The sequence below is a fragment of the Micromonospora sp. WMMD961 genome (assembly GCF_029626145.1).
In the GTDB taxonomy this organism is placed as follows: Bacteria; Actinomycetota; Actinomycetes; order Mycobacteriales; family Micromonosporaceae; genus Micromonospora.
Map to the genome: position 1 here is coordinate 4317021 of NZ_JARUBJ010000002.1, position 461373 is coordinate 4778393.

384 protein-coding genes, 4 pseudogenes and 1 riboswitch (2 of these 389 running past the window's edge) are annotated in these 461373 nt (G+C 70.9%); of the genes and pseudogenes, 155 read left to right on the top strand and 233 right to left on the bottom strand.

What is annotated here, in order from left to right:
- The 3 genes in view from O7614_RS19645 to O7614_RS19655 are tightly spaced (at most 9 nt apart) and all read right to left on the bottom strand, a layout consistent with a single transcriptional unit that may run on beyond the window.
- A protein-coding gene (locus O7614_RS19645) for a carbohydrate ABC transporter permease (protein ID WP_278139925.1) crosses the window boundary here: on the bottom strand, window positions 1-468 show its 5' portion. It extends 441 nt beyond the left edge of the window; only the first 468 of its 909 coding nucleotides appear in the window; it begins with the start codon at window positions 466-468; its stop codon lies off the left edge, out of view.
- Window positions 465-1451, bottom strand: coding sequence for an ABC transporter permease subunit (locus O7614_RS19650; protein ID WP_278139926.1), 987 nt, complete (start codon window positions 1449-1451; stop codon window positions 465-467). The genes O7614_RS19645 and O7614_RS19650 overlap by 4 nt, the downstream gene beginning before the upstream one ends.
- Before the next feature lie 9 nt (window positions 1452-1460).
- On the bottom strand, window positions 1461-3836 hold the full coding sequence (locus O7614_RS19655) for a glycoside hydrolase family 3 N-terminal domain-containing protein (protein ID WP_278139927.1): 2376 nt from the start codon (window positions 3834-3836) through the stop codon (window positions 1461-1463).
- A gap of 311 nt (window positions 3837-4147) precedes the next feature.
- On the opposite strand from O7614_RS19655, the gene O7614_RS19660 reads away from it, so the two are divergent.
- A complete protein-coding gene (locus O7614_RS19660; RefSeq protein WP_278139928.1) occupies window positions 4148-5185 on the top strand; it encodes a LacI family DNA-binding transcriptional regulator in 1038 nt (345 codons plus the stop codon).
- 20 nt (window positions 5186-5205) lie between these two features.
- Window positions 5206-6204: an acetylxylan esterase gene (locus O7614_RS19665; RefSeq protein WP_278139929.1), complete on the top strand. Its 999-nt coding sequence runs from the start codon at window positions 5206-5208 to the stop codon at window positions 6202-6204.
- A gap of 64 nt (window positions 6205-6268) precedes the next feature.
- On the opposite strand, the gene O7614_RS19670 is transcribed toward O7614_RS19665, so the two are convergent.
- On the bottom strand, window positions 6269-10051 hold the full coding sequence (locus O7614_RS19670) for a hypothetical protein (protein WP_278139930.1): 3783 nt from the start codon (window positions 10049-10051) through the stop codon (window positions 6269-6271).
- A 535-nt stretch (window positions 10052-10586) separates the two neighbouring features.
- On the opposite strand from O7614_RS19670, the gene O7614_RS19675 reads away from it, so the two are divergent.
- The 3 genes from O7614_RS19675 to O7614_RS19685 all read left to right on the top strand — a co-directional run bounded on the left by O7614_RS19675 (window position 10587) and on the right by O7614_RS19685 (window position 14001).
- Entirely contained in the window at window positions 10587-11882 is a 1296-nt protein-coding gene (locus O7614_RS19675) for a vanadium-dependent haloperoxidase (protein ID WP_278139931.1), read from the top strand.
- A 281-nt stretch (window positions 11883-12163) separates the two neighbouring features.
- Entirely contained in the window at window positions 12164-13306 is a 1143-nt protein-coding gene (locus O7614_RS19680) for a cellulose binding domain-containing protein (protein ID WP_278139932.1), read from the top strand.
- Window positions 13307-13509: 203 nt separating this feature from the next.
- Window positions 13510-14001 (top strand): GNAT family N-acetyltransferase, encoded by a 492-nt coding sequence (locus tag O7614_RS19685; protein ID WP_278139933.1) that lies wholly within the window; start codon window positions 13510-13512, stop codon window positions 13999-14001.
- A gap of 16 nt (window positions 14002-14017) precedes the next feature.
- On the opposite strand, the gene O7614_RS19690 is transcribed toward O7614_RS19685, so the two are convergent.
- The 11 genes from O7614_RS19690 to O7614_RS19740 form a co-directional block, all read right to left on the bottom strand.
- On the bottom strand, window positions 14018-14482 hold the full coding sequence (locus tag O7614_RS19690) for a MaoC family dehydratase (RefSeq protein ID WP_278139934.1): 465 nt from the start codon (window positions 14480-14482) through the stop codon (window positions 14018-14020).
- 17 nt (window positions 14483-14499) lie between these two features.
- Complete coding sequence (locus O7614_RS19695) at window positions 14500-15648, bottom strand: acyl-CoA dehydrogenase family protein (RefSeq protein WP_278139935.1); 1149 nt, start codon at window positions 15646-15648, stop codon at window positions 14500-14502.
- A gap of 46 nt (window positions 15649-15694) precedes the next feature.
- Window positions 15695-18481: a LuxR family transcriptional regulator gene (locus O7614_RS19700; protein ID WP_278139936.1), complete on the bottom strand. Its 2787-nt coding sequence runs from the start codon at window positions 18479-18481 to the stop codon at window positions 15695-15697.
- Window positions 18482-18591: 110 nt separating this feature from the next.
- Window positions 18592-19203: a TetR/AcrR family transcriptional regulator gene (locus O7614_RS19705; protein WP_278139937.1), complete on the bottom strand. Its 612-nt coding sequence runs from the start codon at window positions 19201-19203 to the stop codon at window positions 18592-18594.
- A 94-nt stretch (window positions 19204-19297) separates the two neighbouring features.
- The gene (locus tag O7614_RS19710) at window positions 19298-20041 is read right to left on the bottom strand and encodes an SDR family oxidoreductase (RefSeq protein ID WP_278139938.1); all 744 of its coding nucleotides are present in this window, start codon (window positions 20039-20041) and stop codon (window positions 19298-19300) included.
- Window positions 20042-20198: 157 nt separating this feature from the next.
- Window positions 20199-21485, bottom strand: a complete 1287-nt coding sequence (locus O7614_RS19715) for an ABC transporter substrate-binding protein (RefSeq protein ID WP_278139939.1) — start codon at window positions 21483-21485, stop codon at window positions 20199-20201.
- 84 nt (window positions 21486-21569) lie between these two features.
- The gene (locus O7614_RS19720) at window positions 21570-22646 is read right to left on the bottom strand and encodes a branched-chain amino acid ABC transporter permease (RefSeq protein ID WP_278139940.1); all 1077 of its coding nucleotides are present in this window, start codon (window positions 22644-22646) and stop codon (window positions 21570-21572) included.
- Between the two features lie 17 nt (window positions 22647-22663).
- Window positions 22664-23542 carry a branched-chain amino acid ABC transporter permease gene (locus O7614_RS19725; RefSeq protein WP_278139941.1) on the bottom strand — a complete coding sequence of 293 codons (879 nt, stop codon included), beginning with the start codon at window positions 23540-23542 and terminating at the stop codon, window positions 22664-22666.
- 30 nt (window positions 23543-23572) lie between these two features.
- A complete protein-coding gene (locus O7614_RS19730; RefSeq protein ID WP_278142313.1) occupies window positions 23573-24280 on the bottom strand; it encodes an ABC transporter ATP-binding protein in 708 nt (235 codons plus the stop codon).
- A gap of 71 nt (window positions 24281-24351) precedes the next feature.
- Window positions 24352-25137: an ATP-binding cassette domain-containing protein gene (locus O7614_RS19735; protein ID WP_278139942.1), complete on the bottom strand. Its 786-nt coding sequence runs from the start codon at window positions 25135-25137 to the stop codon at window positions 24352-24354.
- Between the two features lie 134 nt (window positions 25138-25271).
- Window positions 25272-26171 carry an alpha/beta hydrolase gene (locus O7614_RS19740; protein ID WP_278139943.1) on the bottom strand — a complete coding sequence of 300 codons (900 nt, stop codon included), beginning with the start codon at window positions 26169-26171 and terminating at the stop codon, window positions 25272-25274.
- A gap of 183 nt (window positions 26172-26354) precedes the next feature.
- Here O7614_RS19740 and O7614_RS19745 point away from each other — a divergent pair, with 183 nt between their 5' ends.
- From O7614_RS19745 to O7614_RS19770, 6 genes are all read left to right on the top strand, one after another.
- Window positions 26355-28616: a catalase gene (locus O7614_RS19745; RefSeq protein ID WP_278139944.1), complete on the top strand. Its 2262-nt coding sequence runs from the start codon at window positions 26355-26357 to the stop codon at window positions 28614-28616.
- A 138-nt stretch (window positions 28617-28754) separates the two neighbouring features.
- A complete protein-coding gene (locus tag O7614_RS19750; RefSeq protein WP_278139946.1) occupies window positions 28755-29246 on the top strand; it encodes a hypothetical protein in 492 nt (163 codons plus the stop codon).
- A gap of 5 nt (window positions 29247-29251) precedes the next feature.
- Complete coding sequence (locus tag O7614_RS19755) at window positions 29252-31609, top strand: M48 family metalloprotease (RefSeq protein WP_278139947.1); 2358 nt, start codon at window positions 29252-29254, stop codon at window positions 31607-31609.
- 174 nt (window positions 31610-31783) lie between these two features.
- Window positions 31784-32926, top strand: coding sequence for an acyltransferase (locus tag O7614_RS19760; protein WP_278139948.1), 1143 nt, complete (start codon window positions 31784-31786; stop codon window positions 32924-32926).
- Window positions 32923-34065, top strand: a complete 1143-nt coding sequence (gene alr, locus O7614_RS19765; RefSeq protein WP_278139949.1) for an alanine racemase — start codon at window positions 32923-32925, stop codon at window positions 34063-34065. The genes O7614_RS19760 and alr overlap by 4 nt, the downstream gene beginning before the upstream one ends.
- Window positions 34062-35084, top strand: coding sequence for a D-alanine--D-alanine ligase family protein (locus O7614_RS19770; RefSeq protein WP_278139950.1), 1023 nt, complete (start codon window positions 34062-34064; stop codon window positions 35082-35084). The genes alr and O7614_RS19770 overlap by 4 nt, the downstream gene beginning before the upstream one ends.
- Window positions 35085-35102: 18 nt before the next feature.
- Here the strand turns inward: O7614_RS19770 and O7614_RS19775 are convergent, their stop codons facing one another.
- Genes O7614_RS19775 through O7614_RS19790 form a run of 4 tightly spaced genes read right to left on the bottom strand, consistent with a single transcriptional unit; the run spans window position 35103 to window position 38803 of the window.
- Window positions 35103-35660: a hypothetical protein gene (locus O7614_RS19775; protein ID WP_278139951.1), complete on the bottom strand. Its 558-nt coding sequence runs from the start codon at window positions 35658-35660 to the stop codon at window positions 35103-35105.
- Window positions 35657-37114: a HAMP domain-containing sensor histidine kinase gene (locus tag O7614_RS19780; protein WP_278139952.1), complete on the bottom strand. Its 1458-nt coding sequence runs from the start codon at window positions 37112-37114 to the stop codon at window positions 35657-35659. Before O7614_RS19780 ends, O7614_RS19775 begins: the two co-directional genes overlap by 4 nt.
- Window positions 37111-37806, bottom strand: coding sequence for a response regulator transcription factor (locus O7614_RS19785; RefSeq protein WP_278139953.1), 696 nt, complete (start codon window positions 37804-37806; stop codon window positions 37111-37113). The genes O7614_RS19780 and O7614_RS19785 overlap by 4 nt, the downstream gene beginning before the upstream one ends.
- Before the next feature lie 16 nt (window positions 37807-37822).
- Window positions 37823-38803, bottom strand: coding sequence for a phosphatase PAP2 family protein (locus O7614_RS19790; RefSeq protein ID WP_278139954.1), 981 nt, complete (start codon window positions 38801-38803; stop codon window positions 37823-37825).
- A 271-nt stretch (window positions 38804-39074) separates the two neighbouring features.
- Between O7614_RS19790 and O7614_RS19795 the strand changes: the two genes are divergently transcribed.
- Window positions 39075-39671: a winged helix-turn-helix domain-containing protein gene (locus tag O7614_RS19795; RefSeq protein WP_278139955.1), complete on the top strand. Its 597-nt coding sequence runs from the start codon at window positions 39075-39077 to the stop codon at window positions 39669-39671.
- A 69-nt stretch (window positions 39672-39740) separates the two neighbouring features.
- Here the strand turns inward: O7614_RS19795 and O7614_RS19800 are convergent, their stop codons facing one another.
- On the bottom strand, window positions 39741-44123 hold the full coding sequence (locus tag O7614_RS19800) for a S8 family serine peptidase (RefSeq protein WP_278139956.1): 4383 nt from the start codon (window positions 44121-44123) through the stop codon (window positions 39741-39743).
- Between the two features lie 281 nt (window positions 44124-44404).
- On the opposite strand from O7614_RS19800, the gene O7614_RS19805 reads away from it, so the two are divergent.
- The 3 genes from O7614_RS19805 to O7614_RS19815 all read left to right on the top strand — a co-directional run bounded on the left by O7614_RS19805 (window position 44405) and on the right by O7614_RS19815 (window position 47438).
- Window positions 44405-44935 (top strand): winged helix-turn-helix domain-containing protein, encoded by a 531-nt coding sequence (locus O7614_RS19805; protein WP_278139957.1) that lies wholly within the window; start codon window positions 44405-44407, stop codon window positions 44933-44935.
- Window positions 44936-45028: 93 nt separating this feature from the next.
- Complete coding sequence (locus O7614_RS19810; protein ID WP_278139958.1) at window positions 45029-45535, top strand: VOC family protein; 507 nt, start codon at window positions 45029-45031, stop codon at window positions 45533-45535.
- A 343-nt stretch (window positions 45536-45878) separates the two neighbouring features.
- Window positions 45879-47438, top strand: a complete 1560-nt coding sequence (locus O7614_RS19815) for an OFA family MFS transporter (RefSeq protein WP_278142314.1) — start codon at window positions 45879-45881, stop codon at window positions 47436-47438.
- 88 nt (window positions 47439-47526) lie between these two features.
- Here the strand turns inward: O7614_RS19815 and nrfD are convergent, their stop codons facing one another.
- The 5 genes from nrfD to O7614_RS19840 all read right to left on the bottom strand — a co-directional run bounded on the left by nrfD (window position 47527) and on the right by O7614_RS19840 (window position 54391).
- Window positions 47527-48492 carry an NrfD/PsrC family molybdoenzyme membrane anchor subunit gene (gene nrfD / locus O7614_RS19820; protein ID WP_278139959.1) on the bottom strand — a complete coding sequence of 322 codons (966 nt, stop codon included), beginning with the start codon at window positions 48490-48492 and terminating at the stop codon, window positions 47527-47529.
- Window positions 48489-49532: a 4Fe-4S dicluster domain-containing protein gene (locus O7614_RS19825; protein ID WP_278139960.1), complete on the bottom strand. Its 1044-nt coding sequence runs from the start codon at window positions 49530-49532 to the stop codon at window positions 48489-48491. Before O7614_RS19825 ends, nrfD begins: the two co-directional genes overlap by 4 nt.
- A gap of 3 nt (window positions 49533-49535) precedes the next feature.
- A complete protein-coding gene (gene fdh / locus O7614_RS19830) occupies window positions 49536-52811 on the bottom strand; it encodes a formate dehydrogenase (protein WP_278139961.1) in 3276 nt (1091 codons plus the stop codon).
- A gap of 145 nt (window positions 52812-52956) precedes the next feature.
- Complete coding sequence (locus O7614_RS19835) at window positions 52957-53754, bottom strand: PrsW family intramembrane metalloprotease (RefSeq protein ID WP_278139962.1); 798 nt, start codon at window positions 53752-53754, stop codon at window positions 52957-52959.
- Between the two features lie 217 nt (window positions 53755-53971).
- Window positions 53972-54391: an ASCH domain-containing protein gene (locus O7614_RS19840; RefSeq protein WP_278139963.1), complete on the bottom strand. Its 420-nt coding sequence runs from the start codon at window positions 54389-54391 to the stop codon at window positions 53972-53974.
- 803 nt (window positions 54392-55194) lie between these two features.
- Between O7614_RS19840 and O7614_RS19845 the strand changes: the two genes are divergently transcribed.
- A complete protein-coding gene (locus O7614_RS19845) occupies window positions 55195-56736 on the top strand; it encodes a TROVE domain-containing protein (RefSeq protein ID WP_278139964.1) in 1542 nt (513 codons plus the stop codon).
- Between the two features lie 6 nt (window positions 56737-56742).
- Here the strand turns inward: O7614_RS19845 and O7614_RS19850 are convergent, their stop codons facing one another.
- From O7614_RS19850 to map, 4 genes and pseudogenes are all read right to left on the bottom strand, one after another.
- Window positions 56743-57564, bottom strand: a complete 822-nt coding sequence (locus tag O7614_RS19850) for an FkbM family methyltransferase (protein ID WP_278139965.1) — start codon at window positions 57562-57564, stop codon at window positions 56743-56745.
- Between the two features lie 26 nt (window positions 57565-57590).
- Entirely contained in the window at window positions 57591-59249 is a 1659-nt protein-coding gene (locus O7614_RS19855; RefSeq protein WP_278139966.1) for a sulfatase-like hydrolase/transferase, read from the bottom strand.
- 329 nt (window positions 59250-59578) lie between these two features.
- A pseudogene (locus O7614_RS19860) lies at window positions 59579-60253 on the bottom strand (CDP-alcohol phosphatidyltransferase family protein); the annotation flags it as partial.
- 187 nt (window positions 60254-60440) lie between these two features.
- On the bottom strand, window positions 60441-61214 hold the full coding sequence (map, locus tag O7614_RS19865) for a type I methionyl aminopeptidase (protein WP_278139967.1): 774 nt from the start codon (window positions 61212-61214) through the stop codon (window positions 60441-60443).
- Between the two features lie 63 nt (window positions 61215-61277).
- Here map and O7614_RS19870 point away from each other — a divergent pair, with 63 nt between their 5' ends.
- Window positions 61278-61580: a helix-turn-helix transcriptional regulator gene (locus O7614_RS19870; protein ID WP_278139968.1), complete on the top strand. Its 303-nt coding sequence runs from the start codon at window positions 61278-61280 to the stop codon at window positions 61578-61580.
- A gap of 183 nt (window positions 61581-61763) precedes the next feature.
- Here O7614_RS19870 and O7614_RS19875 read toward each other — a convergent pair whose 3' ends face one another.
- The gene (locus O7614_RS19875; RefSeq protein WP_278139969.1) at window positions 61764-62936 is read right to left on the bottom strand and encodes a beta-propeller fold lactonase family protein; all 1173 of its coding nucleotides are present in this window, start codon (window positions 62934-62936) and stop codon (window positions 61764-61766) included.
- A gap of 176 nt (window positions 62937-63112) precedes the next feature.
- Entirely contained in the window at window positions 63113-63997 is an 885-nt protein-coding gene (locus O7614_RS19880; protein WP_278139970.1) for a LysR family transcriptional regulator, read from the bottom strand.
- A gap of 82 nt (window positions 63998-64079) precedes the next feature.
- Between O7614_RS19880 and O7614_RS19885 the strand changes: the two genes are divergently transcribed.
- From O7614_RS19885 to O7614_RS19910, 6 genes are all read left to right on the top strand, one after another.
- Entirely contained in the window at window positions 64080-64286 is a 207-nt protein-coding gene (locus tag O7614_RS19885) for a hypothetical protein (protein WP_278139971.1), read from the top strand.
- Between the two features lie 3 nt (window positions 64287-64289).
- Complete coding sequence (locus tag O7614_RS19890; protein ID WP_278139972.1) at window positions 64290-65342, top strand: MFS transporter; 1053 nt, start codon at window positions 64290-64292, stop codon at window positions 65340-65342.
- Window positions 65343-65526: 184 nt separating this feature from the next.
- Window positions 65527-66453, top strand: coding sequence for a hypothetical protein (locus O7614_RS19895; RefSeq protein ID WP_278139973.1), 927 nt, complete (start codon window positions 65527-65529; stop codon window positions 66451-66453).
- The gene (locus O7614_RS19900) at window positions 66450-66893 is read left to right on the top strand and encodes an ABA4-like family protein (protein ID WP_278139974.1); all 444 of its coding nucleotides are present in this window, start codon (window positions 66450-66452) and stop codon (window positions 66891-66893) included. Before O7614_RS19895 ends, O7614_RS19900 begins: the two co-directional genes overlap by 4 nt.
- Before the next feature lie 10 nt (window positions 66894-66903).
- Window positions 66904-68145 (top strand): histidine kinase, encoded by a 1242-nt coding sequence (locus O7614_RS19905; RefSeq protein WP_278139975.1) that lies wholly within the window; start codon window positions 66904-66906, stop codon window positions 68143-68145.
- A complete protein-coding gene (locus O7614_RS19910; RefSeq protein WP_278139976.1) occupies window positions 68142-68768 on the top strand; it encodes a response regulator transcription factor in 627 nt (208 codons plus the stop codon). Before O7614_RS19905 ends, O7614_RS19910 begins: the two co-directional genes overlap by 4 nt.
- A 3-nt stretch (window positions 68769-68771) precedes the next feature.
- Here O7614_RS19910 and O7614_RS19915 read toward each other — a convergent pair whose 3' ends face one another.
- Window positions 68772-69467, bottom strand: a complete 696-nt coding sequence (locus tag O7614_RS19915; RefSeq protein ID WP_278139977.1) for a YoaK family protein — start codon at window positions 69465-69467, stop codon at window positions 68772-68774.
- Between the two features lie 68 nt (window positions 69468-69535).
- On the opposite strand from O7614_RS19915, the gene O7614_RS19920 reads away from it, so the two are divergent.
- Window positions 69536-70237 (top strand): GntR family transcriptional regulator, encoded by a 702-nt coding sequence (locus O7614_RS19920; protein ID WP_278139978.1) that lies wholly within the window; start codon window positions 69536-69538, stop codon window positions 70235-70237.
- Here the strand turns inward: O7614_RS19920 and O7614_RS19925 are convergent.
- From O7614_RS19925 to O7614_RS19960, 8 genes are all read right to left on the bottom strand, one after another.
- Complete coding sequence (locus O7614_RS19925) at window positions 70234-72024, bottom strand: gamma-glutamyltransferase family protein (protein ID WP_278139979.1); 1791 nt, start codon at window positions 72022-72024, stop codon at window positions 70234-70236. The genes O7614_RS19920 and O7614_RS19925 overlap by 4 nt on opposite strands.
- Complete coding sequence (locus O7614_RS19930) at window positions 72021-73022, bottom strand: oligopeptide/dipeptide ABC transporter ATP-binding protein (RefSeq protein WP_278139980.1); 1002 nt, start codon at window positions 73020-73022, stop codon at window positions 72021-72023. The genes O7614_RS19925 and O7614_RS19930 overlap by 4 nt, the downstream gene beginning before the upstream one ends.
- On the bottom strand, window positions 73019-74026 hold the full coding sequence (locus O7614_RS19935; protein WP_278139981.1) for an ABC transporter ATP-binding protein: 1008 nt from the start codon (window positions 74024-74026) through the stop codon (window positions 73019-73021). Before O7614_RS19935 ends, O7614_RS19930 begins: the two co-directional genes overlap by 4 nt.
- Window positions 74023-74907 (bottom strand): ABC transporter permease, encoded by an 885-nt coding sequence (locus O7614_RS19940; protein ID WP_278139982.1) that lies wholly within the window; start codon window positions 74905-74907, stop codon window positions 74023-74025. Before O7614_RS19940 ends, O7614_RS19935 begins: the two co-directional genes overlap by 4 nt.
- Window positions 74904-75860: an ABC transporter permease gene (locus tag O7614_RS19945; RefSeq protein ID WP_278139983.1), complete on the bottom strand. Its 957-nt coding sequence runs from the start codon at window positions 75858-75860 to the stop codon at window positions 74904-74906. The genes O7614_RS19940 and O7614_RS19945 overlap by 4 nt, the downstream gene beginning before the upstream one ends.
- 6 nt (window positions 75861-75866) lie before the next feature.
- A complete protein-coding gene (locus tag O7614_RS19950; RefSeq protein WP_278139984.1) occupies window positions 75867-77531 on the bottom strand; it encodes an ABC transporter substrate-binding protein in 1665 nt (554 codons plus the stop codon).
- 240 nt (window positions 77532-77771) lie between these two features.
- Window positions 77772-81809, bottom strand: a complete 4038-nt coding sequence (locus O7614_RS19955; protein ID WP_278139985.1) for a discoidin domain-containing protein — start codon at window positions 81807-81809, stop codon at window positions 77772-77774.
- A 179-nt stretch (window positions 81810-81988) separates the two neighbouring features.
- The gene (locus O7614_RS19960) at window positions 81989-82546 is read right to left on the bottom strand and encodes a TetR family transcriptional regulator (RefSeq protein WP_278139986.1); all 558 of its coding nucleotides are present in this window, start codon (window positions 82544-82546) and stop codon (window positions 81989-81991) included.
- Between the two features lie 112 nt (window positions 82547-82658).
- Here O7614_RS19960 and O7614_RS19965 point away from each other — a divergent pair, with 112 nt between their 5' ends.
- The gene (locus tag O7614_RS19965; protein WP_278139987.1) at window positions 82659-84059 is read left to right on the top strand and encodes an MFS transporter; all 1401 of its coding nucleotides are present in this window, start codon (window positions 82659-82661) and stop codon (window positions 84057-84059) included.
- Window positions 84060-84425: 366 nt separating this feature from the next.
- On the opposite strand, the gene O7614_RS19970 is transcribed toward O7614_RS19965, so the two are convergent.
- The 4 genes from O7614_RS19970 to O7614_RS19985 are packed head-to-tail and all read right to left on the bottom strand — an operon-like array spanning window position 84426 to window position 89415.
- Window positions 84426-86357, bottom strand: a complete 1932-nt coding sequence (locus O7614_RS19970) for a Na+/H+ antiporter NhaA (RefSeq protein WP_278139988.1) — start codon at window positions 86355-86357, stop codon at window positions 84426-84428.
- 46 nt (window positions 86358-86403) lie between these two features.
- Window positions 86404-87909: a tripartite tricarboxylate transporter permease gene (locus tag O7614_RS19975; RefSeq protein WP_278139989.1), complete on the bottom strand. Its 1506-nt coding sequence runs from the start codon at window positions 87907-87909 to the stop codon at window positions 86404-86406.
- Window positions 87910-87929: 20 nt separating this feature from the next.
- Window positions 87930-88391, bottom strand: coding sequence for a tripartite tricarboxylate transporter TctB family protein (locus O7614_RS19980; protein WP_278139990.1), 462 nt, complete (start codon window positions 88389-88391; stop codon window positions 87930-87932).
- Window position 88392: 1 nt separating this feature from the next.
- A complete protein-coding gene (locus O7614_RS19985; RefSeq protein ID WP_278139991.1) occupies window positions 88393-89415 on the bottom strand; it encodes a tripartite tricarboxylate transporter substrate-binding protein in 1023 nt (340 codons plus the stop codon).
- Window positions 89416-89563: 148 nt separating this feature from the next.
- Between O7614_RS19985 and O7614_RS19990 the strand changes: the two genes are divergently transcribed.
- Both O7614_RS19990 and O7614_RS19995 read left to right on the top strand, forming a co-directional pair.
- The gene (locus O7614_RS19990) at window positions 89564-90247 is read left to right on the top strand and encodes a response regulator transcription factor (protein ID WP_278139992.1); all 684 of its coding nucleotides are present in this window, start codon (window positions 89564-89566) and stop codon (window positions 90245-90247) included.
- Between the two features lie 6 nt (window positions 90248-90253).
- Entirely contained in the window at window positions 90254-91723 is a 1470-nt protein-coding gene (locus O7614_RS19995; RefSeq protein ID WP_278139993.1) for a HAMP domain-containing sensor histidine kinase, read from the top strand.
- 21 nt (window positions 91724-91744) lie between these two features.
- Here the strand turns inward: O7614_RS19995 and O7614_RS20000 are convergent, their stop codons facing one another.
- Window positions 91745-92704: a TAXI family TRAP transporter solute-binding subunit gene (locus tag O7614_RS20000; RefSeq protein WP_278139994.1), complete on the bottom strand. Its 960-nt coding sequence runs from the start codon at window positions 92702-92704 to the stop codon at window positions 91745-91747.
- Between the two features lie 94 nt (window positions 92705-92798).
- On the opposite strand from O7614_RS20000, the gene O7614_RS20005 reads away from it, so the two are divergent.
- The gene (locus O7614_RS20005; protein WP_278139995.1) at window positions 92799-93464 is read left to right on the top strand and encodes a TetR/AcrR family transcriptional regulator; all 666 of its coding nucleotides are present in this window, start codon (window positions 92799-92801) and stop codon (window positions 93462-93464) included.
- 9 nt (window positions 93465-93473) lie between these two features.
- Here the strand turns inward: O7614_RS20005 and O7614_RS20010 are convergent, their stop codons facing one another.
- The 6 genes from O7614_RS20010 to O7614_RS20035 all read right to left on the bottom strand — a co-directional run bounded on the left by O7614_RS20010 (window position 93474) and on the right by O7614_RS20035 (window position 102908).
- On the bottom strand, window positions 93474-94709 hold the full coding sequence (locus O7614_RS20010; RefSeq protein WP_278139996.1) for a low temperature requirement protein A: 1236 nt from the start codon (window positions 94707-94709) through the stop codon (window positions 93474-93476).
- Between the two features lie 98 nt (window positions 94710-94807).
- Window positions 94808-100792: a DUF4011 domain-containing protein gene (locus O7614_RS20015; RefSeq protein WP_278139997.1), complete on the bottom strand. Its 5985-nt coding sequence runs from the start codon at window positions 100790-100792 to the stop codon at window positions 94808-94810.
- Between the two features lie 103 nt (window positions 100793-100895).
- Entirely contained in the window at window positions 100896-101405 is a 510-nt protein-coding gene (locus O7614_RS20020; protein ID WP_278139998.1) for a DUF2267 domain-containing protein, read from the bottom strand.
- Between the two features lie 318 nt (window positions 101406-101723).
- The gene (locus tag O7614_RS20025; RefSeq protein WP_278139999.1) at window positions 101724-102194 is read right to left on the bottom strand and encodes a hypothetical protein; all 471 of its coding nucleotides are present in this window, start codon (window positions 102192-102194) and stop codon (window positions 101724-101726) included.
- A gap of 163 nt (window positions 102195-102357) precedes the next feature.
- Window positions 102358-102609, bottom strand: coding sequence for a hypothetical protein (locus O7614_RS20030; RefSeq protein WP_278140000.1), 252 nt, complete (start codon window positions 102607-102609; stop codon window positions 102358-102360).
- Window positions 102606-102908, bottom strand: a complete 303-nt coding sequence (locus tag O7614_RS20035) for a DivIVA domain-containing protein (RefSeq protein WP_278140001.1) — start codon at window positions 102906-102908, stop codon at window positions 102606-102608. The genes O7614_RS20030 and O7614_RS20035 overlap by 4 nt, the downstream gene beginning before the upstream one ends.
- 232 nt (window positions 102909-103140) lie before the next feature.
- On the opposite strand from O7614_RS20035, the gene O7614_RS20040 reads away from it, so the two are divergent.
- From O7614_RS20040 to O7614_RS20085, 10 genes are all read left to right on the top strand, one after another.
- Window positions 103141-104028, top strand: coding sequence for a helix-turn-helix transcriptional regulator (locus O7614_RS20040; RefSeq protein WP_278140002.1), 888 nt, complete (start codon window positions 103141-103143; stop codon window positions 104026-104028).
- Window positions 104021-104227, top strand: coding sequence for a DUF397 domain-containing protein (locus O7614_RS20045; protein ID WP_278140003.1), 207 nt, complete (start codon window positions 104021-104023; stop codon window positions 104225-104227). The genes O7614_RS20040 and O7614_RS20045 overlap by 8 nt, the downstream gene beginning before the upstream one ends.
- A gap of 11 nt (window positions 104228-104238) precedes the next feature.
- The gene (locus tag O7614_RS20050) at window positions 104239-104574 is read left to right on the top strand and encodes a nucleotide pyrophosphohydrolase (RefSeq protein WP_278140004.1); all 336 of its coding nucleotides are present in this window, start codon (window positions 104239-104241) and stop codon (window positions 104572-104574) included.
- Between the two features lie 140 nt (window positions 104575-104714).
- Window positions 104715-106622, top strand: coding sequence for a DUF2075 domain-containing protein (locus O7614_RS20055; RefSeq protein ID WP_278140005.1), 1908 nt, complete (start codon window positions 104715-104717; stop codon window positions 106620-106622).
- Between the two features lie 49 nt (window positions 106623-106671).
- Complete coding sequence (locus tag O7614_RS20060; protein WP_278140006.1) at window positions 106672-107508, top strand: aldo/keto reductase; 837 nt, start codon at window positions 106672-106674, stop codon at window positions 107506-107508.
- Window positions 107509-107554: 46 nt separating this feature from the next.
- Entirely contained in the window at window positions 107555-108790 is a 1236-nt protein-coding gene (locus tag O7614_RS20065; protein WP_278140007.1) for a hypothetical protein, read from the top strand.
- 302 nt (window positions 108791-109092) lie between these two features.
- Window positions 109093-110961, top strand: a complete 1869-nt coding sequence (locus O7614_RS20070; RefSeq protein ID WP_278140008.1) for a LamG-like jellyroll fold domain-containing protein — start codon at window positions 109093-109095, stop codon at window positions 110959-110961.
- Between the two features lie 117 nt (window positions 110962-111078).
- The gene (locus O7614_RS20075; protein ID WP_278140009.1) at window positions 111079-112119 is read left to right on the top strand and encodes an SEC-C domain-containing protein; all 1041 of its coding nucleotides are present in this window, start codon (window positions 111079-111081) and stop codon (window positions 112117-112119) included.
- Between the two features lie 44 nt (window positions 112120-112163).
- The gene (locus O7614_RS20080; RefSeq protein WP_278140010.1) at window positions 112164-112913 is read left to right on the top strand and encodes a hypothetical protein; all 750 of its coding nucleotides are present in this window, start codon (window positions 112164-112166) and stop codon (window positions 112911-112913) included.
- Window positions 112914-113086: 173 nt separating this feature from the next.
- Entirely contained in the window at window positions 113087-113581 is a 495-nt protein-coding gene (locus O7614_RS20085; RefSeq protein WP_278140011.1) for a DUF2231 domain-containing protein, read from the top strand.
- Window positions 113582-113641: 60 nt separating this feature from the next.
- Here O7614_RS20085 and O7614_RS20090 read toward each other — a convergent pair whose 3' ends face one another.
- From O7614_RS20090 to O7614_RS20140, 11 genes are all read right to left on the bottom strand, one after another.
- On the bottom strand, window positions 113642-116977 hold the full coding sequence (locus O7614_RS20090) for a S8 family peptidase (protein WP_278140012.1): 3336 nt from the start codon (window positions 116975-116977) through the stop codon (window positions 113642-113644).
- 103 nt (window positions 116978-117080) lie between these two features.
- Window positions 117081-118073: an LLM class flavin-dependent oxidoreductase gene (locus O7614_RS20095; protein ID WP_278140013.1), complete on the bottom strand. Its 993-nt coding sequence runs from the start codon at window positions 118071-118073 to the stop codon at window positions 117081-117083.
- Window positions 118070-118396, bottom strand: coding sequence for a TIGR04076 family protein (locus O7614_RS20100; RefSeq protein ID WP_278140014.1), 327 nt, complete (start codon window positions 118394-118396; stop codon window positions 118070-118072). The genes O7614_RS20095 and O7614_RS20100 overlap by 4 nt, the downstream gene beginning before the upstream one ends.
- Window positions 118393-118767 carry a nuclear transport factor 2 family protein gene (locus O7614_RS20105; protein ID WP_278140015.1) on the bottom strand — a complete coding sequence of 125 codons (375 nt, stop codon included), beginning with the start codon at window positions 118765-118767 and terminating at the stop codon, window positions 118393-118395. Before O7614_RS20105 ends, O7614_RS20100 begins: the two co-directional genes overlap by 4 nt.
- Window positions 118757-120439 carry a DUF885 domain-containing protein gene (locus O7614_RS20110; protein WP_278140016.1) on the bottom strand — a complete coding sequence of 561 codons (1683 nt, stop codon included), beginning with the start codon at window positions 120437-120439 and terminating at the stop codon, window positions 118757-118759. The genes O7614_RS20105 and O7614_RS20110 overlap by 11 nt, the downstream gene beginning before the upstream one ends.
- Window positions 120436-121707, bottom strand: coding sequence for an amidohydrolase family protein (locus O7614_RS20115; protein WP_278140017.1), 1272 nt, complete (start codon window positions 121705-121707; stop codon window positions 120436-120438). The genes O7614_RS20110 and O7614_RS20115 overlap by 4 nt, the downstream gene beginning before the upstream one ends.
- 9 nt (window positions 121708-121716) lie before the next feature.
- On the bottom strand, window positions 121717-122694 hold the full coding sequence (locus tag O7614_RS20120) for an ABC transporter ATP-binding protein (RefSeq protein ID WP_278140018.1): 978 nt from the start codon (window positions 122692-122694) through the stop codon (window positions 121717-121719).
- Window positions 122691-123668, bottom strand: a complete 978-nt coding sequence (locus O7614_RS20125) for an ABC transporter ATP-binding protein (protein WP_278140020.1) — start codon at window positions 123666-123668, stop codon at window positions 122691-122693. Before O7614_RS20125 ends, O7614_RS20120 begins: the two co-directional genes overlap by 4 nt.
- Window position 123669: 1 nt before the next feature.
- On the bottom strand, window positions 123670-124569 hold the full coding sequence (locus O7614_RS20130; RefSeq protein WP_278140021.1) for an ABC transporter permease: 900 nt from the start codon (window positions 124567-124569) through the stop codon (window positions 123670-123672).
- A complete protein-coding gene (locus O7614_RS20135; RefSeq protein WP_278140022.1) occupies window positions 124566-125651 on the bottom strand; it encodes an ABC transporter permease in 1086 nt (361 codons plus the stop codon). Before O7614_RS20135 ends, O7614_RS20130 begins: the two co-directional genes overlap by 4 nt.
- An 11-nt stretch (window positions 125652-125662) precedes the next feature.
- Window positions 125663-127267, bottom strand: a complete 1605-nt coding sequence (locus tag O7614_RS20140; protein WP_278140023.1) for an ABC transporter substrate-binding protein — start codon at window positions 127265-127267, stop codon at window positions 125663-125665.
- Between the two features lie 286 nt (window positions 127268-127553).
- Between O7614_RS20140 and O7614_RS20145 the strand changes: the two genes are divergently transcribed.
- Entirely contained in the window at window positions 127554-128090 is a 537-nt protein-coding gene (locus O7614_RS20145) for a helix-turn-helix domain-containing protein (RefSeq protein WP_278140024.1), read from the top strand.
- A gap of 127 nt (window positions 128091-128217) precedes the next feature.
- Window positions 128218-130101, top strand: coding sequence for a Xaa-Pro dipeptidyl-peptidase (locus tag O7614_RS20150; protein WP_278140025.1), 1884 nt, complete (start codon window positions 128218-128220; stop codon window positions 130099-130101).
- Here O7614_RS20150 and O7614_RS20155 read toward each other — a convergent pair whose 3' ends face one another.
- Window positions 130102-130995 carry a helix-turn-helix transcriptional regulator gene (locus tag O7614_RS20155; RefSeq protein WP_278140026.1) on the bottom strand — a complete coding sequence of 298 codons (894 nt, stop codon included), beginning with the start codon at window positions 130993-130995 and terminating at the stop codon, window positions 130102-130104.
- Window positions 130996-131182: 187 nt separating this feature from the next.
- On the opposite strand from O7614_RS20155, the gene O7614_RS20160 reads away from it, so the two are divergent.
- From O7614_RS20160 to O7614_RS20175, 4 genes are all read left to right on the top strand, one after another.
- A complete protein-coding gene (locus O7614_RS20160) occupies window positions 131183-131944 on the top strand; it encodes an SDR family NAD(P)-dependent oxidoreductase (protein ID WP_278140027.1) in 762 nt (253 codons plus the stop codon).
- Between the two features lie 484 nt (window positions 131945-132428).
- Window positions 132429-133088 (top strand): C39 family peptidase, encoded by a 660-nt coding sequence (locus tag O7614_RS20165; protein ID WP_278140028.1) that lies wholly within the window; start codon window positions 132429-132431, stop codon window positions 133086-133088.
- Between the two features lie 243 nt (window positions 133089-133331).
- Entirely contained in the window at window positions 133332-134276 is a 945-nt protein-coding gene (locus O7614_RS20170; RefSeq protein ID WP_278140029.1) for a DUF1996 domain-containing protein, read from the top strand.
- Between the two features lie 72 nt (window positions 134277-134348).
- Window positions 134349-134984, top strand: a complete 636-nt coding sequence (locus O7614_RS20175; RefSeq protein WP_278140030.1) for a DUF305 domain-containing protein — start codon at window positions 134349-134351, stop codon at window positions 134982-134984.
- A 3-nt stretch (window positions 134985-134987) separates the two neighbouring features.
- Here O7614_RS20175 and O7614_RS20180 read toward each other — a convergent pair whose 3' ends face one another.
- The 12 genes from O7614_RS20180 to O7614_RS20235 all read right to left on the bottom strand — a co-directional run bounded on the left by O7614_RS20180 (window position 134988) and on the right by O7614_RS20235 (window position 149421).
- A complete protein-coding gene (locus O7614_RS20180; RefSeq protein WP_278140031.1) occupies window positions 134988-135809 on the bottom strand; it encodes a CoA ester lyase in 822 nt (273 codons plus the stop codon).
- Window positions 135809-136996 carry a CoA transferase gene (locus O7614_RS20185; protein WP_278140032.1) on the bottom strand — a complete coding sequence of 396 codons (1188 nt, stop codon included), beginning with the start codon at window positions 136994-136996 and terminating at the stop codon, window positions 135809-135811. The genes O7614_RS20180 and O7614_RS20185 overlap by 1 nt, the downstream gene beginning before the upstream one ends.
- A complete protein-coding gene (locus O7614_RS20190; protein WP_278140033.1) occupies window positions 136993-138951 on the bottom strand; it encodes an SUMF1/EgtB/PvdO family nonheme iron enzyme in 1959 nt (652 codons plus the stop codon). The genes O7614_RS20185 and O7614_RS20190 overlap by 4 nt, the downstream gene beginning before the upstream one ends.
- The gene (locus tag O7614_RS20195; protein ID WP_278140034.1) at window positions 138948-139886 is read right to left on the bottom strand and encodes a ribokinase; all 939 of its coding nucleotides are present in this window, start codon (window positions 139884-139886) and stop codon (window positions 138948-138950) included. Before O7614_RS20195 ends, O7614_RS20190 begins: the two co-directional genes overlap by 4 nt.
- Window positions 139883-141247: an ADP-ribosylglycohydrolase family protein gene (locus O7614_RS20200; protein WP_278140035.1), complete on the bottom strand. Its 1365-nt coding sequence runs from the start codon at window positions 141245-141247 to the stop codon at window positions 139883-139885. The genes O7614_RS20195 and O7614_RS20200 overlap by 4 nt, the downstream gene beginning before the upstream one ends.
- On the bottom strand, window positions 141244-142392 hold the full coding sequence (locus O7614_RS20205; protein ID WP_278140036.1) for an ADP-ribosylglycohydrolase family protein: 1149 nt from the start codon (window positions 142390-142392) through the stop codon (window positions 141244-141246). The genes O7614_RS20200 and O7614_RS20205 overlap by 4 nt, the downstream gene beginning before the upstream one ends.
- Before the next feature lie 4 nt (window positions 142393-142396).
- Window positions 142397-143686 (bottom strand): sugar ABC transporter substrate-binding protein, encoded by a 1290-nt coding sequence (locus tag O7614_RS20210; protein ID WP_278140037.1) that lies wholly within the window; start codon window positions 143684-143686, stop codon window positions 142397-142399.
- Between the two features lie 38 nt (window positions 143687-143724).
- Window positions 143725-144564: a carbohydrate ABC transporter permease gene (locus O7614_RS20215; protein ID WP_278140038.1), complete on the bottom strand. Its 840-nt coding sequence runs from the start codon at window positions 144562-144564 to the stop codon at window positions 143725-143727.
- Between the two features lies 1 nt (window position 144565).
- Complete coding sequence (locus tag O7614_RS20220) at window positions 144566-145501, bottom strand: sugar ABC transporter permease (protein WP_278140039.1); 936 nt, start codon at window positions 145499-145501, stop codon at window positions 144566-144568.
- A complete protein-coding gene (locus tag O7614_RS20225) occupies window positions 145498-146598 on the bottom strand; it encodes a LacI family DNA-binding transcriptional regulator (RefSeq protein ID WP_278140040.1) in 1101 nt (366 codons plus the stop codon). The genes O7614_RS20220 and O7614_RS20225 overlap by 4 nt, the downstream gene beginning before the upstream one ends.
- 179 nt (window positions 146599-146777) lie before the next feature.
- Window positions 146778-148427 carry an ABC-F family ATP-binding cassette domain-containing protein gene (locus O7614_RS20230; RefSeq protein WP_278140041.1) on the bottom strand — a complete coding sequence of 550 codons (1650 nt, stop codon included), beginning with the start codon at window positions 148425-148427 and terminating at the stop codon, window positions 146778-146780.
- Between the two features lie 253 nt (window positions 148428-148680).
- Entirely contained in the window at window positions 148681-149421 is a 741-nt protein-coding gene (locus tag O7614_RS20235) for an alpha/beta fold hydrolase (RefSeq protein WP_278140042.1), read from the bottom strand.
- A 145-nt stretch (window positions 149422-149566) separates the two neighbouring features.
- On the opposite strand from O7614_RS20235, the gene O7614_RS20240 reads away from it, so the two are divergent.
- On the top strand, window positions 149567-151159 hold the full coding sequence (locus O7614_RS20240) for a tannase/feruloyl esterase family alpha/beta hydrolase (RefSeq protein ID WP_278140043.1): 1593 nt from the start codon (window positions 149567-149569) through the stop codon (window positions 151157-151159).
- Window positions 151160-151218: 59 nt separating this feature from the next.
- On the opposite strand, the gene O7614_RS20245 is transcribed toward O7614_RS20240, so the two are convergent.
- Window positions 151219-151824, bottom strand: a complete 606-nt coding sequence (locus O7614_RS20245) for a TetR/AcrR family transcriptional regulator (RefSeq protein ID WP_278140044.1) — start codon at window positions 151822-151824, stop codon at window positions 151219-151221.
- A gap of 108 nt (window positions 151825-151932) precedes the next feature.
- On the opposite strand from O7614_RS20245, the gene O7614_RS20250 reads away from it, so the two are divergent.
- The 3 genes from O7614_RS20250 (at window position 151933) to O7614_RS20260 (ending at window position 154430) form a co-directional block, all read left to right on the top strand.
- Window positions 151933-153036 (top strand): aldo/keto reductase, encoded by a 1104-nt coding sequence (locus tag O7614_RS20250; RefSeq protein WP_278140045.1) that lies wholly within the window; start codon window positions 151933-151935, stop codon window positions 153034-153036.
- An 11-nt stretch (window positions 153037-153047) separates the two neighbouring features.
- Window positions 153048-153425, top strand: coding sequence for a nuclear transport factor 2 family protein (locus tag O7614_RS20255; protein ID WP_278140046.1), 378 nt, complete (start codon window positions 153048-153050; stop codon window positions 153423-153425).
- Between the two features lie 87 nt (window positions 153426-153512).
- Complete coding sequence (locus tag O7614_RS20260; protein WP_278140047.1) at window positions 153513-154430, top strand: NADP-dependent oxidoreductase; 918 nt, start codon at window positions 153513-153515, stop codon at window positions 154428-154430.
- A gap of 15 nt (window positions 154431-154445) precedes the next feature.
- On the opposite strand, the gene O7614_RS20265 is transcribed toward O7614_RS20260, so the two are convergent.
- Both O7614_RS20265 and O7614_RS20270 read right to left on the bottom strand, forming a co-directional pair.
- The gene (locus tag O7614_RS20265; protein WP_278140048.1) at window positions 154446-157169 is read right to left on the bottom strand and encodes a LuxR family transcriptional regulator; all 2724 of its coding nucleotides are present in this window, start codon (window positions 157167-157169) and stop codon (window positions 154446-154448) included.
- 107 nt (window positions 157170-157276) lie between these two features.
- Window positions 157277-157879, bottom strand: coding sequence for a VOC family protein (locus O7614_RS20270; RefSeq protein WP_278140049.1), 603 nt, complete (start codon window positions 157877-157879; stop codon window positions 157277-157279).
- Window positions 157880-158111: 232 nt separating this feature from the next.
- On the opposite strand from O7614_RS20270, the gene O7614_RS20275 reads away from it, so the two are divergent.
- Window positions 158112-158651, top strand: coding sequence for a DUF308 domain-containing protein (locus tag O7614_RS20275; RefSeq protein ID WP_278140050.1), 540 nt, complete (start codon window positions 158112-158114; stop codon window positions 158649-158651).
- A gap of 54 nt (window positions 158652-158705) precedes the next feature.
- Here the strand turns inward: O7614_RS20275 and O7614_RS20280 are convergent, their stop codons facing one another.
- The 4 genes from O7614_RS20280 to O7614_RS20295 form a co-directional block, all read right to left on the bottom strand.
- Window positions 158706-159686: an alpha/beta fold hydrolase gene (locus O7614_RS20280; RefSeq protein WP_278140051.1), complete on the bottom strand. Its 981-nt coding sequence runs from the start codon at window positions 159684-159686 to the stop codon at window positions 158706-158708.
- A 75-nt stretch (window positions 159687-159761) separates the two neighbouring features.
- Window positions 159762-160658, bottom strand: coding sequence for an acetyltransferase (locus O7614_RS20285; RefSeq protein ID WP_278140052.1), 897 nt, complete (start codon window positions 160656-160658; stop codon window positions 159762-159764).
- 156 nt (window positions 160659-160814) lie between these two features.
- The gene (locus tag O7614_RS20290; RefSeq protein WP_278140053.1) at window positions 160815-162020 is read right to left on the bottom strand and encodes a low temperature requirement protein A; all 1206 of its coding nucleotides are present in this window, start codon (window positions 162018-162020) and stop codon (window positions 160815-160817) included.
- Window positions 162021-162210: 190 nt separating this feature from the next.
- Entirely contained in the window at window positions 162211-163239 is a 1029-nt protein-coding gene (locus tag O7614_RS20295) for a hypothetical protein (RefSeq protein ID WP_278140054.1), read from the bottom strand.
- Window positions 163240-163559: 320 nt separating this feature from the next.
- On the opposite strand from O7614_RS20295, the gene O7614_RS20300 reads away from it, so the two are divergent.
- From O7614_RS20300 to O7614_RS20330, 7 genes are all read left to right on the top strand, one after another.
- Window positions 163560-164600 (top strand): LacI family DNA-binding transcriptional regulator, encoded by a 1041-nt coding sequence (locus O7614_RS20300; RefSeq protein ID WP_278140055.1) that lies wholly within the window; start codon window positions 163560-163562, stop codon window positions 164598-164600.
- Between the two features lie 20 nt (window positions 164601-164620).
- Window positions 164621-166246: an FAD-dependent oxidoreductase gene (locus O7614_RS20305; protein ID WP_278142315.1), complete on the top strand. Its 1626-nt coding sequence runs from the start codon at window positions 164621-164623 to the stop codon at window positions 166244-166246.
- Window positions 166247-166258: 12 nt separating this feature from the next.
- Entirely contained in the window at window positions 166259-167533 is a 1275-nt protein-coding gene (locus O7614_RS20310) for a sugar ABC transporter substrate-binding protein (RefSeq protein WP_278140056.1), read from the top strand.
- Between the two features lie 10 nt (window positions 167534-167543).
- Complete coding sequence (locus O7614_RS20315; protein ID WP_278140057.1) at window positions 167544-168509, top strand: sugar ABC transporter permease; 966 nt, start codon at window positions 167544-167546, stop codon at window positions 168507-168509.
- Window positions 168499-169341, top strand: coding sequence for a carbohydrate ABC transporter permease (locus O7614_RS20320; protein ID WP_278140058.1), 843 nt, complete (start codon window positions 168499-168501; stop codon window positions 169339-169341). The genes O7614_RS20315 and O7614_RS20320 overlap by 11 nt, the downstream gene beginning before the upstream one ends.
- Before the next feature lie 151 nt (window positions 169342-169492).
- A complete protein-coding gene (locus tag O7614_RS20325; RefSeq protein WP_278140059.1) occupies window positions 169493-170596 on the top strand; it encodes a glycoside hydrolase family protein in 1104 nt (367 codons plus the stop codon).
- A 53-nt stretch (window positions 170597-170649) separates the two neighbouring features.
- Entirely contained in the window at window positions 170650-171585 is a 936-nt protein-coding gene (locus O7614_RS20330; protein ID WP_278140060.1) for a hypothetical protein, read from the top strand.
- Window positions 171586-171622: 37 nt separating this feature from the next.
- Here O7614_RS20330 and O7614_RS20335 read toward each other — a convergent pair whose 3' ends face one another.
- The 3 genes from O7614_RS20335 to O7614_RS20345 form a co-directional block, all read right to left on the bottom strand.
- Window positions 171623-173569, bottom strand: coding sequence for a S8 family serine peptidase (locus O7614_RS20335; protein ID WP_278140061.1), 1947 nt, complete (start codon window positions 173567-173569; stop codon window positions 171623-171625).
- Between the two features lie 145 nt (window positions 173570-173714).
- On the bottom strand, window positions 173715-174629 hold the full coding sequence (locus O7614_RS20340; RefSeq protein WP_278140062.1) for an NAD(P)-dependent oxidoreductase: 915 nt from the start codon (window positions 174627-174629) through the stop codon (window positions 173715-173717).
- Window positions 174630-174749: 120 nt separating this feature from the next.
- Complete coding sequence (locus O7614_RS20345) at window positions 174750-175085, bottom strand: hypothetical protein (RefSeq protein ID WP_278140063.1); 336 nt, start codon at window positions 175083-175085, stop codon at window positions 174750-174752.
- A 717-nt stretch (window positions 175086-175802) separates the two neighbouring features.
- On the opposite strand from O7614_RS20345, the gene O7614_RS20350 reads away from it, so the two are divergent.
- The 5 genes from O7614_RS20350 (at window position 175803) to O7614_RS20370 (ending at window position 179699) form a co-directional block, all read left to right on the top strand.
- Complete coding sequence (locus O7614_RS20350; protein ID WP_278140064.1) at window positions 175803-176222, top strand: PPOX class F420-dependent oxidoreductase; 420 nt, start codon at window positions 175803-175805, stop codon at window positions 176220-176222.
- 392 nt (window positions 176223-176614) lie between these two features.
- Complete coding sequence (locus O7614_RS20355; RefSeq protein ID WP_278140065.1) at window positions 176615-176908, top strand: hypothetical protein; 294 nt, start codon at window positions 176615-176617, stop codon at window positions 176906-176908.
- A gap of 115 nt (window positions 176909-177023) precedes the next feature.
- Window positions 177024-177767: an ATP-binding cassette domain-containing protein gene (locus O7614_RS20360; protein WP_278140066.1), complete on the top strand. Its 744-nt coding sequence runs from the start codon at window positions 177024-177026 to the stop codon at window positions 177765-177767.
- Window positions 177764-179044: a hypothetical protein gene (locus O7614_RS20365; protein WP_278140067.1), complete on the top strand. Its 1281-nt coding sequence runs from the start codon at window positions 177764-177766 to the stop codon at window positions 179042-179044. Before O7614_RS20360 ends, O7614_RS20365 begins: the two co-directional genes overlap by 4 nt.
- A complete protein-coding gene (locus tag O7614_RS20370) occupies window positions 179034-179699 on the top strand; it encodes a hypothetical protein (protein ID WP_278140068.1) in 666 nt (221 codons plus the stop codon). The genes O7614_RS20365 and O7614_RS20370 overlap by 11 nt, the downstream gene beginning before the upstream one ends.
- A 71-nt stretch (window positions 179700-179770) precedes the next feature.
- On the opposite strand, the gene O7614_RS20375 is transcribed toward O7614_RS20370, so the two are convergent.
- A complete protein-coding gene (locus tag O7614_RS20375; RefSeq protein ID WP_278140069.1) occupies window positions 179771-180655 on the bottom strand; it encodes a bile acid:sodium symporter family protein in 885 nt (294 codons plus the stop codon).
- Between the two features lie 145 nt (window positions 180656-180800).
- Between O7614_RS20375 and O7614_RS20380 the strand changes: the two genes are divergently transcribed.
- Entirely contained in the window at window positions 180801-182126 is a 1326-nt protein-coding gene (locus O7614_RS20380; RefSeq protein ID WP_278140070.1) for a glycoside hydrolase family 18 protein, read from the top strand.
- A gap of 65 nt (window positions 182127-182191) precedes the next feature.
- Here O7614_RS20380 and O7614_RS20385 read toward each other — a convergent pair whose 3' ends face one another.
- The 8 genes from O7614_RS20385 to O7614_RS20420 form a co-directional block, all read right to left on the bottom strand.
- Entirely contained in the window at window positions 182192-183394 is a 1203-nt protein-coding gene (locus O7614_RS20385; protein WP_278140071.1) for a caspase family protein, read from the bottom strand.
- Complete coding sequence (locus tag O7614_RS20390; RefSeq protein ID WP_278140072.1) at window positions 183391-183807, bottom strand: hypothetical protein; 417 nt, start codon at window positions 183805-183807, stop codon at window positions 183391-183393. Before O7614_RS20390 ends, O7614_RS20385 begins: the two co-directional genes overlap by 4 nt.
- A gap of 574 nt (window positions 183808-184381) precedes the next feature.
- A complete protein-coding gene (locus tag O7614_RS20395; protein WP_278140073.1) occupies window positions 184382-185230 on the bottom strand; it encodes an SAM-dependent methyltransferase in 849 nt (282 codons plus the stop codon).
- A gap of 125 nt (window positions 185231-185355) precedes the next feature.
- A complete protein-coding gene (locus O7614_RS20400) occupies window positions 185356-187419 on the bottom strand; it encodes a cellulose binding domain-containing protein (RefSeq protein WP_278140074.1) in 2064 nt (687 codons plus the stop codon).
- A gap of 312 nt (window positions 187420-187731) precedes the next feature.
- Window positions 187732-188748 carry a LacI family DNA-binding transcriptional regulator gene (locus O7614_RS20405; RefSeq protein WP_278140075.1) on the bottom strand — a complete coding sequence of 339 codons (1017 nt, stop codon included), beginning with the start codon at window positions 188746-188748 and terminating at the stop codon, window positions 187732-187734.
- Between the two features lie 52 nt (window positions 188749-188800).
- On the bottom strand, window positions 188801-189637 hold the full coding sequence (locus tag O7614_RS20410; RefSeq protein ID WP_278140076.1) for a carbohydrate ABC transporter permease: 837 nt from the start codon (window positions 189635-189637) through the stop codon (window positions 188801-188803).
- Window positions 189634-190632 carry a sugar ABC transporter permease gene (locus O7614_RS20415; RefSeq protein WP_278140077.1) on the bottom strand — a complete coding sequence of 333 codons (999 nt, stop codon included), beginning with the start codon at window positions 190630-190632 and terminating at the stop codon, window positions 189634-189636. The genes O7614_RS20410 and O7614_RS20415 overlap by 4 nt, the downstream gene beginning before the upstream one ends.
- A 52-nt stretch (window positions 190633-190684) precedes the next feature.
- Window positions 190685-191980, bottom strand: a complete 1296-nt coding sequence (locus tag O7614_RS20420; RefSeq protein ID WP_278140078.1) for an extracellular solute-binding protein — start codon at window positions 191978-191980, stop codon at window positions 190685-190687.
- Window positions 191981-192234: 254 nt separating this feature from the next.
- Here O7614_RS20420 and O7614_RS20425 point away from each other — a divergent pair, with 254 nt between their 5' ends.
- From O7614_RS20425 to trxA, 4 genes are all read left to right on the top strand, one after another.
- A complete protein-coding gene (locus O7614_RS20425) occupies window positions 192235-193860 on the top strand; it encodes a glycoside hydrolase family 43 protein (protein WP_278140079.1) in 1626 nt (541 codons plus the stop codon).
- A gap of 241 nt (window positions 193861-194101) precedes the next feature.
- Window positions 194102-195307 carry a chitosanase gene (locus O7614_RS20430; protein WP_278140080.1) on the top strand — a complete coding sequence of 402 codons (1206 nt, stop codon included), beginning with the start codon at window positions 194102-194104 and terminating at the stop codon, window positions 195305-195307.
- A gap of 142 nt (window positions 195308-195449) precedes the next feature.
- Entirely contained in the window at window positions 195450-195842 is a 393-nt protein-coding gene (locus tag O7614_RS20435; RefSeq protein WP_278140081.1) for a MerR family transcriptional regulator, read from the top strand.
- A complete protein-coding gene (gene trxA, locus O7614_RS20440) occupies window positions 195812-196159 on the top strand; it encodes a thioredoxin (RefSeq protein WP_278140082.1) in 348 nt (115 codons plus the stop codon). Before O7614_RS20435 ends, trxA begins: the two co-directional genes overlap by 31 nt.
- A gap of 316 nt (window positions 196160-196475) precedes the next feature.
- Here trxA and O7614_RS20445 read toward each other — a convergent pair whose 3' ends face one another.
- The gene (locus O7614_RS20445) at window positions 196476-197315 is read right to left on the bottom strand and encodes an alpha/beta hydrolase (protein ID WP_278140083.1); all 840 of its coding nucleotides are present in this window, start codon (window positions 197313-197315) and stop codon (window positions 196476-196478) included.
- 146 nt (window positions 197316-197461) lie between these two features.
- Here O7614_RS20445 and O7614_RS20450 point away from each other — a divergent pair, with 146 nt between their 5' ends.
- A complete protein-coding gene (locus O7614_RS20450; RefSeq protein ID WP_278140084.1) occupies window positions 197462-199354 on the top strand; it encodes an ABC transporter ATP-binding protein in 1893 nt (630 codons plus the stop codon).
- Window positions 199355-199468: 114 nt separating this feature from the next.
- On the opposite strand, the gene O7614_RS20455 is transcribed toward O7614_RS20450, so the two are convergent.
- From O7614_RS20455 to O7614_RS20475, 5 genes are all read right to left on the bottom strand, one after another.
- A complete protein-coding gene (locus O7614_RS20455) occupies window positions 199469-200002 on the bottom strand; it encodes a PepSY domain-containing protein (protein ID WP_278140085.1) in 534 nt (177 codons plus the stop codon).
- A 158-nt stretch (window positions 200003-200160) separates the two neighbouring features.
- The gene (locus O7614_RS20460; RefSeq protein WP_278140086.1) at window positions 200161-200640 is read right to left on the bottom strand and encodes a GNAT family N-acetyltransferase; all 480 of its coding nucleotides are present in this window, start codon (window positions 200638-200640) and stop codon (window positions 200161-200163) included.
- Window positions 200641-200739: 99 nt separating this feature from the next.
- Window positions 200740-201294: a DUF5872 domain-containing protein gene (locus O7614_RS20465; RefSeq protein WP_278140087.1), complete on the bottom strand. Its 555-nt coding sequence runs from the start codon at window positions 201292-201294 to the stop codon at window positions 200740-200742.
- A 28-nt stretch (window positions 201295-201322) separates the two neighbouring features.
- Window positions 201323-202612, bottom strand: coding sequence for a HAMP domain-containing sensor histidine kinase (locus O7614_RS20470; RefSeq protein WP_278140088.1), 1290 nt, complete (start codon window positions 202610-202612; stop codon window positions 201323-201325).
- A complete protein-coding gene (locus O7614_RS20475; protein ID WP_278140089.1) occupies window positions 202609-203304 on the bottom strand; it encodes a response regulator transcription factor in 696 nt (231 codons plus the stop codon). Before O7614_RS20475 ends, O7614_RS20470 begins: the two co-directional genes overlap by 4 nt.
- A gap of 102 nt (window positions 203305-203406) precedes the next feature.
- On the opposite strand from O7614_RS20475, the gene O7614_RS20480 reads away from it, so the two are divergent.
- A complete protein-coding gene (locus O7614_RS20480) occupies window positions 203407-203889 on the top strand; it encodes a septum formation initiator (protein ID WP_278140090.1) in 483 nt (160 codons plus the stop codon).
- Window positions 203890-203926: 37 nt separating this feature from the next.
- On the opposite strand, the gene O7614_RS20485 is transcribed toward O7614_RS20480, so the two are convergent.
- The gene (locus O7614_RS20485; RefSeq protein WP_278140091.1) at window positions 203927-204367 is read right to left on the bottom strand and encodes a MarR family transcriptional regulator; all 441 of its coding nucleotides are present in this window, start codon (window positions 204365-204367) and stop codon (window positions 203927-203929) included.
- A gap of 54 nt (window positions 204368-204421) precedes the next feature.
- Between O7614_RS20485 and O7614_RS20490 the strand changes: the two genes are divergently transcribed.
- On the top strand, window positions 204422-204778 hold the full coding sequence (locus O7614_RS20490) for a hypothetical protein (protein ID WP_278140092.1): 357 nt from the start codon (window positions 204422-204424) through the stop codon (window positions 204776-204778).
- A gap of 13 nt (window positions 204779-204791) precedes the next feature.
- Here O7614_RS20490 and O7614_RS20495 read toward each other — a convergent pair whose 3' ends face one another.
- From O7614_RS20495 to rpsD, 4 genes are all read right to left on the bottom strand, one after another.
- A complete protein-coding gene (locus O7614_RS20495) occupies window positions 204792-205868 on the bottom strand; it encodes a hypothetical protein (protein ID WP_278140093.1) in 1077 nt (358 codons plus the stop codon).
- Window positions 205865-206212: a PadR family transcriptional regulator gene (locus O7614_RS20500; RefSeq protein WP_210860702.1), complete on the bottom strand. Its 348-nt coding sequence runs from the start codon at window positions 206210-206212 to the stop codon at window positions 205865-205867. The genes O7614_RS20495 and O7614_RS20500 overlap by 4 nt, the downstream gene beginning before the upstream one ends.
- 93 nt (window positions 206213-206305) lie before the next feature.
- Window positions 206306-210247, bottom strand: a complete 3942-nt coding sequence (locus tag O7614_RS20505; RefSeq protein WP_278140094.1) for a ThuA domain-containing protein — start codon at window positions 210245-210247, stop codon at window positions 206306-206308.
- A gap of 252 nt (window positions 210248-210499) precedes the next feature.
- The gene (gene rpsD, locus O7614_RS20510; RefSeq protein WP_278140095.1) at window positions 210500-211108 is read right to left on the bottom strand and encodes a 30S ribosomal protein S4; all 609 of its coding nucleotides are present in this window, start codon (window positions 211106-211108) and stop codon (window positions 210500-210502) included.
- Between the two features lie 50 nt (window positions 211109-211158).
- On the opposite strand from rpsD, the gene O7614_RS20515 reads away from it, so the two are divergent.
- Both O7614_RS20515 and O7614_RS20520 read left to right on the top strand, forming a co-directional pair.
- Window positions 211159-211881 (top strand): DUF2470 domain-containing protein, encoded by a 723-nt coding sequence (locus tag O7614_RS20515; RefSeq protein WP_278140096.1) that lies wholly within the window; start codon window positions 211159-211161, stop codon window positions 211879-211881.
- A 120-nt stretch (window positions 211882-212001) separates the two neighbouring features.
- A complete protein-coding gene (locus O7614_RS20520) occupies window positions 212002-212292 on the top strand; it encodes a DUF1540 domain-containing protein (RefSeq protein ID WP_196923703.1) in 291 nt (96 codons plus the stop codon).
- A gap of 49 nt (window positions 212293-212341) precedes the next feature.
- Here O7614_RS20520 and O7614_RS20525 read toward each other — a convergent pair whose 3' ends face one another.
- From O7614_RS20525 to O7614_RS20535, 3 genes are all read right to left on the bottom strand, one after another.
- Window positions 212342-213802 (bottom strand): GTPase, encoded by a 1461-nt coding sequence (locus tag O7614_RS20525; RefSeq protein ID WP_278140097.1) that lies wholly within the window; start codon window positions 213800-213802, stop codon window positions 212342-212344.
- The gene (locus tag O7614_RS20530; protein WP_278142316.1) at window positions 213799-215655 is read right to left on the bottom strand and encodes a dynamin family protein; all 1857 of its coding nucleotides are present in this window, start codon (window positions 215653-215655) and stop codon (window positions 213799-213801) included. Before O7614_RS20530 ends, O7614_RS20525 begins: the two co-directional genes overlap by 4 nt.
- Before the next feature lie 115 nt (window positions 215656-215770).
- Entirely contained in the window at window positions 215771-216658 is an 888-nt protein-coding gene (locus O7614_RS20535; RefSeq protein WP_278140098.1) for an IniB N-terminal domain-containing protein, read from the bottom strand.
- Window positions 216659-216953: 295 nt separating this feature from the next.
- Here O7614_RS20535 and O7614_RS20540 point away from each other — a divergent pair, with 295 nt between their 5' ends.
- From O7614_RS20540 to O7614_RS20570, 7 genes are all read left to right on the top strand, one after another.
- Window positions 216954-218219 carry an Hsp70 family protein gene (locus tag O7614_RS20540; RefSeq protein WP_278140099.1) on the top strand — a complete coding sequence of 422 codons (1266 nt, stop codon included), beginning with the start codon at window positions 216954-216956 and terminating at the stop codon, window positions 218217-218219.
- 5 nt (window positions 218220-218224) lie between these two features.
- Window positions 218225-220780 carry a LuxR family transcriptional regulator gene (locus tag O7614_RS20545; protein WP_278140100.1) on the top strand — a complete coding sequence of 852 codons (2556 nt, stop codon included), beginning with the start codon at window positions 218225-218227 and terminating at the stop codon, window positions 220778-220780.
- 36 nt (window positions 220781-220816) lie between these two features.
- Window positions 220817-222757: a nitrate- and nitrite sensing domain-containing protein gene (locus O7614_RS20550; RefSeq protein ID WP_278140101.1), complete on the top strand. Its 1941-nt coding sequence runs from the start codon at window positions 220817-220819 to the stop codon at window positions 222755-222757.
- Window positions 222754-223203 carry a roadblock/LC7 domain-containing protein gene (locus tag O7614_RS20555; RefSeq protein ID WP_278140102.1) on the top strand — a complete coding sequence of 150 codons (450 nt, stop codon included), beginning with the start codon at window positions 222754-222756 and terminating at the stop codon, window positions 223201-223203. The genes O7614_RS20550 and O7614_RS20555 overlap by 4 nt, the downstream gene beginning before the upstream one ends.
- Window positions 223181-223561: a DUF742 domain-containing protein gene (locus O7614_RS20560; protein WP_278140103.1), complete on the top strand. Its 381-nt coding sequence runs from the start codon at window positions 223181-223183 to the stop codon at window positions 223559-223561. Before O7614_RS20555 ends, O7614_RS20560 begins: the two co-directional genes overlap by 23 nt.
- Before the next feature lie 74 nt (window positions 223562-223635).
- On the top strand, window positions 223636-224376 hold the full coding sequence (locus O7614_RS20565) for a cellulose binding domain-containing protein (protein WP_278140104.1): 741 nt from the start codon (window positions 223636-223638) through the stop codon (window positions 224374-224376).
- Between the two features lie 108 nt (window positions 224377-224484).
- Complete coding sequence (locus O7614_RS20570; protein ID WP_278140105.1) at window positions 224485-226398, top strand: glycerophosphodiester phosphodiesterase family protein; 1914 nt, start codon at window positions 224485-224487, stop codon at window positions 226396-226398.
- A 246-nt stretch (window positions 226399-226644) separates the two neighbouring features.
- On the opposite strand, the gene O7614_RS20575 is transcribed toward O7614_RS20570, so the two are convergent.
- Genes O7614_RS20575 through O7614_RS20590 form a run of 4 tightly spaced genes read right to left on the bottom strand, consistent with a single transcriptional unit; the run spans window position 226645 to window position 229057 of the window.
- Window positions 226645-227250 (bottom strand): hypothetical protein, encoded by a 606-nt coding sequence (locus O7614_RS20575; protein WP_278140106.1) that lies wholly within the window; start codon window positions 227248-227250, stop codon window positions 226645-226647.
- A 5-nt stretch (window positions 227251-227255) separates the two neighbouring features.
- A complete protein-coding gene (locus O7614_RS20580) occupies window positions 227256-228017 on the bottom strand; it encodes an EndoU domain-containing protein (RefSeq protein WP_278140107.1) in 762 nt (253 codons plus the stop codon).
- A 7-nt stretch (window positions 228018-228024) separates the two neighbouring features.
- Complete coding sequence (locus tag O7614_RS20585; RefSeq protein WP_278140108.1) at window positions 228025-228726, bottom strand: hypothetical protein; 702 nt, start codon at window positions 228724-228726, stop codon at window positions 228025-228027.
- Window positions 228727-228736: 10 nt separating this feature from the next.
- Entirely contained in the window at window positions 228737-229057 is a 321-nt protein-coding gene (locus O7614_RS20590; RefSeq protein WP_278140109.1) for a type VII secretion target, read from the bottom strand.
- A gap of 195 nt (window positions 229058-229252) precedes the next feature.
- On the opposite strand from O7614_RS20590, the pseudogene O7614_RS20595 reads away from it, so the two are divergent.
- Window positions 229253-229429: pseudogene (locus tag O7614_RS20595) on the top strand (YccF domain-containing protein); the annotation flags it as partial.
- A gap of 156 nt (window positions 229430-229585) precedes the next feature.
- Here the strand turns inward: O7614_RS20595 and O7614_RS20600 are convergent.
- A complete protein-coding gene (locus tag O7614_RS20600; protein WP_278140110.1) occupies window positions 229586-230152 on the bottom strand; it encodes a sigma-70 family RNA polymerase sigma factor in 567 nt (188 codons plus the stop codon).
- 38 nt (window positions 230153-230190) lie between these two features.
- On the opposite strand from O7614_RS20600, the gene O7614_RS20605 reads away from it, so the two are divergent.
- A complete protein-coding gene (locus O7614_RS20605; protein WP_278140111.1) occupies window positions 230191-231555 on the top strand; it encodes a serine/threonine-protein kinase in 1365 nt (454 codons plus the stop codon).
- On the opposite strand, the gene O7614_RS20610 is transcribed toward O7614_RS20605, so the two are convergent.
- A complete protein-coding gene (locus O7614_RS20610; RefSeq protein ID WP_278140112.1) occupies window positions 231552-232256 on the bottom strand; it encodes a hypothetical protein in 705 nt (234 codons plus the stop codon). The genes O7614_RS20605 and O7614_RS20610 overlap by 4 nt on opposite strands.
- Window positions 232257-232655: 399 nt before the next feature.
- Here O7614_RS20610 and O7614_RS20615 point away from each other — a divergent pair, with 399 nt between their 5' ends.
- Window positions 232656-233453, top strand: a complete 798-nt coding sequence (locus O7614_RS20615; protein ID WP_278140113.1) for an SAM-dependent methyltransferase — start codon at window positions 232656-232658, stop codon at window positions 233451-233453.
- A gap of 55 nt (window positions 233454-233508) precedes the next feature.
- Here O7614_RS20615 and O7614_RS20620 read toward each other — a convergent pair whose 3' ends face one another.
- Window positions 233509-234237, bottom strand: a complete 729-nt coding sequence (locus O7614_RS20620) for a cellulose binding domain-containing protein (protein WP_278140114.1) — start codon at window positions 234235-234237, stop codon at window positions 233509-233511.
- Window positions 234238-234579: 342 nt separating this feature from the next.
- Here O7614_RS20620 and O7614_RS20625 point away from each other — a divergent pair, with 342 nt between their 5' ends.
- The gene (locus O7614_RS20625) at window positions 234580-235656 is read left to right on the top strand and encodes a hypothetical protein (RefSeq protein WP_278140115.1); all 1077 of its coding nucleotides are present in this window, start codon (window positions 234580-234582) and stop codon (window positions 235654-235656) included.
- A 37-nt stretch (window positions 235657-235693) separates the two neighbouring features.
- Here the strand turns inward: O7614_RS20625 and O7614_RS20630 are convergent, their stop codons facing one another.
- The gene (locus O7614_RS20630; RefSeq protein WP_278140116.1) at window positions 235694-236791 is read right to left on the bottom strand and encodes a winged helix DNA-binding domain-containing protein; all 1098 of its coding nucleotides are present in this window, start codon (window positions 236789-236791) and stop codon (window positions 235694-235696) included.
- 123 nt (window positions 236792-236914) lie between these two features.
- Window positions 236915-238171: a phosphodiester glycosidase family protein gene (locus O7614_RS20635; protein WP_278140117.1), complete on the bottom strand. Its 1257-nt coding sequence runs from the start codon at window positions 238169-238171 to the stop codon at window positions 236915-236917.
- 331 nt (window positions 238172-238502) lie between these two features.
- On the opposite strand from O7614_RS20635, the gene O7614_RS20640 reads away from it, so the two are divergent.
- A complete protein-coding gene (locus O7614_RS20640; protein WP_278140118.1) occupies window positions 238503-243992 on the top strand; it encodes a carboxyl transferase domain-containing protein in 5490 nt (1829 codons plus the stop codon).
- A 75-nt stretch (window positions 243993-244067) separates the two neighbouring features.
- Here O7614_RS20640 and O7614_RS20645 read toward each other — a convergent pair whose 3' ends face one another.
- From O7614_RS20645 to manD, 6 genes are all read right to left on the bottom strand, one after another.
- Window positions 244068-245126: a beta-eliminating lyase-related protein gene (locus O7614_RS20645; protein WP_278140119.1), complete on the bottom strand. Its 1059-nt coding sequence runs from the start codon at window positions 245124-245126 to the stop codon at window positions 244068-244070.
- 17 nt (window positions 245127-245143) lie between these two features.
- Window positions 245144-245722: a sigma-70 family RNA polymerase sigma factor gene (locus O7614_RS20650; protein ID WP_278140120.1), complete on the bottom strand. Its 579-nt coding sequence runs from the start codon at window positions 245720-245722 to the stop codon at window positions 245144-245146.
- 65 nt (window positions 245723-245787) lie between these two features.
- Complete coding sequence (locus O7614_RS20655; RefSeq protein WP_278140121.1) at window positions 245788-247674, bottom strand: ABC transporter ATP-binding protein; 1887 nt, start codon at window positions 247672-247674, stop codon at window positions 245788-245790.
- A complete protein-coding gene (locus tag O7614_RS20660; RefSeq protein ID WP_278140122.1) occupies window positions 247671-249377 on the bottom strand; it encodes an ABC transporter ATP-binding protein in 1707 nt (568 codons plus the stop codon). Before O7614_RS20660 ends, O7614_RS20655 begins: the two co-directional genes overlap by 4 nt.
- Window positions 249378-249531: 154 nt before the next feature.
- Window positions 249532-250089: a gluconokinase gene (locus O7614_RS20665; protein WP_278140123.1), complete on the bottom strand. Its 558-nt coding sequence runs from the start codon at window positions 250087-250089 to the stop codon at window positions 249532-249534.
- The gene (gene manD, locus O7614_RS20670) at window positions 250079-251308 is read right to left on the bottom strand and encodes a D-mannonate dehydratase ManD (protein ID WP_278140124.1); all 1230 of its coding nucleotides are present in this window, start codon (window positions 251306-251308) and stop codon (window positions 250079-250081) included. Before manD ends, O7614_RS20665 begins: the two co-directional genes overlap by 11 nt.
- A 231-nt stretch (window positions 251309-251539) precedes the next feature.
- On the opposite strand from manD, the gene O7614_RS20675 reads away from it, so the two are divergent.
- Complete coding sequence (locus tag O7614_RS20675) at window positions 251540-252328, top strand: FCD domain-containing protein (protein ID WP_278140125.1); 789 nt, start codon at window positions 251540-251542, stop codon at window positions 252326-252328.
- A gap of 124 nt (window positions 252329-252452) precedes the next feature.
- Window positions 252453-255686 (top strand): glycoside hydrolase family 97 catalytic domain-containing protein, encoded by a 3234-nt coding sequence (locus O7614_RS20680; protein WP_278140126.1) that lies wholly within the window; start codon window positions 252453-252455, stop codon window positions 255684-255686.
- 99 nt (window positions 255687-255785) lie between these two features.
- On the opposite strand, the gene O7614_RS20685 is transcribed toward O7614_RS20680, so the two are convergent.
- On the bottom strand, window positions 255786-256223 hold the full coding sequence (locus tag O7614_RS20685; RefSeq protein ID WP_278140127.1) for an ArsI/CadI family heavy metal resistance metalloenzyme: 438 nt from the start codon (window positions 256221-256223) through the stop codon (window positions 255786-255788).
- 94 nt (window positions 256224-256317) lie between these two features.
- Here O7614_RS20685 and O7614_RS20690 point away from each other — a divergent pair, with 94 nt between their 5' ends.
- Genes O7614_RS20690 through O7614_RS20700 form a run of 3 tightly spaced genes read left to right on the top strand, consistent with a single transcriptional unit; the run spans window position 256318 to window position 257815 of the window.
- The gene (locus tag O7614_RS20690; RefSeq protein ID WP_278140128.1) at window positions 256318-256671 is read left to right on the top strand and encodes a metalloregulator ArsR/SmtB family transcription factor; all 354 of its coding nucleotides are present in this window, start codon (window positions 256318-256320) and stop codon (window positions 256669-256671) included.
- On the top strand, window positions 256668-257405 hold the full coding sequence (locus O7614_RS20695; protein WP_278140129.1) for an MIP/aquaporin family protein: 738 nt from the start codon (window positions 256668-256670) through the stop codon (window positions 257403-257405). Before O7614_RS20690 ends, O7614_RS20695 begins: the two co-directional genes overlap by 4 nt.
- Window positions 257402-257815, top strand: coding sequence for an arsenate reductase ArsC (locus O7614_RS20700; RefSeq protein WP_278140130.1), 414 nt, complete (start codon window positions 257402-257404; stop codon window positions 257813-257815). The genes O7614_RS20695 and O7614_RS20700 overlap by 4 nt, the downstream gene beginning before the upstream one ends.
- Before the next feature lie 257 nt (window positions 257816-258072).
- Here the strand turns inward: O7614_RS20700 and O7614_RS20705 are convergent, their stop codons facing one another.
- Genes O7614_RS20705 through O7614_RS20715 form a run of 3 tightly spaced genes read right to left on the bottom strand, consistent with a single transcriptional unit; the run spans window position 258073 to window position 260606 of the window.
- Complete coding sequence (locus tag O7614_RS20705; protein ID WP_278140131.1) at window positions 258073-258963, bottom strand: hypothetical protein; 891 nt, start codon at window positions 258961-258963, stop codon at window positions 258073-258075.
- A 12-nt stretch (window positions 258964-258975) separates the two neighbouring features.
- Complete coding sequence (locus O7614_RS20710) at window positions 258976-259749, bottom strand: SDR family oxidoreductase (RefSeq protein WP_278140132.1); 774 nt, start codon at window positions 259747-259749, stop codon at window positions 258976-258978.
- Window positions 259750-259766: 17 nt separating this feature from the next.
- Window positions 259767-260606 (bottom strand): fumarylacetoacetate hydrolase family protein, encoded by an 840-nt coding sequence (locus tag O7614_RS20715; RefSeq protein WP_278140133.1) that lies wholly within the window; start codon window positions 260604-260606, stop codon window positions 259767-259769.
- Window positions 260607-260708: 102 nt separating this feature from the next.
- On the opposite strand from O7614_RS20715, the gene O7614_RS20720 reads away from it, so the two are divergent.
- Genes O7614_RS20720 through O7614_RS20735 form a run of 4 tightly spaced genes read left to right on the top strand, consistent with a single transcriptional unit; the run spans window position 260709 to window position 264197 of the window.
- A complete protein-coding gene (locus tag O7614_RS20720) occupies window positions 260709-261428 on the top strand; it encodes a GntR family transcriptional regulator (protein ID WP_278140134.1) in 720 nt (239 codons plus the stop codon).
- Window positions 261429-261457: 29 nt separating this feature from the next.
- Window positions 261458-262168: a (Fe-S)-binding protein gene (locus tag O7614_RS20725; RefSeq protein ID WP_278140135.1), complete on the top strand. Its 711-nt coding sequence runs from the start codon at window positions 261458-261460 to the stop codon at window positions 262166-262168.
- Complete coding sequence (locus tag O7614_RS20730) at window positions 262165-263610, top strand: LutB/LldF family L-lactate oxidation iron-sulfur protein (RefSeq protein WP_278140136.1); 1446 nt, start codon at window positions 262165-262167, stop codon at window positions 263608-263610. Before O7614_RS20725 ends, O7614_RS20730 begins: the two co-directional genes overlap by 4 nt.
- Window positions 263607-264197 carry an LUD domain-containing protein gene (locus O7614_RS20735; protein WP_278140137.1) on the top strand — a complete coding sequence of 197 codons (591 nt, stop codon included), beginning with the start codon at window positions 263607-263609 and terminating at the stop codon, window positions 264195-264197. The genes O7614_RS20730 and O7614_RS20735 overlap by 4 nt, the downstream gene beginning before the upstream one ends.
- Window positions 264198-264199: 2 nt before the next feature.
- On the opposite strand, the gene O7614_RS20740 is transcribed toward O7614_RS20735, so the two are convergent.
- From O7614_RS20740 to O7614_RS20750, 3 genes are all read right to left on the bottom strand, one after another.
- A complete protein-coding gene (locus O7614_RS20740; RefSeq protein WP_278140138.1) occupies window positions 264200-264694 on the bottom strand; it encodes a signal peptidase II in 495 nt (164 codons plus the stop codon).
- 93 nt (window positions 264695-264787) lie between these two features.
- Window positions 264788-265561 (bottom strand): sulfite exporter TauE/SafE family protein, encoded by a 774-nt coding sequence (locus O7614_RS20745; protein ID WP_278140139.1) that lies wholly within the window; start codon window positions 265559-265561, stop codon window positions 264788-264790.
- Window positions 265558-266250: a hypothetical protein gene (locus O7614_RS20750; protein WP_278140140.1), complete on the bottom strand. Its 693-nt coding sequence runs from the start codon at window positions 266248-266250 to the stop codon at window positions 265558-265560. The genes O7614_RS20745 and O7614_RS20750 overlap by 4 nt, the downstream gene beginning before the upstream one ends.
- 304 nt (window positions 266251-266554) lie before the next feature.
- Between O7614_RS20750 and O7614_RS20755 the strand changes: the two genes are divergently transcribed.
- The 6 genes from O7614_RS20755 (at window position 266555) to O7614_RS20780 (ending at window position 272663) form a co-directional block, all read left to right on the top strand.
- Window positions 266555-268153 (top strand): ABC transporter substrate-binding protein, encoded by a 1599-nt coding sequence (locus O7614_RS20755; RefSeq protein ID WP_278140141.1) that lies wholly within the window; start codon window positions 266555-266557, stop codon window positions 268151-268153.
- Window positions 268150-269142, top strand: a complete 993-nt coding sequence (locus O7614_RS20760; RefSeq protein ID WP_278140142.1) for an ABC transporter permease — start codon at window positions 268150-268152, stop codon at window positions 269140-269142. The genes O7614_RS20755 and O7614_RS20760 overlap by 4 nt, the downstream gene beginning before the upstream one ends.
- On the top strand, window positions 269135-270019 hold the full coding sequence (locus tag O7614_RS20765; protein WP_278140143.1) for an ABC transporter permease: 885 nt from the start codon (window positions 269135-269137) through the stop codon (window positions 270017-270019). The genes O7614_RS20760 and O7614_RS20765 overlap by 8 nt, the downstream gene beginning before the upstream one ends.
- Window positions 270016-271020, top strand: a complete 1005-nt coding sequence (locus O7614_RS20770; RefSeq protein WP_278140144.1) for an ABC transporter ATP-binding protein — start codon at window positions 270016-270018, stop codon at window positions 271018-271020. The genes O7614_RS20765 and O7614_RS20770 overlap by 4 nt, the downstream gene beginning before the upstream one ends.
- Window positions 271017-271697, top strand: a complete 681-nt coding sequence (locus O7614_RS20775) for an ATP-binding cassette domain-containing protein (protein WP_278140145.1) — start codon at window positions 271017-271019, stop codon at window positions 271695-271697. The genes O7614_RS20770 and O7614_RS20775 overlap by 4 nt, the downstream gene beginning before the upstream one ends.
- Window positions 271698-272084: 387 nt before the next feature.
- Complete coding sequence (locus tag O7614_RS20780; protein WP_278140146.1) at window positions 272085-272663, top strand: HD domain-containing protein; 579 nt, start codon at window positions 272085-272087, stop codon at window positions 272661-272663.
- Between the two features lie 230 nt (window positions 272664-272893).
- Here O7614_RS20780 and O7614_RS20785 read toward each other — a convergent pair whose 3' ends face one another.
- A complete protein-coding gene (locus O7614_RS20785; protein WP_278140147.1) occupies window positions 272894-273880 on the bottom strand; it encodes a zinc-dependent alcohol dehydrogenase family protein in 987 nt (328 codons plus the stop codon).
- 166 nt (window positions 273881-274046) lie between these two features.
- Complete coding sequence (locus O7614_RS20790; RefSeq protein ID WP_278140148.1) at window positions 274047-274559, bottom strand: acyl-CoA thioesterase; 513 nt, start codon at window positions 274557-274559, stop codon at window positions 274047-274049.
- A 119-nt stretch (window positions 274560-274678) separates the two neighbouring features.
- Window positions 274679-274893: riboswitch (cobalamin riboswitch) on the bottom strand.
- A gap of 128 nt (window positions 274894-275021) precedes the next feature.
- On the opposite strand from O7614_RS20790, the gene O7614_RS20795 reads away from it, so the two are divergent.
- Window positions 275022-277124 (top strand): copper resistance protein CopC, encoded by a 2103-nt coding sequence (locus tag O7614_RS20795; protein ID WP_278140149.1) that lies wholly within the window; start codon window positions 275022-275024, stop codon window positions 277122-277124.
- 21 nt (window positions 277125-277145) lie between these two features.
- Here the strand turns inward: O7614_RS20795 and O7614_RS20800 are convergent, their stop codons facing one another.
- A complete protein-coding gene (locus tag O7614_RS20800; protein WP_278140150.1) occupies window positions 277146-278156 on the bottom strand; it encodes an aldo/keto reductase in 1011 nt (336 codons plus the stop codon).
- A gap of 91 nt (window positions 278157-278247) precedes the next feature.
- Here O7614_RS20800 and O7614_RS20805 point away from each other — a divergent pair, with 91 nt between their 5' ends.
- A complete protein-coding gene (locus tag O7614_RS20805; RefSeq protein ID WP_278140151.1) occupies window positions 278248-278856 on the top strand; it encodes a TetR/AcrR family transcriptional regulator in 609 nt (202 codons plus the stop codon).
- 81 nt (window positions 278857-278937) lie between these two features.
- Here O7614_RS20805 and O7614_RS20810 read toward each other — a convergent pair whose 3' ends face one another.
- Window positions 278938-279864, bottom strand: coding sequence for a LysR family transcriptional regulator (locus O7614_RS20810; protein WP_278140152.1), 927 nt, complete (start codon window positions 279862-279864; stop codon window positions 278938-278940).
- A gap of 260 nt (window positions 279865-280124) precedes the next feature.
- Between O7614_RS20810 and O7614_RS20815 the strand changes: the two genes are divergently transcribed.
- Entirely contained in the window at window positions 280125-280874 is a 750-nt protein-coding gene (locus O7614_RS20815) for a 3-oxoacyl-ACP reductase family protein (RefSeq protein WP_278140153.1), read from the top strand.
- A gap of 173 nt (window positions 280875-281047) precedes the next feature.
- Here the strand turns inward: O7614_RS20815 and O7614_RS20820 are convergent, their stop codons facing one another.
- From O7614_RS20820 to O7614_RS20835, 4 genes are all read right to left on the bottom strand, one after another.
- On the bottom strand, window positions 281048-281665 hold the full coding sequence (locus tag O7614_RS20820) for a VOC family protein (RefSeq protein WP_278140154.1): 618 nt from the start codon (window positions 281663-281665) through the stop codon (window positions 281048-281050).
- A 30-nt stretch (window positions 281666-281695) separates the two neighbouring features.
- A complete protein-coding gene (locus O7614_RS20825; RefSeq protein ID WP_278140155.1) occupies window positions 281696-282880 on the bottom strand; it encodes an MFS transporter in 1185 nt (394 codons plus the stop codon).
- A 71-nt stretch (window positions 282881-282951) separates the two neighbouring features.
- Window positions 282952-283503: a hypothetical protein gene (locus O7614_RS20830; RefSeq protein ID WP_278140156.1), complete on the bottom strand. Its 552-nt coding sequence runs from the start codon at window positions 283501-283503 to the stop codon at window positions 282952-282954.
- A gap of 249 nt (window positions 283504-283752) precedes the next feature.
- Entirely contained in the window at window positions 283753-286050 is a 2298-nt protein-coding gene (locus O7614_RS20835; protein WP_278140157.1) for an LLM class flavin-dependent oxidoreductase, read from the bottom strand.
- Between the two features lie 143 nt (window positions 286051-286193).
- Here O7614_RS20835 and O7614_RS20840 point away from each other — a divergent pair, with 143 nt between their 5' ends.
- Both O7614_RS20840 and O7614_RS20845 read left to right on the top strand, forming a co-directional pair.
- Window positions 286194-286709, top strand: a complete 516-nt coding sequence (locus O7614_RS20840) for a MarR family winged helix-turn-helix transcriptional regulator (protein ID WP_278140158.1) — start codon at window positions 286194-286196, stop codon at window positions 286707-286709.
- A gap of 278 nt (window positions 286710-286987) precedes the next feature.
- A pseudogene (locus tag O7614_RS20845) lies at window positions 286988-287149 on the top strand (cell division protein DivIVA); the annotation flags it as partial.
- A 330-nt stretch (window positions 287150-287479) separates the two neighbouring features.
- Here O7614_RS20845 and O7614_RS20850 read toward each other — a convergent pair.
- The 3 genes from O7614_RS20850 to O7614_RS20860 all read right to left on the bottom strand — a co-directional run bounded on the left by O7614_RS20850 (window position 287480) and on the right by O7614_RS20860 (window position 290082).
- Window positions 287480-288646 (bottom strand): hypothetical protein, encoded by a 1167-nt coding sequence (locus tag O7614_RS20850; protein WP_278140159.1) that lies wholly within the window; start codon window positions 288644-288646, stop codon window positions 287480-287482.
- The gene (locus tag O7614_RS20855) at window positions 288643-289158 is read right to left on the bottom strand and encodes a SigE family RNA polymerase sigma factor (protein WP_278140160.1); all 516 of its coding nucleotides are present in this window, start codon (window positions 289156-289158) and stop codon (window positions 288643-288645) included. Before O7614_RS20855 ends, O7614_RS20850 begins: the two co-directional genes overlap by 4 nt.
- Before the next feature lie 195 nt (window positions 289159-289353).
- Window positions 289354-290082, bottom strand: a complete 729-nt coding sequence (locus O7614_RS20860; protein WP_347404360.1) for an alpha/beta hydrolase — start codon at window positions 290080-290082, stop codon at window positions 289354-289356.
- A gap of 205 nt (window positions 290083-290287) precedes the next feature.
- Between O7614_RS20860 and O7614_RS20865 the strand changes: the two genes are divergently transcribed.
- Window positions 290288-291742 (top strand): alkaline phosphatase PhoX, encoded by a 1455-nt coding sequence (locus tag O7614_RS20865; protein ID WP_278140162.1) that lies wholly within the window; start codon window positions 290288-290290, stop codon window positions 291740-291742.
- 37 nt (window positions 291743-291779) lie between these two features.
- Here O7614_RS20865 and O7614_RS20870 read toward each other — a convergent pair whose 3' ends face one another.
- Genes O7614_RS20870 through O7614_RS20880 form a run of 3 tightly spaced genes read right to left on the bottom strand, consistent with a single transcriptional unit; the run spans window position 291780 to window position 294084 of the window.
- Window positions 291780-292439, bottom strand: coding sequence for a 4-carboxy-4-hydroxy-2-oxoadipate aldolase/oxaloacetate decarboxylase (locus O7614_RS20870; RefSeq protein WP_278140163.1), 660 nt, complete (start codon window positions 292437-292439; stop codon window positions 291780-291782).
- Window positions 292436-293152: a PIG-L deacetylase family protein gene (locus O7614_RS20875; RefSeq protein ID WP_278140164.1), complete on the bottom strand. Its 717-nt coding sequence runs from the start codon at window positions 293150-293152 to the stop codon at window positions 292436-292438. The genes O7614_RS20870 and O7614_RS20875 overlap by 4 nt, the downstream gene beginning before the upstream one ends.
- A complete protein-coding gene (locus O7614_RS20880) occupies window positions 293149-294084 on the bottom strand; it encodes a DUF6282 family protein (RefSeq protein WP_278140165.1) in 936 nt (311 codons plus the stop codon). The genes O7614_RS20875 and O7614_RS20880 overlap by 4 nt, the downstream gene beginning before the upstream one ends.
- 309 nt (window positions 294085-294393) lie before the next feature.
- Here O7614_RS20880 and O7614_RS20885 point away from each other — a divergent pair, with 309 nt between their 5' ends.
- Both O7614_RS20885 and O7614_RS20890 read left to right on the top strand, forming a co-directional pair.
- The gene (locus tag O7614_RS20885; protein WP_278140166.1) at window positions 294394-295410 is read left to right on the top strand and encodes an ABC transporter substrate-binding protein; all 1017 of its coding nucleotides are present in this window, start codon (window positions 294394-294396) and stop codon (window positions 295408-295410) included.
- Window positions 295407-296186, top strand: coding sequence for an ABC transporter permease (locus O7614_RS20890; protein ID WP_278140167.1), 780 nt, complete (start codon window positions 295407-295409; stop codon window positions 296184-296186). Before O7614_RS20885 ends, O7614_RS20890 begins: the two co-directional genes overlap by 4 nt.
- 78 nt (window positions 296187-296264) lie before the next feature.
- On the opposite strand, the gene O7614_RS20895 is transcribed toward O7614_RS20890, so the two are convergent.
- The 6 genes from O7614_RS20895 to O7614_RS20920 all read right to left on the bottom strand — a co-directional run bounded on the left by O7614_RS20895 (window position 296265) and on the right by O7614_RS20920 (window position 304811).
- Window positions 296265-297992 carry an IlvD/Edd family dehydratase gene (locus O7614_RS20895; RefSeq protein ID WP_278140168.1) on the bottom strand — a complete coding sequence of 576 codons (1728 nt, stop codon included), beginning with the start codon at window positions 297990-297992 and terminating at the stop codon, window positions 296265-296267.
- Between the two features lie 90 nt (window positions 297993-298082).
- Entirely contained in the window at window positions 298083-298967 is an 885-nt protein-coding gene (locus O7614_RS20900; protein WP_278140169.1) for a carbohydrate ABC transporter permease, read from the bottom strand.
- Window positions 298968-299909, bottom strand: coding sequence for a sugar ABC transporter permease (locus tag O7614_RS20905; RefSeq protein WP_278140170.1), 942 nt, complete (start codon window positions 299907-299909; stop codon window positions 298968-298970).
- Window positions 299910-299987: 78 nt separating this feature from the next.
- Window positions 299988-301328: an extracellular solute-binding protein gene (locus O7614_RS20910; RefSeq protein ID WP_278140171.1), complete on the bottom strand. Its 1341-nt coding sequence runs from the start codon at window positions 301326-301328 to the stop codon at window positions 299988-299990.
- A 102-nt stretch (window positions 301329-301430) separates the two neighbouring features.
- Window positions 301431-303605, bottom strand: a complete 2175-nt coding sequence (locus tag O7614_RS20915) for an alpha/beta hydrolase-fold protein (protein ID WP_278140172.1) — start codon at window positions 303603-303605, stop codon at window positions 301431-301433.
- A gap of 183 nt (window positions 303606-303788) precedes the next feature.
- Complete coding sequence (locus O7614_RS20920) at window positions 303789-304811, bottom strand: LacI family DNA-binding transcriptional regulator (protein ID WP_278140173.1); 1023 nt, start codon at window positions 304809-304811, stop codon at window positions 303789-303791.
- 705 nt (window positions 304812-305516) lie between these two features.
- Here O7614_RS20920 and O7614_RS20925 point away from each other — a divergent pair.
- Window positions 305517-306992 carry an alpha-N-arabinofuranosidase gene (locus tag O7614_RS20925; RefSeq protein ID WP_278140174.1) on the top strand — a complete coding sequence of 492 codons (1476 nt, stop codon included), beginning with the start codon at window positions 305517-305519 and terminating at the stop codon, window positions 306990-306992.
- A 390-nt stretch (window positions 306993-307382) separates the two neighbouring features.
- On the opposite strand, the gene O7614_RS20930 is transcribed toward O7614_RS20925, so the two are convergent.
- The 3 genes from O7614_RS20930 to O7614_RS20940 are packed head-to-tail and all read right to left on the bottom strand — an operon-like array spanning window position 307383 to window position 310374.
- Window positions 307383-308900: an aldehyde dehydrogenase (NADP(+)) gene (locus O7614_RS20930; protein WP_278140175.1), complete on the bottom strand. Its 1518-nt coding sequence runs from the start codon at window positions 308898-308900 to the stop codon at window positions 307383-307385.
- Window positions 308897-310108, bottom strand: coding sequence for a fumarylacetoacetate hydrolase family protein (locus tag O7614_RS20935; RefSeq protein WP_278140176.1), 1212 nt, complete (start codon window positions 310106-310108; stop codon window positions 308897-308899). Before O7614_RS20935 ends, O7614_RS20930 begins: the two co-directional genes overlap by 4 nt.
- The gene (locus tag O7614_RS20940) at window positions 310105-310374 is read right to left on the bottom strand and encodes a hypothetical protein (protein WP_278140177.1); all 270 of its coding nucleotides are present in this window, start codon (window positions 310372-310374) and stop codon (window positions 310105-310107) included. The genes O7614_RS20935 and O7614_RS20940 overlap by 4 nt, the downstream gene beginning before the upstream one ends.
- Before the next feature lie 185 nt (window positions 310375-310559).
- On the opposite strand from O7614_RS20940, the gene O7614_RS20945 reads away from it, so the two are divergent.
- From O7614_RS20945 to O7614_RS20980, 8 genes are all read left to right on the top strand, one after another.
- Window positions 310560-311366 carry an IclR family transcriptional regulator gene (locus O7614_RS20945; protein WP_278140178.1) on the top strand — a complete coding sequence of 269 codons (807 nt, stop codon included), beginning with the start codon at window positions 310560-310562 and terminating at the stop codon, window positions 311364-311366.
- Between the two features lie 164 nt (window positions 311367-311530).
- Window positions 311531-312529: a hypothetical protein gene (locus O7614_RS20950; RefSeq protein WP_278140179.1), complete on the top strand. Its 999-nt coding sequence runs from the start codon at window positions 311531-311533 to the stop codon at window positions 312527-312529.
- 266 nt (window positions 312530-312795) lie between these two features.
- Window positions 312796-313638, top strand: a complete 843-nt coding sequence (locus tag O7614_RS20955; protein ID WP_278140180.1) for a hypothetical protein — start codon at window positions 312796-312798, stop codon at window positions 313636-313638.
- 442 nt (window positions 313639-314080) lie between these two features.
- Window positions 314081-314827, top strand: coding sequence for a phosphotransferase (locus O7614_RS20960; RefSeq protein WP_278140181.1), 747 nt, complete (start codon window positions 314081-314083; stop codon window positions 314825-314827).
- A 100-nt stretch (window positions 314828-314927) separates the two neighbouring features.
- Window positions 314928-316166 (top strand): MFS transporter, encoded by a 1239-nt coding sequence (locus O7614_RS20965; protein ID WP_278140182.1) that lies wholly within the window; start codon window positions 314928-314930, stop codon window positions 316164-316166.
- Between the two features lie 152 nt (window positions 316167-316318).
- A complete protein-coding gene (locus O7614_RS20970; protein WP_278140183.1) occupies window positions 316319-316675 on the top strand; it encodes a YciI family protein in 357 nt (118 codons plus the stop codon).
- Window positions 316672-317931, top strand: a complete 1260-nt coding sequence (locus O7614_RS20975) for a sigma-70 family RNA polymerase sigma factor (protein WP_278140184.1) — start codon at window positions 316672-316674, stop codon at window positions 317929-317931. The genes O7614_RS20970 and O7614_RS20975 overlap by 4 nt, the downstream gene beginning before the upstream one ends.
- Window positions 317928-318434, top strand: coding sequence for a hypothetical protein (locus tag O7614_RS20980; RefSeq protein ID WP_278140185.1), 507 nt, complete (start codon window positions 317928-317930; stop codon window positions 318432-318434). The genes O7614_RS20975 and O7614_RS20980 overlap by 4 nt, the downstream gene beginning before the upstream one ends.
- 24 nt (window positions 318435-318458) lie before the next feature.
- Here O7614_RS20980 and O7614_RS20985 read toward each other — a convergent pair whose 3' ends face one another.
- Complete coding sequence (locus tag O7614_RS20985) at window positions 318459-318674, bottom strand: DNA-binding protein (protein WP_278140186.1); 216 nt, start codon at window positions 318672-318674, stop codon at window positions 318459-318461.
- Between the two features lie 38 nt (window positions 318675-318712).
- Window positions 318713-319105 (bottom strand): nuclear transport factor 2 family protein, encoded by a 393-nt coding sequence (locus O7614_RS20990; protein WP_278140187.1) that lies wholly within the window; start codon window positions 319103-319105, stop codon window positions 318713-318715.
- A gap of 90 nt (window positions 319106-319195) precedes the next feature.
- Between O7614_RS20990 and O7614_RS20995 the strand changes: the two genes are divergently transcribed.
- The 3 genes from O7614_RS20995 (at window position 319196) to O7614_RS21005 (ending at window position 323268) form a co-directional block, all read left to right on the top strand.
- Window positions 319196-319876, top strand: coding sequence for a DNA alkylation repair protein (locus O7614_RS20995; protein ID WP_278140188.1), 681 nt, complete (start codon window positions 319196-319198; stop codon window positions 319874-319876).
- Window positions 319877-320164: 288 nt separating this feature from the next.
- Complete coding sequence (locus O7614_RS21000) at window positions 320165-321583, top strand: family 43 glycosylhydrolase (RefSeq protein ID WP_278140189.1); 1419 nt, start codon at window positions 320165-320167, stop codon at window positions 321581-321583.
- Between the two features lie 104 nt (window positions 321584-321687).
- Window positions 321688-323268 (top strand): RICIN domain-containing protein, encoded by a 1581-nt coding sequence (locus O7614_RS21005; protein WP_278142317.1) that lies wholly within the window; start codon window positions 321688-321690, stop codon window positions 323266-323268.
- Window positions 323269-323279: 11 nt separating this feature from the next.
- Here the strand turns inward: O7614_RS21005 and O7614_RS21010 are convergent, their stop codons facing one another.
- Both O7614_RS21010 and O7614_RS21015 read right to left on the bottom strand, forming a co-directional pair.
- Entirely contained in the window at window positions 323280-324575 is a 1296-nt protein-coding gene (locus O7614_RS21010; RefSeq protein WP_278140190.1) for a GAF domain-containing protein, read from the bottom strand.
- 114 nt (window positions 324576-324689) lie between these two features.
- Window positions 324690-325631 (bottom strand): diacylglycerol kinase family protein, encoded by a 942-nt coding sequence (locus tag O7614_RS21015; protein ID WP_278140191.1) that lies wholly within the window; start codon window positions 325629-325631, stop codon window positions 324690-324692.
- A gap of 179 nt (window positions 325632-325810) precedes the next feature.
- On the opposite strand from O7614_RS21015, the gene O7614_RS21020 reads away from it, so the two are divergent.
- Window positions 325811-326314, top strand: coding sequence for a hypothetical protein (locus O7614_RS21020; protein WP_278140192.1), 504 nt, complete (start codon window positions 325811-325813; stop codon window positions 326312-326314).
- A gap of 99 nt (window positions 326315-326413) precedes the next feature.
- Here O7614_RS21020 and O7614_RS21025 read toward each other — a convergent pair whose 3' ends face one another.
- The 4 genes from O7614_RS21025 to O7614_RS21040 form a co-directional block, all read right to left on the bottom strand.
- Window positions 326414-326674 (bottom strand): hypothetical protein, encoded by a 261-nt coding sequence (locus O7614_RS21025; protein ID WP_278140193.1) that lies wholly within the window; start codon window positions 326672-326674, stop codon window positions 326414-326416.
- A 54-nt stretch (window positions 326675-326728) separates the two neighbouring features.
- Window positions 326729-328762, bottom strand: a complete 2034-nt coding sequence (locus tag O7614_RS21030) for a hypothetical protein (protein ID WP_278140194.1) — start codon at window positions 328760-328762, stop codon at window positions 326729-326731.
- A gap of 129 nt (window positions 328763-328891) precedes the next feature.
- The gene (locus tag O7614_RS21035; RefSeq protein ID WP_167524818.1) at window positions 328892-329038 is read right to left on the bottom strand and encodes a hypothetical protein; all 147 of its coding nucleotides are present in this window, start codon (window positions 329036-329038) and stop codon (window positions 328892-328894) included.
- A 132-nt stretch (window positions 329039-329170) separates the two neighbouring features.
- Window positions 329171-329812: a GNAT family N-acetyltransferase gene (locus O7614_RS21040; protein ID WP_278140195.1), complete on the bottom strand. Its 642-nt coding sequence runs from the start codon at window positions 329810-329812 to the stop codon at window positions 329171-329173.
- Between the two features lie 173 nt (window positions 329813-329985).
- Here O7614_RS21040 and O7614_RS21045 point away from each other — a divergent pair, with 173 nt between their 5' ends.
- The 8 genes from O7614_RS21045 to O7614_RS21085 all read left to right on the top strand — a co-directional run bounded on the left by O7614_RS21045 (window position 329986) and on the right by O7614_RS21085 (window position 340215).
- The gene (locus tag O7614_RS21045; protein WP_278140196.1) at window positions 329986-330282 is read left to right on the top strand and encodes a YciI family protein; all 297 of its coding nucleotides are present in this window, start codon (window positions 329986-329988) and stop codon (window positions 330280-330282) included.
- Window positions 330239-330469, top strand: coding sequence for a VOC family protein (locus tag O7614_RS21050; protein ID WP_278140197.1), 231 nt, complete (start codon window positions 330239-330241; stop codon window positions 330467-330469). Before O7614_RS21045 ends, O7614_RS21050 begins: the two co-directional genes overlap by 44 nt.
- Window positions 330470-330985: 516 nt before the next feature.
- Entirely contained in the window at window positions 330986-333853 is a 2868-nt protein-coding gene (locus O7614_RS21055) for a ricin-type beta-trefoil lectin domain protein (protein ID WP_278140198.1), read from the top strand.
- 32 nt (window positions 333854-333885) lie between these two features.
- Entirely contained in the window at window positions 333886-336015 is a 2130-nt protein-coding gene (locus tag O7614_RS21060; protein ID WP_347404362.1) for a ThuA domain-containing protein, read from the top strand.
- A 326-nt stretch (window positions 336016-336341) separates the two neighbouring features.
- Window positions 336342-336887 (top strand): hypothetical protein, encoded by a 546-nt coding sequence (locus O7614_RS21070; protein ID WP_278140199.1) that lies wholly within the window; start codon window positions 336342-336344, stop codon window positions 336885-336887.
- A 52-nt stretch (window positions 336888-336939) separates the two neighbouring features.
- Window positions 336940-338187 carry an MFS transporter gene (locus tag O7614_RS21075; RefSeq protein ID WP_278140200.1) on the top strand — a complete coding sequence of 416 codons (1248 nt, stop codon included), beginning with the start codon at window positions 336940-336942 and terminating at the stop codon, window positions 338185-338187.
- 121 nt (window positions 338188-338308) lie between these two features.
- A complete protein-coding gene (locus O7614_RS21080) occupies window positions 338309-339112 on the top strand; it encodes an SGNH/GDSL hydrolase family protein (RefSeq protein WP_278140201.1) in 804 nt (267 codons plus the stop codon).
- A 191-nt stretch (window positions 339113-339303) separates the two neighbouring features.
- On the top strand, window positions 339304-340215 hold the full coding sequence (locus O7614_RS21085; protein WP_278140202.1) for a GNAT family N-acetyltransferase: 912 nt from the start codon (window positions 339304-339306) through the stop codon (window positions 340213-340215).
- A gap of 153 nt (window positions 340216-340368) precedes the next feature.
- Here the strand turns inward: O7614_RS21085 and O7614_RS21090 are convergent, their stop codons facing one another.
- Genes O7614_RS21090 through uraD form a run of 10 tightly spaced genes read right to left on the bottom strand, consistent with a single transcriptional unit; the run spans window position 340369 to window position 350232 of the window.
- Complete coding sequence (locus tag O7614_RS21090) at window positions 340369-341511, bottom strand: XdhC/CoxI family protein (protein ID WP_278140203.1); 1143 nt, start codon at window positions 341509-341511, stop codon at window positions 340369-340371.
- Window positions 341504-342094: a nucleotidyltransferase family protein gene (locus tag O7614_RS21095; RefSeq protein WP_278140204.1), complete on the bottom strand. Its 591-nt coding sequence runs from the start codon at window positions 342092-342094 to the stop codon at window positions 341504-341506. The genes O7614_RS21090 and O7614_RS21095 overlap by 8 nt, the downstream gene beginning before the upstream one ends.
- Window positions 342091-343089: an allantoicase gene (gene alc / locus O7614_RS21100; protein WP_278140205.1), complete on the bottom strand. Its 999-nt coding sequence runs from the start codon at window positions 343087-343089 to the stop codon at window positions 342091-342093. Before alc ends, O7614_RS21095 begins: the two co-directional genes overlap by 4 nt.
- Window positions 343086-344402 (bottom strand): allantoinase AllB, encoded by a 1317-nt coding sequence (gene allB, locus O7614_RS21105; RefSeq protein WP_278140206.1) that lies wholly within the window; start codon window positions 344400-344402, stop codon window positions 343086-343088. The genes alc and allB overlap by 4 nt, the downstream gene beginning before the upstream one ends.
- A complete protein-coding gene (locus O7614_RS21110; RefSeq protein ID WP_278140207.1) occupies window positions 344399-345571 on the bottom strand; it encodes an aldolase/citrate lyase family protein in 1173 nt (390 codons plus the stop codon). Before O7614_RS21110 ends, allB begins: the two co-directional genes overlap by 4 nt.
- A complete protein-coding gene (gene aceB, locus O7614_RS21115; RefSeq protein ID WP_278140208.1) occupies window positions 345571-347133 on the bottom strand; it encodes a malate synthase A in 1563 nt (520 codons plus the stop codon). The genes O7614_RS21110 and aceB overlap by 1 nt, the downstream gene beginning before the upstream one ends.
- 34 nt (window positions 347134-347167) lie before the next feature.
- On the bottom strand, window positions 347168-348538 hold the full coding sequence (locus tag O7614_RS21120; protein WP_278140209.1) for an 8-oxoguanine deaminase: 1371 nt from the start codon (window positions 348536-348538) through the stop codon (window positions 347168-347170).
- Window positions 348535-349392: a factor-independent urate hydroxylase gene (gene pucL, locus O7614_RS21125; RefSeq protein ID WP_278142319.1), complete on the bottom strand. Its 858-nt coding sequence runs from the start codon at window positions 349390-349392 to the stop codon at window positions 348535-348537. Before pucL ends, O7614_RS21120 begins: the two co-directional genes overlap by 4 nt.
- Before the next feature lie 13 nt (window positions 349393-349405).
- Window positions 349406-349732: a hydroxyisourate hydrolase gene (gene uraH, locus O7614_RS21130; RefSeq protein ID WP_278140210.1), complete on the bottom strand. Its 327-nt coding sequence runs from the start codon at window positions 349730-349732 to the stop codon at window positions 349406-349408.
- A complete protein-coding gene (gene uraD, locus O7614_RS21135; RefSeq protein WP_278140211.1) occupies window positions 349729-350232 on the bottom strand; it encodes a 2-oxo-4-hydroxy-4-carboxy-5-ureidoimidazoline decarboxylase in 504 nt (167 codons plus the stop codon). The genes uraH and uraD overlap by 4 nt, the downstream gene beginning before the upstream one ends.
- Before the next feature lie 133 nt (window positions 350233-350365).
- Between uraD and O7614_RS21140 the strand changes: the two genes are divergently transcribed.
- From O7614_RS21140 to O7614_RS21155, 4 genes are all read left to right on the top strand, one after another.
- The gene (locus O7614_RS21140; RefSeq protein ID WP_278140212.1) at window positions 350366-351976 is read left to right on the top strand and encodes a helix-turn-helix domain-containing protein; all 1611 of its coding nucleotides are present in this window, start codon (window positions 350366-350368) and stop codon (window positions 351974-351976) included.
- A 159-nt stretch (window positions 351977-352135) separates the two neighbouring features.
- Entirely contained in the window at window positions 352136-352957 is an 822-nt protein-coding gene (locus tag O7614_RS21145; protein ID WP_278140213.1) for an FAD binding domain-containing protein, read from the top strand.
- Window positions 352954-355677, top strand: coding sequence for a molybdopterin cofactor-binding domain-containing protein (locus O7614_RS21150; RefSeq protein WP_278140214.1), 2724 nt, complete (start codon window positions 352954-352956; stop codon window positions 355675-355677). The genes O7614_RS21145 and O7614_RS21150 overlap by 4 nt, the downstream gene beginning before the upstream one ends.
- A 118-nt stretch (window positions 355678-355795) precedes the next feature.
- Window positions 355796-357637: a bifunctional UDP-sugar hydrolase/5'-nucleotidase gene (locus O7614_RS21155; protein WP_278140215.1), complete on the top strand. Its 1842-nt coding sequence runs from the start codon at window positions 355796-355798 to the stop codon at window positions 357635-357637.
- 90 nt (window positions 357638-357727) lie between these two features.
- On the opposite strand, the gene O7614_RS21160 is transcribed toward O7614_RS21155, so the two are convergent.
- The 5 genes from O7614_RS21160 to O7614_RS21180 form a co-directional block, all read right to left on the bottom strand.
- Window positions 357728-359854, bottom strand: a complete 2127-nt coding sequence (locus O7614_RS21160; protein WP_278140216.1) for a radical SAM protein — start codon at window positions 359852-359854, stop codon at window positions 357728-357730.
- Window positions 359855-359864: 10 nt separating this feature from the next.
- Window positions 359865-361262: a TfuA-like protein gene (locus O7614_RS21165; RefSeq protein WP_278140217.1), complete on the bottom strand. Its 1398-nt coding sequence runs from the start codon at window positions 361260-361262 to the stop codon at window positions 359865-359867.
- Window positions 361255-362421, bottom strand: a complete 1167-nt coding sequence (locus O7614_RS21170) for a YcaO-like family protein (protein ID WP_278140218.1) — start codon at window positions 362419-362421, stop codon at window positions 361255-361257. The genes O7614_RS21165 and O7614_RS21170 overlap by 8 nt, the downstream gene beginning before the upstream one ends.
- 26 nt (window positions 362422-362447) lie before the next feature.
- The gene (locus O7614_RS21175; protein WP_278140219.1) at window positions 362448-362822 is read right to left on the bottom strand and encodes a class IIb bacteriocin, lactobin A/cerein 7B family; all 375 of its coding nucleotides are present in this window, start codon (window positions 362820-362822) and stop codon (window positions 362448-362450) included.
- Between the two features lie 149 nt (window positions 362823-362971).
- On the bottom strand, window positions 362972-363334 hold the full coding sequence (locus O7614_RS21180) for a hypothetical protein (protein ID WP_278140220.1): 363 nt from the start codon (window positions 363332-363334) through the stop codon (window positions 362972-362974).
- A 305-nt stretch (window positions 363335-363639) separates the two neighbouring features.
- Between O7614_RS21180 and O7614_RS21185 the strand changes: the two genes are divergently transcribed.
- Window positions 363640-364419, top strand: coding sequence for a MerR family transcriptional regulator (locus O7614_RS21185; RefSeq protein WP_278140221.1), 780 nt, complete (start codon window positions 363640-363642; stop codon window positions 364417-364419).
- A gap of 9 nt (window positions 364420-364428) precedes the next feature.
- Here the strand turns inward: O7614_RS21185 and O7614_RS21190 are convergent, their stop codons facing one another.
- From O7614_RS21190 to O7614_RS21230, 9 genes are all read right to left on the bottom strand, one after another.
- On the bottom strand, window positions 364429-367461 hold the full coding sequence (locus O7614_RS21190) for an ATP-binding cassette domain-containing protein (protein WP_278140222.1): 3033 nt from the start codon (window positions 367459-367461) through the stop codon (window positions 364429-364431).
- Window positions 367462-367485: 24 nt separating this feature from the next.
- Window positions 367486-369669 (bottom strand): NHLP family bacteriocin export ABC transporter peptidase/permease/ATPase subunit, encoded by a 2184-nt coding sequence (locus tag O7614_RS21195; protein WP_278140223.1) that lies wholly within the window; start codon window positions 369667-369669, stop codon window positions 367486-367488.
- Window positions 369666-370475, bottom strand: a complete 810-nt coding sequence (locus O7614_RS21200; protein WP_278140224.1) for an HlyD family efflux transporter periplasmic adaptor subunit — start codon at window positions 370473-370475, stop codon at window positions 369666-369668. Before O7614_RS21200 ends, O7614_RS21195 begins: the two co-directional genes overlap by 4 nt.
- On the bottom strand, window positions 370472-371935 hold the full coding sequence (locus O7614_RS21205) for a SagB family peptide dehydrogenase (protein WP_278140225.1): 1464 nt from the start codon (window positions 371933-371935) through the stop codon (window positions 370472-370474). Before O7614_RS21205 ends, O7614_RS21200 begins: the two co-directional genes overlap by 4 nt.
- Window positions 371936-371987: 52 nt before the next feature.
- The gene (locus O7614_RS21210; protein ID WP_278140226.1) at window positions 371988-374264 is read right to left on the bottom strand and encodes a TOMM precursor leader peptide-binding protein; all 2277 of its coding nucleotides are present in this window, start codon (window positions 374262-374264) and stop codon (window positions 371988-371990) included.
- A 151-nt stretch (window positions 374265-374415) separates the two neighbouring features.
- Window positions 374416-375441, bottom strand: a complete 1026-nt coding sequence (locus O7614_RS21215) for a hypothetical protein (RefSeq protein WP_278140227.1) — start codon at window positions 375439-375441, stop codon at window positions 374416-374418.
- A 151-nt stretch (window positions 375442-375592) separates the two neighbouring features.
- On the bottom strand, window positions 375593-378475 hold the full coding sequence (locus tag O7614_RS21220; protein WP_278140228.1) for a LuxR family transcriptional regulator: 2883 nt from the start codon (window positions 378473-378475) through the stop codon (window positions 375593-375595).
- 614 nt (window positions 378476-379089) lie between these two features.
- Window positions 379090-380106, bottom strand: coding sequence for an ATP-binding protein (locus O7614_RS21225; protein WP_278140229.1), 1017 nt, complete (start codon window positions 380104-380106; stop codon window positions 379090-379092).
- Window positions 380099-380794 carry a response regulator transcription factor gene (locus tag O7614_RS21230; RefSeq protein ID WP_278140230.1) on the bottom strand — a complete coding sequence of 232 codons (696 nt, stop codon included), beginning with the start codon at window positions 380792-380794 and terminating at the stop codon, window positions 380099-380101. The genes O7614_RS21225 and O7614_RS21230 overlap by 8 nt, the downstream gene beginning before the upstream one ends.
- Window positions 380795-380952: 158 nt before the next feature.
- Between O7614_RS21230 and O7614_RS21235 the strand changes: the two genes are divergently transcribed.
- Window positions 380953-382032, top strand: a complete 1080-nt coding sequence (locus O7614_RS21235) for an NAD-dependent epimerase/dehydratase family protein (RefSeq protein WP_278140231.1) — start codon at window positions 380953-380955, stop codon at window positions 382030-382032.
- Here O7614_RS21235 and O7614_RS21240 read toward each other — a convergent pair.
- Entirely contained in the window at window positions 382004-383395 is a 1392-nt protein-coding gene (locus tag O7614_RS21240) for a hypothetical protein (protein WP_278140232.1), read from the bottom strand. The two genes, O7614_RS21235 and O7614_RS21240, sit on opposite strands and share 29 nt — an antisense overlap.
- A 147-nt stretch (window positions 383396-383542) precedes the next feature.
- On the opposite strand from O7614_RS21240, the gene O7614_RS21245 reads away from it, so the two are divergent.
- The 7 genes from O7614_RS21245 (at window position 383543) to O7614_RS21275 (ending at window position 388673) form a co-directional block, all read left to right on the top strand.
- The gene (locus tag O7614_RS21245; RefSeq protein WP_278140233.1) at window positions 383543-384214 is read left to right on the top strand and encodes a glycosyltransferase family 2 protein; all 672 of its coding nucleotides are present in this window, start codon (window positions 383543-383545) and stop codon (window positions 384212-384214) included.
- Window positions 384211-384891 (top strand): DUF2064 domain-containing protein, encoded by a 681-nt coding sequence (locus tag O7614_RS21250; RefSeq protein ID WP_278140234.1) that lies wholly within the window; start codon window positions 384211-384213, stop codon window positions 384889-384891. The genes O7614_RS21245 and O7614_RS21250 overlap by 4 nt, the downstream gene beginning before the upstream one ends.
- On the top strand, window positions 384888-385595 hold the full coding sequence (locus O7614_RS21255) for a methyltransferase domain-containing protein (protein ID WP_278140235.1): 708 nt from the start codon (window positions 384888-384890) through the stop codon (window positions 385593-385595). The genes O7614_RS21250 and O7614_RS21255 overlap by 4 nt, the downstream gene beginning before the upstream one ends.
- Window positions 385592-386725, top strand: a complete 1134-nt coding sequence (locus O7614_RS21260; protein ID WP_278140236.1) for a molybdopterin-dependent oxidoreductase — start codon at window positions 385592-385594, stop codon at window positions 386723-386725. The genes O7614_RS21255 and O7614_RS21260 overlap by 4 nt, the downstream gene beginning before the upstream one ends.
- On the top strand, window positions 386722-387141 hold the full coding sequence (locus tag O7614_RS21265) for a hypothetical protein (RefSeq protein WP_278140237.1): 420 nt from the start codon (window positions 386722-386724) through the stop codon (window positions 387139-387141). Before O7614_RS21260 ends, O7614_RS21265 begins: the two co-directional genes overlap by 4 nt.
- Before the next feature lie 22 nt (window positions 387142-387163).
- Window positions 387164-388018: an S-methyl-5'-thioadenosine phosphorylase gene (locus O7614_RS21270; RefSeq protein WP_278140238.1), complete on the top strand. Its 855-nt coding sequence runs from the start codon at window positions 387164-387166 to the stop codon at window positions 388016-388018.
- A gap of 106 nt (window positions 388019-388124) precedes the next feature.
- Entirely contained in the window at window positions 388125-388673 is a 549-nt protein-coding gene (locus O7614_RS21275) for a DM13 domain-containing protein (protein ID WP_278142320.1), read from the top strand.
- A gap of 14 nt (window positions 388674-388687) precedes the next feature.
- On the opposite strand, the gene O7614_RS21280 is transcribed toward O7614_RS21275, so the two are convergent.
- The 4 genes from O7614_RS21280 to O7614_RS21295 form a co-directional block, all read right to left on the bottom strand.
- A complete protein-coding gene (locus O7614_RS21280) occupies window positions 388688-389806 on the bottom strand; it encodes a Gfo/Idh/MocA family oxidoreductase (RefSeq protein ID WP_278140239.1) in 1119 nt (372 codons plus the stop codon).
- The gene (locus O7614_RS21285; RefSeq protein WP_278140240.1) at window positions 389776-390486 is read right to left on the bottom strand and encodes a ThuA domain-containing protein; all 711 of its coding nucleotides are present in this window, start codon (window positions 390484-390486) and stop codon (window positions 389776-389778) included. Before O7614_RS21285 ends, O7614_RS21280 begins: the two co-directional genes overlap by 31 nt.
- Window positions 390487-390699: 213 nt before the next feature.
- On the bottom strand, window positions 390700-392166 hold the full coding sequence (locus O7614_RS21290) for an RICIN domain-containing protein (protein WP_278140241.1): 1467 nt from the start codon (window positions 392164-392166) through the stop codon (window positions 390700-390702).
- A 113-nt stretch (window positions 392167-392279) separates the two neighbouring features.
- Window positions 392280-393719: a glycoside hydrolase family 43 protein gene (locus O7614_RS21295; RefSeq protein WP_278140242.1), complete on the bottom strand. Its 1440-nt coding sequence runs from the start codon at window positions 393717-393719 to the stop codon at window positions 392280-392282.
- A gap of 618 nt (window positions 393720-394337) precedes the next feature.
- On the opposite strand from O7614_RS21295, the gene O7614_RS21300 reads away from it, so the two are divergent.
- Both O7614_RS21300 and O7614_RS21305 read left to right on the top strand, forming a co-directional pair.
- On the top strand, window positions 394338-395699 hold the full coding sequence (locus O7614_RS21300; protein ID WP_278140243.1) for a lectin: 1362 nt from the start codon (window positions 394338-394340) through the stop codon (window positions 395697-395699).
- Window positions 395700-395779: 80 nt separating this feature from the next.
- A pseudogene (locus O7614_RS21305) lies at window positions 395780-397068 on the top strand (ricin-type beta-trefoil lectin domain protein).
- A gap of 65 nt (window positions 397069-397133) precedes the next feature.
- Here the strand turns inward: O7614_RS21305 and O7614_RS21310 are convergent.
- From O7614_RS21310 to O7614_RS21340, 7 genes are all read right to left on the bottom strand, one after another.
- The gene (locus O7614_RS21310; RefSeq protein ID WP_278140244.1) at window positions 397134-398261 is read right to left on the bottom strand and encodes a glycosyl hydrolase 53 family protein; all 1128 of its coding nucleotides are present in this window, start codon (window positions 398259-398261) and stop codon (window positions 397134-397136) included.
- Window positions 398262-398425: 164 nt separating this feature from the next.
- Window positions 398426-398803 carry an oxalurate catabolism protein HpxZ gene (hpxZ, locus tag O7614_RS21315; protein WP_278140245.1) on the bottom strand — a complete coding sequence of 126 codons (378 nt, stop codon included), beginning with the start codon at window positions 398801-398803 and terminating at the stop codon, window positions 398426-398428.
- Between the two features lie 78 nt (window positions 398804-398881).
- A complete protein-coding gene (locus tag O7614_RS21320) occupies window positions 398882-400498 on the bottom strand; it encodes a regulator (RefSeq protein ID WP_278140246.1) in 1617 nt (538 codons plus the stop codon).
- 12 nt (window positions 400499-400510) lie between these two features.
- Window positions 400511-401203 carry a cysteine hydrolase gene (locus tag O7614_RS21325; protein ID WP_278140247.1) on the bottom strand — a complete coding sequence of 231 codons (693 nt, stop codon included), beginning with the start codon at window positions 401201-401203 and terminating at the stop codon, window positions 400511-400513.
- Window positions 401204-401211: 8 nt separating this feature from the next.
- A complete protein-coding gene (locus tag O7614_RS21330) occupies window positions 401212-401901 on the bottom strand; it encodes an isochorismatase family cysteine hydrolase (RefSeq protein WP_278140248.1) in 690 nt (229 codons plus the stop codon).
- 38 nt (window positions 401902-401939) lie between these two features.
- Window positions 401940-403745, bottom strand: a complete 1806-nt coding sequence (atzF, locus tag O7614_RS21335; protein ID WP_278140249.1) for an allophanate hydrolase — start codon at window positions 403743-403745, stop codon at window positions 401940-401942.
- Between the two features lie 77 nt (window positions 403746-403822).
- Window positions 403823-404488 (bottom strand): GntR family transcriptional regulator, encoded by a 666-nt coding sequence (locus O7614_RS21340; protein ID WP_278140250.1) that lies wholly within the window; start codon window positions 404486-404488, stop codon window positions 403823-403825.
- 432 nt (window positions 404489-404920) lie between these two features.
- Here O7614_RS21340 and O7614_RS21345 point away from each other — a divergent pair, with 432 nt between their 5' ends.
- Complete coding sequence (locus O7614_RS21345; RefSeq protein WP_278140251.1) at window positions 404921-405502, top strand: hypothetical protein; 582 nt, start codon at window positions 404921-404923, stop codon at window positions 405500-405502.
- A 294-nt stretch (window positions 405503-405796) separates the two neighbouring features.
- On the top strand, window positions 405797-406477 hold the full coding sequence (locus O7614_RS21350; RefSeq protein WP_278140252.1) for a lytic polysaccharide monooxygenase: 681 nt from the start codon (window positions 405797-405799) through the stop codon (window positions 406475-406477).
- A gap of 57 nt (window positions 406478-406534) precedes the next feature.
- On the opposite strand, the gene O7614_RS21355 is transcribed toward O7614_RS21350, so the two are convergent.
- The 4 genes from O7614_RS21355 to O7614_RS21370 all read right to left on the bottom strand — a co-directional run bounded on the left by O7614_RS21355 (window position 406535) and on the right by O7614_RS21370 (window position 412508).
- Window positions 406535-407278, bottom strand: a complete 744-nt coding sequence (locus O7614_RS21355) for an alanyl-tRNA editing protein (RefSeq protein WP_347404363.1) — start codon at window positions 407276-407278, stop codon at window positions 406535-406537.
- Window positions 407279-407463: 185 nt separating this feature from the next.
- Entirely contained in the window at window positions 407464-407952 is a 489-nt protein-coding gene (locus tag O7614_RS21360) for a MarR family transcriptional regulator (RefSeq protein WP_278140254.1), read from the bottom strand.
- Window positions 407953-407960: 8 nt separating this feature from the next.
- Window positions 407961-409208, bottom strand: a complete 1248-nt coding sequence (locus O7614_RS21365) for an NAD(P)/FAD-dependent oxidoreductase (RefSeq protein WP_278140255.1) — start codon at window positions 409206-409208, stop codon at window positions 407961-407963.
- Window positions 409209-409322: 114 nt separating this feature from the next.
- Complete coding sequence (locus O7614_RS21370; RefSeq protein WP_278140256.1) at window positions 409323-412508, bottom strand: penicillin acylase family protein; 3186 nt, start codon at window positions 412506-412508, stop codon at window positions 409323-409325.
- Window positions 412509-413472: 964 nt separating this feature from the next.
- Here O7614_RS21370 and O7614_RS21375 point away from each other — a divergent pair.
- The gene (locus O7614_RS21375; protein ID WP_278142322.1) at window positions 413473-415839 is read left to right on the top strand and encodes a non-reducing end alpha-L-arabinofuranosidase family hydrolase; all 2367 of its coding nucleotides are present in this window, start codon (window positions 413473-413475) and stop codon (window positions 415837-415839) included.
- An 86-nt stretch (window positions 415840-415925) separates the two neighbouring features.
- On the top strand, window positions 415926-417326 hold the full coding sequence (locus O7614_RS21380; RefSeq protein ID WP_278140257.1) for a ricin-type beta-trefoil lectin domain protein: 1401 nt from the start codon (window positions 415926-415928) through the stop codon (window positions 417324-417326).
- A gap of 209 nt (window positions 417327-417535) precedes the next feature.
- Here the strand turns inward: O7614_RS21380 and O7614_RS21385 are convergent, their stop codons facing one another.
- Complete coding sequence (locus tag O7614_RS21385; RefSeq protein ID WP_278140258.1) at window positions 417536-418537, bottom strand: PaaX family transcriptional regulator C-terminal domain-containing protein; 1002 nt, start codon at window positions 418535-418537, stop codon at window positions 417536-417538.
- Window positions 418538-418941: 404 nt separating this feature from the next.
- On the opposite strand from O7614_RS21385, the gene O7614_RS21390 reads away from it, so the two are divergent.
- Window positions 418942-420327 (top strand): PHB depolymerase family esterase, encoded by a 1386-nt coding sequence (locus O7614_RS21390; RefSeq protein WP_278140259.1) that lies wholly within the window; start codon window positions 418942-418944, stop codon window positions 420325-420327.
- Between the two features lie 252 nt (window positions 420328-420579).
- Here O7614_RS21390 and O7614_RS21395 read toward each other — a convergent pair whose 3' ends face one another.
- The 7 genes from O7614_RS21395 to O7614_RS21425 are packed head-to-tail and all read right to left on the bottom strand — an operon-like array spanning window position 420580 to window position 427709.
- Window positions 420580-421056: a hypothetical protein gene (locus O7614_RS21395; RefSeq protein ID WP_278140260.1), complete on the bottom strand. Its 477-nt coding sequence runs from the start codon at window positions 421054-421056 to the stop codon at window positions 420580-420582.
- 13 nt (window positions 421057-421069) lie between these two features.
- Window positions 421070-422260 (bottom strand): ABC transporter permease, encoded by a 1191-nt coding sequence (locus tag O7614_RS21400; RefSeq protein WP_278140261.1) that lies wholly within the window; start codon window positions 422258-422260, stop codon window positions 421070-421072.
- Window positions 422257-422952 carry an ABC transporter ATP-binding protein gene (locus O7614_RS21405; protein ID WP_278140262.1) on the bottom strand — a complete coding sequence of 232 codons (696 nt, stop codon included), beginning with the start codon at window positions 422950-422952 and terminating at the stop codon, window positions 422257-422259. The genes O7614_RS21400 and O7614_RS21405 overlap by 4 nt, the downstream gene beginning before the upstream one ends.
- Window positions 422949-424181, bottom strand: coding sequence for an HlyD family efflux transporter periplasmic adaptor subunit (locus tag O7614_RS21410; RefSeq protein ID WP_278140263.1), 1233 nt, complete (start codon window positions 424179-424181; stop codon window positions 422949-422951). Before O7614_RS21410 ends, O7614_RS21405 begins: the two co-directional genes overlap by 4 nt.
- A 41-nt stretch (window positions 424182-424222) precedes the next feature.
- Window positions 424223-425710, bottom strand: a complete 1488-nt coding sequence (locus tag O7614_RS21415; protein WP_278140264.1) for a HAMP domain-containing sensor histidine kinase — start codon at window positions 425708-425710, stop codon at window positions 424223-424225.
- 2 nt (window positions 425711-425712) lie between these two features.
- Window positions 425713-426417 (bottom strand): response regulator transcription factor, encoded by a 705-nt coding sequence (locus tag O7614_RS21420; RefSeq protein ID WP_278140265.1) that lies wholly within the window; start codon window positions 426415-426417, stop codon window positions 425713-425715.
- Window positions 426418-426446: 29 nt separating this feature from the next.
- Window positions 426447-427709, bottom strand: coding sequence for an efflux RND transporter periplasmic adaptor subunit (locus O7614_RS21425; RefSeq protein ID WP_278140266.1), 1263 nt, complete (start codon window positions 427707-427709; stop codon window positions 426447-426449).
- A gap of 242 nt (window positions 427710-427951) precedes the next feature.
- Between O7614_RS21425 and O7614_RS21430 the strand changes: the two genes are divergently transcribed.
- Window positions 427952-428569 (top strand): hypothetical protein, encoded by a 618-nt coding sequence (locus O7614_RS21430; RefSeq protein ID WP_278140267.1) that lies wholly within the window; start codon window positions 427952-427954, stop codon window positions 428567-428569.
- 190 nt (window positions 428570-428759) lie between these two features.
- Here O7614_RS21430 and O7614_RS21435 read toward each other — a convergent pair whose 3' ends face one another.
- Both O7614_RS21435 and O7614_RS21440 read right to left on the bottom strand, forming a co-directional pair.
- The gene (locus O7614_RS21435) at window positions 428760-429173 is read right to left on the bottom strand and encodes a MerR family transcriptional regulator (RefSeq protein WP_278140268.1); all 414 of its coding nucleotides are present in this window, start codon (window positions 429171-429173) and stop codon (window positions 428760-428762) included.
- Complete coding sequence (locus tag O7614_RS21440) at window positions 429173-430669, bottom strand: SulP family inorganic anion transporter (protein ID WP_278140269.1); 1497 nt, start codon at window positions 430667-430669, stop codon at window positions 429173-429175. Before O7614_RS21440 ends, O7614_RS21435 begins: the two co-directional genes overlap by 1 nt.
- A 405-nt stretch (window positions 430670-431074) precedes the next feature.
- On the opposite strand from O7614_RS21440, the gene nhaA reads away from it, so the two are divergent.
- Window positions 431075-432406: a Na+/H+ antiporter NhaA gene (nhaA, locus tag O7614_RS21445; protein ID WP_278140270.1), complete on the top strand. Its 1332-nt coding sequence runs from the start codon at window positions 431075-431077 to the stop codon at window positions 432404-432406.
- A gap of 20 nt (window positions 432407-432426) precedes the next feature.
- On the opposite strand, the gene O7614_RS21450 is transcribed toward nhaA, so the two are convergent.
- The 16 genes from O7614_RS21450 to O7614_RS21525 form a co-directional block, all read right to left on the bottom strand.
- The gene (locus O7614_RS21450) at window positions 432427-434058 is read right to left on the bottom strand and encodes a hypothetical protein (RefSeq protein ID WP_278140271.1); all 1632 of its coding nucleotides are present in this window, start codon (window positions 434056-434058) and stop codon (window positions 432427-432429) included.
- Entirely contained in the window at window positions 434055-434954 is a 900-nt protein-coding gene (locus tag O7614_RS21455) for an ABC transporter ATP-binding protein (RefSeq protein ID WP_278140272.1), read from the bottom strand. The genes O7614_RS21450 and O7614_RS21455 overlap by 4 nt, the downstream gene beginning before the upstream one ends.
- 130 nt (window positions 434955-435084) lie before the next feature.
- Complete coding sequence (locus O7614_RS21460; RefSeq protein ID WP_278140273.1) at window positions 435085-435777, bottom strand: cation transporter; 693 nt, start codon at window positions 435775-435777, stop codon at window positions 435085-435087.
- The gene (locus O7614_RS21465) at window positions 435777-436121 is read right to left on the bottom strand and encodes a metalloregulator ArsR/SmtB family transcription factor (protein WP_278142323.1); all 345 of its coding nucleotides are present in this window, start codon (window positions 436119-436121) and stop codon (window positions 435777-435779) included. The genes O7614_RS21460 and O7614_RS21465 overlap by 1 nt, the downstream gene beginning before the upstream one ends.
- A gap of 125 nt (window positions 436122-436246) precedes the next feature.
- Window positions 436247-436555, bottom strand: a complete 309-nt coding sequence (locus O7614_RS21470) for a metalloregulator ArsR/SmtB family transcription factor (RefSeq protein ID WP_278140274.1) — start codon at window positions 436553-436555, stop codon at window positions 436247-436249.
- The gene (locus tag O7614_RS21475) at window positions 436552-437391 is read right to left on the bottom strand and encodes a metal ABC transporter permease (protein ID WP_278140275.1); all 840 of its coding nucleotides are present in this window, start codon (window positions 437389-437391) and stop codon (window positions 436552-436554) included. The genes O7614_RS21470 and O7614_RS21475 overlap by 4 nt, the downstream gene beginning before the upstream one ends.
- Window positions 437375-438262: a metal ABC transporter permease gene (locus tag O7614_RS21480; RefSeq protein ID WP_278140276.1), complete on the bottom strand. Its 888-nt coding sequence runs from the start codon at window positions 438260-438262 to the stop codon at window positions 437375-437377. Before O7614_RS21480 ends, O7614_RS21475 begins: the two co-directional genes overlap by 17 nt.
- Entirely contained in the window at window positions 438259-439029 is a 771-nt protein-coding gene (locus O7614_RS21485) for a metal ABC transporter ATP-binding protein (RefSeq protein ID WP_278140277.1), read from the bottom strand. Before O7614_RS21485 ends, O7614_RS21480 begins: the two co-directional genes overlap by 4 nt.
- 1 nt (window position 439030) lies before the next feature.
- Window positions 439031-440020 carry a metal ABC transporter substrate-binding protein gene (locus O7614_RS21490; RefSeq protein ID WP_278140278.1) on the bottom strand — a complete coding sequence of 330 codons (990 nt, stop codon included), beginning with the start codon at window positions 440018-440020 and terminating at the stop codon, window positions 439031-439033.
- Window positions 440021-440140: 120 nt separating this feature from the next.
- The gene (locus O7614_RS21495; protein ID WP_278140279.1) at window positions 440141-440902 is read right to left on the bottom strand and encodes a class I SAM-dependent methyltransferase; all 762 of its coding nucleotides are present in this window, start codon (window positions 440900-440902) and stop codon (window positions 440141-440143) included.
- Window positions 440903-441011: 109 nt separating this feature from the next.
- Complete coding sequence (locus O7614_RS21500; protein WP_278140280.1) at window positions 441012-442202, bottom strand: aminotransferase class V-fold PLP-dependent enzyme; 1191 nt, start codon at window positions 442200-442202, stop codon at window positions 441012-441014.
- A gap of 1 nt (window position 442203) precedes the next feature.
- Window positions 442204-443523: a pyridoxal-phosphate dependent enzyme gene (locus O7614_RS21505; protein ID WP_278140281.1), complete on the bottom strand. Its 1320-nt coding sequence runs from the start codon at window positions 443521-443523 to the stop codon at window positions 442204-442206.
- Window positions 443520-444902 carry a Y4yA family PLP-dependent enzyme gene (locus O7614_RS21510; RefSeq protein ID WP_278140282.1) on the bottom strand — a complete coding sequence of 461 codons (1383 nt, stop codon included), beginning with the start codon at window positions 444900-444902 and terminating at the stop codon, window positions 443520-443522. The genes O7614_RS21505 and O7614_RS21510 overlap by 4 nt, the downstream gene beginning before the upstream one ends.
- A 368-nt stretch (window positions 444903-445270) precedes the next feature.
- Window positions 445271-445678, bottom strand: coding sequence for a transcriptional repressor (locus O7614_RS21515; RefSeq protein ID WP_278140283.1), 408 nt, complete (start codon window positions 445676-445678; stop codon window positions 445271-445273).
- A gap of 358 nt (window positions 445679-446036) precedes the next feature.
- Window positions 446037-446690 (bottom strand): choice-of-anchor M domain-containing protein, encoded by a 654-nt coding sequence (locus O7614_RS21520; protein WP_278140284.1) that lies wholly within the window; start codon window positions 446688-446690, stop codon window positions 446037-446039.
- Entirely contained in the window at window positions 446687-447343 is a 657-nt protein-coding gene (locus tag O7614_RS21525; protein WP_278140285.1) for a choice-of-anchor M domain-containing protein, read from the bottom strand. Before O7614_RS21525 ends, O7614_RS21520 begins: the two co-directional genes overlap by 4 nt.
- A 112-nt stretch (window positions 447344-447455) precedes the next feature.
- Between O7614_RS21525 and O7614_RS21530 the strand changes: the two genes are divergently transcribed.
- On the top strand, window positions 447456-447674 hold the full coding sequence (locus tag O7614_RS21530) for a hypothetical protein (RefSeq protein ID WP_278140286.1): 219 nt from the start codon (window positions 447456-447458) through the stop codon (window positions 447672-447674).
- Between the two features lie 30 nt (window positions 447675-447704).
- Here O7614_RS21530 and O7614_RS21535 read toward each other — a convergent pair whose 3' ends face one another.
- The 3 genes from O7614_RS21535 to O7614_RS21545 form a co-directional block, all read right to left on the bottom strand.
- Window positions 447705-448937 carry a GTP-binding protein gene (locus O7614_RS21535; RefSeq protein WP_278140287.1) on the bottom strand — a complete coding sequence of 411 codons (1233 nt, stop codon included), beginning with the start codon at window positions 448935-448937 and terminating at the stop codon, window positions 447705-447707.
- A complete protein-coding gene (gene rpmF / locus O7614_RS21540; protein ID WP_278140288.1) occupies window positions 448934-449113 on the bottom strand; it encodes a 50S ribosomal protein L32 in 180 nt (59 codons plus the stop codon). Before rpmF ends, O7614_RS21535 begins: the two co-directional genes overlap by 4 nt.
- Before the next feature lie 350 nt (window positions 449114-449463).
- Complete coding sequence (locus tag O7614_RS21545; RefSeq protein WP_278142324.1) at window positions 449464-449880, bottom strand: transcriptional repressor; 417 nt, start codon at window positions 449878-449880, stop codon at window positions 449464-449466.
- Between the two features lie 419 nt (window positions 449881-450299).
- Here O7614_RS21545 and O7614_RS21550 point away from each other — a divergent pair, with 419 nt between their 5' ends.
- From O7614_RS21550 to O7614_RS21560, 3 genes are all read left to right on the top strand, one after another.
- Window positions 450300-450662 carry a hypothetical protein gene (locus O7614_RS21550; RefSeq protein WP_278140289.1) on the top strand — a complete coding sequence of 121 codons (363 nt, stop codon included), beginning with the start codon at window positions 450300-450302 and terminating at the stop codon, window positions 450660-450662.
- 216 nt (window positions 450663-450878) lie between these two features.
- Complete coding sequence (locus O7614_RS21555; protein WP_278142325.1) at window positions 450879-451877, top strand: permease; 999 nt, start codon at window positions 450879-450881, stop codon at window positions 451875-451877.
- Window positions 451874-452677: a TIGR03943 family protein gene (locus O7614_RS21560; protein ID WP_278140290.1), complete on the top strand. Its 804-nt coding sequence runs from the start codon at window positions 451874-451876 to the stop codon at window positions 452675-452677. Before O7614_RS21555 ends, O7614_RS21560 begins: the two co-directional genes overlap by 4 nt.
- Before the next feature lie 122 nt (window positions 452678-452799).
- Here O7614_RS21560 and O7614_RS21565 read toward each other — a convergent pair whose 3' ends face one another.
- Window positions 452800-453477, bottom strand: a complete 678-nt coding sequence (locus O7614_RS21565) for a hypothetical protein (RefSeq protein ID WP_278140291.1) — start codon at window positions 453475-453477, stop codon at window positions 452800-452802.
- 115 nt (window positions 453478-453592) lie between these two features.
- On the opposite strand from O7614_RS21565, the gene O7614_RS21570 reads away from it, so the two are divergent.
- Entirely contained in the window at window positions 453593-454357 is a 765-nt protein-coding gene (locus O7614_RS21570) for a hypothetical protein (protein ID WP_278140292.1), read from the top strand.
- 283 nt (window positions 454358-454640) lie between these two features.
- The gene (locus tag O7614_RS21575; RefSeq protein WP_278140293.1) at window positions 454641-460019 is read left to right on the top strand and encodes an AAA family ATPase; all 5379 of its coding nucleotides are present in this window, start codon (window positions 454641-454643) and stop codon (window positions 460017-460019) included.
- 140 nt (window positions 460020-460159) lie between these two features.
- Here the strand turns inward: O7614_RS21575 and O7614_RS21580 are convergent, their stop codons facing one another.
- Window positions 460160-460723: a GerMN domain-containing protein gene (locus O7614_RS21580; RefSeq protein ID WP_278140294.1), complete on the bottom strand. Its 564-nt coding sequence runs from the start codon at window positions 460721-460723 to the stop codon at window positions 460160-460162.
- On the bottom strand, window positions 460720-461373 hold the end of the coding sequence (locus O7614_RS21585; protein ID WP_278140295.1) for a HAMP domain-containing sensor histidine kinase. It continues 702 nt past the right edge of the window; the window shows 654 of its 1356 coding nt (coding positions 703-1356); the start codon falls outside the window, past its right edge; it ends in the stop codon at window positions 460720-460722. The genes O7614_RS21580 and O7614_RS21585 overlap by 4 nt, the downstream gene beginning before the upstream one ends.

A 461373-nucleotide genomic window follows, 5' to 3' on the forward strand; every position in this document is an offset into this window, starting at 1 on the left:
CACGGCCCAGATGGTGTTCTTCATCCCCAGGCTGGTGACCAGCACGTAGTTGGGGATCAGACCGCCGGAGAAGAACATGGTGAACAGCGCGACACCGACCAGCAGGCCGCGCCCCTTGAGCTGGGGCTTCGACAACACGTACGCGTAGCAGGTGGTCAGCACGATGGAGATGAGCGTGGCGACGACCGTGTAGACCACCGTGTTGCGGTAGTTCGTCCAGAACAGCCCGTCGGACATCAACAGCTCGTACGCGGTCAGGTCGAACCCGCGCGGGACGATGGTCACCTTCCCGGCGAGGATGTACGCCTCTTCGCTGAGCGAGCGGGCCACGATGTTGAGGAACGGGTACAGCGTCACGAACACGACGCCCAACAGGACGATCGTGTTGACGATTCGGAAGATCCGGTAACCCCGGCTGTCGTCCGGGCCGCGCGTCTTCGGGGCGTCGCGCTTCGCGCCGAGAATCACCACAGGCTCGTCCCCAGTGTGCGACGGGAGATGACGTTCGCCGACAGGACCAGGGTCAGCCCGATCACCGCCTCGAAGAGCCCGATCGCGGCGGCGTAGCTGAAGTTGCTGGACTGGAAGCCCATCCGGAACAGGTAGGTGGAGACCACGTCCGCGGTCGGGTAGGTCAGCGGGTTGTAGAGCAGCAGGATCTTCTCGAACCCGACCGCCAGGAAGCTGCCGATGTTGAGGATCAGCAGCGTCATCATGGTGGGCCGGATGCCGGGCAGGGTGACGTGCCAGGTCTGCCGCAGCCGACTGGCGCCGTCGAGCCGGGCGGCCTCGTACAGGTCCTCGTCGATGGTGGTGAGGGCGGCGAGGTAGAGGATCGTCCCCCATCCGACGGTCTGCCAGACCTCCGACGAGACGTAGATGGTGCGGAACCACTCCGGTTTCTGCAGGAACGCCACCGATTCGCCGCCGAACAGCTCGACGATCTGGTTGGCCGTACCGCCGACCGAGGTGAACTGCGCGATCATCGCCGCCACGATCACGATCGACAGGAAGTGCGGCAGGTACGACACCGACTGCACGAACCGCTTGAAACGGCGGGCACGTACCTCGTTGAGCAGCAGCGCCAGCACGATCGGCAGTGGAAAGCAGAACAGCAGGGTCAGCGCCCCGAGCACCAGCGTGTTGGTGAACACCTCCCAGAACGTCGGGTCGCTGAGGAACATCCGGAAGTACCGGAGCCCGACCCAGTACTCACCGAAGATGCTGCCGCCCGGCTTGAAACGCCGGAAGGCGATGATGTTCCCGAGCATCGGCAGGTACCGGAAGATCAGGAAGAACAGCAGGGGCAGGACCGCCAGCGAGTAGAGCTGCCAGTCCCGGCGCAGCGCCTGCCGCCAGGTCCGGCCGCGTCGCGGCGATTGGGGTGCCGGGCTGGCGACCGCGGGCGAGCGCGGCGGCGCCGGCGGGGGTGGCCGCAACGTGGACGTCACAGCGGCCTCCTACACGGACTGCGGAACGGCCACCAGGGGCTCGATCCGCACCGACGTGAACAGTTCCCGCTGGTAGCCGACCTGGCGCTCGGGGCCGGTCAACCGCAGCGGCAGGCTCGCCGCCACGTCGCCGCTGGACCGCCCGAACCGCAGTTCGACGTCGCCCGGCTCGACGATGCGCCGGCCGGAGAGCCCGGTGAACGACGCGACGTCGGCCGGCACCCCGAACGTCACGTGCGCCGATTCCCCGGGCGCCAACGGCAGGCGGGCGTAGCCGACCAGCCGGACCACCGGACGGGTGACCTGTGCGACCGGATCGTGCAGATAGAGCTGCACCACCTCGGTGCCGGCCCGGTCACCGGTGTTGGCGACGGTGATCCGCACCCGTACCTCGCCGTCGACCGGCCAGACCGCCGGCTCGCCCCACGTCTCGTCCGCCGCCTCGACGATCCGGGCGTCGGACCATTCGAAGGTGGTGTAGCTCAACCCGTGGCCGAACGGGTAGCTCGGCGTCGGGTCGATCGAGGAGACCTTGTTGCGCCGACCGAGCGGCGGCGTCAGGTAGGTGCTCGGCATCCCACCCGCGTCGCGGGGCACACTGACCGGCAACCGCCCGGACGGGTTGACCGCGCCGGTGAGCACCTCGGCGAGCGCCTGCCCACCGAGCTGGCCGAGGAAGAACGCCTGCACCACGCCCGCGGCGGCGTCGAACTCCGGGCCGAGCGCGTAGGGGCGGCCGGTCATCAGTACCAGGACGACCGGGGTGCCGGTGGCGAGGACAGCCCGCACCAGGTCGGCCTGCACACCGGGAAGCCGCAGATCGGCGGCATCGCAGCCCTCGCCGGACGTGCCCCGCCCGAACATTCCCGCCCGGTCGCCGACGGCGAGCACGCACACGTCGGCGCCGGCCGCCGCGGCGACCGCGGCCGGGATGCCGGAGGTGTCCCCGCCGGTGATGGCGCAGCCGGGCTCGTGGGTGAGCAGCGGGACGCGTCGGGCCAACTCGTCACGCAACGAGGGGATGTCCAGGCCGAGCCCGAACTCGCTGTGGTTGACGCCCACGTGGTTGGGGAACGAGTAGCAGCCGAGCATGGCCATCGGATCGTCGGCGAGCGGACCGACCAGGGCCACCCGGCTGCCGGCGGCCAGCGGAAGGACACCGGTGTTGCGCAGCAGGACCACGGCTTCCCGGGCGAGGCGCACGGCGACGTCCTGGCTGATCTCGTCGTCGAAGCGCAGGGACGCCACGTCGTCGGGCAGTTCCTGCCAGCCCTCGTCGAGCAGACCCAGCTCGATCTTCTGGATCAGCACCCGGCGCAGCGCGCAGTCGATCAGCGCCTCGTCGACCTCGCCGCGACGCACCGCCTCCACCAGCGGCGCACCGAAGGCGTCCACAGTGGGTAACTCGACGTCGATGCCGGCTCGCAGGGCGAGCCGGGCGGCGTCGGCGGCGCCGCCTGCGACACCGTGCAGGGTCTCCAGGAAGCGAACGGAGAAGTAGTCGGCGACCACGGTGCCGGTGAAGCCCCACTCGTCGCGCAGCAGCCCGGTCAGCAGTCCGGGGTCGGCGGCGACGGGCAGACCGTCGATCTCCGCGTAGGAGTTCATCACCGAGCGGGCACCACCGTGGCGCAGCGCCATCTCGAACGGCGGCAGGATGACGTCGGCCAACTCCCGGGGGCCCATCGGCACCGGAGCGAGGTTGCGTCCGCCACGGGAGGCCGAGTAGCCGGCGAAGTGTTTGAGCGTGGCCACCACACCGGCCCGCTCCAGGCCCCGCACGTACGCGGTACCGGTCGTCCCCACCAGGTAGGGGTCCTCGCCGATCGTCTCCTCGGTGCGGCCCCAGCGGTAGTCGCGGGTGACGTCCAGGACCGGGGCGAGGCCCTGGTGCACACCGGCGGCGCGCATGGAGCGCCCGATCCGGTCGGCCATCGCCTCGACCAGTTCCGGGTCGAAGGACGCGCCCCAGCTCAGCGGCGTCGGGTAGACGGTGGCTCGCCACGCCGCGAACCCGGTGAGGCATTCCTCGTGCACCTGCGCAGGGATGCCGAACCGGCTGGCGGCGACGATCTGTGCCTGCGAGGCGGCCAGCGACCGGGCGCCCAGCACGGGATCGACCGGCGCGGTGCCGAACGGGCGGGTGAGCTGGCCCAACCCGTACCGGATGACACTGTTCCACTGCGGCGTCTCGCTGATCATGTCGGACTGGTGAGGCGCCACGCCCTCGCCGGTGGCGTCGGCGCCGACCCAGACCCCGACGAGCTGCGCGATTTTCTCCTCGAGCGACATCATCGGCACGAGCGCCTCGGCCCGCTCTGTCGGCGAGAGGCGCGAATCGCGCCACGGCGCGGCGTCGCTGTCGCCGGGCAACTGACTTCTCATGCCAAGACCCCTCAGCTCCGGCTACCTCCCCTCGCGGAGCCAGGTTCGTAGCCGACGTTTCCCACGATCCGAAACTTTCCGGAACCCCGCGCAACCTTTTCGGCAACCTAAGTGCCGCATCGATGAGTGTCAAGGGCTTGCCTGGACCCGCGGCGATCATCGCCGGCAGGCCGTGACTCATTCCGAGCGCACCGCCCGCCCACGAGCCGGAGGCGAGTTGGGTACGGTCCACACGGTGTCAGCATCGACTGGCGGGAATGGCTGATCGTGTTAGGGTCTGCCGAAACTTTCGGATGTTTCGTGAGGCTGCGATGACGGAGCACCGCCCACTCGACCCACCCGCCTCCACCACCATCGCGACCATCGCCAACGACGTCGGCGTCTCGGTCGCGACGGTGTCCAAGGTCCTCAACGGACGCGGCGATGTCGCTCCCGGCACCAGAGCCCGGGTGGAGGCGAGCCTCGACCGCCACCAGTACCAGCGCCGCGCCCGGCGGCCCTCGACCGGCAGCGGGCGCATCGAACTCGTGTTCCACGAGTTCGACACCGGATGGGCGATGGAGATCCTGCGCGGCGTGGAGGCGGCGACGACCGCGGCCGGCGTCGGGTTGTCGGTCGCCCAACTCGACGGCGCGCACCGCCCGCCGGCCCGATGGTTGGAGGCGCTGCTGGCCGACCGACCGCTGGGTGTGGTGTTCGTCCTCTCCCACCTGGCCGAGGCCCAACAGCAGCACCTGCGGCGCCAGGGCATCCCGTTCGTCGTCGTCGACACCGACAGCGCGACCTCGGCCTCCGTGCCCACCGTCGGCTCGAACAACTGGAACGGCGGCCTGCTCGCCGCCCGGCACCTCCTGGACCTCGGCCACCGGAGGATCGCCGTCATCTCCGGGCCGCCCGACGTGCTGTGCAGCCGCGCCCGGGCCGCCGGCTTCCACTCGGCCCACGAGGAGGCCGGGATGGTGGTCGACCGCGAACTGGTCCGCTACGGCGGTTTCTCCGCCGGCGCCGGGCACACCCACGGGCTCCAACTACTCGGCCGACCGGACCGACCCACGGCGATCTTCGCCGGCTCGGACATCCAAGCCATGGGGGTGCTCCGGGCCGCCCGCCAGTGCGGCCTCCGAGTGCCCGAGGACCTCTCGGTGATCGGGTACGACAATCTGCCGGTCTCCGCCTGGACCGACCCGGCGCTCACCACGATCAACCAACCGTTGCGCGACATGGCCGGCATCGCCACCCAGATGCTGCTCGACCTGACCAGAGGCAACGAGCCGGCGACCAGCCGGATCGACCTGGTGACCGAGTTGGTCGTCCGGGAGAGCACCGCACCACCTGCCGACCCGCACTGACCCCGGCCCTGCGAGGACCCGTGCCCTACTCCGCCTTCACTCTCGACGAACTCCAGCGGTACGCCCCGGACGTCGCCGAGCCCGACGACTTCGACCAGTTCTGGCGGGACACGCTCGCCGAGGTGACATCCGGACCAGTGCTCGTCGACGTCCGTCGGGAGCCGACCGACCTGCTGTTGCTCGACTCCTGGGACGTCACGTTCAGCGGCTTCGGCGGCGACCCCGTGCGGGCCTGGTACACCCGCCCGGCCGGGGTTCGGGAACCGCTGCCGGCCGTGGTCGAGTACGCCGGCTACGGTCGCGGTCGCGGCCTACCGCACGAGCGGCTGACCTGGCCGGTGGCCGGGTACGCGCACCTGTTGATGGACAACCGGGGCCAGGCCGGGCAGTACGGCGCCGGGGACACCCCCGACCCGCACGGGGCACCCGGGGGGCCCTGGCCGGTCACCTGGGGCATCCTCGATCCCCGTGACTACCACTACCGCCGCCTGATCACCGACGCGGTCCGGGCGGTGGAAGCGGTCCGCGCCCTGCCCGGGGTCGACGGTGACCGGGTCAGCGTGGTCGGCAACAGTCAGGGCGGCGGCCTCGCCCTGGCGGTGGCCGGCCTCGTCGACGGCCTCGCCGCGGTGCTGACCACCGCGCCGTTCCTCTGCGACATCCGACGCGCCGTCCAGCTCACCGACGTCGGGCCGTACGGGGACATCGCCCGCTACCTGGCCGTGCACCGGGGAGCCGAGGAGGCCGTGTGGCGCTCGTTGTCCTACGTGGACGGCGTCATCTTCGGCCGGCGGGCGACGGCGCCGGCGCATTTCGGGGTCGGGCGGCGCGACACCGTCTGCCCACCGCGAACCGCCTTCGCCGCCTACAACCACTACGGCGCCGCCAACGGACGACCGGTCCCGCCGGAGCGGGAGATGCACGTGTACCCGTTCAACGGCCACGAGGGCGGCGAAGCTGTCCACGTCCGACGTCAGCTGCGCTGGATCGACTCGGTACTCCATCCAGCCCGGCGCTGACGGGCTGACCCTGCGGCCTGCCGGCGACCCGGCACCCGATCGCCGACCACGTGAACATTCCTGCTCATGACTCCAGCAGATTCTGGACCGGAACGCATGCGCGGCAGGGCCAGACGCGTACGGTGCCGTCGTCATGCGTCGAGACGAGCCGACCGCCGTCCGGGCTGAAGTCGACGGTCTCCACGGAAGCGCCGAATCCCCCGAAAGTCACGGACTGCGCGGCCTCCGAGGCGTGCCACAGCCGTGCGGTGCCGTCCTTTCCAGAACTGAGCACCCATTGCCCATCCGGGCTGAACGACACGTGCCAGACGGGCCCCTCGTGTCCTCGCAACACCATCGGGGCGATGCCGCTCGTGACGGAGTGGATCTGCACGGTGCCGTCGAAGCCGGCGCTGACCACCCGCTGTCCGTCCGGACTGAAGGCCACCGCCCATACCAATCCCTCGTGACCGGGAAGTAGTAGTGGATCGGCCGTGCCGAGGGCGTCCCAGATCCGTAGGGTGCCCTCCGCACCAGCTGTGGCGACCTTCTTGCCGTCCGGACTGAAGGCGGCGTAACGGATCTCTTCGGCGACCCGATGGACTACTGGGGCACTCTGGCCGGTAAGGTCCCAGATTCGCAGGCTTCTGTCGTTGCTGACGCTGGCCAGGCGACGGCCATCAGGGCTGAAGTCGGCGATCCATGCCTGCTTCTCGTGGCCGCGAAGCACCACGGTTTCGTGCCTGCCGGCGAGGTCCCAAACTCGTACGCTGCCGTCGCGGCCGCCGGTGGCCACACTCGACCCGTCCGCACTCACGGTGAGACCGTAGACGTCGCCCTCGTGGCGCCCGAGCACCCGAGGCTCGGCCGGTGTGGTTAGGTTCCAGACCTGCACCGTGCCGTCCTCGCCGCCGCTGACGACCCGCTGACCGTCCGGGGTGAACGCGGCCGACCAGGTGGCCTTCTGGTGGCCCCGCAGAATCAGCCGGTCACTGCCCGGGTCCCAGATCCGCAGCGTCCCGTCATCGGCCGCGCTCACCAGCCGGGATCCATCCGGACTGAACGCCAACGCCCAGACCCGGTTGGTGTGGCCGCGCAGCACCAACGGGTCACCACCGCCGTTGGCGTTCCAGATCCGTACGGTCAGATCGTCGCTGGTGGTCGCGATCCACTGCTCGTCCGGGCTCAGCGCGAGCCCCTCCACAGTGCCCTCATGCCCGCGTAGCACCACCGGGGCTGCGGACCCGGTCAGCGGCCACACCCACGCCGTACCGTCGGCGCTGGAGCAGGCCAGGCGGGTGCCGTCCTGGCTGAACACCAACGTCCTGGTGGCCTCTCGTGGCCCGGTGAGAATCGTTCTGGTGGATCGCGCGGCCAGATCCCAGAGCCGTACCGTCGCGTCGTGGCTGCTGCTGGCCAACTGGCGCCCGTCGGGGCTGAAGGCCACACCGACTGCCACCTTCCGGTGCCCATGCAGCACCACCGGTCGGCCGCCACCGAGGGCATCCCAGACCCGAACGGTGGTGTCCTCGCCAGCACTGGCGACCGACCGTCCGTCGGGGCTGAAGGCCACTCCCCAGACCGGGCCCTCGTGCCCGCGTAGGACGATGGGCCCGGCGGTTCCATCGACCTGCCAGATCCGGACGGTGCCGTCCGAGCCGCCGGTGACCAGTCGCGTCCCGTCCGGGCTGAACATCGGGCTCCAGACCTGTCCCTCGGGGCCGTCGGTGAGGGTCACGCCCGGTCCGGAGACGCCGTGTCCGGCCCAGGTCCACACCCGAACCTCGCCGTCCGTCCCGGTGGCCGCCACTCGCCGCCCGTCCGGGCTGAACGCCACGCCCAACGCCTTCTTGCTGCTCATCGGCACAATCGCCTGCAGCCGGTCATCGACGGCAGCCTGGCGGAGCACCATCTCCGCACCGACAGTCGGACGTGTGGTCAGAGCGCGTCTGGCGAGGCGCTGCGCCTGCTGCGGATCAATCTGCAGCTGGTTGTTGGCCTCAACCGTCAGCTGCCGGGAAACAGCGAGATCTCGTTCGGCGGCCGCCCGGTTCGCCTGCACCAGCGCCACCGCCGCGAGGACGCTCACCACGACGACGGTTGCCGCGAGCCCGGTCAACGCCACCCGGGTCCGCCGCCGTCGGGCCGTACGGCGCCGGCTCTCTCGTGCCCGGCTGCTCTCCAGAAAGTCCCGTTCCAGGTCACTGAGGTCCATCACCTGGTGCGTTCCCCAGAGCGCCAACTGGACCCCCCGATAGAGGAATCCGTCTACCCGGTTGTGCCGATCCCACTCGGCGGCAGCCTCCGTCAGCCTGCGGTGGGAACGCAGCAGCTCCCGATCTTCGGTCAGCCAGCGACGCAGCCGGGGCCATTCCTGGATCAGGGCCTCGTGGGCCACCATGACGCCCTTCTCGTCCGCCGTGACCAGCCGCGCGGCCGTCAACCTGCCCAGCACCTCAGCCGCGGCCAATGGGTCTGCCCCGCCGACCAACTCAGCGAGCGGTGCCCGGCGTCGGGTGTCCTCGGTGCCGTCACCGAGAGCGGTCAGGCGCAGGAAGATGTGCCGTGCCAACCCTCGCTGCCCCTCGTCGAGCTGCGCGTACACCCCTTCGGCGGTACGGGTGATGGCGCCGTTCACTCCGCCTGATTCGCGGTAGTGGGCCAGGGTGATCCGCTTGCCCTGCCGCAGGCGCGACGTCTCCAAAAGTGCGTGGGACAGCAGCGGCAGCGCGCTCGTCTGACCGCCCACGTCTGCTACGGCCATCTCCACCAACGCCGGATCCACCAGCAAACCGGCGCGCTCGGCGGGGCCGGTGATCGTCCGACGCAGATCCTCATCGTCCATCGGGCCGATCAGCAGCTGGTGTTCATGGAGAGCGGCCACCAGGGCCGGGTAGGCGGCACACCGACCATAGAAGTCGGCCCGTACTCCCAGCACCACGCGTGCCCTGGGGACCTCCGCCGCGGCGAGCAGCGCGGCGATGAACCCCGACCGTTCCTCCTCCTCGCGACAGAGCGTGAAGAGCTCCTCGAACTGGTCCACCACGATGAGCATGTTCCCGACCGATGGGCGGGCACTGAGAATCTGCTCTATCGCTCCGCGGATGCTGGCCGGATCCTCGGCCAGGTGGCGCTGGACCGTGTCGCGAGCCAGGTCCTGTTCATTGACGAGCTGGAGCGCGAGTTCTTCGATCGGATGTTCGCCGGGCGTCATCAGCACCGTGGCCCAGGCCGGCTGACCCTTGGCGGGATTTTCGACCAGGGCCGCTATCAGACCTGCTCGTAGCAGGGATGACTTGCCCGCCCCGGACGGGGCGAAAACCGCGACGAACCGGAGGCGGGTGAGCATTTCACAGAGCTGAGCCACCAGGCGCTCGCGTCCGAAGAACCATTCTGAGTCTTCCGGCTGGAAAGCCTCCATTCCCCAGTACGGCCCGCGGCCGGCCGCCGCCGTCTCGGCGGCCGTCAGGCTGGCGATCAGGCGGTGCCACCGCTCGGTCCATTCGGTCGGATCGCCGTCACAGGCGGCGACGTACGCCAGCGTGACCTGAAGGCTCGGCACGGTCTCGCCGCTGGCCGCCTTCGCCAGGGTGGTCACCGAGAAGTGCGCACGTCTGGCCAGTTGGCGGTAGGTCGGCGAACCCGCCTTTGTCCGCAGCTGGCGTAGGTCGAGCGCGAACCGCTCCAGCTCGCCTGCCTCCGGGTCGAGCGGCCGCTCAGGTCTGCCCACGTTGTCCCCCGTCACGGAGTTGTTTGTCAGCCTGGCGACATGATTGGCAAACAATCCATCAGCGACTATACCTAGTCCCGTGTACGCCGATCGGCCGGTGTCGGACGGCAGGCAGAGCGCGGCCAGACGTGCGGCCATGTTCGACGGACCAAGACGATCGACGGCACGAAGGAGGGGCGAAAGGGACGTGTAACACGCACCAGGAACGGCATCAGCGCAATTATTGGCAGCACTGGTGACCGCCCTGGAATCGGGGGGTGTTAAGCGATCCCCGAGTAGACGAGGGGGCATTCGATACGAGTTCGCTATCGCTGCGACGTCAATCTACCGATCAGGGCGAGGAGCAGGACCAGCTCCATTCGCATCGACGGCCAGTACCGACGCCGTTCAATTTGGCGCGGCGGAACTGGTCACTGAACGGCGCTGCTGCTGGTACGGGGCGGCGACGGGACCTGTCGCCGCCCTATCCGTTCAACGGCCACGAGGGCGGCGAAGCGGTCCACGTTCGACGTCAGCTGCGCTTGCTCGACTCGGCACTCCATTCAGCTCACGCATCCGCAGCGTAATCTCCGCCCATCAAGGCTCACCAATAGCATTTCGATCGCCATCGATTGCGACGTGTGCACCGCCTGCCTTCGACAGCCGACATCGACAACCGACCGACGGGGAGATCATGACGAGCCGCAAGCAATCACGTCGCCTGATCTGGTCACGCGTCGTTCCCGCAACCATCGCGCTCGGCACGCTGGTCGTCTCCACGATGACCGGTCCGGCACCTGCGGCTGCGGTCTCCGGTACCGGCCGCGCCAATCCGGTGGTCACCTGGGACCTGAACGCCCAGACGGCAATCTGGGATATCGCGGCTCAGCAACCGAACGAGCAGGTGCGCAGTTTCGCAATGGTGAACGGGGCCGTCTACGACGCTCTGAACGCGGTCGCCGGCACCCCGTACCAGCCGTACCTCGCCGCACCGCCGTCGAGCGGGACCGAGTCGGTGGACGCTGCCGTCGCCACCGCCGCCCATGACGTACTCGCCGCTCTCTTTCCCGATCAGCGGGAGCGGCTTCGGGCGCAGTACGACGCGGCTCTCGCTCCGATTCGCGACGGGCGGTCGAAGCAGGGCGGCATCAGGGTCGGGGCACGAGCCGCGGCCGCGATGGTCACCGCACGGCAGGACGACGGCGCGTTCGGGGACCAACAGTGGAGCCACGGCACAAGGCCCGGCCAGTGGCGACCCACGCCACCGCTGTTCCTGTCCCAGGGCGCATGGACCGGCCACATGCGGCCGTTCCTCATCCCCCGTGCGTCGATGTTCCGCACGCCCGCGCCGCCGCGACTGACCAGCAGCGCCTACACCCGCGACCTCAACGAGGTGAAGGAGGTCGGCTCGGCGACGAGCACGGTGCGCACGCAGGACCAGACGGAGGCCGCGATCTGGTGGCACGACCGGCGGTCCGGCTCCTGGGAGATCAAGCGACAGCTCGCCACCACCCAACAGCTGGACGCCCTGCAGACCGCGCGCTTCTTCGCGATGACCGACCTCATCGTGGCCGACTCAGGCGTGGCGTGCTTCAGCCAGAAGGACTTCTGGAGCTACTGGCGTCCGGTCACCGCGATCCAACAGGCCGACACGGACGGTAACCCGAGGACGTCCGCCGATCCGGGCTGGCAGTCGCTGCTCATCACGCCGCCCTTCCCCGAGTACCCCTCCGGCCACGCCTGCGGCACCGGTGCGCGCATGTCGCTGTACCGACACTTCTTCGGCCGAGACGACATCGCGTTCAGCGGGTCCAGCGCCGACTCCGGCACGACACGGCACTTCACCAGCTTCTCGCAAGCGCTCGACGAGCTCATCGGTGCACGCGTCTGGGGCGGCGTCCACTTCCGCACCGCCGACGTCGAGGGCGCGAAACTGGGCGAGGAGGTCTACCGCTATGCGGTCCGGCACTACTTCCGCCCTCTGAGATAGCCAGCCACGACGTTGTCCGACGAGGTTTCAGCCGGCTCCGGCGGTGCATTGCTGCTGTTAGCGATAACACGCTATGGTGCGTCGGCGAGGTGCAGGGCACACCTCCGCCACGGCCCATCGATCCGACGCGCCTGACCGATGCGAGCCACCGCGCCACGACCACCAGTGACGATGTCCGGGCTCCTGGTCGTAACGCGACGCCCATCTCCGCGTGCCGCGTCAGGGCAGCAGCCGTCCCCTCGGCGGCCGCTGCTGTCGCGCACCCCAGCAGAGGAAGTCCCATGAGCAGTTCGATGCTCGCCACTCCCGTCCCTCCCGCACCCACCGCCCTCACTCCGGCGTCGCGGCCCCGACGCGCCCGCCTGTGGTGGGCCGCCCTGACCGCCGTCGCCGCCATACCGATCGCGACCAGTCCCGCCAGTGCGGAGTCCAACGGCGGAGTACGCGTGATGCCGCTCGGTGACTCCATCACCGACGGGTTCAACGTCCCCGGCGGTTACCGGATCGAGCTGTGGCAGCGGTTCACGGCCGGGGGTTACCGGGTCGACTTCGTCGGCTCGCAGTTCAACGGCCCAGCCAGCCTCGGTGACCACGACCACCAGGGGCATTCCGGCTGGACGATCGCCCAGATCGACGCCAACGTGGTCAACTGGTTGCGGGCCACGAACCCCCGGACGGTGCTGCTGCACATCGGCACCAACGACATGTACGGCGACACGTCCGGCGCACCGGGTCGGCTGGCAACCCTCGTCGACCGGATCACCAGCACCGCCCCGAACGCGGACGTGTTCGTCGCGACGATCATCCCGAAGGCCGGTGCGGACAATCAGGTCCGGGGATACAACAACGCCATCCCCGGGATCGTGCAGAGCCGCGCCGCCGCCGGAAAGCGTGTCCACCTGGTCGACATGTACCGTGCCCTGACGCTCAGCGACCTGGCCGACGGCGTGCACCCCAACGCCACCGGCTACCGCAAGATGGCCGCGGCCTGGTACGACGCACTCAGGACGGTGCCCGGCAGCATCGGCGGGGACACGCCGCCGACCACTCCCCCACCCACCACTCCCCCACCCACCACTCCCCCGCCGACGACGCCCCCGCCGTCGGGTGACTGCCGTGTCGCGTACACGGTCAACGCCTGGAACAGTGGTCTCACCGCCTCGATCTCGGTGACCAACACCAGCAGCACGCCGGTCAACGGTTGGGCCCTGGCGTTCACGCTGCCCGGTGGGCAGAGCATCACCAGCGGCTGGAACGCCGGCTACTCCCCGTCCAGTGGCGCGGTCACCGCCCGCAACGTCTCCTACAACGCGACGATCGCGCCGAACACCTCGGTCGACATCGGCTTCCAGGCGACCCACACCGGCAACAGTGGCCGCCCGTCCGCGTTCACCCTCAACGGCACCGCCTGCACGGTCGCCTGACGCCATCCGTCGCCCGCGTGGTCACTGTGGTTCACCGCCAGGGGACGGACGCGGCAGAGAGCGGTATACCTCAGCGTCACAGTTGTGACGCTGAGGTATACCGCTGAACAGCACATCGACCTGGCGGGCCGGCCGAGGCCGATGGCGAGCACCCTTCACCGCGCCAGAAGCCCAGTCCCTGAGGGAGGACTAGGGTCGGGATGATGGAGAAAGGACTGACGGTCCGGCCGGCGAGTCTGACGGACGTCGCCGCACTGGTCGAGTTGCGTCTGGCCAACGCCGAGGCGCACCTTGCTCTCGACGCCGCCACCTACCGCATTCCGCAGGGCGACGCCGTGGCGCGCCACTTCACGGCCGCGCTGATCGACGAGACCGGGCGGGACGGCATCCTCGTCGCTGAGACTCCCGACGGTGAGGTGGTCGGAATGGTCGAAGTGCTGCGCCATCCCGATCCGCCGGAGCACCAGATCCTGCGTCCGGAACCTGCGGCCCAGATCCACACCGTTGTGCTGCCCGACTGCAGAGGGCTCGGTGTGGGGTCAGCGTTGCTGGCGGCGGCCGAAACGTGGGCGAGGGATCGGGGGATCGCGTACCTGTCGGCTGGCATCCACCATCGCAACGTCGGTGCGGCGCGCTTCTACAGCCGGCACGGCTACACCGACGCCGGCCGGTCCCTCGGTAGGAGCGTGCGATAGCCGTCGCGACGTCGGGTCATCGATCCGTGGCGCGGTAGAGACGACTCACGGTCTCGGCGACGCAGACGGGCTTGCCACCGCCGTCGCTCTCCACGGTGACCGTCGCGACCAGCTGGACACCACCGCTCACCGGAGACACCTCGGCGATGGTGGCGGTGGCCCGCACGGCGGCGCCGACCCGGACCGGCGCGGGGAAGCGCACCCGGTTCAGCCCGTAGTTGACCCCCATCGTCACCCCGTCCACCCGGTAGAGCTGACCGGCCAGCGTCGGCAGCAGCGACAGGGTCAGGTACCCGTGGGCGATGGTGCCGCCGAACGGCCCCGCCGCGGCCCGGGCCTGGTCGAGGTGGATCCACTGGTGGTCGTCGGTGGCGTCGGCGAAGAGGTCGACGCGCTTCTGCTCGATGCGGAGCCACGGCCCGGGCCCGAAGGTCTCGCCGACCGCGGCGGCCAACTCCTCGAACGAGCTGAAGACTCTCATGCCTGCTCTCCTTGCAGCTAGAAGGCGTTGACGCCGGTGAGCGCGCGGCCGATGAGGAGTTGCTGGATCTGGCTGGTGCCCTCGTAGAGGGTGGCGACCCGGGCGTCGCGCAGGTACTTGCCGACCGGGTACTCGTCGATGTAGCCGTACCCACCGAACACCTGGACCGCGTTGTTGGCCGCGCGGACCGCGGCCTCGCTGGCGAAGAGCTTGGCCATCGACGCCTCGGTGGCGAACGGCTGGTCGCGGTCGATGAGGTCGGCGACCTGCCACACCAGAAGCCGGGCGGCGGCGGTGTCCACCGCGATCGCTGCCAGCAGTTGTTGGACGAGCTGGTGCCCGGCGATCGGCTTGCCGAACTGGGTCCGCTCCCCCGCGTAGCCGACCGCCGCGTCGAGGCAGCCCTGGGCAATGCCGACGCACCCGGCGGCCACCGACATCCGCCCCTTGGCGAGCGTGGCCAGGGCCAGGCGGAACCCACCGCCCTCGGGGCCGAGGCGGGCCGCGTCGGGCACGCGTACCTCGTCGAAGCCCAGCTCGCCGGTGGCCTGGCCGCGCAGGCCGAGCTTGCCGTGGATCTCCCGTCGGGTCAGCCCGGGGCTGTCGGTGGGCACCAGGAACGCGGTGATGCCTCGGTGCCCGGGGCCACCGGTGCGGGCGAAGACCAGCGCGACGTCGGCGGTGGTGCCGTTGGTGATGAACGTCTTCGTGCCGGTGAGCAGCCAGTCGGTGCCGTCGCGGACCGCACGGGTGCGCAGCGCGGCGGCGTCCGAGCCGCTGTCCGGCTCGGTCAACGCGAAGCAGCCGAGTGCGGTGCCGGCGCAGAGTCGGGGCAGCCAGTCGGCTCGTTGTTCCGCGCTGCCGTGCCCGGCGATCGACTTCGCGACCAGGCCGAGGGAGACCGAGACGATGCCGCGCACCGCCGAGTCGCCGCGGCCCAGCTCTTCCAGGACCAGGCAGTACGCGAGGTGGTCGCCACCGGAGCCGCCCTCGGCCTCGCTGATGGTCAACCCCAGGAACCCCAGGTCACCCAGCATGCCGACGATGGCGGGGTCGACCGACTCGCGCCGGTCCCAGGTGGCCGCGTGCGGCACCAGCTCCCGGTCGGCGAACTCGGCGGCCAGTTGGCGGACCGCCGCCTGCTCGGCGGAGAGGGTGAGCTCCATGACCAATAAACTAGCGGTGATAGTTAATGACGTCCAGACCGGAGGGTCATCGGTCGGAGGCCAGCCTGACGTGCCGCTCGGTGGCGAACGCGCGCACCAACTCGGTACGCGAGCGGATGCCCAGCCGGTGAAAGACGTTGCGCAGGTGGTGGTCCACCGTGCGGGTGGACAGGAACATCCGGGCGGCGATCTCCCGGTTGGTGGCGCCCTCCGCGACCAGCTCGGCGATCCGCAGTTGTTGCCCGGTCAGCAGTCGCGCCGCCGGCAGGTCCGGTGGTCCGACCGACTCACCGGCCGCCCGCAACTCCGTGGTGGCCTGCTCGGCCCAGCAACCGACCCCGAGCAGCGTGAACATCTCGCGGGCCTGGTGCAGGTGGGTACGCGCGTCGCGGGGGCGTCGACTGCGGCGCAGCTCCTGACCGAAGAGCAGCTCGGTGCGTGCCCGCTCGAACGTGCCGGCCTCGGTCGGGTGCAGCCGCAGCGCACGCTGGAACTCCTGCTCGGCCTCGGGGCCGCCGCGCGGCGCGAGCAGCGCGTGGCACCGGGCGGACAGGGCCCGCCGCAACGGGCTCGCGGTGCTGCTGGCCCATCTGTCGAACACGGCGAGAGCCGCCGTCGCGGTCGGCCGGCAGGGCAGGTGGGCCGCCGCCTCCACCAGGTACGGAGTGGCCATCACCTGCACCAGCACCTGACCGCGCCCGGTGCCGAGCCGGGCCAACGACGCCAACCGGTCCGCAGCCTCGGCGTGCCGGCCGTCGACCAGGTCGAGCACCGCCAGGGCCCAACCGGCGAGCGCGTGCGGACGGCTGCCCGGCATCGGCGCCTCGCCGATCTCGCGGATCCACCGCAGGCTGGTGTCCCGGTCCGCCCGCACGGCGGCGAGCACGGCGAGCATGCCGAGATGGACGTTGGCGCAGTTGACCTGACCGGTGGCCCGCGCGACCCGCAGCCCGTCGCGGGAGGTCGCCGCCGCCGCCTCGTGCCGACCCAACCAGTACTCGGCGACGGCCCGCAACTCCAGCGCCCGGGACAGCATGGACAGCTCGCCCCGCTCGCGGGCCACCCCGACGGCACGGTCGGCGAGTTGGTGTGCCGCGCCGTCCACCGCGACCACCAGGCCAGCTGCTGCGGCGCAGCTCAGCGCGGTGGGAGTCAGCGCCGGCCCGGTCAGCCGACCACCCAGCACGACGGCGCGGCGCAACGCGGGGCCGGCCCGCTCGTGGTCACCGCGCAGGGTCGCCGCCACCCCGCCGACCAGACTGCCCATCAGCTCCAGTGCGGGAGGGTCGTCCGGCCGCCGCAACGCCAACGCCCGGCGGCCCACCTCGGCATACCGGTACTGGTCACCGGCGAAGCAGACCGCCTCGCCGGCTCGAACCAGCCCGGACAGTGCCCGCGCACGATCGGTGCCGGCCACCGCCGCGGCGGCGGCGAGCAACCGGGCCGACGCACGTGCCGCCGTGCCGCACCGCAGCTCCAGCTCACCGAGCAGCAGGTCGGCGCGACCCCGGACGCCCGGGTCCGTGCACACCGGGCGGAGGCGGTCGAGGAGGAGCCGAGCCACGTCGGGCTGTCCCCCGGCCCAGGCATACTGGGCGGCGGTCAGCAGCCGGGCGGCTGTCCGGGTTGGTTCGTCGCTGAGGTCGGCGGCCCAGCGCAGCGCCGCCGACGCGGTGGCCCAGCCGCCGGCGCCACCGACTGCCGCCTGTTCCAGCTCGTCGGCGAGGGCCGGGTCCGCACCGGCCGCGGCGGCGGCGAGATGCATCGCGCGGCGCAGCCGCTGCCCGTCGGCGACCAGCACCCCGGCGAGCAGTCGGTGCGCCGTACGCCGTTGCGCGAGCGTCGCACTCGACGCGATCAGAGCGCGCACCAACGGTTGCGGGAACGTGACGCCCCGCGGCTCGACGCGCACCAGGCCGGCGACCTCCGCCGGGGCAAGCGCCTCGACCTCGGCGCCGGCGACACCCGCGGCCCGGATCAGAGTGCCCGGCTCGCCGTCCTCGTCGAGTGCCGCGAGCAGCAGCACCCGCCGGGTGTCCGGCGGTAACCGGTCCAGCCGGGCTCGGTACGCGCGGCCCAGCGCGCCGTCCGCCGGTGGCGCGGTGGGCAGCGGATCCTCTCCCCGCCACTGCCCCGGGGTGAGCACCTCGGCCAGATCCACCAGGGCCTGCGGGTTGCCGCCACCGACCACCGCGAGGGTGGCCGCGACCGGCGCGGTGGGGCACTCGGGCAGCCGGTCGGTGAGGATGGCGACGCTGTCGCGCACGTCGAGCGGCCGGAGTCGGTGTGCCGGCACTCCGTCGATCATGGTGGTGACATCGGCGGTGAGCAGGACTGCGACCGGCAGGTGCCGTAGCCTGCGCGCCACGAAGGCCAGCACCTGCGCCGTCTGGGGATCGCCCCGGTCGACGTCGTCCATCACGGCGAGCAGCGGATGGTCCCCGGCGGCGGCGGCGAGCAACCCGAGCACCGCCATCGACAGCGTCAGCTGGCGGTCGGCCGGGCAGCTCTCCCCGGCCAGCGCGCGCCGCAGCAGTTGGCGTTGCTCGTCGGCCAGTGCGGCCGTCCGGTCGAGCACCGGGTCGAGCAAACGTTGCAGGCCGGCGTACGGCAGCGAAGCCTCCTCGGCGAGCCCGTTGCCGGCGAGCACGGCGCAGGTCTGGGCGTACCGGCGGGCGTAGCCGACCAGGGCGGTGCGGCCCGATCCGGGCTCCCCCTGCAACAGCAGGGCCCCGCCGCCATCGGTCACTCCGTCGAGCAGGCTCCGGAGCGCTCGACATTCGTCGTCTCGCCCACGCAGCACGGTTAATTGCACTCTCGATGCAGTAACCATGCATGCCAGTGTCACCCATCGGAAACCGAATGGAAAGAGCTGCGCCCTGCTGCCGCGACAGGTTCCGGCGGAGAACCCGCCCGGTCGGCTCCGGCGTCGCTCCGCCGGCGTCAGTCGGCCGCGACCTCGGCCAACAGGGCACCCACCGTCCGGGTCATCACCGCGCGAGCCTGGTCCACGCCGAGCCCGAGGCCGTAGCGCAGCATCGACCAGGCCGGCCACATGCTCGCCGCCACCAGGGCGTTGAGCAGTTGTTCCCGACCGCGACCAGCCTGGGCCAGCTCGGCGGCGAAGAGCTCCTCGACCTCGTCGCGCACCCGGTCGATGTGCTTGAGGCGGTTGCGGTGCAGCTGTTCGGAGACCGGCTCCCGCATCTGTGCGGCCCGCGCCGACGGCGTGATGAGCTGGAGCAGCCGGGCCCGCTGCCGGCAGTACGCGTCGACCCGCTTCGCCAGCGGCAACCCGGTCGGCACCGACCGGAAGGCGGCGTCCTGCTGGCGGAGCACCTCCGCGCCGCTCGCCTCGAAGAGCGTCTCCATGTCCTTGAAGTTGGTCCACAGCGTCCGCAGCGAGATGCCGGCCCGTTCGGCGATGCGTTCCCCCGTCGGGCGCAGGTCACCCTCACCGATGAGCGCGAGATGCGCGTCGACGATGGCCGCACGGGTGCGCTCGGCCCGGGCGGTGCGCCCGTCGACCCGACTCGCTACCTCGACCCCGTCCATCCGCCCCCGCCTCCTCACCGCCACGGCGCCTCCTGACGCACCGCCGAGTCTAGACAGGCGGTGATCAGCGGCTCCGGGCCGACCGTCGGCACCGTCATCCGGCCCCACCGGCCAGCGAGACGCCGCCGTCACAGACGATCGTCCGCCCGGTCATCCAGGCGGCGTCGGCGGAGGCCAGGAAGGCGACCGCGCCCGCCACGTCCGGCGGCAGGCCGAGACGCCCGAGCGGGTACCGCGCCGCGACGTCGTCCTCGCGGCCCTCGTAGAGCGCGGCGGCGAAGCGGGTCTTCACCACGCCGGGCGCGACCGCGTTGACCCGCACGGCCGGCCCCAACTCCACGGCGAGGCTGGCGGTGAGGTGGTTGAGCGCGGCCTTGCTCACCCCGTAGAAGGCGATGCCGGGCGCCGGTGCGAGACCGGCGATCGACGAGATGTTGACGATGCCGCCGCCCCGCTCGGTCATGCCGGAGGCACACACCTCCTGTGTCCAGCCGAGCGTGGCGACCACGTTCACGTCGAGGATCTTGCGGGCGGCGGCCGGGTCCAGCCCGAGCAGCGGCCCGTGCACCGGGTTGATCCCGGTGTTGTTGACCAGCAGGTCCACCGGCCCGAACGCCTCACTGACCTGGCGCACCGCACGGGCGCGGTGTTCGGGGTCGTCGGACCGGCCGGGCACCGCCACTGCGTACGCCGGACCGCCCAGGGCGGTGACCGCCTCGGCGAGCGCCTCGGGGTGTCGGGCGGTCAGCCCGACCCGGGCGCCTTCGGCGACGAGGCGTTGGGCGATGGCCAGGCCGATGCCGCGGCTCGCGCCGGTGACGATGGCGACACGGTCCACAAGGCGAGCCGAATATGCATTCACAGTGCAGATAGTAGGAGGACGAATCGGTGGTGGTCAACGCCCCGGACGATCGGTCGGAAGGAGTGGGCACAGCCGTCCGACCGGGCACGGTCACACGCGACCACGCCCGGTCGGACGGCTGCTGTCCGGGTCGTCAGGAGCCGGTCGGCACCCCGTTCGCCGGCGGCGCGGCCGGCGTGGCGGTGTACTCGTTGACCGCCCCGTCCGCCTCGTCGGTCTCGTACGCCGGCCCGAAGTAGGTCTGCACTCCCCCGCTCACCCGGCTCAGCCGCTGACCGCCGTAGCCGCTGTGGTCCTTCTCGGAGAAGCGCAGCGGCACCAGCCCGGGGCCCTGGAAGCCGCCCTTCTGCACGGCGTCGATGACCTTCTCCCGGGTGAGGTCCTTGCCGGCGGCGAGCAACGTCTGCACGAAGAGGTAGCCGACCGACATGCCGTAGACGGTGTTGCCGTCGAACGGGGCGTCCCCGTTGTGCTCCTTGTTGACCTTCGTGAAGAGCTGGATCCACGGGTTGGCGGTGTCGTTCTGCATCGGCAGGTAGTTGGTGCCGACCATGCCCTCCAGCAGCGGTGCGGCCTCGCCGAGCTGCTTGGCCAGGGTCGGATGGTCGGCGCCGACGTTGGAGACCAGCCACTGCGGCTTGAAGCCCAGCCGTGCCGCGGTGCCGACGGAAAGCGCGGTGAAGCCGGGCACGGTGGCGAGCACGACGACCTGGCACCCGGCCGCCTTGAACGCGCCGATCTGCGGCGCGACGTTGGTGTTGCTGGTGACGTACGTCTGCTTCACCGCCACGGCACCCGCGCCGAGCACCTTCTCCACACCGGCCAGGCTGTCCCGGCCGAAGTCGTCGTCCTGACCGAGGAAGCACACCTTCTGCCCGGCGAGGTTCGTCTTCGCGTAGTTGGCGAGGATCTTGCCCTCGACCGTGTAGTCCGGGTTGAACCCGAACGTGCCGGGATACTTGTCCGGCTGGTCCCAGCTGCGGCTGCCGGAGGCGACGAACAGGTCGGGCACCCGGTTGCTCTTGAGGAAGTCGAGCACGCCGGTGTGTGTCGGCGTCCCGAGGCCGTTGAGGATGGCGAAGACCTTGTCCTGCAGGACGAGCTGACGGACCACCTGCTGGGTGTTCGCCGGGTTGTAGCCGTCGTCCATGATCTTGTAGGTGATCTTCCGGCCGTGCACACCGCCGTTGGCGTTCACGTAGTCGAAGTACGCCTTCGTCGCCGGGGCGATCTTCGAGTAGCCGGCCGAGGCCGGACCGGTGAGCGGCATGTGGGTGCCGACGACGACCTCGGTGTCGGTGACGCCCGGCACCGACGCTCCGCCGGGACCGGAGCCGTCGTCACCGCTACAACCAGCGGCGGCGGCCAACAGGGCGATGGTGCTGGCGATCGCGAGACCACGTTGTGCCAAACGGTGCATGGAGAACACCGACCTTTCTCGGTCCGGTTTGCGGGAACGGTGTGGGTGGTGGGGTGCCCGGCCGGGGCCGGGCTGGAGAACAGCTCAGGAACGCCGGGCCCGCAGGCGCCGACCAAGACGGGACAACAGCCCCTGCACGCCGCCGGGTGCGGCGATCATGACGACGATCAGGGTGAGACCGAAGATCGCCAGCGGGAGGTTGCCCTCCAGCCGCTGCGCCACCGCGGGCGAGAGCGTGAGCAACTCCGTCACGGAGTGGGTGAGGTCGGGCAGGGCCACCAGCAGGACGGCCCCCCACAACGCGCCGGTGAGCCGGCCCAGACCGCCGATCACCACGGCCATCAGCAGAAACAGCGACAGGGTCAGCGAGAACGCCCCCGGGGAGACGCTCTGCGCGAGGACCGCCAGCAACGCCCCGCCGAGCCCGGCGGTGGCGGCACTGACCACGAACGCGAGGACCTGGGTGCGGGCCACGTGGATGCCGGCGAGACGGGCTGCCACCTCGTCGTCCCGGACCGCCCGGAAGGTCCGCCCGTACCGGCTGCGGATGAGATTGGCCAGCAGCAACAGGGCGAGCAGGGTCGCCGCCCCGGTGAGCCAGAGCTGCCACCGCTCATAGGGGAAGTACGGGCCGAGCGCCAGCGGTGGCGGCTCCACCGGCACGGACAGCCCCTGCTCCCCGTTGAACACACCGTCGAAGGTGACCGCCAACGCCGGCACGACGATGGCCACCGCGAGGGTCACCCCGGCCAGGTAGGGGCCCCGCAGCCGGGCCGCGGCCACACCGACCACCGCGCCGACCGCGACAGTGCTGACGATCGCCGCGACCAACGAGAGCGGCAACAGCCAGCCGCCGGTCATCCCCCGGTCGGCGAACGCGTTCTGACACAGCGCCACGGTGTACGCGCCGGTGGCCATCAACGCCCCGTGCCCGAGCGACAGTTGACCGTTCAGGCCGGTGAGGACGGTCAGCCCGGCGGTCGCGCAGAGGTAGGCCGCCACGGTGGCGAGCTGGAAGTTCCGGAACGGCTCCACGGCGTAGCTGACCCCCACCAGCACCAACCCGACGGCGAGCACCACCGCGAGGTGGCGCAGCAGGGTCGAGCCACGTCGCCGGTCGACGGGTCGGCCCTTGTCGACGAGCTGCTGTTTCGGCGGCATTGCCGCCCTCGTGGCGCTCACACCCGCCTCGCCGCGACCGGGGCGAACAACCCGCCGGGCCGGACCAGCAGCACCGCCAACAGCAGGACCAGCACCGCGAGCGGAGTGAGATCACTGCCGGCGTAGCCGCTCACGTAGGAGAGCAGCAGACCCACCACCAGACCGCCGACCACCGCGCCCGGAGGGCTGTCCAACCCGCCCACCACCGCCGCCGTGAACGCCGAGACGAACACCAGGTCCATCGCGTGCGGGTGCAGGCCCAACTCGGTCGGGATGACCAGCATGGCGGCCAGTGCGCCCACCCCGGACGCCAGCGCCCACCCGAGGGTCAGCATGCCACCGACGTTGACCCCGAGCAGCCGGGACACCTCGGGCGCGAAGGCCGCCGCGCGCATCCGCAACCCCACCGGGGTACGCGCGAACATCCAGGCGAGGCCGCTGACCACCACCCCGATCGCGGCGAAGACGAACAGGTCGTACGGCGACAGCACCGCGACACCGCCCACGCTGAGGGCGGACCGGCTGAACGGCGCTTCGGCGGGACGGAACTCGTTGCCGTACACCATGCCCAGCACGGCCTGGATCAACAGCACCAGCCCGAGCGCGACGATCACCGGGTTGAGCGGTGAGGCGTGGTCGACGTGCCGCATCACCACGCGGTCCACCAGCGCACCGAGCAACAGGCCGGCGACGATCGCGACCACGAAGCCCAGCCAGTAGGAACCGGTCGCGGCGGCGACGGTGTACGCGACGTACGCGGCGGCGACGGCCATCGCCCCCTGGGCGAAGTTGACGACCCGCGCCGCCCGCCAGATGAGCACCAGGGCCAGCGCGAACGCGGCGTACACCGCGCCCCGGGACAGGCCGTCGACGGTGAGGAAGACGAAGCGGTCCAACAGTCCTCCCTCCGGGGGACGAGGTGGTGGTCAGAAACCGAGGTACGCGTGGCGCAGGTCGACGTCGTCGCGCAGTTGCACCGCCGGGGCGGCGATCACCACCCGGCCGAGGGACATGACGACGCCCTGGTCGGCGACGGCGAGCGCGCTGCGCACGTTCTGCTCGACCAGCAGGACGGTCAGGCCGGTGCGGTCACGCAGCTGACGGAGCAGCGCCATGGTCCGGGCGACCACCCGTGGCGCCAGACCCAGCGACGGCTCGTCCAGCAGCAGCAGTCGGGGTCGGCCGACCAGCGCCCGGCCGAGGGCGAGCATCTGCCGCTCACCGCCGGAGAGCTGATGGCCAAGGTGCCGGCGGCGTCGGGCCAGGGGCTCGAAGAGCTGGTAGACCTCGTCGAGGGCCCGCCCGGCGTCGGCCCGGTCGCGCCGCCACAGCCCGCCCAGGCGCAGGTTCTCGTCGACGGTCAGCTCGCTGATCACGCCCCGCCCCTCCGGCACGTGCGCCATGCCGCGTCGGACGAGCTGCTCCACCGGCGTACCCCGAAGGTCTTCCCCGGCCAGGAGGACCTGGCCGGCGGCCGGGCGAATCATGCCGGAGAGCGCGCGGAGCAGTGTCGTCTTGCCTGCGCCGTTGGCCCCGACGACTGCGGCGATCGTGCCCGCCGGCACGGTGAGGTCGACGGCCTGCAGCACGGGCGCGGCGCCGTAGCCGGCCACCAGCCCACGCACGACGAGCAGATCGGTGCCGGGCGCCGGGCCATCCTTCGTTCGCGACTGCGGGGCTCGCAAACCCGGCTCACTCCTCGCGCTCACGGGGCGACCTCCTCGACGGTGGCGCCGAGATAGGCGTCGGTGACCGCCGGGTCGTCGCGGACCTCCTGCGGGGTGCCGGCGGCGATCACCCGGCCGAAGTCGAGCACCACCAGTTCGTCGCAGACCGCCATCACCAGGTCCATGTGGTGCTCGACGAGCAGCACCGCACAGCTGTCGTCGTCGCGCTGGGGAAGCTGGCGGATCAGCTCCGCCAGCTCGGCGATGTCGTCGGCCCCGAGGCCACCGGCGGGTTCGTCGAGCAGGAGCAGCCGGGGGCGGGCGGCGAGCGCGCGGGCCAGGGCGACCCGTTGGCGTACCGCGAAGGGCAGTGTGGGCGGCGCGGCCTCGGCGTGTGCGGCGATCCCCAGGCCGTCGAGGATGTCCAGGGCGTGCTGGCGCAGCCGGCGCTCGTCGCGGTCGCTGGCCGGCAGCCCGAGCAGCGCCGGGACGAAGCCCGCCCGGGCGGTGTGCGCGGCGCCGGTCATCACGTTCTCCAGCACGGTCAGACCGGCGAAAAGCCCGGTGCCCTGCAAGGTCCGGGCGATGCCGAGCCGGGTGAGCCGGTGCGGTCGGGGGCGTAGTGGCCGACCGTCGAGGGTGAGTGAACCCGTCTCCGGCGCGACGAAGCCGCAGATCACGTTGAACAGCGTGGTCTTGCCCGCGCCGTTGGGCCCGATCACGCCCACCACCCGGTTGGGTGGCACCCGCAGCGAGACGTCGTCGAGGGCGGTGAGGCCGCCGAAACGGACGCCGATGTGGTGCAGTTCGAGGCCGCGCTCCATCACCCATCCCTCTGTCGTGGCGGGTGTTTATTTACACTCGCAGTGTACGTTTCTCGGGTATCGCGTCAAGACCTTCAATGGCCCCGACCACGCGGACGGGGCGGTCGCCGTCGGCGACCGCCCCGGGACCACGATCAGGCGCTGGGACAGGTGTTGCGGTACTCCTCGATGGCCAAGCCGCTCGGGCCCGGGCAGAGGAACTGCTCGTAGCGGGTGTCGTCGTCGACGAACCGCTTCAGCCAGGCCACCATCTGCCGCGCGGTGGGGGTGTTCGTCGTCTGCGGGAAGAAGTGGCTCGCCCCGTTCAACTCCAGGTACGCCTTCTCGGCGGAGGCCGGGATGCTGTTGTAGAACGGCACCGAGTGCGACGAGACGGGCGCGACGCTGTCGCTCTCGCCACCGATGATCAGCGTGGGCACGCGCAGCTCGGACCAGCTCTTGTCCAGGTTCCACGGCGCGAGCGGCACCGCGGCCTGCAACGACGGCCGCGACGAGGCCGCCTCCAGACTGCCCCCGCCACCCATGGAGTGACCGGCCACCGCGAGTCGGCTGCTGTCGATCCGGCTGCGCACCGAGCTGCGCTCGGTGAGGTAGTCCAGCGCGGCGAGCAACTGCCGGCCCCGGCTGGCCGGCTGGTCCAGCCGGGTGTTGGTCTCGATGCCGATCACCACGAACCCGTGCGAGGCGATGCGCGGGCCGAGCCAGCTGATGCTGGACCAGGACGCGGTGTAGCCGGGCGAGATGGCGATGGCGCCGAAGGTGCCTTCGCTGGTGCTGGTCGGGTAGTAGATGACGCCGCCGCCGAAGCCGGTGACGCCGAGCGAGGACACGCTCTGCGACGCCGTGGCGAAGGGACCGCGGCTGGCCTCCAGGATGGCGGTGGTCGGGGCGGGGCCCCGCTCGTACGGGCCGGCGGCCTGGGCGGCGCCGGTCGATCCGGCCACGACGCCGCCGGCGGCCAGGACGGCGGCCAGCGCGAACCGGGCGGCCCGGGCGGCGACGGAACGGGGACAGGTGGTGGTTGGTGAGGACACGTCGGGCACTCCCTAGGGTCGAGGGATATCGACGTGTGTCAGTTTCAATTCCTGCGCGGATCCTCGCATCGGCGAAATCACCAGTCCCGGCGACACATGCCGACATCGGTTGGGTTTCGACCCCCTGACCAGGGGTAGCAGGGCAACCGCCTGCTCGCACACGCACCATGGAGAGGTCGTCCAGTGGATTCCAGCAAGCCCGCCGAGGCGGTCAAGAACGCCGTGAAGACCGCCTCAGGAAAGATCGCCGACGCCCTGACCCCGGATGTCCCGGGTGCGCCGGGAAGCACCCCACCGTCCGTCGACGAACCGACGACGCCGCACGACCCGCTGCCGCCGAAGCCGGAACAGGGGGCACCGCAGACGCGTACGCCGACCGGTGCCGAGACCGGCGCGCCGCCCACCGCGAAGGGTCAGCAGGGCGCCTACCTCACGACCGCCAACGGCGCGCGGCTACGCGACACGGACCACTCGCTCAAGGCCGGACCGCGCGGCCCGGTGCTGCTCCAGGACCACCACCTGCGCGAGAAGATCACCCACTTCGACCACGAGCGCATCCCCGAGCGGGTGGTGCACGCCCGGGGAGCTGGCGCGCACGGTGTGTTCACCGCGTACGGCACCGCCGAGGCGGTCACCCGGGCCGGCTTCCTGAAGAAGGGGCGGGAGACCGAGGTCTTCGTACGCTTCTCCACAGTGCTCGGCTCGCGTGGTTCGGCCGACACCGTCCGCGACACCCGGGGCTTCGCGACGAAGTTCTACACCGACGAGGGCACCTTCGACCTGGTCGGCAACAACATGCCGGTGTTCTTCATCCAGGACGCCATCAAGTTCCCCGACATCATCCACGCCGGCAAGCCACACCCGGACCGGGAGATCCCGCAGGCGCAGAGCGCCCACGACACCTTCTGGGACTTCGTCTCACTGCACACCGAGGCGCAACACCACACGCTGTGGAACATGTCCGACCGGGGCATACCGCGCTCGTACCGGACGATGGAGGGCTTCGGCGTGCACACCTTCCGCCTGGTCAACGAGGCCGGGGAGACGGTGCTGGCGAAGTTCCACTGGAAGCCGAAGCTGGGCGTGCACTCCCTCACCTGGGAGGAAGCCCAGATGTTGAGCGGGATGGACCCGGACTTCCACCGTCGGGACCTCTACGACGCCATCGAGGCCGGCGCGTACCCGGAGTGGGAACTCGGCGTCCAGATCTTCCCCGACACTCCCGAGGAGACGTTCGCCGGCATCGACCTGCTCGATCCGACGAAGATCGTGCCGGAGGAGTTGGCCGAGGTGCAGCCCATCGGCAAGCTGGTCCTGAACCGGACCCCGACGAACTTCTTCGCCGAGACCGAGCAGGTCGCCTTCCACCTCGGTCACCTCCCGCCGGGCATCGACGTCACGAACGACCCGCTGCTGCAGGGCCGACTCTTCTCGTACGTCGACACGCAGCTCACCCGCCTGGGCGGGCCGAACTTCGCACAGATCCCGATCAACCGGCCGCACACGGCGGTGAACGACATGCTGCGCGACGGCTTCCACCAGCACGCCGTGCACGCGGGCGTCGCGCCGTACCGACCGAACTCCCTCGACGGCGGCAACCCGTTCCCGGCCGGGGACGCCGAGCACGCGTTCGTCGACGTGCCGGTCACCGTCGCGCAGGCGCCGAAGGTACGGGCGAACCCGGCCTCGTTCGACGACCACTACAGCCAGGCACGCCTGTTCTGGTCGAGCATGTCGCCGGTCGAGAAGGAACACATCATCCGGGCGTACACCTTCGAGCTCGGCAAGTGCTACCACCAGGCGATCAAGGAACGCCAACTGCGGAGTCTCGCCAACATCGACCCGGCGCTGTGCGAGCAGGTCGCCGCCGGTCTGGGACTGCCCGCTCCGCAGCCCAGCGTGCCGCTCGCCGACGTCACACCCAGCCCGGCGCTGTCGCAGGTCGGCCGGGAGTGGCCGAGCGACGGTCGTACCGTCGGGATCGTGGTCGACCCGAACGGGGATCTGGACGCTGTCGCCGAGGTCCGCCGGGCCGTGTTCGAGGCCGGCATGGTGCCGTTGCTGATCGCACCGCACGGCGGCGTGGTGGCGGACCTGCCGGTGCAGCGGACCTTCGCCACCGGCCGGTCGGTCGAGTTCGACGCGGTCCTGCTGGCCGGAGCGCCCGCACCCGCCCCGGATGCCCTCCCCGCCCGCGACGACAAGGCGGGCCGGCCCGGCCCGGCAGCCGTGGATCCCCGGGTGCTGCTCCTCGTCGAGGAGTGCTGGCGGCACGCCAAGGCGATCGGCGCCTGGGGTGCCGGCGTCACCGTGCTGGAGCAGGTCGGGGTGGCCGGCACGCCCGGCGTCGTCGCGGCGGGCTCCGGTGCCGAGGCACTGACGGCGGTGCAGCAGTTGCTGGCCGCACACCGGGTGTGGGAACGGTTCCCGACCTCGGTGGCCTGACTTCACCCCGACGAGGGCCGTCCTCCGCCGCACCGGGAGGACGGCCCTCGTCGCGCACCCGGCACGGCTTCCTCTCGCGAAGGGCGACCTCTACAGTGAACGGCACCCACGGGTGCGTGGGCGGTGACGGAGGGTTGCATGCGGCTGGAGTCGGACCATTCCCTGCTGGTCGACCTTGCCCGGCCGATGGTCGAGCGGTTCTCGCCGGGCGAAGGCGAGCTGTTTCCACTGCTGAGTGCGGCCTACTTCGCCGACCCCGGCGCGTACGCGGATCCTTCACAGCGCAGCGGGCCACTGGCATTCGGGCTGCCCGAGGCGCTGGTGCTGCTGACCCCGGTGGCGCTCGCCGCGATGACCGAGGCGGTGCGGTACGTCGTGGAGGTGGGCGTGCGCAAGGGACATCGGGTCACGTCGGCCACGCTGCGCCGCATGTTCCGGGCCGCTCCCCAGCAGGCGGTGGCACCGGCGGCGGAGGCCGCGGCGCCGTTGGAGTTGACCGGCCAGGAGTGGTCCGAGGTACGCCGGATCGTCGAGCGGGTGGCGGTGCGCGGCGGTGTCGAGCCTGACCGGGCCGCGCTGATCGCCGACGCCGTCGTCGGGCAGGGGCGGCTGAGCGGCGAGATCCACTGACCGTGATGGCGCACCCGGCGAGCCACCGTGCTGCCCCGGGTAAGCCGGCCGCGTACTTCGTCCTGCTCGTCGGGGCGGTCCTGGCCACCAGCGTGATCGTCTTCCTCGCACTCGGCCTGAGCCCGCCGGACCGGCTCGATGCCTACCAATCGCTCAAGACCGAGTGCGACGTGGCATTCGACGCAGGGGTGGCCAGGCTCGCGGCCGAAGGCGCGCTGGACGACGTGCTACGACGTGAGGCGTTGCAGGCCGAGTTCCGGTCCTGCGTGCGCCCGGCTCTCGCCGAGCCGTTCACCGTGGTCGCCAACGGGCTCTTCGTGCTCGCCGTGATGTCGGTCGCCTTCTATCTCGTCCACCCCTGGTGGATCGTCCGGCGGAGTAGATCCCGACGGCTCCCGCCCGACCTGGTCGGCGGCTTGGCGGACGACCTCGACGAACTGCGACGGGACATGGGGCTGACCCGAGCACCCCAGTGGTGGCTCGTTCCCACCCGTGGCACCACCAGCGGCCAGGCGTTCGGCCTGCCCGGGCGGCGGCGGATCCAGCTCGACGCCGGGCTGCTGGTGTTACGGGCCACCGACCGACCCGCGTTCCGCGCCGTGGTCGCCCACGAGTTGGCGCACCTGCGTAACCGGGACGTCGACCTGACCTATCTGACGATCGCGGTGTGGCGGGCGTTCCTGCTGGTGGTCGCAGCGCCGCTGCTGCTCCTGGTCGTGCATCCGGGCCTGGTCAGCGCACCCACCAGGTGGGCGTGGCGAGCCGACACCGTCGTGTCCGCACCGGTGGTCAGTGCCCCGTTGCTCGGCGCGCTACTGGTCCTCGGGTGTCTGGTCTACCTGCTGCGCAATTCGGTGCTGCGCGCCCGCGAAACGTACGCCGACAGGGTCGCCGCCGACGTCGGCGGCGGCTCGGCCGCCATCGTGGAACGGCTCCCGAAGCCGCGCCTCTGGCTCGACCGGTGGGGTACCCATCCGGTGCCCGGCGACCGTCTGCACGCGCTCCGGAACCCCGCCGCGGCGCTGCGCCCGACACACTGGGATCTGGTCGCCGCGGGTCTTCCGGCTGGCGTCATGACCGCGAACCTGACGTTGGTGGCTGGCCCCGCTCTCGGGGTGGATGCCTTCCTCGGTGCCGCCCTGCTCGGCTTGACGGTCGGGCCGTGGCTGGGTGCTCTGCTCGCGCTCACGGTATGGAGAGCGGAGCAGGCAGCCGCTCAGGAGGCGACAGCCGCGCGCCGGGTTCCGTTCTGGCTGACGAGCGGTCCGGTCCTGGTCGGGTCGTTCATGGTGGGGATGCTGCTGCCGCCGGGGGCGGTCAAGGGCACGCCCGGCTGGATCGACGGTGCCGGCCTGGCATCCGCGCTGGTCGCCGCTCTGGTGCTCAGCGTCGGTGCGGTGGCGCTGGCCGCGTGGGCGGACTCGACGGCGCGCGCGGCGCTGACCCGTGCGGGGGCGGTTGCTCGCGAGCCGGCGCGCTCGGCGCTTACGGCGACCTGGGGTGCCGCCGGTCTGGCCGGCGCGACAGCGCTGGCAGTCTGGCTACCGTTCTCCCTGGGCCGATTCGGTTTCGCGCTGGACTGGGGGCCGGTGCCCGCCGACGGCGACGGCTGGTACGCGGCGGTCGCCATGGTGAGCACCGCGGAGCTGGGACCGGCGGAGCGGTTCGTCCACCACCCGCTCACACTGCCGACCCTGACCGCTCTCTGGCTCGTACCGGCGCTGCTCACGCGGGACGCGGCCGGCTGGCGCGCGTTGCGGGGTGCCGCACTCGTCGGGCTCGGCGGCGGCGCGGTGGCGGCGGTGATCGGCGGCCTGCTGCCCGTGGCCGCCGGTGTGCTGCTCCCGATCGAGGCACGCCAGGCCGTTCCAGGGGCGGCCGAGATGTCGTTCGCCGCCGCGGTGGAGAACGCCACCCTCGCCGTGGCCTCGGTCATGCTGGCGCTCGCCATGGCGGTGGTGCTGGTGCGAGGCGGCCCGCGGCGGCCAGCACGGGCGCTGTTCGCCGCGATCGTCACCACGATCACCGCCACCGCGGCCATCTCGTGGGTGGCCGGGCCGGTGGCCTGCACGACCGGCAACGGGGTCTGCCGCGACAGGATGGACCTCGCACTCATGTCCAGCACCGCCCACTGGATCCTCGTGCAGGGACTCATCGTGGCGATTCCGCTGGTGGTGGCGATAGCGGTGGTCAGGCGGAACGCGGCTTCGCCGCTGACCACCGGCGATGATCCGGGGACGGCCCGCTGGGCCCGGGCGGCCACCATGCTCGGTCTCGTCGTGCTCCTCGCGGTCACCACGCTCCTGGTGTGGGGAATCGGGGCATCGGCGTACGACATGTGGCTTCGCAGCTCATTCGGCTGAACCGCGACTACGGAGGGGGCTCGGTCGGGAAGCCGCCCCGGCGGGCCTGCCAACGGCGGCCACTTCCCCCAGTCGTTGACCCGGCGCAGGACGGGGCGGGTCCGGCAGCGTCCATTACCGGTTCATGACAATTCGTGGATCACGTGCGGATATCCGGCTGGCACCTTCGGGTGCGTGATCGAACAGCTGCCTCGCACCGAGCGCCGGCCCGCCGACACGGAGTCCGAGGCGACCCGCGTCCGGTTCCGCCACCGGGCTGGGACCGCCCCCGGCGCAGGGCTGCCACAGCGGGCGCAGTGGGCCGATGCCGCGAAGGGCGTCTGCATCATCCTCGTCGTCCTGTGGCACGTCGTCGTGAAGGACTACCTGCAGATCGACTGGCACCTCGGCGTCCCGGTGCCAGGGCTGTGGGGAACGCTGGGTGAGCAGTTCCTTCCGCTGCGGATGCCGCTGTTCTTCACCATCTCAGGCGTCTTCGCGGCGAACGCCGCCCAGCGACACTGGCGGGTCGTGGCCCGCAGCCGGGTCGCCGGGTTCCTCTACCTGTACGCCCTCTGGCTGCTGATCCACACCGCGATCCTGGCCGCCGCCCCGCAGCTGCCGACCGACCGGGCCACCTCCGCCCTCGGCGTGCTGGAGCAGCTCACCGTCACGCCGTCCAACCTCTGGTACCTGTACGCCCTGGCGCTGTACTTCACGATCGCCAAGGCGACCCGTCGGGCGCCCCGGGCGCTGGTGCTCGTACCCGCCGCGGTGCTGTCCGCCGTCGCCGCCGCCGGCCTGCTCGACACACCGGGCAACCGTGGCGGCCTCTACCAGAATCTGGTGTTCTTCCTCGCCGGCCTGTACCTGCGGCCGCAGATCCAGCGGTGGGCCGCCGCCGCCAGCCGAGGACGTCTCCTGCTGACCTCGGGGGCCTACGTCCTCGCGCTCGCCGCGATGGCGGTGGCCGGCGCCCAGCAGTGGTTCGGCGTGTGGCCGGTGGTCTCCGTCGTCGCAGTGATCTTCGGCATAACCGCCGCTGCCCGGCTCGCCCGCTGGTCGGCGCTCAGCAGACCGCTGGCTAGTCTCGGCCGCATCACCCTGCCGATCTACGTCATCCACATGCCGGTCCTGGCTCTGCTGCACCGGCTGTTGCTCGTACCGGTATCCGAGCTGGGGCCGTCCGCTCAGGGCCTGGTCGTGCTCGGATATCCGGTTCTGCTGACCGGCCTGGTGCTCGGCCTGAGCCTGGCCCTGCACCGTGGCCTGCTGGCGGTCCGGGCGGGCTGGCTGTTCGCGCTGCCCGGCCCTCGCCGACCGGAGGCGACCCGATGAGCGCCCTGGCCGAGGCGCTGGTCGACCTCGACGCGATCGCCGGCAACGTGCGGACGATCGCGGCGGTCACCGGCACCGGTCTGATGGCGGTGGTGAAGGCGGACGGCTTCGGACACGGCGCGGTGCAGGTGGCCCGGGCGGCGCTCCGCGCCGGCGCGAGCTGGTTGGGGGTGACCTCGGTGACCGAGGCACTGGCCCTGCGCGACGCGGGTGTGACCGCGCCCACGTTGAGCTGGCTGCACGGGCCGAGCGACGACTTCGGTAAGTTGATCAACGCCGGTGTCGACATCGGCGTGTCGACGACGACACACCTGCACGCTGTCGCCGACGCGGTCCACCTGCTCGGCGTACCGGCGACGGTGCAGCTCAAGGCGGACACCGGGTTGTCCCGCAACGGGGCCGCCGGGGACGACTGGCCCGAGTTGGTGGGTTGGGCCCGCAAGTACGAACGGGAGGGCGCGATCCGGGTGCGCGGCGTGTGGTCCCACCTCGTGGACGCGGACCTGCCGGGCGCTCCCGAGCTGACCCGACAGGTGACGACCTTCGAGGAGGCGCTGCGGATCGCGCGGTCGGCCGGCCTCGACCCCGATCTCGTCCACCTGGCCAACTCGGCGGCCGCGTTGTCCGCGCCACGGACCCGCTTCGACCTCTGCCGGATCGGGATCGCGCTCTACGGCGTGGACCCCTTCGGCGCCACCGGCCCGGGCGAGTTCGGGCTGCACGCCGCGATGACAGTGCGCACGAGCGTGGTCAACGTCAAGCGGGTGCCGGCCGGCACCGGTGTCTCCTACGGGCCCGACCACGTGACCGGGGCACCGACCACCCTGGCGCTGCTGCCACTCGGGTACGCCGACGGCCTCCCCCGCGCCGCGGGTGGCCGCGCCTGGGTGTGGCTCGCCGGCCGGCGGTGCCCGATCGTCGGGCGGATCGCCATGGACCAGTGCGTTGTCGACGTCGGGGACCTGCCCGTGGCGATCGGCGACCCGGTCGTGGTGTTCGGCCCGACCGAGGCCGACCAGAGCCCACCGACGGTCGTCGAGTGGGCCCGCTGGGCCGACACCAACCCACACGAGATCTTGACCGGCATCGGGGCCCGGGTGGCCCGCGACCACCTCCACGGAAGGGCACGCATTTCATGACAACCCGACTGGCAGTGCTGTACGGCGGGCAGAGCGGCGAGCACGACGTGTCCTGCCGCTCGGCGGCGAGCATCCTCGCCCACCTGGACCGTGAGCGGTACCAGGTCGTCGAGGAACTCATCGACCGCGACGGCGGGTGGCATGTCGACGGACGGCCGACGCCACTTCCGGCGGCGCTGCGCGTGCTGCGCGCCCAGGACGTGGTGTTCCCGGCCCTGCACGGCCCGTACGGCGAGGACGGGACCGTGGCGTCGCTGCTGGAATGGCTCGGCGTGCCGTACGTCGGCAACGGTGTCTTCGCCAGCGCCGCCGGTATGGACAAGGGTGTCACCAAGCGGCTCCTGGCCGCGGAAGGGCTGCGGGTCAGCCCGGGGGTGACCCTGCGGCCGGGCGAGGACCTGTCGGCCGACGACCGGCGACGCCTGGACCTGCCGGTCTTCGTCAAGCCGGCTCGGGCCGGGTCCAGCCTGGGCGTCGTCAAGGTGGACGACTGGTCGGGCGTTCCCGCCGCGCTGGAGCAGGCCCGACAGGTGGACCCGAAGGTGCTGGTCGAGCAGGGGGCCCGGGGTCGGGAGATCGACGTGGCCGTGCTCCAGCACCCGGACGGCCGGGTGCAGGCCGGCCCGCCGCTGGAGATCCGGGTGACGGGTGCCGGCTTCTTCGACTACGACGCGAAGTACGACGGCGGTGCGGTCTTCCAGATCCCCGCCCCGCTCGACGCGGCGACCACCGAGGTGCTCCAGGACCGCGCGATCCGCGCCTTCCACGCCCTCGACTGCCGTGGGCTGCTCCGGGTGGACTTCTTCCTGCCCGCCGAGGGCTCGCCCGAGCCGATCGTGAACGAGGTGAACACGTTCCCCGGTTTCACCGCCGCGTCGCAGTTCCCGCAGATCTGGCAGAAGGCCGGCATCGGGTTCGCCGATCTGATCGACATCCTGATCGCCGGCGCGCTGGCCGACCAGGATCACGGCCAGCACAGCGGGTTGCCCCGGCAGGTCCGGGCGGTCGACCTGGTGTGAGCGGTGGTGGGTGCCCGGTCACCCGATCGGGCACCGCCGAGGCGGCCGGGCGCCGTCCGACCCGACGATGGTGACCGCGGCGGAACGCTCGGTGAGGCCGGTCTGCGCCGCGGCGTCGGCGACCGTGCAGACGATCTGGTCGACCGCGTTCGTCGACAACTGCCGCGCCGGACCGGTCGTCGTCACCGTGAGGCCGGATCGCTGCGCCTGCGGCGTCACCGTGCCCGGGCCGAGCCCGGTGGGCACCTCGCTGGCCAGGCCGCTGGCCCGTTCGTCCCCGCTCGGACCCGCCGCGAGCAGGGCAAGGGCCTGGGCCGGCTGGCAGGACGAGCCGACCGGGGATGCCGGTGAACAGTGCACGGCGGGCGACGCGCCGGACGGGATCGCCTTCGGCTGGCGGAGGACCAGCGCGAGTTCGCCCTGCGCGAGCAGGTAGATCCCGATGCCCTCGGCGGGGCCGCTGACTGCGGCGCGACCGGTGATGACGCCGGTGGGCCGGACTCCACAACCCGCCGTGAGCAGGGCGACAAGCAGGCTGCCGGCGATCATCGCGCGGCCCGTCCGCCGGGCGGTCACCGGGTGCCTCCGGCATCCGGCGTCTCGCGGGGCAGGCGGAGCCTGAACACGGCACCGCCACCGGGGCGGTTACCGGCGACCAGGCTCCCCCGTCGGTCACCGAGTCGGTGCAGGCGCGCGTTCTCCCAGGAGATGGCGAGGCCGAGGCCGCTTCCCTCGGACCGGGTTCGGGCGGTGTCGGCCTTGTAGAACCGGTCGAAGACCTGCGGCAGCACCTCCGGGTCCAGTCCGGGCCCCTGGTCGGCCACGTCGATGGTGACCCAGTCCTGGTCGGCGCTCAGGCGCACGGACACCGGCTCGGCACCGTGCCGGAAGGCGTTGCCGACCAGGTTGGCGACGATGACGTCCAGCCGACGGGGGTCGACTCGGGCCACGACTCCGGGCGGCAGCTCCGCGCGTACCCGGTCGGTCCAACCACGGATGCGCAGGGTCGCGGTCACCGCCGCGGCCACATCCACGTCGTCCAGAGCGAGCTGTGCCGTGCCGGAGTCGAACCTGCTGACCTCGATGAGGTCGTTGACCAGCTGGGTGAGGTTCTGCGTCTCCTGGCTGACCAGACGGGCGGCCCGGCCCGCGTCCCCGGGCAGGTGTTCCGCCTCCTCGTCGAGCACGTCGGTGACCGCCGTCATCGCCGCCAACGGCGTACGAAGTTCGTGCGAGACGTCCGCCACGAACCGGCGCGCGTCGGACTCCATCCGTCGCAGCTCGCCGACCTGCCGCTCCAGCGTCCCAGCGGTGTCGTTGAAGGTCCGCGCCACGTCGGCCAGCTCGTCGACGCCCCGGACGGTCAGCCGGGTGGTCAGGTCACCCTCGCCGAGGCGGCGCGCCGCCCGGCCCAACTCGCGTACGGGTCTCAGCACGCTGCCGGCGGCCAGCAGGGCGAGCAGGACGGCGAGGACCAGCGACAGTCCGCCGGTCAGCCACGCGCGGGTGGCGAGCTGGTCGATGCTCTGCTGCTCGGGCAGGAGGCTGCGCATCGAGTACACCTCCAGCCCGGACGGTCGGGAGGTGCCGTCGGATCGTTCGAGCCCCAGCTGCGTGCCGATGAGCAGCACGGGTTCTCCGTCGAGCGCGACCCGTTGCCAGGCGACGGAGCCGTCGCCGACCTCCTGCCGCAGTTCGGGGGTGAGCGCGTCGGGCACCCCGAAGCTCTGCGACCGTAGGTCGCGGTAGACGACCACCGTTGTCGTGTCCCGGTCGGAGAGGCGCTGGGCCAACAGGTCCAGGTCGTCCTGGGTCGGTGGGAGCTGGACTATCGGGTAGACCTTGGTGAGCTGGTCGGTCAACGACATCACCGCGGCGTCCTGCGCCTGTTGGAGGATGACCGTCCGGGCCTGGAAGTAGCTGCCGCTGGCCACGACGGCCGTGGTGGTCACGCCGAGCAGCGCGAACGCGAGGAGCAGTCGGACCCGCAGGCCCGAGACCCGGGTGCCGGCCCAGCGCCAGAGTGTCACAGCGGCCCGAAGCGGTATCCGAAACCACGCACCGTCTGGATGAAGACCGGCGCTGACGAGTCGACCTCGATCTTGGCCCGCAGCCGTTGGACGCACGCGTCCACGAGCCGCGAGTCACCGAGGTACCCGTGTTCCCACACGGCCTCCAGCAGTTGCTGGCGGCTGAGCACCTGGCCCGGTGTGTGCGAGAGTTCGAGCAGCAGACGCAGCTCGGTCGGGGCGAGGCCGACCGGCACGCCGTCCTTGCTGACCACCAGCGCGGCCCGGTCGATGGTCAGCGCGCCGTGCTGCTCCAGCCCGGGCCGCTCGCCGCCGGCCCTCCGCGACTCGCCACCGGACCGTCGGAGCACCGCGCGGATCCGCGCCTCGAGCACCCGGGCCTGCACGGGCTTGACCACGTAGTCGTCGGCGCCGGCCTCCAGCCCCGCCACCACGTCCATGTCGTCGTTGCGGGCGGTGAGCATGATGATCGGCAGGTCGCCGAGTTGCCGGATCCGGCGGCAGACCTCGAACCCGTCCATCCCGGGCAGCATCAGGTCGAGAACCACGACGTCGGAGGCGCGCGTGCGCAGCCGTTCCAACCCCTGCTCCCCGGTCTCCACGGCGTGCACCGTGTGGCCCTGTCGGGTGAGCGCCAGCTGAAGCCCGTCGCGCACCGTCTGGTGGTCTTCGATCAGCAGGACCTGGGACATGTCGTCAAGTATCCCATCATGAGATCTTCTGGAAATCGGTCGACGATCGACGCCCACCACGGCGGGCTCGCCGTGGGACCACGAAGTCCGCCGAACGCACCAGGAACACCACCGAACCCACCAGCAACATCGTCGACCCGCCGGCCACCACGATGGCGACGAGCGCCCCGCGCTGCACCGACGCCGCCAGACCGGGCACCACGACCACAACTGCCCAGACCAACGCGACCAGGCCCACCGCCACCTCGGCCAACCCGCGCCACAGGCTCCCGCCGTCCGGCCCGCGCCCCGCCTCCCGGTCACCCCGCGGGCCCGCCAACGCGGCCGCGGCCAGGCAGAACAACGCCACCCCCAGCAGTACGCCGCCCAGCACGTCACTGAACCGGTGCCAGCCCGCGATCATCGTGGCCGAGGCGATCACCGAGACACCGGCGGCGCCGGGCACCGCCCCCCAGCGCCGCGCCCACCCGGGCAGGACCAGCATGAACGCCAGCAACAGCGCCGTCGCGGCGGCGACATGGCCGCTGGGGAAGCTGTTGTGGGTGGTCGAACTTTCGAGCTGCAGATCCGGACGGGGCAGCGCCGACTTCACCGCGCCGGCCGTCAGCACCGTGCCGACCACCAGGCCCACACCGACGACCCCCGCCACCAGCCGCCGGCGGAGCACACCCACCAGCAGCACCGCGCCGAGCAGCGCGGCGAGCAGTGTCGGGTTGCCGAAGGTGGCCAACACGGTCTTGGCCGGACCGACCAGGGCGGTCTCCTGCTCGTACCCCCCACCCCGCTCGGCGCGCGGCAGGAGCAGGCCGTCCAGCCACTGACCGGGGTACGTCCGGACGAAGACGGCGGCGGTGAGCGCCAACGCGACCAGACAACACAGCGCCGCCACGAGCAGCCGGAGACCCAGTGGCACGGCCACGCGGGCGGTTGGCAGGGGTCGCGCCGGCGGCGGGCCGGGCGTCGACCGCCCCACCGGGTACGACGATCCGATGGTCATGCCGGCCATGCTCGTCCCGGCAGGTCTGTATGCCGTACTCGAATTGTCTTGGTTCTGTCACAACTGCCCCCGCTGCGCCGGGGAGGCGGATCGTCGTCGGGAGAGCCGGGGTGGGCCTCGACGGAGCAACGGGATTCACATGCTTACATGCAACTATGTTTTACCCCGCCGAGATCAGCCACCACTAGGGTCAGGACACCGATCGATGTCTTGGTCGTCGGTGCGAAGAATCCATCCGGAGTGAGCTGGGGAACCGGAAGGGGTTGGGGGAATGCAGGGAATTCCAGTCGCCAGCCTGGTCATCGGCATCGCGTCCTCGCCGGCCGAACGCCGACATCTGGCCCGGCTGCTCGGTGGCAGTGACGCCTTTCTGATCGTCTCGACAGTCGACCAGGCCCGAGAGTTCCTCGGCGTGGTCGACACGCCTCCAGCGGCGACCGTGCCGGACAGGCCCGTGCTCGCCGAGGCCCGGCAACCCGAAACCGCGCCCGCCACGGCCCCGCAGGCCGCAACCGTGCTCGCCACGGCCGCGCGGACGAGCACCGTGCGCGCCGAGGTGACACCGAGCCCGCAGTCGCCGCCACCGGACCTGGCGGTCGACTCCGACCGCCGGGTGCTGCGGTGGCGCGACCAGGAGATCGACCTGACCCGGTTGGAACACGACGTCCTGCTCTGCCTGGCGCACGCGCCCGGGCAGATCTGGACCTACGAGCGTCTGCACCTCGAGGTCTGGGGCAACCGCCACCTCGGCCGGGGCTCCGACATGCATTCGGTGGTCCGCCGGGTGCGCGGCAAGCTCGCGAGACTCAACGCCGCGACGACCATCCACTCGGTACGCGGGGTCGGCTTTCGGCTCGCTCCGGTCTGATCCCCGGACGCGATCCGGCCCGCCTGGTCGATAACCAGGCGGGCCGGACGGTGCGCTACCGCTCAGGCGTCAGCACTTGATCGGCACCAACCCGAAGTTCTCCACTGTGGGAGTCGTGGTGTTGATCTTCGTTTGGCGGGTCTGCGGCTTCCAGCCGTCCTTGGCGACGATCATCGTGAGCGGGTTGTTGCGGCGGTCCATCCAGTAGGCGTACTTACCCTCGGCGTCGGTGGCGAAGGTGTACGACGCCGCCCACGAGTCGACCTGGACGACCGCACCGGCGAGCGGCGAGGTGGCGCCCTGGCAGCTGCTGCCGATGACCGTGCCCATCAGCTTGCCCCAGCTCTTCGGGGGGTTCGCGGTCATGGTCACCTCGACCGGCGCCACCGAGTACGGCGTGTTCTCGGTGATCCCGACCGAGCCGGAGTAGGTGCCCGGCTGGTCGACGTTCGCCGTCAGGCCGACGGTGACGGTGACCTTCGCACCCGGTGCGAGGGTGGCGGCCGTCTTGTCGATGGTCATCCAGCTGACGTCCGCCGCCGACTCGGCACAACCCTCGAAGCCCGGGAGCACCTCGCTCTCGGCTGCCGCGTTGAAGCTGCCGGACGAGCCGCCGATCTTGTAGAAGCCGCATGCCGCGCCGCCCCGGTAACGGGCGGTGTTGGCGTTCGGCAGGTTGGACCACGAGTCGGTGGCCGGGTCGTAGGCGAAGCCGGCGTTGCTGATGGCCCCACCCTGCGAACCACCGACGACGAGCAGCTTGCCGCTGGCGACGGCGTACGAGCTGGCCCAGTTGTCGGCCGGCGCGTCGGCGATCGCGGTCCAGGTGTTGGCACCCGGGTCGAAGGCGTAGCCGGACTTCTGCGAGGCGGAGCCGTCGTTGCCGCCGGTGCAGTACAGGACGCCGTCGATCCCGCCGCAGGAGGCGAAGGCCACCGACTTCGGGTAGTTGGCCATCGTCTCCCAGGTGTCGGTGGCCGGGTCGTACCGGACGACGCTGTTCGACATCGGCGTGCAGCCGGCCGTGGTGCAGCCACCTACCGCGTACAGCTTGCCGTCGACGACGCCCTGACCGGCCGCGGACCGGGGTGCCGGGTTGTCGGCCAGCTCGGTCCAGGTGTTGGCGCCCGGGTCGTACGACCAGGTGGCGGAGTCCGGTCCCGCGTCGCCCCAGCCACCGCTGGCGATGATCTTCCCGTTCAGGACGCCCACGGTCAGAGCGTTGCGCGCGCCCGGCAGGTCCGCGATCGCCGTCCAGGTCTGGGCGGCCGGGTCGTAGGCGTAGTTCTTGGTGGTGGAGGCGCTACCGTTGCCGCCACCGATCGAGTACACCTTGCCGTCCAGGTTCACCACCCGGTTGTCCATGATCACGGCCGGGTAGTTGGCGATGTTGGTCCACGGCTCCGCCTGCGGGCCGACCGCCGCGGCGGCGGCCTTGGCCTCCTTGTCGGACGCCTTGGCGGCGAACGACGTCGGCACGGTGAGCCGCTGCTCCGGCGCGCCGCCGCTCCCGAGCACCTGCTGCCGGGTGACCTTGGACCCGTCCGCCCGGAGGAGTTCGAATCCGTTGTCCCGCTCGCTGAACTTGACCTCGACCGGTGCGCCGCCGGTGTTGGTCACCGTGAACGTCCTGCTCGCCTTGCCGTTGGGCATCTGGAGAGTCGCGCTGAGCTGGGTCGGCGTCACCGACAGTCGGCCGGCCGCGAGCTGGAAGTTCGCGGTGGTCGCCCAGTCGGCCTCGACGTCGACCGACTTGGTCTGGCTGACGTAGTTGCCGGCGGTCGCCGTGAAGTCGTGCTCGCCGGTCAGCGACGAGTAGATCCAGTAGAAGCCGTCGGCCAGCCCCGGGTCGTCCGGGGTCGCCACGGTGACGGCCTTCTCGGTGGGCCGGTCCTTGCTGGTGACGGTCGCGCCGTTGACGTAGCTGCCGTCGTTCTTGTCGCGGACGTTACCGACGACCAGACCTCCGTCGACCGGCACGCAGGTGACCTGGCTGCCGATGAGGACGTTGTCGACCTCCCACCACCACTCGTACGAGGCGTCGTAGTAGTGGAACCGGACCTGCACCTGCGCCTTGCCGGCGGCCTGCGGGATCGGAATCTCGGTCACCTTCGGTCCCCGGACGTCGGTCTCCTGCCGGAGCACGTTGGTCCAGGTGGCGCCACCGTCGGTGCTCAGGTCGACGTCGGCGGTGTCGTCGTTGAGTTGGTTGAAGTCCTGGTTGAACCGGATCACCGGAGCGGTGACGCTGGTCAGGTCGACCACCGGGCTGACCAGGGAGGTGTCCTGGCTGGTGCCCGCGCCGTAGTTGTCGCTGTCGATCATCGCGAAGTTGCCGCTGCCGCCGGTCAGGTTGCCCCGGTCGCCGTCGTCGGTGAACTTCCAGACCTGACCGCTGCCCGCGTTGTCCACGACGCTCCAGCCGGCCGGGGTGGTCGTGGCGTCGAACGTCTCGTACTCACCGTCGGAGCCGAACGTGTACCCGGGTGCGGTGGTGCAGGTGTCGGTGTCCACCGGCACGGCGACGTTGGCGGTGGCGTTACCCGCGCCGACCACGACCTGCTTGGTGACGGTCTGGTAGCCCGGGTACTGCGACTCGTACGTCAGGGTGTAGGTCTGCCCGGCCGGCAGCTTGATGCTGTAGCGACCGTTCGACGGGGTGGTGTAGTCGTAGACGCCGGACACACCGGTGACGGTCACCTTCGCGTACAACGGCCAGCCGTGGCCGGAGCCGTCGGTGACCGATCCGGTGACGTTGACACTGGGCACCGGCGTCAGCGCGACGTCGAGCGTGGTGGTCGTGCCCTTGGCGACGGTCGCCGGCTTCGTGGTGCTGCTGTAGCCGAAGGCCGCCACCGCGACCTGGTAGTCACCGGTGGGCAGTCGGGTCGAGTACGTGCCGTCGGCGCCGGTGGTCAGCTCCCGCGCGGCCGGGCCGGTGAGCGTCACTGTCGCGCCGGCGATCGGGGCACCGGTGGAAGCGTCGGTGACCGTGCCGGCCAGGGTGCCGATGTCGCCGGTCGGGGCCGCGTTGAGCAACGCGAGGGCGTCCAGCAAGCCTTCGCCGTAGACGTTGTTGTCGGCCGCGGTGCCGCCACACTGGTCGTCGGCCTTGTCGACCGCCGCGCCGTTGAGCAGCGCACGGGTGGCGTCGACGTCACCGATCAGCGATGGCGCCGCCGAGTACAGCAACGCGATCGTGCCCGCCAGGTGTGGTGCGGCCATCGAGGTGCCGCTGATGGTGCCGTACGCGCTGCCCGGGATGCTCGACCGGATGTTCACGCCCGGCGCCGAGATGTTGGGCTTGATCTCGCCGTTCTGTCCGACGCCCCGGGCGGAGAAGCCGGCGACGTTGTTGTTGATGTCGTACGCGCCGGTCGAGTAGTTGCTGGCGAGGCTGCCCGGCGAACCACTGGTCTGGCACGCCGGCCCGCTGTTGCCGTTGGACCAGGTGCCGAAGATGCCGGACGCGGTCCAGGCGTCCGTCACGTCCTCCATGAACGGCTCGTTGGACGGGTCCCGGGTGCCCCACGAGTTGTTGATGATGTTCGGCCGCTTGCTCGCGTCCGCGTTCTGGCCGTTGAGGTCGAGCGGCTCGAGCATCCACTGACCGGATTCGATCAGAGCGGCGTCACTGGGGCAGCAACCGTTCGCCGCGATCCACTTGACCCCGGGAGCGACACCGATCTGGTTCGCGCCGTCGGAGCCGGCCATGGTGCCCATCGTGTGCGTACCGTGGCCGTCGCCGTCACAAGGGGCGGTCGCGCAGGCGCCGGTGGCTGCGGCCGCGTTGAACCAGTTGTAGTTGTGGTCGAACGTGCCGTCGCCGTTGTTGCCACGGTAGGAGTTGACCAGCGCCGGGTGGTTGAACTGGACCCCGGTGTCGATGTTGGCGATGGTGATGCCCTCGCCCTTGACGCCGTACTGGGACCAGACGTCGTCGGCGTTGATGTTGGCGATGCCCCACTCGAGCGCGTTCACGGTCTTCTCGTCCGCGCCCTTGGTGGTCTCGGGCACCTTGTAGGCAACCGGCGCGTAGAGACCCTCGACCTCCGAGTGCCCGGCGAACTTCTGCGCCATCGCCAGCGAGCCGCTGTTCACCTTGATGGCGTTGGTGGCCCAGAAGGTCTGGTACCTGGTACCCGAGCTGTCGAGTTCGGCCCGGATCTTGCCCTGGCTCGCGGCGGCGGTCTTGCGCAGCGCGTCCGCCACCGCGGTGCCGCGCTTCGACCAGTCCTTGATCGCGCTGGCCTTGCCGAGGTCCGCCCGGTCCTTGAACCGGATCCAGAAGTCCCCTTCACTCTTGGCCTGGAGCTGCTTGGCGAGCTCGGGTCGGATCTTGTCGCCGGTCGGGGCGCCCGCCTGCATCCCGCCGCCCGGCGCGGCCTGCGCGGCCGAGCCGATGGTGGCCAAGCATGTCGCGGCGAGGATCGCCGCCGCACCGGCGCTCACCAGTGATCTGGCTGTGCGCCGCCATTGTGGACGTCTGAACATCGGTGCTGCCTCCCTCAGAACGACCCAGGGTGAAGATGGGCCATGGGTGGACTCCCCATGCACCGCGCGGGTCACGCCGGTTGCCCGAGTGGACACTATGATCGAGAAGAAAGGACGATCAAGAACTTGCCGTGAGCAACTTGTCGCTAAGAGTCGCCGCGCTGGCGACGCGCTTGCCAATCATTGTCAGGACCATGACGAGAGCCGGGCAGGGATGCCCATCGATCCCGGGCGGTGCTGTGGCCGAGGACGACGATGCGACGTCGAACAGGGAGGGTCCGGCCGACGAGCCGTTCCCGCTACTGATCGCGGTGACCTCGTCGCCGGCCGAGCGCATCCGGCTCGCGGAACGTCTCGACGGCATCGCACCGCTGCTGCTCGTGGCCGACCTCGACGAGCTACGCCGGCTGATCGCGACCCCGCAGCAGATGGCCGCCGCCGCGTCCGAGCCCGCGCCGGTCACCGCCCTGGTGATCGACTCGGCCCGATCCAGTGCCCGTTGCGGAGAACGCGAGGTCGACCTCACCCGCCTGGAACACGACCTGCTGACCTGCCTGATCACCGAGCCGGCCCGGGTCTGGAGCTACGCGGAGTTGCACCGGTCGGTCTGGGGTGACGAGGGACGCGAACGGAAGGCGGACGTGCAGTCGCTGGTGAAGCGGCTACGCCGCAAGCTGCACGACCTCGGCACCGGGGCCACCATCGACGTCGTCCGAGGCGTCGGGCTGCGGCTCACCGATCACCAGCAGGCCCGGGTCGAACGCGCCTGACGCGCCGGCGCATGAACTGATCAAGGGACGGGTACGACCTGAAGATCAGCAGCAGCCACACAGGCGCCGAAGACGCTGGTAAGGAGAAACAGAATGGCATTCCCTGACCCCTCGACCGTGTCCATCGGCCTCAAGTCGGCCGCGCACGTCGGGATCGCGGTGAGTGACCTCGACCGCTCGGTCGCGTTCTACCAGGCCCTGCTCGGCGCAGAACCGGTCGTCCGGGACGAGACCATGCACGGGGCCGGTTTCGCGCAGTCGCAGGGGCTGCCCACGACGAGACTGCGCTACGCCACGTTCAACCTCGACAACCTGGGGATCGACCTGATCCAGTTCCAGGACCCGGTAGGCGAGGTCGCCCAGGTGGCCGCGAACCGGCCCGGTTCGATGCACCTCTGCTTCCACGTGGACGACGTGCGCTCGGTCTTCGACCGGATGCGGGCCGCCGGGTTCGAGTTCCTCGGGGAGCCGTACACCTTCGCGGCCGGTGAGGTGAACCCGCCGGAGGCCCTCGGCACCGAGGTCGCGTACTTCAACGACCCGGACGGGACGAACCTCGAACTCATCGCGCCGAAGGGTGGTTTCGCCCGCAACGAGTGAGCCACACGGGCGGCGTGGGGGCCGGCAGGAGACGGTAGGTCCCCGCGCCGCCGCCTCCCGAGGGAGAGCATCAGACCAGCCCCGGCCGGGGCGATCAGGACGTATCGCGCCCGCGCGCTGGCCGCCGACCCCGCCGCCGGCGAGCTGACGCCCTCAAGCCTGCGTTTCCGGGTAATCACATGGCGTGAACCAACCGCCACGTAACGTGAAGTGAAGCCGGTATTCGGCTGACGCCAGACGTGCGCCGGGCCGCCACTGCGGCGGCGCCCCTCGGCCAACTGCCGGGTCGGACAGCTCGGCAACGTCGCGGCCTACTCAGCCGCAGGAGGTGTGGACGATGCCCATGCTGTCGGTCTTCGATCCCCGGCACACGGTCGCTCCCCCGGGATACAGCCGCTGGCTCATCCCGACCGCCGCACTGGCCGTGCACGTCTGCATCGGCCAGGTCTACGCGACAAGCGTCTACAAGAACTCCCTCATCGCACACTTCGACGCCAGCCAGACGGCGATCGGGGCGATCTTCAGTATCGCCATCGTCATGCTGGGTTCGTCCGCGGCGGTGGGTGGCCGTTGGGTGGAGCGGAACGGGCCTCGCCGGGCGATGTTCGTCTCCGCCTGCTTCTGGGCGGTCGGGTTCCTGGTCGGCGCGCTCGGCATCGCTACCCAACAACTCTGGCTGCTCTACCTCGGGTACGGCGTCATCGGCGGCATCGGGCTCGGCATCGGCTACATCTCGCCCGTCTCCACACTGATCAAGTGGTTCCCGGACCGCCCCGGCCTCGCCACCGGCCTGGCCATCATGGGGTTCGGCGGCGGCGCCCTGATCGCCGGCCCGCTCGCGCGCCAGCTGCTCTCCCTCTACGACTCCGGCTACAACCCCGGCAACCCGGCTGCCGTCGCGTCGGGACATGCCCTCGTGGCGCTCTTCGTCACGTTCGGCATCGGCTATTTCGTGATCATGATGTTCGGCCCGTTCAACGTCCGGGTTCCGGCGCCGGACTGGCGGCCCGCCGGGTTCGACCCCGCGAGCGTCGCCGCCCGACCGCTGGTGACAACGGCGAGCGTGTCCGCGTCGAACGCCGTGCGTACCCGGTCGTTCTGGTTGCTGTGGATCGTGCTGTTCTGCAACGTCACCGCGGGCATCGGCATCCTGGAGCAGGCAAGCCCGATGATCCAGGACTTCTTCCGGGACAACGGGACCGCCACCACGGTCTCGGTGTCGGCGGCGGCCGGTTTCGTGGGAGTGCTGTCGCTGTTCAACATGGCTGGGCGGTTCGTCTGGTCCACGACGTCCGACCTCATCGGCCGCAAGCCCATCTACATGGTCTACCTCGGGGTCGGCATGGTGCTGTACGTGCTGCTCGCGGTGGCCGGCCACTCCGCGACCGCGGTCTTCGTGCTGATCGCCGCCGCGATCATCTCCTTCTACGGCGGTGGTTTCGCCACCATGCCCGCCTACCTGCGTGACCTGTTCGGCACGTTCCAGGTCGGGGCCATCCACGGCCGGATCCTGACCGCCTGGTCGGCCGCGGGTGTCGCCGGCCCGCTGATCATCAACGGGATCCTCGACACGCAGGGCAAGCCCGGCACGCTCACCGCGGCGGCGTACCGGCCCGCGCTGTTCACCATGGTCGGCATCCTCGCCATCGGGTTCATCGCGAACCTGCTGGTCCGTTCGGTGCCCGAACGGTTCCACGAGCCGAACCGAGGGCCGACCTCACCCGTGGCGAAGGCGACCGTCACCGAGCCGGTCGCGCTCGGACCCGGGAGCCAGCCACCCACACCGCCGCGCGTCGGTAGTCAGACCGGACGGCTCTGGTTGTCGTGGCTGCTGATCGCGGTACTCCTCGGGTACGGCATCGTCCAGACCGTCATCACCGCCGCGAAGCTGTTCACCGGCTGACGCGTCGCGCGGCGGGCGGCGGCCCGTCGCGCACCGGACGGAACGGAAGGCGTCCCTCGACGGGGCGCCCTGCGTTGCGCCGACCCGCTCAGAGCTGGGCGGTCGACCGGTTCTCGGCGAGCCGCTCCCGTTGTGGCACGACCGTGTACTTCGGGTCGCGTGCCGACACCCTGCCCGCCTCGAAGACGCCGAACCGGGTGGCGACCGACGACGCCACCAGGGCGGCGCCGGAGATCGCCGACAGGACCCGGCTGCGTCGGCTGACCAGCGCGGTGGCGGTGCCCAGGGCGAGCAGGGCGCGTCCCGCCCTGACCAGCCGGCCGCTACGTCCCTGCGTGTAGGGCTCGCTGGTGAGGCCCTGCCGCTCCATCTGGTGCCCTCCGCCGAACTCGACGGCCGCGGCGGCCAGGGCGAGTCGCCGCAGCGGGGCGGTCTCCGCCGCCGGTGCCGCGATCAGTCCTACCCCGGACGCCGCGGCGAGCGCGCTGCCGGCGAAGACGAAGGGCAGCGACGGGTAGGCGTCGTGCCAGGACGGCACGGCCGTGTCGGCGAGCAGCACCCCGGTGTACGTCGCCAGCGCCGGCGCGGTGGCCGCGGCGGCCAGGCCGGCGACGTTGCCGATGGGCGGCGCGATCCGACGGGCGAGGCCGAGCACACCGTGCTGCGGGAGCAGTGGCGCGAGCTCGGCGACCGCGGCCACGCCGGCCAGTGGGCCGAACGCGGCAAGGATCCAGGTGCCGACCGACATCGGCGAGGTCACCTTGCCCACCCGGAGCATGTGATGGAACCGGGCTGGCCGGCCGAGGTCGTGGACCAGCAGGTACGTGCTGGCGGCGACACCGCCGAGGGCCGTCCAACGGCCGACCTTGCGCAGCCCCTGTCGTCCGGTCAGTTGGGCGCCCGCGCCGATCAGCGCACTTCCGGCGGCGAGGCCTCCGGTGAACAGGTAGCCGGCGATGTCGTACTTCCACACCGGCGGCTTCAGAACCGGCCGGCCGTAGTAGGAGGCGAAGTCGGCCGGCGGCACCGTGAGCTGCTCACCGCCGCGGGTCATGACCGCCTGCCCAGGAACGCGATCGCCGTGGCGACCGCCATCGTCATCGCCGCCAGGCCGGCGCGTTTCCACATGGCCGGTAGGTCGCGGGTGGTCACGATCGGGTCCGGTGGCAGCCCGTACACCTCCGGCTCGTCCAGCAACAGGAAGAACGCCCCGTCACCGCCGACGCCGTCGTCCGGGTCGTGCCCGTACAACCGCGCCTCGGAAACCCCCCGCCCCCGCAACGTCGCCACCCGCGCGGCGGCCCGCTCCCGCAACTCCTCCAGCGGCCCGTACTGGATCGACTCGGTCGGACACGCCTGCGCACACGCCGGCGTCATCCCTGCACCCAACCGGTCGTAGCACAACGTGCACTTCCACGCCCGACCATCGTCCTTACGCTGATCGATGACGCCGTACGGGCACGCCGAGATGCAGTACCCACACCCGTTACAGATGTCCTCCTGCACCACCACCGTCCCGAACTCCGTCCGGAACAACGACCCCGTCGGACACACGTCCAAACACGCCGCATGCGTGCAGTGCTTACACACGTCCGACATCATCAACCACCGGAAATCCGTCCGACCCTCCACACCGGAACCTCGACCCGGCGGCTGCGCCCCCGGCATCCCCAGGAACTCGGGGCCGGCCGACATCCGGGCCGCCGCCTCCGGCGAGCCGGTGGGCAGGCCCGGGTCGGTGCCGGTGTCGGCGCTGGTCAGCGCGCCGACCGCCGCCGTCACCGGGCTGACCGGCGGCCCGTCCGGGGTGTCGGCGAACGCCGGCGTCGCGAGACCGGCGCGACGGGGCTGCTCGACGAACGCCACATGCCGCCACGAGTTCGCGGTCAACGCGCCCGTGTTGTCGTACGACATACCGAGCAGATCCAGACCGCTCTCCGGCACACCGTTCCACTCCTTGCACGCCACCTCACACGCCTTGCACCCGATACAGACACTCGTATCGGTGAAGAACCCCATCCGCGGCGGCGCGTTCTCATAACCCGCGTCGGGCGCCGGATCCAGCGGGCCGTACAGGGCGTTGGCGTGGGGCATGGGTCAGACCTCCTGGTCCGGGCCGCGGTCCGCGGAGTCGGTCGTGACCATCGGTGGATAGTGCGGGTTGAGGTCACCGGATCGCCGCCGGTAGTCGACCAGCAGCGCGAGCAGCTCCGCACCTCTCGGGCGACGCCCGGACCTGATGTCGCAGGTGCCGACCTTGCTCTCCTGGATCAGGACGTTCGGGTCCAGGCTGATGCCGAACAGGTCGTTGGCCGAGTCACCGGTCACCAGACCCTCGAAACCGAAGTGGTACGGCAACCACACCTGGTGGATGATCCGGTCGTCCACCCGCAACGGGGTGAGCCGGTCGGTCACCAACACCTTCGCCTCGATGGCCGCACGGGTGGTGATCAGGTGTGCCCAGCCCAGGTGGGTGAGGCCGCGTTCGACGGCCAACTCCGGGGACACCTCGACGAACATCTCCGGCTGCAACTCCGCCAGCGGCGACACCGTCCGACTCATCCCACCGGCGGTGTGGTGCTCGGTGAGCCGGCTGACCGTGAACACGAACGGGAACACCTGGCTGTACGGCTCCGGCGGGCTCGGGTTCAGCGTGTTGATCGGGTGGGTGTAGACCTTGCGGGTCGGGTTGGCCTGCTGCCGGTAGAGCGGGTTACGAACCGGCGACTCCACCGGCTCGTAGTGGGTGGGCAGCGGCCCGTCGAGCACACCGGTGGGTGCGTACAGCCAGCCCTTGCCGTCGCCCTGGAGGATGAACGGGTCGTCGCCGGCGATGCCCGCCACGCCTGAGGAGCCGTGTTCCGGTCGGTACGACGGCGGTTTGGTCTTCTCGAAGTCCGGCACGTCGTAGCCCGTCCACTCGCCCTTCTCCGCGTCCCACCACACGTAGCGCTTGCGTTCACTCCACGGGTTGCCGTTCGGATCGGCCGACGCCCGGTTGTAGAGGATGCGCCGGTTTGCCGGCCACGCCCAACCCCACTCCGGCGCCACCAGGGACTGCTCCGCGCCGGGTTTGCGGCGGGCGGCCTGGTTGACGCCGTCCGCGTACACGCCGGTGTAGATCCAGCAGCCGCCGACGGTGGAGCCGTCGTCCTTCATCTCGGTGAACGACGACAGCGGCCGGCCGGTCGCCACGTCGTACCCGTTGATCTCGCGCAGCACCGCCTCGGCGCTCGGCTCCGCGTGCGGACCGTGCGTGGGATAGTCCCAGGCCAGGTCGAGCAGTGCCCGGTCGCGGTCCTTCGTCGAGGTCGCCAGCCGCTCCTGGATGAGGCGCCCGAGGTGGTAGAAGAACCAGAGTTCGGAGCGGGCGTCGCCGGGCGGCTCGACGGCCTTCTCCCGCCACTGCAGCAGCCGCTGCGTCTGGGTGAAGGTCCCCTCCTTCTCCACGTGCGAGGCGGCCGGCAGGAAGAACACCTCAGTGCGGCACTCCTCCGGCACGATCTCGCCGGTCTCGATCTCCGGCGCGTTCTTCCAGAAGGTCGCGCTCTCGACCTCGAACAGGTCGCGGACCACGAGCCAGTCCAGGTTGGCCATGCCCAGCCGCTGCGCCCGACCGTGCGCCGAGCCGACCGCCGGGTTCTGACCGAGCAGGAAGTACCCCTTGACCTTCCCGTCGATCATGTTGAGCACCTGCTGGTAGGTGCCGTGATCCCCGGTCATCCGCGGCATGTAGTCGTAGCAGTAGTCGTTCTCGGCGGTGGCGGCGTCTCCCCAGTACGCCTTGAGCAGGTTGACGCCGTAGGTGCGGGCGTTGCCCCAGAAACCCTTCTGCCCGGGGTGCCGGATGCTGTCCACCCACGTGTCCAGCGTCGGGTGGTTCGCGTGGTGCGGCATCGGCAGGTAGCCGGGCAGCAGGTTGAACAACGTCGGGATGTCGGTCGAGCCCTGGATGCTCGCGTGCCCGCGCAGCGCCATCACCCCGCCACCCGGGCGGCCCATGTTGCCGAGCAGCAGCTGGATGATCGCACCCGTGCGGATGTACTGCACACCCACGCTGTGCTGGGTCCACCCCACCGAGTAGACCAGCATGCCGGTGCGGTCCCGACCCGAGTTCTCCGTCCAGGCCTGGGCCAGTTCGAGGAACTTCTCCTGCGGGATGCCGCAGACCCGTTCCACCATCTCCGGGGTGTAGCGGGCGTAGTGCCGCTTCAGGATCTGGTAGACGCACCGCGGGTGCTGCAACGTCTCGTCGCGCTCGGTCTCGCCGCCGACCGGGGCGCCGTGTGACTCGTGTTCCAGCCCGGCCCCGGTCTCCCGCTGGATCTCGGTGTCCCGGGTGGTCTGGTTCTGCCCGTGGCCCTCGTAGCGCCAACTGGTCTGGTCGTACGAGGCGTTCTCCTCCTGGAAGCCGGAGAAGAGCCCGTGCAGGTCCTCGGTGTCGGCGAACTCCTCGGTCACGATGGTCGCGGCGTTGGTGTAGGAGATCACGTACTCCCGGAAGTCCAGCTCGTTGTCCAGGATGTAGCGGATCACCCCGCCGAGCAGCGCGATGTCGGTGCCCGCCCGGATCGGCAGGTACGAGTCGGCCAGCGCGCTGGTGCGGGTGAAGCGCGGGTCGACGTGGAAGACCTTCGCCCCACGGCGCTTGGCCTCCATCACCCACTGGAAACCCACCGGGTGCGCCTCGGCCATGTTCGAACCCTGGATGACGATGACGTCGGAGTTCGACAGGTCCTGCTGGAACTGGGTGGCGCCGCCACGGCCGAAGCTGGTCCCCAGACCGGGGACGGTGGCGGAGTGTCAAATACGGGCCTGGTTCTCGATCTGCAGCGCCCCCATCGCGGTGAACAACTTCTTGATGAGGTAGTTCTCCTCGTTGTCCAGCGTCGCCCCACCCAAGCTGCAGATGCCCAGCGTCCGGTGCAGCGGCCGACCCTCGGGGTCGACGTCCTCCCAGGTTTCGTCCCGGGCGGCAAGCACCCGATCGGCGATCATGTTCAGCGCCGTGTCGAGGTCCAGGTCCTCCCACTCGGTGCCGTACGGCCGGCGGTAGCGGACCTTGGTCTGCCGCAACGGGCTGGTCACCAGGCTCTTGCTGGCCGAGCCCTTCGGGCAGAGCCGACCCCGCGAGATCGGACTGTCCGGGTCGCCCTCGATCTGGGTGACCTGCCCGTCCTTCACGTACACCCGCTGGCCGCAGCCCACCGCGCAGTACGGACAGACGGATCGGGCCATCGAGTCGGCGGTGTCGGTGCGGGCGGTGAGCGCGCGGGATCCGGCGGACTTCGCCGCCGCGCCTCGGCCGAGCGGGTCGGTGCCGGTGAGCTGGCGGTAGACCGGCCAGCCCTCGATCCAGCGAGGCACCCCCATCGCGCACCTTTCCGACTAATCACACCAAATATGAACAGCCTGACATTAGTCGAGGTGCCGTCCCCGTCGCAGCGGGATCAGCAGAGACAAGCCTCCCCCGCCCTGTTCGCGAGGGCCGGGGAGGCTTGGTGCCTGCTGGGCGGGGTCAGTTCGGCTGGAGTTGGCCGACGGGGTGATCGTTGAAGGTCCGGTAGCGGTGCAGCTCCCAGAACAGCCAGCCGATGCTGACGAGCGCCACCACGACGAAGACCAGCGAACCGGTGAACGTGTCCCAGAGGGTGTGCAGGACGACGACGCCCAGGAACGTGCCGATGAACCCGAACAGCCGGCGGACGCTCGGACTGGCCAGCAACGCCCACAGCGCGCCCGCGGTGAGCCCGGTCCAGGCGGTGTGGCCGGCGGGCGCGGTCAGGCCGCGGATGAACAGCGTCTGCTCCACCGCCCCGATGTTGCCCTGCGAACTCAGCAACGCGCTGAACGCGTAACCCATCGTCTCCAGCGCGGCGAACCCCATGCCGGCGGCGACGCCGATGACCAGCCCGTCCGAGGGCACCCGGCGCCGACGCTGGGCCACCACCGTGAACAGCAGCACCACCGGCACGATCAGCTTCGCCGACTCCTCGATCAGCGCCACGAACAGCATGGGCAGCGTGCCGAGACCACGCAGGGTGTCGTATTCCAGGGTGCCGGCGACGACCGTACCGATCACACCGCCGAAGAACGCCGCCGTCACCAACACCGACGCCGGCACCTGCCACCGCCCGGTGCGGGCCTGCGCGAACGTCAGGAACGTCAACGGCACCAGCGTCGCCCCGAGCAGGATCAACGCCGGTACGAAATTCGGGTTCTTCGTGCTGACCAGGGTCCGCAGCACCGCCAAGTAAAGGATCAGCCCGATGACCAGGACTGCAACCCACGCCCACCGGCGCGAACGATCACCCATACCGCGCAGTGTGGCCCACCCACGTTACGAAGACCAGCCCCGGCGTTGAGATCCGCACAACTCCGGACCACACGGGATCAGCGTTTCTGATACATCGCCGAGCCCTCGATGTCGCCGTACCGCAAGCGCTTGATCGTTGTCAGCTGAGCAGTTCGACACGCCGGGCGCCGGGCCGCTGAGCTGCCAACGATCACCGCGTCCGACCATGGACGGCGCGTCAGGCCACGTGCACCAGCCGGAAGCGTTCGGTCACCACCAGCGTGTCGTCGTCCACCGTGAAGTCGGGGTCGCCCAACTCGGCGCGCACCTCCGCGCTGTGCCAGAACGTCTCGTGCCCCGCCCGCCACTGCGCCACCGACTCGTCGCCCTCCCCCTCGGCCAGGGCGTGGGGCAGGTCGACGTCGGCGAGCCTGACCACCCGTACCTCGGTCAGCTCGATGACCGCGACGCGCCGGCCAGCGGAGTCCACCACGGCGGAGCGTTGGCCCACCTCGGGCAGCGGCTCGTTCGCGCACTCGTACCCGACCAGCAGGCCGGTGGTCGAGGTCTTCGCGCCGGACAGGATCGCGCCCACGAGCTTGTCCCGCAGCGGCCCCGGGAACGCGAACTCGGCCAGCGGGAGATCATCGAGGTCCATCCGCGGAGGGTACGCGATCCCACGCGCCGTGCCGTTGTCGACGTGCTCACGGCGACGTGCACCGTCTCGTCATGGCCACCGACGGTGTCGCCCTCGTGCTGCTCGTCGATCCGTCGGGCGCGGTGCTGCCAAAGCACCGCGACGAGGATGCGGTCGTCTCGAAACAGCTTGTCTACACGTCAGTGTGGACCTATCGTCGGCAAGCGCCTTCCGGTGCGCAGGCAACGGCTACTTCCGCTCTCAACGGGGAGACGTGGGTTCGAATCCCACCGCCGCCTCGGGTGGCGTCGACCAGCGGCCCAGGTCACCTTGGCCCGCAAGGGCCAGTCGCCGTCGCCGCTTCGATCTCGGGAGACGCACTCACGCCGCTCGTCAGGTGCGACGGACACGGTTACTTCTTGGTGAAGGTCCCGCACGGGGCCCGCGGTTCGAGCCCGCAACACCGTGTCCGATCTGGTCTCTGTCGAGCGGCGTGACCACTCCCTTAAGATCGTAAATCCGTTGCCCCATCGTCGCCGCCGTCGATACGGTCGTTCCCGCACTTCCCGGTGCGCAGGTGACGGTTGCCTCTGAAGGGGTTCGGACCCCGATGGGTGCCATCCGTCGCCTACCCGGAACTCGGGAAGCGCCACCACACCGCACCGCCGGTGCGCAGGCCACGGTTACTTCAGGGCTTCGCAGATGGGGGTTCGAATCCTCCGGCACCTTCGGGTGAGTAGTTCAACGGACAGAACGGCGAACTAGTCCGTAGCCGATTCGATCTCGGTTGTGCGGTGCGGTGGCGTGTTTCCGAGCTGATTGACGTGGGGGACGTCATGGCCAAGTTCAACATCAAGCTGCGCAGGGGCCGCCAGCAGCCGGTGACCGCCCAGGGTGCGCCGGGCTTCGCCCGTGAGCCGCGCGTCGAGCTCTTCCTGCTCGGAGTCTCCGCCATGGTCGGCGAGGACACCTTCTACGAGGGCGCCGCGGACCGGGACGCTCGCTTCCGAGACCTGGTCGCCGCCGTCGCGGTCGCCGATCCGGACTGGTTCGCTCGCTTCGTACCGTGGCTTCGGTCCGGCGCCATGATGCGCTCGGCGGCCGTGGTGGCTGCTGTCGAGGGTGCTCGCGCCCAGGTCGCCGCACAGATTCCGGGTTCGCGGGCAGTCGTGGATGCCGCCCTGCAGCGCGCGGACGAGCCCGCCGAGGCTCTGGCGTACTGGCTGGCTCGCCATGGCCGGAAACTCCCCAAGCCGGTGAAGCGGGGCATCGCCGACGCGGTGGTCCGGCTGTACACCGAGCGGAATCTGCTCAAGTACGACTCCGTCGGCAGCCAGGTGCGCTTCGGCGACGTCATCGACCTGACCCACCCCACGGCGAAGGACGAGCGGCAGGGCGACCTGTTCCGGCACGCGCTGGACCGGCGGCACCGGCGGGACAATCCGCTGCCGGCGTCGCTCGGGATGCTGGCGGCACGGGACGCGCTCATGGCGCTGCCCGTCGAGCGGCGCAGGGAGGTGACCGATCCGGCGGTGCTGGGCGCGGCCGGCATGACGTGGGAGGCCCTGGCCGGCTGGCGACAGAGCGCGATGGACGCCTCGGCGTGGGAGTCGGTCATCCCGACCATGGGGTACCTGGCGTTGCTGCGCAATCTGCGCAACTTCGACCAGGTCGGGGTCAGCGACGCCGTGGCGGAGACGGTTGCGGCCAAGCTCTCCGATCCGGGGCAGGTGGCCACCTCTCGGGTGCTGCCGATGCGCTTCCTGTCGGCGTACAACGCGGCACCGAGTTTGCGGTGGGCGTACCCGCTGGAGAAGGCCCTGCAGCATGCCCTGGTGAACGTGCCTGCTCTGGACGGACGGACCCTCGTCCTCATCGACACGTCGGGTTCGATGCGGAGTCCGTTCAGCAAGGACGGCTCGTTGCTCTGCTGGGACGGTGCCACCGTGTTCGGCCTGGCGCTGGCCGCGCGGGCGCGGGCGGCCACCGTGGTGTCGTTCTCCAATGACAGCCGGGTGTTTCCGTCGGTGGCGGGCGAGTCGGTGCTCGCGGCGGTACGGCGGTTCAAGGACGACGGCTACTTCTTCGGCATGGGCACCGACACCGAGAAGGCGGTCCGCACGCACTACGACCGACACGACCGGGTGGTCATCCTCACCGACGAGCAGGCACAGTGGCACAACGCGGCGGACGTCGCCGCGGCGGTGCCCGCTGAGGTTCCGGTGTACACCTGGAACCTTGCCGGTTACCGGGTTGGCCACACACCGACAGTGGCGAATCGGCACACCTTCGGCGGGTTGTCCGACGCCGCGTTCGCGATGATCCCGCTCATCGAGGCCGGCAGTCACGAGCGGTGGCCCTTCTGACGCTGGCTACCGCCGCTTCGGGTCGCGAGGCGGCGGTGGCTGGCGCAGCCCGCCGCCGGTCACGCAGTACACGTCGCCGGAGTTCGCGTCGTGCGGCAGTGCGGCGAGGTGTGTCGCCATGTCGGTCGCGGAGACCCAGCGCTGGAACGTCATCGCCTTGTCGTCGCCCAGCGCGACGTCGAAGCCGTCGAAGCCGAGCGCGGTCAGGCGGTCGAGACAGCGGGAGGCGACCGGACGCGCGATCGTGGTGAACTCGAACGAGAGCGCGGGCAGCGGGCGGGTCAGCCCGGCCAGCACCTCGTCCTCGAAACCCTCCACGTCGATCTTCGCGAAGGTCGGCTCGCCGTACTCGGCGATGAGGGTGTCGACGGTGACCACCGGGACCTCGATGTCGGCGTCCCACACCTGGCCCTCCCACCCGCCCGCGCCCTCCGCCGCCCGGACGAAGTCGGGCGAGGCGGTGGACACGGTGGGATTGGCGGAGTTGACGTGGAAGCGGGTGGTGCCGGGGGCCGCCCCGCAGACCGCGCCGACGAGCGTCACCTGGACGTCGTCGGCGTAGATGGCCCGCAGGGCACGCAGACACAGCGGCTGCGGCTCCACGGCGACCACCCGGGCACCGAGGCGACGGAAGCTGGCGATGTGGTCGCCCACGTGCGAGCCGACGTCGAAGACGAGGTCCCCCTCGGCGACGAACCGGGAGTAGAAGGCGTCCATCCGCGCGTCGCGCTCGGCGTCGCCGTAGTAGACGTCCAACGATCGGTGCAGGAGGGACATCGCCGGATCGGTCCGGAGCGCGGCGATCCTGGTGTTGGTGGTGGCCGTCATGGGTGTGGGTCCAGTCCTTCTGAGGGTCACAGTCCGAAGGCGGTCAGGAACCGGTCCCGGAAGGTGTCCATCCGCCAGACCGGTGCCTGCGGCCCCGGCTTGAGCCCGTCCTGCCAGCCCCACCCGGAGATCCGGTCGAGGACGGCCCGGTCCCGGGTGATGATGGTGATCGGGACGTCGCGGCTGGCATTGTCGCCGGTGACCACGGCGGCGGGCTGGTGGTCGCCGAGGAAGATGAACACGAGGTCGTCGTCGCCGTAGGTCTGCACGTAGGAGATGAGCGCGCTCAACGTGTACTCGATGGAATGCCGGTAGTCGGCGCGGATCTGGGTGGTGTTGCGTCGCTTGTCGTCGGACTCCTCGGCGGTCCCCTTGAAGATCGCCCCGTCGCCGATGTCGGCCCAGTCGACCAGATCCGGGACGGGCGTCCAGGGCGCGTGACTCGACACGAGCGCGAGTTCCGTCATCGTCGGGCCGCCGCCGCGCTTCGCCTGCTCCAGACGCCGCCAACTGGCGAGGGTGTACTGGTCGGGCATCGTGCCGAAGCTGAACTTCGGGCCGCGGTACCCGAGGGCTCTGGCGTCGTAGAACCGCTCGTAGCCGAAGAAGGAGCCCTCCGGCCACGCCCTGCTGACGGCGGGCATCACGCCCACGGTCTGCCAGTCGGCCCGGCGGAAGGCGCCGTTGAGGGTCAGCCGGTCACTCGCCAGCAGGGTGCGGTGCCGCTGGTCGTTGTCGATCCACAGGCCGGAGAGCAACGTGTCGTGCGCGAGCCAGCTGCCGCCGCCGAACGTCGGCGACGTGAGGAAGCCGCTCTGCGCGGCGAACCCCGCCGCGTCCAGCCGGCTGGTCCCGCCGTCGAGGACCGCGCCGACCTGTGCGGCGAACTCCGGGTCCTCGACGGCGTCCCGGCCGTAGCTCTCCACGAAGGAGATGACCACGTTCTTGCCGCGCAGCGCGGTGAGCAGTTGGTCGCCGGGAGTGTGCGCGAACCGGTCGTCCTGCAGCAGCGCGGCGAACCTCTCCCGGTCGTCGAGTCGCAGGCGCACCTGGAAGCCGTGGCCGTTGGCCAGGGTGGTCGCGGACGTGTCGGCGACCGTGACGCCCTCGACCACCCGCACGCTGAACGCGGCGCAGACCACCCAGACGACCACCAGCGCCGCCACGATCCGGGTGGTCCCGGCGCGGTGCCCGATCACCAGCCGGCGCAGTCGCCGCATCGACAGCGTGACCAGGGCGGGCAGGCCCACCGCCACCACCGCCAGAGCGATCGCCACCCCGATGGCGGCGGGCCGCCCGTACGACTCGCTGAGGAAGGCGAACCCCTCGTCGAGCAACGCCCAGTCGAGCACCGGGTCGAAGGCCCGGCCGAGCGCGGCGGTGAACCCCAGGTCGAACAGCTTCAGCAGGCCGAGCAGGCCGAGGGCCACGCCGGCGAGGGTGGCGACCAACCGGCTCCCCCGAGCGGGTAGAGCCAGCAGGAGGGCGACGGCCAGCAGCGCCTCCAGGGGGATCCGCACGAACGCCCCCGGGCTGAACCGGCCGAAGTCGTACGGCAGGGTGAGCACGAACAGCACGAGCAGCGCGGCCAGGACCGTCGTCAGTCGAGCCGCGATGGAACGCTTCGGCTGACCCTCGGCTTCGCTGCCGGCGGTGGCGGTGACGTCCGGACGTTCGCCCCTCATCGCCTTCCGTCCCTGGCTCGGCATCGGACGTACGCGCGTCAAGAGCGACAACCCGGGCATCCTTCCATGATCCTTGTTGGGCGCGGCATCCGGGCGGCTCAGACGCGGGCAATCCCGCGTCGAGCCACGGCGACCGTTCGGTGTTCCGGCCAGGGCAGCCCGGCTGCCCCGCCGTGACCCAGCCCGGCCAGCCCCGCTCCCGCACTCGGGACACCGTGGCTCGGCTGACTGCCCGCGTGGCCCATCGCGCCGGGCGCATCGGGAATGCCCGGAGCGTGGTGAATGACCGGAGCATCGTGGACGAGGGCGCGGCGGAGGTGCCGGGTCGTCCACAGCCACCTGACGTCCCGCCCGAACGACTCGACCAGCAGTGCCAGTGACGCCACCAGCACGAACGTCGTCAGCGGCCCGGGCAGCGCGTCGCCCATCGCCACCGTCAGCACCACGCCCTGGATCGCGGCGACGACCTTGCGCCAGTAGCGCGGCGGCAGCGAGCCGCGCATCCAGTCCAGCACCCAGCTCGCGGCGACGAAGACGTACCGCATCGCGCCGATCGCGAGCACCCAGCCACCCGTCGACGGGGCCACGTACAGGCAGAGCACCAGGACCAGGAAGGAGTCGATCTCCATGTCGAAGCGCGCGCCCAGCTCGCTGGACGTGCCGGTGCGGCGGGCCGTGTATCCGTCCACGGCGTCGAGGGCCAGCGCCACGCTGGTGACGACGACCATCAACGTGACCGGCGCCGGCCGGTGGAACGAGTCCGCGGCCAGGGCCGTCACGCCGCCGACGAGGACCGCCCGGCTCAGGGTCACCCGGTCGGCCGGGCTCAGATCACGCGCGCCCGAGCGGGACATCCCCCGGCTGAGCAGGGCGCACAGCACCACCCCGTACGCCAGCCCGGCCAGCCAGCCGGCCGCGCCCAGACCGACTGTGCCTGCGAGCACCGCCAGCACGCCGATCTGCGCGAGCAGTCCGATGACCGGACCCGTTCGAACCGTTGACATCGCGCCTCCGTGACTCTGGTGGGTGACCCTGACCGTCATCACGGGAAACATGACCGATCGGTTCATTCTGAACGCGACTCGGCAGGGTGTCACGGAGCGACGCGCCCCGTCGGTGGCCGGTTGATCGTCCACCGTGAGTGCAGCTCGGAGCCGCTGACCGCCACCCGGTCGGTCGGACCCCGTCGGGTCACGGGTTCGGCAGGGTGAGCACCTCGGCGCCGTCGTCGGTGATGGCGATCGTGTGCTCGCTGTGGGCCGTCCGGCAACCGGTCACGCTGCGCAGGGTCCATCCGTCGGGATCGGTGACGAGCGTGGCGGTGTCCGCCATGACCCACGGCTCCAGTGCCAGCAGGAGCCCCGGGCGCAACCGGTAACCGCGGCCGGGTCGTCCCGTGTTGGAGACGTGCGGGTCCTGGTGCATCGTCGAGCCGACGCCGTGGCCGCCGAACTCGGTGTTGATGGAATATCCCGCCGTGCCGAGAACCGAGCCGATGGCGTGGGAGATGTCGCCGATGTGGACTCCGGGGCCGGCGGCGGCGATGCCGGCGCTCAGCGCGCGCTGGGTGGCGTCGATCAGCGCGATGCTCTCCGGGGGCTGCGCCTCGCCCACGATGAAACTGATCGCGGAGTCGGCGACGATTCCGCCCAGGGAGACGGCGAGGTCGAGCGACAGCAGGTCGCCGTCGGCGAGCTTGTAGTCGTGCGGCAGCCCGTGCAGCACCGCGTCGTTCACCGACGTGCAGATGTAGTGGCCGAACGGCCCACGCCCGAAGGAGGGCTCGTAGTCGACGTAGCAGGACTGCGCGCCGGCCTCGATGATCATGCTTTGCGCCCACGCGTCGATGTCCAGGAGGTTCGTGCCGACGACGCTGCGACCCTTCAACGTCTGCAGGATGCCGCCGACCAGCGCGCCGACGTCCCGGGCGCGCGGCAGGTCGGTGGGGCTCAGGATCTCGATCATGCGGCGCCTTCCTCAAAACCAATAAGTATCCCGGCCATATTATCCCGGTACTAGAATCGGGTCATGGTCAGGTTGCCACTCACCCCCGCAGAGGTCGAACGCGGCCAGCGCCTCGGCGCCCTCCTACGCCGAGCCCGAGGGGAGCGATCGATGCTCCTCACCGCGCTGGACGCGGGGGTCTCACCGGAGACGCTCCGGAAGATCGAGTCCGGTCGCATAGCCACCCCCGCCTTCCCGACCATCGCGGCGATCGCCGACGTCCTCGGCCTCTCCCTCGACACGGTGTGGTCGGAGATCAACAAGTCGGACGACGGGGTCGAGTTCGCCCGAGCAGGCACCAAGGTGGGTGAACGGCTGGCCTCGTAGGTCAGGTCGCGCGTACGCCGGTTCCACCTGACGCCGACCCACCCCCGGTCGAGCCGGCACGACGAGGACGGCCGGTTCGCCGTGCTGTCGCTGTGGGTGCTGCGGCACGTACCAGCGGCGCTGCGGGGCGACCGAAGACGCTGGTCCCGGTCGATGAGCGACCGGGACCAGCGGGTGACGTGTTCAGGAGGCGGCGATGCCCTCCATGCCGATGCCGTCGGTGAACTTGGGCAAGCCCTCCACGGTGGTGACGAGCTTCAACGAGCCGTCCTCGTGCACCTCGTAGCCCTGCACGTTGCCGGCGGTGGCGTTCTGCACGTACAGGAAGCCGTCGCTGGTGGTCATGTCGATCGACCCGCCGCCGGTGTCCGCGGCGACGGCCTTGACGAGTTCGAGCTTGCCGTCGTCGTTGACCCGGTAGGAGCTGATGGTGGAGGTGCCGGCGTTGGCGGCGTAGAAGTAGTCGCCGACGCGCTGGATCCAGCACGTCGCCTGCTGGCCGTTGGGCACCGACGGCCCGATCTGGTCGAGCGCGCCGTCGTCCTCCAGCTCGAAGAGGCTGACCGCGTTCGCCCCGGACTCGGTGACCAGCAGCGTGTCGTCGGTGTCGAACGTGAAGCCGAACGGGGTGTTGCCCGCGTCGCTGATGACGGGATTGCGGGCCAGCTCGCCGTGGCGACCGATCTCGTAGCTGAACATGACGTTCGCGGCCTTGGTCGACACCAGGACGAACTCACGGTCCGGGTCGATCTTGACTTGGGCCGGGGCGGTCCCGAACGCCGGCGGGTTGCCGTTGTGCAGGCCGAGCGACCGGTTGGCGTCCTCGATCCGCGACAGGCGCCCCTTGTTCAGCTCGAAGCCCTGCACCGACCCCTCGCCACCGGCGTTGAGGACGTAGACGAGGTCCCCACGGGCCGCGATGCTGACCGGCAGCAGACCGCCGGACCAGATGACCTGAAGCTTGTGCAGCTTGGTGCCCTCGACACCGAAGACCGTGACGGTGTTGCTGCCCGCGTTCACCGCGAAGAGGAGACCGCGGTGGTAGGTCAGGGAGCCCTGTGAGGCCAGCGCGTCGAGCGGCGCGCCGATGGTGAACCCGCCCAGCCCGCCGGTCTCGTACTCGCCGGCTTTGGTGAGACGGCCGTCCTCGTCGCGGTCGTACACCTTGATGGTGTTGCCTTCGGCCTTGTTGGTCTGCACGAAGACGGCGCCCTCGCTGCCGTGGTGGTGGTCACCTCCCTTGCGGTCGTCGTGGTAACCAGGGCCGCCGCCATCCGCGAAGGCGGTCCCGGGGATCGATCCGACGCTGGTCAGACCTGCCAGGAGGGCTGCCGCGAGCGCGATACTGCGCTTCATCACTGACTCCTTCTGCACCCGAAGGGAGGAATACGAATTTTCCTCTCCTTCGAAAGCTATCGGAGAGCGTAGGCGAGTTCGACGCACTTACCCTAAAGCGGTAATTTCGTGCCGTTCCATGGAATGACCGGACGTACGCGCAGAGGTGGCATAGTGCGAAGCGGACGTTCGGCCCGTCAGGGCAGGAACTCGGCGGTCAGGCTGATCAGCGCACGGGCGGCGGCCCCGACCGGGCGGTCCACCGGGGTGGCGAGGGACGCCGTCCAGGTCAGGTCGGCGCCGGTCACGCTCAGCAGGCGCACCGCGTGGTCGTCTGCGACGGCGAAGCCGGGCAGCAGCGCGATGCCGAGCCCGTGCCGGACGTGCTCGGCCCCGGTGGCGATGTCCGGGATCTCGATCGTGACCCGCCGGGACAGTCCGGCGCCCGCGAACGCCCGGTCGGTCACGGCCCGGTTGCCGTAGCCGACCGGGGAGTCGATGAAGTCCAGCCCGGCGATGTCGGCGAGGGTGACCGTCTCGCGGGTGGCCAGTGGATGGTCGTCCGGGACGACGAGGTCGAGGACCGAACTGGCCAGCTCGGTGAGGTGGATCTCCGCCGGGGGCGTGCCAGGCAGCGAGACGAACGCCAGGTCGAGCCGGCGTTCCCCGAGGGCGTCGATGAGTCCCTGGGAGCCGTGCGGGGCGACGCTGGTGTGCAGCAGCACTCCGGGGTGCCGGCGGTGGAACTCGCCGAGAAGGGCCGGCAGGTGCAGGAGTCTGATCGAGGTCATCGTGCCGATGCGCAGCGTGCCGCGCAGGCCGCCGTGCACCTCGGCGACCGCGTCGCGGGCGTCGCGGGCCGCGTCGAGCGCGATCCGGGCGCGCGGCAGCAGCGCGGCACCGGCGTCGGTGAGGCGTACGCGTTTGGAGTTGCGGTCCAGCAGTGACGCGCCCAGTTCGCGTTCGAGGGTCTTGACCGCGGCGGAGACGGCGGACTGGACGACGTGTAGGCGGGCGGCGGCGCGGGTGAAGTTCTGTTCCTCGGCCACGGCGACGAAGTACTCAAGTTGGCGGAGCTCCACACCACCAAGTATCACCGATCGTGATCGTCGCGAGCACCAACTTTCGTTGGACCTGATGCTTGGGCGAGGCAACAGTGGGCTCATGTCCTTGTCGACCCTGACACCCGACCCCACCACGTCCGACCGCGGCGACGGCTCGTCCCGCCGGCACGGCCGTGGCTTCTGGGCGATCGCCCTGGCGTTCCTGACCGCGATGGCGTTCTGCACCGTGCCTGCCCCGCTCTACCCGCTCTACATGGCGCGGGACGGTTTCTCCACGTTCATGGGCACGATCGTGTTCGCGGTGTAGGCGGTGGGAGTGGTGATCAGCCTGCTGCTCGCCGGCCACGTCTCGGACTGGGTCGGCCGCAAGAGGATCCTCATTCCGGCGCTGGCGTTGGAGCTGGTGGCCGCCGCACTGTTCCTGGGTGACCAGTCCCTGCCGGTGCTGCTGGTCGCCCGGCTGGTCAGCGGGCTGGGCATCGGCATGATCACCGCCACCGCCACCGCGTACCTCCAGGAGTTGCACGCGGCGCACCGGCCCGGCTCGTCCCGCCAGCGCTTCGAGATGGTCTCCACCGCCGCGAACATCGGCGGCCTGGGCGTCGGCGCGTTGGTCGCGGGCGTGCTCGCCCAGTACGTCGACGCGCCGCTCCGTACGCCGTACCTGGTGTTCGCCGTCCTGCTGGCGGCGAGCATCGTGGCGGTCGCCCTGACCCCGGAGACCGTCGAGGAGCGGCTGGTCAAGCCCACCTACCGGCCGCAGCGGATCAGCGCCGACCACGGGGACCGGGCCGGCTACCTGGCCGCGGCGGCCGCCGGGTTCGCCTCCTTCGCCGTGTTCGGCCTGTTCACCTCGGTCGCCCCGGGTTTCGTCGCGGGTGCCCTGCACCTTCCGTCGCGGGCCCTGGCCGGCACGATCGTGTTCGCCGTGTTCGGCGGTGCGGCCATGGCGCAGACCCTCACCAGCCAGCTCCCCGCCCCGGCGAAGGTGCGCCTGGGGCTGCTCGCCCAGGCCGTCGGCGTGCCCGTCCTGCTGGTGGGGATGCACACCGCCAGTCTCTCGGTGTTCCTGCTCGGCGGGGTGGTCGCCGGCATCGGCGCCGGCGTGCTCTTCAAGGCCGCCGTCGGCGCCGTCGCGGCGATGGCCGCGCCAGCCCGGCGCGGCGAGGCCCTGGCCGGGCTGTTCCTCGTCGGCTACCTGGGGATGATCCTGCCGTCCGTCGGCATCGGCGTCGCCACCCGGACCGTCACCGCCGGCACGGCGATGAACTGGTTCACCGGGTTGCTCCTGGTCATGCTCGCCGGCGTGGCGGCGCTGTTCCGCCACAGCGCCGCGAGCGCCCGGTCCGCCGGCCGGCGGTGATGGCGCCTCGGTTCCTCGAGAACGACAGCAGGCTGCGGCCCTGACGGATTCGGCCGACAACCACATCGCCGACGGTGCGCGCGGTCGTCTCCTACCCAGGGAGGAGGCCGGCTCCGACCACCGGCCGCAAGCGGGGCTCGCGGTCGGACGCGACCGGCAGGCCCGGCCGCGAGCATCTACAGGCATGACTATCGACCTGCGCCGGGCGGCACACTGGCACCGCCCACTGATGATCTTCGTTTCCGTGATGGCGGTGCTCGCCGTCGTCTGCGCGGTCGGCATCGCGGTCGACTCGCGCGTCCTGGTCGGCGCGCCGATCTGGCTCAAGCCGTTCAAGTTCGCGGTGTCCTTCGTGCTGTACGGCGCGACTCTCGCCTGGATGCTCACCCTGTTGCCACAGCGCAGCCGAGCCGCCGAGTGGGCCGCGACAGTCATCGTCGCGATGGCGGTGGTCGAGATGGTGGTGATCGTCGGCCAGGTGGTACGCGGGCAGCCCAGCCATTTCAACGGCACCTCCGCGCTGAACAGCGCCCTGTTCTCGGTGATGGGCGCGGCGATCATGGTGCTGTTCCTCGCACATCTCCTGGTCGGCATCGTGGTGCTGATCCGACGGATCCCGGACCGGGCCGCCGCGACGGCCGTCGGGTGGGGGCTCGGCCTGTCGCTGCTGGGCATGCTCGCGGCGGTGCCCATGGTGCTGCCCATGCAGGAGCCGGGAATCGACGGCATCTCCGGGGCGCACAGCGTCGGTGTGGTCGACGGTGGGGCCGGTCTGCCGGTGGTCGGCTGGAGCACCACCGGCGGTGACCTGCGGATCGGGCACTTCGTGGGGCTGCACGCCCTGCAGGCGCTGCCGATCCTGGCGATCCTGCTGAGCCGGTTCGCCGGGCGGCTGGACGAGCGCACCCGCGCCCGGCTGCTGGTCGTCGCGGGCGCCGCGTACGGCGTACTCACTGTGATGTTGACCTGGCAGGCGCTGCGCGGGCAGCCGCTGCTGCGGCCGGACGGCCTCACCCTCGTCGCCGTCGGCGCCCTGGTGGTCGCGACCGCGACCGCCGCCGGGCTCGTGCTGGCGCGCCGTCGCCGACCGGAACTGGCGCTGGCGGCATGACGGCGGCGCTGTTCTCCCTGACCTTCGCGGTGGCCGCGCCGTTCTGGGCGCTGATGATCCTGCTGCCGCGGTGGTCGTGGACGGCCCGGATCATCGCCTCTCCGCTGATCGTGCTGCCGGTCGTGGTGATCTACGCGCTGCTGGTGCTGCCGGCCTTCGGCGACGTGCTGCCGGCGGTGGCGTCGCCGACCCTGGAAGGTGTGCGTGACCTGCTCGGCACCTCCAACGGGGCCGCGGCGGGTTGGGCGCACATGATCGCGTTCGATCTGTTCGTCGGGCGGTGGGCGTGGTTGGACAGCCGGGAACGGGGGGTGCCGGCGCTGGCCATGGCCCCGGTACTGCTGCTGACCATCCTGCTCGGACCACTCGGCTTGGCCGCCTACCTCGCGGTTCGAACCCGGTCGCGGCGCCGTCGACCACCGCCGGCCCGCAGCGCCTAGGCTGACCGTCGTGAGCTGGCTGGCGCGACTGTTCGACCTGCGGGACACGCTCGTGCGGATGGTGCTGCTCGACCTCACCGGGTTGTGCTACCTGCTCGTGGTCCCGCACTCCACCAGCACGCCCACGACGACACAGTGGGTCCTCGCGGTGCCGGCGTTCGCAGTGGCGCTGGCAGCGCACCGCCGACCGGTGGTCAACATGGTGGCGCAGGCCGCCCTGCTGGCGGTCGCCATCAGCCTGATCGACGACTTCACCATCAACCAGGTCGGCGCCAGTTGGGCGTTGTTCGAGATGACCATGCGGGCGCGCGGCCCCCGGGCCATCTGGCTGGCCACGGCGCTGCTGGTGGTGGTCGACCTGACCGACTCGATCGGCGACCCGCCACGCCGGTTCGCCTCGGGGGTCGTCGGGCTCGCCGCGGAGGTCGGCTTGCCGGTGCTGCTCGGCCTCGTCATCCGCGCCAACCGGGAGCTGAGTCGGCAGGCGCTGGAGCGGGCCCTGGCCGAGCAACGCCAGCACGAGTCGGAGAGCCGCGCGGCCCGCGCCGACGAACGCAGCGCCATCGCCCGCGAGCTGCACGACGTCGTCGCGCACCATGTGGCGTCGATGGTCCTGCGGGTCGGCGTGGCCCGGCACGTGCTCAACGACCCGGACCCCCGGGTGGGCGAGGTCTTCGACGACGTGCACGGCACCGGTACCGCGGCCCTGGCGGAGCTGCGCCGGCTGGTCGCGGTGCTGCGCAACCCCGATGGAGTACGCGGCGACGCGGCGCTGACCGCGATCGAACCGTCCGCGCTGCCGGCGGCGATCGGCGCGTCCATCGACCGGGCCCGGCAGGCGGGTGTGACTGTGGAGGCCGATCTCGACTCGGCGATCGGTTCACTCGACGCGGTGCGCGGCATGGCGGTGCTGCGACTGACCCAGGAGGCGCTGACCAACGTGGCCAAACACGCGGGGACGTCCGCGCTCGCGCACCTCGTGATCGCCGTCCGGGACGGGTCCGTGCACTGGGAGGTCACCGACAACGGACGGGGTGGGGTGCCGGCGGGGGTGCCGGCCGGTGGCGGGCACGGCATCACCGGCATGCGCGAGCGCGTCGAGGTCCTCGGCGGCCGGCTGGAGGCCGGCCCGACGGGGACGGGGTGGCGGGTGCGTACCGTGCTCCCGGCCACCGCCGCCGATCCGTCCGCCCGGTCGTTGCCCCGCAACCGCCCGGCTCCCGCCGGAACGCCCGCGTCGGAGCCGGCGTGATCCGGGTGCTGCTGGTCGACGACCAGCACCTCATCCGTGCCGGGCTGCGGATGCTCTGCGACGCCCAGCCCGACGTGGAGGTCGTCGGGGAGGCCGACAACGGCCGCGAGGCGATCACGCTCGCCGCGCGACTCCTCCCCGACGTCGTCGTCATGGACCTGCGCATGCCCGGCGTCGACGGGATCACCGCGACCAGCCGGATCCTCGCCGAACGCCCCACGACCCGCATCCTGGTGTTGACCACGTTCGGCGACGACGACCACCTCTATCCCGCCCTGACCGCCGGCGCCTGTGGGTTCCTGCTCAAGGACGCACCCCCGACCGAGTTGCTGGACGGCATCCGCCGGGCCGCCGTCGGCGACAGCCCGTTCAGCGCGGAGGTGCTGCGCCGACTCGTGCAACGGGCGGTACACGCGCGCCCCGAGACGCCCCGAGCGGTACAGGGGTTGACCGCCCGCGAACAGGACGTGCTGAACCTGGTCGCCGAGGGCCTGTCCAACACCGAGATCGGCGACCGCCTCCACATCGGCGTCACCACGGTCAAGACCCACATCACCAGTCTGATGACCAAGACCGACAGCCCCAACCGGGTACGCCTGGCCCTGTTCGCGCGCGGCGTCTGAGGCTCAGGCCCGCATCCGCGCGGACACGGCGATGACGAGCACCAGCGGCACGATCAGCAACGCCGGAGCGATGACCGGCAGGTGCAGGGCGACCAGCGCGCCGACCGCCGCGCCGACCATGAGGGCCAGCAGGACCTGGGCCTTGGGGCGCAGGCCGCCCCACGGGCTGCGTGCGGCGACGCCGGCGATCAGGCTGGTGAGCGTGCCGGTCAGGTACGTGGAGGACAGGCCGGGCACGCCGAATCGTTGGATCGCGCTGCTCTGGACGCCCAGTGCGACGGCGGACAGCATGAGCAGCGCGAGGTGGACGCGCGCGTCGGGGGCGCGGAGGGTGACCTCCCAGACGACGAGGAACACGACGAACACCACCAGTTCCAGGACCAGCGCCCAGGTGACCTGTCGTGGCCAGACCGGGTCGTCCGGTCGCGGCGAGCCGACGACGCGGGCACCCGCGAGAACTCCGACGATGAAGCTGACGATCGCGCAGCCCGACGTCAGAGCCAGTTCGGCATCGCCCCGGCCCGCCGAGAGCCCGAGCAGGACCATGTTGCCGGTCATCACGCTGGCGAAGGCGCCGCCGAGGGAGAGGAACCCGAGGGCGTCTGCGCTGCCGGTCAGGAAGGTGAGCACGACGACGAGCGCGTGCCGTCGGCGCAGGAGACGCGGGTCCTGCGCAGCCGCGCGGTCGGGCCGGATCACGCGGGGGACTGTGCTCGACACTGTCGCCACCCTCAAGAAATTGTTCTTCGTATACACTCTGTCCGGACATGTTCACGAGAGGCGACCAGGTGGCTGAAGATCTGCGGGACAAGCTCGGCGCGCAACACCTGCCGCTACGCGACCAGGTCCTCGCCGCACTGCGCACCGCGATCATCGACGGCAACTACCTACCCGGTGAACGGCTCACCGAGGACCGGCTGGCAGAGGACTTCGGCGTCTCCCGCAACCCCGTCCGGGAGGCTCTCCGCGTCGCCGAGGCCGAAGGCTTCGTCCTGATCCTCCCCCGCCGGGGAGCGGTCGTCGCCTCACCGAGCAGCGGAACCATCGCCGACATGTTCGCCGTCCGCGAGCGCCTGGAGACGCTGGCCGCCCGGCTGGCCGCCGAACGGGCCACCGCCGCCGACGTGGCCGCCCTACGGGCCCTGCTCGACCAGGGCCGCGAGGCGACCCAACGGCAGGACCTGGCCCGGGTCGCCGAACTGAACAGCATGCTGCACCTGCGCATCCTCCAGATCAGCGGAAACCCCTGGCTGTCGTCGATAGCCAAGTCGCTCTACCTCCATGTCCAGTGGGTCTTCCGGCTCGGGGCGGCGGAACGCGCACCACACTCGTGGGCCGAGCACATCCAGCTCGTCGACGCCATCGAGTCAGGCGACGGGGACCGCGCCGAGCAGGCGGCGCTCGCCCACCTCGACGCGGCATCCGCCGCAGCCCACGAGAACGCCGAAGGCGGTTACGGCCGGCCCTAACGGCCGCACGCGTAGCCCTGCATCCCGCGGGGGTTCGCACCCGCGCCGAGCACGCCCGTGGCCGGGTCACGGGTCACCGCACAGAGCCGACCGAGGCTCCACCCGTCGACGACCCGCACCTCGTGCCCGTACGCCCGCAGGGCCGCCAGGACGCTGTCGTCGTACCGGTCCTCCACCACCAGCACGCCGGGTTCCATGTCGCGTGGATAGAACGACCCCGGCAGGCTGAGCGTGTGCCAGGCCGGCGCGTCGATGGCCTCCTGAAGGGACTGACCGCCGACGAGGTGCCGCAGCAGGAACGGCAACTGCCACTGGTCCTGCTGGTCGCCACCGGGCGTCCCGCAGGCCAGCACCGGTTCCCCGTCGCGGTGCACCATCGTCGGGCTCAACGTCGTACGCGGCCGGCGACCCGGCGCCAACGACGAGGCGAGACCTTCCTCCAGCCAGAACATCTGCAACCTGCTGCCCAGCGGAAAGCCGAGTTCCGGGATGGTGGGCGAGCTCTGCAACCAGCCGCCGCTCGGGGTGGCGGAGATCATGTTGCCCCACCGGTCGACCACGTCGACGTGGCAGGTGTCGCCCCGGGTCACCCCGTCCGGCTGCACCGTCGGCTCCCCCGTCGCCGCATCCGTCGGGTCGGCCCGCTGCCCGGCCCCGGGCCGGACGTGGGCCGGCAGGCGTGGCTGCGCACCATCGGGGCGGCCCGGCCGCAACTGAGCCGCCGCACGGTCACCGACCAGGGCCGCCCGCTCCCGCGCGTAGTCCCGGGAGAGCAGCGCCTTGGCGGGCACGTCGACGTCGTCGCCGTACCAGGCCTCCCGGTCGGCGAAGGCGAGCTTGAGCGCCTCGACCTGGGCGTGCACACCGGTCGCGGTGCCCGGGTCGTACGCGGCCGGGTCGTCGAGCGCGTCGAGGGTGGCCAGCGCCTCCAGCAGCACCGGGCCCTGGCCCCAGAAACCGGTCTTCGCCACCGAGTAGCCGCGCCAGTCGAGGGTGGCGGGCTGCTCCCAGGTCGCCGAGTACGCGGCCAGGTCGTCCCCGCTGACCAGACCGGCATGCGGTCGGCCGCTGGAGTCGTGGAACGGTCGTCGGCTGAACGCGTCGATCGCCTCGGCGACGAAACCGGTGCCCCAGGCCCGTCGCGCCGCCTCGATCTGTGCCTCCCGGTCGGCACCCGCCGACTGCCCCGCCTCGACGAGTCGGCGCAGGGTGTCCGCGTACGCCGGGTTGGTGACCATCTCCCCCGCACGCGGTGGACGGCCGCCGCGCAGCCAGAGCGCGGCGGACGTGGGCCAGTGTTCCTCGAACAACGACCGCACGGCCGCCACTGTGTCACCGACCCGGCCCACCAGCGGGTGTCCGGCGCCGGCGTAGCCGATCGCCGGCTCCAGCACCTCGGCGAGGGTGAGCGTGCCGTGTTCGCGCAGCAGCAGGAGCCAGGCGTCCACCGCACCGGGTACGGCCGCCGCGAGCGGCCCGGCCCCCGGGACGAGGTCCATCCCCAGGGAACGGAAGTGCGCGATGGTGGCCCCGGCCGGTGCCGGCCCCTGGCCGCACAGCACCTTCGGCCTCGGGTCCTGCGCGGTGGCCACGATGGCCGGGACCTCGCCACCCGGCCCGTTCAGGTGCGGCTCGACCACGTGCAGGACGAACCCGGCGGTGACCGCGGCGTCGAAGGCGTTGCCCCCGCGTTCGAGGATGCCCATCGCCGCCTGGCTGGCGAGCCAGTGCGTCGAGGACACCATGCCGAAGGTGCCCTGCAACGTGGGTCGGGTGGTGAACGTCATGACAACACCTCACTGGGATCTGCGGTGCGAACGTCGGGACCGGTGCCGTCCGGCCGGACCAGGTGACACGCGGCCATGCCGTCGCCGATCGCCGTCTGCGCCGGCACCTCCGTCGCACACCTGTCGAACGCGAGCGGGCACCGGGTCCGGAACCGGCAGCCCGACGGCGGGTCCAGTGCGGAGGGCAGGTCGTCGCCGAGCAGCACCGGCTGCCGCTGCCGTTGGCGCACCGGGTCGGCCACCGGCGCGGCGGACAGCAGTGCCTGCGTGTACGGGTGGGCGGGCCGGGCGAAGATCCGCTCGCGGCTGCCCTGCTCGACGAGCTGCCCCAGGTACATGACGGCGATGTCGTCGGCCAGGTACTCGACAGCGGACAGGTCGTGGGTGATGAAGAGGCAGGCGAACCCGATGTCGCGTTGCAGGTCGGCGAGGAGGTTGAGCACCGACGCCTGCACCGACACGTCGAGTGCGCTCGTAGGTTCGTCGGCGATGAGCAGCATGGGCTCGGAGATCAGTGCCCGGGCGATGCTGACCCGTTGGCGTTGCCCACCGGACAGCTCGTGGGGATAGCGACGTGCCACCTCGGGGCGCAGGCCCACCCGTTCGAGCTGCGGGGCGACGCGGGTGTCCCGGTCGCGTCGGGAGAGCCGCCTGCCGGCCAGCCGCAGCGGCTCGGCGACGATTTCGCCCACCAGCATGCGCGGGTCCAGCGACCCGGCCGGGTCCTGGAAGACGATCGACACCGCGCTCCGGTGCGGGCGAAGCCGCCGACGGGACAGGTGGGTGACGTCGGTGCCGGCGATCCGCACCGTCCCCCCGGTGGGCTCGACCAGCCGCACCACGCAGCGACCCACCGTCGACTTGCCGGAGCCGCTCTCCCCCACCAGCGCGGTGACCCGACCCCTCGGGATGGTCAGCGACACCCCGTCCACGGCGCGGACCGGGCCGAAGTGCATCACCAGGTCCTCGATCTCCAGGGCGTTCGGCTGCGGCGTCATCGGGTCACCTCCTGGGTCACCGTCGAGCAAGGATGCCAGCAGGCCGCCACGTGGTCCGTGCCACCGATGCCCTCCAGTGGCGGGGCGGCGTCGCGGCATGTCGTGTCGGCGGCCGCGCAGCGGTCCGCGAAGGTGCACGCGTCGGGTGGGGTCGACAGCACCGGCACCAGTCCGGGGATCTCGGTCAACCGGTCCGTGCCGGCGTGCCGCCCCGGCTGTGGTGACGCCGACAGCAGCCCCGCGGTGTACCGGTGCCGAGGGTGTGCGAACAGGTCGTCCACCGGTGCCCGCTCCACCACCCGCCCCGCGTACATGACGACGACGCGGTCCGCGATGTCGGCGATCACGCCGAGGTCGTGCGTGATGACGAGGACGCTCGTGCCGAGCCGGTCGCGCAGGTCCCGCAGCACCTGCAGGATGCCGGCCTGGACGGTGACGTCCAGCGCGGTGGTCGGCTCGTCGGCCACCAGCACCTTCGGGCCGCAGGACACCGCCATCGCGATCATGACGCGTTGACGCATGCCGCCGGAGAGCTGGTGCGGATACGTGTCGACCCGACGTGCGGCGGACGGGATCCCGACGAGCGTCAGCAGCTCGACGGCGCGCGCCCGCGCAGCCCGTCGGGACATCCGCTCGTGGACCTGGAGCACCTCCCCGATCTGCCGCCCGACCGTGAGCACCGGGTTCAACGACGTCATCGGCTCCTGGAAGATGTAGGCGATCTCCTGGCCGCGTACCCGGCGCAGCGCCGACTCGCGCGCGCCGACCAGCTCGGCGCCGTCGAGGCGTACGGAGCCGCTGACCCGGGCGCTGCCGGGAAGTAGGCCGGCGATGCTCATCGCGGTGACGCTCTTGCCGCACCCCGACTCGCCGACCATCCCGACGATCTCCCCGGCGGCGAGGTCCAGGCTGACGCCGTCCACCGCCGAGACGGTGCCGGTCTCGGTCCGGAACGACACCGAGAGGTCGCGGATCTCCAGCACGGGCGCTGTCGCCGTGGTCATCGGCGGTCTCCCTTCGGGTCGAGGGCGTCGCGCAGGGCGTCACCGAAGACGTTGAACGCCAGCGCCAGGCCCATGATCACCACGCCGGGGAAGACCGCCGCCCACGGTGCCCGGGCGGCGAACTGCTGGGCGGTCGCCAGCATGGTGCCCAGGCTGGGTGCCGGTGGCTGGATGCCGAGGCCGAGGAAGGACAGCACCGCCTCACCGAGGATCGCGGCCGGGATGGCGACCGTGGCCTGCACCAGGATCACCGACGTCGCGTTCGGCAGGATGTGCCGGGCCAGCACCCACAGGTCACTCGCCCCGTCCACCACTGCCGCCGCGACGAAGTCCAACGACTTGAGGCGCAGCGTGTCCGAGCGGACGACCCGGATCACCCCGGGAATCTGGGCGATGCCGATGGCCACCGCGGCGTTGCCGAGGCTGGCTCCCCGGATGGCCGCCAACCCCACCGCCATGATCAGGAACGGGAAGGCGAGCAGCAGGTCGGTGAAGCGTGAGATGACCGCGTCCCAAGCCCGGAAGTAACCGGCCGCCAGCCCGAGTGGCACCCCGATGAGCAGGGAGGTGGCCACCGCCAGCAGCCCCACCTGCAACGACGCCCGGGCGCCGAGCATGATGCGGGAGAGGACGTCCCGACCGAGGTCGTCGGTGCCGAGCACGTGCCCGGCGGTGCCGGGTGGTGCGAGAGTACGGGCGAAGTCGGTCTGGTCGACGGAGTAGGGCGCGATCCACGGAGAGAGCAGCGCGATGACGCCGGCCAGCGCGAGGACGACGAAGCTCACCACGGCGAGAGGGTTGCGACGCAACCGGCGCAGCACCCGCGTACGCCGGGTGACGCCGGCGGCGGTCTCGGCCATCGGTACGGCGAGGACGGTCATGCCGGATCTCCCGTCACCCGGATGCGGGGGTCGATGACCGAGTAGAGCAGGTCCACGAAGAAGTTGATCACGATGTAGGCCGTCGCGGTGAGCAGGACGACGGCCTGGATCACGGGATAGTCCCGTTGGAACACCGCATCGATGGTCATCTTGCCGAAGCCCGGCAGCCCGAAGATCTGCTCGGTGACGACCGCGCCGGAGATCAGCCCGCCGAGTTGGAGACCCACGACGGTCACCACCACGATGAGGCTGTTGCGCAGTGCGTGTCGGGTGATGACGGCACGCGGCCGTAGGCCCTTCGCCTTCGCCGTTCGCACGTAGTCCGACGAGAGCGAGTCCAGCATCGCCGAGCGGGTCTGCCGCATGATGATGGCGGCGAGACCGGTCCCGAGGATCACCGCGGGCAGGATGATGTGGTGCAGGTTGTCCACCGGATCCTCCAGGACCGGCACGAAGCCGGAGGCGGGGAACAGCCCGGACGCCACGGACAGGTAGAGGATCGCGAGCAGCCCGAGCCAGAAGTGCGGCACCGACAGGCCCACCAGGGCCATGCCGTTGGCGAGCCACTCCGCCGGTCGCCCACGACGCACCGCCGCCAGCACGCCGGCCCCGACCCCGAGCGCCGAGGCGATGAGGATCGCCAGGACGGACAACTCGATGGTCACCGGCAGGGCGGTCGTGAGCATCGACGAGACCGGCGTGCCGGTGCGGATCGACTCCCCGAAGTCGCCCTGCGCCATGCGCTCCACGTACTGCGCGAACTGGACCGGCAGCGGCTGGTCCAGCCCGTAGTGCCGGCGGATCGCCTCCAACGCCTCCGGCGAGCGGTCCTCGCCGGCGAGCGCGAGGGCCGGGTCACCGGGGAGCGCCCGCACGCCGACGAAGACCACGATCGTCGACAGCAGCAGGGTCAGCGCCGACTGCCAGGCGCGGGTGAGCAGATATCGGGCCACGGTGACCTACTTGGCGAAGCCGGCGAAGCCCGCGCGGAGCACACCGTCCGGGAAGACCTGGAGGCCCTGGATCTGCTTGCTGACGGCGGTCAGGTTCCGCTGACGGTAGAGGTAGATGAGCGCGTCGTCCTGCTGGAGCACGGTGACCGCCTGCCCGTACAGCTTCTTGCGCTCCTCGACGTCGCCGGACTGGCGGGCCTGGGTGAGCAGGGCGTCGAGCTGCGGGTTGCCGTAGCCGGCGACGTTCTGGCTGGCCCCGGTGCCGACGAAGTTCGTGATGTTGGCGTCCGGGTCGATCCGCCCGCTCCAGCCGAGCTGCAACAACTCGAAGTTGCCGCGGTCCTGCTCGTCGAGGAGCGACGAGTACTCGACCGGGTTGATCTTCAGGTCGAACCCGCCGTCCTTGACCATGGACTGCAACGCCTGCGCGAGCCGCAGCGTGTCGGGGGTGTTGGAGGCGAGCATCGTCACCGGGTACGGCGTCGGCACGCCCGCCTCGGTGAGCAGCTGCTTGGACTTCGTGGGGTCGTGCGCCGGGCAGGTCTGCGCCTCGGGTGAGGAGAACGGGCTCGCGGGTGAGATCGGGGAGCAGGCGACGGTGTGCATGCCGTTGAAGACCGCGTCGACCAGCGCCTTGCGGTCGATGGCGTGCTCGAACGCCTGGCGGACCTTGGCGTTCTGCGCGAGCGGACGGTTGATGGGCTTGGGCGCGGTGCCGACGCCGTCGACGTTTCCGACGTTGATGGTCAGGCCCTGGTATCCGAGGGACTGCGACTGCAGGACGGAGACCGCGGCGTCCTGCCGCAGTGCGGCGAAGTCCTGGGTGGACACGCTGTCGGCGACCTGCACGTCGCCGGAGCGCAGGTTGGCGGCGCGGATGCTCGCGTCGGTGAGGATCCGCCACGAGATGGCGTCGAGGTGCACCTTGCTGGCGTCGTAGTAGTTCGGGTCCTTCACGACGTCGATCGAGTTCTGCGGCACCCGCTTGGCGAACTTGAAGGGGCCGACGCAGACCGGTGCGGAGGCGAAGTCGTCACCCAGACCCTGCAGCGCCTTGGGGCTCATGATCATGCCGGCCCGGTCGGCGAGGGCGCCGAGCAGCGGCGCGAACGGCTGCTTCAACCGCAGGACGACGGTCTGCGCGTCCGGGGTGTCGACGCCGTCGATGGGACCGAGTTCGCTCTTGCGCGCCGACCGGGAGTTGGTGAGGTGGCGTTGCACTGTGGCCTTCACGGCGGCGGAGTCGAACGGTGTCCCGTCCGCGAAGCGCACGCCGGGGCGCAGCGGGATGGTCACCGTCCGGCCGTCGCCGCTGGTGGTGGGCAGCGCGGTCGCGAGCTGCGGTACGACCTGCGCCTTCTCGTCGACGTCGTAGAGCTTCTGGCACATCGCCTGGAAGACGTAGCGGGAGTAGAGGCTTCTCGACAGCGTCGGGTCCAACGCGTCGGGCTCGGCGGAGAGGGCGATGACCAGTTTGCCGCCCTGCTTCACGGCGGCGGGGTCCGCGGGCGTACCGAAGGAGTCCTGGCCTGCCGACTGGTTGTCGCCGGACGGGTCGCCGTCGCCGCTGTTCGACACCGGTGAACAGGCGACGACCGCGCAGACGACGGTGGCCGCCGCGACCGCGGCCCGGAGTAGACGGCTCGTTTCGCTGACGGTGAGGTTCGTCATGGAGAGCTCCTCGAATGGGCGATTCGGGGAGCGTATGTTGTATACGATGAGCCCCGCAAGACCCCCGTGCGTGGCTCTACGTCCCTGGCGGTGACCGTCAGTCAGCTCGCTGGAGGCGGATGTGACAGTGAGCGCTATGCCTCGAAGTCATATCCATGACTTCGAGGCATAGCGCTCAACAGCACATCGCGAAGCATCCTGATCGCCGACGACCACCGACCAGACGTCGGACCTACTCGTCTAGGAGTTGTACGCCTGGGCCGTCACCCTGGCCTGACGGGTGAGGCCCGGCCGCACGGGCCAGGAGACCCGCACCTCGCGGGTCTCCCCCGGCAGAAGCCAGAAGTAGTTGTCGTCGTAGCGGGCCGGCAGAACCCGGTCGCCGCGCTGGTCGCGCACGGAGAGCCGCACCAGAGCGGCGACCGTACGACCCTGATTACGGACCGTCGCGGTGACGGTGTTCCGCCCGTCCACCACCCGTACCGTGCTCGACGACGTCGACAGGCGGGTGCTCGGCACGTCGTTGAGCGCCCGCATCTGCTCGGCCGTGTCGTAGCGCCAGTAGGTGTTCTCGGTGAGCAGCCGGTCGCGGCTGTCGCGCAGTTCCAGGCGGACCAGGTGCAGCCCACCACCGTCCGGCGCGGCGAGCGGGAAGACCGCCGTCGTCGCCGAGCGGGGCACGTCCACCCGCTGCCGCTGCGGGGTACCCAACGACCGGCCGCTCAGGTCGTACCGCCGGGCGGTGACCGTCACGCCGGTGACCGCCGCCGCGGTGTGGTTGACCACCCGGACCTGCCAGGTGCCCGGGTCGGCCTGCACGTGCAGCGGCTCGCACCCCTTGCGGGCCCCGTAGTAGGCGCCGTTCACGTCGAGGTCGTAGTCGTAGGTCTGCCAGACCGTGCTGTGCCACGCCGGGTGCGACATCCACAGCAGCAGACCGGTGGCGTCCTTCCACAGGTTGGCGTTCCACGCCTCGAACATGGCGCGGTGACTCTCGTAGTTGACGAACTGCGCCCGGGTGGCGAACTCGTCGAGTGAGTCGGACTCGCCGAGCCGGGCGTCGATGGCCGCCTGGTACGTGCCGACGCGCTGGTTACCGATGGTCGACCAGTCGTGGTAGTTCCACACCTCGCTGATCGGCCACTCCTTCGCGTCGCCGACGAGGTTGCGCATGCTCTCCACCACCGACACGACCGGCATGCCGATCTCGGTGTGGAAGCCGAAGGAGTCGGCCTCGTACATCGTCACGTCGGTGTAGGTCGTCGGGTCGACCCAGTGGTACGGCCCGCGCCCGCTCACGATGCCGCTCGCGGAGTTGGGAATGTAGAGGATCTCCGGGTGCTCGGTGCTGACGGCCTGCTTGAGGCCGGCGTCGACGATCGGCGGCGGGTCACCCTCGTTGGCGCCACACCACACCACGATGCTCGGGTGGTGCCGGAACCGCCGGATCGTGTCGGCGGCGATGTCCACGTAGCCCGGCGGGTTGGGCAGGAACCCGCCGGCCTGCCAGAAGTCGTTCCAGACCAGGATGCCCTGCTCGTCGCAGGCCTGGTACAGCTCCTCGCGGTTGCTGCTGCCGAGCCAGTTGCGGATCATCGTGAAGTTCATGTCGCGGTGCATCTCGACGGTGTCGGCCAGCCGGTCGGGCAGCACCCGGCGCAGCAGCTCGTCCCAGCCCCAGTTGCCGCCCCGGGCGAACACCGGCACACCGTTGACACTGATCTTCAGCTCGGTGATCTTGTTGCTGACCGACTTCACGTCGACCCACGACTGCCCGTCGTCGGAGACCTGGATGACGAAGTCGCGGGCGTACGCCTGCTCCCAGACGATGGCGACCTGGTCGAAGGTGACCGGTGCGCCCAGGTCGACCTGGATCCACTGGTCGTCCTCGAACGTCGACGACCAGCGGGTCCGGGGGTTGCCGTCGACGGCCCGGTCGGGGCCGTTGGAGTCGCCGTCCGACGACGACGCGCTGGCGGCCCGGCCCAGGGCCAGGTCCACGTCCGGCTCGGCCTGCCGCCGCACCGAGAGCGTCCACATGGACACCCCCCACGAGGTCGCCCGAGCACCGGTCTGGACGCGCACGTGCCGGGCGGTCTGGCTGGCGAACGTCTCGACCTGCTCGGCGCGGCTGCCCAGCGGGGTGTCGTTGCTGACCGACTTCACGTCGGTCCACGACTGCCCGTCGGCGGAGACCTGGACGCGGTAGTCCAGGGCGTACGCCTGCTCCCAGACGACGGTGACCCGGTCGAAGTCGACCGCCGCGCCGAGGTCGACCTGGATCCACTGGTCGTCCTCGGCCTTCGAGGCCCAGCGCGTCGCCGCGTCGCCGTCGACGGCCTTGGCGGCCACGTTGGTGTCGTTCTCCGCCGACGAGGCGGTCGCGTCGCGGTGCAGGGCGAGGTCCGGGCCGGTGCCGTCGGCCACCGACAGCGCGAACATCGAGATGCCCCAGCCGGTCGCGCGCTGACCGGCCTGGATGCGCACGTGCCGGGCGTGCTGCCGGTCGAACGTGACGGTCTGCGTCGCCGCCCCGTCGACGAAGTCCAGCGCGGGCTTGCCGGGCGGCGAGATCTGGATCGGCTGGTGCCAGTCGTAGGCGAACTGCCGGACACCGAAGCGCAGCTCACGCCGGTCGCTGAGCTTGCGCTTGACGGTGGCGGTGAGCGTGAGGTCGTACAGGTGGGGGTCGCCGTAGCCGTTGGGCCACCACAGCCGGGGCTTGCGCAGACGCAGTGCGGGGAAGCGCTCCGGTGCGAAGGTGACGGTGGTGCTTGCGCCGGCGGGGACGGTGACGGTGGACTCGACGCGTACCTTGTCGAACTCCGCGCGGACGGTGACGGTGGTGGCGGTGGCCGTCGCGTTGCGGACCGGCACCCGGATGGTGACCTCGGCGGCGCTGGTGTCCGGCAGGTCCGGCAGCGTGGTCTGCACGTGCGGGTCGCCGACGACCACGGCACCGGTGCTGCGCAGCCGGACGTGGTCCCAGAGGCCGGTGACCCGGTCCCGGACGGCCGGCATCCAGTCCCACCCGGACACCGCGAGGTAGGTCGGCGCGTCGAGGTAGTGGTGGGCCGACTGGAGGAAGGTACGGCCGTCGGAGCCCTTGTCGCCGGGGGTGCCCTGGTGCGGCATCGGGGTGACCCGGACGGCGAGAACGTGCTCACCGCGGTGACCGGCGAGGGCGTCGGTGATGTCGAACGCCGCCCGCGCGAACGGGTGCTTGACGCTGCCGACCTGCACGCCGTTGACCCAGGCGGTCGCCTCGTGGTTGATGCCGTCGAACTCGAGCCAGATCCGCCGACCGGCCGAGGTGTCCAGCTCGCGCGGCAACCGCAGGGCACGCCGGTACCACCACGTGTGCCGGGACAACGCCTCCGGGATGCGCATGTTGTTGAAGCCGGCCACCGGATCGGGCAGGTGGCCCTGCTCGACCAGGGTGCCCAGCACGGTGCCGGGCACCGTCGCCGGCAGCCAGGACCGGACGTCGACGCCCGCACGGGAGAGTTCGGCGCCGTCGGCGGTGCCCGCGAAGTCGTCCATCGTCAACGACCAGCCCGACTCCAGCGGCACCGTCCCGTCGGCGGCGACCGTGAGCGCGGGAGCCGGACCGGTGTTGCCGTCCTCCCAGCTGGTCCAGCCCTCGGCCTTCGGCCGGCCGGCCAGGGGTACGCCGTAGACCTGGAAGCCGTTGAGGCCCACCGGGTTGCTGTTCGAACGCTTCGTGGCCGTCATGCGGATCCAGCGGGCGGTGACCGGCTCGGGCAGCTTGATGGCCTGCACGCCGCCCTGGCCCTCGGTCGTCTCGTACACCGACCGCCAGGTGCGGCCGTCGGTGGAGACCTCGATGCGGTACGCCGTGGCCGCGCTGGAGAGGATCTCGTCGCCATCGGTGTCGGTGTAGTTGCCGTCGAACGGCCCGTCGGCGAGCGTGGCCTCGAAGACCAGGGTGACGGCCTCGACCCGGCAGAGCGCCTGCAGGTCCACCGATATCCACTGTGGATCGGCGTTGCCGGCCGCCCGCCAACCACTCCCCCGGACGCCGACCTGCGGAAGGCCGTCCACGGCGAAGGTCGCGGGCGTCGGCGCGTAGTCGGTCGAGGAGACCGCGACCGGACGGTACCGGGCCAGGTCGGTGGCCTGCGGGGTGGCAGGCGGCGTCGCCGGAGCGGCGGCCGCGACGGCGTCCGGTAGGACCGCGGCCACCCCGACCGACGCCAGCAGCGTGGCTCCGGCGGAGAGGAAGGTACGCCGCGACAGCGGAGATTGCTCGGACATTGTGCCTCCAGGTATGACAACGTTGTCAGGTGGCGGGGGGCTGTGACAACGTTGTCAGATGGTGGACCGATGTTTCCCGAGAGTCAAGGGCCCGAGTCCACCGTGATTCCCCGAACACGTTCCGCAGCTGTTCCACTTCGGACATCGACGCGTGGGCGAAACGGCCGAGGTCGCTCCGACTACGTGCTCAGCCCGTCCAGGGCGACCGCGAGCACGTGATCGCGCTGGTCGGGGTGGGGGAAGTGCCCGGAGGCGATGGCGCTGGCCAATCGCATGACGTCGTCGATCGTCACGTCGACGCGTACCTCGCGCGCCCGCTGGGCCCGTTCCAGCAGTGGCCCACCGGCGGCGTAGAGCGCCCGCCGACACTCCAGGTAGGCGGTGGACTCCCGGTTCAGACCGGCAGCGAGGGGCTGCTTCGCCCCGATGTACTCCACGAAGCGCCGCAGCCACGCGTACAGGCCGTCGCGGGGGGCGAGGCGTTCAGCCTCCCCGGCCGTCTCGCACACCGCCTCGACCTCGGTGATGTAGACGTTCTCGACCAGCACCTCCCGGGTCGGGAAGTTGCGGTAGAGCGTGGCGATGCCGACCCCGGCGCGGCGGGCGATCTCCTCCAGCGGGGCCTCCGCGCCCTGCTCGGCGAAGGCGGCCCGGGCCGCCGCCAGGACGGCGTCGTAGTTACGGGCGGCGTCGGCCCGGTGCGGGCGGGCCACGCGCAGGTGGGTGAGGGCCGTCACGATGCCGATGTCTCCCAGCACTAGCAACCGGAGGTCGCCTATCACTATTGTGATAGTCGGCCTCCACTTATCCGGAGGTCTCCTATCAGTCTAGCCCGAAAGAAGGCGGACCATGTCCCCGACTCCCGCTACCCGTCGCGGGATCGCCCTGGCGCTCATCCTCGGCTCGCAGCTGATGATGACGCTGGACACCTCGATCATCACGACCGCGCTGCCGCACGTGCAGCGGCAGTTCGACTTCTCCCAGTCCGGGCTCTCCTGGGTGCAGAACGCCTATGTGCTGGCGTTCGGGGGCCTGCTCCTGCTCGGCGCCCGAGCCGGTGACCTGCTCGGCCGCCGCCGTGTCTTCATCGCCGGGATCGCCCTGTTCACCGCGGCGTCCCTCGCCGCCGGTCTCGCCCAGAGCGGCAGCTGGCTGATCATCGCCCGCGTCGTGCAGGGCCTCGCCGCCGCGCTCGCGGTGCCCTCGACGCTCGCGCTGCTGGTCGCCGACCACCCCCAACCGGGGGCCCGAGCCAGGGTGATCGCCCTCTACAGCGCGGTCATCGGCGCTGGCGGCAGCGTCGGCATCGTCATCGGCGGCGTCTTCACCGACCTGCTCTCCTGGCGCTGGGGAATGCTCGTCAACGTTCCGATCGGCATCGCCATCGCACTGCTCGCACCACGGTTCCTGGTCGAGACCGAACGCCGCGCCGGCACGTTCGACCTGGGCGGTGCGCTGACCTCCACCGGCGGCATGACCGCCCTGGTGTACGGCTTCATCCAGGCCGCCGCAGCCGGCTGGAGCGCACCGGGCACCGTGGTCTCGTTGGGCCTCGGCGCCGTCCTGCTGATCACCTTCGTGCTGATCGAACACCGCGCACCGCAGCCCATCACCCCACTGCGACTCTTCGGCAGCCTGGAACGCTCCGGGGCGTACGCCGGGCGGATCCTCATCGTCGGCGCGACCTTCTCCACCTTCTACTTCCTCAGTCAGTACCTCCAGGAGGTGCTGCACCTCAGCGCCCTGCAGACCGGCTTCGCGTACGTGCCCATCACCGGCATGTTCTTCGCCATGGTGTACGTCATCCGGCCCCTGCAGAACCGGCTCGGCCGTCCCCTCCTGCTGGTGGCGTCCCTCGTCATCGCGCTGGTCGGCATGGCGTGGCTGTCGCGGATCTCGGCCGACTCCAGCTACTTCCCGGACGTGCTGCTGCCGCTGCTGGTGATCGGAATCGGCCAGGGCATCGCGATCATCCTGATGACCCAGGGCGGCGTCGCCGGAGTCGAACCGCAGGACGCCGGCGCCGCGTCCGGTCTCGTCAACGTCGCCCACCAACTCGGTGGCTCGCTCGGCATCGCGATCCTCACCATCGCGTACACCCGTGCCAGCTCCGCCACCGACCCGACGGCGGGCTTCCACGCGGCCTTCACCGGCGCGGACGTCTTCTTTCTGATCGCCCTGGCCCTGGCCGTCGTCGTGGCCGTCGCGGGCCGCCGCGCCACCCGGCTCGCCGCTCTCCCCACCACCTGAACGCCCCTCGCGGCGCCTGGAGCCGGGAGGCGCTGCGGGCCCTGCACTGCGGGGCTCCCGGCCCTGCACTGCGGGGCTCCCGGCCCTGCACTGCGGGGCGCTCCCGGCCCTGCACTGCGGGGCTTATCGGATGGCGCGCTGCCTTTGGAGCTGATGCCGCAAACGAATCAGACCGAATGCCTGCCGCTTGCGGTGCCTGCCGCTTGCGGTGCCTGCCGCTTGCGGTGCCTCCCGCTTCCGCCTCCCGGCTGGAAGCCCTCGGTCGGCCGCGACGCCTCGTCGGTGATGTCGCTAACGATTCAGCTCCAAAGGCGCCGACCCACCCATCCCCATCCCGCTACGCCGAAGCGGATCGCAGGTCGGCGGTCAGCTCGCCGGGCCGGCCTCGCGGGGCCCGGGATCCCGAGGGCGGTACTCGGGGCGGAGCTTCGCGCTCGCGAACGCCGACTTCACCGCCGCCGAGAGCGCGGCGACGTCGTAAGCGCCGTGGTGTCGCCGCCCGTTGACGAAGAAGGTCGGGGTGCCGGTGACGCCGCTGAGGTCGGCGGAGTCGACGTCCTCGGCGATCCGGTCCACTCCCATCCGCTTCACCATGTGCTCCCGGAACGCGTCCAGGTTCAGGCCTAGTTGTTCGGCGTAGCCGAGCACGTCGGCGGGGTTGAGAGCGTCCTGGTGAGCGAGCAGCAGGTCGTGCATCTCCCAGAAGGCGCCCTGCTCCCCCGCCGCCTCGGCCGCCTCGGCGGCGAGTTGGGCGTGCGGGTGGACATCGGTGAGTGGCAGGTGCCGCCACACGTACCGGACGTTGGCGAAGTCCGCCAACAACTCTCGGACCACCGGCTCGGCCTGCCCGCAGTACGGGCACTCGAAGTCCCCGTACTCCACCACCGTCACCGGTGCCTCAAGCGAGCCGCGCATGTGGTCGCGGTCCGGATCGACCGGCAGCATCAGGTCGACGATCCCCTCGGCGACGCCCAGCAGCGCGCGTGCCCGCCGCGCCGGCGAAAGCCGCCCGACCGAGCGGAACACCAGCCAGGTGACGAGGGACGCGCCGAACGTCGACACGATGATGCCGAACTTCGCCTCGTCCAGGGCCGGCCCGCTCAGTGCGTGGGTGGCGATCAGGAGCGCGACGGTGAAACCGATGCCGGATACCGTGCCGACCCCCAGGACGGCGAGCCAGCCGACGGGCGGTCGGAATCGGTTGCCGCTCAACCGGGTCGCCAGCCAGGCGGTGAGCACGATCCCCGCCGGCTTGCCGACGACGTACGCGAGGACGACGCCGATCGTGACCGGCGAGGTCACGGCCCTGGCCAGCAGGTCACCGTCGATCACGATGCCGACGTTGGCCAGCGCGAACAGTGGCACGATCACGTAGCTCGCCCAGGGGTGGTAAAGCGTCTGCAGCCGCTCGTTCGGCGACAGCGCCGAGGTGAGTCCGGCCTGCGCCATCCGGGCGAGTTGCGGGGTGGGCTGTTCCCGGAAGAGGCGGAACTGGTCGCTGGCCCGCTGCAGGTCGCTGCGGCCGGGAGCGTAGGCGTAGGTCAGCAGTCCCATCAGCAGACCCACCGCGACCGGATCGACGCCGGACATCGAGACGGCGAGCCAGGCCGCCACCCCCAGCAGCGCGTAGACCGGCCCGAACCGCACACCCCAGGCCCGGACGAGCAGGACGACGCCGAAGATCGCCGCCGCGACGATCAGCGCCGTCAGCGAGGGGTGGTGCGGGTACGCGACGGCCAGCACTGCGATCGCCACCACATCGTCGACGACGGCGACGGTCAGCAGGAAACCCCGCAGCCGTTCCGAGAACCGCGGCCCGAAGACGGCCAGCGCGCCGAGCGCGAGCGCCGTGTCGGTGGCCATCACGGCACCCCAGCCCGCCGCGCTGGTATGCCCGGCGTTGATGGCGAGGTAGATCGCGATCGGCACGAGCATGCCGCCGACCCCGGCCAGCATCGGCAACGCCAGGCGACGCCGCTCCCGCAGCTCACCGATGTCGAACTCGCGTCGCAACTCCAGCCCCGCGACCAGGAAGAAGAACGTCATGAGGCCGCTGTTGACCCAGAAACGCACATCGTGTGTCACGTGCCAGTCGGCGAGCTGGACTGAAAAGGTCGTGTTCCAGACCGACTCGTACGACGAGGCGCTGAGGTTCGCCCAGAGGAGAGCCGTCACCGCGGCGATCAGCACCACCCGCGCGCCGCCGGTCTCGGTGCGCAGGAACGAGCGCAGCGGAGCGTTGAACCGCCCCTCCCAGGCTGTTCGGCTGGTCCAACCCCGGTGCGTGTTGTCGCTCATCACGGGGACAATCTTCGCCGACCTGACGGTCAGGTGGTCCGGATTGCTACTCCTCTTCGGCGAAGACCACCGCGCGGCGCTGGCGAATCGTCGGGAGGACGGCGACGACGAGGGCGGCGACGGCCAGGGTCAGGAGCACCGCGGAGATCGGGCGGGTCACGAAGACCGACGGGTCGCCACGGGAGATGATGAGCGCGCGCCGCAGGTTCTCCTCCAGCAGCGGGCCGAGGACGAAGCCGAGCAGCAGCGGCGCCGGCTCGCAACCGCACTTGATCAGCAGGTATCCCAGGATCCCGAAGAACGCGATCGCGTAGACGTCGTACGCGTTGAAGCTCAGCGAGTACGTGCCGATCGCGGCGAACAGGATGATCATCGGGAACAGCACCTGGTACGGGATGCGCAGCAGACGCACCCAGAGGCCGATCAACGGGAGGTTCAGCAGCAGCAGGATCACGTTCCCGATCCACATCGACGCGATCAGGCCCCAGAACAGCGCCGGTTCGTCGTTGATGACGTTCGGGCCGGGAGTGATGCCTTGCACGATGAACGCGCCGATCATCAGTGCCATGACCGGGTGGGCGGGCAGCCCCAGGGTGAGAAGTGGGATGAACGACGTCTGCGCGGCGGCGTTGTTCGCCGACTCGGGACCGGCGACACCCTCGATCGCGCCGTGCCCGAACTCCTTCGGCCGCTTCGAGATCCGCTTTTCGACGGCGTACGAGGTGAACGAGGCGAGCACGTGCCCGCCGCCGGGTAGGACGCCGAGCGCGGCGCCGAGACCGGTGCCCCGCAGGATCGGGGCGACGATCCGACGCCGGTCCTCGCGGGTCGGCCAGAGGTTGGTCACCCTGTTGACGACGGCCGTACGGGTCTGCTCGTTCTCCAGGTTGCGCAGGATCTCGGCCACCCCGAACAGGCCGACGGCGACCGACACGAAGTCGATGCCCCCGTACAGCTCCCGCTGCTCGAACACGAACCGGGGCGTCCCGGTGTAGATGTCCTGGCCGACCGTGCCGAGCAGCACGCCGAGCGCGATCATCGCCAGGGCCTTGAGCGCCGTGCCTCGGGCCAGCGCGATCGACACGATCAGGCCGAACAGCACGAGCGAGAAGTAGTCGGCCGCGCCGAATCTCAGCGCGACGCTGGCCAGTGGCGGGGCGGCGGCGGCCAGAGCCACGGTGGCGACCGTACCCGCGACGAAGGACCCGATCGCCGCGGCCGCGAGGGCCGGTCCGGCCCGGCCCTGGCGGGCCATTTCGTGCCCGTCCAGCGCGGTGACCGCCGCGGACGACTCACCGGGCAGGTTGATCAGAATGGCGGTCGTCGAACCGCCGTACTGTGCGCCGTAGTAGATGCCGGCCAGCATGATCAGCGCCGTCACCGGCTCGAAGCTGAACGTGATCGGCAGCAGCATCGCCACCGTCGCCGTCGGCCCGATGCCGGGCAGTACGCCCACCGCGGTTCCGAGCAACACTCCCACGAAGCAGTAGAGGACGTTCTGGACCAGGAGGGCCGTCGAGAAACCCAGCGCGAGATTGTCGAGAAGGTCCATTCCTCAACCCAGACGGCCCGTCAGAATCCCAGCCACGGGCCCCACAGCGGGATCCGCAGCTGGAGTCCGACGACGAAGATGAGCGTGCTGGCCACGGTCAACCCAGCGGCCACCGCCACCGCCGTGAGCAGCCGCACGCGGGTGCTGGCCAACGTGGTGACCAGGGCGGTCACCGCCGTCGTCGGGACGAACCCGAGGCGGCGGATGGTGAATCCGAAGAACAGGACCGCGAGCACGATGACGGCGACCGCCCGCCACGGGATCGGTCCAAACGAGATCACCTCACCGGCGACGAGGCCCTTGCCGACGATCGCCAGGCCCAGGGCGACCACGGCCGCGCCCACCAGCAGCGGGAAGGCACCCGGGCCCATCCGCGTCGGGGTGCCCAGCTCGTAGCCGAGCGCCCCCACCGCGAATGCGCCACCGATCAGGACGAACATGCCCCCGGCGAGGACGTCCGGGAACGACCGATGGCGCTCCACCTCAGGAGACCTTGACCCCGGAATCGGCGATGATCTTCGCCCAGGTGCCGATCTGCTCGTCGAGCTTCGCCCGGTGCGCCTCCGGTGTCGCGTCCTGGGCCGGGACCGGCGCAGTGCCGAGCTTGGCCATCTGGTCGATGACGCCCTGGTCGGCCAGTGCGACCTTGAGCGCCTCGGACAGCTTCTGGACGATCTCCTGCGGCGTGTCCGCCGGAACGTACAGCCCGTGCCACACGCTGACCGTGAGCTGGGGCAACCCGGCCTCGGCGGTGGTGGGCAGGTCGGGAAGGCTCTTCACCCGCTCGGGCGTGGTGACCGCGTACGCCTTCACCTTTCCCGCCGCGATCTGGCCGCTGGTGTTGGTCGTCTGGTCGCACATGAAGTCGACCTGGCCGCCGACGAGGTCGGTCAACGCGGGACCGGTGCCCTGGTACGGGACCTCCTGGAGCTTCACGCCGGTGATGGTCTGGAACAGCAGGCCACACAGGTGGGAGGCGGCGCCGATGCCCGCGTTGGCCAGCGTGACCTTGCCGGCGTTCGCCTTCACGTGGCTGACCAGGTCCGGAAGCGTCGCGGGCGCGAAGTCCTTGCGGGCGACGATCGTCATCGGCACCTCGGTGACGAGCCCGACCGACTCGAAGTCGTCGAGTGGCTTGTAACCCAGGCTCTTGTACAGCGCGGGCGCCGTCGACATGCCGATGTGGTGCATGAGCACGGTGTAGCCGTCCGGCCTGGCCCGCGCGACGTCGCCGGCGCCGACCGTGCCGCCGGCACCCTCGACATTCTGGACGACGATCTTGCCGCCGAGCTTCGTGGCCATCGGCTCGGCGATCATGCGGGTGACCGTGTCCGTCGGCCCGCCGGCGCTGAACGGCACGACGATGGTGATGTTCCGGTCCGGATAACCGGCGGCGTCGCCCCCGCCATTGGCGCCCCCGTTACCGGAACAGGCCGCGACGAGCGAGACGGCGCCGACCGCGGCGATCATCCGTCCGGCGGCGCGGCGCCTGCTGGTCGTTCGCATACGGCAGCCCTCCTCATCAACGCATGGACATTCCTGATCGGGCATGTGGCTCCCAGTCTCGGCTGGTCGGAGCGCGGATGGTGTCAGAGAAATCCCAAGAACTCGCGGGCCGGCACGAGCACCGGTCCGGGCCGTACAATCCGCTGGTATGCGGATAACCGTCATCGAGGATGACGACCGCGTGGCGCGGGGTCTGGTGACCGTTCTGACCCAGGCGGGCTTCGAGGTCGACCGGGTCGCCACCGCTGCGGAGGCGGTGCGCGCCGCGCCGTCCGACGTGGTCCTCGTCGACCTGGGTCTCCCCGACGGCGACGGACTGGACGTCATTCGCAGCCTGCGTGATCATCCGCAGACCGCCGTCATCGCGGTGACCGCACGATCCGAGGAACACGAGCGGGTCCGTGGCCTGCGCGCCGGCGCCGACGACTACATCGTCAAGCCGTTCGGCATACCAGAACTGCTAGCCCGGATCGATGCCGTCCTGCGGCGTACCCGGGCCGCCCGCTCCCTCGCCCCGGCGGACGCGCCGCTCGTCCTCGGCCCGGTGCGGATCTGCGTCGGCACCCGCGAGGTCACCGTCGACGGCACGCTCGTGCCGTTGACCCGCAAGGAGTTCGCGTTGCTGCTGCTCCTGGCGCGGCGAGCACCCAACGTGGTCAGTCGCGACGTCATCCTCGACCAGATCTGGGGTGCGACCTGGGAGTCGTCGAGCCGCACCCTGGACACCCACATAGCGGCGCTTCGGCACAAGCTCGGGCCGGGAGTGGTCATCCGCACCGTCCACGGCGTCGGCTATCGGCTCCTGGCCGACCAGCCGGAGCTGATCGGCTGACGCGCCGTGCGCCGCCGCCTGCTCGTCGTCCTGGTCCCTCTCGCGGTGCTTCTCGTCGCGGCACTCGGGGTGCCGCTCAGCGTCACCGTGGCCGAACGGGAGATGCAGGAGACGTACGTCAACCGGCTGGGCGACGTCGGCCGGTTCGCCTCGCTGGCCGAGACCGCGCTGTCCACCGGGCGGACCGAGGCGTTGCAGCAGGAGCTGACCCGGTACCACGATCTCTACGACATCCCGGTCGCGCTGATCGACACGTCGGGCACGGTGCTGCTCGGGCCGGCCGACGCCTACGCGGAGGCGGCGCGCGCCGAGCCGGCGTTGCCCCGGACCGTGACCGCGGCACTGGCCGGCGCCCGGTCCGAGCCGTCCTGGGAATGGGCTCCCTGGGCCGATTCCGCCCTCGTCGTGGCGGAGCCGGTGGGCCGGGACAGCGAGGTCGTCGGCGCCGTCGTGACGATCTCCGACCTGTCCAAGACGCGCGAACTCATCCTCGTACGCTGGGCCCGGCTGGCCGGGCTCGGGCTGCTGCCGTTGATCGCGCTGGCCGCCGTCGCCTGGCCGGTGTCGGCATGGGTGCTCCGGCCGGTGCGGAAACTGGACGCGGCGACCTCGCGGATCTCCGAAGGCGACCTGACGATCCGCGCCGACGCCGAGGCCGGCCCGGTCGAACTGCGGCGGCTCGCGCGATCGTTCAACACCATGATGGACGCCGTCGAGAACGCCGTGCAGCGGCAGCGCGCGTTCGTGTCCGACGCGTCGCACCAGTTGCGCAACCCGTTGACGAGCCTTCGGCTCGCGGTGGAGAGCCTCGCGCCGCACCTGCGACCGGACGGTGACGGCCAGCAGATGTACGACGTCGCCGTCGACGAACTGAAGGCGATGCAGCGGATGCTGAACTCGTTGCAGGCCAGCGCGCGAATGGAGAGCATGCGGACCGCGTCGCCGGTGGACCTCGACGAGGTTCTGGCGACCCGGGTCGACCGGTGGCGGGCACTGACGGCCACGGCCGGACAGACCCTGACGGTCCACGTACCACCGGGGTTGCGGGTGTTGGAGCCGCCCGGCGGCCTGGGCAGCATCCTGGACGAGCTGATCAGCAACGCGCTGCGGCTGTCCGACGCACAGGTCGTGGAGGTGTCCGCACAGGTTGTCCCCGGTGGTGCGGGCGTCGAGGGCCGCGACGGAGCCGTGGTAGCGGTCGCCGTTCGCGACGACGGCCAGGGCATCGACGCCGCCGAGCGGGCCCAGGCGCTACGACGGTTCTGGCGGTCGCCACGACACCAGAACGTGTCCGGTACCGGCCTGGGGCTGGCGATCTGCGCCGACCTGATCGGGGCGGCCGGGGGCGAGCTGCGCCTGGCGGACGGCCTGCCCCGTCCGGACGGGTCCGGGCACGGCTTCGCCGCGGTGGTGGTGTTGCCGGCCGTACCGCAGGTGGTGTCTCCGTCCGACGCTGAAGCGTCGGTGCCGACCTGATCATCCGGTCGCTGTCCCGGGTCACCGCTTCCGGTCGCGGAACCAGGCCGCCGCGCCCGGGTGGAGCGGAACCGACGCCGTCGCTATCCCGGTACGCACGTTGATCTGCCAGGCCTCGGGGAGGGTTTCGGCGTCGTCGCGGCCGGCGGAGGTGATCGCGCCGGTGTGCGTGAAGACCGTGTCGGTGATGGCGTAGGCCAGGCCCTCGGGCAGGTCGTCGCGCGCGAGCAGCACGTTCGGTACGGCGACCGTGCGAATGGCCGGGACGCCGGCGTAGGCAGTCGCGTGGATCATCGCCGGGGCGTAGGGACCCGGGTACTCCGTGAAGAGCCCGCCCGCCTGCGCGTCCAGCGGGATAAGCCGGATGGGGTGCCGTTGCGCCAGCTCGGTGATGGCGGGTGTCGGGACGCCGGTCAGGGAGAACATCGCGTCGATCGTGCCGTCGCGCAGCGCCGTCGCTGATTCGGCCTGGCTGAGATGCCTGCGGTCGGCGTTCACCGTGCCGAGCCGCAGCACCCGCAGCGCTGTGAACTCCGTGCCCGAGTCGTGTGCACCGAGGGACAGGCGCTTGCCCTCGAGATCCTGGAACTCGTCGATCGCCGAATCGGCCATCACCACGAGGTGCAGGTGGCTGTCGTAGAGCCGGCAGATCGCCGACAGCCCCGGGGGCGCGCTGCCGTCGGCCCTGATCAACGCATCCAGGCTCGTCAGCCCGAGGTGCACCTCGCCGGCCCGCAGCATCCGGATGTTGTCGGTGGACGCCCCGCTCGGCACGGTGGTCACCGTCACCGCCGGCACCTGCTCGGAGATGTGCTCGGCCAACGCGCCGCCGATGCGCCGGTACACCGCTCCCGCCGGCCCGGTCGCCAGTCGCAGGTGGACCTCGCTCGCCTCGGGCTGCCGCGAGCAACCGACGAGCAGCCCTGCGGCGGTCAGAAGCACCGCCCGCCGACTGAACCGCAGCTCCGGGCTCAGCACCATCCCGAAATGATACGGACCGGGATCGTGTGCCGAACGGGAGCTCCGGCGACGGCGCCCAGTTCGTCGTCGACGACCGGGGCCCAGCGTTCGCCCCGTGCTCCACGAGCCGCAACCTGCCGGACCGACCGTTCTATCCGCTATGATGGTGGGTATGGCGCGCACCGAAACCGACACCCGGCCCTCCGCGGCGCGACTCCGGCTGCTCAACACGGCGACCAGGCTCTTCTACGCCGAGGGGATCCATTCCGTCGGCGTCGACCGGATCATCGCCGAGGCAGGGGTGACCCGGGCCACGTTCTACCGGCACTTCCCCAGCAAGGACGACCTCATCCTGGCCTACCTGCGGGAAGTCCACGTCATGGAGCGTGGACTGGTCGAAGCGGCGATCGCCGCCAATCCCGCGCCGGTCGACTCACTCCTCGGCATCGCCGGCGCCATCGCCCAGAACGTCCAGTCTCCCGCGTTCCGCGGATGCGCCTTCCTGAACGCCGCGGCGGAGTATCCCGAAACCGGTCATGCCGTGCACCAGGAGATCATCGCCCACCGGCAGTGGTTCCTGGACACACTCACCACGCTGATGGCGCAGGTCCACGAGGAGACGGCCGATCCCGCCGCGCGCCACTTCGTCATGCTCCGCGACGGCGCCATGGCCGCCGGATGCCTGTTCAACCCCGCCCTGGTGTCCGAGACCTTCCTGCGCGGGGTGGAAGGGCTCCTCCGGGTCAACACCGCGCGCCAATCGGCCGAAACCGACCGCTGAGCCGCCTGGTCACGCCTCGGAGTCGTCCCGGTCGAACGGCTCCCGCCCGACCGGTGGGGCCGGCACCTCCGGCGAACGGCCCCGACTTCGCAGCGCGTCGAGCAGCGCCACCAGCGCCAACACTCCGGCCACCACGGACAGCGAGACCATCGACGTCCAGCGGAACAGCGCCGGTGTGAGCACCAGCAGAGTCACCAGGCCGATCACCAGGGCCCGCGAGGCCCGACCGAAGATCTCGTACTCCAGCCGCATCCGGGCGAGGAGGAAGAGCGCCGGACCACCCACCACGAACAGCAGCCAACTCGGCCGCGGCGACCCGTACGGATGGTCGATCACCAGCTCGTAACCGACAGCGGTGACGAGCACGCTGAGCACGATCAGCAGATGCGTGCGCTCCGACGCCGTGCCCAGTCGGCCGGGCATACCCGCGCGACTCAACGCATCGGTCAGCAGCAGACCGGCACGGTAGAAGTAGATCCGCCAGAGCAACGAGCTGGTGACGAACGCGACGACGAAGGCCGCCGCCCGCTCGGCGGAGTAGTCAGCGCCGCCGAAGACGATGCCGATGAGCAGAATCGACTCACCGAGGGCGATGAGGATCACCTGCTGGTAGCGGTCGGCCAGATGCACCCCGGCGATCCGCCACCGGCTCACCGCCGAGGCCCCGAGCCTCGGCAGCGGCCAGCCCAGAATCCAGGCGAGGTAGTCGATGCCGAGGGCGACAGCCCACAACGCCGGGAGAAGTCGGTCCGGGCCCAGGGCCCCGGCCAGCCAGAGCGGTGCGCTCGCCGCAGCCCAGATGGCGAGCCGGAAGGGCACCAGCCGTCGCGGATGCCCACGCAACGCGGCGGCGATCACCAGCGGCCGCACCACCATCACCGACAGGTACGCGACCGCGAACGGCAGCGCCCGCTCCTCCATCCCACGGGGCAGCGTCACCGCCATCACCAGGCCGGCGAACATGGTGCCGACCACGACGGCCTGGATGATCGACCGCTCCGGCTCGTAACGGCTGGTGATCCAGGCGGTGTGCGACCAGATCAGCCAGAGCGCCAAGAAGAGCAGCAGGGTACGGCCGAACCCGCTCGCGAGGGCCCAGCCTGTTCCGTCGCCCAACTCGGCGAACCGACGCGAGACCTGGGTGAGCGCCACCACGAAGGCCAGGTCGAAGAACAGCTCCAGGAACGTGGCTCGGCCCGAACTCGTCGGCGGGCGCAGCAGCTTGGCACCAGGTCCCGCCGTCATCGTCCTCCTCAGTCCGCCCCTCGTCGCACCAACGAATCGACCGGCGAGGGGTTGCGTCAGCCCGGCAGGAAGTGCCGCGACGACATCGAGATCGAACGTCAGCCGCAGATGAGGAGGCCCTCCGAGTCGAAGCGGAGGCGGCCGCTGCTCACGGCGACGTGCAGCCCGTACCGCAGCAGTTTGTCGATCTTCTCGGTGCGTCGGCGGTAGCCGAGCCGCTCCAGGCCGGCGCGCAGCAGCCGCTCCTCGTCCATGCTCGACGCGCCCTGCAGCACGTGGACGAAGGCGTTGGCCACCTCCTCGGGTGGCACCTCCTCGAACGCCCGGTCGTTGCTCGCCCGGGTGACCCGGTACGCCCGGTACGTCTGCGGGTCGACGCCATCGGGCCACGCGTACCGGCCCAGCGTCGGGTGTGTGTGCAGGCGGCGGGAGTCCACGAGCGCGAGCACGGCGGTACGCCGGTCCTCACGGGTGCGGAGGAAGCCGAACCGGGCGAGGGCGAGGCGGGCGAGCCGGTGCTGTTCCACAGGTCCCTCGACCTCGATGATCTCGCGGAGCGCGTTTCGCATCAGGCTACGTATCCGCTGGTCGGTTGCCAGCAGGTCGAGGTCGGCCTGATCTCCGAGCGAGGTCGGGACGTACGGAACGAACGGGGTTGCCGTGACGATGTCCGCTGCTGCCGTGGCCGGCGCTGGCGGCGCGGTGGTCGCGGCGACGAGTGCGGTGACGGGGGCCGACGACGCGCCGGGGAAGGGTTCTTCCTCCTCCGTGCGGCGCGGCTGTGGCACCTCGGCGGCCGGTGTCGGGAGCTGCGGCTCCCCGCCTGTCGCGGGACGGGGCTGAGGCAGCTCGATGCCGGGTGTGACCGCCGACGACTCGGGCTCCCGTTCGACGGTCGCGAGGGCCTCGGCTCGGATGACCGCTTCGTCGACCCGGTCGAGCATGGCCGACCGGTCGTGGATCCACGCCGGCAGCCAGAACCGCACGACCTCCGACCAACCCATGATCGAGCGGAGCAGCGTCGGTGCGGAGTCCCGGTCGGCCACCGTCGGGCGTGCGCTCCAGTCCGGGCCGTCGAGCATGACGGCCACCTGCCAGCGTGGTGAGCCTGGCCTACGCACGGCGATGTCCACAGTGAAGTCGGACAGGCCGTGCGAGGTGCGGACCTCGTGGCCGCGGTCGCGCAGCGCCGCGGCCACCTCGTCGCGGATCCGGCTGCGCCGTTCGGTGCGGTCGGTGGCCAGGTCACCGAGACGGTCCGCGCCTGCGGCGGCCATCTCGCAGTACGCCCGCAGGTGCTGCGTGCCCAGCGCGGAGGTGCGGGCGAGGTCGATGTCGATCGGGTCGAACGACGAGTAGAGGACGACCTGGCGGCGGGCGCGGGTGATGGCCACGTTGAGCCGCCGCTCCCCGCCGGCCTGGCTGAGCGGGCCGAAATTCAGCGGAAGCTGACCGGTCTCCAGGTTGGTGGAGAAGGCCAGCGAGAACAGGACGACGTCCCGCTCGTCGCCCTGCACGTTCTCCAGGTTCTTCACGAAGATCGGCTCGGCGACCGCTCCGGAGAGGTGCTCACGGATGATCGGATCGGTGCTCTCCTCCAGCAGGTTGAGGATGAGGTCCCGCTGCTGGATGTTGAAGGTGACCACGCCGACGGACTGGGTGGCGGTCGCCGGGTCGTGCAACCGCCGGGTGATGTCGGCGAGGATCGCCCGTGCCTCGACCTCGTTGGTGCGGGACCCACCCCGGTCGTACTGACCGTCGACACGTCGCCAGCTGACGCCCGCCGAGCTGGCGGCACCGGGCGACGGAAGGCTGGAGAGCTTGTTGTCGTAGTAGTAGCGGTTGGAGAAGGCGATCAGGGACTCGTCGTGACTGCGGTAGTGCCAGGACAGCCAGCGTTGCGGCAACCCCGACTCGACGGCCTCGCTGAGGATGCTCTCCAGGTCCTCCGGCACCGGGCCGTCGCCGTCGTCGACCTCGTCGAGCGTGTGGCTGGCCTGCATGATGCTGCTCGGCGGCATCTGCCGGGAGTCGCCGACTACCACCACGGCGCTGCCCCGACCCATCGCGCCGATCGCCTCCGCCACCCGGATCTGGGAAGCCTCGTCGAAGATGACCAGGTCGAAGCGTTGGCTCCCCGGCGCCAGGAAGTTCGCCGCCGACGCCGGGCTGACCAGGACGCACGGGGTCAACGCCAGCACCGCGTCCGGGTACTGCTCGAACAACTCCCGGAAGGATCGCCCGCCCCGCTTGCGGCGAAGCTCCGCCGCGAAGTCGGCGAAGCGGCCACGCCGGTCGGTCGGGCTGAAGGGGCGGCGACGCACCAGCACCGACGGCAGCTGCGTCGGCAGCGCGGACCGTAGCTCAGCCGCGGCGGCCTCGAACTGGCTGATCTCGTCGTCGTGCAGCTCGCTGTCGAAATACTGCAGGCCGCCGGCGCGTACCCGCTCGTTGAGCGACGCGGTCGCGACTCCCCGGCGGTAGACCTCCTCGGCGACCTGCGCGGACACCTCTGCGCGCAGCAGCTGGTCCTGGTAGCCGGTGAGGCCGGCAGAGGCCAGGACGTCGGCATGGGTGAGGACGGTCGCCCATCGGCGCAGTGGGAACAGCTCCTCGGCCCGCAGCTCCTGCAGCCAGACCGCGCCGTCGCGCTGCCAGGCGTCGACCCAGTGCGACCCGGCGGCCCACCGGGTCAGCTCCGGCCCGCCGGAGCGCAACACCCCGCGCCAGGCCCGCCACCGCGAGGCACACCGGTCGAGCACTGCCGCGCCGACATCGGTGAACCCGCTCTGGAACAGCTCCCAGGCCTGCGGGTGCTGGCTCAGCAGCGCCCGACCGACCCGGGTCGCCTCGATCGCCTCCGTCAGACGCTCCTGCGCGTTCGGGTCCGTGGGCAGCCACTGCGACAGCCGCAGCCCACCAAGCCCCAACAGGTGTCGGTGCAGCGCGGCGGCCTGCGCCTGGGCGGCGACCAGCCGGCCGGTGAGCACCTCCATCTGCTCCACGTCGAGCGTGGCGCCCGCGACCACGTGCACGGCCAACCGGTCCGCGATGGCCTGGCGGCGCTTGCGCTTGCCGAACAACCGCTTCGCCACCTCCTGGGCCTCGGCGTGCCAGGCGGTCAGCTCCGGTCGGGCGAACACGTCCGGCCGGAAGGTCGCCAGCTCACCGGCGAAGCCCTGCCGGAAGGCCGCCAGGTCCGTCTGGAGCCGGGCCACCGCCTCGTCCCAGCGTGGATCGCTCGCGTGCACTGTGGTCGCCCGGTCCGGCAGCAGTCCGCGTACGGCGAGCCAGGCGCCCGCCTGCAACTCACTGACGGTCTCCGGTGCGGGCAGCGTCCGCAGCACCTCGACCAGCCGCGGGTACGCGCCGAGGTCGGCACGAAGATGCTCCAGCTCACCGGCGATCTCGGTGACCGCAGTGGCGTGCAGCCCGTCCAGGGTGCGGCAGCCGCTGAGCGCCCACGGGTGTGCGGCCCGCAGGCGGGCCGACCGGGCGGCTGCCGGGAACTCCCGCAGTGTCGTCTCGACCTGCGCGCGTGCCTCGGCCGGGGCGTGCAGATAGCTCACCGGGATCGGGGCGACCGGGCCCTCGGAGTACGCCAGGGTCTGCTCGTAGGCCGACCAGAGCGACATCCCGACGGGGTTGGCGGTGTGCACCTGCGCCGGGTACTCGGTCAGCGGGGCGAGCCGCGTCCGGTAGGCCGTCTCGACAGCCGTCCAACTGCCGTCGCCGCCCTGGTCGTACTGGTCGAGGGCGTCGCGCAGCTGCTGGCGGATCGCGTTGAGGGACTGCTTACGCCCGTGCAGGTCCAGAGCGAACGGTCCGAGGCCGACCTGCCTGAGGCGGCGCTTCACCACCTCCAGTGCGGCCTGCTTCTCGGCGACGAAGAGCACCGACCGACCGGTGCTGACCGCGCGGGCGATCATGTTGGTGATGGTCTGCGACTTGCCGGTGCCGGGCGGGCCCTCCAGGACGAACGAGTGACCGCGCTCGGCGCGCACGATGGCCTGCATCTGCGAGCCGTCGGCGGGAATCGGCAGGTGCAGGTCCGCCTCGTCGACCATGACCTCGGCGTCGTCGGGACGGGCCGGGTCGTCGAAGGTGGCCCCGGAGGACTCGACCAGGTGCCGCACGACCGGGTTCTCCATGAACCGGGGCCAGTGGTCGGTGAGGTCCCGCCACATCTGGAAGGTGGAGAACTGCAGCAGTCGAAGGCTGGCGGTCTCGTCGATGCGGTAGTTGAGCCGGTTGTCGAGCAACCCGGTGTTGATCGCCGCCAGGGTCTTCGCGATGTCGATGCCGTGCTCGTCGAGGACCGGCTGCTCCAACTCCGGGATCCGCACGCCGTGCTTGACCCGCAACCACTCGATCAGGCAGTGGTTGGGACTGGCGACCTCGGTGCCGTCGATGACCATCGCGTACGGGCGACGGCCGCTGCCACCCTCGACGCGTACCGGCAGGAGGAACAGCGGCGCGTACGCCTCTCCCCCGGTCGTCTTGGTGTGCACCAGCGTGCCGATGGTCAGGTAGAGGTAGTTGCTGCCGGTCTCCTGCTCCATCGTGCGCGCCTCACGCTGCAACGCCCGCATCGCCGTCTTGTAACGCGCGTCGGTGACCGCGCCGTAGACCCGGCGGTCGGTACGCAGCTCCCGGGTGAGGATCTCCGCGTCGAGGTCCTGCGCCCGACGCGCCCCGGCCAGCTCGTGCACGTGGCTGATGTCGTCCTGCGGGATGACCTGCACCTGACGGCCGTCATGGATGAGATCGTCCAGCAGGGCCAGCGCACCCGCCGGCACGTGCAGGTCCAGACCACGGCCCCGCTTGGGCAGGTTGAGCAGCGGATTACGCAGGCTCAGATCGAGCAGCGACTTCTTCCACTGCTGGACCCGCGCCGGTGACCCGTCGGACTGCTGCGCCACCTCGTCACCGTCGTCGGCGAGCTGACGCAGTTTCGCGGCGGCGACGCCGGGCGGGAGGTCGAGGGATGCTGTTATCTCCGCCGTCGCCTCGGCGTCGACCGCGGCGGGCGCGATCAGTTCGTCGGGCGACGGCAGCGGCTGGATGCCGGAACGGTGCGCCAGGTGCACGTCGACGACGCCCTGCATGCGCTCGCCGTCGCCGCGGAAGTGCCCGAGCCCGACCCGTACCGCCTCGGTGAAGGTCGCCGACTGCGCGCCCGGCCCGACGCGGGTCAGCTCGACCGGCACGGCCCGGCCGGAGTCCACCATCGAGATCAGCAGGTTGGTCTCGGTCACCGCGGCCGAGCCCAGCCGCTCCTCCTCCAGCAGGAAGCCGCCGAAGGCATGCCCCGCGCTGACGAAGATGAGCGGGTGCAGCCCCGCCGCCTCCAGACAGGCGGCGTACGTGACGGACAGGTCGAGGCAGTTGCCGAGCCGACCATCGAGGACGGCTGCTGTGGTGCGTACCTTCTGGCCGGTGTTCTCGAACGACGCCGGCAGGGTCTGGTAGGTGATCTCCAGTTGCCGCAGCGCCTCGTACACGGCCCCGGCGACCAGCGCCGCCCGCTCCGAACCCTCCTGATAACCCTGCAACGAGCCGGAGCCGGTCCGCGCCAGCAGGAGCTGGGCGGCAGCGCGCAGCACCGCCTCCACCGCCCGGGTGTTCGGCTGCACGAAGGCGGCCAGGCTGTCGTACAGGGCGGGGCTGTTGAACCACTCGTTGTGCGCCAACACCCGTGATGGGGCGACCAGCGTCAAGTCGTTGTCGGCTGTCTCGACGGTGAGGTGGTAGTCGACCGGGAACGCCTCGTCGGTGCGGTACAGCAGCTTGCGGTCGGGCGTGAAGTCGCGGAAGTCGTCCCAGCTGGTGCTCGCGCCGGGCCGCAACGGCGCGGTCAGGGTACGCGTCCACGGCTCGGTCAGCGCGCCGTCCGGGCCGCGCAGCTCCAGCGTCAGCGTGACGGCGGTCAGCGGCACCGCTCCCCTGTTCACGAGGGTGAGGTGACGGACCAGCGGCACCCGGTTGTGCACCAGGGCGGCGTTGATCGCCGGCTGCACGAGCAACCCGACTTCGAGCTGGTCGTCGTCGGCGGTGAACTGCGCGAAGACGCTGTCGGACATGGGCGTTTCTCCAGGTGGGGAGACCGTGGGGGGCCAGCCTAGCGGTCAACCCACCGGCGGAGAGGGCCCGGCCGTACGACGGCCGCGCTGCCGCCTGAGCGTGCTACCCGGGGCGCCGCCGGGTATCGGCACCCACCGGTTCGATCACCTGCCGGAATTCCTTCCCAAGCTGGGCCACCGCGTCGTCGAACTCGTCACGGGAAACGGCCTCCCGCAACGTGGTGAGCACCGCGCGGACGCCGGTACCGGCGAGCGCACGGTCGATGGCCGGGTGGTCCGCCACCCGCCGCACGAACTCGTCGAGCCCGAACGGTTGGGCCTGCTCCTGCCTACGATGCGGTGGCGCTTTGCGCAGGTGGTCGTCGAGCCCGTCGGGAAGCTGGTAGGCAAGGTCCTCGGCCTGGCCGGCGCTGATCCGGTCCGCCAATGTCTCCAGAGTCGCGCGGCTGAGTGTCGCCGCCTGATCGGTCGACACCTTCGCCCGCGTGGCCACTGCGTTGATGAAATCGTCGTATTCCACCTGATTCTCCTCTCCGGCCCGATCGCCGTCGAACCGCCGGTTAGGAAGGCCCGCGTCGACGCTGTTCGGGTCGATGTCGCCTGCTGGCGTCACGACGTGATCGAACTGGCTGGCCCCTGGGTTCCCGGTGGCGGAGGAAGGATTCCCTGGCGATCCCGCTCCTTGAGCTCGCCCGTGATCCCCAGCTGGTTGTCGCGCAGCGCCCTGGTACCTCGACAGCCTGTCGGATCCGGGGGTGAGCGTGCCTCATCCCGATCGGGCGAATCAGGAGTGGGGGTTCACGACCAACGCAGTTGGGCCCCCGAGGGCACCGGCGACCGATTCTGTCTGGCCGGCCCGAGTCGGCCCACGTCGACCGGCTGCAGGACTCGACCGCGTACAGCAGAGATGTGATCACACACGTCCGGTCGGTCACCAGTCGCGGGCCCAGTCCGGTGGCGGTACGACGGCGATGTGCGGTTCACCGCTGATGGGTTCGAGGGCGTGCACCACCCGCAGGTCCCCATCGGCTGCGGCGTAATCGTCGGTGACGACACGACCACTGCTGCCGTCGGTGCTCACCAGCAGCCACCGGTCGGGATGAATGCTGCCGTCGTCGACCAGCGCCCGCACCCCGAAGGTTCGGGCGAGAGTGGCCGCCAGCTCACGCTCCCCCTGCCCGGTGGCATCGACGAGTTCGGTGTCGCCGGTCAGGATCCAGCCGAATCCCTCGTCCTCGTCGGGGGGATTGAACATGACGACCGGCCGCGGGTCGTCGACCGCTCGGTCTTCGATTCGACCGATGTAGACCGCATCAGGTGAGATGCCGTAATCCTCGTTGAGGAACCGCCGAAGAGCAGCTGCGGACAGTTCCTTCTCGAAGTGGATCTGATAGCGCAACACTTACCCCCGGTAGCTCTTGTGGTGGCGGAAAGACATCCATCGCCCGCACCTGCGCGGCCTCGGTCAGGAACGGATTGCGGGTCGTCGCGGCTCTCGCCTTCTCGATGTCGCAGCCAGCGGCAATGCGCTCCTTCAGCGCGCCGTACTCGGCTCTTCGCACCTGTCATCGACGTAAGCGGCGGGAGCAGTCGCCGTCGTGGCCGTCGCGTAGGAGGCAGCGCCGGCCGCCGGGCAGCCGTAGGTCGCAGAAGACCCGATGGCAGAGGAACTGCTGGTCCTCCTCGGAGACGGTGGTCTCCCCCGGGTCCACCATCGGCAGCACCAGCATCCACCGGCCGATGACCCGGGCCAGGCGTTGCGCGGCGAGCAGGTCGGTGGCCACGACGGGCAGGTGGATGACGTACCGCTGGCTCATTGGACCTGGCCCCGCTCGTTGCGGGCGCGGGCCTGCTCGGCTTGCCAGCGACGTAGCGCGCCCTTGATCCGGGCGGTCTCGCGGCGGCTCTCGGCGAGAGCGGCGTAGACAGCGGCCATGTCGACGGCGACCCGGTCGAGGAAGGCGTACACGTCGTCGGGATTCAGACCGCGACGTCCGAGCCCGGTCGGCGCGAAGCGGCGCTCACGCACCTGCCACGGCAGCAGACTGGTGTACGCGGCCGAGCGGTACGTCGCACCGCCGCTCGCTGCCCCTGGTCGCTGGTTGTTGGCGTTCATGTCTGCCTGCCTTCCTGACGCAGAGGAGCGAGGGGTGTTCGGGGAAGCGCGGCGGCCGTTCGGGGGGACCGGACGGCCGCCGTGCTGTGATCAGCCTGCGACAGTCCGGAGTGGAAACGCAACGTTCTAAACCGCGATTTCGCTGCTGTGCATTGACTTTCTTTGCTGAAACCCGTAGGAGTTGCAGGAGCAGGTCACGCAGTGTTGCGCGACGGAACCAGGGAGTGTGCGGATGCCCGACGACATCGGATCGACAGTGCCGCGCCGGCAACTCGGCCGGCTGCTACGGCAGTTCCGCAACGAGGCCGGCGTGACGCTCGACGCCGCCGCCGAAGCCCTCGAATACAGCCGGCAGAAGATCTGGCGGCTCGAATGCGGCCAGGGCTCGGTTCGGGTGCTCGACGTCAAGGCGATGTGCGAGCTGTACGGGGTGTCGCCCGAGATGACCGAGGCGATGCGCGGCCTGGCCGTGGAGACGAAGTCGAAGGGCTGGTGGCACGCGTACGGCGACGCGGTGCCGAACTGGTTCGAGCTCTACGTCGGCCTGGAATCCGCCGCCGCCCACCTCCGCGAATACGGCGAGAACCTGATCCCTGGACTGCTCCAGACCCGCTCCTACGCACTCGGTCTCTTCCGACCCACAAGCCGGTTGAGCATCGAGGAGCGCGAGCGGGCTGTCGAGGTGCGGCTGAAGCGTCAGAGTCTGCTCACTCGTCGGCTTCCACAGCCGCCACACCTGGACGCCATCCTCTCCGAAGCGGTGCTGCGCCGTGTTGTGGGCGGCCCTACGGTGATGACTGGGCAGCTTGCTCGCCTACTCGAAGCATCGGAGCTGCCGAACGTCTCGGTTCGCATTGCGCCACTCGCGGCAGGGCCACATCCCGGTGCGGTCGCAGGCTCCTTTGTTCTCCTGGACTTCCCGGCCACGAAGGGCGGCCGGGCCGTCCCGGAACCGTCGGTCGTCTACAGCGAGTCGCTGACCGGGGCGCTCTACCTCGACAAGCCGGACGAGCTTCGGGCCTATGAAGACGTCTGGAAGGGTCTGGATGCCCTCGCCCTCGATCAGGCAGACTCAAGAGACATGATCAAACGAATCGCCGGGGAGATGCGGCATGACTGACCTGACCGGCGCCGTCTGGCGCAAGAGCACCCGCAGCGGCGACAACGGTGGCAACTGCGTCGAGGTCGCCACCAACGTCGCCAAGCTAGTTGCCGTACGCGATTCCAAGCACATTGACGGACCCGTTCTTCGCTTCGAGCGCCACGTCTGGGTCACGTTCATTGCCGCCGTGAGCTCTGTCGACTTCTCCGACAGGTAAGAGCAGCGCACATGGATGACCTGACCGGCCGCGTACGGGCGTTTGCCGAAGAGCGGGACTGGCAGCAGTTCCACACGCCCAAGAACCTGGCCATGGCTCTCGCCGGTGAGGTCGGTGAGCTGGTCGCCGAATTCCAGTGGCTCACACCCGAGCAGGCCACGACCGTCATGTCCGACCGAGAGGCTGGCGACCGGGTCAAGGCCGAGATCGGCGACGTGATGATCTATCTAACCCGGCTCGCCGATGTCCTCGGCATCGACCTGGTCGAGGCGGCTTCGACCAAACTCGAGGAGGTCGCTCGTCGCTACCCGGTCGACGAGGCTCGCGGCTCGGCGGCGAAGCGATAGCTGCCGGCAGCGTCAACATGGCGCTGAGTTGATCTCTTCGCTACAGTCCATCACGTAGAAGCGCGTCACGACGGGCTTCCGGTGGCCACCGGACACGCCCCCCATGCGCACGATCACTTCGTGCTGCCCGGGGGCAAGTGTTGTCAGCGTTCCGTACGTCCGCAACTGGTCTACTGCGTCTGGTCGACAATGGCACGCTCGCCGACCGGATCGTGGAACAGATCGGCCGCAACGTGAGCCCGGCGGAGCGCCGGGCCTGGTCGCGCAGCCTTGAGGTGCTGGGTCAGGATCTCGCCGACGCGGGCCTCGGCCAGGTCGAGATGCTTGTCGAGTACCAACTCCCGCTGACCAACAAAAGGGTCGACGTGGTGCTGGCCGGCGTGGACCCGCGAACCTCCCACGACTCCTACGTGGTCGTGGAGCTGAAGCAGTGGTCCTACGTCGAGTCCTACGAAGCCTCCGACACCCTGGTGGCCGTGGAGCATGTGCGCGGCCCGCGACTGCACCCCGGTGTGCAGGTCGAGCAGTACTGCGAGTACCTGACCGACTTCCTCGGCGTTCTCGCCGGGCACCACAATCCGGTACGCGGGGTGGCCTACCTGCACAACGCGGCCGACCGCGACATCAGCGACCTGTTCGACCGCCAGGCGACCGAGCAGAGCCGGATCTTCACCAAGCAACGGCGGGGCACGTTCCTGGACTACCTACGCACCCACCTGGGACCTGCGTCGGGCGCAGGAGCCGCCGACCGTTTCCTCAGCAGCGCTGTCCGACCCAGCCGTCATCTGCTGAGGTACGCCGCGTTGGAGCTGAAGGATCGTTCGCACTTCACGCTTCTCGACGAGCAGCGTGTGGCGTACGAGCTGGTGTTGCACGCCGTCGAGAAGGCGCGGTCCGCAGACCGTAAGTCGGTCGTGATCGTCTCGGGCGGTCCGGGCAGCGGCAAGAGCGTGATCGCGCTGTCGGTGCTCGGTGAGTTGGCACGCCAGCACCGCGCCGTCATGCACGCCACGGGCTCGCGGTCGTTCACCCAGACGTTGCGTCGGTACGCCGGCAAGGGGTCGACCCGACTGAAGAGTCTCTTCGGCTACTTCAACAGCTTCATGTCCGCCGATCGCAATGGACTGGACGTCTTGATCTGCGACGAGGCGCACCGTATTCGGGAGACCTCCGTCAACCGGTTCACGACGAAGGCCAAGCGGGACACGGCACGACCGCAGATCGACGAACTTATCGCCGCAGCCCGGGTGCCGGTATTCCTCCTCGACGAACACCAGGTGGTGAAGCCGGGCGAGTTGGGCAACGTCGATGTCATCTCGTCGCACGCGAAGAAACTCAACCTTGATGTCGAGGTCGTATCGCTGCATGGCCAGTTCCGTTGCGGCGGCAGCGAGACGTACGAGGAGTGGGTCGTCGACCTGCTCGGCCTCGACGGCGGCGAGCCATCGGTGTGGGCCGGCGATGGGAAGGTCGATCTGCGTCTCGCCGACTCACCAGAGGAGATGGAAGCCTTCCTCGCCACGAAGCAGAGGTCCGGTGTGACAGCCAGGATGTCCGCCGGGTACTGCTGGCCGTGGAGCGATCCGCGCCCGGACGGCACCCTGGTGCCGGACGTCCACGTCGGCGTTTGGTCGCGGCCATGGAACGTCAAGAGCGACCGCAGTGTCGGCGAGGCACCAGGCAGCGCGTTCTGGGCGACCGACCCGAACGGGTTCGGCCAAGTGGGTTGCGTCTACACGGCGCAGGGCTTCGAGTACGGCTGGTCAGGCGTCATTCTGGGACCGGACCTGGTGGCCCGGGATGGTCGTCTGGTGACGCGACGCGAGGAGTCGAAGGATCCGGCGTTCCGTAATAAGAAGATGGTCAGCGATGCCGAAGCTGATCTGCTGATCCGCAACACCTACAAGGTCCTGTTGACCCGAGGGATGCGCGGGACGATCGTCTACTCCACCGATGCCGAGACACGGGAGTACCTCGCCTCCCTGGTCAAGGTGATCCGGCCGGTCGAAACCGTCTACGAGGCGACCGGCAACGACGACCTCGGTTGATCGACCGGTTGGATCAGGCAGCTCAGCCCTTGCGGGTAGGGTCCAGATCATGACGATTCCCCATCTGACGGCTGCCGACGGGACCACCCTGCCGGCGATCGGGCTCGGCACGTACAAGCTGAACGGTTCGGCGGGTGTCGACGCGATCGGGCAGGCGATCCGGACGGGTTACCGGTTGCTGGACTCGGCGGTGAACTACGAGAACGAGGGGGCCGTCGGTCGGGCCGCCCGTTCAGCGGGAGACGTGCGGGACGAGTTGATCGTCACGTCGAAGCTGCCGGGCCGGCACCACCGGTACGACGAGGCGCTGACCACCATCGAGGAGAGTGTCTTCCGCACCGGCCTCGATTATGTCGACCTGTACCTGATCCACTGGCCGAACCCCAAGGAAGACCTGTACGTGCAGGCGTGGCGGGCGCTGATCGAGGCGCGCGAGCGCGGTCTGGTGCGGCACATCGGGCTGTCGAACTTCCTGTCGGAGCACATCGAGCGGCTGGTGGCCGAGACCGGGGTGGCCCCGGTGGTCAACCAGATCGAGGTGCACCCGTACTTCCCGCAGCAGGAGGCGCTCGACTACCACCGGGAGCAGGGGATCCTGGTGCAGGGCTGGAGCCCGCTCGGCCACGGCAACGACCTGCAGCAGCACCCCGTCATCGTGGAGATCGCGAACGCCCACGGCGTCAGCCCGGCGCAGACCATCCTGGCCTGGCACGTGGCCCGCCAGGTGATCCCGCTGCCCAAGGCCGCGTCGCCGCAGCGGCAGGCCGAGAACCTCGACGTCTTCGGCATCACGCTCACCGACGCGGAGGTCGAGGCCATCACCGCGCTGGGCCGCCCGGACGGTCGGCTCTCCGATCAGGACCCAGCGGTGTACGAGGAGTTCTGACCGACCCACCGCGCAGAATGGTCAGGGGGTCGGGAGAGCATGGGGCGTGCTCGACGGACTCGACGACATCGACTGGGCGCGGCTGGGCCACGCCTACGGGGCGGCCGACGACGTGCCCGGCCAACTGCGTGCCCTGCTCTCCCCCGATCCGGCCAGCCGGGACGAGGCCCTGGGTGACCTCTACACCAACGTCTTCCACCAGGGCAGCCGGTTCGAGGCGAGCGCGTACGCGGTGCCGTTCCTGCTGGAGATGCTCGGCGATCCGGCCACCCCGGACCCGGCGGCGGTGCTCGGGCTGCTGAGTGCCCTGGCCGTCGGGTACGACGAGGGTGTCCTGCCGGAGGGCTTCCCGGTGGCCGCATACCGCCGGGCCGCCGAGGGTGGTCGGGAGCTGCTCGCGGCGAAGCCGCCGCCGTGGACCGGCGAGGACGAGTCGGAGAAGGAGTACGTCGAGTACGCCTACGTCGAGTCGTTGTCCCAGTCGGATCAGGGTCGGCTGTGGGCGTACGTCGAGGTGGCGACCTACGATGCGGTGCGCGCCGGGGTCCCCGTGTTCCGCACCCTGCTGGAGCACTCCGATCCGGGGGTGCGCGCTGTCGCGGCGTACACCCTCGCCTGGTTTTCGGAGGAGGCCGACGGCAGTGTGGCCGCGCTGGGGCGCGCGATCGACGCCGCTGGGGCCTCGGGCGCCGCGTCGACGCCCGGTGAGGTGGCGACCATGCTGGTGGCCTCGGGGCTGCTCGGCGCCGCGCCGGACGTGCGGTGGTTGACCGATCCGCGTCCGCTGGTCCGCTGGGCCGCGGCGATCGGTCGGGTCCGGGTCCTCGGCGCGGCGGCCGACCCGGCGACCGTGCAGGAATTGTTGAGGTGGGCGTCGGCGCCGTCCGACGACGCCGAGCCGGCCGAGGGTGAGTGGGTGCCGTTCCTCGGCGGCGATCTGGGCGGCTACGCGGCGCTCGCAGTGCGGCAGCTCGGTCCGCAGCACGCCGACAGTGCCTTCGACGCGCTGCTCGACCGGCTGCCCACCGTCAGCGGTGAGCGGTCGTTGACGGTGCTGGGTGCGGCTCTGCGCCTCGCGTTCCCGGGCGGTCCGGCGGCGGCCGGGACGCCGGCGGCAGCGCTGGTGCCCCGGCAGCGGCGGCTCGCCGAGGTGCTGGCCCGGTCGACCGAGCCGTGGTTGATCGACGGGCAGGAGTTCGGCAACGTGTCCATGCTCGTCGCAGAGCACGGCCTGCCACGCAGCCGCGAGGCGATGCGGGCGTACCTCGCGGAGGTTCCGTAACCAGCCGGTATCGCGTTACCCGTTGTCCAGCTCCGGCGGCGCGGCCGCTACGAAGCGTGATGCCCGGGCGAGCGGGCCTACCGCGACGAGAGCATGTCGAGGTGGGCCCGGACGGTGAAGCTGCGCGGGGCGTCCGCGCTGCCGGCCTCTCGACGACTGACAGCCAGCCTGCTGAACAGCACGATTCACCGGAAACGATCTTCGGTTGCGTGCCAGGTGCCGTTCAGCCGCGCGTCGGGGGGCGCTCACCCCTGCTGGGGAGAGTGCTCCACGTTCAGGCGCCTCACCAATCGGGAGACCAGATGGCCGCCACCGGCGATCAACGAAACGTGGAGCGGCGGACCCTGCTCCAGGCGATGCTGGCCGCACCGGCGGCGGGCGCCGCCGTGGCCGTGCTCGGCGGCACCGCCACCGAGGCCGCAGCGGCGACAGCGACAGCGGCGTTCGACGCGCACAGCCCGCGCTTCGCGCTCGCGGTGCTGCCCGACACGCAGTACCTCTTCGACGAGGACAGCTCCGACCCGGAACCCTTGAAGGCGACCTTCCGCTACCTCAACCAGGAGCGCAAGGACGCGAACATCGTGTTCATGACCCACCTCGGCGACGTGACCGAGCACGGCAGCGAGCATGAGGTCGCGCTGGCCGGCGAGACGTTCCGTACCCTCGACGGCAAGTTGCCGTACAGCGTCCTGGCCGGCAACCACGACGTCCGCGGCGGCGACGACCAGCGCGGCGACAGCGTCTACCTGCGCACGTTCGGCCCGCAGCGGTTCGCCTCGATGCCCACCTTCGGCGGCGCCTCGCCGGACGGCTACAACAGCTACCACGTGCTGCGCGCCGCGGGACGCGACTGGTTGGTGCTCGCGCTGGACTGGCGCATCTCGGACAAGGGGCTGGCCTGGGCACAGGGCGTGATCGACGAGCACCGCACCAAGCCGATCATCCTCACCACGCACGACCTGGCCTGGGCCGATGATGCGGGCGCGGCGAAGCTCTCGGACAACGGCCAGCGCCTCTGGGACCGTCTGATCCGCAACAACGACCAGATCTTCCTCACCCTCAACGGCCACTACTGGCCGCCCGGCCGCACCACGCTCACCAACGCCGCCGGCAACGACGTGCAGGTGCACATCACCAACTACCAGGACCGCTACTACGGCGGCGCGGCGATGATCCGGCTCTACCACTTCGACCTGGCCCGTAACGTCATCGACGTCGAGACGTTCTCGCCCTGGTTCCTCGCTCGGGACCCGGAGAAGCGCACACCCCTGGAGGCCGAGACGATCGAGCTGACCGGCCCGGTCGACCGTTTCAGCATGGAGATCGACTTCGCCGCCCGGTTCCACGGGTTCGCGCCGGTGCCGCCGCCCGCTCCCCGTCCCCCGGTCGCGGTGCTGCCGCGTGCCACCGTCGGCTACTGGCGGTTCGACTCGTACGGGTTGTCGTCGGGCACCGACGGTAAGCCGGTCGCGGACGGAACTGTCGTCCGGGATCTGAGCGGCAACGGCAACAACCTCACCGTCCAGCGCATCGGCGCCGGTGCAGCCGAGGCGTTGACCTACTCGACCGAGCACCACCCCGGTCAGCCGGCACACGCCAGCCTCCGCTTCGGCGGCGGCAAGGGCCCGGATCGTGGCGCCATCCTCCGGGCCGGCGCCGACGCCCCGATCAACAGCATGAAGTTCACCAGCGGATACACCATCGAGGCGTTCATCAAGCTCCCCGACCCGTTCGAGGGCGACCACGCCTGGATGGGCATCCTGAGCTGGGAAGGGCGCAGCGGCGACGCCGGCAAGACGACCGGCTGGTCTCCGCTGGAGTCCACCTGCAGCCTGAACATCTCCCCGGAGCGGTTCCTGCAGTACGTCGTCTACGCCGACAAGCAGGACGCCGACCCGACCTCGTGGAGCCACGCCCTGCCGACCGGTCGCTGGACCCACCTCGCGGTGGTCAACGACGGCCAGCAGACCGGGGTCTACATCGACGGTTCGAAGATCGCCCGCAACCCCACCCAGCCGTCGACCGGCATCGCCACCCTCGGGCTTCCGTTCGTGATCGGGGCGACGTCGTTCGACCTTTCCTACGGGCAGGGCTTCTACGGGTGGATCGGAGATGTCCGGGTTACCGGCAGGGCGCTGCGTCCGAAGGACTTCTTGACGCCGTACGCCTGACCGGCCCGACGGCGGCTACCACCCGCACCGGTAGCCGCCGTCGGCCAGGCCGATCAGTGAGCAGCGTTACCGGTGATCTGCCGGTAGGCCGGGCACCGGCCGACGTACCGTGAGATCGTGCCGACGAAAGACGTACTCACCAAGGCTGACCTCGCTGAACTGCGCCGCTCGGCGCTCGGGACGGCCAACCCGCTCGGTGTCGCCGCCGACCTCGCGGAGGCGGCCGAGCAGGGCCGGCTGGAGGATCCGGACGACGCCGGGGACGCCCTGACCCTGGCCGCCGAGATCGCCGAGATCCGGGCGCGGCCCGAGGCGGCCCTGCGGTACGCGGAGCAGGCCGTGGCGGCATACCCGTCCGGGGACGACCCCCGGTCCGGGTTCGCCCGCGCGCTGCGGGCCCGCGCCCTGTTCCGGGCCGGCGGTCGCGACGACGAGGCGCTGGCGGAGTTGACCGCGCTGCGCCCGTTACTGCGCACGCAGCCCGACGCCCCCGCCTACGTCAGTGCCGCGCTGGACGCCGGTGGGCGCTCGGCGACCGCCGAGACGTGGCTGAGCGAGGCGGTCGACACAGTGCTCAACGAACGCGCGACCGCCGCGTCCGGGCCGGCCAGCACGGCGATCGACCCGGTGGTCGATCTCGGTCCGCCGGACGCGCCGGGTGTGGCCTTCTTCCTGTTGCAACAGCGGCATCGGGTACGCCGCAATCTGAACCTGCCGCACGACCGGCAGGACGACCTGGCGGACCGGTTGGAGACCCAGCTCGTGCGCCGGGCCGGGGAGCGCAGGGACGCCGAGTCGGATCTGCTCTTCTGGCCGAGGGCCGAGTTCGATCGCCTGCTCGCCGAGCATCCCGCGCTCGCCGAGGTGTACGGGCCGGACTGGGACGCGCACCGGGGGCGGCTGGAGACGGAGCTGGTCCGGTTGCGAAGCGCCGGTCAAAGCGGGTTGGGCGTGTTCGGCGCGACGGTTGCCGGGCTGAACGGGTTCGCCGGTCGACGGGACGGCGACCCGACCGACGCGGCGGTGCGGGCGGGGTACGCGGCCGAGGTCCAGGCGCGACCCAGCTCGCGTATTCCCTGGCCGCCGGAGCGTAACGACGCCTGCTGGTGTGGCTCCGGCCTGAAGTACAAGAAGGACTGTCTGCCCCGGTCGCGGTAGTCGAGGGGCATCGGCGGCGTCCCGGCTGCGACATAATCCGGTCCGTGGCGATCAGAAGACGGCGAGTGCTTGTCGGCGGAAGTCTGCTGCTGGCAGTGGCGCTGGTGGGTGGCGCTCTGTGGCACTACGTCGACCGCCCGGACGACCCGATCCACGACACGGCCGTGGCCGACGCCGCGGAGAAGGTCGACCGGGTTCTCTTCCGGTTCGAGTACGACCACCTCTACCAGGCCGACAAGTACGTTCATTCGGCCAGCCAGGACCCCGACGTCGCGGTCCTCGCGGTCACCGGCGAGACGCACTGGCAGACCGGCGTGACGTTGGTGTTGCGGGTGATGGGGCACGGGGTGGAGATCGGCGCGGACGGCTCGGTGATCGACGAACGGGACGAACCGATCTGCTTCCGTCTTCAGCTCGGCCCGAAGGACGACAGCCGCGACGACGACATCGAGTGCCCGGCCGACGATCCCCTGCAGGTCGCCCAGGATCCGTCGCTCGACGGGGTCGACGAACGTCTGAAGAGCGCCCTGGGGTCCACCGGCCCGGACGAGGCCGCCGTCCGCGCGGCGATCGACGGCCTGAAACTGGACCCTGCCATCGCGCAGGAGGTGACCGCGCAGGACGGCAGGGTCGGCGTGGCCCTGCGGGCCGCACAGTACGACTGCATCCTGGTCCGGGTCACCGCGCAGGGCACCGAGCTCTGGCGGCCGTCGCACACACAGTTGGCGCCGGGCGAGTTGCCGTGTGCTGCGCGGATCGCTCTGAGCAGCACGTTTGGCAGGTACCCGCACTGAACGCTGCCACCGTCGACGACGCAGGACTGTCGTGCCGGGCGCGGCCCGGCGCAGCAGCCGGGCCGGCCGGGACGGGCACTGGTGGCAATCTTGGGGGCTGACACGCCCGGCTTCTACCGATAGCGTCCTTTCCTGGACGATCGACGTCCGACCGATGCCCGGAGGAGACGCCGATGTTCGAGGAGTTCATGGGCATCCCCGCCCACCCGCTGGTGCTGCACGCCGCTGTCGTGTTCGTGCCGCTGCTGGCGCTCCTGACGATCGGCTACGCGCTCGTCCCGCTGATCCGACCGCACACCCGTTGGGTGCTGGGGCTGCTCGCGGTGGGTGCGCCGATCGCAGCCCTGCTGGCGAAGCTCACCGGCGACGCCTTCCTCGAGCGCATGCGTGCCGCCAACCGGGTGACCCCCGAGTTCCTGCCGACGCTGGAGACGCACCAGGAGTTCGGCGACATCACGCTCTGGGCCACGATCCTGTTGGGGATCGTGGCGCTGGCACTGGTCTGGTTCGTCGCGCCGAGGGCCGCCGAGGCGACCGCCGACGGACGGCCCTCTCGACCGCTGACTCTCGCGTTGCAGGTGCTGTCGGTGGTCGCCGCCGGCATCGCCGTGTACTACGTGATCCGCACCGGCGACTCCGGCGCGAAGGCGGTCTGGGAAGGCCAGTGACGGGCCCGGAAGAGCTGTGGTGCGGCCCGGCCGGAGCCGGGCCGCACAACCGTATGACCGTCAGCCGGCGTGGTACGCCCGGATGATGGTCTGGTCGATCCCGCTACCGCCGTTGGCGGTGGCCTTCACCCGTAGCGAGATGGCCTGCCCGGCGGTGGCCTTCGGCAGCGCGACCCGGTAGCTGTCCCCGCTTCCGGTGACCCGGGCGGTCTTCCAGGTGGCACCGTCGTCGGTCGAGGTCCAGACCTGGAACGACGTCACCTTCTGGGCCCGCACACCGTGCGCCTGACGGACGGCCAGCTCGGCCGTTCCGTCGACCGGGTGGTTGTCGTGGTCCATCGGCAGGGCGTAGTCGACAGCGAGCAGCGGCAGCGGCACGCTCCCGGTCCCGTCGGGGCCGGCGGACCGGAACGTCCACGAGGTGTTCACAGTGGTCGAGATCGGCAGGATCAGACTCGTGTCGACGTCGAGCGTCACCCGGTAGTCGGCCATCGACTGCCCGACGGTGAAGTCCCCGAATGGGCCGGACCGCTCGTCGACGAGCTTGCCGTTGCGGTACAGCGACAGCTTGCGCTTCACGCCGATCGCCTCGCCCTGCAGGCAGTCGGCCCGCTGGTGCTGGTCGGTCAGCGTCACCATGTCCAGGTGCAGGTTGCCCCGGGTCCGCGACGGCGGGGTGGCACAACTCCAGTCGGCGCCGGCCGGGTCGTCGTACCAGTCGGAGTGCAGCGGCTGCCGCGCCCAGACCTTGGACTGCCGACTGCCTGGCAGGTACCGACGCGGCGCCTCCACGGCCGCCAGCCCGCCGTAGACGCCCTCGTCGGCCCAGACGATCTCCGGCGAGAGGTACGACGTCCGGCTCGGCGGCATGACGCCCTCGAAGGTCTGGGTCACCGGCACCCCGTCGGGAGTCTCACCGAAGCGGACAAACGTGGTGTACATCTCCGGTGAGTCGGTCTGGTGGAACAACTCGTCGATGCGGGCCAGCCGGGCCTGCTCCGCCCTGGTCACCCGGAACGACGGGTCGGCCGGCACGCCGTCGGCGTACTCGTGCACGATGTTGTAGCGGTACGGCTTCGCGGTGCCGGCCGGCGAGTCCATGTTGACGGCCGCCCAGGTGCGCCGCGATCCGATGGTGGGCTTCGGGATCGCCACGCTGCGGACCGCCGTGGCCGTCCCGAATCCGCTGATCTGGTGCCACCACGGCAGGCCGTTCACCGCGGTCTGGAAGGTGGTGACGTCGGTCCGGGTGGTCTTGGTGGGCATCCCGTCGACGGTCGCCGTGACCGGCCGGGCCTGCGCCGGGTCGAGAGTCACGCTCCGGTCGGCGTGTACGTCCAGGTCACCCGCCGCGGTGAGGGTGCTCTCCTGCACGTCGCTGTCGACGTAGTAGGCGATCGACGCGCCGAGCACCGAGTACCGGCCTGCCGGCACCCGCAGGGTGAAGGTCTCCCCGGGCATGCCGCCGCTCCCGCCGTAGAACAGCAGGGGGTCGGTGAGGTTGGCGACCATGAGGTTGATCCAGGTGTCAGCGCCGTCCCGCAGGCCGGGCATCGGCTTGGTGTGGATCGTCAGGTCGTAGCTGGGCGGCTCGACGTAGAAGCTCACCGGCGTGGTCGAGACCAGCTTGCGGCCGGCACGGGCGGTGACGGTGGCCAGGTAGAAACCGGGTCGGGCGGCCAGCGCCGCGCGGTTGATCCGCACCGTCGCACCGGCGGTCGCGCCGCGCTTGAGGGTGACCCGGCTCGTCGTCAGCGTCGCCGCGCCGCGCGGCACCGGCTGGCCGTCGTGGTTGACCACCGCCACGTCGAGGTCGAGGACGGCCGCCGACTCAGCGGTCCAGCTCAGCTTCGCCTCGCTGGTGCCGGCCTGCGGGTAGGCGAACGTGCCGAGGTTGACCAGCGGCTGGTTGCTGGTCGGGCCGCCGAGGGCCCGGGCCGCGTTGAGCCGGCCAGCTCCGACGGCGTACGCGTCGACTCCGGTCAGCGGGTCGGCGGCGCCGACGAGTGCGGCCTTGAGCTGCTCGCCGGTCCAGTCCGGGTGGCGCTGGGCGAGCAGCGCGGCGGCGCCCGCCACGTGCGGGCTGGCCATCGAGGTGCCGCTGATCGCCTCGTAGTGCTTGTCGATCGGGTCCTGCAGGTTGGTGCCGGCGGCCCGTGCGGCGACGATGTCGACACCGGGCGCGACCAGCTCCGGCTTGGCGACGTGGCTGCTGACCAGCGGGCCACGGCTGGAGAAGTCGGCGAGCTTGTCGTTGCGGTCGACGGCGCCGACGGTCAGCGCGCTGGCGGCGGAGCCGGGCGACGAGATGGCCGCGCCGCTGTTGCCGGCGGCGATGACGAACAGCGTGCCGGTGGACTTGCTCAGACCGTCGACGGCGAGCGAGAGCGGGTCGGTGCCGTCGTCGGCCTCGCTACCGCCGAGGCTCATGTTGATGACGTCGGCCCGGGTGGCGGCCCACTCCATGCCGGCGATGATGCCGGAGTCGGCACCGGAGCCGTAATCGTCGAGCACCTTGCCGATCACCAGCTTGGCGTCCGGCGCCACACCGCGACGCTGGCCGTGTGCGGCGGCCCCGGTGCCGGCGATGGTCGAGGCGACGTGCGTACCGTGGCCGTTGTGGTCGACGGCGTCACCGCCCTCGGCGGTGAAGTCGGCCCGGTCGGCGACCCGTCCGATGAGGTCCGGGTGGGTGAAGTCGGCGCCGGTGTCGAGCACCGCGACGGTGGTCCCCTTGCCGGTGTAGCCGGCTTTCCAGGCGTCCGGTGCGGCGATCTGGGCCAGGTTGCGGTCCAGGTCGGCGTGCGGTCCGCCGCCGGTCAGCGCGGTCGCGCGGACCTTGCGGTCGAGCCAGACCTTCTTCGCTCCGGCGAGCAGCGAGTTGGTCGCCAGCTTCGCGGTGGCCGGGCTCTTCTTGGGTACGCGGCCGGCGACCGCGCCGATGCTGGGTAGCGGCAGCACGTCGCCGAGCGCGGCGACCCGGGCGGACGCGGTGGCGGGCTGCACGATGAGCGGCAGCTCGGCGGAGTTGTCGTCGTCGTATCCGTCGGCGATGAGCGTGCTGACGTCGAACAGGTCGGGGTCGAGGACCGAGCCGACCTGGGACGCCACCCGGGCGGGGACGACGTGCAGGTGACCGTCGGGGCCGCAGCTCTGGTTGATCACCGCGTTCTCGTCGACCGGGCGGATCGTGGCCTGCGGGCAGCCCGAGCCGGTGCTCCGGACGGTCACCACGTCGCCGGTCAGCAGGGTGACGGTGTGCGCCTTGCCGTCGGCCGAGACGGCGGGTGCGCCGGGCCGGTCGATGTTGCCGGCTGTGGCCGAGCCGCCCGGTAGGGCGGCCAGCGTCGTGGCCGTGACGGCAACCGCCATCAGCCACCGCGTTCTCCTGAGCATGCTGCTCCTCGTCTAATGTGGACGAAAGTGCCTCTTCGGGCGACTCCTTTCAAGATCATAAGCACGAGTACTCGATCTTTTTAAGGCCCACGACGAGGGGTTTTCACCGCCGTAACAAAGGAAGCACCCGCCGGCCGAGCAGGTCGATCCCGCCGTGCGGCGTCAACCCGTGCGGGGTGCCGAACTCCACCCGGCTCGCCCCCGCGTCGAACACCGCCGCCGCCTGCGCGGCGACGTGCTCGGGTGTGCCGGAGAAGGCGAACAGGTCCAGCAGGTCGTCGCCGATCAGCGCCCCGGCGAGGTCGTCCTCCCGGCGGGCGACATGCTGCTGGATCCGCGCCAGCAACTCCGGGTCCACCTCGATCGTCGGGTCGTGGGCGGCGACCACCGCCAGGTACATGGCCACCTCTCGGCGGGCCACCCGCCGGGCCACGGCACCGTCCTCGTCGACCACTGTCACCGCCCCGAGCACCACACCCGCGCGGTCGCGGTCCGGGGCGGCCGCCTCGTCCAACCAGGCCCGCATCAGCCGGGCCATCGCCGGGTTCGCCGACCCGCCGACCTTGACCTCGCCGGCGAAACCGGCCGCCGCCCGCGCGGTCTGCCGTCCCCAGGTGCCGACCAGGACCGGTACGTCGGCACGGGCCGTGGTGTACCGCAACGACGTGCCGGGCGCCACGGTGAACTCGCTGCCCTGGAAACCGCTGTCGTCACCGCCGAGCAGCAGCCGGACGACGGCGACCGTCTCGACGATGCGCCGGATCGGCCGGACCTGCGGCACGCCGATCTCGTCGAGCCAGGTGCCCCGGGCCAACCCGAGGTAGGCCCGGCCGTGCGAGGCGAGATCCAGTGCGGCCACCTGACCGGCCACCTCGACCGGGTGCATGGTGAACGGGTTGAGGCACGCCACGCCCAGCCGGATGCGCCGGGTGTGCCGGGCCGCCACCAGCAGCGGGAAGATCGGCGGTTGGTACATCAGGTCACCGAAGACCGACAGCACGTCGAAACCGTGCCGCTCGGTCAACTCGGCCAACTCGGCGTACTCGTCGGCGGACTTGTCGGACTGTAGGCCGATGCCGACCAGCCCGTCGCTCACGTCAGCTCCCCGGTGGGGATCTGCCGGCGGCCGGTCCGCTCGATCCGCATGATGAGCCGCTCCTCCGGGTCCGGGCAGGCGACGTGGCTGTCCTGGGCCAGCCAGTCCCCCTCGGCCAGTTCCCGTTGCTTGGCGGGGATCAGGGGCAGACACGCGGCCAGGGCGTACAGGCAGAAGTGCCCTCCGGCCGGGATGGTCAGCCGGTTCGACTCGGTCACGTCGAAGTGGTCGCCCGGCCTGAGGCCGCACACCGAGCGGCCCTCGATCCGCTCCACCACGACGCGCAGGTCGTACAGGTCGGTGGTGGGTTCCTCGGCGCTCATCGCACGGCCTCCGCGTGGTGGTGCACGATCCGCCAGGTGCCGGCCTCGCGGCGCAGCACGTCGGTCACCCGGAAACACTCGTCCGGCCGGGTGTCGGCGAAGCGGGCCCGCAGCACGTAGCGCACCAGGCCGGTGTCGCCCCACGCGTCGGCGTGCAGGTGCTCCGGCGCGACCGAGAGCGGCGGTGAACCGGCGGCCCGGGTGGCACGTCGGTCCCGCAGCTCGTCCAGCGCGCCCAGGCCGGACAGCAGGCCGTCGGCGTCGGACTCCCAGAACGTCAGGTCGGGGTGCAGGTGCGCGTCGAACGCCTGCCGGTCGCCGAGGGACCGGTACAGGTCGGTGATGGTGGTGGTGAGCTGGTCAGCGCTCATCGGCGGTCACTTCCGATCCGGGGGTACGACAGGTCAGGTTGGCCAGCCGGGCGCGCAGCGGGTCCAGTCCCATGGGCCCGAGCGCCAACGCGGTGTGGTGGAAGCGTTTCCGGTCGAACGCGGCCCCGTCGCGCTGTTCGGCCTCCCGGCGGGCCTGCTGCCACAACCGCGCCCCGACCTTGAAGGCGAGGGCCTGCGCCGGCCAGCCGAGGTACCGGTCCACCTCGAAGCGCGCCGTCTCGGCGTCCAGGCCGGCGACACGGGTCAGCACGTCGACAGCGAGCGACGGCGTCCACCGCCGCTCCTCGGTGAACCCGTTGCCGGCCGGGATCGGCAGCCCGAGATGCAGGCCCAGGTCGACGACCACGCGAGCGGCCCGCCACATCTGGCCGTCGAGCATGCCGAGCCGTTCGGCCGGGTCGGCGTACAGCCCGATCTCGTCCGCGAGCCGCTCGGCGTAGTGCGCCCACCCTTCGGCGTACCCGTGCACCTGGCACAGGTGGCGCTGCCACGGGTGCAGGTCGGCGGTGGTGAGGGTCAGCGCGTGCTGGAGGTGGTGGCCGGGCAGCCCCTCGTGGCAGAGCGTCCCGACGTGCCGCCACACCGGCACCGTCGACTCGCCGGAGGGCACCGACCACCAGATCCCGCCGGGCCGGGTCAACGCCGGGTCGGGCGGCGTGTAGTACATGACCCCGGAGGTGGCGGGACTGATCCGGCACACCACCGGCCGGGTGGCGGCCGGGATGTCGAAGTGGGGCCCGTCGAGCGCGTCGGTCAGCTGCTCGGTGCGCTGCCGCAACCACTCCTCCAGGGCGGGCCCGGCCGGCACTCGGCGGGTCGGGTCGGCGTCCAACGCCGCCCGCGCGGCCGCCACCCCCGGGTGACCCAGCTCGCCCGCCACGGTCCGCAGTTCGGCGGCGGTGCGGTCCAACTCCGCCCAGCCGTACGCGTACACCTCGTCGAGGTCGATCGTCGCGCCGAGGAAACTGCGGGCGGTGACCCGGTAGAGGTCGGCACCCACACCGTCCACGTCGGAGGCAACGGGTGCCAGGTCGGCCCGGAGGAACGCGGCGAAGCCGGAGGTGGCGGCGGTGGCCAGCCGTGCGCCCAGGTGCAGCTGCGCGGCGAGCGGGCCGCCGGGGTAGCCCTCCACCAGCCGCCCGTAGAAGTCGGCGAGGGTCCAGGCCGTGCACTGGTTGGCGACCACGAGCACCTGCCGGCGGGCGACCAGCTGTCCACGCTGCGCCGACCGGCGCAGTGTGGCGGCGTACCGGGCGAGGGCCTCGGGCACCTGGCGCAGGTGCGCGGCGACCACCGCCCAGTCGTCAGCGGTGTCCCGGGGCAGGTTGTCGAAGACCTGCCGGAGCAGGTGCACCGGGGTGGCCAGCGGGGCCAGCAGCCGGGTGGTGAAGCCCGCGTCGTACAGGTCGACCTCGCTGGCCAGCCGGTCACGCAGGGCGTCGGCCAGGGCCGGCTCGCCGGGGCGGTGCGCGCTGGCCGAGGCGGCGGCCGTCGCGGTGCGTCGGGCCAGCTCCGCGCGGGCGTCGAAGCCGTCCGGCGAGAGGTCCGGGATCTGCGATCCGGGTGTACGCCCCGCGGCCTCGGCCGCCTGCGGGTCCAGCTCGGCGAGCGCGTCGAGGTACCCGTCGGCGACGTCGGTGATGCTGCTCATCGCGGTACGCCGAGCCGGCCGTTGTCGTCGCGGTACGCGACGCCGAACCGGCCATTGTCGTCGCGGTACGCGACGCCGCCCTTCACCACGGCGTGCAGGGTGCGCAGCGCCGACACCGAGCGGGTCGGGTCGTCGCGCAGCACCAACAGGTCGGCGTGCCGGCCGACAGCGATGCTGCCCAGCGTGTCGGTGCGACCCAGCCACTCGGCGGGGCGGACGGTGGCGGCCTTGAGCGCGTCCGCGACCGGCATTCCCGCGTCCACCATGAACTCCAGTTCACGAACGGTCGCGGTGGTCTCGTCGTAGCCGGCGTGCGGCGGCATGTCGCTGCCCAGCGCGATCGGCACACCGTTGCGGATGGCGTGCTGCAGGCTCTCCCAGTGTCGGGGGCCGGCGGCGAGGGCCCGGTCCATCAGCCAGCCGGGCACCCCGGAGTCGCGGAAGAACTGCTCGCAGCGACTCACCACGATCGTCGGCACGTACCAGACGCCCCGCTCGGCCATCAGCCGGGTGACGTCGTCGGTCAGCTCGTACCCGTGCTCGACGCAGTCGAGGCCCAGTTCGACGGCCCGGCGGACCGAGTCGGCCGGGCCGGCGTGCGCGGTGACCTTGCGCCCCCAGTCGTGGGCGACCCGGATGACGGCGGCCATCTCGTCGTCGAGCAGCTGCGGCGTGTCGATCGCCTCGTGCTGTCCGGCGATCCCACCGGAGATGCACACCTTGATCAGGTCTGCGCCGGCGCGGAGCTGCTCGCGGGTGGCCCGCCGGAACCCGTCCGCGCCGTCGGCTTCGAGGGCGTCGGCCTCCCAGCCGTGCCCGCCGGTGCAGCAGAGCGCGTGGCCGGCGGTGAAGATGCGCGGCCCGTCGACAGCGCCGGCCTCGATGCCCCGGCGCAGGGCGAAGTCCGCGTACCGGCTCTCGCCGACGAGGCGGGCGGTGGTGACACCGGAGTGCAGGGTGCGCCGGGCCGAGTCGGCCATCAGCAGCACCAGCTCGGCCAGGTTGGAGTTGTGCACCGAGTCGGCGAGGTGGCCCGGCAGCCCCAGCGAGAGGTGTACGTGCATGTTGGTCAGACCGGGCATGACGTGGTCGCCGCCCAGGTCGACCACCCGGGCGTCGCCGGCCTCGGCGAGGACGTCGTCGACCGGGCCGACGGCACGGATCATCCCGTCCGCGCCGATCCAGATGCCTCGGTCCGGCTGGAGGGTGTCCTGGACACCGTCGTAGAGGGCGAGGTTGACCAGGACCTGTTCGGTGGGCATACGCATGGGGCGTCCTCAGAGTGAGCGCGCGGCGGTCGGCGCCGCCACGGGGTCGGTGAGCCAGCAGGCGACGCTGCGGCCGCCCAGGTCGACGGTGGGCGGCTGCTCCCCGCAGGGCGCGAACGCGTGCGGGCAACGCGGCCGGAACCGGCACCCGGTGGGGGCGTTGGCCGGGTCGGGCACCTCCCCGGCAAGAGTGGCGGGCAGCCGCGGAGTGGGCCCGATCTGCGGCACCGCGTCGATCAGCGCCCGGGTGTACGGGTGTCGCGGCGCGCGCCACAGCTCACGGGTCGGTGCGGCCTCGACGATCCGACCCAGGTACATCACGGCGGTCACGTCGGCGATCTCGTGCACCAGCGACAGGTCGTGCGAGATGAACAGCATGCCCATGTCGAGGTCCCGGACCAGCCCGACGAGCAGGTTCACCACCTGCGCCTGGGACGAGGCGTCCAGAGCCGTGACCGGCTCGTCGGCGATGATCATCCGGGGTTCCGGTGCGAGCGCCCGGGCGATCGCCAGGCGCTGCCGCTGACCGCCGGAGAACTGGTGCGGATAACGGTCGGCGGCGCTGGCCGGCATGGCCACCCGGTCGAGTAGTTCGTGCACCCGGGCCCGGCGGGCCGCCCCGGTGACCGTCGCCGGTACGCCGTCGAGGAGTTGCGAGCCGATGGTGCGTCGGGGGTTCAGCGAGGCGTACGGGTTCTGGAAGACCATCTGCAGGCCGACCTCGGCGTCCGACCGGGGTCGCCAGCCCAGCGGGGTGACCGGCCGGTCGGCGTACTCGACGGTGCCGGCGCTCGGCGCGCTCAGCCCGACCGCCACGCGGGCCAGCGTGGACTTGCCGCACCCGGACTCGCCGACCAGGCCGACGATCTGGCCGGGCAGCACCTCCAGGCTGACGCCGGCGACGGCCCGTACCCGTCCTCGCCCTCGGGACCGGTACTCGACCTCGACGTCGGTGAAGGACAGTCGCGCGGACGCGGGGGTCGTCATGCGGCCACCTCCAGGTTCGGGCGGACCACGCAGGCCACCGACCGGTCGGCGGCGGCGGGGGTGAGTGGGGGCGGGGCCGTTGCGCAGGACGGTTCGGCGTACCCGCAGCGGGGTTCGAACGGACATCCCGGCGGTGCCTCACCGGGTGCCGGCGGCGCGCCCGGGATGGGCCGCAGCGTCCCGCCGGTCTGGGTGCCGTGTGGGCGGGCACCGAGCAGCGCGGCCGTGTACGGGTGCGTGGGCGCGGTGAGCAGCGCACCGGTCGGGCCGATCTCGACGACCCGCCCGGCGTAGAAGATGTAGCCGCGGGTGGTGAGGGCGCTGAGCACCCCGAGGTCGTGGGTGATGAACGCGACGGCCAGCCCGGTCTCGGCGCGCAGCCGGTCCAGCAGAGCCAGGATGCCGGCCTGCACGGTGACGTCCAGGGCCGTCGTCGGTTCGTCGGCGATCAGCAGTCGGGGGCGGGCGGCCAGGGCGATGGCGATGGCCACCCGCTGCCGCATCCCGCCGGAGAACTGGTGCGGGTAGGCGCGCAGGGCCCGTTCCGGGTCCGGGATGCGGACCTGGTCGAGCAGCTCGACCGCACGGCGGGCGGCGGCCCGCCGGTCCATCCGCAGGTGCACCCGCATGTGTTCGGTGAGCTGCCGGCCGACGGTGAGCATCGGGTGCAGGGCCGCGCTCGGGTCCTGGAACACCATGGCGATGCCGGCCCCGCGCACCCGCTGCCAGCCCTTGTTGTCCAGGCCCAGCAGTTCGGTGCCGGCGTAGCGGGCCGAGCCGCTGACGGCCGCCCCCGGGGGCAGCAACCCGAGCAGGGTCTGCGCGGTGAGGCTCTTGCCGCAGCCGCTCTCCCCCGCGATGCCGACCAACTCCCCCTCGTCGACGGTCAACGACACGTCGTGCAGGATCGGCAGCGGGCCGCGCGGCGAGGGCAGGGTGACGGCCAGGGAGTCGACGTCGAGCAGCGGTGCCACCTCAGCGTCCCTTCGTGTAGCGGGGGTCGAGCCGGTCCCGCAGCGCGTCGCCGAGCACGTTGAACGCCATCACGACGGTCAGGATGGCGAGACCGGGAAACACGCTGACCCACCACATCGACAGGTCCTGCGCGCCGAGGGCCACCATCGAGCCCCACTCGGCGGCCGGCGGGCGGGGGCCGAGGCCGAGGAACGACAACGCGGCGAGCAGCAGCACCGCGTTGCCCAGCTCCAGCGTGGCCAGCACGATCGCCGGGCCGACGCTGTTGGGCAGCACGTCGCGGCGCAGCGCGCGGATCGGCCCGACGCCGAGCAGCCGGGCGGCGTTGAGGTAGTCGTCGCCGCGCATGCCCAGCACGGCGCTGCGGATGACCCGGGCGTAGACCGGCCACGACACGATGACCAGGGCCAGCACGGCGTTGCGGGTGTTCGGGCCGAACGCCGCCGTCACCGCCATGGCCAGGATGATCTGCGGGAACGCGAACACCAGGTCGGTCAGGCGCATCAGCGCCTCGTCGACGAACCGACCGACGTAACCGGCGACCAGCCCGAGCAGCCCGCCGACCAGCAGGGCCAACGACACGATGGCCAGGGCCAGCGGGATGGACAGGCGGGCGCCGTGGATGACCCGGCTGAGGATGTCCCGGCCCAGCGAGTCGGTGCCGAACCAGTGCGCCCCGGAGGGCGGCGCGTACGCGTCGGGGCTCTGCGCCAGCGGGCCGTACGGGGCGAGGACGTCAGCGAGCAGTGCCAGCAGCAACCATCCACCGAGGATGGCCAGGGCCACCATCGTGATCGGCTGGCGCCAGACCGGCCGGTTGGTCGGGCCGCCGCGCAGTCGGCCGAGCCAGCGACGCCGGCCCAGGGCCCGCGCAGCCTTCGGGTCCGCGAGTGTCGTCATGAGAGTCGGATCCTCGGGTCGATGAGGCCGTAGAGCAGGTCGACGGTCAGGTTGACCACCGTGTAGACCAGCGCCACGAACAGGCTGACGCCGAGGATCGAGGGCAGGTCCAGTGCCGTGGCGCTGCGATAGGCGTACTGGCCGACGCCGGGCCAGCCGAAGATGCTCTCGACCAGCACCGTCCCGGACAGCAGTGAGGCGAAGGCCAGCCCGGAGACGGTGACCACCGGGACGAGGCCGGCGCGCAGCAGGTGCCGGCGCAGCACCACCCGGGTCGGCAGACCCTTGGCGTACGCGGCGCGGATGTAGTCCTGCTGGAGCACCTCCAGCATCGCCGAGCGGACGAACCGGACCAGCATCGCCACGGTCAGCGAGGTCAGCACCAGCACCGGCAGGGACAGGTGCTGGGCGGCGTCCCAGGCGACGTCCCACTGCCCGGCGAGCGCCGCGTCGACGGTGTACATGCCGGTGACGGTGGGCGGCGGGCTGAAGTCGGTGGAGAGTCGCCCGCCGCTGGGGGCCAGGCCGAGCTGGTAGAAGAAGACGTAGAGCACCACGAGGGACAGCCAGAACGGCGGGGTGGACAGCCCGAGCAGGGCGCCGATCCGGACGAGCTGGTCGGTGAGCCGACCGTTGCGGACCGCCGCGAGCATGCCGATCCCGGTACCGATGAGCAGTGCCAGCACCATGCTCGGGATGGCCAGTTCCAGGGTTGCCGGCACGTAGTGCAGCAGGTCGTCCAGGACGGCCCGGCCGGTCTGCTGGGACAGGCCCAGGTCGCCGTGCAGCAGGTTGCCGAGGTAGTGCAGGTACTGGGCCCAGAGTGGTTGGTCCAGGCCCCACTTCTGCCGGAAGGCGGCCACCGCGGCGGGGTCGTTGAGGGCCTGGTCGGAGAGGTTGGCGGTGACCGGGTCACCGGGGACCACGTTGACCAGTCCGAACGTCACCACCGTGACGCCCAGCAGCAGGCCGGCGGTGATCCCCACCCGCTTGGCCAGGAAGGTCAGCAGCGGGTGGGCACCCCGGGGCCGGGACGCGGTCGTGGCGACCGCGCCCGGCTCACCGTCGTGGACTGTCGTCATGTCGTCGCCGACTACTTGCGGCCGACCGCGGCGACGTCCACCTGCCAACCGGCGGCGGTGTAGTCCGCGCCGGTCAGGTCCTTGGTCGCCACGACGATGGAGGAGTTGCTGGCCAGCACCAGGTACGGCGAGGACGCGTTCATCAGCCGCTGCCACTCCTGCATGGCGGCGGCCCGGCCGGCCAGGTCGAGGGTCTCGGTGACCTTCTTACCGGCGGCCACGATGGCCGGGTCGGCCCGCTCGACCGTCCAGCCGGAGCGCAGCGCGGTCGCCTGCCCGGGTGCCATGTTGTTGATGAGCGAGTCGGCGACCGGGTAGTTCAGGCTCTGCGGGGTGAACCCGAGCGGGGACTTCCCGCCGCGCATCTCGTCGAGGAAGGTGGTCAGCGGCTGCGGGTTCAGCTCCAGCTTGATGCCCGCCTCGGCGGCGTCGCCCTGCACCTTGGTGGCCACCGTGCCGAGGTCCACGCCCTTGTAGGTGATGGCCGGGTAGGTGAACTTCACCGAGGGGTTGGTCAGGCCGCCCTCGGCCAGCAGCGCCTTGGCCTTCGCCACGTCACGCTTGGACTCCTCGCCGGCCGGCAGCGCGCCCGGGAAGGCGGGCGCGACCAGCCCGGCGCCGGGCGCGGCGCCCTTGCCGTACAGGGCCGCGATGCCCTGGTAGTCGATGGCGGCACGCAGGGCCTGGTTGAACTTCGGGTTGGAGGTGATCGGCGAGACACCCGGGTCGGCGTTGAGGAAGAGGAAGTAGACGGTGTCCTGCACGCCGGAGGTCTGCAGGCTGCCCGGCAGGCCGTCGAGGAGCTTGCCGGAGATGTCCAGGGAGATCTCGGCGGCCTCGGCCCGCTGCATGGTCAGCTTCTGGGTCTGCACGTCCATGTTGCGCAGCACCACCCGGGAGAACTGCGGCTTGGTGCCCCAGTACTTCGGGTTGGCCTCCAGCACCACCTGCGCCGACGGGTCGTACGACTTCAGCACGTACGGGCCGCTGCCGAGGGAGTTGGTGTCCAGGTACTGCTGTGCGGTGTCACCCTGCGCGGCGTCGGCGCCGTCGCGGGCACCGTGCTCCTTGGCGGCCTTGGAGTTGAGCACCGCTGTCGACGGCATCGACAGCACGACCGGGATGTTCGGGTCAGGGGTCGCCGAGGCGACCACGACGGTGCTGTCGTCGGTCTTGGTCACGGTCAGGCCGCTGACGGTGACCGCCGGGCTGGCCTTGATGTTCTTCAGGCGGTTGAGCGAGAAGACGACGTCGTCGGCGGTGAGCGGGCTGCCGTCGGCGAACGTCACACCCTGCCGCAGCTTGAAGGTGAACGTCTTCGCGTCCGGTGACGCCTGGTACGACTCGGCCAGTGCGGGAACGGGCTTGCTCACGTCCGAGCCCTCGAAGGTGAGCAGGGTGTCGTAGAGGGCGTGCACGGCGGTCAGGCCGGTCGCCTCGTAGACCCGGCCAGGATCGAGGGTCTTGAGCACGAACGAGGTGTTCACGGTGAGCGTCTTGGCCGCACCGCTCGCGTTTCCACCGCTGCCGCCGGCGCTACAGGCGCTGACGGAGAGGACGGCCAGCGTCGCCAGAGCGGACGCTCCGGCGAGGAGCCGGCGGGGGGACACCGACATGCTGTTCCTACCTTCTATCGCGCGGCCCGCCGGGCGGGAACCGCGGGGCGTCGACGCCTCGGGGCGACGCCGACCACCGGCCGAAGCGGCGAGGGGCGTCGCGGGGTTCTCGGGAAGCGTCGTCTCGGGTTGGATGTAGGCCGGACTGGGGACGTGGTCCGGTTCGTCTCGACGCGGCCTTGTCTAGTGGTGTCGAACGTTGCCGCCTGTTGTTCAGCGATACTAAACAGACGCGTATAGTCGGGTCAATCAAGATTCAGTCACACTGTTTTTGGAACGAGGACACATGCTCGGTGACCGACTCCGCGACCTGCGTCAGCAGCACTCCCTCACGCTGCGCCAGCTCGCCACAGCCGCCGACGTGTCCCCCGCGCTGCTCAGCCAGATCGAGAACGGCGCGACCGACCCGAGCCTGTCCACCCTGCGCAAGCTCGCCCAGGTCTTCGACACCTCGATCGCGGAGCTGTTCTCCGAGCCCGAGGCGCCGCCGGTGCACATCAGCCGGGTCGGCGCCCGGACCCGGCTGGCCGCGCCACCCGGCCAGATCACCTACGAACGACTCACCCCCGGCCGGGGCGACCTGGAGGTGCTCCAGGCCCACCTCGCGCCCGGCGACGCCAGCTCGGCGGAACCCTGGGCACACCCGTCCACCGAGTGCGCGATCGTCGTCACCGGCGAGGTCGTCGCACAGATCGGTGCCGAGTCGTACACCCTCACCGCCGGTGAATCGATCACCTTCGACTCGCGCCTGGCGCACCTCTATCGCAACGCCAGCGACGAACGCGCCCACCTGATCATCGCGGTGACGCCACCGACCCCCTGACCGGCCACCGTGGACAGCGGAAGGGATCGACGGGACGCTGCCCGCGGACCTAGCATGTCGACGAATGGATCTTCGAGATTGGTCAGTGCCGACCCCCGGCAACCAGCCCAACCGAAGGGAGACGCGCGTGCGTCGACCCCGTCATCTGGCACTACTGAGCGTCGGAGTGTCCGGCGCCCTGGTGCTCAGCGCAGCCCCCACCGCAACGGCTGCTCCGCCCGCCGCCACCACGCCCACCGGCATCGTGGTCAGCGACGGCATGACCCTACCGGTGTTCTCGCTCGCCGACGCGATCGAGGAGCGGGTGTTCGTCCAGACGCCGGTGGACACCGACCACGACGGCCGGCTCGACCGGGTCGCTATCGACATCTCCCGACCCCGGGAAACCGCCACCACCGGCTTCAAGGTTCCGGTCATCTTCGAGCACAGCCCGTACCGCAAGGGCACCTGGGGTGACGTGCCGTACCCGAGCGTCCTCGTCGACGACCTGCCGCAGAACGGTCTGACCGACCGCTCCGGACGCCGGGCGCTCGACGCGGGCGTACAGCGGGCCCAGGCGAAGGCCAACCTGCCCGGCTCGCTGGACGACTACTACGTGCCACGCGGGTACGCGGTGGTGCTCGGTCAGAGCGTCGGCACCGGCGACTCGGACGGCTGCCCGACCAGCGGCGACCAGGCCGAGACGCTCGGCACCAAGGCGGTCATCGACTGGCTCAACGGCCGGGCCAAGGGGTACGACGCCAGCGGCACCCCGGTCACCGCAGGCTGGACCACCGGCGCGGTCGGCATGACCGGCGTCTCCTACAACGGCACCCTGCCCAACCAGGTGGCCACCACCGGGGTCAAGGGACTCAAGACCATCGTCCCGGTCTCCGCGATCAGCAGCTGGTACGACTACTACCGGGCCAACGGTCTGGTCGTCGCGCCCGGGACGTACCAGGGCGAGGACCTCGACATCCTGGCCCAGTACACCGCCGGGCAGGCGCGGGCCGAGGGGCCCTGCGCCGACGAGATCGCGGAGATCACCGAGGAGCAGGACCGGATCACCGGCGACTACTCGACGTTCTGGCAGGACCGCGACTACCTCGACGCCCGCAACGTCAAGGCCAGCGTCTTCGTCGTGCACGGCCTCAACGACTGGAACGTGAAGACCGAGCACTTCGCCGGCTGGTGGGACCAGCTCGCCAAGCGCGACGTACCCCGCAAGATCTGGCTGCACCAGGGCGGGCACGGCGGGCCGGGCAGCAGCGCGTCGGTCACCCTGCCGAGCGGCCAGACGTGGACGTACAAGCAGACCGAGAACCGCTGGTTCGACTTCTGGCTGTGGAACGTCCGCAACGGCATCATGGACGAGCCGACAGCGGTGCTGCAGCGCGAGGACCGGGCCTACACCACGTACGCCAACTGGCCCGACCCGGCGGCACGTGAGGTGGGCCTGCGCTTCGCCGCCACCGACGCCGCCGCCCCGGGCGCGCTCACCACCGGCAAGCCGCCCAAGGCCAAGATCGAGCAGAGCTTCGTCGACGAGGGCCGGACCATCCACCCGGACACCCTGGTGTCCAACCCGGACACGGCGAGCGCGAACCGGCTCGCGTACCGCTCCCCCGAGCTGACGCAGAGCGTACGCATCTCCGGGCGGCCCGAGATGCGACTGCGGATGGCGATCGACAACAAGCCGGACGCGAACCTCACCGCGTACCTGGTCGACTACGGCCCGGCCGGGTCGACCGCCGCGCCCACCGTGGTGACCCGGGGCTGGATGGACCCGCAGAACCGCAAGAGCGCCGCACGCACCGCGCCGGTCAAGCAGGGCAAGCTGTACGACTACCGGTGGACCATGGAGCCGAAGGACTACGTCTTCCCGGCGGGCCACCGGATCGGCGTGGTCGTCTTCTCCAGCGATCAGGAGTACACCCTGCTGCCGTTGGGCGGCACCGAGCTGCGGGTCGCGCCGAACGACAGCGAGCTGCGACTGCCGGTGGTCGGCGGGCGGGCCGTCCTCGGCTTCTGATCAGCTCTTCGAACTGGCGGGGCGGTCCGACGACGCGTCGGGCTGCCCCACCCGTTCGTGCTCGGCGGCGGCCTCGGTGTGTGCGAGTGCGGCAAGCAGCCGCAGTTTCTCGTCGCTGTCGCTGCCCTTGTCGGGGTAGTAGACGACGAGGATGACGTCACCGATGGGGAGTTTGTCGCGGTGCAGGCGTAGTTCACCGACGACGGGGTGGTTCACCGTGGTCGTGCCTCCGTCGAGGCTGCGGACGTCGTGCCGGGCCCACAGGGCACGGAAGCGCTGACTGGACAGAGCGAGTTCGCCGACCAGCTCGACGAAGCGAGGGTTGTCGATGTCGTCGCCGATGCTGGTGCGGAGGGCGGCGATGAAGTCGGCGGTGGCCCTCGTCCAGTCCTGGTGGAAGGCCTGTTCCTCGGGATCGAGGAGGAGCGAACGAAGCCGGTTCTGGCCGGGCCGCAGGCGCGGCGAGAGCGCCACGGCCATGGGGTTGGAGGCCAGGACGTCGAACGCGCGTCCTTCGACGAACGCGGGGATCTGCAGGTGGGCGAGCAGCTCGTACACCCGCGCCGGTACGTGCTCGGACCGCTTGCGGCGCGGCGCCCGGGGGCGCGCTGCCGCGAGGTCGAGCAGGTACGTCCGCTCGACGTCGTCGAGTTGCAGCACGCGCGCGAGTGATTCGAGGACCTGCGGTGAGGGGTTCCTGTCGCGGCCCCGTTCCAGGCGCAGGTAGTAGTCGGGGCTGATTCCGGCGAGCAGGGCGACCTCCTCACGTCGCAGGCCGGGCACGCGACGCCTACCGCCGCTCGGAAGGCCCACCTGCGCCGGTGAGACCAGCTCTCGCCGGGCACGAAGGTAGCTACCCAGCCGGTGGCTGTCGCCCGCTTCCTCATCCCTCATGGTCACACCGTAATCCGGTGCCTGTGCCGCAGAGGGGGCCCTGGTGGGACCTGGGAAAACGGGGGCCCTGCCACATCCGGCGGCCTCCGTCAAGACTGGGGTTGCCCTGTTCTGAGAAGGACAGCGAGCTTCACTGTTCGCGCCGCGGTTCACGCGTCGGCGCCCTCTGGATCGAAGGGAAGATCTCGTGGATCTCTCCAACCGCACAGTTCTCATCGTCGGCGGAACCTCGGGTATCGGGCGGGAGCTGGCCCGGCGGTTCGCGGCAGCCGGCAGCACCGTGGCCGTTGGCGGTCGCAGCCCCGAAGCCCTCTCGGAGCTCGCCGGGGAAGGTTTCGGCACGTTCAGCATCGACGTCACGGATGGCGCCTCTGTCGCCTCCGCTCGGGACGCCGTGCTGGCCCGTTACCCCGAGCTGGACACGGTGGTGACGATGTCGGGTGTCATGCTCCTGGAGGACCTTCGCGACCCTGCGCACTTCCAGGCGGCAGAGGCGACGATCGACACCAACCTGGTCGGCACCATCCGGGTCATCGACGCCTTCACCCCGCACCTGGTCGGTCGGGGCGCCGGCACCGTCATCACCGTCACCTCCGGCATCGCCTTCCTGCCGTTCCCGCCCATGCCCAGCTACGCCGCCTCGAAGGCCGCGGTGCACGCCTACTCCGAGGCGCTGCGGGCGCAGCTCGACGGCACCGGGGTCGACGTCGTCGAGCTCGTTCCTCCGGCCGTCGCCACGGCGGGCCAGGAGAAGGTCAACCCGCACGCACTGCCACTCGACGACTTCGCCGCCGAGGTCATGCACCTGCTCTCCGCGAATCCCACGCCGCCGGAAATCCTCGTGAAGGGCGTTCTCATGCACCGTTGGGCGGAGCGTGACGGCACCTACAGCAACCTTGTCGCGCAGCGCGCGAAGGCCCTGGCGATGCTCCCGGGTCGCCAAGGCTGACCGTGGACCCGGCCGGTCAGGACGCCTGTGGTCCGGCCGGGTCGGGGTGGCGCGGACGGCGCAGGCCGGCGTGATCCACTCGGGTTTCCCGAAGTCGCGGTATCCGCGCCACCTGGGCTGCGCGGTTTCCGCACACCCGAGTCGTTCACGCCGTTCGTCCGTCGTGTCGGGGTCGCCGGGCGCGTGGGTGTGTCCGGTTTGAGGGGGGGTGTCGGGTGGCCGGCGTCACCCCGACGGTGGAATCGCCGCCCGGGCCAGGTCGTTATACCTGGCACGCCACCGTGACCGTCGAGTCGTGGGGCGCGGACACCGCAGGGATTCACCGGGGCCCGGGAACACCCCGGCCGCCGCCCCGGTTACATCCCCCGCAACGCCCCGAGCAGGTCCCCCCGGATCGCCAGCGTTGCCGCGAACTTCCCCGCACGGCCACGCACCCCCCGTTGAGTGCCGTGCGGACACCCCCGATGCAGAGGAGCACGCCATCATGCGTACCGATCTGATCCGTAAGACCGCCCTGACCGCCGCCGGCCTCGCCTTCACCGGAGGCGCCATCGCCGGCCCCGTCACCACCGCCTACGCCGCCTCCGACGCCAAGCCCACCACCCAGACCCAGACCGACCGCAAGGGTCACGGTGAGCGGGAGCTCGGCGTGCGCTACGAAGCGCAGCCGAACTTCTACTACTGCGGCCCCGCCGCCACCCGCAACGCCCTGTCCGTCCAGGGCAAGAACATCAACGTCGACGACATGGCCAAGGAGATGGGCACCACCGAGGCCGGCACCAACAGCATCAACGACATCACCCCCGTCCTGAACAAGGAAACCGGTAAGGCCGACGCCTACCACTCGGTGGAGATCAGCAGCCCCGACGCCGACGCCAAGCAGACCGACAGCCTGCGCGCCGACATCGTCCGCACCGTCGACGACGGCCGGGCCGTGGTCGCCAACATCGCCGGCACCAGCACCGACACCGACGGCAGCACCCACTCCTACGAGGGCGGGCACTACATCAGCGTCGTCGGCTACCGCGACAACGGCGACACGGTGAAGATCGCCGACTCCGCCGACCCGAACACCGCCTCCTACTGGATCAGCGTCGAGCACCTCGCGGACTGGATCGCCACCCGCGGCTACGCCACCAGCTGACCCACACACCAGCAACACACCGAAAGGGCCGGACCCCAGCACGGGGTCCGGCCCTTCGTCGTCTTTCCACCATCTGCGGCACGTATTGACAATTGTCGACTTCAGGGTGAGGCTGGGGGCAGTGAGAGCGCTCTCTCGCACTGGCCCAACCGGCCACCACCCAGTCTGGCCAGGCACAACTCCGATGCCTTCGGCGGCGGCGCCGGAGCTGTCCTGACCCGTCCCCCCGACAGGAGTCACGAGATGGACAGGGCCGCACCCCTCTCCGACGCCCACCGCCGACTGCGCATCGTCACGGCGATCGGTGCTCTGCTGGTGCTACTCGGCACGTACCTGGTGTCCGCCACCAACCGGGCCGACGCCGCCCCGACCAGAGCCGACCGGGCCGACGCCGCCCCCGGCCAAGCCGGCGCCGACTACGGAGTCAACGTCATCCGGGTCGCCGAGTTCCCCGCCGACTGCACCTACAGCCACCGGCTGCCGGACGACCCGATCGTCTTCCCCGGGCTGCCCGGGGCGTCGCACATGCACAGCTTCTTCGGCAGCACGGTGACCAACGCCAACACCACCCTGCCGGACCTGGTCACCTCGCCCACCACCTGCAACCCGCGAGTGGACGTCTCGTCGTACTGGGTGCCGACCCTGTACCGGGACAACGTGCCGGTGGAGCCGGCGATCGCCACCTTCTACTACCTGGGCGAGGGCGTACGCTCCGACGTCGTCGCGAACACCCAGCCGTTCCCGCTGGGGCTGCGCCTGGTCGCGGGCAACGCGAAGGCCACCGGGCCGAACGACAGCATCGCCCGTTGGTCGTGCCTGCACGCCGGGCACGTGCCGCCGTCGAAGGACTTCGTCAACTGCCCGTCCGGCACGATGCTGGAGTCGTACCTGGACTTCCCGCAGTGCTGGAACGGCCGGGACCTGGACTCGCCGGACCACAAGAGCCACCTGGCGTACCCGGTGAACCAGGCCTGCCCGAGCACCCACCCGGTGCACGTGCCGAAGTTGCGGCAGGTACTGCGGTACCCGGTCACCGGCGACCCGTCACGGTTCCGGCTGGCCTCCGGGCCGGGCTACACCATGCACGGCGACTTCTTCAACGCCTGGCCGGTGGCCGAGATGGCCCGCCGGGTCCAGGACTGCATCCGTCCCGTCATCAAGTGCGGTCACGACGGCCGACCGATCTGAGCGACAGGTCCGCACCACGGCGGCGGGCCCGGTCACCCCGGGCCCGCCGCCCTGGTCGGGAAGGGAGATCGGATGCGTCGGTCCACGCCGTCCACCCTGCTCGTCGCCGTGCTGCTCGTCGCCGGCTGCGGCGCCGGGCCACCCGACCCGACCGGCACCACCGCACCACCCCCGAGCGAGCCACCGGCGACGGTCGCGCCGGCACCGGCGAGCACGGCGGGGCCATTCAGCCCCACCGATGTCGCCTGGCTGCAGTTGACGGTGGCGATGGCCGAGCGTCTGCTGCCCGTACTCGAACTCGTGCCGGCGCGGACCACGGACCCGGCCTGGCGACGTCTGGCCGCGCAGGTCGAGGCCACCGAGCGCGCCGACCTGGAGCGGGCCCGCCGGCTGTTGGCCGACTCCGGTGCTCCGGCCACGAACCCGCACGAGGGTCACGACATGCCGGGCATGGTCACCGCCGAGGAGGTGACCGTGCTGCGGGCGGCCACCGGGTCGCCGTTCCACCGACTGCTCGCCGGACACCTACGCGCGCACCTGGCACAGGCGACCCGGGTCGCCGTCGCGGAGCAACGCGCCGGATCCCACCCGGCGACCACGGCGATGGCCGGGGCGGTGGTCCGGGATGGTGACGCCCACCTCACGCGGCTCGACCGACTCGACCGGCCGACGTCGACCGCACCACCGACGACCGCGGCCGCTCGGTGACACTCAGGTGGCGTAGCGCGCCGCCAGGTCCACGACGCGCCGAGCGGCGGCCACCATCGCCCGGTCGGCGAACCGGCCGTCGGGCAGGACCACGGTCCCCGAGTCCCGCAGCTCCGCGTCCGCCACGGCGGCCAGCAGCTCTGCCGCGCGGGTCACCTCCTGCTCGGCCGGACGGAACGCCTCGACGATCACCGGGAGTTGGCGCGGGTGGATCGCCGTGCGGCCGAGGAACCCGAGCCGCCGACCGACCGCGCACGAGGCGGCCAGGCCGGCGAGGTCCACGACGTCGGCGTACACCGACATCGCCGGTGGGGTCAGTCCGGCCGCGCGGGCCGCGACCACCACCCGGCCGCGCGCCCAGAGCAGGCCGTCGTCGTCACTCACCCCGAGGTCGGAGCGCAGGTCGGCCTCACCGAGGCCGATCGAGGCCACCGCGGGGTGGGCCGCGGCGATGGGGTACGCGGCCTCCAGCCCGACGGCCGACTCGATCAGCGGGTGCAGCGGTACGTCGACCCGCTCGGCGAGAGCCGCCACCGTCGCGGCCGACTCGACCTTCGGCAGCCGTAGCCCGCTCAACCCGGGCCGGCCGGCCACCGCCGTCAGGTCGGCGTCGACGTCCGGGCCGGTCAGCTCGTTGACCCGGACCTGCACCGGCACCGGGTGCGTCTCGGCGAGGAACTCGGCGACCGCGTCACGGGCGTACGCCTTGCGCCCGGCGACCACTGCGTCCTCCAGGTCGAGGATGACCGCGTCGGCGCCCGAGGCGACCGCCTTGGCGAACCGGTCCGGGCGGTCACCGGGCACGTAGAGCCAGCTCAGCAGCATCAGAGCACGCCCCGTTCGCGTAGCGCGGCCAACTCCTCGTCGGTCAGGCCGAGCGCCCCGAACACCGCGTCGGTGTCCTGACCGTGCCGCCGTCCGGCGTGCCGGATCTCGCCCGGCGTCTCGGTGAGCCGGAACGGCACGTTCTGCATCCGTACCTCGCCCAACTCCTCGTCCGGCACTGTGCGCACGGTGCCGAGTGCCGCGTACTGCGGGTCGGCGAGGATGTCCCGTACGTCGTAGACCGGCGCGACCGCCGCCTGTGCCTCCTCGAACGCGGCCACCACCTCGTCGCGGTCCCGCTCGGCGACCCAGGTGCCCACCGCGGCGTCCAACTCGTCGGCGTGCGCGGCCCGGCCGCTGCCGGTGGCGAACCACGGCTCGTCGACCAGCTCCGGTCTGCCCACCAGCCGCAGCACCCGTTCGGCGATGCTCTGCGCGCTGGTGGAGACCGCCACCCAGCGCCCGTCCGCGCACCGGTAGGTGTTGCGCGGGGCGTTGTTGTTGGACCGGTTGCCCAGCCGGGGCTGGACGTAGCCGAGCTGGTCGTACCAGGTGATCTGCGGCCCGAGCATCGCCATGATCGGCTCGATGATGGCGAGGTCCACCACCTGCCCGGTTCCGTTGACGTCCCGGGCCCGCAGGGCCAGCATCACCGCGTACGCGGCGGCCAGCGCAGTCACCGAGTCGGCCAGCCCGAACGGCGGCAGGGTGGGTGGGCCGTCCGGTTCCCCGGTGGCGGCCGCGAATCCGCTCATCGCCTCGGCGAGCGTGCCGAACCCCGGCCGGCGCGAGTACGGGCCGACCTGCCCGAACCCGCTGATCCGGGCGATCACCAGCCGTGGGTTGACGGCGTGCAGCTCGGCCGGGCCGAGCCCCCACCGTTCCAGGGTGCCGGGGCGGAAGTTCTCCACCAGCACGTCGGCGTCGGCGAGCAGCCGGCGCAGCAACGCCGCACCGTCCGGATCGGACAGGTTGAGGGTGACGGTGCGCTTGTTGCGGCCGAGGACCTTCCACCAGAGCCCCACGCCGTCCCGGGCCGGGCCGTGCCCCCGGGACGGGTCCGGCTTGACCGGATGCTCCACCTTGATCACGTCGGCGCCGAAGTCACCGAGGAACGCGGCCGCGAGTGGCCCGGCGAAGAGGGTGGCCAGGTCGACGACCTTGACCCCGTCCAGCGGCGCGGTCACCGGGTCACCTCCGTCGCCTCCGGCAGGTCGGCCGCGCACCGGAATCCGACCTGGTCGGAGCGGGTGAGACCGGCACCGGTGAGCAGCACCTTCACCGAGACGTCCGCCGGTTGGGGGCCGCCGTCGAGATACCAGTCGGAACCCTCCGCCCGGTAGGCGGCACCGCCCTTGAGGATGGCAAACCGGGTACGGCCGTCGGAGTGCTCGCTGTCGGTCAGGTTCCACACCAACGGCTCACGTCGCACCAGCAGCCCCGCCTCGGCGGCGACCTGCCACTCGTCCTCGGTGGGCAGGCGCAGCCCGGCCCACTCGGCGTACGCGCGCGCGTCGGACAGCTCGACCCCGGTCACCGCGGCGTCGGCCGGTCCGCGCCCCGCCGTGAACCGCTCGGGACGCACCGGGCGGTAGCCGCTGGCGCGCAGGAACTCGGCGTACTCGGCGTGGGTGACCTCGCGGACGGCGATGGCGAACCGGCCGAGCTTCACGCTGCGCCGCATCGTGCCGGGGTGGTGCAGCCGGGGCGGCAACGGCTTCCACTCGTCGACGTAGGGCGCCTCGCCGTACAGCCCGGTCTCCCGCACCCGGTGCCGGACGACGAGGTCCCGTCGGCCGCCGTCCACGGCGACCATGCCCGGCGGCACCTGCGAGCGGGGCGCCCACGGCGTACGGACGCGGACCGCCTCGCGGGCCGGGAAGGCCGGGTCGCCGGTCGGCGGCTCGTGCCGGTACGCGGCGGCGGCACCGGGCGCGACGGCCGCGATCGCGCCGGCCGGGAGCGGACCGCCCACCGCCAACCGACCGTCGGCGGTCTCGGTGACGGTCAGCTCGACACCGGTGACCAGGTCGACGAAGCGTCGCCCGGCACCCGGGTCGGTGACCAGCCACGGGCCGTCGTGGTCCGCGCCCCGGTTCACCACCGTCCACAGGGGCTGGTCGTCGTGCGTCCAGCGGGACGCGTACACCTGGCCCTGGCCGGGGTGGTCGGCGAGCGGCACCCAGTCCTCGGCGCGCAACCACGCGGCGTGGCTGTTCTGCACCCGGCGCATCGCCCGCAGCACCGCCCGGTCCCGCTCGTTCCAGCCGACCCAGACGCCGAAGACGCTCTCCCAGACCAGTACGCCGACGCCGTTGAGCCAGGCGGAGTGCAGCTCGTCGAGGTGGTCGCGGTGCCAGCGCCGGGTGTGGTGCAGCACGTGCCGCCGTTCGAACCACTTGGCCCGCAGCACGCCGGGCACCTCGGAGTCGGCGAACCACTGCGCCCAGGACATGGCGTGGTCGGCGATGCGGGCCAACGGAACCCGACTCTCACCCTCCAGGACCATCCCGGGGCGGACCGCGTCCAGCGCGGCGCGCAGCTCCCCGGCGCCCTCCTTGAGGGTGTCCAGGAAGACGCCGTCGACGCCGAGCTTGCCGGCCAGCGCGGCGACCTCCTCGGCGTCGGTGCCCGCCTCACGCCGGGTGCCGGTGTCCCACGGGTTGTAGTCGACGAAGACCCGCACCCCGCGTTCCTGGAACGCGCGCACCACGGCGGGCAGCTCCGGCACGTCCCGGTACCAGTCGAACTGGTTGCGGTCGTCCAGGCCGATCACCGGGTACGCGTGCCACAGCACCACCCCGTCGAAGCCGCCGAAGTCCCGCCCGGCCGCGTCGAGGAACGCGTCGACGGTGAAGACGCCGCGCTCGTGGTCGTAGAGCGCCTCGTCCCAGAGCCAGGCCAGGCAGACGCTGAAGCAGTCGCCGGCGATCTCGTCGTAGTGCGCGCCGACGTAGCCGATCCGGTCCCGGGCGTCGGCCCGCCAGCGGGCGAGCTGCTCCCGCCAGGCCGGCCAGTCCGCCGGGTCGTCCGGCGCGGCGAAGATCTTCGCCTCGTCCAGGGTGCTCAGGTCGGCGTGCCCGCCCAACGGCACCTGGGTGGGCCGGTCGATCGGGCGCGGGACGTACGGGTTGAAACTCACTGTGCACCTCGGTAGGTCGCGTCGTAGAGGGCGTCGATGGCCGGCCGGTCGGGCAGGGCGGTGGACGCCCCGGGCCGCTGGGCGCAGGCCGCGCCGGCGGCACACGCCCAGCGAAGGCTCGCCGTGACGGTGTCCTCGCTGACGGCGCCGCCCCGCTCGGCCCAGCCCACGGCGAGCGCGCCGGTGAACGCGTCCCCGGAGGCGGTGGTGTCGACCGCGTCGATCCGCGGCGCGGGCACCGCGAGGCGCAGACCACGCCGGTCGGCGTACGCGGCGCCGCGTGCGCCGAGGGTGAGCACCACCCGGGGCACCAGCTCCAGCAGCGCGTCGAGCAGCACCGGCGGGTCGTCGGAGGAGATCCCGGCCACGACGGCGGCCTCGTGTTCGTTGACCACCAGCACGTCGACGAGGTCGAGCAGTTCGGTGGGCAGCGCCGCCGCCGGAGCGGCGTTCAGCACCACTGTGGTGCCGTCGGCCCGGCCCCAGTCGGCCGCCTGGATCACGGCGGTCAGCGGCACCTCCAGTTGGAGCAGCAGCACGTCCGCCGCCGCGATCGTGGCCCGGTCGTCGGCGTCCAGCTCGGTCAACGTGCCGTTGGCACCGGGCGCGACCACGATGAAGTTCTCCGCCTCCCGGTCCACGCCGATCAGCGCGACGCCGGAGGGACCGGCGACGGTCCGCAGACCACGAACGTCCACGCCCGCGCCGACGAGGCTCGTCCGCATCTGCGTACCGAACTCGTCGTCGCCGACCGCGCCCACGAAGTCGCAGGCCGCACCGGCCCGTGCCGCGGCGACCGCCTGGTTGGCGCCCTTACCGCCGGGCACGGTCCGGAAGTTCTCGCCGAGCACCGTCTCGCCGGGGCGGGGCAGCCGCGACGCCGTGACCACCAGGTCGAGGTTGCTGCTGCCCACCACCGCCACGTGTGCGCTCATGCCACGTTCCCTTCCGTCCCGCACCGCTTCGCCAGCGTGAGGGTCCGCTCGGCCAGCTCGTCGAAGCCGATCCCGTCGAAGCCGCCGATGCTGCTGGCCAGCCGGTTGCGCAGCGGCGCGACCCAGCGGGCCGGCAGCCCGGACGCGCCGGTGAGCGCGCCGGTCACCGCGCCGACCGTCGCGCCGGTCGAGTCGGTGTCCCAGCCTCCGCTGACCACCGCGGTGATCGACCGCTCCAGCTCACCCCGGCCGTACGCGAGCGCGGCGGCCACCAGCGCGGCGTTGTTGCGCACGTGCACCCAGTGCAGGTGGCCGTGTCGGGCGTACAGCTCGTCGACCACCGCCTCCCAGTCGTCGGTCCCCGCGCCGAGGGCGCGGGCCTCGCGGACCGTGGCCGCGAACCGGCTGCGCGGCGGCAGGACCGCCTCGCCGGCGTCCAGCACCTCGTCCACTGTGTCCGCCACCGGAGCGGCCGCAGCCAGGGCGGCGGCCCAGATCGCACCGTGTACCCCGCCCCGGACGTGACTGACGGCCGCGTCGCGCACCGCCAGCTCGGCGGCGCGGTCCGGACGGCCGGGGTTGACCCAGCCGTACACGTCGGTGCGGATCTGCGCGCCGATCCACTCCCGGAACGGGTTGTGCCGGCGGGCGCTCTGCGGCGGCGCGTATCCGAGGAGCAGGTTGCGGTAGGCCACCCGCTCGGCGGTGAAGACCCGCCCGCCGGGCAGCCAGTCCAACCACGCCTGCGCCACGTCGGCGCTGGTGAAGCCCCGACCGTGGGTCTCCAGCACCCGCAGGGCCAGCAGCGCGTAGTTCAGGTCGTCGTCCTCGGGCATGCCGTCGATGTTCTCGGCGAGGCTGGTCGGCGCGCTGCGCCGGTTCCACGGCCAGCGCGCGGCGACCTCGGCCGGGAGCCCTTCCGCGGTGAACCAGTCGCGCAGCGGCCACCGGCCGGTCGCGGTGAGGATCTCCCGGATGCCCTCGCGGGGAATCTTCTCCACCGGCTTGCCGAGCAGGCAGCCGGTCGCCCGGCCGAGCCAGGCACCGTGCAGCCGGTCGTAGCTCACCTCGGTCGGCAGCGACCAGCCAGCCGGCCAGCCGGAGCGCAGGGTGCCCAGGTCGTCCGGCTCGTCCGCGGCGTTGCCGGTCGGCAGCGCGTCGGCGGCGTCCAACAACTCCACAGCGAGCGCCCGCAGCCCCGGTGCCGCCGGAGTCGGCGACGCCCCGCTGACCGGCGGGGTCAGGTCCCCGCCGGCCGCCGTCCAGCGCGCGGCGAGCGCGGCGACGTCGCGTCCCTCGTCCCGGCTGGCCGCCAGCTCGTGCGGCAGCAGGTCCTCCGGCTGCACCCAGGTGATCCTCACCGGGCCGACTCCCGCGCCAGCGTGGCGAAGCGGTCGGCCCGCCGGGCGAACCGGGCCTGGTCGCGCTCGAAGACCTCGCCGGCCACCGCCGCGAGGACCCGGGCCGGCTCCACCAGGTCGGTCTTCGACGCGGTGGCGACCACCTCGGACCACTCCGCCGGCACCGCGTCCGCGCCGCCGAGCGCCCCGGCGATGGCGGCGGCCATGGTGGCGGTGGAGTCGGCGTCGCGGCCGTAGTTGACCGACCCGAGCACCGCGGCCCGGAAATCACCGCCGGCCACCACCAGCATGCCGAGGGCCACCGGCAGCTCCTCGATGGCGTGCAGGCGACTGGGCCGCCGCGCGCCCAGCCCGGGACTGCGGTACTCCTCCCCCACCGTGTCGTAGGGGGCGACCGCCGCACGCAGCGCCGGGATGGCCTGTTTCCAGTCGTGGTGGCCGCGGGCCTCCTTGACCACCGCGTCGATGGCCGCGCGGGTGCCGTCGCGGGCCAGGTCGAGGGCTGCGGCGACGACGTCCTCGACGCCCGCGCCGGGAGTCGCCGCCGCCGCGACCGAGGCCGCGAACACGGCGGCGGCCTCCCGCCCGTAGCTGTGCTGGTGCGCGCCGGCGATCTCCACCGCCTCGGCGTACGCCCCGGCCGGGTCGCCCGCGTTGACGATGCCGACCGGGGCCATGTACATGGCCGCACCGCAGTTCACGATGTTGCCCACCCCGGCCTCACGCGGATCCGCGTGGGCGTGGTGCAGCCGGGTGACCAGCCACCGCTCGGCGGCGGCGAGCCGGTGGAAGGTCACCCCGTCGCGCTCCAGGTCGGGGATGTACACCACCCGCTCGATCAGGTCGGGAACCAACAGGTCCACCACGTCGTACGCGTCGAGGTGGTCCCGTTTGGCCGCGTACGCGCGGACCAGGGCGTGGGTCATCAACGTGTCGTCGGTGAGGTGCCCGTCGCCCTTGTGGTACGGCGCGAGCGGTCGCGCGGTGGCCCAGTCGGCGTGGTACGGGGGCACGATGCCCTCGACCCAGCCGCCGAAGCGCGCGCGGATCTGCTCGGGCAACGCCGTCTCGGTGGCGCCACCCAGGGCGTCTCCGACCGCGGCGCCGACCAGACAACCGACCGATGTGTCGAGCAAGAGTGACATGTCGTTACCTCGAGACCTGCTTGCCACCGTCGACCAACTGCGTACCGAGCTGATCGATGGTGATCTTGTTGGCGAAGTACTGCTGGAGGGCCGGGGTGGCGTACTTGGTCTTCCACTCCGGGTAGCCGTCGGCCTGCTGGAACGGGGCGACGGTGAGGTCCTTGGCGCTGGCCGCCGCGACGTCCCAGCCCTGCTTGCCGGCGGTGAGCTTGACCAGTTCCTCGTTGGCCTGCTTGCCGGTCGGCACCAGCCAGTCACCCTTGGCCAGCGCGGCCATGTTGGTCGGGTTCAGGAAGTACTCGAGGAACTGCGCGGCCTGCTTCTTGTGCTTGCTGTCCGCGGCGACGGACAGCGTCTGCGGGTTGGCGGCCTGCTTGGCGGAGAGCCCCTTCAGCGGCGGCAGCGTGACCCACTCGAAGCCGGCCGGCGCCTGCTCGACCATCTGCTGACGCAGCGACACCGAGCCGGGCAGCATCGCGTACTTGCCGCCGAAGAACCCGGGCAGGGTGTCCGCGCCGCTCATGCCGAGCGCCTCCGGGGAGGCCGACTTGGCGGTGTAGATCATGTCGTGGATCCGCTTCGGGATCTCCTTCTCCGCGTCACCGACCTTGACCTCGGCGCTCCGGCCGTCGCCGTAGAAGAACATGCCGTCGTAGTTGAGCGCCAGGTTGAGCACCCGGTTGGTCGGCGACTTCAGCGCCCACGCCGCGCCGTACTGGCCGGGCTTGGTGAGCTTCTGCGCGTTGGTCTGGAACTCGTCCCAGGTCCAGCCGGCGTCGGCCGGCGGCACCGCGACACCCGCGGCGTCGAGCAGCTTCTTGTTGGCGATGACGACCTGCGACTCCAGCAGGAACGGCACGCCGGTGACCTTGCCGTCGACGGTGGCGGTGTCCCAGATGCCCTTGTCGATCTGCCCCTTCAGGTCGTCGGAGACCAGGTCGGACAGATCGGCCAGGTAGCCCTGCTTGCTGAACTCACCGATCGAGGACGCCTCGTAGTGCACGATGTCCGGCGCGTCGCCCCCCTCGAACGACGTGAGGAGCTGGTCGTGCACCGAGTTCCAGTCACCCTGGACGTACTCGACCTGGATGTCCGGGTGGTCGGCGTTCCACTTGGCGACCAGGTCCTTGTTGACCTGCAGCGACTCCTTCTGCCAGGCGAGGCTGAGGAAGCGCAGCTTGACCGGGCCGGACGTGGCCTCGTCGCCGCCGTCACCGCACGCGGTGAGCGCGCCGAGGCCGACGACCGCGACCGCGGCGGCCGCGGCGAGCCGACGGAATCGGGTACCGAGCATGGGGGGGTTACCTCCTTGGTGGTGGTTGGGGGGACGCCTCAGCCCTTGACCGCGCCCGCGAGCGACCCGGACGAGAGCCGGCGCTGCATGAACGCGAAGAAGATCAGGCTGGGCAGTGTGGCGAGCAGTGAACCGGCGGCCAGTGGTCCCAGCCGGGCGGTGCCCTCGATGCCGACGAACCGGGCCAACGCCACCGGCAGGGTGGCCAACTCCGGGGTCTTGATCAGCACGAGCGCGAAGAAGAACTCGTTCCAGGCGGAGATGAAGGAGAACAGCGCGGTCGCGACCAGGCCCGGGGCGAGCAGCGGGAAGACCACCCGCCGCAGGACCTGCACCCGGCTCGCCCCGTCGACCGACGCGGCCTCCTCCAGCTCCCGGGGAATGTTGCGGACGAAGCCCTGCAGCATCCACAGCGCGAACGGCAACGCCCAGACCACGTAGATCAGCACCAGTCCGGCGTGCGTGTTGGCCAGGCCGACCTGCCGCAGCACCAGGAAGATCGGGATGATCAGCAGTACGAACGGGAAGAGCTGGGACAGCAGCACCCAGCCCAGCGCGGCGGTGCCGAGCTTGGAGCGGAACCGGGCCAGCGCGTACGACGCCGGCATGGCGACCAGCACGGTCAGCACCGCCGAGGCGAGCGAGACCTGGAGGCTGTTGAGCGCCGCCCGACCCAGCTCCTGCTCGGTGAAGGCCTGCACGAAGTTCTGCACCGTCGGGTTGTCCGGGATCAACGTCGGGTGCAGCCGGACCAGCTCACGTGGCGGCTTGAACGCCGTGGAGAGCAACCAGACCAGCGGGAACCCGAGGAAGATCAGGTAGCCGGCGAGGGCGAGGTACTGCAACGTCCGGCTGGTGCGGCTCGGTTTTCCGAACATGTCAGTTCGCCTCCCTGAGCCGACGACGGAGATAGACGGCCAGCAGCGCGATGATGAGGACGACCATCACGTTGCCGAGCGCGGCGGCGTAGCCGTAGTTGCCGTAGCGGAACGCCTCCTCGTAGGCGAAGAGCATCGGCAGCATCGTCTTGCCGCCGGGCCCGCCGGCGGTCAGCACGTAGACCAGACCGAACGAGTTGAAGTTCCAGATGAAGTCCAGCGAGGTGATCGCCACGATCACCGGTGCCAGGGCGGGCAGCGTGACGTGCCGGAACCGGTGCCAGGTGCTGGCCCCGTCCACAGCTGCCGCCTCGTGCAGCTCACGACCCACCCCCTGCAGACCGGCGAGCAGGACGACGGTGGTCTGCGGCATGCCCGCCCAGACCCCGACGATGATCACCGCGGGCAGTGCGGTGCTGAAGTCGCCGAGCCAGTTGGTGCGCAGCCCGTCGGCGCCGACGCGGTGGAAGAACTCGTTGATCAGGCCGGCGTCGGGGTGGTAGACGAGCTTCCAGAGGATGCCGACCACGACCGGCGGCATCGCCCACGGCACGACGGCCAGGACCCTGGCCACCCCGCGGAACCGCAACTGCTGGTTGAGCAGCAGGGCCAACCCGAGGGCGAGCAGGAACTGCAGGACTGTCACCCCGACCGCCCAGAGCAGGCCGATCTTGAACGAGTTCCAGAACAGCTCGTCGCCGAGCAGTTCGCGGTAGTTGGCGAGGCCGGTGAAGCTGACCTCGACGTTGCGCCCGGCCCGGGCGTCGGTGAAGCCGAGATAGATGCCGCGCAGCAGTGGAAACACCGACAGCACCAGGATCGGCAGCAGTGACGGCAGGAGCAGCAGGTAGATGGTGGTGCGATCGGACCGGAACCGGTTCGGCCGGCGGGCCGGCTCGGCCCGCTCGACGTCCGGCCGTTCGGTCAGGGTGGTCATGCGGTCACCCCTTCGCTGGACGGGTGGGTGGTCGGTGGGGCGCCCGGCGCGGCGGAGCGTGGTGCCGGCAGCGTCGCGGCGCTGGACGCCCGGACGGTGAGGCTCGGCGGCACCTGCTCGCGACGGGGCGGCAGGGTCGCGTCGGCCATGCGCTGCAAAAGCAGTTCGGCGGCGCGGCGACCTCGCTCGGCCGAACCGAGCGAGACGCTGGAGAGCTGGGGGAACATCATCCGGGCCAGTTCGGTGTCGTCCATGCCGACCACGGCCACGTCCTGCGGTACGCGGCGACCGGCAGCCAGCAGCGCGTGCAGCGCACCGACCGCGATCAGGTCGTTGGCGCAGACCAGGGCGTCCGGGTCGGTGCGGGCGAGAAGGCGTTCGGTGGCCGCCCGGCCGGCCGCGTACTGGAAGTCGCCGACCTCGACCAGCTCCTCGTCGAGCGCGATGCCGTGTCGGGCCACCGCGGCCCGGAATCCGGCGTCGCGCGCGGCACCCGGGACGGTGTCGAGCGGACCGTTGACGAAGCCGATGCGACGTCGGCCGGTGGCGACGAGATGCTCCACGGCCAGCGCCACGCCCTGCCGAGAGTCGGTACGCACGTTGTCGATCGGAGCGTCCGCGCCGAGCTGTCCGACGACCACCACCGGCACCGGGCTGTCCACCAGCGCGGTCAGGTGGTCGTCGGTGACGCGGATCGGCGAGACGATCATCCCGTCCACGTAGCGGTTGGCCAGCCGCCGCAGCAGGGCGGTCTCGTTGTCGATCCGCCCGCCGGTGGCGTGCACCAGCAGTTGCCGCCCGGACGACGCGACCACGGCCTCGATGGCGCGCATCATCTCGACGTACACCGGGTTGCCGATGTCCTCGACGGCGAGCGCGATCAGGCCGGTGCGCTGCGACTGCAGCGAACGGGCGATCGCGTTGGGCACGTAGCCCACCTCGGCCGCCGCCTCGCGGACCTTGCGGACCGTCTCGGGGCTGCCGCCGACGCCGTTGAGCACCCGCGAGGCGGACGCGATGGACACGCCGGCGCGGGCGGCGACGGTGTGCACCGTGGGCCGGCCGTCAGCCGGTTCCTGTAAACGTTTACGACCCACGTCCGGCACCTCCACCCGATAGCTGTAAACGTTTCCGGGAGTCTGCTCCGCGAATGCCGGAGAGGTCAACCCCCCGTTACGAAAACGTTTCCAACCCCACCCGCCGCCCTGCCCGCGGATACCGGTGATCAAGAGGTTTGCGTCCCGACACACCGGACGGGATGACGCAAACCTCTTGATCACCGAGGCGAGGGCGAGGTGGGCGGGGGCGGGTTGGGAGGCAGGGCCAGCTCCCGGCCGGGCCAGCGGGAGCGGAGTCTGCGGTCGTGGCTGGCGACGACAATGGCGCCTGGGCCGACGCCCAGGGCCTCCTCCAACTCGTCGCAGAGGGTCGGCGAGAGGTGGTTGGTGGGCTCATCGAGCAGGAGCAGCTCCGGCGGGTCGGCGACGAGCACCGCGAGAGCGAGCCGACGGCGCTGCCCGACCGACAGATCGGCCACCGGGCGGCCGAGGTCCGCCGGGGCGAGCAGTCCGAGGGACGACAGCGGTACGACCTCGGCCCGCTCCGCGCCGACGGCCGCGTCGAAGACCTGCCGGGCCGTCCGCCGCGCATCCGCGAAGACGCTGTCCTGGGCGAGCAGGCCGACCCGCAGACCCGGTCGTCGCCAGAGCGCTCCGGCACCGGTCAGATGGCCGACGAGCACGGCGAGCAGAGTGGACTTGCCCGCGCCGTTGGGGCCGGTCACCAGAAGCCGGTCGCGGGCCTTGATCTCCAGGTGTGCCACCCGCAGTCGGCCGGGAACCTCCAGCCGGTCCGCCGTGACGATGACCTCGCCGCCGTCACCGGTGGCGAGCATGGGCGCGTGGAAGCGCAACGGCTCCGACGGCACGGGTACGGGGTCGCGCTCGATCGTCTCCAGTCGGCGGGCGGCGTCGCGGACACGACGGGAGATCTGGTTCTGGACGCGCCCGGCGGTGTGCCCGTACCCCATCTTCTCGCTGTCGCGTGGGCCACGGCCGTGGGCGACCTGATGCCCGGTCACGGCCGCGGCCTCGCGCAGGTCGACAAGGAGCGCCTGCTCGTCCTCGTAGCGCCGACGCCACCGTTGCGCCTCGGCGCGCTTCGCCGTCAGGTACGCGGTGTAGCCGCCGCCGAAGCGGACCGGCCCGTCGACCGCCGGATCCAGGTCGATGAGATCCGTGCAGACCGCGTCCAGGAAGGCCCGGTCGTGACTGGCCACCACGACCACCCCGGGCATGGCACGGAGTTGTGCCTCGCAGAACGCCGCCGCCGCGTCGTCGAGGTGGTTGGTGGGCTCGTCGAGCAGCAGCGCGCTCGGCCGGCGGATCAGCATCGCCGCGAGCGCGAGCCGGCCACGTTGACCGCCGGAGAGGACGCCCAGCGTCCGGTCGTGGGGCAGGCCGCCGAGGCCGAGCCCGTCGAGGACCGTCCGGGCGCGCCGGTCGGCGTCCCAGGCGTCACGGTCCTGCGCCCGCTCCAGAACCTCGCCGTACGCGGCCAGCAGCCGGTCGTGCTGCTCGGTGCCCTGGGGCGAATCGGCGAGCGCGGTGCCGATCCGGTCCAGCTCGGCGAGGTCGGCACGGGCCTCGTGCAGCGCGTCCTCGAGGACCGCGGCGATGGTCGTGGATGGACGGAAGGGCAGCTCCTGGTGCAGGAAGCCGACGTCCGGTGGGCGCGTGACGCCGCCGGAATCGGGTACGTCGACGCCGGCCAGGACCCGCAGCAGGGTCGTCTTGCCGGTGCCGTTCTCACCGATCAGGCCGATCCGGTGGCCGGGCGCGGCGGTCAGCGAGACGCCGTCGAGCACCCGACGGTCGCCGTGGACCCGTACGAGGTCATGGGCGATCAGAGCAGGTCGAACAGACATGGGGAACCTCGGAGAACGATGATCCGGGGCCGCGCACGGGCACCCGGCGGGAGCAGGGCATGACGACGAGGGCCGCGGCGACGGCGGCGTGATCACACGCCTGTCGGCGGCCGGTCCGGGTGCTCACCCGGAGATGTCGTCGTCACCTGCCACGCCTGCTCCGATCTCCGGCAACTCGGGCGCAAGAATAACTCGCCGGCCGGGGGCAGCCTCCGCTGCCGTCGTTCCCGCCGACGTGCTCGACCGACCGCTCTCAGCCGGTCGCCACCAGCCGGGCGATCGTCGCCGGCTCGGCCAGGTGCGGGAAGTGGCTGCCGGGCAGCAGGGTCACCTCAACCTCCGGCAGGGCCCCGGTCAGCCAGGCCAGGTAGCGGGCCGGCGGCTCGGACGAGGTCACCCAGCGGTAGGGGATCGCCCGCTCGCCGATGGATCGCAGATCGCGGTGCCGCGCGGCGGCGATCTCCTCGTCAGATCCTCGCAGGATCTCGCCCCAGTAACCGAGCAACAGATCCGGCCGGGGATCGGTGGCGGTCGTCACGATCTCACGCGCCTCGGCCGGCAACGACTCGATGCCCATCCCGGCCAGCATGCCGTCCCACACCCGCCGCCAGTCCGGGCCACGCAGTGTCGGCTCGGACTGGCGTACGGCAGCACCGAATGGGCCGGGCAGCAGGATCTGGTCCAGGTTCACCACGCCACGGACCGGGTAGCGGGCCGCGTACGTGGTGGCGACCACCGCGCCCACCGAGTGCCCCACCACGACCGGCTCGGCGAGACCCGCCTCGGTCACCTGGTCGTGCACGACCTCGGCGACCTCGGCCATCCGGTACGAGGCTCTCCTCGGTGAATCGCCGTGACCGGGCAGGTCGAGAGCGAGCACCTGCCGGGCCGGATCGATCACCGCAAGCGCACGCCGGACCGGATCCCACTGTCGCCGGTCGAACGTGAGGCCGTGCAGCAGCACCAACGGTGGGCGGTGCTCGTCGTCATTCATCTCCGCGCCTTTCCTGCGTCCCGGTCTCGCGGTACCGCCCGAAGGTGAGGTGGCGGCGAAAGGAAGAGCGGCTCCATACGGCCAGGGTTCACCCCAGGGAGTCTCCCTGGGGTGAGAATCGTCGGCCCGGGCGAGGGTGACAGGCATGAGAAGACGACTGATCATGTTGATGGCGGCTGCCGTACCGCTGTCGGCCGTACTGCTGCCGATGGCCGCCGACGCGGGCGACAGCGGCACGGTTTCCGCGACGAGGTGTGCGGCCGTGCCGGTCGCCCCGCCCGCTGGCGCCAAGGTCGAGTCGGTCACGGCGGTCGCGCACGCAGGCGGAACCGTCACGTTCCCCGCCGTACCCCCGCTCGACGCACCGCCGCCGATCACCGATGTGCCTGCCTGGTGCGACATCACTGTCACCCTGGCCCACCCCGGTGCCGACGACCACGTCCAGGTCAAGATCTCGCTACCGCAGGATGCGCGACGGTGGACCGGTCGGTTCCAGGCCACCGGGGGCAGCGCCTACCTCGCCGGTGACTTCGGCGCCCCGCTGGTGAGCGCGGTGAAGAACGGCTATGTCGCCGCCGCCACCGACGCCGGTATCGGCCAGAATCCGGCCGACGTCAGCGGCTGGGCGCTCACCCCGGCCGGCACTGTCAACAAACCTCTGCTGAAGAACTTCGCCTCCCGCTCGCTGCACGACATGGCCGTCGTCGGCAAGGACGTCGCCAAGAGGTTCTACGGCACCCCGGTGCGCTACGCGTACTGGAACGGTTGCTCGACCGGCGGCCGCCAGGGCTACCTGGAGGCCCAGGACCACCCCAACGACTTCCAGGGCATCCTGGCCGACGCGCCGGCGGTCAACTGGGACCGGTTCGCGGTCGCGACGCTGTGGCCGCAGGTCGTCTTCAACGAGGAAAAGGTCCAGCCCACCCAGTGTGAGCTTGAGGCGTTCAACACCGCGGCGACCAAGGCCTGCGACACTCTCGACGGGGTCGCCGACGGCATCATCGACAACCCGCAGGACTGCCACTGGGACGCCCGGCGGCTGATCGGCACCACTGTCGTCTGCGAGGGCAAGGAGATCACGATCTCCGCCGCCACCGCCGACGCGGTCCGCAAGATCTGGGCCGGACCGGTCTCCCCCACCGGTGAGAAGCTCTGGTACGGCCCGAACAAGGGCGCGACCTTCGACTGGTTGGCGAAAGCGGGCGAGCCGTTCACCGTCGCCGACACCTGGGTCAAGTACTTCGTGCAGCGGGATCCCTCGTTCGACACCACGAAGCTGACCTACCAGCGGTTCGCGCAGATTTTCCGGGAGTCCCAGCAGCGCTACAACGACGTCATCGGCACCGACGATCCCGACCTGTCCGCGTTCGCCCGGGCCGGCGGGAAGCTGCTCAGCTGGCACGGCCAGGCCGATCAACTGGTGCCCACCCAGGGCACCGTCGACTACCGCGAGCGGGTCAACCGGGTGTCCGGCGGCAACCGCCGGGTCGACGACTTCTACCGGCTGTTCCTGCTGCCCGGCGTGGCCCACTGCGGCGGCGGCCCCGGCCCCCAGCCGACCGGTGAGCTGGACGCACTGGTCAACTGGGTGGAGAAGGGCCAGGCTCCGGCCACCCTCGCCACGTCGAGCGCCGACGGCAGCGTCACCCGCAACGCCTGTCGGTACCCGCAGGTGGCCCGCTTCACGGGTCACGGCGACCCGAAGGCGGCGGCGAACTACCGCTGCGTCACCGCCTGAGCACAGCTGAGGTCGGCGGCCCGGAGCGATCGCGCTCCGGGCCGCCGCCGACCGGGCCGTCAGGCGGTGCGGGCGCTCGCTTGCAGGCGTTCGATGGTGAGGTCGAGGGCGGCCTCGAGGTGATCGATCTTCCCGGTGGAGAGCAGCAGCAGTACGCCCCCCTGGATGCCGGCCAGCAGCGCCGCCGAGGCGCGCTCGGCGTCCACGTCCGGGGCGATGTCCCCGGTCGCCTGCATCTGTCGGATGCCCTCGGTGATCGCCGCCTGCCAGCGCCACATGAGCCCGGTCACGATCGCCTGCGCGCCGGGCGCCCGCCGGCCGGTCTGACCGAGCAGACCGTTGAGCGGGCACTTCACCCCCTGCGCGAGGTAACGCTCGATGAGCCGGTCGCGCCACGCCAGCCAGGCCGGCCAGGACGTCAGGTTGCTCAGCATCGGCTCCTGGTCGGTGAGCACCTGGTCGGCCTCGTGCTGGGCCACCGCGAGCAGCAATTCCTCCTTGCCGTCGGGGAAGTAGTGGAAGAGCTGGCCCTTGCTGGTGCCGGTCTGAGCCATCACGTCCTCAAGGCGCACGTCGTCGACGCCGCGCTCGCGGATCTCGGCGGCCGCGCCAGCCACGATCCGCGCGCGGGTCGCTGCGCCCTTGCGGGTCAACAGGCGTGTCATGGCACCACCTTAGCCCAAGCTTTGGACTTGCGGGTCCATTTTTGTCGAGCAAAAGTCGGCAACGCGCGGCCCGCTGCGGGCCGACACCACGATCGGGAGGGCACCACGATGAACCACTACTACCTGCTCGGGCGGTCCGGTCTGCGGGTGAGCCGGCTGGCGTTGGGCACGATGAACTTCGGCGTCGACGGTTTCCACGCCGCGTACGGCAAGACCGAGGAGGAGGCCGAGCCGATCTTCCGCCGGTATCTGGAGGCGGGCGGGAACTTCATCGACACGGCGGACTTCTACACCGCCGGGGAGAGCGAGAAGATCCTGGGCCGCCTGATCGACCAGGCCGGCGTCCGCGAGCGGCTCGTGCTCACCACCAAGGCCACCAACACCGTCGACCCGAGCGACCCGAACGCCAGCGGCAACGGACGCAAGCACGTCATGCGGGCCGTCGAGGCGTCGCTGCGCCGGCTCGGCACCGACTACATCGACCTGTACCTGCTGCACACCTGGGACCGGATCACGCCGGTCGAGGAGGTCGTGCACACCCTCGACGACCTGGTGCGCTCCGGCAAGATCCGGTACGCCGGGCTCTCCGACGTGCCGGCCTGGTACGCGGCCCGGGCGCAGAGCTACGCCGAGGCGCACGGTCTGGCCCCGATGATCAATCTGCAGCTGCCGTACTCCCTGGTCATGCGGGACATCGAGGCGGAGTACGTGGCGATGGCCCAGACCCTGGGCTTGGGCATCACGGCGTTCAGCCCGATCGGCGGCGGCCTGCTCAGCGGCAAGTACCGACGCACCAGCGAGGGCCTGAGCGGGACCGGACGGTTGACCACCCCCAACGCCGCGGGTCGGGAGATCAGCCCCAACGACTGGAAGGTCATCGAGGCGCTGGAGGACGTGGCCGCCGACCTGGGTCGCAGCATGGCGCAGGTCGCGATCAACTGGGTGGTCACCCAGCCCGCCGTCGGCTCGGTGATCATCGGGGCGAGCAGCGCCGAGCAGGTCGGCGGCAACTTCGAGGCGCTCGACTTCGAGATCCCGGCCGACGCCCGTCGCCGGCTCGACGAGGCCAGCGCCCCGAACCTCGGGCTGCCGTACGGCATGTTCACCCCGCAGTACCAGTCCTGGGTGGTGAGCCCCGGCCTCGGCATCGGTGACAAGCCGGCCGGCTACGCCCCGCCGGTGCTCAACGCCGCCACCCAGCCCACCAAGTGAAGGGACCCGACATGGCACAGGGCAACGACACCCTGGTTCGTGAGTTCGTCGAGGCGTTCAACACCAAGGACGCGGACCGCCTCGTTCCCTACCTGCACCCCGAGGTCGTGTTCCACGCGTACGGCGACCAGCCGGTGCACGGTCGGGACGCGGTCGTGGAGGTGTGGCGTGGCGTCTTCGGGACGTTCGCGGAGATCCGTTTCGCGACCGTGCACCAGGCGGTCGACGGCGACGTCGTGATCGCCGAACAGGTCCACGGTCTCGGCCTGCCGGGCCGACCGGTCGCCCCGGTGATGAACATGGCGATCTACGAGATCCGGGACGGCAAGATCGCCGCCTGGCGTGACTACACCAACCCGGAGTACGCCCAGAAGCTCGTCACCGGCTGACCCGCCCGCGGGCCCGCGGCCACGAACCCGTAGCCGGGGTCGTGGCCGCGGGCCGTCCTTCTGCCGCAAACCCCCATGGAGGAAGACATGCACGCCATCCGAATGCACGAGTACGGCGGACCGGAGGTGCTCCGCTACGAGGAGGCACCGGTGCCCGTCCCCGGACCTGGCGAGGTCCTGATCAAGGTCGCCGGTACGTCGTTCAACCCGGCGGACGCCGTCATCCGAGCCGGAGTCCTGCACCACTCCCATCCCGTCCGGATGCCGCACATCCCTGGCACCGACGTCGCCGGCACGATCGTCGAACTCGGCCCGGGTGTCACCAGCCACGCGGTCGGCGACCGGGTCATCGCGGCCCTGCCGCGACCGGCGGACGGCGCCACCGGGGAGTTCACCCTCGCTCCGGCGGCGACTGTGGTTCCCGCGCCGACGCGCATCCCGCTCGCCGACGCCGCCGCCCTTCCGATCGCCGGGCTCACCGCCTGGCAGGGCATCCACGACCACCTGCGGGTCCGGCCCGGCCAGCGCATCCTGGTCAACGGCGCGGGCGGTGGCGTCGGTCGGTTGGCCGTGCAGTTCGCCAAGCTGGCTGGGGCCACCGTCGTGGGCGTGGCAGGTCCGGCCAGCATCACGGCAGCCCAGTCGGCCGGTCCCGACCAGATCCTGGACTACACGGTCGACCGGCTGACCGAGCCGGTCGACGCGGTGTTCAACACGGCACCCGTCGACGGGTCCGGCTTGAGTCGGCTCGTCGCCCTCGTTCAGCCGGGGGGCCGTCTGGTCTCGATCACCTCGTCCCCGGCGACGGACCGCCGCCACGCGGTGCGCGCGATGGTCATGACCGTCCGCTGGGATCCCGCCCACCTCAACGAGATCGCCCGCCGGGTGGATGCCGACGGGATCTCACCGGGCGTCAGCGAGCGCCTCCCGATGACCGAGATCGTCGAGGTGCACCGCCGCCACGCCGCCGGCCGCCTGTCGGGCAAGGTCGTGCTCAGTCACTAGGTGAGCGGCCTGCGGTCAGCGGTCGCGCAGGGCCGCCGCCAGCTCACGGCGCGACCCGATGCCGAGCTTGGTGAACACTTTGCGCAGGTGCCACTCGACGGTACGCGGGCTGAGGAACAGCGCGGCACCGATCTCCGGGTTGGTCTGCCCCGCTACCGCGAGTCGGGCGATCTGCGCCTCCTGCGGGGTGAGCTCGACCGGCTCGCCGAGGGTCCGCCTGCGGACGGTCTCGCCGGTGGCGAGCAGTTCCCGGCTCGCCCGCTCGGCGAAGCCCTCCGCCCCCATGGTGGCGAATGCCTCGTGCGCGGCACGCAGCTGGACCCGGGCGTCGGTGCGGCGGTTCTCCCGGCGCAGCCACTCGCCGTACAGCAGGCGGGCCCTGGCCAGTTGCACACCGAGCTGGCCGCCGGTCAACCGCTCGACCGCCTCCCGGTACCGGTCCTCGGCCCTCCCCGACGTTGCGGTCAGGGCGTCGGCGAGGGACTGCACGCCGAGCGCCCAGCTCGTGCCGGCCGCGCCGGTACGCTCCGCGAGGCGCTCCCGTGCCTCGGCGGCCACCTCGGTCTCTCCGGCGCGTACGGCGGCCTCGATCAGCTCACCCAGTGTCCAGTTGAACACGGCAAGGTCCACGTACTCGGTCGCCTGACGCGCGGCGTCCAGCGCGGCCGGGTACTGCCCGAGCCCGTTCGCCAGCACCGCTCTGGCGTAGCCGGCCAGGCCGAGCAGGCGACCCTCGCCACGCGCGTCGGCGTCCTTGACGGTGGCGTCGATCAGCTCCATCGCGGGCAGCTCCCGGCCGCGGTGGGCGGCCAGGGTGAGCGAGGCGGACGGATGCATGGCCATCCCGGTGCCCTGACCGAGGGCATCGGCCTCGTCGAGCAGACCGGCCGCGTCGACGAACCGACCCGCGAACACCAGTGCGCCGGAGCGGAACGCCAACGCTGTGGGCAGCAGCGACAGCGCACCGGTGGCCCGGGCGAAGCCGACCGCCCGCTCGGTGAGCCGGAACCAGGCGGCGTCGTCCCACACCTCGTGCGCGACCGGCCCGGCCAGCCAGAGCAGGTGCAGGTTCTCGTCCACCGTCATCGTTTCGAGAGCCCGGCGGAGATACGGCACGGCGTGCGCGTACCCGTCGAGGGTCCATGCCGTGAGGCCGGTCAGGAACAGGCCGGCCGGCTCGTCGCCGGCCGGCACGCCGCGGGCCGCCTCGGCCGCCCGGCGCAGGTCGCCGCCGGCGAGCCGGCCCGCGTGTACGGCGGCACCCACCGCCGAGAGGTACGTGGTGCGCGCCGAGGCGCGATCCAGCTCCCGGAGACGGCCGGCGGCAGCGAGCAGCGGCGGGCCGGCGGCTCGTCCGGGATTGAGCGCGAACGCGACCTGGGCCCGCAGACGCTCCACCCCGGCCCGCTGCAACGGTTCGAGTGGACCCAACTCGGCGGCCGCCAGCAGGTCCGGAACCTGATTCAGCTCTCCCGCGTCGAATCGAGCCCGTGCGGCGCCCAGGGCGCGTACGGCACGCGACGTCGGGTCCGGGGTGAGCTCGACGGCGCGCTCGAGGAAGGACGCGGCGGCGGACCGACCGCCCCGGGCGAGCGCCCGACCGGCCGAACACTCCAGTTCACCGGCCACCTCCTCGTCCGGGCCGACGGCGGCGTGGGCCCGGTGCCAGGCCCGGCGGTCGGGATCCTGATCCGGATCGGTCGCCTCGGCGAGCACACGGTGCACCTCACGCAGCTCGTCGGCCTCGGCCAACCGCCAGGCAGCCGAACGCACCAGCGGGTGCCGGAACCGCACCCTCGCCCCGAACTCGACCAGTCCGGCGGCCTCGGCCGGCGCGGCGGCGTCAGGCCCGACCCCCAACCGCGCCACCGCGCGCCACAGCAGCGTCACGTCGCCGACCGGCTCGACCGCCGCGGCGAGCAGGAGTTGGCGGGTGTCCGCCGGAAGCGCGGTGATGCGCCGCCGGAAGCCCTCCTCCATCCGGCTCGCCAGGGGTGCTGCGGCCTGTCCGCCGAACCCGAACGCCAGCTCCGCCGGTGTCAGGCCGCGTGGCAACTCGAGCAGGGCGAGCGGGTTGCCGCGCGTCTCGGCGACGATCCGGTCGCGGACCCGGTCGTCGACCGGCCCGGGTAGCACCGAATCCAGCAGTGCCCGCGCCTCCGCGGCCGGCAACCCGTCGACCCGCAGCTCCGGCAGGCTGCCGAGGATCTGCTCGTCCCCCGGGCTGCGGGAGGCGAAGACCAGCGCGATCGACTCCTCGTCCAGTCGGCGGGCGACAAAGGTGAGGATGACCTCCGACATGCGGTCCATCCACTGCACGTCGTCCACGATGCAGACCAGTGGCTGTTCCGCCGCGGCCTCGGCGAGCAGCCCGAGGACGGCGAGACCGATGAGCAGCCCTTCCGGCGGCTCGCCGGGGCTCAGCCCGAAAGCGGTGGCGAGGGCGAGCCGTTGTGGCTCCGGCAACCTGTCGAGGTGACCGAGGAGCGGCGCGCAGAGTTGCTGGAGCGCCGAGTACGCGATCTCGGACTCCGGCTCCACCCCGGCGGCCCGGGTCACCCGACCGGCCGACGCCTGCTCGCTGAGGTAGTCCAGGAGTGCGCTCTTACCGGCACCGGCCTCGCCGCGGAGCACCAGCACCCGGCTGTGCCCGGCGCGGACGTCGCGCAGGAGTCGGTCGAGCGTGTCCCGCTCGCGTCGGCGTCCCCGCAGCGCGGAACCCTCGGTGTAACTCGGCACGTCATCCTCCCCGGCGGAGGGTACACCGAGTGAGATCACCGATCCCGGGTCCGGCCAGTTCAAGGGCGGTCCCCCGCGCGTCTCGTGCGCGAGGGACCGCCTGGAGATCAGGCGCCCAGACCGGCGGTCCGGGCCATGTAGTCGGCGTACCAGATCGGCCAGTCCGCGTCCTCGTGACCGAGTTCCGCCTCGTGCCGGCCGTGCGCCGCAGCGGCGTCGCGCAGGGCCTGCTCCACCTCGGGCACCGAGCCGTAGACGACGTGGGCGATCCGACCTGGTTGCCGCACGGTGACCTCCTGGAGGACGAAGCCGTTGCCGTCCGGGTCGCTGAACGACGCGAACGAGCTGTACGACAGTCGCTCCGGCTGCGGGCCGGTCACCCGGTCGCGCGTGCCGGCGTGGTGGAACACGCCCCCGGAGTCGTGGAAGACCTCGCTCACCTCGATCCCACGGGCGACCAGTTCCGCGCGGGCGGCGACCACGTCGTCCACGACCAGGTGGATGCCCTGCACCGATCCCGGCGCGGCGTCGGACACCCCGTCACCGATGATGATCGAAGACGCCGAGCCGGGCGGGGTGAAGTGCACGACGCGGTAGCCGTCCGGTGCGACGTAGTCGACGTCCTGCCGGAAGCCGACCTTCTGGTAGAAGTCCCGGGCCCGGTCCACGTCCGAGACCGGCAGGACGACGACCTCGAGCTTGAAATCCACGATCTTCACTCCTCGGTTGCGGCGGACGCCGTTCGCGCCCGGTGTTCACCGTCGCGCGTCGAACCGACCGGTCGCCCCAGGGAGAACCCCTGGCCTGCGCCCTGGCCGCCGGCGGAGCCAGGTCGGTCGGAGGCCAGTGCCTCGGCCAGGGTGTCTCCCTGGGGCGGCCGAGCGGCACGGCCGGAACAGTTGTCCGGGTCATCGACTCGACCGGCAGAAAGCTGACACTCGGATGTCTCCCCTCTTTCGCATCTACCTCGTCCGTGGCCTCGTGGCGATCGCCTGGGCCGCCGGATTCTCGACCGTCAGCGACTCGCTCACCGCCATCACCGTGGTCCTCCTGATCGCGTATCCACTCATCGACGTGGTGGCCTCGCTGCTCGACGCGCGCGAGGACCCGGGCACCCCGGCCCGCACGCTGCAGATCTTCAACACCACGCTCAGCGCGCTGGCGGCACTCGCCCTGGGGCTGGCGGCGAGCAGCGGGATCGGCGCCGTGCTCTTCACCTTCGGCGTCTGGGCGATCGTCTCCGGCGTGGCCCAGTTCACCGTCGCCATCCGCCGCAACAGCCCCGAACTCGGCCGCCAGTGGCCGATGCTGATCGCCGGCGCGCTCTCGGTCATCGCCGGCGCGACCTACCTGCCCGCCGCCCTCGGCGCCGAGCCGAGCCTCAGCATGCTGGTCGTCTACACCGCGGCCGGCGGTGTCTTCTTCGTTCTGCAAGCCGCGAGCCTCGCCTGGCGGCAGCGCCGACAGACCGTCCGGGTCTGACCGACCGACGCCGTGGGGGCGGGGTTTCACCTGCCGCCACGGCGTCGTCGACGGTCACTGGCCGGCGCTGGTCCTGCCGGCGAGTCCGGATGTCGGCGCAGTTTCACCCTCGTACAGCGCGACGTACCGCCGCCGCCACTCGTCGCCGTCGGTGCCGAGGTTGAGGGTGTTGTGTTCGACGCCCAGCGCTTCGGGCAGGGTGCAGACCCGCAGCGGTATCGCGTTCGCGTCGGCGATGCGGCGTGGCACGTCGACTGCCGCTTCGAGGTCCACCACGCCGTCGAGCGGGCTGACCACCACCGCCACGCTTCGCAGGCCGGTGCGTCGAGGCGGGCGCGGCAGGGTGCGGGCGATCGACAGGTACTGGGTGACGGCGGCGAGGGAGTACCCGCGCGACGTGACCCGGTCCCGGAGGACGCGACGCCCGTACAGCAGGATGAGGGGTCTGACCGCGTAGGCCGGCGCCTGTCGCGGATTCGGACCGAAGAACGGCGACAGCACCAGCAGGCGGCGTACGGCGGCGCCGGGCACCTGGGCCAGCCAGGTGGCGAGCACGGCACCGCCGGAGATCCCCACGACGCCCACCTCGTCGCCCAGGGCCGCCGCGATCGCCCAGGCCTGCGCGGCGTACGTCGTCAGCTCCTCGGCCTCGACCCGGTGGTGGGCCTGCCGGTCGACGGTCCCGTGCTGCGGGGCCCGTGGCACCCAGACGTTGTAGCCACTGTCGAAGAACTCCTGGGCCAGTTCGTCGTACTGCTCCGGCGCGAGGGTGTATCCGTGCAGCAGCAGGACGGCCCGGTCGGTACGGGAGCCGTGGCTGAGCAGGCGGCTTCGCGACTCCGGCCGGACCTCCGGGTCCGTGGTCTCGTTCGCGACGTGGGCCTCGGCGGCACGGACGGCGGTGTCGAAGTCGAGTGGTTGCGCGGGCGCGAGGCGGCGGCCAGGACGACGCACCGGCCAGAGCCAGAGCCCGGCGACGGCCGCCACGACCAGCGCCGATCCGCCGACGACGACGAACGCGATGATCTCCGGCATGGGCAGATGGTGGCACTGACGGCGGCCGACGCCGGCCGAGGGGTGCGCCCCGGTGACAGGGCGCACCCCGCTCGGCTATTCCGGGGAGTTCGGCGGTGCGAAGGTCACCCGGGTACGCAACTGCCGGAATCCGGTCCGTTCCAGCTCCGCCAGGACCGCCACCCGGTGCGCCTCGACGTCGGCGATGACCTCCCGGGCACCTCCGGCGACAAGCACCCGGACCGCCTCGGCCAGCAGGTCGGGCCGGGCCGCCTCGTCGAGCAGGCCGAGATAGGCGAGCAGCGGGTAGCAGGCGTCTCCGGCGGTGCCGAGCAGGCCCACCGGCCGGCCGGCCTCCAGCGCGACCCGCCACCCCTGCACCGCATCCCCCAACCAACCGAGGGGGTCGGTCGCCAGGTCGACGCCGCCGACCGCTCGTGCGGTCTCGACGCCGGTCAGCACGTCGGGCTCGGCGATCCGGGCGACCATGGCGTTGATCTCCGCCGCGTCGACCGGCGCTCGGAAGGCGTACCGCCCGGAGGACGCCGGCAGGGGTGTGCCCGTCCAGGAGCACCGGATCCGTTCCCCCCGCTCGACCAGCCCGGCGAGCTGGGCGGCGGCCATCGGTGCCCGCACCACGGCCAGCACCTCGGGTCGACGCCGCCAGTGCGCCGGCAGGGCGGCGTAGTACAGACCGGGACCGCCGAGTGCCTCGTGGGCGGCGCGCAGCAGCGCGGCGCCCACCTCCGGCTCGGCGTCCAGGTCGAACCGGTCCAGCCAGGGGGCGCCGATCGCGCCCGGCGGGAGCAGCCAGGCGGCCCGGCCGACCACCCGGTCGGCGCGCAGTGCGACCCAGGTGGTCTCGGGACGGTAGCCGCCGCCGGCGACTCCGTCGGCGTAGGGGACCTGGCGGAGTTGGGGCAGCGGATCGGGCATGGAGTCGAACAGGTTTTCCTCGCCCGCGACGAGCGGACGGATGACGAGATCGGTCATGGCTGGGCCTCCGGGAAGCGAGCGCCCCGGGTCAGATCCGCGCGGACGCCGGAGCGCGGAGGGGGCGCAGAACATCGGACATTGTTCTGACCTCCTTCCAGCTCGACGGCGTGCCGACGACCATACGCGGGACGGTCGACGGCCCGCAATGGTTCGTCACAGCGTCGGGTTGGTCTCCGGCCCACGCCCGCGCTGGTGGGCTCGCTGGTCGAAGACGGTGATGCCCGCCAGGATCACCGCCGCGACGGCAGCCACGGCGACTGGCGGGACCAGCACCATCGGCGGGGCCGCCACGACCAGCACCGTCGCGCCGAAGAACAGCGCCCGGCAGCGCGGTGCGTTGCGGCTCTCCCGTTCCAGGAAGCTCCGCCCGATCAGGAACAGCACCGGGCCGCCGAAGACGATGGCCACCAGGGCCCAGTCGATCGGCGGATGCGGATCTTCGATGATCTGCCCGAAGCCGACGGCGGTGCAGATGATGCCACCGACGATCAACAGCAGGCTGTAGCTCGCCCACCGGGACAGCTGGACCCCCTGCCCGCTCGCGGTCGGGGCACGACCGGACCCGACGTGGTAGAAGTAGATCCGCCAGAACGCCACGACCGTCACGAACGCGGCGACGAGGGTGATGGTCCCCCCGGTGGTGAAGCCCGGAAAGCTGACCGCCGCGCCAGCTTCGAGCACCACCTCGGCGAGAGCAATCATGAAGAACTGGTTGTACCGCTCGGCGAGATGCTCCTGGGAGACGGTCACCCCGATGCGGCCGAGCCCTCTGCTGCGAAGCCAGGGCAGGGGCCAGTCGGTGGCCGCGCCGACCAACTCGATGGCGAGGGCGAGGGTCCAGAAGATGCCCCGACCGAGGCCACCGCTGATGCCGCCACTGATCCAGAGCACGCCGGACGCCGTGTGCCAGGTCAGCACCCGCAGCGCGAACGCGTGACCCGGGTGGCCCCGCAGGGCGAACACCAGGAAGATCGGTCGGCCGACCTGGATGACGACGTAGGTGCAGGCGAAAATTACGCCGCGTTGGCCGAATGCCTGTGGCAACGTGACAGCCAGCACCAGCGTGCCGAACATCGTCGCCAGCAGGACGGCCTGCAGATCGGGACGCCGCGGGTCGTAGGTGCTCGACAGCAGGGCGTTGAGCGACCAGATCATCCACATCGCGGTGAAGAACAGGACGGTCTGGCCCGCCTCGGACAGCAGCGTGTGTCGGACGATGGTCAGGTCGTCCGCGACCCGCCCGGCGAGGCGGGCGAGCGCGAAGACGTAGACGATGTCGAACAGCAGTTCCAGGACGGTTGCCGAACTCGTGCTCCGGCTGTCCCCGAGCCCACGAGGGAACCCGGCGCGCGTCAGCACGGACGGCGGGTCAGGTCAGCCGGCCAGGGCCGCCGGCACGGGCACACCACTGTGGCGACCCTGTTCCGTTGCCATCGTCCCCGAGCCTCCTCGCCGACCAGTCCCGCTCGATCCGCTATCCGCGTATTTTATCCATATTTAGCGGGCCTGCGTCGTCGATGGCGGATACCCGGTGGTGGGTGACGAGCGGTCAGACCGCCCGGGCGACGCAGATCCTGGCACCCAGGCGCGGACCCGCCTCGTAGATCATGTAGCTCACCCCGCCGTCGGTGCCGAAGCTGGGCGACGCGACCCGACCGTTGTCGGACGCGATCGGGCTGTGGAACACCCCGAGGTGCACCTCCCGGTCGAAGGCGTTGCCGACCTCGGTGAGGTGCATCCGCCCGTCGCCGCCGTGGTAGACGACGTACGCGGTGCCGTTGCGGGTGAGCAGATGCGGCGCGGAGATGTCGCTGAGCCCGTCACCGGCCGGTGAGATCAGCGGCTCCGGGGCGAACTGCCACTGGTCCCAGCCGTTCGGCGACCAGCCCCAGAAGATCTTCCGGGTGCCGGGCTGGACAGTGTGGAAGCCCATGAAGAGCATCACGTACTTGTTGTTCAGCCCGGTCACCCGGTGCTCGAACACCCGGGCGTACGACGTCTCGGTGGTGTTCGGCACGAGCCGGGTGCTCAGGATCGGCGTCTCGTCGGTGAAGCTGATGCCGTCTCGGGAGCGGGCCACCCGGGTGGTGGTGTTCTCACCGTGGAAGTAGAGGAAGAACTCCCTGCTGGAGGCGTTCCAGACGACGTGCGGCGACGAGACGTGGCTAACCGTCGTGGTCGGTAGCACCCGGTCGACGACGGGGTTGCCGGGGTGCTCGGTGTAGGGGCCCTCCAGCCGGTCGGCGTAGGCGAGGCAGATCCCGCCGGGTGCGTCGTGTGGGGCGTAGTAGAGGTAGTAGCGGCCCTTGGCGCCGCTGATCTTGTCGTAGACCCCGCGTACGCAGGGAAAGATCGTCTCTCCGGTGGGGTTGTAGGCCAGCGGGCGGTCGAACGCGTCGCGAACGTACCGGTAGCTGGGAAAACCGGCCGGCCCGGCCAGGGCTGGCGCACCCGGCAGCAGGGCACCGACACCACCGGCGGCGGAGGCGGCGCCGAGCAGCGCCGCACCGCGCAACAGCCCGCGCCGGCTGAGCTCCGTGGGTCGACCGAAGGGCGGATCCGGGTACGCGTGTGCCATCTGGTTCTCCGATCGTGAGAGGACGCTCGTCGACCGCGGAGCGTGGTGGGTGGCGATGCGGCGGCGGCTCGGGAGACACGGACGAGGGCGCGCCCAGCTTCACTGTCAGTGATCTGGCTGCCAGACCGGAAACCCGGGTCGTCATCGACGAGTCTGGCGGCGTCCGCAGGCGAGCGTCAAGGTGCTAATACGAATTATCGAGCGGCATTCGATAACCGAACTTCTTCGCCTCAGGGTCTTGACGGCAACCTCGGGTGGGCGCACCATTTCACCTCACCGACGCTAATGCGTATTACCCCGGTAACGATTGGACACGGAACGTGACTGGTTCGCGCAGGCGAGTCACCCAGCACGACATCGCCCGTATGACCGGCGTCAGCCAGGCGACCGTCTCGCTGGTGCTCAACGGCCGCGACGACGGCAACGTCAGGATCGCCCCGGAGACACGGGAGCGGGTCCTGCACGCCATCCGCACCACCGGTTACGTCGCCGACCCGGTCGCCCGCCGGCTCGCCGCCCGGCACAACCGCATCCTCGGCGTGTTCACCTACGAACCGGTCTTCCCGACCGGCACCGGCGACTTCTACCATCCGTTCCTGGTCGGCATCGAGGAGTGCGCCGAGCGGCTCGGCTGTGACCTGCTGCTGCTCACCAGCGCCCCGGTGTCGGGCGGCCGACGGCGGATCTTCCACGACGACAACCGGCTCCGGCTGGCCGACGGCTGCGTCCTGCTCGGACGATCGCTGGACCGCGACGAGTTGACCAGGCTGGTCACCGAGGGCCAGCCGTTCGTCTCGGTCGGCCGCCGCGACGACGCGGGCGGGCCGGTGCCGTACGTCGGCGCCGACTACCCGACCGCCACCGCCACCGTGGTACGCCGCGCGCTGGCCGCGGGCCACACCGCGCTGGCGTACCTGGGCCAGGGCGCCGGCCCCGAGTCGCACGCCGACCGGATGCGCGGCTTCCGGACCGCGCTCGACGAGGCCGGACACCCGCCCCGGCACCTGCCGACCACCGACCGCTCCCCCGCCGAACTGCTCGACGCCCTGCTCGCGGCAGGCGTCACCGCGGCGGTGGTGGAGGAGTACGCCGACGGCGTCGCCATCGCCCAACTCGCCCGCGAACGTGGGCTGGACATCCCGGGTGACCTGTCCATCCTTGCGCTCGGTGACCCCACCCGACCGGCCAGCACGGACATCGACTTCACCGGCTTCCGCATCCCCCGCCGGGAGATGGGGTGGCAGTCCGTCGAGGTGCTGACCGGGCTGCTGGAGGCGGACCCGGACACGGTGCCGCAGCGGTTGGTGCCCTGCCAACCGGTCGACGGCGCCACCCTCGCACCCCCAAAGGTGACCCCGTGAAAGGACAGCTCTTGCCAGACATGCAGGCCGACGTACTGATCGTCGGCGGTGGACTCGGTGGCGTCGCGGCAGCCCTCGCCGCGCTGCGCGCCGGCCGTTCGGTGGTGCTCACCGAGGAGTTCGACTGGCTCGGCGGCCAGCTCACCAGTCAGGCCGTACCGCCCGACGAGCACTCCTGGGTCGAACAGTTCGGTGTCACCGCCAGCTACCGGAGGCTGCGTGACGGCATCCGGGACTACTACCGCGCCTACTACCCGCTGACCGACCGGGCGCGACAGGCCACCACGCTCAACCCGGGGGCCGGACACGTCAGCCGGCTCTGTCACGAGCCACGGGTCGCGGTCGCGGTGCTGGAGGCGATGCTCGCGCCGTACCGGGGCGCCGGTCGGCTGCGGCTGCTCCAGCCGTACCTGCCGGTGGCCGCCGACACCGACGGCGACCGGGTGACCGGGGTGACTCTGGCGCACCGGGACACCGGCGAACAGGTGCACGTCGTCGCACCGTACGTGTTGGACGCCACCGAGACCGGCGAACTGCTGCCGTTGACCGGCACCGAGTACGTCACCGGCTTCGAGTCACGTGGCGAGACCGGCGAGCCGAGCGCGCCGGACGAGGCGCAGCCGACGAACATGCAGGCGTTCTCGGTCTGCTTCGCGGTCGACCACGTCGACGGTGACCACACCATCGACCGGCCGGCCCGGTACGACTTCTGGCGGGCGTACCAGCCGCCGTTCTGGGGGGACCGGATGCTCTCCTTCCGATCCCCCAATCCGCGCACGCTGGAGATCTCCGAGCGCAGCTTCACCCCCAACCCCGACGACGACCCGTGGTTGGTGATGGCCGACCAACGGCTGAGCCCGGGCGACGGCAACCTGTGGACGTTCCGCCGGATCGCGGCGCGGCGCAACTTCCTCCCGGGCAGCTACGACAGCGACATCTGCCTGGTCAACTGGCCGATGATCGACTATTTCGAGCATCCGCTGATCGACGCGCCCGACCCCGCCCACCACATCGCGGCGGCCCGCGAGCTCTCCCTGTCGGTGCTCTACTGGCTGCAGACCGAAGCACCGCGCGCCGACGGCGGGACCGGCTTCCCCGGGCTGCGTCTGCGTGGTGACGTCACCGGCACCGGCGGCATCAGCACCGGTGGCGACGTCACGCACAGCGGTCTGGCCCAGGCCCCGTACATCCGTGAGGCGCGGCGCATCCGCGCCGAGTACACGGTCGTCGAGCAGGACCTCTCCCTGGCCGTACGCGGCGACAAGGGCGCGGTCAGCTACCCGGACGCGGTGGGCGTCGGCATGTACCGCATCGACCTGCACCCGTCCACGGGTGGGGACAACTACGTCGACGTGGCCTCGTGTCCCTTCGAGATCCCGCTCGGCGCCCTGATCCCCCGGCGGGTGGAGAACCTGCTGCCCGCCGGGAAGAACATCGGCACCACCCACATCACCAACGGTTCGTACCGCCTGCACCCCGTGGAGTGGAACGTCGGCGAGGTCGCCGGCCTGCTCGCGGACTTCTGCCTGGCCCGCCGGGTCACTCCCCGCGCGGTGCGCTACACCCCCGGCCTGCTGGCCGACTTCCAGAACCGCCTCGCCGACGAGGGCGTCGAGCTGCGCTGGCCCGACATCGCCGGCTACTGAGGGAGAACCCTGATGAGGAAACGGTTGACGGCCGTCGTCGCGCTCGCCGCGATGCTCGGCCTGAGCGCGTGCGGTGGCGGCGACAGTGCCGGCTCCGACGGCCCGGTCTCGCTGCGGATGACCACCTGGTCGGCGAACGAGGCACACCTGAAGCTGTTCAACGAGATCGCCGCGGAGTACAAGAGCAGCCACCCCAACGTCGCGGAGATCACGTTCGACCCGATCCCGTTCGAGAGCTACACCACGACGTTGACCACCCAGATCGCCGGCGGCAACCCGCCCGACCTGGCCTGGGTCCTGGAGAACGCGGCACCGGACTTCGTCTCCTCCGGCGCGCTGCTGCCGCTTGACGAGACCCTGCGCAAGACCGACGGCTACGCCTACGACGAGTTGGCGCCGGCCGCGACAAAGTTGTGGCAGTCCGACGGGAAGCTCTACGGCTATCCCTTCTCCACCTCTCCGTTCGGCATCTTCGTCAACACCGACCTGGTCAAGGCCGCCGGTGCGAAGAGCCCAGCCGAACTGATCGCCGCCAACTCCTGGACCTGGGAGAACGCTGTGACCACGGCCTCGGCGGTGGCGACCAGGACCGGCAAGGCGGGCCTGGTGGTACGGGACTTCGACTACAAGGGCTGGGACAACCTCTCCACGATCTGGACCGGTTGGGGTGCCCAGGCGTGGAGCGCGGACGGGAAGACCTGCGGCTTCAACGCCAGCGAGATGGTCGACGCGATGACCTTCCTGCACAAGGCGATCTTCACGGCCAAGGCGCTGCCCGGCCCGGGTACCTCGGCCGACTTCTTCGCCGGCGAGGCCGGCATGACGATCACCCAGATCTCCCGGGCCTCGCTGTTGGAGAAGCAGAAGTTCGGCTGGGATCTGGTGCCGCTGCCGGCCGGCCCGAAGGGTGGCTACTCGGTGATCGGCCAGGGTGGCATGGGTGTGTTGAAGAAGGGCAAGCACGCCGACGTCGCCGCCGACTTCCTGGCCTTCCTCACCAACCCCGCCAACTCCGCCAAGCTGGCGCAGTTCTTCCCGCCGCCGCGTACCCCGCTGCTGACCGCCGCGACGCTGGCCAAGACCAATCCCCTGCTCAAGCCGGAGCAGTTGCAGAGCGTGGTCATCGACGGGATCGCCAACGGGGTGGTGAAGCCCAACCACACCGGGCAGGCCGAGCTGAGCCAGGCCGTACGGTCGGCGCTGGACCCGATGTGGAAGCCCGACGCGGACGTGCGGGCCGTCCTGGACGGGGTCTGCTCGGCGATCAACCCGCTGTTGGCGAAGTAGAGGATCAGCGATGCCGGTCCTCGTGGACGACGGGGCGGGCCGGGCCGAATCCCGGCCCGCCCCGGGCGGCGCAGCGGCGCCCCGACGACGCGGATGGTGGACGAGTCGCCGGCGTGACCAGTTGGCTGGCCTGCTCTTCGTGACACCGCAACTGGTGGGCACGGCCCTGTTCGTGCTGCTGCCGCTCGGCCTGGTGGTCTGGTACAGCCTGCACGAGTGGAACGTGCTCGCGGACACCTTCGACTTCGTCGGCACGGACAACTACCGCGAGTTGGTCGACGACCCGAAGCTGCCGGGCGTACTCCGGACCACGCTGTTCTTCTCCGTCGGCCTGGTCGTCTTCAACCTCGCTCTGGCCCTGCTGCTCGCCGTGCTGCTCAACCAACGGCTACGCGGCACTGTGGTGTTCCGGACGTTGTTCTTCTCCCCCGTGGTGGTCTCGCTCGTCGCCTGGACGATCGTCTGGGGTTTCCTGCTCCAGGACAACGGCGGCGTCAACGGGGTGGCCGGCGCCGTCGGCCTGGACGGCCCCAACTGGCTGCGCGGCGAGTGGACCGCCCTGCTGTCGGTGATCGTCGTCCAGGTGGTCAAGAACGTCGGCCTCAACATGGTGCTGTTCCTGGCCGCGTTGCAGGGCGTCCCGGCCGAGTTGTACGAGGCGGCCCGGGTCGAGGGAGCGAGCCGGTGGACCCAGTTCCGCCGGATCACCGTGCCGCTGATCAGCCCGACCATCCTGCTGACCTCGATCATCACCGTGGTCGGCGCACTGCAGGTCTTCGCCCAGATCGCCGTGCTCACCCAGGGCGGACCGGGCACCTCGACCACCGTGCTCGTCTACTACCTCTACCAGCAGGCGTTCCAGTTCCACCAGTTCGGCTACGGCTCGACGCTGTCGGTGCTGCTGTTTCTGATCGTGCTGACGCTGACCGTCGTGCAGTGGCGGATGCGCAGGAAGTGGGTCTTCCATGAACAATAGGCTGCCGTTGCGGGCCCGGGTGGCGATCTACGGGCTGATCTGCCTGCTGGCCGTGCCGTTCGTCTTCCCGACCTGGTGGATGGTCACCTCGTCGTTCAAACCGGTCGGTGACATCTTCGCGTTCCCCCCGTCGCTGATCCCCACCGACCTGAGCTTCTCGGCGTACCGGCGGGTGTTCGAACTGCAACCGTTCGCCCAGCAGTACGCCAACAGCGCGTACATCGCCGTGGTGGTCACCATCGGCACCCTCGCCGTCTCGTCGCTGGCCGGCTACGCGTTCGCTCGGATCCGGTTCCGGGGGCAGCACGCGCTCTTCCTGGTGGTGCTGGTGGGCCTGCTGATCCCGAGCGAGGTGACCATCGTGCCGCTGTTCCAGATGTTCAACTCGGTCGGCCTGATCGACACCCACTGGCCGTTGATCCTGGTGCCGATGCTCGGCGCGCCCAGTGTGCTGGCCACCTTCATCATGCGGCAGTTCTTCGTCACCCTTCCCGGGGAGTTGGAGGAGGCGGCACGGGTGGACGGCCTGGGACGGCTGGCGACCTTCTGGCGGATCGCGCTGCCGCTGGCCCGCCCGGCCCTCGGCGCGGTGGCGATCTTCACCTTCCTGCACAGTTGGAACCTGTACCTGGAACCGATCGTCTTCCTGTCCACCCCGGAGAAGTTCACGCTGCCGCAGGCGCTGACCCAGTTCGTCGACGCGTACGGCGGCCCGATGTGGGACGTGCAACTCTCGGCGGCGTCGATGACCGCGCTCCCGGTCCTGGTCGTGTTCGTCATCGCGCAGCGGCAGTTCATCGAGGGCCTCGCTCACACCGGCCTGAAGGGATGACCGACCTGGGGCGTCCACGCGGCACTGCGGCGGATTCCGCGAAACTGTTATCCGGGTACGGCTGGCGAGTCTCCTGAGGTGGGGCGTTGGCGGGATCCCCCCACCGACGCGGCATCGAGCAGCGATGCGAGCACACGAAGGAGTCGAGACGATGCGCGCAACCGGCCAGGGTGAAGCGGACGCCGCGAGGGGCGGTCGGGGCGTCCACGCGGAACCCCGACGCGGGATGCTCGGCCGCCTTCCGCTCGGTGCGAGGCGTCTGCTGTGGCCGCTCGTCGTGGCCGCGGTGGTCGCCGTACTGGTCAGTGGGGTGGTCGTCGTGCTGCAGCCGACCGGGCCGACGCCCGCCCCGGCCGCGACGCAGGCGGTCGACGCGCCGCCGCCCACCGGCCCGGAGCTCGGCACACCCGCCGCTACCCCACCGACCGCCACGGCGAGCCCGACTGCGGTGACGTCCTCGGCGACACCGACGGCGAAGCCGACAACGAGGCGTCCGGTCGCCCCGGCGGCCCCGGCGGTGACCTCGAAGCGCAAGGGTGTCGGGGTGTGGACCTTCGACGGGGTCAGCCAGGCGCTGGCGAACTCCGGTGCCAGTTGGTACTACACCTGGGACGTGAAGCACCAGGGCGTCACCAGCCCGTCGGGCACCGAGTTCGTCCCGATGATCTGGGGGGCGAAGAGCGTCACCGCGAGCAATCTGCAACAGGCCAAGCAGAACGGCAAGTACCTGCTCGGCTTCAACGAGCCGGACCTCAAGGGCCAGGCGGAGATGACCGTGGAGCAGGCGCTGGACCTGTGGCCGCAGTTGCAGGCCACCGGCCTTCCGCTGGGCAGCCCGGCGGTGGCCTGGGGTGGTGACCGGCCGGGCGAGTGGCTCGACCGGTTCATGGCGGGCGCGAAGCAGCGCGGCTACCGCGTGGACTTCATCGCCCTGCACTGGTACGGCGGCGATTTCACCACCGCCAACGCGGTCAACCAGCTCAAGTCGTACCTCCAGGCCGTGCACGACCGGTACGGGCTGCCGATCTGGCTCACCGAGTTCGCCCTGATCGACTTCTCCAACGGCGTCCGCTTCCCGACCCAGGCACAGCAGGCCGCGTTCCTCACGGCGGCGACGAAGATGCTCGGCGGCCTGTCCTGGCTACAGCGGTACGCGTGGTTCGGCCTGCCCGCGACGGACAAGGACCAGACCGGGCTGTTCCGCACCGGCAGCGAGGCGACCGCCGTCGGTCGCGCGTACCAGGCGGCGCGGTAAGCACACCCGACACCGCTGGCGCGGCGGCGACGACGTGACCATACTCAGCGGACATGGAGAAGGCCCGTACCGAGTTGGGTCGGGACCTGGCGCACGCGCTGCGTACCGGTCCGTTCTCGGCGGCTCTCCACCTCGCCATCGAGGACCGCGGCATGCGGTTGGAGGAGATCCAGGACAAGTTGTCGGCGGGGGGTGTCAGCGTCAGCTTGACCACCCTGAGTTACTGGCGGCGCGGTCGCAGCCGCCCCGAGCGCCCAGAGTCGATCAAGGCGGTCCGGCTCCTCGAAGCGATCCTGTCGTTGCCGGCCGAGTCGTTGATCGTCCAACTCGGCCCGCGCCGACCCCGGGGCCGGTGGCTGAGCCAGCCACCGGGAACGATCGAGATCGACCGCCTCTTCGATGACGGCACCAGCGTCGCCAAGATGGTCGCCGAGGTGGACCGATGGCTCTATCACGAGCTGACCCGGCTCAGTCTGCACGACCTCTACGTCGTCGGCGACGAACGGCAGGAGATCAGCCTGACCTGCCGGCAGGTGCTGCGGGCCAACACCGACCGGGTGTCACGGACGGTAGGCATCTTTCGCACCGATGACCTGACCGCCTCGACACGAATCAACGCGGTCCGCAACTGCCGGGTCGGCCGGGTCCGTCACGAGAACGGCTCGGGCCTGCTCGTCGCTGAGATCATCTTTGACCGAATGCTCGCGCAGGGCGACACAGTGGTGATCGAGTACGAGTTCCTCAGCACCTCGCAACTGCCCACCGACAACTACTACCGGGGCTTCTCCACCCCGGTCAGCGAGTACGTGCTCCAGGTGCAGTTCGACCATGACGCCGTACCGGCGCGCTGTCACCGCTTCGAACGACGTGGCCTGCACGCGCCCGACCAGGGTGTGTGGGAGGCGTGGATCGGGTCCACCCACGGCGCCCACCTGATCGCCTCGGACGTCCCGCCGGGGATCGTGGGCATGCGCTGGGAGTGGGAGTGAGCGGCCGTCCGCCACTCACTCCCACCCGGGCCGCCGATCAGCTCGCGCTGATCGTCACGTCGTCGATGACGAAGCTGGTCTGATAGGACCAGTCCTCCACACCGTTGAACCTCAGCGTGGCGGTCTGCCCGGCGAACTGGCCGACGTTGACGACCTTCTCGACGTACCCGGTGGTCCTGTCCAGGTTCGAGTAGCTGCCCACTGTGGTGCCGCCGAGCGTGACGGTCAGCTTGTCGTAGGCCAGGTTCTCGTACTCCGCCGTGGTGATCCGGATCCAGAACCGCAGCGTCGCGTTGGTGCATCCGGCCGGGATCGTCACCGACTGCGAGACGGTGTCGGTCTGCACCGCGCCACCGCCGTTGAGCCAGGCGTTGCGGCTGCCGGAGCGCGCCGGGTACTGCGACCAGGTGCCGATCACGTTCGCCGTCGCGGTCCACGGCGAGGTGCCGCTCTCGAAGCCCGGGTTGCCGACGACCTGCGCCGGCGTGCAGCCACCGCCGCCACTGGTCACCGTCCAGGTGAAGGTCGCCATCGCGCTCCGGCTCGCCGCGTCGGTGAGGGTCACCGTGACGTTCGAGGTGCCCGCCGTGGTGGCGCTGCCGGTGATCCGCCCGGTGGACGCGCCGATGGTGAGGCCGGCCGGCAACCCCGAGGCGCTCCAGGTGTACGGGGTGGTACCGCCGCTGCCCTGCACCTGCACGTCGACGGCCTGGCCGACGGCCGAGGTGCGGTTACCCGGGTTGGTCACCGACGGGCTGCCGGGGCCGGGGTCGGTGCCACCGATGAACCCGGTGTAGAGCAGCACGTTCGGTGAGCCGCTGCCCGGGCTGGTGATCTTGCCGGTGGTGCCGTTGTCCACCAACGCGGCCCGGACCTGGGCGGGAGTCGCCGTCGGGTTCGCCCCCAGATACAGCGCGGCGGCACCAGCCGTGTGCGGCGAGGCCATCGAGGTGCCGGTCATCGTGGCGCTGCCGTTGTTGCTGCTGTACGACGCCGACACGATGCTCGTGCCCGGGGCGAAGATGTCCAGGCAGGAGCCGTAGTTGCTGCTGCTGTTGCGCCCGTCGGAGTTGGTGCTGTTGCCGACCGTGATGGCGGCGCTGACCGCCTGCGGGCTGTAGTAGCAGGCGTCGTCCGAGGAGTTTCCGGCCGCCTGCACGAACTGGACGCCTGAGTTGATCAGGCTGGTGACGGCACTGTCCATCGCCTGGCTGGTGCACCGGCTGCCGCAGCCGATGCTGTAGTTGACCACCGCCGGCTTCTGCGCGTTGGCGCGTACCCAGTTGATGCCCGCGATCAGGTCGTCGTTCGTGCCGCTGCCCTGGCAGTTGAGCACCCGTACGGCGACCACGCCGGCCTTCTTCGCGATGCCGTACGTGGTACCCACGGCGGTGCCGGCGACGTGCGTGCCGTGCCCGTGGCAGTCCTGCGGGGTGCTGTCGTTGTCCACCATGTCAGTGCCCTGCAGCACCCGGCCGGTGAACTCGTTGTGGTTGGCGTTGATGCCGGTGTCGAGGACGTAGACGGTGACCCCCTGGCCCGGGTTGGCCGGGTAGGTGAAGGTCTGGTTCAACGGCAGGTTGCGCTGGTCGATCCGGTCGTCACCCCAGTTCGGCGGGTTGGTCTGGGTGTCCAGTACGCCGATCCGCTGCACCTGCTCGACCGACGCGACGGACGGGTCGGCGGCCAGCCGTTGCGCCTGTTTCGCGGACATGGCCGCCGAGAAGCCGGGCAGGGCCGACGCGTACACGTGCCGGGTCTGGCCGCCGAAACGGCCGGTCAACTCGCGGGCCTTGGTGTCGACGGCGGTGCCCGCCAACGACGTGGACCTCAGCGTGACGATGTAGCGGTCGGGCACCGCGTTCGGGCTGTCCGCGTACCTGATGGTGCCGGTCGGCTCGGCCTGGGCCGGGCCACCGACGGCGAGGGCTCCGGCCAGCGCCAGAACGAGCGTGAGGCCGGCGGCTGGGAGTCGGTGCAACACGGGCGATCTCCTCCAAGGGTGCCGTCTCCGCGATTGGCGTCCGGGTGACGCCAGATGCGGAGGGCTGCGCCGAAAGGTAGGAGGAGACGCGGCTGAGAGGACAGCCCGGTTAACAGCTATCGATGTTTCGTAACGTCAAAACTGTTTATGAACTCCCGTCCCCGACCGACGCCTGGTCGACGTGGTCTCGCCAGGAGTGCTGCGGCTCGTAACCGAGCACCCGTCGCGCCTTGTCGATGCTGAGCAGGGTCTCGTGCTCGCCGAGGTCCTTCCGGATCTCGACACCCGGGTAGACCTCGGCCATCAGGCTGGCGCTGGACCTGCTCATCACGGTGTCGGCGTTGGCGATGACGAAAACGTCGGCGCCGGGCTGGTCGTGGGCGAGTGCCCTCTCGACCGCCTGCGCGCCGTCGCGGGCGTCGATGTAGCCCCACAGGTTCCACCGGCGCAGCTGAGGGTCGGCGTCGAACGAGGGGAACGGGGCGTAGTCCTCGACGTCCATCACGTTGGAGAAGCGCAGCCCCACCATGACCAGCTCCGGGTCCCAGCGGCAGAAGTGCCGGGCCATCTCCTCTTCCAGTGCCTTGTTCAGGGAGTACGTCGACTCGGGGCGCGGCGCGTACTCCTCGTCGACCGGCGCGTACGGCGGCGGGGTGTCGAACGGCAGCCCGAGCACCGTCTCGCTGGACGCCCAGACGACCCGTTTGATCCCGGCCGCCCGGGCGGCGGCGAACACGTTGTACGTGGCGGCCGAGTTGTTGGCGAACGTGGTCGCGTTCGACATCAGCCCGGGGGCCGGGACCGCCGCCAGGTGCACGATCGCGTCGACCCCACCCGCGTGTTCGTCGGCGCCCCCGGTGAACGCCTCCACCACCTGCCCGTAGTCGGTCAGGTCGACCAGCAGGAACTCGCCGTCCACGTCGCGGGGGTCGCGGCCACCGGCGCGGTCCACCGCCAGCACGTCGACGCCGACCGCGCGTAGGTGGGTGACGACGGCGCGACCGAGCTTGCCGGTGGCGCCGGTGACGACGACACGCCTGGGCAGTGCGGGGGTGCTCATGACCACATCCTCTCCGGCGTCGAGCTGCGCCCTGAAGGCGGTACCGCCTCCTTCGCGACGATCCGTTCGAAACGCCCACGCGGCGTCCACGTCACCGAGCACGGGAGCGCCACAAACGGATCAGCTTCCTTCAGCGCGGTACCGCCTCTGGTTCCTCGTCGCCCGGTACGCCTCGACCGCCTTGCGGGAACTTCGCCAAATGCCGTCCGATCCTTGCACCGCGTCGAGACGCCCGCGCTGCGAAGCTTGTCGGAGCGCGGCAAGGCTGAACTCCGCTGTCACCAAGGCCGCGAGCGGCACGAGGCGCGCTGGACCGGCGACGTTCGGCACGATGAAGCGGTTCAGGTTGTCGTACATCGCACGAGCAACCAACTCTCCCAGCGCACCGTAATCTCCGGCGTCCGCCTTCTGCAGCGCGGCAAGGTAGGCGTCACGCTGGCGCTTGAAGATGATCACGGGCGGGTAGCCGAGGCGGACGAGGACCAGGTTGAGTAACAGCCGCCCGGCACGCCCGTTTCCGTCGATGAACGTCCCAGACGGGAGTCATGGCGGTGCGATGAACTTGGCGGACTTCTGTGACGCTGACCAGACGACCATCGTGCCATCCGTCGGGCTCAATTGCCTGACTGTAGACCCACCGAGCAGCGTCAGCGTAGCCACGGACCTCGTTGTACTCCTTCAACGGCTTCGAACCGACGGCGCGTCCTTGCTCCAGTAGCGCCTGCACCTCACGCAGCACCAGCGTGTTGCCCTCCAGAGCGGTGGAATGGTGGGCCTCCTGGTGCCAGATGTCCTCCCAGATCGTCTGAGCTTCCTTTGGGCTGGGGAGACCACCGAGGCGCTGGTTCAACTCGCCCAACGCCTGATCGAGACGCAGGTAGACGGTGGCACGACTTGGCCGACCTCTTCCGACCACGCCGCCTCCTCTGACGATTTCCGGTATTGACGAGCGAAACTTGTCACAGGCTGTCGCTAGCGAATTGAACTTATCAAGTTGTACGTTCGGGCGGCCGGAGGCGCGCGGTGAGGGTGCGTTCCGTCCACCCGCACTACCGCCAGGTCCACAGCCCCGGACGCCCCAGCCGTCACCGCCACACGGGTACGAACTGGAAGCGAGCGGGTAAACAGCTGCGTAACGTGCAGGGGTACACGTTCACGCCAGAAGGAGACTTCATGTCCAAGCCACCGCTTCCCGAGGCCGCGGTCGAGATGCTGCGCAAGCCGAACCCGGCCGTCATGACCACGCTTCGCAACGGTGGTCAGCCGGTGTCCGCCGCCACCTGGTACCTGTGGGAAGACGGCCGGATCCTGGTGAACATGGACGAGAGCCGTCGTCGGTTGGAGCACGTCCGCAACGACCCGCGGGTGTCGCTCACCGTCCTGGACGAGGCCGGCTGGTACACCCACGTGAGCATCATCGGGCACGTCGCCGAGCTGCGCGCCGACGAGGACTTCACGGACATCGACCGGTTGGCCAAGCACTACACCGGCAACGCGTACCCCCGGCGTGATCGTGGCCGGGTCAGTGCCCTGATCGAGATCGACCGCTGGCACGGCTGGGGCTCACTGAAGGACAACAGCCAGGTCGGCTGACGCCGTCAGGTTGTCCGGGCGGGGCCCCACGTGCCGGTCAGATCGATGCCCCGGGGCTCGCGTCGTTCGTGGTCAGGGCACCAGCAGCACATGCCGACGAGCGCCTCCACATCCACGCCGGACATTAACGGGCATTCAGTCCACAGTGGCACGCTGGACTAGGTGGCGCTCCATCAGCAGGGCCGTGCCCTGCGGATGAGGGACAGCGCACACATCAATGATCGTGATAGCGTCCACCCAGCGCCAGGGCCGCTGAGTTCGTTATGCGACATTCACGGCGACGGGGGACGCCCCGATACAGGTGACAGGCGCTGTCGGTAGTATCACCCCACGGGAGGATTCTTTTGTCTAATCGAAAGCTGACACTGCGTGGAATTGCGCAGGCCGGATTAGTGCTCGGCCTGGCCGGCGCTGCGGGGTTCGTACTGGTGAGCCCCGCTTCCGGTGCGAGCACCGGCAACAAGGTGCACAACTGCTACGGGATCTACTTCACCCGGGACTGGAACCAGGAATGCAACAGCAGTGGTGCCGCGTACGAGGGTAATTACAAGACGACTGCGGACTGCACCGCACCGCAGATCCCTGACAAGTCGTTGACGAAGTACCGCTTCAAGGGCGACAAGACGAGCCACGACGGTTCCGACTGCCAGTACGGGATCCACAGCGCCAACACCGTTTACTGGTAAATCGTTGACGTAGGCTCCACTGATTGAACGCATTGACCGGGGCCGCCCCTTTGGGGCGGCTCCGGCCAACCCGAACCACGGCCTCGCGGTCAGCCGCAAGCACGAAGGGTACGCCTTGCTCCTCGGCAAACAGCTCAGCCAAGGCTACGGACGCCATACGGTGTTCCGGGGCCTCGACATCGAAGTCCGTCCCGGGGTTACCGCCCTGCTGGGGCCCAACGGCGCGGGCAAGACCACCCTTCTGCGGACACTCGCGACGGTACAACCACCCATCGATGGCAGCCTAGTGATCGGTGGACGCGAGGTGCGCTCGGAGGCCGATGCGAGGAGGGCCAGGCGTCAGATCGGCTTCCTGCCCCAGCGATTCGGGTTCGAGCCGGGTGTACGAGTCCGGGATTTCGTGCGGTACGGCGCGTGGCTTCGTGGTCTTTCCCCGGCCGATTGGGAACCGGCCTCGGCGGCCGCGCTCGCACACGTCGGGCTCACCGCCGAGGCCGGGCAGAAGATGGGCCGACTGTCGGGCGGGATGCGCCAGCGGGCGGCCATCGCCTGGGCCATCGTGGGTCAGCCCTCGACTGTGCTGCTGGACGAGCCCACTGTGGGCCTCGACCCTCAGCAGCGGCTGCGGTTCCGGGACATCATCGCCGGCCTGACCGGCACCACTGTGCTCCTCAGCACCCATCTCATCGACGATGTCGACGCGGTCTGCGACCGAGTGGTGATCATGCACGGCGGCGAGATCCGCTTCGACGGCGCGACAGATGAGCTGAAGGCGTTGGATGACGCGGCCATGCCGGGTCACACTCCCCTCGAGCGCGCCTACATGAGTCTCCTTCCGACCGAGGAGCGCAGCCGGTGAGCCCGCTCTGGCTGCACGTGAAGTCCAGCGTCGCCCGCTGGGGTGTCGTTCCACTCGGCCTGCTCGGTGTGGCCATCCTCTTCGGGCGCAGCCGTTACTGGATCGGGATCTGGCCCGAGGCAGGCGCGGCCGCCCAGCTGAGCGCCTTCTTCCTGAGCATCTTCGCCGCTGGCGTCACCGCCTGGGTCGCCGCCACCATCGACGTACGAGGGATGTACGAGCAGGCGGCCTCGGCTGCGATCCGTCCTCTGACCATCGAGCTGACCCGATTCACCGCGGCGCTGCTGTGGCTGCTGGTGCCGTACCTGGCCGTGGCGACGGCGGCGTTCGTGGCGACCGCCGCCGGATCGTTCCCACCCGGCCTCGGATCGTTCTTCCTCTACATCCTGCTCGGCGTGGTCACCATCGTGTTCGCGGCGGCGTGGGGCTGGCTCGTCGGCAGGCTGCTGGCGCCGTTGATCGCCGCGGTGTGCGCCGCGCTCAGCTGGTTCATCGCGGTGTCGCTGCTCGGTGACAGCACCGACGCGACGGTGATGTCGGGGCCGCCGTGGTTCGAGGTCTCCCTCGGCCCGATCGGCGTGCGACTGGCTGCCGTGCTGCTCCTGGCTGTGGCGGTCTGCGCGTTGCCGTGGCGTGCCGGTCGCCCGGCCCGGTTCCGGCAGCGGGCTCTGCTGGCCCTGGTGGCGTTGGCCGGCGTCGTGGCGGTGCACGTGAGCACCACGGTGCTCGTCCATCGCTCCCCGGTCGCGAAACCGGTGTGCGTACAGGGCGAGATCGAATACTGCCTGTGGCCGGAGCACGAGAAGTACGTACCCATGGTCGAAGCCGTGGACCGCCGGGTGACGGCGCTTCCCGTCCGGTTGCCGCTGCCTGATCGAGTGGTGGACTACTCGCTGTCCGGCTCGCAAAAGTGGACGGACCTCTACTCGTCCGTCCAACTGCCGGGGACGTTCGCGCCGGAGTTCGACATCTCCGAGGGCAGCGAGTGGGCACTGGCGCGGGGCGTGGCATCGGCGATCGTGAGCGCGGTCTTCGCCGAGTGCGATCCCGACGCGAAGCAGGATCCCGAGTACCGCTCGGACCAGCTGCATGCCTGGCTGGAATGGCGACTGGTCGGCGGCGGCACACCGGATTACCGGACGGACGCACCGGACTACCTGCGTAAGGCCTGGTCGGCCGGTCGCCAGCAGGCGGCCGAGGAGTCCGATCAGGACCAGGGCAGGTGGGCGACGACGCTGATCGCCGAAACGAAGGAACGCTACTGCCGTGCGGCATGACCGCGAGGAGTATCTGCGCGTGGTGGCGACCTACCTTCTGGTCCGCAAGTCACGCTGGCTGCTTCCCGCCATGGCATTGATCGGAGTCGTCGTCGGGGTCTGGGGATCGATCGAGGCGCCGACTCCGACCGCCACGGACACCGGGGGCGCCTCGGTCGAGTTCTGGCGGCTACTTGCCGTGGGGTCCGCCTCGTTGCCGGTCCTCACCCTGTCCAGCCCTCTGGAGGCACTCGAAGCAACGGGCGGCTCGTCCTTCCACCGCCTGCGCAGCCTCGTACTGTGCGGTGTGTTCGCGATCTCCAGCGGCTGCATCCTCACGGCCGCGGCGGTGGGCGTCGATGCGGCGGTGACACCCCTGATCGCTCGCGCGCTGCTGGCCTGGTTCGGCCTGGCACTCATCTCGGGTCGGGTGCTCGGTTGGACCTACTCATGGATCCTGCCCTGGGCGACCCTGTGCGTGCTGCTCTACTGGGGCCACAGCAGCAGCTCGGGGGACTTCCACTGGTGGGAGTTCACCGCCCAACCGATCGGACATCTGCCGAGCACACTGCTCGCCGTCGGGCTGTTCACGGCAGGCGTGGCGGCGTACAACCTGTCGCCCTGGCGGATCCACCGTTTCCGACGCGCTCGTACGTCCCAGGCTGGGGCTCACTGACGGGCAGCAGCCAGATCGGCTGAGCGGCCGGCCGGTTCACCGCGGGCCGAACCGGGCCAGCACCACGCCCGTCAGGGCGTCGACGTCGCGGCGGACCGGGTGCGCACGCGGGTCACCAGGTAGCCGAAGGCCGCCGCGGTGAAGAACATGACGATGCCGTAGACGGCTCCGGGGATCGCCATCTGGGTGCTGTCGAGCAGCGCCGGGCTGAGCGCGATGGTGATGGCCAGCGTGCTGTTGTGGATGCCGATCTCGAATCCGGCGGCCGTCGCGGCGCTCCGGTCGACTCCGGCGAGTCGCGGCACCCCGTACCCGATGGCGAGGCTCAGCAGGTTGAACGCGAGCACCGCCAGGCCCACCGCGACGAAGTAGTCGGCGATGTTCTCCCGTTCGCCGAGCACCGCCCCGGCGATGACGGCGACGAGCACCACGACGGAGAGGATCCGGACCGGGCGGTTCAGGCGCTCGGCGACGTGTGGCGCCCGGGCGCGGATCAGCATGCCGATCGCGACCGGGACGAGCACGATGGCGAAGACCTGCACCACCTTGTCGAACTGCAACCCGAGGCTCCGGCCGTCGGGCAGGAAGTACGCCGCCGACAGGTTGACCAGGATCGGCAGTGTGAACACGGCGAGCACCGAGTTGATGGCGGTGAGGGTGATGTTCAGGGCCACGTGCCCACCGAACAGGTGGCTGTAGAGGTTGGCTGTGGTGCCGCCGGGCGAGGCGGCCAGCAGCATCATGCCGACGGCCAACTCCGGCGCCAGGTCGAACGCGAGGACGAGGCAGAAGCAGATCGCCGGCAGCACCAGCACCTGACACACCAGGGCGATGACGGCGGCTCGCGGGTGCTGGGCCACCCGGCGGAAATCCGCGATGGTCAGTCCGAGACCCAGACCGAGCATGATGACGCCGAGGGCGATGGGCAGTCCGATCAGAGTCAAGGCGGAGTCCATGGCACAACATCGTTACCACCGGGTAACGCCGTCACAATCCCCCATGTGGCTGGACGGCTCTTGACCGTGGACGGTGATCGGCTTAACTTCATCAATCAGATAAGTCTCTTTACTATTCTGCTTGACACCTCGTAGGAGTGTGCCGATGCGACCATTCCGCCACCGCCGTCTCACCGCCGTCGTCGCCCTGGCGGCCCTGCTGATCACGGCAGCCCCGCCCACCGCCGCGAGCGCGGGCGACAACAAGCAGCACCGCGCCGGCTACCACCGGGTCGGCTACTTCACCCAGTGGGGCATCTACGGCCGGGCGTTCCCGGTGAAGAAGCTCGACACCTCCGGGGCGGCGAGCCGCCTCACCCACCTCAACTACGCCTTCGGCAACGTCAGCGAGGACGGCCGCTGCTACGTGGACGGTGGGCCCGGAGAGGGCGACGCCTGGGCCGACTACCAGCGCCCCGTTCCGGCCGAGGAGAGCGTGGACGGCGTCGCGGACGCCCCGGGCCAGGCGCTCAACGGCAACTTCAACCAGCTCGCCAAGTTGAAGGCCAAGCACCGCGATCTCCAGGTGCTGATCTCGCTCGGCGGCTGGAGCTGGTCGACGTACTTCTCGAACGCCGCCCGCACCGACGCCTCCCGCAAGGCGTTCGTCGCGTCCTGCATCGACCTGTACCTGAAGGGCAATCTCCCTGGCAGCCCCGGTGCCGGGGCCGGTGTCTTCGACGGCATCGACCTCGACTGGGAGTGGCCCGGCTCGGAGGGCGAGCCCGGCAACGTCATCCGCCCGGAGGACCGGGAGAACTTCACCAAACTGCTCGCCGAGTTCCGCCGGCAACTCGACGCGTACGGACGCACGACCCGTGCCCACCACCCGCTGACCGCGTTCCTGCCGGCCAGCCCCGCCACCATGGACGCCGGCTACGAGGGTCGCAAGATCTTCAAGTACCTGGACTTCGCCACCGTGCAGGGGTACGACTTCCACGGCGGCTGGGACGCGCGGGCCAACCAGCAGTCGGCGCTCCGTGTCCCCGCGGGTGCCCCGGACAACCCGGACTTCTCCGTCGAGGTGGCCATCGACGGGTGGATCGACCGTGGCGCGCCCCGCAACAAGCTGGTGCTCGGCATCCCCTACTACGGTCGCGGCTGGACCGGCATCACCGGCGGCGGCAACGGCCTGTTCCAGCCGGCCACCGGGCCCGCGCCGGCCACCTTCGAGGCCGGGTACGAGGACTACAAGTTGCTCAAGACCCTGGCCGCTAACGGCTACACAGTGCACCGCGACCTGCGCGCCGGGCACGCCTGGCTGTTCGACGGTACGACGTTGTGGACGTACGACGACCCGGCTGTCCTGTTGCAGAAGACGCTCTACATCCGACGGGCCGGTCTGGCCGGTGCGATGATCTGGTCGCTCGACGGCGACGACGACAACGCCACGCTGACCAGGACGATCGACCTCGGCCTGACCACCTGGTAGCCGTACTCCCCTCGACCCGGCCCGTCGTCGACCGATCGTTCGGTCGACGACGGGCCGGCTTCACGTCACTGGGTGCTCCAACGATCGCTGTACCGCGGGGCCGGCCTTCCGTCCGGTCGCGTGGGTAGCCGATCCTCGTCCGGGCCGGGCGGGGTGACCCCGTGCAGCGTGGCCCCCGCGAAGTGCGAGAGGGCGTGCAGGATCTCCGCCCGGCTGTCGAGAATTGTGAGCAGCGGCCCCGCGCCTTGCCACCCGCCCTGGCTCGACGTCACCTCGGGAACAACGAGCCGTGCCAACAGGAGCACTGCGTAGAGGGCAGCGATTCCGACGGATGCCACGAGCCGTCGCCGTTGCACCCGTAGGAGTTCCCGGTGCAGTGGGTGGAACAGCCTCTGCGGTCGGCGAAGTGTGTCGAGCACCGGCCTGGTCGCGGTCGGTGCGGCCAGATTGGCGGCCGGCGCAACGCCGGGCGTCTCACCCGAGGACTGGTCCTCGGCTGCCGGTGGGGTGCCAGGCCCGGGACGTAACACCAGATCGGCCGCGAGGTCGGTGTTGCGTTGACGCGGACGGGGCAGGCCCTGGCTGGGCAGGGTCACCGCCAGGTGCCGGTACACGGCGCTCAAGGTGAGGTCGTCCCCGTCGGGATGGCCGTCGCGCACCGGTGGCCCGTGCCGAAGCAGGCTCAACAGCTCGCCGGTGAACGCCGTGTGCTCCGCGCCGACCGGGGCGATGGCGGCGACGTTGTCGGAGGTGGCGGTCAGGGTGAACGTCCCCTGGATCTCGCTACGGTCGGCCAGCCCGTTCTCCACGTCGGCGGCGGACATGGTGTTGAGCGCGCGGCCCGCGAAGCAGCAGTCGAGGATCAAGACCCTGGTACGCGCGGGGCTGTCCCGCATCGCGTCCCGGATCCAGTTGAACGGGATCGCCGTGTACTTCAGCCAGTCCGGTCGGGGGTTCGTGCCCGACAGCGCGAGAAACAGCTCCCCGTTGTCGTCCAGCAGCCCATGGCCGGCGTAGTAGACCAACAACAGGTCCTCAGCCTCGCCGCAGCGTTCGGCGATGGTCACGCCTGCCTCGCCCGGATGCGAAAGGTCGAGGAGCTGCGTGCAGCGTTCGCCGGCGACCAGGTCGACCGGCCCGGTGGTGACCAGCCGGGCCAGCTCGGTCACGTTCGCCCGCACGGCCGGCAGATCCTCCAGCGCCTGTTGGCTGTGCGTGGCGGTGCCGATCAGCAGCGCGGTCGACCTGGTCGGGTCTGGACGACTCACCTGTCGTTCGTCTCGACCGGCGGTTCGTGCTCGGCCAGAGCGCGGACGGCAGCCTCGATGAGCGCGGTGACCTGGTCCATGTCGCGAGCCCGGCGGACATCCAACTCGGCCGACGACCCGCCAGGAAGGGTCAGCTTCACCGTCACGTCCTCGCGACGGTGGGTCAGCCAGCCGGCGATCGACTGAACCAGCACCATCACCGCGCCGCCACTGCCGACCGCCACCAACAGCACGTCGGTGGCCCCGGCCGACATCTCGTCGGGCCGAGGCGTCGAACCGGGCGCGGGCGCGGCGGTCACGTGCCCGCGGAGCCGGTCCTCGGCACGCAGCCAGGACGCGAGGGATCGCCGGGCATCGGCAGAGGGCAGATCCGGGTCGACCGAGAGCGTGATCGTCTCCTGAGAAGCGGGCACCGTCTTCTCCTTCCGGCGAAGGCAAACCCCACTTCCTCATCCTGCCAGCCGGTGTCGCCTTCGGGCAGCCCCACAGGATGGGCTCGTACACGTACCCGCTGGACTCGTCCGCCGCCGGGTTCACCTTCACCCTGCTCGGCAGACCCGCTAGGTGCTCGGCAAGCGGTGGAGGCTGGACTTGATCCGCTCTTCCGGGCGTACAACGAAAATGGTCTGCACCTGGTGTGCCAACGCGTTGGAGGACCCGAGACCCGGCGGACGCGTACGTAGCGGGTCGCCCCTCTCAGCGAGCACTCTGCACCGCCTGGACCCCCGCCAGCTTGCCCCGGGGCCGGCGGCGGAGGCAAAGTTCGGACCCTTTGGAGTTGATGTCGTTGACGAATCAGGCGGCAGGGCCATCGGTGATTCGTTTGCGACATCAGCTCCGAAGCGACTCAGCGAGTGGTTCGGGGAGCGTGTTCGGGACAGACATCGACGCTGACGTTCCTTCACCCACGTCTATGCGCTGACAACTGGCCGCCGAATTCGTCCTGGAAGGGCACCAGATACAACGGTGGTGGTGCCGGGACTTCGATCATCTGGGACCCAGAGCGTGAACGCTGACGGCCGACCCCGTCGCCGCCCTACGGCTTGCGGCCGACGCCGCTGTAGCCGGTGCGGGCGACCTCGGGTCATCGGTGGCCGGCGGCTCGGTGTACGGCCACATGTTGACCAGTCCGGGCGGTTCGAGGATGAAGTCGCCGAAGAACTCGGAGATGTCGGCGTGGCCACGCGGCACGAAGGGGCTGTTCGCCCGCGCGTAGATCGCAGAGATCCGGGCCATCAGGTCCGGGTGCGTGTCGGTGCTGGCGTGCGAGAACGCCAGGTAGCTGCCGGGGACGAGCGCGTCGCGGTAGGTGGCCACGATCCGCTGCGGATCCTGCTCGTCGGGCACCAGGTGCAGCACGAACATCATCAGCACCGCGACCGGGCTTTCGAGGTCGATCGCGGCGCTGATCTCCGGGTGGCCGAGAACCTGCTCGGGGTCGCGCAGGTCGGCCTGCACCACCGACACCGCCTTCGAGTCGGCGAGCAGGGCGCGGCCGTGCGCGCAGACCACCGGATCGTTGTCGACGTAGACGACCCGCACGTCGGGGTCGATGCGGTGCGCGATCTCGTGGACGTTGTCGCGGGTCGGCAGCCCGGACCCGAGGTCGAGGATCTGCCGAACGCCCCGCTCCTGCACGAGATGCCGGACCGTCCGGGCGATCAGCTCACGGCCCTGCCGGGCGGCCTCGGGCATCCACGGCGCCACCTGCAACACCATCTCGGCGGCGGCCCGGTCGGCGGCGAAGTTGTCCTTGCCTCCGAGGTAGTAGTCGAACATCCGCGCCGCGTTCGGCCTGTCCGGTTGCCAGCCGGTCTCGGGTTGTGACTGCGTCATGAGCGAACACCTCTCCCCCGTCCGGTCCCGCAGCATAACGTCCACCATGAACAGTCACCGGCCCGGCGGGCCCGGTGCACCGGCTGACGCGGTCAACGCGCCAGCCGGTGCGCCCGACGGTCGCGTCAGTCGGCGGCGCAGACCGTGCCGTTGAGCGTGAACGCCGTGGGCAGCACGTTCGGCCCGCCGTACGCGCCGACGAAGCCGGCGCTCACGCTGCCGCCGGCGGCGATCTGCCGGTTGTCGTCGGTGGGCGTGACCCGCACGGCGGTACCGACCTGTTCCCAGGTGGCGCTCCACCCACTGCTCACCTGTTGCCAACCGGTGGGCCAGGTCCAGGTGAGCGTCCAGCCGTCGATCGGGCTGGTCCGGTTGTTGACGATCTCGACGCCACCGATGTAACCGTTGCCCCAGTCGTTGTTGGTGGTGAAGCGGACGGTGCACGCGCTGACGGTCGGGCTGCCGGTGGCGAAGGTGAGCGGCGGCGAGGCCCAGGACACCCGGCCGGCGGTGTCGCGGGCCAGCACGTTGACGGTGTACCTGCTGCCTGGCACCAGGTTGCCGACGGTGAACGAGGTGGACGCGGTCTCGCCGAGCTGCTCGCTGACGCCGCCGGTCTGCCGGTACACCTCGTACTTGGCGATCGGGCTGGCGCCCGGGGTGGCCGCCGGCCAGGAGATCGTCGCGGCACGGTCGGTGACGCCGCCAACGGTCGGCCGGCCCGGGGCCGAGGGCCGCCCGGCGGTCGCGCCGGCCGGTCGCAACACGAGCGTGGTCAACGAGTACGCCGGCAGCGTACGGCTGGTCGCGGAGCCGTTCTGGGTGGTGGCGATGCCGGTGGCACCGTTGGTGAGGGTGGACACCGTCGGCGCGGCGGCGGACGGGGTGAACCCGGCGTAGTCGACGGTGACCGGGTGGGCGTTGTCCGGGTCCTTGTTGAGCAGCAGCAGCGCGAGGTCGCCGTTGCCCCGCCGGACGGCGTGGGCCGTGACCAGCGGCTCGTCGGTGCCGGCGCGGACGAACTGGTCACCGGTCTTCGCGAAGAGCTTCATCATGGTCAGCCCGTGGTACGGCGCGAACGGTGTGTTCAGTGGCGGCTCGCAGACCGAGCCGTCCTCGGTGCAGGTGCCGCTGGAGAGCATCCCGAAGTCGTTGTAGTCGGTCTGCCCGGCCACCTGCGACACCGCGCCGATCCCGTTGTGCACGTTCCACCAGTGTGCGGTGAAGACGCCGTTCGCCAGGAGCGCGCTGTACGCGTCGGCCAGGAAGAGCGCGGCCGGCTGCGTGTTCCGTCCGGCGTCGACGTTCAACTCGGTGAAGCTGATGCCGATGCGGTCGGCGTTCGGGCCCGCGTACCGGGTGAGTTGCTGCCGCAGCAGGTAGGTCGCGTCGGGCAGGTGGTCGGTGCGGGCCAGCGAATCGGCGGCGGAGCCACCCGGGTACCAGTGCACGTCCACGAAGTCGATCTTCGGACCGGCGATGGAGAGCACTGTCTGGTTCCACGGGCCCGGGTCACTGCCGGCGGTGATGCCGTCCGGCCAGTTTCCCGGCATGGTCAGCACCGCGCCGACCTTGATGCTCGGGTCGACCGCCTTCATCGCGTCGGCGTACTCGACGACAAGCCTCGCGTACTGTGTCGCGCTCTTGTCCGGGTGGTCGTCGGCCTCCCACGCGGACCCGTAGTGGCCGTTGCCGTAGTTCTCGTTGCCGATCGTCCAGTACCGCGCGCCGTAGCGCTTGGTGACGTTCGCGTAGCGCACCCAGTCGGCAGCCTCCGCAGCCGTGCCGGTGCCGTAGTTCGCGATGATCATCGGCTGCGCGCCGACCCGCCGGACCGCCGCCATGAAGGTGTCGAAGTCGGTCCCCGGTGCGACGTAACCGCCGGGCGCGGTGTGGTCCTTCCAGTGGTAGATGTCGGCGTACGAACCGCCGGGGTAGCGCATCATCTGCACACCGGCGTCGCGGAGCAGGTCAGACGTCTCGGCGGTGCCGAGGTTCTGGTCCCAGATGGCGTGGTTGACGCCCAACGCGGTGGCGGGCACGGTGGCCATGCCCGCGCGGGCGTCGACGGTGACGGCGACCGGGTCGGCCGCCGCGCTGGCAGTCGGGGCGTCGATGCCGGACAGCGCGGTCGCGGCGAGCAGCAAACTCGCCAGGAGGGACGCGCGCCTCTTCTGTTGGATGCGCATGGGCTGGGTTCCTTCGCGGGTATGAGGGGACGACGGACCTCGGCGGCCCACCGCTCGTGTCACCCGTCCCCCCGGATCCGTACCGGATCCCGGTTGCCCATCGGACGGACATCAGCCCCGCGCGCACAGCTTGTCATCGACGCACAAGAATGTCATGGGCGTATCGCGGACCTCAAGGGCGATGCCGGTGAACGACCTCGACGCACGGTCCGAATAGGCTTTCCGGATGCGGGGACGTTTCGGTGTGGCGCGGTGGTACGAGGAGCACCGGCGGTTCGTCCGCCGTACTCTGCGACGAGCCGCGCGGCGCGGTCAGCGGGGTGGCGCGGCGCTGTCGCGGACGATCAACTCGGTGGCGAGTTCCACCCGAGGGCTTTCGGTCTTCTCGCCGCCGGCGAGGCGCAGGACGGTCCGCGCGGCCAGCATGCCCATCTCGGCGAGGGGTTGGCGGACGGTGGTCAGCGGCGGCGAGCACCACCGAACCTCCGGCAGATCGTCGAAGCCGACCACGCTGATGTCGTCGGGCACCCGTAGGCCGCGTTTGCGGACCGCCTCGTAGACGCCGAGTGCCATCTGGTCGCTGGAGGCGAAGATGGCGGTGGGTGGGTCGGGCAGGGACAGCAACTGCAGACCCGCGCTGAACCCGGACTCGTGGTAGAAGTTGCCCGGCCGGATGAGGGCGTCGTCGACGGGGATGTCGGCGGCGCCGAGGGCGGCCCGGTAGCCGTCCATCCGGGCCCGGCTGCACATCAGGTGCGGTGGGCCGGCGATGAAACCGATCCGGCGGTGCCCCAGGCTGATCAGGTACTGGTTGGCGCTCAGACTGCCCGCCCAGTTGGTGGCGCCGATGGTGGGTGACTCCTGAGGGTCCACGCCGGCGGGGTCGATGATGACGACCGGCAGGTGCAGCCGGCGCAGCTCGGCCTGCAGCGGCGGGTTCACCATCGAGGTCACGAAGATGACGCCCTCGGTGGAGCGCGTGCGCATGTTGTCGAGCCACTGCTTGGCCGAGGAGATGCGCCAGTGGATGGCCGACACGACGGTGCCGACGCCGCTGCTCTGACCGACGTCCTCCACCCCGCGGATGATTTCCACGGCCCACGGGCTGTCCAGGTCGTTGAAGACCAGGTCGATGAGGGCCGCGTCGGTACGCCGGGCCGGTGACCGGCGACGGTACCCGTGCCGGTTGAGCAGCGCCTCGACGCGTTCCCGGGTGTCGGGAGCGACGTCGGAGCGGCCGTTGATGACCCGGGAGACCGTGGGCACGGAGACACCCGCCAACCGCGCGATCATGGCGATGGTGACGTTTCGGCCGTTCTCCGCGCCCACGATCCCCCCTCGTCGTACCGGAAGCTTCAGGTCTGCTCGCGGTGCTGCAATGTCATCCCTTGACGCTGCCGGTCAGGCCGCCGATGAGTTGGCGTTCGGCCACCGCGTAGAAGCCCAGGGCCGGAAGCATGGACAGCACGACGTACGCGAGCACCCGGGCGGTGTCGTCGGCGTACTGGCCCTGGAACGCCTGGACCCCGACCGGGAGGGTCCACCAACTCTGGTCGCTGAAGACGACCAGCGGGAGCATGAAGTTGTTCCAGCTGGTCACGATCGCCAGGACCGAGACGGTGGCCAGGGCGGGACGGGCCATTGGCAGCAGGACCTTCCAGAAGAACCCGAAGGGGCCGCAGCCGTCGAGGACGGCGGCCTCCTCGACCTCGGCCGGGATGGTCCGGAAGAACTGGCGCAGGATGATGATGGTGATCGGCAGCCCGAAGGCGGCCTGGGGCAGGATGACACCGAGCGGGTTGTCCAGCAGGCCGACGCTGCGCAACAGCACGAACAGCGGCAGGATGGCCACGGCGAACGGGAACATCAGGCCGATCGCGAACAGCGTCACCAGGAACTCGCGGCCCCGGAAGGCGTAGCGGGCGAAGACGAACGCGGCCATCGCCGCCGCGCCGACGACGATGAAGGTGCTGCTCACGGCGATGAGGAGACTGTTACCGAGCTGCCGCCAGAACACCCCGTTGCCCAGGATTTCGAAGTAGTTCGGCACCCACGGGTCGGGCCAGCCCAGCGGGTTGGTGGACAACTGGCCGTTGTCCTTGAAGCCGCCGAGCACGCCGAAATACACCGGCACGACGATGAGTACGCCGACGGCGATGCAGACGAGGTGCAGCACGACGCTGCGGGTCCGCTGGGCGCTGCTCGCCGTGGCGGTCATCGCTGGCCTCCCTGGGTGGTGATCGCGCCCGCCGTGTCACGACGCAGGACGATGCGTTGGTAGAACAGGGCGAAGACGAGGCTCAGCAGGAACATCACGATGCTGATGGCACTCGCGTAGCCGACCTCGAAGCGACGGAAGCCGAACTGGTACATCGTGACGGCCAGCGTCTCCGAGGAGTGGATCGGCCCACCGCCGGTGAGCACCCAGACCATGTCGAACAGTTGGATGGTGCCGATGACCGACAGGAAGATGCTGATGCGGATCGTCGGGCCGAGCAGGGGCAGGGTGACGTGTCGGAACGCCTGCCAGGCGGTCGCGCCGTCGGTGACCGCGGCCTCGTGCAGCTCCTTCGGGATGCCCTGCCGGGCCGCCAGGAAGAGCATCATGTAGAGGCCGAAGTACTTCCAGGACACCACCAGGAAGACGGCGTACAGCACCGTGTCCGGGTCGGCGAAGACGGTGCCCGCGTCGGCGCCCAGCCACCGGGCGACCCCCTCCCCCAGCCCTCGGTTCGGGGAGAACACCAGGGTGAACAGGACGGCCGTGGTGACCTCGGAGAGCACGTACGGGGCGAAGAAGATCAGCCGGTAGACGGCCCGCCCGCGAAGGGGCTGGTTGAGCAGCATGGCCAGGGCCAGCGCGACAGGCAGCTGCACGACCAGGGACAGCACCACCAGCACCAGGCCACGCCACAGGTCGCCGCGGAACGTCGAGTCGCCGAAGGCACGGGTGTAGTTGTCCAACCCGATGAAGTTCTCCGGCAGGCCGAAGCCGTTCCACTTGAAGAAACTGGCGTAGGCGGCCACCACGATGGGGGCGAGGACCAGCAGTACGAACAGCGCCAGGGCAGGCGCCAGGAACACGGCGAGGACGCCACCCCGGCCCGGCCGGGGCTGGCGGCCACGCTTGCGCGCGGTGCCCGGCCCCGGTGCCGGCGGATCGGTCGCCGTGTCGCCGCGCCTCAGGTCGGACACGGTCGATGGCCTGGTCATTCCTGCTCCACTCGGGTTCTACGGCCGGCTACGGACGGGTGAGAGGTCACGATCAGACGGTCTTTGCCACCTGCGTGATGTCCTTGACGATCGCCGCCGGCGACTTCGTGCCGGCGATGATCTCCGCGACGCTGTCGTTGATCTGCTGCCCGAGTGCGGGCGCGTACGCCTGGTCGAGGTAGAGCTGGAAGCCGGTGTTCTTGGCCAGCGCCTCCGCGACGGCCTTGTTGTTGGGGTCGCTGATGGCGGAGGTGGCCTCCTTCACCGTGGGCAGCACCGCGCCGGTCTGCGCGGACCGCTTCTGGTTCTCGACGTTGAGCAGGAACTTCAGGAAGTCGATGGTGGCGGCCGGCGCGTCCTTGCCGACGGCGAAACCGTTGCCACCACCGAAGACCTCGGTCGCGGCGCCCTTGCCGCCGTCCACCGAGGGGAACGGGAAGAAGCCGAGCTTGTCGCCCAGGCCCTTCTTGCTGGTGGAGCTGGACGCCTGCACCGCAGGCGCCCACTGCCCCATCAACTCCATGCCGGCGTTGCCGTTGCCCATGGTGGCGGCCTGACCGTCCGGCGAACCGAACTCCGCGCCGAGGAAGCCCTTCTGGAACGGTTGCAGGTCGACGAGTTCCTTGAGCCGCTCACCGGCGGCGACGAGGTCGGGGGTGTCGAAGTTCTTGCTGTCGACTGCCTTCTGCAGCGCGTCGACACCACCGATGCGCATCGCGAGGTAGGACCAGTAGAAGTGGGCCGGCCACTTGTCCTTGCCGGCCAGCGCGACCGGGGTGACGCCGGCGGCCTTGAGCTTGCGGACCGCGTCGAGCACGCCGTTCCAGGTGGTGGGGGTCTCGGTGATGCCCGCCCGGGTGAAGAGCTCCTTGTTGTACCAGAACCCGACCATGCCGATGTCGAACGGAATGCCGTAGATCTTGCCGTCGATCGTGTACGGCTCCATGGCGGCGGGCAGGATGCCGGCGACCAGGTCCTTCACGTCGTCGGTGAGGTCCTTGACCAGGCCCGCGTCGACCTGCTGCTTGAGCACGCCGCCACCCCAGGACTGGAACAGGTCCGGCGGGTCGCCGGCCTGGGTGGCGGTGGTGAGCTTGGCCTTGAACGCCTCGTTCTCCAGCGGCTGGATGGTGAACGTGACGTTGCTGTGCGCGGCCTTGTACTCGTTGGCCATCGCCGCCCACACCGGGAGCATCGGATCGGTGTTCTGGATGTGCCACCAGTTGATGGTCTGCGGGGCGTTCGGGTCGCCGGACTCGTCGTCGCCGCTACAGGCGCTCAGCAGGTATGCGCCAGCGCCGGCACCGGCGAGGCCGAGCAGCGTTCGGCGGGAAAGGTGCGGGGTCATGATCCATCCCTTCGGGAACTCACGGGGTGCTCGGTTGCCGGCCGGGCCGGCGTGGTGGGAACCTATGGATCTCCGGAACTTTCAAAAAGCTACGCCGGTATTACCGGTCGATGGCCGGCACGCTACGAGCTGTTTCCACAACGGTCAAGCCCTCTGTCCTATTGCGAAAACACCGGCTAGCGTAGGCAGGACTTCCAGCGATCCGGGACCGCAAGTTTCCGGAAGTTCCAGACAGCCCGTCCAGAGGAGCCCTCGTGTCGACCGACATCGCTAACGTGGCGACCGCTACCCGGTCGATCCGCAATCCCGTCCTCGCCGGGTTCCACCCGGATCCGTCGATCCTGCGGGTCGGCGACGACTACTACCTGGCCACCTCGACCTTCGAGTGGTATCCGGGCGTGCGTGTGCACCACTCGCGTGACCTCGTGAACTGGCGCACCCTGAGCGGGGTCATCACCGACCGCCGCCTGCTCGACCTGCGCGGCTGCGGTGACTCCAACGGCGTGTGGGCACCCGACCTGACGTACCACGACGGCCAGTTCCACCTCGTCTACAGCGACGTGGCGAGCTTCGCCAGCGGTTACTGGGATCCACAGAACTTCCTGGTCACCGCCGAGGACATCGCCGGCCCCTGGTCGGACCCGGTGAAACTGCACGGGCGCGGTTTCGACGCCGCGCTGTTCCACGACGACGACGGCACCAGTTGGCTGCTGAGCATGAGCGCGGACTGGCGACCCGGCCGGGACCGCTTCGGCGGCATCGAGATCCAGCAGTACGACCGGGCCGCGCGTCGGCTGGTCGGCCGCCCGCGGATGCTGTTCACCGGCACTGCGGTCGGGGTCACCGAGGGTCCGCACCTCTACCGCCACGACGGCTGGTACTGGCTGATCACGGCCGAGGGTGGCACCAGTTGGGAGCACCAGGTCACCGTGGCACGGTCCCGGGAGCTGTTCGGGCCGTACGAGGTGGACCCGGACGGCCCGCTGCTCACCTCCGTCGGTCGCCCCGACCTGCGGTTGCAGAAGGCGGGTCACGGCAGCCTGGTTCGCACCCAGGCCGGCGAGTGGTACCTGGCCCACCTGGTGGGCCGCCCCTACTCCCCGCTGGGCAGCTGTGTGCTCGGCCGGGAGACCGCGATCCAACGGGTCGAGTGGCCGTCGGGTGAGTGGCCGAAGGTTGCCGGAGGGGTTCCGGCAGAGGAGGTCGTCGCACCCGACCTGCCCTCGCACCCGTGGCCGGCAGAGCCCGACACCGACCACTTCGACGCCCCCGAGCTTGGCCTGTGCTGGTCGACCCTGCGCCGGCCGGCCACCACGGACTGGGTCGACCTGCACGCCCGCCCGTCGCACCTGCGGATCCACGGCGGGCAGTCGCCGGTCGGCCGGCAGACCCCCAGCCTGGTCGGGCGACGCGTCGGCGCGATGCACTGCTCGCTGGAGACCGTGGTGGAGTTCGACCCGGTCGACCACCGGCAGCTCGCCGGGGTCACCACCTACTACAACACCCTGAACTGGCACCACCTCTACCTGACCCGGGACGACGACGGGCGCACGGTGCTGCAGTTGCTCAGCTCCGACAACGGGCGGCGCACCCCGTACCCCGACCTGACCGTCGACGCCAGCGGCGTCACCCGCGTCGGTCTGCGGGCCGTGTTCGACGGGCCGGTGGTGCGCTTCGACTACGACCTCGGTGCCGGTTGGCAGCCGGTCGGGGTCGACCTGGACGCGACCATCCTGTCCGACGAGCACGCCGCGTTGATCATCGACGGTGAGCCGGCGGCGTGGGGTTTCACCGGCGCGTTCCTCGGCCTCTGGGTGCAGGATCTCGGCGGTGACGGCGGATACGCCGACTTCGACCTTGCCACCTACCGGGAGCAGTGAGCACGCGGACGGCACCCGACGGGTGCCGTCCGCGTTCCGGCGCGTACGGACGTCCCGTTCGCCGCGCGCCGCACCTCGTCGACCGAAACCGGCCGCCTCGACCTCACGTCGATTGACGACGCACCGACGCACTGATATCTGTTAATACAGTTTCCTGATGCTCGCGGTGCCCGCCGGGGCCGAACCGCCGCGCCGGGCACCGACCGGCCGGCGGCATGCCGCCCCTTCCCCGAGGAACCCCATGGTTCACAGAAGAACAGCCGCCTACGTCGTGGGCACCCTGCTGATCGGCGTCGCCGCCGTCGGTTACGGCCTGCCGTCGGCCAGCGCCGCGACCGCCGGCCGGATCACCGGTCTGGCCGGCAAGTGCGTCGACGTGGCCGGCGCCAACCCGGCCAACGGCACGGCCGTCCAGCTCTACGACTGCAACGGCAGCGCGGCCCAGACGTGGACCGTCGGCAACACCGACACCTCGATCCGGGCACTCGGCAAGTGCCTCGACGTGACGGCCGCGTCGACCGCCAACGGCGCCAAGATCCAGTTGTACGACTGCAACGGCACCGGCGCGCAGCAGTGGACCGCCAGCAACGGTGCGCTCGTCAACTCCGGCTCCGGCAAGTGCCTCGACGTCACCGACCGGAGCACCGCGAACGGCGCTCGGTTGCAGATCTGGACCTGCGGTGGCACCTCCAACCAGCAGTGGACCCTGCCCGGTGGCGGCAGCACCCCTCCGCCCACCACCCCGGCCGGCACCAACCTCGACGACCCGGCGAAGAAGGACGTCGCGATGCAGCTCGTCTCGGCCGCGGAGAACTCCTCGCTCGACTGGCGTGCCCAGTTCTCCTACATCGAGGACATCGGCGACGGACGCGGTTACACCGCCGGCATCATCGGCTTCTGCTCCGGCACGGGAGACATGCTCGAACTGGTGCAGGCGTACACGAACACCAAGCCGGGCAACGTGCTGGCCGGCTACCTGCCGGCGCTGCGCGCCGTCAACGGCACCCCCTCGCACTCGGGCCTCGACCCGAACTTCCCCCGCGACTGGCGGACGGCGGCCAACGACTCGGTCTTCCGGGCCGCCCAGGAGGCCGAGCGGGACCGGGTCTACTTCAACCCGTCGGTACGCGACGGAAAGAACGACCAGGTTCGGGCACTCGGCCAGTTCGCCTACTACGACGCGGCGGTCATGCACGGGTACGAGGGCATGCGTCAGATCCGCAACCGCGCCCTCGCCCGGGCGAAGCCCCCGGCGCAGGGCGGTGACGAGCGGACCTGGCTCAACGCGTTCCTCGACGAGCGGGTCATCGAGATGAAGAAGGAGGAAGCCCACTCGGACACCTCCCGGGTGGACACCGCCCAGCGGGTCTTCCTCAACAACGGCAACTTCAACCTGAACACCCCGCTGGTCTTCGCCGTCTACGGCGACCAGTTCCGGATCGGCTAGCGCGCACACGCTCAGGGCGCCGGCGAGCCGGCGCCCTGAGCCGTGTTCGGGGCCGGGGCCGTGCTCGGGCCCGGGAGCAGCCTTGCCTTGACGCTGACGACAAGGTTTAGCCTGGTCGCGACCGGCTGGGCGAGGAGGTCTGATGCTGATCGGCGAGCTGGCGGAACGGGCCGGCACGAGCACCCGAACGCTGCGCTACTACGAGGCACACGGGTTGGTACAACCGCAGCGCTCGGCGAACGGCTACCGCGTCTACGACGAGGCGGAGCTGCGGGTCGTGCGGGAGATCCGGGCGTTGCTCGACGTCGGCTTCGGCCTCGACGACGTCCGTCCGTTCGTCGCCTGCCTGCGAGCGGGCAACGCGTCCGGCGGCGTCTGCCCGGATTCCGTGCTGGTGCTGCGGCGCAAGCTCGCCGAGGTCGACGACTACCTCGATCGGCTCGGAGCGGTCCGTCAGCAGTTGCACACCCAGCTCACCCACGCCATCGCGCACCGGGAGGAAGCATGCCCCAAGAGACGAGCGTCAGCTCCCTGATCACCGTCACCGACGACACGTTCGCCGAGGTGGTGCTGGCCAGCGACCGGCCCGTCGTGGTCGACTTCTGGGCGGAGTGGTGCCCGCCGTGCAAGATGATCGAGAATAGCCTCGTCGAGCTGGCACAGGAGTTCCGCGACCGGATGGTCATCGCCAAGCTCAACTCCGACGACAACCCGTCGGCCACGCGGCGTTACAAGGTCATGTCGCTGCCGACGCTGCTGGTGTTCCGTGGGGGCGAGGTCGTCGGTTCGGTCGTCGGGTCCAGGCCGAAACTCCACCTGCGGCAGAGCCTGACCATGCACGCCGGCCTGTGACCGTGGACGGCGGCGTCGTGGTCGACGGGTGAACCGACCCCTGCCGCCACTGGACATCGACGGCTACGCCCAGCGACGACCTGTGGCATGGATCGACGACCTCCATCCCCGTCTCGGGTTGGCGAGCCAGCCCAGGCGGCCTCAGGACTCCCGCCGCGCTGGGCGATCCGGAGGGCCACTGTCAACCCCGGCTGCGTCCTGGTGTCCCTACTGCTTCCGGCGGGCCGCCTCGGTGAGGCCCTGGAGCTGGCCGTCGGTGACGAGCGCTCCCGGCTGCTTCAAGAAGTGCCGCTGCCCCGCCCCTTGTCTGAGAAAATCAGTCACCCTGCTTGAGGAAGTCATTCACCGCTCGACGGAAGTCGTGTGGTCTCTCGACCCACGGCAGGTGGCCGGCTCCGGCGAGGTTCACCCGTCGGCTGTCGGCCAACGCGCCGTGCAGCGAGTCGACGGCCCAGCCGGGGCGGATGTCCTCGGTACCGCAGATGATCAGCACGGGCAGGTCCAGCGCCCGGCACTGCCCGGCCAGGTCGGAATTGCCGAGCTCCCGCTTGACCTCCGCGTTGAGGGCCTGGTTGCACTCGTGGTTGATGCCCAGCCATGGCGTGGCCATCCTCTCCGCGTGCTCCAGTGCGGCGCCCTGCTCGGCGAAGTCGGCCGACCACTGCAGTATGGCCCGCTCACGGTCTTCGTCAGGGGTGCGGGCGCGGGCGCTGAGAGCCTCCCACCGGTCCAGCCGAGGCCCGAGCCGCAGCCTCAGGTTCCGCTTGTAGTGCCGGTGCCAGCCGCGATCAGTGTCGATGCCGGTCCCGGAGACGTAGATCAGATGGCTGACCCGCTCGGGGTGCTCGATGGCGTACCGCAACGCGAGGTGTGCACCCCACGAGTGGCCCAACAAAGCCGTTCGCGCTCCAGCCACCTGCTCTCGTACCGCATCGAGGTCGGCCATGAAGCGGCCGACGCGGTACGGTCCGCGCCGCTGCGAGCGTCCGCAGCCGCGCTGGTCCCAGCGAATCGTACGGGCGTGCCCGTCGAGCAGCCGGGCCACCGGGCCGAGATAGTCCCACAGGCCCGGACCGCCGTGACAGAGCACCAGCGGTGGCCCCACGCCGGCCTGTTCGACCCACAGGCGGCAGCCGTCGTCCCCGTGCACGTCCATCGCCAACAGTATGGCCGTCCGGGTGTGGCCCGCTTGTTCCAGCGCAGCGGTCGGGTCGGTTGGTGGTTCGCTCGCGCCCCGGCCCGGCGCGGTGACTTGACCTAAAGCTCGGGTGAGGTCCTAGCCTTCGACATCGGAGGTAGTGCATGAGCATGGAAGTTACCGCGTGGATGTCCCTGCACCACGCGATGAACGCACAGGACGAGCGCCCGCTGTCCCGCGCCACGTTGACGCGCATCGCGCGGTTCGCGCGACCGCATCGCTCGCTGATCGTCAGGTTCCTGTTGTTGAGCGTGGTGACGGCCGTCCTCACGGTCGCGGCACCGGTTCTCGCCGGGCGAGTGGTCGACGCGATCGTGGACGGCGCCGACAGCGGCGTCGTGATCCGGCTGGCGGTGCTGATCGCCCTGATCGCCCTCGCCGAGGCCGGCCTGGGTCTGGTGACGCGGTTCCTGTCCGCGAGCATCGGTGAGGGGCTGATCGTCCAGCTCCGGACGGCGGTCTTCGACCACGTCCAGCGCATGCCGGTCGCGTTCTTCACCCGGACCCGCACGGGCGCGCTGGTCAGCCGGTTGAACAACGACGTGATCGGCGCGCAGCGGGCGTTCAGTGACACGCTGTCGGGTGTGGTCGGCAACACCGTCACGCTGATCCTGACGTTGGCCGTGATGCTCACCTTCTCGTGGCAGATCACGCTGCTGGCGCTCGTCCTGCTGCCCATCTTCGTGCTGCCGGCCCGGCGGATGGGGTCGACGCTCGCCCGGTTGCAGCGGGAGGCGGCCGAGCACAACGCCGCCATGAGCACCCGGATGACGGAACGCTTCTCCGCACCCGGTGCCACACTGGTCAAGCTGTACGGGCGGCCGGCCGAGGAGTCGTCCGAGTTCGCGGCACGGGCGCGACGGGTCCGCGACATCGGCATCCGTACCGCAATGCTCCAGTGGGTCTTCATCACCGCGCTCACCGTCGTCGGGTCGCTGGCACTGGCCCTGGTCTACGGCCTGGGCGGCCTCTACGCCCTCCGGGGCAGCCTCGACGCCGGGACCGTGGTCGCCCTCGCGCTGCTGCTGTCGCGCCTGTACGCGCCGTTGACGTCGCTGGCCAGCGCCCGGGTCGAGGTGATGAGCGCGCTGGTGAGCTTCGAGCGGGTGTTCGAGGTCCTCGACCTCAAGCCGCTGATTCTCGACAGGACCGACGCCCGTCCGTTGCCCGACGGGCCGGTCGCCGTGGAGTTCGACGGCGTACGGTTCGGCTACCCCTCGGCGGACAAGGTGTCGCTCGCGTCCCTGGAGGACGTGGCGAAGCTCGACACGCGCGGCGGCGAGGAGGTGCTGCACGGTGTGTCGTTCCGCGCCGAGGCGGGGCAGATGGTCGCGCTCGTCGGTTCCTCCGGGGCGGGCAAGTCGACGATCGCGCAACTCGTGCCACGCCTGTACGACGTGGACGACGGCGTGGTGAAGCTCGCCGACGTCGACGTACGCGACCTGTCGGCCGAGTCGATCCGGGCTGCGTTGGGCGTGGTGACCCAGGACGGGCACCTCTTCCACGAGAGCATCCGCGCCAACTTGGCGTTCGCCCGTCCGGACGCGACGGAGGACGAGATGTGGGACGTGCTGCGGCGGGCCCGGCTCGACGACCTGATCCGCTCGCTCCCGGACGGGCTCGACACCGTCGTCGGCGAGCGCGGTTACCGACTGTCGGGCGGGGAGCGGCAACGGCTCACCATCGCGCGGCTGCTGTTGGCTCGCCCGCGCGTGGTCATCCTGGACGAGGCGACCGCGCATCTCGACTCCACCTCGGAGGCGGCGGTCCAGGACGCCCTCGCCGAAGCCCTGACGGGCCGGACGAGCGTGGTCATCGCACACCGGCTCTCCACCATCCGGGCCGCAGACCAGATCCTCGTCGTCGAGGACGGGCGCATCGTCGAACGCGGGCGGCACAGCGACCTGCTCGCCGCCGGTGGTCGGTACCAGGAGCTGTACCGCACCCAGTTCGCCGAGAACCAGCCGGCCGTCCAGGAGCAACGCATCGCCGTCTGAGTCAGCCCGACCGAAGCCCCGCCGACGCCCACCCCGAGCGAGCACCAGGGCGGACGGCGAAAGACCAGTCGCCCGCCCTGAGTGGGCCCCAGGGCGGGCGACGGCATCAGACGATCAGTCGTCGTCGTCCTTGTCGTCCGCGTCGTCGTCCTTGTCGTCAGCGTCGTCATCGTCGTCGTCGTCGACCGGCTCCTGCTCGGCCGTGACCACCGAGCCGTTGTCCCGGTCGACGTCCACCTCGTGTTCGGTGTCGCCAGCGACGATCTCGACGCTCCACACCGGCCGGCCGTTCTCCTGCTCGGCCTCGACCTCGACGATCTGACCGCCACCGGCCTTGGCGAGCGCGATCTCACCGGCGCGCTTCTCGTCGACCGCGCTACCCGCCGGAGCACCACCGGCCGGCGCACCGCTCGACGGGGCGCCGCTCGACGGCGTACCCGATGGGGTGTCGGCCGACGGCGAACCGCTGGCCGACGGCGAACCGCTGGCACCGGACGCGTCTGTGGGCGTCGGGGCCACGGTCGCCGCGGCGAGGGTCGCGCCGCCCGACCGCGAGTCGTTCGCGGCGTTGACGCCCAGCGCGACCCCGGCCACCGCCAGCACCGCCGAACCGCCGACCGACGCCAGAAGCAGATTGGTGCGCTTCATCGTGGTGTCCACCTTTCCTCGGTTGTCGACTTCGAGGATCGGCTGAACCGGGATAGCGGCGCGCTGTCCGAACGCTAAGGCCGGGTTAAGCCGGGTGGCGACCCAGGACAACCAACGGCGTCGGCTTCGCGCCGAGCCTTCCGGGCGGCCCGAACGGGTCAGAGCGCCATCTTCATGAAGACGTCGGCGCGGGCGTACGGCGGCAGCGGGACCTGCTCCGGACCGACGTGCTGGAAGCCGGCAGTTTCGTAGAGGTGCACGGCGTTCGGAAGCTTGGTGCTGCTGCCCAGGAACAGGGTGGCCGCGCCAAGCTGGCGGGCGCGCTCGATCGCCGCCTCGATGAGCTGGCGGCCGAGGCCCTGGCCACGCAGCGCCGGGGTCAGCGCCATCTTCGACAGTTCGAAGACGTCGTCCGAGCTGCGGACCAGGGCGACGCAGCCAATGATCTTCGTACCGTCGCGGACGATCAGCACGTCACCGCCCGGTTCGACGATGGCGGCGAACGGGTCGTCGAGCGTCTTGCGGTCCGACTCCTCGATGGTGAAGAAGTGGGAGATCCATTCCTCGTTCAACGTCCGGAAGGCCTCCGCCTCCTCGGCGGTCGTCATGGACGTCACGGTCAGTGTGCTCGGGTTCATGGCCCGATTCTCCGGTGGCCGCTATTCGAACGTCCAATGCTCGAAGTCGCGGGTCGAGCTCCCTCACCTGCTCGGTGTAGAACCGGCCCGACGGCACGGCTAGCCGCGCCGGTTGAGCTCCGCCTCCAACCGCTGGACGAGGGTCTTGCGGTCCTTGCTGGCGCGCTCGTTCCGCAGGGCGGTCTTGAGCTGTCGCGTGTCCAGGCCGCGGACCAGCTTGACCGCCTCGGTGACAGACATCTCCGTCATCCGGCCGGCCGTCGTGGCGTCTCGCCGCGCCCGTTTGGCCGGCCCGGTGTTGGCGACGTACTGCTTGCCGGTTCGCGAGGCTTCGCGCTTCTTGGTGTCGGTTGCGCGCTTCTGGCTCTCCGACATCTCGTCCCAGGCCTTCTTGGGCAGGTAACGGCTCGTCGTGCCTCCCTTGCGCGCCCGGGTGTCACCCTCTTTCGTCTGCCACTTCTCGTTGCCCCAGCGCTGCAGGGCCTTCTGCCGCTCGTCCTTTTGGCCCAGGAATCCCCCGCCGCGCTTCTTGTACTCCTGCGTGACCAGTTGCGACTTGCGCGCCGACCACTGTCCCGGCCTGCCGCCCTTGTCGGATGCCTTGATCTCTTCTTTGATCTGCTCTCTGAGCTCGGGTTTCGTGTACCGCGCCATGGCTGGCAGCTACCCGGCACCGCAGCGCCTATGCCTCCGGCAGCGACGTCGGCGGCCGGAGCCGGAGCAGCACCTGCGCCCCGCCACCCGGACCGGCCCGCAGATCCAGGCGACCGCCGGCGGCCTTTGCGGCGCGCCGGGCGATGTCCAGGCCGAGACCGGTCGAACCGGCCGCACTAGCGCCTCGTCGGACCGCGCCGGCCGGCATGCCCGGACCCTCGTCGGCGACGCTGAGGACCACCTCCCCGGCCTCGCGGGCGAGGCGGACGGCGAACGGTGTGCCGTCCGGGGTGTGCGCGAAGACGTTGCCGAGCAGTGCGTCCACGGCCGCAGTCAGGTGGTCGGCGGCCACCCCGACCGGGAGAGGCCCAGGTGCCAGGTCGACTGTGACGGCACGGCCGGTGTCCTCGGCCAGCACCGACCAGAACGCGACCCGGTCGGCGACGATCGCCGCCGCGTCCGAGGCGGCCGGTTGCGCCGCCGGCGAGTGACGCCACCGGGCCTGCCGGATCAGCCCGGTGACCGCCCGTTCGAGGCCGTCGGCGGCGGCGGTGATCCGGGCGGCGTCGTCCGGGTCACGCAACGACTCCGCCTCCAACCGCAACGCCGTCAGCGGGGTACGCAACTGGTGCGACAGGTCGGCGACCTGTTCGCGCTCCTGGACCAGGAGCACCTGGATCCGGGTGGCGAGATGGTTGAGCGCACCGGCCACCTCGCGCAGCTCGGCCGGGCCGGCGGGGGTGACCCGGGCGTCCAACTCGGCGTTGGCCAGCCGGTGCGAGACGGCCGAGAGGTCGCTGATCGGCCGGACCAGGGTGCGCGCCAGCCGGTCGGCGACCAGCAACCCGATCAGCACGAGGATCACGCCGAGCAGCGCCAGTACCAGCCACGCCCGGGTGACCCCGGCGGTCAGCTCGTGCTGCGGCACCGCGATCCGGATCACGCCGGTGCCGTCCGCCCGGCCCTGCACGGCGATGACCACCTCCCGACCGGCCGCCGACTCCCCGGTGAGGCTCTGTCCGCGCGCGGCGAGGGCCACCGCCGGCGTACGAGGTGTCTGGGCGCCGAGCACCGTCCCGTCCGGCAGGAAGACGCTCACCTGTCGTCCGGACTCCGCCGCGAGTTGCTCGACGGTGAGCCGGATGGTCGCCGTGTCGGCGGTGCCGACCACCGGCACCAGACTCTGCGCGTCGGCGGTGGCCCGGACGGTGGCCCGGTCCTCCGCGACGGTACGGACCAGCAACGCCAGCGGCACCAGGAACGCGACGAGGGTGAGCACGCTGACCGCGGCGACCAGCAGAGCGAGCCGCGCCCTCACGGCTGTGCCGCCGGCGCTTCCAGACGGACACCGACTCCACGCACGGTGTGCAGGTAGCGAGGCTGCTGCGCGTTCTCCCCTAACTTGCGACGCAACCAGGACAGGTGCACGTCGACCGTCTTGTCGGCGCCCCCGTACGGGATCTGCCACACCTCGGTGAGCAGCTCACGTTTGGTGACCACCTGGCCGGGTCGGCCGGCGAGGTGGTGCAGCAGGTCGAACTCGCGGGGGGTCAGCTCGACCGTCACCCCGTCCAGGGTGACCTGCCGGGCCCGGGGGTCGACGCGCAGCCCACCGACGACGAGTGCCGGCTCCTGCGCGTCGGCACCGGAGGGACCCCGCCGCAGCACCGCGCGGGCGCGGGCGTCGAGCTGCGCCGCGGTGAACGGCTTGACCACGTAGTCGTCGGCACCCGCGTCGAGCACCCGCACGATCTCGGTTTCGTCGTCGCGCGCGGTGGCCACGATGACCGGTACCGAGCTGACCGCGCGCAGCATCCGCAGCAGTTCACGCCCGTCCAGGTCGGGCAGGCCCAGGTCGAGCACGACGAGATCGGGCCGGTCCTCCAGCGCGTCGCGGAGCCCGGCCATCGCGGTCGAGGCCGCGGCCACCGCATGGCCGCGTTCCCGGAGGGCACGGATCAGCGGGGTACGGATGGTCAGGTCGTCCTCGATGAGCAGCAGGCGGGCCACAGGTGGCAGGCTAACCGCTGCCGCCGCCGGCGAGGCGCACGTTAACAGTGCCTTAGCCTCCGGATATGCCGGTGACAACGATGGATCGGGGATAGTCGGAGCATGGCCCGTCGTTCCATTCTCGTCGCCGCCGGGTGGGTGGCCACCGCCGCCGTGGCGACCCTGATCGGGTTGGGTGCGATCCGGTTGGTGGGCGAGAGCCTCACCGGCACACCGGGTGGGGTGCGTAGCGAGGCCGAGATCGAACGGGCGCTCGCCGCACCGGAACCGGTGCCCACCGGCACGACGGGTGCCGCCTCCACCGCAGCGGGCACGAGCGCATCACCGGGCGGAACGAGCGCCGCGCCGAGCGCCAGCTCCGGGGTCCGTCGGGGGTTCGCCACCGACGGCGGCACGGCCGTGGCCGAGTGCGGCCCCGGCGGCGTACGCCTCGTCTCCTGGGCGCCCGCCCAGGGTTACCGGGTCCGCGACGTGGACCGGGGCCCGGACGACGACGTCGAGGTCACGTTCCAGGGGGCGGCACGGGAGTACGAGTTGAAGGTGCGCTGCATCGGCGCGGAGCCGGTGGCTGTCGCCGACGACTGACGACCGGCGAGCAGTCGTGGTGCGGGGCGCGGCGGGCTCACCGGCGTTGCAGGGCGTCCACCAACCGTCGGAGGGTCGCGCGAGCGTCTTCGAGATCACTGAGGCTGAGGCCGGCCCGGTCCACGACCTCCCGGCGGTCAGCGTCCGAGCGTTCCAGCAGGTCGGTGAGTGTGTCCCGGCCCGCTTCCGTGAGTGTCACGAGTGGCGCTCGACGGTGATCCGGGTTGTCGCGCAACTCCACCATTGCGGCGCGGGCCAGGTCGTCGACCACCCGCTGCACGCTCTGTCGGGCCAGGCCGAGTCTGCGCGCCGCGCTCGCGACGGTGCGGGAGCCGTCGGAGAGCACGCTCATCACGTGCCATCGCGCGGCAGTCTGCCCCTCTGCTCGGGCGAGTTCCTCGCTTGAGCGTCGAGACTCGCCCGCCAGTTCGTACACGTCCGCCATCAGCAGCCGGTACGCGTCGACCCGATCCGTCACGGACAGCATGGTACCAATGTTGACAGCCTACTACTCAAATGACAGCATGCTGTCATGATTCTTAGACTGTGGAGCGGGTGGACCGAGCCCGCTCATGCCGACGCCTACGAGCGGTTGTTGACACAGGACATCGCGCCCGCGATCCTCGCCCGGGGCGTGGACGGGCTCCGGGAGCTTCGGGTTCTGCGTCGCTCGCCGCAGGAACTGGACCCCGCCACGGGCAGCGAGTTCCTCACCGCCATGACGTTCACCGACTTCGCCGCGGTGTCAGCCTTCACCGGTGGCGATCCGTCAACCTCCGTCGTCCCGCCAGCCGCCCGCGACCTGCTCGGGCGCTTCGAGCGGCGGTCCCGGCACTATCTGAGTCGTGCGGTGTTCCGCGACGGTGACGGGAGCACCACGCTCGGATGAGCCGTCCGTCGCCTCACTGACCCGTCGGCTGCTCGCGGTCGGCGTCTCGGCCGAGGGCGACCATGCGCAGGGTCTCCTCTCGACGACGTACGAGCAGCACCCCGGCCAGGAAGGTCACCGGCCCGACCAGCACCAGCATCGCCCACTGCGCCGGCACCAGGGGAATGGGGTGTCCCATGTGCATCGTCGAAGTGACCCAACCGGCGAGGGTGCTGTCAATCGCCAGGGCGAGGGCCGCCACCGGCAGGAGCATGACGACGATCCGCCGGCGCACCCCCGGGGTGAGCGTGGCCACCGCGACCACCATGGCCGACGCGGCGACCGCCAGACCCGCGACGTAGAGCCAGAGCACCAGCTCACTGCTCGACTCGAGGTCGTAGAAGACCTGGTAGGACACCCCGCCGACGACGCTGAACGCGGGACTGGTCACCCGGTTCGTCACCAACAGGGCGACCACCGCGACTGGCGCGAGCAGCAGCGCCAGCAGTCGGCGTACGCCCAGCACCTCGATCGCCCGGCGACGCGGCACCGGGACGGTGAGCGCTGCGGCAGCCACCACGGCGAGGGCGAACTGGGGCAGCGTGTCCACCACGTACGTCGGGTTGTCAGCCGTCTGCGGGGCGACGAGCGCGCCCCAGCTGAACACGCCGGCCCAGGCCAGACCGGCGGCGACCCAGCGCCACCCGATCAGCACCGCCGCGCAGACGCCCGCCCAGCCGGCGACGCGCAGCCAGTCGACGAGATCCGGGCGTGCCGACCCGAACCCGGGCGGCAGGCTCCGGGTGAGGACGAGTTGGTCGAGCAGCGCCTTTCCGGCGACGGTCAGCAGCACGACCCCGACCAGCAGGCCGGTCACCGTCGCCGCGTCCGCCCAGCTCGGCTCGGTGAACCCCCGTGCGCCTACCCGCAGCCGCGCCCGCAACCCCGCCCCGACCAGATTCCGCACGTCGACGGCGGCGGGTAGCCGCTGGCCCGGCCGCGCACCGGCGAGGAGCACGGCCAGCATCTCGTCCTCGTACACCCGGCGGTGTTCCCACGGGTAGACGGCCAGCAGCCGCCGGTAGCGGCGCTCCAGATCGTCGCCGCTCACGCCGCACCCCCGTCGGTGAGCAGGCCGCCGCGGCGCAGCCGCACCCGGGCGGCGTCCGCGTTGTGTCGCAGCCGGGACGCCTCTTCGCTGAGCCGCCGCGCGCCCAGCGCGGTGAGGCGGTAGTAGCGGCGAAGCCGTGACTGGACCACCTCTTCTCGTTCGACCTCGATGAGACCGTCGGCGCGAAGCCGGTCGAGGACGGCGTAGAGGGTGCCGGCGCGCAGCCGCACCCGGCCGTCGGAGATGCGCAGCACGTCCTCGATGACGGCGTACCCGTGCAGGGGCGCCTCGGCGAGCGCGGTGAGCACCAGGAACGTCGGTTCCCGCAGTGGAGCCTCGGCCATGCCAGGCGCATATACAGATTGCCGGTATATACAAGAGGGAGACGGTACGTGGCCGGCACGGATGCCCGTGCCGGCCACGTCACCGCTGGCGGTTCAGCTGGTGTACGCCTCCACCTCCCAGAGTGAGTGGCCGTATCCGGTGCCCCGGGCGGTGCCGTTGATCCGCAGGTATCGGCCGTTGGCGTTGAGCGCGGTGTGCTCGTCGACGCCGCCGTCGCCGCCGGTCACCGCTTTCACGGTGGTCCAGGTGGTGCCGTCGTTCGAGGTCTGGATCTGGTACGCGCTGCTGTACGCCGCCTCCCAGCTCAGCTTGACCCGACCGATCGCGGTCGGGCTGCCGAGGTCGACGCGGATCCACTGCGGGTCGGAGAAGGTGCTCGACCAGCGGGTGGTGAGGCTGCCGTCGACCGCCTGGGCGCCGGTCACGTCGGCTCCCTCGTTGCTGGACGTCGTCGTCGGCTTGTTCAACAGCAGGTTGCCGCCGGTCGGGCCGCCGGTGCCGCCGTACACCTCGAACTCGAACAGTGAGTAGCCCCAGGCGGTGCCCCGGGTGGTGCCGAGGAGTCGGACGTACCGGCCGGAGCCGGTGAGCCCGGTCAGGTCGTCCACCCCGCCGTCGCCGCCGGTCACCGTGCGGATCGTCGTAAAGTTCACGCCGTCGGGCGACGTCTGGATCTGGTACCCGCTGCCGTACGCCGCCTCCCAGGTCAGCTTGACCCGGTTGATGGCGTAGCTGGCACCGAGGTCAACGTCGATCCACTGCGGGTCACTGAACGCGCTGCCCCACCGGGTGCCGGCCACCCCGTCGAACGCGTTGGCCGCGACGTACGCACCCTCGAAGCTGGACGCCCGCGCCGGCTTGCCCTGGGCCAGGTTGCCACCCGGCTCGGGATCCGGGTCGGGGTCCGGGTCCGGCCCGGGGCCGCCGGGGCTGGTGGAGAGGGTGAACTCGTCGATGTCGAAGTACGGGCCGGTGCCCTTGAAGACCAGGAACAGGGTCCGGGTGCCGGCGAGGGCGGTGATCCCTCCGGTGACCGTGGCGAAGTTGGCGTACCCGCCGGTGGGTGTGACGGTGGCCGAACCGACCAGCGGGCCGGTGGGCGAGTCGACCCGCAGTTCCAGCGTGCCACCGCCGCCGGCCGGGGCGCCGACCCGGGCGCTGAACGACTGGACGCCGGTCAGGTTGTACGGGCGGAACGAGATCCAGTCGTTGTTGTCGACGTAGCCGACAGCCGCGCCACCGTTCCCGGCCGCACCCGCCACGATCTGGACGCCGGACGAGTCACCGAAGTGCTCGGCCTGACGTACCCGAGGTTGCAGGACGGCCTGGGTGTGCGTGGTCAGCGCGGGCTGACCACCGCCGCCCAGGTCGGTGTACTCGGCGTCGATGATGCCGAAGATGTTCGCCGCGGTGTCGTGCTCGCCGTCGGCCGAGGTCTGGATGACCCCGGAGCAGCCCTGCACACTGCCGAGCTGGTGGCCGTGCGAGTCGTGACCGAGGACGTAGTTCACCTTGACCCGGGCGCAGTTGATCGCACCGTCCTGGGCGTCGGTGACGGTGACGGTGAACGGCACCGCGTCCCCGAAGCTGAAGGTCTGCCCGTTCAACGGGGTGTTCACGGTGACCACCGGGGCGCTGTTGCCGACCGTGACCACCACGCTCGCGGTCCCCGTCTTGCCGGTGCTGTCCCGGACCGTCAACGTCGGGCTGCGGGTCCCGTTGGTGGTGTACGTGAAGCTCGGGTTCGCCGCGGTCGAGTCGGTGGTGCCGTTGTTGTCGAAGTCCCAGGCGTAGGTGAACGGGTCCCCGTCCGGGTCGAGGGTGCCGGCGGAGGAGAAGGCCACGGTCAGCGGCGCGGTGCCACTGGTCGGGGTGGCGGACACCTTCGCCACGGGTGCCCGGCCCTCGCGGGCGTACTCGATGCGGTACAGCGCCGAGTTCGCGTCGCCGTTGAACCAGCCGGTGCCGTAGTCGAGGACGTAGAGCGCGCCGTCGGGGCCGAACTCCATGTCCATGACCTGGGTGCCGGTCCACGGGAACGGGTTGATCTTCAGTGGCTGGCCGGTCGAGTCGAGCTTGATGTTCTTGATCCAGCGGCGACCGAACTCACCGGCGAAGTACGTCCCGTCGTAGTACTCGGGGAACGCCACCGCTGAGGTGCTGTTCCGGTCGTACCGGTAGACCGGTCCGCCCATCGGCGACAGGCCGCCGCCGGTGAACTCCGGCGGCGAACCGGAGCCGCCGTACGGCAGCCAGGCCGGGATGGCCGGCGGGAGCTGGGTGATGCCGGTGTTGTTCGGCGAGTTGTTCACCGGCCCACCCGCGCAGTCGAACTTCGCCCCGGACGGGCCGGACGGGAAGGTGTAGTCGTTGTACGCGTCGTTGCGGGCGGTGCAGTAGGGCCAGCCGTAGAAGCCGGGCCGGTCGATCCGGGCGAACTCGACGTTGCCCGCCGGGCCGCGGTTCGGGTCGGCGGTGCCCGCGTCCGGGCCGTAGTCGCCGAGGTAGACGATGCCGGTGGCCTTGTCCACGCTCATCCGGAACGGGTTGCGGAAGCCCATCGCGTAGATCTCCGGGCGGGTCCGCGCGGTGCCCGGGGCGAACATGTTGCCGGTCGGGATGGTGTAGCCGCCGGCCGCGCTCGGCTTGATCCGGAGCACCTTGCCGCGCAGGTCGTTGCTGTTCGCCGAGGTGCGCTGGGCGTCGAAGGCCGGGTTGCGCCCGGCCCGCTCGTCGATCGGGGTGAAGCCGGCCGAGTCGAACGGGTTGGTGTCGTCGCCGGTGGACAGGTAGAGGTTACCCGCCGCGTCGAAGTCCATGTCGCCGCCGACGTGGCAGCACATGCCCCGGCTGGTCGGCACGTTGAGGATCAGCGTCTCGCTGGCCAGGTTGATGGTGTTGTCCGCGTTGACGGTGAACCGGGCCAGCCGGTTGACGCCGTCCCAGACGGCGAAGTCGGCCGGGGTGCCGGTGGCCGGTGCGCCGCCACCGGGTGTGCTCAGTGGTGGGGCGTAGAACGCGTACACCCAGCGGTTGGTGGCGAAGTTGGGGTCGGCCTTGATGCCCTGCAGGCCCTCCTCGTCGCCGGTGTAGACCGGCAGGGTGGCGGCGATCTTGGTGTTGCCGTTGGCGTCGGTGTGCCGGATCACGCCGTTGCGGGAGGTGTGCAGCACGCCCCGGTCCGGCAGGACGGTGAGGCTCATCGGCTCACCGGTCTCGGCCGCGCCCTTGGCCAGCTCCACCTGTTGGAAGCTGCTGTTGACGGTGCCCCCGCAATCGGCGTCGACCTCGCCCGCCGCGGTCCTGATGCCGCCGAGCAGGTGCTGACGGAAGCTCGCCTCGCTGTACGACGCGTCGGTGTGGCCCAGGCCGGTGTACCAGGCTCGGCCGCCGGAGTAGTTCTGGCACCAGGAGATCGGGTGGTCGGCACCCATGCTGCCGCCGGTGTAGGTGGTCTCGTCCAGCGTGGCCAGCACGTGCACGTTGCCCCGGGGGTTGGTCCGGTAGTTGTACAGCTCGTCGAACCGGTTCCACCGCTGCGGCAGCCCCGCGGTGGACGGGTGCACCTGGTCGGCGACCTTGACGGTGACGTTCTGCTCGGCGGGGTGCGAGGCGAAGTACGCCCCGACCAGGCCGCCGTACCAGGGCCAGTCGTACTCGGTGTCCGAGGCGGAGTGCACGCCGACGTAGCCGCCACCGCCGGTGATGTAGCGCTCGAAGGCCGCCTGCTGGGCGGCGTTGAGCACGTCGCCGGTGGTGGACAGCCAGATCACGGCGGCGAACCGGTCGAGGTTGGCGTCGGTGAACTGGGCGGCGTCCTCGGTGGCCTCGACGGTGAAGCCGTTGGCCGCGCCGAGCTGTTGGATGGCGGCGATGCCGGGCGTGATGGATCCGTGCCGGAATCCGACGGTCTTGCTGAAGACCAGCACGGTGAACGGTGCGGCGCTGGCTGTGGGTGGCGCGGCGACGATGCCGCCCGCCACGAGGATCGTGCTCAGCGCGATGCCGAGCCACGATCTCAGGGATCTGCGCACAGTGGGTCCTTTCGCGGTGCGGGGACGGCGTGCGCCGATCACGCCAGGCGGTGGTGGGACGAGATATGTGAATGCATCGTTGCGTCCCGGTCACGGGCGCGTCAAGCACTTCCCCACCATCCGTGAGAGCGTTATCTCCGCAGGTCAAGGACGACTGCGCAACACAAGATCGAATAACGGTTTTCGGGCCTCGAACCGCGCGTGGAGGGCCCGGAACGATCGGGGCCCCTCCACACGGTCACCCCTTCGCGCTCAGCGCGAGTAGTACTCGACGACGAGTTGTTCGTCGCAGACGACCGGCACCTCCGACCGCAGCGGGAGCCGGACCAGACGAGCGGTCAGGTCGGACAGGGTGACGTCGAGATAGGGAGCGGGGCGCTCCGGAGCGTGCGCCCCGGCCGCCGCGACGACGAACGGAGCCTTGCCCCGGCTGCGTTCCGCCACGGCGATGACGTCACCGGGTTGCAGCCGCGCGGACGGCCGGTCCACGCGGCGACCGTTCACCGTGACGTGCTGGTGCGTGACGACCTGACGCGCCTGGTAGATGGTGCGGGCGAGACCGGCGCGCAACACCAGGGCGTCCAACCGGCTCTCCAGCTCGACGATCAACTCTTCGCCGGTCTTCCCCGGCCGGCGCACGGCTCTGTCGAACGCGCGCCGCAACTGCCCCTCGTGCAGGTCGTACTGCGCCTTGAGCCGCTGCTTCTCCAACAGTCGGACCTTGTAGTCGCTGGTGGTGCGCCGAGCCCGGCCGTGCTGCCCCGGCGGGAAGGGGCGGCGCTCGAAGTAGCGCACACATTTCGGGGTCAGCGCGATGCCCAGGGCACGGGAGCGCTTGACCTTGGGGCGGGTCTGATTCATCCTTCACCTCTCAAGTAAGGTAAGCCTAACCTTATTAGGAGCTGATCGCCTTGAGCAAGCCCCCGACCAGCACCACGGACTCCACCGACCACGCGGCTGAGCGGCTCCGATCGATGCTCGTCGCCGCCGACTCCCTCACCCTGCGCGTTCCGGGCATCAAGGCGTACGTCGCCGGACGGCACGTCGTGACCAGCGACGGACGGCTGCGGGTGGAACTACCGACCAGGAGTCACCTGACCGACCACCTCGCCCAACAGCGGGAGACCGTGGCGATGGTCGAGGTGACCGACCTGGCCCCGACCCCGGTTCGCGACCGGGTTCGCGGGCGTGGCACGCTCACCGGCTGGTTGACGACCGGGACCGATCCGACCGGAGGGGATCAGGAACCGGTCGTGGCCCTCGACCTCGTCACCGCCGAGTTGACCGTCGATGGCCGCACCACAGCCGTCGACCCGGAAGCGTTCGCCACCGCCCGCCCCGACCCGCTGGCCGCCGCCGAAGCCGATCTGCTGTGCCACCTCGACCACCACCACCCGCAGACCGTCGAGCGGCTGTGCCGACTGATACCCGCCCGGCACCTGCAGGGCGTCCGCCAGGTCCGACCGGTGCGACTGGACCGCCACGGCGTCGTACTCCGCCTGGAGTTGACCGGGGGCGACCGGAACGTCCGACTGAGCTTCCGCACCCCACTGCTCCACCCGGACCACCTCGGTCACGAGATCGAGGCACTGCTCCGGGAAGCTCACGGCTGCCGATCCCGACGCGTCGGCTGACGACCGGCAGCCTGGTTAGGCAAGGCTGCCCTATGCAAATTATCCCGAGAAGGTATGAATTGTCCCGTCGGCGCCGGGTACTGGAATGGCCCTGCACCACCGACGGAAGCGAGAACGCCGATGACTGACATGCTGGAGATGCCGCGGGTACACGAGTGCACCGTCACCGACTGCGGCTACAACCACGATGGCTGCCACGCCTTCGCCATCACCATCGGGCAGCAGAACGCCAGCTGCGCCACCTTCATCGACACCTCGGCTAAGGGCGGCCTGGACCGCGTCATCGCCCAGGTCGGGGCCTGCAAGCGCAGCGACTGCCAGCACAACGCCGAGCTGGAGTGCCACGCACCGTCCATCCGCGTCGGCCCGGGCCAGGACATCGCCGACTGCCAGACGTACCAACCGCGTTGAGCGAACAGACCGGGGCGGCCGCTACGGCCGCCCCGGGTCGTGGCTGAGCTCAGCGACCGCCCGCGACCAGCTCGGCGATCATTCCCTCGCAGCTCCGGACGACGACCTGCGCCCCGCGCCGCTGCGCCAGCGGAAGCAGAGGGTCCTCGGCCCGGTCCCGCCACCGCCACTGCGCGTCGGCGGCGACCTCCCACAGCCGCTGCGCGGTCGCCTCGTGCTCGACACCGAGTCGGGCCGCGAGGCCCACCCCGTTGCCCCCGACCAACCGCTGCGCCTCGTCGGCCAGCTCCACGTCGAACCCGAGCCGGGTGTTGCGCAACGCCACCAGCAGGCGCAACTCCCGGAACTCGTGCGCACCGGCGAGGATCTGCTCGACCGCGCCGACCAGTTCGTCAGCACCCCGGGCCGGCTCGGCCCGCAGCAACGCCTCCACCGCCGCCAGCGCGGATCGGGCCTTCAGCGCGTCGCGACGGTCGATGAAGCAGCGGGTCACCGACTCGCGCAGCTCAGTGAGACCACTGCGCCGGATCAGCTCGGCGGAGAGCTTCACCCGGCTGTCGAAGCCACTTCTCACCAGGGTCGCCGCCAGCCGGACACCGAAGATCCCGAACCGGTCCAGCAGCGCGGCGCGGACCTCGGTGTCCAGCCGAACCGGCAACTCGCCCCGGAGGAAGCGATCGGCCGAGATCAGGTGGGTGTCCAGCTCCGCCCGGGGCACGCGGGCCAGGGCCGCGAGCGCCGCGAAGTCCGACTCGCCGAGCATCCTGCCGGCCAGTCCGAGCATCCCACTGCAGGCCACCACGTTCACACTGAGCGCGCTCACGCGCGGATCGCGATACTGCCGCCGAGCGAGTTGGCGGGCGGCGAGCAGACCGTCGATCCGCCCTCCCGCGGTCTCGTCCGCCCGGGACAACACCATGATCACGTTGACCGGGGCGGCCTGCCCGACGGCGCCGTCGCGGGCCGCCTCCAGCACCCGCAGATCACTGTCGCGCCCGTCCCGGGTCAGGTACAACACCGCGTCCGAGTCCCGCAGCACCCGCTCCAACAGGGACGCCCGGCCCTGCTCGACGTCACCGTTGACCGCCGGAGTGTCGATGAGCGTGATCTGCCGCAGCGCCCGCGTCGGCCACTGCACGACGATGTCGCGCACGTCGCCGGTGTCCCAGCCGAGATCCACCCTCAGCCCGGTCGCCGACTTCACCACCGCCAACTCCTGTGGGGGCTGACCGGACGGGTACGCGGTGGCGCGCGGCACCGGGCCGTCCTCGTACCAGGTGAAGACGCCGTCGGCCCGCTCGACCGGTGCGACCTCCTCGCCCATCAACGCGTTGAGCACAGTCGACTTGCCGGATCGCCACGGGCCCGCGACCGCGATGCGCAGTGGTTGCTCCAACCGGGCAACCTGATGCCGCAGCTGCCCCACGACGCGCGGATTGTCCTGGTAGAGGCCGATGGCCTGGTGCAGCAACCCCCACGCCGCCTCGTCCAGTCGCAGCCCCACCGTCATGCCTGCGGCTCCAACAGCAGCGGGGCGGACCGAGCGCCGGTCAACTGCTGCGCCTGCTCGTAGAGCGCGGCCAGTCGGGTCATCTTCAGCCGGATCTCGCGCTGTCGTTGCTCACGCAGCGAGGCATCGGTGTCGGCCTCCTGCTTCGCACTGCGGAACGACTGGACGATGGCCTCCTGCAACTCCTCGGTCAACGCCGTGAAGTGGTCGCGCAGCATCCGCTGCACCTGGCGGACGGCGTCCCGGCAGTCGCGGCTGATCCGGACGAAGACGTCGTCGACGTGGCGCTGGATGGTGGTCTTGACGGTCGCCTGCCGGCGGCGGAGCAACTGCTTGCCCTCGTCGCGGATGCTCTTGCCACCGAAGAGCGCACCGATGCCGACCGAGACCGGGTTGATCATCGGCATTCCGGCCAGGGTGGTCGCCAGGCCGAACATCAGCATGCCGCCGTACGAGCCCTTCATGCCGGTGAACAACTTCTGGCCGGTGGTGAACCTGTCGATCGTCGGCCGTTGCAGCTCCGGCATCCGCTCACCGATGTCGTCCGGCATCGACATCGACCAGGCCGGCAGCACGTCGTAGCCGTACCTGTTGAAGTTGACGGCCACCCGGCGGGCGATCCAGTCGCAACGCTGGATCAGCCACTCGCGGTTCGCCTCGGCCGCCTCGACCAGGCTCCTCTCCAACCAGTCCTGAAAGGTGTCCCAGGCGACCAGCGGATCGGCGGTGTCGAACGCCTCGTCCACTGTGCGCAGGATCTCCCGCGTCCGATCACGAAGGTCGTACTCGATGTCGGAGAGCAGGTCGGCGATCTCGTCGTTGAGCGTGTTCTGCCAACGGGTGGAACACCTGCGCAGCTCGTCGACCTCGCGCTGCGCCGCGTGCAGCCGTGAGATCGGCCCGGACTGCTCCTCGGTCTCCTGGGTCGCCAACTCGGCGCGCAGCGGAGCGGCCAACTGCTCCACGACCGCCCGGGCCACCGTCTGCACCGATGCCCGGGCGAGGTGGTTGGCCTTGCCGGCCAGATCGCGTTGCAGTCGGGCGATCAGCTCGGGAAAGCCGGACTCGGCGTTGAGTTGACGGTCGTCAGCCGCGGCGGCGCGCAGTCGCAGCGTCGCCGAGACCGGGATCAGCGTCGCCGGGACGCCGGCCTCCGCCAGGTGTTGCCGGTTGCGTTCGGCGACCGCACGCCAGTCGGCCACCAGGTCGGTCTTGCTCTGCACCACGACCACGTTCGGGTGTGAACGCATGACGTGCAGCACCATGTTCAGCTCGGCGACCGACAGCTCACGGGTGGAATCGGAGACCAGCAGCACGATGTCCGCGCGGGCGGGAGCAGCGATCGACACGGCACCGCCGACCCCGGCGACCTCGTCGGTGCCGGGAGTGTCCACCAGCACCATTCCGGCACCGAGCAGAGCGCGCGGCACCCCGATCTCGACGTACGCCGGACCGCCGCCGGCGCGACGACCGACCATTCCGGCCACGCCCGCCGCGACCTGGTTGAGGGCCACCGGCGTCCGCTCGACGGTCGCCGCCTCGGCAGTGCCGGCGGGACGGCCCGAAGCCGGTGGCGGAGCCTGCGCCACCGCCGCGGACGGGGTGTCGGCGTGCCGCACGACGGTCGGCAGGACGGTCGTACGGCCGTCGCCGACCGGGCAGGCCGGAGCGTTGATGATCGCGTTGATCAGCTGACTCTTGCCCTGGTTCGGTTCGCCGATGACCAGGACGCGCAGCGTCGGGTCCAGCAGCTGGGCGCGCTTCTGCCGCACCGTCTGGAGGAGGTCACCACGACCGTGTGCACTGCACGTGCGGGCGATCTCGTCCAGCACGTCCAACCAGATCCCGGCCATCACCGCACCAAGTGTGCGGATTTCGGCTCAATTATCAAGAGGGACTGGATGGGGAACCGGAGAGGACCGGACCGCCCGAGGCGATCCGGTCCCCCGCTCCGACCGGAGATCCGGGTCAGAGCAGACCGCCGGTGATACCCAGCAGCCCGTGATCGGACGAGGCGTGCGAGTCGCCGCCGAGCACACCATCGGTGACCCCACCGGTCACGTCACCGACCGTGCCGGTGACACCGGGGAGGATGCTGTCCACCTGGTGCGTCACGCCGCCCACCGTCGACGGCACGTCGAGCGGTGGGACCACACCGCCGACGACACCGTCGCCGTGCCCGAGGCCCAGCCCACCCAGGGTGTCGTTGACACCGAGGGAGTCCACGACCCCGCCGAGCTGACCGTGGGTGCCGGGCAGGACACCGTTGGTCAGGTCGCCGCCGATCAGGTTCGAGTCGGTGACACCGAGCAGACCGCTCGGGTCGCCGACGGTGCCGGTGACGTCGCCGAGGACCGGGTCCGCGATCGCGTCCACCGGCTGCACGACGTCGGCGTCGAGGGTGTACGCCACGTCACCGACACCGGCGAGGTCGGTGTCGAGCCCGCTCGGCCCGACGCCCAGGCCCACCCCCGGCAGCACGGTGATCCCGGCGGCGGCGGCCGACGGGTCGACAGCGATGGCGCCGAGCACACCGGCCTTGACGTCCACGCCGGTGGGCGAACTCGTGACGCTGATCTGCTGCGCCACGCTCTGCAACTGGCCCACCACGTCGGTGGTGTCGGTGAACAGCGGGTCCAGGCCGAGCTGCCCGACGGCCGGTGCCAGTGGTCCGAGGCCCTGCCCCGGCGCGTAGTCGACGACCAGTGGCACCACGTCCTGCACGTCCGCCGCGGTGATGTCGGTGAGCCCCGCGCCGCGCAGCGCACCCTCGGGGTCGAGGTCGAAGGCCGACCGCGCGTCGGGGTTCGTCAGCAGGTCGAGCACGAAGTCGTGGAGGGTCTGGTGCGAGTCCATGTGCTGGTTTCTCCTCGGATCTGGCGTCGGCGACGTGTCGTACGTCGACAGTGACGCTATGGGCGGGGCCCCTCCCCGGGCATCGGGGTTGAACCCGAATCCGGGCCGGTTGAACTAGGGGCTTCGCCGCCTCGTACGTTAGGGGGACAGGGGGAAACCGTCCCGGCGAGATTAGGGTCCCGACCAGGGACTGATCTCTGGTACGAACGTAGGAGCCCGCGGGTTTCGCCGGGGGTGGGTCGTCGGCAGCACCGACGCCATCGCCACCGGCCACCTCACGGGGGGAGAAGACACGATGCCGTACGTCCTGGGAATAGACATCGGGAGCACCAACACCGCCGCCGCGATCGCACGCCTGCACGGCACCACCTGGACCCGCCCCGAGGCCGTTCCGCTGCACGTCGACTCCACCCTCGTACCGTCGGTGCTGTGCCTGTCGGAGGACGGGTCGCTGCACGTCGGCGAGCCGGCGACCGACGACGGCAGCCGCACCACGCGCGACTTCGTCCACCGCGTCGGTGACGACGTGCCCCTGCTGCTCGGCGGCGAGGCCTGCGCGCCGCAGACGCTCACCGCGGAGCTGGCGGCCTGGGTGGTGGAACGGGTCCACGCCCAGGAGGGCGGCCCGGCCGAGGCGATCGTGCTCAGCCACCCGGCGGGGTGGCGCCCCTACCGGCGGGAGGTCCTGCACCGGGCCCTGTCGGGCTTCGGCCTGCGCAACGTGACGTTGCTGCCCCGCACGGTCACGGTTGCCGAGAGCCACGCGGCCCGCGGGTTCGCGGGCAGCACGGCCGTCGTCTACGCCCTGGGCGGCAACAGCTTCGAGGCGGCGTTGGTGCGCCGCACCCCGCGTGGCACCTACGAGACGTTCGGCACTCCCCAGGGGCTCGACTCGCTCGGCGGCGCCGACTTCGACGAGGCGTTGGCCGAGCACACCCGTACCGCGCTGGCCCGGGAGTTGGCCGCCGGCGCACGCCGCGGCACCCAGGCCGCGTTGCGCGGGCTGCGCGCGGAGTGCGACCGGGTCAAGCGGGTGCTGACCGTCGACCTGACGGCCGACGTGGTGCTGGCCCTACCGGGCGGCCCGGCCCGGATTCCGGTGACCCGGGCCCAGTTCGAGGAGATGATCCGCCCCACGGTGCAGGTCACCGTCGACCTTCTCCTGCGGGCCGTGCGCAGTGCCAACCTGACCCCGGAGCAGCTCGACGGTGTCCTGCTGGCCGGCGGCTCGACCCGGGTTCCGCTCGTCACCGAGCTGATCAGCACCGCCCTTCCGGTCCCCGTCGAGGTCGAGCCGGACTCTCAGTTGACCGCCGCCACCGGGGCGGCGATGGCCGCCTGCCAGGTGGTGTCGCCGCGCACCCGCCGACAGACACCGGTCCGCGACGCGGCCCCGGTCAGCGGCGCCGGACGGGCCACCCTCCCGGCACCCCGCCGCCCGCACCACGACACCACCGTCCCGGGCGATCCGCCACCGCGGCCCCCGGTCCGGGTCCTCCCACTGGACCTGCCGAAACCGTCCCGCCTGGCGTTGGCCCGCAGCCGGGGACGCGAAGGATGACCCCAATGATCATGAATGACATCGCCGAATCCGGGTTGACGCTGGACCGGGGGCCGCAGGTCCTGCTGGACACGGTCGGGCAGGACCCGGCCGGGCCGCTCAGCGTGGGCATCGCCGGCCCGGGCGGTCACGGAAAGACCGCGCTACTGGCGGAATTGGCGCGGGTCCACCAGCGCGCCGGCATCGCCGTACGCGCCCTCGCCCCCCAACCGGGCGAAGCGGTCGACCCCGACACGCTGGTGCTGGTCGACGACGCGCACCTGCTCGACGACGCACGCGTCGAGGTGCTGCTGCGCCTGGTCGCCGCCCGCCGGCACCGGCTGGTGGTCGCCCACCGCCCGTGGCCCCGGTCGGCGGCGCTCAGCGAACTGGTCGACGCGCTGCGCCGCGACGGGCAGGCCGTGCTCCTCACGCCGTTCACCCGGGAGCAGACCGCCGCCTACCTCGCCCGCATGCCGGAGTTGGGCGGGCGTGACGACCTGGCCGACTTCGTCCACACACAAACCGGCGGCGTGCCCCGGGACGTCGAACGGCTGGCCCGTGGCCTGGCCGGCGCGGACACGGTGACCGGCACGATGGTCCACCCGCCCCGGTCGGTGGTCGCCGAGTTCGGACCGGACCTGGACGTCCAGCCCACCGCCGTCCGACGGCTGCTGCTCGCCGTCGCGGCGAGCGGGACGCTGCCGGTGAGCATGCTGGGCGCGCTTGTCGACAGGGAACCGGTGGCGGTGGACGCTCTGATCGCCACGACCAGGGCGGCCGGGCTGCTCGGTGCCGACGGCCGGCTGGCACCGATCGTGCGGCGGGCCGTCACCACGCTCAGTCCCACCACCGAACGGACGGCCGTGTGGCGTCGGCTCACCGAGTTGCAGCTGGCCCGGGGTGGTGCGGTGCTGCCGCTGGTCCGGTCCCTGCTCGCGGTCGGGGCGCTCGGCGACTGCCCCGTCCCGACCCTGACCGCCGCGGCGAACGAGGCCCTGGCCGACGAGCCGGGGTTCGCCGCCGAACTGTTCGCTGCCGCCACGGCGGCCGGGCGGCCGGCCGCTGCCGAGCAGGCGCTCGCCGCCGCACTCGCCGGCAACCTCGACGACGCCCTCCGGCTGGCGGACCGACTGCTGGCCACGGCCGCACCACCCGACCGTCGCGAGGCGGCCGTGGTGGCCGCGACCGCGCTGGCGCACCGCGGTCACGTCGGGCGCAGTGTGGAGCTGTACCGGTGGGCGGGCACCCCGTCCGCGGCAGCCTTCGCCACCGTCGGTGGGCTCGCCACCGGTGACCTGGGCGTCGCGGCCGAGCCACCGGCGGGTGACCCCACCGGCGAACCTCCGACCATGCACACCAGCGCCGCCCGCCTGATGGCCACCGGCGTACGCGACAGCGTGTCCGGCCCGCCGACGGCCGCGCTCTCCGCCCTCGTCCAGGCCGCCGCGCTGCTGGAACCGGACGGGCGGGCGGCACTCCTCCCGGACAGCCCGGCCGCGCTCGCCGCGTTGACGGCGGTGCACTGCGGGGAGCTGGAGATCGCCGAGCGGGTGCTGCACCGGGCCCTGGCCGCCGGTGTCGGTGGCCCGCTGATGGCGCGCCGTCACCGGCTGTTGCAGGCCTGGATCCTGATGGTCCGGGGCGAGACGCACGCCGCGACCGAACGCCTCGCCACGGTCACGCTCGATGGGCGTCAACTGGAGTCCCGCGACCTGCTCTTCGCCGCCGCGATCCGGATGGGCGTCAGCCGGCGCAACAGTGACCTCGGCGCGCTCAAGCGGGGCTGGGGGCAGGCGCTGGAGGCGGTGGTCCGGCACCCCGTCGACCTGTTCACCCTGTTGCCGTTGGGTGAGCTGGCCATCGCGGGCGCGCGACTCGGTGACCTCGCCCGGTTGGAGCCGTACCTGCTGCAGGCGCGCGCGTTGCTGGGCCGGCTCGGCGATCCGCCACTGTGGAGCGTTCCGCTGCGCTGGAGTGGGCTGCACGCCGCGATCCTGACCGCCGAGCCGGCGGTCGCCGACGAACACGTCGCCGCGCTGCTCGCCGCCGCCGACCACAGCCGGTACGCCGCGGTGGTGGCCGCCGCCGCCGAGAGCTGGGTGGAGGTGCTGCGGGGCGACGTCGACCCGGTCCGGGTCGAGGCCGCCGCCCGAGGGCTGCACGACACCGGGTTGTGCTGGGACGGCGCGCGTCTCGCCGGTCAGGCCGCCATCCGCACCGCTGACCGGCGGGCGATGACCAGCCTGCTGGAGTGCGCCCGCGCGCTGCAGGGACGACCGTCCGGCGGGCCGACACCGCCGACCGGCGCGAGCACGACACGGGTCGCCGCCCCCACCCAGCAGGGGCTCAGCGACCGCGAGTACGAGGTCGCCGAGCTGGTGCTGACCGGGTTGACCTATCGGGAGATCGGCGACCGGCTCTTCATCTCGGCGAAGACTGTCGAACACCACGTGGCACGTATGCGCAACCGGCTGAACTGCGCCAACCGCACCGAGTTGCTGGCCCTGCTGCGCACCATGGTCGCCGACCGGGCCAGCGACACGGCCGGACAGCCGTGGCCACAGCGGGCCGTCCGATGAGGCGCCCGTGTGCCTTTGCACCGAGCAGGGCGGAACGTGACGCGTAACGAGCTGCGACTGATCCGGGTCAGGCTGGCCGTACTGGCCGCCGTGCTGGTCTCCCTCTGGTCGTACACGGCCTACGTGGTCAGCCAGGACGCGGTGGACCTGCTGCGGGTGCGGGCCCTCGCGGACACCCTGGGCCAGCCCGTCGACCGCCTGATCCTGGGCCTGCAGACCGAACGTCGACTGACCGCCGAGACGGTCACGAGGGCCGCGCCGGCAGCGGCCCCGCTCGTCGGAGCGCGCGAGGGCACCGACCGGGCCACCGCCGAGGTCCGCGAGTTCGCCAAGGGCCGCGACCTTCGGCTGCTCAGCGCCGGCGACGTCCGCGACCGGGCCGACGAACTCGTCCGGCGACTCGACGGTCTGAGCACGATCCGCTCCCAGGTGGACTCCGGACGTCTCGACCCGGCCGAGGCGGTCGACGGGTACGACCAGGTCATCGACGTCGCCTTCCGGGTGTACGGCCCGGAGTGGGGCGCGTACGAGAGCGCGCTGGCCGCCGACACCCGCGCGGTCATCGCGCTGGCCCGCGCCCGGGAGTTGCTCGCCCGGGAGGACACCCTGGTCAGCGCGGCCCTGACCACCGGGCGGCTCGCTGCCGACGGGCGTCGCCAACTGACCGAAGTCGTCAGCAGCCAGCGGTACGCGCGCACCGAGGCGGCGGCCGGATTGCCCGCCGACCACCGGGGCGAGTATCAGCGCCTGGTGGGTGGCCCCGACTTCGCGAGCCTGCTCGCTCTGGAGGAGTCGCTGCTTCGGGGTGACGCCGGCACCGCCCTGAGCGGGGTCACCGTGCAGACCTGGCGGGCCGCCGTGGATGCCGCGCTCGGCGCGTTGCAGACACTGGTGACGACCGCCGCCCGCAGCAGTGCAGAGCGGGCGGCGCCGGGGGCGGCCGTGGTGATCGCGCGTACCGGCGGGGTGGTCGGGCTCGGCCTCATCGTCGTGCTCGTGCTCCTGCTGGGCTGGGTGAACACCGTCCGCCGCCTGACCGACGCACCGGCCCGGCCGGACGACGACGCCCCGGTCCCGGTCCCGGTGCCGTCCGCCGCTGGCGGGACGACGCCGGGCGGCGTCGACCACGACCTGTTCCTGCGGCTCACCCGGCGCAACCAGGCCCTGCTGCGCGACCAGCTCAGCCTGCTCGACGGGATGCAACGCCGGGAGCGGTCCACAGAGGAGACCGGTGAGCTGTTCCAGCTCGACCATCTCGCCACCCGCGTCCGACGCAACGTGGAGAAGCTGATCGCCCTCGCCGGGGCGACGCCCGCCCGCCGCTGGCGGAGGCCGGTGCCACTGCTCGACGTGGCGCGCGGCGCGGTCGCCGAGGTGCCGGACTACCACCGGGTGCTCATCGCACCGCACTGGCCGTGGTCACTCGCCGGCCCCGCCGTCACCGATGTCGTCCACCTGCTGTCGGAGCTGATCGAGAACGCCCTCGCCCACTCCGCGGCGGACACCACGGTCCGGGTCGCCGGCGAGCACCGGCCGCAGGGCTGCGCGGTCCTGGTCGTCGACGACGGGCCCGGCCTGGACGCGTCCTCGTTGGCCGAGGCGAACCGTCTGCTCGGCGGCCCACCGTCGGACGGCCCTCCCCCGGGTTTCGCTGGCCTGTACGCGGCGGCCGTGCTGGCCGGCCGATGCGGCGCTCACGTCTCGCTGCGTCGCAGCCAGCGCGGTGGGACGGCCGCGATCGTGCTCCTCCCGACCGGGCTGGTCACGCCGCGCGAGAGCGGCCGTGGACCGGCCACCGCCGCACCCGACATCTCCTACCCACACACCCGCGACGACGTCGACCCGCCCGCCCCGAACGGCGACGGTGAACTGCCGACACGGGTTCGCCACACCGGGCCGCCCGGCCCCGAAAACGGCAGGACCAGCCTCGACACGGTCGAGATGCCGGTCGCTAGAGCAGCAAGGAGACACCCATGACGTCCGCAGTGGTCACCGACGACAGCCTGGCCGGCGCCCTCGACCGCCTGGTCGACCGAGTGCACGGCGCGGAGTTCGCCGTGGTGCTCTCCCCCGACGGTCTGCCCCTCGGCGGCTCCCGGCAGGTGGGAGCGGAACTGGTCGAGCAGATCTCCGGTGTGGTCGCCGGTCTGATCGGGCTGGGGCTGGCCGCCACCCGGGTCTGCGACGGGGGTGGTCTGCGTCAGGTCGTGGTGCAGATGTCGCGGGCGTTCCTTTTCATCGCCACCATTCCGAACGGGACCATCCTGACCGTGCGGATCGCCGGCGACGACGTCGAGGTCGGTGACATGGCCTACGAGGTGGCGTTGTTCGTGGGGCAGGCCGAGCGGCACCTGCCCATCCGGCTGGGGCCCGCCTCCTCGGCGACGATCGGGGACACAGGTGCGCAGCACCGGCACCGCTGACGAGGCGTGGTACGACGACGACGCGGGACCGGTAGCCCGGCCCTACACGATGACCGGCGGGCGTACCGCGCCCACCGGCGGCCAGTTCGACCTGATCGCACTGGTCGTCGCCCGCCGGGGGGTCACGCCGCCCGCGCCGCTCTTCCCTGAACAGGCGCGGCTCGTCGAGCTGTGCCACCATCCAGTGTCGGTGGCCGAGGTCGGTGCCGAGCTGGACCTCCCGTTGGGGACCGTCCGAGTGCTGCTCGGCGACCTGCTCACGGCCGGGCTGATCGAGACGCACGACCCGCCGATGCTGTCGGAGCTGCCGACCGAGGATCTACTCGAGGCGATCCTCGTCGGGCTTCGCGGTCTGTGACAGGGCCGAAGCCGTCCGCGACCCGTACGGATCGCGGGCGCGCATCCGGCGACGAACCGAAGGGGAGACAGGCAGTGCCGGCAACACCACCCCAACCACGCCGTACCGTGGCGATCATCCTGCTGGACCGGGTCGTGGCTCTCGCCACGGCCACACGGCGGGTGCTCACCGGTCGGGACGACGTCTCGCGGGCCACCTGGGTGGCCGCGATCGCGGCGGTCGGGGTGCTGGTCCTGACGGCCGTTGCCGTCATCGGGCTGCTGCGTACGCCGGAGAAGCTGACGCCGGTGACACTCGACGCGCCGCCGTCCCTCGACCAGGTGGGCACGCCGCCGCCGGGCACCCCCCGGGCACAGGCGCAGCCGGCGGCGAGCAGCCCGGCGGTCCCCGCTCCACCACCGTCGGCCTCGGCCACCGCGGCCCCACCGACAGTCGGGACATCGACGCGGCCCACCCCGACCGGTGCGAGCGCCTCGCCCACGCCGGCCGCCCTGAACGCCGACTTCTCCATCGCGGACAACGCGTTGCTCAGTTACGGCGCCGCGGTGACGATCTCCAACCCCGGGACGGTGTCGGTACCGCAGTGGACGCTGACCGTCACCCTGCCCCGGGAGACGTTGCGCGTCAGCGCGGTCGAGGGCGCCCGGGCCAGCCGCGACGGCGCGGTGTGGACGTTCGTGCCGGACGGAAGCGCCGGTCAGGTGCCGGGCAGCGCGTCGGTCCGGGTGACGTTCCGGGTCAACGGCTCGTCGACGGGTGCGGCCCCCGAGGCGTGCGCCATCGACGGGACCGCCTGCACCGGCCTGACGCACTGACCCGCTCGGGCCGGACCCGGCGCGGATCGAGAGCGGTACACCGAGCGTTCCGTCGACAGCCATGCCTGATTGATCATCAGTTCGGAGCCGCTTCGTACCGTTCCGACCATGACTGTCCAACCCGCACCATCGTCGCTCGACCGCACCGGGTCGAGGTTCGGCGCCCTGCGTACCCGGGTCGCCGCCACCGTCGCCGCGCTCGCCGTCGCCGGCGGCGTCGCGGTCACCGTCGCGACCTCGTCGCCCGCCACCGCCGGCCCGGGCAGCGTCGTCGTCTCGGAGAGTTTCTCGTCCGGGTCGCTGCCCGCCGGTTGGAACGCGGTCGACGGCACCTGGAAGGTCGAGAATGGCCGACTGTACGGGACCTCCGCCAGCTCCAGCGACAACAACAAGATCACCTTCGGTCGGCACCTGAACGACTTCCGCCTCGAGGCGACCATGCGCTTCGAGACGGTCTCTTCAGCGACCCGCTGGGCCTCGCTGGGCATCGACGTCCCCGCCGACGGCGCGACCCCGTGGTGGATCGCCACCATGCGCAGCGGCACCACCGCCGCCAACGGCCTCGAGTTCGCCCAGCGCACCACGGGCAACGCCTGGGTCGTGACGAACACCGCCTCCGCCCCGTACGCCGCCGGCACCGGTCGGGACGTCCGGGTGGCCGTCGAGGTGCACGGCAACCAGGCCCGCTGGATCTTCGACGGGCGGGAGGCGATGCGGACGAACAGTCTCCAGCGCTCCACCGACGGCGTGCAGGGGCTCTTCGTCAACGGCGCGACCGTGTCGTACGACGACGTCACCGTCACCGAGCTGGCCGCGAACGGTTACCTGCGGCCCGAGGGCAGCCCGTTCACGGTGATCGCCCACCGGGGCGCGTCCGCCGCCGCACCGGAGAACACCCTCGTCGCGCAGGAGATCGCGCGTCGCGGCGGCGCGGACTGGATCGAGAACGACGTCCAGCCGAGCAAGGACGGCATCCCGTTCATCCTGCACGACACCACCGTCGACCGGACCACGGACGGCACCGGCACCATCCGGGAGCTGACCGCCGCGCAGATCAAGGCTCTCGACGCCGGCTCCTGGTTCGGCCCGCAGTACGTCGGCGAGCGGGTGCCCACCCTCGCCGAGCAGTTGGCGGACCTGCGGACCCGGGGCGGCAACCTGCTCTTGGAGATCAAGGGCAAGCACACCCGCGACGAGGTCGCCACCATCGTCCAGGTGATCCGCGACGAGCAGATGATGGGCCGGGTCTTCGTCCAGAGCTTCGAGGTCGACGCGCTGCGCTACACCTACGAGATCGCCCCCGAGCTGCCGTTGGGCCTGCTCCGCAGCACCCTCGACGCCGACCCGGCGGCACTCGCCAGGGAGCTGCACCTGACCGCGTACAACCCGGACGGCAACGCGCTGCTGGCCAAGCCGGAGGTCGTCGCCCCGCTGCACGCCGCCGGGGTCGCCGTGATGGCCTGGACGATGGACTCCGCCGGGCTGTGGCAGCGGTTGGAGCGGATCGGCGCCGACGCGATCATCACCAACCGGGCGGCCGAACTGGTCGGCTGGAACTCGGCGTTCCTCCAGCGGGCCTCGACCGACCCGACCGTGCAGATCACCTCGCCGGCAGACGGGGCTCGGCTCGACCGCGCGCAGTCCCCGGTGATCGCGGTCGCCGCTACCAACGCGGACACCGTCACGGTCACGCTCGACGGCAAGAAGTCAGCCGCCGGGCGCAAGCTCGACCTCACCAGGCTGACCGCGGGTCGCCACACCATCTCCACCCAGGCGACCGGGCCCGAGGGCACTGCCACCGCGACGAGCACCTTCACCGTGACGGTGAGCCAGGCCGGCCTCGGCTACCTGATCCTCACGTCCGGGGCCGACCCGGCCGCCGTCACGGCGATGACCACCAAGCTGGTCCGCGCCCAGTACGCCGAATTGGCCACCTACGCCGACCGGCAGGCCGGCAAACTGGTGCCGGCCGAGGTCGCCGCCGTCATCGCCGGTGACGCCCGCACCCTCGCCCTCAAGTAGCACGCCGTCGGTCCCCGCCGTCGAGGTCGACGGCGGGGACCGCTGTCGTCTCAGCGGACGGCCGCCGGCGTACCGTCCCGTTCGGCCTGCTGCCGCAGCATCGGCAGCGCCGGCGCCAACGCCGCCAGCATGCCGGCGAGGGCGACCAGGTGCCCGGCCTGCCGGTCGAACCCCGGGCCGTGGGCCCCGTCGGACCTACCCAGAGACGGACCAGGCTGTAGGCGGCGACACCGACCGGGCCGGCGATCAGGAGGAGCGCAGCGCGCGCCAGACGGCTCGGGAGCCGGCCAACGCGGCCTCCTGGTAGGGCGTCCGCGGGGAACCTCCGGCGATGACCTCCACCGGCCACTTCTGCCCCAGCGACACCCACAGGGTCGACATCACGCCGGAGTACGTGGACAGCTCGTCGGTGCCCTCGGCCACCTGCAACACGTACGTCCACCCCGTCGCGTCGGGTGCGCCGTCCAGCGGTGCACGCCAGGCGCGGTGCAGGGCGAGGCCGTGCCGCAGCGGGGCGTCGGCGGAGAGCAGCGCGTCGGCCGGGGCCGGGTCCGGGGCGGTCGCGGGGCCGTCGGGGCTGAACCGGTACGACAGCGGCGGCACCTGCGCCACGACCGGCACGTCCGCCAGGTCGGGACCGTCGGGGTCGCCGAGGAAGGTGCGCATCAGGTCACGTTCCTCGGCGGTGACGCCGACGCCCTGGTACGCCAGGCTGAGCAGCAGGGTGGCGTCGGCCAGGTCCAGCTCACCCGCTGCGTACTGCTCCCGGACGGTGCCCAGGACGTCGTCGGAGAGTCGGCCCGCCAGCCGTCGGCACACCTCGGCGACCGCCGCGTACGTCTTCGTGTCCATGCTGTTCATTTCTTCTTGTAGTCGCCGAGTTCGGTCCGGGTGACGTTGCCCTGGTCGTCCTGGACCACTCTGATGATCTTGTTGCCCTTCGGGCCTTCCCAGGTCCAACTGCCGTCGCCGCCGACGTCGGGATTACTGTATCGGGGCGGGTTGCCCATCGGGATTCCCTGCGGAGCGGGGTTCGGCGCCGGCGGGTTGCTGATCACGCCCGGGTTGGTCCTGTCCGGCGGATAGGCGGTGCGGATCTCGCCGTCGGCGAGCACCGTCGTCTTCACCTGCACCCCGTCGACGACGCCGACGTAGTCGTAGGCCCACGCCGGGTTGCCGTCCGCGTCCTTGGTCGGGTACGGCCCTTTGGCCGGCGGCCCCTGCTGCGTCACCCGGTGCGCGGCGTCGAGGATCTTCGCCTCGTCCCAGCTCTTCGGGAACTCCGTCTTGTTGGAGAAGCCGGTGCCCGCGAGGTGCCCGCCCTGCCGACCACCGTCGCCCTCGATGATGTGTTGCCGCGACGCGTCGCTGTGGTGGATGCCGCCGGCCGTCGGCGGTGTGGTGGGTGCGGGAGGCCGGGTCGGCCTCGGCGGTGTGGTGGTGGACCCCGGACCGAGACCTGGTGGATGCCCCTGCTGCCGCGCCTGGCCGGTGGCCTGCTGGGCGCTGGAGATGCCGTTCGCGGCGTTGATGCCGCCGTAGCTCCTCGGGGGTCTGCCCCCACCACCGCCGCCCGTGCCGCCACCGCTGCCGCCGCCGGGTCTTCCGGGCCTCGCCATGGACGCCCTATCCGTTCACGATGCGGGTGAGGTTGGTCAGGCTGGTGATCAGCGCGCCCACGTACATCAGGATGCGTCCGGCCCACTTGACGACGGCGGCCGTGATCTGCGCGGCGATGACCGGGATCGTGACGACGAAGATGGCCTCGACGGCCCAGACGACGACGCGCGCCACCAGGTCGGCGATGAGGTCGCGGACGATGTCGCGGGTGAAGGCCACCAGGTTGCCCGCCCCCTCGGTGGCCGCCGCCAGCGCCGCGGAGACCGCGCCGAGCCCGCCGAGGGCCTCGACGTTGTGGTCCATCAGATTGTGGTACGCCACCGCGGCCTGCCCGTACCACTCGGGCAGGTCGCCATCCAGGTGCGATCGCAGGTCGTTGGCCATGCTGTGCAGCTCGGCGGCCATGTTGTTCCAGGTGGCGGCATGCGAGGCGACCACGTCGGGCATGCCGGTGAGCTTGTCGAGCATGTCCCGCAGCGGCTCGAAGTATTCCATCGCCCAGCCCAGACCGTTGGCCAGCAACGCGCTGAACGGGTCCAGCACGGTCACCGCCGCGTCCAGGCCGAACGCGGCACCCGCGAGCAGGTCGTCGACCCAGCCCTCACTCCTGATCGCGTCGACCAGACCCTCGACACTGTCGGCCAGGGAGGCGCCCGTCCAGACCTCCCGGGTGGACGAGACGTCGGCGACCAGCGACATGTCGGTCATCGCGTCGCCCTCACGGGGTCAACTGGTTTCCGACGTTGGTGATCAGGCTGGCGTTGTCCCCGTCGACCGCGTCGTAGTCGTCGGCGGTGCGGCGCAGCCCGGTGGCGGCCAGCGTCAGGTTCTCCTCGACACCGGCGAACAGCTCGTCCTGCCGGACGTGCTTGCTCTCCAGGACCCCGGCGATCCAGCCGCACAGCAACCCGTACGCCGAGTCGTCCTGGGCGATGTGTGCGCTGGCCGCCTTCACCGCCGCGAACCGCCCCGCCAGCGCGTCGATGTTGCGCGCGTGGGCTCGGATCTCCTCCGCGTCGACCGCGAAGCCGTCCTCCATCGAAATCACCGCCAGCTTCGGTGGTCGTCGTCGCGCCCGCGCACCATGATCATCAGTGCTGGAGTCTAACAATCACCGTCCCTCCAGGTGACCCCCACGTCCCGCCCCTCGACCGGACCAGCCCGGTGGCACCCGCTGAGCCGGGGCGCCCGGGTGCCGCGCGCTCGGGTGGCGGGCACCGCCCATGCTGGAGTGGTGATTCGCTTCGTCCTGAACGTGTTATGGCTCGTCTTCGGCGGCGGCATCGTGCTCGCGGTCGGGTACGGCATCGCCGCCCTCATCTGCTTCGTCCTGGTCGTCACCATCCCGTTCGGCATCGCCAACTTCAAGCTCGTTCCGGCCGCCTTCTGGCCCCTCGGGCGTGAGGTCGTCGACCTTCCCTGAGCCGCTGTGGGCCGGTCCAGACCGGCCCGCACCGCTCGGCGGTGGGATCGTCCCAGGCACGGCCTTACCGCTGTGTGACAGCGACGGGGAGGCGTCGGCATTGCTGTCGACCCACCACGAACAACAGATCAACGCACGCTCCACTCAGCCGCCCTGCAACGACTCCCGCACGTGCCGGCGAGCGTGGTGGGTCCGGGACTTCAGCGTGCCGACCGGGATGCCCAGCTGCCCGGCGATCTCCTGGTAGTCGAGCTGACACATGTCGCGGAGCACGAGTGCCGTGACCAGCTCCGGCCGGTGCGCCTCCAGTCTTTCCAGCGCGTCGAGAAGGTCGAGGCGGGATCCGGCGATGACGCTCGTCGTGCGGGGGTCGATCACGTCGACGGGCAGCAACGCGCTCGGCACCTCGGCGGCGCGTCGCCGCAACGACCGGTAGGTCTGGCGGGCGCAGTTGGCGACCACGGTGTGCAACCAGGTCGAGAACAACGAGCGTCCTTCGAACCGCTCGATGTGCCGGGCCACCTGCACCAACGCGTCCTGCGCCGCCTCCTCCGCATCCTGACGGCAGGGCAGGAAGCGTCCGCACTGCTCAAGAACCCGCGGACCGATCGCGGCCAGCAGCTCGTCGAGCGCCGCGCGGTCACCGGCCGCCGCCCGGCGGGCCAGTTCCTCGGTGTCGGATCCGATCACCACCCGCGCTCCCCCGCTCATGGGCGTCACCGGTCTCCCGGTGGTCGGATAATACGGTCGTGTCCATCCCGCCACAGGTCGGCCGCTACCGCATCGCACGCTCCGTCGGTGCCGGCGCGTTCGCGACCGTCTGGTTGGCGTACGACGACGAGCTGCAGTCCCCGGTGGCCGTGAAGGTGCTCGCCGACAACTGGTCGCAGCGGGCCGACATCCGGGGGCGCTTCCGCCAGGAGGCCCGGTTCATGCGGCAGGTCGACTCCGACCACCTGGTCCGGGTGCTGGACGTCGGTGAACTGCCCGACGGCCGGCCCTACCTGGTGATGACCTACGCCGCGGGCGGCACTCTCGCCGACCGGCTGGACGATGGGCCGATGCCGGTACGCGACGCGCTGCGCGTCGCCGCCGACATCGCCCGGGCGGTGGCCGTCCTGCACGACAACGGTGTGCTGCACCGCGACCTCAAGCCCTCCAACGTCCTGTTCGACACCGCTGCGGCCGGGGAGCGGGTGCTGGTCGCCGACCTGGGGCTGGCCAAGACACTCGCGCACGCGTCCGGGTTCACCGTGGTCGCCGGCACGCCCGCCTACATGGCGCCCGAGCAACTCGCTCCCGGTGGCGGGATCGACGTGCGCGCCGACGTGTACGCGATCGGCGCCCTGACGTACCACATGCTGAAAGGGTCGCCGCCGGGTCAGCCGGTGGCTGCAACACCCCGCGCCTCCGCCGCCGTCGAGCGAGCCGTCCGCCGGGCGTTGCACCGCGACCCGGACCGCCGCTGGCCGAGCGCAGCCGCGTACGCCGCCGCGCTGGAGGGTCTGCTCGCCACCCGGCAGGTCGCTGCCAGCCCGCCCGCACACCTCATCCGCCGGTCCCTCGCCGCCGTCGGCACCGTGGCCGCCGCGCTGGTCATGGCCGGGTCCTCCACCGCCTCCACCGCGCCACACGGGTGGACGCGGGTGGGCGACGTGACCGGCACCGTCTCGGTAGCCGTGCCGGACGGCTGGGCGAGGCAGCTGCGTGACAGGGGTTGGGACCCGGCCGTGCTCGGTCTCACCGAGGCGCGTCACCCGGGCCTGCTCATCGGGGCGGATCTCACCGAATGGTCCGACGTCGACAGCCCGACACCGGGGGTCTTCGTCGGTGTGAGCCGTGCGCTGCCGGCCACGGACCGGCCGGCGCTGCCCGATCACAGTGGATGCACTGATGCCTCCGGGCGAGCGGTCACCGTCGGCGCGCTCAGCGGAACCGTGCGGCACTGGGCTCGCTGCGGAGGTACCGAGCGGTCCTTCAGCGAGGTCACCCTGGCCGGGGTGGAAGGCTCGTACGGCGTGTACGTCCAGGTCAAACAGACCGACGGCGCCGATCGCACCGACGAGATCCTCGGCACGTTGCGGGTGGACGATTCGCTGCTCACGCAAGGCTAGAACCGTTCCCAGTTGCCGGCGTAGTCCATCATGCGCCACCGGCGGGTCTCGGTGCCGCCGTCGAGCTTGCGGACGGTGGCCTCCACGTGGAAATCCACGATCCGGTACGAGACGAACGTCATGACCCGGTCGCCGGACGGGCTCGGGTCGTCCCCTTTGATGACCGGCCGCGCGAACCGCTCCTTGCCGTCGTAGGCGAGCTGGACGGGCACGAGCGCCTGCCGCCGTGCCGCGCCGGGGTTGCCCAGTTCGACGAGGACGAGGGCGTCCTCGGTCGCCGGCGCGTTCGCCGGCTCTTCGCCGATGAAGTCGGCGTACGCCGGGCGTGCGCCTCCGGGCAGGATCCGGCAGGGCACGTCGAAGCCGTTCGACCCGTCGCGGAACCTCACGAACTCGTCGGACTCACCGCAGAAGTCCAGGCCGCGGATCACCGCGTTGGGCCAGTCGGTCCGCCTCATCTCGCTCACCGGAGTGGCCGGCCCGGAGGTGCGGGTGGCCGGGGTGCCCGGGGCGGAGGTGCGGGTGGCCGGGGCGCTCGGTGTGGAGCTGGGGGTCGCCGGGGCGCTCGACGCCGACGGGCTCGCGCTGGCGGACGGTGAGCCGGCGGGTGCCGCGTCGCCGCCGACCCGTTCGACAGGCGAGGTGCACCCGGCGACGACCGTGAGGGTGAGCAGCACACCGGGTAGCAGCTTGGCGCGCATGGCTGGTCCTTTCCTCTGCGGGGTCTGTCACAGGGTTGGATGCCCCGGCACGGGCAGTGGTTCACGCGAATGGGCACACTGTCCTCCTCCTCAGGTCGTAGACACATTGCCGTCCTACGTCAGACGGGGGAGCAGAACTACGAGCCGGGCGAAGATCGGCGCGTGGGACCGGTTGCAGACCGTGGTGCGGGCGTACCAGAACGGGGTGGTCCGACGGTGACGGCCGCGCCGCGGTGCGGCAGGCGTGGCCACCACCGTCGGAGGTCAAGCCCCCCCGGTCCGGTGAGGCATCAGACGGCCGTCCACCCGCCGTCGACAGTGGACGGCGGCGCCGGAGTACGATCCCGCTCACACCCCAGTGGTGACCTCCAGCTCTCGACCCCTCGATAGGAGCCTGGCATGGCCGGTCCGGACGCCGAACTCGCCGCGAAGCTTCAGCCCGACGTGCCACACGCGGCGCGGATCTGGAACTACTGGATGGGCGGGAAGGACAACTTCCAGTCCGACCGGGCGGCCGGCGACGCCGTGGCCGAGGTCTACCCGGAGATCGTCGTCATGGCGCAGCAGTCCCGCGTGTTCCTGGTGCGGGCCGTCCGTTACCTCGCCGCCGAGGCGGGCATCCGGCAGTTCCTGGACATCGGCACCGGCCTGCCCACCATGCAGAACACCCACGCGGTCGCCCAGGAGATCGCGCCGGACTCGCGGATCGTCTACGTCGACAACGACCCGATGGTGCTGGTGCACGCGCGGGCGCTGCTGGCCAACACGACCACAGAGGGTGTCACCACCTACGTGCCCGCCGACTACCACGACCCGGAGAAGATCGTCGCCGAGGCGGCGCAGACGCTCGACTTCGACCAGCCCATCGCGGTGATGTTCATGGGCGTCATGGGCTACGAACCGGACCTCGACGTGGTGCGCTCGATCGTCGGACGGACGATGGCCGCAATGCCCTCCGGCAGCTACCTCGTGCTCTGGGACGGCACCGACACCAGCCCGGAGGTGGTCTCCGGTGCCGAACGGCTGGCGCAGAGCGGCGGCGTGCCGTACATCCTGCGCAGCCCGGAGGACCTCGACACCTGCTTCGCCGGGCTGACCAAGGTGGAGCCGGGCCTGGTGCCGATCCCGCTCTGGCGGCCAGAGGAGGCCGACGCCACCGGCATCGACGCCTACGGCGCCGTGGCCCGCAAGCCCTGACCCGCAGGACGCCGCCCCGCTCCCGCCGTGACGGCAGGGGCGGGGCGGACGTCGTTCAGCGGGCGCAGCCCATCGTCAACCCGTCCGGCACCGAGCTGGTCGTCACGAGCACACCGAACGTCGTCACACCGTCCATCGCCAGCGCACCGTTGTACGAGGCGTTGCGGACGGTGACGTCGACACCGACCGTCTCGGCCACGCCACCCCAGACCGACTGGACACGCTCGTCACCGGACCACCGCCAGGACACCCGCCACCGATCCAGTGGCTGCGTCCCGGTGTTGCGGACCGTGACCGTGGCGACGAAGCCGTTGCCCCAGCGGGCGTCGATCGTGGCCGTCGCGCGGCACTCCGTCAGCGGTGCGGTCCGCGCCGACGCGATCACGTACGGGTCACGCCGACCCTCGACGTCGGTGAACCGGTACCAGTACTCCGTGTCGGGTGTCAGCCGGTCGATGGTGACCGAGCCGTTGCGCTCCGCCCCGGAGACGGCAACGGCAACCGGTGCCCGCCACTGCTGGGCGTCCTCGCGGCTGGCGAAGAGGCTGACGGTCATCGGCGGGTCGTAGCCGCAGGGCGGTCGGAAGAAGATCGAGTACGAGATGGTCACGCTCGTGGTGGTGACCCCGGCGACCATGGCCGTGATCGGCAACGCCGGCGGGCAGGCGATCGTCGGCGAGGGCGTTGGCGTGGCCGAGGCCGTGGGCGTCGACTCGGTGGGGCCGCTCGCCCCGCCCCAGACGGCGAGCGCCGCTGTCGTCGCGGCGAGAAACATGCGAAGCATCGGTACCTCCGGTGGTTACCGGGCACCGCCGACCGAGGGGGTAGCCGGTGCCGTGCTCGGGTTTCCGGTCACCGACGAGGACTGCCCGGCACGGGTGGCATCGCCACCTCGTGCGCCCCGTGGACCGGAGAAGATGTGGTGCGCGCCGGCTCCCGAGCACGACCGGACCACAGCATGGCAGTCGACAAACGTCGATGCAAGCGCGTGCTCCGCCCCGGGAGAGGGGCCGCGCACAGTCCGGTCGGACATCGTCCGCCTTCTCTTCGCCGGGCGGACACGCGCCGGGCGCCCGCACCGACAATGATCCATCATTGTCTATCACTTCGGACGTGGGAGCACACCATGCTCGACAGAAGCAGCACGCCCCGGCGACCCCGGGCAGCGAGGGCGCTGATCGCGGCAGCCGCCGCCGCAGTGCTGGCCGCCGCCCTCCTCCTCACCGCGCCGACGCCGGCCGCAGCCGCCGTCAGCCGGGCCGAACTCGCCCTCCGCTGGGCACCCATCCACTACCAGGACGTGGATGCCACCGGGAGCCACGCGCTCAGTGGCCAGTCGGACTACATCAGCAAGGTCGACTTTGACGGTGACCTCAACGGCCGCAACAACTGGGACCGGGCCGGCCAGGCGGGGACCTCACTCGCCGCTCACGCCTACTACTCGGTCGTGGAGACCAGCACCCACTGGTACATCACGTACTTCTTCTTCCACCCCCGCGACTGGGCCGACCACCCGTTCTTCGAGACCGAGCACGAGAACGACGGTGAGGGCGCCCTGTTCGCCATCGAGCGCGACGGCTCCACGTACGGCGTCCTGCGCTCGGCCGTCACCGTCGCGCACAGCGACTTCTACTCGTACACGCCGGCCGGCAGCACCTGGACCAGTGGCCGGGAGAGCGTGGACGGCACCCTGCAGTTCCAGGCGTCACCGCACGACACCTTCCAACACCCGGTGACGGCCCAGGAGGCGCAGGGCCACGGCCTGAAGGCCTACCCGCAGTACGCCATCAACGGCGACGGCCTGGTCTACTACCCGTCGACAGTCGCCGAGACGCCGAGCAGTGGCAACGACCGGGACGTCCGGTATCAGCTCATCGACATCTTCGCCGCCGGCGGACTGTGGGCCCAGCGGTCCAACCCGAGCCTGTTCGCCAGCCTCGGCACGTTCGCCGGTGACACGTCCGGCGACTGCGGCGTCGGCACCTGGAGTTGTTCGACCAACTCGGCGAACGCGCCCTGGGGCTGGGACGACGGCAACGACGTACCCGGACGCGGGGAGATCGCCAGCGATCCGGCGAAACTGTCGGCCGAGTACTTCACGGTGCCGGCCGGCCTGGCCCGCAGCTACAGCTACAACCCGTACGCCACGGCGGCGGCGGCGCTCGCCGAGGCGGCGCGGACGGCACTGCCGACCGTCGACTGACACCTTCGTCTGCCCGGTGACAGGTCCGGAAGACCCGTCACCGGGGAGACGGGGCCACCCGCACGCGGTCGCTCTCGTTGTCGGAGAGGAACAGCGCCAAGGCGTGCCCCCCCTCTGCCACCGCGGCGCGGTCCGCCCGACTGAGGTAGGTCAGTGGCTCGACGGTCACGGTGCCCGCCTCGACCGTCCAGGTCGCGGCGACCCGGCCGCCGACGAGCACCACGCGTTCGCCGGCCACCGAGAGGAGACGGTGGGCGTCGTCGATGATCCGGCTGCGGTCGTCGTAGCCGAGGATCGCGTTGTCGAACGCCGGCAGGAACCGCACCGGGGCGGGTGTCTCCGGATCGGGGCGCGGCGCGTCGGGCAGGTCGACCAGTTTCCGGCCGCGCTCGTCGCGAAAGGTCACCAACTCCTCGCGCATCTCGGCCACCGTGGCGGGCAGACCGGCGAGGCCGCACCAGGCGCGCAGGTCGGCGGTGGCGGCCGGCCCGAACGCGGCCAGATAGCGGCGTACGAGAACCTGCCCGACCGGATCGGAGCCATCCGGGGTTGGCGGATCGACCTGCCGGCCCACCCACGCGGAGAGCAGGACATGACGCACGCCCCCCTTGGCGCGCCACACCCCGCGCGGCGGCAGTTGGACCAACGGGAGGAGCGCGACACCCATCTCGCCCAACGCCCGTGGCCCCGAGGCCGGCCAGCGTTCGGCGAGCGCCCGCCCGATCTCCGGCATCGAGCGCGGCTCACCGTCGGCCAGCACCTCCCGGGCCGCCGCGGCGAGGTCGTCGAGGTCGACGCCGTTCAACTCGCCGCGGTAGACCCCGAGCACCCGTTGGCGCAGCATGGCGTCGTGACGGGAGCGCCAGGCCACGGCGTCGTCGGCGACGAGCAGGTGGACGGTGCGACGCATCAGGTGGGTGCGCACCACGTGTCGCTGGGTCAGCAGGTGCGAGAGGACCGCCGGGTCGAAGTCACGCAGCCGCGACCAGAGCCCGACGAACGGTTCCTGCGGCTCCTGCGCCTGGAGACCGCCGAGGTGCGCGACGGCGTCGGGGACCGGCATCTCGGCGCGATCGAGGAGCAACTGCCGGGCGAGCGTCGCGCGGTTGAGCGCCCGCGAGTCGAGAACGGTCACGTGCTGATTCTCCGTCCCGGGCTGACAGTTTCCGTCGAGGCGGCCGGGGACGACAGGTGCCGGATAAGGATTCGCCCCGGCCGGTGAGCACCGGGCGGGGCGAATCCGTACGGATACAACAGTTCAGTGCCGGCCCACGAAGATCCCGATACCGTTGGCGACCGCGCGCTCCGTACCGTCGGACGGGTTGTTGCGGGCGGTTGCCGCGGCCTGGCCCGGCTCGCGGACGGCGACCGTGCTCGATCCGCCGCCGTCCAGGTTCACGGCGTCGTGCGCGCCGAGCGAGCGCATCAGCTCGGCCAGTTCGGCGATCGTGAAGCCGGCGCTGGCCGGGGCGCGGCCGGCGAGGGCGACCAGGTAGACGGTCCTGCCGTCCGGGCTGACGCCGGCCGAGCTGCGTACCGCGGCGGTCCTGGTGTCGAGGCCGGCCAGCGGCGCGCCGTCGCGCAGGATCGGCGCTCCGCCGACCGCGAACGTCAGCTTCGGCCTACCGGCGGAGTCGAGCTTCTCGCGCACCTGCACCCGGTCGCCGACGGCGAGGTCGTCGAGCGCGTCCGCGCCGCGATCCCGGCCGACCAGCACCTGAGTGTCGGCGGGGATCGCGCCCGCACCGGGCAGCTGACCCACCGCGGTCACCACACCGTCTCGCACGGTCACCTCGTAGGTGTGGGTGCTGCACGGGTCACTGCGGCTGGTGTCGGAGCCGCAGGTCGACCGGACCCGCGAGGCGGCACCCCAGTCGGAGGTGAACAGGCCGACGCCGTCGACCGGGAGCGCGTACTGGTTGAGGCCGCTGAGGGCGATCGTGCCCTTCCCGCTGCGGACCTCGCCGTCCAGGCTCAGGGTGTCGACGCGCGCCTTGCCGTTCACGCCCACGCCGAACACGTCCCTGGTCGAGGTGCCGGGGGCGAGGCCGGGGCCGAAGCGCTGCGCGGTGGGCACCGCGAACTTCAACTCCTCGCCGTCGGCGATCTCCGGACCCGAGGAGGAGTAGGTCGGGGCGACGCCGACGTGGGTCTCGCTGTTGTTGAAGAAGTCGCCGTTCACGCCGGCGACGGCACCCTGGTCGTTCGTCATGGCCGAGACGACCTTGCGCTGCGCGACCGCGTCGGGGTGCAGCAGGTCCAGGGAGACCTTGTTCTTCTTCAGGTCGGCCGTGAGCAGGTAGCCGACGGTGGCGCCGCGAGGCGTGGCCACCTGGAACGAGCCGTACGTGACGCCCGGCGCGAGCTGCTCGGTGGAGGTGAAGGTGATCGGAGTGCCCGCCTCGGTTACCGTGGCGGTCGCGGCGTGGGCTGCGCCGACCGGCGCCGCGAGTGTGCTCAGCCCCGCGGCGATCAGCAGCGCCAGACTCGGGCGTACGAGGTTGGACGACCTCATTGCCGCTCCTTTCGTGATGCGATTCCTGGCCTGCGCCGGGGCTGGTCGAACCGGCTGGCGGTCCGGCCGGGCCGGCGATGATCTTCCCGACCAGCCGACCAGGCGGGGGTGAACGCGGGAGGCGGTCGACGTGAACCACCCGGGCCGTCTTGATCAACTGCTGGAGCCGGCGCGGGGGTGCCAAAAACTTTTGTGGACTTCCTACAACTGAGCGACTGTTGGTTCGGTGGTTGCGCCATAGCGCTGGCCGCCGCCAGCCGGAAAGGTGATCACTGCTGGGAGCCGTCGTTCCGCGGCACGCAGTTCAAGGTCTAGCTAAGGGGTCAGTCGGGTGTTCAACCGTGTCGCCATCGTCAACCGTGGTGAAGCCGCCATGCGGCTCATCCACGCGGTCCGCGAGTTGGCCGCGGAGACCGGCATCCCGCTCGAAACCGTCGCGCTCTACACCGACGTCGACCGCACCGCCACATTCGTCCGTGAAGCGGACATCGCCTACGATCTCGGCCCGGCTTCCGCCCGCCCGTACCTCAACCACCAGGTGCTGGAACGCGCCCTGACCGAGACCGGGGCCGACGCCGCCTGGGTCGGCTGGGGCTTCGTCGCCGAGGATCCGGCATTCGCGGAACTGTGCGAGAAGATCGGCGTCACGTTCGTCGGGCCGAGCGCGGACGCCATGCGCCAACTCGGTGACAAGATCGGCTCGAAGCTGATCGCCGAGGAGGTCGGCGTTCCGGTCGCGCCGTGGAGCCGGGGTGCGGTCGAGACCCTGGCCGCCGCCCGGACGGCGGCGGCCGAGATCGGCTACCCGCTGATGCTCAAGGCGACCGCCGGCGGCGGCGGGCGCGGCATCCGTGTGATCCGCAACGAAGCCGAACTGGACGACGCCTACGAGCGGACCAGCCAGGAGGCAGCGCGGGCGTTCGGCAGCGGCATCGTGTTCCTGGAACGCCTGGTCACCGGGGCCCGGCACGTCGAGGTCCAGGTGATCGCCGACGGGCAGGGCACCGCCTGGGCGCTCGGCGTCCGCGACTGCTCGGTGCAGCGCCGCAACCAGAAGGTCATCGAGGAGTCGGCGTCGCCGGTGCTCGACGCGGCGCAGGCCGCCGAGCTCAAGACGTCGGCCGAGCGGCTGGCCGTGGCGGTCGGCTACCGCGGCGCGGCGACAGTGGAGTTCCTGTACCACCCCGGCGACCGGCTGTTCGCGTTCCTGGAGGTCAACACCCGCCTCCAGGTGGAGCACCCGATCACCGAGCTGACGACCGGTTTCGACCTGGTCAAGGCGCAGTTGCACGTCGCCTCGGGCGGCCGGCTCGAGGGCCAGCCGCCGGTGGAGCGCGGGCACGCCATCGAGGCCCGGCTGAACGCCGAGGACCCCGACCGTGACTTCGCGCCGTCGCCGGGGCGGATCGCGCGACTCGACCTGCCCAGCGGGCCCGGCATCCGGGTGGACACCGGCGTCAGCGAGGGCGACACCATCCCCGCCGACTTCGACTCGATGATCGCGAAGATCATCGCGTACGGCCGTGATCGCGACGAGGCGCTCGGCAGGCTGCGGCGGGCCATGGCGAACACCACGGTGATCATCGAGGGCGGCGCGACGAACAAGAGCTTCGTGCTCGACCTGCTCGACCAGCCCGAGGTGATCGACGCCAGCGCGGACACCGGCTGGATCGACCGCGTTCGCGGCGAGGGCCGACTCGTCACGCACCGCCACAGCGGGGTCGCGCTGGCAGCCGCCGCCATCGAGGCGTACGAGGAGGAGGAGCGCGTCGAGCGGCAGCGGCTGCTGTCGACGGCAGCCGGCGGACGCCCGCAGGTGCAGCACTCCAGTGGTCGACCGCTCGACCTCAAGCTGCGCGGCGTCGGCTACCGCACCCGCGTGGCCCGGGTCGGGCCACACCGGTTCCGCGTCGGCATCGAGGGGGGCGCCGTCGTCCGCACCGCCGACGTCGAACTCGACCGGTTCGACCGGCACACCGGCCAGATCGTCGTCAACGGCATCCGGTACCGCCTGCTCACCGGCACGTACGGCCCGACCCACCTGGTCGAGGTGGACGGTGTGACGCACCGGGTCAGCCGCGACGAGGGTGGCGTCCTGCGCTCCCCGATGCCGGCGCTCGTCGTCGCCACGCCGCTGGAGATCGGCGCCGAGGTCGAGGCGGGCGCACCGGTGCTGGTGCTCGAAGCGATGAAGATGGAGACGGTGCTGCGGGCGCCGTTCAAGGCCCGGCTCAAGGAGTGCGCCGTCTCGGTGGGCAGCCAGGTGGAGGCGGGTGCGCCGCTGCTGCGCCTGGAGCCGCTGGCGGACGACACCGAGGAGGCCACGGACGACCCGACCGCCGAGACCGTCGAGCTGGACCTGCCGACCGCCGCCGAGGACGTCCCGGCGGACGAGCGCAGCCGGCGCGGTCAGGAGGACCTACGCGGGCTGCTGCTCGGCTTCGACGTCGACCCGCACGACGACCGGCGGGTGCTCGACGGCTACCTCAGCGCGCGGCGGCAGGCCACCGAAGCAGGTCAGCGGCCAGGGGCCGGGGCCGTCGGTCAGCGGCCACTGGCCGCCGAGCTCGATCTCATCGAGGTGTTCGCCGATCTCGCCGAGCTGAGCCGCAACCGGCCGACCGGTGAGGACGGCGGCGGCGCCCACGTGCACAGCGCACGGGAGTACTTCCACACCTACCTGCAGAGCCTCGACGTCGAGCGGGCCGGTCTGCCGGACGCCTTCCAGACCAGGCTCGCCAAGGCACTCGGCCGGTACGGCGTCACCGACCTGGAGCGCTCCCCCGCCCTCGAATCGGCCGTGTTCCGGATCTTCCTCGCCCAGCAACGGGCGTCCGCCGACGCCACTGTCGTCGCGGCCCTGCTGCGCGCCTGGCTGCGGGAGACCCCGCCGGACGAGTCGTTGCGCGAGCCCGCCGGCCTGGCGCTGGAACGGCTGATCGCCGCGACGCAGGTGCGCTTCCCCGTGGTCGCCGACCTCGCCCGTGGCGTGGTGTTCGCCTGGTTCGCCCAGCCCCTGCTGCGGCGCAACCGGGCCCGGGTCTACGCCACGGTCCGTGGGCACCTGCGGCACCTGGACGCGCAGCCGGACGCGCCGGACCGTGCCGAGCGCATCGCCGAGATGGTCCGCAGCACCGAGCCACTGGTCCGACTGCTCGGGCAGCGGCTCGTCCGCGACCACCTCGACAACGCGGTGATGCTGGAGGTGCTGACCCGGCGGTACTACGGCAACCGGGCGCTCACCAGCGTCCGTACCCAGGCGGTCGCGGGCTGCACGTTCGTGGTCGCCGAGCGGGCCGACTCGAGCGTCGTCTCCGCCGCGGTGAGCTTCGACGCGCTGGGCAGCGCGTTGCGCGGGCTGGCCGAGTTGGCCGGCGACGAGGACTCCGTCGACGCCGACATCTACCTCGGTTGGGAGAACCAGCCGGAGGACTTCGACGCGATGGCGGCGGCGCTGGCCGAGGTCGTCGCCGCGCACCCGCTGCCGCCTCAGGTCCGCCGGGTCACCACCACCGTCGCGGGTCGCGGCGGAGCGGTGATGCACCACCACTTCACCTTCCGCCCGTCGGACACCGAGCTGACCGAGGACCGGCTGATCCGTGGCCTGCACCCGTACATCGCGCAGCGGATGCAGTTGGAGCGGCTGCACAAGTTCGACCTGACCCGCCTGCCGTCGTCGGACGAGGAGGTCTACCTCTTCCAGTGTGTGGCGCGGGAGAACCGGGCCGACGAGCGTCTCGTCGCGTTCGCGCAGGTGCGTGACCTGACCGAGCTTCGCGAGCAGGACGGACGTCTGGTCGCGCTGCCGACCACCGAGGACGCCATCGCCGCCTGTCTCGACTCGATCCGCCGCGCCCAGTCGCTGCGACCGTCGAAGACGCGCTTCAACACCAACCGCATTGTGGTCTACGTGTGGCCGCCGAGCGAGCTCACCCGCGAGGAGATGGAGATGATCGCCGGGCGCGTGCGCCCGACGACAGCGGGCGCCGGGCTGGAGGAGATCCTGTTCATCGCGCGGCAGCGCGACCGCCGGACCGGCGAACTGACCAAGATCGCCGTACGGATCTCGTTCGACGCCGCCGGCGGGGCGGAGCTGGCCGTCGGCGAGCCCCCGGTCGAGCCGATCGAGCCGCTCGACGAGTACCGGCTCAAGGTGCTGCGCGCGAGCAGCCGCAACACCGTGTACCCGTACGAGCTGACCGGCCGGCTCGGTGACTTCGTCGAGCACGACCTCGACGACGCCCACGTGCTGGTGCCGGTGGACCGGCCGAAGGGGCGCAACAGCGCCGCGATCGTCGCCGGGGTGGTCACGACGCCGACCGAGCGGCACCCGCAGGGTGTCACCCGGGTCGTGCTGCTCGGCGACCCGACGAAGTCGCTGGGCGCCCTGTCGGAGCCCGAGTGCCGGCGCGTGATCGCCGCCCTGGACCTGGCCGAGCGGATGCAGGTGCCGCTGGAGTGGTGGGCGCTGTCCGCCGGCGCTCGGATCTCGATGACCTCGGGCACCGAGAACATGGACTGGGTGGCCGCCGCGCTCAAGCGGATCGTCGAGTTCACCCAGGCCGGCGGTGAGATCAACATCGTGGTGGCCGGCATCAACGTGGGCGCGCAGCCGTACTGGAACGCCGAGGCGACGATGCTCATGCACACCAGGGGCATCCTGGTGATGACCCCGGACTCGGCGATGGTGCTCACCGGCAAGCAGTCGCTCGACTTCTCCGGTGGGGTGTCCGCCGAGGACAACTTCGGCATCGGTGGCTACGACCGGGTGATGGGCCCGAACGGGCAGGCGCAGTACTGGGCGCCGAACCTCACGGCCGCCCGGGACGTGGTGATGGCGCACTACGACCACGCGTACGTCGCTCCCGGCGAGGACGCTCCCCGGCGGGCGGTCACCTCCGACCCCACCGACCGCGACATCTCCGACTTCCCGCACGACGTGGCGGGCAGCGCCTTCCGCACCGTCGGGGAGATCTTCTCCGTCGAGGCGAACCCGGACCGCAAGAAGCCCTTCGACATCCGCACGGTGATGCGGGCCCTCTCCGACCAGGACCACCCGGTCCTGGAGCGTTGGGCGGGCATGGCGGACGCGGACACCGCGGTCGTGCAGGACATCCACCTCGGTGGCATTCCGGTCTGCCTGCTCGGCATCGAGTCCCGGTCGGTGCCGCGGCACGGCTTCCCGCCCACCGACGGCCCGGACACCTACACGGCGGGCACGCTGTTCCCCCGTTCCTCGAAGAAGGCGGCGCGGGCGATCAACGCGGCCAGCGGCAACCGGCCGCTCGTCGTGCTGGCGAACCTGTCGGGCTTCGACGGCTCACCGGAGTCGATGCGCAAGCTGCAGCTGGAGTACGGGGCCGAGATCGGTCGGGCGATCGTGAACTTCGACGGGCCGATCGTGTTCTGCGTGATCTCGCGCTACCACGGCGGTGCGTTCGTGGTGTTCTCGAAGGCGCTGAACCCGAACATGACGGTGCTCGCGTTGGAGGGCTCGTTCGCCTCGGTGCTCGGCGGGGCACCCGCCGCCGCTGTGGTGTTCTCCGCCGACGTCAACGCCCGGACGGCGGCCGACCCGCGTGTGCGGGACCTGGAGGCCCGCGTCGCGGCTGCCGCCGGCACCGAGCGCGCCGCGCTGACCGCGGAGCTCGACGAGCTGCGTTCGTCGGTGCGGGCGGAGAAGCTCGGCGAGGTCGCCGCGGAGTTCGACCGGGTGCACAACATCCACCGTGCGGTCGAGGTCGGCTCGGTGGACGCCGTCGTCCGCGCCGCCGAGCTGCGTCCGCGCATCATCGAGGCCATCGAGGCCCGCCTGGGCTAGCAGCCGCCGCGTGGTCGGCGCCGCCGGTCGTCGACCGGCGGCGCCGACCCGTCGGTGCGGGTGACGTGTCGCCGGTCAGGTGGCGTGTCGTAGCAGCTCGTGGATGTGGGTGACCACCTCGTCAGGGCTGAGTTCCATGGCGTTCTCACCCACGCTGACCTCGAACGAGCACCGGTCCGGCGCCGGCGCGGACCGCACCCGGCCGAACAACTCCATCCCGGTGGCGGCGCGCAGGGCATCGGCTGCCCGCATCGCGGCGTCCGGGCCGACCGGGAGGTGGACGTGGAACAGAGGTGTCTGCGGTGGGTCCGGGAACGCGTGGGCCACGCCGTCGGCGTTGATGGCCGCCGCGATCGCCACGGCGTGCTCCCGGTGGGCCGGTAGCCGGGGAAGCACCGTGTCCAGGCCGTGCAGGGCGGCCAGCGCCAGCGGCCACACGTCGTAGACATCCCCACCGAGTCGGCGACGCCACACCCGGGCCTCGGCGACGACGTCGGCGGGGGCGGCGAGCACGGCACCACCGGCGCCCTGTAGCCCCTTGTAGAGCGAGACGTACACGCTGTCGAACAGGGCGGCGATCTCGGCGAAGGGCCTGCGATAGTAGGTCTGGGCCTCCCAGAGGCGCGCCCCGTCGAGATGGCTGGCGGCACCGCGAGACCGCATCGCCGTCGTCTGCGCGACGAGGTCGTCCCACTCCGGCAACAGGCCACCGATGTCACGTTGGGGTAGTTCCCAGACCACCGCCGCGAGCGGCTCTGCCACAGTCGACAGGTCGGCCAGGGTCATCAGGCGGTGCCGGTCGCCGACGGGACTGCAGCGCAACCCGTGCACGACGCTGTATCCCCGGTGCTCCCAGACCTCCAGATGGCTCTGCGGATGCGCGGCGAAGACCCGGCGGCCCCGTCGGTCGGCGTGGATACGTAGTGCCACCTGCTGTGTCATCGTCCCGGACGGGAAGAACACCGCTTCGTCCGTGCCGAGCAGGGACGCCATCCGCCGTTCCAGGACGGCCACCGGTCCGTCCGGCCCGTGCGGTGGGGTGTCGGGGTCGACCTGGGCCAGCATCGACCGCAACATGTCGTGCGGGCGACGGCGCAGATCCGAGTGCAGAAAGAGAGAACGCCGCACAGTCATTGCGGCAGTATTCACCCTCAGCCTGTCCGCCGGTCGTCGCCCGGAGCGCTGTCGAGCTGCCAGGCCGTGGCGAGATCCTCGCGCGCCCGGGCCACCCGGGAGCGGATCGTGCCGACCGGGCACTGGCAGATCTCCGCCGCCTCGGCGTACGACAGGCCGAGCACCTGGGTGGCGACGAACGCCTCGCGGCGCTCCCGGGTCAGGCCGGCGATCAGCTGGTGCAGGGTCACGCTCTCGTCGGCGCCGGCGGTGATCGCCCCGGCGGCCTCGGCCGCCGCCTGCCAGTCCGGCACGGACGCCACCTTGGGCCGGGCAACCGCCGCGCGCACGTGGTCGACGGCGACCCGCCGGGCGATCGTGAACACCCACGTCCGGGCGGACGAGCGGCCGGCGAAGCCGGGCAGGTTGCGGAACGCCCGCAGGAACGTCTCCTGGGTCAGGTCGTCGGCCTCCCCCGGCCCCGCGAGGTGCGACAGAAACCGCCAGACCTGGTCCTGGAGGGCCCGGATGAACGCGGTGGCGGCCTGCCGGTCGCCCTGGCCCGCCTCCTGCGCCCACCGGGTCACCTGGGCGTCGTCAACGCCGACGGTCCGCACCGACCACCGTCCTGTGTGCCACGGGCGCTCCTTCCGGCCGTTGGCCGTCGTCGGGACGCCGCCGGTCAGCCGCGCACTCTGGTTGTCGCGGGCCGGTCCGGAAAAGTTCCCGGGGCTCCCACCTTCGGGTGACGCCCGGTGCGGGCCGACGGCGGCACCGGGTCCGGCGTACGCCAGGAACGCCACAGGTGGCTGTAGCCGCCACCGGCCGCGAGCAGCTCGGCGTGCGTACCGTGCTCGGCGACGCGACCCTGGTCCAGGACGACGATGCGGTCCGCGGTGGCCGCCTGGCTGAGCCGGTGGGCGACGATCAACGTGGTACGGCCCTCGGTGGCCGCCACGGCAGCCCGGTCGAGGTCGCGCGCGCCCGCGCTGCCCGCCTCCGCGGTGGCCTCGTCGAGGACCGCGACGGCGGGGTCGGCGAGGACGAGGCGGGCCAACGCGAGTTGCTGGGCCTGCGCCGCGGTCAGCTGGCGCCCGCCCTCGCCCACCGCGGTCGCCAGACCATCCGGCAGGGTGCGCAACCACTGGGTGGCGCCGACGAGGTCGAGGGCGCGGGTCAGCTCGGCGTCGGTGGCGGCCGGGTCGGCCAGCCGCAGGTCCTCGGCGAGCGGCCCGGCGAACACGTGCACCTCCTGGCTGACGAGGGCGATCTCGCGCCGGAGGCGGTGTTCGCCGAGCTGGGCCAGCGGCACGCCGCGCAGGCTCACCGAACCCTGGCTGGGCTCGATGATGCCGGCGATGATGCCGGCGAGCGTGCTCTTGCCCGCGCCGCTCGCACCCACGAGGGCGACGCGCTCTCCGGGTGCGAGACGGAGGGCGATGTCCCGCAGCACGACCGGTCCGTCGTCGTAGCGGTGCTGCGCGACGGTCACCTCCAGCGCCGCCGGCTCGGGCCGCTCCGGACGGGCGGGCCGAGGGCTGTCGGACGATGCGGTGTCCGGCAACGTGGTCACCCCGACGAGCCGGGCGAGACTCGCCCCGGCCTGGAGCACCGAGTCCGACTCGAACAGCAGCAGGCCGATGGGGTTGAAGAGGCGGTGGAAGTACAGGGCGGCGGTGGTCGCCGCACCGACGGTGGACAGGTCCTCGCGGACCAGCAGGAAGCCGGCGAGCAGCACGGCGGCCAGACCCACGAACTCGGACCTGTTGATGCGCAGCCCGAACCGGGTGAACAGGCCGAAGATCTCCAGCGACAGGTCGCGGGCCACAGCGGAGCGATCCGCGATCCGCGCGACGTGGGCGTCCTCCATCCGGTAGGCGCGTACCGTCGCCGAGCCGCGCAACGCTTCGGCCGTCGCCTGCGTACGCTCGCCCGTCGCCACCCGCTCGCGGGCGTAGTACGGCACCGAACGCTTGAGGTACCAGCGCAGCGCCAGCGCGTACGCGGGTGCGGCGGCCAGCCCGGCGAGGCCGAGCCGCCAGTCGAGGGCGAAGAGCCCGAGCGCGGTCAACACGACGGACAGCGTCGCGCCGAGGAAGGCGGGGCCGCTGGTGGCGACCACGTTCGTCACCACTGCCACGTCGTCACCGGCCCGGGCCACCAGGTCCCCGGTCCCGGCGCGTTCCAGGGTGGCCGACGGCAGGTGCAGGGCACGATCGAGGACCCGCTCCCGGAGCCGGGCCAGCACGGTCTCACCGAGGCGTGCGGCGACCGCGGCTCCGGCCGCGGTGAGGAGCCCCGCGAGCACCGCGGCACCCGCGATGACGCCCGCCCAGGCCACGACCTGCGGTGTGGCGGTTCCGGCGATGACGTCGTCGACGAGGCGACCGAGCACCCAGGGGGCGACGAGCCCGGTCGCGGACGCGGCGACCAGCAACGTGCCGGCGACGGCGCTGAGCAGTGGCAGGCGGGCCAGTTCGGTGCGGAGGGCGGCCCAGGTCTGTCGGCCGGTGGCCGTGGGTAGCAGGTGCCGGGGCTCGACGCCGCTCGCGGTCGACGGGTCGGTCATCGCAGGATCTCCTCCCGGTAGCGGGTGTCGCTGGCGAGCAACCGCTCGTGCGGACCCTCGGCGACGACCCGACCCTGGTCGATCACGGCGACCCGGTGGGTGAGGTGCAGCAGGGCCGGGCTGGTGGTGATCAGCACCGTGCCGCGGTTGCCCGCGGCGCGGACCGCGGCCAACCCTTCGGCGAGCAGTGCCTCGGTCACCGCGTCGACCGCCGTGGTGGGGTTGTGCAGCACCAGCACCGGCGGGTCGGCGACGAGCGCTCGGGCGAGCCCGATCCGCTGCCGCTGCCCGCCGGACAGGTTCGCCCCGCGTTCGGTGAGCCGGCGGTCGAAGCCGTGCGGGTGTGCGGCGAGCACGTCGTCGGCGGCGGCAGCCCGCACGGCGGCCCGCAGGACCGTGTCGTCGACGTGGGCACCGGCGCTGAGATTGGCGCGCAGGGTGCCCTCGAACAGCGCCACGTCATGCTGCTCCACCAGGACCACGGCGCGCACGGCGTCGATGTGCAGGTCCTCGACGGGTACGCCGTCGACGTACAGCGTCCCCCGGTAGTCCGCGCGGGGCACCCGGCCGGCCAGCAGCGCGACCAGCGCCTCGGCCTCGCTCGGGTCGTAGGCGAGCACGCCCAGGATCTCACCGGCGCTGACGTGCAGGCTGACGTTGTCGAGGCCCGCGTGCGAGACCGCGTCGAGGGCGAGCCGGGACGGGCCCGGCTCGGGCGGCCCGGCGTCGCCCGTCGCGAGGACCGGCGTCGCGCCGAGAACCCGGGCGACCCGCGCCGCCGAGGCCCGGGCCATGGCGAACAGTTGTACGCAGTATCCGAGCGTCTGCACCGGCTCGGCGATGAACTGGGCCAATCCGACGACGGCGACGAGTTCGCCGATGGTCAGCCGACCCTGGAGTGCGAGCCAGCCCGCGACGCCGGCCACCGACGCGAGGAAGAGGCCGTTGACCATGGTGGTGAGACCGAGGTGCAGGCCCTTGGTGGTGGCGGCGCGCAGCGTCACGTCGAGGGCGTGCCGGCTGGCACCCGCGTACCGTCGGGCCGCGTGGTCCTGTGCGCCGATGCCACGCAGTACGCGCAGGCCGGTGACGAGGTCGACGGCGAGCGCGGTCGTGGCCGCCAGGGCCTCCTGCTGCGACGTGCTGCGCCGGGTGAGCAGGGGCGCCATCCGCTGGAGGGCGAAGATCAGCAGCGGTACGCCGACGAGCACCCCGAGCCCGAGGGGGACGTCGACGACGAGCAGCGCGACGGCCGCGACCACGATCGCGGTGAGCGCTGCGGCGGTGAGCCCGGCGACGCGTACCACCAACGCGGACAACTCGGCGTCGGAGGCCGTGACGGACAGCAGCTCTCCGTCGCGCAGGCCCGAGCGGTGTCCGCGCGGGTCGAGGGCGCTTCGGGCGATCTCGACGCGGGTCGTGTGCGCCTCGTGTTCGACGGCGGCGTAGGCCAGCCGCGCACCGGTCCGGTAGGCGAAGGCGAGGGCGGTGAACAGGGCGGCGAGGCCGGCGAGGGAGAGCAGCAGCGCGCGGACGTCGCCGGTGGCCACCGCCCGGTCGATGATCACGCCGATGGCGACCGGTACGAGGGCTTCGGTGGCCTGGTGGGCGCAGAGCAGCACGATGCCGAGCACCACCCGGCGGCGCTGTCGGCGCAGGGCGCGGCGCAGCACCACGCTCCCGCTGATCGAGGCGACTGTCATGCTCGGATCGATGGGGGCATGGCGACGGACTCCAGTTAGTGAGGGCAGGCTAACCTAACACGCCCTCGGGGAGCCGGAACGAGCGGAGTCTGCCGACGCCGGCCGCCACCCTCGACGGCCGCGGCCGGCGTCGGCAGTCCCGCGGCGGCCCCGGCTACCGCTCCCCCGTCGGTATCGAGGCGGGCAGGCCGAGGCCCTCGACGGCCGCCGCGACCAGGGCTTGCGGGGCGAGCGATACGTCGAGCACGAGCACCGACTCGTCCGGTTCGGCCGGTTGCAGCGTCGCGAACTGTGATTCGAGCAGGCTCGCCGGCATGTAGTGCCCCGCACGTCGGGCCATCCGCGCTCGGATGACCTCCGCCGGCCCGTGCAGGTGCACGAAGTCCAGGTGCGGCGCGCCCTGGCGGAGCACGTCCCGGTACGACCGCTTCAACGCCGAGCAGGCCAGCACCGTCGACCGGCCCTCCGCGCCGCGATCGGCGATCCACCCGGCGATGTCGGACAGCCAGGGCCAGCGGGCGGTGTCGTCCAGGGGTACGCCGGAGCGCATCCGGGCCACGTTCTCCGGGGAGTGGAACTCGTCCGCCTCGGCGAACGTCAGCCCGGTCGCCGCGCTGATCCCGCGCGCCACAGTGGTCTTGCCGGCCCCGGAGACGCCCATCACCACGACGTGCCGGGTGCGCCGGGCGTCGCCGCGTCGCTCACCAGTCATGGACCGTGCCGTCCTTGAGCCGGTTGAACGGCAGGTAGGCGGGCTCGTACGGGAATCGGGCCGCCACCTCCTCGTCCAACTCCACCCCGAGCCCCGGCTGGTCGCCCGGGTGCAGGTAGCCGTCGGTGAACGTGAACGACTGCCGGAACACCTCGTTGGCCAGCGCGGTGTGCTTCATGTACTCCTGGATCCCGAAGTTGTGGATGGCCAGGTCCAGGTGCAACGCCGCGGCCATGCCCACCGGGGAGATGTCGGTCGGGCCGTGGATGCCCGACTTGATCTGGTACTGGGCGGCGAAGTCGAGCAGCTTGCGCATGGCGGTGATGCCGCCGGTGTGGGTGACCGCGGACCGGACGTAGTCGATGAGCTGCTCGCGGATCAGGGTCTGGTAGTCCCAGACGGTGTTGAAGACCTCGCCGATGGCCAGCGGGGTGGTGGTGTGCTGGCGGACCAGCCGCAGCGCCTCCTGGTTCTCGGCCGGGGTGCAGTCCTCCAGCCAGAAGAGGTCGTACGGTTCGAGGGACTTGCCGAGCTTGGCGGCCTGGATCGGGGTCATCCGGTGGTGACCGTCGTGCAGCAGCGGCAGCTCCGGGCCGAACTCGGCGCGGACCGCCTCGAAGACCGTGGGCAGGTGGCGCAGGTACGCGCGGGTGTCCCAGTCCTCCTCGGCGGGCAGCGGGGTGCGCTGCGCGGGTTCGTAGTCGTAGCGCTGACCGGTGGCGCTGGGCTGCGCGGCCACCCCGTACACGGCGTTGATCCCCGGCACCGACGTCTGCACCCGGATCGACCGGAAGCCCTCGTCGAGGTGGCGGCGGATCGAGTCGAACAGCTCGGGGATGTCCCGCCCCGACGCGTGCCCGTACGCCATGATGCCGGTGCGGGACGCGCCGCCCAGCAGCTGGTAGAGCGGCATGCCGGCGGCCTTGGCCTTGATGTCCCACAGCGCGACGTCGACGGCGGCGACGGCGGCCATGGTGACCGGCCCACGCCGCCAGTACGCCGAGCGGTAGAGGAACTGCCAGGTGTCCTCGATCCGGTGCGCGTCGCGCCCCATCAGCAGCGGGGCGACGTGGTCGCGCAGGTACGAGGCGACGGACAGCTCCCGGCCGTTGAGCGTGGCGTCGCCCAGACCGGTGATGCCGTCGTCGGTGGTGATCTTCAGGGTGACGAAGTTGCGGTCGGGGCTGGACACGATGACGTCTGCGGCGACGATCTTCACGGGGGTGCCTTTCCGTTAGTGCCGGTCTGAGGGGTGGTCTCACCACTGCGCGAAGGAGCCGTCGGCGTGCCGCCGATCACCCATCGACGTCGCACGCTTGTCTCGCCTCCTGCCGTGGTCACCGCCCACGGAGGGAGCCGCCACCTCGGCGATACATCCGCTTAATATCGGGATGCTAGGCGGAATAAGCTGATTACTTCAAGAGATAAATCCAACTGATACGATCTTTGGGTGGAACCGTCCTCACCAGAGGTTGCAGCCGCTCGAACCCTCCCTGCCGAGTCGGGGCTGCACGCCCGCGTCCTCGAACGCCTCGGCACCGCGATCTGCGGTGGTGAGCTGGCACCCGGGGCGGTCCTCAACATCGACGAACTGGTCGACAGGTACGCCGTCTCCCGCTCGGTCGTCCGCGAGGTGCTGCGGGTCCTGGCCTCGATGGGTCTCATCGAGGCGCGCCGCCGCGTCGGGGTGGTGATCCGGCCGGCGAGCACGTGGAACGTCTTCGACCCGCAGGTGATCCGGTGGCGCCTCGCCTCGGCCGGCCGGATGGCCCAGCTCCGGTCGATCACCGAGCTACGCACCGCCGTCGAGCCGCACGCGGCCTTCCTGGCCGCGACGCGGATCGGCCACGACGAGGCGAGCGATCTCGTCGGGCTGGCGGCGAAGATGTGGGCGGCCGGCGAGGCCGGTGACGAGGAACGCTTCCTGCACCTCGACATCGAGTTCCACCGGCGCGTCCTGCTCGCCTCCGGCAACGAGATGTTCGTGCGGCTCCAGGACCTGGTCGCGGAGGTGCTGACCGGCCGGCACAAGCACCACCTCATGCCACACCACCCGCACCACGAGGCTCTGCAGATGCACGCGGACGTCGCCCAGGCGATCCAGCGGCGTGACGGCGAGCGCGCCCGACAGGCGATGGTGCTTCTCATGGAGCAGGCGTTCGGCGAGATGAGGTCACTGTGGGAGCAGACCGCCCGGCCCGACCGGAGCGCGGATGGCGGCGCGCCGACCACCCGATGACCGCAGCATGATCATTCGGATCTAGGGTCCCAGGTGTTGCGGCCGGATCACGGCCTCGGGCAAGGATGGGGACTGACGGATGCACAGAGCTGGTCGAGGATCGACACGGAGATTGGGCCTGCTGGTGACAGCGGCGCTCGCGGTCTCAACCGGGCTTCTCGGCGCACCCGCGCGCGCCGCCGAGCCGGTGGCCGCCACACTGAACGCCGGGCAGACCGTCCGCTCCCCCGACGGGACGGTGGGCGTCGCCGTCAGCGATGACGGTGGACGGCTCTCGTACAGCGTGACCAACCGTGGGAAGGTCGTCGTCGGCGCCTCCGGTCTCGGCCTCGACCTCGCCGGACGTCCCAGCCTCACCGAGGCGATGAGCGTCGTCTCCGTGCGACGTCGCACCATCGACGAGACGTGGAAACCGCTCTGGGGCACGGACGGCACCGTCCGCAACCACGCTCGTGAGCTCACGGTCCACGCCGTGCAGGCAGGTACGGGCTTCCGTCTGGACGTCGTCGTGCGGGTCTTCGACAACGGTGTCGGCATCCGTTACCACATCCCGGCCCAGCCAGGGGTGGACGACTACACGGTGACCGCCGAGCACACCGAGTTCACATTGGACCCGGCCGCGCGAAGCTGGTCGATCGCCGCCGGCAAGGACTGGAACGCCGACGAGCAGCACTACCGCGACCAGCCCCTGTCGGCGGTGCCCACGGCGCAGACCCCCATCACGGTGGCCGCCGGAAAGACGTACCTGGTGGTGCACGAGGCCGACCTCACCGACTACCCGAGCATGACGCTGAAGGCGGTGCCAGGTCAGCCGGGACGGTTCTCCAGCGACCTGATCAGCCTCCCGGACGGCACGAAGGCAAAGCTGCGCGGCGACTTCTCCACCCCGTGGCGCACCCTGACCATCGGGGAGCGCCCGGGTGACCTGGCCGAGTCCCACCTGATCGAGAACCTCAACGACCCGTGCGCGATCTGCGCCGACGACACGTCGTGGATCAAGCCGGCCAGCTACGTCGGCGTGTGGTGGGAGTTGCAGCGCCGCCAGACCACCTGGACGTACGGGCCGACCCACGGCGCGACCACCGCCCGACTCCGGCAGTACGTCGACCTGGCCAAGCAGGCCGGCGCCAAGTTCGTGCTGGCCGAGGGGTGGAACACGAACGCCGGTGGTAACTGGGCGAACCAGGACTTCCTCACCCCGCAGCCGGACTTCGACCTGCCCGCGGTGCTCGACTACGCCGAGCAGAACGGCGTCGAGTTCATCGCGCACAACGAGACCCGGGGCGACGTCGACTACTACGACCAGCACCTTGAGGAGATCTTCTCCCGCTACGAGGAACTCGGCATCCACGCCATCAAGACCGGCTACGCCACCAAGTTCCTGCTGGGCGGGGTGAACCGCAGTCACTTCGACCAGGAGGCGGTACGCCACTACCAGCGGGTGATCGACACCGCGGCCCGACACCGCATCACGATCAACGCCCACGAGTCGATCAAGCCGACCGGCCTGGCCCGCACCTACCCCAACATGATGAGCGGCGAGGGCGTCGCGGGGATGGAGCAGCAGAACTACAAGGGCGCGAACGGGAACCCGCCGGCGCAGGCCACCATCCTGCCGTTCACCCGGTTCATGGGCGGACCGGCCGACTACACCCCCGGCGTGCTCAACGTGACCTGGGATCCGGCCAAGCTCGGCACCCGTGTCCAGACCACCTCCACCGCCCAGCTGGCGCTGTCCACGATCTTCTACAGCCCGTTGCAGATGCTCGCGGACACCCCCGAGAACTACGCCGCGCACCCCGGCTTCGCGTACCTGAAGGACCTACCGACCTCCTGGGACGAGAGCCGGGTGCTCGACAGCGCCATCGGTGACTACACCACGACGGCCCGCCGGCACGGCGACACCTGGTACGTCGGTGCGATCACCGACGAGAACGACCGGACTCTCCCGGTGCCGCTGTCGTTCCTGTCTCGTGGTTCGTACGTGGCGGAGATCTACGCCGACGCCGCCGAGACGACCTGGCGCACGAACCCGCTGCCCGTCGAGATCAGCCGGGTTCTCGTCCGCCCGTCGACGGAACTCAGCATGTCCCTGGTCGCCGGAGGTGGCCAGGCCATCCGGATCCGGCCCGCCTCCGAGGAGGATCTGCGTGACCTCGACTGGTACGCCGCACCCCGGGCACGGTTCGGCGTCGCCGAGGCCACGTTGGACGCGGCCACGCAGCGGCTGACCGTGACCGCGCCGCTCACCAACGCCGGCAGCACCGTGTCGGCCCTTCCCGCCCAGGTGTTCGTCGACGGTCGCGCCGTCGGCGACACCCGGACCGTTCGCGTCGCCGGTACGGCGAGCACCACTGTCGAGCTGACCCTGCCGGCAACCCAGGTCCCCGACCAGGACTTCAGGGTTGCCGTCGGCGCGCCCACCGGTGCGCACGGCAAGCAGGTCCGGGTGCCGCAGACCCGGTCCGTGCAGAAGCTCCTCCAACAACTGCACCGGTCCGGCGACGTGACCCAGTCGGCGCTCGGCACGCTCCAACAGCGGGCGACCCAGGCCGAGTCCGAGCTGAGCAGCGGCGACGTGACCGGTCGGCTGCGCGCGCTGCAGAACCTCCGCCTGGACCTCTACCGCCAGCCGGTGGCCGAGGTGACCGTCACGGCGCGTACCGCGATCGACGACCTGCTCACCGTCCGACTCGGGCCTCCGCGCGGCCTCCTCGCCATCGCACGCAACGTGCGGCTGGCCGCAGACGACCAGACGATCGCCCCGGCGCTGGCCCGGCAACTCGTGGCCGAGATCGCGAGCGCGGCCCGATCGGCTTCGGCGAACGACACCGCCGCCGTGCGGACGGCTCTCGACCAGTTCGAGGCCCTCGTCACGGCCGCTGCGGCCACACAGATCGACCCGGAGGTCGCGGCGACGCTGCTCGCCTCCACCGCCGCGCTCACCGCCGGGCCGAGCACCCTCCAGGCCGAGGCCGCGCAACTGCTCGGTGAGGCCTGCCTGCGTACCAATCACGCCGGGTACACCGGCACCGGCTTCGTGGCCTGCCTGAAAACCCAGAACAGCGGCGTACGGTTCACCGCCGCGGTCACCGGCGACGGCGACTACCTGGTGCGGGTCCGGTACGGCAACGCGATGGGTGCCACCCAGACCATGACGCTTCGCAGCGGGACGGCATCGACGCAGATCGCGATGCCGACCCTGCCGACCTGGCCGACCTGGTCCGAGCAGACCGTGAAGCTGCCGATTGCGCGGGGCGACTCGGTCGACCTCGTGTTCGGCCCCACCGACAACGGCAACGTCAACGTCGACGCGATCACTCTCGAACCCGACCTCGGAGTCGTCAGGACGTCGTGAACCGGCACCGCCGATGATCCACTCGGCTTCGAGGATGTCGCGGTAACGGGTCGTTCCGAACACTCCGACATCGGCGAAGCCGAGTGGGTCAGGCCGATCTCAGGCCACGTCCGGCGCGCGTGTCGGCCCGCCGCACCTACACGCCTCTGCGCTCGACTTCGTGAGGACGTCGGCGTCGGCCTTGACGGTGTAGACCTCCCAGGGCTCACCGCCGGGGCCACGTACCCACACCTTGTCCTGAAGGGCGTAGCAACATTCGGTGTCGTTCTCCTCCAGCGTGATGAGGCCGGACCCGGCGAGACGCCTGGTGGCCGCGTTGACGTCGTCGGTGGAGAACACCTCCACACCCAGGTGGTCCATGACCGTGGGCTGCCCTTGCTCACCCTCGATGAGGACGAGCTTCAGGGGCGGGTTCTCCACGGCGAAGTTGGCGTAGCCGGGTCGACGCTTGGCCGGCTCGACGCCGAACAGGTTCGAGTAGAAGACGACCGAACCTTCGAGGTCGGAGACGCGAAGGGCGAGTTGGACGCGGGACATGGGACACCTCCTGCTGGGGCTACCTTGCTGTCTAGATGGATTTCGAAGCAGGCCCACTGTTGCACTCTGTTTTGATATCTGTCAAGGTAGAGGAATGTCAAAACAAGCTGTGCCGGTCGCCTGCTGCGCTCCGCTGGCGGTCCGCCCGATGGAGGCCGATCAGGCGGCGGTGGTCGCGCCGATGTTCAAGGCCCTCGGCGATCCGGTCCGGCTGCGGCTGATGTCGATGATCGCGTCGGTGCCGGAGATGTGCGTGTGCGATCTGACCCCGGCATTCGACCTGTCCGGGCCGACGATCTCCCATCACCTCAAGGTGCTGCGGGAGGCCGGCCTGGTCGACTCGGAGCGTCGCGGCACCTGGGTCTGGTACAGGGTCAGGCCCGAGGCGTTCCGTCAGCTCGGCGCGCTGCTCGACCTACCCACCACGACCGCGCCGGTCGACGCGTGAGGCTCACCCTCGCCCGGCGCGCCTCGGCCGAGTTCGCCGGCACGGCACTGCTGGTCGCCGCCGTGGTCGGCTCCGGCATCGCCGCGGCTCGGATGTCGCCCGGTGACGTCGGCCTCCAGCTTCTGGAGAACGCGATCGCCACGGCGTTCGCGCTGGGAGCGCTGATCCTGATGTTCGGGCCGGTCTCGGGCGCGCACCTCAACCCCGTCGTGTCCGCCGTCGACTGGTGGCTCGGCCGACGTACCGGAACAGGTTTGGCCGGCTCGGACCTTGCCGCCTACGCCGCCGCGCAGACGACCGGCGCGATCGGCGGATGCGTGCTGGCGAACCTCATGTTCGATCTGCCGGCCGTCGCCTGGTCGCAGACCGACCGCAGGGGCGGGAACCTGTGGCTGGCCGAGGTCGTCGCCACCGCTGGTCTCGTCGTCCTGGTCTTCGCCCTCGCCCGTACCGGACGGACCTCGGCCGCGCCTGCTGCCGTTGGCGCCTACATCGGGGCGGCCTACTGGTTCACCTCGTCCACGTCCTTCGCCAATCCCGCCGTCACCATTGGCCGGACCTTCACCGACACCTTCGCCGGCATCACCCCTGCCTCGGTGCCCGGTTTCGTGACCGCCCAACTCGTCGGCGGGCTGCTCGCCGTCGCCGCCCTGGCCGCCTGGTATCCCGGTGCCGGGCACGCTGCCGACGCCGTCCTCATGCCCCGACTAGCACAGGATTCCGATACGCGATGAGCGACAAGCCTTCCGTTCTGTTCGTCTGTGTCCACAACGCCGGCCGCTCCCAGATGGCCGCCGGCTGGCTTCGACACCTCGCCGGCGACACCATCGAGGTCCGCTCCGCCGGCAGCGAACCCGCCGACCAACTCAACCCCGTCGCCGTCCAGGCCATGCGCGAGGTCGGCATCGACATCACCGGCCGAATCCCGGTACGGCTCACCTGGGACACCGCCGAGACCAGCGACGTCATCGTCACCATGGGCTGCGGCGACACCTGCCCCGTCTTCCCCGGCAAACGCTACGAGGACTGGAAGCTCACCGACCCGGCCGGGCAACCCCTGGACGTCGTCCGCGAGATCCGCGACGACATCCGGGCCCGGGTCGCGGCTCTCGTCGCCGAACTGGACGGACACCGAGCCGCGTAGGCGTCGCCGACAGCCGGGAGTCGTGAAGGTCCTGACTCGTTTACGGCATCAGGTCGATAGCACCCTCGTGTGACACCCGCCGCCACCCGCTCAATCCGACGGCAACCGGCGGGCGTCAACGCCCGCCAGACCACGACGCCGATGCTGACGAACGGTCCGACGACCGGCACGCTGCGGTCGACAGGGTCGAGGATCGTCGTGATCCGATCCGGGCTCGGCCCGACAAGAAGACGCGCCGGCGACGGGCCGGCCCGGCGTTAACGACCCGGGCCGGCGGCGGAGGGGCGGTGACCGATGCGGGGGGCACGCACGGCTGACGCGGTGCCCGAGCCCGGCCGGAAGTCCCGGGCGGCAGCGGCCACCATCTCGTCGGGATCGCGGGTGAGTGCCTCCCGGACGTGCGGCGGGACGACCTCGGAGGTTGCCATCGCCAGTCGGACCTGCACCGAGCGGTCGTCGACCAGGCGTTCCAGGTCAGCCTCGTCCAACTCGACAGCGCGGACCAGCGCGGCACGGACGTCGACCACCGGGTCCGCGGCGAGCGCGCTGCGTTGCGCGGAGGTCGTCCGCGGGTTGCGGGCAAGCCCCTTGCGTACGCGGGCGGTGCGATCGGCGAGCAGGGCGGTGATCACGTCGGGGTCGTGGGTGTGGGTGGCGAGTCGTTCGCGTACCTCGGGTGAGGCGTCGTCGATCAGCCGGGCGGCCAACTCGGGCTCCAGCTCGCGACTCTCGGCGAGGAGTCCGCGCAGCTCCTTGTCCGAGGCCTCCGACATCACCCGCCGGATCGACTCGTCACAGGCCGGGTTGCTGGCGACCGCCCAGCGCACCCAACGGTCGGCGTCCTTGACGAGGCGCATGAGGTTGCCGACCGAGGAGGACGGGTTCCTCGCCACCGCCTCACGGACCTGACGATCGTGGTCCCTGGTCAGCGGTCGCAGGGCCTGCGCGGGGGCGTCGGGCCGAGCGGCGACCGTCTTGCGGACCACTGCCGACGGGTCGGACGCCAGGTCGATCAGGGTCATCTGCGGCGTGGTGGGGTCCTGCGCGAGGGCGAGCCGAGCGTCAGCGTCGCCACCGATCGGACGGTGGTCGGTGCTGCCGGGCCCGCGGTGCCGGTCGGCTGCGCCGACGTCCTGCTGTTTCCCCATCGCGCAATCATGTCACGCACCCGATGTGACGCTGGCGGGCGCGGGTAGTCGCAGGCCGGACATGCCTCCGTCCACCGCCAGCGACGTGCCGGTCACCGACCCGGTCGCGGGCGAGGCGAGGTAGACGACTGCGGCGGCGACCTCGTCGGCGGTCACCAGGCGGCCGGTCGGCTGGCGGGCGGCCAGTTGCCGCCTCTCCGCCGTCGGATCGGCCGCCCCGGCGAGGAGGCGGGCCACCCACGGGGTGTCGACGGTGCCGGGGGCGACACAGTTGACCCGGACCCCCTCGGTCACCAGGTCGGCGGCCATGGCGAGGGTGAGGGCGTGCACGGCGCCCTTCGACGCCGAATACAACGCGCGTCGGGGCAGGCCGACGGTCGCCGCGATCGAGGAGACGTTGACGATCGCGGCGGACGACGACCGGCGCAGGTACGGCAGGGCGACGGCGCTCGTGCGGGCCACGCCGGAGACGTTGACGTCGAGCACCCTGCTCCATTGCTCGTCGTCGTCCTCCTCCACGGTGCCCACCGCTGAGACAGCGGCGTTGTTCACCAGAATGTCGACGCCGCCGAACACCTCCGCCACCGAGGCGAGGGCCGCGCTGACCGAGGACCGGTCGGCCACGTCCGTCGCGACCGCGTGCACCCGAGGGTCCTCGGACAGGCCCGAGATGTCCAGGTCCAGCACGCCGACCCGGGCGCCGGCGTCCAGGAACGCCCGTACGCAGGCGTTTCCGATGCCCGATCCTCCGCCGGTCACCACCGCCACCAGGCCGTCACACCGCATGCTTCTCTCCCTTGCCATCAGGCGTTCGCGAGCGGGCTGCGCTGACGCCCGAGGCCGTCGATCTCGACCTCCATCACGTCACCGGCGGTCAGGTACGGGAACCGGCCGGAGAGCGCCACCCCCTCCGGGGTGCCGGTGTTGATGACGTCGCCCGGGTCCAGGACGGTGTACTGGGACAGGTGCCAGACCAGGTGCGCCACGTCGAAGATCATGTCTTTGGTGCTGGAATCCTGCCGGGGCTCGCCGTTGACCCAGGAGCGCAGCCGAAGCGCCTGCGGGTCGTCGATCTCGTCGGCGGTGACCAGCCACGGCCCCAGCGGTTGGAACGTCTCGCAGGACTTGCCCTTCGACCACTGGCCGCCGGAGACGGCGAGTTGGAAGTCGCGCTCGGAGACGTCGTTGGAGAGCGCGTACCCGGCGATGTGGTCGAGGGCGTCGGCCGGTGAGGCGAGGTAGCGGGCCCGGCGGCCGATGACCACCGCCAACTCCACCTCCCAGTCGGCCTTCGTGGCGCCGCGCGGGATCAGGACCTCGTCGTACGGGCCGACGACCGTGTTGGGTGCCTTGTAGAAGATGATCGGCGCGGTCGGTGGTTCGGCACCCGACTCGGCGGCGTGCGCGGCGTAGTTCTGCCCGACGCAGAGCACCACCCCGGGGCGGGCGAGCGGCGCGCCGACCCGCTGGCCGGTGATGTCGACCTCGGGCAGGTCGGTGGCCTCGCGGATCCGCTGGACGCCGTCGCCGGCGAGGAACTCCCCGTCGATGTCGGCGGTGACCGACGAGAGGTCGAAGTGCCTCCCGTCGGCGAACAGCACTGGGCGTTCCCGCCCCACGGGCCCGACGCGCATGAGCTTCACGAACCAACCTCCAGTGCGGTGAGCCTATTTCCTATAGGATGCTGCCCTGTGCTGGTGTACCCGCTCACCTCAGCACAGTCAAGGGGTTGTTGAGGAGACGAGATGCCCCAGCAGGAAGCTCACGAGGGCCGACTCCGTCCCGCCCGTCGACTCACCCTCGCCGAGGACGTCTACGAGTCGATCAAGACCCTGGTCATGGACCACCTCCTGACCCCCGGCGAGCGGGTCAACATCGACGCTCTCGCCCGGGAGCTGGACGTCTCCCCCACCCCGGTACGTGAGGCGCTCGCCCGGTTGGAAGCCGACGGCCTGGTCCGCAAACGCCCGCTGTCCGGCTACAGCACCACGCCGTTGCTGACCCGCGCCGAGTTCGACGACCTGTTCGAGGTCCGGCTGCTGTTGGAGGGCGCCACCGCCGGCCGGGCCGCCGCTCACGCCTCCACCGATCAGCGGCGGCGGATCAGCGCCGAGGCGGCAGCGAGCATCGACATGGAGGCTGGCGACGGATACCGCCGACACGCCGCGTTCACCGCGCTGGACGCCACGTTCCACGACCTGATCGCCGAGGGCGCCGGCAGCCCGCTGCTGCGGGACAGCATCACCCGGCTGCACTCCCACCTGCACCTGCACCGGTTGTACTTCCCGGTCACCGGCGCACCGGACACCAACACCGAGCACCAACGCATCGCCACCGCCATCGCGGCCGGTGACTCCGACGCCGCCACCGAGGCGATGCGGGCGCACCTGATCGCCGCCCGGGAGCGCCACCTGCCCGCCTTCGACCAGCTTCCCGCCCCCGGAACACCGCGCGACCCGGTGTGACCCACCCCCGACCCGTCCGAGGAGCCGCCGTGCGCATAGCCCTCTTCATCACCTGCGTCAACGACCTCGCGTACCCGTCCACCGGCATCGCGGTCACCCGCATCCTGCGGCGGCTCGGCCACACCGTCGAGTTCCCCGACCGGCAGACCTGTTGCGGGCAGATGCACGCCAACACCGGCTACCGGGCCGAGGCGATGCCGATGGTGCGCAACTACGTCGACGTCTTCGACGGCTACGACGCGGTCGTCGCGCCGTCCGGATCGTGCACCGCGATGATCCGCGACCAGTACCCGCGCCTGCACCAGCCAGCCGCGTCGGTGGCCGCCCGCACCTACGAGCTGTCCGAACTGCTCGTCGACGTCCTCGGCGTCACCGACGTCGGCGCGGAGTTCCCGGAGACGGTCACCTACCACCCCACCTGCCACGGTCTGCGAATGCTGCGGTTGGGCGACCGGCCGCTGACCCTGCTGCGCCAGGTACGCGGGATCGACCTCGTGGAGTTGGGCGACGCCGAGGAGTGCTGCGGCTTCGGCGGCACCTTCGCGCTGAAGAACCCGGACGTCTCCACCGCGATGCTCACCGACAAGTGCGCCCGGGTCGGTGAGACCGGGGCGCGGGTGCTCGCCGCCGCCGACAACTCCTGCCTGGCCCACATCTCAGGCGGCCTGGACCGCCACCGGTCCGGCGTACGCGCCGTGCACTACGCGGAGATCCTCGCCTCGACGGGGGCCACCTCGTGAACCCTCCGATCGCACCGCCCACCGGCAGCGGACGCATCCGCACGCCACTACCGTTCCCCACCGCCGCCAGACCGGCCGTCGCCGACACTCAACTCCGGGCCAACCTGCACCGGGCCACCCGCACCATCCGCGCCAAGCGAGCCCTGGTCGTCGACGAGGCACCCGACTGGGAGGCTCTGCGCGACACCGGCTCCGCGATCAAGGCGGACGTCCAACGCCGGTTGCCGGAGCTGCTGGAGCAGTTCGAGGCGTCCGCCACCGCCGCCGGCGCCACCGTGCACTGGGCCCGGGACGCGGCCGAGGCATGCCGGATCGTGGTCGCGCTGACCCGGGCCGCCGAGGCCGACGAGGTCGTGAAGGTCAAGTCGATGGCCACCCAGGAGATCGAGCTGAACGAGGCCCTGGAGGCGGCTGGGATCGCCGCGTACGAGACCGACCTCGCGGAGCTGATCGTGCAGCTCGGCGACGACACCCCCTCGCACATCCTGGTGCCGGCGATCCACTACAACCGGGCACAGATCCGGGAGATCTTCCTGCGTCGGATGCCGGACGCGCCGGCCGACCTCAGTGACGAGCCTGCCGCGTTGGCCGAGGCGGCCCGCGCCCACCTGCGACGACGTTTCCTGTCGGCCCGGGTCGCCGTGTCCGGCGCCAACTTCGCCATCGCCGACACCGGCACGCTCGTCGTGGTGGAGTCCGAGGGTAACGGGCGGATGTGCCTCACCCTGCCGGAGACGCTGATCAGCGTCGTCGGTGTCGAGAAGCTGCTGCCGACCTTCAGCGACCTGGAGGTCTTCCTGCAACTGCTGCCGCGATCCTCGACCGGCGAGCGGATGAACCCGTACACCTCGATGTGGACCGGTGTCACCCCGGGTGACGGCCCGCAGTCGGTGCACATCGTGCTGGTCGACAATGGCCGGTCCGCGGTGCTGGCCGACCCGGTCGGGCGGCCGGCGTTGTCCTGCATCCGTTGCTCCGCGTGCCTCAACGTGTGCCCGGTGTACGAGCGGGCCGGCGGGCACGCCTACGGGTCGGTGTACCCGGGGCCGATCGGCGCGATCCTCTCGCCGCAACTGGCCGGCGTGGCGGACAACGCCTCCCTGCCGTACGCGTCGACCCTCTGCGGCGCCTGCTACGACGTGTGCCCCGTAAAGATCAACATTCCGGAGATCCTGGTCCACCTCCGGCAGGAGGCACCGCACCCGCCGGCGGAACGGGCCGCCATGCGCGTCCTGTCCTGGGTGATGCGCAGCCCTCGGCGCTGGGCCGTCGCCCTGCGCCTGGCCCGGGCCGGCGCGGGGCCGCTCGGCGCCTACCGCGAGCGGCGCACCGGTGCCCGTACGCTGCGTAAACTGCCCTGGCCCGGCTCGGCCTGGACCCGCTCGCGGGATGTGCCGCTGCCCGCGCCGCAGACCTTCCGTGAATGGTGGAACCAGCAGTGACCGCACGTGACGAGATCCTGGCGCGGCTCCGCACGGCCCTGTCCGACGACCCGCCGCCGATGCCGGTGCCCCGCCGGTACCGCCGCGTCGACGACCGCTCCGACCTGGTCGCGGTGCTCGTCGACCGGTTGGAGGACTACCGGGCGGTCGTCCACCACGGCATCGACGCCCTGCCCGGGCTACTGGCGCAGGTGGACCGACTCGCCGTCCCCACCGACGTCCCCGCCCACTGGCTGGCCGACTATGCCGGGCAGGTGTGCCGCGACGCTCCTCCGCTGTCACCGGCCGAGCTGGACGCGACGGACGCGGTCCTGACCGGCTGTGCCGTGGCGATCGCCGAGACCGGCACCATCGTCCTCGACGCCGGCCCGGCGCAGGGCCGGCGGGCACTCACCCTGGTGCCCGACCGGCACATCTGCGTCGTCCGCGCCGACCAGGTCGTCGGGCTACTGCCGGAGGCGTTGACCCGGCTGGACGCGCGGTCGCCGCTGACCTGGATCTCCGGCCCGTCCGCGACCAGCGACATCGAACTCGACCGGGTCGAGGGCGTGCACGGCCCACGCCGGCTGGACGTCGTCCTGGTCTGACCTCAGGAGGATGACACCTGCTCGCCCGACGGGGCCGTCTCCCGCAGCGGGACGCCCCGCAGGTTGAGCAGCATCACGATGCCCACACCGACCACCAACGCGATGTCCGCGACGTTGCCGACGAAGAACCCGGCGTAGTCGATGAAGTCCACCACGTGCCCGCGAGCGAACCCCGGCTCGCGGAAGAGGCGGTCCAGCAGGTGCGTCGTCGCACCGCCGAGCACCAGCCCCAAGGCCACCGCCCACGGACGCGACGTGACCCGCCGTGCCACCACCGTCACCGCGACCACGGCCGCCGCCGCGAAGACCGCGAAGATCCAGGTGTACGCCGACCCGATCGAGAAGGCCGCGCCCGGGTTGTAGACGAGCCGCAGTTGCAGCAGGTCGCCGACGAGGGAGATGGTCTGCCCGTCGGACAGCGCGGACTCGGCCCAGTACTTCGTGGCCTGATCCGAGGCGAGCACCACAGCAGCGATCAACACGACGGCGCGAAACACAGCGGAACCCTAGCCGGTCCTTCCCGGCCCTCACCACCGGCGGCGAGCCGTCTTCTCTCGACGGGCAACCCGGCGAAGGCTGGCAGACGGTGATCAGGTCAGGGTGACGAGGTGGATCGCGGCGACGGTGACGAGACCCGCGCCGAACAGCGTGATACCGCCGGCCGCGAGGACGGGCGCCACCCGGGTGGCCACGCCGAGAATGGCGCGAGACTGTGCACCGCGGGTGACCAGTGAGCTACCGGCGACCGCGAGGACCCCGACGCCGAAGAGCACGACGGCCATGCCGAGGCCGAACGTCAGGACCAGCAGCAGGGCGAAGCCGGCCCGACCGATGAACAGCCCGGTCGCCAGCACGAGGAACGCGGCCGGGGACGGGGTCAGCCCGCCGGAGATGCCCAGCAGGAACAGACCGGGACGCTTGCCGTGCTCGTGGGTGTGGGTGTGGGTGTGGCCGTGGGTGTGGCCGTGGTCGTGACTGTGGCCGGCGACGTGCAGGTGCCGGCGCACCATCCACAGACCGGTGGCCAGGACGATCAGACCGGCGCCGAGTTGCAGCCAGCTCGTGAGTTCCTGCATCCGGATCACCTCGGACAGGGACAGGAAGGTCCATGCCACGCCGATCACCAGGACCGACATCGTGTGCATGACCGCCACCGAACCACCCAGCCAGGCGGCGTCCCGGATCCGCCCGCGCGAGCCGGCGAGGTAGGCGGCGGCCAGGCTCTTGCCGTGCCCGGGAGCCACCGCGTGCCCCGCACCGGCGGCGAAGGCCAGCACGAACGCGAGCGGGGGTACGCCCGGCGAGTTGACGATGTCCTGCAACCGGTCCGCGAGGGACGCGGAGAGGACTGTGGTCGCGGTCATGCCACGGCTCGCCGTCGCCGCATCCGCCGGGACACGAGCAGCGCCCCGACCGCGACCAGCAGCCCGCCACCGACGACGGCGGCGATCTGGACGGCGGCGCTGCGGCCGGTGCTGGTGCTGGGACTGGTGCTGCCGACAGTCGGCCTGCCACCGGCGATGGTCCAGTCGTGGGAGTCCTCGCCGGAGCCGTACACCGCGCGTTGCCCGCCGGGGCCGGTGGCCATCGCCCGGTAGGCGGGGTTGAGGTCGGTGAGCATCCGCACCGCGACGGTGACCGTGCCGACCGGGCCCGGGCAGGTGTAGTCGACAGTCGCACCGGTACGCGCCAGTGCCTTCAGCGGCGCGACCACGCCGACGCACTGCCGCGCCCCGTCGGCCACGGTGATCTGCCTGAGCAGGTACGCGGGGAACTGCTCGGACGACGCGATCACCGCCGGATCGGTCGTCCGGTAGTCGACCGCACCGTCGAGCAGGACGCGGTCGGCCGGCAACAGGCCGAGCGAGACGCCGAGCAGTGTGAGGTCGTCGGGACCGCCGACCCGCCACCGCACCCGCACCACGTCGGGCCGCTGCTCGTCGGGCGTGATGGACACGGTCTGCGGGTCACCGAACGGGTGCGCCGCCGCCGGGGACGGCAGCGCCAGGACGGCCGCGGCGACGGCGAGGGCCGCCAGCGGGATCACCGGCACCGCGCTTCGTCGTCGCCGAGGTCGATGCACTGACAAGGAGGGCTCCAGGATTGCGACTACACGATTCGCGGCCACGATGCAGGCCGTCGGCAAACGTGCAGGCCCGGGCCGGTGTGTGGGACGAAACGGCGACGTGAACAGTTAGTTGATCAACTCTTCGGCCGACGTGGGCGGGCGGACCCTCGTGTTCATGATGCAGACAACTGGTAATTGCCAAAGAGTGGCAATTGTGCCACCGTGATCATCAACTGTGGCTGCTGCACCGCACGCCCACGACCCGTTTCCCACAGCACAGGAGCGCTCCGTGACCCGGATCCGTCCGACCTTCCGGCGCCTCGTGGCGTCGACCGCAGCGGCCGGGATGCTCGTCCTCGCCGGCTGCTCGGCCCCGACCACTCCGGACCGCCCAGCCGGGGGCACGACCCTGGTCGTGGCCACCTCCGGCGAGCCCGACGCACTCAACCCGGTGCTCAATTTCGGCGTCGACGGCGCCGCGCTGATCTTCGACGGGCTCGTCGCCCGCGACGGCGACAACCGCCTCGTCCCCGGTCTCGCCGCGGCCCTGCCGACGGTGTCTCCCGACGGGCGCACCGTGACCGCCAAGCTCCGCGACGGCGTGCTGTTCCACGACGGCAGCACGCTGAGCGCACCGGACGTCGTCTTCACCTACCAGGCCGTGCTGGACCCGAAGGTCGACTCCACGCTCCGCTCCGACCTCGACATGCTGGAGTCGGTGACCGCGCCCGACGCGTCCACCGTCGTGTTCACGCTGCGCTACCCGTACGCGCCGTTCCTGCAGCGACTCACCCTCGGCATCGTGCCGTCGAAGCTGCTCAACGGGCAGGACATCAACACGACCGGGTTCAACCGCAAGCCGGTCGGGACCGGGCCGTACCAGGTCGAGTCCTGGACGCCCGGCGACCGGCTGGTGCTCACCGCGAACGAGCGCTACTTCGGCGGACGTCCGGCGAACAACCGGGTAGTGGTGGCGTTCGTCGCCGACGACAACGTCCGCGCCCAGCGGATGCGGGCCGGCGAGTTCGACGCCGCCGAGCTGCCGCCGAAGCTCGCCGCCGGGTTCGACTCCGATGCCGCGTACCGGGTGCAGCGGGTGCCGAGCGCCGACTACCGCGGCGTGATGCTGCCGATGGGCAACCCGGTCCTCGCCGACCCGGCGGTCCGCCGTGCGCTCACCGTCGCCGTCGACCGTGCCGCGATGGTGTCCGGCATCCTCGGCGGCGCGGGCGAGCCAGCGTTCGGGCCGGTCCCCCCGACCTCCGAGTTCGCCGAGCCATCGATCGTCGGCGCGCCGACCGCCGACCCGGCGGCGGCGGGCGCGCTACTCGACGCGGCCGGCTGGAAGCCCGGCGCGGGCGGGGTACGCGTCAAGGACGGCCGCCCGGCCCGGTTCACGCTGATGTACCCGGCTACCGACACCCTGCGCAAGGACCTGGCCCTGGCGGTCACCGCCGACGCGAAGAAGATCGGCATCGAGGTCACCCCGGCCGGGCTCACCTGGGACGCCATCGACCCCCGGATGAAGTCCGACGCCCTGCTGATGGGCTACGGCACGCCGTACGACCCGGACTTCGTCTCGTACAAGCTGTTCGGCTCCCGGTTCGCCGGGCAGGGCTACTTCAACCCCGGTTCGTACCGCTCGGAGACGGTGGACCGCGCCCTGCAGGAGGGGCGCGACCAGATCGACCCGACCCGCCGCAAGGCCGCGTACGCGCAGTTCCAGAAGCAGCTCGCCGCCGACGTGCCGTGGCTGTTCCTCACCTACCTGCGGCACACCTACGTGCTGAAGTCCTCGGTGCGGGGCGTGACCCCCCGGGTCGAGGCGCACGAACACGGGGTGGAGAACAGCATCTGGTGGAACATCAACACCTGGACCCGCTCGTGACCCGCTCCACTCGGCTGGCCGGGGCGGGGGCGGTGGTCCGGCGCCGGCTCCTGGTCGCCGTACCGGTGCTCGCCGCGACCAGCATCGGGATGTTCGCCCTCGGCGCCGCGTCCCCGGTGGACCCCGCCAAGCAGTACGCGGGCGCGGCGGCCTTCACCGCGACTGAGGAGAACCTGGCGCAGATCCGCGCCAACTGGGGTGTCGACGACCCGCTGCCGGTGCAGTACCTGCGCTGGATCGGCAACCTGGTCCGGGGCGACCTGGGCTGGTCGACAAGTCGACACGAGCCGGTCGCCTCGGTGCTCTCCGCCCGGGCCGGCTGGACGCTGTTGCTGATCGGCGTGACCCTCGCCCTGGTGCTGGTCGCGAGTCTGCTGCTGGGCGCGCTGGCCGCGTATCGCCGGGGTGGGGTGTTCGACCGCGCGTTACGGACGGCGGCCTATGCGGTCGAGTCGATGCCGGTGTTCTGGCTGGGCCTGGCCGCGATCGCCGTGTTCGCGCTGGCACTGGGGTGGTTGCCGGCTGGCGGGCTCACCGACGTCACCGCGACCAGCACGTCCTGGGCCGACGTGGCGCACCACCTGATCCTGCCGGTCGGGGTGCTGGCCGTGTCCCAGGCGCCGTGGTTCGTGCTGTTCGTCCGGGACGCGGTCGCGGAGAGCATGCGCGACGACCACGTGCTCGCGGCGCGGGCCCGCGGGTTGCCCGGACGGACAGTGCTGTTCGGGCACGCGCTGCGGACCGCGCTGCTGCCGTTCCTCACCCTGGTCGGCACCCACCTGCCGGAGCTGGTCGGCGGGGCGGTGCTGGTCGAGACGGTCTTCTCGCTGCCGGGCCTCGGGGCCGTCACGGTCGCCGCCGCCCTGGGCAGCGACTTCCCGCTGCTGGCCTCGATCACGCTGGTCACCACCGCGGTGGTACTGGCCGCGAACCTCGCGACCGACCTCGCCTACGCCGCCGCCGACCCGAGGGTGCGACTCGATGACTGACCTTGCCACCCGACCGCCGCTGCTCCGGGTGGTCCGGTCCCGGCTTCGGCTGCGGCCCGGCCAGACCGGTGTCGTCATCGCCGGTCTGGTCCTCGTCATCGCCGTCGTCGGGTCGCTGCTGGCCCCACTCCTCTGGCCGCTCGACCAGAGCGCGGTCGCCCTGGACCAGACCCGGTTGGCACCGTCCTGGACCCACCTCGCCGGCACCGACGACCTCGGCCGGGACGTGGCGCACCGCGCCGTCTACGGGCTGCGGGTGTCGCTGCTCGTCGGCGCGGTCGCCGCGCTCGTCGCCACCGTCCTCGGCGGCGTGGTCGGCGGAATCGCCGGTACGCTCGGCGGCCGGGTCGACCGCGTCCTGATGCGGATCGTGGACACCATCGCCGCGATGCCGCACCTGCTGTTGGGCATCTTCATCGTCGCCATGCTGCGGCCCAGCCTCGGCGCGGTGATCGCCTCCGTCGGGCTCACCCACTGGCTCTCCACCGCGCGCATCGTCCGGTCCGAGTTGCTCAGCCTTCGTACCCGGCCGTTCGTCGACGCCGCCATCAGCGGCGGAGCCGGTCGGGGCCGGGTCCTGACGCGACACCTGCTGCCCCATGTGCTGCCCCGGCTGGCGCTGGCCACCACCCTGATGATTCCGCACGCGGTGTGGCACGAGACGGCGCTGTCCTTCCTCGGCCTCGGCCTGCCGCCGCACCTCGCCTCGCTGGGCAACATGATCAACGACGGTCAGGGGTCGCTGCTGACCGGTGCGTGGTGGGCCAGCCTGGCGCCGGGTGCGGTCATCGTCGTCGTCACCCTCGCCATCGCGGTCCTCGCCGCCCGCTGGCGCGACCGCCTCGATCCCCGGGTCCGAGCGGAGCTGCACCTGTGACCACCACCGAACACGTCTCCGCCCCGGCGCCCGGCCGCACCACCGAAACCGGCCCGCTGCTGGCAGTGGACGGCCTCGGCGTCGAGTTCCGGCTGCGCGACACGACAGTGCGCGCCGTCACCGACCTCAACCTCACCGTACGGGCCGGTGAACTGCTGGCCGTCGTCGGCGAGTCCGGCTGCGGCAAGTCCGTCCTGGCCCACGCGCTGCTCGGCCTGTTGCCGGGCAACGCCACGATCACCGGCCACGCCGTCCTGCACCACCCCGGCACCGACCCGGTCGACCTGGTCACCTGCGGTCAGCGTCACCTGGCCCGGCGGGTACGCGGCCGTCGGGTCGGGCTGGTCCCGCAGAGCCCGGCCACCGCGCTGAACCCGGTCCGCACCGGACGGCGACTCCTCACCGAGACGCTGCGCGCGCACGGTCGGGACCGCGCCGACGCCGACCGGCTCGCCCTCGACGTCGGGCTCGACCCGGCCGACCTGGACCGCTACCCGCACGAACTCTCCGGCGGCATGGCGCAGCGGCTGGTCACCGCCCTCGCACTGGCACCGGACCCGTCGCTGCTCATCGCCGACGAGCCCACCACCGGCCTCGACCGGCCGCTGGTGGACCACACCCTCGACCTGCTGCGCCGCCGCTGCGACAACGGATCGGCCGTCGTCCTCATCACGCACGACCTGGCCGCCGCGCAACGGGTCGCCGACACCGTCGCCGTCATGTACGCCAGCCGCGTCGTGGAACACCGGGATGCGGAACCGCTCTTCACCGCGCCAGCCCACCCGTACGCGGCGGCGCTGCTCGACGCCCTGCCGGACCGCGCCTTCCGGCCGGTGCCCGGCGACCCGCCGATGCTCACCGCGCTGCCTCCGGGCTGCGCCTTCGCGCCCCGCTGCCCGCACCGCACCGACACCTGCGCGATCCAACCACCGCCGACACCGGTCGCCGGTGACGGCACTGTCGTCTGCCACCACCCGATCCACACCGGAGCCGTCGCGTGACCAGCCAGCAGCACCTACTCGCCGACGAGGTCACCGTCGGATACGGCCGTCAGGTCGTGCTCGACGGCGTCACGGTGCGGGTCGATCGGGCCGAGACGGTCGGACTTCGCGGCCCGTCCGGCTGCGGCAAGTCGACACTGGTCCGGGTCCTGGCCCTGCTGCACCGCCCGGACCACGGCCAGGTCAGCATCGACGGCACGCCGGTCCACGGAGTGCGCTACGCCGTGCCGGTCGACCTGCGGACCCGCGTCGCCGTCCTCTTCCAGAGCCCGCGCGCCGCCGCCGATCCCCGGCTGAGCCTCGACGACCTGATGGCCGAACCGCTCCGCGCCGTCCGAACGCCCGAGTCGACGGTCCGGGAGCGGGTGGCCGAACTCGCCGACCTCGTCGGCCTCACCGCCGACCTGCGCGGCCGACGCCCACACGCGGTGTCCGACGGGCAACTACAACGGGCCTGCCTCGCCCGCGCCCTCGTACACCGGCCGGACTACCTGCTCTGTGACGAGGCCACGGCGATGCTGGACGCCTCGACCCAGGCGCACGTCGCCGCCGTCATCCGCGACTACCAGCGCACCCAGCGGGCCGGCGTCCTGGTCATCAGCCACGACCAGACGCTGATGGACCGCTGGTGCGACCGGATCGTCGACCTCGCTGGTGCAGCGAGGGCACACGCCTGACCCTCGGTGCGGTGCGGTACGTTGCGAATGCCGGGGCAGCGGGCGATCGGCGTCAGCTGTCATCGCGGCCGCTCAGGCGCGACAGTTCAACCGACGTCGGCGGAAACCCGCCGAGCGCGGGAGTCTGGACGGCCAGCGAGGATGCCGGCGAGGATCTCCGCGCCGTCGACGACCCTCGGGCCGGGGCGGTCGAAGTAGGCGGCCGACAGGTGTCCATGCTTGTGTTGGCGGACCTGTTCGTCCCAGACCTCCTGGTCGTAGTCCGGGTCCGGTGGGATCCACTTATGGGAGCCGTCGCTGTAGTGGAACTTCTCGTCGCCGGGCCGCAGGAACCTCTATCGTCTACAGCCTGCGGGCGGACGGACTCACCGGCACAGGGACGGGCAGATGACCGACGACCACGACGCCGCCGGAGCGATGAACTTCATCTTCGAAGCCGGCGTCCTCAAACGCGCCGCCCGCACCGGCTGGTGGTTCGCTGGCGTCAAGCAACCCGAGTCCATCGCCGAGCACTCCTTCCGAACGGCGCTCATCGGAATGATGCTCGCCGCCATGGAGGGCGCCGACCCAGCCCGAGTGTCGATGCTCTGCGTCCTGCACGACACCCAGGAAACCCGAATCACCGACATCCCACACATCGCCAAGCGCTATCTCACCGCCGTACCCAACACCGCCGTCACCGCCGACCAGGTCGCCGCCTGCCCACCGGCCGTCGCCGACGTCATCACCGCCGCAGTCGTCGAATACGAAGCCGGCGAGACACTAGAAGCTGTCGTCGCTCGTGACGCTGACAAGCTGGAATGCCTCGTCCAAGCCGTCGAGTACCGCCACCAAGGCGTCGACAACGTGCAGCGCTGGATCGACAGCTCACGAGCCGCCCTGAAGACCGCCAGCGCCCACCGCCTTGCCGACGCCGCCCTCAGCGGACAACCCCTGGCCTGGCTCACTCCCACGGCACAGGAGTAAGTGTTCAAGACGTGGCGTTGTATTGATCTCGGTGGGCGGCGAAGGCGATCAAAGCGGGCATCACACCTCTCAACCTGGGACGCAGGCAGTCAACGTTGGTCAACCTCTGTCGCTGCCGATCCACCTTCGACGGCCTGACGACGGCATGATCTTGGTGGCCCAGCACAACTAGCTCCGTCGATCGGCTCCTCGCAGAGCTAGACTCCTTCGTCCCGAACGAACAGCTCTGCTCAACCGGCGACGTCCACGACGACCTTGCCCTCGGCGGTGCCGTCGGCGACCAGCCGGTGGGCGTCCATGACCGTGTCGAGCGTGAACGTGCGTGGATCCAGTCGCGGGCGCAGGGCACCGGCGTCGGCCAGCGTCGCGATCTCGCGCAGGATGTCGCCGTGGTGTTCGCGGCCCCGTCCGGTGAGCATCGGCAGCAAAGTGAACACGCCGGAGTAGGTCGCGCCACGAAACGACAGCGGGGCGAGCGAGTGCGACCCCCAACCCAACGCGCTGACGACGTGCCCGTGATAGGTGCGTACCGCCGCGAACGACGCGTCGAGCGTCGCGCCACCGACGTTGTCGACGACGACGTCGAACCCCTCGCCGCCGGTGTGCCTCTCGACGTACTCCTCCACCGTGGTCGAGGTGTAGTCGATCGGCACGGCGCCCAGGCTCTCGATCACCCGCATGCTCGCCGGCCCGCCCGTGGCGTACGCCTCGGCGCCGCGCGCCTGGGCAAGCTGCACGCCCACGTATCCGACCCCGCCGGCACCGCCGTGCACCAGCACCTTCTGCCCGGCGCGGACCCCCGCCCGGTCGACCAGCCCCTCCCAGGAGGTAACCGCCGCCAGTGGCAACGCGGCGGCCTCCCGCATCGACAGACTGCTCGGTTTGCGGGCCAGCAGCCGGGCGTCCACGGCGGCGTACTCGGCCAGCGAGCCCTGCAAGTCGCCCACTCCCCCGCACAGCCCGTACACCTCGTCTCCCGGCGCGAACCCGGCCACCTCCGCGCCGACCGCAGCGACGACGCCGGCCAGGTCCAGTCCGAGCACCGCGGGCGGCTGGACCCGCGCGTGCGCGGCCTTTCCTGCCTGGATCTTCGTGTCGAGTGGGTTGACCCCGCTGGCGATGATCCGCACCAGCACCTGCCCCGCCCCGGGAGCGGGCTGATCGACGTCCTCCACCGTCAGTGGACTGTCGAACTCCCGCAGCACCGCAGCGCGCATGACGGTTCACACCCTCCGTGATCGATACATCACCTGGACGCTATCCAATTGGGTTGCCGGCCGGGCGACATCCGAGTTGTCCTGCGTCCGCATCCGGCGTGCCCGGCCGGACGACGATCGCGGCGAGCTACCCGAGGAAGGTCGCAACGGGCGGTCCGAGAACCTCTCAGCCGTCCTCGGCGCCGTCGAGCAGCGCCCGCCGCAAGGCCAACCGGTGCTCCCGACGGATCTCCGCCTCGCGGTAGCGCCTCCGGTCCCCGTCGGTCTCGGGTAGCAGCGGCGGCACCGTCCTCGGCTGGCCGTCGTCGTCGATGGCGACCATGACCAGGTGGGCGGTGGCCACGTCGGTGGGCGGCACGGCCCGGTCCCAGCGGTCGGCGGTGACCTTGACCGCGACCTCCATCGAGCTGCGTCCGGCCCAGGTGATGCGGGCGTCGACGTGCACGACGTCACCGACCCGCACCGCGCGCAGGAACGCGGTCTCGTCGATCGCGGCGGTGACCGCCGGCCCGTCGGAGTGCCGGGCGGCGACCACCCCGGCCACCGAGTCGATGAGGTTGAGGATCCGGCCGCCGTGCACCGTACCCATCAGGTTGGTGTGGTGCTGGTCCATGATCTGCGACAGGGTCAGGTGCGACGCCGACGGCGCTCGGCCGGCGATCGTGGCGGTGTCGTGCACAGCGGTAGTCCGTCCCTCGGGAAACCACACCACCGGAACGCGGAAACACTGACGAGCACGCGCCGACGGACGGCACGTCACCCGCTGAGCCCACCCGCGAGGCCGACGGCGGCGCACACGGTCGTGTACGCAGCGCAGGCAGGTCTTCGGACTCGCGGGCCTGACCGGTCGCGCCGGTCTCCTACCGGCCGTCGCTTCCCAGGCCGACGGCCCAGTGCTGATGACGGCGTTCGTTCCCACTCACCGCTGCGGGGCAGTCCCGGACTTCCACCGGGTTCCCTCTTACGACGCCCCGCCGGTCACGACGGGACGAACCAGCGCCGCCCGCAGCATAGCTGGCCAGGGAAGTCGTGGCACCGGGGGCACAGCGCGGGGATACCAGCGCGGCGTCGTCAGCTTTTGCCATGTGAGGAAAAGATCGCCAGCTCTTGAAAAAAGCCTCACTCGGGTCAGGATATTCAGATGCGTCGTCTCCCTCAGACTCCGGGGCGGGTGCTCTCGGGTGTCCTCGCGCTCCTCCTCGCCTCGGCGGTCGCTCTCCTCGCGTCCGCCCAACCCGCCGCGGCTCACGGGACTCTCGCCATGTCCACGCCGGCGGGTGGGGCCACGGTGAGCGAGCCGTTGACGGCGGTGCAGCTCTTCTTCACGGAGAAGACCGCGCCCAACGCGTTCTTCACCGTCACCGCCCCGGGCGGCATCCGGGTCGACAACAGCTGGTCGTACGGGGAGCCGAAGCCGCTGGACAAGCCGGTACGGGAGTACTTCCTGGTCAACGGGCAGTTCGAGCCACGTGAGTACACGACCGGGTTCCCGTCGACGGTGGCCGTCAGCCACCTGCCGGCCAAGGGCCAGTACTCGGTGAGCTACCTGTCGGTCGCCTCGGACGGCGACACCGTGCGGGGCACGCTGACCTTCCGCTACAACGGGCCGGTGACGGCGGCGCCCAAGGGGTGGAGCCCGCCGACGACCCAGCCGGACCCGGCGCTGGTGGCCGCCACCGAGCAGCACGGGTCGTCCGGGCAGGCGTCGGCGGTGCCGACAACCTCGGCGCAGCCGGTGACCCAGCCGTCCGGGGCTGCGGTGGCCCCGCCGACCGGGCCGGCCGAGGAGCGCGATTCGGGAGCACTGGCCTGGGCCGGCTGGGCGGCGGCGATCGCGGCGCTCGTGGCGGCGGCCGGATTCGTCGTCTGGCGTCGCCGGACGGCGTCCACCGGCAAACCCACCGGCCGGGGCCGTACCGCACCGGGGACCTCAGGTCGACGCGGCGGCGGTGCGCGTACCACGAACAGGCCCGCCGGCAAGACCGGCGGGGGCAGGACCATCGCCGCGAAGACGGCCGCTGCCAAGACCTCCGCGGGCAAGGCCGGCGCGGCGAGCGGCGTCGGTGCGCAGCCCACGGGCGGTAAGCGGCGACCGGCCGCCGTGCCGGCGGCGCGTACCGGCAACGCGGTCGTCACGGCCCGCACGGGCGTCGCGGTCGACCCGACGCCCACCGACCAGGAACCGAAGGCCCTGGCCACCGCCGACCAGGAGACGAAGGCCCTCACCGCCACCGACGACGGGTCGACTGTCGACCGCGGGGCACGGCCCGACACGGACCTCGCCGCCGTGACACCCGGGTCCCGGCTGAGCAACGGCCACCTGGCGCTGCTCGTCGGCGGCCTGGTGGTAGCCCTGCTGGCCGGGTTCGGGCTGGCTCGCATCGGCACCGGCGACCAGAGCCCGGCGAACACCGCCCGCCAGCCGGCGGGCGCTCCGCCCGCCTCCGGGCAGGGCGTGTCCGCGACCGACGGGCACCAGCACCCGGCGGGCACCGGCCCGCACACGCACCGAGGTGACGGCGCGGCGGGCGAGACGCTGGCGACCGGAACGACGGTCAGCGCCGGCGGGTACACCCTGCAACCGCTGGAGCGGTCCCAACCCGCCGGGGTACGCGCCGACTACCGCTTCCGGATCGTCGGGACCGACCGGCAGCCGGCGACCCGCTTCACGGTCGTCCACGACAAGCCGTTGCACATGATCGTGGTCGGCCGCGACCTGAGCGGCTACCAGCACCTGCACCCGACGATGGCCCCCGATGGCACCTGGAGCGTCCCCCTGACGCTGGCCCAACCCGGCGGCTACCGCGTCTACGCCGACTTCTCCGTCACCGCGACCAACGGTGCGCAACTGCCTCTCGTGCTGGGCGTCGACCACACCGTGCCCGGGGCGCACACCCCCGCCGCTCTGCCGCCCACGCAGGCACAGGCGACCGCAGGGGCGTACGCGGTGTCGATGAACGGCACCCCGTCGGTGGGGGTGACGGTGCCGATGCAGTTCCAGGTCCAGCGCGCCGACTCAGCGACGCCCCCGCAGTTGGAGCGCTACCTGGGCGCGTACGGGCACCTGGTCGTGGTCCGCGAGGGCGACCTCGGCTACGTGCACGTCCACCCCGAGCAGGAGCTGGTCGACGGAACTGTCCAGTTCTGGCTGACCGCGCCCAGCTCGGGCCGGTACCGGGCCTTCTTCGACTTCCAGGTGGACGGGAAGGTGCACACCGCCGAGTACACGATCAACGTGCCCTGAGCCCGGAGCTTTCTCCCTGCTTCACTTCTCGCTGTCGAGGAGGGACATCATCGCGGTCCCGTACCGCTGACCGGAGGCCGCGCCGGCCGGTACGGCGCGCTCGATCTCGTCCAACGCGTCCCGGTCCAGCACCAGGTCGACCGCGGCCAGCGACTCGGCAAGCCGGTCGCGCCGCCGCGCCCCGACCAACGGAACGATCTGCTCGCCCTGCGCCGCCACCCAGGCGATCGCGACCTGACTGGTGGTCGCCCCCAACCGCTGCGCGACCTGGCCGAGCGCGTCCACGAGTCGCAGGTTCGCGGCCAGGTGCTCGCCCTGGAACCGGGGGCTGTTCGCCCGGAAGTCCGTGCCGGTCAGCTCACGCTCGGCCGACCAGTGCCCGCTCAGCAGGCCTCGGGACAGCACCCCGTAGGCGGTCAACCCGATGCCCAGCTCGTGCAGCGTCGGCAGGATCGTGGCCTCGGGGCCCCGGGACAGCAGCGAGTACTCGATCTGCACGTCACTGATCGGCGCCACCGCCGCCGCTCGGCGGATGCTGTCCGCACCCACCTCGGACAGCCCGATGTGCCGGATGTAGCCGGCGTCGCGCATCTCGAGCAGCGCGCCCACGGTCTCCTCGATCGGCACCTGCGGGTTGATCCGTGAGGGCCGGTAGATGTCGATGTAGTCGGTGCCCAACCGGCGCAGCGAGTACGCGAGCCGGTCCTTCACCGCCGCCGCCGACACGTCGTACGGTGCTGCCTGGAACCCGCCCTGCGGCGTCTTGCGCGCGCCGAACTTCACGCTGAGCACCACGTCCTCCCGGCGCCGTTCCCGCAGCACCCGGCCGATCAGCATCTCGTTGTGGCCCGACCCGTAGAAGTCCCCGGTGTCGATGAGGTTCACACCGGCGTCGATCGCCGCGTGCAGTGTCGCGGTGCTCTCCGCCTCGTCGGCCGGCCCGTACAGGTCCGACATGCCCATCGCGCCGAGTCCGATGATCGACACCTCCGGACCGGAGGCACCCAACCGTCGCCGTCGTAGACCCGCCATGTCGCTCGTCTCCTTCGGTTGTCGCCGCACTGTGTACGCTGTGTCCATATAACCAGCACGAAGACACCATGTCCATATAATCGGAGGACCAGTGACCCAGCTCACCCCGGACCCCAGCACGCAACCCCGCCGGGGTCGTGGCCGCCGCAACGCGGACCAGGTGCGGGCCGAGATCCTCACGGCCGCAGGTGGACTCCTGCTGGCCGAGGGCATGGCCGGCTTCACCATCGAGAAGGTCGCGGCCATCGCCGGGGCCAGCCGGATGACGATCTACAAGTGGTGGCCGTCCAGGGGGGCGCTCGCGCTGGACGGCTATTTCACCGTCGTCGCACCCACCTTGGCGTTCCCGGACACCGGCGACATCGTCGCCGACCTGACCAACCAGCTCGTCGCCTTCGTCCACCTCGTGCGGGACACCTCCGCCGGACGGGTCATCAGTCAACTCATCGGGCAGGCACAGACCGACCCGGAGTTGGCCGCCGCCTACCGGGAGCGTTACTCCGGCCCCCGGCGGGCCCTCGCCGTCGAAACCCTCACCCGGGCCGTGGCCCGCGGGCAGCTACGGGCCGACATCGATCCCGAATCCGTCGTCGACCAGCTCTGGGGCGCCTGCTACCACCGCCTTCTCATCCCCGACCTGCCGCTCACCGACGACTTCGCCCGCACCCTGGTCGACAACCTCATCCGCGGACTGCGCTGACCGGCCAGCGGTCACGACCCGGGGCCACGCCACGGATCGACCGGACCGCACAAGCTCCTGCCCGGGAACCCCGCGGTGGGGTCAGTCCCCTTGACTCCCCGCGGGCCCCTCCCCCGGGTCGGGCGGGCACCGACGCTCGAGCAGCTCGACGAAGCGGCGCGTGGCGGGGCTGATCGCCTCCCCGGTGGGGAACACGAAGTCCAGGCGGCGCTCCATCCGCACGTCGGCGAGCGGGATCAGCCGGATGCCGAGCTGACGTCGATAGTGCCCGAAGTCCAGGCCGGCGGGGACCAGGGAGACGCCGACGCCAGCGTTGACCAGGTCGAGCACGCTCGTCCACTCGTTGACCTCACAGACGATCCGCCGCGAGAGGTTCGCGGCCTGGAACGCCTCGTCGACCAGCACCCGGACCGCCCAGTTGACGGGCGTGTCCACGAAACGTTCGCCGTCCAGGTCGGCCAGCCGGACCGCACTGTTACCCGCCAGCGGATGATCATCGGAGCAGGCCAGCACCACCGGGTCGGAGATCAGCTGAACGGCGGACAATCCGCTGGTCTGCGCGGCCGAGAGCAGCGCGCAGTCCAACTCACCGCTTCGCACCATCTCCAGCATCCGTAGCGTCGCATCCTGTCTGACGACGATGGTGACTCCTGGGTAGGTGTGGGCGAATTCGGCCAACCAGGCGTTGAAGGGCAGGGTGTGCCCGACACTGTTGATGGTTCCGATTCGCAGCCGCCCCGAGAGTGTGCCTTCGACGTCCTGGACGACCTGCCGGGCTGCGGCCGCCGCCTCCAGTGCGTGCCGAGCCGCTCCGACGAGTGCGTCACCCGCTGCGGTCAGCCGCACCGGCCGCGTCCCCCGTACGAACAGCGGCGCCCCGACATCCCTCTCCAGCGCCCGGATCGACGTGGACAGCCCGGACTGCACGATCAGCTCTCGGGCGGCCGCGCGGGTAAAGCTCCGCTCCTCGGCGAGGGCGACGAAGTGCCGCAGGTTCCGCAGTTCCACGGGGACATTATCTCCTGCAGAGATGCGCACCATCTCAACCATGTCTGCCGGGCCTGAATAGGTTCTGACCAGCTCTCCTGTTGTCGATGGCATGACCGTCATCGCTCCGCCACGACATCGGATCGCAGTGGTCGTCATCGCAGTGGTGGTCGCCCTGAACCGACGCGACCACCCCACGCACTGACCTCGCAGAGGTCTCAGATACGTGCCCCGAGACGGGGCATCGGAACACAAGAAGTCGAAGACAAAGGAGTCGTACCGTGTCTGTTTTCGCCACGCACGAAGGCCGGGTGGCTGTCGTCACCGGTGCAGGCCGGGGTATCGGTCAGGCCATCGCGAAGCGTCTCGCCGATGCCGGCGCGACGGTCGTTGCGGTCGACCTGAAAAACCCGGAGGAGACGGTGGCCCTGCTCACCAGCAGTGGCCACACGGCGATTGGTCTCACGGCCGATGTCTCCGATCCGGAGCAGACCGCGGCGGTCGGCGCCGAGGTCATCCGCCGATTTGGGCGGGTGGACATCCTGGTGAACAACGCTGGCATCTTCCCGTTCTGGGACATCGAGGAGCTCGACTACGACAAGTGGCGGCGGGTGCTCGCGGTCAACCTCGACTCGCAGTTCCTGATGGTCAAGGCCGTTCTGGCGGGGATGAAGAAGGGTGGTTGGGGTCGGATCGTGAACCTGACCTCGAACTCGATCGTCACCGCGGCTCCCGGTCTGTCGCACTACATGGCGAGCAAGATGGGCAACATCGGGTTCAGCCGGGGTCTGGCCAACGACCTCGCCCCGTTCGGTATCACCGTCAACGCGGTCGGCCCGACCCTGACCCTCACCCCGGGCGTGCGGGAGGTCCACCCGCCGGAGACCCTCGAGGCGGTCGCCCAGGCCCAGGCGATCAAGCGCAGCGGCCAGCCGGACGACCTGGTCGGGACGATCGCGTTCCTCACCAGCGACGACGCGGCCTTCGTCACCGGTCAGACGATCATGGCCGACGGCGGCCTCGCCCGCTGACCTGCGAGCACGGCCACCTGCGAGCGCCACCGGCATCCGCCGGTGGCGCTCGCGCCGTACGACGGCCCCCGTCGCGCATGGGCGTCGAGCCGGACCACCAACCTGCAGCAGCGGCCACCAGCGCCGGTTACGGGCCGACGGCAGCGCAGCTGACCGGCGCGCGCCGTCGAGACTCACTCGGGCAGTTCGGCCCCCGACTGCTCGCTCACCATGTACGTCGCGTACCAGTCGGGCCAGTTCTCGTCCCGCTCGCCGGTGCGCTCCTCGTGCTCGCCGTGAGCGGCGGCCGCGCGGCGGAGGGCGCCCGCCAGGTCACTGGCCGATCCGAACGACGTCAGCCCACCCTCGATACGCCCGGGCAGTCTGGTCGTGATCTCCTGCATCAGCCAGGTGTTGCCGTCCGGATCCCGGAACGTGGCGCGCGAGACGTAGCTGCGCCGCTCCGGGTCCAGCCCGTCGACCGGGCCGTCCGGGCTGACGTGGAAGAGCCCGCCCACCTCGACGCCGGCCGCGACCAGGGCGTTACGGGCCGCCTCCAGGTCGGACACCACCAGGTACGCCATGGCCGAACCGGGCGCCGCCGGAGTGAGACCCGGGCCGAACTGTACGGAGCATCCGGATCCGTGCGGCGTCAACTGGACGATGCCGGGCGGTGTCTGGTCGAGCCGCCACCCCAGGCTCACGTAGAACGCCTTTGCGCGGTCGACATCCGACACCGGAATGACTATCACCTCGAGTCTGACGTCCACGTTCTCGATGCTCGCGTCGCCCTGGGCGCTCTTCGGACTCATCTCGTTCCCTCCCGGTCGCTGTGCTGCTGGCTAGGTGCTCCTCGTGGCTCTGCGCACTCCGAAAAGGGCAACCAGGGCGAGGAGGATGACGGCGACGGCGTACTCGTCGGCGGTCTGTGGCAGGCCGCCCGCGTAGACCACGAGGAAGCCGGCGATCACCGTCGGGAGGCCGAACCCGACGTAGCAGACGATGTAGAGCAGCGACAGCACGCTGCCGCGCTCGTGCGCCCCCACCAGCGGTGTGATCGTCTTGAGGCTGCCCTGGAAGCCGCCGCCGAAGCCGATGCCGCCCAGCGCGAGACCGACGAAGAATCCCGGGACGGACTCCGCCATGACCGACACCAAGGTGACGATCATGCCCAGCACGAGGGCGACGATCCCGGTGACGATCACCGTTCGGGCGGCGGCGTTGCGCATCAACAGGACGGCGATCGACCCGAAGAGGGCGAAGACGAAGAGGACCAGGCCGCCGACCACGATCGACGTGTTCATGAGGCTGCGCACCAGCGCTGGTCCGAGCGCCCCGAAGAACCCGGCCAGCGCCCAGACCGCGAACAGCACCGGAACGACGACCAGCAACGGTTCACGTACGGCGCGTGGCAGGGTGATCTCGGGCCGCAGGCTTCGCAGCGCTCCCCCCATCGGCGTGGCCGTCTCCGGCATCAGCGCGATCCCGACGATCTGGATCAGGAGGATCACGAGGAGGACGACGTACACCAGCCGCGTCGGCGCGGGCAGGAAGTCGATGAGCAGCGCCGAGAGCAGTGCGCCACTTCCGGTGCCGATGCCCGGGGCGATCGAGTTCGCGAGCGTGCCGCGGGCCCGGTCGATGTCGAGCATCCCGGCTCCGACGGCGCCGGTGGCGGCACCGGCGGCGAGCCCCTGGAGCAGGCGGGCGGCCAGCAGTGTGGGTACGCCGTTGGCGAAGATGAAGACGACAAGCGACAGCATCTGCACCACGATCGCCACGGCCAGGACCGGTCGGCGACCCACATGGTCCGACAACTTGCCGAACGTGAGCAGCGACGCCAGCACCGCGAGCGCGTAGACGGCGAACACCACGGTGGTCGTGACCGGTGAGAAGTGCCAGCGCTCCTGGTAGATGCCGTAGAGCGGGGTCGGGGCGGCCGACGCGGCCAGGAACGACACGAGGATCGACGCCAGCAGGACCAGGGAGACGCTCGGCGAGAGTCGGGCCCTCCCTGCGATCGGCATGTCGGTGCTCCTCGGCTGCGCTGACGACGTGGAACCCGGAGGTCCCGCGGCCGCGTACCCGCTCTGCGCCGTCACATGCGGGGAGCGAGGCCCTTACGCCGCCCCTCGTACGGCAGCGGACCGACGTCCGACTGGCGACCCGGGCGCAGCGCCGCGTGCCGCTGCCCGGGACCGGCGCCGTCGCGAGCGGCGAGCGTGTCCGCCACCGCTCCGGTAGCGAACGCGTAGACGGACTTGTGCACCATGTCGATGGCGAGTTCCAGGCGTGGCCAGGTCTGCGGGGGCGCCCCCACGCCGGTGGCGTTCTCCAGGATCTGGTCGTTGGCCAGTCGCAGCGCCGTGAACACGCTGGAGGCCCAGACGCCACGCAGTCCGGCCTGGGCCATGACACCGCGCAGCACGCCCACCAGCGCGCCCTGACCGTAGTGCATCGCCAGGTTCTGCCAGCGGGGCTGCTGCCCGGAGGAGGATTCCGGGAGGCCAGCCAGCCGGACCAGGACACGGGCCGGCACGTACGAGTCGGGCCGGCCGGTCACCCGCTGTTCCACCTTCTCCGCGGCCGTCATCACCACCGCCCCGACCAAACCCGCTGCCAGCCCCTGCCACACCGCTCGTTTCAGCATGACGACGCCGTACCCGCCGGACCGGCACCCATTCCCCGGCCCGTCACCCGACGACCTGGTTTGTGGGATTCTGCGGCGGGGTCCTACCCAGCCCCGGCCGTCGACACCCCGGGGTGTGCCAGCCTCCGTCGTGCGGCGCGAGGTGGGCGACCGTGACCGGGCGGCGGAGGAGGAGTTCCTGCTCCGCCGCCACCGCGTCATGCCGGGTCATGCTGCGATCGAGGCGTTCGAACCGCGGCGACGTCGGGACTACCTGTCCGGCGCGCTCTCGACGGCTGGCTCGGCGGGCGGGATCGGGAAGTTCCGGTTGAAGACGTTCTCCGGGTCGTAGCTGGCCTTGATGGCACGCAGTCGACTCAGGGTGGGCTCGGGCCAGGCATCCAGCAGTCGCGCCGGACTCGTGTCCGACTCGAAGCTGAGATACATCCCGTCGAGGTGCGGGTACAGCTCGGCCCACAGCTTGTCGAGTTGGGGCCTCCGGTCCGGGACCGTGGCGGCGAGCACCGAGAAGTTCTGGTCCCGGTGTGGGTAGGCCGTCGCGTCGCGGGGCACGTCGTTGACCGCCGCGCCGACGGACCGAACCTGCATGATCATCACGTCGCCCGAGTTGATCATTTGTGCCATCAGGTCGGCCGCCTGCGGGGTGATGTGGTGCGCCAGGCCGCTTCGGGTGTCCCGCAGCCCCTGACCTCGATGCTGGTTGCCGGGCGGAACGACGATCGCCGGGTACGGCGCGAGCTGCGCCTGCTGATCGAGGATCGGGCCGATCTCGAGGAACGGGCTCAGGGCAGACTGCGCCGCTTCGACGTCGTCACCGGCGTGGACCAGGGTGACCTGGGCCATCGGCGGGTTGCCCCGCCGGCCCGGGAAGAGGGACAGGAAACTCGTCAGCTCCCGTGGCGCGTCCTCGACGAGTTGACCCCACCGGTGGAGCAGCTGCGCGGAGTCGGTCGCGTCCACGACGAGTTGGGCGTAGACGACCTTGTCGACCTCGTACGCCTCCAACTCCAGGGCGGTGACGACGCCGAAGTTACCGCCGGCGCCACGGATGGCCCAGAACAGATCGGGGTGATGCTCGTCGTCCACGCGGAGCAGGCGACCGTCGGCGGTGACGATCTCGGCGGCGACGACATGGTCGATTGTCAGACCGTGCTTGCGCACCAGATAGCCGACGCCGGCGGTGGTGGCGAGACCACCGACACCCACGTCGCCATAGTCACCCGAGCTCATCGCCAGGCCGTACGGGGCGAGCGCCTGGGCCACCTGCCCCCACCGGGCACCCGGCTCCAGCCGGATCCGACGAGTCGCCCGGTCGAGCACCTCGATCCTGTTCATCCTCGACATGTCGATGACGATTCCGCCGTCGTTCGTCGACCGGCCGCTGATGCCGTGCCCGCCGCTGCGCACGGACAACGGGACGTCCTGGGTCCGCGCGTACGACACGGCCTCGGCGACCTCGGCGGACGTCTCCGGGCGGATCACCAGGGCTGGCGTTCCCGGCCAGCTGTAGCTGTGCCGCACACCCTCGTACTCCCGGTCGCCGGGCTGCACGGCACGGGCGGCCAGCGATGCCGGCAGCGCCTCGCGGTCCGGGCCCGGGCGACGTTCGGCCCGGGCGGCGACCGCGCCGGCCGGTCCGCTGCCCGGTCCGCTCGTCGCACGCTCCTTGGCGACCGCCTCCCGCAGCGCCGGGGCGATCTCCTGCCCGAGCGTCTGGATCAGTCGCGGGTCGTCGCGGCCGACCAGGAAGGTGCTGAAACCCTCCTCGACGACCAGCGGGAGGAGTTGTTCGACCCACTGCTCCGGTGGCCCCTGGAGAAAGCCACGACTGCGCGACGAGACGTCGACGGTGAACAGGTTGAGCAGCCGCCGGATCTCCCGTGGGTCGCGTCCTGCCGCGACGGCCGCCTCGTCGATGAGCCGGTTGGCCGTCACCCGGTCCGGGGATCGCAGGTACTCCAGCGTCGGCAGCCAGCCGTTCGCCTTCTGGCCGGTCAACGCCAGCATCTTCGGCTGGTACGCGCCGAGCCAGATGTCGATGTCGTGTGCCGGCGCGGGGCCGCGCTGCATGCCGGGGACCGGGTAGTACTTCCCGTCGTGGCGCAGCGGCCCGGGTGCGGCGTCGTCCCAGACCCCGCGCAGGACGTCGATCGCTTCGCGCAGCGCCTCGACGCCCTGCCCCGCCGTCAGCCGGCGGGTGCCCATGCCTTCGATGCCGTCCCAGAACGCTCCCGCGCCGAGGCCCAGCTCGAACCGGCCGTGGGACAACCGGTCCAGGCTCGCCGCCGCCCGAGCCAGGACGGCCGGTGGGCGCAGCGGGAGGCTGAGGACGTTTCCCGAGATCCGCAACCGTTCGGTACGGGCGGCGACCCAACTCAGCAGGGTCCAGGTGTCGAGGTAGTCGGCGTTGTACGGGTGGTCCTGGAAGCTGGTGAGGTCGAGGCCGGCAGCCTCGGTCAGCTCGGCGAGCGCCACCACGCGATCCGGGTCCTGAGCGCTGGGCGTCAGGAACGTCCCGAACTGGATTTCGTGACCGTAATCAGCCATTTCGTCAGCATCTCCGTGATCGTGGTGCCATCATATGATCTGTTGGGCAGATCGTATGTCCCACAACGCAGTTGCTCACCCACGCATTCCAGCCGGCTCAGAACGTCGTTTCGATCGACACCTCGCCTGTTAGCGTCCGGTGCATGGCCGCCACCGACCCGTGTGAACTGCCGGCTGACCGCAAGCGCGGATCGACCTTCGGCTGGTCCCTGGGCGTGGTGCTGCGCCGCTGGCACGAGTACGTCGAGGAGATGCTGAACGACCTTCCGCACGGCAGCCGGGGCTACCACATCCTGGCCGTCGTCGTCCACGAGGACGTGCCCACGCAGGGCGCCCTGGCGACCCGCCTGGCCATCGACCGCAGCGTCCTGACGTACGTCATCGACGACCTGGAGAACGCCGGTCTCATCGAACGGAAGCTCGACCCCCAGGACCGGCGCGCCCGCCGGGTGGTGGCCACCGACCAAGGGCGTACGGCGCTCGCCGACGCCGAGCGGCGGGTCGCCCACGCCGAGGAGCACGTGCTGGGCGGGCTACCCGAGGATCAGCGCGACGCCTTTCGCGACTTCGCCGCCCGCGCCGCCGAGGCGATCCACGCCGCCGCGCCCGCGACGGACCCCTGCGTCGCGGTGCGCAGCGTCCTTCCGCCCGAGCAGTAGTCGGCCACGGGTTGACTGGCTCAGCATGCTGGAAAAGGAAGCCCTTCCTCCCGTAGCGCAGAGGATGAGCCATGCGAAAGCCAGTCAAGACTGCGGCCGTCCTCTTCGGCCTGGGCGTCGGTGCGACCGTCGGGCCGTCTCTCGGGCCCGCCGCCCTGTGGTCCGGAGTCGCGGTCGCCGCGCTCGGCATCGGCCTCTCCCTGCTCGGCACGACCGAGGTCGATCTGGTGGGAGACGGCCCGGTCGACGATGACGGCACCACCGCGACCGCCGACACCTCGGCCGCGTCGCGGAGACAGTGGCACGAACGACCCACGCTCACTGGCCTGGGCACCCGGGTGGAGCAGATCCTCAGCCTCGCCGAGAAGCAGGCCGACGACCACCGCGCCGCAGCGACGCGCGAATGCGAGGAGATCGTGGCTGCTGCCCGGCAGGAGGCGGAGACCATCCTGAGTCGGGCCCACGACCGGGCCGCCGGGATCACCGGTAACGAACGGGATCGGGATTCGGGGCAGTCCCTCCCGTGAGGGAGCACCCTCCCCTGCCGGCGGGAGCCGACCCCGCCCCGGTTGCCGCGACGATCAGAGGCATGACGACATCGACACCGATCGTCAGCCGGGCCGGCCACGGCCGGACGTACGCAGTGTTCGGCTGAGCCGTGGCACACGGGGGCGCGCGTCCGGCGGCGTCGGGTGCCCGCCGACCCTCTGGTCGGCGGGCACCGCCCCTTCCCGTGTCAGACCCGGATCACCAGCCGGCGGTCGCACCCGCTAGCGGCGGCAGCGCCACACGAGGGGCCGGTACGCCTCGTTCTCGTAGACGGCACCGACCACGGTCATGGCGTCGTCGCTGATCCCATGGGCCGAGTACGTGCCCGCCTCGGTCGCCCGGACCCCAACTCGGCCCGGCAACCGGCGGGACGTGCCGTCCGGGGCGACGAGCAGCGGCGCGCCGTCGTCAACCAGCACCTCACCGCTGCCGGCGACCCCGGTGATGCTCGGGAACGGCATCAGGCTCACCACCCCGGTGGTGAGATTCCACCGCACCGGGAGCATCTGCACGGCACCGCCCTGCCGATCACCGGGAGCCATGCCGACCGCCCACTCGCCGCGCGCCGCCTCCACCGAGGCGTACGGGACGCCCTCGGGCACCGCCAGCGCGATCCCGGTGCCCTCCGGCGTCCAGCGGTAGGGAAGGGAACCCATCGCGCCGACGACGGAACCGTCCTCGGTGATCGCCGTCGCGGCGGATCCCGGCCGCCCGACCAGCCGGTACTCCTGCGGTCGCTCCGCCGACCACAGCACCGCCTGCCGAGAATCGCGGGCTCCGCGGGCGGTGCCGACGATGTCACCCCGGCCGTTGACCGCGTGCACGAGAACGGCCTGGTAGCCGGGCGGAGTGGTCAGGAAGCGCAGCTTCCCGGCGTGGTAGACCCAGCCGATGCCGTCGCCACCGGTGCCGACCACGTCGCCCCGCGCGTTGACCGCCGCCGCGTGTCGCGCGCCGGCCGGCAGGACTGCCGCCTTGCCGTCGGTCCAGAGCACGATCCTGCCGTCCTCCTTCCCGGTGCCGATGTCGCCCACGATGTACCGCCCGGTCGGGTCCACGCCGTCCGCCACCGCGACCGGACCCCCGATCGGCTGCGGTAACCACGACGCCTCGCAGGTGACCGGCGGGACCGCCGCGGTCGACGCGACGGCGGTCGGTGCCGCCACCACGGACGGTGTGTCCGGGGCCGGCGGCCGGGCGGCCCCACCGAGCCCGACGGCACCCACGGCGCCGAGCCCGGCCAGCACGGTCACCGCGGCGACGACGCCGGTGCGACGGCGTCGTCGGCGACGCCTACCGTCACGGATCGCGCGCGCCACGTCGACCCGTGGCTCGGGAACCGGCGTCGAATGCAGCAGCGTGGCGATCCGCTGCTCGTCCACCGTCATCTCGCACTCCTTCCGGACATCTCGGTGAGGTCGAGCACCTGGCGGACCGCCGCCAGCGCCCGAGCCGTCTGCGACTTCACGTTGCCTTCGGAACAGCCCATCGCCGCTGCCGTCTCGACCAGCGACAGGTCGCAGAGGAACCGCAGGACCAGTACGGTGCGCTGGCCGCGAGGAAGATGGGCGAGCGCGGTGACCAGGCTGTCCCGCTCGGCCACCTCGTCGTGCGGTGTGACAGGCACGCGCGTTGGTTCCGGCACCGACCCGAAGAGTCGGACCTTCGCCCAGCTCCGCCGCTTCTCGTCGACGAGTTTGTGGACCAGCATCCGGTGCACGTACGCGTCGACGTTGTCGACCCGGCTGACCCGACGCCAGTTCACGTACAACGCGGTTATCGTCTGCTGCACCACGTCGTCGGCCAGATGGGCGTCACCGCACATCAGGAACGCGGTCCGATGCAGGCTCGGTAGTCGCGCGGAGACGTACTCCACGAACTCACCTTCGGCATCCGCCATCGAGGCTCCCTCCTCCGCACCCTCGACGGGTCAGGATGACCGTCAGGTTGCGTCGTGCCGGAGGAAGGTTCTGTCAACGACCGACGACGAACGGCCCCGCCGCGCCGGGAACCGGCGGCTGGGGCCGTACGTCGAGATCGTCGGTGGGTTCGCGCGCCCACCCTGCCCGCTGTGCGCGAACCGGTCACACCGGCGCTATCCAGCCCCGACGCCCCGTACCGCCTCGATGATGGACTCGGCGACCTCGCCGGGCTGGGACATCGTCATCGCGTGGGAGGCGCCGGCGACCTCGCGGGCGCCCCGGGCACCGGCGCGTTCGGCCATGAAGCGGTGCGCGGCGACCGGGATGTTGCGGTCCGCGTCGCCGAAGACGAACCAACTGGGCAACGACTTCCACGGCGGCTCGGACGTCGAGAGCGTGTCGCCGAGCGCCTGCTCGGTGATCGGCCGCTGGGTCCGCGCCATCAACGCCGCAGTGTCCTCGGAGACGTCCGCGACGAACTGTTCGTGGAAGGCGTCCTGCCCGATGGCCACCTCGTTTCCGCCGCTCGCCACCGGGTAGGAGACCAACGTGTCGGCGAGCGTGCTGCCGGGAAACTTGCCGGACAGCGCTATCGCCGACTCACCCGTCTCCGGGGCGAACGCGTTGACGTAGACCAGGCCGCGCACCATCGGTTCGTCCGCTGCCGCCTCGGTGATGACCATGCCGCCGTACGAGTGGCCGGCGAGCACGACCGGTCCGCCGACCCCCCGCACCACGTCCCGGACGTAGGTGGCGTCTCCGGCGAGGCTGCGGAGCGGGTTGGCGGCGGCCACCACGGAGTAGCCAGCGCCCAGCCGCTCGATCACACCGTTCCAACTCGCCGATTCGGCGAACGCGCCGTGAACGAGGACAACGGTGATGTTCTGATCTGACACGGCCATCGGCTCCTTCGCGTGAGGGGTGTGCACCCCCGGACTGGGTGGGCGCGGCTGATTACCCACCGTGCGCACGGGAAACGTCGGGTCGCGGGCGGCCCTGTTTCTTCACCCCGATGTCACCGGCCGATCCCGTCGACGACGTGTTGCTGTTCGTCCGCACGAGTTGGCTCCGACTCGTCGCACTTGTCCTGACCAGGAGCTGATCCACGTGCCTTCCTCTCGTCGTACCTTCCTCGCTGGTGGCGCCGCCGCCGGTGTGGGCCTTGCCGTCGCCGGCGGTCTGCCGTCCCTGGCGCAGGCCAGCCCGGGCCGGCCGCACCCGCCGGTCACGTCCGGCCACGTGCCGTTCCCGCCGCTCGTGGACGACCCCAAGGGCGTCCTCGCCCTGCCCAAGGGCTTCAGCTACACGGTGGTCACCCGGACCGGCGTCACCCGGCTGGACCGCGGTCAGGGCATGACCCCGGCCGACCACGACGGCATGGCCGTCTTCGACGCCGGCCACGGCCGGTACACCCTGATCCAGAACCACGAGATCGACCCGGGTGCCGAGTTCGGGGTACCGCACGTCAAGGGGACGGTCTACGACCCGGGCGCCGTCGACGCCGGCGGCTGCACCGTGATCAAGACCGACCGTGCGGGCCGGAACCTGGGCGAGTTCGTCGCCCTCTCCGGCACCATCTCCAACTGCGCGGGCGGCCCGACCCCCTGGGGGACCTGGCTGACCTGCGAGGAGACCGAGGACCGCGCCGGCGACGAGTGGGAAGAGGGCGGCCGGACCGGCACCTACCAGAAGGACCACGGCTACGTCTTCGAGGTCTGGGCCGACGGCAGCGCGGACCCGCGGCCGATCAAGTGCCTGGGCCGCTACTCCCACGAGGCCCTGGCGATCGACAAGGACCGCACCCACATCTACCTGTCCGAGGACGCCGACGAGCCCAACGGCCTCTTCTACCGCTGGTCGGCACCGCGCGGCGTCAAGGTCGGCCCGGGCGTGCTGACCCGCCTCGCGCCGAACGCGGGCGTCCTCGCCGCCATGCAGATCATCATGGACGACGGTTCGGTGCTGCCGGACGTCGCCTACCTGACCTCCGCCCAGCTGGGCCGCCCCTTCCCCGTGCGGTGGATCGAGGTGCCGGACCGCGACGCGCGGCACACGTCCGTGCGCGAGCAGTTCACCGACGGCCAGGTCACCCGCGGACGCAAGTTCGAGGGCGTGTGGAGCACCGACGAGGGCGTGTACGTGGTCAACTCCTTCGCCTGGGACGAGGGTGACCTGCCGTCCGACGCGGCGCCGCACGACGGCATGGTCTGGTTCTACAACTTCAAGGACCAGACCATCCAGCTGGTGACGTACTTCCCGCACCAGACCGCCGCCGAGGAGGGGACGCCGGTCAAGTACACCGACATCACCTTCGACGGCCCGGACAACGTGACCGTCACCCCGTGGGGAAGCCTGGTCCTCGCCGAGGACGGCAAGGGCGCCTCCCACGTGCTCAGCACGATCCCAGGCGGCCCGACGTACGCGATCGCCCGCAACATGCTCAACGACTCGGAGTTCTGCGGGCCGACCTTCAGCGCCGACGGCCAGGTGCTCTTCGTCAACATGCAGGACCCGGGCCTGACCCTGGCCATCACCGGCCCGTGGGAGAAGTACCTGGGCTGAACAGGCCGGGCGGTGGGGTCGGCCGGTCCGGCCGGTCCTACCGCCCGCCGGGCTCGTCCTCGGTCCGCATCCCGTGCAGGTCGTAACTGAACTCGCCGGCTTCCAGCCGGGCCCGCAGTCCGGTCTCCCTGGCCATCCGGTTCCTCGTCGCGGCGGCCACGGCGTCCGCGCTCGTCCGCCGCACCACCACGGCCCCGTCGGCGTCGAGCACCATGATGTCCCCCGGCTCGACTGTCGCACCGCCCACCGGCACCGGCACGTCGAGCGAACCACGTTCGCGTTTGGTGGCTCCACGCACCCGGCACCAGCGGGCCCAGACCGGCAGTCCGAGCGTGCGGAGCTCGTCGACGTCCCGTACCGCGGCGTCGACCAGCACGCCGGCCGCCCCGGCGACCTTGGCCTGCGTGGCCAGTAGCTCGCCGATCAGCGCGACGGGGGCCGGCTCGGGCATGGTGAGCACGAGCACCTCGCCGGGACGGACGAGCGTCATGGCCTCGTGCACCGCCCGATTGTCACCCTGGCCGCAGACGACGGTCCGGGCGACGCCGGCGACCCGGGAACCCGGCACCACCTGCACGAGGTGCACGTCGATCAGGCCACGTCGACCGGCGGCCTCGTAGACGGTTGCCACCCCGGCAGCGGTCAGTGTCTCGATCACCGTCGGGTCGACGTCCGCCGCGTCGTGGACGGCATTCACAGCGCCACCACGACGTTCGGGATCAACCGTTGGAACGCCTCCGCCTGCCGGATGGCCGCGTCACCGGTCACCCGGCGGGCGTGGTTGCCACGATGGTCGGCGCGCTGGGTGTAGTACTCGCGCAGGTAGCCCTGAGCCCCCATCGCCGCCATCGCCTCCCGCTTGGCGGGCATCGCCTCGGTGATGTCGACGAACACGCTGGGGACGAACCCGCAGAGTTCAGGCTGGTGGGGTTCGAAGGCCAGGAACTCCGAGGGCGGGACGGTCCGGAAGCCGCTGGCCACGCCGGCGCCCGCGGTGAGCTGCCGGGCGGTCGCCACCGCGGCGTGCGCGGTCGGGTGGTCCGGGTTGAAGGGGTCGCGCTCGGGGTGGGTGAGCACCACGTGCGGCGCGAACTCGCGCATCAGCGTGGCCAGCCGGTCGATGTCCTCGTCCCGGATCCGAAGCGGGTAGTCGCCCAGGTCGAAGGCCTCGAACCGGGCGCCGACCGCGGCGGCGGACCGTTCCGCCTCGGCGTGCCGCAGCCGTTTGACGTTCTCCACCGTCTGCTGCGGGTCCTTCCACAGCTCGCCGGACTCGCCCCGCTCGCCGTACGAGAGCGCCAACACGACGGCCTCGCCGCCGGCCCGCGTGTGCGTGGCGACGGCTCCGGCGGCCCGCCAGACGAAGTCGGCCGAGTGAGCGCCGATGACCAGCATCCGTCGCCCGCTCATGCCGGCGTCGTCCCGGCCGGCGTCACCACGCGGCGCGAGTTGACCACCGCCATGACGTGGACCTCCTCTTCGGTGAAGCCGGCGGCGAACAGTCGGTCGGCGAAGAGCGCCAGACCGTCCTCCACCGGCGGGTTGAACGGTTGCCCCAGGTCGCTGGAGAGGACGGAGTGCGCCACACCTACCGACCGGATGGTGGCGAACAGGTCCGCCCAGTCGACCTTGCCCGAGTGCGGGGTCGTGAAGCAGCGCTCCAACAGGGCACCCGCCTCGGCCAGCTCGCGCTGCCGCGCGGGCGTCAGTCGCTGCGAGGTGAACTCGGGATGGGTGACCACGATCCGGCGTACCCCCTCCTGCGCCGCGGCCCGGACCACGGCGGCGATCTCGGCGCCGCTCAGGTGGCCGGTGGCGAGCGTGATGTCGTGTCGGGCGATCACCCGCAGCACCTGGCGTACGCGGTCAAGGACCCGCCCCTCGGCATCGACGACCTCGACCGGGTCCGGCACGATGCCCTGGCTGTGCAGGTCGGATTGGAAGGCGCCCCACATCGCCGGTGTGGCACCCGGCAGATCGGTGGCGGTGCTGCGCCGCTGGTTTCCGGAGTCCACCGTCGGCATCCACACGATCCGGGCACCCTGTCGCGCGGCGACCTCGACCGCGACCGGGTTGATGCCGCCCATCGCGCCGTTGAGGGTGATGGCACCGAGGACGTCGACGTCGGGCACCACCTTGCGGACCACCGCTGCCCGCTCGGCAGTCGCCACGTAGTGGGACTTGAGGACGAAACCGGCGAGCCCGACCTCGGCGCAGCGGTGCGCCAGGTCGACGTCGTCGATGCGTCGGGCCATCACGTCGGGGGCCACGTGCACGTGCGTGTCGTAGGCGCCGCGGACCACGGCGCGGGCCCGGGCGGAGGGAACCAGAGGGTCAGCCATCGCGCTCCTCGGTGAGCCCCGAGAGCGGGGTCGTACGGGTGCACTCGGTCGAGCGCGCGGCGGTCACGAGCCGGGAGCCGCCGAGCGCAAGCATATCGGTGATCATGCCTATTTCAAGGTGCCGTCAGGCTGTGTCTCCATTGTGGACGCACAAGAGCCGTTGCCCGCCCACCTCATCACCGACTCGGGACAGACGAACACCGCTCACCTGATCTAAAATCGTCTATCGATGCCGACCTCGCGTCGTCCGGCCGATCCCCTCGACAGGGTTTGGCCACGCGTCGCGAGCCCGGAGGCTGGAGGCACCGCATGGGTAAGCGCTTCTCCACGCTCGTCGCGGCCTGGCTGGCCGTGGCTCTCGCGGCCGGTGGCTGCGGCGACACCGACGACAGCGGCGGCGACCCGCCCGGCGGTGAGATCGACAAGGTCGCCTACATCACCGCGTTCGGCGCGGTGGGCCGGGACGCCTTCGCGTGGGTGGCCAAGGAGAAAGGCTACTTCGCCGAGGTCGGCATCGAGGTCGACATCAAGGAGGGCGCCGGCAACCAGCAGAACCTGACGGCGCTCAAGTCGGGGCAGGTCCAGTTCGGCGCTCTCGACTTCACCGGTGCCGTCATCCAGGCGGGCAAGGGCGAGTTCACCGACTGGCGGGCGATCGCCGCCGTGCACCAGCAGACGCTGATCTCGGTGATGACCACCACGGACACCAACATCACCACCCCGAAGGACCTCCAGGGCAAGACGATCGCCACCGGCAGCGGCTCCGTGACGGAGTTGCTCTTCCCGGCGTACGCGCGGCTGGCCGGGCTCGATCCGGCGACGGTGAAGATCGAGGGCGTGCAACCCACCGCCCTCAACGGGCTCATGGCGAGCCGGCGGGTCGACGCACTGGGCACGTTCCTGCTCAGCCGCGGCGCCCTGCAGACGGCCGCCCGGAAGGACGTCGTCGTCCTGCCCTACAGCGACTACCTACCGGACCTGTTCGGCAACGCGATCATCACCACCCCGTCGCTCATCAGCGAGGACCCCGACCTCGTGCAGCGGTTCACCAAGGCCGCACTCAAGGGCCTGGCGTACAGCGTCGAGCACCCGGACGAGGCGGCGACGATCCTCAACAAGGCCAAGCCCACCTACACGGTGGCGGCGGGCAAGGGCGAGATCGAGGCGATGACCCCGCACGTCCGTCCCGCCGACGGCGCCCCGATCGGGTTCATGGACGCGTCGCGGGTGGCCCAGACCATCGCCGTCCTCGAACGCGCCAACCTGATTCCGACGGGCCTGACGCCGGCCGCCGTCGTGGACCCGACCTTCGTCAAGAAGTCGTGACCGGCGACGCCCAGGCACAACGACGCTGGCACACCCTCGGGCTGCCGGCCCTGGGCGCGGCGCTCGCGACCGGGCTCTGGTGGCTGTCCACCTGGGTCTTCGACATCGAGCCCTTCTTCCTGCCGGCGCCCCCGGACGTGGTCGACGCGTTCCTGCGACTCCCCGGTCACCTGGCCCGGCAGACCTGGATCACCTTCCTGGAGACGATCATCGGGTTCGGGATCGCGGCGGTGGGCGGGCTCCTGCTGGCCGTCCTGCTCGCGGCATCCCGCACCGTCGAGCGGATGGTCCTACCGATGGTCGCCGGCATCAACGCCGTGCCGAAGGTGGCGCTCGCGCCGCTGCTCCTGGTCTGGATCGGCTTCGGCTACGAGACCAAGATCGTGATGGTGGTGCTGCTCTGCTTCTTCCCGATCCTGATCTCGACCATGGCGGGCCTGACCTCGACACCGAACGACCTCGGCGAGCTGGCCCGCTCCCTCTCCGCCTCGTGGTGGCAGACCTTCCTCAAGGTCCGACTTCCGTGGGCCCTGCCGCAGATCTTCGTCGGTCTGAAGGTGGCGACCTCACTCGCCATCATCGGCGCGATCATCGGCGAAGTGATCAACCCGCAGGCCGGGCTCGGCGCGGTGATCGCCAGTTCCGGTCAGTCCGCGGACACCCCGCTCGCGTTCGCGGCGCTGATCCTGCTCGCGCTCATGGGCGCACTGCTCTTCTACCTGATGGCCGGTCTCGAACGCCTCCTCGTGCCGTGGGCGCGGGCGATCTCCTCCTGATCGGCTGCTGAGCCCGCCGCGCGCTTTCCCCCGGCGGGCCACCCCTCCCCCGCGGCGACCGGTGGTTGCTGTCTCGTGTCAGTGCGAGTGCCGGGGCACGTCGCTGCCGCTGCCGCCGACGAGGAAGTCCAGGTCCGCGCCCTGGTCGGCCTGCAGGACGTGCTCGCTGTACAGCCGTACCCATCCCCGGTCGGCGACCGGCGGTGGCGGCTGCCAGGCGGCGCGGCGTTGAGCGAGTTCCGCGTCGTCGACCAGCAGGTCCAGCGATCGCGTCGCCACGTCGACGCGGACCAGGTCGCCGGTACGCACCAACGCGAGCGGGCCACCCACCGACGCCTCCGGGGCCACGTGCAGGACACACGTGCCGTACCCGGTGCCACTCATCCGGGCGTCGGAGATCCGCACCATGTCCGTGATGCCGTCGGCGAGCAGCCGTCGTGGCATGGGCACGTTGCCCACCTCCGGGAAACCGGGGTAGCCGCGCGGCCCGGCGTTGCGTACCACGATCACCGTGTCGGGGGTGACGTCGAGGTCCGGATCGTCGGCGGCCACGACGTACTCCTCGATCCGGTCGAAGACCAGCGCCGGCCCGGTGTGCGTGAGAAGGTGCGCGGAGGCCGCGGAGACCTTCAGCACGGCCCCGGACGGCGCGAGCGACCCGCGCAGCACCACGGTGCCCGAGCCGGCGGGCTGGAACGGCTCCGCCATGGTGGCGATGACGTCCCGGTTCCAGCACTTCACGCCGGCGACGTTGTCCGCCACGCTCTTGCCGCTGACGGTGACATGGTCCATGTGCAGCAGCGGGGCGATCTCCGCCATCACGGCCGGGACGCCGCCCGCGTAGGCGAAGTCCTCCATCAGGTACGCCCCGGACGGCATGAGGTTGACCAGCATGGGTACGTCGGCGGTGAGGGCGTCGAAGTCCTCCAGCGTCAGCGGGACACCGAGGCGGCCGGCAACCGCGAGCAGGTGTACGACGGCGTTCGTCGACCCGCCGATCGCGGCGTTGACCCGGACCGCGTTCTCGAATGCCTGCCTGGTGAGCACCGTGGACAACCGTTGGTCCTGCTCGACCATGGCGACGATCCGGCGGCCGGCGGCGTGCGCGAGCGCGTACCGCCGGGAGTCGACAGCGGGCACGGCGGCGGCCCCCGGGAGCTGCACGCCCAGCGCCTCGGTCACGCAGGCCATCGTGGAGGCGGTCCCCATGGTCATGCAGTGCCCCCGGCTGCGGGACATGCCGACCTCCGCCTCCGCGCAGTCGGCCGCGCTCATCCGGCCCGCCCGCATCTCCTCGGTGAAGCGCCAGACGACGGTGCCCGAGCCGATGTCCTGGCCCCGGAACTTGCCGTTCAACATCGGGCCACCGGTCAGCATCAGGGTCGGCAGATCGACGCTCGCCGCTCCCATCAGCAGGCCGGGGGTGGTCTTGTCACAGCCGGAGAGCAGGACCACCCCGTCGAGCGGGTTGGCCCGGACCGACTCCTCCAACTCCATCGCCAGCAGGTTGCGGTAGAGCATGGTCGTGGGACGCATGAGGGGCTCGCCCAGGCTCATCGCCGGGAACTCCAGGGGCAGGCCACCGCTCTCCCACACGCCCCGCTTCACCGACTCGGCCAGATCCCGCAAATGGGCGTTGCAGGGGGTCAGCTCCGACCAGGTGGTGGCGATGCCGATCACCGGACGGCCGTCGAAGACGTCGTCCGCGAACCCCTGGTTGCGCATCCAGGACCGGTGGATGAAACCGTTGCGGCCCTCCGCACCGAACCACTGGCCGCTACGCAGCTGTCGATTCGTCGTCGACATCAGCAGACTCCTCTGTCATCCGTCCGCGCCGCGGGGGTTCGCGGCGATCCTTGAGGGGGGTGGTGCACTGGCTGGTGGCACGGGCGCGGCCTACCGGAGGCCTCCGACGGACAGCCCGCCGCGCCAGTGCCGTTGCAGGCTGAAGAACGCGATGATCAGCGGAATCACGGACACGAGCGAGCCCAGGATGATGAGGCTCCACAGCGAGGTGCCTCCGGCGTTGTTCGCCGACGCGATCCCCTGCCAGAGGCCGAGACCGACGGTGACGGGAAAGAGCCGGTTGTCGGAGAGCATCGCCAGCGGCAGGAAGTAGTTGTTCCAGGACGCCACCGCGGACAGCAGCAGCACGGTGACCACCGCGGGACGCATCATCGGAAGGGCGATCTGGAGAAACGTGCGCACCTCTCCCGCGCCGTCGACCCGCGCCGCGTCCAGCAGTTCGTCGGGCACCGCGTCGCGCGCGTACACGTGCATCAGGTAGACGCCGAACGGGTTGAGCAGCGACGGCAGGATCACCGCCCACACCGTGTTGGTCAGGCCGAGCCGGGAGAACATGATGAAGGTCGGGATGACCAGGGCGGTGGCGGGGACCATCAACGCGCCGAGCACGACGGCGAAGCTGAAACGCCGCGCGGCGAAACGGTACTTGGCGAACCCGTAGCCGGCCATCACCGCCAGGACCGTGGCGCCCACGCCACCGGCGATGGCGTACAGCGTCGAGTTGAGGATCCACCGCAGGTAGATGCCCCCGTCGTAGGTGAAGAGCTGCCGAAGGTTGCCGAGGTAGTCGACCTGGTCGGCGAACCACAGCGTGTTGTCGCCGCCGAAAAGGCCCGGCGCGTCCTTGGAGCTGTTGACGACGACCCACCAGAACGGTACGAGGAAATAGATCACCAGGAAGCCGAGGAGGATCTGCAGCGGGAGATAGCGCTGCGGCCGACGGGAGCCGGCGCGGACGCTCGTGGGGGCGGTCATCTACAGGAAGCTCCTCCGCTTGCGGGTGAAGAACAGGAAGGCGTACACGCAGATGAAGACGATGCCGCCGAGGGCGAACGAGATCGCCGACCCGTAGTTGAAGTTGGCCAGCGCGAACGCCTGCTGGTACGCGTACATGTTGGGGGTGAAGTCCGTCCCGATCGTGCCCGCGGCGAGGTATCGCAGGATCTGCGGTTCGTTGAAGAACTGCAGGGTGCCGATGAGCGAGAAGACCAGGATCAGGATCAGCGCGGGTGCGATCAGCGGGATCTTGATCCGCGTCGCGATCTGCCACCGCCCGGCGCCGTCCATCCGGGCGGCCTCGTAGAGCGTCGGATCGACGCCCTGCAACGCCGCGTACAGGATGATCATGTAATAGCCGGCCCACTGCCAGGTGACGACGTTGAGCAGGCCGTAGAAGATCAGATCACTGCTCAGGAAATCCGGTGCGGTGGCGCCGAACAGCCCGAAGATGTCGGTGAGCGGGCCGAAGCCCTTGCTGTAGAGAAACCCCCACATCACGGCGCCGATGACCGTCGGGATCGCGTACGGCAGGAAGATCATCAGGCGGGAGAAGCGAGCGAACAGCGTGGTCACCGCGTCCAGGATGAGGGCCATCGCGAGCGCGAGGACGATCTGGATCGGGATGGAGACGAGCGAGAAGCGGATGACGAACCACGCCCCGGACAGGAAACTCGGGTCGGTGAACGCCTTCACGTAGTTGTCGAAGAGGACGAAGCTGGTGCCGCCGATCAGCTTCTTCTGAAAGAGGCTGAGATACAGCGCGTACGCCAGCGGAGCGATGAGGAACGCCAGGAAGACGATCCCGAATGGCCCGACGAAGAGCCACCCCATCAGGTGCTCGCGGAGGTGTACCTTGCCACGGATCGTGCGCGTCCCGTTGCGGGCGCGCGGTGCGCTCTTCTCGGTCAGGAGTGTCATTGTGGTCTCTCCGGGACGTGGACGCCGAGGGTCGAGGGTGGGCCGCCCGCCCGCTGACGGCGCGGCCCACCCGTGAGGTCACTGAACGGTGAAGCCTTGTTCCTTGGCGTACTTCGCCACGTCCTCCTGGATCCGGTCGGCCGCCTGGGAACCGGTGATGGACCCCTTGATGACCTCGCTGACCTGCTTCGTCATGGCGTCGAGGTAGTACTGGCCGAAGGGGGCGTACGCGACGCCCTGGTAGGCGTCGGCGGCGGGGACGTAGACCTCCTTGTTCGCCTGCTGGCCGTCGAAGAACGGCACCTTCAGGTCGATGAACGCGGGGTCCTTCAGCGCCGTGAGGTTCAGCGGGAAGATGATCTGGTTGGTCCAGCCGTCGGTGAGTGACTCCTTGTCGGCGTACAGCCCGTAGGCGGCCTTCGCCGCCAACTCCGGCTTCTTGGACTGCTTGGTCACCGAGAACGCCGACCCGCCCCAGTTCACCTGCACCGGGTTGGCCTCGTCCCACTGCGGCAGCGGCGCCACCGCGAACTTGCCGGTGTCCTCGCCCTTGCCGACGCCCGCGCCGGTGAGGTAGCCGGGCGCCCACGCCGCCGAGATGTACGTCGCGTAGTTGCCGTTGATCACGCCGGAGATGTACTCCGGGGTGAACTGGTCCTGCGTCCCGACCAGGCCCTTCTTGGCCAGGCCACCCCAGTAGTCCAGCACGTCCTTGGACGCCTGGTCGTTGAGCTTCACACCGATCGACTTCGGCTGCGCCGGGTCGAAGGTGAAGGGCGTGGCGCCCTTCTGGATCTGGAGCGCCATCAGGACCGCCGGGACGTTCGCGCCGAGGTCCCCGAACAGCGGTCCACCGGCATCCTTGACCTTCTGCGCGGCCTGTTCGTACTCGGCCCAGGTCTTCGGTGGGGTGATCTTGTACTTGTCGAAGATGTCCTTGCGGTAGATCATGCCCATCGGGCCACCGTCGACCGGGACGCCGTAGACCGCGTCACCGACCGACACGTCCTTCCAGGCACCCTCGCTGTAGTCGGCCTTGACCGCGTCGTAGCCGTACTTCTTGATGTCGACGAGCGCGCCCTGGATCTGGAAGGTCGGGATCCGGTCCGCCTCGACCATGATCACGTCAGGCGCGCCGGTGCCCGCCGAGATCGCCGTCTGGAACTTGTCGTACTCGTCGCCGCCCTGCCCGACGTTGGTCCAGCAGACCTGCACCTCGTTGTTCAGCTTGTTGAAGTTGTCGACGACGAGTTGGGTGTTGGGGTACCAGCCCCACATCGTCACGACCGGCAGGTCCTTCTTCGTGATGGTGTTCGTGCAGTTGCTCGCGTCGTTTCCGCCCTCGTCGGAGGAGCAGGCGACGAGGCCGGTACCGACGGCGAGCATGGCAACCGTGGCGAGAATCCGTCTTCTCTTCATTGAGGTGGTTCCCTTCGGGGTGGCGGTGCGGAGGCATCCGTGCGCTGGCGGGCGCCACCAGGGCAGGAAGCCTGCTCCCGGTGGCGTCGCCTGGAACGGCTCCTAGCGCTTGAACAGACGCGGCGCCAGGTCGATGAGGTTCTTCTGCCACACGTCCCAGCCGTGCGGCCCGGGGGTCACCCCGTCGAACTCGTAGCGGATACCGAGGTTGTCCAGCGTGGTCAGGGACGCCATGAAGCTCGGGTACACGAAGTCGGTCTGGTCACCGACGTACAGGCGCAGCATCTTCGTCCCGCTGTTGATCGCCTCCACGTCGACGCCGGTGCCGCTGCCGAACCCGGCCGAGAACGCGGCGACGTAGGCGAATTCGCCGGGGTACGCCCGCAGCACCCCGAACGCCTGCCCGCCGCCCATCGACAGGCCGGCGAGGGCCTGCTGCGACGACTCGCCGGAGACGTGGTAGCGGGCCCGGGCCGTGGGGACGATGTTCTCCAGCAGCTCCCGGTTGAAGTTGGACGAGTTGCCGTTGCCCATCACGACCACCATGGGCACCAGGTCACCGTCGAGGAACTGGTGGTCGAGGATCTGCTTGGCACGTCCCATCTCGACCCAGTCCGTGTAGTTCTGACCCCCGCCGTGCTGGAGGTAGAGGACCGGGTACGGCTCGGCACGGCCCGGGTCGTACCCGGGTGGGGTCCACACCAGAGCCGTGCGGTCCTGGCCTGCCACGGTGCTGGCATAGGTCATGGTCTCGACCTTCCCGCCCAGGCCGGCGGGGACGTCCGACAGCAGGCGGGCACCCGGCCCCGAGATGAGGAAGGTGCTCCACGTCGGTTCGGTGGTCACCTTCGTCGGGTTCGAGGTGTCCTTGAACGGGACACGGTCGACGATCAGCCGGTAGTAGTAGAACCAGGGGTCGAGGGGCCCCACCGTCGCTCGCCACCGGTCACCGTCGCGAGCCAGTGGCACGCGCAACCAGCTACCTCCCGGCGCGACGTTCGCCCACACCGTGACGTGCTGGGCGTCCGCGAAGTCGGTGGTGGTCTCGAAGGTGACGAACCCGTCCTCGCTGACGAAGGGCGTCGGGGTGGTGCCCGCCGGCGGCGGGTTGAACTCCCCCGTCAGCTGCCCGTGACCAGGGCTCGGCCCGTGGTCCGACACGTGCCGGAACAGCCGTGGCACGAAGTCGACCAGATTCTCCTGCCAGGTGTCCCAGTTCGGGCCGCCGTCCGGGTTGACCCCGTCGGACTCGAACCTGACGTCGGCCCGACCCAACGCCTTCGCCAGCCGGTAGGTGGCGTTGTGCGCCGGATCGGTCACGTTGCCCGTGTAGAGACGCAACAGCCTGACGGTGCGGTTGACCGTCTTGGCGTCCCTCCGGTCGACGTCCGGGACCGACCGACCCGAGAACCAGCCGACGTAGCCGAACTGACCCGGCTTGGCCAGCGCTGCCCGCACCGCCACCGTCGCGCCGTCGGACACTCCGGCAATCGCCTGGTGTGCCGGATCGCGGAGGACCCGGTAGTTGTCGGCGACCGCTCTGCGTAGATCCTTCAGCTCCTTGTCACCCGAGCCGTCGGCGATCACGACCACCATCGGCCGGATGGTGCCCGCGGCCGAGAGGTTGTCGAGGATCTGCCTGGTCCGCCCGAGATCGAGCCAGTCGGTGGCCGCCATGCCGTCACCCGACTGCAGGTATAGCGCCGGATAGCCCTTCGGGCCCCTGGCCGCGTACCCCGGTGGTGTCCAGACCAGGGCGGACCGTTGCCCGGCCTTGGTCCGGTAGGTCAGCGTCCCGACCTCACCGCCGGTGCCGGGTGGCGCGTCGACCAACCACCGTGCCGAGTCACCCGCGACGAAGAAGGTGCTCAGCAGCGGGTCGGACGCCACACTCGTGTCGTTCGTCGGGTCCTTGATGCTCTTGGTGTCGTCGGCGGTGATCTGGTAGTGGTACAGCCCGGGTTCGAGTGCGCCCAGAACGCCGGACCACACGTCACCACGGCGGGTCAACCCGAACTCCGCCGTGGCCGAGGACGGGCCGAAGTTGCCCTCCACCACGACCTGCGACACCGTGCCCAGTTGCTCCTGCACGTAGGCGGCCGGGACGGTGAACGACGCGTAGCGATCCGGGGAGACGGTCAGCCACGGGGTGTCGGCCGCCGCCGGTTGCGGTACGAGCAGGACCGCTGCGACGGCGATGACTCCCGCGGTGAGGGCCGCCGAGAGCCGACGCCCGCCCAGCCGGCGTAAGCGCCCATGGTACGGTTCGGTTGTCACGCTCCACTCCTCTCTGCGCCGGCAGCGGATGCGACCCGACTGACCGGCTCGATGCACTGGTGGATCTGGCCGTGGTTCTGCGTTGACACCTCCTCCCGCGTCATGCCAAGGGCACGCCGGACGTGATCGCTCGGTGCGGCACGGCCTCCGACACGGCCGGGCAGTCTCGTCGGCGGATGCACATCACGGTGATCCTGTGCTCTTCGGTGGCGCGGTCGAGCTGCGGACCACGAGGCTGGTCGGAAGCACTATCCGGCGCGGCCCCGTCCAATCGCCGGTCACCAGTGACTTCAGCATCCGCGCGGCTTCGTATCCCAGGTGGTACATCGACTGGTCCACGGTGGTCAGGCCCGGCCCGGTCGACGCCGACTCCGGAATGTTGTCGAACCCGACGACGGACAGGTCTGCGGGGACGTCGATTCTCAGCTCCCTGGCGACTTCCAGGACCTTGAGGGCCATCCCGTCGCTGGCCGCGAAGATCGCCGTCGGACGGTCGACCCGTTGCAGCAGCTCGCGCGCCAACGGCACCGCCGAGTCGGGGTTGAAGTCACCTCGGCCGATCAACGTCGGGTCGACCGGGACGCCGGCATCAGTCAGCGCAGTGCGGTAGCCCTCCTCGCGGGACCAGGCCGCCTCCAGGCTGGAACGACCCGCGATGAACCCGATGCGCCGATGGCCCAGGGCGAGCAGGTGCTCGACGGCGGTGGTGGCGCCCGCGAGGTTGTCGGCCATCACGGAGGGCCCGGTCGAGCCCCTCGCCGGGTCGATGGCCACCACTGGCGTGCGGCTCTGCACCTCACCCCAGGGGGTCACCACGATGCAGCCATCGGTCAGGGTGCCCGACAGGCGGGTCAGATGCCGCCGCTCCCAGCCCTCCGAGTACGACCCGTAGAGGTCGCTGTTGGCGTAGATGATCAGATCGAAGCCCGAGCGGCTCAGCGCCTTCATCGCTCCCTTGAGCACCTCCGCCGTGTACGACTGGAAGCTGTGGGTCACCAGGCCGAGGACGTTGGTGCGGCTGCGCCGGAGGCTCGTGGCGACCAGGCTCGACTCGTAGCCGAGTTGCTCGATGGTCGAACGGACGTGGGCCACGGTGTTGGCGCTGACGCCGTAATGCCCGTTGACCACCCGCGAAACGGTCGCGGTGGAAACGCCGGCAACCCGAGCGACATCGCTCATTGTCACGGGCGCATTGACCTCGGTCATGCCGCTCCCTCTGGACTGCAATCGTTATCGGTTACGTTTCCAGGGTGTTGCCAACGTAACGGACAAGTATTACGAACACAAGACCTCTTCACCCTCGCGCCAACCGCCCTACCAGGACGGTCAAACGGTCATGGCCCATCCTTTGCCGGGACCGTGGGCACGCTAACAACGATTGCCTTCGGTGACGGACGGCAGCGCGACGGACGAACGGCAGCGTGACGAAATGCGACGGCCCGAGCACTCGTCGGTCCACCCCACCGCCGGGGACGCACCGGGAGCCCATCCGCCGCACTCTCCCGCGCCGCCAACCCAGTCGGGCAGCCGCGACCGCCGGCCGCCGCCGGGAAGACCTTCGACGATGGCGGTCGCCCTGCGCGGGGACACGAGACACTCGACCCACACCGGGGCAACCTCGGGGTCGGGCTGCCGCGAACCTTGATCATGGGCATCGGATTCCCTTACGTAAACGTGATCGGTAACGTTTACATAGATCAAGAACGTAATCGGCCATCCCTATGTTGTCCAGAGCTCGCATCGACCCACCACCCCCGGGCCCCGTCGCGACGTCCACGTCGGCGGCGGGACCTCGCACGAAGGGAGCCAGCCCTGAACACCCAGCTCGACGGAACGCCGGAGCAGCCGGCCGGCACGAACAGTCCACTCCCCTACCGCCTGGGCCTCGACCCGCGAAGGCGTGTCGCGCCGGTGCCGCGCCGGCTCTTCGGCTCGTTCGTGGAGCACCTGGGTCGGTGTGTCTACACCGGCCTCTACGAGCCGGGACATCCGACAGCCGACCCGGACGGCTTCCGACGTGACGTTCTCGCGCTCGTCCGGGAGTTGGGCGTCACCACTGTCCGCTATCCGGGCGGCAACTTCGTCTCCTCCTACCGGTGGGAGGACGGCGTCGGCCCGGTCGAGCAACGACCCGCCAGGTTGGACCTCGCCTGGCACAGCCTGGAAACCAACGAATTCGGGCTGGACGAGTTCATGCGCTGGGTCGACAAGGCGGACGTCGACCCGATCATGGCGGTCAACCTCGGCACCCGTGGCACCGCCGAGGCCGTCGACCTGCTCGAGTACGCCAACCACCGCGGCGGCAGTCACCTCGCCGACCAGCGCCGCGACAACGGCGCGGCCGAGCCGTACGGGATCAGGCTGTGGTGCCTCGGCAACGAGATGGACGGCCCGTGGCAGGTCGGCCAGCGGAGCGCGACCGAGTACGGGCGCCTCGCGTCGCAGACCGCGAAGGCCATGCGCCGCTTCGATCCCGACCTCGAACTCGTCGCCTGCGGCTCGTCGCACCTCGGAATGCCGACGTTCGGCAGCTGGGAACGGGACGTGCTCACCGAGGCGTACGACGACGTCGACCTGATCTCGTTGCACGCCTACTACCAACCGGTCGACGACGACCTGCCCAGCTTCCTCGCCTCTGCCGAGGACATGGACCGGTACATCGACGCGGTCACCGCCATCGCCGACTCCGTCGGGGCGATCCGCAGATCGACCAAGAAGATCATGATCGCCTTCGACGAGTGGAACGTCTGGTACCAGTCCGCGACTCCGTCCACCCCGCCGAGCGGCGAGGATTGGCCGGTCGCCCCGCCCCTGCTGGAGGACAACTACAGCGTGGCCGACGCGGTCGTCGTCGGGGGTCTGCTGATCAGCCTGCTTCGACACAGCGACCGGGTGACCGCGGCCTGCCAGGCCCAACTGGTCAACGTGATCGCGCCGATCATGACCGAGCCGGGCGGACCGGCCTGGCGGCAGACCATCTTCCACCCCTTCGCCCGGACCGCCCGGCACGCCCGCGGAGCCGTGCTCGACGTGCTCCGCGCCGGCAGCACGACGGCCACCGACCGCTTCGGCGAGATCGACGCGGTCGACGCGGTCTCCACCTGGGACGACAGCACCGGGGAGATGACCGTCTTCCTCGTCAACCGCGTCGTCACCACCCCGGCCGAGGTGACCGTCGACGTCAGCGGCGCTCGGCTGGCCGGCATCATCGAGTGCGTCACCGTCGGCGGCGCCGACCTGCACGCCAAGAACACCGCCGCCGGTCCAGACCACGCCGAGCCGCGCCCCAACGGCACGGCACGTAGTGCCGACACCAGCGTCCAGCTGACCCTCCCGCCGGCGTCCTGGACCATGCTGCGGCTTCGGGCCACCGACGCGACCCCGTGATCGGCTGACGAACCACCCCGGCCGCGCACACCCTGCCCTGAGCAGGGGTACGCGGCCGGGGCTTCCCCACCACAGGGAGTTCGGCGTCGAGCCCAGGACCATCGGGCGTCGACCGGGGCACTCCGGGATTCGTGGAACAGGTTGTCGCCCTGGCACCGGGCGACCAGTTCACCGTGCGAGCGCTAATATCGCGCCCGGTCCAGGCCAAAACCACGAAATGCGATCCCGGTCATCGACGCTTCTTGCCGGGCGCAACGACGACAATCGAGAGCAGATTCCGGCAGCGCCAGGACGACGGCGCGCGAATCAATTCAGGATCAGTTCGCAGAACCGCGCGCCGACCAGGCCGGCGTCACCAGAAGAACCATTCGGTAGCGACCTACGTCGCGACTATTCCGTCTTCGATTCCAGCCTCCCGTCCACCCGACGGGGAATGGCGGCGTACTCGTCTCGAAGCTCCTCGGGCAGGATCCACTCCGGGGCGTCCTGCCACGCCAGCGGGCGCAGGAACCGCCGGATCGCCGTGGCGCCCACCGAGGTGTGTACGGCGTTCGTCGACGGCCAGGGTCCACCGTGGTGCTGGGCCCAGGACACCCGGACACCGGTGGGGTAACCGTCGAAGACGATGCGACCGGCGCGGGCCGCGAGCACGTCGACCAACCGGCGTACCACAGCGGTCTGGTCCGCCGCCCCGTGGTGGACGGCACCGGTCAGCGACGGTGGGACGGTCGCCAGAGCGGCGTCGAGTTCGGTGACGTCGCGATACCGGACCACGATCAGCAGCGGGCCGAAGCACTCGTCGGCGATCTCGGCCGTCAGACCCGGCAGACCGACCTCCAGCAGTGTCGGCGCGACCGTGAAGCCTTCGCCGGCCTCGACCTGGGGTCGCGCCGACACCCGAGCGCCGGCTCGTTCGAACGCCGCCGCCTGGTTCTCGTAGGCGTCCCGGATGCGCTCGTTCAGCAGGACCGCGCCCCCCGCGCAGGCGACCCGTTCCCGCAGCGCGTCGACCAGCTGATCGCCAGCCGGGTCGGACGGGACGAACGCCAGGCCGGGCTTGGTGCACAGCTGGCCGCCCGAGGCCGTGAAGGAGGTGAACAGCCCTCCGGCGATCCGGTCGCCGCGGTCCGCGGCCGCGCCGGGCAGGACGACGATCGGGTTCACGCTGCTCAGCTCGGCGTACAGCGGGATCGGGTCGGGCCGTTCGTCGATGGCCGCCTGGATGGCACGGGCGGCCCCGACGGAACCGGTCAGGGCCGCCGCGCGGATCGCGGGGTGACGCACCAGCGACCGCCCGGCCTGTTCGCCGTACACGGTGCCGATCACACCGTCGGGCCCACCCTGGTCGCGGATCGCCGACTCGATCGCGGCGGCGCAGGCGTGCGACGTGAGCGGGTGCGACGGGTGGGCCTTCAGGACCGTGGGACAACCCGCCGCGAGCGCGGAGGCGGTGTCGCCCCCGGCGACCGAGAAGGCGAACGGGAAGTTGCTGGCCCCGAAGACCGCGACCGGTCCGAGGGGTACGAGCATCCGTCGCAGGTCCGGACCGGGCCCGAGGGGTGTGTCGGCGGCGTGGTCGATGGCCGCCTCGACGTACCCCCCGTCGCGCAACACGTCGGCGAACATCCGGAACTGCCACGCCGCCCGGGTGAGTTCCCCGTCGAGCCGCGCGGTGCTCAGCCCGGTCTCCGCCTCCGCGGCGGCGACCAGGTCCGCGCGCCGCGACTCCAGAACGTCGGCGATGCGGTCGAGCGTCTCCGCCCTGCCGAGTCTGCCCAGTCCGGACAGCCACTGCGCCGCTTGGGACGCCCGGCCGGCGATGGCCTCCAGCTGAGGTTCGTCGGTCTCGCCGAGATCCGTCGTACGCCGCCGGCCGTCGCGTGGATCGACAGTGATGACCACGTTCACAGCAGTCCTCTCCTCACCAGATTGCCCATCAGATCGCGGACGCCGAATTGCCAGGGCTCGCACTCCTCCGCGTGCCACACCCGGTTGACCAGGGTGCCGAGCGCCGGGCAGCCGATCCGCACCACGTCGTCGACCTTGTGGGTGAAGCCCTCACCGGGGCGGTCGCGGTCCTGGATCGGTGCGAACATGGTGCCGAGCATCAGGGCGGCACCGTCCGGATAGTGGTGGTGTGGGCCGATCAGCTGCCGCACCAGTTCCTCCGGGTCGCGCGCCATCCGCGTCATCTCCGAGACCGCCTCCAGCAGGAAGCCGTCCACGCCGCGGACCTCCAGGCTGACCTCGAGCCGACGCACCTGGTCCATTCCGAACCGATCGTCGAAGAGCCGGATCAGCGGACCAAGGGCGCACGAGGCGTTGTTGTCCTTCGCCAGCGGAAGCAGCAGCGCCGAGCGACCCTCCACGTCGCGCAGGTTCACGTCGTTGCCGAGGGTGGCGCCGACGATCCGCCCGGTGGACGCGACGATGAGCGTGACCTCGGGTTCCGGATTGTTCCAGGTCGACGCGGCGAGCACTCCGACCGGAACGGCGGTGCCGACGGCGGAGAGGACCTGCCCCTTGGTGAAGATCTCGGCGTCCGGGCCGATCCCCACCTCCAGGTACTGACTCCACATGCCCTCGGCGACCAACAGGCTCTTGAGCCGGTCCGCCTCCGCCGAGCCCGGCACCAGGCTGTGCAGATCGACGCCCACGTCGATGAGCATCCGGCGACGAATGTCCGCCGCGAGCGCCAGGTCTCCCCGTGCCCGCTCCTCGATGACGCGTTCGATCATCGAGATGGGGAAGGTCACCCCGGCGGCCTTGAGCACCTGGAGGTCGACCGGAGCCAGCAACCACGGCCGGGTACGGTCCCGGGTCGCGGCCTCGGTGTTGGCCAGGATCTCCCCGAAGTCGCCGACCGGCGGCCCGGCGAGGCGGGCGACCACCGCGGCCGGATCGGGCAGTTCGCAGATGTCCCGGACGGTGGGGAATCGACGGCTGACGTCGATGACCACACCGTCGCGGACGACCACCGGCGTCGGGCCGTCAACGGACGGATCCCAGATGCGACCGATGAGGACGCTGGCGTCGACATCGTCCGGCAGCGCCTCTGCGGCAGTGCCGGACCACCCTGCGCCCGAGGCCGCCGCCCGGGGCCGTGGCATCGTCATGAGCCGCTCTCCAGCGTGGCGAGGGAGCGCTCGTCTCGGGGTCGGATGTCGTAGACGACGTCCTCGACCATCCGCAGCGGGTGCGGTGTGGACGGATGCCGCTCGATCGCGGTGACGTCCAGCTCGATGCCCGGCGCCGCTCCGATTTGCGGCGTCGCCCGCACCCGATCCGCGCTCACGCCGCCGAGGAGCCGGGAGACCGGAACGCCGAGGTCGCGCGCCGAGATATCCCGCAGGGCCGTCTCCAGCGAGCTCAACGCGGTCATGGAGCGAGCGCGCTGATAACCCATAGTCACTCCACTGTTGCGAGGCAGCGTCATGCGGATGAATTTGCAACGATCGTAGCGCCATATGCAACGGTGTCAAGTAGCAATTGCGTATGGCGTCAACTATATTGCGTAATACGCAATGGCGACGGCACCAGACCGACGCAGCGAGGGGAGACAGTGCCTTGGCGCAATCGATTCGCCGCGCGATCGACCTCATCCGTCGATCCGCGGAGCACCCGCTGTCGCTCACCGAGGCGGCGGACGTGCTCGGCGTCCACAAGTCCACGGCCCTGCGCATCTTGCAGACGCTGGAGTCCGCACGCTTCGTACGCCGCACCGGCGCGGGCACCTATGTGCTCGGTAGCGGTGTCATCGAGCTGTCCGAACTCGCGCTCGGTTCGATGGACCTGCGCCAGTTCGCCGCCGCACACCTGCGGGCGCTGCAACGGGAGACCAGCCACACCGTGCACCTGGCGCAACTGACCGGTGACGAGATCATCTATATCGACAAGGTGGACAGCCCGGCGTTCGACGCCGTCAAGCTGCCGTCGCGGGTGGGGCGCGCGGTGTCGATCTACGCGAGCGCCGTCGGTAAGACGATCCTGGCCTACCTACCCTCGGCGGAGCGCGACCGTCTCCTCTCCCATGTCGTCTTCGAGAGGTTCACCGACACCACGTTCGCCGACCAGGAATCCCTGGAGGGCGAACTCGCCCGCATCCGCGAGCAGGGCTGGGCCATCGACAACGGTGAGCACGACGCCTACGTCATGTGTGTCGCCGCACCCATCCGGGACTCCCGGGGGCAGGTCATCGCCGCCGCCTCGATGACCGCGATCGAGGTCATCGCGAGCCTCGACAGGTTGAAGCAAGCCCTTCCGCTGCTGCTGGAGACCGCGAACCAGATCTCGTCCGAGCTGGGATACACGCCTCCGCCATCCCCGACCGTGAACGATTCAGACGACGACCGGCTGCTGGGCACACCCCACTGACCGGGAGCAGTGCCGGTCGGGCTCGTCGCGCCCGGCGAGCCTGACCCGATGCGAAGCGCCGGTCCTGTCCGGGCTCTTCGTGCCTACCCCGCGTCACGTCCCGCAATCTGGTTGTTCTGAGTGGGTGCACGGGTGACCATGGTCGGCATGGCGGGAACCCGGGTGTGAGATCACCACTTCAGGGCGGGATGCCGCTCAGGGAAGCGCTGGTTGGCGCGGTCGTGGAGATCGCCTGCGACGAGTCCGGATTTTCCGGCACCAACCTGCTGCGCTCGACCGCCCCGGTGATCACACACGCGAGTGTCGACCTGACCGTCGACGAGGCCGTCGCGCTCATCACCACGCTGCGGTCGGGCTTCCGGTTCTCCCCGCACGAGCTCAAGTCCGGGCGGTTCCTACGGGGCTCTGGCGCGGACGAGGCCCTGGGGTGGCTCCGGACGGCGCTGGCCGGCCGTGCGCACGTCCACCTGATCGACAAGGAGTTCTTCCTCGTCACCCGGATCGTCGATCTCCTGCTGGTCGAGCCGTCGTACGCGGCCGGCACCCGCCTGGCGAGTGCGCACCGTCCGGCCGCTGTCGCCCTGTACGACGCCAGGCACTCGGCCGGAACCGACTGGGACGCCTTCCTCACCGCGTTCGTCGATTGTGTGCGGATGAAGCGACGGCTCCCCGTCCACCAGACGGTGCGCCGGTTCTTCGAGGCCCGCGACGCGCTACTGCGACGCCAACTCGACGCGGCCGCCGACGATGTCCTCGGCGGGCTCAGCCCGGGCCACGTGCGGGCTGTCCTGGCCCGACTCGACAACGACGACAGGTCGATCCCCCCACCGCTGGAACCGCTGCTGCCGGCACTGGCCGAGACGGTCCTGTCCTGGAGCGGTGGCCGGCGGCAGGTGCTGGTGACCCACGACGAGCAGAGTGCCCTGACAGCCGATCGGTTGACCCGCCTTCAGCGGATGTTGGCCGACGGCACCAGCGCGCGGGCGGCGGGCGTCGGCGCATTGCCGGACGGAGTGTCACCCCTGGCGGGGCTGGCGATGGTCGACTCCCGCGACGATCCGCGCGTGCAGGTCGCGGACCTCCTCGCCGGGGTGGCCCGGCGAATGCCGGGGATCATCGACGACGCGCTCCAGCAGCCGGCCCCAGCACGCACCAGGCATTGACGCAGCGGTTGTACGCGTACCTCGCGCCGAGTCGAAGGTGATCTGGACCTGCTCGACCGTCGCTCTCGACCCGCGACAGCGGAGCCCCGTCTCTGTCGTGGCCGGGCGACATATCGATGGGAGGTGTAGTCCGCGTTTTCCGGGGGCAAGAATCCGCGCATGGAACGAACGGCGGGAGGCGAGGAGCGACTGCTCGGCCAGCGGCACCGGCCCGGAAGATCGGGCCGGGCAGAGGTGGCGCCACGACGTCCCGCAGCCGTCGCGCGATGCGCCTGACGCACGGTCTGCCCGCAGTGGCGCTCGGCGCGGTGGCGCTCGGCGCCACCCTCGGTGCTGACCCCGCCGACGCGCACGCGCCGTCGCCGTTACCGTCGCCAGCCGGTTCCCGTCCGGCGCACACCGCTGGCTCGCCGACCATCGCCGAGGCACTGTCCATCGCCGAGGCACTGTCGCCCCGCGCGGTCGAGTCACCCCTGGCCATCGCCCTCCCGCTGCCGTCGTCCCACCCGCTGCCGTTGCCGTCCGACAGCACTCTGCCGCTGCCCACCGCCGTCCCCCTGCCGCTGCCGTCGTCCATCCCGCTGCCGGCGGTCCCACTGCCCTCGACGCCGGTGAAACCTCCCACCGCCATCCCCGACCTGCCTCGTACACCGCGCACGTCCCCGTCACCCACCGCCCGCGTCGCGTCCCCCTCCGCCGCCCCGGCTGCCCGCCCTGGCCCGTCGCCGTCGCCGTCGCCGACATCGACCCCCGCGACGGTGACGGTGTCCCGTGGTGCGTTCGGCGGCACCGACGGGAGCCGGACCCGGTCGGCGGACCAGTCGCAGACGGTGACAGCCGCTGCCGCAGCCCCGACTCCGGGCTCGCCCGCCCGCCCCGAACCAGGGCCACCGGCGTTCCTGGTGGCGCGGGCCTCCGCAGCCAGCGGGTCCGGTGCCAGCGGTGTCGACGCGCCGACGTCGGCCGCCGAGTATCCGCCGCAGATCTCGCCCCTGTCCCGAGGGCTCACCGTGGCTCCCGTCGACATGCGCGCCACCAGCCAGCCGGTGGAGCGGGGCCCTCCACCGCCACAGCAACTCCTGATCACTCAGCCGCGTCCACGACGTTGATCAGGAGAGATCATGGAGATAGCCGTCATCTGGATCCCCGCCGACATCGAACCGTCGGAGCCTGCCGTCGCAGTGTGTCTTTCGCACCTTCGGCACCACGACTACCGGTTGAAGGGAATCGTCCGGGCACCGTGGGAGACCGTCGAGCAGAGAATGATCGATGGTGAGGTGGATGTGGTCGTGATCGCCGACCTCGCCCACCTTCCGCCGGACCGGTCACCCCGGATCGAGGTAGCCGGCGCCCCGACGTCGACGGACGGCGGGAACCGATCGGTTTCCGACACACAGTCCGACTGACACGACGAAGCGCCCCGTCCGCAGTGGACGGGGCGCTTGGTGCCCACTGGACGCCCGCACCCGCCACACCAGCCGGAACCGGCACCCCTCCGCCACCCACGAAATCCGACGACATCGGCGGCCATCCCCGCCAGGATGGCTCGGTATGGAGGAGGTCGAAGTCGTCGTCGCCCACCGGCAGCGCGCGACGCTCCGCGTCGGCGACGTGTTCCTCAAGGTCGACGGAAACCCGGCGCACGCCGACGTCGAGGTACGGGCCATGGCGATTGCCCCGATACCGACCCCGGCGATCCTCTGGCACGAGCCGCCCGTGCTCGCGATCGCCGCCGTGCCCGGCAGGGCACTCGGCCTCCTCGGCGAACCATCGGCCGCGTCACCGCAGGCGTGGGCTGCGGCGGGTGCCGCCATCCGCAGGCTGCACGATGCGCCGCTGCCGCCGTGGCCGGGACGCAGGCTCGACGACGTGGCAGCGGAACTCGACAGCGAGTGCGCGTGGCTGCTCGCCAACGCCGTCCTGCCCGCCGAGGTGATCCGACGCAACCGCCAGATCGCCGAAGCCGCGCTCCGGCCGTGGAAACCGGTGTTCATCCACGGCGACCTGCAGATCACCCACGTGTTCGTCGACGGCGACGAGGTCACCGGCGTCATCGACTGGTCCGAGGCCGCTCCCGGCGACGCCATGTTCGACCTCGCCACCTTGACGCTCGGGCACGAGGAACGCCTGGACGACCTGCTCGCCGGCTACGGCGCCGGCGCTGATCGGGACGTGATCCGCGCCTGGTGGTCGCTGCGCAGTCTGGTGGCGTCGCACTGGCTGATCGAGCACGGCTTCGACCCGGACGCGCCGGGCTGCGAATTCGACGTGCTCAGATCCCGGATGCGGGAACCGTAGCCGACCTGGCCGACGTGCCGAGTGCGGTCACCGCCCGCCCACGGCGCGGTCGTCGGCGGGGTCGCCTCGACGCGGATCAGCCACTATGGTCAGTTCCATTATGAGACTTACTGCTTTCTGGCGTTGGTGGGGTGCCGGCACGACGAGTCACCTCGGCTCGGCGGTCGGCGGGGTGGCGCTGCCGTTGACCGCACTGACGGTTCTGGACGCGTCGGCCTTCGAGATGGGTCTGATCACGGCGGCCGGCTACCTCGCGTACCTGCTGATCAGCCTGCCGGCCGGGGTGGTCGTGCAGCGCGTGCCGCTGCGCGGCATGCAGGTCACCCTGGACCTGGTCCGGGCCGTGGCCGTCGCGTCCGTCCCCCTGGCCTGGTGGTTCGACGCCCTGACGGTGGCCCAACTGGTCGGGGTCGCCCTGGTGGTGAGCTTCGCCAACGTGCTGTTCGACGTGGCCAACCAGACCTTCCTGCCGGAGATCGTGCCCGCCACCCAGTTGCAGGCACGCAACAGTCTCAACTCCGGCACCCACGCCGCCACCCAGCTCGGTGGGCCCTCCCTGGGCGGCCTCGCGGTGCAACTGCTGGGTGCGGTGCCGACACTGTTCGTGGACGCCGTCAGCTACCTGATCTCGGCCGTGCTGCTGCGCACCCTCCCGGCCCGGCGGGTGCAGCGACCGGACGACCGGCCGCCGATGGTCACCATGATCCGGGAGGGCTGGCACTTCGTGCTCCGCCACCCGATCATCGGGCCGGCCATGTGGGACGCCACCGCGACGAACTTCGTCAGCGGCGCGATGCTCGCTCTCTTCCCGTTCTACCTGGTACGCGAGCTGCACGCGCCGCCGGTCATGGTCGGCCTGCTGCTCGCCGCCGACGGCCTCGGCGCCCTCATCGGGGCCGCGCTCACCACCCGCTTCACCCATCGGTTCGGCACCGCACGCGGCCTGATCATCGCGGCCTTCGCCAGCGTGCCCGGCGCGCTCGTCATTCCGCTCGGCACCGGTGCCGCCGGCTACCTCGCCTTCGCCGCCGGCAACGTCATCCTCGCCGTCTCCTCGGTGGTGCTGAGCGTGACCACCCGCACCTACCGGATGCTCGCCAGCCCGCCGGAGCTCCTGTCGCGGGTGATCGCCACCGTCAAGTTCGTCTCCTGGGGCGCCATCCCGCTCGGCGGTCTGCTGGCCGGCGTCCTGGCCGGGCCGCTCGGCGCGCGTACCACACTGCTGCTGTTCGGGGCGCTCACCGCACTGTCCCCGATCATCTACCTGTCGACGCCGATCCGCCGGATGCGCGACCTGCCGCTCGACGCGGTCGGGAAACCTGTCGAGGCCCGGGTGTGAACCGCCCGACGGCGCGCGGACACCGCGCTGCGGTATCCGGCCCGCCGTGCACGAGACACACATCGGTCCCCTCGTCTGTCGATCGGCGATCGGGTTGACTCGTCGGTGAGGTAGACGGGCCCGGCCGGGCTCCACACGACGGGATGCGCGACATGGCGAAGTACCTGATCCTCATCCACGGCGACGAGCGGCAGTGGGCCGCGATGTCACCGCAGGAGATGCAGGAGCGCGACGAGGCTCACGGCGCCTTCCGCGCCGCAGCCGGTTCGGCCGTTCTCGACGGCCAGCAGCTGGAGCCGGCGGGAGTCGCGACCACACTGCGTACCGACCCGCACGGTCGGCTGGCCATCACCGACGGGCCGTTCCTGGAGACCAAGGAGGCGGTGGGCGGCTACTACCTGGTCGAAGCCCCTGACCTCGACCAGGTGATCAAGCTGGCCTCGCGACTGTACGAGGTCTCCGCCGGGCACAGCGGGGTGGAGATCCGACCGGTGGTCGATCACGGATGAGCGCCGAGGTCGCCGCGGCGGTCGCACAGGCGCACCGCCGCGACTGGGCCCAGTTGCTGGCCGCGACGGCACGCCTCACCCGGGACCTCGATCTCGCCGAGGAGTGCGCCCAGGACGCCTACGCCCAGGCGCTGCGGATCTGGCCGCAGATCGGCATCCCGGATCGCCCCGGTGCGTGGCTGACGACCACCGCCCGCAACCGGGCGCTGGACGTGCTGCGCCGCGAGTCGGTGCTGCGTCGGGCCCTACCGCTGCTGGTGACCGACCCGTCGGTGCCCGGCCCGGAGGACGGGCTCGACGACGACCGGCTCCGTCTGGTCTTCACCTGCTGTCATCCGGCCCTGTCCCGCGACGCTCAGGTCGCGTTGACGCTGCGGCTGGTGTGCGGCCTGTCCACGGCGGAAGTGGCCCGCGCGTTCCTGGTGCCGGAACCCACCATGGCCGCACGGATCACGCGGGCCAAGAAGAAGATCACCAAGGCCCGTATCCCGTACCGGGTGCCGTCGCCCGACCAGCTCGCCGGACGCGTCAGCGCCGTCCTCGACGTCCTCCATCTGATCTTCACCACCGGCCACACGGCGCCGAGCGGCGCGCACCTCGTCCGCCGTGACCTGGTCGACAGCGCGATCAACCTCGCCCGCATGCTGCACCTGCTCATGCCGACCGACACGGAGATCAGCGGCCTGCTCGCGCTGCTGCTGCTCATCCACGCCCGTGACGACAGCCGGCTGTCCGCCACCGGGCGGCTGCAACTGCTCTCGGAACAGGACCGCGGGCGGTGGAACACCCGGCTCATCAGCGAGGGTGTCGCCCTGGTCACCGACGCGCTGGGCCGCAGGCCGCCGACACGGTACGCCGTCGAGGCCGCGATCGCCGCCGTGCACGCCGAGGCGCCGACCTGGCCGGACACTGACTGGGCGGAGATCGTCGGGTTGTACGACGTCCTGCTCCACCTCTGGCCCTCTCCGGTGGTCGAGCTCAACCGTGCGGTGGCCGTGGGTCTGCGCGACGGCCCGCAGGCCGGTCTCGACGCGCTGGCACCACTGCTCGCCGAACCGGTCCTGGCCACCTACGGCTACCTCAGCGCCGCCCGTGCCGACTTCCTGCGCCAACTCCACCGGTGGGCACCGGCGGCGGACGCCTACCGGGAGGCACTGGCCCACACCCACAACACGGTCGAGCGGGCCTTCCTGACCGACCGGCTCGACAGCGCCCAACGGCGCGCGTCGATCGTTCTGGAGGAGGCGTACCGGTGACAAGTGGTCAGGTAGAACCCGTCGCGGTGTCCCGACGGATCGCCGCACCGGCGGCCGACATCTTCCGGATCCTCGCGGACCCTCGGCGACACACCGATCTCGACGGCTCCGGGATGCTGCGGGGTGCCGTCTCGGACGCGGTGGTCGCCGCCGTCGGCGAGGTCTTCGTGACGAGGATGCACTACTCGCGGTACGGCGATTACGAGATGAACAACCACGTCGTCGAGTACGAGGTGAACCGGCGCATCGGCTGGACGCCGGAGCCGGGTCGAGGCCACCCGGACACCGCACCCGGTGCCACACCGGGAAGGCGATGGGGACACCGGTGGACCTACGAGCTGATCCCCGACGGCCCGGACGCGACCATCGTGACCGAAATCTATGACTGTTCCGAGCTACCGGCCGACGAGCAGGCGGCGATGGACGGCGGGCGCAGCTGGGTCACGAGCATGACCGCGACGCTGCAGCGGCTGGAGGCGATCTGCGTCGACGTGCGCGACTGAGGCAGCGCTGCCGCCGCGGCCCTCCTACGAAGCCGCGAAGGCCAGCCCGTGCTCGGCCAGCGCGGCGGCCAGGATGTCGACCGCCTTCGGCCCCACCCCGTGCATGGCCAGCAGATCGCGGCGGCTGTGGGTGGCCACCTGGGCGAGCGTGGTGATGCCGGCTTCGAGTAGGGCGCTGTTGGCTGGTCGCCCGATCGGCGGCAGGTCACCGACCTGCGCGGGCACGTGGCGGTTACTCACGCAAGCACGATAGTCCGCCCCCGCCGCGAGCCCTCCGGTCACGAGCCGTCCGGAGGGTTGGCCGGCTGCTGGCCCGGCCAGAACGGCCATTCCTCGAACGACCGGCACCGTCCGTCGTCGGCGAACCGCATGACCCACAGGTCGCGGTACTCCTGTTCGACAGGATCGCCGTAGCGGACCTCCTGACGCGACACCGCGGTGTCACCCTCGACCGCGACGATCTCGCTGGTCATCCGGAACACCTCGTCGGGGCCTTTGCGCTGTTTCTCCCACATCTGCGCGATGGCCGGCAGCCCGACCACGGGCGTCCAGTACGGTCCCTGCTGGTAGCTCGCATCCTCGGTGAAGAGGGAGACCAGGGCGTCCGTGCCCGGCGTCCGCCACACCCGCTCGTAGGCGGCGAGCCAGTCGTTGACCTGCTTCCTGTCCATGGCCAACACTGTGCCATTCGGTGGGCGGCGGGCAGCAGGAACCGACAAGCCGCAGGTCACCACCGGACGACTCCGTCGTAAGGTGTGCTGATGACCGCCACGACGCCGACCGACACGGTGGCCGAGGTGCTGGCCGAACTGGCCGCGCTGGAGGACCCCCGGACGCGCGAGGTGAACGCGAAACACGGTGACGATCACGGTGTGCACCTCGGCACGCTTCGTACGCTCGCGAAGCGGCTGAAGACCCAGCAGGAACTCGCGTGTCAGCTCTGGAAGACCGACGACACCGCGGCGCGACTGCTGGCGATCCTGATCTGCCGCCCCAGGGCGTTCGGGCGGGACGAGCTGGACGTCATGCTGCGCGAGGCACGCGCGCCCAAGGTGCACGACTGGCTCGTGAACTACGTGGTGAAGAAGAACCCGCACTCCGAGGAACTGCGCCTGACCTGGTGTGCCGACCAGGATCCGGTGGTCGCCAGCGCCGGCTGGGCGCTGACCACCGAGCGTGTGAGCAAGAAGCCGGAGGGCCTCGACCTGGCCGGCCTGCTCGACGTCATCGAGCGCGAGATGAAGGACGCACCGGATCGCCTCCAGTGGGCGATGAACCACTGCCTGGCCCAGATCGGGATCGAACACGCCGCGCACCGCGCCCGCGCTATCGACATCGGCGAACGCCTGGCGGTGCTCAAGGACTATCCGACCTCCCCGGGCTGCACCTCCCCGTACGCGCCCGTCTGGATCGAGGAGATGGTGCGGCGAGCGCACGCCTGACCTGCCGGCGTCGACCCCCGCAACCCGCAGAGCTTGACACACATCGATGTTAACGCGAACATTGTTTGGCCACCTCGACGTAACGCCACCGTCATGTCTCCCGGCCCAACCACGCTCCGTTCCGGCGGGATTCCCCAGGTCGACCGTCCCCGGGTGGCGTCGCCCGGACGCTCGCCACCGCACGGAGGACAGATGTCGCCGCCACTCCCCCACACCGGTCCGGTCATCCGCCCAGCGGTCGATCCCGCACCGGCCGGCCGCCGTGGCCCACGACGCCTACGGTCGGCAGTGGCAGCGGTGGTGGTGCTGGTCGCCGTGTCGGCCGGGCTGCCGGTGGCCGGGTCGGCGCAGGCCGCACCAGCCGTGAACCACACCAACCCGCTGGTGAACCAGCGGGCCGATCCGCACATCGTCCGGCACACCGACGGCTACTACTACATGACCGCGACCGTGCCGCAGTACGACCGGATCGTGCTGCGACGGGCGACCACCCTGCAGGGGCTCGCGACGGCGGTGGAGACGACGATCTGGAGCCGGCACACCAGCGGAGAGATGGGCGCCCACATCTGGGCACCGGAAATCCACTTCATCAACAACCGGTGGTACGTCTACTTCGCCGCGGGCCGGGCCGATGACGTGTGGCGGATCCGGATGTACGTGCTGGAGAACGCCAACGCGAATCCTCTGAACGGTTCGTGGACCGAACGCGGCCGGATCACGACACCCTGGGACACGTTCAGCCTCGACGCCTCGACCTTCGTCGTCAACGGGGTGCGCTACCTGACCTGGGCACAGCAGGAGCCGGGCATCTCCACCAACTCCAACGTCTACCTTGCCCGGATGGGCACCAACCCGTGGCAGATCACGGGCACGGTGACGCGGCTCGTCGTCCCGACGTACGACTGGGAGACCCGCGGCTACCGGGTCGCCGAGGGACCGGCCGTGATACAACGCAACGGCCGGATCTTCCTGACCTACTCGGCCAGCGCCACCGACGCCAACTACTGCCTCGGGATGCTGAGCGCCTCCGCCACCGCGAACCTGCTCGACGCCGCCTCGTGGAGCAAGAGCCCCAACCCGGTGTTCGCCAGCAACGCGGCCACCGGCCAGTACGGCCCCGGTCACAACTCGTTCACCGTCTCGGAGGACGGGCAGAGCGACATCCTCGTCTACCACGACCGCAACTATCGCGACATCAGCGGCGACCCGCTCAACGACCCGAACCGGCGGACCAGACTCCAGAAGCTGTACTGGAACGCGGACGGCACCCCGAACTTCGGCATCCCGGTGCCCGACGGAGCCACCCCGGTCCGGCTGCGGGCGCATGACCTGAGCGGCAGCTACGTACGGCACTACGACTACCGGGCCCGGGTCGAGCCGAACGTGGCCAACCTGGCCGACTCGCAGTTCCGCATCGTCAACGGCCTCGCCGGCGGCGGCTCGGTGTCGTTGGAGTCGACCAACTTCCCCGGTTACTACCTGCGGCACCGTGGCTATGCGCTGTACGTCGAGAGGAACGACGGGTCATCCCTCTTCGGCAACGACGCGAGCTTCCAACGCCGGGCCGGGCTGGCCGAGAGCGCCGGGCTCTCCCTGGAGTCGCAGAACTTCCCCGGACGGTACGTGCGTCACCGCGACGGGCTGCTCTACATCGAGGCGGTGAGTTCGACCGCCGAGCGCGGCTCCGCCACCTTCCACAGCGAATAGCCGCCGCCCACCACCAGACAGGAGGACCCATGCCTTTCACCACCAGAAGGCCGTCCAACGCCGAGCCGGTCCGCCGTGCGGGGCGTACCGGTCTGGTGCTGGCCATGATCACCGCGTTGGTCGGCGCGGCCGGTGCCGTACTGGTCGGCGCACCGCCGGCAGCTGCGGCGAGCATCGACACCAACGCCTCCTACGTCCTGGTCAACCGGCACAGCGGCAAGGTCCTCGACGTCCGGGACACCTCGACGGCAGACGGCGCGGTGATCCAGCAGTGGTCCCGTAACGACGGCGCGTGGCAACAGTTCCAGTTCGTCTCCTCCGGGAGTGGCTACTACCGCCTGAAGGCTCGGCACAGCGGCAAGGTCGTCGACCTCTGGGAGTGGAACACTGCCGACGGCGCCGAGTACCGCCAGTGGTCCGATCTCAACGGCGCCAACCAGCAGTTCCAGGTCCTGGACTCGGACAGCGGCTACGTCCGGCTCATCAACCGCCACTCCGCGAAGGCACTTGAGGTCTGGGAGCGGTCCACTGCCGACGGCGGCCGGGTCAGTCAGTACGCCGACCTCAACGGCCCGAACCAGCAGTGGCAGCTGGTCGCGGTGGGCGGCGGCAGCACGCCACCGACCACCGGCTGCGGCAGCGGGTCGACCAACGCCGAGGCCGTCCTGAGCGGAAGCACCTGGACGGCCCGCAACGGCTCCTCGACTGTCTACTCGGGCGGCGACATGTTGTCGGCGATGCAGGCGGCGGTCAACTCACTGTCGGCCGGTCGGACGTCCAAGCAGCGCGTGGTGGTGCGCGGCTCCGGGTCGATGAGCGCGGGTTCGCGGTTGTCGTTGCCGTCGTACACGACGCTGGCGGTGTGCGGCACGATCAACGTGACCGGTTCGGGTTCGGGTGACCAGGCGCCGGTGTACTCACGCGGCACCACTGACGTCGAGGTGCAGAACCTGACGCTGACTGGGTCGCCGCTGTACGGGATCTTCATGCGCAACGTGAACAACCTGACCCTCGGGCAGATCGACATGCGGCTCTCCGCCGGCCTGGGCATTCGCATCGACAACCACGGTGGGGATCGGGCGGTCAAGGTGCGCAACATCCGCATCGACACCGTGTACGTGTCGGGGACCGGTACGCACGGGGTGGAGACGTACGGCGTGGACGGTCTGACGATCGGCACGGTCACGGCACGGAACACCAGGGACTCCGGGCTGCTGCTCAACGACACGATCAACGCCACGGTGGGCACTGTCGACGCGCAGAACGCCGGCGCCGGGACCGGGTACGCGGCGTTCCGGATGGCCAACCGCAACGGCCGGGTGGGCAGCTCGTACCCGACCAACATCCGGGTCGGGAACGTGATCGCGTCCGGGGGTGGCCGGGGGATCTTCTGCGTGTCCGAGTCCGGTGGCGCGGTCATCGACCGGGTGACGATCTCGAACACGGGAAACAACTCGATCCTGGTGGAGAACTGCTACAACGTCGTCATCGCCGGGGTGTCCGGGACGGTGACGGGCGGCGGCGAGATAAGGATCGCGGCGCGGACGGAGTTCCCGATCTCCTCCGGCATCCGGTTCCAGAACCTGACCGTCAGCGGCACCAACATCACCCAGAGCCCGTGCGGTGGGGCCAACAACACCATCAGCAACGTCACGCGCATCAACTCGACGCTGACCTGGTGTTGACGGGTGTCGGATCAGCGGTTGAGGTAGGCGGCCAGGCCACCGAGTTCCTCGTTGGCAATGAACACCGAGCGCACGTTGAGGATGGCCTCCTCGACGTGCGCGGCACAGCCCCACGCCGAGTCACCCCACGAGTCGGCGATCTTGATCTCGGCGGGTGCCGTGCATCCGGGGGCATCACCGAGCTGGCAGTGCTCGGGATGGGGCTGGGCGGCCTGTGCGGCCGCGGCCGCACGCATCCGCGCCGCGAGTTCGGCGGAGGCGGCTGCGCGTCGCTCGGCCTCGGCGCGCAGCTCGCGCTCCACGCGTACCACAGCGGCCAGTTCGTCGTGTGCGGACCTGGCGCGTGCCTCGGCGGTCGCCTTCGCCTCCTCGATGTGGTGACGCTCGATGGCGAGCGCCGCGGTGCCGGCGAAGACCCGGATGAGAGCAAGGTCGGTGTCCTGCGGCACGCGGGGGGTGCGGTGGTACATGGCGAAGGTGCCCAACAGACCGCCGTCGCGGGCCAGGATCGGCGTCGACCAGCAGGCCGCCAGACCAGCTTGGTCGGCGAGCTGCCGGAAGTCGGCCCAGAACGGGTCGGCGGCGATGTCGGTGACGATGACCGGTTCCCGTCGGTGGGCGGCGGTGCCGCAGGAACCGACACCCTCGCCGGTGGCTATCCCGTCAATGGCCTCGTTGTAGAAGTCGGGCAGGCTGGGGGCTGCGCCGTGGCGCAGGTGTCGGGCGTCGGCGTCGGCGAGCAGCACGGAGACGAGCACCTCCTCCGGTGCCAGATTCTCGATGCAGCGGGCCATCCCGTCGAGCACCTCGGTCAGGGGCGCCTGACGGGCGATCTGCTCCAGCAAAGCACGGTGTTCGGTCATCAACCGTTGGGCGTGCTTGACCTGGGTGGTCTCGACGCCGAGCACCCGGATCCCGGTCACCTCACCGGTGGCGTCCCGACGCGGTTCGTAGGAGACGTCGAAGAACGACTCGCGCGCGTGCGGACCGGCGCCCACCATGACCCGGACGTCACGGCCGACGTACGGCTCACCCGTGCGGTACACCTGGTCGAGCAGCGCGATGAAGCCCTGACCAGCCAGTTCGGGCATCAAATCCCCGAGGGGCACGCCGGTGTGGGCCCGTTCCTGGCCGACGGTGTCGAAGAACGCCCGGTTCGCCGACTCCACCAGGTGTGCCGGCCCGGCCAGTAGGGCGAAGACGGCGCTGGACTGCCCGAACAGTGCCCGCAGGTCCTCCTCCGCCGCTGTGTGCCCGGCAACCGCCGGATCCGCGGCAGGCGGTCGATGGCCCGAAACCGCCGTCATGTAGTGGTCCCCTTCTCCTCGAATACGGTGGACAGTCGACGACCTACGGGACGGCGGCCATCGGAGACGTCCGTCAATCGCGTGCTCCCGCACGACGAACTTACGGGACGGCCCTCAGGCGCTGACAGGACCGGTCTCGGGACAGCAGACGGTGAGCGCGCCGGGCACCGAACGCACGTTGAGCTTCTGCGCCCTGGTGCGTGCCCCGCCGTCGAGCTCGTACCTGCGCGGCGCGTCGAACCGGACCTTCACCCGCCGCCCACGGATGATCCGGACGAACGGCGAGTCCGTCGACCGACCGGCGGCCATCCGGCCGAGGGTACGGGCCCAGTCGATCGCTCCACGCGCGGTGGACACTCCCACCTCCAGACAACCATCGTCGGGGCGGGCGTCGTCGAAGGCGGGAATGCCACCGGTGATCGTGCCGACGTTGCCGAAGAGCACACAGCTGGCCTCGCCGTCGAACCAGGTCACCCCGTCCACCCGGATCCGGGTGCGCACCAACTCGCCCCGGACGTGCCGCAGCCCTGCCCACACGTACGCCAGCCGACCGAACCGGCCCTTGAGGTCCCGGTCCGCGTCACGGATCAGGTCGCCGTCGAAACCAGCGCCGGCCATCACCGCGAAGTGCTCGCCGTTGAGTCGACCCAGGTCCAGCCTCCGCCGCCGGCCGTGCAGGCCGATCCGCACCGCCTCGGCCAGGTCCTCCGGGATGCCCAGGTTGGCGGCGAAGAGATTCGCGGTGCCGGCGGGCAGGATCGCCATCGGCATGTCCGAGCCGGCCAGCGTGTCCGCGCACCGTTGCACCATGCCGTCCCCGCCCCACACGAAAAGCAGCCCGGCCCGCTTCTTCAGGGCCTTACGAACCTTCTTGGGCGCCTTGCGGCTCTTCGACACCTCGTACCAGAGCAGGTTGCCGACTCCGGCGTCGGCGAGAGCCTCGCGCAGCTCGTCAAGGCCGCCACCCAGGCTCTTGCGACGGTGGGCGACCACCGCGACCCTGCCCAGCTGTGCCACCGCCCCGGTCGGAGTAACTGTCGCGGTGTTCGTCGTCATGGCTACCCGTGGTACCCGGCCGGCCGATTCGGTACGCCTCGACGAGAGGGCTCGCAGGTCGGTGTCGACGACGGCGGCATGCGTGGAGTGGGGCGCCGCTCCCTTCAGCGATTGACCCCGCTTACTAGCGTGCGCAATAGACGGGGATCCACATCACGCTCGTACGGGAGGAGAGCACAGTGGACGAATTCTCGACAATTGTCACCGCCCCACGCGCGATCAACGGAATCGTGGCGATCGCCTCCGACGACACCTTCGCACACGCCTACCCGGACGTGCGGCAGATGATCGCGGACGGGCTGGGTGACACCGACACCCGCCGGGGCGCTCTGGAGTTCTTCGATCCGGCGGGCGCACGACTGGTGCCCGTGTTCGGACCGGCTTGGCAACTGGTCGACCTGCAGGACAGTGGCGACGATCCCGACGCCGACCGCGTACGCCAGCGTCTCACCGCCGTGGTGGACCACGTGGCGGCGTACCTCCGGAAACACCCCGATGTCGTCGAGGCGGCCGGCCTGACGCTCGACGAGGCCATCTCCCAACTGCCTCGACCAGCCGAACAGAATCTCGCCAAGGTCCTGACCCTGTTCCCGCACCGCATCGACGACGGAGGAACCATCCAACCGTTCAGTCGAGGAGGTTATTTCCACAACTCTCTCCACGCCGCGGGCTGGACGCACTGAGCGGGACCGCCCTTGGTCGACGGGTGTCGGCGAGACGTGTCGACCACGAGCGCGCCACCCGCCCTGGAACTGCGGCGGGTGGCGCGCTGGCGTGTGACCTCAGGAGAGAGCCACGTCGCGGTAGTAGTAGCGCAGGACGGCCTGGTAGGTCCTGCCCTCGTTGGCGAGATCGCGGGAGCCGTACTGGGACAGCCAGTCCCCGTCCACCCAACCACCGCAGGCGGTGGTCGTCGCGCAGTAGTGCGCCCGCAGGATGTCGCCGCTCCGGGTCAGCCGGGTCGACCAGGTGCGGTCCACCGCGCAGGACGTCGAGGCCTGCGCCGACGACGGCCGGTAGACCTGGTCCCCCGGTGTCGTCACGGACGTCGTAGCACTGCCCGCCGGGGGTCTTGCGGGCCGTGCTCGGTCACCGCCTCACGGGCAGGGCCGGCCCGCGCAGACGTCGACGACAGTGCCGGTGAGCAGGAAGATCGCCTTCTGTTTCTGGGCGCCGGCCTGGGCGCGCGGGAACTCGTGCGAGTCGTCGCCGTACTCCGGCCCGGCCGGTGCGAGGTTGGTCGGCGGCGGCGCGTAGGCCGCCCCGCTGTTCCAGACGACCATCGCCGACCCGGTGTACGGGTACCTGCGGATCGGTGCGATCCCCCAGTACGGGCGCACGTCCGAGGACCAGCCGTCGGCGAGTGCGGGAGTGTGCAGGCGGGCGCCGATGGTGCGCGCCTGGACCTCCGCCGCGGCGGGCGACACCTGCTGGTCGCCGAAGGCCACGTGCATCAGCACCTGGTGTGCCGGGGTGCGCGGCAGCGGCCGGTCGGTCATGTGTTGGGCGTACCCGTTTGCCTCGGATCGGTCCCACAACATCTGCAGCAGCGCGAGGATCAGCTGTTGGTCGGCCTTGTCCGGGTAGTAGCCGTCCATCACCGTCTGGAACGGGGCGAAGTCCACGCTGCGTTGCAGGAGCGTGGAGTAGTTCATCGCCGGTACGCCGAGCACGGAGCGGGTCCAGTCCTGCGCGATGGCGGTGAGTGCCCCGCCGTTGATGCCGCCCTGGCTGTTGCCGTCGTAGTGCAGCCCGCCCGCCAGGTTGATCAGCGGCCGTGCGGTGGCGTCCCGGAACGCCGGGTGGGCGGCGAACCCGCCTGGGTGGATCATCGCGCGGCCCAGGAAGAGGAAGTTCAGGAAACTCTGCTGCAACCGGTCCGCCACCGCCGGGAAGGCGCTGAGGTCGGTGAAGGCGCCGGCCACGTAGGGAACGTCGCCGGCAGCCATGCCGATCCAACTGGTCGCGCAGAAGGTGAAGTGGTGGGTGTTCGACATCGTCCTGACGTTGGCGGCGTTGACCTCGGTCGGTCTGCCGAGCAGTCCGTGGCCGTAGAGCGACAGGTGGGCCGGCTTGGCGGCGGTGGCGCTGCGCGGGATGGTGCAGACGAAGTCGGCCGCCAGCGTCGTGCCGGACGGAGTGGGCAGGGCGTTCGGCGTCTGCGGTGTCCCGGGGCCGCCGGCGGGCCCGTAGTGCAGCCGGGAGCCGGGCCCGCCGTCACCGGTCAGATATGACGGTACGCCGACGGTGCCGGTCACCTGCCGGGCGATCAGCGGCTCCTGCTCCGGGGCGTAGTCGGTGACCTGCGTGACGGTGAACGACGGCGCGTCACGACGGAGGGCGGCGAACGCGCTGTCCCGCATCGCCAGCATCCGCCCGGTCAGGCCCTGCCGACTGGCGACGGTGAAGTCCCAGGCCAGGTAGAGGCTGTGCCGCTTGACGCCGGCCCTGTTCAGGTCGGCGACGATCCGTTTCATCTGCGGGCCGCGACTGTCCCGATGGCCGAGGCCGGCAACTGTCACGTACGACGTGAACGCCTTCGGCGCCGGGATCGTCGCCCCCGTGCCGTCGCGCATGCCACGCAGGCCGACGACGTAGCGGGTGCCCTCGGTCAGGGCCACCGCCGGCCGGATGATCAGCACCTGCCGATCGGGCTGGCCGACCGCGTGCGCGTCCAGCTCGGCCCAGTACGGAGTGCGCTTCCCGGTTCGCGCGTCGAGCAGGACGATCGGCGCGTCCGGTGCCAGCGAACGGCCGATGTCGGTGACCGGCGCGATCCCGGTCGCCGCCACGTCGAGGCCGGGAACCCGAACCAGGATGGGTGAGCCGGGGCTGAACCCGTCCTGCCGATTCCACTCCGTCGGGTCGATCGGGGTTCCCTGCACGTTGGCCGGCATGGCCGAGGCGGCGATCCGCACCCGCTTGCCAGTGGGGCTGGCCCGATCGGGCACCGTGAAGTAGTCGTTCGGGAACGGCAGCAGGCAGGCGGTCGGGTCGATCGGGTCGCAGGACGGACGTCCGGCCGGTCCGGGAGTCGTTGGCGGTGCCGCGGGCGCTGCCGTGCCGAGCAGGACGGCGCCGGCGGTCACCAGCACGGACACGGCGAGACGGAGCCCTCTGGAAGTGGTCACAGGCATCTCCTTCGACGCAGGGCGGCGGATCGATGAAGGGCCGACGGTGGTGTTCTTCCTACGCTTGTGACAGAAGCTCAGCAAGCGTCGATCCGTCGGCCCCACGTCGAAGGAGGAGGACAGCCCCGGTCAGGCGGTGATCACCGGCCAGGCGTACGCGAGCAGGGCGCAGGCGGCACCGAGGAGCGCGAGCGAGATACCCCGGGTGGGCAGGGGCAGGGCCGCGAGCACGATCAGGATGACGGCGACGATGTAGAGAAAGGCCTGGGCGGACATATCGGTCTCCTCGTTCAAGGGAGTGACTGGCGAGTGAATCTCACCGCCGAGATGCCCCCGGCCGTGATCGCGGAAACGTCCCGCTCGATCACGAATACGTCCACACTGTCGTGCGCGACGCGTGACCAGCGCCTACGCCGCGAGGAGCAGCGCTTCGGCTCCCACCGGTCGAAACCCGGCCGCCTGGAAGGCGCGCACGCTGCGCGCGTTGCCGACGGCCTGCTGGGACCAGACCGGTCGACCGTCCGGCACCAGATGCCGGGCGGCTGTCGCCAGCGCTCTTCCCAGGCCCCGGTGGCGGTGCTCGTCGTCGACCTCGATCGCCACCTCCCAGCGCCCGGCGACCCCACGGCCGAGAACGATCACCCCACCCTCGGCGGCCCAGACGCGCACGTCGTCACGACGCCGACGCGCCCTGACCTCGCGTGGATGATCGGCCCCGGTCAGCTCGGTCAGCTCCAAAGGCGGAGCCCCGGTGAGGCAGCTCGCCACGGTCAGCAGGTCGATCGTGTCTGTGGACCGCCGGGTGCGGTCGAGCAGAGCACCCAGGAAGCGCGGATTCATCGTGGCCGCCAAGGGGTCGCACTCGACAGCGGCCAACGTCCGTCGTACCCATTGGGGGTCCTCGTCGGTGAACACCACCGAGTGGCCGGTGAAGGCGATGACCCCGGCGTCGCGGCGGTTCGGCTGCGCGACCACTGTGGTCCCGCCGTCCGGCGGCGGGAAGTTCCCGTGCGTCGCCGCCTCCAGGATGTCGGCCAACGTGCGCTCCATGGTGGTCTTCTCCTCGGTCCCCGACGCGGTGTGCCGGCTCGGCCGCCTCCGAAGGGGGTCGATGATATGTGGCGCACCGAAGGTTCTCTCCGGCCGGTGTCGATTCGCGGGCCGCTCGTTCGACAAGTGCGTGCGAGGGTCGTGAGGCGACCCTGCCGGACGAGGAGAACGCGATGTCGAAGTACATGTTGATCATGTGGGGCGCCGACGGGACGAACGCGGCCCTGATGGCGTCGATCGACGAGGCGATGGCCGCGACCGGCCTGTTCGTCGAGGAGGTGATGAAGGCCGGTGTCCTCCTCGCCGCCGAAGGGCTGGACGATCCGGGCCGGGGTGCCGTGGTCGACTTCAGCAGCGAGCCGCCGGTCGTCACGGACGGACCCTACGGCGAGACGAGGGAGCTGTTCGGGGGTTACTCCCTGCTCGATGTCGCCACGAAGGAGGAGGCGATCGCAGCTCGTCTCCGCTGACGAGTCCGCACCCGAGGACTCGGTCATCAGCGTGCAGGTGGACGACGTGGACGACGCCTATGCGGAAGCACAGCGGCTCGGCTACGAGATCGTGCACCCGCTGACCACCGAGCCGTGGGGCGTGCGCCGGTTCTTCGTCCGCGCGCCGGACGGCAACGTCATCAACGTGGTGGCGCACCACTCCTGACGTAACCCCGGCCATCCGGAGGGATTGACCTTCACCGACGTCCACTGTTAACTGCAGATCAACGATGCGGATCGATGTTCATCCGGACGCCGTAGACCGGCACGGTGGCAGCGCTCCGCGTCGTCTCGACATCGCCCTCGTTTCGGCGGACGCGGGCAGACCGGGGCGTCTCCCGGGGTGCGAGAGCTCCATCCGCGCGACGATCCCGAGGAGATCGTGTCGATGACGATGACGCCGCAGCTACGCATCGCGCCCGCCGCCAGCCCAGCCATCGCGGCACCCACCCACGCCGGGCCGCGGCACTGACCGCGAACCGAGACGCGATGGCTCGCGGGAGAAGCGCGGCCTGATCGCCCACTGAACACGTCGAGTCCGGCGGGTCCACAGCCGCCCGCCGGCCGGCAACGTCTCATCGAGCCCGGCGTCGGCGGCCCGGCTTCCCCACCCCTGGCGTACGCGCACCCACCGGTACGCGTACGCCCGGCCGTCCCGCCCACCCCAACCCGGGAGTACGCCATGCGCACACCACGTCCGCGCCTCACCGCGGCCGTCGTCCTGGCCATCCTCGCCAGCCTCCTGCCGACCCTGCTCGGGATCACCGCCGCGGCACCACCCGCGGCGGCGGCACCACCCGCGGCCACCCAGTTCGAGAAGGTCAAGCTCGACGGCGGGCTCTCCATGGGAGAGCCGATCGAGCTGTCCGTCCTCCCCGACGGCAAGGTGCTCTACATCAACCGGGGCACCAGTTCCGGCGGCGGCCAGGTCCGCCTCTACAACCCGGCCACCCGCAGCACGACTGTCGCGCTGACCCTGCAACTGGACGCCCGGTTCGAGGACGGTCTGATCGGCATCACCGCGCATCCGAGGTTCGCCACCAACCGCTGGGTGTACCTGTTCTACTCGCCGGCCGGGACGCCGCTGGTCAACCGCATCTCCCGGTTCACCTTCAATTCCGGCACGCTGGTGCTCGATCCGGCGAGCGAGGCCCGGCTCATCGAGTGGCCGACCGAACGTCGGCTCTGCTGCCACTCGGCCGGGTCGATGACCTGGGACAGCAACGAGAACCTCTACTTCGCCGTCGGCGACAACACCAACTCCGGCGGAGACTCGGCGGGCATGGCGCCGATCGACGAACGGACGAGCCGCGACGCACAGTACGACGCGCAGCGGACCTCGGGTAACACCAATGACCTGCGCGGGAAGATCAACCGTGTCCACCCGGAGGACAACGGCACCTACACCGTCCCGGCCGGAAACCTCTTCGCCGCCGGCACCAGCGGCACCCGTCCCGAAATCTACGTGATGGGGGTGCGCAACCCGTACCGGGTGTGGGTGGACCGGAAGAACAGCAACACCCTCTACTGGGGCGAGGTCGGGCCGGACGCGGGCGCGACGATCGCCAACCGGGGGCCGGCGGCGTACGACGAGTGGAACCGGGCCACCGCTGCGGGCAACTACGGCTGGCCGTACTGCGGAGGGCCCAACGTCGCCTACAACGACTGGGACTTCGCCACCAACTCGCCGCGCGGCTGGTTCCCCTGCGGTGGTGGCACCGGCCCGGTGAACAACTCGCCGCGCAACACCGGCCTGCAGCAACTGCCGGCCACCCGGGGTGCGCTGGTCTGGGAGCAGCACGGCGGCAGCCGGGAGTGGCCCGCCCTGGACAGCCCGGGCGGTTGTGGCTCGCCCAACCACGCCGAGGTCTACCACTACGACCCCAACCTGGCCTCGGACGTGAAGTGGCCGCCGTACTACGACAACAAGCTGCTGATCACCGAGTACTGCCGCAACTGGATCAAGGAGGTCCAGTTCGACAACGGCAACGCGCGTACCGGCAATCCGAGCGTCATCGAGCCGGTGCTGGCGGGGATGTCGTTCGTCCATCCGATCGACATGGAGTTCGGGCCGGACGGTTCGCTCTACCTGCTGGAGTACGGCAACGGCTACTTCTCCGGCGACGCCGCCGCCGGGCTGTACAAAATCAACTATGTGGCCGGTGGTCGGTCCCCGACCGCCGTCGCGTCCGCCACGCCCGACAACGGCCTCAACCCGCTGACCGTCAGCTTCTCCAGCGCCGGCAGCACCGACCCGGACGGCGACCCGCTGACCTACGCGTGGGACTTCGACAGCAACGGCAGCGTCGACTCCACCGCCGTGAACCCCACCCACACCTACGCCAGCAACGGCGACAAGCGCGCCCGGCTCACGGTGTCCGACGGGACCGGTCGCTCCGGCACCACCCAGGTCGCCGTCGTGGTCGGCAACAACCGGCCCACCGTCTCGCTCAACGGCATTCCCGACGGTGGGCTGTTCTCCTGGGACGAGAACCTGACCGCCACGGCCACCGCCGCCGACGCCCAGGACGGCACGATCGCGTGCACGAACGTGACGATCCGGGCGGCCCTCGGCCACCAGGAACACGCGCACGAGGAGGGGCAGGGCACCGGATGTGGCTTCACCGTCAACACCGGGCCGGTGCACGCCGGACCCGACTCGGTGCTCTTCTTCCTGCTGCGCGCTGGTTACACCGACCGGGGTGCCGCCGGGGCCGTGCCGCTCACCGCGGAGAAGGACATCACCCTCTGGCCCAAGCAGTGGCAGGCCGAGCACTACGTCTCGCTGCACGGCCCGCAGGTCATCACCGCGGGCGGCGCCGAGGGCGGGCGGCGGCTCGGTGACATCCAGAACGGCGAGTACGTCCGGCACCACGGGCTGAGCCTGAAGGGCATCACCGGAATCCGGGCCCGGGTCTCCTCGGACAAGGCCGGCAACGTCGCGTCCTTCCGGTTCGACTCCCCCACCGGCCCGGAGGTCGCCCGGGTGACAGTGCCCAACACCGGAGGTTGGGACAGCTACACCGAGATCAGCGCTCCGGTCACCAAGCCCGACGACAACACCCACGACCTGTACGTCGTGTTCACCGGCGGCAGCGGAGGCGCCCTGCTCGACCTGGACAGCTACACGTTCACCGGAGCGGGGGTGAGCACCCCGACGGGCGGCCCCCGCACCGGCACGATCCGGGGCATGAGCAAGTGCGTCGACGTCAACGCTGGCGGGACCGCCGACGGCACCCGCGTCCAGATGTGGGACTGCATCGCCGGCGAGACCAACCAGCAGTGGACGCTGCCCGGCGACGGCACCATCCGCAACCGGGGCAAGTGCCTGGACGTCCAGTCCAGCGGCACCACCAACGGCACGCCGATCCACCTGTGGACGTGCAACAACACCGGAGCCCAGCAGTGGGTGGCCGGGCCCAACGGCAGCCTGCGCAACCCGCAGGCCAACCGCTGCCTCGACATCCCCGCATCCACACCGACCAACGGACGGCAGTTGCAGATCTACGAGTGCAACGGCACCGCGGCGCAGAACTGGACCCTGCCGTGACCCGCCCGTCCCCTCTCCGACAGGGAGTTCCCATGCGCAGACGCGCCATCACCGCGGTCACCGCCGCCGTGCTCGCCGGAGTCACCGTCGCCGCCGGTGCGGCCACGGTGGCCCCGGCCCCGGCCGAGGCCGCACCCCTGACCAAGGTCCTCGTCTTCTCCAAGACCGCCGGATTCCGGCACTCGTCCATCCCGAACGGCATCGCCGCGATCCAGCAGCTCGGCACCGCGAACGGCTTCACCGTCACCGCCACCGAGGACGCGGCCACCTTCACCACCGCCAACCTCGCCCAGTACCAGGCGGTGGTCTTCCTCAGCACCACCGGCGACGTGCTCAACGCCGGCCAACAGGACGCGTTCGAGGCGTACGTGGCGGCCGGTGGCGGGTTCGTCGGGGTGCACGCCGCCGCCGACACCGAGTACGACTGGCAGTGGTACGGCGGCCTGGTCGGGGCGTACTTCGCCTCCCACCCGGCGATCCAGCAGGCGACCGTCCGGGCCGAGGACCGGACCAATGCCTCCACGGCGCACCTGCCGTCGACCTGGACCCGCACCGACGAGTGGTACAACTACCGCGCCAATCCGCGTTCGGCGGTCAAGGTGCTGGCCAGCCTCGACGAGTCGTCGTACAGCGGCGGGTCGATGGGTGGCGACCATCCGATCACGTGGTGCCACAGCTACGGAGGCGGGCGCTCCTGGTACACCGGTCTCGGCCACACCGAGCAGAGCTACAGCGACCCGACCTTCGTCCGGATGCTGCTCGGCGGCATCCAGGTCGCGGCCGGCGCCGTGGCCGCCGACTGCCGGCCGGAATCCGGGTACACCCCATTGTTCGACGGCACCCAGGCCAGCCTCGCGCAGTGGCGGCAGGCCGGGCCAGGCGGCTTCACGCTGGCCGACGGCACCCTCACCTCGTACGGCGGCATGGGGTTGCTCTGGTACCCGGTGCGCACCTTCGGCAACTACTCGCTCAAGGTCGACTGGATGATGCCGGGCGACGACAACGGGGGCGTCTTCATCGGGTTCCCCGACCCGCAGGGCGACCCGTGGGGCCCGGTCGACGCCGGTCACGAGATCCAGATCGACGCCACCGACGGCGACCCGACACGCACCACCGGCAGCGTCTACAGCCTCCAGGCACCGAACCAGGCCGCCCGGGCGGCGGCGCTGAACCCGCCCGGCTCCTGGAACACCTACGAGATCGGCGTGCACGGTCAGCGGGTGGAGATCTGGCTCAACGGCGTCAAGATCAACGACTACGTCAGCAGCCGGGCCATCGCCAACGGCTACATCGGGTTGCAGAACGACGGCGCCGGGATGGACATCAACTACCGCAACGTGCGGATCAGGACGGACGGCCCGAGCGAGCCGCCCGCCACCGACCTGGCCCGGGGCCGCCCGGTCAGCGCGTCCAGCGTCGAGCCGGGCAGCGCGCACGTCGCGGCCAACGCCGTGGACGGCAACGCGGCCACCCGCTGGGGCAGCGCGTACGCCGACCCGCAGTCGATCACCGTCGACCTCGGGGCGACCTACGCGGTCGACCGCGTCCGGCTGGCCTGGGAGACGGCCCACGCACGGGCGTACCAGGTCCAGGTGTCCCCGGACAATGTCACCTGGTCGACGGTCCACACCACGACCACGGGAGACGGCGGCGTCGACGACCTCACGGTCACCGGCACCGGGCGCTACCTGCGGGTGTACGGCACCCAGCGGGCGACCCAGTGGGGCTACTCGCTGTGGGACCTGAACGTCTACGGCAGCGCCACCGGTGGCACAGTGCTCTCCCGGGGCCGCCCGGTCACCGCGTCCAGCGTCGAGCCGGGCAGCGCGCACGTCGCGGCCAACGCCGTGGACGGCAACGCGGCCACCCGCTGGGGCAGCGCGTACGCCGACCCGCAGTGGATTTCGGTGGACCTCGGCGCGTCCCGCACCCTGGACCGGGTCCGGCTGACCTGGGAGGCGGCGTACGCACGGGCGTACCAGATCCAGGTCTCCCCGGACAACGTCACCTGGTCGACGGTCCACACGACGACCACGGGTGACGGTGGTGTGGACGACATCGCCGTCGAGGCCACCGGTCGCTACCTGCGCGTCCAGGGCACCCAACGGGCCCTGCCCGCGTACGGCTACTCGCTGTGGGAGCTGGAGGTCCACGGCAGCTGAGCCAGCGTTACCAGCCCCTGCCTCGCCCACCGAGGCACCGATCCCCCCCTCCGGTCCGCCGTCGAACCGTCCCCCTCCGGTGACGGCGGGCCACCACCGGGCAGCCGGTGCGGCCGGCGTCCCCCGGCCGCACCGGCTGCCGCCCGGACCGCGCCGGCCGCACGCGGTCGGCACCGGCCGCGGCGACGACCGGGAGACTCCGCGTACGTCGCCCAAGATCGCCTCCGTGTCCGACGGCCGCTGAGTACACCAGGGTCGGCACTCCCGCGAGGCGAGGCCGGCTCGCCGGGTTTCGGCGTCGGTCACTTCGGGGTAGCGGACGGGACATGAATCGCGATCTCGTGAAGGGTCTGCAGGCTGCCTGGGAGTTGCCGGAGTTCCGCAGCGGGATACGCGAACTCGTCGACCTCGACGAGGTGGCTCTGCTGCTGGCCGCCCTGTCCGACCCGGACCATGACCGTGAGGTCGAGCAGAGCCTGTTGAGCCTGTTGCGATCCGGCCTCGACACCACCGAGATCCGGGAGGCGGTGTTGCTGCTGCTCGAACAGGACGACGTGCGCCGGCCACTCGTCGCGGCGATGGCCGAACCGCTCGCGGACCGACCGGGCCAGGCTGCCGCCATCGCGTCGGCCGCCGAGGATCCGGCGGTACGGCGCGAGCTGCGGGCGGTGCTGGACAGCGCGGGAGCGCGCCAGCTGATCTGGCAGGCTGTCGACAACCAGGTGAACGACAACCGCGTCGGCGTGATCCACCGGGCGGCGGTGTTGTTCGTGCGGCACCGCAGCGTCCGGCGCCTCGTGTGGGCTCTGCGCCGGCACGGTGTGTTGCGCGAACTACGCCGCCGGGCGGACGATCCCTCTCCGACCGACTGAGCCAGGGCGCGGGTGGACCCTCGATCACGGTGACCAGGAACGGGGGGTGTCCATGACGCCGCAGGTGTCGGCCCGCCGGGCCAGAGCCGTGCTCGTCGCGCTCTCGCTCGGCGCGTTCGCGTTCATCACCACCGAGCTACTGCCCGTCGGCCTGTTGACGCGCATCGCCCCCGATCTCGACCGGTCCCGCTCGCAGGTGGGTCTCCTGGTCAGCGGGTACGCCATCGTGGTCGTGCTGGCCTCGATACCGTTGGCCCGGCTGACCCAGCGGATCCCCCGGCGTCACCTGCTCGGCGTCACCATGCTCCTGTTCGCCGCCGGGAACGCCACCGCCGCTCTCGCGCCGACGTACGCCGTGCTCGCCGGCTCCCGACTCGTGACCGCCCTCGCGCAGGCGCTGTTCTGGTCCGTCGCCACGGCGACGGTGACCGGGCACTTTCCCGTCGCGGTGCGCGGCCGGGTGGTGGCGCTGTTCGCCGCCGGGGCGACGCTCGCCCCGGTGCTCGGCGTACCCCTCGGGACCTGGCTCGGGCAGCAGGCCGGGTGGCGGGTGGCGTTCGCGGCGCTGGCCGGGGTGGGGCTGGCGACCGCCGTCGCGGTGGTCGTCCTCCTGCCCTCCTATCCCCCGGCGGCCGGCGGCGCCGCGCGGGGCACGGCACCGGACGGGCGACGCTTCATCCTGTTGCTGGTCGCGACCGCGCTCGGCATCGGCGGCTTCATGACCCTGCAGACGTACGTCACACCGTTCCTGCTCGACGTGAGTCGCTTCGCCGACGCGATGCTGGCGCCGCTGCTGTTCGTCTCCGGTGCCGCCGGCGTCGTCGGCACCCTGGCTGCGGCGCGAACTCTGGACCGCTGGCCGATCGTCTCCCTGCTGACGCCGCTGAGCATCGGCACCGCCTCGCTGTTCGGCCTGTACGCAATCGGCGGGCTCCGACCCGGCGCGGTCGCCCTCCTCGCCGGAGTCGGGCTCGGTTACGCGGCGTTCGGCTCCGGGGTGCAGAACCGGATGCTGCACCTGGCTCCCGGTAGCACCGACATCGCGTCGGCCGGCGTCAGCACCGCGTTCAACGCCGGCATCTGCGGCGGTTCCCTGCTCGGGGGTGCGCTCCTGTCCCCCTCGGGGGCACGCCCACTGGCGCTCGTCGGCGGGTTGTTGACGCTCGTCGCCCTCACGCTGCTCGCCGTCGACGCGCGGCGAGCCAGGGGCTCGGGCCCGTCCCGACCGGGGCCCGCCGGGCCTGCGCCGACCAAGGCCGGGCTGCCCACCAGCCCCACGGCCGCCGGGCAACCGGCCTGACCGTTCGGCTGAATCCGCCACGTCGCGCCGCGGTTGAGGGGTCCTGACTAGGGGTTATTCGCCGGCGATATCTAGTGTTATCTATTCCACACCGAACCTCCTACCCCCATCGGAGCGCGACGTGCGGAAATCCCGTCTGGCAACCCTCGCCCTGAGCCTGGCCACGGCCCTGGCCACCACCCTCACCCTGGCAGCGCCCGCCGAGGCTGCCCCCGCCGACCACTACGTCGCCCTCGGCGACTCCTACTCCTCCGGGGTCGGAGCCGGCAGCTATACCGCCGAAAGCGGTTCCTGCCAGCGCAGCACCAATGCCTACCCGGCGCTGTACAACACCAACATCCGACCCGCGTCGTACCGCTCGGTTGCCTGCTCGGGGGCCACCACCACGAGCGTGGTCAACACCCAACTCAGCGCGCTCAGCGCCACCACGACCCTGGTCAGCGTCACGGTCGGCGGCAACGACGTCGGGTTCGCCACCATCATGACCACCTGCGTGCTCTACGGGACCACCGAGTGCGTGAACGCCGTCCAGGCCGCCGAGAACAAGGCCCGCGCCGACCTCGCCAATCTGTTGAACACCGTCTACAACGGAATCCGCACCCGGGCCCCATCGGCCCGGGTGGTCGTCGTCGGGTATCCCGTTTTCTACCAACTGGGCACGACGTGCCTCGGGCTCAGCGCCACCTCCCGCGCGAAGATCAACGAGGGCATCAACCTGGTGGACGACATCATCCGGAGCACCGCGCAGGCCGCCGGCTTCACCTTCGCCGACGTCCGCTCCCAGTTCGTCGGACACCAACTGTGCAGCTACGGCGAGAAGTGGCTGCACGCTTTGAACATCACCAACATCGGTGTCTCCTACCACCCGACCGCGGCCGGTCAGACCAGCGGTTACTACCCCGTCTTCCGATCCGTCGCCGGCTGACGTCCGGGGCACCACGGCACTGACCGTCGGCGTGGAGCGTCGTCCCTCGGCGCCCCACGCCGTCGTACGCCGCGTGCGGCTCAGTGGCCACGGAACGCGTCCTTCCTGAATCCACCATGGACCGCCGAACGCACGCCGCGATCCTGCGATTTGCGGTGTCGAGGTGGCACCGGGCTGGCTACCGTACGCGGATGAGCACTCTCCCGATGGCCGGGCTGCGACTGCGGTTCTGCAGCGATCCCGGCGAGTTCCTGGCCGCAGCGGATGACTACCTGCGCGCCGATCCGGTCGGCTGCACGGTCGTCACCACCATCGCGCACCGGCTGTCGTCGCAGCAGGCGGAGGGGATCTCGCAGCCCGACCGCAACTGGTGGTTGGTGGTCGTCGACGATTCCGGCGCCGTGGTCGGCGCCGGAATGCGCACGGCGCCCTACGCCCCCTATCCCCCTTTTCTGCTGCCCATGCCCGACGAGGCGGCCGTCGCGCTGGCCCACGCGCTGCACGAGCGCGGGGAGGAGGTGGGCGCCGTCAACGGGGCACTGCCCGCCGTTGGCCTGTTCGCCGCCGAGCTGACCCGCCTCGGCGGCGGTCGGGTCGAGGTCACCCAGCACACCCGGCTGCACGAGCTTGGCGAGCTGACCTGCCCACCACCCGCGCCGGGTCACTTGGTGGTCGCTACCGAGGACGACCTGGAGCTGGTCACACAGTGGTTCACCGCGTTTATGGGCGACGCCGACGAACAGGCGGGTCGACCGCGCGGCACCAGCGCGCACGAGGTGCCCGAGCCTGTGGAGATGCTGCGCCGGCTCCGGGCCGGACGGATGTGGTTCTGGGTCGACGAGACCGGGCAGCCGGTGCACCTCACCGGCGCCAACCCACCGTCGTTCGGGGTGGCACGCGTGGGCCCGGTGTACACACCGCCGAGCCAGCGCGGGCGTGGTTGGGCCAGCAACGCGGTCGCCGAGGTCTCCCGGCGAATCCTGGCCGAGGGCGCGCGGGTCTGCCTGTACACCGACCAGGCCAACCCGACGTCGAACAAGATCTACGCTGCCCTCGGCTACCGATCCGTCGTCGACATGGCCAACCTCGCCATCGTGCGCTGACAGCGCCGGCCATGCCGTCCCACCGTCACCAGCGGCAGCGGCAGCGGCAGCGGTAGCGGTAGCGACGCACCTCGGCGACTCCCGACCGGAACGCCGCGAGCGCCGGCCGTCACCTGTCACCGTCGACACCGCTCGCACGGACCTACGTCCGGTTCACCCCTGCGGCACCGCGACGCTGTGGTGGATCGGGCCGCGCAGCGTGTGCAGCGGCCGACAGGTGCCGCCCGAGCGTAGCGCCACCAGCTCGGCGGCGATGCTGACCGCTGTCTCCTGCGGTGTGCGGGCGCCCAGGTCCAGTCCGGTCGGCGCGGTCAGCCGGCCGAGTTCGGCACCGGTGACCCCGGCGGCGGAGAGCCGTGCGACCCGTTCCTCGTGGGTACGCCGGGAGCCCAGCGCGCCGACGTAGGCGACCGGCAGGCGCAGCGCCAGTTCCAGCAGCGGGACGTCGAAGCGGGGGTCGTGGGTGAGGACGCAGAGGACGGTCCGTTCGTCGACCCGTCCGGCGTCGACCTCCGCACCGAGGTAGCGGTGCGGCCAGTCGACGACGACCTCGTCCGCGTCCGGAAAGCGCCGCCTGGTCGCGAAGACGCCACGGGCGTCCACGATGGTCGTCCGGTAGCCGAGGAACGAGCCCATCCGGGCCAGCGCCTTCCCGAAGTCGGTCGCCCCGAAGATGATCATGCGGGGAGGTGGCACCACGCTGGCGACCAGGAAGGTCAGCTCGCCCTGGTGGCGCTGGCCGTCGCGGCCCACGCGTACGGTGGCCGTGCGGCCGGCCCGGAGCAGGTCCCGCGCGTCGTCGGCGACGACCGCCGTCAGGTCCACCCCGCCCAGCGTGCCGATGGTCCGGTCCGGCAGGAGGACGAGCCGTCGGCCGAGTCGGGCCACCGGGGCGTCGCCTGCGACGTCCACGCAGGTCGCCAACCCCACCGGCGTGCCGGAGCGGATCGCCTCGGCCACCTCGGGCAGGGCCGGGAAGGTGTCCGGGTCGACCCGCTCGACGTACACGTCGATGGTGCCGCCACAGGTCAGACCGACCGCGAACGCCTCCTCGCCACTGACCCCGTACCGGTGCAGGGCGGGCCGGCCGGTGTCGATGACCTCGCGGGCCAGCTCGTACACCGCGCTGTCGACGCAGCCGCCGGAGACGTTGCCGGTCACCGTGCCGTCGGGCGCGACGAGCATCGTGGTGCCGGGTGCCAGCGGCGCGGAGTGCCACGTGGCGACGACGGTGGCCAGCCCGGTCGGCTGCCCGGCCCGCCACCACCGCTCGGCCTCGTCCAGCACGTCACGCATCGGGGCCGCCCGAGGGGCCGGCGGGCCGGTCCACGTCGACGCCGTCGCCCAGGTCGTCGCAGGGCACGGCGAGCAGCGTCCGCGCGCGGGACACGAGGTACGGGCGGGCGCCGGTGTCACCCGCCGCCATCCTGGTCACGCCCGGCCAGTGGGCCCGGCCGAGCAGCACCGGGTGGCCCTGCCTGCCCTGGTAGGTGGCGGTGGCGATGGTCCGCTCGCCGGCGTGGGCCGCCAGGCGGGCGACGGCCGCCGCGGTGACGCCGGGGGTGTCGACAAGCTGGATCACGGCGGCGTCGACGCCTGTCGGCCGGAGCGTGTGCAGCCCGACCCGCAGGGACGACCCCATCCCGGTCGGCCAGTCCCGGTTGACCACCACTGTCGCGCCGCCGAGGTCGGCGAGGATACGAATCCGGTCGGCCGCGGCACCCAGGACGACCACGATCGGATCACAACCGCCGTCGGTCAGCGCGGCGAGGGCGATCTCCAGGAAGAGCCGGCCGTGCGTGACCGCGAGCGCCTTGGGCAGCCCGTAGCGCCGACCGGCACCGGCAGCCAGCAGGACTCCCCCGACGCCGGCGGTCACGTGGACCACCGCCGGTACAGGATGTCCAGGCCCGCCGGGGTGATCTCACCGAGCAGGCGCAGCCGGGCCATCCCACCGTCCGGGTACGCGTCGAGCCGCACCCAGGTCGCCGGGCGTGCCTCCGCGACCAGGAACCGGTGCCGGGTGTCGGGTTGCAGCCGGGTCACCGGCAGCAGATCGAACCAGCCGTCCGGGTCGTCGGGATCGGTCGCGCAGCCGCGCAGCGCGGCCGCCCCGGGCGCGTTGCCCTTGAAATGGCTGGTGTCCAGCTCGACGAGGTGGACGACACCGGGGGCGGCCAGCCGGAGCAGCACCCAGTCGTTGCCGTCGTCGCGGCGGCGGGCGGTCTCCCAACCCTCCCCCATCGTGCGCGCCCGGCCCGGGGCGATCAGGTTGTTCGGGGTGCCGTAGAACATGTTGCTGCAGCCCACGACGAGGCCGCCGTGCTCCAGGGCCGCGAGGTCGACCAGGCCGCCGCTGAGGAACCGCGGGTCGGGGATGGCCTCGCCGTGCACCCGCAGCCGCGCCACACCGCCGTCCGGAAAGATCGACAGTCGGACGTGGGTGAGGCGGTGGCCCGGCTCGACGGGAAAGACGTTTCGGCTGTCGCCGGCGAGCGCCGACCGGGGCACCAGCGGTGTCCAGGTCGCCTCGGCCACCTCCCCCGGCGACGGGTGCCCGTCCAGCCGGCAGCCGTCCACCGCCGCGTACGGCGGATAGTTGCCGGTGAAGTGGCTCGTGTCGACGACCACCGTGTGGACTATCCCGGGGACGCCGAGTCGCACGATGGCGTGGTCGTGCCCGGGGGTTCGCCGCCGCCGGGTCTCCCAACCCTCGTAGACCTGCCCCTTCGCACCGAAGGTGTGCGGGGTGAACGTCGGCGGGTTCGGGTCGACCAGGTGGTCACTCGGCGCGAAGAACTCGTCGCTCGCGTGCACGACCGCGCCGGACAGCGCCCGGGAGGCGAGATCGGGCAGCGGGCTCGGGGTGGTCATCGGCCGCTCCGGGAGATCAGACGCCCGTGTGGTGGGTCGTCCGGCGACACGTGTCGGCCGCGCAGCCAGACGGATCGCACCACGCCGTGCAGGGTCCGGCCGGCGTACGGGGTGACGGGATGGCGGTGTCGCAGCGCGCTCGGCTCGACCGCGAACGGCTCGTCCGGCGCGAAGGCGACCAGGTCGGCGTCGAAGCCGACGGCGATGCGTCCCTTGGCGACCAGCCCGGCGATCTCGGCGGGCCGCTGCGCCATCCACCGGGCGACGTCCGCGAGCCGGTACCCGCGCCGCCGCGCGTCGGTCCAGACCGCCGGTAGGCCGATCTGCAGCGAGGCGATGCCTCCCCAGGCGGCCGCGAAGTCACCGCTGGGCGGTCTCTTCAGCGCCGACGTGCTGGGTGAGTGGTCGGAGACGACGCAGTCGACGACCCCGGCGGCGAGGCCCGCCCAGAGCCGGTCCTGATTCGCCCGGTCCCGGATCGGTGGGCAGCACTTGTACTCGGTGGCGCCGTCCGGCACCTCCTCAGCGGTCAGGCAGAGGTAGTGCGGGCAGGTCTCGGCGGTGACCGTGACGCCCGCCGACCTCGCGGCGGCGATCAGCGGCAGGGAGTCCGCGGACGACAGGTGCAGGATGTGGACCCGTGCCCCGACGCGCCGGGCGGTGTCCAGCACCTGGGCGATGGCCGCCGTCTCGGCGTCCGGTGGCCGGGACGCCACGAAGTCGGCGTACCGGCGCGACGGTGGCGCGGCGCTGATCCGGTCGGGACTCTCGGCGTGCACGACGAACAGGGCGTCGACCGCGCCGAGGGCGTTGTCGAACGCCGTCGGTTCCAGTGGCGGGAACTCCGGCACACCGGAGTCGACGAGGAAGCACTTGAAGCCGAGGACACCGGCCTGGTGCAGCGCCGGAAGGTCGGCGGCGTTGCCGGGTACGGCACCACCCCAGAACCCGACGTCGGCGTGGACCGCGCCGTCGGCGGCGCGACGTTTCGCCTCCAGCGCCGGCACCGACACCGTCGGCGGGATCGAGTTGAGCGGCATGTCGACGATGGTCGTCACGCCTCCGGCGATGGCGGCGCGGGTGGCGGAGGAGAACCCCTCCCATTCGGTACGTCCCGGCTCGTTCACGTGCACGTGCGTGTCGACGATGCCGGGCAACAGGGGCAGGTCGCCGAGGTCGGTGAGCGGGCCGTCGGGCACCGCGTCGTGGTCGGTCACCGCCTCGATGCGACCGCCGGCGATGCAGACCGTCGCCGGCCGTTCCCCCTGCGGGGTGACCACGCGCGACGAGCGCAGGACCAGGTCGTAGTTCACAGCTCCTCCAGGGTGGTGCGGTCGACGCTCACCTCGTCCGGGTCGAGCGCGCCGCAGTCCAGGCCACGCCGGAGGAACAGCGCGAGCGCGTGGGCGGTCGCCGGTTCCTCGAGCACTCCCCCGGCGCGGCGGGCCAGGTAGGCGCGGAGTCGGTCCACGGTGCCGGTCAGACCCTCGCGGAAGAACGCGTAGGTGGCCGCGAACCGGGTGGGCAACTGCGCGGGGTGCAGGTCCCAGCCCTGGTAGAAGCCGCGGTCGAGGGAGCGCCGGACCAGCCTCGTGTGCAGCCGCCACGCCGCGTGCACGGCGACCGGGTCGCCGACCGGCAGCACGTTCGTCGAGCCGTCGCAGAGGCGTACGCCGGTGCCGGCCGCCGCCACCTGCATCACGGCCTTGGCGTGGTCGGCGACGGGATGGTCGAGCGACTGCTGGGCGGCAGCGATGCCGCACGCGGCGCTGTAGTCGTAGGTGCCGTAGTGCAGCCCGACACAGCGCCCCTCGGCAGCGGTGATCATGCGGGCAACGGTGGCCGTGCCGTCGGCGCCCAGCACCGCCTCGGGAGTCTCGATCTGCAGCTCGAAGCGCAGGCTCACGGCCGGCAGCGTGTACGCGGCCTCCAACTCCTCGCACAGCAGGACCATGGCCGCGACCTGCTCCACGGCCCGGACCTTCGGCAGGGTGACGACGAAGCCGGGTGGGGGTGGACCGAGCGCGTCGAGGAACACGTCGAGGGTACGAACGGCCCGGTCCCGGGTGTCCCGGTCCAGGCTCTTGCAACGCAGCCCGACGAACGCGGGGACCGGCCCGTTCCGCAGCCCCGTCGCGGCGGCGCGCGCCGTCTCGTCCTCCTCCTCGTCATCGCGTACGCCGTAGCCGTCCTCGAAGTCCAGCCGGAGGTCCTCGACGGGCTCGCGGGACAGCTTCACCACCACCCGGTCGCGCAGCTCCGCGGCGAACGGCGGGGGCGGATAGGTGTCGAGCGCGGCGAGCGCCTCGTCGCCCCACCGTCGGCACAGGTCCGGGGTGAACCGGTCCGCCGGCACGTACACGGTGTGCACCGGTTGCCGGCCGGGGACCGCGCCCGGGTAGTGCCGGCGCAACGCGTCGTCGACGGGCGCGAGCCGGCGATCCAGCTCGGCGATGGTCCGGGTGTCCAGTCGGCGGCCCATCAGTCGATCAATTCGTAGGCGGGTACGGTGAGGAAATCGACGAAGTCGTCGTCGAGTGCGCCCCGCTCGAAGAGGGCTCGGGCGTCCGGCCACCGTCCGTCCGCGTAGGCGTCCGCGCCGGCGGTGTGCCGGATCGCGGTCAACTCGTCGTCCACGACGCGTCGGACCAACTCCGGGGAGACCGGCTCACCGGTGTCGACGAGCGCGACCTTCTGGTGCACCCACTGCCAGACCTGGGCACGCGAGATCTCGGCGGTGGCCGCGTCCTCCATCAGGTTGTTGATGGCGACGGCGCCGACGCCGCGCAGCCACGCCTCCAGGTACCGCAGCGCGACCGAGACGTTGGTCCGCAAACCGGTCGAGGTGACCCCGCCGCCGTGGACAGTGAAGTCGAGCAGCTGGTCGGCGTGCACGCGCACGTCGTCGCGCGTGCGATCCAGCTGGTTGTCCCGCTCACCGAGAACACCGTCGAAGACCTCCTGACAGACCCCCACCAGCTTGGGGTGGGCCACCCACGAGCCGTCGAAGCCGTCGTTCGCCTCGCGTTCCTTGTCCGCGCGTACCCGCGCCAGGGCGAGCTCGTTCTGCGCGGGGTCGCCACCGGGTATGAACGCCGACATGCCGCCGATCGCCACGGCGCCACGGCGGTGACAGGTGGCGACGAGCAGATCGGTGTACGCCCGCAGGAACGGCGCGGTCATCGTGATCGCCGCGCGGTCGGGCAGGACGGCCCGCTCGCGGAAGTTCTTGATGATCGAGAACAGGTAGTCCCATCGACCCGCGTTGAGGCCGGCCGCGTGCGGTCCCAACGCGTGCAGGATCTCGTCCATCTCGAACGCCGCCGTGATGGTCTCGATCAGCACTGTCGCGCGGATCGCGCCGCGCGGGATGTCGAGCACGTCCTCGGCGTACGCGAAGACGTCGTGCCAGAGCCGCGCCTCCTGGTGGCTCTCCAGCTTCGGCAGGTAGTAGTACGGGCCGACGCCGCGCGCGAGCAACTCGCGGGCGTTGTGGAAGACGTGCAGTCCGAAGTCGACCAGGCCGCCGGCGGCTGGTGCCCCGTCGACCGGCAGGTGGCGCTCGTCGAGGTGCCAGCCCCGGGGGCGGACGACGACGGTGGCGAGCGGCCGGTCGGTGCGCAGCGCGTAGCGCCGCCCGTCCGGTGCGTCGTAGCGGAGCGAGCCACGGGTGGCGTCGTACAGGTTGACCTGGCCGGTCACCACGTTCGCCCAGTGCGGCGTGTTGGCGTCCTCCAGGTCGGCGAGCCAGACCTTCGCCGTGGAATTGAGGGCGTTGATGGCCATCTTGCGGTCGGTGGGTCCGGTGATCTCCACCCGCCGGTCGGCGAGGCCGGGCGGTGGTGGGGGCACCGTCCACGCGGACTCGCGGATGTGCGTCGTCTCGGGGAGGAAGCCGAGCCGGCCGGTGCGGGCGATCTCCGCGCGCCGCCACCCCCGACGGGCGAGCAGTTCCAGCCGGCGGGCGCCGAAGCGCCGTTGCAGGTCGCTGACGAACTCCCACGCCTCGGGGCAGAGAATTTCCCGCTCGGTAGTCGTCTGCACATCCACTCCTGTCCTCGCTGTCGCCGTCCGGGGTTCAGGTCCGCAACAGGTCCGCTGCGCGCCGGGCCCGCACCAGCAGGCTCCGCTCGTCCACTGTGGCCAGCCGACCCTGCTCGACGACCGTTCTCCCGCCGACGAGGAGCAGCTCCACCGGCGGCGGTGCGCCGAAGACCAGGGCGGCGACCGGGTCGGCGATGTCGGCGTGGCCGAGCCCGTCGACGCGCCACAACGCGATGTCGGCGAGCTTGCCCTTCTCGATGGAACCCAGGTCGTTCTCGCGGCCGAGGCAGCGGGCGCCTCCACGGGTGGCGAGGGTGAGCGCCTCGCGTGCGGTCAGCGCGGTCGGACCACCCCGCAACCGGGCCACCAACAGGGCCTGGCGCAGCTCCGCGACGAGTTGCCCGGCCTCCTGGGAGGCTGCGCCGTCGACACCGAGACCGACTGGCACGCCGGCGTCGAGCAGGTTCCGCACGGGGGCGATTCCGGCGCCCAGGCGGGCGTTGGAACTGGGACAGTGCGCGAGACCGGTGCCGGTTTCGGCCATCCGCTTGATGGCGTCGGCATCCAGGTGGACGCCGTGGGCGAGCCAGACGTCGTCACCGAGCCAGCCGAGCCGCTCGGCGTACTCAGCGGGAGCGCAGCCGTGCGCGGCCCGGCAGTAGGCCTCCTCGTCGACCGTCTCGGCCAGGTGGGTGTGCAGCCGCACCCCGGTGGTCCGCGCCAGCGCCGCGGCCTCGCGCATCAGCTGCTCACTCGCGGAGAACGGGGAGCAGGGACCCACGGCGACCCGGACCATCGCGTCCGGTGACGGGTCCGAGAAGCGGTCGATCGCCTCGGCGGTCGCGGCGAGCGCGGCGTCGGTGTCCTCCACGAGGTGGTCCGGAGGGAGGCCGCCGGCGGACGCGCCGAGGTCCATCGAGCCGCGGACGGGATGGAAGCGCAGGCCGACCCGGCCCGCCTCGGCCACCTCGGCGGCGAACAGGTCACCGGTGCCGGGCGGGAACACGTAGTGGTGGTCGGTGGTCGTGGTGCAGCCGGAGAGCGCGAGCCAGGCCAGCCCGGCGCCGACGGCCGCCGAGACGTGCTCCTCGTCGATCCGCGCCCACCTCGGGTACAACTCGGTGAGCCAACCGAACAGGTCGGCCTGCTGCGCGAGGCCGCGGGTCACCCACTGGTAGAGGTGATGGTGGGTGTTGACCAGACCTGGCGTGGCGAGGCAGCCGGTGGCGTCGACCCGACGGACCGGCCCGGCGTCGTCCAGCGGGGCCGCCGAGCCGGCGCCGACGGCGGCGATCCGGCCGTCGGCGATCAGGATGTGGCCCTGCTCGTACTCGCAGCCGTCGGCGTCGACAGTCGCGATCGCGCAGCCCTCCAGCAGGATGCGCTCCGCCGGCGGGGTGGTCACGAGTCCCACCACGACTCGGCCCACGGTGGCGCGTCGTCGCGGCGCACCGCGCCCTCGATCAGCCCGTACGGGCGGTCGGGGGCGTGGAAGACCTGGTTGGGATTGTCGAGTCCGAACGGTGCGAGGTCGACGAGGAAGTGGTGCTTGTTGGGTAGCGACATCCGCACCTCGGTGATCTCCGGGCGGTGTTCGAGGACCCGTCGGCCCATCGCGAACAGGGTCTGTTGCAGCGACAGGCTGTACGTGCCGACGAAGGCTTCGACGAGGTGACGGCGCGCCTCGGCGAACGAAGCCGCCCAGTCGTCGCTTGCGCCCGTCGCGTGTCGCCAGCGGGCGTCCACCGCCGTGGCCAGGATCCGGTCGTGCGCGTCCGGGAGGGTCGTGTACTCGTCCCGGACGAAACCCAAGAACTCCGAGGCCGTCGTGTTCATCAGCACCATTCCGGTCAGCCCGGAGACGACGATGGCGTCCGACCCGTCGACCGTGACCGCCGCCGTCCGCGTCTCCGCACCGGAGCGGGCGAACGAGTGCACACCCAGGCGGCCCCAGGAGTGCTGGTCGATGGTGACGGTCGCCCTGGTGATGGCGGGTTGGGACTCGACGAAGTGCCGGGCGAGGCGCAGCCCGAACTCCTCGATCTCGCCGACGCCGTGGCGGCGGGCGAACGCGTACACCGTGTTCTTCTGGCTGTCGGTCGGCAGGACCCGGGTGTTGTCGCCGGTCTGGTGGGTGTCGGCCAGATCGCCGGCGAGCGCGACGCCGACGGTGAGGTCGGTCAGGTGATGCCGTTCGCCGTGTCGGACGACGTGCACCAACCGCACCTCGGCCTTTCCGTACTGGTGGGAACCGAGCACAACCTCCAACGGGTCAACTCCCTCGATAGGTCGAATAGCCGTACGGGCTGAGCAGCAGGGGTACGTGCAGGTGACGCCAGGCGTCGGTGACCACGAACACCACCGACACCTCGGGGAAGAACGCCCCGAGACCGAGATAGCCGGCGGTGTCGAAGCAGAGCCGGTACGTCCCCCTGGCCCAACACCGCGTCGGCACCCAGTCGCGCAGCCTCCCGTCGGTGTCGGTACGCCCCGTGGCCACGTCGATCCACCTGTCGCCGGCCCAGCGGTGCAGGCGGACCAGCACTCCGTGGGCCGGTTCACCACGGGCGGTGTCGAGGACGTGCGTGGAGAGGCTCACTCGGTCAGCAGCCTGGTCAGTCGCAGTACCGTGATCCGGGTCAGCTCCGCCCGGACCACCTCCCGTTCGGTCGCGCTGTCATTGCCGAGCCGGGACCTGGCGGCGGCGAGGATCTCCTCGGACGACCGCCCGTTCGCGAAGATCAGGAAAAGGTGCCCGAACCGGTCCTCGTAGGCGTGGTTGACCTCGCGCAGGGCGCTCCGGACCGCCTCGTCGCTGTCGACGACGCGTGCCTGCTCACGCCGGGACCAGACCGCGTCGCGTTCGGCACCGTCGGCCCGCTGCCCGATCCGGGGATGCGCCGCCAGTGCCTGGGCGACATCGGGCCAGGGCAACCCGGCGAGCTGGTCCGAAGCGGTGCGCAGAAGCGCCTGTTGGTCGGCGTAGGGACGGAAGGCGGCAACGGCCCGCGCCCAGGACGGCGACGCGCAGCAGGCCGACAGTGCCCGCTCGGCGTCGGTCGCCGGCAGTGCGTTGAACCATGTCAGCCGCTGATCCACCGGACCTCCCTCCACCCTGGGGTGGCGGTAGTCAAGCAGCGCCCTGGGCCGGCGAGCATTGGGCGGGCGAACCGAACTTGAAACATTACCGCCCTACGGTCTCTGGAGCTTCCTCCAAGGCAAGGAGTTGTCGATGCGTCTCAACGACCTCCTTGGCCAGGCCGATCTCAAGCTGACGATGCTCAGCGGACACAGCCAGGGTGGGCGCGTCATCCAGCAGTTCTTCACCACCGACCTGCTCGATCCGAGCCGCTACCTCTCCGGCGGCGAGGTGGTGCTCACCGGTCTCATGTGGCGTCGTACCCCGAAGGATTCCGAGGTGTTCGCGACGGCCGTCGCGCGGGCGGGCGTGAGCGCGGTGGGAGCCGGCGCGGCCGCGTTCGGAGGCGTTCCGGTCGATGTCGTCGAGGCGTGCTCCCGTCACGACGTCCCCGTGTTCGAGGTGCCCGTCGAAGTGTCCTTCACCGCCATCAGCGATGCCATCGGCGCGGCCCTGCGGGCCGAGAAGGCCAACGGTCTGGCGGCGATCGTCCACCGGCACCGCGGCCTGATCGCCGCCCTGACCGAGGACGCGCACCTCGCTGACCTGCTGCCGTCGGCCGCCGCCGACATCTCGTGCTGGGTCCTGTCGCCGACCGGTCGGCTTGTCGCGGGCACCTCCCCGATCGCCGACGACCTGCGCGCCCGCCTGGCGCGTACGTTCCTGACCGCGCCCCAGTTGCCACACGTCCTCGGGGTGGCGCGCAACCGGCGGTACACGCTCTTCGCCGCCGGCGCCCATCCCGGTCGGCGTCTCGGCGCCTGGTTGTTCGCGTGTTCGGGCGACGCGACGACCTGGAACTCCGACCGCCGGCAGGCCGTCGACGGTCTGCTCACCCTGCTCACCCTCGAACGTGCGCACCTCGACCGGCAGCTCCGGGTGGAGCGGCGCCTCGCCGCGCTCCTGCTGGAGCCGCTCGTCAGCGGTACCGCACCCGCGGAGATCGCGGCCCGTCTCAAGGCGTGCCGCCTCGACCCGGACGCCACCTTCGTCGTCCTCACCGCCGGGACCACCGCCGGTCCGCCCGACGAGCTGGCGCTCACCGTCGTCGAGGAGCTCGTCCGCCCGCTGGCGCCGGCGGCCGCCATCGCGGCCGTCGGTGCCGAGGTGCACGCGGTGATCCCCGTCGACCCCCGGCCCGACGGCGACGCCGCGACCCACGAAGCCGGCCCGGCCGACGGCGACACCGCTACCACCGGAGTCGGTCCACCCGACATCGTCGAGCGGATCCGCCAATCGACGCGGGCGCTGACTCCCGGGCTGCGGGGCGAACGGTTCGTCACCGGGCTCAGTGCCCCGGCGCACCAGGTCGCGGCGTTGGGCAGAGCCGTCGAGGAGGCACGCCACGCCTACTGGTACGCCCTGACCGGGGACGATCAGGTCGAGGTGGTCTCCAGCGGGGAGTTGTCCTCCCACGCGCTGCTGCTGGCCAGCGTGCCGGTCGAGGCCCGGCGGGCCTTCCACCGGAGACTGCTGCACCCCCTCACCGAGTACGACCGGTCGCACGACGCCCGCCTCGTGCACACCCTCGACATGTTCCTGCACTGCGACGGGTCGTGGACCCGCACGGCGAAGGCGCTGCACGTCCACGTCAACACGTTGCGGTACCGCATCCAACGCATCGAACAGCTCACCGGCCGCAAGCTGCACCGCTTCGACGACCGCGTCGACCTGTACCTCGCCCTGGAACTGCAGCGCCACTGATTCCGGAACCGGGTCACCGGCGAGGCTGTGCGAACCCCCAACATCCGGCTTCGCCGGAACGCCGGCGTTCGTGTCCTGAGCCAATGGGCCGGAACGTCGCGCACTGCTGGGATGGCTGGCAGGTGAACCGACCCGGGTTCGCAGGACGGGGTGTGGGCGGTGGATCTGAACACGGTGCGGGCGGTGGTGCCGGCCGCGACCGCGGGTCCGTGGCAGCCGGGGGACGCATGGCTGGCCGGTGGCACGTACCTGTTCTCGCAACCGCACCGGCACCTGCGTCGGCTCCGCGACCTGGCGGGCGCGGGCTGGCCCGCGCTGACCCGCACACCGCGCGGTCTGGACATCGCCGCGACCTGCACGATCGCCGAGTTGGCGCGCTGCGCGGCGTCGCCCCGGACCGCACAGCGGGAGCTGATCCGAGGATGCTGCGAGGCGTTCCTGGCCTCCTTCAAGATCTGGAACACGGCAACCGTGGGTGGGAACGTCTGTACGGCCCTGCCGGCCGGTCCGATGATCTCGCTCGGTGCGGCACTGGACGGAACCTGCCTGGTCATCGCAGCCGGTGGCGGCCGGCGCGAGCTTCCGGTCGCCGAGTTCGTCACGGGCGTGGGCACGACCGCTCTCGTACCCGGTGAGTTTCTGCGGTCGATGACCCTGCCCGCCGCCACGCTGCGCTGCCGGACCGCGTTCCGCAAGGGATCGTTGTCTCCCCTGGGTCGCTCGGCCGCGCTGCTGGTCGGCCGCACCGATCCGGCCGACGGGTCGTTCGTGCTGACCGTGACCGCGTCGACGGTACGGCCGGTGCAGCTGCGCTTCGACGCCGTGCCGTCGGCCGGGACGCTACGGGAGTCCGTCACGGACGGTATCCCCGACGACCTGTACGTCGACGACGTGCACGGCCTGCCGGTCTGGCGACGACAGCTCACCCTGCTGTTCGCCGAGCAGATCCGCACCGAACTCGCCGGAGGGAGCACGCGATGACCGGACCCATCGTGGTCGACGGGGAGGCCTGCCCGACAGCGCCGCGGCCCGGTCAGTGCCTGCGCACGTACCTGCGCGAGCGAGGCCGGTTCGGGGTGAAGAAGGGCTGCGACGCGGGCGACTGCGGTGCCTGCACGGTACACGTCGACGGGCAGCCCGTACACAGTTGCGTGTTCCCGGCGGTCCGGGCGTCGGGACGTCGGGTGACCACGATCGGTGGTCTCGCCAGCCGGGCGGGACTGCATCCGGTGCAGCAGCGTTTCCTGGACGCGCAGGGCTTCCAGTGCGGCTTCTGCACCGCCGGGTTCATCATGACGGCCGTGGCGTTGGACGAGGACCAGCGTCACTCGTTGCCACAGGCCCTGAAGGGCAACCTCTGCCGCTGCACCGGCTACCGCGCCGTCGAGGACGCGATCCAGGGCGTCCGCCACGTCGAAGCGGCCGGCTCGGGCGCGACGCTGGGGGTGAACGTCCCGGCACCGGCCGGACCGGACGTGGTCACCGGCACCGCCCGGTACACCTTCGACGTGGACGTGCCCGGCCTGCTGCACCTGAAGGTGCTGCGCTCACCCCATCCGCACGCACGGATCCTGTCCATCGACGCCAGCGCCGCCCTCGCCCTGCCGGGCGTGCACGCGGTGCTCACCCACGCGGACGTCCCCGACCGGCTCTACTCCACCGCCCAGCACGAGCAGACCGGCGACGACCCGGCCGACACGCGCCTCCTCGACGACGTGGTGCGCCACGTGGGCCAACGGGTCGCGGCCGTCGTCGCCGACACGGAGGCCGCCGCAGAGGAGGGTTGTCAGCGCGTCGTGGTCCGCTACCAGGTGCTGCCGACGGTCACCGAACCGGAGGAGGCCATGTCGCCGGGTGCGCCGGCCCTGCACGCCGACAAGGGTCCCGAGGCCGGCATCGCCCGCTCGGGCGACAACGTGGTGGCCGAAATCCACGCCGAGGTCGGCGATGTCGCCGCCGGACTGGCCGGGGCCGACGTCGTCTACGAGCAGACGTTCCGCACCCAGCGGGTGCAGCACGCCAGTCTGGAGACGCACGGAGCGCTGGCCTACGTCGACGACGACGGGCGCGTTGTCGTCCGCTCCAGCACCCAGACCCCGTTCCTGACCCGCCGCGCGCTGTGTCGACTGTTCGACCTGCCCGCCAACCGGGTACGGGTGATCGCCGGTCGCGTCGGTGGTGGCTTCGGCGGCAAGCAGGAGATGCTCGTGGAGGATCTCGTCGTCCTCGCCACACTGCGGACCGGCCGACCGGTGAAGCTCGAACACACCCGTGCGGAGCAGTTCACCGCCACCACCACCCGCCACCCTTTCACCGTCCGGGTGACGGCGGGCGCGCGCCGCGACGGCACCCTCACCGGCCTCCGGTTGCGGGTCGTCTCCAACACCGGCGCGTACGGCAACCACGGGCCCGGTGTGCTGTTCCACGGCTGCCACGAGTCACTGTCGGTGTACCGGTGCCCGAACAAGCGGGTGGACGGTTACGCGGTCTACACCAACACGGTCCCCGCCGGCGCGTTCCGCGGCTACGGCCTCGGTCAGGTCAGCTTCGCCGTCGAATCGGCCCTCGACGAACTGGCCCGCCGCCTCGACCTCGACCCGGTCAGCTTCCGCGCCCGCAACGTCGTACGGCCCGGCGAGGCACTGGTGGCTCCGGCCGGCCCCGACGAGGACCTGACCATCGGCAGCTACGGGCTGGACCAGTGCCTGGACGTCGTCGCCGCGGCGCAGCGGGAGCCGGGGCCGCCCGCCCCGCCGGGCTGGCTCACCGGACACGGCATGGCGGTGTCGATGATCGCCACGGCACCGCCCGGCGGGCACCACGCGGACGCCCGCGTCACCCTGCTCCCGGACGGACGCTACGAGGTGGCCGTCGGCAGCGCGGAGTTCGGCAACGGCAGCACCACCGTGCATCAGCAGCTCGCCGCCGCGACGCTCGGCACCACACCCGAGCGGGTCGGCATCCGCCAGTCCGACACCGACCTGGTCGGCCACGACACCGGGGCGTTCGCCTCCACCGGCACGATCGTCGCGGGCACTGCTGTACGGCGGGCCAGCGCGGCGCTCGGCGAACGGTTGCGCACCCTCGCGTCCGCGCACAGCGGCGTACCCGTCGCGCGGTGCCGGCTCGGCCCCGACGCGGTCGACTGCGCCGGTGTGCGGCTGCCCCTACGGGAGCTGTGGGAACTCGCCCGAGCGGCCAACCAGCCAGTGGTCGCCGACGGTCGGTGCGCGGGCACGCCACGGTCGGTGGCGTTCAACACGCACTGGTTCCGCGTCGCGGTCGACCCGGAGACAGGCGAGGTCCGCATCATGCGCAGCGTGCACGCCGCCGACGCCGGCACGGTCGTCAACCCGATGCAGTGCCGGGGCCAGGTCGAGGGCGGCGTCGCGCAGGCGATCGGTGCCGCCCTGCACGAGGAGGTACGCGTCGACGCCAGCGGAGCGGTCACCACCGCCGCGTTTCGCGACTACCACCTGCCGACCTTCGCCGACATCCCGCGTACCGAGATCCACTTCGCGCGGACCAGCGACACCGTCGGGCCGCTCGGCGCGAAGTCGATGAGCGAGAGCCCCTTCAACCCCGTCGCCCCCGCGCTGGCGAACGCGCTGCGGGACGCCACCGGCATCCGCTTCACCGATCTGCCCCTCACCGCCGACCGGGTCTGGCTCGCACTCGACGAGCAGCGCCGGAGTATCTGAGCACGGCGAAACCAGGTACGTTACTCGCCATTCACGGCGACTGATTTGATCTAGGGCGCTCGCTCGTGAGGAGTACCGGAGCAGCGCATCCGCCAACAGTTCGAATGAGGAGTGTCAGTTGCGTTCCCTACCTGTCCGCGCGGTCCTGGCCACGGCCGCCGCCACACTTGTCGTACTCGGCGTCGCGCCGAGTCCGGCGCACGCCGCGGAGACCGAGGTGCAGATCCTCGGATTCAACGACTTCCACGGCCGCCTGGAGGCCCCCACCGCGGGGGTCGGTGGCGCGGCCCAGATGGCCGGCATGATCAAGCAGTTGCGCGCGGCCAACGCCAACACTCTGCTTCTGTCCGCTGGCGACAGCATCGGCGCGTCCCCGTTCATCTCGCTGGTGCAGAAGGACGAGCCCACGATCGACTTCCTCAAGACGATCGGCGTCGACGCGTCGAGCATCGGCAACCACGAACTCGACCGCGGCTTCGACGACCTCAACGACCGGGTCATCCCCCGCGCCGGCTTCCCGCACCTCGCGGCCAACGTCTACCGGGGTGCCGAGCCGGCTCCCGGCCGGCTGGAGGAATCCGCGGTGCTGACCGTCGGCGGCGTCCGGATCGGCGTCGTCGGGGCGGTTACCGTCGAGACGCCGTCCCTGGTCTCACCGGCCGGAATCCGGGGGTTGGAGTTCAAGGATCCGACCACGGAGGCGAACCGCGTCGCGGCGAAGCTGAAGGCCGACGCTGATGTGGACGCCATCGTGCTCCTGGTGCACGAGGGGTCCGAGGCGAGCGGCACGGACGCCACCGCGTGCGCCAGCGTGGCGGACCCGAAGACCCCGTTCGGCAAGATCGTGACCGGCGCCAGCGCCGACATCAACGTGATCATCTCGGGGCACACCCATGTCCCGTACAACTGCGCGTACGACGTCCCCAAGCTGGGGCACAAGCGGCCGGTGCTGCAGACCGGCCGGTATGGTGACGCCCTGGACCAGATCAAGCTGACCATCACCGACGGCACGGTGACCGCCGCCGAGGGGGCCATCCTGCCGATCAAGGGCTATCCGGCGGACCCGGAGGTCGCGCAGCTCGTGGCCGAAGCCAAGGCCGAGGCCGACGTCCAGGGCAAGGTCAAGATCGGCGAGATCACCGCCGACATCACGCGCGCCGTCACCGCCGAAGGGGAAGAGGACCGCGGCAACGAGTCGACCCTCGGCAACTTCATCGCGGACGTCCAGTTGGAGGCCACCAAGGCCGCCAACCGGGGCGGGGCGCAGATCGCCCTGATGAACCCGGGTGGCCTGCGCGCCGACTTCGTCAAGGGCCCGGACGGCACCGTCACCTTCGCCGACGCCGCCACCGTCCAGCCGTTCGCCAACGACGTGATCACCAAGTCGTACACCGGCAAGGAGATCAAGGCGGCGCTGGAGCAGCAGTGGCAACCAGCGGGCGCGTCGCGTCCCTTCCTGCACCTGGGCGTCTCGAAGGGCTTCAGCTACGTCTACGACCCGAACGGATCCACCGGTAACCGGGTCATCGCCGACCGCATCTTCCTCAACGGCACGGTCATCGACCCGAACGGCACCTACCGGGTGACGGTCAACTCGTTCCTCGCCGCCGGTGGGGACAACTTCGCTGCCCTCGCCGACGGCGACGACCAGTTCGCCACCGGCGACAACGACCTCACCGTGCTGGTCGACTACTTCGGGGCGAAGTCGCCGGTCACCGCCGACACCGTGGAACGGGCGTACACCGTCGGTCAGCCGGGTGCCCCGGTCGCCGGTGGCGGCCCGACCGGCAGCCCGAGCGCCAGCCCCGGCAACGGCGGCGGGGCCGGCGGCGGCCCCGGCCTGCCGATCACCGGCGCGAACGTACTCACGATCGTGGGCGCCGGCATCGTCCTGCTGCTGGCGGGCGTCGTGGCGCTTCTCGTGGCCCGGCGTCGACGGATCCGCCTCAGCGCCGAGTGATGGGGAGCTGATCACCTGTCTTCTCCGGGAGCCGCGGAAGGCTCCCGGAGAAGACGATCGGCGAGATCAGTGGACCGCCCGGCGGCAGGGTCACCGCGTCGCCTCGCTCGGGAGCTGGTGGCGGCGGATCAACCGCTGACCGATGAAGGTCCGCCAGACCCGGTCGGCGACAGTCGGTTCGACGATCCAGAGTCGCCGCTGCGCGTCGGCGAGGGTGAGCGGCGCGGTGAAGAGATCCAGGAACAGTCGGCTGCTGCGGTTGAGCGCGAACACCAGGCCGTCGGCCCGGCGGAACAGGTGCCGGTCCGCCGGCAGCTCGCCGGGCGAGCCGTCCTGCTCGTCGGAACGGATCCGCCGGTACGCCTCCCAGACCTGCTCGTCGTCGCGGTCCACGAAAGTGCCGTTGGCGAGGAACTGGGTCTGGTCGTCGGTGTCGTGCCGGACCCGGTCATGGGCGAGCACGCCGCGCACCGCCGTGCCGTAGCGGTCGTGGTAGAAGAACGTGTGCGGGGTGTCGGTGCTGCCCAGCCACGGGCGGTGGAAGTGCCCGGGGTTGAGGTCGGCCTTGGCCTGGGCGATCTCGGCCTGCGCCGCCTCGGTCACCGGCTCGTCGTACTGCAGCATCCGGACGATGTCCGAGCCCTCCACCGGTCGCACGTTGGTGATGCCGAACCGCTCCGGCTCCTTGGCGACGATCGCGCCCGGGGTCAGCATGAAGTCGCCGAGCCCGCCGAGGGTCCACAGATCCGGGTTGTCGCGCAGGAACGTGATGCTGTCCAGCGCCTCCTCGCGGGTCTCGGTGGGAAAACCGGTGAAGCCCATCATCTGTACGCCGATGTTGGCCTTGGTCATCGCGGTCATGGTGCGGCGTACCTGCTCCGGCTTGGTGCCCTTGTCGATCAGGTCGAGGATGCGCTGGTTCCCGGACTCGAAGCCGACCGAGATGGCCACGCAGCCGCTGCGGCGCAACAGCTCGCACCGCTCGTCGGACCAGTACTTCTCCAACCGGATCTCGGCGCCCCAGCGGAAGTCCAGACCCTGCTCGACGGCCCGCTCGGCGAAGCGCAGGATGGTCGCGGGAGCGAGCACGTCCACCGAGAAGTAGATGAACTTGGCGAACTTCGACAGTTCGGTGACGTCCGCGATCATCGTGTCCACGGTGTCCTGCCGCCACGGGCTGGTGGGTCCGTCGGTGTTCAGGCCGTAGTCGCAGAACGTGCACTTGTTCCAGTAGCAACCCCGGGTCGGCGAGTAGTAGACGAACCTCTCCGGGCTGAGGTAGAGATCCCAGGGCAGGCCGGAGAAGTCCGGGACCGGCACCTGCGCCAGGCGTTCGTAGCGCAGGGGCAGCTGACGCTGGCGGCCGTACTTCGGGTGCAGGCGGACGTTGGGGTGCCCGGCCGGCAGGGTGCCGGTCGCCACCGCGTCCAGGATCTCCGTGTACGCGCTCTCCCCCTCGCCGACCACTATCGCGTCGAAGTCCGCCAGCACCTGGAAGACGTACTCCGGTTTGCTGGCGCACTTCCAGACGTCGGAGATCTCGGTGCCGCCGGCGATGAGGAAGACGTCCGGGCACGCTCTGCGGACGAGTCGGGCGATCCAGAGCGCGAACGGCAGTTGCCACTGGTAGGTGGCACTGATCCCGATCACCTGGTTACCGCCGGCGGCGAGTCGCGGAATCAGCACGTCCTCGTAGTACGGCTGGAAGGGCCGGTTGAGCCGCCCGAGCAGCGTCTCGTCGGTCAGCGCGGCCACCGAGCCGATCGAGATCATCGGCGGCGGGTGCAGCCGGAAGCCGGCGTGGAACTGCCCGGGGAAACCGACCGCGCCGAGCGTGTCCATCCAGGAGATGACGCCCTCTACGGCGTCCTGGTAGTGCCGGTAGTCGTAGAACAGGGTGGGATCCTGCAACACCCCGATCGACCGGCGCAACCGTTCCGGATCGGGTTCGGGCAGGTTGAGCAGGTTCGCCCGGGCCATCAGCGCGTCCGGGCCGCTGAGGTCGTCGACCGAGAGCCGGGACAACTCCCGCTGCAGCCACTCGTACGCGGCCGGCGTGTACGAGTGGTGGAACGCCTCGATGTTGGCGTCGATGATCTCCGCCGGTCGGTGCCCCTGCGCCCGGGCGTACGAGTCGAGGTAGTTCAGGGAGTGGTATCCCGAGGTGGGATCGGTCAACGGAGGGTAGATCAGTGCCGCCTTGACGGTGCCGCTCATCGATTCCTCCTCAGCCGACCCGGGCCGCTGAACCGGCCAGGGTGTCCTCCGGCGCGGGCTGCGCCACGTCCGGCAGCCGCCCAGCGCCGAACGCCTTGACGTACGCGACCAGTGGTTCGGCGGCGTACCGGAACGCCATCAGGTCGACGAAACCCCGGTCCCATGCCGCCGCTTCGAGCCCGTCGGTGTCGCAGCCCCACAGCGCGGCGAAGCACGCGTCGACGACCTCGGTCCGGAAGTGCAGCCGACCACCCGGGCGACGGTGCCCGGTCGTACGCGGGACGAGGGTTTCGTTCAGCGACGCGGCGGTGGCCGCCACCTGCCGTGCCGCGGCGAGCAGCGCCGGGGTGCGCAGCGGCGCCGCGACCATCCACAGCGCCAGGCTGCGGTGCGGCGTGGTGCCGAACGCCCGCACCAACACCCGCAGCACCGCCTCGCGGTCGTCGAGGCTCCGCTCCCGGTCGGTGAGCCAGTCGTGCCCGCTCGGCAGTACGCTGCCCAGTCCTCGGCCGCGGGCCACCTCGTAGGCGCGCTCCTCGGCGGCCGGGTCGGCGATGTCGACACCGGCCAGCCCGGCCAGTACCCCCCGTCGGTGCCAGGCCGGCTCCTCGGGGTGCAGCAGCATCAGCACCGCGGCGGCCTCCCGGTCGCTGACCCAGTGCCCACCGGTCGACTCCCCCGCGAACCGGGACCGCCAACTGTCGAGAAAGCGGGTGTGCAGGTTGTCGATCGATTGATCACCGGGGTGCGCGGGACACAGCTCGGGGGCGTCGTCCGCCGCCATCGACAGCAGCAGGCGCGCGTCGGCGCTCTTGGCGTCCCAGGGGTCGCGCCGGTGCCAGGTCACGAACCGGTCCACCACGGCAGCCAGCTCGGGTGGCACGGTGCGCTCCAACGCCCGGTAGGACCGCCGCCGGAAGGGCAGGTCCCGAGCGGCGTCCAGCAGCAGCACGGCCTCGGCGTCGCTCAGCACTCCGCCGGCGACGGCGCGGCGCAGCTGGACCCGGATGTTCACCAGCGGCTCACTCAACGTGCGGTGCCCCTCCTCGGCGGGTCCGTGCACCACCGCCACCTCGTCGTCGCCGGTCACGACGCCGTCGCGGTAGAGCTGGAAGACCTCACCCACGCCCCGCATCCCGAACGGCCACAACTCCGCGGCGCGCAACGCGCCCATGCTGGCGGCACCGGCCACGGTCACCCCACGGTCGAGCAGGTCGAGGATCTCCCGGTGGCGAACCGGCGGGTGTTGCAGGAAGAACCCGTCGACGACGAGGACCCGGTCGCCGGCGACGACGTCCAGGCGGAGCAGGTCACCGTGCGCGATGGGCGGCAGCACCACCGCGTCGGGCAGCAACCGGCCGACCTCGTCGATCGGCAGGCTCGGACCGATGAAGACGACGTCAGTCACGGGGCACTCCCGGTCGGGTACTCAGGGCCCGCTCGTCGAACATCCGCAGGCCGGGGGCGAACACCTTGCTCACCGCGATGCCGATGTCGTCGTGCGTCAGGTCGACGCTGAACGGCTCGACGCCGGTGATCCGCTGCACGCGGGACGCCAGCTCACGCAGCACCTCGGTCACGTCTCCGGCGGGCGGGAGGTCCCGGCGGACCGGTCGGACGGGCCGGTCGACGGTCGGGGGCGGCACCGGCGGCGCGCCGACGTCGTGGTACGCGGTGGCGTCGATGTCGTCGCGGGCTCCGGAGACCATGACCAGCCGTGACTGGGCGGCCTCCGACATGGCCCGACCGACGGCGATCTGCGGGTCCACGTGGCAGCCGAAGCCGCCGAAGGTGACCGGCAGGTCCGGAGACCAGATCGAGGCGGCGTAGCAGGGCACGCCGATCGCGTTGGTGATGTCGCAGACCTCCACCCAGCAGCCGGCCTGCAGCAGCGCGTCGTACACCGTCCGGGTCATCGCGTTGGTGGCGGTGCCCGGGTCGGCGTAGGTGCGCTCGGCCAACGGGGAGGTGCAGTACGGGGCGATGCAGTCGCGTTCGACGACCTCCAACAGGGCGTGCAGGCTGGCCTCGGCGAAGGTGTTGCCGGTGGCCAGCCCGTTGCTGCTCGGGGTGAACAGCGCGCGGTCCCAGCCCCTGCGGATGGTGAAGTCGAGTTCGATGGTGGCACGCGGCACCAGGCACTGCGCACCGGTCACCAGCCCACGACCGGCCACCCAGTCGAGGTCGACGGCAGGGGTCAGGGGCGACCGCTCGGCCAGGTGCAGCCACCGCACGTCGTACGGCAGGTCGAGCGCCGCGGCCGGGGACCGGACGACGGTCCCCGGCCGGAGGTTCTCGGCGTGCCAGGACTCGATGCTCTCCATCACCGCGCTGACCCGGGACTGCGTCGCCGTGGCACCGGTGCCGACGCTCACCGCCATGGTGGCGCCGACCGGCCGGTAGGCGACGTGCACCGGAAGGCCGATCTCGTCGAGGCGGGTGATGTCGGCGACCCGGGTGATCCGGAACCGGTCGAGCATCCCACCGACCCGTTCCCAGGTCTGCTCCACGCTGGCCGTCCGGTAGGTGCCGGATCGGAAGGCGATGGTCTCGGTCGTGTCAGTCATCGAGGCTCCCGGCGGTGGTGGGGAACTCAGAGGATGAGGACAGCGATGATGTTGACGTTGTTGTCGGCGATCGGGGCCACGCCGCCGGCGACCGTCTCCAACTCGGCCTCGGTCAGCTCGTTGAGGTCGACCAGCGGCACCTCGGGCACGTGCAGGATGTGCAGGCCGGGCGTGCCGGCCCAGTCGGCGACGATCTGCTCCTTGGTGTAGAGCGTGGCGGGCTGGGCGCGGTCGACCTCGACGCGGGCACCGGGCTCGACCGGCAGGCCGGCCGCCGTGGCGTACGCGGTCGGGTCGGCGAGGAGGCGTTGCAGTTCCTCGTCGCTGCGCCACACCGCGGTAACCAGCTCCGAATACTTGGTCACGAACCTCGCGCCGAATTCCTGTCCGTCGTTGCTCATCGTTTGGTCCTCTCCTGGGGAACGCTGCGGGGGTCGGGCGGTGATTTCTGTGTGGAGAACGCTAAGAAGATCGAGGTTCGGCAATCAAGCATTTCGTGTTACTGCCATCAGAATCTGCCGCATGGACCAACGGGCGGCAGACATCGGTGTCAGGTGCAGCAGCACGGGCAGCAGCAGGCGCAGCTGGAGTCCAGGCCGGCGACGACGCTGTCCAGCTCGTCCTCCGCCAGCTCCGCCTGGGCCACCGGCAGCAGCGACGGCACGAAGAGCACGAAGGTGCCGGTGGCGGCTGCCGACTCCCACGACTCGACCTGCACCTCCAGGTCGGGGTCGGCGTCGGCGACGTCCCGGACCACCCGGACCTGCACGTCCTCGGGCAGCTCAAGTCCGTAGCCGGCGAGGAACCCACGCGGGTCCCGGTCGAGTGCCTGCTCCTTGACCGGGTCGGCCCAGACCTCGGCGACCAACCGGCTGTACGCGGCCACGAAGACCGCTCGATCGACAGGTGTCACGCCCCTGCTCCCTTCGATGATCGGCCGCCGGCGCGGGGTTTCCGGGCCGCCGGTTTCGCTTCATCGTGGGCCACCGGCAGATCCGGTCTGCGCCGCGAGCGGGGATTTCATCGAATGTGGCCGCGAATAGGCCGCCCTGCGGCGAAAGCCGGGTAATTGGGAATCAGTGGCGTACGGCGGATTGCGATTCTAGAGACTGTCATCACTGTGAACAAGTAGTAATTCCTCGCCTGTTACCGATCCGGTGGCACACCTAGGCTGCGATCAACGGATCGCCCGTCCTGTCGGCGGTCCGACGGGGTGCCATGTTCCGCCACCGATTGCTGCCGGAGGCCACCGTGACCATCGACGAGGTGACGACGACGCCCGGCGGCCCGGCCGGGTACAGCGTGGAGGAACTCGCCCGCAAGGTCGGGATGTCGCCTCGCAACATCCGCGCCCACCAGGCCCGGCGGCTACTGCCTCCACCGGTGCGGCACGGCCGGGCCGCCCTCTACGACGACTCCCACGTCCGTCGGCTGGACGCGATCCTCGCCCTGCAACGGCAGGGCTTCAACCTGGTCTCCATCGAGGCGATGCTCGGGGTCCGGGCGAGCGACGAGGCACCCGACGGACTGACCGCGATGCTGCAACGACTCACCGCCGACCGTCCTGCGCTGGCCCACGCGCTGACCCGGCACGGAGTGATCGGACGGACCACCGACGGCTCCGTCCGCACCGTCCGGCCACGCCCGTTGCGCGCCGCGCTGGACCTGCATCGGGTACGGGTGGGCACGGTGCCGGCACTGCAGACCCTCAGCGAGGTGCTGGACAGCCTCCGGCCGGTCGCCGACGAGTTGGTCGCCGCCGTCACCGCCCGACTGCTGGCCCTCGCGCCGGAGCTGGTCCGCAGTGGCGCCGGCGCGTCCTGGGCCGACCTCGACCGCGAGACCCTGTTACTGAGCCAGGGTGTGGTCAACGTGCTCACCGAGGCGTTCCGGCTCGCTGCCGAGAACCAGGCGGAGACGCACGTGGCGGAGTTGCTGGAGAACCACCTCGACACGGACGTGCACCTGGAGGACGGTTCGGTCATCGACAACGGCTGACCGAGCCCCTCAGCTCGTCGCGGGCTGCCCGTCCGGCTGCCGGTTCTCCGCCACGGCGCCGGACCGGTCCGGCTCGGTCAACAGTTGTCGTCGCGCCAGCCGGCGGAACAGCCCTTCGGGTTGGTCGATCAACTCGTCGTAGCTGCCCCGCTGCACGATCCGCCCGCCGTCGAGGACGACGATGGTGTCCGCCGCGCGGACCGTGGACAGCCGGTGCGCGATGACCACCCGGGTCGCGGCCAGGGTGGCGGTGCTGCGGGTGACGACCTCCTGGGTCCGGTTGTCCAGGGCGCTGGTCGCCTCGTCGAGGAAGATGATCCGGGGCCGAGGAGCCAGCGCGCGGGCGATCAGCACCCGCTGGCGCTGCCCGACGGAGAGCGTCCCGCCACCGAAGGGCACCATCGTGCTCATCCCCATCGGTAGGGCCTCCAGATCGTCGGCGAGGCCGGCCATCCGCGCCGCCTCCCAGACCTGGTCCAGCGGGAAACTGCCCGCGCCACAGATGTTGTCCCGCACCGAGCCGGCGAAGAGCTGGCCGTCCTGCAGAACCACCCCGCACTGCCGGCGGACCGCGTGCACGTCGAGTTCGGAGAGGTCCTGGCCGTCGTAGAGGACGGCGCCCTGCTGCTGGCGTTCGAAACCGAGCAGCAGCCGCAGCAGTGTGGATTTCCCGCAGCCGCTCGGCCCGACGATGGCGACGAACTCCCCCGGACGGACGTGCAGGTCGATGTCGACGAGCACCGGCGGCTCGTCCGGCTGGTAGGCGAAGGTGACCCGGTGCAGCGCGATCTCGCCACGCAGCTCGCCCGGGTCCACCTTGTCCGGCCGCGCCTCGGGGTCGGCGCGCAGGATGTCGTTCAGGCTGCGCAGCCGGGGCACTGCCGCGATCACCTCGACCCCGGCCGACACCAGCACCAGCAGTGCGCCGAGCAGCATCGCGAAGCCGACGTTGAGGATGAAGAAGTCGGCCGGCGGGATCCGGCCGGCCAGCGGCCCCATCAGCACGGCGAACAGGACCAGTTGACCCGCGATCGGCAGCACGGTGGCGAAGGCGACCAGACCCGCCTGGCTCTGCCGGACCCGTTGCAGCGCCGCCCGGGCCGCCGCGGCCACCTCCGACCAGCGGGCGTGGGCGCGGGCCTCGGCAGCCGCTAGCTTGATCTTGACGATGCCACCGAGCAACTGGTTGGTCATCGCCGCCGCGCGGTGCTCCGCCGGCAGCGCGGACCGTTGCTGGCGCACGATCAACACGGCGAACCCGCCGAAGGTGAGCAGGGTGACGGCGACGATCCCCGCCCCCCACAGCCCGAGCACGGGTTCGACCACGAGGAGCATGCCGAGGGTCACCGCGACGGTCGCCGCCGCCGAGACGAGCTGTGGCAGCAACGCGCTCAGCGCCTCACCGACGAACGAGATTCCCAACATCGAATTGGCGATCTCACCGCTGCTGCGGCCGGTGAAGAACCGAGCCGGGAGGCGTAGGAGCCGATCCCAGATCGCCAACTGCGCGCCGGACTGCAACCGGCCGTCCAACCGCAGCAGCCGTAGGTTCTGCACCACACCGACCAGCCCGGCGACCACCGCGGCGCTGAGCATCAGGGCGACGAAACCGACCAGGCCGTCCACCTCACCCTGCCGGGCCAACTGGCCGAGCACCTCGCCGGTGGTCAGCGGCACCCCCAGGCCGAGCAGCGCCACGCAGGCGGCGGCGAACAGCAGGCCCCGCACGTCGCGGCCCGCGCCGACGAGACCGGCCCGCAGCAGGTGACGCATCCGAGCGGTCTGCGGTAACGGCGCCTGCACCTGGGTCGCCTCGACGGCGAACGTCGCGGCCACGGTCGCGTTGATCGGACTGTACGCCCGGGTGTCCGGGTCGACCTGGTGGTAGCGACGTCGACGAAACACCAGCGGTGCCGCGACGGCATGCTCCGGGTCGTCGTCGGCCCGCCACCCCACCAGGGGCCCAAGGTCCCGCCGCCACCACAGGTCCGGTAGTCGCACCTCACGCAGGAACAGGCTGGACGCTCGGGCCACCGCGTGCACCGCGGCCCGGTCGCCCAGCACCGCGCGGCTGCGGTCGGCCGGCTCGTTGACCGGGCTGCCCATCCCCTCGGTGACCACCCGGACCACCGAGGCGGCCCGCCCGTACCGGTCGAAGCCGGCCTCGGTGTCCGGCATCGGAACCACGCCGCCCGCGCCGATCACCCCGATCGACCGGCGGGCCGCCGCGGCGAGCACCGCGGCGTCGACCTGCCGCCGCCGCTCCACGGCCCTCAGCAGGGCAGCGTCAGCCTCCTCGATCCGGCTCTCCACCATGCGCAGGAGCCGGGCCACGTGCTGGTCGACCGCCGACCGGAGCTGACCGGCGACCAGCAGGTCCCAGCTGCCGTGGCTCTCCACCGCGCAGGCCGACTCGGCCACCACCCAGTCACGCTCGGCGATCAGCAGCAGTTCGTGTTCCCCCGACATCTCCACCGGGCCGCCGTCGTTGCGTCGTAGCTGTCCACCGGCGCTACGCAGCCACCAGGCACCGCCGGTGGAGGTGAGGGCACTCCCCTGCGCCAACGAGACGATCTCGCGCCCGCGCAGGGTGGACGCCTCCCGGGGCGCCTGCCCGTGGCGCAACGCGTCGGCGATGGTGACCAGCACCAGGTCCATCGCCGCGACCATCTCCGTCGCGGCGGCCCGCGCCCGCGGCGACGGTCCCTCGTCCGCCGGCCGGCCGAGCCGAACGTGCCGCTGCAGCAGGGACAGGTGTCGCTGGGACAGCCCCCGCAACTCCCCGCCGGGCAACGGCACCAGGATCAACTGCCACGCACCGAGCGCGGTGGATGTCGGCACCAGGCCACCCGCCGGCAGACGGGCCACATGGTGGCGGCGTGACGGGCTCATCCCGGCGCGGCGCACCGCGAACAGGTCGGCCTCGCCGCCGGTCACCAGCCAGCCGGCCACCGGGCCGTTCAGGCGGCAGACCTGGCGTACGCCCTCGGCGCAGTAGCCGATCAGGCCGCCGGCCGGGTCCTCCTGCACCGCGCCGCTCATCAGCGTCTCCTCGGATCGTCGTGGTCACTGGTCCCGGACCAGCCGCGCGTACGCCCCGTCCCGGGCGACCAGTTGCTCGTGGGTGCCGCGCTCCACCTCCCGACCGCCGTCCAACACGACGATCAGGTCACAGTCGCGGACCGTGGACAGGCGGTGGGCCACGATGAGGCAGGTCGCCCCCCGCCGGCGCAGATGCATGTCGATCCGGCGTTCGGTCTCGGCGTCCAGCGCGCTGGTGGCCTCGTCGAGGACCAGCACCCGGGGGTTGCGGACGAGCGCGCGGGCGATCTCGAGTCGCTGCCGCTGGCCACCGGAGAAGTTGCGGGCGTTCTCCCGTACCGGACTTGCCAGGCCGCCCGGGCGGGCCGCGACATCGTCGTAGAGGCACGCGTCGGTCAGCGCGGTGACGACGTCCTCGTCGGCGACGGTGAGGTCCCACATGGTGACGTTGTCCCGGACCGTCCCCTCGAAGAGCCGCTGGTCCTGGTCCACCATGGCGACCGTGGCCGCCCAGAGGCCGTCGTCCGTGCCCGGCCGGTCGAGGCCGTCCACGGTGACCCGGCCGTTCCACGGACGGTAGAGCCCGGCGACCAACCGGCCCACCGTCGACTTGCCACTGCCCGACCGCCCGACGAGCGCCACCCGGGCGCCCGGCGGCAGGTCCAGGCTGAAGTCCTCCAGCAGTGGGCGACCCAGCGGGTTGTAGCCGAAGGTGACCTTCTCGATGCGCAGATGCCCCTCCATCGGCGCCAACGGTCGGGCGGGTCGTTCCTCGGCGGACGGCAGAGGGTATCGCTCCACGTCACGCAGCCGGTTGAGGTCGGCGCTCATGTCCTGCAGCCGCGAGCCCAGCGCGGTGAGGTTGCCCAACGGTCGGTTCATCGCGACGGCCAGGCTCTGCATGGCGACCAGCACGCCGACCGTCATCGCCTCCGCCACGACCTGCCGGCTGCCCAACCCGAGCAGCACCGCGGTGGTCCCCGAGGCGAGGAACGCGGGCAGGACGGAGAGCACCGCGGTGGGCACCCCCAGCCGCTGCTGGCGGGAGGCGACGGTGGCGTGCCGCGCCGCGAACCGGGCCACCGCCCGCTCCTCCTCGCCGCCGGCCTTCACCGTCTCGATCAGCTGGACCGTGGTGTACACGGTGGTCACCAGCTTGCTGCGGTCCGCCTGGAGTCCGGCGACGGCGGTCGACCGGGTCGAGGCGACGTACCGCAGCACGCTGACGTTCAACCCGGCGAGGACCACCGCGCACAGTCCGAGCAGCAGGTCGTACTGACAGAGCAGCGCCCCGTACGCCAACACCAGGCCGGTGTCCACCACTGTGGTGGCCGCGCGGCGGGTGAGCACCTCGGCGACCACGTCGTTGCCGCGGACCCGCTGGCCGAGGTCGGCGGCCTGCCGCTGGTCGAAGAACGACGGCGGCAGCCGCAGCAGATGTCGGAAGAACCGGGCGGCGCTGGCGAGCGCGAGCGCCGTCTCCGCGCGTACGGTCAGGCGTTGCTGGAGCAGGCTGGCCAGGAAGGTCAGCACGGTGGCCACCGCCACCGCCGCCACCAGGCCGGCGAACGCGGCCCGGTCCTCCTGCAGCAGCACCCGGTCGACGAAGACCTGGGCCAGCACCGGGATGGTCAGGCCGACCACGGCGATCAGCAGTCCGAGCAGCAGCATCTGCGCGATCGCCGTCCCCGGGCCGCGCCACCGCTGGGCCAGCGCCCGGACCAGTCGGTAGCGGGTGCCGCCCGCACGGAACTCCGGCCCGGGTTGCATGGTGAGCACGATGCCGGTGAAGGCGCCGTCGAACTCCTCCCAGCTCACCGCACGGGGGCCGGTGGCCGGGTCGTTGATGAAGACCTTGCGACCGAGCCCCTCCAACACCACGAAGTGCTCGAACCGCCAGAACAGCACCGCCGGCAGTGCCACCGTGGCCAGGCCGGCGAGGTCCATCTGGAAGCCCTTGGCCACCATCCCGTACCGGCGGGCGCCCTTGAGTACGGTGGCCGCGGTGGAGCCGTCCCGGCTCACGCCGCACACCCGGCGCAACTCCTCCAGCGGCACGTGCCGGCCGTGGTGGGCGAGCAGGATTCCCAGCGCGGCGGCGCCGCACTCCACCGCCTCCATCTGGATCAGGGTGGGCGTGCGGACCCGTCGACGCCGGATCCGGGGCAGCTCCGGTGCGTTGGGGACCGCTGTCGACGGCGCGCTCATCGCCGCAGCAACCAGTCGATCGGGTGTTCCCGGTCCACTGTGAACCAGGCGGTGACCTCGCTGGCCGAGTTGAGCTGGAACGGCGGCGGAGTCTTCGTCCAGCGCAGACCGCCCGGGGCGGCCGGGTCCGGCTCCAGGGCGACGGTCACCCGGATCACGCTGCCGTGCGCCAGCAGCCGCCGCACGTCCGGCCCGGTGCCCAGGAAGGCGCGCAGCGACGCCTCGGTCTCCGGGAACGCGCCGACGGTGGCCACCTGACCGGCCAGGGTGCCGAACACGTTGCGCGGTGCCGCCGCGGCGGCCACCTCGACAGGTACTCCGGGTTGCAGCAGCGGGGCGGCGACGGCGGGCGCGTACACGACGGCCTGCAACGCGTCCCCCGCGGTGTCGAGCCGTTCCAGGTCGGCCAGGTGCGTACCGGGGGTGACGATCTCCCCCTCCGACACCAGCCAGGCCACGACGTACGCGTCACCCGGCGCGTTCTCCACCACCACCTTGCCGTCCATCGTGCGCAGGCTGTAGAGCGGAGTGCCCTTGGTGACCCGCTGGTGTGGGGATGCCCAGACCTTGGTGACCTGACCACTGTCGAGCGCGTCGAGGGCGGAGATCCCGTTGGAGTGGATCAGCACTCCGGCGGCCTCGACGGTGCGGGGGACCACGGTGCGTACCGACCAGACGCCCGCGGCGACCACGACGATGACCAGTGCGGCGGTGGCCAGCCAGTGCGGCACGGTGGTCAGCCGGACCGCCCGGTCCAACTGCTCGGGGGCCTCCAACTGGCGCAGCGCCTGCCGGCGGAACTTCATGGCCGACCCCCCGTCGCGGGCGGGCCGGCGGCGCGGCGCGAGCCGAGCAGGAAGTCGGCCACGCTCGGCTCGACCAGCGGATCGAGCCCGGACAACTCGGCGAAGGCCTGGGAGTCCCCGGCACCGAGGGCGCACGGCGCCAACTCCATGGCGGTGGCGACGAGGTACATCTGCTGGGTCAGCACACCCGCGTCCTTGAGAATCATGGCGTAGCTCATCCCTTCGTACTTCCACATCAGCCGCTGGACCCGGGCGGTGACCACCAGGACCGTCTGCGGTGGCCGGGGCATGGCGCCGGCCGCGCGGGCGTACGCCAGCAACCGGTCGGCGGCCGCCCCCCAGCCGGCGACCGGCTCCAACCGGTGCCCCACCGCGTCGTAGTGGTAGAGCCCGGGGTCGAGCCCGGCGCACCGCGCGACCAGCGGGTAGATCTCCAGCTCGTAGACCCCGCCGCCGCCCGGGTAGGGCCGATGACCGACCTCCTGCCCGCCGGCCTCGCCGACGGCGCTGGTGTGCTGCGACCGGTACAGGAACTCCGCCAGCCGCTCCAGCGGCAGCGGTGCCCCGTCGTCGTGTTCGCGCACGCTGCGCCGCTCCGCCACGACCTGACTGAAGGCGGGCTCCACCTTGGCGATCGTCGCCAGATCCGGCAGCGGCAGCTCGACCGCGCGGCCTCCGTCGTAGGGGCGGCGCAATGGTTGCGGTGCGAAGCGTTCCCGCATCCGGTAGGTACCCCCCACCGGCAGCGCGTGTCGGCCCGCCCGGGAGCGGTGGTGCAGCCGCAGTTCCTCGGGCGACCAGTAGGCCAGCGGCGCGTCGTCGCACTCCGCCTCGAACTCGGCTTCGGTGACCAGGATCCGGGCGGTGGCCAACTCGTCGAGCACCCGGCCGGCGGCCGCCGGTCGCACACCGAGCATGCGGGCTACCGTGTCGGGTCCGACGCCCGGTACGGCGGCGACCAGCACCGCGCCGAGGGCGACGTCGGCGCAGCCGACGGCCAGGGTGCTCAGCGGTGAGGCGGCAACCAACCTGCCCTGTTCGTGCTGGAGGGTGGCGAAGCGGGAGAGCCGGTGGCGGACCCCGGGAGTGTGCGGACGGCTCTCCGGCAGGCTGCCCCGACCCAGTCCGGTGGGCACCAGGTCGAGCAACGCCCGGTCGTCGACCTGGAGGCGGCGCTCCAGCCAGGAGTGGGCGAGCAGCCGGCGCAGCAGCAACTGCGCGGCCAGCACCCGGCTCTCCCCCTCCAGGCCGCTGATCAGCCGGCCGACCTCGACGTCGCTGACCCAGTCGGCGGCGAGTTGCAGAAGCAGTGCCCGCCGGCCCATGCCCGGTCGCTCCAGGGTGAGCTGGAAGCGGGTCTGCCGCAGGGTCAGCGAGCCGTCCTCGCCGAGCCCCAGTTCCGCGTCGCGGCGCAGCCGGTACGACTCCTGGATCGGCGGACCGCCGACGGAGCCGCTCACGGCGACCGCCGACCGACCGGTTCCACCACGGTGGTCATCTGCGCACCCCTCGCTAGAAGAAGACGTTCAGCGGATTGGCCGACGCCTCGTCGGCGGCCAGCGGACCTCGGCCGAGGTGGGCCGGCACGTCCCACAGCCGGCCGGGACCGAGCCGCCGCCAGAAATGCCGTAGGCCCGGCACCACGACCTTCACCACCGCCAGGTCGACGTCCGGACGGGACTGGTCGACGACGATCACCTCCAGACCGGCCAGCTCCGCCCGGCGTACGCAGTGCCGCACGTCGTCCCCGACGTCCCCGGTGGTCAGCGGCGGATGGTCCGCGGCGGTGCGGTGCGCTCGGGTGGGGTCCGGGGACAGCCAGGGCTGGTCGGCCACCCGCACGGTGCCGAACCAACGGGCGGTGTCCGGATCGTCGACGCCGTACCGGTTGCGCGCCGAGGTGGGCCCGGGAACTGCGGGCAGGAACTGGTTGACCTCGGTGAGCGCCCGGGTCAGCGCGACCCGCGCGTCCAGGTGCGCGCCGAAGCCGACCAGGACGTCCTCCGGCCCACCGTCGGCCCTCCGGGACACCGCGGCGAACGCGGGCACGCCGAGGTCGGCGGTCAGGTCGAGGGCCCACAGCTCACGGCCCAGGACGGTGGCGTGATGGTCGACGCAGGCGGCGGTCCACGGGTCGGCGAACGAGGCGAGGTCCACCCCGGGCATCCGGGAGCGGTGGTACCACCACAGTGCCACGCTGTCCCGCTCCACGAGTTCGCAGAAACCCTGCAGGATCGCCTCGGACAGGTTGCCGCCGGCGGCGCACCCGTTGGAGTCCGCCGAGCACACCCCGAGCCCGGTCAGCTCCGGATGCCCGTACCAGCAGTACGCGGCGGGCAGCTCGCGTGGTGTCCGCCGGGTCAGCGACCAGCCCGTGGTCCAGTCCAGCTCCACCTCGTCACCCAGCGGGCGGGGAACGCGGTGCAGGTGGCCCAGGTCGCGGTTGAGCCGGTCCCGGTCGGCGTACTGGCGTTGCGAGAACAGCAGCAGTTCCCGCAGGTGCACCGCGCGGTCCGGACCGAGCTGCCGGTAGGTCGCCCGGTGCACCGGGCGGTCGCCGCGCCACACCCCGCAGTAGCGTTCCACCGCCTCCCCGATCGCGCTCATCCGGGCCTGCAGGTCGGTCCGGCCCTTACCACCGCTCTGCCCGCGCAGGTTGCGGCGCAACCCGGCGAGTTGGCGGGGCTGGGCGAAGTTGTGCCCGGCCGAGTAGGTGTGGGTGACGCCGTTGTCGGTCGGCTCCAGCGGGGTCAGCCGACTCACCACGCCCAGGTACCGGCTGACGTGGTGGGCGAGAGCGGCGTACACCTCCGCCGGTTCCCGGGTGCGGGAGTCCCGGTCGCGGCTGGGTTGTGCACCACTCGGCGGCAGGTCGATCCGTGGCTCGGCCTTGCCGACGAGGTCCGGGTCGCCGCAGGCGGGGCACTGCGGCTGGCGTACGAGCTGGTGGCTCTCGGTGCTCAGGTCGCGGGTGTCCAGCGCGACCATTCGTCCGGTGAGGCGGGGCGACGAGCCCCGGACGGCGAGCACGGCGAGTTCGGTGGCGAGCAGCCCGGCGGCCATGGTGGCCAGTCCGGGCAGGACCGCGCGGCCGGGCTGCGGCGGCGGATCGCCCAGGTCCTGCCCGTCGAGGAAGGCGTTCACCTGTTCGTTCTCCTGCCACCGTTGCCGCAGGCAGGCCCAGCAGCCGGTGCGACCCGGCACCAGGTGCGGACCGAGGAAGACGACGTTGCCGTGCGGCCGGGCAAGGGTCCACGCGCGACCGGCGGCCAGGTGACGGTCGTTGATCAGGGCCAGCCGGGCGTCGAGCATCGACGACGGCAGCACCAGCACCTGTGCGGTGGCCGGCACGTCGTGCGTCGCGTCCGGTCCGACCACAGTGACGGCCAGACCGAGGGCGCGCAGCGCGTCGGCGGTCTCCGCCACCCGGGGCGCTCCGAGGTCGACGACGGTGACGGCTCCCTCGGCCATCCACCGGTGCCCGGCCTCGGGTGGGACACCGCGGGCGTCCCATCCGGCGGCCTCCGCCGGTGAGGTGCCCGCCGGACCGGACACCAGCAGCCCGTGGTCGCGTAGCCGGGCGAGGGCGGCGGCGACGGCGGTGACCGGGTGCCGGGTGGCCAGCCGGGTCACGATGTCGGCCAGCGGCTCGACGCCGTCGAGCTGGTCGGCCAGGTCCGCGGCGACCGGGTCGTCGATGATCAGGCTGCGGGTCTCCCCCAGCACCACCAGTGGGCCGTCGGGCAGCCGTACCTGCGCGTAGTCCGATCGGAAGCGCGGACGCCACATGGTTCCTCCCGAGCCTGGTGGCCGGACCGTGGCACCGCCGGCGCGCTGCCGGCGATCACGGCTGCTGCCATCGTCGCGGTCCAGGGGTGCCCGGTCCGAGTGATGCCACCGGTTTCTGCCGTCGGCGGCGACCGGGACGGTCGCGGCCGGGTCAGCCGGCGTTGACGGTCAGCGCGGTGTCGTTGAGCCCCAGCACCGATGTGCCGGTGGTCTGTGCCGGGACGAGCAGCAGGAAGGTCTCCACCCGGGTCACCCGGATCGACTTTCCGCTGATCGCCGTGCGCTGACCGGTGGCGATCAGATCCGGGCTCTGCGGCACCATCTGGACGGTGGCCGGTCCGCCGGGCGCCGGGCGCAGCGTGTCGGTGGCGTGGATCGTGAGGAAGACCAGCGTCCCGGCCGGCACCGCGACCGCGCAGTCGGACCATTCGGCCCGGTCCATCGTCCGCTGCACCGCCGCTCCGACACCGGCGAGCTGCTGCCCGTAGACCTCCCACCCGCCGGCGAACTGGCCGTCGAGCAGCGGACTCGACGCGACGAGGGACCGGTTGCCCGTCGTGGAGCCGATGCTGCGGGCGAAGACCTCGGCGGCGAGGGCCCGACGGCTGGTCTCGTCCAGGGCCGTCCCGCCCTCCGTGGCGGGCCGGCCGTCGATGCTCCGGGCGACCACCAGCGAGGGTTGGGTGACCTGGACGTTGTGGCTGAGCTTCCACTGGCCGTCGTCGCCGAGCACGAACTGGCTGACGTCGGTGGGTGCCAGTTCCGAGCCGGTCAGCTTGAGGGTGGCCGTGACCAGGAAGCACGCCGGGTCTCCGGGCGGCACCGCGAAAGCCGGGTTGATGTGCTGGAACGCCGGTTGCGGCCGCTGGTTGTAGGCGGCTCGGCGGACCGCGGCGATGCTGAGGTCCAGCGAGGGTGAAATCTCCTGGGTCCGCAGCGTCTCGACGTCACCGGCCACCGAGGCGGCCGAGTCGGCCTGGTCGAAGGCGGTGAGCACCAGCGCGGCCCGTTCGCGACCGAAGGTGGCCGAGCCGTCGGGCGCCGGGGTGGCGGCGTCCACCGGCTCGCCACCACAGCCGGTCAGCACGAGCAGCGCCATCGCGGCGGCGGCGAGCGGCATCACCGGCACCGGCGCGGCGGGAGTACGCGGGCTCCTGACGGATCTTCTGCCCAGCATCTCGTCCTCCATCCACCACCGGTCGACGGGAATCGCGCCCGATGCAGTCGAGTATGTGAGCGGCTGTCGGGTCACGCCGGGGGCGGCGCGGCCTCGTGCTGCCCGGCCCGTCGGCGTTGCACCGAACGACGTCATCCGGCGAGGATCACGGTCACCGATCGGTGTCACTGAGCCGGGCGACCCAGGCGACCAGACCGGATCGGGAGGCAACGCCCGCCTTGCGGTAGATCCGGGTCAGGTGCGCCTCCACGGTGCGGGGGCTGATGTTCAGTTGCCGCCCGATCAGTCGGCTGGTGGCCCCGGTCGCCGCCAGGCGTGCGATGTGCCATTCCCGGTCGGTCAGGGCGGCCACCTCGACCGGACCGACCGGGCGGGCCAGTCGAAGGCCAACCCGTTCCGTCCCACACCACCCCGCCAGTTCCAGAGCCCGACGGCGGGCCCGCGCCGCCCGGCCGGCCTGGTCGGCCGCTTCGGCCGCCCGGGCCAGGGAGGCCAGCGCAAGACTGCGCCGCAACGCCATCCCGCCGGCGCGGAACAGGTCGACCGCCGTTTCCAGGTGCCGCAACGCCGCCGGCACCTCGCCGCGGGCGAGCAGCACCTCGCCGTACGCCGACTCGGCGAAGCCCCGCTGGCCGGCGAGACCGATCTGATCCGCCTCGGCCATCGCCTGTCGCGCCTGCCGCTCGGCCTCGGTCACGTCGCCGGCGGCGAGCGCCGCCGCGCAGAGCAGCTCGAACCACATCGGCCGGAGGGTGGTCTGGAGGCGGCTCAGCCGGCTGTCGCCGCCGGCGGAGTGCACCAGCTCGGCACAGGTCGCCGGATCACCGGACAGCAGTGCCGCAGTCGCCAGCGCCAGTACGGCGGTACGACCACACCAGGTGGCGAGGTCGGTGGCGATGCCGACGGCACTGCGGGCCAGCGCCACCGCCCGGTCGTCGTCGCGAGGGCCACCACGCCAGGCCGTCGCCTCCGCTTCGAACGCCAGGGCGAAGCTCAGCAGGTGGTGGCTGCCGATGCGCCGGGCGACGATGCCCGCCTCGGTGGCCAGTCCGATGGCTGTGGTCAGCTGACCGCCGTGGTAGGCGACCTGACTGCGACCGAGTAGCAGCTGGCACAGCCCGTCGTCGCGGTGCGAGGCGCGGACGAGTGTCAGCCCTCGGTCGAGGTGCCGCGCCGCATCGGTCTGCCGTTCGAGGTACAACTCGGTCAGGCCGAGCGCGGTGAGGCAGTCGGGGTGGTCTCGCACGTCCCGGTCCGGCAACGCGTCGACGATCCGGACGCCCGCGTCGAGCAGGCCCCGGGCGTCGTCGAGTGCGCCGTCGTGCGCGGCAGCCAGGCTGCGGACGGCCAGCAGGCCGGCCCGGTCGGCGGGGCAGCCACCGAGGTCTCCACTGAGCGCGTCAGGCAGACCGGCGACGGGACGGCGGCCGGCCAGGATGCCGGCCACGCCGATCTCGGTGGCGAGTCGGTAGCCGACGCCGGGTGTGGTGCCGGCCGGCAGGGCCGCCAACTCGCGTCGGCTGATCGCCGCCGCTTCCGGGTAGTTGCCCAGCAGACGTTCCACGCGCGCCCAGAGAGCAACCGCCCGCGCCCGTCGTCCCTGCGGGTCGGCGGGGAACAGCGGCACGATCTCCTGGAGCAGCGCCCTGCTCTCGGCCAGGTTCCCGGCCTCGCCGGTGATCTGCGCGAGCGCGAGTGCCACGTCTCGGCGACGTTGCGTCGAGGCAGCCGTCGGCCGCAGCGCCCGCAGTGCCAGCCGCAGCCAGCGGATGGCCAGGTCTGGCGTCTCGCGGCGGATCTCCTGGGCGGCCTGGCAGAGCACGTCGACGCAGCGTTCGCCCCAGCGACCGTTCGGCAGGGCGAGCAGACGCTCCGCGTAGCGGGCCTGCTCGGCGGGTGGCGCGCCCAGCTCGACCATGGCGGTGAGCGCGCGCGCAGAAGCCTCCGCCCGCCACGCCGGGTCGGTGTCCTGCGCGACGGCCATCCGCAGCACCGGGTGCCGGAAGGCGAACCGTCCGGTGCCGGGTACGCGGCGGATCAGGTCGAGCCGGGCCAACCGCCAGCCGGCGTCGACCGCGAGCGACGTCGGCACCTGCGCGATCGCGGCGAGCAGGTCAGCGGCGAAGGGCGCGTCGACGACCGAGCCGGCCCGCAGGCAGGTCAGCTCGACGGACGGCAGGGCCGCCCACTCGCGACGCAGCACGGCCACCACGGCGTCGGACAACCAGGCATCCTGCGCTTCCCGGGGCGGGCCGGCGTGCTCCGGTGCGGGGCCGCCCGGCAGCGCCGCCAGGTAACCGGGGTTGCCGCCGGTGACGTCGTACCGAGCCCGCAGCTCCGCCTGGTCGACGTGGGGGTGCAGAGGCGCGACCTCGGTGAGGCTGAGCGGGTCGAGCTCGATCCGCTCGTGTGCCGTCGGCTCCGCATCGGCCTCGTCCCGGGAATCCGGGGGACCGAACGGCATCGGGGTCGCCATCTGCCGCGGGCGGTAGACGAGCACGAGCAGCAGGGGTGCGGGCACCGGATAGCGCAGCAGGTGGGCGATCAGGCCGGCGGAGGAGGCATCCGCCCAGTGCAGGTCGTCGAGGACCAGGGTCAGACCGTCCCGGGCGGCCAGGCCGACCAGCCGACGGGCCAGTTGATAGGTACGGAACCGCTGGGCGTCCGACGCCCGTGCCGGACCCGGTGGCGCCGCAGCCGTGGACTCCGACCAGGTCTGCTCGGTGAACCGCCCCAGGCGCAGCCCGCGTCGGAGTGGCTCCCCCTCCGTGAAGGCGTGTCGGAACACGTGGAAGGGAACACCTCGCTCGTCCGGCGCGCAGGTCCCGATGGCCCAGGGAACGGCGGGAACGCACCGGGTCAGGGCCTCGCGGACGAACCGGGTCTTGCCGATGCCCGGCTCCCCGACCACCTCGCAAACCATCTGCTGGCCGCGGCTCAGCGCCGCGGCCTGGGCTCTCGCGATACGCGCCAACTGTGGTCGCCGCCCGACGAAGCGCAGCCCTGTTGACGCATTCTCCAGCCCAGATGTCATCACTCAGATCAGACACTTTCCGGAACACTCAAAGGGGGAATGGTCGCACTATACCCGAGCGCCATCGAGTATCGAAGATGTCAGGTCTTATTCCATCAGCCGACGGAGATGCAGGTTCTTTCCGGGCTTGCACCACACCCCGCAAAAAGGGACCGGTCAACTAAAGGGCGGAACGATATCCCTGAAACCCAATAAATCACCCCTCGCCGACCGGGCCGGGACACACGCGACGAGTCGGGACCGAGACAGGAATCCCATGTGGCCAACTATTGGGAGGTCACGCCTGGCCAGATTTCACCAGAATCATGAGCGCCTATGCAAAACACCCGAAGCGGCCACTGCTCCGCTGAGCGGTCGTCCGGCCGCCGCAGCCCTTACGGAGATCCTCCGGCAAGGCTTTGTCAACCGCCGAATGACTGGAACCAGGTCACCTTCTGCGCGATTCGACAAAGGTCACCGCACCATCCCCGGGAGACCGGCGGCCGAGCGACAAAGACGGAAAGGCGCAGCGCCGGCCGCCTCAAGAAAGCCCCGGAGTGCCGTCTCGGGAAACCGGTGCTCGGTCGGTGACCGGAGTCTCGCGACGACGCTCGCGGGCCTGCGAACCCGTTCCGTCAGGCGGTGGCCAGCCGGACCATGAACTGGCAGCCGTCGGGGGTGTTGCGCACCTCGACCCGACCTCCGTGCGCCTCCACCAGGCCGTGGACGATGGCCAGGCCGAGCCCTCCGGAGGCTCCACCGTCGCCGGGGCCGGGGGTGCGGGCCGGCTCACCGCGGAAGGCGATGTCGAACAGTCGGGGAAGGTCGTCCGGAGGGATGCCGCCACAGGTGTCGGCGACCGACAGCCAGGCGTGGTCCTCCTCGCGGCCGGCCTCGATGCGTACCGTGCCGTCCTCCGGGGTGTAGCGGACCGCGTTGAGCAGCAGGTTGGCCACGACACGCGCCAGCTCCGGTTCGCTCGCCGCAACCGTCGGCCACCCCGACTCGCTGGCGACCAGCTTGATCCGGCGAGCATCGGCCAACGGGAAGGTGGTGGCCAACGCGTCCGACACCACCTCTCCGAGTGGCACCGCCGTCAACGACAACCGCAGCGCCCCCGCGTTGATCCGGGACAGCTCGAACAGGTCGTCGACGAGTCGGGTCATCCGGTCGGTCTCCAGCCGGATCCGTCGGTGGTAGTCGTCGACCGTGTCCGGGTCACGGACCACCCGGTCCTCCAGCGCCTCGGCCATGGCCCGCAATCCGGCGAGCGGCGTACGCAGGTCGTGGGAGACCCAGGCAACCAGGTCACGCCGGCCCTTCTCCAGTTGCCGTTCCCGCTCGCGAGCCTGGTCGCGCCAGACCGCGGCGCGTGCCAGCCGGTGGCCGAAGTGCCCGCCGACGGCGAGGCTGACCACCGCTGCCGCCGCGACGGTGATCAGGACGACCTCGAGATCGTGTGGGGAGAGGAACATCGCCTCCGCGACCGCCATCACCCCGACGGCGACGGCGACCACAGTGGTGGTGAGCAGCACGCTGAGGTGCACGGTGATCGACCTTCGCCGAAGCGCACGGAGCAGCAACGCACCGGCGAGCCCGATGCCCAGCGCCGCGCCCAGGGCGATCGCAAAGATCAGCAGTAGGTCACGCATGGGCCGGCTCGTAGCGGTAGCCGACGCCCCAGACGGTCACGATCCGCTCCGGATCGGCCGGGTTGGCCTCGATCTTCTCGCGCAGTCTGCGGACGTGCACGGTCACGGTCGAGTGGTCCCCGAAGTTCCATCCCCAGACCTGCTCCAGGAGTTCGGCCCGGCCGAACACCGTGGACGGATGCCGCATGAGGTGGACGAGCAGGTCGAATTCACGCAGCGTCAGAGCCAGCTCTCGGCCGGCGAGGTGGGCGGTTCGGGAGGTGGTGTGCACCACCAGGCCGCCATCGGTGAGCGCCTCCGGCCGCTCGGGCGGCGACCCGCCGGCGGCGCGACGGAGCACCGAACGGACCCGCAGCACCAGTTCTCGGGGAGAGAAGGGCTTGGTCAGGTAGTCGTCCGCGCCGAGCTGCAACCCGAGGATCCGGTCGGACTCGTCTCCGCGCGCGGTCAGCATGACGATCGGTACGCCGTCCGGCCGTACCCGCAGTTCCCGGCACACCTGCAGGCCGCTGATCCGGGGCAGCATCAGGTCGAGCACGACCAGGTGGGGCGCCTCCCGCTCCACCGCCGCCAGCGCCTCCGCACCATCCGCCGCCAGGCTCACCTGGAAGCCGTCGTTCTCCAGGTAACGACGAATGACGTCACTCACGGTCTGATCGTCGTCGACCACCAGCACCCGCTGTGTCACGAACCTCCCCCGTTCCCGCCCGTCAGCTTCCCCCGCAGGTCCATCGGCCCAGCGTAGCCACGCACCGAGGTGCGCCCCCACCACGCAAACCTTGCGAGGTTCTTACGACCGCCCGCGTACCGCCACGTGGGTGTACGCGAGGTCATACGGTGACCGGAATGCGGATACTCGTCACTGGTGCGGCCGGCTTCATCGGCTCGCACATCGCCGACCTGCTCACCGATCACGGGCACGAGGTGGTGGTCGTCGACGCGCTCCTGCCGGAGGCGCACGGCGCGACAGCACCGCCCTGGACCGATCGACACGACCTCGTGGTCGGCGACGTCCGTGACACCGACCTGCTGACCCGGCTACTGGCGGGGGTCGACGCGGTCTGCCATCAGGCGGCCATGGTCGGCCACGGCATCGACCCGGCCGACGCCCCCCGGTACGCCGCGCACAACGACCTCGGCACGGCCACCCTCCTCGCGGCGATGCACGCCACCGGGGTGCGCCACCTCGTCCTGGCCAGTTCGATGGTGGTCTACGGCGAGGGCCGGTACCACTGCCCGACCCACGGAATCGTCCGGCCTGCCGGGCGTCGGGCGGCCGACCTGGCCGAGGGCCGGTACGAGCCGACCTGCCCCCGCTGCGCCCGGACGCTCACCCCGGGTCTCGTTCCGGAGGACGCGCCGTTGGAGCCGCACAGCACGTATGCCGTCACCAAGCTGGCCCAGGAACATCTCGCCGGGGCCTGGGCCCGGCAGACCGGCGGATCGGTCTGGGCACTGCGCTACCACAATGTCTACGGAGCGCGAATGCCCCGCGACACTCCGTACGCCGGAGTGGCGTCGATCTTCAGGTCGGCCCTGGCCTCCGGGCGAGCGCCCCGGGTCCTGGAGGACGGCCGGCAACGGCGCGACTTCGTGCACGTGACGGACGTCGCCGAGGCCAACCTGCTGGCCCTGACGACACCCGCACCGGATGCCATCGTCCCGATCAACGTCTGCTCGGGTGAGCCGCACACCGTCGGCGAGTTGGCCCAGGAGTTGGCGGCGGCGATGGACGGGCCCCTGCCCGTCACGGTCGGGGGCGGGCGGGCGGCGGACGTACGACACGTGGTGGCCGATCCGGCCCGCGCCAGCCGGCTGCTCGGTTTCACCGCCCGGGTCGGCTTCGCCGCCGGCATCGCCGACTTCACCACCGCGGTGATGCGGAATCCGGCAACGGTCAGGACACCGTCCACAGTAGGTGGTTGACGGCGAGAGCGGTGGCTGCCTGCCCCGCCAACCACCACCGTCGGTGTCCTCTGGGCAGGTGCGCGGTCGCGACGAGCAGCCAGACGGCGAAGGGCAGCCAGATCCGCTCCACCTCCGCCTTGCTGAGCGCGGACAGATCCGCCGCCAGCACGGCCACCGCCGCCGCGATGGGCAACCACACCGTCGGTCCGGCCGTGGTGATCCGCTGGCGGAGGGCCGCCGCCAGCGGAGGGTGCGGTGGCCGGACCGACCGCACGGCCACCGCCGCCCGGATCGACACGGCCTCGACCGCCCGCCGCAGTGCCGGCCCGGCCACCGGGCCGACCGAGAGCAGCAGAGCGGCGATATTCGCCCAGACCCAGTAGCCGTACGGGCGATCCGCCGCCCAACCCTGGTAGTAGCGACGTGTCACCAGGTGGTAGCCGTCCAGCCACCAGAATCCGGACACTGTGAACGCGACGACGACGGCCGCCCCCGCCGCCGCCGCGACCAGGAGGACGGCGAGGCGATCCCGTGTCCGGAGCAGCACCACGGTCAACGCGAGCAGCCCGACCAGGACGAACCCGTATGACAGGTACAGCGCGAAGCCGAGCAGCAGCCCGCCGAGCACAGCCCCGCCTCGGCCGCCCACCGCCAGCAGTGCCAGCCCGGCCGCGACGACTGCCGCGAAGATCCCGTCCGCGGACACGCCCACCCAGACCGCGCCCGGGAAGAGAACCAGGAACGGCCAGACGGCCCGAGCCGCATCCTCTGCGCCGAGCGCCCGCAACGTCACCGGAACCGATACCGACACGGTGGCCCCGAGCAGCACACAGGCGAGCCCGGCGGCAGCCCCACCGCCCAGGCCGATCCGGTCCAGGCCGACGAAGAACAGCAGTGCCCCGGGCGGGTGGGCGGCGGTGTGGGTGGACCACGAATTCGGTTGGAAGTCGAGGATGCGGTCGGCGAAGCCGGACAGCATCATGCCGACGTCCGCCACCCGGGGTACCTCGTGCAGGTACTCGGCCTGCACGGTGAGCCGCTCGGCCAACCCGGCGGACCAGCCGTCCACCAGGGCCAGGGACAACGTCCAGAGCACCGAGGTGAGATAGCCGACGACCAGCAGCCGCGGCCAGCGCGTGTCGGCTCCCCAGCGCGTACCGCGCCAGACGAACAGCGCCCCGACGAGAAGCGCGACGGGGGTGCCGACGCCCAGATGGGGCTGCCAGGTGGCGTAGAGCGGAGCGGCGTCGGCATAGAGTCGCACGCCCCGGTGATTGAGCAGCGCGCCGATGCCGACGGCAGCGGCGAGCAGGGCCACCTCGGCGCCGAGGACGATCAGGTCGGCGTTCCGGGATCGTCCCGGCCGGGTCATCATGGTCATGGTGACGGCCGACGATACGACCCGCGACCAGGGATTCGACAGCCGAACGGCGGGACGTCAGGGATCTGTAAGATCCGCTGCCGCGTAAGCGATTCGTAAGGCGGCACGACGGTCCGGACGGGCCGCCGCGGGCCTAGCGTCGCCGGTATGCGCACAACGATCGACGTGGTGCTGCCGTGTCTGGACGAGGCGGCCGCACTGCCTGCCGTACTGAGCGGGCTGCCGCCCGGCTACCGCGCCATCGTGGTCGACAACGGCTCCACGGACGGCTCGCCGGGGATCGCGGCCGAGTACGGGGCCCGGGTCGTCCACGAGGAACGACGCGGGTACGGGGCGGCCGTGCACACCGGCCTGCTGGCGGCGGACGCCGAGTTCGTCTGTGTACTCGACGCGGACGGCTCGTTCGACCCGGCCGAGTTGCCCAGGCTCGTCGCGACGGTGCTCGACGGTCGCGCGGATCTCGCTGTCGGGCGTCGTCGACCGGTCTCGGCGGACGCCTGGCCGTGGCACGCCCGTACCGGAAACGCCCTCGTTGCCGCGCTGCTGCGCCGCCGTGGCGTACCGGTGTACGACATCAGCCCGATCCGGGTGGCCCGCCGGGCGGCGCTGCTGGGACTCGGTGTCGACGACCGCGCGTTCGGCTACCCGTTGGAACTGCTGCTCCGTGCGTCCCAGGCAGGCTGGCGGATTCTCGAGCTGGACGTCGCGTACGCCCCCCGGGCTGCGGGCACCAGGTCGAAGGTCTCCGGGTCGGTCCGGGGCACGTTGCGGGCGACCCGGGACTTCGCCGGAGTGCTGCGCGCCGGCGGTGGCCGGTGAACGTCCTGCTCCTGGTCGCGAAGGCACCGGTTGCGGGCCTGGCCAAGACGCGGCTCTGCCCGCCGGCGAATCCCACGCAGGCGGCCCGGATCGCCGCGGCGGCGTTGTTGGACACCCTCGCGGCGGTACGCGCCACCCCGTCGACCATCCCCGTGCTGGCCTACACCGGCCGGTTCGCCGACGCCGAGTACGGCGAGGAGCTGAACGCCGCGCTGGCGGGTTGGCGTCTCCTTCCACAACGCGGCCGCACGTTCGCCGACCGCCTCGCGAACGCGCACGTCGACACTGCCGCTGCCTTCCCGGGCCGACCGGTGCTGCAGATCGGCATGGACACGCCACAGATCCGGCCGGCCCTGCTCACCACCGCGCTGCAGCGGCTCACCGACCACGAGGCGGTGTTCGGGCCGGCGCTCGACGGCGGCTGGTGGGCACTCGGGCTCCGTGATCCGGTGTGCGCGGGGGTCTTACGCGACGTGCCCATGTCGACCGACGACACCGGTCGACGCACTCTCGCCGCGCTTCGTGGCCACGGCACACGCCCGGCGATCCTTCCCGTTCAACGGGACGTCGACGACTGGCCCACCGCGCTGGCGGTCGCGGCCGACCTGCCCGGCACCCGGTTCGCGGAGGCCGTCGAGTCGGTCGGTGTCCACCTGTCGAACGGACGCCGCAGGTGACCTCGACGATCACCCTCGATGGTTTCGATCTCGTCTGGGCCAGACTCGACGCCCGGTCCACCGACCAGGATGCCCGCGCCACGCCGGTCGCGCCGCCACCCCACACCGACCACTGGCTCGTGCACGCCGACGGACGACGTGACCCGTTGCCGGTGCGACGCTGGCACGGCCCGCCCGAGCCGGCCATCACGTCCATCGCCGCACGCTGCTCCGGCCCCACGATCGATCTCGGTTGCGGTCCCGGACGACTGACCAGGGCACTCGCCCAGCAGGGGCTCGTCGCGCTGGGGGTGGACATCTCCGCCGAGGCGGTACGACTGACCCAGGGCCGAGGCGTGGTCGCCCTGCGGCGCGACATCTTCGAACCACTTCCCGGTGAGGGCCGGTGGGTACACGCCCTGCTCGTCGACGGCAACATCGGCATCGGCGGCGACCCGATCCGACTGCTGCGCCGGTGCGGCGCGCTGATCGCGGCAGACGGAACGCTGGTGGTCGAGGTCGAACCTCCGGGCGCCGGGCTGTGGCAGGGGCAGGCGTACGTCCTGTCCGGAACCTCCGCCGAAGGGGCACGACAGGGGCCGACGTTCCGATGGGCGCGAGTCGGGGCGGAGGCGGTGGCCGGTGTCGCCGCCACCGCCGGCCTGCGGGTCGCGCACACGTTCCGACTCGGTTCACGCTGGTTCGCCGAGTTGGTGACCGCGTGACCCGCCGGCCACGCATCCCCGCCTCCGAGGACTTCACGGCCCCGTCGCACTCGCCGCTGGTCGCCGCCCGGCTCGGTCTCTGGCTCGGGGTGGCGTTCGGGCTGTGTTTCGTCACCGGTCTCCTCAGCCACTACATCCAGCACCCGCCAGGCTGGTTCACCTGGCCGAGCCGACCGGTCAACCTCTACCGGATCACCCAGGGCGTCCACGTGCTCTCCGGCGTCGCCGCGGTCCCGCTGCTGCTGGCCAAGCTGTGGAGCGTCTACCCCCGACTGTTCGTCCGTCCGCCCCTGCGTCACCCGATCCGACTGTCCGCGCACGCCCTGGAGCGGGTCAGCGTCCTGGTCCTGGTCTGCGCCGCGTTCTTCGAACTGGTCACCGGCCTGTTCAACGTCGCCCAGTCGTACCCGTGGGGATTCTTCTTCCCGGCGGCGCACTACGCGGTCGCCTGGCTGCTGGTGGGAGGGGTGCTGCTGCACATCGCGGTGAAGCTCCCGATCGCCCGTGCGGCGCTGAGCACACCACCGCGACGCGACGACCGTGACTCGTCCGGACGGCGTGCGTTCCTGCGGAGCGCGGCGGGCGTCGCCGGCGTGGCCGTGCTGGCCACCGCCGGGGTCACCGTGCCGTGGTTGCGTCGGGTGTCCCCGCTGGCGTGGCGCTCCGCAGCCGGGCCGCAGGGCATCCCGATCAACCGTACGGCCGCAGCCGCACGCATCGCCGTTCCCCCCGACTGGCAACTGGAGATCGTCTGGCCGGGTGGCAGGGATGTCTTCTCCCGTGCCGAACTCGCAGCCCTGCCCCAACGCACGGCGAACCTGCCGATCGCCTGCGTCGAGGGCTGGAGCGCCTCCGCCGACTGGACGGGTGTGCCCGTCGCCGACCTGCTCCGGCTGGTCGGCGCGCCGACCGACCGGGCGGTTCGGGTCTCCTCGCTGGAAACCGACGGCCTGTACGCCACCAGCACACTTCCGGCGACCCACGTCGGTGACCCGCTCACCCTGCTCGCGCTGAGGATCAACGGCGAGGAACTGTCCCCCGACCACGGTTACCCCTGCCGCCTGATCGCTCCGAGCCGGCCGGGCGTGCTCCAGACCAAGTGGCTGGCGCGGCTGGAGGTGCTGCGGTGAGAGCGGTCCGACTGCTCCTGCTCGTGCTCGGCGTCGCGGCGGCGGCGTATGGCGGTTGGCTGCTCCGTCCGCAACTCGGCAGCACCCTGCCGTGGCTGATCGGCGGGCCGGTGCTGCACGACCTCCTGGTGGCACCACTGGTCGGGCTGGTCGGTCTGACGCTGGGCCGACTGGTGACGAACCGGCGGCGGCGGGCCTGGATCACCGCAGGTCTGCTGGCGAGTGCCACAATGCTGCTGATCGCGGTGCCACTGCTGTGGCGACCGCCTTCGGCGCCGCCGAACCCGGGTTTACCGGACCGCGACTATCCGCTGGGGCTCGCCACCGGGCTGGCCGTCCTCTGGGCCGTCATCGTGATCGTGTTGGTCGTCGACGCCATCGTCCGTCGCCGCGACCGGCGACCCGAGCATCCCTGAGGCCACGTGAAGGAGAAGTCCCATGTCTGAGGGAACACACCACACGACCGGTCGTCCGCCGATCGGCGTGATCGGCGGGTCCGGCTTCTACGAGTTCCTCGACAACATCACCGAGGTCACGATCGACACTCCGTACGGACCGCCGAGCGACTCGCTCTCCATCGGGAATCTGGCCGGGCGGACGGTGGCGTTCCTGCCTCGCCACGGCCGCCGGCACACCCTTCCCCCGCACCTCATCAACTACCGGGCCAACCTGTGGGCGCTGCGGACAGTCGGCGTCCGCCAGGTCCTCGCACCGGGTGCCGTGGGCGGCCTGCAACCGGAGTTGGGCCCCGGCACCCTCGTCGTACCGGATCAACTCGTCGACCGGACCAACGGCCGCGAGCAGACCTACTACGACGGAAAGGTACGCGCGGACGGGCAGCTCCCCCGGGTCGTCCACGTTCCGTTCGCGGACCCGTACTGCCCGGTCGGACGGGCCACCGTCATCGACGCCGCCCGGGCCAGCGGCTGGCAGCCGGTCGACGGCGGCACCATGGTCGTCATCGAAGGGCCCCGGTTCTCCACCCGCGCCGAATCAGTGTGGTACGGCCGGGCGGGCTGGTCGACCGTCGGCATGACCGGCCACCCCGAGGCGGTGCTGGCCCGCGAACTGGCCCTGTGCTACACCGCGCTGTCCCTGGTGACCGACCACGACTCGGGCGTCGAGGTCGGTCACGGCGTGACCCAGCACGAGGTCTTCACCGTCTTCGCCCAGAACCTCGATCGCCTGCGCGTCCTGCTCGGCGACGCGGTGCAGATGTTGCCACCGGAGCAGGGCGGCTGCTCGTGCGGACAGGCGCTGGCGGGTACGGAGATCGGCCTCACGCTGCCGTGACGTCGGCCGGTCCACGCCGTAAGGGTTCTGAAAGGGTTCGCGACCGGTTCGGTGGCGGTGGTGGTCATACGCTGTGGACGTGGGAAAATGGATCCTCCGGTCGCCGCTGGCGCGGGCCGGTATCGCCGCCGCTGTCGTCGTGGCCATCGTGGCCCTCTACTGGTTCCAGCCGTGGAAGTTGTTCACCGACACGTACGTCGACGACGCGCTTCCCCCCGCCGGGGCGACATCGGTCGCCTCCGCTCCCGCGTCCACCCCGGCGTCCGCGACCCCGACCCCGGCGGCAACCGCACCAGCGGCGGACCAGGTCCTGGCCGCCGGCGAGTTCGTCACCCACGAGCACGACACCACCGGCAGCGCCGAGATTCGTCGGCTCGCCGACGGGCGTCACCAGCTCGTCATCCGCGACCTGGACACGTCGAACGGTCCGGACCTGAGGGTGTGGCTGACCGATCAACCGGTCATCCGCGGCACGGCCGGCTGGAAGGTGTTCGACGACGGTAAGTGGGTCGAGCTGGCACGACTCAAGGGCAACAAGGGCAACCAGGTGTACGACCTGCCGGCGTCGGCTGATCCGGCCGACTTCCGCAGCGTCTCCATCTGGTGCAAGCGGTTCTCGGTCTCCTTCGGCGCGGCCGATCTCACGACGACCTGACCGGGGGCCTCCGGTCAGTGTCCGTACGCGTGCTGGGCCTGCCACTCCTCGGCCGGGGTGAGGGGGACCGGCGCGGGCTGCTCCGCCGTCGTCGTCAGCTCGATCCGCCGGCCTTCAGCCGCCGAGCGGAGCAGGGTGGTCATCGTTTCGAGCACGTGCAGCGCGACGCCGCCACCGGCGCGCGGTGGACGCTGACCGTCGGCGCTGACCAGGTCGACCAGGCCGATGCCCCGCGAGCTTTCGGCGTAACCGGCCTGCGGTTCGAGGACGCGCCATTCGCTGCCGCCGAGCGTGGAGAGCCGTACCTCCCCGTCGAAGTAGTTCGGGTCGGGCACCGCGAGAGTGCCGGTCTCCCCGTGGACCTCGATCGGCGCGGCCGTCGTCGCGACGCCGTCGAAGCTCGTGGTGATGGTGGAGAGAGCCCCGTTGACGTGTTCGAGCACGCCCGTCACGTGGGTGTCCACCTCGACCGGGATCCGCTGGCCGGCGCGCGGACCCGAACCGATGACACGCTCGGCGCGTAGCCGGCTGGCGGCTCCGGTCACCGCGCGGACCGGCCCGAGCAGGTGGACGAGCGCCGAGATGTAGTACGGCCCCATGTCCAGCAACGGGCCGCCGCCCGGGGCGTAGTAGAAGTCGGGGTGGGGATGCCAGCGCTCGTGCCCCGCGGTGACCATGACGGCCGACGCGGACATCGGCCGCCCGACGAGGCCGCGGTCGATCGCTGCCCGTGCCGTCTGCGTACCGGTGCCCAGGACGGTGTCCGGCGCGCACCCGACGAGGACGCCGGCCGATGCGGCCCGTTCGACGATCGAGCGACCGTCCTCGAGCGTCACCGCGAGCGGCTTCTCCACGTACACGTTCTTGCCCGCGTCGATCGCGCGGAGCGAGATGTCGGCGTGGGCCGCGGGGATCGTGAGGTTGAGTACCGTCTGCACGTCCGGGCGGGCGAGCAGGCTCTCGACGCTCACCGACTCGGCGCCGGAGATCTTGGCTGCGGCCTCGGCCGACCGGGAGGCGTCGAGATCGGCCAGCGCGACGATGCTCACCGCGGGATGGGTCGCGAGAGTGTCCAGGTACGCGCGGGAGATGACCCCGAGACCTATGACGCCGACGCGGTGCGGGTCGCCCACACCATCCCCCTCTCGATCACGGTCCGGACGCTCGGGTGCTCCAGCACGTCGAGGCTGTGCCCGGGGGTCGTCACGACGATCCGCCCGGCACCCCACAGTCGGGTCCAGATCGCCGGTGAGGTGACCGGCCGGTGCCACGGGTGCCACTCCTGCGTGGGGTGGGTGGTGACGGCCAGTACGTCGATCAGGTCGTCGTGCAGCACCCAGTACTGCTCGGTGACCAGGTCGAAGTCGTCGATGCCGGTGGTGACCGGATGCTCCCGGCCGAGGTCCGTGAGGTGCACGGTGTGCGGCAGGAAGTTGTCCTCCGCCTCACCGTGGCGCTCGCACGGCTCCTTACCAGGGTGGGTGGCGAACTGGCCACCCACCAGGTGCAGGTACTCGGACGACGCGCGGAACGAGTCCACGATGCCGCCGTGCCAGCCGGTGAAACCCGTGCCGGCGATGACCGCCGCGCTCAGGCCGGCCGCCTCGGCTGCGGTGATCTGTGACATCGTCACGCACTGCACGACGAGGTCGGTGTCGGCCATCTCGGCCGCGTCGGCGTAGACCTCGGTCGACTCCTCGACCCGCACGGCGTAGCCGCTGCCTTCGAGGAACGGGATGAACAGTTCCGTCGCCTTGACCGGCTGGTGTCCCTCCCAGCCGCCCCGAACCACCAATGCCCTTGGCTGTGTCACCCGCGCTCCCTCCCTCGATCCGTCGCCAACGGAGCGCCGGCTCCCGCCCCGGCGGGGTGCCGCCGACACCCGTGCTTGTCGATCACCGAAACCGTACTCGGTCGTCGCCGAAGTCCGCATCGGTCGCGTTGCGAGGTGCACGGTGTGTCCACTCGGGAGGACGGACGCCGAAGTGGCCGTCCGTTCTCCCTCTCCGCCGGTGGGTGTCGTCCGTCAGACGGCGGTACGCGACCACTGCTGGTTGGCTCCGGCATTGCACGTGTACTGCTTGATGATCACGCCGTCGGCGGTCGATGCGGCCGGGACGTCCACGCACTTGTTGCTGTGTCGGGCGCGCAGCTGGAAGTAGCTGCCGTTGGTGGCCATCTGGAACTGCTGGTTGGTGCCGGTGCCGCAGGTGTACTGGATGAGCTCGGCACCGTCGGCGGTCGAGGCGTTCACCACGTCGAGGCACTTGCCGCTGTGTCGGCTGATGATGCGCCAGTAGCCGCTGCCGGCGTCCTGGAACTGCCACTGCTGCCACGCGTTGCCGCCGTACGTGTACTGGCCGACGCGCGCGCCGTTGTCGGTGTTCGGCATCTGGACGTCCATGGCCTTGCCGCTGTGCCGCGCGGTGATCCGGTGGAACGTCCCCGTCGACGGCGGAGGCGTCGTCGGGTCGCCGCCGACGGTGTCGCCCCACGCGTACCGGATCCGGTCCGCACCGGAGGTGTTGCGGACGGTCAGGTTGAGGTCGGTGCCGCCGCCGGTGAGGGCGAACATCGAGTACCAGTCGTAGCCGATGCTGCCGGGCTTGCCACCGAGGGCGGGCCAGTAGGTACCGCCCATCTGGTTGTCCCGCATGACCTGGGCCATGGCACGGATGTAGCGCACGAAGTTGTCGGTGCTGCCCGCGTCGGCGTAGTTGCGACCGTCGTTCATGGGGGCGCCGAACTCGGTCGCGACCGCGCGGGAGGCGCAGTTGCCGAGGCGGGCCTGGATGTGGCTGCGGAAGGCGTCGTAGGTCATCGCGCCGTAGAAGAAGGCGTAGTAGTGGAAGGACAGCAGTGTCGCGTTGAAGCGGCTGTCGTTGCAGATGTCGCGGAGGTCCTGGCTGAAGCCGGTGCCACCGATCAACACCCGGCTGGGCACCGCCGAGTAGTGGTAGCTGAGCCAGTTCGCGGCGACGGTGCGCCACTCCGCCGAGCTGTAACCATGCGGCTCGTTCATCGGCTCGAAGTAGACGTTGCTGTTCGCGCCGTAGGTGTTGGTCACGGTGGACCACATCGCGTTCCACGCGGCGAGATTCGTGATTCGACCGCCGGAGGCGGCGCCATCCTCCCAGTAGGCGAGGATGACCTTGAAGCCGCGGGCGGTGGCGGCGTCGATGGCACCTCGGTATGCCTCCCACCACGCCGTCCCCACCGTGTGGGTGTTGATGGGCAGCCGGATGGTGTTGACCCCCATGGTGGACGCCATGTCGTCGTAGAGGGCATTGGCCTTGGCCCGCACCGTCGCGTTGCTGTCCGACGAGCTCAGGCCCTGCACGACGAGCGGGCCGGTGCTGAAGTTGTCACCCAGCACCGCCCAGTTCATCCCTCGGAACTGGTTCGTGGCGGCGGTGGCCGGCGACGACGCGACGACGATGACGCCGGCCATCGCGGTCAGGGCGGTCACCAGGACGATCAGTAGCCGGCGCATCGACCGGGCGCTCGGTGCTGGTCCTGATCCGTGACCGTCAGTCGAGGTGCGTCGTGTCATGAGATGTCCAATCGAGCTGGTGCCGTTGTCGGGGTTCGCCTGTCGGGTCGGGTTCAGCTGGTCACCCGGAACGTCGCGTCGGCCCGGCTCTGCGCGTCGGCGACCGGATCGAGCCGGAGCAGATAGCTGTAGTGCCGGAGGTAGCGGTCCGGGTGGCTGTAGGACTGGAACGACGTCCAGGCGGAGTTGGCCAGGCCGGCGACCTGCCGGAAGGTGGCGTCGGCCGCGAAGGTGGTGGTGCCGTCGTTGGCTTCCAACCGGAAGTCGAACCCGTAGTGACGCAGGTAGTAGCCCGGGTAGTTGACCGACTGGATCGAGACCGTGCCGGAGCCGGCCAGACCTGGCACGAGACGCCACTGGCCGTCCTGGGCCGGGCTGACGTTCGGGTCGATCCGGGCGTCGTAATTTGCGTGCCGCACGTAGCGGTCCTGGAAGTTGTACGACTGGATCCGGCTGACCGCGGCGTTGGGCCAGCGGGCGAGCACCCGGCTCTGCTCGGCCGCCGTCAGGTTGAGGACCGAACCGTGCCGTTTCTTTGTGCCACCCAGGCTGTACGAGCCTGACGCCGGCAGCCGGAAGTCGCCCGGGTTCGACGGGTTGGTGGTCAGCACGGGCAGGTAGCCGCGCCCGCTGGAATACTGGTCGAGGTAGAGCACCCACTCGTTGCGGGCGTTGATCCTCATCCACATCGGGCCTTCCACCTGGGCTCCCGTGAGCCCGATGCCGGACAGGTTTCCGAGGGTGGTCCAGGTGCCGAGGATGGAATTGCTGCCTTCGAGGGTGATCTGGCCGTCCCGGGACGCCCGCACGTAGCGGTAACCGCCGACCCCGGCCGGCACCTCGACGATCTGAGTGTCGATGATCTCCTGGCTGCCAGGTCGATCGATGTACGCCTGTGGCGTGGTGATGCTGCGGAAGTTCGACGTACGCGCGGAGTAGATGCGGTGCTTGGCGGCCCCGTTGAGTGGGACGTTCGTCGCCCAGTAGAGGACGTAGTCGCCGGTTGCCGGGTTCCAGATCGCCTCCGGCGCCCAGGCGTTGCGTCCGTCCGGGATCGCGCCGGCGACGTTCAGCAGCCACGGCGCCGACCAGTTGACCAGGTCGGTGGACTCCCACACGACGAGGTTGCGGCTGCCGTTGTTGATCGCGGTCGACCAGTCCTGACCGCAGGCGATGCACAGGTCCGTGGCGACGATCCAGTACCGGTCGCCGGCGGGCGACCGGACCAGCACGGGGTCGCGGACTCCACGGGTGCCGACGGTGGAACGCAGGACGACTCCGCCGTTGTTGAGGTCCGTCCAGCGCAGGCCGTCGGTGCTGTGGGCGAGGTAGATCTGTTGGTCGGTGGAGGACTCGCCGGTGAAGTGCGCCATCAGGTACCCGACGGTCGGGTCGAGCGCGGCCGCCGGCTTCGGCGTCGCCGCCGACCACGTGGTGAACAGCAGGCACCCGGCGACCGCAACCGCACAGAGCCGGGAGAGGACTCTCGACATGGGTCTTTCTCCTTCGCTAGCGGATGGTGCCGCTGCCGGCGGCTACGGCGAACCGGTGGTAGGTGAGGTGCCAGGTGTCATACCGCCACCTTCAGGAAGATCATCGATGTTAGCGCTAACAAGATCAATCGGTGCGTCGCGCGAGCTTCGTCGACCACGGAGGGCGGTGATGCGCTGAGCCGTGCAGCCCGGCAAGCCACGCGCCGGCTGCGATGCAGATGTTTTCTGTTCGTTAACGTCGCGTTGCGGACAGTGTTAGCGATAGCATCGATGAGTGTCAAGGAACGGGCGTCCACACCCCTGCCGCCCGGAGAGCCCTGCCCGCCCCCACCCCTGGGCGCCGGCCCGCAACATGCCGGACACGGCATTGACATACTTCACTGCCTGACCTAGCCTCGGGCGAATCGATTCGACGACCGACCGACTGGTCCGCCTCGGGCGGCGGAACCAGTGGCGGATCGCGCGCCGATCAGCCCGGCCGGGCGTCCTGGCGCATCGCGTCTCCCCGAGGCTTCGCCGGCGGCGAACGTGGTCGGGGGTCACAGGGTTCGGCGCGCATCGATTGCCGCGCGTCCCTTCTACCTGCATCAATTCGTGCCGAGCGGCGGGAGCCCCATCATGACGAGACGTAGACCCATCCTTGCTTCTCTGGCGACGGCGGCAGCCGTCGTCGTGACAGTGGCCGCGGCGGCGCTGGCCGGCGGCATGAACACCACAGCGTCGGCCGCAGACGTGGTGCCGGCCGCAGCGACCGCCGGGTGCGGCAAGGCCCCCACGTTGACCAGCGGCCAACGGTCCATCCAGAGCAGCGGCCAGAACCGCAGTTTCATCCTGCGGATCCCGGACAACTACGACCGCAACCACCCCTACCGGTTGATCTTCGGATTCCACTGGAACGGCGGCACCGCCAACGACGTCGACGGCGGCGGATCGGACGGCGCGGCCTGGTCCTACTACGGGCTGCGGCAGCAGGCGAACAACAGCACCATCTTCGTCGCCCCCCAGGGCAACGGGAACGGCTGGGCCAATCCCGGCGGCCAGGACGTCACCTTCGTCGACGACATGATCAGGGTGATCGAGACAGATCTCTGTGTCGAGACGACGCAGCGCTTCGCCCTCGGCTTCAGTTACGGCGGAGGCATGAGCTATTCGCTGGCCTGTTCCCGGGCCGGCGTCTTCCGCGCCGTCGCGGTCTACGCCGGCGGACAGCTCAGCGGCTGCAGCGGCGGCACCGAGCCGATCGCGTACATGGGCATCCACGGCATCGGGGACCCGGTGCTCAACATCTCCGCCGGACGGTCCCTGCGGGACAGGTTCGTCCGGAACAACGGCTGCACCGCACAGAATCCTCCCGAGCCGAGGTCCGGCAGCCTGACGCACATCACCACCACCTACTCCGGCTGCCGGTCCGGCTATCCGGTGGTGTGGGCCGCCTTCGACGGCGGGCACACCCCCGGCCCGGTGGACGGCGGCGGCGACAGCGGCGCCAGGACCTGGACCAAGGGCGAGGTGTGGAAGTTCTTCACCCAGTTCGGCGACACCGACCCGACCACCCCACCGACGACCCCGCCGCCGACCACCCCGCCGCCGGGAAGCACGTCGCCCCTGCGCAACGCGTCCTCCGGACGGTGCCTGGACGTCAACGGGGCCTCGCAGTCCAACGGCGCGACGGCGATCATCTGGGACTGCCACGGGCAGAGCAACCAGAGCTGGACGTCGACCTCGGCCCAGGAACTGCGCGTCTTCGGTGGCAAGTGTCTCGACGTGAACGGCGCCGGCACCGCGAACGGCAGCTCGGTGATCATTTGGGACTGCAACGGCCAGTCCAACCAGAAGTGGCGGCTCAACGCCGACGGCTCGATCACCGGGGTCGGCTCGGGCCGGTGCCTGGACGTGGTCGGCAACGGCACGGCGAACGGCACCCGCGTCCAGATCTGGGACTGCAACGGCGCTGCCAACCAGCGGTGGAGCCGGAGTTGAGGGCGACGGTGGAAGAAGGAGTCTCAGCTGTGCGATCTCGCAGACCTTCCACCCCCTGGCTGGGGGCAGCCATCGCGGTCATGGTGCTGGCAGTCGTCGGCGCGTACGTCGTCACGACCGTCGGATCGGCGGCCGCGGCCACCACCGCCGGCTGCGGCAAAGCGCCTGGACTGACCAGCGGCACCCACACCATCCAGAGCGGCGGCAAGAGCCGCAGCTTCATCCTTCGGCTCCCCGACACGTACAACAACACCTACGCCCACCGGCTGGCCTTCGGGTTCCACTGGTTGGGTGGCACCGCCAGTCAGGTCGCGTCGGGCGGCACCGACGGAGCCGCGTGGGCCTACTACGGCATGCTCTCGCAGGCGAACAACACCACGATCTTCGTCGCCCCGCAGGGCCTCAACAACGGCTGGGGCAACTCGAACGGTGAGGACGTGACCTTCACCGACGACATGATCCGTACCATCGAGAACGCTCTCTGTGTCGACACGACGCAACGTTTCTCGGTCGGGTTCAGCTACGGCGGGGCGATGAGCTACTCGTTGGCCTGCTCCCGGCCGACGGTGTTCCGGGCGGTCGCGGCAATCGCCGCCCCCGGGGCGATCAGCGGATGCAGCGGCGGCACCCAGCCGGTCGCGTACCTGGGGATTCACGGCATCAACGACAACATCCCCAGCGGGCGGTCCCTGCGCGACAGGTTCGTCCGGAACAACGGTTGCGCCGCGCAGAACCCGCCCGAACCGGCGGCGGGTAGCCGGACCCACATCACCACCGCGTACTCGTGCCAGCCCGGATATCCGGTGCTCTGGGCCGCGTTCGACGGCGGCCACCAGCAGGGTCCGGTGGACGGGTGCGCCGGCTGTGAGAGCGGCGCACGAAGCTGGGTCAAGCCGGAGGTGTGGCGGTTCTTCAGCCAGTTCGGATCCACCGTGCCGCCGACCACTCCCCCGCCGTCGACCCCGCCGCCCGGCCAGCAGAACGTGCTGATCGCCGGGAGCCAGTCCGCCCGCTGCGTCGACATCCCCAACTCCAGCACCAGCAACGGCGCACGCCCGCAACTGTGGGACTGTCACGGTGGCACCAACCAACGCTGGACCCATACCACCAACCGCGCCCTGACCGTGTACGGCAACAAGTGCCTGGACGCCAGCGGAGGCGGCAGCAGCAACGGCACCGCCGTCATCATCTGGGACTGCAACGGCCAATCCAACCAACAGTGGAACCTGAACTCCAACGGCACACCATCACCGGAGCCCAGTCCGGGCTCTGCCTGGACGCCGTCGGCTCCGGCACCGCCAACGGGACGCAGCTGCACCTCTGGGCCTGCCACGGTGGCGCCAACCAACAGTGGGGCACACGCACCTAGGCTTGCCTGCGCCGATCCAGGAAACGCGCCGCTCGGGACCTGTCCCGGGCGGCGCGTCACTCGGGTCAGGGTGTCCAGCGCACGTTCGGGTTCACCCGCCCGGACCAGTCGAAGACAGCCATGTTGTCCCACTGGTTTCCGGTGCCGTTGATGTTGGCCGGGTCCCAGCCGTTGCCGCGGACGGCGTACCAGGTCGGTTCCCAGTAGAAGACACCGATGGCCCCGGCGTTGCGGGCGGTGTTCTGGACCCAGTCGAACTCCTGGGCCTGGCCGGACCAGGTCGCGCTGATGCCGTCACAGGTCGCGTCGCCAATGGCGTTCGGCTCGCTGTCCGCGTTGTCGCGGGTGAAGGGGTACGCGGTCTCCGCGATCACCACCGGCTTACCGTAGCGGCCGCGCAGGTCCACGATGTTGTTGTAGAGGTTCGCCAGGGTGCCGTGCCACATGCAGTAGTACGACAGGGCCGTGATGTCCCACTGCACGCCCTGCGCGCGGATGCCGTCGTAGAACCAGCGGGCGTTGGCGTTGCTGTCGGCGTTGGCGGTGTGGATCATCACCGGGATGCCGCTGCCGCAGTCCTTGGTCGCCCGGTAGCCCTGCTTCAGCAGGCCGGCCAGCGGGGCGAAGTCGTTGTCGACGACCTTTCCCTCGTTCCACAGCATCCCGACGTTGATCTCGTTGCCGATCTGCACACTGTCCGGCGGGGTGCCCTGTGCCCGCGGGCTGGAGCAGACGTCGTAGGTGAAGGTGTACACGTCGGCACGCAACTGGCTCAGGCTGTGGCCGATCCAGGCCGCCGGCTTGTACTGCTTGCCGGGGTCGGCCCAGGTGTCGGAGTAGTGGAAGTCGATGAGCACCTTGAGCCCCTTCGCCCTGGCCACCCTCGCCTGGGCCAACACCCTGCTCTTGTTGTTGTAGCCGCTGACCGGGTTGTTCCGCACCCGCAGGCGGACGTAGTTGACGCCGACGGACTTCAGGATGTCCAGTGGGTCGCGAGCGACACCGCCGGCGTCGTAGTACCTGGCACCCACATCCAGGCTGCGCTGCAACGAGGAGACGTCGGCGCCCCGCATGCTGAGCGTGTTCGCGGCGGAGACGGGCGCGGGCGTGGTGGGGACGGCGAGGATGCCGGCCAGGGCAGCCCCGAGCAGTGCCGTGGCGCGGCGACGGGGTGTGGGCGAGTGGGTGCTCACGAGACTCCTTCCGGAGCGGGACGGGCGGCGCTCAGCCCACGGCGCAGGGAGCGCCGTTCAGCGAGAAGGCGGTCCTGTCATACCTCGACGATGCCGCCATGACATCGATGATTGCCAACCTGTCTCACCACCCGGTCAGCGCGGCACGTCCACGAATGCCTCGTCTAGCAGTCCGGGACGGAGACGTGGGCGGTGACGATCCGCCAGCCGACGGGCAGGCGTACCCAGGTCTGGGTCTGCCGCCCGGTGGCGGGGGTGCCGGCGTACCCGAATCGGGTCGTCACGACCGCCAGGTCCCGGCCGAAGGTGGTGATGACGGGGTCCACCAGCCGGCGACCGGCCGGCAGTGGTGGCTGCGCGGCCCGCCACTTGCGCTGCTCGTCCAGCCCGTACTGATGGTCGGCGAGGCCGAACCGCACGGTCCGCTCGGAATCCCAGAAGTAGCCGCAGATCCGGTCGGCATCGCCGTCGGCCAGAGCCCGCTCGTAGTCGGCGAAGGCCGCCGTCACCTCGGCGACCACGTCGGTCCGGTCGATGTCCATGCGGTTCGTTCCTCCGATCCGTCGGGTCCGGAACTGGTGGGCCGGGTCGGAGCTGGCGCCCCGACCCGGACCGTTGGCTCAGCCGCTCAACGCCGACGTCCGCTGCTCACCGTCGGACCCGTCAGCGGCCGGGTCAGCCCGATCCTCGTCGTCCTCGCCAGGGTCGGGTTCACGGGGAGCGGGACGACCGAGCGCGAAGACCGCGCAGATCGCCGCGACGAAGAGGTAGCCGAGCGCCACCTGGCCGTTGGCGTTCCACTCGATCCGCTCGCCGTGGATGAGCCCGATGAACGACAGCAGCGCGCCGGAGCCGGCGAAGATCGCGGCCCGGACGAACCGTTTGTCGATGATGAAGACCACCACCGCGCCGAGCACCAGGCCGGCGAGGATCGCGCCCTGGCCGAGCACCAGCAGCCCGTCGTAGACGACGCCGGCGCCGTTGAGCGCCTCGTCGCCGACCGCGGCGGCGGTCGTACCGGCCGCCGCCAAAGCGTTGTCGATCTGCCCTGTCGCCCAGGCCGCGATGTTCGGGATCAGTGCGGCGACCACGGCGGCGGCGTGCGCCCGGGGCGTTGCCTGGAACGCCTGCGCCCCGATCAGCAGTCCGATGTACAGCAGGATCGGCACGATGGCCGCCGTCGGGAAGATCGCGCCGAGCAGGCCGAACATGCCCAGGAAGCAGAGCACCGCGATCACCACGCCGGTCGCCATCGAGTACCCGCTGCGCCCGCCCGCGGCCTTCCAGCCCGGGTGCCCGACGTAGACCGCCGGTGGGAACGGCGAGCCGAGAGCCGCGCCGACCACCGCGCCCGCGCCGTCGGCGAGCAACACGCTGCGCAGGTTGTAGTTGTCCCCCGCGGTGGCGGCGCTCTCCACGTTGGTCATGCCCTCGGTGAAGTTGTACACACCGAGCGGGATCGCCGTCGCCAACAGGGGCGCCATGTCGGCCAGCCCAGCGAGGAGCAGGTCGATCTTGAACGAGGGTACGGCGACGGCGATGTCCCGGGCCGCCGCCGTGACGTCCGGCACCGACATCGCTCCGCCGGCCCAGCCGATCGCGGTGCCGAGCAGCAACGCGGCGAGCCCGATCGGGAAGTTGAACGGCAGTTTCACGTCGGTGAGCAGGCCGATCAGCAGCAAGGCGAAGACGGGTAGGGCCACCCAGGCCAGCCGCCACATCTGCCCGGCCGGGTTCATCGAGATGAACGTGATCGAGATACCCGCGAGGGTGCCGAGCAGCGCGGCCCGGGGCGCGTACCGGCGGATGTAGGGCCCCACGAACGCGCCGATCAACACGATCACGCCGATGATGAAGGCCCACGCCAGCCCGGCCTCCCAGGCCCGCACGGGGTCCTGGGTACGCAGGTAGATCGGGAGCATGATGACGAAGATGACGATGAACATGTGCGGCACGCTCGGCCCGTACGGCAGGGCCGTCACGTCGCTGCGGTTCTCCCGTCGGGCCAGCCGGCGGGCCAGATAGGTGTAGTAGATGTTCCCGGCGACCAGGGCGATGCCGAGCGCCGGCAGGATGGTGCCGAACACCTCCCCCTCGGGAAGGTTCACCACGGCGAGGCAGAGCCCGGTCAGGGTGAGCACGTTGACCAGGACGTTGACGCCGAAGCCGAAGAACGCGTTGGTGTCACCGCGTACCCAGTACGGCAGGGGGGCGACGGAGGGTCTGATGGAGGCCATGACTGCTCCCGGTCAGGAGGAGGGCTGCAACACGGGGGTGGTGGGCAGCGCGGCGCGTACCTGCGCCGAGTCGGCTACCCAGCCGAAGATGCCGCCCTGGGCGGCGATCATGTCGAGCCCGACCCGCTGGAACTCGGGGAAGTAGGACCCGACGCAGTCGGCGAGCACGAGACACTCGTACCCGCGGTCGTTGGCCTCCCGGACGGTCGTGTGCACGCACACTTCGGTGGTGACCCCGGTGACCAGGAGACTGCGCACGCCCCGCTCGGCGAGCAGGACGTCCAAGTTGGTGGCGTGGAAGGCTCCCTTGCCCGGCTTGTCGACGACCGGCTCGTCGGGCAGCGGTGTCAGCTCGTCGACGATGTCGTGGCCGTACTCGCCGCGGATCAGGATCCGGCCGTTCGGCCCGGGGTCACCGATCCGTTTGCTGGGCGTACCGCGACTGAGCTTGGCCGGCGGGCAGTCGGACAGGTCGGGCAGGTGCCCCTCGCGGGTGTGCACGACAGTCAGGCCGGCGACGCGGGCGGCAGCCAGCAGCGCCGCGAGCGGAGCGATGGTACGGCGAAGCTGACCGACGTCGTTGCCCAGGCTCTCCCCGAACCCGCCGGGTTCCAGGAAATCGCGCTGCATGTCAATGACGAGCAACGCCGTGGTCGAGACGTCGAAGGTGTACGGGGTGGGCCGCGCGGCGGCGATGGTCAACATGGGGCACCTCACGTGGTCGTGGCGGCGATGACGTCGTCGGAGGTGGTGACGCAGCCGAAGACACCGCCCTGCATGGTGACCATGTGCAGTGCCGCGTCGTGGTTGGCCTTGTCGGTGGCGCCGGTGCAGTCGGAGAGGATCAGGCACTCGTACCCCCGGTCGTTCGCCTCGCGCATCGTGGTGTGCACGCAGACGTCGGTGGTGATGCCGGTGAGGATCAGGTGGGTGATGCCCCGGGTACGAAGCACCAGGTCGAGGTTGGTGGCGTAGAACGCGCCCTTGCCCGGTTTGTCGATGACCACCTCGCCGGGCACCGGGGCGACCTCGGGCACGATCTCCCAACCCGGCTCGCCCCGGATCAGGATCCGGCCGGCCGGGCCCGCGGAGCCGATCTCGGCGCCGATGCGCGCCGAGCGCCACCGCTTGTTCGCCGGCAGGTCGGACAACTCCGGGTCGTGCCCCTCGCGGGTGTGTACGACCAGCATCCCGAGCGATCGGGCGTGCTCCAACAGTCGGGCGGTGGCCGGCAGGCCGGCCCGGGTGAGGCCGATGTCGTAGCCCATCGCGTCGACGTAGCCGCCCGGTCCGCAGAAGTCGGTCTGCCAGTCGATGCAGAGCAGTGCGGTGTGCGCGGTGTCCACCGTGCCGTCGTACGGCCACGGGTAGGGGTTGGCCGGTACCGGCCCGATGCTGCCCATCTTCTCGCCTCCTGTCGTTCTCGCTGGTGTCTGCCGCCCTACCTGCCGGCGGCGGCCTGACGGTAGGCCCGCCACCCACCGGCGGCGCTGATGTCAACAGCCGGTGGGCCGGCGGCGTACGCCTCGCACAGGAAGCCGAGCACGTCCCGCCCGTCGTGCAGCCGGATCCAGCCGAGTGACAGCGGTGCCGGCACTCCGGCCAGCAACTCCCCGACGGCGGACGACGGCAGACGCCAGAGCTCGACGTCGATCGGCTGACCCTGCGGGTCGTCCGGGGCCACCCGGACGAGGCCGGGCAACCCCTCACCGTCCGGGGTCTCCATCCGGTAGAGCCGATACAGCGGCGCGGTCCGCGCCGCGCCGACGAGAGTGGCCCCGCGCCCGGTCAGCTCACCGTTGCGGGACTCACCGCTCAGATGCCGACCGACGACGGCGATCAGCGCCTGCGCCGCCGCCGGTGGCGCGTCGCCCGCCGCCACAGCCGGTGGCGGTTCACCGCCACCGCCGACGAGGGCGGCGGCGAGCCGGGCCAGAGTGAGGTCGCTGAACGCCGGGCCCAGCAGGGTCAGGCTCGCCGGTCGGCCGCCGTCGGTGAAACCGTTGGGTACGGTCACCGCAGCCAGGTCGAGCAGGTTGGCGAACTGGGTGTAGCGGCCGAGCATGGCGTTGCGACCGATCGGATCCTCGGCGATCTCGTCGAGAGTGAACGTGGTGCCGACGGTGGGCACCACCAGCACGTCGATCTCGCGCCAGAGCCGGTCGACCCGGGCGCGCAGTTCGCGGAGCCGGTGCTGACCCCGGAAGGCGTCGATCGCGTCGTAGCGCCGCCCGGTCTCCAGCACGGTCCGGGTGACCGGGAGCACCGAGTCGGGGTGCGTCAGCAGGAAGTCGCCCAGCCCGACGAGCCGCTCGGCCACCCAGGGCCCCTGGTAGAGCAGATCTCCCGCCGCGAAGAAGTCGTCGAGCGGCACCGGCCGGGCGGTGGCGACCACAGTGCGCAGTCGTCGTACGCCGGCGTCGAACCTCTCGCCCTGTCCCACGTCGCCGAAGAACTCCAGATCCGCGGCGCGAGGCACCCCGAGGCGCAGCGTTCCCGGTACGCCGCCGCTCGCTCCTTCGGCCGGCAGCGCGCGCCCCCACGGGTCGGCTTCCGACGTGCCCCGGGCGGCGTGCAGCACGTCGACGGCATCGCCGACGTCGGTGGCGAACACCGACACGCAGTCCAGCGAGCGGCAGGCCGGGACCACACCGGCGGTGCTGAGTAGTCCCCGGGTGGGCTTGAGGCCGACGATCCCGTTCAGCGCCGCCGGGACTCGACCGGAGCCGGCGGTGTCCGTACCCAGAGCGAAGCTGACCTGGCCCGAGGCCACCGCCACCGCCGAGCCGGAGCTGGACCCACCGGAGACGAGACCGCCGCCGAAGACGCTCTCGCAGCTGCCGTACGGCGAACGGGCGCCGGTCAGGCCGGTGGCGAACTGGTCGAGGTTGGTCTTGCCGACGAGCAGGGCACCGGCGTCGAGCAGTCGGCGTACCACCGGAGCGTCCTCGGCGGCGCGGTACGCGAAGTCGGGGCAGCCGGCCGTGGTGATCATGCCGCCGACGTCGATGTTGTCCTTGACCGCGAAGGGGATCCCGTACAGCGGTAGGTCCGCGGGGTCGCTGTCGCGGGCCAGTGCGATGGCGCGGGCTCGGAGGTCGTCGGCCGCGACGGTGCTGATCCAGACCGGCCCGCCGTCCTGGCCGGCGAGCCCGGCCAGCACATGTTCGGCCTGGTCGACGGGGGTCGTCGCGCCGCTGAGATACGCCGACCGCAGCGCCGAGACGGAACCAACGGGCTCTGACATACTGTCGATTGTCGACAGTTCTGTTACGAACGACGGCGCGATTCGTAACGAGCCCATGTCGAGCCCGCCCGTGGCGGCTACCCGAGGTACGAGCGCGCGCCGTGCGCGGAGAGCACGGCCAGCACCTCCTCCGGGTCTCCCCCGGCGACGGCCTCGAACAGCCGCTGGTGCCGGTGGACGCCGTCCAGCGGCTGCGCCAACTCCGCCTCCCGGCGCAGGTTGATCGCCATGTAGAGCTGCAACTTCACCAGGATCGAGTCGTACACCGCGGACAGTTGCCGGTTGTCGGCGAGCGCCACCAGGGCGACGTGGAACGCGCGGTGCGATTCGGCCACCGTCATCCGATCGCCGAGCCCGACCGCCTCTCCCATCCGGTCCAGGGCCGCCCGCAGGCCGACCAGGTCGCTCTCCCGGCCGACCGGGATGCCCGCGCGCACCGCGAATCGCTCCAGCACGTCCCGCAGCTCGTACAGCTCCCGCACGTCCCGCTCGGAGAGCGTGGCGACGCGGACTCCCCGCCGTGGCACGTGCTCGACCAGCCCTCGCTGGGCCAGCAGCCGCAGCGCCTCGCGCAACGGCGCCCGGCTGATCCCCAACCGCCGGGTCAGCTGCTCCTCCACCAGGCGTTCACCCGGGTCACTCCTCCCACTGAGGATCTCCCGGGTGAGCCGGGTGACGGCGAGGTCCACCAGACTGACACTCTCCAGCTCACCATCCATCGGCGATGCGGCCACGTCGTTCACCCCGCCGAGTCTGCCACCTGTCGCACGAGGCCTGGCGCGGGCGCGTCCCCTCGGCGGCGCCGGCGCGGCCGGTGTGGATGCCGAACGGCGGGGCGCTCCGACCGGACCAACACTGACGCTGGTCGATGTTGCCAGAACACCTTCAGACGTGCTGGAATGGCTCATATCGCCGCAGCGCGGGGGCAACCGCGCTGGGAACGGCACGCACGGGAGCATCGCAGTGCCGGCAGCGCGCCGTCTGGGCAGGCGCTCGCCACCCGCACCGCCGGGCCATCTCCACGACGACGGGCGTCCTACTGGCAGGCGACCCCGCCCGTCGTCAGCACCCCCGGTACGTGCCCCGGCGGCCGACGCGCTCGATGTCCGACCCGCCGACTGCGTCCGATTCGGCCTGCCAGCGCATCAGAACCGGCGACGAGGTGAGAAGCAGTCATGATTTCCCGACAGAGTTTCGCGGGGTGGTACCGACACCGTCTGGTGTGGGTGGCGGTGATCCTGTTGGCGACGTCGGCCGGCGCGGCCGTACTGGTCAACCGCTCCGACTCGAAGCCGGAGCCGGCCGATCTGCAGGCGCAGATCGTGGCCCGGATGCGTACGACGCTCGAACGGGTGGACCCGGGGCAGCACAACCACGCCGGGCACGACACCCAGCAGGTGGCCGCCGGGGAGGAGAAGCCGCCGGTGATCTGCGGCGTCCGCGTCTACGGCTACGAGCCGGCCGAGGTGACCACGCTCGCCGATGTGCAGACGGTCTACGGCTTCCACCTCTGCGGGATCGCCGAGCGGAAGCGCCCCTGGGACGTGGCCGTCAAGCTGGCCGGCCCGGTGATCATGGACATGTCCTCCGACCCTCCGGGCATCCAGGTGGTCGAGGCGACCGAGGACGTCAGGTTCATCGACCGGCTGCGGCAGATGTTCCCGGCCAAGTACGCGACGGTGGCGCAGGAGGAGGCGCTGACGGCCGCGGAGATGGCCGACCAGCGTCGCCGGTACGACGCGGCAGCCGGGCTCTGACCACGCCGCGCAGGGCGTCGCCCCCGCACACGACCGGCCGCCGGGTGTGAGGCCGCCAGGCCGCGAGCTGGCTCTCCGGGCGCTGCGGTGGATGCCGTCGCGGGCGACCCGTTAGGCGATACCGCAACCGCGGAGCGTCGTGCACAGACCCGTCACTGCTCCGACGATTACGGACAGCTCGATCCACATCCGCCTATAGGTAGATCATGATTGATATTTACATCTATTGATGCAACAGTGGCTTTGGGAGCGTTCCCACCCTGATCCCCAGCACCAACGAACGGAGGATGAACAGTGCGTTCACACCAGTTAGGTCAACCCGGCGGACCGTCCCGGTCGACAATCCGTCGGTCGCTCCAGGCGCTCGTCCTGCTGTTCGCGATGGTGGTCGGCACGCTGCCGTTCACCGGAGCCGCCCAGGCTCACGGCACCATCATCAACCCGGCGAGTCGGGCCTATCAGTGCTGGAAGACCTGGGGCAACCAGCACATGAACCCGGCCATGCAGCAGCAGGACCCGATGTGTTACCAGGCCTTCCAGTCCAACCCCGACACCATGTGGAACTGGATGAGCCAGCTGCGCGACGGCCTCGCCGGCCAGTTCCAGGCCCGCACCCCGGACGGGCAGCTCTGCAGCAACGGCCTCTCCCGGAACAACTCCCTCAACCAGCTGGGAGCCTGGAAGGCGACGACCGTCAGCAGCAACTTCACGGTCCAGCTGTACGACCAGGCCAGCCACGGAGCTGACTACTTCCGGGTGTACGTCACCAAGCAGGGCTTCAACCCGGCCACGCAGCAGCTCGGCTGGGGCAACCTCGACCTGGTCGCTACCACCGGGCGGTACGCGCCGGCGCAGAACATCTCGTTCAACGTCTCGGCGTCCGGACGCAGCGGGAACCACATCCTGTTCGTGATCTGGAAGGCGTCCCACATGGACCAGACCTACATGTGGTGCAGCGACATCAGAATCGCCTGATCAGCGACACGGCACCACTCCGGCCCAGGGCGTCGTCGTCCTGGGCCGGATCCTCTGTCAGGAACCGAGCTTGATCCGGACCCGGCGATTCTGCCGGCCCTTGCTCTCGACCTTGGTGACGGTCACCCGACCGATCTGGCCGGTCGAGGCCACGTGGGTGCCCCCGTCGGCCTGCACGTCGAGCCCGACGATGTCCACCACCCGCACCTGGGGCAGATCCGGTGGTGCCGTGAACTGCGTCCGCACCAGATCGGGGGTGGCGTTCGCCTCGTCCCGGGAGAGCATCCGAACGACGATCTTGCGGTCCGCGGCGATCTCGGCGTTCACCGCGTCCTCCAGGGTCTGCTTGAAACCCGGCGGGACCTCCGGCAGGTTGAAGTCCATCCGGGCCTCGCCGGGCTCCATGTTGCCACCGGTCACCAGCACGTTGAAGTCGCGGAAGACGGTGCCACAGAGCACGTGCAGGCCCGAGTGGGTACGCATGAGCGAGGTACGACGATCGTCGTCGATCGCCCCGGTCACTGTGGTGCCGACCGCGGGCACCGGATCCCCGGGCGCAGGCAACAGGTAGAGGTCGTCGCCCTTGCGGGTGCCGACGATCCGCGTCTGCACACCCTGCCAGATCAGCACGCCGTGGTCCGGCGGCTGGCCGCCGCCGCCCGGGTAGAACGCGGATCGGTCCAGCACGATGCCCTGCTCCGGATCAGTGGGATCCGACCACACGACGGTGCAGTCCCATGTCCGGAGTGTCACATCTTCCCAGTCCAGCCGTTGGGTCCGGCCGTGATGATCAATACCCATAGGTTGATGGGAGGGCGGCCGTCGGCGGCGCCACTCCGTCCCCCTTCAGCGCTCGCGTGGTCTTCTCGACCACGATTATTCGTGCGTCGTACACCGAGGACAAACACCCGGTGACGCTCAATGATCGGGCGCCCTCCACCTGGAGACCCCGCCTGTCACTCCCCCGGCCCGGGCCCGACGCTGCCTCAGGCCGACCGCTGGGCGGTGTCTCCGCTGCGCAGGCGGTCCAACTCGGCGAGGTACATCGCCTGCATGCGGTCGTAGTGCCGGACCAGCAGCGTGACCTCCTCGTCGCGGTAGCCCTCGATGAGCCGCTCGGCCCGCTCGGCGAACCGCTCGTACGGTCGCGTCACCTCGGGGATCCGCTCCGGACGTAGGGTGACGATCACCCGCCGCCGGTCCGCCGGATCGCGCTCGGCCGTCACGTAGCCCGCCTGCTGGAGCCGGCGCAGCATGCTGGTCACCGCCCCGGTGGTGAGGTTGGTCCGCTCGGCGACCTGCCCCGCGGTGGCGGATCCGACGTCTGCCAGGTAGTCCAGGCACTCCAGGTCGCTCACGGTCAGGCCCAGCCGCTCCGCGATGGCGTTTCGGAACACCATGGACAGCCGCGACATCTCCCGCCCGGCGCGCATGAGGTCGGCGATCGCGGACGCACGGGCCGGCTCGTCGGACATGCCCGCAATCATGCCTCCGGCACGGTGACCCGGTGCAGCCGAGGTAACACGCGGGTCAGCACCCAGTGGGGTGCGACCGCGCCCCCGGTGAGGCGGCGCATCAGCCCGGCGGCGGTGTCGACGGCACGGAAGGCGTAGGGCACCATCTCCTCCTGGTAGCTGGCGATGGCCTCCTCCACCGGCGTGCCGCCCGCCCGGGCCTCGACCAGCCGGCGGCCGAGCAGCGCGGCGTCGCGCAGCGCCGTGTTGCCACCGTGGGCGCCGAACGGCGGCATGACGTGCACGGCGTCGCCCATCATCGTCGCCCGGGGCACCGCCCACCGGCGCGGGCGGCGGCCGGTTGCGAAGAGGTTGAGCACCGTGGCGTCCAGCTCGGCCGTGCCGACCAGCCGCCGGATGACCGGGTGGAAGTCCGCACTCATCCGGGAGGCCAGTCGCCACAGCGCCAGCAGGTCCCCGCGGACGCCGGTGGGCACCTCCTCCTGCCGCAGCAGCAGTCCCCACATGACGTAGTCGTAGCCGGTGGGCGCATAGGTGCCCGGGGCCAGGCGCGCGAACGCCTCCTGCGGGCTCTCACCGAACCGCATGGAGGTGAAGAAGAAGGCGCGGCCCGGTCGGTCGGCGATGGCCAGGACCCCGCTGGTACGCAGCGCGTCCGGGATGACGGTCTCGCCGTTGCGCCGCAGGGGCGACCGTCCGTAGATGCCTGCCATCGGGGTGTTCGCCGGGTCCGCGTCCGGCATGAGCTGCGCGCGCAGCGCCGAGCCGACGCCGTCGGCGCCCACGACGACGGTTGCCGCGGCGGCCCCGCCGTCGGAGAACCGCAGCCGCAGCCCGGTCGGGCCGCCGTTGTCCGCCGCGACGGCTTCCTTGCCGTAGTGGATGCGCCCGTCCAGCCCGGACTGCAGGATCGACCGCAGGGTCAGCCGGTCGACCTGGCGGGTCGCATGCGGCTCGTCCTTGAAGGTGATGGTGAACGCGTCCCGCAGCCGGCTGTCGGTGAAGCGTAGCTGCCCGCCGGGCTCGTCGCCGGTGGTCAGCGCCAGGTTGTACAGCTGGCGGGGCAGGCTCTCGCGCAGCGCCTGCAGCCCGTACCGGTCGAGGATGATCCGGTAGCCCTGCCGCCGGACGAAGGGGCCCGGGTCCCGCTCGTAGACGTGCACGTCGATGCCGGCGCGCGTCAGGTACTGGGCGAGGCAGAGGCCGGAGAGGCCCGCGCCGGCGATCGCTACCGAGAAGTCTGTCGATATGCCCATGCAATTATCTTAACGACTAAGATGATTTGGGCAAGGTGGCCCGGCTGCCGCCGAGGAGCCGCGCACGCCCCGGAGGGGACGGCGAGTGGTCCCCGCCGTCCCCTCCGGGCTAGGTCATCGTGCGTACAGCTCGAATTCGTAGAGCGAGAACCCGTACGAGGTCGCCCGCTTGACCCCGTACACCCGCACGTAGCGGGCGGCGACCGGGGCGAAGGTGGCGTTGTCGACGCCGCCGTTGCCGGCGGTGGTGGTGAACACCGGCGTCCAGGAGCTGCCATCGCCGGAGACCTCGATCCGGTACGAGGTGGCGTAGGCGGACTCCCAGCGCAGCACCGCCCGGCTGACGGTGCGGGCCGCCCCGAGGTCGACCCGGATCCACTGGTTGTCGTTGTAGCTGCTGGCCCAGCGGCTGCTCAGGCTGCCGTCGACTGCCTTGGCCGGGGTGTGGCTGGTCAGGAACTGGGTGCTCGACGCGGTGGTCGGGCGACCCTGGGCCAGGTTGGTGACGTCCTCGCCCCGGCGTGCCGGGAACGAGACGACCTGCTGGTAGGTGGGGCGGTTCTGCCAGGCGATCAGCGGGTGGGTGATGCCGCCGAGCCCGGACTGGGCGATCGAGTCGGCGCACCACTGATCGCCAGCCCCGCAGGACTTGTCGCCCGGGTAGACAGTGGTGCCCGGCACCGCGGCGGCCTGGCCGAGCGTGTCCAGCATGGCCTGCCGGCACGCGCCGAGGCTGCCGTCGCCGCAGTACGCGCGGCCCAGCCCACCGGCGACGGGGTCGCCGAGCACGGTACGCAGGTCCTTGTCGACGTAGCCCCACCAGCCGTGCTGGAACGACGAGCCCTTGTGTGCCTGCCCCTGCAACGCCCAGCTCACGGTGCCGTCGCGCGCACCGTTCTGGCCGCCCGACGGCGCCTCGTTCACCTCGATGGCGTCGACCAGCGCGGCGTACACATCCGGCCCGAGTCCGGGGCGGAACTGCGCCGAGGCCAGCAGCGGCCACCAGGCGTCGAAGATCCGGATCGCGTCCGCGTGCTGGTAGACCTTGGAGCCGGGGGACGTCTCCACCCGCCGGGCACCGGCCTGCTGCCAGGCCCGCAGCTTGCCGACGGCGTCGGCCAGCGCCGGGTCGGTGACCGGTGCGCTGTCCAGCACCCGCAGCAGGTCGGGAAGGACCTGCTGGCCGCGCAGGTCGGTCACCGCCGCGTCCGCCACGATCTTCACGACGTCGGCGCGGCCGAGCTTGCGCTGGGCGATCGCGGCGCGCACCGGGCCGTCGAGCAGCTGACCCCGGTGTACGGAGCCGAAGCTGAAGTTGCCGTCCGCCGCCCCGAAGTCCTTCGCCTGCTTGTTGTTCCAACTGACGTAGTAGTCCTGGTTGACCGACTGCGGATGCGCCGACGACGGGGTGTAGCTGGCGTCGTTGGTGTCCGGGTTCCAGCCGACCCACTCGTACGCCGGCTCGGCCTTGGTGGGCAGGTTCGGGTCGGCGGTGGCGGGCCGCACCGGGTTGGAGCCGGAGTTGTAGTACGCGGCCTCGGTCGAGTTGACGTAGAACCAGTTGAACGCGTACCCGACGCTGGCCGCGGACGCCTGGAAGGCCGCCGCGCTGCCCATCGCCGACGGGTCGTTGTAGGCCTGGAAGCCGATCGCCGAGTCGGCCTCGTGCCGGTAGGTGGAGCGCAGCTTGGTGAACGCCGTCGGCTGCCCGTTCACCAGGCCCCGGTAGGCCACCAGCCCGTACTTGGTGCGCAGCGCGCGCAGGGTGTACGAGCCGGCCGGAGTGGAGTCGGCGAGCGTCGGGGACCAGGAGTTGCGCTGCTCCAGCGCCTCCATGGCGAGACACTGCCCGTGGTAGAGGTAGCGGTTGGACCGCAGCGTCGGTGCGCTGCCGTCGGTGGTGCACAGCGGCACCGCGTACGTGTCGGTCAGGTCCTGGGAGGCCGACGTGGCGCTCCACGCGTAGTCCTGGCCCCGGCCGAGCAGCACGTACAGGTTGAGCCCGGCGAACGCCGCGCCACGCGCGCTGATCCCGGGCCCCTGCAACTCCTGGAGCATCAGCAGTTGCGGGGCGAAGTAGCCGGTCTGCGGGCCGAACACGGCCACCGGGTTGCCGGTGGTGGTGTGCTGTCCGGAGACCACGACCGCGTTGGACATGCCGTGCGCGCGCAGGTTGGCCAGGCCGCCGAGCAGGTCCTTGGTGGCGGTGCTGGCGCCGGTGCGGGACGCGGCCCCGCCGGTGGCGTCGTAGGCGAGGGGCTCGGCGACCACCGTCCCGGCGTCGGGCAGCACCGCGCTGGTCGCGCCCGGCGACGTCGCCCCGTACGGGAAGCTCTGCCCGTCGTGCAGGGTGAGCACGGTCTCCGGGTCGTTCTGCGACCGGAACGCCGCCCACACCTTGTCGCCCTCGGTGGCGCCGTACTTGGCCCGGGCGGCGACCCGTACCAGCGCGGACTGGATCTCGCTGCCACCGCCACCGCCGAACAGGCCGCCGATCACGCCGGCGGTGGCGATCAGGTCGGTCATGGTGAAGTGCTTCGGCTTGCCGGCGCCGGCGAGCACGTATTCGCCCGGGTAGTTGTCCTCGGCGATCGACTTGTCGATGTAGGCGTTGATGCCGGCGATGTAGTCGACCACGTCGGTGTAGAGCTGCTGGCCTCGGGCGCCCTTGGTGCGCAGTGCGTCCACCTGGGCCTGGAGGTCCGCCTCGGTGTACGGCGAGTTGGCCCAGACGCTCTGCTCCAGCTCCCGGTTGCCCGGCGCGCCGCCGGCGAACGAGGTGACGTTGCCGCGGCCGACATGCCGGAGCAGGTCCATCACCCAGAGCCGGTCCTGGGCTCCGGCGTACCCGGCGCCGAACATGGTGCCGGCGCGGGTGGTGCCGGTGATGTGCGGGACGCCGGTGGCCCTGTCCCGCACGATGGTGACATCGGCGCGTGGCGAGACGGTGCTCTCCACCTGCGCGGCCGGGACGCCGAACGAGGCGTCGTTGTAGAAGTGGGCAATCTGCTCGTCGGTCAGCCCGGCGTAGTTGTAGACCAGGTTCGCGTACTCGTCGAGCTGGTCGCTGGAGTGCGCCGGGCGGGTGCCGAGCGCCTGGTGCGCCAGGATGGCGACCAGTGTGGCGTTGCCGTTCTGCCCGGGGGGCAGGATGTCGGCGCACTGGCCGAGGCAGTAGTCGTTGGCGGCGAACGTGCCGGCGGCCAGCGCCGGTGACGGCGGGGTCACCGTCAGGACGCTCGCGGTCAGGACGGCGGCGGTGCACGCGGCGAGCCGGTTACGGAGAGCGGTACGGGGCATGGCGATCCTCCGGGGACGCGGAGTCGGGCCGTTCGGTCACGCCCGGCTGCCGGTCCCGACGTCTCGCCCTCCGCGCCCGGGCGTTCCACCCGGAGGTGAGAATGACTCATATCGATCTTCGGGCAATGATCGGCGCAGCACCGCCGTCCGGGATACCCGTCGTTCACCACGCGCCAATGTCGACCTTTCGCCGCCTTTGGGCGCGGCCGCCGACCAGGCGGGTCAGGGCCGCGCCGGCCAGGGTGAGGGAGAGCGTTGGTGCCCGACGGCAGCCTCGCCGCCCGTGGACCGCCTCGGCGGTCAGCGCGAGTCGAGTGAAGCGTGGAAGCGTGCCCTTCGCTTCTGCGGCCGACGGTAGCTGTTACCGCTAACACCTGGCAAGCCATCGAACTTGGCAACTCGACCGGCGTGCTGCCGGCTTTCGCGAGCCCTACCGCGCAGTCAGTTGATCTCGATTGGCCGAAGGCGCGACCCCGGCAATTCTGATCCGTAACAGCCCCGAAACTACCGGTTGAGAATCCTGGAACTTTCTGTCAACCTGGGAGCCATCGATCGCTGTGAACGTTAACAAGATCACTTCAAGACGGGAGGCGCCTCACGCGACCGTCGGGCCCAACCACCTGCCGGTCGACCACGTCCACCACCGACGAGCCCAACACCCGCGACCACTCCCCGACTGGCGACCGGACCCACTCCTCGCACCACTTCGCCCGCTGGTCAGGCGGCCCGAACCGGCTCGCGTCCGGAGCGTACGCCTGACGTCGGTCCCGGCCTGCTCGAGCGGACCGACCATCATGGCCACCGCCATTCGAGCGGAGCCTCCCACTGGAACAGCGACAGGAACTTCCTATCCCACCACTGGAGGATCAGCATGGCTTCCCGGACCCGTCCCGTCGGGCGCAGCCGACTACGAACACTCACATTTTCCGGAACGGCCGCGATAATTCTGGCCCTCGTCGTGTCACTGCTGCCCAATCTCGCCCAGGCCGCCGAGACCACCCTCGGCGCCGCCGCAGCCCAATCTGGCCGGTACTTCGGTGCTGCCGTCGCCGCCAACAAGCTCGGCGACAGCGCCTACACGACGATCCTGAACCGCGAGTTCAACAGCGTCACTCCCGAGAACGAAATGAAGATCGACGCGACCGAGCCGCAGCAGAACAACTTCACCTTCGGCAACGCCGACCGGATCGTGAATCACGCCATCTCCCGGGGTTGGAAGGTCCGGGGCCACACCTTGGCCTGGTACTCGCAGCAGCCGGGCTGGATGCAGAGCATGGAGGGCACCACGCTGCGCAACGCGATGCTGAACCACGTCACCCGGGTGGCCAGCTACTACCGCGGCAAGATCGACTCATGGGACGTGGTGAACGAGGCGTTCGAGGACGGCAACAGCGGGGCCCGTCGCAACTCGAACCTCCAGCGCACCGGTAACGACTGGATCGAGGCCGCGTTCCGCGCCGCCGACGCGGCGGACCCGAACGCGAAGCTCTGCTACAACGACTACAACACCGACAACTGGACCTGGGCCAAGACGCAGGCCGTTTACAACATGGTGCGCGACTTCAAGTCTCGTGGCGTGCCGATCGACTGCGTCGGGTTCCAGTCGCACTTCAACGCCAACTCGCCGTACAACAGCAACTACCGCACCACGCTGTCCAGCTTCGCCGCCCTCGGGGTGGACGTGCAGATCACCGAGTTGGACATCGAGGGATCCGGCACGACGCAGGCCAACACCTACCGCAACGTGGTCAACGACTGCCTTGCCGTGGCCCGCTGCAACGGGGTCACCGTGTGGGGGGTGCGCGACTGCGACTCGTGGCGCTCCGGTGGCACTCCGCTGCTCTTCGAGTGCAACGGCAACAAGAAGGCCGCGTACACGGCCACCCTGGAGGCGCTGAACAGCGCCGGCCCCGGCCCCACTCCCACTCCCACGCCCACCACGCCGGGTCCCACCCCCACCGTCCCACCGGGGGGCTCCGCCAGCGAGATCGTCGGCACGCAATCCGGCCGGTGCATCGACGTGCCCAATGCCGCTACCACCAACGGCACCCGGGTGCAGCTCTACGACTGCAACAAGCAGACCAACCAGGCCTGGACCTACACCTCAGGCAAACAACTCCAGGTGTACGGCACCATGTGCCTCGACGCGGCAGGCTCCGGCAACGGCGCGGCAGTCCAGATCTACAGCTGCCACAGCCAGACCAACCAACAGTGGAACGTCAACTCCAACGGCACCATCAGCGGCGTGCAGTCCGGACGATGCCTGGACGTCTGGAGCACCGCCAACGGTGCCCAGATCCAGCTCTACGACTGCCACGGACAAACCAACCAGCAATTCCGGCTCGCCTCCCTCGGCGGTCCCACCCAGACACCCACGCCGACGCCGACGACGCCGCCGCCGACGACGCCGCCGCCCGGCGGTACCTGTGATCTGCCGTCGTCGTACCGCTGGTCGTCGACGGGCGCGCTGGCGCAGCCGAGGTCGGGATGGGTGTCGCTGAAGGACTTCACGCATGCGCCGTACAACGGCCAGCAGTTGGTCTACGCGACAACGCACGACACGGGAACGACGTGGGGCTCGATGAACTTCGGTCTCTTCTCGAACTGGAACCAGATGGGGTCGGCGTCGCAGAATCAGATGCCGTTCGCGGCGGTGGCGCCGTCGTTGTTCTACTTCGCGCCGCGCAACGTCTGGGTCCTGGCCTATCAGTGGGGTGGGCCGGCGTTCTCCTACCGCACGTCCACCGACCCGACCAACGTGAACAGTTGGTCGGCGGCGCAGACGCTGTTCACCGGGAGCATCTCCAACTCCAACACCGGCCCGATCGACCAGGCGCTCATCGGCGACGACCAGAACATGTACCTGTTCTTCGCCGGGGACAACGGCAGGATCTACCGGGCCAGCATGCCCATCGGCAACTTCCCGGGCAGCTTCGGCTCGAACTACACGACGATCATGACCGACTCGACGAACAACCTGTTCGAAGGAGTGCAGGTCTACAAGCTCCAGGGGCAGAACCGTTACCTCATGCTCGTCGAGGCGATCGGTGCGAACGGGCGCTACTTCCGGTCGTTCACGGCCACCAGCCTGGGTGGTACGTGGACGCCGCAGGCCACGTCCGAGAGCAACCCGTTCGCCGGCAAGGCCAACAGTGGTGCCACCTGGACCAACGACATCAGTCACGGCGAGCTGATCCGCAGCAACGCCGATCAGACCATGACCGTCGACGCCTGCAACCTGCAACTGCTCTACCAGGGGCGTTCTCCCAGCTCCGGCGGTGACTACGGCCTCCTGCCGTACCGGCCGGGTCTGCTGACGTTGCAACGCTGACGATCGGACAACGCCGGGGGCGGGCAGGTTCGGCACACCACCGAACCCGCCCGCCCCCGCTCCACCACCACCAGGAGGTACCGACAGTGCGAGAAGACGCCAACCACCCCCCGCCCGCGGGAACCACCCATGCTGACCGGGTGCCACCCGGCTTCCGAGGACGACTGTTGAAGATCGCCGCAGCCGCGATGGCAGCCGCAGTCGGACTGCTCACCATCACCCTGACGACCGGGTCGGCGTCGGCCGCCGACAACCCGTACCAGCGGGGACCGGACCCCACGCAGAGCAGCGTCACCGCCGTGAACGGCCCCTTCGCCAACACGTCGGTCAGCGTCCCGACCGGGTACGGGTTCAACGGCGGCAGGATCTACTACCCGACCGACACCAGCCAGGGCACCTTCGGTGCCATCGCGATCTCGCCCGGTTACACCGCGTTGTTCTCCGCCGAACTGGCCTGGATGGGGCCGTGGCTGGCCTCCCACGGCTTCGTCGTGATCGGCATCGAGACCAACAGCCGCAACGACTTCGACACGGCCCGGGGCACCCAGTTGCTCGCCGCGCTGGACTACCTCACCCAGCAGAGCCCGGTACGCGACCGGGTCGACCCCACCCGGCTGGCGGTCGCCGGTCACTCCATGGGCGGCGGCGGCGCGCTGAGCGCAGCCACCCGGCGCTCGTCGTTGAAGGCAGTGGTCGGCATCGCGCCGTACTCGCCGTCGTCGAACCTGGCCAACGACCGGGTACCGACGATGATCTTCTCTGGGCAGGCGGACACGGTGGTCACCCCGTCCTACGCCACCGGTCTGTACAACAGCCTCCCGGCCACGACGGAGAGCGTATACCTGGAGGTCGCCGGTGCCGATCATGGTTTCATGGTCGGGCGCTCGAACCCCGTGATGGTCCGGACCATGCTGCCGTTCGTCAAGATGTTCGTCGACAACGACGCCCGGTACAGCCAGTTCCTCTGCCCACTGCTGGACTCCAGTGGCGTGGTCACCTACCGCAGCACCTGCCCGTTGCTGCCGTCGACACCGCCCACCTCGACGCCGACCCCCACCGACCCGCCCACCCCCACCCCGACGCCCACCGTCCCACCCGGCTCCGCCAGCGAAATCATCGGCACCCAATCCGGCCGCTGCATCGACGTACCCAACGCCTCACGTAACAACGGCACCCGCGTCCAGCTCTACGACTGCAACAAACAAACCAACCAGGCCTGGACCTACACCTCAGGCAAACAACTCCAGGTCTACGGCACCATGTGCCTCGACGCGGCAGGCACCAGCAACGGCACGGCAGTCCAGATCTACAACTGCCACAACCAAACCAACCAACAATGGAACATCAACACCAACGGCACCATCACCAACGTCCAATCCGGACGATGCCTAGACGTCTGGAGCACCACCAACGGCGCCCAAATCCAGCTCTACGACTGCCACGGACAAACCAACCAACAATTCCGGCTCGCCGCCCTCACCCGCTGACCACCACCCCCTCCACACACCACCACACGAGCCAAAACGACCACCTGAACAAAACCGGACGGAAAAGGGCGGGCTCGGCATCACGCCGAGCCCACCCGCGTCACCCAGACACCGCACCGCACGGTCGGCATCGGGCAGCTTCCGACCTCGTCGGAGCGGTCGATTTCATACTGGCCTCGCCGTCGGCCGATCCGCGCGAGCCGGTCACCCTATTGATTCATCTCCTCCAACGCCGCAGCAAGGTGCGGGGTGCCGCGATCGGCGCGGAGATCGCCAAGCTGGTCGACGCGGTGTGCCCGGATGTCGGGTTGCGGTCCGGTGGCGTACCGGTGAGCTACGGCACGCACGTGCTCCTCCGCAGGCTCGGCGAGACCGTCGTACACCGCGACGAACACCGCCCGCGCGTCCCTCCTGGGCCATCCCGCAGGCATCATCTTGATCGGCAGCAGCGGATCCACGATGGGGAAACGCCGATAGGCATCCATCACCTCGGTGCGCGCCCGTACCGCCGCCGCTGCCGTGACGTCTCCTGACCGGACACCCGGCAACATGGCCTCCCAGCGCTTGACGAAGGAGTCGTACTGACGAACGACCGCGGCGGTGTCCCAGGCGTCGATCGGTACCCGATTGGTCACCGCCTCGATCTCCACGTGCCGTGCGCGGAACACCGTCGTGGCGCCGAGCGCGATCGCGGGAAGCTTCGCTCTGGGCGTGCGGCCGAGATTGTGCGGTGATACCCACAGTCCGTCGTACAGGGGCGCGTACCCGAGCCATCGAAGCTGTCCGCGGAGAGCCCGTCGTTCGGCGCTCGCCTCCTGCGGTAGGGAGAAGGCGACCAACGTCCACCAGCCGTCCCACGACTCGGCCTGTCCGACGAAGGCCGCGATCCGACGTGCACCCCTGGCGAGGTTGTCGGCGGCGGGCTGGGTCAAGCGGTAGAAGCTGTGACGTCCCTGTCTGCTGATCTCAAGCACTCCCCGGCGAGCCAACCGGCTGATGGCCGTCCGTGCCCCGGCCGTGTTGACGCCCGACTCGGCGAGCAACGCCACGAGAGCGGCGGAGGGTAGCCAGGTCCGGCCCTGAATGGTGTAGTCGGCCAGCAGCGTCACGGCCAAGCCCTGGGGCGAGCTGCCTGACTGTCTACGGGGCAGTTGGGTGGAGCCGTCTGCGCTGTCCGGGAAAATCTCGTCGATGTTGAAGGGGCTGACCACACGACGCTCCGGCGCAGATCGAGGAAGACCGCTTGGTAGATCCGATTGTGGCAGGTGGCCGGCCAGGTTCGTCCGCCCCCCGTCATACGGAGCTGACGTCCGCTCACCTCGTCGCAGCCATAGCGAATCATCGATTGACAGTTTTACCGACCAGGGAGACAATTTTTGTAATGCGTCTGGCCTTGCGGGAGCTAGCCAAGCCAGCGGGCAGCTGATCGACCTCCCCGGGCGGAGGTCACCTGGCGAGCCGACCGGCATGAACCAGCCTCGGCCGACTTCACCAAGGACAGGTTGACGGTGAGGCGGGCCCGGCGCGTCGCGTCCACACACGGTGATGTACCGCCGCCGGTGACTCCGCTGGCACGACTCACCGCGTCCAATCAAGCGTCAAGGGAGTGAAGAGCGTGAAACTCTATCGACGGCTGCTGGTCGGATTCGCCGTGTTCCTCGCGGCGGCTGGCCTGGCACTGGTGATACCCAGTCTGACGAGACCGGCCGCTGCGGCCTCGTTGACCGAGGTGACCAACTTCGGCAGCAACCCGGGTGGAATGCGGATGCACATCTATGTGCCGGACGTCCGTCCGGCCAACCCGGCGATCGTGGTCGCCATGCATGGCTGCGGCGGCTCCGGCCCGGGCTTCTACTCGGGCAGCGAGTTCGCCTCGCTGGCGAACCAGTACGGCTTCATCGTCATCTACCCGAGCGCCATGCAGGAGGCCGGGTTCGGCAAGTGCTTCGACACCTGGTCGGACGCGTCCAAGCGCCGTGGCGGCGGCAGCGACCCGGTCTCCATCGAGTCGATGGTGAACTACGCCCGGCAGCAGTACGCCGGTGACATCAACCGGGTGTACGCCACCGGCAGTTCGTCCGGCGGGATGATGACCCAGCACATGCTGGCGGTCTACCCCGACCTATTCAAAGCGGGCGCGTCGTTCATGGGCGTGCCCTTCAACTGCTTCGCGAACGCCGCCGCCTACCCACCTGGCGGGTCGTGCACCAACGGCAGCATGAACCGGACCCCGCAGCAATGGGGCGACCTGGTGCGAGCGGCGTATCCCGGCTACACCGGCCCGCGCCCGCCGATCCAGCTCTGGCACGGCACCAACGACACCCTCGTGCCCTACTCGCTACTACAGGAGTCGGTGGAGCAGTGGACCAACGTACACGGGCTGAGCCAGAGTCCGACGTCAACCGACACCCCGCAGCCCAACTGGAACCGCCGCCGCTTCGGCACCCAGGTCGAGGCGTACGCCATCCAGGGCGCCGGGCACAGCCTGCCGTCCAGCGGCATGGCGCGCGTCGCCATCCAGTTCTTCGGCCTGGACCGCACGGCGCCGCCCACCTCGACGCCGACCCCCACCGACCCGCCCACCCCCACCCCGACGCCCACCGTCCCACCCGGCTCCGCCAGCGAAATCATCGGCACCCAATCCGGCCGCTGCATCGACGTACCCAACGCCTCACGCAACAACGGCACCCGCGTCCAGCTCTACGACTGCAACAAACAACCCAACCAGGCCTGGACCTACACCTCAGGCAAACAACTCCAGGTCTACGGCACCATGTGCCTCGACGCGGCAGGCACCAGCAACGGCACAGCAGTCCAAATCTACAACTGCCACAACCAAACCAACCAACAATGGAACATCAACACCAACGGCACCATCACCAACGTCCAATCCGGACGATGCCTAGACGTCTGGAGCACCACCAACGGCGCCCAAATCCAGCTCTACGACTGCCACGGACAAACCAACCAACAATTCCGGCTCGCCGCCCTCACCCGCTGACCACCACCCGCTCCACACACCACCACACGAGCCAAAACCACCACACGAGCCAAAACCACCACCCGAACAAAACCGGACGGAAAAGGGCGGGCTCGGCATCACGCCGAGCCCACCCGCTCGGCTCAACCACCCCTGTCATCGGCAGGAAAGCGTGGCGTACACCATGCTCTGAGCTGCCCGAACGGTGCCGCCGTGGACCACCGCGGACGCTGCCACGGCCTGCTTGTCCGGCGCTGACCTGACGCCGTCGCCTCAGTCGGTCTTCGTGACCGACGACGCGGTTACCGAACCGTTCGCGTCGGTGTCGCCGGCCACGCTGACCTTGTCGCCGGCCTTGAAGCTCTTCAACTGGCCGGGGACCTGTACGGACGTGTCGCCGTTCGTGCGGATCGTGACCACCTCCCCGGACTCCGTCTGGAGATAGACAGTGGCGCCGTCGACGAGCTTCACAGTGCCGGTGGTGGTGTTGGCGCGCTGTGGTCTGCCCTGGGTGCCGCCGCCGATCGAGCCACCACCAGGCAGGGCCGTCGGTGGGGTGAGGCCGCCCTGGCCCCGGAACCCGCCCGGCCCTGCGGCGGCGGGCTGTGCGCCGAACTTCCTCTGCACCTCGATTCCCGCCACGAAGCCGCCGGCGAGGAGGAGCGCCACAGCGAGGACGATCGTCGTCCTGTTCCACCAGCGGCGGTCAGCCGCGGCGGCCAAGTCCGCGTCCAGTGTGGATGCCGTCATAACGATCTCCCGGTTACTCGTAGCGGAGGGCGTCGATGGGGCGCAGGCCGGCTGCCCGGTGGGCGGGCACGCTGCCGAAGAAGAGCCCGATCGCGACCGACACGCACAGGGCGAGGGCGACCGAACTGGGCACGATGACCGGCCGTACGCCGACGATGGTGAAGTTGCCGCCGATGAACGCGGTCGCGACGCCGAGTCCGCCGCCCAGCAGGCTCAACATCGTGGCCTCGGCCAGGAACTGCGTGAGGATCACCCGGCGCGGTGCGCCGAGAGCCTTACGGATACCGATCTCCCGAGTGCGTTCGGTGACCGTGACGAGCATGATGTTGGTGATGCCGATACCACCCACCAGCAGGCTGATACCGGCGACCGCACCGAGGAGTGTGGTGAACGTGTCGGCTGTCTCGCTCTGCGTCTGCAGAAGCTGCGAGGCGTTCTGGATGCGGTAGGGCTGGGGATTCGAGGCGGCAGGCGGCTGGATTCGTTGGGACAGGATCAGGGAGACCTGTGACTGCGCGTCGGTCACCTTTTCCGGGGTCCGGGCCTCGACCACGATCGAGGTGAGCGGCCCGTATCCGGTGAGTGCCTGCTGGACCGCGGTGAGTGGTGCGATCGCGACGTCGTTGGCGTCCATGAAGCCGGAGGCGCTGCTCTTCTCGCCCAGCACACCGATGACGGTGAACAGCGCGCCGTTGACGGTGATCTCTTTTCCGACGGCCTCGACGCCGGGAAACAACTCGTCGGCGACGGTCCGCCCGATCACCAGGACCGGACGCCCCTGCGCGACGTCGTCGGCGGTGAACGCCGCGCCGGCGCCGACCGGCGAGTTCGAAGCGGTGAAGTAGCTCGGGGAACTGCCGACGAGTTGTTGCACCGAGTGGTCGGCGCCCTGGTAGGTCAGGGTCGCCTGGGTGCTGGCGACGGGCGACACCGACGCGACGTCGGGGGCGAGAACCGGGTCGTTCAGCGCCTCGGCCAGCGCCGGGGTGAGGACCCCGCTGCCGCCGACGCCCTGCACGGTCAGGGTCTTGGTGCCCAGTGCCTCGATCCGCTCGGCGACCTGTCGGGCGGAGCCGTTGCCCACGGCGACCAGCAGGATCACGGCCGCGACGCCGATCAGGATGCCGAGCATGGTGAGGCTGGAGCGGAGCTTGTTGGCACCGATCCCGCGTACGGCGAAACGCAACACCTCGAAGGCGCTCATGCCGGCACCCGCTGCTGCCGTACGTCGGTGACGATCTGGCCGTCGACAAGCCGGATCAGGCGGCTCGCGCGGGCGGCGACGTCCTCCTCGTGGGTGATCAGCAGGATGGTGCGGCCAGCGGCATGGAGGTCGTCGAAGATACCGAGGATGTCTTCGGTCGACCGGCTGTCGAGGTTGCCGGTCGGTTCGTCGGCCAGCACCAGCGCGGGCTCGGTGACCAGCGCCCGGGCCACCGCTACGCGCTGCTGCTGGCCACCGGAGAGCTGGTTGGGCTCGTGGTCGCCGCGCTGACCGAGGCCGACCATGTCCAGCGCGTACCGTGCCCGTCGACGACGCTCGGCCGCCTTGACGCCGGCGTACGCCAGTGGAAGTTCGACGTTGGCCACTGCGGACGTCCGGGGGATCAGGTTGAACGACTGGAAGACGAAGCCGATCCGGCGGTTGCGCACCAGAGCGAGTTGGCGGTCGTTGAGTCGGCTGACGTCGACGCCGTCGAGCAGGTACTGACCTGCGCTCGGGATGTCCAGGCAGCCCAGGATGTTCATCAGGGTGGACTTGCCGGAGCCGGACGAACCCATGATCGCCAGGTACTCGCCCCGCGCGACGGTCAACGACACTCCGCGCAGCGCATGGACGGTGGCGGCGTCCTGGCCGTACACCTTGGTGACGGCGCGTACGTCGAGGACGGTCATCGGCCACCTCCGGGCCGGCCGCCGCCGGGGAACCCGCCACCGCCGGGGCCTGCCCCTCCGCCGGGGAAACCGCCTCCGGGCCGCGTCCCCTGGTTGGAGTCGCTCGGCATGGTGATCAGCACCTGCTCTCCGACAGCGAGCCCAGACTTGATCTCGGTCGTGTTGTCGCCCTTGAGGCCGACCTCCACCGCGCGGACGACACGTTGGCCGTTGTCCAGCACGGTGACGGTGTGGCGGTTGCCCGCGCTGGTGACGGCCGCCGAGTTGACGTAGACGACCTCGTCCACCTTGCCGACAGTCACCGACACGTTGACGCTCTGGCCGGCGCGTACTCCCTCGGGCAGGTCGTCGAGCGTGAACGTGACCCCGTAGGTCACGACGTTGTTCTCCGTCGTCGCGTTGGGGTCGATGGCGGCGAGCTTGGCCGCCGACCGCGCGCCGGCTAGTGCGTTCCAGGTGACGGTGCCGGTCTGGCCGGCCTTGAGCTTCGTGGCATCCGCCTCGGCAACCGAGGCGGAAACCTCCAGCCGGCTCAGGTCCGCGATCTCGATGAAGCTCGCCGACGACGATCCGCTCCCGGTGTCGCCGCCGTTGGAGGCGCCGCCCGGCGCGTTGCCGCCGCCGCTCGAAGCGTTGCCACCGCTGCTGGCGGACCCGGAGGCCGACCCGCCGACCGTGCCGTTGACGGCGGTCACCGTTCCGGCCATCGGTGCCTTGAGGGTCGTGCCGGCAACGGCGTCCTCGGCCTCGTCGACGTCGAGCTCGGCCTGGTCCACCTGGGCCTCCGCCTCGGAGGTGTCGCCGCCGGCGTCCTGTGCTCGGCCAAGTGCGGCCTCGGCGGCGTCGAGGTTGCTCCGGGCGGCGGTGAGCTGCCGCCGCGCGGCCTTGTCGTCGACTGTCGCCAGGACCTGCCCCTTGGTCACCTTGTCGCCGACCTGCACCCGGATCGCGGTGACGGCGCCGGAGGTGCCGAACGTGGCGCTCGCCGTCGAGGAGCTGCGCACGGTGCCCGAAGAGGAGACCGTCGCGGTGACCGTGCCCTGGGCTGCGGCGATGGTGCGGCTGCCACCGGAGCCCGGCTCGGCGGCCGCCGCGGTGCTCAATGACGTGTACGCCCAGGTGGCCGCGCCGGCCACCGCCAGGGCGAGGACGAGGTTGACGAGCAGGGCTGGCGATGTTCGCAGTCGCGAGAACGACGGCCTACCCGGTCTCGGGAGGGTGTGGCGCATGCGCGACAGCTTGCCGGAGGCGGCTCGGAGCAAGCCCCGCGCTAGCTCAAAGCTGACTGGGAACCGGTCGGCAGCAGCACCCGGAAAGCAGCTCCCTGGTCCGGGCTCGTCTTCAGTTCGACTCGGCCGCCGTGGCCGCCCACGATCGCCGCGACGATCGACAGGCCGAGCCCGGAGCCGCCATGGCTGCGCGCTCGGCTCGGATCGGCCCGGTAGAGCCGCTCGAAGACGCGCCCGGCGTGCTGCGCGGGTAGGCCCGGGCCATCGTCGGCGACCTCGAGAACCGCGATCGGCGTACGGCGTGGCGGCTCGTCGCCGACCACGGCGGCGAGGTGCCGGCGGGGCCGGTACGTCGCCAGCCGACCGACCCGGACGGTGATCGTGGCGTTCGGCGGCGTGTGCTGCAACGCGTTGGCGACCAGGTTCGTCGCGACCTGGCGGAGCCCGTGCTCGTCCCCGAGCACCGTCACCGGGTCGAAGGCGCACTGGTCGCCGCCGAAGGTGGCCAGCTGGACCGGGCGGTCGGGGCGGCGGGCGTGCGCGTCGCGGATCGTGTCGGCGGCGATCGCCAGCAGGTCGACCGGGCGTCGCTGCGGCTCCCGCTGGCGGTCCAGCCGGGCCAGCAGCAGCAGGTCTTCGACCAACAGCCCCATCCGGGCGGCCTCCGCCTCGATGCGGGACATCGTCTCGTCCAGCAGCCGCCCGGGCGGGGCGCCGCCGCGCCGATACAGCTCGGCGAAGCCGCGGATCGATGTGAGCGGAGTGCGCAGTTCGTGCGAGGCGTCCGCGACGAACTGCCGGAGCCGCTGCTCGGATGCGGTCCTGGCGGCGACCTCCGATTCGATCCGGTCGAGCATCGAGTTGAGCGCGATGCCCAGTCGGCCCGACTCGGTGTGCGGGTCGGCGTCGTCCACCCGGTGGGTCAGGTCGCCCGCGGTGATCGCGGTGGAGGTGCTCTCCATCCTGATCAGCGGGCGCAGGCCGATCCGGACCACCGCTGCGGCGACCAGCGCGAGCAGGAACAACACGACGATCATCACGACCACGTCGATGGCGAGCAGCAGGTCGGCCGTGGCCTCGACCTGGCGAAGCGAGATGGCGGCGACGGCCAGACCGCCGTCGGGCTGGGTGAGCACGCTGACCCGCCAGCGGTCCCCACCATCGACCGATTCCACTGTGTACGGCCCGTCGCCGGCCCTGTCACGCAGTGCGGCGATCGACCCCACCCGGGGTGGTGAGATCTCATCAGGTGACGGGGACGGCAACTGGCGGCCGTCGGGGTCGAAGAACAGAACGGTGCGGTACAGGTCGAAGCGGCCGCGGGGGAACCGATTGTCTGCCTGGTCGGGCGGCAACGGGCGGGCCGCGATGTGGCGCATCCCGGCGAGCTGGTTGTCGATCTGGTCGGTGAGGTACTGACGCAGCAGCACGATGCCGGCCGCGTTGGACACGACCAGGGCGACCGCGCTCAGCGTGGCCACGGCGACGACGAGGCGGGACCGCAGCGTCCAGTGCCGCCACCTGGGCATTCTCATTCGTCCGGGGGCCGACGCAGCGCGTAACCCACTCCACGGACCGTGTGGATCAACGGCGGCTCCCAGCAGTCGATCTTTTTCCGGAGGTAGTAGACGTACGACTCGACGATCCGACCGTCGCCGCCGAAGTCGTAGTTCCAGACCCGGTCCAGGATCTGCGCCTTGCTCACCACTCGGCCCGCATTGACCAGCAGATAGCGCAGCAGGTTGAACTCGGTTGGCGACAGGTCGACCAGTCGGCCACCGCGACGTACCTCATGCGCCTCCTCGTCGAGTTCGACGTCGGCGTAGCGCAGGATGGTGGTGGTGTCGTCTGGATCGATGCGGCTGCGCCGCAGGATCGCCCGGATGCGGAGGACGACCTCCTCCAGACTGAACGGCTTGGTGACGTAGTCGTCGGCGCCGACGGTCAGGCCGGAGATGCGGTCTTCGACCGCGTCGCGCGCGGTCAGGAACAGCACCGGCACGTGCGGCCCCGGCCCGGACCGCAGGCGCTGTGCCACCTGCAAGCCGTCAAGGTCGGGCATCATCACGTCGAGCACCACGAGATCGGGTTCGAACTCGACCGCGGCTGCCAACGCCTCGTGCCCGCCGCTGGCGACACGCACGTCGAACTCGATGAGCCGCAGCGTCGCCGACAGCAGGGCACAGATATTGGGTTCGTCGTCGACGACGAGCACTCGGGTCAACCGTCCAGCCACGTCATTCTTCTATCGGAGCTACCTCGGAGTCAGCTAGGACCAGCCTTTGCGCCGGCTGTGACGATCTCGTCGCCTTCGATGAGTCCGCTGGTGATCTCCGTGTACTGGTCGCCGCGTAGCCCGACGCCGACGGCGCGGGCCTGGTCACCAGTGGTCGTCCTGACCACGACGGTGCCATCGGCACGCACCGCCGCCGACGGTGCCCGCAGCACGTCGGCGACCTCACCGGTCCGCACCCGGACGTTTGCGCTCTGGCCCACCAGGAGTTCCGCCGGGACCTCCTCGAAGGCGAGTACTATGCCGTACCGCACCAGGTTCCCGTCGACGGCACCGACCGGGTCGACCCGCACGACGCGGGCGGCGAACTCCTCGTTCGGCCGATTGGCGAGCGTGACCGTAGCGTTCTGGCCCATCTCCAGGCGACCCGCGTAGGCCTCCGGCACATCAGCCGCCACCTGCATGCCCGCCACGTCGGCCAGGGTGACGAACGCGCCGCCGGTGCGGACGTCGGCACCCACCGCGCCGGCCACCGTGAGCACCTTTCCGCCGATCGGCGCCTTGATCGTGGTGCCGGCAAGGTGATCCTCGGCGTCAGCCAACGCGACCTCGGCACTGGTCACCCGCTGCTGCGCGACGAGCACAGGATCTGCAGCCCGCTGACCGGAGCACCCGGCCACCCGACCGCCGCCGGGCGCCTGACCACCGGGCGCCTGACCACCGGGCGCCTGACCACCGCCCGGTTTCTGGCCGCTGCCGGAGCCCGGCGGCTGGCTCGCGGTCGGCTGGACCGATCGGGTCGGCGAGGGCGACGGTTGGCCGCTCGGTGCCACCGACGGCGTCACCGAAGGCGACGGGGTCGTGGGAGGCGACGGCGTCGCGCCGCCACCCGCGAGTAGTGCAACCGGGACGATCTGCCCGACGCGGGCGGCGGCGACGGGGCAGGTGGCCGGCCCCGCGTCGCTCGTCTTCCCGGCCTCGTCGAGCGCCTCCTCCGCGTCCTCCAGCGCCTGCCGCGCGTCGGCCACCCGCTCCTTGGCGTCGGTGGCGTCGATCTCGGCGAGCACCTGACCGGTCTTCACCAGGTCACCGGCGCGTACGTTGACCGCCGTCACCGTGCCGTTGGTGGCAAAGCCGAGCGTGCGGGTCTGCGCCGGCTCAAGCGATCCGGTCGTCGCGACCGCCGTGATGACCTCGCCCCGGTCGACGCGCGCGGTGCTGGTGTCGCCGGAGCGTGCCGGCCCTCCCCGGTGCGACGTCCACACCACCGCCGCGACGCCGAGCACGACCAGCACGGCGAGGCCGCACACAGTGAGCCTGGCGTAGCCACGCCATCTTCTTCGGAGGAAGCCCATAAGCGGCGAGTATCGGTGGCTCACCTCGCAGATCGCTGAGCCGTACCTCGGAGTTCCCTCAGAGTCGATTCGAAGGGTTCTTTGAGCTTCACCTGACCTGACGCGGAGGTGGTGGCGGTTGCATGGGCCGGTGTGCCGCGGCACGTTCACCGACCCGGCGGCACGACGAGGATGGAGGATCTGTGTCTCTGCGCACGCGACAGTCTCCCCGCAGGCGATGGACCCTGGCGTTCGCCGCCGGATCGGCGACGCTGCTCATGGTGGCCGGTTGCGGCTCGGGTGGTGAGGGTGGGTCCAGCGATCCCGGGCAGACCTCCTCCGGCGCGCCGGAGGGGATGTCGGCATACCTCGACTGCCTACGCGGCCAGGGCATCGACATCCCGACCGCCGTGCCCTCGGGCCGGCCGACCGCGTTCCCCTCCGGCCGGCCGACCGCGTTCCCCTCCGGCCGGCCGACCGCGTTCCCCTCCGGCCGGCCGACCGCGTTCCCCTCCGGGCGGCCGACCGCGTTTCCACCTGGTGGGCCGGGCGGTGGGCGGATGGATGGCTTCCGCCCGCAAGGGGTCGACGACGCGACCTGGCAGAAGGCACAGGGGGCATGTGCGTCACAGCGGCCCTCCGGTGGCCCGGGAGGCAACGGACCCCGGGGCGGCAACCGCGAGGCCGATGCCGCCTACCGCAACTGCCTTGCCGACCGCGGTGTCGACCTGCGGGCCAACCCGGCTACGGCCGATCCCAAGGTCGCCGAGGCCATGCAGGCGTGCAAGGTGCTCCGCCCCACCGCCACCGCCACGCACTAGGCGAGCACATCCTCACGCTGGCTCGGGCCGGGGGCGCGGCGCGGCCGGCGGTGACCGGCGGTCACCTTCGTGAGGGTCGGATGCGACCGGGAGGCCAGCGCCCGTCGCTGCGCCCGCAACCCCGACTCGAGGCGGGACCTGCTCGTCCAGACGAACAGGTTGTGAACCACGTGCAGTGACGTGGTCGAAGTCAGCCGTGTTGGCGGATGTGGTCCTGGATCTGCTGGGCGAAGCCTTCGGCGGTGACAAGCTGCTCGCGCAGGGCTTCGACGCGGTTCTGCGCAGCACCATGGAACATCGCGAGACGGTCCTGCAGGGCGGCGCGGTCCTCTCCCTCGGCGGCGCCAAGTGCGTCGAGGATGGTCAGCAGGTCGCGCATCTCTTCGAGGGTGAACCCGAGCGGCTTCATCCGCTTGACGACGCGGAGACGATCGAGGTCCGGTTCGGTGTAGAGCCGAAACCCTCCCTCACTGCGCGCCGACGGGACGACGAGGCCGGCGTCCTCGTAGTGACGGATGGTGCGGATGCTCAGCCCGACCCGTTCGGCGGCTTCGCCGATCTGCATGCGCCCTGCGGTCATCGCCTCAGTGTGCCCGGCGTCCATCAGTGGCCGACCTTGAGCTTGCCGGCGAGGTTCTCGTGGAACTGCGCGCTGGCGGCGTTCAGCCCGACGATGTCCACCCGCTTGCCACGGGTCTCGTATTTGGTGGTGATGGCGTCCAGGGCGGCGACCGACGACGCGTCCCAGATGTGCGCGGCACTCATGTCGATCACCACGTGGTCTGGGTCGTGCGCGTAGTCGAACTGGTAGACCAGGTCGTTACTGGAGGCGAAGAAGAGTTCGCCGTGCACGCGGTAGATCCGGGTGGTCCCTTCGGGGTCCAGGACGCTGGTGACCTGCGCGAAGTGCGCGACCCTGCGGGCAAACACGACCATCGCGGTGAGGACGCCGAGCACGACACCGACAGCAAGGTTGTGCGTGGCCAAGGTGGCGGCGACGGTGACCACCATGACGATGATCTCGCCGGGCGGCATCCGCTTGAGGGTGGCGGGGGCGATGCTGTGCCAGTCGAAGGTTCCCACCGACACGATGACCATGACGGCGACCAACGCGGCCATCGGGATCAGTGCGACCACGTCGCCCAGGGCCACGATGAGGATGAGCAGGAACACCCCGGCCAGGAAGGTGGACAACCGGGTACGGGCGTTGGACGCCTTCACGTTGATCATTGTCTGGCCGATCATGGCGCAGCCACCCATCCCGCCGAAGAAGCCGGTGACGATGTTGGCCACGCCCTGTCCCCAGGACTCGCGGGTCTTGTCGGAGCGGGTGTCGGTGATGTCGTCGACGAGCTTGGCGGTCATCAGCGATTCCATCAACCCGACCAGGGCGATGGCCAGGGCGTAGGGGGCGATGGTGCGCAGCGTGTCGAGTGTGAACGGCACGTCTGGCAGGCCGAGGATCGGCAGGCTGTCGGGCAGGGTGCCTTCATCGCCCACGTTGGGCACGTTCAGGTGTACGACGACAACGAGCGCGGTCAGCAGGACGATGGCGATCAGCGGAGCCGGCACAGCGGTGGTGACCCTGGGCAGGAACACCATGATGGCCAGCGCCATCGCCACCAGGGGGTACACCAGCCAGGGCACGCCGAGCAGGTGTGGCACCTGGGCGGTGAAGATGAGGATGGCCAGGGCGTTGACGAAGCCCACCATCACGCTGCGCGGGATGAACCGCATCAGCTTCGCCACCCCGACCAGCGCCAGGACAACCTGGAAGACCCCACCGAGGATGACTGCGGCGACCAGGAAGCCCAGCCCGTGTTCGCGCACCAGAGGCGCCACGACCAGCGCGATGGCCCCGGTTGCGGCAGAGATCATGGCGGGTCGGCCGCCGGTGAAGGCGATGGTGACCGCCATCGTGAAGGAGGCGAACAGGCCCACCTTCGGGTCCACCCCAGCGAGGATCGAGAACGAGATCGCCTCGGGGATCAGCGCCAGCGCGACGACGAGTCCGGCCAGAACCTCGGTGCGCAACACGCGGGGCGAGGCCAACCACTGCGGGCGCGACCATCGGGGCGCCCGTACCAACTGCGATGACATAACTCTCATTTCGACTCGACGTGCACGCGCTGAGGCGTACACCGGCAACGCCGGCTGGGCGCGCTGCTGTGCTACCGGCCGGATGCGGCAGTAGCCGTCGCCTGGCGCTGAAGCGCCTTCTCTGACGAAGGTTGTCGTCGCCGAGGGGCGGACGACGCCACATCTCGGCAACGCACCCGACCCTACTCTTCGGTGAGAGGAGAGTTGACCCGACCTGGCGACCACGTGTCGCTCATCACCGCCGCCGCCTGCGGGCCACGTCGGCACCGCGGCCTCTCACGTGGCCGACGGCCCACTGCGGCTGCTCGGCAAGGTGGACGATCCCACCTCGCAGTAAGATCACTGTGGGTGTGCCGGGAAGTCTGGTCGGCAACGTCCGACCCGACCCCGAAAGATGGAGCGTTTGTGACGCCAGCACCTACCCGCAGCCCGCACGTGTTCAGTCGTGGCTCATGGCCTGAAGCCCGCCGTGTCGCTGACATCCTCCGCAAGGAGACCATCGGCGGAGCCCTGCTGCTTGCCGGCGCCGTCGTGGCTCTGATCTGGGCCAACTCGCCGTGGGCCGACAGCTACGAGTCGGTGCGTTCGTTCACGTTCGGCCCCGAGGCGCTGCACCTGAACCTGTCGGCAGGGACGTGGGCAGCCGACGGGCTGCTGGCGATCTTCTTCTTCGTCGCCGGCTTGGAGCTCAAGCGGGAGTTCGTCGCTGGCGACCTACGGGATCCTCGCCGCGCCGCCGTACCGATCGCCGCCGCCGTCGGGGGTGTGATCGTCCCCGCTGTGCTGTATCTGGTGATCAACCTCTCTGCGGGTGAGGGCGACGGCAAGGGTTGGGCGATCCCGACCGCCACCGACATCGCGTTCGCCCTGGCCGTGCTCGCGGTGATCGGCCGAAGCCTGCCGCACGCCATGCGCACGTTCCTCCTCACCCTCGCCGTCGTCGACGACCTGCTCGCCATCGTCATCATCGCCGTCTTCTACACCGCGAACCTGTCGCTCCTGCCCCTGCTGGGCGCCCTGCTCCCGCTGGCCGCGTTCACCGTGTTGGTGCAGCGCCGGGTCCGTTCATGGTGGCTGCTGCTGCCGCTGGCGTTCGCCGCCTGGACGTTGATGCACGCCTCCGGTGTGCACGCGACAGTCGCGGGGGTGTTGCTGGGCTTCGCGGTCCCGGTGCTGCGCAGCCGCAAGGCGGGCGGCCCGCAGGCGGGCCCTGGTCTGGCTGAGCACTTCGAGCACCGCTTCCGGCCGATCTCCGCCGGCATCGCCGTGCCGGTCTTCGCGTTCATGTCCGCCGGTGTCGCCGTCGGCGGGCTCGGTGGGCTCGGCTCCGCGCTGACCGATCCGGTCGCCGTCGGCATCGTCGTCGGGTTGGTCGCCGGCAAGCCGATCGGGATCACCGTCGCGACCTGGCTGGTCACCCGTTTCACCCGGGCCAAGATGGACACCGGCTTCGCCTGGATCGACGTGTTCGGCCTGGCCGTGCTCGCCGGTATCGGCTTCACCGTGTCGCTGCTGATCGGGGAGTTGGCATTCGGGATCGGCAGTGAACGCGACGAGCACGTCAAGGTCGCCGTACTGGCCGGTTCTCTGGCCGCCGCGCTGCTGGCAACGGTCATCCTGCGGCTTCGCAACCGCACCTACCGGCGGATCCACGACGCCGAGACCACCGACGCCAACCGTGACGACATCCCGGACGTCTACCAACAGGACGCTCCCCTGCCCACCGCAGGCACCTGAACGGGAGACCGCGTCCCTCGTCAGCCCTGAAGATCGCGCCGCCGATAGCCCATGACACCGGCCACACCCAGGGCAACGCCCAACGTGGTCATGATCAGCGTGCTGGTCCAGTCGACAGCGGTCAGCGGGACCGGTGCCAGGTGGGCGAACGGCGAGAGTCCGCGTACCCAGCCGGGTGCGCCGACGCTGTCGGCCATCACCAGGAGCAAGAACCCGCCGATCGCGGGCAACGATCCAGCGAAGGCCGTCACCCGCGGCACCCAGCCGACGGCGAGAGTGGCCGCGCCGAGACTGAGCAGCACGATCGGCAGCGTGTTGCCGGCCCCACCCAACGCCGCAAGCAAGCTCAGATCACCTCCGGTCGCGGTGATGCCCACCCAGACAGCGAACCCGGCAACACCTACCAGGGCCACCGCGCCTGCGGCCGTCGCGCCGATCTCTGCGCCGAGCAGACGGATCCGGGTGACCGGCTGAGCAGTCAGCAGCGTGAGATTGCGGCTGTTCTCGGCCGCGACGAGAGCGGACACGCGGACCGCCACGAAACCCCCGACCGGCAACGCCAGTAGCGAGAACAAGGTCGCGACGAACCCCTCGACCGCACCGAGCGCACCGAACCCGGCTCGCGCCGCCTCCTCGGCGAGCGCCGGATTGTCGGTCAGGAACTCGGTGACCGACACCGTGGTGAAACCGATGAGCAGGTAGTAGGCGCCAATGCCCAGAGCCCAGCCGGCCAGGGGCCGCAGCATGCGCCGAAGCGCGAACGCACCCACGCCGGACAGCAGCACCAGCCGCGGGCGGCGGCCGCCGGCGACCGCGATCAGACCGCCACGCACATCACGGCGGCCAGCAGCGGCAACCGCGGCACCGGCCAGCAGCACCGCCGCAGCCAGCAGAATCAGCAGCGGCACGATCCGGTTCCGCGCGTACGGCTCGCTGAGAGCGAGCAGCCCGAACGGTGACAGCCAACGCAACCACCCAAGTCCGCTGAGGCCGTCGCCGACCATGCGCATCAGCAGACCCGTACCGAGCACCGCCACGGCGGTTCCGGTCGCGGCCGCCCGGGTCGGAAACACCTGCGCGGCCAGCCCGGCGACGGCGACGAAGAACAACCCGAGCACACCGATACCAGCACCGTGCACGGCAGCGCCGGCCGAGTCCGTACCGGCCAACAGCAACACCACGGCCACGGCGGCGCCCGCGGCGACCGGGACGACCATCACGGCGACCAGGTGACGGGCCACCACCTCTCGCAGCGGCGCCCGCCCCGCCAGCAGTACGTCCCACCGGCCGGCGTCCTCCTCACCCCGGGTGATGCGGGTGGTTGCCAGGATCGCCCAGGCGGCGAGAAGGACAGCGAGAAAGGTGCCGACCCGCCACACCGTGAATCCGCCAACCTGGTCGAGGGCGATCGGCTCGCCGAACAGGGTTCGGATGGCAGGGTTGGCGGCGAGCGTGGCAATGCTGCCCGCCGCGGCGGGGTCCGCCATGACGCTGGCGTACGTGCTCACGACGAGCGTCGGCAGGGCAGCGACGAGCACCAGCACGATCAGGCCGCTGCGGCGCAGCTGGCGCGCGGCCAGCCTGGTGACGGCTCTCCCGGGTGCGACCGGCACGCGCAGTCCGATGGCGGACGGGACCGCCCTGGTGATCATCGGGCGTTCTCCGTGGCGCCGTAGTAGTCGAGGAAGATCTCCTCGAGGTTCGGTTCGCGGATTGCCAACGCGGTGACCTCGGCGGCGGCGAGCGCCCGCAACGCCGGTGCCGGCGGCCCGATGAGCGAGAACCGTAGTCGTCCGGGACTGACCTGCTCGACCGCGTCGACGCCAGGGACCAGATCAAGACCTGGCGGCGGTACGCCGATGTACGACACGGTCACCTCGGCGCGGTGCAGACCCCGCAGCTGTCCGATGGTGGCGATCTCGACGAGCCGACCGGCCCGCAGGATCGCGACCCGGTCGCAGACCGCCTCGACCTCGGCCAGCTGGTGCGAGCTGAGAAACACGGTCTGCCCACGGTCACGGGCTTCGGCGACAGCGACACGGAACTCGCGTTCCATCAACGGATCGAGGCCGCTGGTCGGCTCGTCCAGCACCAACAGCGGCGCTCGGGTCGCAAACGCCGCGACCAGGGCCACCTTCTGCCGATTCCCCGTCGAATAGGCACGGGCCGGCTTGCTGATGTCCAGCGCGAACCGTTGCACCAACTCGTCGCGGTACGCCAGATCGACGGCCGGCCCGGTACATGCCTGCAGGTGCAGGATCTCCGCGCCGGTCAGCTGCGGCCACAACGCCACATCGGCCGGTACGTACGCCAGCGACCGGTGCGCTCGGGCGACGTCCGCCGCGTCGTTGTCGAACACCCAGGCACGCCCCGCCGTGGGACGGGTCTGTCCCAGCAGCAGGCGGATGGTAGTGGACTTGCCTGCGCCGTTGGGGCCGAGAAACCCGAAGACCTCACCAGCCGGTACGTCGAGGCACAGGTCGTCGAGCGCCGTGAAACGGCCGTACCGTTTGGTCAGGTTGACGGCACGCAGCGCGAGGTCGTTCATGGCGGAAATCCTCAGCAGTCGACACGGACAGGACCGCCGACCAGACTTCCCGGCACACCAGAGCTCACCGTACTCCCGCACGCAACCCGGCAGGAAGCCGTCGTGCGGGTCGTGGTCGCCGTCGTCTACGTCAGGTGCAGCAGCCGTCGACGCAGCCGGGTGCAGTGGCATCGCGTACCACAGTGGTGGGGGTGCAGCAGGTGTCACCGCGCCAGGCTTCGCGGCCTTCCTTGACGGCGACGGCGGCGATGGTCAGAGCGGCGGCCGGGTCGGCCCACCACCAACCCAACAGCGAGTTGAGGGCCAAGCCGACGAGCAGGACGGCGGACAGGTAGGTGCACAGCAGGGTCTGTTTCGAGTCGGCGACAGCGGAGGCGGAGCCGAGTTCCCGGCCGGCGCGGCGCTGCGCGGCGGACAGGATCGGCATGACCGCCAGCGACACGGCCGCGAGCAGCAGGCCGATCGTGGAGTGCTCGGGGCGGTCGGTGCCGAGCAGTGCGCGCATGGACTCCACGCCGACATAGCCGGCGAGGGCGAAGAACGAGATCGCGATGACGCGCAGGGCGGTGCGTTCACGGCGTTCGTGGTTCGGGCCGGAGAACTGCCACGCCACCGCGGCGGCCGAGGCCACCTCGATGACCGAGTCGAGGCCGAAGCCGATCAGTGCGGTCGACGACGCGATCGTCCCGGCGCCGATCGCCACCACCGCTTCGATGAGGTTGTAGGTGATGGTCGCGGCCACGAACAGCCGCACCCGGCGGATCAGCGTCGCCCGTCGCACCGGCGACGGTGCGACGGTCAGCGAGATGCGCGGCAGACTCATCAGCAGCAGCCCTCGGTGTCGGTGCTCGGGCAGGCGGCAGGGTCGACCGCGAGGACGAGACCGAGGAGATCCCCCAGGGCATGCGCGAGGCGCGCGTCGGCGAGTTCGTAGCGCGATCGGCGGCCTTCGGGCACGGCGACGACCAGGCCGCAGCCGCGCAGACACGCCAGATGGTTGGAGAGGTTCTGCCTGCTCGCGCCCAGCAGGTCGGCGAGGTCTGCCGGATAGCCGGGGCCTTCGCGCAGCGCGAGCAGGAGTCGGGCCCGGACCGGGTCGGACAGGGCGTGACCGAAGCGGGCCAGGACCTGCCCGTGCGTGAGCGTCTCCACCACCCGACGATACATCATCGGCTGAATTAACGCGGCGCTGTACTACTGGTGGACTCCGCGCGCCAGCCGGTCCAGTTCAGGTTGGGCGGCCCTGAGCGGCGCGCGGCGGGACGGCTGACCCAAGACCTCCCGTGCCACGTTCAGGGCGATTGCCGGGCGTGGTGGAGCACTTCCGTGATGAGTCGCCTGATGGCCTCCCCCTGCAGCGTGTAGGTGACCTCTCGGCCGCGACGCTTACGCCGGATCAACCGGGCCTCCTTGAGATACCGCAGGTGGCGCGCGATGATCGTCGAGTCCGTGGACATGGCCGCCGCCAGGGAGGCCGGCGTCTGCTCGCCGTCCTGCAACAGCACGAGGATGTGTATCCGGTGCTCGTACGCCATGGCGCGCAGCACGACGACCGCGCGGTCCAGTGCGCGCCTCGTCTCGTCGAGGGGTGCGGTGCTCATGCCGGGAACGCCCGCAGGCGGGTGGTCGCCGTGGGTCTGGATCTGACCAGTCGGGACAGCACCGTCGACAGCGCCAGGATCGCGGTGGCGGTCAGGGTGATGCTCGCGCCGGCGGCGACGTCCCAGCGGCTCGACGCGTACAGGCCGCCGACCCCGCTGAGCGCGCCGAACGTGACGGCCAGGGCGGTGATGACGCTCAGCCGGTGGGACCACTGGCGTGCCGCCGCTGCCGGGGCGACGATGAGGGCGAGCGCGAGGATCGTGCCGATGGCGGGGACGATCGTGACGACCGCAACCTGGATGACGAGCAGCAGCACGACGTCCCAGACACCGGTGGCGAAGCCGGCCGCCTGCGCGCCGGCCCGGTCGAAGCCGGTGTAGCGCAGTGGACGGGAGCAGGCCAGCAGGACGGCCGCGACCACGACGAGCACGACCGCGGTGGTCGCGAGATCCTGCGGGCTGACCGTGAGGATCGACCCGACGAGGAACGAGGTCAGGTCCCGGCTGAACCCGTTCTGGGTGGCGACGAGCCCGGCTCCCAGCGCGAAGCCACCGGAGAGCATGACGCCGGTCGCCGCGGCGGTGTTCTGGCTGCGGTGGCGGCTGAGCGCGGCGACGCCCAGCGCGACGACAGCGCCCGCCACCACGCCGCCGACGACGATGTTGACGCCGATGATGGAGGCGGCCACCACCCCGGGGAACGTGGCGTGGGTCAGGGCCATGGTGAAGAAGGACAGCCGGCGGAGCACGACGTGAACGCCGACGAGTCCGGCGAGCGCGCCGGCGAGCAGCACCTCGGCCGTGGCCCGGTGCAGCGCGTCATCCCACCAGTTCATGCGGCGAGCTCCTTACGGCGGAGACGATCCGCCCGTGGTTGCGCCTCGACCTCAGCGCTCCCAGGGGAAGCAGCAGCAGGTAGGCGAGCACGAGCAGCAGGACGACGGCGGAGGCCGAGGTCAGGGAGATGCCGTAGTCGACCGACGCGGTCCAGCTGGCCAGCAGACCGCCGTACGCGGCGACGAGGATGAGGCCGGTGCCGATCACCGCCATCAGTGACAGGCGGGTGGTGAGCATGCGGGCGGCCGCGGCCGGCACGATCAGCAGCGCGACCACCAGGATGGTGCCGACGGCGCGGACCGCGGCGACGACGACCAGCGCGACGATGATGTTGAGCAGCAGATCGAGCCAGGCGATCCGGAAGCCGGCGGCGGCGGCTCCGGCCGGGTCGAAGGTTCGGAAGATCAGGGCGCGGGCGCTGATCAGCAGCAGCCCGAGGATGACGACTGCCAGCACTGCGGTCTCCGCGATCTGGCGCGGCGTCACCGTCAGGATGCGTCCGAAGAGAAACGAGGTCAGATCGGAGGTGTACGAGGAGCGCCGCGACACCAGCACCACGCCGATCGAGAACATGGCGGTGAGCACGACAGCGGTGGAGGCATCGTCGGAGAGCGACCCGCCCCGGCTGAGCAACGTCAGCACCACCGCGGTCACGACGCCGGCGACCAGTGCCCCGACGACGATGCCCTCGATGCCACCGGCCAGGAACCCGATGACCACGCCGGGGAACACGGTGTGGGTCAGCGCGTCGGAGACGAACGACAGGCGGCGGGCGAAGACGAACACACTGACCGGTCCGCAGATGAGGGCGAGCAGCGCGAGTTCGGCCAGGGCACGCCCCATGAACGGCACGGTGAAAGGCTCGGTCACGGCTCCACCAGCACTGTCCGGCCGTCTCTCAACTCGACCGCGTGTCCGCCGTACGCGCGGCGCAGCATGTCGGCGGTCAACGTCTCATCGGGCGGGCCGACCGCCCACTGCCGGCCATTGAGCACGCAGACCGTGTCGGCGATCTCGTGCGCGACCGTGAGGTCGTGGGTGCTCAGCACCAGAGTGGTCCCGGCCGCGCTGAGGTCGCGCAGGACGGACAGGATGGCTTGCTGGCTCACCGCGTCGACGCCGTTGAACGGCTCGTCGAGGAGTAGCAGCCGTGGCTCGGCCGCGATGGCGCGGGCGAGCAGCACCCGCTGACGCTGGCCACCGGAGAGCACGCCGAAGTGCGTCCGCGCGCGATCGGCGAGGCCGAGGCGGTCGAGTGCCTCGTGGACCGCCCGACGGTCGGCGCCGCGAGCGGGGCGCCACCAGCCGATGCGCCGGTAGCGGCCCATCATGACGACCTGGGCGGCGGTCACCGGGAAGTCGGCGTCGAGGGAGTCGGTCTGGGGAACGTATCCGGTGCCGGTCCGGGCCTGGGCCGGTGTATGACCGAGCACGGTGCATGTGCCGGCGAGGACCGGTACCAGGCCGAGGATAGACTTGATCAGCGTGGACTTGCCGGCGCCGTTCGGCCCGACCAGCGCCAGGCGCTGTCCGGGAGCCAGTTCGAGGTTGACGTCGGTGAGCACCGGGGTGCCGTGGTAGCCGACGCTCACCTCGGTGTAGCGAAGGGCGGCGTCGGCCACCGCGACATCGCCCATGTCAGCCGGCCAGAGCCGTGACGATGACCTGGGTGTTGTGCCGTTCCGCACCGAGATAGGTGCCCTCGGGGGTACCTTCGGTGCCGAGGCTGTCGCCGTAGAGGGCGTCCTCACCGCCGATGACCTTGACGCCGGCCTGGTTCGCGATCGCCTCCGCGCTCTTGGGCGGCAGGGAACTCTCGGTGAAGATGGCCTTCGTCCCCGTCGCCTTGATCTTCGCGACAAGCTCGTTCAGCTGCTTCGCGCTCAGCTCTGCGGAGGTGTCGAGGCTGGGGATGACCGAGCCGACGAACTGCAGCTTGTACCGGTCGACGTAGTAGCCGAAGGCGTCGTGGTTGGTCACGAGCTTGCGCTGATCGGCGGGGATCCTGGCGAAGGCCGCCTCGTTGTCGGCGTCGAGCTTGTCGAGTTCCGCCGAGTAGTTCTTCAGGTTGTCGGCGAAGGCCGTGGCGTGGGTGGGGTCGGCCGCGGCGAGGCCCTTCTCGATGTTGGTGACCATGGTCTTGGCGTTCAGCGGGTTGTGCCAGATGTGCGGGTCGTGCTCCTCGCCCTCGTGCTCGCCCTCGCCCTCCTCGTGGCCTTCCTCGCCCTCCTCGTGGCCGCCCTCGCGCAGGGTGACGCCTTGGCTTGAGTCGACGACGGTGCCCTTGAAGCCGGCCGACTCGATGGTCTGGTCGAGCCACTCCTCAAGGCCGACACCGTTCTTGACGACGATGGCTGCCTTACCGATCGCCTGGATGTCGGCGGGCGTGGGCTCGTACTCGTGCGGGTCCACGTTCGGCTTGATGATCTGTGTGACAGTGACGTCCCTGCCACCGATGGTGCGGACGAAGTCGGCCACCTCGGGGGTCGTGGCGACCACGGCGAGCCCGCTGCCGGCCGAGGCGTTGCCACCGCCCTTGGCGGCGTCGTCACCTGAGCCGCAGCCGCCAAGAAGAACAAGCGCGGCGGCGGTGGCCGCGGCGATGATCGTGCGTTGTCCATGCTTCACGAAAACACTCCATTCCTGAGGCACGGAACGATAATCGTTTTCACTAGGTATCATGTAATAGTGACATGACCACGCGTGCATATGTCGCCCCGCAGCGCGCGGGGACCGGGCGGCCGACCCTCAGGCCACGGCCGCCAACGCCGCGTGCCTGCCACAGCGCCAGAAGATCCCGGCCTCGCAGAATCCGGCCTCCTGAGCGGCGCTGGCATGCCATGACGCCGCAGCGGTGAACTCGGCCGGCAGCCGTTCGCCGAAGATCGCCGCCCGCTGCGCGAGTAGCGGGCGCAGCACCTCCAGGTCCGCGATGTCGTTCCACCACTGCGCCCAGGCCAGCTCCGCAGCGGCTTCGTTCGGGGCGGGGCACAAGGCGTTCATCAGGGACGGGAGTCCCTCGTCGGGCATGAGGTCCGCGACGATGAGCAGCCCCCCGGGCGCCAGGCAGCGGCGAGCGTCAGCGTAGAACGCACGTACCTGGGCTGGCGCCAGGTAGTGCAGGGTCATGACTACCGTAACCAGGTCATAGCCGACACCTGCGCGGTCCACCCAGCGCGGCGTCGACAGGTCTCCCTCCAGTGCCCGGGCCTTGCCCGTCAGGGCACTGCGCGCCAGCGCGAGCAGCACGGGGTCGATGTCCATGAGGGTGATCGCGGCACCGGCCCACTTCCGAGTCATCCGCTCGGCGAGCAGCCCCGGTCCGCCGCCCAGGTCGAGCACCCGATCCGGCGATCGGCCACGAACAGCCTCGGCGACACGGCACAGCGTCTCCTCAAGGCTGGCGAGGTGCGGCACGAATTCCCCCATGACCCGTGCCCAGCTCTCACGCCTCCGGGAGACCTGCGCGCGATCGAGTACGACATCGGGGGCGCGGGCGGTGGTTGCCATGGGTGCACTCCGGGGCGGCGCGGACAGGACAGCCAAACGATAACGGAAGCCATTTCCGACAGCGTAGGCGAGTCGCGACGGAGAACCGGTATATTACGGTGCGTGTCGGTCAGTCGTGGTCGAGTTCCGCCAGGACCGACAGGAGCCGGTCCACCTCCTCGGCGGTGTTGTAGACGTGCAGGCTCACGCGTACGGATGCCGTCTTCTCACCCTGGTCGCCCTGGCAGTGACCGTCCGCGCGGACCAGGAGGCCGTGCGCGGCCAGGATGAACCCGAGGTCGTTCGAGCCGATCAGACGGTGGCGGAAGGCCACGATGCCCTGGCGCTGCTGCACCGGGGCGTCGGCGGCCAGGCTGCTCTGACAGCCCAGCACCTCGAAGCTGGGCAGCGTGCGCAACCCGTCGGTGAGCCGGGCGCCGAGCGCGGTGTTCCACCGGGCCACTCGATCCAGGCCCGCGGCGTCGAGCCAGTCCAGCGCGGCGACCAGACTGATGATGCCACTGGTGTTGGGTGAGCCGTTCCAGCCGGCCGGCGCGTAGGCCGGGCCGCGCTGATTACGCGCCCAGATCGCGCCGGTGCCGGGCAGCGCCATCGCCTTGTGCCCGGAGAACACCACGAAGTCGACGTCGGTCGCCGTGGTGGACAGCGGCAGGTGCCCCACGCCCTGCGCGGCGTCGAGGCAGATCGGGACGCCCGGCCCGGCGGCCGCGCGCAGTCTGTGCACGTTCATGTCGTTGCCGTAGACGTGGTGCACGTGGGTCGCGGCGATCAGGCGGGTCCGGTCGTTGATCATCGCCGCGAGCCGGTCGGTGTCGTAGTCGTGGGCGGCGTCGTAGGGCATGGCCCGAACGCCGACCGACATGCCCTGGTGGCGCAGCAGCTCCGCGATCTCCAGCCAGGGTGCGTTGTTGGCGGCGTGATCGGCGAACGGCACGATGATCTCGTCACCGTCGCGCAACTGCGGGGCCAGCCAGTCGCGGGCGATGCAGCGCAACCCCTCGGTGGTGCCGCCGACGAAATGCACTCCGGAACGCTCCGGTGCCGGGTCGTCGAGGAATCGGCGCAGCCGGTCGCGGGCCTGCTCGATGCGGGCGGTGGTCCGGTTCGCCCACGGGTACGTACCCCGGGCGGCGTTGGCGTTGCCCGTCGTCAGATAGGTCAGGACGGCGTCGAGGACCGCCTGCGGCTTCTGCGAGGTGGCGGCGCTGTCCAGGTATGCCACGTCGGGGTTGGCGGTGATCAGCGGGAACTGCCGCCGCAACGTCTCCTGCCACGGGGACAGCTCGTCGAGAACGTCCATCTCAGTCGCGCACGAGCTCGGCGCCGGCGTCACGCCAGGCGATGATCCCGCCGCCGAGCGAGCGCACGTCTGGATGACCCATCCGGGTCAGCAGAGCGGCGTAGCGGGCGGACTTCTCCCCCACCGGGCAGACCAGCAGCACCGGCTGGCGGCGACCGAACGGCAGCCCACCGTGCAGCATCTCGGCGAAGAGTTCGTCGACGATGTTGATCGAGCCATCGATGTGCAGCGCCTGGTACGCGAACGGGCTGCGCAGGTCGACCACCAGCCCTCGGCGTTCGGCGATCCACCGCTGGGCTTCCGCGACATCCACGGTCGCCGCCTGCCGCATCTGCGCGTCGGTCACCGTGCGGACGGAGTTGCGCTGTGGTGGCCGACCGAACAGCTCGGGGCGCCGCTCGCGCAGATAACTCATGTAGCTCTCGACGCGGTCACAGACGATGAAGACAGCCGTACGGCGTTCGGTGAGCTGCGCGTCGACGGCGCGCAGATGGCGTACGGCGCCCTGGTAGGCGCCGCCACCGGTCGGCCCGGCCAGCGTGCCGCACCGGCGCACGAGAGTCAGCAGGCCATCGATGGCGTCGTCGGCGGTGATCGTCTCCACCGTGTCGTAGACGTCGGGGTCGAACAGTCCCACCTCGTGCACCTCGTCGATGGTGCGGATGCCCGGGATGAAGTCGGACTTGTGCGCCACCAGCCCGACGACGCGCACGTCGGGGTTGTGTTGGCGCAGCGCGGCCGCCACGCCGGTGGAGGAGCCGGCCGTGCCGACGCAGGCGATGAAGTAGTCCGGGGCTCGGCCGTCGAGGTCCTTCACGATCTCCGGGCCGGTGCCGTTGAAGTGCGCGTCGACGTTGAGTTCGTTGAAGTACTGGTCGGTGTGCAGGTAGCCGCCGCCTGATCCGGCGAGCCGGTGGTACATCCTGGTCAGCGGGTCGTCGGTGTCGGTGGGGTCGAGGCACTCGGCCTGCCCGGGAAGCTCGTCGATCTCCGCGCCGAGCAACAGCAGCAGGTCCTTGATCTCGGCGACCTTCATGCGGTTGGTGACGCTCTTGAAGCTGAGCCCGTGCATCCCGGCGATGACGGCGAGGGCCTTGGCCGTGTTGCCGCTGGACAACTCGACGACGGTGTCGCCGCGCTCGACGGCCTGGGCGAGCAGGGGTCGGGCCATGTTCCAGGCGGCGCGGTCCTTCAGCGAGCCGAACGGGTTGAGCAGCTCCATCTTGGCGTACAGGTCGATGTTGCGCAGGCCATGCACGGCGGGATCGATGCGCACCAGCGGGGTGTTGCCGATGGCCTCGGTCATGCTCTCGAATCTCATGGTGCCTCCGCCGGATGGTGAACGGGCCAGTACTGCTCGTCGAGGCACCACCGCCACGCGCCGTCGTCGCGGTACAGCGCGACCTTGCGACCCATGGGCTGGCGCAGCGCGTGCGTGGCGCTGAAGTCCATCAGGTAGCCGGCGGTGTTGACGAAGGCCAACAGGTCGCCGGGGCGGGGCCGGGACGGCAGGAAGACCTTGCGCCGGGTGATGAGATCCGCTTCCAGACACAGGTTGCCGAACAGGTACACCCCCGCGGGGCCTGAACCGGCCGGGGTCGTCCGATGTACGACGACCGGGTCCATCAGGACCCCGTGTTCCTCCAGGCTGACGTCGCGTGCGTTGCAGTCCAGGCGCACGATCGTGTCGCCGTTGGCCTCGTCACGTACCTCCAGGACACTGGCCAGGACCAGGCCACACTGGTCGAGCAGGGCCCGACCCGGCTCGACGTGCAGGTCGTACATGTTGTCCAACAGCAGTGTCCCGAGTGGGCGGCGCTGCTCCGGCGCGCTGGTTCGCAGTAGCCGATCGAGGTATGCGGGCCCGGAGACGGGTCGGTGAGCGGGGTACAGGTTCAGCGAGCCGCGAACGTGGCCGCCCTCGGCGCGCAACCCGTACCCGTGCCCGTTCCAGGTCAGTGGTGTCCGCCGGCCGAGCACCGCCTCGGTCAACGCGGAGGTGTACTGCTCCCACTGCGCGCCGTCGGCGAGGTAGTTCACGCCGAACCCACCGCCGATGTCCACCGACCAGGGTCGCAGACCGCGCCGGCGGCACTCCTCCAGCGCGCCGAGGCAGCCCTCCAGCGCCACGGCCTTCTCCGGCAGCCCGATCGTGTCGAGGTGAAATGCCACTCCGACCAGATCCAGGGCGTCGGCGTGTTTCTCGATCACGTCGAGAACCTCGCTCGCCGCGGCGGCCGACACCCCGAAGCGGCTGCGGCGACTGCCGAGCTGCGCGCCTGTTGAGGTGAAGCCGGACAGGCGTGCCATCACCCGTACGCGCGGCAACGACCAATCCGTGACCAGTGCGGCGAGCACCGCCAACTCGCCGACGGAATCGGCGCTGACGGTGACCCCGGTGCGGGCGCACAGCCAGAGGAACTCCTCGTTCTTCGGCCCGGTCGCCATGATCCGCTGCGGCACGAAGCCGGCACCGAGCGCGTGCTGCAGCTCGGCGAGCGACGCCACGTCGATGCCCGCGTCGGTGGCGGCGAGTTCGCGAACCAAGGCGCTGGATCGGTTGGCCTTGTGCGCGTAATAGATCTGACCGGAGAGGCGATGGTGGGAGATCACCGAGCGGAATGCCGCGACGTTCTCCGCCAACTGCTGTGGCAGAACCACTCCGAGCGGAGAGCCCAACGCGTCGGACAATTGTGCCATCAAGACGGTTTCGTCAAGTGCCGACTGCAGTGTCGGATGGATTAGCGGAGACAGGTGAAGGGGCAATTCGACTCCCGAGGTGAGTCGTGGTGCCATGGGCGCCGCCATTGCCCTCGCCGAAAACCCTTCGTAACGGCGGCCTGCTTCAACGTAACCGATGTTCCCACGCCCGCCAAGGGGTGCGGATGCGCGACTGGACGGACGTCCTCACATAGTCAAATGTGCATGTAGACAGTTGTCGACGCAACGCTGTCGGCGACTGTTGGGGCATGACCGACCATGGTGGAATTTCCATTTCCGCCGGTCCGCGCTGGACGCGGCGCAACCCGATCGGGTGCCGTCGACCGACAACAGCCGCGAGCGTCAGCTCAGCCCGCGGCACAGGCCGCGCACACGCCGAAGATCTCCATGGTGTGGTTGACGTCGGTGAAGCCGTGGCGGGCGGCCATTCGGCAAGCCCATTCGTCGACGCTTGGGCCAGTGACCTCGACAGTTCGGGCGCAGAGGCGGCACACCAGGTGGTGGTGACGGGTGTGGGTACTACACCGGCGGAACAGCTGCTCACCGTTGGGCAGCCGCATACTGTCGATCTCACCGCTGTCGACCAGCGCCTGCAGGGTTCGGTAGACGGTGGTCAGCCCCACCGCCACATCGCGGGCACGCAGGTCCGCATGCAGCCGCTGCGCGCTGCGGAACTGGTCGGATTCCTCCAGCAGCGCCCTCACCTCGGCGCGCTGCCGGGTGTTGCGGCTGCCGCCGGGCGGTACGCCACTCATGACCACGTCCCTCGGTTCCGCGTCACGTCTTCTGGCGGCGCGGCGGCCTCGTCGCCGAGACCACCACGCCTCCCCTGATCCGCCCACCGGAGGTACCACACTCCTTGGCGGATCCACGAAATGATAACCAGTTCACATTGATGTGGCGTTCACCGCCCCGCCGCCACCGCTGGCCGAAGGTCTCGCCGGCGACGTCGATCCTCGTACGCCCCGGCGTAGGCCGGAGCCGGTGGCACTGGCCGGCGCGCGGCGCCTACCGCTGGTAGGCGCCGCGCCGATCACGATCCGCCCCGGCACACGCCTACCACCGAGGCGGACATCGACAGCGAGTCGGCAGATCAGGTGCGGTGGCTCGGGGTCAGGAAAGAACGTCGAAGGTAAAGGTCTTGGCGCCTGAGCTGACGGTGGCGCCGGTGGAGGCGAGCTTGCCGGTGACCTCGAAGGTGACGGCATAGGTGCCGGCGGCGTCGAAGCCCCAGTTGGCGTGGGCGTGGGTGTTGTATTTGACGTTGAGGCTGTCGGGCAGGCCGTTCCCGCTGTCGAAGAGCACGGTGGGGGTGCCACCCGAGACGGTGTAGATACTGAAGCCCGCGGGGCCGGAGACGCCGGTGAGCTTGAAGGTGACCCGGTTGTTCTGGAAGATGCCACTGGGCACCTCGGTGGTGTTCCACCCGGCCCAGAGAAGTCCGGCGGTGCTGGACTGCGGCAGGACCCACGCCTGACCGCCGGTGCCGAGGAAGGACCAGGCCGAGCCACCGGGCACGGTGATCTTGCCGGTGTTCGGCACCCGGAAGAGCACGTCGGCGGGGTTGCGTTCGACGCTGCCGGTGCCGGTGCCGTCCAGGACGTTGACGGTGAGCGCACCGGCGGCGTAGTCGACGTCGATCACGTCGACATGACCACTGGAGAGCACCACGGGTGCCGCGGCGGCGGGCGCGCCGGTGCCGACGAGCAGTGCGCCGGCCAGGAGGAGACCGGCGAAGAGCCGGTTGCGGGTACGCATCACGTTCACGCCCTGACCACGAAGCGGAACGTGGCGGGGTCGGAGGTGACCTGCTGACCGGTGGCGGCCAGGGTGCCGGTGGCGCGCACCGTCACGTAGTAGGTGCCCGCCTTGTCGAACGCCCAGTTGGCGTGCGAGTGGTCACCGGCGGTCACCGTGATGGCGTCCGGGAGGCCGTCGCCGCTGTCCGCCAGGATGGTTGGCTGACCCACGGCGTTCTCGGTGTAGATCGCGAGCTGGCCGGGGCCGCTCACCGACTGCACGGACAGCGTCAGTGCGTCGCTGGCGAAGACTCCGGCTTCGATCTCCTCGGCGGCGATGCCCGGCCAGATCAGGTTGGAGTTCTGGATCTGCGGCAGGATCCACACCTTGGACACGCCCGGGGTGCCGAGGAAGGCGAAAGCGGGGTCGGCAGGGACGGTGACCTTGGCTTGGCGCTTCACGATCAGCTTGACCTCGTCGGCGCCGTACTCGATGTCGTTGTCCTCGTCATGGACGCCGACCTCCAGCGCGCCGGCCTCGTAGGCCACGTCGACGAGGTCGAGATGACCGCTGTCGAACACCACGGCAGGCGAGGTGGCGGCATGGGCGGGCAGGGCCGTGGCGACCAGAGCCACGCCCAGGACACCCGACGCCAGCAGATGACGGATGGTGCTACGCACGAAGAGACTCCTCTCCCCGCGAAGGTCCCGAGTGGACCAACGCTTAATGGAAATGATAGTCGTTTTCGTTCGTCGCCGATAGGGCTGGGTGAAGGCTCGGCCGGGTGCCGTCATGGCCACGGTGCCGGCCTCGAAGTACCTGCTCGGGATCGGGCAGCAGGAAGACGACCAGCCCGGCGAGGACGCGTCGAAGCTGTCCGGGCAAGGCGGGCCGCTGGGCTTCGCCGGGCCGGATGCCGACGCGGCGCACCAGTTGAACGCCGAACGGACCGACGAAGGACACGCCCGTCCGGTCGGCATCCTGGCTCTGGATCGCGCCGCTACCGGATGACCTCATCCGGGGTCGAAGCGACTGCCATGGTCAGACCTGAACCGGGTCGACACGGTCGTGTTCGTGCAGGTCGCTCAGGTCCCACTCGGGGAACGGGTCGGGCAGCGACCGCCAGGCATCCTCGCCGGCGGCGACCTCGGCGTCGGTGAGCAGGCAGGCGCCCAGGGCGGCCCGCAGTCCCTGACCGTCCAGGTGGATACCGATGAGGACGAGTTCCTGCTGCCGATCCCCGAAGACCGGATGCCAGCGAGACTCCAGCTCGATCCGCTCGTCGGGATCCTCGGGCCACTCCCCGGACACCACCACCGGCACGCCGACCGGATCGCACCGGCCCACAGGACCGGCCTGCGACCACAGTGCCTGCACGTCCGGGCGGCTGGCCAGCCACAGGAAGCCCTTCGACCGCACCACACCGAACACATCCAGCCCGCCGGCCAGCAGATCCCACAGTCGCTGCGGGTGCAGAGGCCGGTGGTCGCGGAAAACGATGCTCGAGATTCCGTACTCCTCGGTCTCCGGCACGTGCCCGCCATTGAGCTCGGCGACCCAACCGGGCGCCGTCTCCGCGCGCTCCAGGTCGAAGCGGCCCGTGTGCAGGATCTCCGCCGGGGCTACCCGGCCGTGCACAGCCCGGACCTGTCGGGCGGCCGGATTCAGGCGGGTCAGCAGCGCCTCCACCACCGCCAGATCCTCCGACGCGACCAGGTCGGTCTTGTTGACCACCAGCACGTCAGAGAACTCGATCTGGTCGACCAGCAGGTCGGAGATGTTCCGGTCGTCTCCCTCGTAGGCGGCCAACCCACGCGCCTCGAGGGTCTCCCCCGCCTCGATGCGGGCCAGCAGGCCCGCGGCGTCGACGACCGTCACCGTGGTGTCCAACCGGGCCAGGTCACCGAGGACCTGCCCGTCCTCCACGCCGAAGGCGAAGGTCGCGGCCACCGGCATCGGCTCGGAGATGCCACTGGACTCGATCAGCAGATAATCGAAGCGACCCAGCCGAGCCAACCGGGCCACCTCGTCGAGCAGGTCATCGCGCAACGTGCAGCAGATACAGCCGTTTGTCAGCTCGACCAGCCGCTCCTCCGTCCGCGACAACGCCCCGCCGTCACGCACCAACGCGGCGTCAATATTGACCTCGCTCATGTCATTGACGATCACCGCCACGCGCAACCCATCGCGGTTGGCCAGCACATGATTGAGCAGGCTCGTCTTGCCCGCGCCCAGGAACCCGGACAGCACCGTCACCGGCAACGGGCCCGTCACGGCTGATCCACCACCTGACGCCCCTTGTACAGGCCGCAGTGCGCACAGGCGCGATGCGGCACCACCATCTCCTTACGCGGACACGGGCAGGGCGCCAACTTCGGCACACTCGCCTTCCACTGCGCCCGACGGTGGCGGGTGTTGGATCGGGACATCTTGCGCTTGGGCACGGCCATGAAGGATCTCCTCAACGGGGGGTTCAGCTAAATGCTAATGGTTCCCGTTTTCGGTTAGACGCTCGGGTGCCTCTGGGCTCACCCGCATGACCTGTTGACTGGACACCCCGGCCGCGGCGACCCCGGCAGGCTGACCAGCGGCGGCGGCGAGGTCGGACCCGACGTGAAAGGCCAATCGGCGGGGTGCGGAGCACACCCAGGCCCGCTTCCGCAACGACTCTCGCCGGTCAGGCGATTGCTGGCCGACGCGGTGCCGGGACAGGACACCACGCCGGCCGGACCCGCCGTACCAAAAGCCCGGATCCTTCCGGACTTCCCGACCCGACCTCAGGAAACGATCCGTCGATCGGTCAGCGCACGCACTCGGCACACGTGCCGAAGATCTCCAAGGTGTGGCCGACATCGACGAACCCGTGCTGGGCGGCAACCTGGTCGGCCCACCGCTCCACCGCCGGCCCGGCCACCTCGACCGTGCGTCCGCAGTCCCGACAGACCAGGTGGTGGTGGTGTTTGCTCTGGCTGCACCGGCGAAAAAGTTGTTCGCCGCCCGGCAGCCGGGTCGAGTCGATCTCACCGGCATCCACCAGCAGCTGCAGCGTCCGATAGACGGTGGTCAGGCCAACGCCCGCCTTACGCACCAGCAGCATCTGGTGCAGTTGCTGCGCCGAGTGGAAGCCCTCCACCTCGCGCAACAGCGCCAACACCTCTGCCCGCTGTCGAGTGTTCCGGGTCACATTCGGCATCGCCTGGTTCACCGTGGCCGCCATCCTCCCGTGATCTCGGCCGCCGCCGGCCTGCCGCTTCCGGCATTTCGTCTCGCTGCCGGTCGGACCATTATGCGTCGTCGGGCATTGCCGCCGCCGCACCCTCTCCTGACCTGCCAACTCCCCTTGACAGGACAGTGCAGGTCGGCCCGTAGCGAGAAGCGCTGAGCGCCTGGGTGCCCGATAACGAAAACCCGGTAGGGCAACAAGAGCGACAGGCAGTCGCCGGGCGGCCGACGACGGCCAGCGAACAGCGCCCTGACCGCACGGACAGCGACGACGGCAGGTTTGACCAGGAACCGGCCGGGATGTCACGGACAGATTACAACGCCCTGCCATCCATCGACAACGACCAGCAACACCACGAAGGATTCGCTCACGGGTGCCCTGTCATCTCAGGGCCCTGCTCTGGAGGAGAAAACGTGCGTGGACCGGGCAACCTGAGCAGGCGCACCTTGGCCGCGCTCTCCGCGTCGGTCCTGGCGACCGACACCCGAGTCCTCACCGGGGCGGGCGGCTTCCGCGAGCGCCCTTCCTCCACCTCCGACACTCCTGCGGCCACCCCCGTCGAGGCGTGGGGCTCACACGAGGCCGAACTGCTCGCGCAGGCCGAGGCCACGCACGTGCCGACAGTCACCCTGATCCTCGCCCCCCACGACGGCCCACCTTCCGGGTCCGGGATCGATGGCGAGATCCAGGCAGGCGGCGATCGCGCTACTCGAGAGCATCAGACACAGACGATCCGCCTGTGCGATTTCGTGACGCACACACACCGTGCTCGATAAACTCCCATCGGTGTACGTGGCTGCGAGCGAGCCAAAGGTCGGGGCACCCACCTTGCTCTTCGTCAACAGCAGTACGGGTAGGACACCGGGTTGACGCCACCTCCACAAACCCAGAGCAGAGAAGGGGGCGGCGTGGCCGCATCCGATTCCACCACCTCGTCGAGCACAAGCACAGCCCCCGACGCGCCTGGCGACGTACACGACGCACCACCGAGCATCGACACTGCTCAACACCACCACGCTTCCCGGCCCCCGCTGCCCTTTGCCGGCCGGATCGGTTCGGTCGAGATCCTCGCCGCGGTGCTGTTGCTGCTCATCTTCCTGCGCGACCCCCTGGCGAGACTGCTGTCCGCGCCGTCGCTGGCAACCTGGACGACGGTATTCGTCTCGGTAATGGTGCAGGCCGTACCCTTCCTCGTCTTCGGGGTGCTGCTCTCCGCGGTGATCGCGGTCTTCGTACCCCGCTCGTTCTGGTCTCGGGCCCTGCCCAAGCACCCCGCCCTCGCCGTGCCGGTCGCCAGCGCCGCGGGGGTGGTCCTCCCCGGCTGCGAGTGCGGTGCCGTGCCGATCGCGGGCTCCCTGATCCGCCGTGGCGTCACACCAGCGGCGGCACTGGCATTCCTTCTCGCCGCGCCGGCGATCAACCCAATCGTCCTCGTCGCCACGGCCGTGGCCTTCCCCAACAACCCCGAGATGGTCCTCGCCCGCGCGGTCGCCAGCCTCATCGTCGCCATGATCATGGGCTGGCTCTGGCTGCGCCTGGGCCGCGCCGACTGGATCCGACTCCCGCGTCGACCCGACCTGGACGGGCTCCGACGCGGGGAAGCGTTCTGGTCCGCCGTACGGCACGATGTGGCCCACGCCGGCGGGTTCCTCGTCATCGGTGCGATGGCCGCGGCCACCATCAACGTGGTCGTCCCGGAACAGTGGCTGCAGACCCTCGCCGAGCAGCCGGTGCTGTCCGTGCTGGTCCTGGCCGCGCTGGCGGTGCTGCTGTCGATCTGCTCCGAGGCGGACGCGTTCGTCGCCGCCTCACTGTCGCAGTTCTCCCTCACCGCCCGGCTGGCCTTCCTGGTGGTCGGTCCGATGGTCGATCTGAAACTCATCTCCATGCAGGCCGGCATCTTCGGCCGTCGCTTCGCTGCCCGATTCGCGCCAGCCACCTTCACGGTCGCCGTCGCGGTCGCCGTCGTCACCGGGATGGTGCTGCTGTGAACCGGATGGCCCAAGCCTGCGTCATGATCTTCTTTGCCGGCGCGGTGCTGCGCGCGACCGTCACCGATCTCTACCTGCGCTATGTCAAGGCAGAGCTGCGACCGTTCCTCATCGCCGCCAGCCTGCTGCTGATCGCCGCCGCGGTGATGACGCTCTGGTACGAACTACGCCCCTACGCCGACACGTCCGAGGACCGCAACGACCCCGAGGATTCTGCGAACGGGAATCGGCGGCAGAATGCCGAGCAGAGCACGAGCGGGTCGACGGCGGCAGGCCTTGATGAGGAACACGCTCACCACGAACCACGAGTCGCCTGGCTGCTCCTCCTCCCCGCTCTTGGGTTGCTACTCCTCGCTCCACCCGCCCTCGGCTCGTACGCCGCCGGCCAATCAGGCACCGCACTCACCGCTCAACAGGACTACGACTACGAGTACCCTCCCCTGCCCGCAGGCGATCCGGCGACGACCACCGTCTTCGACTACGCCGCCCGCGCCCTGTTCGACAAGGGTGAGTCCATCGGCAACCGCCGGGTTCAACTCACCGGCTTCATCACCCCGGGACCCGACGGGCAACCGATCCTGGCCCGCATGATCCTGTCCTGCTGCGCTGCCGACGGCCGACCCGTCAAACTCGGCATGGCCGGCGACGCGCCCACCGGTCTGGCCAACGACACCTGGATCCAGGTCACCGGCCGCTACACCGACCGCGTCACCCGCGACCCCATCAACGACGAAGAGATCCCCTATATCGACGTCGAATCCTGGCGACAGGTGACCGCGCCCAAGGACCCGTACGAGTAGTCCTCCGCACCGTCGGGCACGGTCCAGGCGAGTGGGCCGCCGGAGCGCCGCGGAGGCTGGCGCTCCGGCGAGGAGAGCAGACGAAAACGCGAAAACCGGTCTTGGTCCCTACCGGCGATCGGTCACCGGCCAGAGCCTTCGGCCGCGCCGTCAGGAGTGAAGGCGCCGCCGCCGGGGCCGGTATCCAGGTAGACATGCTGATGGCCTTGGCCGGCATCAATGTTGACCTGATCGAGCTGCGTGGCGGCGACGGACCAGGCAGCCACCGCTTGGACCGCCTGCCGCTTCGCCAGTGCCGTCAGATCGGCCCGTTGAGTGGACGGCCCGGTGACGGCGAGGAGATACGACTCGACGGCCAGGGACGCCTGCTCCACCGCGCCACGCAGCCCGCCGCGCGCCACGTTGGTGGCGGTGGTGCCCGACGGAGGATTGGCGAACGGCTCCGCCGCCCGCAGCATGGTCTGTCGCCACTGGCGGGCCTGTTCGGGGCCGGGTTGCTCGCCGGTCGGCGTGTCGGCGCGCAGGGCGGTGAGAATCGGAGAGATCTCCTCACGAAGGCGGCGGGCCGTTGCCGTCAGCTCGACTATCTGCTGACTGTCGCGCTTCGCCTCGGCCTCGCGTATCTCCGCGACAGCCGCCTCGACGCCGTCCGGTCGACTGGCCGTGTAACCGGCGGCTCCTGCCACCAGAACAGCCGCGAGCCCAATCGTCGCGGCGACGACGGCGACACGTGCCATCCGGCGGCGGCTCGTGTCAGGAGCCGACAGCTGATAGGAGGGCTTACCGGTACGGCGCGACACGACATCCCCTTGCGTCGATGGAGACCTGGACGCAGCCTAGCCGTTCCGTCCGATGCCAGTCGATGCCCAGCAGCGCTCGTATCCGCCTGTGGCGGTTGGCTGGCACGATGGCCCGATGGCGACAGAGCCCGATGGACCACCTACGGAATTCGCCAGCTATGGTGCGACTCCCCCGAATCCCTACGGTGCCTACCAGGCTGCTGACGGGTTGGGTGGGATAGCGGCACCCCTGCTGGCGGCGGCGGCGGTCACGCTGCTCGGCCTGGTACTACAGATCGAGACCGTCCTGAGATGGCCGAGCCTGTCTCTGCTGCTGTTCGGCGCGGCGATCATCCTGCTGCTGCGGGCGGTTCAGTCGCATGCCCGCGCTCGTGGCTATTCGGTGACACCGAGCGAAGCTCTCGCTTGGTATCCGGACGCCGCGGACATGCAGCGGCGTCGCGTCGTCCAGTGGGAGTTACGACGTCACCAGGCCGCGTGGCGGTTCTGGATCGGCCGTGCCCGCCGCCACTACAACCTGGGCGTCCTGTTCTTGCTGATCGGCGCGGCAGTTCTCCTGGTGCCGGCCGATCCGCAGAAGCTGACCGCGACACGGTGGGCCGCGATCGCCGTGCTCGTGTGGGGATGCGTGGCGGAGACCATGGCGATCCTGATCGCCTGGCGTCGCCCTGATTGGTGGGCACGGTGGTGGGCTGCAGACCCGGATCGCCGCCGCCCGCTGCGCTGGCTCAACCGGTTGGTCCGCTGGGTCGCCCCGCCGGATCCCCCGGTCTCTCCGCCGGATCCGGACCTCACCGAGCATCCGCATCCCGGGCCGGCGGATCCACCCGGCGGCGGTCAGGCCGCTGACGGAGATCCGACACCACGGTCGGCTGGCTGACCCCACCGGCGATATCCCCTGGATCACCGTCGCTCGCGGCGCGGAGTCACGGGCAGGTCGTCCGGGTGCCGCCGCGCTACCTACGCCGGTCGGTTCTCTCCTGCCAGATACCGGTGAACCGGCAGCTGTCGAGGTGTCTGGCCTCGGGCGGGACCTGACAGATGGGACACCGATCGGGCTGTTGTGGTGGCCAGTCGCGGCTGGGTTCCTCTTCGGTCACCGTGCCAGTGTGGAGGCGCACCGTTCACTCGACAACCACCCTTTCAGCGATGGGGAGAGTGCCATGGTTGACACCGCCCAGCAGAGGTCGGTACGACGGTTGGACCTGTGCGCTGTCGACGTGATCGATCCGCTGCACTGGCGATGGGCGCTGGTCGATCCGGGCACCGGTCGGCAACTCGCCGAACACGTCGTCACGCTCGACCGGCGGCGCTGGGAGGTTGCTGCCTTCACCGACCTGCACGCCTACCTGGGCTGGCGCGCGGAGCCGGACCGGCGGGTGGCGAGTGCGGCCGAGGTTGTGGCGCGGCTCGGCGAGTTCATCGCACTGGAGGTTCTCGGCCCGGCGGTCATGGCGGAGCTCGACGGACAGACCCCGGTGCGCCTGCGGATTCGGGTGGCTGAGGCGACGTTCCTGACCGCGCTCCCCTTGGAACTGGCCCACCTGGACGGCGTCCCACTGGCCCGGAACGAAAGGGTGCAGGTGTCGTTCGCGGTCACCGCCGACAGCGCCTGCACGAAGATGCCATCGGCTACCGGTGTACGGCTACTGGCGGTATTCAGCCTGCCGACCGGGACGACCGCGTTGCGGTTGCGCTCGGAGCGGCAGCAACTGACTCAGCTGATCCGCCAGCTGGACCGCCCGGTCGAGGTGGAGATCGTCCAGTGGGGTGTGACCCGCGAGGTGCTGGCCGCCCGGATGGCACGCGACGGTGGCCCCGACGTGCTGCACCTGTCCGGTCATGGCCGGCAGAGCAGGTTGCTGCTGGAGGGTCCGGACGGTGCGCCGGACGAGATCGACGCACCGTCCCTGGTGGAGCTGCTCCGTCCGGGTCGGGACCGGCTACGGCTGGTCTTCGTCTCGGCGTGCGAGTCGGCGGCTGCGCCACCACGTTGGGTGGACCTCGACGAGCCCGGAACTCAGGTAACGGATCCCGCCGCCGCGCCGGCCAGTCTGGGGGTGCGGCTGGCACGTGAGCTGGATTGCACGGTCCTGGCCATGCGCTACCCGGTGACCGACGACGTCGCCGGCGACGTGGCCATCGCCTTCTACACCGGTCTGATCGACCGCGGCTTGGATGTTGGCGCGGCGGCGGCGCAGGCGGTCCGGAAGGTCGCCGCGGCGGGTGTGTCGGCGGCCCGACCGGCGCTGTCGCTGGCGGCGCCGGTGCTGATCGGTCGGGATGACGTCACAGTGGTGGGAGCGGACCCGCTGACCGCCCCGGCGAGTGCTCAGCCGGTCGCCGCCGACCCGCTGACGGGGTCCACCTCACCGCCGAGGCCACCGTCGGCTGGCTCCACGCCTGCGGCGCCGGACCGGTTCGTCGGCCGGGAGCAGGTGATGACTGTCGCGGGGGCCGCGCTGGGAGCGGACAGCGGCACCCCGGTCATCGTCCTGACCGGGATGGCGGCAGTGGGCAAGACGGCCTGCGCGGTGGAACTAACGCACCGGCATCGGGCCGAGTTCGACCGGGTGGTGTTCTGGTCCGCTCCCGAGCGGGACGTCGACCAGCAGGACACGGCCGGCGCCTTCCTCGACGCCATCGACAGTGGTGTCGGTGACGCCGTGGGCTCCCCGCTCGTCGCGGCCGACGATCGGCGGGGGTGGGCGACGGTGGCCGCCGAACTGCTCGACCGGTGCGACCGGCACCGGACCCTGCTCGTGCTGGACAATGCCGATTCACTCTTGACGGCGGACGGACGGTGGCGCGATCGACGGTGGTCGGACCTACTCACCGTGCTCGCTGCCCGCTCGGGACCGACCCGGCTGCTGGTTACCAGCCGGATCCCGCCGACCGCGCCCGCCGGTGCCGGGGTACGCCAGATAAGCGTCGAACCGTTGTCCGACACCGAGGCGGGGGCCCTGGTCCGGCAACTGCCCAACCTTCGGCGGCTGCTACACATCGATGATCCTGCCAGCTCACCCGGTCCAGCCGGCTCGGTGCCGGCGGACGAATCGACGTACCGGCTGGACCGGGCGCTGGTGACAGCCGTGTTGGCCGCCGCGCACGGTCATCCGAAACTGCTGGAACTGGCCGACGCCGCGGCGGTCGAGCCGGCGGAGCTGGCCCGCCTGCTCCAGGTGACCGGCCGGTCGGCCACCGACGAGCAGTGGCTCGGCGAGACGCTGACGAGCTGGACCCGGGAAACGACACGGCGGCTCGACCCGGCTGCACTGCTGGTGCTGCAGATGCTCGCGGCGGTCGAGCCGGCACACCGTTTCCCCGGCACCCTCCGCGTGGTCTGGGCCGACCTCTGGGCGGCGGTGGGTCGGCCGGGGACGGCCCCACCAAGCGATGCGCTTCTGTCGGTGCTCGTGGCTGCCGCGTTGACGCAGCGGCGGACCCTCGCGGGCACGTCGGTGCCGAAAGGTGCCGACATGGCACCGGGCACCGACGTGATCCGGTACGAGCTGCACCCGACCGTCGCTGCGACGGTACGGGCCGACACGCCGACGCACGTCACCAGCGCGGTGGACCTCGTTCTTGCCGACGCCTGGCAGCAGGTCGCCCGGGCGCAGGAAGACCGCGGCGACCGGGAAAGCACCTCGGTGGTGGTCGGCGCGTTTCTCGCGGCGGTGCCGTACCTGCTCCGGCAGTCGAGCTTCGCCCGCGCGGCCGGATGCCTCGGCGCGGCGCTGGTCCGCGACACGAGTCCACGGACCGCGCGGACCGCCCTGTCCTACGCCGCCGCTCTGGACCCTGCCACACCCGGACGGGACCTGGTCGTCGCGATGGCGCTGCAACCCCTGGACCCGGTCGAGGCGGAACGGCTGCTGCGGCAGGCGTTGTCCGCAGCTGACGAGGAGGTCGCCGCAGTCGCCGCCGGCGCCTTGGCCAACCAGTTGCACCAACAGGGACGGCTCGCCGAGGCGTTGGAGCTGGCCGAGCGACATGAGCAGTTGGTTCAGCGCGCCGGTCCGTGGAGACGAGCCGGAGCCCGGGTGACGCGGCTGCAGGTGATGCACGAGAGCGGCCAGGCCGGGCATGCACTGACCGAGGTGACCAAACTCCTCGACGAACTGCGTACCCTGTCGACGAAGCCGACCACCCCCGACGGGCCGCCGGAGAGCGACCTGGCGTGGCGCGTTCGGCAGACGGCCCTCAGCCTCGCGGTGAGTGCCGCTCTGACCCTGCAACTGTGGCAGGTCGCGCTCGACCACAACCAGGTTCTGCTGGACAGCGTCCAGCGGCGGGGCGCGGCCGAGGCGGAGGTCGCGTTCTTCTGGTTCAACGACGCCCACGCACTGATTCAGCTTGGCCGCTTCGACGAGGCGCGGAAGGTGCTGACGTACTGCCAGCGGGTCTTCGACCAGCACGGCGCCGAGTTGAGCCTGTCCCGGGCGATCGGCGCCCGGGCCCTGCTCGCCGCGAAGCAGGGCAACCTGACCGAGGCGGCGGCCCTGGAACAGACCGCGCTGCGGCTGGGCTACCGGCATCCGCTCGCCGCTGACCTGGCCGCTGGACACCAGATGCTCGGCAACCATCTCGGGAAGCTCGGCACCGATCCGGCCGGACAGCTCGGCCACCACCTGGCCGCCGCGCTGCTGACCCGGGTCACCGGTTCGGCCCTGCTGACCGCGTTCCTGCACCCGGTCGCCGCCGATCTGCACACCTACGGGCAGGGCTGGCTGCCGGCGGACCTCGCGGCGCTGGCGGCCCGGGTGGAGCGCGTCGACGGCGTGCGCTTTCTCGGGGTGGTCCACGCGCTGCTCGCCGCCGATCCGGCGGAACAGGACCGCATCTTTCGGGGGGCCGAGGCGTCGGAGCAGTGTCGCAGCCGCGCCGAGGAACAGTTCCATGGACTTCTCCAGGACGTCCGGCGTGCCGCCGGAGAGCAGGGCTTCGACCTCACCGGGAATCTGCTGCGCTGGGAGAGTCTGATGTCGATGATCGCCATGGCGGCGGAGGGTGACGTGCAGGCGAATCGGCAGCTCACCGCGATCCTGCAGCCGATGAGGCCGGGAACCGACGCAGGTGGGACAGCCGCGGCGATCCGTCGGGTGGTTGGCGGCGAGCGCGACGATGCCGCCCTGATCGCCGAGCTGCATCCCGCCGACGCCGCCGTCATCCGCCGAGTGCTGGAGACGATTCGATGGCGGGAGACAGTGCGAAGCCGCCCGCAGGACGATCGGTTTGCCCTCACCGAGGCGGACTACCGCGCCGCGGTGGACGCTGGCGATCAGGTTCGGGCGGGACTGCGGGCGGCGGAGCTCAGCGGCATGCTGCGCGTCCGCAAGCAGTTCAGCACGGCGCTGCCGTACGCGGATCAGGCCATCGCGCATCGGCGGCGAGCGGGGTTCGGGCTGTGGAGCCAGCGATTCGATCTCGGGCGGCGGCTGCAACTCCTCAACGACCTGCGCCGCTGGGGGGAGGTCCTCGCGGAGCTGGCACCGCTGCGCAACGAGTTGCGGGGCGAGCCGGGCCTGCCCAGCCGCACCGACCCGGTGAACCCGTCCACGGTACGAGACCAACTGCTGACCCTTGGACTGCTGGCCGCGGTTGCCCTGCGCGACTGGGAGTTGGCCCTCGAATTCCACGACGATCTCGCGGCGAACATGCGCTCGCGCGGCGCGGGTCGCGTCGAGCTCGCCCTGCACAAGCTGGACCGGGTCACGCTGCTGAGTCCACTTCGACGCATCGCCGAGATCGGAGAAATGTACGACGAGGTGCGAGCGGTGCTCTCGGACAACCTGGACCGGGAGACTCGGGCGGAGTTCAGCGTGGCGCTGGATCGGGCCGCGAGATCGCTGGCACCAGAGGCGCCGTGGCGTCGGCAGGCGCTGGCCGACGCGTACGACGGGATGGACAGCCAGGACGTCAGCCTTCCACTGATCGCGCTGGAGCACTACTACTTCGCGATCGGTGACGGGCCGGCCAGAACGCCGATCGCCAAGGCGTCGCACCTGCTCGCTTCGGCGGTCGTCTGCACCCTGGACGGTCAACACGCCTCCGCCGACCTGACAGTCCGGAACCTGGCGGCCCACCTGTACCAGCCGGACGGTACCCGGGCCATTCCCACCCTGGACAGCATCGTCGCCGTCGTGGAGGAGGTGCCCGGCGTACGGTTCAGGGAACTTGTCACCCAGGTGATCGGCACCCCGCCCCGGGCGGAGGTGGCGGTCGCCGACGCGGTGCAAGCCGCCTACCGAATCCCGGTGGCCGAGTTGTTCGGCCTGGACCAGGTGGTCGCGGATCACGAGACGGCGATCGCCGCGGTGGCGGCCGCTCACACCGGCGGGCTGCGGGAGCGAACGGCCTGCGAACCGCTCCTGGCCGAATTGGCGACGAAGCCGGACGGGGTACCACTCGCCGCGGCACTGCGCCGGGCGGCGGCCGGGAACCTTTTGTCGGTGGACGAGCAGGAGGCGATGCACCCGGTCCATGCGGCGATCGTCGGGGCGCTGCGCAGCAGGATCGACAGCATCGGCCGTCAGCGGTGACCCATCGGCCGGCCGCGCTCGCCGCCCTCGGTCGCCGAACCACCGATGGACCGTGAAACCGCCGGTCGACCATCGACCGGCCGGATGCTGTGGGTCGGGCCCCGAGGCGAACGCGGGTCCGGCCGCGGTGGAGACGAAGATCAACGAGGGGTGATCAGTGGTGCGAAATCGGCGCGAGTGAGGGGCTGGTCGGACAGTGAACCGTCCGCACGAGGCACCCTGAGGGGCCGGCCATCACGGGAAAACGTGACGGTGGTGACCTCGTCGCGGCTGGTGAGGGTGCAAACGATCTGCGCGAAAGCAAGGACCTCGTCGCTGCGGCCGGCGTCATCGCCGGGTTTGTCGACCACGACGCGGGCCTGGGTACCGGTCGCGGTGACACCGGCGGCGTTGACCGCTCCCGGCAGCGCGCTGGTCAGGTCGGTGTCGCGTTCGGCTGCGGTGGGTCCGGCCAGCAGATGCCGAAGTTGGTCCTCGATCGTCGGTGGCCGGTCGACGCGCCGGACGAACGAGATGATGCGGTTGTCGCGGACAAAGCAGAGCGTCTCGGCGGCAGGGCCGACTGGTGCGCTGGTGTCGGCGGGCGCAGAGCTTTGGAATGGTCCTAGCGGCACCTGTACCACCCTGGGGGCATCATCGGTGGGAATGCTGCAGCCGGTCAGCAGCGCGGCAGTCGCCAGAACGACGAGATGACGATGGTTCATGGCAGGCTCTCCGGCAGGGTGACGAGGAAGCAGGCGCCTCCGCCGGGCCGGTCACCGACGGTGACGTGTCCGGCGTGTGCTGTGGCGTGCTGTGCGACCAGCGCGAGTCCGAGCCCGGTGCCGTCGCCCGTGCCGCGGGTGTGCGCCGCTCGTCCGCGGACGAAACGGTCGAAGATCACGTCGCGGTCCTCGACGGGCACACCGGGTCCGTCGTCCTCGACTTCGATGGTGCCGGCACTACCGTCGCGGCCCAACTGGACGCCTGCCGGACCGCCGCCGTAGGTCACCGCGTTGTCGAGCAGGTTCGCCAGGATCTGTGCGACACGACGCCGCTCGACCAGCCACGTCGCCGGCACGTCGGGTGCCAGGTGGACGAGCGCCGTGGGCAGGCCGAGGGCGCGGCAGGCATCGCGGGCCAGCGCGACGACGTCCACGGGGGCCCGGTGGGCGGGCTGGTCACTGCGGGCCAGGTCGATCAGGTCGTTGACGAGCCGCTGAAAACGGTCGATCTCGTCGGCGACGAGCCCGGCGGCGATCGCGGTTCGTTCGTCCTGGTGTTCCCGACGGCGGGCCAGGACGCTGGCCGCCGCGGCGAGAGTCTGCAACGGGGAACGCAGCTCGTGGCTGACGTCGGCGGCGAAGCGGCGGTC

Coding starts and splice junctions, on each gene's coding strand:
- O7614_RS19655 (WP_278139927.1), bottom strand. CDS start 3,836: ATGAGAAGTCAGTTGCCCGGCGACAGCGACGCCGCGCCGTGGCGCGAT.
- O7614_RS19660 (WP_278139928.1), top strand. CDS start 4,148: ATGACGGAGCACCGCCCACTCGACCCACCCGCCTCCACCACCATCGCG.
- O7614_RS19670 (WP_278139930.1), bottom strand. CDS start 10,051: ATGGCCGCACGTCTGGCCGCGCTCTGCCTGCCGTCCGACACCGGCCGA.
- O7614_RS19675 (WP_278139931.1), top strand. CDS start 10,587: ATGACGAGCCGCAAGCAATCACGTCGCCTGATCTGGTCACGCGTCGTT.
- O7614_RS19680 (WP_278139932.1), top strand. CDS start 12,164: ATGAGCAGTTCGATGCTCGCCACTCCCGTCCCTCCCGCACCCACCGCC.
- O7614_RS19685 (WP_278139933.1), top strand. CDS start 13,510: ATGGAGAAAGGACTGACGGTCCGGCCGGCGAGTCTGACGGACGTCGCC.
- O7614_RS19690 (WP_278139934.1), bottom strand. CDS start 14,482: ATGAGAGTCTTCAGCTCGTTCGAGGAGTTGGCCGCCGCGGTCGGCGAG.
- O7614_RS19695 (WP_278139935.1), bottom strand. CDS start 15,648: ATGGAGCTCACCCTCTCCGCCGAGCAGGCGGCGGTCCGCCAACTGGCC.
- O7614_RS19700 (WP_278139936.1), bottom strand. CDS start 18,481: ATGGTTACTGCATCGAGAGTGCAATTAACCGTGCTGCGTGGGCGAGAC.
- O7614_RS19705 (WP_278139937.1), bottom strand. CDS start 19,203: ATGGACGGGGTCGAGGTAGCGAGTCGGGTCGACGGGCGCACCGCCCGG.
- O7614_RS19715 (WP_278139939.1), bottom strand. CDS start 21,485: ATGCACCGTTTGGCACAACGTGGTCTCGCGATCGCCAGCACCATCGCC.
- O7614_RS19720 (WP_278139940.1), bottom strand. CDS start 22,646: ATGCCGCCGAAACAGCAGCTCGTCGACAAGGGCCGACCCGTCGACCGG.
- O7614_RS19735 (WP_278139942.1), bottom strand. CDS start 25,137: ATGGAGCGCGGCCTCGAACTGCACCACATCGGCGTCCGTTTCGGCGGC.
- O7614_RS19750 (WP_278139946.1), top strand. CDS start 28,755: ATGCGGCTGGAGTCGGACCATTCCCTGCTGGTCGACCTTGCCCGGCCG.
- O7614_RS19755 (WP_278139947.1), top strand. CDS start 29,252: ATGGCGCACCCGGCGAGCCACCGTGCTGCCCCGGGTAAGCCGGCCGCG.
- alr (WP_278139949.1), top strand. CDS start 32,923: ATGAGCGCCCTGGCCGAGGCGCTGGTCGACCTCGACGCGATCGCCGGC.
- O7614_RS19770 (WP_278139950.1), top strand. CDS start 34,062: ATGACAACCCGACTGGCAGTGCTGTACGGCGGGCAGAGCGGCGAGCAC.
- O7614_RS19785 (WP_278139953.1), bottom strand. CDS start 37,806: ATGTCCCAGGTCCTGCTGATCGAAGACCACCAGACGGTGCGCGACGGG.
- O7614_RS19790 (WP_278139954.1), bottom strand. CDS start 38,803: ATGACCATCGGATCGTCGTACCCGGTGGGGCGGTCGACGCCCGGCCCG.
- O7614_RS19795 (WP_278139955.1), top strand. CDS start 39,075: ATGCAGGGAATTCCAGTCGCCAGCCTGGTCATCGGCATCGCGTCCTCG.
- O7614_RS19810 (WP_278139958.1), top strand. CDS start 45,029: ATGGCATTCCCTGACCCCTCGACCGTGTCCATCGGCCTCAAGTCGGCC.
- O7614_RS19815 (WP_278142314.1), top strand. CDS start 45,879: ATGCTGTCGGTCTTCGATCCCCGGCACACGGTCGCTCCCCCGGGATAC.
- nrfD (WP_278139959.1), bottom strand. CDS start 48,492: ATGACCCGCGGCGGTGAGCAGCTCACGGTGCCGCCGGCCGACTTCGCC.
- O7614_RS19825 (WP_278139960.1), bottom strand. CDS start 49,532: ATGCCCCACGCCAACGCCCTGTACGGCCCGCTGGATCCGGCGCCCGAC.
- O7614_RS19835 (WP_278139962.1), bottom strand. CDS start 53,754: ATGGGTGATCGTTCGCGCCGGTGGGCGTGGGTTGCAGTCCTGGTCATC.
- O7614_RS19840 (WP_278139963.1), bottom strand. CDS start 54,391: ATGGACCTCGATGATCTCCCGCTGGCCGAGTTCGCGTTCCCGGGGCCG.
- O7614_RS19850 (WP_278139965.1), bottom strand. CDS start 57,564: ATGACGGCCACCACCAACACCAGGATCGCCGCGCTCCGGACCGATCCG.
- O7614_RS19855 (WP_278139966.1), bottom strand. CDS start 59,249: ATGAGGGGCGAACGTCCGGACGTCACCGCCACCGCCGGCAGCGAAGCC.
- map (WP_278139967.1), bottom strand. CDS start 61,214: ATGATCGAGATCCTGAGCCCCACCGACCTGCCGCGCGCCCGGGACGTC.
- O7614_RS19870 (WP_278139968.1), top strand. CDS start 61,278: ATGGTCAGGTTGCCACTCACCCCCGCAGAGGTCGAACGCGGCCAGCGC.
- O7614_RS19875 (WP_278139969.1), bottom strand. CDS start 62,936: ATGAAGCGCAGTATCGCGCTCGCGGCAGCCCTCCTGGCAGGTCTGACC.
- O7614_RS19885 (WP_278139971.1), top strand. CDS start 64,080: ATGTCCTTGTCGACCCTGACACCCGACCCCACCACGTCCGACCGCGGC.
- O7614_RS19895 (WP_278139973.1), top strand. CDS start 65,527: ATGACTATCGACCTGCGCCGGGCGGCACACTGGCACCGCCCACTGATG.
- O7614_RS19900 (WP_278139974.1), top strand. CDS start 66,450: ATGACGGCGGCGCTGTTCTCCCTGACCTTCGCGGTGGCCGCGCCGTTC.
- O7614_RS19920 (WP_278139978.1), top strand. CDS start 69,536: ATGTTCACGAGAGGCGACCAGGTGGCTGAAGATCTGCGGGACAAGCTC.
- O7614_RS19925 (WP_278139979.1), bottom strand. CDS start 72,024: ATGACGTTCACCACCCGACCCACGTTGCAGGGCACCTTCGGCATGGTG.
- O7614_RS19930 (WP_278139980.1), bottom strand. CDS start 73,022: ATGACGCCGCAGCCGAACGCCCTGGAGATCGAGGACCTGGTGATGCAC.
- O7614_RS19935 (WP_278139981.1), bottom strand. CDS start 74,026: ATGACCACGGCGACAGCGCCCGTGCTGGAGATCCGCGACCTCTCGGTG.
- O7614_RS19940 (WP_278139982.1), bottom strand. CDS start 74,907: ATGACCGTCCTCGCCGTACCGATGGCCGAGACCGCCGCCGGCGTCACC.
- O7614_RS19950 (WP_278139984.1), bottom strand. CDS start 77,531: ATGACGAACCTCACCGTCAGCGAAACGAGCCGTCTACTCCGGGCCGCG.
- O7614_RS19955 (WP_278139985.1), bottom strand. CDS start 81,809: ATGTCCGAGCAATCTCCGCTGTCGCGGCGTACCTTCCTCTCCGCCGGA.
- O7614_RS19965 (WP_278139987.1), top strand. CDS start 82,659: ATGTCCCCGACTCCCGCTACCCGTCGCGGGATCGCCCTGGCGCTCATC.
- O7614_RS19970 (WP_278139988.1), bottom strand. CDS start 86,357: ATGAGCGACAACACGCACCGGGGTTGGACCAGCCGAACAGCCTGGGAG.
- O7614_RS19975 (WP_278139989.1), bottom strand. CDS start 87,909: ATGGACCTTCTCGACAATCTCGCGCTGGGTTTCTCGACGGCCCTCCTG.
- O7614_RS19985 (WP_278139991.1), bottom strand. CDS start 89,415: ATGCGAACGACCAGCAGGCGCCGCGCCGCCGGACGGATGATCGCCGCG.
- O7614_RS19990 (WP_278139992.1), top strand. CDS start 89,564: ATGCGGATAACCGTCATCGAGGATGACGACCGCGTGGCGCGGGGTCTG.
- O7614_RS20000 (WP_278139994.1), bottom strand. CDS start 92,704: ATGGTGCTGAGCCCGGAGCTGCGGTTCAGTCGGCGGGCGGTGCTTCTG.
- O7614_RS20010 (WP_278139996.1), bottom strand. CDS start 94,709: ATGACGGCGGGACCTGGTGCCAAGCTGCTGCGCCCGCCGACGAGTTCG.
- O7614_RS20015 (WP_278139997.1), bottom strand. CDS start 100,792: ATGTCCGACAGCGTCTTCGCGCAGTTCACCGCCGACGACGACCAGCTC.
- O7614_RS20030 (WP_278140000.1), bottom strand. CDS start 102,609: ATGAGCCAGCGGTACGTCATCCACCTGCCCGTCGTGGCCACCGACCTG.
- O7614_RS20035 (WP_278140001.1), bottom strand. CDS start 102,908: ATGAACGCCAACAACCAGCGACCAGGGGCAGCGAGCGGCGGTGCGACG.
- O7614_RS20040 (WP_278140002.1), top strand. CDS start 103,141: ATGCCCGACGACATCGGATCGACAGTGCCGCGCCGGCAACTCGGCCGG.
- O7614_RS20045 (WP_278140003.1), top strand. CDS start 104,021: ATGACTGACCTGACCGGCGCCGTCTGGCGCAAGAGCACCCGCAGCGGC.
- O7614_RS20050 (WP_278140004.1), top strand. CDS start 104,239: ATGGATGACCTGACCGGCCGCGTACGGGCGTTTGCCGAAGAGCGGGAC.
- O7614_RS20060 (WP_278140006.1), top strand. CDS start 106,672: ATGACGATTCCCCATCTGACGGCTGCCGACGGGACCACCCTGCCGGCG.
- O7614_RS20070 (WP_278140008.1), top strand. CDS start 109,093: ATGGCCGCCACCGGCGATCAACGAAACGTGGAGCGGCGGACCCTGCTC.
- O7614_RS20085 (WP_278140011.1), top strand. CDS start 113,087: ATGTTCGAGGAGTTCATGGGCATCCCCGCCCACCCGCTGGTGCTGCAC.
- O7614_RS20090 (WP_278140012.1), bottom strand. CDS start 116,977: ATGCTCAGGAGAACGCGGTGGCTGATGGCGGTTGCCGTCACGGCCACG.
- O7614_RS20100 (WP_278140014.1), bottom strand. CDS start 118,396: ATGAGCGCCGAGGAACCCACCACCGACCTGTACGACCTGCGCGTCGTG.
- O7614_RS20105 (WP_278140015.1), bottom strand. CDS start 118,767: ATGAGCGCTGACCAGCTCACCACCACCATCACCGACCTGTACCGGTCC.
- O7614_RS20110 (WP_278140016.1), bottom strand. CDS start 120,439: ATGAGCAGCATCACCGACGTCGCCGACGGGTACCTCGACGCGCTCGCC.
- O7614_RS20115 (WP_278140017.1), bottom strand. CDS start 121,707: ATGCGTATGCCCACCGAACAGGTCCTGGTCAACCTCGCCCTCTACGAC.
- O7614_RS20120 (WP_278140018.1), bottom strand. CDS start 122,694: ATGACGACCCCCGCGTCCGCGCGACTGTCCTTCACCGACGTCGAGGTC.
- O7614_RS20130 (WP_278140021.1), bottom strand. CDS start 124,569: ATGACGACACTCGCGGACCCGAAGGCTGCGCGGGCCCTGGGCCGGCGT.
- O7614_RS20135 (WP_278140022.1), bottom strand. CDS start 125,651: ATGACGACAGTCCACGACGGTGAGCCGGGCGCGGTCGCCACGACCGCG.
- O7614_RS20140 (WP_278140023.1), bottom strand. CDS start 127,267: ATGTCGGTGTCCCCCCGCCGGCTCCTCGCCGGAGCGTCCGCTCTGGCG.
- O7614_RS20145 (WP_278140024.1), top strand. CDS start 127,554: ATGCTCGGTGACCGACTCCGCGACCTGCGTCAGCAGCACTCCCTCACG.
- O7614_RS20155 (WP_278140026.1), bottom strand. CDS start 130,995: ATGAGGGATGAGGAAGCGGGCGACAGCCACCGGCTGGGTAGCTACCTT.
- O7614_RS20165 (WP_278140028.1), top strand. CDS start 132,429: ATGCGTACCGATCTGATCCGTAAGACCGCCCTGACCGCCGCCGGCCTC.
- O7614_RS20170 (WP_278140029.1), top strand. CDS start 133,332: ATGGACAGGGCCGCACCCCTCTCCGACGCCCACCGCCGACTGCGCATC.
- O7614_RS20175 (WP_278140030.1), top strand. CDS start 134,349: ATGCGTCGGTCCACGCCGTCCACCCTGCTCGTCGCCGTGCTGCTCGTC.
- O7614_RS20180 (WP_278140031.1), bottom strand. CDS start 135,809: ATGCTGCTGAGCTGGCTCTACGTGCCCGGTGACCGCCCGGACCGGTTC.
- O7614_RS20195 (WP_278140034.1), bottom strand. CDS start 139,886: ATGAGCGCACACGTGGCGGTGGTGGGCAGCAGCAACCTCGACCTGGTG.
- O7614_RS20205 (WP_278140036.1), bottom strand. CDS start 142,392: ATGTCACTCTTGCTCGACACATCGGTCGGTTGTCTGGTCGGCGCCGCG.
- O7614_RS20210 (WP_278140037.1), bottom strand. CDS start 143,686: ATGCTCGGTACCCGATTCCGTCGGCTCGCCGCGGCCGCCGCGGTCGCG.
- O7614_RS20215 (WP_278140038.1), bottom strand. CDS start 144,564: ATGTTCGGAAAACCGAGCCGCACCAGCCGGACGTTGCAGTACCTCGCC.
- O7614_RS20220 (WP_278140039.1), bottom strand. CDS start 145,501: ATGACCACCCTGACCGAACGGCCGGACGTCGAGCGGGCCGAGCCGGCC.
- O7614_RS20230 (WP_278140041.1), bottom strand. CDS start 148,427: ATGTCTGTTCGACCTGCTCTGATCGCCCATGACCTCGTACGGGTCCAC.
- O7614_RS20235 (WP_278140042.1), bottom strand. CDS start 149,421: ATGAATGACGACGAGCACCGCCCACCGTTGGTGCTGCTGCACGGCCTC.
- O7614_RS20240 (WP_278140043.1), top strand. CDS start 149,567: ATGAGAAGACGACTGATCATGTTGATGGCGGCTGCCGTACCGCTGTCG.
- O7614_RS20245 (WP_278140044.1), bottom strand. CDS start 151,824: ATGACACGCCTGTTGACCCGCAAGGGCGCAGCGACCCGCGCGCGGATC.
- O7614_RS20250 (WP_278140045.1), top strand. CDS start 151,933: ATGAACCACTACTACCTGCTCGGGCGGTCCGGTCTGCGGGTGAGCCGG.
- O7614_RS20255 (WP_278140046.1), top strand. CDS start 153,048: ATGGCACAGGGCAACGACACCCTGGTTCGTGAGTTCGTCGAGGCGTTC.
- O7614_RS20260 (WP_278140047.1), top strand. CDS start 153,513: ATGCACGCCATCCGAATGCACGAGTACGGCGGACCGGAGGTGCTCCGC.
- O7614_RS20275 (WP_278140050.1), top strand. CDS start 158,112: ATGTCTCCCCTCTTTCGCATCTACCTCGTCCGTGGCCTCGTGGCGATC.
- O7614_RS20280 (WP_278140051.1), bottom strand. CDS start 159,686: ATGCCGGAGATCATCGCGTTCGTCGTCGTCGGCGGATCGGCGCTGGTC.
- O7614_RS20285 (WP_278140052.1), bottom strand. CDS start 160,658: ATGACCGATCTCGTCATCCGTCCGCTCGTCGCGGGCGAGGAAAACCTG.
- O7614_RS20295 (WP_278140054.1), bottom strand. CDS start 163,239: ATGGCACACGCGTACCCGGATCCGCCCTTCGGTCGACCCACGGAGCTC.
- O7614_RS20305 (WP_278142315.1), top strand. CDS start 164,621: ATGCAGGCCGACGTACTGATCGTCGGCGGTGGACTCGGTGGCGTCGCG.
- O7614_RS20310 (WP_278140056.1), top strand. CDS start 166,259: ATGAGGAAACGGTTGACGGCCGTCGTCGCGCTCGCCGCGATGCTCGGC.
- O7614_RS20315 (WP_278140057.1), top strand. CDS start 167,544: ATGCCGGTCCTCGTGGACGACGGGGCGGGCCGGGCCGAATCCCGGCCC.
- O7614_RS20320 (WP_278140058.1), top strand. CDS start 168,499: ATGAACAATAGGCTGCCGTTGCGGGCCCGGGTGGCGATCTACGGGCTG.
- O7614_RS20325 (WP_278140059.1), top strand. CDS start 169,493: ATGCGCGCAACCGGCCAGGGTGAAGCGGACGCCGCGAGGGGCGGTCGG.
- O7614_RS20330 (WP_278140060.1), top strand. CDS start 170,650: ATGGAGAAGGCCCGTACCGAGTTGGGTCGGGACCTGGCGCACGCGCTG.
- O7614_RS20340 (WP_278140062.1), bottom strand. CDS start 174,629: ATGAGCACCCCCGCACTGCCCAGGCGTGTCGTCGTCACCGGCGCCACC.
- O7614_RS20350 (WP_278140064.1), top strand. CDS start 175,803: ATGTCCAAGCCACCGCTTCCCGAGGCCGCGGTCGAGATGCTGCGCAAG.
- O7614_RS20375 (WP_278140069.1), bottom strand. CDS start 180,655: ATGGACTCCGCCTTGACTCTGATCGGACTGCCCATCGCCCTCGGCGTC.
- O7614_RS20380 (WP_278140070.1), top strand. CDS start 180,801: ATGCGACCATTCCGCCACCGCCGTCTCACCGCCGTCGTCGCCCTGGCG.
- O7614_RS20395 (WP_278140073.1), bottom strand. CDS start 185,230: ATGACGCAGTCACAACCCGAGACCGGCTGGCAACCGGACAGGCCGAAC.
- O7614_RS20400 (WP_278140074.1), bottom strand. CDS start 187,419: ATGCGCATCCAACAGAAGAGGCGCGCGTCCCTCCTGGCGAGTTTGCTG.
- O7614_RS20410 (WP_278140076.1), bottom strand. CDS start 189,637: ATGACCGCCACGGCGAGCAGCGCCCAGCGGACCCGCAGCGTCGTGCTG.
- O7614_RS20415 (WP_278140077.1), bottom strand. CDS start 190,632: ATGACCAGGCCATCGACCGTGTCCGACCTGAGGCGCGGCGACACGGCG.
- O7614_RS20420 (WP_278140078.1), bottom strand. CDS start 191,980: ATGACCCCGCACCTTTCCCGCCGAACGCTGCTCGGCCTCGCCGGTGCC.
- O7614_RS20430 (WP_278140080.1), top strand. CDS start 194,102: ATGGTTCACAGAAGAACAGCCGCCTACGTCGTGGGCACCCTGCTGATC.
- O7614_RS20435 (WP_278140081.1), top strand. CDS start 195,450: ATGCTGATCGGCGAGCTGGCGGAACGGGCCGGCACGAGCACCCGAACG.
- trxA (WP_278140082.1), top strand. CDS start 195,812: ATGCCCCAAGAGACGAGCGTCAGCTCCCTGATCACCGTCACCGACGAC.
- O7614_RS20445 (WP_278140083.1), bottom strand. CDS start 197,315: ATGGACGTGCACGGGGACGACGGCTGCCGCCTGTGGGTCGAACAGGCC.
- O7614_RS20450 (WP_278140084.1), top strand. CDS start 197,462: ATGAGCATGGAAGTTACCGCGTGGATGTCCCTGCACCACGCGATGAAC.
- O7614_RS20455 (WP_278140085.1), bottom strand. CDS start 200,002: ATGAAGCGCACCAATCTGCTTCTGGCGTCGGTCGGCGGTTCGGCGGTG.
- O7614_RS20460 (WP_278140086.1), bottom strand. CDS start 200,640: ATGAACCCGAGCACACTGACCGTGACGTCCATGACGACCGCCGAGGAG.
- O7614_RS20465 (WP_278140087.1), bottom strand. CDS start 201,294: ATGGCGCGGTACACGAAACCCGAGCTCAGAGAGCAGATCAAAGAAGAG.
- O7614_RS20480 (WP_278140090.1), top strand. CDS start 203,407: ATGGCCCGTCGTTCCATTCTCGTCGCCGCCGGGTGGGTGGCCACCGCC.
- O7614_RS20490 (WP_278140092.1), top strand. CDS start 204,422: ATGATTCTTAGACTGTGGAGCGGGTGGACCGAGCCCGCTCATGCCGAC.
- O7614_RS20500 (WP_210860702.1), bottom strand. CDS start 206,212: ATGGCCGAGGCTCCACTGCGGGAACCGACGTTCCTGGTGCTCACCGCG.
- rpsD (WP_278140095.1), bottom strand. CDS start 211,108: ATGAATCAGACCCGCCCCAAGGTCAAGCGCTCCCGTGCCCTGGGCATC.
- O7614_RS20520 (WP_196923703.1), top strand. CDS start 212,002: ATGACTGACATGCTGGAGATGCCGCGGGTACACGAGTGCACCGTCACC.
- O7614_RS20525 (WP_278140097.1), bottom strand. CDS start 213,802: ATGACGGTGGGGCTGCGACTGGACGAGGCGGCGTGGGGGTTGCTGCAC.
- O7614_RS20530 (WP_278142316.1), bottom strand. CDS start 215,655: ATGGCCGGGATCTGGTTGGACGTGCTGGACGAGATCGCCCGCACGTGC.
- O7614_RS20535 (WP_278140098.1), bottom strand. CDS start 216,658: ATGGACTCGCACCAGACCCTCCACGACTTCGTGCTCGACCTGCTGACG.
- O7614_RS20540 (WP_278140099.1), top strand. CDS start 216,954: ATGCCGTACGTCCTGGGAATAGACATCGGGAGCACCAACACCGCCGCC.
- O7614_RS20545 (WP_278140100.1), top strand. CDS start 218,225: ATGATCATGAATGACATCGCCGAATCCGGGTTGACGCTGGACCGGGGG.
- O7614_RS20555 (WP_278140102.1), top strand. CDS start 222,754: ATGACGTCCGCAGTGGTCACCGACGACAGCCTGGCCGGCGCCCTCGAC.
- O7614_RS20570 (WP_278140105.1), top strand. CDS start 224,485: ATGACTGTCCAACCCGCACCATCGTCGCTCGACCGCACCGGGTCGAGG.
- O7614_RS20575 (WP_278140106.1), bottom strand. CDS start 227,250: ATGGACACGAAGACGTACGCGGCGGTCGCCGAGGTGTGCCGACGGCTG.
- O7614_RS20580 (WP_278140107.1), bottom strand. CDS start 228,017: ATGGCGAGGCCCGGAAGACCCGGCGGCGGCAGCGGTGGCGGCACGGGC.
- O7614_RS20585 (WP_278140108.1), bottom strand. CDS start 228,726: ATGACCGACATGTCGCTGGTCGCCGACGTCTCGTCCACCCGGGAGGTC.
- O7614_RS20590 (WP_278140109.1), bottom strand. CDS start 229,057: ATGGAGGACGGCTTCGCGGTCGACGCGGAGGAGATCCGAGCCCACGCG.
- O7614_RS20600 (WP_278140110.1), bottom strand. CDS start 230,152: ATGAGCGGGGGAGCGCGGGTGGTGATCGGATCCGACACCGAGGAACTG.
- O7614_RS20610 (WP_278140112.1), bottom strand. CDS start 232,256: ATGCGCGCCAAGCTGCTACCCGGTGTGCTGCTCACCCTCACGGTCGTC.
- O7614_RS20615 (WP_278140113.1), top strand. CDS start 232,656: ATGGCCGGTCCGGACGCCGAACTCGCCGCGAAGCTTCAGCCCGACGTG.
- O7614_RS20620 (WP_278140114.1), bottom strand. CDS start 234,237: ATGCTTCGCATGTTTCTCGCCGCGACGACAGCGGCGCTCGCCGTCTGG.
- O7614_RS20625 (WP_278140115.1), top strand. CDS start 234,580: ATGCTCGACAGAAGCAGCACGCCCCGGCGACCCCGGGCAGCGAGGGCG.
- O7614_RS20635 (WP_278140117.1), bottom strand. CDS start 238,171: ATGAGGTCGTCCAACCTCGTACGCCCGAGTCTGGCGCTGCTGATCGCC.
- O7614_RS20645 (WP_278140119.1), bottom strand. CDS start 245,126: ATGACTGTGCGGCGTTCTCTCTTTCTGCACTCGGATCTGCGCCGTCGC.
- O7614_RS20655 (WP_278140121.1), bottom strand. CDS start 247,674: ATGACCGACCCGTCGACCGCGAGCGGCGTCGAGCCCCGGCACCTGCTA.
- O7614_RS20660 (WP_278140122.1), bottom strand. CDS start 249,377: ATGACAGTCGCCTCGATCAGCGGGAGCGTGGTGCTGCGCCGCGCCCTG.
- O7614_RS20665 (WP_278140123.1), bottom strand. CDS start 250,089: ATGACTGGTGAGCGACGCGGCGACGCCCGGCGCACCCGGCACGTCGTG.
- O7614_RS20685 (WP_278140127.1), bottom strand. CDS start 256,223: ATGTCCCGCGTCCAACTCGCCCTTCGCGTCTCCGACCTCGAAGGTTCG.
- O7614_RS20690 (WP_278140128.1), top strand. CDS start 256,318: ATGTCAAAACAAGCTGTGCCGGTCGCCTGCTGCGCTCCGCTGGCGGTC.
- O7614_RS20700 (WP_278140130.1), top strand. CDS start 257,402: ATGAGCGACAAGCCTTCCGTTCTGTTCGTCTGTGTCCACAACGCCGGC.
- O7614_RS20705 (WP_278140131.1), bottom strand. CDS start 258,963: ATGGGGAAACAGCAGGACGTCGGCGCAGCCGACCGGCACCGCGGGCCC.
- O7614_RS20710 (WP_278140132.1), bottom strand. CDS start 259,749: ATGCGGTGTGACGGCCTGGTGGCGGTGGTGACCGGCGGAGGATCGGGC.
- O7614_RS20720 (WP_278140134.1), top strand. CDS start 260,709: ATGCCCCAGCAGGAAGCTCACGAGGGCCGACTCCGTCCCGCCCGTCGA.
- O7614_RS20745 (WP_278140139.1), bottom strand. CDS start 265,561: ATGACCGCGACCACAGTCCTCTCCGCGTCCCTCGCGGACCGGTTGCAG.
- O7614_RS20765 (WP_278140143.1), top strand. CDS start 269,135: ATGACTGACCTTGCCACCCGACCGCCGCTGCTCCGGGTGGTCCGGTCC.
- O7614_RS20780 (WP_278140146.1), top strand. CDS start 272,085: ATGACCGACGACCACGACGCCGCCGGAGCGATGAACTTCATCTTCGAA.
- O7614_RS20785 (WP_278140147.1), bottom strand. CDS start 273,880: ATGCGCGCTGCGGTGCTGCGGGAGTTCGACAGTCCACTGACGGTGGAG.
- O7614_RS20795 (WP_278140149.1), top strand. CDS start 275,022: ATGCGTCGTCTCCCTCAGACTCCGGGGCGGGTGCTCTCGGGTGTCCTC.
- O7614_RS20800 (WP_278140150.1), bottom strand. CDS start 278,156: ATGGCGGGTCTACGACGGCGACGGTTGGGTGCCTCCGGTCCGGAGGTG.
- O7614_RS20820 (WP_278140154.1), bottom strand. CDS start 281,665: ATGAGTCCGAAGAGCGCCCAGGGCGACGCGAGCATCGAGAACGTGGAC.
- O7614_RS20825 (WP_278140155.1), bottom strand. CDS start 282,880: ATGCCGATCGCAGGGAGGGCCCGACTCTCGCCGAGCGTCTCCCTGGTC.
- O7614_RS20830 (WP_278140156.1), bottom strand. CDS start 283,503: ATGCTGAAACGAGCGGTGTGGCAGGGGCTGGCAGCGGGTTTGGTCGGG.
- O7614_RS20835 (WP_278140157.1), bottom strand. CDS start 286,050: ATGGCTGATTACGGTCACGAAATCCAGTTCGGGACGTTCCTGACGCCC.
- O7614_RS20840 (WP_278140158.1), top strand. CDS start 286,194: ATGGCCGCCACCGACCCGTGTGAACTGCCGGCTGACCGCAAGCGCGGA.
- O7614_RS20850 (WP_278140159.1), bottom strand. CDS start 288,646: ATGACGGTGGACGAGCAGCGGATCGCCACGCTGCTGCATTCGACGCCG.
- O7614_RS20855 (WP_278140160.1), bottom strand. CDS start 289,158: ATGGCGGATGCCGAAGGTGAGTTCGTGGAGTACGTCTCCGCGCGACTA.
- O7614_RS20860 (WP_347404360.1), bottom strand. CDS start 290,082: ATGGCCGTGTCAGATCAGAACATCACCGTTGTCCTCGTTCACGGCGCG.
- O7614_RS20875 (WP_278140164.1), bottom strand. CDS start 293,152: ATGAGCGGGCGACGGATGCTGGTCATCGGCGCTCACTCGGCCGACTTC.
- O7614_RS20880 (WP_278140165.1), bottom strand. CDS start 294,084: ATGGCTGACCCTCTGGTTCCCTCCGCCCGGGCCCGCGCCGTGGTCCGC.
- O7614_RS20885 (WP_278140166.1), top strand. CDS start 294,394: ATGGGTAAGCGCTTCTCCACGCTCGTCGCGGCCTGGCTGGCCGTGGCT.
- O7614_RS20895 (WP_278140168.1), bottom strand. CDS start 297,992: ATGTCGACGACGAATCGACAGCTGCGTAGCGGCCAGTGGTTCGGTGCG.
- O7614_RS20900 (WP_278140169.1), bottom strand. CDS start 298,967: ATGACCGCCCCCACGAGCGTCCGCGCCGGCTCCCGTCGGCCGCAGCGC.
- O7614_RS20905 (WP_278140170.1), bottom strand. CDS start 299,909: ATGACACTCCTGACCGAGAAGAGCGCACCGCGCGCCCGCAACGGGACG.
- O7614_RS20910 (WP_278140171.1), bottom strand. CDS start 301,328: ATGAAGAGAAGACGGATTCTCGCCACGGTTGCCATGCTCGCCGTCGGT.
- O7614_RS20920 (WP_278140173.1), bottom strand. CDS start 304,811: ATGACCGAGGTCAATGCGCCCGTGACAATGAGCGATGTCGCTCGGGTT.
- O7614_RS20935 (WP_278140176.1), bottom strand. CDS start 310,108: ATGACGATGCCACGGCCCCGGGCGGCGGCCTCGGGCGCAGGGTGGTCC.
- O7614_RS20940 (WP_278140177.1), bottom strand. CDS start 310,374: ATGACCGCGTTGAGCTCGCTGGAGACGGCCCTGCGGGATATCTCGGCG.
- O7614_RS20955 (WP_278140180.1), top strand. CDS start 312,796: ATGCGCCTGACGCACGGTCTGCCCGCAGTGGCGCTCGGCGCGGTGGCG.
- O7614_RS20960 (WP_278140181.1), top strand. CDS start 314,081: ATGGAGGAGGTCGAAGTCGTCGTCGCCCACCGGCAGCGCGCGACGCTC.
- O7614_RS20965 (WP_278140182.1), top strand. CDS start 314,928: ATGAGACTTACTGCTTTCTGGCGTTGGTGGGGTGCCGGCACGACGAGT.
- O7614_RS20970 (WP_278140183.1), top strand. CDS start 316,319: ATGGCGAAGTACCTGATCCTCATCCACGGCGACGAGCGGCAGTGGGCC.
- O7614_RS20975 (WP_278140184.1), top strand. CDS start 316,672: ATGAGCGCCGAGGTCGCCGCGGCGGTCGCACAGGCGCACCGCCGCGAC.
- O7614_RS20990 (WP_278140187.1), bottom strand. CDS start 319,105: ATGGACAGGAAGCAGGTCAACGACTGGCTCGCCGCCTACGAGCGGGTG.
- O7614_RS20995 (WP_278140188.1), top strand. CDS start 319,196: ATGACCGCCACGACGCCGACCGACACGGTGGCCGAGGTGCTGGCCGAA.
- O7614_RS21005 (WP_278142317.1), top strand. CDS start 321,688: ATGATCACCGCGTTGGTCGGCGCGGCCGGTGCCGTACTGGTCGGCGCA.
- O7614_RS21010 (WP_278140190.1), bottom strand. CDS start 324,575: ATGACGGCGGTTTCGGGCCATCGACCGCCTGCCGCGGATCCGGCGGTT.
- O7614_RS21015 (WP_278140191.1), bottom strand. CDS start 325,631: ATGACGACGAACACCGCGACAGTTACTCCGACCGGGGCGGTGGCACAG.
- O7614_RS21035 (WP_167524818.1), bottom strand. CDS start 329,038: ATGTCCGCCCAGGCCTTTCTCTACATCGTCGCCGTCATCCTGATCGTG.
- O7614_RS21040 (WP_278140195.1), bottom strand. CDS start 329,812: ATGGAGCGCACGTTGGCCGACATCCTGGAGGCGGCGACGCACGGGAAC.
- O7614_RS21045 (WP_278140196.1), top strand. CDS start 329,986: ATGTCGAAGTACATGTTGATCATGTGGGGCGCCGACGGGACGAACGCG.
- O7614_RS21050 (WP_278140197.1), top strand. CDS start 330,239: ATGTCGCCACGAAGGAGGAGGCGATCGCAGCTCGTCTCCGCTGACGAG.
- O7614_RS21055 (WP_278140198.1), top strand. CDS start 330,986: ATGCGCACACCACGTCCGCGCCTCACCGCGGCCGTCGTCCTGGCCATC.
- O7614_RS21060 (WP_347404362.1), top strand. CDS start 333,886: ATGCGCAGACGCGCCATCACCGCGGTCACCGCCGCCGTGCTCGCCGGA.
- O7614_RS21070 (WP_278140199.1), top strand. CDS start 336,342: ATGAATCGCGATCTCGTGAAGGGTCTGCAGGCTGCCTGGGAGTTGCCG.
- O7614_RS21075 (WP_278140200.1), top strand. CDS start 336,940: ATGACGCCGCAGGTGTCGGCCCGCCGGGCCAGAGCCGTGCTCGTCGCG.
- O7614_RS21085 (WP_278140202.1), top strand. CDS start 339,304: ATGAGCACTCTCCCGATGGCCGGGCTGCGACTGCGGTTCTGCAGCGAT.
- O7614_RS21090 (WP_278140203.1), bottom strand. CDS start 341,511: ATGCGTGACGTGCTGGACGAGGCCGAGCGGTGGTGGCGGGCCGGGCAG.
- alc (WP_278140205.1), bottom strand. CDS start 343,089: ATGACCACCCCGAGCCCGCTGCCCGATCTCGCCTCCCGGGCGCTGTCC.
- O7614_RS21110 (WP_278140207.1), bottom strand. CDS start 345,571: ATGGGCCGCCGACTGGACACCCGGACCATCGCCGAGCTGGATCGCCGG.
- O7614_RS21140 (WP_278140212.1), top strand. CDS start 350,366: ATGCGTCTCAACGACCTCCTTGGCCAGGCCGATCTCAAGCTGACGATG.
- O7614_RS21150 (WP_278140214.1), top strand. CDS start 352,954: ATGACCGGACCCATCGTGGTCGACGGGGAGGCCTGCCCGACAGCGCCG.
- O7614_RS21160 (WP_278140216.1), bottom strand. CDS start 359,854: ATGAGCGGCACCGTCAAGGCGGCACTGATCTACCCTCCGTTGACCGAT.
- O7614_RS21170 (WP_278140218.1), bottom strand. CDS start 362,421: ATGACTGACACGACCGAGACCATCGCCTTCCGATCCGGCACCTACCGG.
- O7614_RS21175 (WP_278140219.1), bottom strand. CDS start 362,822: ATGAGCAACGACGGACAGGAATTCGGCGCGAGGTTCGTGACCAAGTAT.
- O7614_RS21185 (WP_278140221.1), top strand. CDS start 363,640: ATGTTCCGCCACCGATTGCTGCCGGAGGCCACCGTGACCATCGACGAG.
- O7614_RS21190 (WP_278140222.1), bottom strand. CDS start 367,461: ATGAGCGGCGCGGTGCAGGAGGACCCGGCCGGCGGCCTGATCGGCTAC.
- O7614_RS21195 (WP_278140223.1), bottom strand. CDS start 369,669: ATGAGCGCGCCGTCGACAGCGGTCCCCAACGCACCGGAGCTGCCCCGG.
- O7614_RS21200 (WP_278140224.1), bottom strand. CDS start 370,475: ATGAAGTTCCGCCGGCAGGCGCTGCGCCAGTTGGAGGCCCCCGAGCAG.
- O7614_RS21210 (WP_278140226.1), bottom strand. CDS start 374,264: ATGTGGCGTCCGCGCTTCCGATCGGACTACGCGCAGGTACGGCTGCCC.
- O7614_RS21215 (WP_278140227.1), bottom strand. CDS start 375,441: ATGCTGGGCAGAAGATCCGTCAGGAGCCCGCGTACTCCCGCCGCGCCG.
- O7614_RS21220 (WP_278140228.1), bottom strand. CDS start 378,475: ATGACATCTGGGCTGGAGAATGCGTCAACAGGGCTGCGCTTCGTCGGG.
- O7614_RS21225 (WP_278140229.1), bottom strand. CDS start 380,106: ATGCGTGACCTACTGCTGATCTTTGCGATCGCCCTGGGCGCGGCGCTG.
- O7614_RS21235 (WP_278140231.1), top strand. CDS start 380,953: ATGCGGATACTCGTCACTGGTGCGGCCGGCTTCATCGGCTCGCACATC.
- O7614_RS21240 (WP_278140232.1), bottom strand. CDS start 383,395: ATGACCATGATGACCCGGCCGGGACGATCCCGGAACGCCGACCTGATC.
- O7614_RS21245 (WP_278140233.1), top strand. CDS start 383,543: ATGCGCACAACGATCGACGTGGTGCTGCCGTGTCTGGACGAGGCGGCC.
- O7614_RS21270 (WP_278140238.1), top strand. CDS start 387,164: ATGTCTGAGGGAACACACCACACGACCGGTCGTCCGCCGATCGGCGTG.
- O7614_RS21290 (WP_278140241.1), bottom strand. CDS start 392,166: ATGCGCCGGCTACTGATCGTCCTGGTGACCGCCCTGACCGCGATGGCC.
- O7614_RS21295 (WP_278140242.1), bottom strand. CDS start 393,719: ATGTCGAGAGTCCTCTCCCGGCTCTGTGCGGTTGCGGTCGCCGGGTGC.
- O7614_RS21300 (WP_278140243.1), top strand. CDS start 394,338: ATGACGAGACGTAGACCCATCCTTGCTTCTCTGGCGACGGCGGCAGCC.
- hpxZ (WP_278140245.1), bottom strand. CDS start 398,803: ATGGACATCGACCGGACCGACGTGGTCGCCGAGGTGACGGCGGCCTTC.
- O7614_RS21320 (WP_278140246.1), bottom strand. CDS start 400,498: ATGGCCTCCATCAGACCCTCCGTCGCCCCCCTGCCGTACTGGGTACGC.
- O7614_RS21325 (WP_278140247.1), bottom strand. CDS start 401,203: ATGTTGACCATCGCCGCCGCGCGGCCCACCCCGTACACCTTCGACGTC.
- O7614_RS21330 (WP_278140248.1), bottom strand. CDS start 401,901: ATGGGCAGCATCGGGCCGGTACCGGCCAACCCCTACCCGTGGCCGTAC.
- atzF (WP_278140249.1), bottom strand. CDS start 403,745: ATGTCAGAGCCCGTTGGTTCCGTCTCGGCGCTGCGGTCGGCGTATCTC.
- O7614_RS21345 (WP_278140251.1), top strand. CDS start 404,921: ATGATTTCCCGACAGAGTTTCGCGGGGTGGTACCGACACCGTCTGGTG.
- O7614_RS21355 (WP_347404363.1), bottom strand. CDS start 407,278: ATGGGTATTGATCATCACGGCCGGACCCAACGGCTGGACTGGGAAGAT.
- O7614_RS21360 (WP_278140254.1), bottom strand. CDS start 407,952: ATGTCCGACGAGCCGGCCCGTGCGTCCGCGATCGCCGACCTCATGCGC.
- O7614_RS21365 (WP_278140255.1), bottom strand. CDS start 409,208: ATGGGCATATCGACAGACTTCTCGGTAGCGATCGCCGGCGCGGGCCTC.
- O7614_RS21370 (WP_278140256.1), bottom strand. CDS start 412,508: ATGCCCCGTACCGCTCTCCGTAACCGGCTCGCCGCGTGCACCGCCGCC.
- O7614_RS21395 (WP_278140260.1), bottom strand. CDS start 421,056: ATGACGGCATCCACACTGGACGCGGACTTGGCCGCCGCGGCTGACCGC.
- O7614_RS21400 (WP_278140261.1), bottom strand. CDS start 422,260: ATGAGCGCCTTCGAGGTGTTGCGTTTCGCCGTACGCGGGATCGGTGCC.
- O7614_RS21405 (WP_278140262.1), bottom strand. CDS start 422,952: ATGACCGTCCTCGACGTACGCGCCGTCACCAAGGTGTACGGCCAGGAC.
- O7614_RS21410 (WP_278140263.1), bottom strand. CDS start 424,181: ATGCGCCACACCCTCCCGAGACCGGGTAGGCCGTCGTTCTCGCGACTG.
- O7614_RS21415 (WP_278140264.1), bottom strand. CDS start 425,710: ATGCCCAGGTGGCGGCACTGGACGCTGCGGTCCCGCCTCGTCGTCGCC.
- O7614_RS21435 (WP_278140268.1), bottom strand. CDS start 429,173: ATGGACGCCGGGCACACTGAGGCGATGACCGCAGGGCGCATGCAGATC.
- O7614_RS21440 (WP_278140269.1), bottom strand. CDS start 430,669: ATGTCATCGCAGTTGGTACGGGCGCCCCGATGGTCGCGCCCGCAGTGG.
- O7614_RS21450 (WP_278140271.1), bottom strand. CDS start 434,058: ATGATCACCAGGGCGGTCCCGTCCGCCATCGGACTGCGCGTGCCGGTC.
- O7614_RS21455 (WP_278140272.1), bottom strand. CDS start 434,954: ATGAACGACCTCGCGCTGCGTGCCGTCAACCTGACCAAACGGTACGGC.
- O7614_RS21460 (WP_278140273.1), bottom strand. CDS start 435,777: ATGAGTCTGCCGCGCATCTCGCTGACCGTCGCACCGTCGCCGGTGCGA.
- O7614_RS21465 (WP_278142323.1), bottom strand. CDS start 436,121: ATGTATCGTCGGGTGGTGGAGACGCTCACGCACGGGCAGGTCCTGGCC.
- O7614_RS21470 (WP_278140274.1), bottom strand. CDS start 436,555: ATGAGCACCGCACCCCTCGACGAGACGAGGCGCGCACTGGACCGCGCG.
- O7614_RS21475 (WP_278140275.1), bottom strand. CDS start 437,391: ATGAACTGGTGGGATGACGCGCTGCACCGGGCCACGGCCGAGGTGCTG.
- O7614_RS21485 (WP_278140277.1), bottom strand. CDS start 439,029: ATGGGCGATGTCGCGGTGGCCGACGCCGCCCTTCGCTACACCGAGGTG.
- O7614_RS21495 (WP_278140279.1), bottom strand. CDS start 440,902: ATGGCAACCACCGCCCGCGCCCCCGATGTCGTACTCGATCGCGCGCAG.
- O7614_RS21500 (WP_278140280.1), bottom strand. CDS start 442,202: ATGGACGTTCTCGACGAGCTGTCCCCGTGGCAGGAGACGTTGCGGCGG.
- O7614_RS21505 (WP_278140281.1), bottom strand. CDS start 443,523: ATGAGATTCGAGAGCATGACCGAGGCCATCGGCAACACCCCGCTGGTG.
- O7614_RS21510 (WP_278140282.1), bottom strand. CDS start 444,902: ATGGCACAATTGTCCGACGCGTTGGGCTCTCCGCTCGGAGTGGTTCTG.
- O7614_RS21515 (WP_278140283.1), bottom strand. CDS start 445,678: ATGAGTGGCGTACCGCCCGGCGGCAGCCGCAACACCCGGCAGCGCGCC.
- O7614_RS21530 (WP_278140286.1), top strand. CDS start 447,456: ATGGCCACGGTGCCGGCCTCGAAGTACCTGCTCGGGATCGGGCAGCAG.
- rpmF (WP_278140288.1), bottom strand. CDS start 449,113: ATGGCCGTGCCCAAGCGCAAGATGTCCCGATCCAACACCCGCCACCGT.
- O7614_RS21545 (WP_278142324.1), bottom strand. CDS start 449,880: ATGGCGGCCACGGTGAACCAGGCGATGCCGAATGTGACCCGGAACACT.
- O7614_RS21570 (WP_278140292.1), top strand. CDS start 453,593: ATGGCGACAGAGCCCGATGGACCACCTACGGAATTCGCCAGCTATGGT.
- O7614_RS21575 (WP_278140293.1), top strand. CDS start 454,641: ATGGTTGACACCGCCCAGCAGAGGTCGGTACGACGGTTGGACCTGTGC.
- O7614_RS21580 (WP_278140294.1), bottom strand. CDS start 460,723: ATGAACCATCGTCATCTCGTCGTTCTGGCGACTGCCGCGCTGCTGACC.